This window comes from Cellulophaga omnivescoria (assembly GCF_027915275.1).
In the GTDB taxonomy this organism is placed as follows: domain Bacteria; phylum Bacteroidota; class Bacteroidia; order Flavobacteriales; family Flavobacteriaceae; genus Cellulophaga; species Cellulophaga omnivescoria.
In genome coordinates this window covers 810172-1147500 of record NZ_CP115819.1, presented here as the reverse complement: position 1 = coordinate 1147500, position 337329 = coordinate 810172, and the positions used below count along the sequence as shown (strand labels likewise).

At 32.2% G+C, this 337329-nt stretch carries 320 protein-coding genes and 3 tRNA genes (2 of these 323 cut by a window edge); 150 read left to right on the top strand and 173 right to left on the bottom strand.

Annotated features, from left to right (window positions below; genetic code table 11):
* The 4 genes from PBN93_RS05135 to PBN93_RS05120 form a co-directional block, all read left to right on the top strand.
* Window positions 1-2483, top strand: the 3' portion of a protein-coding gene (locus tag PBN93_RS05135) for a TonB-dependent receptor (RefSeq protein ID WP_077407382.1). Its footprint begins 322 nt before the window's first position; 2483 of the gene's 2805 nt are visible here — the last part of the coding sequence; the start codon falls outside the window, past its left edge; it ends in the stop codon at window positions 2481-2483.
* Window positions 2484-2492: 9 nt separating this feature from the next.
* Complete coding sequence (locus tag PBN93_RS05130) at window positions 2493-4016, top strand: SGNH/GDSL hydrolase family protein (RefSeq protein WP_271081618.1); 1524 nt, start codon at window positions 2493-2495, stop codon at window positions 4014-4016.
* 230 nt (window positions 4017-4246) lie between these two features.
* Window positions 4247-5755, top strand: coding sequence for a F0F1 ATP synthase subunit beta (gene atpD, locus PBN93_RS05125; RefSeq protein ID WP_077407377.1), 1509 nt, complete (start codon window positions 4247-4249; stop codon window positions 5753-5755).
* Window positions 5756-5824: 69 nt separating this feature from the next.
* Window positions 5825-6103 carry a F0F1 ATP synthase subunit epsilon gene (locus PBN93_RS05120; RefSeq protein WP_077407375.1) on the top strand — a complete coding sequence of 93 codons (279 nt, stop codon included), beginning with the start codon at window positions 5825-5827 and terminating at the stop codon, window positions 6101-6103.
* A 305-nt stretch (window positions 6104-6408) separates the two neighbouring features.
* Here the strand turns inward: PBN93_RS05120 and PBN93_RS05115 are convergent, their stop codons facing one another.
* The 4 genes from PBN93_RS05115 to PBN93_RS05100 are packed head-to-tail and all read right to left on the bottom strand — an operon-like array spanning window position 6409 to window position 9753.
* Window positions 6409-6843, bottom strand: a complete 435-nt coding sequence (locus tag PBN93_RS05115) for a LexA family protein (protein WP_077407372.1) — start codon at window positions 6841-6843, stop codon at window positions 6409-6411.
* A gap of 2 nt (window positions 6844-6845) precedes the next feature.
* Window positions 6846-8102 (bottom strand): Y-family DNA polymerase, encoded by a 1257-nt coding sequence (locus PBN93_RS05110; RefSeq protein ID WP_077407369.1) that lies wholly within the window; start codon window positions 8100-8102, stop codon window positions 6846-6848.
* A 60-nt stretch (window positions 8103-8162) separates the two neighbouring features.
* Window positions 8163-9284, bottom strand: coding sequence for a C1 family peptidase (locus PBN93_RS05105; RefSeq protein ID WP_077407366.1), 1122 nt, complete (start codon window positions 9282-9284; stop codon window positions 8163-8165).
* 31 nt (window positions 9285-9315) lie between these two features.
* Window positions 9316-9753, bottom strand: a complete 438-nt coding sequence (locus tag PBN93_RS05100; RefSeq protein ID WP_077407363.1) for an ankyrin repeat domain-containing protein — start codon at window positions 9751-9753, stop codon at window positions 9316-9318.
* A gap of 192 nt (window positions 9754-9945) precedes the next feature.
* Between PBN93_RS05100 and PBN93_RS05095 the strand changes: the two genes are divergently transcribed.
* The 9 genes from PBN93_RS05095 (at window position 9946) to PBN93_RS05055 (ending at window position 18945) form a co-directional block, all read left to right on the top strand.
* The gene (locus tag PBN93_RS05095) at window positions 9946-11106 is read left to right on the top strand and encodes an aminotransferase class I/II-fold pyridoxal phosphate-dependent enzyme (RefSeq protein WP_077407360.1); all 1161 of its coding nucleotides are present in this window, start codon (window positions 9946-9948) and stop codon (window positions 11104-11106) included.
* Window positions 11103-11477: a putative signal transducing protein gene (locus PBN93_RS05090; protein WP_077407357.1), complete on the top strand. Its 375-nt coding sequence runs from the start codon at window positions 11103-11105 to the stop codon at window positions 11475-11477. Before PBN93_RS05095 ends, PBN93_RS05090 begins: the two co-directional genes overlap by 4 nt.
* A gap of 11 nt (window positions 11478-11488) precedes the next feature.
* Window positions 11489-12103, top strand: a complete 615-nt coding sequence (gene bioD / locus PBN93_RS05085; RefSeq protein WP_077407354.1) for a dethiobiotin synthase — start codon at window positions 11489-11491, stop codon at window positions 12101-12103.
* A gap of 124 nt (window positions 12104-12227) precedes the next feature.
* The gene (gene bioA / locus PBN93_RS05080; protein WP_077407351.1) at window positions 12228-13493 is read left to right on the top strand and encodes an adenosylmethionine--8-amino-7-oxononanoate transaminase; all 1266 of its coding nucleotides are present in this window, start codon (window positions 12228-12230) and stop codon (window positions 13491-13493) included.
* A gap of 2 nt (window positions 13494-13495) precedes the next feature.
* A complete protein-coding gene (locus tag PBN93_RS05075; protein WP_271081617.1) occupies window positions 13496-14650 on the top strand; it encodes a beta-ketoacyl synthase N-terminal-like domain-containing protein in 1155 nt (384 codons plus the stop codon).
* Window positions 14651-14711: 61 nt separating this feature from the next.
* Entirely contained in the window at window positions 14712-15290 is a 579-nt protein-coding gene (locus PBN93_RS05070; protein WP_077407345.1) for a hypothetical protein, read from the top strand.
* A gap of 4 nt (window positions 15291-15294) precedes the next feature.
* Complete coding sequence (locus PBN93_RS05065) at window positions 15295-16716, top strand: flotillin family protein (RefSeq protein WP_077407342.1); 1422 nt, start codon at window positions 15295-15297, stop codon at window positions 16714-16716.
* A 135-nt stretch (window positions 16717-16851) separates the two neighbouring features.
* The gene (bioB, locus tag PBN93_RS05060) at window positions 16852-17946 is read left to right on the top strand and encodes a biotin synthase BioB (protein WP_077407339.1); all 1095 of its coding nucleotides are present in this window, start codon (window positions 16852-16854) and stop codon (window positions 17944-17946) included.
* A 144-nt stretch (window positions 17947-18090) separates the two neighbouring features.
* Entirely contained in the window at window positions 18091-18945 is an 855-nt protein-coding gene (locus PBN93_RS05055; protein ID WP_271081616.1) for a cupin-like domain-containing protein, read from the top strand.
* Window positions 18946-18949: 4 nt separating this feature from the next.
* Here the strand turns inward: PBN93_RS05055 and PBN93_RS05050 are convergent, their stop codons facing one another.
* From PBN93_RS05050 to PBN93_RS05040, 3 genes are all read right to left on the bottom strand, one after another.
* Window positions 18950-19429, bottom strand: a complete 480-nt coding sequence (locus PBN93_RS05050) for a regulatory protein RecX (protein ID WP_171974527.1) — start codon at window positions 19427-19429, stop codon at window positions 18950-18952.
* Between the two features lie 125 nt (window positions 19430-19554).
* A complete protein-coding gene (locus PBN93_RS05045; RefSeq protein ID WP_271081615.1) occupies window positions 19555-21105 on the bottom strand; it encodes a ribonuclease E/G in 1551 nt (516 codons plus the stop codon).
* Window positions 21106-21377: 272 nt separating this feature from the next.
* The gene (locus PBN93_RS05040) at window positions 21378-21668 is read right to left on the bottom strand and encodes an HU family DNA-binding protein (protein ID WP_013620605.1); all 291 of its coding nucleotides are present in this window, start codon (window positions 21666-21668) and stop codon (window positions 21378-21380) included.
* Window positions 21669-21793: 125 nt separating this feature from the next.
* Between PBN93_RS05040 and mutY the strand changes: the two genes are divergently transcribed.
* From mutY to gldD, 4 genes are read left to right on the top strand one after another with little or no spacing between them, the layout of a single operon-like run.
* Window positions 21794-22819 (top strand): A/G-specific adenine glycosylase, encoded by a 1026-nt coding sequence (mutY, locus tag PBN93_RS05035; protein WP_271081614.1) that lies wholly within the window; start codon window positions 21794-21796, stop codon window positions 22817-22819.
* 34 nt (window positions 22820-22853) lie between these two features.
* Window positions 22854-23336 (top strand): single-stranded DNA-binding protein, encoded by a 483-nt coding sequence (locus tag PBN93_RS05030; protein WP_271081613.1) that lies wholly within the window; start codon window positions 22854-22856, stop codon window positions 23334-23336.
* A 19-nt stretch (window positions 23337-23355) separates the two neighbouring features.
* Window positions 23356-24687, top strand: coding sequence for a gliding motility-associated protein GldE (locus PBN93_RS05025; protein ID WP_271081612.1), 1332 nt, complete (start codon window positions 23356-23358; stop codon window positions 24685-24687).
* Entirely contained in the window at window positions 24677-25234 is a 558-nt protein-coding gene (gene gldD / locus PBN93_RS05020; protein ID WP_271081611.1) for a gliding motility lipoprotein GldD, read from the top strand. Before PBN93_RS05025 ends, gldD begins: the two co-directional genes overlap by 11 nt.
* An 85-nt stretch (window positions 25235-25319) precedes the next feature.
* Here gldD and PBN93_RS05015 read toward each other — a convergent pair whose 3' ends face one another.
* The 3 genes from PBN93_RS05015 to PBN93_RS05005 all read right to left on the bottom strand — a co-directional run bounded on the left by PBN93_RS05015 (window position 25320) and on the right by PBN93_RS05005 (window position 29238).
* Window positions 25320-25709, bottom strand: coding sequence for a heavy-metal-associated domain-containing protein (locus PBN93_RS05015; protein WP_139344270.1), 390 nt, complete (start codon window positions 25707-25709; stop codon window positions 25320-25322).
* A gap of 144 nt (window positions 25710-25853) precedes the next feature.
* Complete coding sequence (locus PBN93_RS05010) at window positions 25854-27911, bottom strand: M16 family metallopeptidase (protein ID WP_077407319.1); 2058 nt, start codon at window positions 27909-27911, stop codon at window positions 25854-25856.
* 4 nt (window positions 27912-27915) lie between these two features.
* Window positions 27916-29238, bottom strand: a complete 1323-nt coding sequence (locus PBN93_RS05005; RefSeq protein ID WP_271081610.1) for a M16 family metallopeptidase — start codon at window positions 29236-29238, stop codon at window positions 27916-27918.
* A gap of 291 nt (window positions 29239-29529) precedes the next feature.
* Here PBN93_RS05005 and rplU point away from each other — a divergent pair, with 291 nt between their 5' ends.
* The 5 genes from rplU to PBN93_RS04980 all read left to right on the top strand — a co-directional run bounded on the left by rplU (window position 29530) and on the right by PBN93_RS04980 (window position 36253).
* Window positions 29530-30168 (top strand): 50S ribosomal protein L21, encoded by a 639-nt coding sequence (gene rplU / locus PBN93_RS05000; protein WP_013620597.1) that lies wholly within the window; start codon window positions 29530-29532, stop codon window positions 30166-30168.
* A 42-nt stretch (window positions 30169-30210) separates the two neighbouring features.
* Complete coding sequence (gene rpmA, locus PBN93_RS04995; protein ID WP_077407313.1) at window positions 30211-30471, top strand: 50S ribosomal protein L27; 261 nt, start codon at window positions 30211-30213, stop codon at window positions 30469-30471.
* A 139-nt stretch (window positions 30472-30610) separates the two neighbouring features.
* A complete protein-coding gene (locus PBN93_RS04990; RefSeq protein WP_271081609.1) occupies window positions 30611-32191 on the top strand; it encodes a tetratricopeptide repeat protein in 1581 nt (526 codons plus the stop codon).
* Window positions 32192-32364: 173 nt separating this feature from the next.
* Window positions 32365-35223, top strand: coding sequence for a TonB-dependent receptor (locus PBN93_RS04985; protein WP_271081608.1), 2859 nt, complete (start codon window positions 32365-32367; stop codon window positions 35221-35223).
* 10 nt (window positions 35224-35233) lie between these two features.
* Window positions 35234-36253 carry a phytase gene (locus tag PBN93_RS04980; protein ID WP_271081607.1) on the top strand — a complete coding sequence of 340 codons (1020 nt, stop codon included), beginning with the start codon at window positions 35234-35236 and terminating at the stop codon, window positions 36251-36253.
* Window positions 36254-36329: 76 nt separating this feature from the next.
* Here the strand turns inward: PBN93_RS04980 and PBN93_RS04975 are convergent, their stop codons facing one another.
* A complete protein-coding gene (locus PBN93_RS04975; protein ID WP_271081606.1) occupies window positions 36330-37433 on the bottom strand; it encodes an SDR family oxidoreductase in 1104 nt (367 codons plus the stop codon).
* A 102-nt stretch (window positions 37434-37535) separates the two neighbouring features.
* On the bottom strand, window positions 37536-38852 hold the full coding sequence (ahcY, locus tag PBN93_RS04970; protein ID WP_077407305.1) for an adenosylhomocysteinase: 1317 nt from the start codon (window positions 38850-38852) through the stop codon (window positions 37536-37538).
* 130 nt (window positions 38853-38982) lie between these two features.
* Here ahcY and PBN93_RS04965 point away from each other — a divergent pair, with 130 nt between their 5' ends.
* The 5 genes from PBN93_RS04965 to PBN93_RS04945 are packed head-to-tail and all read left to right on the top strand — an operon-like array spanning window position 38983 to window position 42586.
* Window positions 38983-39618 carry a 4'-phosphopantetheinyl transferase family protein gene (locus tag PBN93_RS04965; protein ID WP_271081605.1) on the top strand — a complete coding sequence of 212 codons (636 nt, stop codon included), beginning with the start codon at window positions 38983-38985 and terminating at the stop codon, window positions 39616-39618.
* A gap of 29 nt (window positions 39619-39647) precedes the next feature.
* The gene (locus PBN93_RS04960; RefSeq protein WP_077407298.1) at window positions 39648-39908 is read left to right on the top strand and encodes a thiamine-binding protein; all 261 of its coding nucleotides are present in this window, start codon (window positions 39648-39650) and stop codon (window positions 39906-39908) included.
* Window positions 39892-40530 carry a nicotinamide riboside transporter PnuC gene (gene pnuC, locus PBN93_RS04955; protein ID WP_271081604.1) on the top strand — a complete coding sequence of 213 codons (639 nt, stop codon included), beginning with the start codon at window positions 39892-39894 and terminating at the stop codon, window positions 40528-40530. The genes PBN93_RS04960 and pnuC overlap by 17 nt, the downstream gene beginning before the upstream one ends.
* Window positions 40485-41051, top strand: coding sequence for an ATP-binding protein (locus PBN93_RS04950; RefSeq protein ID WP_271081603.1), 567 nt, complete (start codon window positions 40485-40487; stop codon window positions 41049-41051). Before pnuC ends, PBN93_RS04950 begins: the two co-directional genes overlap by 46 nt.
* Window positions 41048-42586: a DUF4301 family protein gene (locus PBN93_RS04945; RefSeq protein WP_077407288.1), complete on the top strand. Its 1539-nt coding sequence runs from the start codon at window positions 41048-41050 to the stop codon at window positions 42584-42586. The genes PBN93_RS04950 and PBN93_RS04945 overlap by 4 nt, the downstream gene beginning before the upstream one ends.
* Here the strand turns inward: PBN93_RS04945 and PBN93_RS04940 are convergent, their stop codons facing one another.
* Complete coding sequence (locus PBN93_RS04940; RefSeq protein ID WP_271081602.1) at window positions 42587-42958, bottom strand: VOC family protein; 372 nt, start codon at window positions 42956-42958, stop codon at window positions 42587-42589.
* 287 nt (window positions 42959-43245) lie between these two features.
* On the opposite strand from PBN93_RS04940, the gene PBN93_RS04935 reads away from it, so the two are divergent.
* Window positions 43246-45471 (top strand): TonB-dependent receptor, encoded by a 2226-nt coding sequence (locus PBN93_RS04935; RefSeq protein WP_271081601.1) that lies wholly within the window; start codon window positions 43246-43248, stop codon window positions 45469-45471.
* Window positions 45472-45529: 58 nt separating this feature from the next.
* Here PBN93_RS04935 and PBN93_RS04930 read toward each other — a convergent pair whose 3' ends face one another.
* Window positions 45530-45973, bottom strand: coding sequence for a Rieske (2Fe-2S) protein (locus PBN93_RS04930; protein ID WP_077407280.1), 444 nt, complete (start codon window positions 45971-45973; stop codon window positions 45530-45532).
* Between the two features lie 111 nt (window positions 45974-46084).
* On the opposite strand from PBN93_RS04930, the gene greA reads away from it, so the two are divergent.
* Together greA and PBN93_RS04920 are read left to right on the top strand one after the other, a co-directional pair.
* Window positions 46085-46561, top strand: coding sequence for a transcription elongation factor GreA (gene greA, locus PBN93_RS04925; protein ID WP_013620582.1), 477 nt, complete (start codon window positions 46085-46087; stop codon window positions 46559-46561).
* The gene (locus tag PBN93_RS04920; protein ID WP_077407277.1) at window positions 46561-46953 is read left to right on the top strand and encodes an HIT family protein; all 393 of its coding nucleotides are present in this window, start codon (window positions 46561-46563) and stop codon (window positions 46951-46953) included. Before greA ends, PBN93_RS04920 begins: the two co-directional genes overlap by 1 nt.
* On the opposite strand, the gene PBN93_RS04915 is transcribed toward PBN93_RS04920, so the two are convergent.
* Together PBN93_RS04915 and PBN93_RS04910 are read right to left on the bottom strand one after the other, a co-directional pair.
* Window positions 46940-47296: a hypothetical protein gene (locus PBN93_RS04915; protein WP_077407274.1), complete on the bottom strand. Its 357-nt coding sequence runs from the start codon at window positions 47294-47296 to the stop codon at window positions 46940-46942. The two genes, PBN93_RS04920 and PBN93_RS04915, sit on opposite strands and share 14 nt — an antisense overlap.
* 2 nt (window positions 47297-47298) lie before the next feature.
* Window positions 47299-48447: a sensor histidine kinase gene (locus PBN93_RS04910; RefSeq protein ID WP_077407271.1), complete on the bottom strand. Its 1149-nt coding sequence runs from the start codon at window positions 48445-48447 to the stop codon at window positions 47299-47301.
* A 106-nt stretch (window positions 48448-48553) separates the two neighbouring features.
* Between PBN93_RS04910 and PBN93_RS04905 the strand changes: the two genes are divergently transcribed.
* Genes PBN93_RS04905 through aat form a run of 3 tightly spaced genes read left to right on the top strand, consistent with a single transcriptional unit; the run spans window position 48554 to window position 50523 of the window.
* Complete coding sequence (locus PBN93_RS04905) at window positions 48554-49450, top strand: flavin reductase family protein (protein ID WP_077407268.1); 897 nt, start codon at window positions 48554-48556, stop codon at window positions 49448-49450.
* Window positions 49451-49489: 39 nt separating this feature from the next.
* Window positions 49490-49873: a DUF3127 domain-containing protein gene (locus tag PBN93_RS04900; RefSeq protein ID WP_013620577.1), complete on the top strand. Its 384-nt coding sequence runs from the start codon at window positions 49490-49492 to the stop codon at window positions 49871-49873.
* Window positions 49874-49878: 5 nt separating this feature from the next.
* A complete protein-coding gene (aat, locus tag PBN93_RS04895) occupies window positions 49879-50523 on the top strand; it encodes a leucyl/phenylalanyl-tRNA--protein transferase (protein WP_077407265.1) in 645 nt (214 codons plus the stop codon).
* Here the strand turns inward: aat and PBN93_RS04890 are convergent.
* From PBN93_RS04890 to tyrS, 4 genes are all read right to left on the bottom strand, one after another.
* A complete protein-coding gene (locus PBN93_RS04890) occupies window positions 50516-51301 on the bottom strand; it encodes a hypothetical protein (RefSeq protein ID WP_077407262.1) in 786 nt (261 codons plus the stop codon). The two genes, aat and PBN93_RS04890, sit on opposite strands and share 8 nt — an antisense overlap.
* A gap of 6 nt (window positions 51302-51307) precedes the next feature.
* Window positions 51308-52603, bottom strand: a complete 1296-nt coding sequence (locus PBN93_RS04885; protein ID WP_077407259.1) for a DUF885 domain-containing protein — start codon at window positions 52601-52603, stop codon at window positions 51308-51310.
* A 5-nt stretch (window positions 52604-52608) separates the two neighbouring features.
* Window positions 52609-54981 (bottom strand): S9 family peptidase, encoded by a 2373-nt coding sequence (locus PBN93_RS04880; protein ID WP_077407256.1) that lies wholly within the window; start codon window positions 54979-54981, stop codon window positions 52609-52611.
* 255 nt (window positions 54982-55236) lie between these two features.
* Window positions 55237-56532, bottom strand: coding sequence for a tyrosine--tRNA ligase (gene tyrS, locus PBN93_RS04875; RefSeq protein WP_077407253.1), 1296 nt, complete (start codon window positions 56530-56532; stop codon window positions 55237-55239).
* A 94-nt stretch (window positions 56533-56626) separates the two neighbouring features.
* On the opposite strand from tyrS, the gene PBN93_RS04870 reads away from it, so the two are divergent.
* Window positions 56627-57634 carry an NAD-dependent epimerase/dehydratase family protein gene (locus tag PBN93_RS04870; protein WP_077407250.1) on the top strand — a complete coding sequence of 336 codons (1008 nt, stop codon included), beginning with the start codon at window positions 56627-56629 and terminating at the stop codon, window positions 57632-57634.
* Here PBN93_RS04870 and PBN93_RS04865 read toward each other — a convergent pair.
* From PBN93_RS04865 to PBN93_RS04855, 3 genes are read right to left on the bottom strand one after another with little or no spacing between them, the layout of a single operon-like run.
* Complete coding sequence (locus tag PBN93_RS04865; protein ID WP_077407247.1) at window positions 57600-58025, bottom strand: DUF4296 domain-containing protein; 426 nt, start codon at window positions 58023-58025, stop codon at window positions 57600-57602. The genes PBN93_RS04870 and PBN93_RS04865 overlap by 35 nt on opposite strands.
* 37 nt (window positions 58026-58062) lie before the next feature.
* Complete coding sequence (locus PBN93_RS04860; protein WP_077407244.1) at window positions 58063-59397, bottom strand: dihydroorotase; 1335 nt, start codon at window positions 59395-59397, stop codon at window positions 58063-58065.
* Between the two features lies 1 nt (window position 59398).
* Window positions 59399-60127, bottom strand: a complete 729-nt coding sequence (locus tag PBN93_RS04855; RefSeq protein WP_077407241.1) for a polyprenol monophosphomannose synthase — start codon at window positions 60125-60127, stop codon at window positions 59399-59401.
* A 185-nt stretch (window positions 60128-60312) separates the two neighbouring features.
* Here PBN93_RS04855 and PBN93_RS04850 point away from each other — a divergent pair, with 185 nt between their 5' ends.
* Together PBN93_RS04850 and PBN93_RS04845 are read left to right on the top strand one after the other, a co-directional pair.
* Window positions 60313-60966 (top strand): DUF4271 domain-containing protein, encoded by a 654-nt coding sequence (locus tag PBN93_RS04850; RefSeq protein WP_077407237.1) that lies wholly within the window; start codon window positions 60313-60315, stop codon window positions 60964-60966.
* A gap of 5 nt (window positions 60967-60971) precedes the next feature.
* Window positions 60972-61718, top strand: coding sequence for a uroporphyrinogen-III synthase (locus PBN93_RS04845; RefSeq protein ID WP_077407387.1), 747 nt, complete (start codon window positions 60972-60974; stop codon window positions 61716-61718).
* 73 nt (window positions 61719-61791) lie between these two features.
* Here PBN93_RS04845 and PBN93_RS04840 read toward each other — a convergent pair whose 3' ends face one another.
* The 41 genes from PBN93_RS04840 to PBN93_RS04640 all read right to left on the bottom strand — a co-directional run bounded on the left by PBN93_RS04840 (window position 61792) and on the right by PBN93_RS04640 (window position 101092).
* Window positions 61792-62655, bottom strand: a complete 864-nt coding sequence (locus PBN93_RS04840; RefSeq protein ID WP_271081600.1) for an alpha/beta fold hydrolase — start codon at window positions 62653-62655, stop codon at window positions 61792-61794.
* A gap of 115 nt (window positions 62656-62770) precedes the next feature.
* Complete coding sequence (locus PBN93_RS04835) at window positions 62771-63178, bottom strand: nuclear transport factor 2 family protein (protein WP_271081599.1); 408 nt, start codon at window positions 63176-63178, stop codon at window positions 62771-62773.
* 52 nt (window positions 63179-63230) lie between these two features.
* Window positions 63231-63794, bottom strand: coding sequence for a TetR/AcrR family transcriptional regulator (locus tag PBN93_RS04830; protein WP_077407227.1), 564 nt, complete (start codon window positions 63792-63794; stop codon window positions 63231-63233).
* Window positions 63795-63927: 133 nt separating this feature from the next.
* The gene (locus PBN93_RS04825; RefSeq protein WP_271081598.1) at window positions 63928-64467 is read right to left on the bottom strand and encodes a DinB family protein; all 540 of its coding nucleotides are present in this window, start codon (window positions 64465-64467) and stop codon (window positions 63928-63930) included.
* A gap of 35 nt (window positions 64468-64502) precedes the next feature.
* Entirely contained in the window at window positions 64503-65114 is a 612-nt protein-coding gene (locus PBN93_RS04820; RefSeq protein WP_271081597.1) for a hypothetical protein, read from the bottom strand.
* Between the two features lie 18 nt (window positions 65115-65132).
* Window positions 65133-65495 (bottom strand): hypothetical protein, encoded by a 363-nt coding sequence (locus tag PBN93_RS04815; protein WP_077407218.1) that lies wholly within the window; start codon window positions 65493-65495, stop codon window positions 65133-65135.
* A 22-nt stretch (window positions 65496-65517) separates the two neighbouring features.
* A complete protein-coding gene (locus tag PBN93_RS04810; RefSeq protein WP_271081596.1) occupies window positions 65518-66051 on the bottom strand; it encodes a hypothetical protein in 534 nt (177 codons plus the stop codon).
* Window positions 66052-66071: 20 nt separating this feature from the next.
* The gene (locus PBN93_RS04805; RefSeq protein WP_077407212.1) at window positions 66072-66776 is read right to left on the bottom strand and encodes a hypothetical protein; all 705 of its coding nucleotides are present in this window, start codon (window positions 66774-66776) and stop codon (window positions 66072-66074) included.
* Between the two features lie 48 nt (window positions 66777-66824).
* On the bottom strand, window positions 66825-67673 hold the full coding sequence (locus PBN93_RS04800; protein ID WP_077407209.1) for an SH3 domain-containing protein: 849 nt from the start codon (window positions 67671-67673) through the stop codon (window positions 66825-66827).
* A 2-nt stretch (window positions 67674-67675) separates the two neighbouring features.
* Window positions 67676-69415, bottom strand: a complete 1740-nt coding sequence (locus tag PBN93_RS04795) for a WG repeat-containing protein (protein ID WP_077407206.1) — start codon at window positions 69413-69415, stop codon at window positions 67676-67678.
* Window positions 69415-70686, bottom strand: a complete 1272-nt coding sequence (locus tag PBN93_RS04790) for a hypothetical protein (RefSeq protein ID WP_077407203.1) — start codon at window positions 70684-70686, stop codon at window positions 69415-69417. Before PBN93_RS04790 ends, PBN93_RS04795 begins: the two co-directional genes overlap by 1 nt.
* A gap of 13 nt (window positions 70687-70699) precedes the next feature.
* The gene (locus PBN93_RS04785) at window positions 70700-71170 is read right to left on the bottom strand and encodes a hypothetical protein (protein WP_271081595.1); all 471 of its coding nucleotides are present in this window, start codon (window positions 71168-71170) and stop codon (window positions 70700-70702) included.
* Window positions 71171-71212: 42 nt separating this feature from the next.
* Entirely contained in the window at window positions 71213-71923 is a 711-nt protein-coding gene (locus tag PBN93_RS04780; RefSeq protein ID WP_271081594.1) for a DUF3592 domain-containing protein, read from the bottom strand.
* A gap of 168 nt (window positions 71924-72091) precedes the next feature.
* Window positions 72092-72451 (bottom strand): DUF7079 family protein, encoded by a 360-nt coding sequence (locus PBN93_RS04775; RefSeq protein ID WP_271081593.1) that lies wholly within the window; start codon window positions 72449-72451, stop codon window positions 72092-72094.
* A gap of 194 nt (window positions 72452-72645) precedes the next feature.
* Window positions 72646-73854 (bottom strand): NHL repeat-containing protein, encoded by a 1209-nt coding sequence (locus tag PBN93_RS04770; RefSeq protein ID WP_271081592.1) that lies wholly within the window; start codon window positions 73852-73854, stop codon window positions 72646-72648.
* Between the two features lie 225 nt (window positions 73855-74079).
* A complete protein-coding gene (locus PBN93_RS04765) occupies window positions 74080-74511 on the bottom strand; it encodes a hypothetical protein (protein WP_077407188.1) in 432 nt (143 codons plus the stop codon).
* Between the two features lie 280 nt (window positions 74512-74791).
* Window positions 74792-75685 carry a carboxypeptidase-like regulatory domain-containing protein gene (locus tag PBN93_RS04760; protein ID WP_271081591.1) on the bottom strand — a complete coding sequence of 298 codons (894 nt, stop codon included), beginning with the start codon at window positions 75683-75685 and terminating at the stop codon, window positions 74792-74794.
* A gap of 132 nt (window positions 75686-75817) precedes the next feature.
* Entirely contained in the window at window positions 75818-77050 is a 1233-nt protein-coding gene (locus tag PBN93_RS04755) for a S41 family peptidase (protein WP_271081590.1), read from the bottom strand.
* A gap of 163 nt (window positions 77051-77213) precedes the next feature.
* Entirely contained in the window at window positions 77214-78470 is a 1257-nt protein-coding gene (locus PBN93_RS04750; RefSeq protein ID WP_271081589.1) for a serine hydrolase domain-containing protein, read from the bottom strand.
* 235 nt (window positions 78471-78705) lie between these two features.
* Entirely contained in the window at window positions 78706-78933 is a 228-nt protein-coding gene (locus PBN93_RS04745; RefSeq protein WP_271081588.1) for a hypothetical protein, read from the bottom strand.
* A gap of 17 nt (window positions 78934-78950) precedes the next feature.
* Window positions 78951-79313, bottom strand: coding sequence for a hypothetical protein (locus PBN93_RS04740; protein WP_271081587.1), 363 nt, complete (start codon window positions 79311-79313; stop codon window positions 78951-78953).
* Window positions 79314-79429: 116 nt separating this feature from the next.
* Window positions 79430-79975: a hypothetical protein gene (locus PBN93_RS04735; protein ID WP_271081586.1), complete on the bottom strand. Its 546-nt coding sequence runs from the start codon at window positions 79973-79975 to the stop codon at window positions 79430-79432.
* A 111-nt stretch (window positions 79976-80086) separates the two neighbouring features.
* Window positions 80087-81775 carry a serine hydrolase domain-containing protein gene (locus tag PBN93_RS04730; protein ID WP_271081585.1) on the bottom strand — a complete coding sequence of 563 codons (1689 nt, stop codon included), beginning with the start codon at window positions 81773-81775 and terminating at the stop codon, window positions 80087-80089.
* Window positions 81776-81847: 72 nt separating this feature from the next.
* Window positions 81848-82648 carry a helix-turn-helix domain-containing protein gene (locus PBN93_RS04725; RefSeq protein WP_271081584.1) on the bottom strand — a complete coding sequence of 267 codons (801 nt, stop codon included), beginning with the start codon at window positions 82646-82648 and terminating at the stop codon, window positions 81848-81850.
* Between the two features lie 175 nt (window positions 82649-82823).
* On the bottom strand, window positions 82824-83120 hold the full coding sequence (locus PBN93_RS04720) for a hypothetical protein (protein ID WP_271081583.1): 297 nt from the start codon (window positions 83118-83120) through the stop codon (window positions 82824-82826).
* Window positions 83101-85113, bottom strand: coding sequence for a histidinol-phosphatase (locus PBN93_RS04715; RefSeq protein WP_271081582.1), 2013 nt, complete (start codon window positions 85111-85113; stop codon window positions 83101-83103). The genes PBN93_RS04720 and PBN93_RS04715 overlap by 20 nt, the downstream gene beginning before the upstream one ends.
* 266 nt (window positions 85114-85379) lie before the next feature.
* Entirely contained in the window at window positions 85380-86147 is a 768-nt protein-coding gene (locus tag PBN93_RS04710; RefSeq protein WP_271081581.1) for an SDR family NAD(P)-dependent oxidoreductase, read from the bottom strand.
* 19 nt (window positions 86148-86166) lie between these two features.
* A complete protein-coding gene (locus tag PBN93_RS04705) occupies window positions 86167-87291 on the bottom strand; it encodes a polysaccharide lyase family 7 protein (RefSeq protein WP_271081580.1) in 1125 nt (374 codons plus the stop codon).
* Window positions 87275-87994: a FadR/GntR family transcriptional regulator gene (locus PBN93_RS04700; protein ID WP_077404814.1), complete on the bottom strand. Its 720-nt coding sequence runs from the start codon at window positions 87992-87994 to the stop codon at window positions 87275-87277. The genes PBN93_RS04705 and PBN93_RS04700 overlap by 17 nt, the downstream gene beginning before the upstream one ends.
* A gap of 56 nt (window positions 87995-88050) precedes the next feature.
* Window positions 88051-89322: an Nramp family divalent metal transporter gene (locus PBN93_RS04695; RefSeq protein ID WP_271081579.1), complete on the bottom strand. Its 1272-nt coding sequence runs from the start codon at window positions 89320-89322 to the stop codon at window positions 88051-88053.
* Window positions 89323-89325: 3 nt separating this feature from the next.
* Window positions 89326-91194 (bottom strand): NADP-dependent phosphogluconate dehydrogenase, encoded by a 1869-nt coding sequence (gene gndA / locus PBN93_RS04690; protein WP_271081578.1) that lies wholly within the window; start codon window positions 91192-91194, stop codon window positions 89326-89328.
* A 308-nt stretch (window positions 91195-91502) separates the two neighbouring features.
* Window positions 91503-91847 (bottom strand): T9SS type A sorting domain-containing protein, encoded by a 345-nt coding sequence (locus tag PBN93_RS04685; RefSeq protein WP_077404805.1) that lies wholly within the window; start codon window positions 91845-91847, stop codon window positions 91503-91505.
* 702 nt (window positions 91848-92549) lie between these two features.
* Window positions 92550-93212 (bottom strand): hypothetical protein, encoded by a 663-nt coding sequence (locus PBN93_RS04680; protein ID WP_077404802.1) that lies wholly within the window; start codon window positions 93210-93212, stop codon window positions 92550-92552.
* Window positions 93213-93331: 119 nt separating this feature from the next.
* Entirely contained in the window at window positions 93332-93844 is a 513-nt protein-coding gene (locus PBN93_RS04675) for a hypothetical protein (RefSeq protein WP_077404799.1), read from the bottom strand.
* Window positions 93845-93900: 56 nt separating this feature from the next.
* Window positions 93901-94575: a hypothetical protein gene (locus PBN93_RS04670; RefSeq protein WP_077404796.1), complete on the bottom strand. Its 675-nt coding sequence runs from the start codon at window positions 94573-94575 to the stop codon at window positions 93901-93903.
* A 259-nt stretch (window positions 94576-94834) separates the two neighbouring features.
* On the bottom strand, window positions 94835-96049 hold the full coding sequence (locus PBN93_RS04665; RefSeq protein ID WP_271081577.1) for a nuclear transport factor 2 family protein: 1215 nt from the start codon (window positions 96047-96049) through the stop codon (window positions 94835-94837).
* 18 nt (window positions 96050-96067) lie between these two features.
* Window positions 96068-96988: a helix-turn-helix domain-containing protein gene (locus PBN93_RS04660; RefSeq protein WP_271081576.1), complete on the bottom strand. Its 921-nt coding sequence runs from the start codon at window positions 96986-96988 to the stop codon at window positions 96068-96070.
* A gap of 227 nt (window positions 96989-97215) precedes the next feature.
* Window positions 97216-97587, bottom strand: coding sequence for a lipocalin family protein (locus PBN93_RS04655; protein ID WP_271081575.1), 372 nt, complete (start codon window positions 97585-97587; stop codon window positions 97216-97218).
* Window positions 97588-97786: 199 nt separating this feature from the next.
* A complete protein-coding gene (locus PBN93_RS04650; protein ID WP_271081574.1) occupies window positions 97787-98695 on the bottom strand; it encodes a hypothetical protein in 909 nt (302 codons plus the stop codon).
* A gap of 353 nt (window positions 98696-99048) precedes the next feature.
* A complete protein-coding gene (locus PBN93_RS04645) occupies window positions 99049-100122 on the bottom strand; it encodes an MvaI/BcnI restriction endonuclease family protein (protein WP_271081573.1) in 1074 nt (357 codons plus the stop codon).
* A gap of 163 nt (window positions 100123-100285) precedes the next feature.
* The gene (locus PBN93_RS04640) at window positions 100286-101092 is read right to left on the bottom strand and encodes a restriction endonuclease (RefSeq protein WP_271081572.1); all 807 of its coding nucleotides are present in this window, start codon (window positions 101090-101092) and stop codon (window positions 100286-100288) included.
* A gap of 27 nt (window positions 101093-101119) precedes the next feature.
* On the opposite strand from PBN93_RS04640, the gene PBN93_RS04635 reads away from it, so the two are divergent.
* Window positions 101120-101371, top strand: coding sequence for a hypothetical protein (locus PBN93_RS04635; protein WP_271081571.1), 252 nt, complete (start codon window positions 101120-101122; stop codon window positions 101369-101371).
* Here the strand turns inward: PBN93_RS04635 and dcm are convergent, their stop codons facing one another.
* From dcm to PBN93_RS04620, 3 genes are all read right to left on the bottom strand, one after another.
* Window positions 101372-103573 carry a DNA (cytosine-5-)-methyltransferase gene (gene dcm / locus PBN93_RS04630; protein ID WP_271081570.1) on the bottom strand — a complete coding sequence of 734 codons (2202 nt, stop codon included), beginning with the start codon at window positions 103571-103573 and terminating at the stop codon, window positions 101372-101374.
* Window positions 103574-103992: 419 nt separating this feature from the next.
* Window positions 103993-105342 (bottom strand): hypothetical protein, encoded by a 1350-nt coding sequence (locus PBN93_RS04625; protein WP_271081569.1) that lies wholly within the window; start codon window positions 105340-105342, stop codon window positions 103993-103995.
* Between the two features lie 241 nt (window positions 105343-105583).
* Window positions 105584-106057, bottom strand: a complete 474-nt coding sequence (locus tag PBN93_RS04620; protein ID WP_271081568.1) for a hypothetical protein — start codon at window positions 106055-106057, stop codon at window positions 105584-105586.
* A 310-nt stretch (window positions 106058-106367) separates the two neighbouring features.
* Here PBN93_RS04620 and PBN93_RS04615 point away from each other — a divergent pair, with 310 nt between their 5' ends.
* Window positions 106368-108668: a DNA topoisomerase 3 gene (locus PBN93_RS04615; RefSeq protein ID WP_271081567.1), complete on the top strand. Its 2301-nt coding sequence runs from the start codon at window positions 106368-106370 to the stop codon at window positions 108666-108668.
* 7 nt (window positions 108669-108675) lie between these two features.
* Here the strand turns inward: PBN93_RS04615 and PBN93_RS04610 are convergent, their stop codons facing one another.
* Complete coding sequence (locus PBN93_RS04610) at window positions 108676-109470, bottom strand: CPBP family intramembrane glutamic endopeptidase (RefSeq protein WP_271081566.1); 795 nt, start codon at window positions 109468-109470, stop codon at window positions 108676-108678.
* Window positions 109471-109557: 87 nt separating this feature from the next.
* The gene (locus tag PBN93_RS04605; protein ID WP_271081565.1) at window positions 109558-110559 is read right to left on the bottom strand and encodes an NAD(P)/FAD-dependent oxidoreductase; all 1002 of its coding nucleotides are present in this window, start codon (window positions 110557-110559) and stop codon (window positions 109558-109560) included.
* A gap of 82 nt (window positions 110560-110641) precedes the next feature.
* Between PBN93_RS04605 and PBN93_RS04600 the strand changes: the two genes are divergently transcribed.
* Entirely contained in the window at window positions 110642-111016 is a 375-nt protein-coding gene (locus PBN93_RS04600) for a Fur family transcriptional regulator (RefSeq protein WP_077403955.1), read from the top strand.
* An 18-nt stretch (window positions 111017-111034) separates the two neighbouring features.
* Here the strand turns inward: PBN93_RS04600 and PBN93_RS04595 are convergent, their stop codons facing one another.
* The 4 genes from PBN93_RS04595 to PBN93_RS04580 all read right to left on the bottom strand — a co-directional run bounded on the left by PBN93_RS04595 (window position 111035) and on the right by PBN93_RS04580 (window position 113069).
* On the bottom strand, window positions 111035-111721 hold the full coding sequence (locus PBN93_RS04595) for a GNAT family N-acetyltransferase (protein ID WP_077403958.1): 687 nt from the start codon (window positions 111719-111721) through the stop codon (window positions 111035-111037).
* A 57-nt stretch (window positions 111722-111778) separates the two neighbouring features.
* Window positions 111779-112156, bottom strand: a complete 378-nt coding sequence (locus PBN93_RS04590; protein WP_077403961.1) for a DUF2200 domain-containing protein — start codon at window positions 112154-112156, stop codon at window positions 111779-111781.
* 11 nt (window positions 112157-112167) lie between these two features.
* Window positions 112168-112473 (bottom strand): hypothetical protein, encoded by a 306-nt coding sequence (locus PBN93_RS04585; RefSeq protein ID WP_271081564.1) that lies wholly within the window; start codon window positions 112471-112473, stop codon window positions 112168-112170.
* An 89-nt stretch (window positions 112474-112562) separates the two neighbouring features.
* The gene (locus PBN93_RS04580) at window positions 112563-113069 is read right to left on the bottom strand and encodes a hypothetical protein (RefSeq protein ID WP_271081563.1); all 507 of its coding nucleotides are present in this window, start codon (window positions 113067-113069) and stop codon (window positions 112563-112565) included.
* A gap of 732 nt (window positions 113070-113801) precedes the next feature.
* On the opposite strand from PBN93_RS04580, the gene PBN93_RS04575 reads away from it, so the two are divergent.
* The gene (locus PBN93_RS04575; protein ID WP_408612208.1) at window positions 113802-114338 is read left to right on the top strand and encodes an MCP four helix bundle domain-containing protein; all 537 of its coding nucleotides are present in this window, start codon (window positions 113802-113804) and stop codon (window positions 114336-114338) included.
* 73 nt (window positions 114339-114411) lie between these two features.
* On the opposite strand, the gene PBN93_RS04570 is transcribed toward PBN93_RS04575, so the two are convergent.
* The 3 genes from PBN93_RS04570 to PBN93_RS04560 all read right to left on the bottom strand — a co-directional run bounded on the left by PBN93_RS04570 (window position 114412) and on the right by PBN93_RS04560 (window position 116907).
* The gene (locus tag PBN93_RS04570; RefSeq protein WP_271081561.1) at window positions 114412-114708 is read right to left on the bottom strand and encodes a hypothetical protein; all 297 of its coding nucleotides are present in this window, start codon (window positions 114706-114708) and stop codon (window positions 114412-114414) included.
* A 127-nt stretch (window positions 114709-114835) separates the two neighbouring features.
* A complete protein-coding gene (gene pckA, locus PBN93_RS04565) occupies window positions 114836-116452 on the bottom strand; it encodes a phosphoenolpyruvate carboxykinase (ATP) (protein ID WP_271081560.1) in 1617 nt (538 codons plus the stop codon).
* 68 nt (window positions 116453-116520) lie between these two features.
* Complete coding sequence (locus PBN93_RS04560; RefSeq protein ID WP_077403976.1) at window positions 116521-116907, bottom strand: DUF423 domain-containing protein; 387 nt, start codon at window positions 116905-116907, stop codon at window positions 116521-116523.
* Between the two features lie 79 nt (window positions 116908-116986).
* On the opposite strand from PBN93_RS04560, the gene PBN93_RS04555 reads away from it, so the two are divergent.
* The 6 genes from PBN93_RS04555 to PBN93_RS04530 all read left to right on the top strand — a co-directional run bounded on the left by PBN93_RS04555 (window position 116987) and on the right by PBN93_RS04530 (window position 122453).
* On the top strand, window positions 116987-118360 hold the full coding sequence (locus PBN93_RS04555) for a saccharopine dehydrogenase family protein (RefSeq protein ID WP_077403979.1): 1374 nt from the start codon (window positions 116987-116989) through the stop codon (window positions 118358-118360).
* A 48-nt stretch (window positions 118361-118408) separates the two neighbouring features.
* Window positions 118409-118879, top strand: a complete 471-nt coding sequence (locus PBN93_RS04550) for an Lrp/AsnC ligand binding domain-containing protein (protein WP_077403982.1) — start codon at window positions 118409-118411, stop codon at window positions 118877-118879.
* 59 nt (window positions 118880-118938) lie between these two features.
* Entirely contained in the window at window positions 118939-119298 is a 360-nt protein-coding gene (locus tag PBN93_RS04545) for a hypothetical protein (protein WP_271081559.1), read from the top strand.
* A 236-nt stretch (window positions 119299-119534) separates the two neighbouring features.
* Window positions 119535-120365 (top strand): MbnP family protein, encoded by an 831-nt coding sequence (locus PBN93_RS04540; RefSeq protein WP_271081558.1) that lies wholly within the window; start codon window positions 119535-119537, stop codon window positions 120363-120365.
* Between the two features lie 78 nt (window positions 120366-120443).
* Window positions 120444-121472, top strand: coding sequence for a cytochrome-c peroxidase (locus PBN93_RS04535; protein ID WP_271081557.1), 1029 nt, complete (start codon window positions 120444-120446; stop codon window positions 121470-121472).
* Window positions 121473-121475: 3 nt separating this feature from the next.
* The gene (locus PBN93_RS04530; RefSeq protein ID WP_271081556.1) at window positions 121476-122453 is read left to right on the top strand and encodes a transporter family protein; all 978 of its coding nucleotides are present in this window, start codon (window positions 121476-121478) and stop codon (window positions 122451-122453) included.
* A 144-nt stretch (window positions 122454-122597) separates the two neighbouring features.
* Here the strand turns inward: PBN93_RS04530 and PBN93_RS04525 are convergent, their stop codons facing one another.
* From PBN93_RS04525 to PBN93_RS04510, 4 genes are all read right to left on the bottom strand, one after another.
* A complete protein-coding gene (locus tag PBN93_RS04525; RefSeq protein WP_077403994.1) occupies window positions 122598-123296 on the bottom strand; it encodes a zinc metallopeptidase in 699 nt (232 codons plus the stop codon).
* A gap of 91 nt (window positions 123297-123387) precedes the next feature.
* Window positions 123388-124488: an alanine dehydrogenase gene (gene ald / locus PBN93_RS04520; RefSeq protein ID WP_271081555.1), complete on the bottom strand. Its 1101-nt coding sequence runs from the start codon at window positions 124486-124488 to the stop codon at window positions 123388-123390.
* A 163-nt stretch (window positions 124489-124651) separates the two neighbouring features.
* Window positions 124652-127582 (bottom strand): leucine--tRNA ligase, encoded by a 2931-nt coding sequence (locus PBN93_RS04515; protein WP_271081554.1) that lies wholly within the window; start codon window positions 127580-127582, stop codon window positions 124652-124654.
* 125 nt (window positions 127583-127707) lie between these two features.
* Window positions 127708-128265, bottom strand: coding sequence for a porin family protein (locus PBN93_RS04510; RefSeq protein WP_271081553.1), 558 nt, complete (start codon window positions 128263-128265; stop codon window positions 127708-127710).
* A 160-nt stretch (window positions 128266-128425) separates the two neighbouring features.
* On the opposite strand from PBN93_RS04510, the gene PBN93_RS04505 reads away from it, so the two are divergent.
* The 5 genes from PBN93_RS04505 to PBN93_RS04485 all read left to right on the top strand — a co-directional run bounded on the left by PBN93_RS04505 (window position 128426) and on the right by PBN93_RS04485 (window position 131912).
* Complete coding sequence (locus PBN93_RS04505) at window positions 128426-129304, top strand: cell division protein FtsX (protein ID WP_271081552.1); 879 nt, start codon at window positions 128426-128428, stop codon at window positions 129302-129304.
* Between the two features lie 44 nt (window positions 129305-129348).
* On the top strand, window positions 129349-129615 hold the full coding sequence (locus PBN93_RS04500; RefSeq protein WP_271081551.1) for a DUF3098 domain-containing protein: 267 nt from the start codon (window positions 129349-129351) through the stop codon (window positions 129613-129615).
* Window positions 129616-129618: 3 nt separating this feature from the next.
* Window positions 129619-130404: an undecaprenyl-diphosphate phosphatase gene (locus PBN93_RS04495; protein WP_013620481.1), complete on the top strand. Its 786-nt coding sequence runs from the start codon at window positions 129619-129621 to the stop codon at window positions 130402-130404.
* 12 nt (window positions 130405-130416) lie between these two features.
* Window positions 130417-131127 (top strand): tRNA pseudouridine(55) synthase TruB, encoded by a 711-nt coding sequence (truB, locus tag PBN93_RS04490; RefSeq protein ID WP_271081550.1) that lies wholly within the window; start codon window positions 130417-130419, stop codon window positions 131125-131127.
* Between the two features lie 62 nt (window positions 131128-131189).
* Window positions 131190-131912 (top strand): hypothetical protein, encoded by a 723-nt coding sequence (locus PBN93_RS04485; RefSeq protein WP_271081549.1) that lies wholly within the window; start codon window positions 131190-131192, stop codon window positions 131910-131912.
* On the opposite strand, the gene PBN93_RS04480 is transcribed toward PBN93_RS04485, so the two are convergent.
* Window positions 131895-132524, bottom strand: a complete 630-nt coding sequence (locus PBN93_RS04480) for a thioredoxin family protein (RefSeq protein ID WP_271081548.1) — start codon at window positions 132522-132524, stop codon at window positions 131895-131897. The genes PBN93_RS04485 and PBN93_RS04480 overlap by 18 nt on opposite strands.
* 234 nt (window positions 132525-132758) lie before the next feature.
* Here PBN93_RS04480 and PBN93_RS04475 point away from each other — a divergent pair, with 234 nt between their 5' ends.
* Window positions 132759-133400, top strand: a complete 642-nt coding sequence (locus PBN93_RS04475; RefSeq protein WP_077404021.1) for a Crp/Fnr family transcriptional regulator — start codon at window positions 132759-132761, stop codon at window positions 133398-133400.
* Here PBN93_RS04475 and PBN93_RS04470 read toward each other — a convergent pair.
* The 5 genes from PBN93_RS04470 to PBN93_RS04450 form a co-directional block, all read right to left on the bottom strand.
* Window positions 133370-134722 (bottom strand): alkaline phosphatase family protein, encoded by a 1353-nt coding sequence (locus tag PBN93_RS04470; protein WP_271081547.1) that lies wholly within the window; start codon window positions 134720-134722, stop codon window positions 133370-133372. The genes PBN93_RS04475 and PBN93_RS04470 overlap by 31 nt on opposite strands.
* 74 nt (window positions 134723-134796) lie before the next feature.
* Window positions 134797-137958 (bottom strand): TonB-dependent receptor, encoded by a 3162-nt coding sequence (locus PBN93_RS04465; protein WP_077404027.1) that lies wholly within the window; start codon window positions 137956-137958, stop codon window positions 134797-134799.
* Window positions 137959-138086: 128 nt separating this feature from the next.
* Complete coding sequence (locus PBN93_RS04460; RefSeq protein ID WP_077404030.1) at window positions 138087-138791, bottom strand: LytR/AlgR family response regulator transcription factor; 705 nt, start codon at window positions 138789-138791, stop codon at window positions 138087-138089.
* Window positions 138781-139398 carry a sensor histidine kinase gene (locus PBN93_RS04455; RefSeq protein ID WP_171974502.1) on the bottom strand — a complete coding sequence of 206 codons (618 nt, stop codon included), beginning with the start codon at window positions 139396-139398 and terminating at the stop codon, window positions 138781-138783. Before PBN93_RS04455 ends, PBN93_RS04460 begins: the two co-directional genes overlap by 11 nt.
* A 458-nt stretch (window positions 139399-139856) precedes the next feature.
* Window positions 139857-140495 carry a hypothetical protein gene (locus tag PBN93_RS04450; protein WP_271081546.1) on the bottom strand — a complete coding sequence of 213 codons (639 nt, stop codon included), beginning with the start codon at window positions 140493-140495 and terminating at the stop codon, window positions 139857-139859.
* 152 nt (window positions 140496-140647) lie between these two features.
* On the opposite strand from PBN93_RS04450, the gene PBN93_RS04445 reads away from it, so the two are divergent.
* Both PBN93_RS04445 and PBN93_RS04440 read left to right on the top strand, forming a co-directional pair.
* Complete coding sequence (locus PBN93_RS04445; protein ID WP_271081545.1) at window positions 140648-141211, top strand: DNA-3-methyladenine glycosylase I; 564 nt, start codon at window positions 140648-140650, stop codon at window positions 141209-141211.
* Between the two features lie 52 nt (window positions 141212-141263).
* Window positions 141264-141803, top strand: a complete 540-nt coding sequence (locus PBN93_RS04440; protein WP_139344234.1) for a hypothetical protein — start codon at window positions 141264-141266, stop codon at window positions 141801-141803.
* A 1-nt stretch (window position 141804) separates the two neighbouring features.
* Here the strand turns inward: PBN93_RS04440 and PBN93_RS04435 are convergent, their stop codons facing one another.
* The 5 genes from PBN93_RS04435 to PBN93_RS04415 all read right to left on the bottom strand — a co-directional run bounded on the left by PBN93_RS04435 (window position 141805) and on the right by PBN93_RS04415 (window position 149038).
* The gene (locus PBN93_RS04435) at window positions 141805-142782 is read right to left on the bottom strand and encodes a LuxE/PaaK family acyltransferase (protein ID WP_077404057.1); all 978 of its coding nucleotides are present in this window, start codon (window positions 142780-142782) and stop codon (window positions 141805-141807) included.
* Window positions 142783-142884: 102 nt separating this feature from the next.
* Complete coding sequence (locus PBN93_RS04430) at window positions 142885-143217, bottom strand: T9SS type A sorting domain-containing protein (RefSeq protein WP_077404045.1); 333 nt, start codon at window positions 143215-143217, stop codon at window positions 142885-142887.
* Between the two features lie 164 nt (window positions 143218-143381).
* Window positions 143382-143693 (bottom strand): T9SS type A sorting domain-containing protein, encoded by a 312-nt coding sequence (locus PBN93_RS04425; protein WP_077404048.1) that lies wholly within the window; start codon window positions 143691-143693, stop codon window positions 143382-143384.
* A 200-nt stretch (window positions 143694-143893) separates the two neighbouring features.
* A complete protein-coding gene (locus tag PBN93_RS04420; protein ID WP_271081544.1) occupies window positions 143894-146119 on the bottom strand; it encodes a hypothetical protein in 2226 nt (741 codons plus the stop codon).
* 93 nt (window positions 146120-146212) lie between these two features.
* Complete coding sequence (locus PBN93_RS04415) at window positions 146213-149038, bottom strand: TonB-dependent receptor (protein WP_271081543.1); 2826 nt, start codon at window positions 149036-149038, stop codon at window positions 146213-146215.
* A gap of 179 nt (window positions 149039-149217) precedes the next feature.
* Between PBN93_RS04415 and PBN93_RS04410 the strand changes: the two genes are divergently transcribed.
* On the top strand, window positions 149218-149907 hold the full coding sequence (locus PBN93_RS04410; protein ID WP_077399260.1) for a response regulator transcription factor: 690 nt from the start codon (window positions 149218-149220) through the stop codon (window positions 149905-149907).
* Window positions 149907-150962: a sensor histidine kinase gene (locus tag PBN93_RS04405; protein WP_077399257.1), complete on the top strand. Its 1056-nt coding sequence runs from the start codon at window positions 149907-149909 to the stop codon at window positions 150960-150962. The genes PBN93_RS04410 and PBN93_RS04405 overlap by 1 nt, the downstream gene beginning before the upstream one ends.
* On the opposite strand, the gene PBN93_RS04400 is transcribed toward PBN93_RS04405, so the two are convergent.
* Entirely contained in the window at window positions 150887-151990 is a 1104-nt protein-coding gene (locus tag PBN93_RS04400; RefSeq protein ID WP_077399254.1) for a glycosyltransferase family protein, read from the bottom strand. The genes PBN93_RS04405 and PBN93_RS04400 overlap by 76 nt on opposite strands.
* A gap of 70 nt (window positions 151991-152060) precedes the next feature.
* On the opposite strand from PBN93_RS04400, the gene trmB reads away from it, so the two are divergent.
* The 7 genes from trmB to PBN93_RS04365 all read left to right on the top strand — a co-directional run bounded on the left by trmB (window position 152061) and on the right by PBN93_RS04365 (window position 156713).
* Window positions 152061-152732, top strand: a complete 672-nt coding sequence (gene trmB / locus PBN93_RS04395; RefSeq protein ID WP_077399251.1) for a tRNA (guanosine(46)-N7)-methyltransferase TrmB — start codon at window positions 152061-152063, stop codon at window positions 152730-152732.
* Window positions 152733-152735: 3 nt separating this feature from the next.
* Window positions 152736-153368 (top strand): LysE family transporter, encoded by a 633-nt coding sequence (locus tag PBN93_RS04390; RefSeq protein WP_077399248.1) that lies wholly within the window; start codon window positions 152736-152738, stop codon window positions 153366-153368.
* A 2-nt stretch (window positions 153369-153370) separates the two neighbouring features.
* A complete protein-coding gene (locus PBN93_RS04385) occupies window positions 153371-153706 on the top strand; it encodes an MGMT family protein (RefSeq protein ID WP_077399245.1) in 336 nt (111 codons plus the stop codon).
* Between the two features lie 158 nt (window positions 153707-153864).
* A complete protein-coding gene (locus PBN93_RS04380) occupies window positions 153865-155007 on the top strand; it encodes an Mrp/NBP35 family ATP-binding protein (protein WP_077399242.1) in 1143 nt (380 codons plus the stop codon).
* 2 nt (window positions 155008-155009) lie between these two features.
* Complete coding sequence (locus tag PBN93_RS04375) at window positions 155010-155249, top strand: NifU family protein (RefSeq protein ID WP_077399239.1); 240 nt, start codon at window positions 155010-155012, stop codon at window positions 155247-155249.
* A gap of 76 nt (window positions 155250-155325) precedes the next feature.
* The gene (locus PBN93_RS04370; protein WP_077399236.1) at window positions 155326-156384 is read left to right on the top strand and encodes an NAD(P)/FAD-dependent oxidoreductase; all 1059 of its coding nucleotides are present in this window, start codon (window positions 155326-155328) and stop codon (window positions 156382-156384) included.
* Window positions 156384-156713, top strand: coding sequence for a 2Fe-2S iron-sulfur cluster-binding family protein (locus PBN93_RS04365; RefSeq protein WP_013620458.1), 330 nt, complete (start codon window positions 156384-156386; stop codon window positions 156711-156713). Before PBN93_RS04370 ends, PBN93_RS04365 begins: the two co-directional genes overlap by 1 nt.
* 81 nt (window positions 156714-156794) lie before the next feature.
* On the opposite strand, the gene PBN93_RS04360 is transcribed toward PBN93_RS04365, so the two are convergent.
* Complete coding sequence (locus PBN93_RS04360; protein ID WP_077399233.1) at window positions 156795-158534, bottom strand: ABC transporter ATP-binding protein; 1740 nt, start codon at window positions 158532-158534, stop codon at window positions 156795-156797.
* Window positions 158535-158692: 158 nt separating this feature from the next.
* On the opposite strand from PBN93_RS04360, the gene PBN93_RS04355 reads away from it, so the two are divergent.
* From PBN93_RS04355 to PBN93_RS04345, 3 genes are all read left to right on the top strand, one after another.
* Window positions 158693-160876, top strand: coding sequence for an acylase (locus PBN93_RS04355; RefSeq protein WP_077399230.1), 2184 nt, complete (start codon window positions 158693-158695; stop codon window positions 160874-160876).
* Between the two features lie 6 nt (window positions 160877-160882).
* Window positions 160883-161962, top strand: a complete 1080-nt coding sequence (locus PBN93_RS04350; RefSeq protein ID WP_271081542.1) for a TPM domain-containing protein — start codon at window positions 160883-160885, stop codon at window positions 161960-161962.
* 115 nt (window positions 161963-162077) lie between these two features.
* Complete coding sequence (locus PBN93_RS04345) at window positions 162078-163763, top strand: helix-turn-helix domain-containing protein (RefSeq protein WP_077399224.1); 1686 nt, start codon at window positions 162078-162080, stop codon at window positions 163761-163763.
* A gap of 1 nt (window position 163764) precedes the next feature.
* On the opposite strand, the gene PBN93_RS04340 is transcribed toward PBN93_RS04345, so the two are convergent.
* Window positions 163765-164343, bottom strand: a complete 579-nt coding sequence (locus PBN93_RS04340; RefSeq protein WP_271081541.1) for a hypothetical protein — start codon at window positions 164341-164343, stop codon at window positions 163765-163767.
* Window positions 164344-164596: 253 nt separating this feature from the next.
* On the opposite strand from PBN93_RS04340, the gene PBN93_RS04335 reads away from it, so the two are divergent.
* The gene (locus tag PBN93_RS04335; RefSeq protein ID WP_077399218.1) at window positions 164597-165487 is read left to right on the top strand and encodes a DMT family transporter; all 891 of its coding nucleotides are present in this window, start codon (window positions 164597-164599) and stop codon (window positions 165485-165487) included.
* A gap of 3 nt (window positions 165488-165490) precedes the next feature.
* Here PBN93_RS04335 and PBN93_RS04330 read toward each other — a convergent pair whose 3' ends face one another.
* From PBN93_RS04330 to PBN93_RS04305, 6 genes are all read right to left on the bottom strand, one after another.
* Window positions 165491-166273, bottom strand: a complete 783-nt coding sequence (locus PBN93_RS04330; RefSeq protein ID WP_077399288.1) for a DUF3050 domain-containing protein — start codon at window positions 166271-166273, stop codon at window positions 165491-165493.
* A 125-nt stretch (window positions 166274-166398) separates the two neighbouring features.
* Entirely contained in the window at window positions 166399-166737 is a 339-nt protein-coding gene (locus PBN93_RS04325) for a n-acetylglutamate synthase (RefSeq protein ID WP_077399215.1), read from the bottom strand.
* Window positions 166738-166742: 5 nt separating this feature from the next.
* Entirely contained in the window at window positions 166743-167735 is a 993-nt protein-coding gene (lpxD, locus tag PBN93_RS04320; protein ID WP_077399212.1) for a UDP-3-O-(3-hydroxymyristoyl)glucosamine N-acyltransferase, read from the bottom strand.
* 108 nt (window positions 167736-167843) lie between these two features.
* Entirely contained in the window at window positions 167844-168299 is a 456-nt protein-coding gene (locus tag PBN93_RS04315; RefSeq protein ID WP_077399209.1) for a tRNA (cytidine(34)-2'-O)-methyltransferase, read from the bottom strand.
* A 63-nt stretch (window positions 168300-168362) separates the two neighbouring features.
* Window positions 168363-169430 (bottom strand): phosphotransferase enzyme family protein, encoded by a 1068-nt coding sequence (locus PBN93_RS04310; protein WP_271081540.1) that lies wholly within the window; start codon window positions 169428-169430, stop codon window positions 168363-168365.
* Window positions 169418-170302: a sugar phosphate nucleotidyltransferase gene (locus PBN93_RS04305; protein ID WP_271081539.1), complete on the bottom strand. Its 885-nt coding sequence runs from the start codon at window positions 170300-170302 to the stop codon at window positions 169418-169420. The genes PBN93_RS04310 and PBN93_RS04305 overlap by 13 nt, the downstream gene beginning before the upstream one ends.
* 378 nt (window positions 170303-170680) lie before the next feature.
* On the opposite strand from PBN93_RS04305, the gene PBN93_RS04300 reads away from it, so the two are divergent.
* Complete coding sequence (locus PBN93_RS04300; protein WP_271081538.1) at window positions 170681-171838, top strand: homogentisate 1,2-dioxygenase; 1158 nt, start codon at window positions 170681-170683, stop codon at window positions 171836-171838.
* 47 nt (window positions 171839-171885) lie between these two features.
* Here the strand turns inward: PBN93_RS04300 and hutG are convergent, their stop codons facing one another.
* Window positions 171886-172833, bottom strand: coding sequence for a formimidoylglutamase (gene hutG / locus PBN93_RS04295; RefSeq protein WP_271081537.1), 948 nt, complete (start codon window positions 172831-172833; stop codon window positions 171886-171888).
* 133 nt (window positions 172834-172966) lie between these two features.
* Between hutG and modA the strand changes: the two genes are divergently transcribed.
* The 4 genes from modA (at window position 172967) to PBN93_RS04275 (ending at window position 175891) form a co-directional block, all read left to right on the top strand.
* Window positions 172967-173731 (top strand): molybdate ABC transporter substrate-binding protein, encoded by a 765-nt coding sequence (gene modA / locus PBN93_RS04290; RefSeq protein WP_271081536.1) that lies wholly within the window; start codon window positions 172967-172969, stop codon window positions 173729-173731.
* Between the two features lie 79 nt (window positions 173732-173810).
* Window positions 173811-174566, top strand: a complete 756-nt coding sequence (locus tag PBN93_RS04285; RefSeq protein ID WP_271081535.1) for an ABC transporter permease — start codon at window positions 173811-173813, stop codon at window positions 174564-174566.
* Between the two features lie 3 nt (window positions 174567-174569).
* Complete coding sequence (locus tag PBN93_RS04280) at window positions 174570-175214, top strand: ATP-binding cassette domain-containing protein (protein WP_271081534.1); 645 nt, start codon at window positions 174570-174572, stop codon at window positions 175212-175214.
* A gap of 119 nt (window positions 175215-175333) precedes the next feature.
* On the top strand, window positions 175334-175891 hold the full coding sequence (locus PBN93_RS04275; RefSeq protein WP_077399189.1) for a helix-turn-helix domain-containing protein: 558 nt from the start codon (window positions 175334-175336) through the stop codon (window positions 175889-175891).
* 77 nt (window positions 175892-175968) lie between these two features.
* Here the strand turns inward: PBN93_RS04275 and PBN93_RS04270 are convergent, their stop codons facing one another.
* The 8 genes from PBN93_RS04270 to hutH all read right to left on the bottom strand — a co-directional run bounded on the left by PBN93_RS04270 (window position 175969) and on the right by hutH (window position 186141).
* A complete protein-coding gene (locus tag PBN93_RS04270; protein ID WP_271081533.1) occupies window positions 175969-176856 on the bottom strand; it encodes a DUF808 domain-containing protein in 888 nt (295 codons plus the stop codon).
* A 227-nt stretch (window positions 176857-177083) separates the two neighbouring features.
* A tRNA-Asp gene (locus PBN93_RS04265) sits at window positions 177084-177157 on the bottom strand.
* A 77-nt stretch (window positions 177158-177234) separates the two neighbouring features.
* Complete coding sequence (locus tag PBN93_RS04260; protein ID WP_271081532.1) at window positions 177235-178158, bottom strand: DUF58 domain-containing protein; 924 nt, start codon at window positions 178156-178158, stop codon at window positions 177235-177237.
* Window positions 178159-178162: 4 nt separating this feature from the next.
* Complete coding sequence (locus tag PBN93_RS04255) at window positions 178163-180724, bottom strand: M1 family metallopeptidase (RefSeq protein WP_271081531.1); 2562 nt, start codon at window positions 180722-180724, stop codon at window positions 178163-178165.
* 78 nt (window positions 180725-180802) lie between these two features.
* Complete coding sequence (gene trxA, locus PBN93_RS04250) at window positions 180803-181120, bottom strand: thioredoxin (protein ID WP_077399177.1); 318 nt, start codon at window positions 181118-181120, stop codon at window positions 180803-180805.
* Between the two features lie 159 nt (window positions 181121-181279).
* Entirely contained in the window at window positions 181280-183283 is a 2004-nt protein-coding gene (locus tag PBN93_RS04245) for a urocanate hydratase (protein ID WP_271081530.1), read from the bottom strand.
* 37 nt (window positions 183284-183320) lie between these two features.
* On the bottom strand, window positions 183321-184559 hold the full coding sequence (gene hutI / locus PBN93_RS04240) for an imidazolonepropionase (RefSeq protein WP_271081529.1): 1239 nt from the start codon (window positions 184557-184559) through the stop codon (window positions 183321-183323).
* A gap of 1 nt (window position 184560) precedes the next feature.
* Entirely contained in the window at window positions 184561-186141 is a 1581-nt protein-coding gene (gene hutH / locus PBN93_RS04235) for a histidine ammonia-lyase (RefSeq protein ID WP_271081528.1), read from the bottom strand.
* A gap of 78 nt (window positions 186142-186219) precedes the next feature.
* Between hutH and PBN93_RS04230 the strand changes: the two genes are divergently transcribed.
* Together PBN93_RS04230 and PBN93_RS04225 are read left to right on the top strand one after the other, a co-directional pair.
* Window positions 186220-187113: a LysR family transcriptional regulator gene (locus PBN93_RS04230; protein WP_271081527.1), complete on the top strand. Its 894-nt coding sequence runs from the start codon at window positions 186220-186222 to the stop codon at window positions 187111-187113.
* A gap of 75 nt (window positions 187114-187188) precedes the next feature.
* Window positions 187189-187740 (top strand): nitroreductase family protein, encoded by a 552-nt coding sequence (locus PBN93_RS04225; protein WP_271081526.1) that lies wholly within the window; start codon window positions 187189-187191, stop codon window positions 187738-187740.
* 3 nt (window positions 187741-187743) lie between these two features.
* Here PBN93_RS04225 and PBN93_RS04220 read toward each other — a convergent pair whose 3' ends face one another.
* Window positions 187744-188262, bottom strand: a complete 519-nt coding sequence (locus PBN93_RS04220) for a DUF456 domain-containing protein (protein WP_271081525.1) — start codon at window positions 188260-188262, stop codon at window positions 187744-187746.
* A gap of 164 nt (window positions 188263-188426) precedes the next feature.
* Here PBN93_RS04220 and PBN93_RS04215 point away from each other — a divergent pair, with 164 nt between their 5' ends.
* From PBN93_RS04215 to PBN93_RS04135, 17 genes are all read left to right on the top strand, one after another.
* Window positions 188427-188795 carry a BlaI/MecI/CopY family transcriptional regulator gene (locus PBN93_RS04215; RefSeq protein ID WP_271081524.1) on the top strand — a complete coding sequence of 123 codons (369 nt, stop codon included), beginning with the start codon at window positions 188427-188429 and terminating at the stop codon, window positions 188793-188795.
* Between the two features lie 2 nt (window positions 188796-188797).
* Complete coding sequence (locus tag PBN93_RS04210) at window positions 188798-190177, top strand: M56 family metallopeptidase (protein ID WP_271081523.1); 1380 nt, start codon at window positions 188798-188800, stop codon at window positions 190175-190177.
* A gap of 17 nt (window positions 190178-190194) precedes the next feature.
* Window positions 190195-191556: a M56 family metallopeptidase gene (locus tag PBN93_RS04205; protein WP_077399102.1), complete on the top strand. Its 1362-nt coding sequence runs from the start codon at window positions 190195-190197 to the stop codon at window positions 191554-191556.
* 15 nt (window positions 191557-191571) lie between these two features.
* Window positions 191572-193305 (top strand): M56 family metallopeptidase, encoded by a 1734-nt coding sequence (locus PBN93_RS04200; protein ID WP_271081521.1) that lies wholly within the window; start codon window positions 191572-191574, stop codon window positions 193303-193305.
* The gene (locus PBN93_RS04195; protein ID WP_271081520.1) at window positions 193298-194455 is read left to right on the top strand and encodes a tetratricopeptide repeat protein; all 1158 of its coding nucleotides are present in this window, start codon (window positions 193298-193300) and stop codon (window positions 194453-194455) included. The genes PBN93_RS04200 and PBN93_RS04195 overlap by 8 nt, the downstream gene beginning before the upstream one ends.
* A 124-nt stretch (window positions 194456-194579) precedes the next feature.
* Entirely contained in the window at window positions 194580-195599 is a 1020-nt protein-coding gene (locus tag PBN93_RS04190) for a LacI family DNA-binding transcriptional regulator (protein ID WP_271081519.1), read from the top strand.
* A 106-nt stretch (window positions 195600-195705) separates the two neighbouring features.
* Window positions 195706-196398, top strand: a complete 693-nt coding sequence (locus PBN93_RS04185; RefSeq protein ID WP_271081518.1) for a glycerophosphodiester phosphodiesterase — start codon at window positions 195706-195708, stop codon at window positions 196396-196398.
* On the top strand, window positions 196398-197678 hold the full coding sequence (locus PBN93_RS04180; RefSeq protein ID WP_271081517.1) for a BaiN/RdsA family NAD(P)/FAD-dependent oxidoreductase: 1281 nt from the start codon (window positions 196398-196400) through the stop codon (window positions 197676-197678). Before PBN93_RS04185 ends, PBN93_RS04180 begins: the two co-directional genes overlap by 1 nt.
* Entirely contained in the window at window positions 197675-198217 is a 543-nt protein-coding gene (locus PBN93_RS04175) for a DUF1697 domain-containing protein (RefSeq protein ID WP_077399084.1), read from the top strand. Before PBN93_RS04180 ends, PBN93_RS04175 begins: the two co-directional genes overlap by 4 nt.
* 74 nt (window positions 198218-198291) lie before the next feature.
* Window positions 198292-199374 (top strand): diphosphomevalonate decarboxylase, encoded by a 1083-nt coding sequence (mvaD, locus tag PBN93_RS04170; protein ID WP_271081516.1) that lies wholly within the window; start codon window positions 198292-198294, stop codon window positions 199372-199374.
* Window positions 199375-199396: 22 nt separating this feature from the next.
* The gene (locus PBN93_RS04165) at window positions 199397-200332 is read left to right on the top strand and encodes a mevalonate kinase family protein (RefSeq protein WP_271081515.1); all 936 of its coding nucleotides are present in this window, start codon (window positions 199397-199399) and stop codon (window positions 200330-200332) included.
* Between the two features lie 19 nt (window positions 200333-200351).
* Window positions 200352-201257: a geranylgeranylglycerol-phosphate geranylgeranyltransferase gene (locus tag PBN93_RS04160; protein ID WP_271081514.1), complete on the top strand. Its 906-nt coding sequence runs from the start codon at window positions 200352-200354 to the stop codon at window positions 201255-201257.
* Complete coding sequence (locus PBN93_RS04155; RefSeq protein WP_271081513.1) at window positions 201257-202207, top strand: carbon-nitrogen hydrolase family protein; 951 nt, start codon at window positions 201257-201259, stop codon at window positions 202205-202207. Before PBN93_RS04160 ends, PBN93_RS04155 begins: the two co-directional genes overlap by 1 nt.
* A gap of 94 nt (window positions 202208-202301) precedes the next feature.
* Complete coding sequence (locus PBN93_RS04150) at window positions 202302-203357, top strand: hypothetical protein (RefSeq protein ID WP_271081512.1); 1056 nt, start codon at window positions 202302-202304, stop codon at window positions 203355-203357.
* Between the two features lie 142 nt (window positions 203358-203499).
* Window positions 203500-203634, top strand: a complete 135-nt coding sequence (locus PBN93_RS04145) for a hypothetical protein (RefSeq protein ID WP_271081511.1) — start codon at window positions 203500-203502, stop codon at window positions 203632-203634.
* Window positions 203624-204631 (top strand): outer membrane protein assembly factor BamB family protein, encoded by a 1008-nt coding sequence (locus PBN93_RS04140; RefSeq protein WP_271081510.1) that lies wholly within the window; start codon window positions 203624-203626, stop codon window positions 204629-204631. Before PBN93_RS04145 ends, PBN93_RS04140 begins: the two co-directional genes overlap by 11 nt.
* A gap of 188 nt (window positions 204632-204819) precedes the next feature.
* On the top strand, window positions 204820-205650 hold the full coding sequence (locus PBN93_RS04135; protein WP_271081509.1) for a pseudouridine synthase: 831 nt from the start codon (window positions 204820-204822) through the stop codon (window positions 205648-205650).
* 137 nt (window positions 205651-205787) lie between these two features.
* Here the strand turns inward: PBN93_RS04135 and argH are convergent, their stop codons facing one another.
* The 15 genes from argH to PBN93_RS04060 all read right to left on the bottom strand — a co-directional run bounded on the left by argH (window position 205788) and on the right by PBN93_RS04060 (window position 221982).
* Window positions 205788-207062, bottom strand: a complete 1275-nt coding sequence (argH, locus tag PBN93_RS04130) for an argininosuccinate lyase (protein WP_271081508.1) — start codon at window positions 207060-207062, stop codon at window positions 205788-205790.
* A 27-nt stretch (window positions 207063-207089) separates the two neighbouring features.
* A complete protein-coding gene (locus PBN93_RS04125) occupies window positions 207090-208154 on the bottom strand; it encodes a M20 family metallo-hydrolase (RefSeq protein WP_271081507.1) in 1065 nt (354 codons plus the stop codon).
* A gap of 2 nt (window positions 208155-208156) precedes the next feature.
* Entirely contained in the window at window positions 208157-208936 is a 780-nt protein-coding gene (gene argB, locus PBN93_RS04120) for an acetylglutamate kinase (RefSeq protein ID WP_271081506.1), read from the bottom strand.
* A gap of 2 nt (window positions 208937-208938) precedes the next feature.
* Window positions 208939-209877 (bottom strand): Rossmann-fold NAD(P)-binding domain-containing protein, encoded by a 939-nt coding sequence (locus tag PBN93_RS04115; RefSeq protein WP_271081505.1) that lies wholly within the window; start codon window positions 209875-209877, stop codon window positions 208939-208941.
* Entirely contained in the window at window positions 209877-211010 is a 1134-nt protein-coding gene (locus PBN93_RS04110; RefSeq protein ID WP_271081504.1) for an aspartate aminotransferase family protein, read from the bottom strand. The genes PBN93_RS04115 and PBN93_RS04110 overlap by 1 nt, the downstream gene beginning before the upstream one ends.
* Before the next feature lie 2 nt (window positions 211011-211012).
* A complete protein-coding gene (proC, locus tag PBN93_RS04105; protein WP_271081503.1) occupies window positions 211013-211810 on the bottom strand; it encodes a pyrroline-5-carboxylate reductase in 798 nt (265 codons plus the stop codon).
* Window positions 211811-211839: 29 nt separating this feature from the next.
* On the bottom strand, window positions 211840-212814 hold the full coding sequence (gene argC, locus PBN93_RS04100) for an N-acetyl-gamma-glutamyl-phosphate reductase (protein ID WP_271081502.1): 975 nt from the start codon (window positions 212812-212814) through the stop codon (window positions 211840-211842).
* Between the two features lie 6 nt (window positions 212815-212820).
* Entirely contained in the window at window positions 212821-214005 is a 1185-nt protein-coding gene (locus PBN93_RS04095) for an argininosuccinate synthase (protein WP_271081501.1), read from the bottom strand.
* Window positions 213998-214624: a GNAT family N-acetyltransferase gene (locus PBN93_RS04090; protein ID WP_077399035.1), complete on the bottom strand. Its 627-nt coding sequence runs from the start codon at window positions 214622-214624 to the stop codon at window positions 213998-214000. Before PBN93_RS04090 ends, PBN93_RS04095 begins: the two co-directional genes overlap by 8 nt.
* A gap of 221 nt (window positions 214625-214845) precedes the next feature.
* Window positions 214846-216207, bottom strand: a complete 1362-nt coding sequence (gene mptB, locus PBN93_RS04085) for a polyprenol phosphomannose-dependent alpha 1,6 mannosyltransferase MptB (RefSeq protein WP_271081500.1) — start codon at window positions 216205-216207, stop codon at window positions 214846-214848.
* 177 nt (window positions 216208-216384) lie between these two features.
* Complete coding sequence (locus PBN93_RS04080; RefSeq protein ID WP_077399282.1) at window positions 216385-217869, bottom strand: cellulose synthase family protein; 1485 nt, start codon at window positions 217867-217869, stop codon at window positions 216385-216387.
* A 1-nt stretch (window position 217870) separates the two neighbouring features.
* On the bottom strand, window positions 217871-218560 hold the full coding sequence (locus PBN93_RS04075) for a glycosyltransferase family 2 protein (protein ID WP_077399029.1): 690 nt from the start codon (window positions 218558-218560) through the stop codon (window positions 217871-217873).
* Window positions 218560-219045, bottom strand: coding sequence for a toxin-antitoxin system YwqK family antitoxin (locus PBN93_RS04070; protein ID WP_333780837.1), 486 nt, complete (start codon window positions 219043-219045; stop codon window positions 218560-218562). The genes PBN93_RS04075 and PBN93_RS04070 overlap by 1 nt, the downstream gene beginning before the upstream one ends.
* The gene (locus tag PBN93_RS04065) at window positions 219046-220626 is read right to left on the bottom strand and encodes a 4Fe-4S binding protein (RefSeq protein ID WP_271081499.1); all 1581 of its coding nucleotides are present in this window, start codon (window positions 220624-220626) and stop codon (window positions 219046-219048) included.
* Between the two features lie 12 nt (window positions 220627-220638).
* On the bottom strand, window positions 220639-221982 hold the full coding sequence (locus PBN93_RS04060) for an NAD(P)/FAD-dependent oxidoreductase (RefSeq protein ID WP_271081498.1): 1344 nt from the start codon (window positions 221980-221982) through the stop codon (window positions 220639-220641).
* A 217-nt stretch (window positions 221983-222199) separates the two neighbouring features.
* Here PBN93_RS04060 and PBN93_RS04055 point away from each other — a divergent pair, with 217 nt between their 5' ends.
* From PBN93_RS04055 to PBN93_RS04030, 6 genes are read left to right on the top strand one after another with little or no spacing between them, the layout of a single operon-like run.
* Window positions 222200-222919: a DUF547 domain-containing protein gene (locus PBN93_RS04055; protein ID WP_271081497.1), complete on the top strand. Its 720-nt coding sequence runs from the start codon at window positions 222200-222202 to the stop codon at window positions 222917-222919.
* Between the two features lie 39 nt (window positions 222920-222958).
* The gene (locus tag PBN93_RS04050) at window positions 222959-223837 is read left to right on the top strand and encodes a hypothetical protein (RefSeq protein ID WP_271081496.1); all 879 of its coding nucleotides are present in this window, start codon (window positions 222959-222961) and stop codon (window positions 223835-223837) included.
* A 45-nt stretch (window positions 223838-223882) separates the two neighbouring features.
* On the top strand, window positions 223883-224884 hold the full coding sequence (locus tag PBN93_RS04045) for a glycoside hydrolase family 113 (RefSeq protein ID WP_271081495.1): 1002 nt from the start codon (window positions 223883-223885) through the stop codon (window positions 224882-224884).
* Window positions 224871-225605 carry a hypothetical protein gene (locus tag PBN93_RS04040; RefSeq protein ID WP_271081494.1) on the top strand — a complete coding sequence of 245 codons (735 nt, stop codon included), beginning with the start codon at window positions 224871-224873 and terminating at the stop codon, window positions 225603-225605. Before PBN93_RS04045 ends, PBN93_RS04040 begins: the two co-directional genes overlap by 14 nt.
* A 3-nt stretch (window positions 225606-225608) precedes the next feature.
* Window positions 225609-226871 carry a POTRA domain-containing protein gene (locus tag PBN93_RS04035; protein WP_077399014.1) on the top strand — a complete coding sequence of 421 codons (1263 nt, stop codon included), beginning with the start codon at window positions 225609-225611 and terminating at the stop codon, window positions 226869-226871.
* Window positions 226872-226896: 25 nt separating this feature from the next.
* Window positions 226897-227916, top strand: a complete 1020-nt coding sequence (locus PBN93_RS04030) for an N-acetylmuramoyl-L-alanine amidase family protein (protein ID WP_077399012.1) — start codon at window positions 226897-226899, stop codon at window positions 227914-227916.
* On the opposite strand, the gene PBN93_RS04025 is transcribed toward PBN93_RS04030, so the two are convergent.
* The 7 genes from PBN93_RS04025 to PBN93_RS03995 form a co-directional block, all read right to left on the bottom strand.
* Entirely contained in the window at window positions 227913-228611 is a 699-nt protein-coding gene (locus PBN93_RS04025) for a TIGR04283 family arsenosugar biosynthesis glycosyltransferase (protein ID WP_271081493.1), read from the bottom strand. The genes PBN93_RS04030 and PBN93_RS04025 overlap by 4 nt on opposite strands.
* On the bottom strand, window positions 228598-229344 hold the full coding sequence (locus tag PBN93_RS04020; RefSeq protein ID WP_271081492.1) for a DUF547 domain-containing protein: 747 nt from the start codon (window positions 229342-229344) through the stop codon (window positions 228598-228600). The genes PBN93_RS04025 and PBN93_RS04020 overlap by 14 nt, the downstream gene beginning before the upstream one ends.
* 45 nt (window positions 229345-229389) lie before the next feature.
* A complete protein-coding gene (locus PBN93_RS04015) occupies window positions 229390-230205 on the bottom strand; it encodes a purine-nucleoside phosphorylase (protein WP_077399006.1) in 816 nt (271 codons plus the stop codon).
* The gene (locus PBN93_RS04010; RefSeq protein WP_171974452.1) at window positions 230198-230851 is read right to left on the bottom strand and encodes a TIGR04282 family arsenosugar biosynthesis glycosyltransferase; all 654 of its coding nucleotides are present in this window, start codon (window positions 230849-230851) and stop codon (window positions 230198-230200) included. Before PBN93_RS04010 ends, PBN93_RS04015 begins: the two co-directional genes overlap by 8 nt.
* Window positions 230832-231290 carry a rhodanese-like domain-containing protein gene (locus PBN93_RS04005; protein WP_271081491.1) on the bottom strand — a complete coding sequence of 153 codons (459 nt, stop codon included), beginning with the start codon at window positions 231288-231290 and terminating at the stop codon, window positions 230832-230834. Before PBN93_RS04005 ends, PBN93_RS04010 begins: the two co-directional genes overlap by 20 nt.
* A 124-nt stretch (window positions 231291-231414) precedes the next feature.
* On the bottom strand, window positions 231415-231522 hold the full coding sequence (locus tag PBN93_RS04000; RefSeq protein ID WP_139344194.1) for a GIY-YIG nuclease family protein: 108 nt from the start codon (window positions 231520-231522) through the stop codon (window positions 231415-231417).
* A 49-nt stretch (window positions 231523-231571) separates the two neighbouring features.
* Window positions 231572-231644: transfer RNA gene (locus PBN93_RS03995), tRNA-Phe, on the bottom strand.
* A gap of 100 nt (window positions 231645-231744) precedes the next feature.
* Between PBN93_RS03995 and PBN93_RS03990 the strand changes: the two genes are divergently transcribed.
* The 7 genes from PBN93_RS03990 (at window position 231745) to PBN93_RS03960 (ending at window position 239468) form a co-directional block, all read left to right on the top strand.
* Window positions 231745-232473 carry a type III pantothenate kinase gene (locus PBN93_RS03990; protein WP_271081490.1) on the top strand — a complete coding sequence of 243 codons (729 nt, stop codon included), beginning with the start codon at window positions 231745-231747 and terminating at the stop codon, window positions 232471-232473.
* Window positions 232474-233751 (top strand): hypothetical protein, encoded by a 1278-nt coding sequence (locus PBN93_RS03985; RefSeq protein ID WP_077399002.1) that lies wholly within the window; start codon window positions 232474-232476, stop codon window positions 233749-233751.
* 38 nt (window positions 233752-233789) lie between these two features.
* On the top strand, window positions 233790-235178 hold the full coding sequence (locus tag PBN93_RS03980; RefSeq protein WP_077399000.1) for a hypothetical protein: 1389 nt from the start codon (window positions 233790-233792) through the stop codon (window positions 235176-235178).
* A gap of 1 nt (window position 235179) precedes the next feature.
* Window positions 235180-235785: an LPS export ABC transporter periplasmic protein LptC gene (lptC, locus tag PBN93_RS03975; RefSeq protein ID WP_245799569.1), complete on the top strand. Its 606-nt coding sequence runs from the start codon at window positions 235180-235182 to the stop codon at window positions 235783-235785.
* On the top strand, window positions 235782-235982 hold the full coding sequence (locus PBN93_RS03970; RefSeq protein WP_077398998.1) for a hypothetical protein: 201 nt from the start codon (window positions 235782-235784) through the stop codon (window positions 235980-235982). Before lptC ends, PBN93_RS03970 begins: the two co-directional genes overlap by 4 nt.
* Window positions 235983-235985: 3 nt before the next feature.
* The gene (locus tag PBN93_RS03965; RefSeq protein WP_271081489.1) at window positions 235986-237275 is read left to right on the top strand and encodes a hemolysin family protein; all 1290 of its coding nucleotides are present in this window, start codon (window positions 235986-235988) and stop codon (window positions 237273-237275) included.
* Window positions 237276-237365: 90 nt separating this feature from the next.
* Entirely contained in the window at window positions 237366-239468 is a 2103-nt protein-coding gene (locus PBN93_RS03960; protein ID WP_077398994.1) for a peptidylprolyl isomerase, read from the top strand.
* Window positions 239469-239522: 54 nt separating this feature from the next.
* Here the strand turns inward: PBN93_RS03960 and PBN93_RS03955 are convergent, their stop codons facing one another.
* Together PBN93_RS03955 and PBN93_RS03950 are read right to left on the bottom strand one after the other, a co-directional pair.
* Window positions 239523-240446 (bottom strand): GYDIA family GHMP kinase, encoded by a 924-nt coding sequence (locus PBN93_RS03955; RefSeq protein ID WP_271081488.1) that lies wholly within the window; start codon window positions 240444-240446, stop codon window positions 239523-239525.
* On the bottom strand, window positions 240439-241758 hold the full coding sequence (locus PBN93_RS03950; RefSeq protein ID WP_271081487.1) for a hydroxymethylglutaryl-CoA reductase, degradative: 1320 nt from the start codon (window positions 241756-241758) through the stop codon (window positions 240439-240441). The genes PBN93_RS03955 and PBN93_RS03950 overlap by 8 nt, the downstream gene beginning before the upstream one ends.
* Window positions 241759-242020: 262 nt before the next feature.
* Between PBN93_RS03950 and PBN93_RS03945 the strand changes: the two genes are divergently transcribed.
* Window positions 242021-243553, top strand: coding sequence for a peptide MFS transporter (locus PBN93_RS03945; RefSeq protein ID WP_271081486.1), 1533 nt, complete (start codon window positions 242021-242023; stop codon window positions 243551-243553).
* 75 nt (window positions 243554-243628) lie between these two features.
* Here PBN93_RS03945 and PBN93_RS03940 read toward each other — a convergent pair whose 3' ends face one another.
* From PBN93_RS03940 to PBN93_RS03930, 3 genes are read right to left on the bottom strand one after another with little or no spacing between them, the layout of a single operon-like run.
* Entirely contained in the window at window positions 243629-244357 is a 729-nt protein-coding gene (locus PBN93_RS03940; protein ID WP_271081485.1) for an MIP/aquaporin family protein, read from the bottom strand.
* Window positions 244358-244361: 4 nt separating this feature from the next.
* Window positions 244362-245858: a glycerol kinase GlpK gene (gene glpK / locus PBN93_RS03935; RefSeq protein WP_271081484.1), complete on the bottom strand. Its 1497-nt coding sequence runs from the start codon at window positions 245856-245858 to the stop codon at window positions 244362-244364.
* Window positions 245859-245896: 38 nt separating this feature from the next.
* A complete protein-coding gene (locus PBN93_RS03930; protein WP_271081483.1) occupies window positions 245897-247477 on the bottom strand; it encodes a glycerol-3-phosphate dehydrogenase/oxidase in 1581 nt (526 codons plus the stop codon).
* A gap of 108 nt (window positions 247478-247585) precedes the next feature.
* On the opposite strand from PBN93_RS03930, the gene PBN93_RS03925 reads away from it, so the two are divergent.
* The gene (locus PBN93_RS03925) at window positions 247586-248341 is read left to right on the top strand and encodes a DeoR/GlpR family DNA-binding transcription regulator (protein WP_077398984.1); all 756 of its coding nucleotides are present in this window, start codon (window positions 247586-247588) and stop codon (window positions 248339-248341) included.
* Here PBN93_RS03925 and PBN93_RS03920 read toward each other — a convergent pair.
* The 5 genes from PBN93_RS03920 to surE are packed head-to-tail and all read right to left on the bottom strand — an operon-like array spanning window position 248338 to window position 253155.
* Window positions 248338-250341, bottom strand: a complete 2004-nt coding sequence (locus PBN93_RS03920; RefSeq protein ID WP_271081482.1) for a ComEC/Rec2 family competence protein — start codon at window positions 250339-250341, stop codon at window positions 248338-248340. The genes PBN93_RS03925 and PBN93_RS03920 overlap by 4 nt on opposite strands.
* Before the next feature lie 3 nt (window positions 250342-250344).
* Window positions 250345-250902, bottom strand: coding sequence for a C40 family peptidase (locus PBN93_RS03915; protein WP_077398980.1), 558 nt, complete (start codon window positions 250900-250902; stop codon window positions 250345-250347).
* A gap of 55 nt (window positions 250903-250957) precedes the next feature.
* Window positions 250958-252082, bottom strand: coding sequence for a lipid-A-disaccharide synthase (gene lpxB, locus PBN93_RS03910; RefSeq protein WP_077398978.1), 1125 nt, complete (start codon window positions 252080-252082; stop codon window positions 250958-250960).
* A gap of 16 nt (window positions 252083-252098) precedes the next feature.
* Complete coding sequence (locus PBN93_RS03905; RefSeq protein ID WP_077398976.1) at window positions 252099-252383, bottom strand: hypothetical protein; 285 nt, start codon at window positions 252381-252383, stop codon at window positions 252099-252101.
* Window positions 252373-253155 carry a 5'/3'-nucleotidase SurE gene (gene surE, locus PBN93_RS03900; protein ID WP_271081481.1) on the bottom strand — a complete coding sequence of 261 codons (783 nt, stop codon included), beginning with the start codon at window positions 253153-253155 and terminating at the stop codon, window positions 252373-252375. The genes PBN93_RS03905 and surE overlap by 11 nt, the downstream gene beginning before the upstream one ends.
* Before the next feature lie 217 nt (window positions 253156-253372).
* Here surE and PBN93_RS03895 point away from each other — a divergent pair, with 217 nt between their 5' ends.
* The 3 genes from PBN93_RS03895 to PBN93_RS03885 all read left to right on the top strand — a co-directional run bounded on the left by PBN93_RS03895 (window position 253373) and on the right by PBN93_RS03885 (window position 256860).
* Window positions 253373-255499 (top strand): carboxy terminal-processing peptidase, encoded by a 2127-nt coding sequence (locus tag PBN93_RS03895; protein WP_271081480.1) that lies wholly within the window; start codon window positions 253373-253375, stop codon window positions 255497-255499.
* Between the two features lie 113 nt (window positions 255500-255612).
* The gene (locus tag PBN93_RS03890; protein WP_171974451.1) at window positions 255613-255972 is read left to right on the top strand and encodes a lipocalin family protein; all 360 of its coding nucleotides are present in this window, start codon (window positions 255613-255615) and stop codon (window positions 255970-255972) included.
* Window positions 255973-256053: 81 nt separating this feature from the next.
* On the top strand, window positions 256054-256860 hold the full coding sequence (locus PBN93_RS03885) for a DNA/RNA non-specific endonuclease (protein WP_271081479.1): 807 nt from the start codon (window positions 256054-256056) through the stop codon (window positions 256858-256860).
* Here the strand turns inward: PBN93_RS03885 and rodA are convergent.
* The 6 genes from rodA to PBN93_RS03850 all read right to left on the bottom strand — a co-directional run bounded on the left by rodA (window position 256857) and on the right by PBN93_RS03850 (window position 264604).
* Window positions 256857-258140: a rod shape-determining protein RodA gene (rodA, locus tag PBN93_RS03880; RefSeq protein WP_271081478.1), complete on the bottom strand. Its 1284-nt coding sequence runs from the start codon at window positions 258138-258140 to the stop codon at window positions 256857-256859. The genes PBN93_RS03885 and rodA overlap by 4 nt on opposite strands.
* A gap of 34 nt (window positions 258141-258174) precedes the next feature.
* Entirely contained in the window at window positions 258175-260055 is a 1881-nt protein-coding gene (locus PBN93_RS03875; protein ID WP_077398964.1) for a peptidoglycan D,D-transpeptidase FtsI family protein, read from the bottom strand.
* A gap of 505 nt (window positions 260056-260560) precedes the next feature.
* A complete protein-coding gene (gene mreC, locus PBN93_RS03865) occupies window positions 260561-261373 on the bottom strand; it encodes a rod shape-determining protein MreC (protein ID WP_271081476.1) in 813 nt (270 codons plus the stop codon).
* Between the two features lie 65 nt (window positions 261374-261438).
* On the bottom strand, window positions 261439-262467 hold the full coding sequence (locus PBN93_RS03860; RefSeq protein WP_013620356.1) for a rod shape-determining protein: 1029 nt from the start codon (window positions 262465-262467) through the stop codon (window positions 261439-261441).
* Between the two features lie 56 nt (window positions 262468-262523).
* The gene (gene purH, locus PBN93_RS03855) at window positions 262524-264056 is read right to left on the bottom strand and encodes a bifunctional phosphoribosylaminoimidazolecarboxamide formyltransferase/IMP cyclohydrolase (protein WP_075694514.1); all 1533 of its coding nucleotides are present in this window, start codon (window positions 264054-264056) and stop codon (window positions 262524-262526) included.
* A 95-nt stretch (window positions 264057-264151) separates the two neighbouring features.
* Window positions 264152-264604 (bottom strand): GAF domain-containing protein, encoded by a 453-nt coding sequence (locus tag PBN93_RS03850; protein ID WP_075694513.1) that lies wholly within the window; start codon window positions 264602-264604, stop codon window positions 264152-264154.
* 177 nt (window positions 264605-264781) lie between these two features.
* On the opposite strand from PBN93_RS03850, the gene PBN93_RS03845 reads away from it, so the two are divergent.
* From PBN93_RS03845 to PBN93_RS03835, 3 genes are all read left to right on the top strand, one after another.
* Window positions 264782-265186, top strand: a complete 405-nt coding sequence (locus PBN93_RS03845; RefSeq protein WP_271081475.1) for an HYC_CC_PP family protein — start codon at window positions 264782-264784, stop codon at window positions 265184-265186.
* A gap of 118 nt (window positions 265187-265304) precedes the next feature.
* Complete coding sequence (locus tag PBN93_RS03840) at window positions 265305-267554, top strand: TonB-dependent receptor (protein WP_271081474.1); 2250 nt, start codon at window positions 265305-265307, stop codon at window positions 267552-267554.
* A gap of 11 nt (window positions 267555-267565) precedes the next feature.
* On the top strand, window positions 267566-267919 hold the full coding sequence (locus PBN93_RS03835) for a heavy-metal-associated domain-containing protein (RefSeq protein WP_271081473.1): 354 nt from the start codon (window positions 267566-267568) through the stop codon (window positions 267917-267919).
* Between the two features lie 70 nt (window positions 267920-267989).
* Here the strand turns inward: PBN93_RS03835 and groL are convergent, their stop codons facing one another.
* From groL to miaB, 7 genes are all read right to left on the bottom strand, one after another.
* Window positions 267990-269621, bottom strand: coding sequence for a chaperonin GroEL (gene groL, locus PBN93_RS03830; RefSeq protein WP_077398954.1), 1632 nt, complete (start codon window positions 269619-269621; stop codon window positions 267990-267992).
* A 107-nt stretch (window positions 269622-269728) separates the two neighbouring features.
* A complete protein-coding gene (locus tag PBN93_RS03825) occupies window positions 269729-270007 on the bottom strand; it encodes a co-chaperone GroES (protein ID WP_013620349.1) in 279 nt (92 codons plus the stop codon).
* A gap of 139 nt (window positions 270008-270146) precedes the next feature.
* Window positions 270147-270494, bottom strand: a complete 348-nt coding sequence (gene secG, locus PBN93_RS03820; protein ID WP_077398952.1) for a preprotein translocase subunit SecG — start codon at window positions 270492-270494, stop codon at window positions 270147-270149.
* A 3-nt stretch (window positions 270495-270497) separates the two neighbouring features.
* The gene (locus PBN93_RS03815) at window positions 270498-271682 is read right to left on the bottom strand and encodes a hypothetical protein (protein ID WP_271081472.1); all 1185 of its coding nucleotides are present in this window, start codon (window positions 271680-271682) and stop codon (window positions 270498-270500) included.
* A 4-nt stretch (window positions 271683-271686) separates the two neighbouring features.
* A complete protein-coding gene (locus tag PBN93_RS03810; RefSeq protein WP_077398948.1) occupies window positions 271687-272217 on the bottom strand; it encodes an LptE family protein in 531 nt (176 codons plus the stop codon).
* A gap of 4 nt (window positions 272218-272221) precedes the next feature.
* Window positions 272222-273502 (bottom strand): sigma-54 interaction domain-containing protein, encoded by a 1281-nt coding sequence (locus PBN93_RS03805; protein ID WP_271081471.1) that lies wholly within the window; start codon window positions 273500-273502, stop codon window positions 272222-272224.
* A gap of 5 nt (window positions 273503-273507) precedes the next feature.
* The gene (gene miaB / locus PBN93_RS03800) at window positions 273508-274950 is read right to left on the bottom strand and encodes a tRNA (N6-isopentenyl adenosine(37)-C2)-methylthiotransferase MiaB (protein WP_271081470.1); all 1443 of its coding nucleotides are present in this window, start codon (window positions 274948-274950) and stop codon (window positions 273508-273510) included.
* Between the two features lie 143 nt (window positions 274951-275093).
* Here miaB and PBN93_RS03795 point away from each other — a divergent pair, with 143 nt between their 5' ends.
* The 9 genes from PBN93_RS03795 to PBN93_RS03755 all read left to right on the top strand — a co-directional run bounded on the left by PBN93_RS03795 (window position 275094) and on the right by PBN93_RS03755 (window position 286900).
* Entirely contained in the window at window positions 275094-275855 is a 762-nt protein-coding gene (locus tag PBN93_RS03795; RefSeq protein WP_271081469.1) for a hypothetical protein, read from the top strand.
* 63 nt (window positions 275856-275918) lie between these two features.
* Complete coding sequence (locus tag PBN93_RS03790) at window positions 275919-277151, top strand: LVIVD repeat-containing protein (RefSeq protein ID WP_271081468.1); 1233 nt, start codon at window positions 275919-275921, stop codon at window positions 277149-277151.
* A gap of 118 nt (window positions 277152-277269) precedes the next feature.
* Window positions 277270-279786: a type I DNA topoisomerase gene (gene topA, locus PBN93_RS03785; protein WP_271081467.1), complete on the top strand. Its 2517-nt coding sequence runs from the start codon at window positions 277270-277272 to the stop codon at window positions 279784-279786.
* A 6-nt stretch (window positions 279787-279792) separates the two neighbouring features.
* A complete protein-coding gene (locus tag PBN93_RS03780; protein ID WP_271081466.1) occupies window positions 279793-280950 on the top strand; it encodes a formimidoylglutamase in 1158 nt (385 codons plus the stop codon).
* Between the two features lie 114 nt (window positions 280951-281064).
* Window positions 281065-282423, top strand: a complete 1359-nt coding sequence (gene porK, locus PBN93_RS03775) for a T9SS ring complex lipoprotein PorK/GldK (protein WP_077398934.1) — start codon at window positions 281065-281067, stop codon at window positions 282421-282423.
* 62 nt (window positions 282424-282485) lie between these two features.
* Entirely contained in the window at window positions 282486-283139 is a 654-nt protein-coding gene (gene porL, locus PBN93_RS03770; protein ID WP_077398932.1) for a type IX secretion system motor protein PorL/GldL, read from the top strand.
* A 51-nt stretch (window positions 283140-283190) separates the two neighbouring features.
* Window positions 283191-284750 carry a type IX secretion system motor protein PorM/GldM gene (gene porM / locus PBN93_RS03765; protein WP_077398930.1) on the top strand — a complete coding sequence of 520 codons (1560 nt, stop codon included), beginning with the start codon at window positions 283191-283193 and terminating at the stop codon, window positions 284748-284750.
* 78 nt (window positions 284751-284828) lie between these two features.
* Entirely contained in the window at window positions 284829-285728 is a 900-nt protein-coding gene (gene porN, locus PBN93_RS03760; protein ID WP_034646186.1) for a type IX secretion system ring subunit PorN/GldN, read from the top strand.
* A gap of 110 nt (window positions 285729-285838) precedes the next feature.
* A complete protein-coding gene (locus tag PBN93_RS03755) occupies window positions 285839-286900 on the top strand; it encodes an NAD(P)/FAD-dependent oxidoreductase (RefSeq protein WP_271081465.1) in 1062 nt (353 codons plus the stop codon).
* On the opposite strand, the gene PBN93_RS03750 is transcribed toward PBN93_RS03755, so the two are convergent.
* Window positions 286869-287282 (bottom strand): DUF983 domain-containing protein, encoded by a 414-nt coding sequence (locus tag PBN93_RS03750; RefSeq protein WP_077398926.1) that lies wholly within the window; start codon window positions 287280-287282, stop codon window positions 286869-286871. The genes PBN93_RS03755 and PBN93_RS03750 overlap by 32 nt on opposite strands.
* Window positions 287283-287347: 65 nt before the next feature.
* Between PBN93_RS03750 and PBN93_RS03745 the strand changes: the two genes are divergently transcribed.
* Window positions 287348-289258, top strand: a complete 1911-nt coding sequence (locus PBN93_RS03745) for an ABC-F family ATP-binding cassette domain-containing protein (protein WP_271081464.1) — start codon at window positions 287348-287350, stop codon at window positions 289256-289258.
* Window positions 289259-289414: 156 nt separating this feature from the next.
* On the top strand, window positions 289415-290299 hold the full coding sequence (locus tag PBN93_RS03740; RefSeq protein WP_077398922.1) for a leucine-rich repeat domain-containing protein: 885 nt from the start codon (window positions 289415-289417) through the stop codon (window positions 290297-290299).
* 76 nt (window positions 290300-290375) lie between these two features.
* Here PBN93_RS03740 and PBN93_RS03735 read toward each other — a convergent pair whose 3' ends face one another.
* From PBN93_RS03735 to nirB, 5 genes are read right to left on the bottom strand one after another with little or no spacing between them, the layout of a single operon-like run.
* The gene (locus PBN93_RS03735; protein ID WP_271081463.1) at window positions 290376-290738 is read right to left on the bottom strand and encodes a DUF7009 family protein; all 363 of its coding nucleotides are present in this window, start codon (window positions 290736-290738) and stop codon (window positions 290376-290378) included.
* A gap of 10 nt (window positions 290739-290748) precedes the next feature.
* Entirely contained in the window at window positions 290749-292596 is a 1848-nt protein-coding gene (locus PBN93_RS03730) for a sensor histidine kinase (protein WP_077398918.1), read from the bottom strand.
* A gap of 26 nt (window positions 292597-292622) precedes the next feature.
* Entirely contained in the window at window positions 292623-293210 is a 588-nt protein-coding gene (locus tag PBN93_RS03725; protein ID WP_271081462.1) for a DUF4202 domain-containing protein, read from the bottom strand.
* Between the two features lie 24 nt (window positions 293211-293234).
* On the bottom strand, window positions 293235-293615 hold the full coding sequence (gene nirD, locus PBN93_RS03720; protein WP_408612206.1) for a nitrite reductase small subunit NirD: 381 nt from the start codon (window positions 293613-293615) through the stop codon (window positions 293235-293237).
* Window positions 293616-293645: 30 nt separating this feature from the next.
* Complete coding sequence (gene nirB / locus PBN93_RS03715; protein ID WP_271081461.1) at window positions 293646-296159, bottom strand: nitrite reductase large subunit NirB; 2514 nt, start codon at window positions 296157-296159, stop codon at window positions 293646-293648.
* A gap of 128 nt (window positions 296160-296287) precedes the next feature.
* Here nirB and cobA point away from each other — a divergent pair, with 128 nt between their 5' ends.
* The 20 genes from cobA to PBN93_RS03615 all read left to right on the top strand — a co-directional run bounded on the left by cobA (window position 296288) and on the right by PBN93_RS03615 (window position 318651).
* Entirely contained in the window at window positions 296288-297061 is a 774-nt protein-coding gene (gene cobA, locus PBN93_RS03710; protein ID WP_271081460.1) for a uroporphyrinogen-III C-methyltransferase, read from the top strand.
* Window positions 297062-297118: 57 nt separating this feature from the next.
* The gene (locus PBN93_RS03705; RefSeq protein WP_271081459.1) at window positions 297119-297844 is read left to right on the top strand and encodes a Crp/Fnr family transcriptional regulator; all 726 of its coding nucleotides are present in this window, start codon (window positions 297119-297121) and stop codon (window positions 297842-297844) included.
* A gap of 225 nt (window positions 297845-298069) precedes the next feature.
* Window positions 298070-299440, top strand: coding sequence for a CmpA/NrtA family ABC transporter substrate-binding protein (locus PBN93_RS03700; RefSeq protein WP_077398908.1), 1371 nt, complete (start codon window positions 298070-298072; stop codon window positions 299438-299440).
* 30 nt (window positions 299441-299470) lie between these two features.
* Window positions 299471-300571: an ABC transporter permease gene (locus PBN93_RS03695; protein ID WP_077398906.1), complete on the top strand. Its 1101-nt coding sequence runs from the start codon at window positions 299471-299473 to the stop codon at window positions 300569-300571.
* 18 nt (window positions 300572-300589) lie between these two features.
* Complete coding sequence (locus PBN93_RS03690; RefSeq protein ID WP_077398905.1) at window positions 300590-301435, top strand: ABC transporter ATP-binding protein; 846 nt, start codon at window positions 300590-300592, stop codon at window positions 301433-301435.
* A 12-nt stretch (window positions 301436-301447) separates the two neighbouring features.
* On the top strand, window positions 301448-302275 hold the full coding sequence (locus PBN93_RS03685; protein WP_271081458.1) for an ABC transporter ATP-binding protein: 828 nt from the start codon (window positions 301448-301450) through the stop codon (window positions 302273-302275).
* A 31-nt stretch (window positions 302276-302306) separates the two neighbouring features.
* Entirely contained in the window at window positions 302307-303590 is a 1284-nt protein-coding gene (locus tag PBN93_RS03680; RefSeq protein WP_271081457.1) for an alginate export family protein, read from the top strand.
* A gap of 128 nt (window positions 303591-303718) precedes the next feature.
* Window positions 303719-304390 (top strand): response regulator transcription factor, encoded by a 672-nt coding sequence (locus PBN93_RS03675; protein ID WP_077398902.1) that lies wholly within the window; start codon window positions 303719-303721, stop codon window positions 304388-304390.
* 183 nt (window positions 304391-304573) lie between these two features.
* On the top strand, window positions 304574-308104 hold the full coding sequence (locus PBN93_RS03670; RefSeq protein ID WP_271081456.1) for a nitrate reductase: 3531 nt from the start codon (window positions 304574-304576) through the stop codon (window positions 308102-308104).
* Window positions 308105-308115: 11 nt separating this feature from the next.
* Entirely contained in the window at window positions 308116-309552 is a 1437-nt protein-coding gene (locus PBN93_RS03665) for a rubredoxin (RefSeq protein WP_271081455.1), read from the top strand.
* Window positions 309553-309667: 115 nt separating this feature from the next.
* Window positions 309668-310069 (top strand): DUF2452 domain-containing protein, encoded by a 402-nt coding sequence (locus PBN93_RS03660; RefSeq protein WP_271081454.1) that lies wholly within the window; start codon window positions 309668-309670, stop codon window positions 310067-310069.
* A 13-nt stretch (window positions 310070-310082) separates the two neighbouring features.
* On the top strand, window positions 310083-311204 hold the full coding sequence (locus PBN93_RS03655; protein WP_271081453.1) for an FAD-binding domain-containing protein: 1122 nt from the start codon (window positions 310083-310085) through the stop codon (window positions 311202-311204).
* A complete protein-coding gene (locus PBN93_RS03650; protein ID WP_271081452.1) occupies window positions 311201-312667 on the top strand; it encodes a cryptochrome/deoxyribodipyrimidine photo-lyase family protein in 1467 nt (488 codons plus the stop codon). The genes PBN93_RS03655 and PBN93_RS03650 overlap by 4 nt, the downstream gene beginning before the upstream one ends.
* Before the next feature lie 5 nt (window positions 312668-312672).
* Complete coding sequence (locus PBN93_RS03645; RefSeq protein WP_013620306.1) at window positions 312673-312801, top strand: DUF2256 domain-containing protein; 129 nt, start codon at window positions 312673-312675, stop codon at window positions 312799-312801.
* Complete coding sequence (locus PBN93_RS03640) at window positions 312798-314282, top strand: cryptochrome/photolyase family protein (protein WP_077398891.1); 1485 nt, start codon at window positions 312798-312800, stop codon at window positions 314280-314282. Before PBN93_RS03645 ends, PBN93_RS03640 begins: the two co-directional genes overlap by 4 nt.
* 16 nt (window positions 314283-314298) lie before the next feature.
* Window positions 314299-314874, top strand: a complete 576-nt coding sequence (locus PBN93_RS03635; protein WP_077398889.1) for a Crp/Fnr family transcriptional regulator — start codon at window positions 314299-314301, stop codon at window positions 314872-314874.
* Between the two features lie 81 nt (window positions 314875-314955).
* Window positions 314956-315486 carry a GlcG/HbpS family heme-binding protein gene (locus tag PBN93_RS03630; protein WP_077398887.1) on the top strand — a complete coding sequence of 177 codons (531 nt, stop codon included), beginning with the start codon at window positions 314956-314958 and terminating at the stop codon, window positions 315484-315486.
* A 1-nt stretch (window position 315487) separates the two neighbouring features.
* A complete protein-coding gene (locus PBN93_RS03625; protein WP_077398885.1) occupies window positions 315488-317014 on the top strand; it encodes a Dabb family protein in 1527 nt (508 codons plus the stop codon).
* Window positions 317015-317060: 46 nt separating this feature from the next.
* The gene (locus PBN93_RS03620) at window positions 317061-317774 is read left to right on the top strand and encodes an SDR family oxidoreductase (protein WP_077398883.1); all 714 of its coding nucleotides are present in this window, start codon (window positions 317061-317063) and stop codon (window positions 317772-317774) included.
* Between the two features lie 109 nt (window positions 317775-317883).
* A complete protein-coding gene (locus tag PBN93_RS03615) occupies window positions 317884-318651 on the top strand; it encodes a M90 family metallopeptidase (protein ID WP_077398881.1) in 768 nt (255 codons plus the stop codon).
* A gap of 97 nt (window positions 318652-318748) precedes the next feature.
* Here the strand turns inward: PBN93_RS03615 and PBN93_RS03610 are convergent, their stop codons facing one another.
* From PBN93_RS03610 to PBN93_RS03565, 10 genes are all read right to left on the bottom strand, one after another.
* A complete protein-coding gene (locus tag PBN93_RS03610; RefSeq protein WP_077398879.1) occupies window positions 318749-318988 on the bottom strand; it encodes a hypothetical protein in 240 nt (79 codons plus the stop codon).
* Window positions 318989-319016: 28 nt separating this feature from the next.
* A complete protein-coding gene (locus PBN93_RS03605; RefSeq protein WP_271081451.1) occupies window positions 319017-320270 on the bottom strand; it encodes an outer membrane protein assembly factor BamB family protein in 1254 nt (417 codons plus the stop codon).
* A gap of 188 nt (window positions 320271-320458) precedes the next feature.
* Window positions 320459-321523 carry an ArsO family NAD(P)H-dependent flavin-containing monooxygenase gene (locus tag PBN93_RS03600; protein ID WP_271081450.1) on the bottom strand — a complete coding sequence of 355 codons (1065 nt, stop codon included), beginning with the start codon at window positions 321521-321523 and terminating at the stop codon, window positions 320459-320461.
* 268 nt (window positions 321524-321791) lie between these two features.
* On the bottom strand, window positions 321792-322037 hold the full coding sequence (locus tag PBN93_RS03595; protein ID WP_271081449.1) for a type II toxin-antitoxin system RelE/ParE family toxin: 246 nt from the start codon (window positions 322035-322037) through the stop codon (window positions 321792-321794).
* The gene (locus tag PBN93_RS03590; protein ID WP_271081448.1) at window positions 322030-322269 is read right to left on the bottom strand and encodes a ribbon-helix-helix domain-containing protein; all 240 of its coding nucleotides are present in this window, start codon (window positions 322267-322269) and stop codon (window positions 322030-322032) included. The genes PBN93_RS03595 and PBN93_RS03590 overlap by 8 nt, the downstream gene beginning before the upstream one ends.
* A gap of 177 nt (window positions 322270-322446) precedes the next feature.
* The gene (locus PBN93_RS03585) at window positions 322447-322899 is read right to left on the bottom strand and encodes a hypothetical protein (RefSeq protein ID WP_100894966.1); all 453 of its coding nucleotides are present in this window, start codon (window positions 322897-322899) and stop codon (window positions 322447-322449) included.
* A gap of 190 nt (window positions 322900-323089) precedes the next feature.
* On the bottom strand, window positions 323090-323632 hold the full coding sequence (locus PBN93_RS03580; protein ID WP_271081447.1) for a hypothetical protein: 543 nt from the start codon (window positions 323630-323632) through the stop codon (window positions 323090-323092).
* A gap of 278 nt (window positions 323633-323910) precedes the next feature.
* Window positions 323911-324192: a type II toxin-antitoxin system RelE/ParE family toxin gene (locus PBN93_RS03575; protein ID WP_271081892.1), complete on the bottom strand. Its 282-nt coding sequence runs from the start codon at window positions 324190-324192 to the stop codon at window positions 323911-323913.
* Between the two features lie 16 nt (window positions 324193-324208).
* Entirely contained in the window at window positions 324209-324451 is a 243-nt protein-coding gene (locus PBN93_RS03570) for a type II toxin-antitoxin system ParD family antitoxin (RefSeq protein WP_271081446.1), read from the bottom strand.
* Between the two features lie 356 nt (window positions 324452-324807).
* Window positions 324808-324880: transfer RNA gene (locus PBN93_RS03565), tRNA-Met, on the bottom strand.
* A gap of 241 nt (window positions 324881-325121) precedes the next feature.
* Here PBN93_RS03565 and PBN93_RS03560 point away from each other — a divergent pair.
* The 3 genes from PBN93_RS03560 (at window position 325122) to PBN93_RS03550 (ending at window position 329137) form a co-directional block, all read left to right on the top strand.
* Window positions 325122-326600, top strand: a complete 1479-nt coding sequence (locus tag PBN93_RS03560; RefSeq protein ID WP_271081445.1) for a Na+/H+ antiporter NhaC family protein — start codon at window positions 325122-325124, stop codon at window positions 326598-326600.
* 50 nt (window positions 326601-326650) lie between these two features.
* On the top strand, window positions 326651-327535 hold the full coding sequence (gene era, locus PBN93_RS03555) for a GTPase Era (protein WP_271081444.1): 885 nt from the start codon (window positions 326651-326653) through the stop codon (window positions 327533-327535).
* An 84-nt stretch (window positions 327536-327619) separates the two neighbouring features.
* On the top strand, window positions 327620-329137 hold the full coding sequence (locus tag PBN93_RS03550; RefSeq protein ID WP_271081443.1) for a choice-of-anchor I family protein: 1518 nt from the start codon (window positions 327620-327622) through the stop codon (window positions 329135-329137).
* A 61-nt stretch (window positions 329138-329198) separates the two neighbouring features.
* Here PBN93_RS03550 and PBN93_RS03545 read toward each other — a convergent pair whose 3' ends face one another.
* Window positions 329199-329699: a GTP-binding protein gene (locus PBN93_RS03545; RefSeq protein ID WP_077398863.1), complete on the bottom strand. Its 501-nt coding sequence runs from the start codon at window positions 329697-329699 to the stop codon at window positions 329199-329201.
* 78 nt (window positions 329700-329777) lie between these two features.
* Between PBN93_RS03545 and der the strand changes: the two genes are divergently transcribed.
* Complete coding sequence (gene der / locus PBN93_RS03540; protein WP_077398860.1) at window positions 329778-331082, top strand: ribosome biogenesis GTPase Der; 1305 nt, start codon at window positions 329778-329780, stop codon at window positions 331080-331082.
* Window positions 331083-331121: 39 nt separating this feature from the next.
* Here der and PBN93_RS03535 read toward each other — a convergent pair whose 3' ends face one another.
* Complete coding sequence (locus PBN93_RS03535; RefSeq protein ID WP_077398858.1) at window positions 331122-332147, bottom strand: LacI family DNA-binding transcriptional regulator; 1026 nt, start codon at window positions 332145-332147, stop codon at window positions 331122-331124.
* 189 nt (window positions 332148-332336) lie between these two features.
* On the opposite strand from PBN93_RS03535, the gene PBN93_RS03530 reads away from it, so the two are divergent.
* The 3 genes from PBN93_RS03530 to PBN93_RS03520 all read left to right on the top strand — a co-directional run.
* Complete coding sequence (locus tag PBN93_RS03530) at window positions 332337-334931, top strand: TonB-dependent receptor (RefSeq protein ID WP_271081442.1); 2595 nt, start codon at window positions 332337-332339, stop codon at window positions 334929-334931.
* A gap of 83 nt (window positions 334932-335014) precedes the next feature.
* On the top strand, window positions 335015-336316 hold the full coding sequence (locus tag PBN93_RS03525) for an MGH1-like glycoside hydrolase domain-containing protein (RefSeq protein ID WP_271081441.1): 1302 nt from the start codon (window positions 335015-335017) through the stop codon (window positions 336314-336316).
* Between the two features lie 13 nt (window positions 336317-336329).
* On the top strand, window positions 336330-337329 hold the 5' portion of the coding sequence (locus tag PBN93_RS03520; protein WP_271081440.1) for a sodium:solute symporter. It continues 647 nt past the right edge of the window; the window shows 1000 of its 1647 coding nt (coding positions 1-1000); the start codon lies at window positions 336330-336332; its stop codon lies beyond the right edge, outside the window.

Genomic DNA, 337329 nt, shown 5'->3' with positions numbered 1-337329 from the left:
CTAGAACGCCCGAACGTATTTTTGAATCACCAGTTTCAGTAGAACGTTTTGGGTTAAAGGATATTAAAAATACTGCTTCATCAGACTTTTATGATGGTTTGGAAAATTTGAAAGGGGTAGATATAAACACTAACAGTTTAACATTTAAGTCTATTAATACTAGAGGATTTGCAACATTCGCTAACACTAGGTTTATGCAAATGGTAGATCAAATGGATAATGCCGCTCCAGCCTTGAACTTTCCTTTAGGTAATTTATTAGGGATGACTGAGACTGATGTATTGAGTGTTGAACTTTTACCGGGTGCTGCATCTGCTTTATATGGTGCAAATGCTTTTAATGGTATTTTATTTATGAGAAGTAAAAATCCTTTCGATTTTCAGGGTATTAGTGCTTATATAAAAAGGGGGGTAACATCTCAGGAGGTTTCTGGGGATAATACTTATACAGATTTTGGTATTAGAGCTGCCTATAAATTTAGTGACAAGTTTGCCGGTAAAGTTAACTTTGGATATTTAAACGGTACAGATTGGGGTGCCGATAATGAAACTGATAAACTATTTAGAGGCTTTACAAGGGATGATTTAGATTATGATGGAGTTAACGTTTATGGAGATGAGGTAAGTCAAAATATGTTTAGCGTTGCACAGATACTCACAAAAACGATAGACCCTGAAACAGGTCAAACAATTTTGCCTGCAGGAGCTGAGGCATTAGTGCCAAGTGTTAATGTGAGTAGAACTGGTTATAATGAAAAGTATTTGACAGATTATAATGCAGAGAGTATTAAAGCGGATTGGGGACTTTACTATAGACCTTGGGAAAATGATTTTGAAATTTCTTATGTTGGTAAAGTAGGTTCTGGTTCTACAATTTATCAAGGAGCAAACAGATATGCTATTGATGATTTCTTTTTGCAACAACATAAAATTGAGATTAAGAATGACAATTTTTTCTTAAGAGGGTATATGACTGAAGATAAAGCAGGTGATTCTTATGATATGGTATTTACAGGTATTAATATCAATAGGGCTTGGAAATCTGATCAGCAATGGTTTGGAGAGTATGTTGGTACGTATGTTTTAAGTACTTTGGGAGGAGCTACATCAGACCAAGCGCATGCAGCAGCAAGAGCTCAAGCAGAATCTGGAAGATATTTACCAGGTACACCAGAGTTTCAAGCAGCATATGAAAGAAGTATAAATGATCCCGATTTAAGTTCAGGTTCTAAATTTCAGGACAATTCAAAAATTTATCATGCAGATGCAAACTATAATTTTTCAGAAGTAATTGATTTTGCTGATATTCAAGTAGGAGGATCTACAAGAACATATGAGTTAAATTCTTCTGGTACCATTTATACAGATAATGATGGGCCAATTAGATATTCAGAGTTTGGTGTGTATACTCAAATACAAAAAAAATTATTAGAAGATCGATTGAAATTAACGGGGTCATTACGTTATGATAAGTCTGAATTATTTGATGGGTTCTTTTCTCCTAGATTAGCTGCTGGTTATACTTTAGGTGAAAATAAAAATCATAATTTAAGAGCTTCTTTTCAAACAGGATTTAGAAATCCAACCACGCAAGATTTATATATTGGTTTAGATGTAGGTAGAGCTATTTTAATTGGGGGAGCTAAAGATAACTTGGAAAGAGATGTTAGAACATACGGTGTTAGTCAAGAGGCGCAAGATAATCTTGGTCAGCCTGCAACTATAGAGAAATCTGGAGATGGTGCTTACAATAATTCTTATTTAGCAAGTTCATTACAGGCTTTTGGAGCTTCAGGAAACCCTGCAGATTTAAAAGTAGCTAACTCTAATCTGGCAAAACCAGAACAAGTAACTTCTTTTGAGTTAGGATATAGAGGTAAAGTTAGTGATGTGGTTATAGATTTAAGTGGATATTATAACATTTATAAAGATTTCTTATCTAATGAAACAGTAGTTTCTACGTATTACGGAGAGGCAGGAGATAATAGTTTGTCTGTTTTGGCATTGGCTAACGGAGATTATCAAGCATACCAAACATACACTAATTCTGAAGCTAATGTAAATTCTTATGGAGCTACATTAGGTTTAGATACTAAGATTTTAGGAGGCTTTGATTTAGGAGCAAACTATACCTATTCTAAATTAGATTTTGATCAAGAAGCAAATCCAGATTTTAGAACAAATTTTAATACTCCAGAGCATAAGTTTAAAGCAAACTTTGGTAAAACAGATTTATTTGAGAATATAGGTTTTAATATAGCTTACAGATGGAGTGATTCTTATTTCTGGGAAGCATCATTTGGAGATGGGCAAGTACCTTCTTTTAGCGTGTTAGATGCTCAGGTTAACTTTACTGTTCCAAGTTTAAAATCTAATTTTAAAGTTGGTGCATCTAACTTATTAGGTGATGAGTATTTTACAGCTTTTGGAACAGGTTATGTAGGATCTCAATACTATGTTTCTTGGACAATTAATAACTTATAAGATTTAAATATGAAAACTAAATATATATGGCTAGTAGCCGCAATGGTAGCATTTTCTTCTTGTAGTGATGATGATGATTCGTCTACAATGATGGAAGAGCAATTACCAGAATTAACAGCAGGATCGGCAGATTTTACTAACTACATTTCGGTAGGTGCTTCTTTTACCGCTGGTTACACAGATGGAGCTCTTTTTAAAGCAACACAAGAAATGTCTTTCCCAAACATACTATCTCAAAAATTTGCAATTGCAGGTGGTAGTTCTGCATTTAGTCAGCCACTAACAAATGATAACTTTGGAGGTTTAGCATTAAATGGAGATAGAATTGCAGATCCGAGATTAGTATTTGGTGGTGCTGGACCAGTGCCATTAGAAACTGCCATTGGCCGTTCTGTAACAGTTACAACGGATGTGCTTTTAAATAATCCAACAGGGCCTTTTCAAAATATGGGTGTTCCTGGAGCTAAAAGTTTCCATTTGTTGGCAAACGGATACGGTAATATATCAAATTTATCTGCTGGTGCGGCCAATCCTTATTTTGTTAGGATGACAGGAAGCACGCCAGATGCAAGTGTATTAGAGTTAGCAGTAGCACAAAGTCCTACTTTTTTTACTTTATCTGAAGTTGGAGGTAATGATGTTTTAGGCTTTGCAGTTTCTGGCGGATCTGGAGTAGATCAAACAGGAAACCCTGATGCCACTACATATGGCCCAAATGATATTACAGACCCAGGACTTTTTCAAGTGGCATTAACAGGTATGGTAGACGCACTTACGGCTAATGGAGCGCAAGGAGCAGTTGCTAATGTACCATATATTACAAGCTTACCACATTTTACAACAGTGCCTCACAACCCATTACCTATGGATGAGGCAACTGCTACGCAAGTAAATAATGGTTATGCACAGTATAATGGTGGTTTGCAAACAATGGTTACAATTGGACAAATAGACCAAGAGGAGGCAGATGCACGTACAATAAATTTTGTTGCATCTTCTTCTAATGCGGTTGTTATAGAAGATGAGGATTTAACAGATTTGTCTGCATTTGGATTACCTAGTTACAGACACGCAACAGCAGAAGATTTGTTAGTTTTACCAGCATCATCTTTTATTGGTACACGAGTTAATAATGACCCTACTATGGTAAACGGTGTATCTGTTCCATTAGGAGATAAATGGGTTTTAGTGGCTAGTGAATTAGCATCTATAAATGCTGCAACTGATGCGTACAATGCTGCAATAGCAACTGTAGTATCTTCTAAGGGTTTAGCTTTGGTAGATTTAAACTCGGTTCTTTCTCAAGCATCAGAAACGGGTGTTACTTTTGATGATTATACTATGAATACAGATTTAGTTTTTGGCGGTTTAGTTAGTTTAGATGGTATACACTTAACATCTAGAGGTTATGCCTTAATGGCAAATAAATTTTTAGAAGCTATTGACGCTACTTATGGCTCTAATTTTGTGGCATCTAAAACATTAGCAAAAGCAGCTAATTACCCAACAACTTTTTCTCCTTCATTACAATAAGAAATAAAATTTAAATGAATAAAAAAGCGCCTTATTTTTTAGGGCGCTTTTTTAATAAAACCTTGATAAGAATTAAAAGGTTTTAGATAAGTTAAAAAAACAATAAAAAGTAGTTTTTATTTAAATTTGAAAAACTTATCTTTGCACCCTGAAAAACACAGGGTCTGTATTACAGGGTTTTATGTTTTTTAAAAACAAAAAAAATTATATATAAATAAATACTGATAGCAATGTCTAAAGTTACAGGTAAAGTTTCCCAAATTATTGGCCCAGTTATAGATGTGGAGTTCCAAGCAGGGGTAGATCTTCCAAAAATTTATGATTCATTAGAAATTAAAAAAGCGGATGGTTCTGTTTTGGTTTTGGAAGTACAATCGCACATTGGTGAGAACACAGTAAGAACTATATCTATGGATTCTTCTGATGGTTTAAGTCGTGGAGCAGAGGTTAATGCAACAGGAAGCGCTATACAAATGCCAGTTGGAGATGACGTTTACGGACGTTTATTTAATGTAATTGGAGACGCTATTGATGGTCTTGGAAATTTACCAAAATCTGGTAAAGACGGTTTGCCAATCCACAGAGAGGCACCAAAATTTGAAGACTTATCTACTTCTACAGAAGTATTATTTACAGGTATTAAAGTAATTGACCTTATTGAGCCTTATGCAAAAGGTGGTAAGATTGGATTATTTGGAGGTGCCGGAGTAGGTAAAACAGTATTAATTCAGGAATTAATTAACAACATTGCAAAAGGTCACGGTGGACTTTCTGTATTTGCTGGTGTAGGTGAGCGTACTCGTGAGGGTAACGATTTACTACGTGAAATGTTAGAGTCTGGTATTATTAAGTACGGAGATGACTTTATGCACTCTATGGAAGAAGGCGGTTGGGATTTATCTAAAGTTGATAAATCTGTAATGAAAGATTCTAAAGCAACGTTTGTTTTTGGACAAATGAATGAACCACCAGGAGCACGTGCACGTGTTGCATTATCTGGTTTAACAATTGCAGAATATTTCCGTGATGGAGCTGGTGAGGGTCAAGGTAAAGATGTACTTTTCTTCGTAGATAACATTTTCCGTTTTACACAAGCTGGTTCAGAGGTGTCTGCACTTTTAGGACGTATGCCATCTGCGGTAGGTTACCAACCAACATTAGCAACTGAAATGGGTGCTATGCAAGAGCGTATTACATCAACAAAAAGAGGTTCTATTACATCTGTACAGGCAGTTTACGTTCCTGCGGATGATTTAACGGATCCAGCACCGGCAACTACCTTTGCTCACTTAGATGCAACAACAGTATTGTCTCGTAAAATTGCAGAGTTAGGTATTTACCCAGCGGTAGATCCTTTAGATTCTACTTCTAGAATCTTAGCTCCAGAAATTTTAGGAAAAGATCATTACTCTTGTGCACAACGTGTAAAAGAGTTATTACAACGTTATAAAGAATTACAAGATATTATTGCCATCCTTGGTATGGAAGAATTATCTGAGGAAGATAAAATGGCAGTTGGTAGAGCAAGACGTGTACAACGTTTCTTATCTCAGCCTTTCCACGTAGCAGAGCAATTTACAGGTCTTAAAGGTGTTTTAGTAGATATTAAGGATACTATTAAAGGATTTAATATGATTATGGATGGTGAATTAGATCACTTACCAGAATCTGCATTTAACCTTAAAGGTACTATTGAAGAAGCTATCGAAGCAGGAGAAAAAATGCTTGCTGAAGCATAAATAATACATAATATTACGTGTTAAGTAATGCTTAGCACGTAATATTAACTACTTAATACTTTTATAATTATGTATTTAGAAATTGTATCACCAGAAGCTACATTATTTGCAGGAGAAGTTGTTTCTGTTACTGTACCTGGTATAAATGGAGATTTTCAAATGTTATCTAATCACGCGCCAATTGTATCATTATTACAGCAAGGTACAGTTAAGATTCAAGGAAATGTATCTATAGATGAAGCTTTTGAGGATAAATTCTCTAAAGGTTCTAACGGAGAAACTGTTTTACCCATAAATAGTGGTACTATAGAAATGAAAGATAATAAGGTTATTGTACTAGCGGATTAAGTATAACTAACTCTACTAAATAAATATAAACGTGAAGCTAAATACTTCACGTTTTTTTATGTCTTGCTGTTAAAATGTGATATTTTATAATAACAACACTTTATTTTGTAAGAAAATACGTTAATTTATATACGTTTAAATGAATTTTCTTACATTTGATACATCTAAAGTATATGTTTTAAGCGTATTTAAAAGAAACACAGCGCATTATAGTAATGTGTATTATATAATATTTATTTTATTATTGGAGTTAGTATCTGTAATAAATGTAAAGCGTAAAGTGTAAACTTTGCGCTTTTTTGCTCTTATACTTTTTTTATTACATTGGTAACAATGCCCCAAATTATAAAGTTGTTTTCTTCAGTAATTTGTATGGGTTTGTAATTGGGGTTTTCTGGTTGTAACCAAACTAAATTATTTTCAACTTTTAATCTTTTTACAGTAAACTCACCATCTAAATAACAAACAGCAATTTTGTTATGTGCTGGTTCTAAACTTCGGTCTATAACTAATAAATCATTATTTTCTAAACCAGCGCCAATCATAGATTCACCACTTACTCTTGCAAAAAATGTTGCTTCGGGGTTTTTAATTAATTCTTTGTCTAAGCTAATTCTATTCTCTTTAAAGTCATCAGCCGGAGACGGAAAGCCAGCAGAAATACCTGTGTCTATAAAAATAGTAGAGCTACTCGCAGAGCTATCAACAGAGAAAAAAGTAAGATTTGTATTTTTTATCACGCTTATTTTACTTTTATAATATCGTTAAAACTAGTAGTGTACTTAGGAGATAAATGTTCTTGTTTCATTTTCCAAGTACGTTCCAAATCTTGATTCGCTATTTTTAGTTTTTGATCACCATATTTAAAATTTAATTTATCTATAGCTTTCATTAAAGGCTTGTGCTTTGGGTTTTCTGCGGTAAATAAATGCAGTTGGTGATTATTTGTGGGTACTAAACCAGTAACAATAACACCAGCGCGCTTGTAGTTAATACCGGGTTTATATATGTGTTCTATAGCTTTTATAGCTGCGTTGCTAATTGCTAGGCTAGAATCTGTTGGGTAAGACATATTTACGTTAAAAGTTCCTCTATGTTGTTCTGTGTCTTGCTTATGTTTATCGCTACTTAATAAAACAACTACCATATGACAACTAGAGTTTTGTTTACGTAATTTTTCTGCACAACTGGTGGCAAAAGTAGATATACGTTCTTTTATATTTTCTATGTCAGAAAAAGTATGCTCAAAACTTCTGGTAGTTGCTATAGATTTTTTATTCTCTTTAATTTCTAGATCCAAAGTAGGTATGCCTTCCAAATCTTTTTTTAGTCGCCACTCGGTTATAGAAAAGTTTTTGCGCACCCAATCGTCAGGTAGGTTAACAAAGTCTAATGCTGTTTTACAATTTTTAATGGCTAAGCGTTTGTGAAGCCTTCTTCCAATTCCCCAAACGTCCTCAAGCTTTATCCATTTTAAAGCTTTTATACGTTTTTCTTCAGTATCAATAACATAAGTGCCATTTGTTTGTTTAGGAAATTTACGTGCAATTTTGTTTGCTACTTTGCTAAGCGCTTTTGTTGGAGCAATACCAACGCAGGTAGGTATGCCAGTCCATTTTAAAACACGGTCTCTTATTTCTGTTCCATAGGTAGTAAAATTATAATTGTCAAAGCCTTTAAACTGCATAAAAGCTTCATCAATACTGTATACTTCTACATCTGGAGAAAATTGTTGAAGTATGCTCATTACTCGACTGCTCATATCGCCGTATAATGAATAATTTGATGAAAAAACCTGAACTTTATTAGCTGTAAAAAAGCTTTTATACTTAAATGCAGGTGCTCCCATTGGCAGGCCTAGTAATTTAGCTTCGTCACTTCTAGAGATTACACAGCCATCATTATTACTTAAAATTGCAATAGGTTTACCTTGTAAGCTTGGGTTAAAAACCCGCTCACAGGAGGCATAAAAGTTGTTACAATCTACTAGTGCATACATTGCTACAAAGGTACAAGATTTGCCCTTTATATTTAGGTATGCACTAATAGTATGTTTTACTTATAATTTTATTTTTTTAGTTAAGTCTTTTGGTAATGCATCTTTATGTACCATAACGCTTATTGCTTTTAGTCGCATATAAGCTTCACTAAAATACACATAACCATTATGTGTTGTTCTGTTAGGGTCTGTACCCCAACTGTTTTTTACTTTGTAGTATTTTGTTCCGTTTTGGTCTTTTACTGTACCTGTTATGTGCATTAAGTGATCATCTGTAGTTGTAAAGTTTTCAAACTCGTTTTGTCTGTAAGTTTGTGTAACTTTTAGCTCTGGGTAAATGCCTTCTAGTGCTTTTTTGTTGTTTTCGTAATTTGCAGGCACTACAGCAACTCCGTGTATAGATGAAAATGTAGGCTCGCTAACATCGCAATCTAGTTCTACTGTAAAACCGTTTTCTAGAGCATTGTCTATAGTGTGTATCATTTCGTCTAAGGTAACGTTGTGCATACTACCGTTACTCCAGTTGTCTGGTATATTTAATATAAACGAACTATAAAATGGTGCGTGTGTAAACGATGTAATTGTAACATAGTCTTCTGGTACAATTTTAGTCATTTTTAAAAATGAAAGAGGTGTGTACTCTTTTCCTTGGTATGTAAAAGACGTTTTATTTGCTCCTAAATACACATCTAAAACAGCATTTACGGCTTTAGACCAATTTTGGCTTAACTCTCCAGCAGGATTGTCTGCATAGGTTTTTACCATAGCTTCTAGCACAGCAACTAATTCTGTGTGATTATGATTTGATCTGTTTTCTAAAAGACCATTGTAAGCTTCTTGCGGCACTAAACCGTAGTTTTTTACAGAATTTATAACGTCATGTGCTAATCCGCCTTGGCTAAATTGAGCTTTGCCTTGCCTCATTACAAAATTTTCTGCCTTTTTAGGATATGTATTGCGCACGGTATACATCTCAGACAAATCTATTTGCTTACCTGTAAGTCTAATAATTTCCGATTCTAAAAATGAAGAAGTAGAAAAGCTCCAACAAGTACCTGTTACACCTTGGCTAATAACAGGTGTTGCGTCTAAATCTATAACATCTGTAAATTTGTATGCTTCTTGTGCACTTATAGCACTTATGGCAAGCATAAAGCCAAGGTTAAAAAGTAATTTTCGCATAGTGTTTTTAGTTAAATATTGCCTTAGTGATTTACTTATTAAAAGATTTTATATAATCTATAATGTCTTTATTTCTATATTTTTTAGCAAAATCTAAAGCAGATTGTTTATCATTGTTTCTAAGTGTAATCTCTGCACCTGCTTTAACAAGTTCTTTTGCCATTGCCAACCTGTTGTACTTTGCAGTATACATAAAAGGTGTTTTATTGTTGCATGTTTTGTCTACGTTAGCATTTTGTTTTATTAATTCTGTAAAACAAGATTTTGAGTTTAGTTTTATAGAAAGTGTTAACAAAGTGTATTCAGACTCTTCAAACTTAAAGCAATTATTAATTTCTTTAGTAGCTATGTGTTTTTTAAGTTCGGTAACATTGTCACTTTCTAAAGCATTTATAATATTACTATTTAGTTCTTGTGCAGTTGCATAACTAGAAACAACAAGTAGGATTGTAAAAAATAGGGTTTTCATTTTTTTTGGTTTATATAATTCAACTAATGTTTGTATAAAACGTTAGTGGGTTAAATTTATTCTTTTTCTTTTACATATTCTAAAATATCTGATGGTTGTTATTTTTTTCAATTTGTTATTAGAGTAACAAATAGTAGCCTCTATTACTTTTTTTAGTGGTAATTAAAAACCATCTCTTTGTATCTTTGCCAAATGCTACCACAAAAACTTCAGAAAAAATTAGAAGAACGGCAACAGAATATGTCTTTGCGTACATTACCTGTGTTTAAACAATTGGTAGATTTTTGTTCTAACGACTATTTGGGGTTTTCTGGTAATGCTTCAATTTTTAATGCTACGCATCAATACTTGGTAGATGGTAGTTTTTTAAAAAATGGAGCAACAGGTTCTAGATTACTTTCTGGTAATCATAATTTGTACGGTGAGTTAGAGTCTAAATTGGTACTCTTTCATCAATCCAAAGCGGCAATAGTTTATAACTCTGGCTATGATGCTAATATTGGTTTTTTTAGTTGTGTTCCGCAACGCGGAGACTTGGTTTTTTATGACGAGTATATACACGCAAGTATAAGAGACGGTATTGCTATGGGTAATGCTAAGAGTTATAAATTTAAGCATAATAGCCTGTCCGATTTAGAAAAATTAGTAGAAAGGCATTCTGCAGCAATAAAAGATGATGAAGCAGCTATTTATGTAGTAACAGAATCTGTTTTTTCTATGGATGGCGATTCTCCAAATCTAAAAGAAATGGCATTATTCTGTAGAGAACATAAACTATTTTTTGTGGTAGATGAGGCACACGCTGTTGGTATTTTTGGTGCCTTAGGTCAAGGTTTGGTACAGCAAGAAAACATAGTAGATTTGGTTTTTGCACGCATTATAACTTTTGGTAAAGCTTTAGGTTGTCACGGCGCAGCTATATTAGGTAGTGCTGAGTTAAAAAGCTATTTAGTTAATTTTTCGCGTAGTTTTATATATACAACAGCATTAGCACCGCATAGTGTAGTTACAATTTTACAGTCGTACTACTTTTTAGAAAGTAAAGAAGGTAAAGTTCAACAACAACTTTTGCAAAATGCAGTTAAGGTTTTTAAAAGTAAAGTTGAAAGTAGTAAACTAAAGCAGCATTTTATTACTAGTAACTCGGCAATACAATGTTGTTTAATTTCAGGAAATAATAAGGTAAAAAGTATAGCTAAAAAACTTGAAGAGAACGGATTTAATGTAAAAGCTATATTATCACCCACAGTGCCGCAAGGTCAAGAACGATTGCGTTTTTGTTTACACGCTTACAACAGTCCGCAAGAAATAGAGAAAGTATTAACTGTTTTGTATAAAAATATAAAAGAATGAGTCAGAAATTTTACAAATTAGCTGCATTTGAGTATTTAGCAGATACGGTTATTATTAAAGGTAAGCTAGAATCAGAGGGTATACAAGTTTTTTTAAAGGATGAAAACACGGTAAACTCAGATCCATTAATTAGCAATGCAATTGGCGGAATTAAACTTTTGGTTTTAGAAGAAGATAAGAATAAAGCATTAGAAATTTATAATGAAATTAGAAGCTATGCTGTAGATGATAACGGAAAACCTTTAGTGTGCCCAAACTGTAAAGCAGAAAAGCTAGAAGGCTATTACTCTAGAAAAGGGATTTTTTATAAGTTGTTTCCTTTTTTTGAAAAAAGAAAATTCCGTTGTTTTAACTGTAACATAGTCTCATAAATTACAATACAATGAAAACAAAACAAATATTTGTAACTGGTATATCTACAGAAGTTGGTAAAACAGTGGCTTCTGCAATATTAACAGAGGCGTTAGAAGCAGATTATTGGAAACCAATACAGGCGGGAGATTTAGATACGTCAGACAGTCATAAAATAGCAGATTTTATTTCTAACTCTAAAACGGTAATACATAAAAATAGTTACGCTTTACAAACACCTATGAGTCCGCATGCAGCGGCAGCGATAGATGGTGTGGTGATAGAGGTAGATAAAATTGTAACACCAAAAACAGATAATAATTTAATTATAGAAGGTGCAGGAGGTTTATTAGTTCCTTTAAATGATAATGATACTATACTAGATATTATAGATCCTAGTTACCAAGTTGTAGTGGTTTCTAGACATTATTTAGGTAGCATTAATCACACCCTGTTAACCATAAATTATTTAGAAGAACGCGGATTTAAAGTTTCTATAATTTTTAGCGGAGAAGAGCATAAAACTACAGAAAGTATAATACTATCTAAAACAAATGCAAAGCTTATAGGTCGTATAGATGAAGAGCCATATTTTGACAAAAATGTGATAAAAGAATATGCAGATTTGTTTAGAGATAACCTTTAAAATCTGAGGTGGTTTGTATATTTGCCCCAAATTAAATTCTATTAATGTAACAAAAATAGATTAATAGATATCTACTAATAAAACCAATGCATAAATCCTAAAACTATAGGATGGTATATAGCTTATGAATCTTACAGAGAGAGATAAAAAACACTTGTGGCACCCGTTAACTCAGCATAAATTACACAGCACAATGTTGCCAATTGTAAAAGCTAAAGGGGCAGTGTTAACAGATGATAAAGGAAATAATTATATAGACGGAATATCTTCATGGTATACTTCTGTGTACGGACATTGTAATGACTATATTTTAGAAAAGGTTAATGCCCAAATGCAACAATTAGATCAGGTTGTATTTAGTGGTTTTACACATAAACCGGCTATAGAATTGTCTGAAGAGTTGATAAAATTATTACCTAATAATCAAGAGAAGTTATTTTTCTCAGACAATGGTTCTACTGCTACAGAAATAGGAATTAAAATGGCCTTGCAATATCATTTTAATAAAGGAGAAAAGCGCAATATAATGTTAGCTTTTGAAGACGGATTTCATGGTGATACTTTTGGTGCAATGTCTGTTTCTGGTTTATCTGTTTATAATGGTCCTTTTAAAGATTTTTTTATTGATGTAGAACGTATTCCTGTACCTACAGAAGATAATATAGATGCTATTTTATTACAGATTGAAGCATTGGTAAAAGAAAAGGCTATTGCAGGTTTTGTGTACGAGCCTCTTGTGCAAGGAGCTGCAGCAATGAAAATGCACAATGCAGAAAGTTTAAACAAAATTCTACAGACGTTAAAAAAACACAATGTTCTTTTAGTTGCAGATGAGGTAATGACTAGCTTTGGTAAAACAGGTAAGTTTTTTGCTTCTGATTATATGGATGTAAAGCCAGATGTTATTTGTATGTCTAAGGCGTTAACAGCAGGTTTGGTTCCAATGGCAGTTACTAGTTGTACGCAGCAAGTTTATGATGCTTTTTATGATGACGATATTTCTAAAGGATTATTTCACGGGCATACATATACTGCAAATCCTTTGGCTTGTGCAGCTGCGTTAGCAGGTTTAGAGTTGCTTCAATCTACAGAAATGCAAGATAATATTGCCAGAATTACAGCCTCTCACAAGCAATTTAATGAGGAGATTAAAAACCACCCTAAAGTTGGTGCTACAAGGCAATTGGGAGTTATTTACGCATTAGATCTTAATATAAAAATGGAACGCTATGGTAATTTAAGAGATAAATTATTTAAGCATTTTATGGATTCTGGAGTGTTTTTACGTCCATTAGGAAATACCATTTACATTTTGGCGCCTTTTGTAACTACAGATGAGCAACTTCAAAAAATATACAACTCAATTAAAGAAGCACTAGAAATAGTTTAAGTATGAGTATTTACATTACGGCACTAGCATCTATTTCTCCTTTAGGAACTTCTTTAGATAAAGTTTGGGAGAGTTATAAAAATGATGCGCATTTACTGCAAGAAAAAAATATAGGAAGCCAAAAAAGTTGGGTTGCCGCTTTAAGTGATGAAGCTAAACAAGAAATAGAAACTTTAAAAAACGCAGATTTAAAATATAAAAGTTTAGATGATACTGTTTTGTTTGCTATGTACGCGTCACGTAAGGCATTAGAGCAAGCTGGCTGGACATCTAAAGATAATTTTGGTGTCAACTTTGGATCTTCACGCGGAGCAACTGCTTTGTTTGAAAAATATCATAAAGAGTTTTTAGAAAAAGATAAAGCGTCAACTTTATCATCACCAACAACTACATTGGGTAATATTTCTTCTTGGGTAGCGCATGATTTGCAAACGCAGGGTCCAGAAATATCGCACTCTATTACTTGTTCTACAGCATTGCATTCTTTGTTAAATGGTGTTGCTTGGGTAAAAAGTGGTATGGCAAATAAATTTTTAGTGGGTGGTAGTGAGGCTCCTTTAACACCTTTTACCATTGCACAAATGAGAGCTTTAAAAATTTACGCAAGAGGTGCAGAAGCATATCCCTGTAAAGCTTTAGATCTAACAAAAAACCAAAATACTATGGTTTTGGGTGAAGGTGCTGCAGTTATTGGTATAGAAAACGGAAATAAAGAAAATGCTTTAGCAGAAATTATAGGTGTTGGTTACGCTACAGAAGTTTTAAAACATAATATTTCTATTTCTTCTGACGCAGTATGTTTTCAACGCTCTATGAAAATGGCTTTAGATGGTGTAAACCCAGATGAGGTAGATGTAATTGTAATGCACGCACCAGGTACAATTAAAGGAGATTTATCAGAAATTGAAGCAATACATAAAATTTTTTGTAACAAAATACCAGCATTAACTACAAATAAGTGGAAGATAGGTCATTCTTTTGGTGCCTCAGGGATGTTAAGTATAGAGCTAGCAATAGCAATGTTACAAAAGCAAGAATTTATAAAAGTTCCTTTTGTAGATTATACAGAAATTCCAAAGAGTATAAAAAAGGTGTTAATAAACGCTGTTGGCTTTGGCGGTAATGCTGTAAGTATTTTATTGCAAAAAACTTTTTAAAACTAGCCTTTAGCTAAGTTGCATTTTACTATCTTTCACAAACCAAACTAAATTTTTATTTATGGGAGAGTGGTATGCAAGCTTAGAGTTGTTTCCAAAAGTGTACTGGAGCATTGCCTTAATTGGCTCTGTGGTAATGATTATCTTTCTGTTGCTAACTTTAATAGGTGGTGATGCAGATGGTATAGACGGTGATGTAGACGCAGAAATAGAGGGTGATACAGGTATTGGATTTCAATTTTTATCAATTAAAAACTTATCAGGATTTTTTGCCATTTTTGGCTGGTCAGGTGTTGCCTGTATAGAAGCAGGATATTCTAATGGGCTAACTATACTAATTTCTATTATTTGTGGTTTATTAATGATGGTGTCTATGGCGGCATTATTTTATTATTTAAGTAAACTGCAAAGTAGTGGTACGTTGCATTTAAAAAATGCATTAAACCAAGTAGGAGAAGTTTATCTAACAATAGGCGCCAACAGGGGTTCTATTGGTAAGGTAAGCATAAGAGTACAAGGTACCTTAAGGGAGTTAGAGGCCCTTACGGATGAAGGAGTAGACCTTAAGCAAGGCAATGTTGTAGAAGTAAAAGACATTACAGACAACGGAATTTTAATTGTTAAATTATTAAATAAATAACCATATGATTTTAGTACCCTTACAGTTGGGCGGTAATACCAGTTTAATTGGTATTGCAGTAGCCATTTTATTCTTTTTTATAATTATAATCTCGTTTATACGTAGATACAAACGATGTCCTTCAGACAGGATTTTAGTTGTCTATGGTAAGGTAGGTAACGGAAACTCTGCAAAATGTATTCACGGTGGTGCTGCATTTATTTGGCCGGTAATACAGGATTATGAGTTTCTAGATTTAACACCTATTTCTATAGAGGTAAATCTGGTAAATGCATTAAGTAAGCAAAATATACGTGTAAACGTGCCTTCAAGATTTACAATTGGTATATCTACAGAGCCAGGTGTTATGCAAAATGCAGCAGAGCGTTTGTTAGGTCAGGGAATGAACGAAGTACAAGATTTAGCAAAAGAAATTATTTTCGGTCAGTTACGTTTGGTAGTTGCTTCTATGGATATTGAAGAAATTAACTCGGATAGAGATAAGTTTTTAACCAATATTTCTCAGAGTGTAGAATCAGAATTAAAAAAGGTTGGTTTAAAATTAATCAACGTAAATATTACAGATATTGTTGATGAGTCAGGTTATATAGAGGCACTTGGTAAAGAGGCTGCAGCGCACGCAATAAACGCGGCGCGTAAATCCGTAGCAGAAAAAAACAGAGATGGTTCTATTGGTGAGGCTAACGCATTGCAAGATGAACGTACACAAGTAGCAGCAGCAAATGCGCAGGCAGTAGAAGGAGAAAACATTGCAAAAATTAATGTAGCAAATTCAGACTCTTTACGTAGACAAAGAGAAGCAGAGGCAGAGCGTACTGCAATAGCAGCAGAGAAAGTGCAATCTGCAAAAGCCTTAGAAGAGTCTTATGCAGCAGAAAAAGATGCCGAGCTTGCAAGAGCCGAGCGTGTACGTAGTTCACAAATGGCAGATATTGTTGTGCCTGCAGAAATAGACAAGAAAAAAGTAGAAATAGATGCAGAAGCAGACGCAGAACGTACAAGGCGTATTGCTAAAGGTGAGGCAGATGCAATACTGTTTAAAGCACAGGCAGAAGCGCAAGGTTTGTTTGAGGTATTAACTAAACAAGCACAAGGTTTAGATGAAATTGTAAAAGCAGCTGGCGATAGTCCTAAAGATGCTGTATTATTATTGGTTGCAGATAAATTACCAGAATTGGTTAAAACACAGGCAGAAGCTATTAAAAATATTAAAATTGACAAAGTTACTGTTTGGGATTCTGGAGCAAAAACCGAAGATGGCAAAAACTCTACAGCAAACTTTATTTCTGGTATGTACAAATCTGTGCCGCCACTGCAAGAAATGTTTAATATGGCTGGTATGCAATTACCAGAATACTTAAAAGGTAAAGACGTAGAGGCTGTTGAGGTTAAAGAGGATTCTTCTGATACAGACAGCAGTAAATAAGTTATATTTCTATAAAAAATGATTAAAAATGAACCATAAGAGTGTATCTTTTGGTTCATTTTTTTATTTAAAAAACCTTTATTGGGATTTAATTGGTAAATAGGCTATTTTTGACAACTGATTTAAAATAATCGTATGAGCGAAGTAAGACACAACTGGAGCAAGCAAGAAATTTTAGATATATACAATAAACCGTTAATGGATTTGCTTTATGAAGCAGCTACAATTCATAGACAACAACATGATCCTAACACAGTACAAGTATCTACTCTGTTATCAATAAAAACTGGTGGATGCCCTGAAGATTGTGGTTATTGCCCGCAGGCAGCACGTTACCATACAGGTGTAGAAGGTAACGATTTAATGTCTGTGCAACAAGTAAAAGCACAAGCTTTACGTGCTAAATCATCTGGGAGTTCTAGAGTATGTATGGGAGCTGCTTGGCGTAATGTTAAAGACGGTCCAGAATTTGATCAAGTGCTAGAAATGGTACGTACAATTAATAAACTAGATATGGAAGTTTGTTGCACGCTTGGGATGATTACTGAAAACCAAGCGCAAAGATTGGCAGAAGCTGGTTTGTATGCATATAACCATAATTTAGATACATCTGAAGATTATTATAAAGATGTAATTTCTACTCGTGCTTTTGAAGATAGATTAGATACTATTGAAAATGTACGTAAAACTAACGTTACCGTGTGTAGTGGAGGTATTATAGGTATGGGCGAGGCTTTAGAAGATAGAGCAGGTATGTTAGTTGCCTTATCTACCTTAAGTCCGCAACCAGAATCTGTGCCAATTAACGCATTAGTAGCTGTAGAAGGTACGCCAATGGAGGATATAGAGCCGGTATCTATTTGGGATATGGTGCGTATGGTAGCAACAACACGTATTGTTATGCCAAATACACAAGTAAGGCTTTCTGCTGGGCGTACACAAATGAGTAGAGAAGGACAAGCAATGTGTTTCTTTGCTGGTGCTAATTCAATTTTTGCAGGAGATAAATTGTTAACTACTCCTAATCCAGATGTAAATGAAGATATGGAAATGTTTAAACTATTAGGTTTAAATCCACAAAAGCCATTTACAAAAGTATCTCAGCCAAAAACAGTAGAAGCAAAAGATTCTGAATATCAAAATTTAGGAGAAAAGCCAAAGTGGTCTAGACCAGGTCATAAAATAGAACGAAATGAAGCTGCTAAAGAAAAGGCAAAGCTTTCTAAGTAATAAGATATAATTAGCCATTTTATAAGCCGCTATTTAATTTGTAATTAGATAGCGGTTTCTTAATTAATGTAGGTTTTTTAAATAATTTTAAGAATTATTAAAATCGTATTTTTTATTTTTACCGACTGTTTAATTTATCCAAATTTGCACTTACAAGATATTCCAAGGGTAAAACATATTACCAAAGAAGACTTTCTAAAGCACTTTTTAAAGCCTCAAAAACCTGTTGTTATTGAGCGTTTTATAGAAGAGTGGCCTGCTTATTCTAAATGGAATTTAGAGTATATGAAAAAAGTTGCAGGTGATAAAATTGTACCTTTATATGATGACAGGCCGGTAGATTACAAGGATGGTTTTAATGAGCCACACGCTAAAATGAAAATGGCAGATTATATAGATCTGCTAAAAAAAGAGCCAACTAAATTTAGAATTTTTTTGTGGAATATTTTAAAAGAAGTGCCACAGTTGCAAAAAGATTTTACGTATCCAGATTTTGGTTTGCGACTAATGAAAAGCTTGCCTATGCTTTTTTTTGGTGGTAAAGATTCACATACGTTCATGCATTATGATATAGATTTGGCTAATATTTTTCATTTTCATTTTGAAGGAGATAAACAAATTATTCTTTTTAATCAATCTCAAAACAAATATCTATATAAAGTACCACATTCTTTAATTACAAATGAAAGCATAGATTTTTCTAACCCAGATTACAGCAAATGGCCTGCTTTAAAACAAGCTAAAGGGTATAAAACAACTTTGCAGCACGGAGAAGTGTTGTATATGCCAGAAGGGTATTGGCATTATATGAAGTATCTTACTCCGGGTTTTTCTATGAGTTTAAGAGCTATAGCGCGTAACCCTAAAAATTTAAGTAAAGCGTTATATAATGTATTTATTATGCGTAATTATGATAATATTATGCGTAGAATAAAAGGACAAAAGTGGATAGATTGGAAAAACAAAAAATCTATATCTAATACCAATAAGCAGTTGTAATAATTTATTTTTTTGGTGTAAGTTCTTGCACTTTTTCATACACTAAATGACTTTCCCAACCTCTATAGAGTAAGTAATCTGCTATTTTTTTACGTTTTTTATATATGTTAGTTTCTTTAACTTCATTAGCTCTTTTGCTGGCAAGCTCATTTAATGTTTGTATGTATTGGTCTTCATCTATTTCTTTTAAAGCTGTTTTAATGTTGTAAATAGATATGTCTCTAAACTTAAGTTCGTTTATAATTCTATTTTTACCCCATTTTTTTATATTAAATTTTCCGCGAGCAAAACTTTGAGCAAAGCGTTCTTCATTTAAATAGTTTTCTTTAATTAAATGAGTAATTATTAGATCTCTAGCATCTGCAATCATTCCCATATCTTTTAGTTTTTTGGTAACTTCCTTATGGCAGCGTTCTTGGTACGCACAATATTGTTCTAGCTTATGGGTGGCTTCTTTAATGGTGTAAGAGGGTTGTAAACTCATATTACAAATGTACGTAAACAAAAAAAGCGACCCCATTGCTGAGGTCGCTTTTTGCTTTTTTTATATAGGTCTTTTGGTTTTTTAAAGATCTATATAACAAACCGTTTTTTATGTAAAGGTATATTCTAATATATGGTTTTACCTTTTTTGTTTTTAAAGCGATATTCTAGATACGTGTAAGCGTCTCTAGGTTGCACTTTAACCCATTTTTTATATTCCATAAACCACTTGAAACGAATGGATTGTAATCCTTTTGTAAGATATGCTGCAATAAACGGATGTATGTGTAGAATAACATCGTTGTCTTTTGCAGGGCCGTTTAGTAGTTTTTCTAAATCGGATTTAATCTTGTCTATTAAAACTATTGGAGCTTCTACCTCTGCGCCATTTACGCCGCTAGGGTTTTTTTCCATTGTTTTAATATTTCTTTCTGGTCTTACTCTTTGTCTTGTTATTTGAATAAGTCCAAATTTACTTGGTGGTAAAATTTTATGTTTGGCTCTGTCATCTTTCATTTCATCGCGTAGATGATCAAAAAGTTTTTTTCTATGATCTGGCTTGCCCATATCTATAAAATCTACAACAATAATACCTCCCATATCGCGTAAGCGCAATTGTCTGGCTATTTCTGTGGCAGAAATCATATTTACCTCTAATGCTGTGTCTTCTTGGTTTTTTGCCTTATTAGATCTGTTGCCACTGTTTACATCTATAACGTGTAGGGCTTCAGTATGTTCTATTATCAAATAGGCGCCTTTACTCATAGAGGCAGTTCTACCAAATGAAGTTTTAATTTGTCTTTCTATTCCAAATTTCTCAAAAATTGGTACAGAAGACTCATATAATTTTACAATAGATTCTTTCTTTGGTGCAATTTCTTGCACATAATCTTTTATTTCATTGTAAAGCGTAGTATCGTCAACATGTATTCCTGTAAAGGTGTCGTTAAATACGTCTCTAAGTATAGATGATGCTCTGTTTAGCTCCACTAGTACTTTAGATGGGTGAGGTGCTTTATACAATTTTTTACACATTACTGTCCATTTGGTCAGTAAGTTTTCTAGATCTTTGTCTAGCTCTGCAACTTTTTTGCCTTCGGCAACGGTTCTTATAATAACACCAAATCCTTTGGGTTTAATGCTTCTTACAAGTCTTTTTAACCTTTCTTTTTCTTCTTTACTTTCTATTTTTTGCGAAACAGAAACTCTATCAGAAAATGGTACCATAACCACGTATCGCCCAGCTAATGAAAGCTCAGAGCTAATTCTTGGTCCTTTGGTAGAGATAGGTTCTTTTACAATTTGTACTAATAAGGATTGATTAGATTTTATAACATCATTAATGCTACCATCTTTATCAATATCTTTTTCAAAAGGAAAATCTTTTAAAGAAAAATCTTTTAATTTTCCTGTACTTGCTCCTTTTACGAATTTCAGCATAGAAGATAACTGCGGACCCAAGTCATGATAGTGCAAAAAAGCATCTTTTTCATAACCAACATCTACAAATGCAGCGTTAAGACCCGTAACAGGTTTTCTAATTTTGGCAAGAAATATATCGCCAACAGAAAAATTGTTGTTGTCTTCTTCTTTGTGAAGTTCTATTAGTTTTCCGTCCTTAGTTAAGGCAAAATCGACAGCGTTAGAACCAGATCTTACGATTAATTCTTTATTCACCTGAATCAATTTTTATTTAGCTCTACCTATATATACAGGAGAGTTAAATGGATTAAACAATAGTTGTGCGGGCAGTATTACCCGCTGAAATTCTTTCGTTAGAATCTCTATGTCAATGAACGTTTTTTAAAACGAAAAAGTAGTTGTTAACAACTACTTTTTCTTGTGTCGGTTAGCTCTTCTACGCTTCTTGCGCTTGTGAGTAGCTACCTTATGTCTTTTTCTTTTCTTACCACTAGGCATAAAATCTACTTTTTAATTAATATTATATTTTATTTTACTTGTACGTTACTCTTAACACCTTCAACAAAAACCTTTGCAGGTTTAAATGCAGGGATGTTATGAGCTGGTATTTTTATGGTAGTATTTTTAGAAATATTTCTACCAGTTTTTTCTGCTCTTGTTTTAATAATAAAACTACCAAAACCTCTTAGGTAAACATTATCTCCATTTTCTAATGAAGTTTTAACCTCTTCCATAAAAGTTTCAACAGTAGCCTGTACATCTCCTTTTTCAATACCCAGTTTATCTGAGATTTTCGATACGATATCTGCTTTCGTCATTGTCAGTATATATTATGTCCTTGTTTTTTCGGGTTGCAAATATATAAATTAAATTTATTCTTTTACGTTAATAGACTTAATTTTAAGTATATAAACCTGTACTTTTGTTTATTATTATTTATTTGATGACTTTTTCCCAAAAAATTCTTGATTGGTACACCCTAAATAAACGCTCTTTACCGTGGAGAAACACTGTAAACCCTTATAAAATATGGCTTTCAGAAATTATGCTCCAACAAACAAGAGTTGCTCAAGGTACGTCTTATTATTTAAGTTTTGAAAAACATTTTCCAACAATTTTTGATTTAGCTAATGCTTCTGAAGAAAAAGTTTTAAAATTATGGCAAGGTTTAGGGTATTATTCCCGCGCTAGAAACCTTCATTTTACAGCAAAACACATTGTAAATAATTTAAACGGAGAGTTTCCTAATACATATAAGGAGTTGGTTAAACTTAAAGGTGTTGGAGATTACACAGCTAGTGCAATAGCATCTATTTGTTTTAATGAGCAACAAGCAGTTGTAGATGGTAATGTGTATAGAGTTTTGGCAAGGTATTATGGTGTAGACTTGCCTATTAATAGTACTGAGGGTATTAAATACTTTAAAAAATTGGCTACAGAGGTAATGCACACCTCTAATATTAGAGATTACAACCAGGGTATTATGGAGTTTGGTGCGCTGCAGTGCTCACCCAAAAATCCAGATTGTAAAACTTGTCCGTTAAACAATAGTTGCGTGGCGTTAGAGAATAATTTAGTAAGCACATTGCCTGTTAAACTTAAAAAAACAAAGATTAAAAAGCGTAATTTTAATTATTTGGTTGTTGTAGATGCTGTAGGTAATACAATTTTACAACAACGAAAAGGTAAAGGTATTTGGCAAAATTTATATGAATTTCCTTTGTTGGAAGATGAGGTTAATGAAACCAATATAAAACAGCTTTATACTAAAGTATTACCAAAAGTAGAGGTTAAAAGTTTTACCTTATATAATAAGGAAGCAATTGTGCATAAATTATCGCATCAGCATTTATATACACACTTTTGGGTGATGCATACAAATATGGTTTTAGAAGACGGAATCCCTTTTTCTGAACTTAAAAAATATCCTGTACCTGTTTTAATAGCAGACTACATAAAAACATTGTAAATTTTTGTATTTTTGATTTTAATATAACATAATTATGAGTGGTACGTTAAACAAAGTAATGCTAATTGGGCATTTGGGAGATGCAGTAAAAATGCACTATTTTGAAGGAGGAAACTGTATAGGAAGATTTCCTATTGCAACTAATGAAACTTATACAAATAAGCAAACTGGTGAGCGTGTTACAAATACAGATTGGCACAATGTTGTGGTGCGCAACAAAGCTGCAGAAATTTGCGAAAAATATTTAAGTAAAGGAGATAAAATATATGTTGAAGGTAGGTTAAAAAACCGCCAATGGCAGGCAGAAGATGGCACTACACGTTATGCAACAGAGGTGCACGTACAAGATTTTACGTTTTTATCTACTAAACAAGAGAGTATGAACAATGCGCAAAATAACCCGGTACAACCTGCACAACAGCAACAAAAACAAGCTGCGCCACAGCAAAATGTGGCTGCACAACAAAATACAACGGCTTCTAGTGAGCCAGAAGAAGATGATGATTTACCTTTTTAATACAACTAAAATTTAATTATTGGACCCTGACCCCTTTATTTTACTGCTGAACGCAATTGTTTTTGATGGCGCTTTATTAACCAAATTACTAGTGCTAATAGTACTATTGCTTTTATCTGCCTTAATATCTGGAGCAGAAGTGGCTTTTTTTGGTTTATCTGCAACGGATATTAATACTATAGGAGAAGAAAAAACTGCCAAAGGAGAATCTGTAATTAAGTTATTGCATAAGCCTAAAAAATTACTAGCAACCATACTAATAGCAAATAATGCAATAAATATTGGTATTGTACTTTTGTTTAGTGCTATTGGCGACGTAATTTTTTCTAGTATAACTTACAAAATTTTAGATATTATATCCGTTAGGTTTTTGTTAGAAGTAGTTTTGGCTACCTTTTTAATTTTAATGTTTGGTGAAATTATGCCTAAAGTTTATGCGAATAGAAATAGAGTACAGTTTGCGCATTTTATGGCATTTCCCTTACGCTTTTTAGATGTTATTTTTACTCCGTTAAGTACACCAATGCGTTCTGTAACTTTGTTTTTACATAACAAATTAGGAAAACAAAAGTCCAGTTTGAGTGTAGATCATTTATCACAGGCATTAGAAATGACCTCGGAAGATGATACCACTAAAGAAGAACAAAAAATATTAGAAGGTATTGTATCTTTTGGTAATACAGATACAAAGCAGGTAATGAGGCCCAGAATAGATATTTTTGCGCTAGATACAGAGCTAAAATTTTTAGAAGTTGTAGAAGAAATAAAACAAAAAGGATACTCTAGAATTCCGGTTTACGAAGAAAATGTAGATAATGTAAAAGGAGTGCTTTACGTTAAAGATTTATTGCCGTACATAGACCGTAAAACATTTAATTGGGTTACTCTTTTAAGAGAGCCATATTTTGTGCCAGAGAACAAAAAGTTAGATGATTTGCTAAAGGAATTTCAAGATAAAAAAAATCACTTAGCAGTTGTGGTAGATGAGTACGGAGGCACATCTGGTATTGTTACTTTAGAAGATATTATTGAAGAAATTGTAGGAGATATTAGTGATGAGTTTGATGATGAAGATTTGGTTTTTTCTAAAATAGATGATTTAACTTTTGTGTTTGATGGAAAAACTACATTAAAGGAATTTTACCGTGTTGCACGCATAACTGAAGATGAAGATGATTTTGAAGAGCAAAAAGGAGAATCTGAAACCATTGCTGGCTTTGTGTTAGAGATAGCAGGAAGCTTTCCTAAAAGAGGAGAAAAAGTATTGTTTAAAAATTACCAATTTGTGGTAGAGAGTTTAGATAAAAAAAGATTAAAACAAATAAAAGTAATGCTGCCTAATGATGCGTAAATATATTTTTTTAATAATTGTTTTTGGTGTTTTGTTGGTAAGCTGTAAGGAAGAAGCTTTACCTAAGCCAAAGGCTATGCTACGTTTGGAGTATCCAGATAGTACTGCTGTAGACTTTGCAGCCTCTAAATATAGTTTTAGTTACAATGCCATAGGGCGTGTTAAAAAAACCAACGAAAGTGCTGTTACCATAGAATATCCAAAAATGAATGGTGCAATTTTTTTAAGTTACAAGCCTGTAGAAGGTAACCTAAGTCAGTTGTTGTCTGACGCTCAAAAATTATCTTATGAGCACGCAGCAAAAGCAGATAATATATTAGAGCAACCTTTTGTTAACCCTGATGCTAAGGTATATGGTATGTTTTACGATGTAAAGGGAGATGCGGCTTCTCAGTCTCAGTTTTATGTAACAGATAGTACAGAGCATTTTTTAACAGGGTCGCTTTATTTTTCTGTAAAACCCAATTACGATTCTATTTTACCTGCGGCCGTTTATTTACAGGAAGATATTAGAAAAATTATGGAAACTCTGCGTTGGATAAACTAGATTGTTTTTGTTAAATACTAAATTTAAAAAAGCCAATATCCATCTAATAGAAATTGGCTTTTTTAATATGTTATAAGAGATTTTTTTATTCTGCTGTGTGCATATTTTCAACAGTGTAAATATCTCCAGAAGCGGCAGATGTTACCGTTTTAGTTAAATCTTCTGGCGTAACAGAATTAGTGTCGTACTCTACAATAGCCAACTCTTTGTCAAAAGAAACAGTGGCAGATTTTACACCTTCCATTTTAGCTAATTTTTTTTCAATTGTAGCGGCGCATCCAATTTGGCACGTCATACCTTTAATTGTAAATTCGGCTTTACTAAACTCAGCATTATCAGCAAATACTTTAGTTTTTTCTTTTGCAACTGTATTGTTAACCGTAACCACTTCTGGTTCTGTCTTGTTTTCTTTGCAAGATCCTAATAATGCTAAAAAAGCAACAAGAGCCAGACTAATATTTTTTATAAGTTTCATATTAATAGGTGTTATAATAGGTTACAAAAGTACTAATTTTTAATTTTTTAGTTCTTAAAATTTGAACGGTTAATCTAAATAAAATCATAAAAAAAAGCTGTCTAAAATAATTTAGACAGCTTTATAAATTTATTATCTAGTGCATTATTTGAAATCTTCAGCAGTAACACCTTCGTTAACTTTTATTTCAGTTACGTTAAAGTCAAACTTCTGTGGTCCCATTGCTTGTTTCCAAATAAAAGGGAATTGCACTCCAGAGACTTCTTTGTAGTCTGTGTAGCTAATAGTAGCGCTACCTTGTGGAGTTGTTGTAATATCTGCAATTTTTAATCCTGTTTTGGTGTTGTAAGCTGCAGATTTTGTATCGTTAAACTTAACAACATAGGCTTTAGTGCCATCAAAATCTTCAATACCCTTTAAAGTTGCTTCACCATTTAAAAAATTAAGTTCTGGAAAAGGAGCAGATTCTGCTTTAATAGCAGATATTTGAGCCTCTTGCATATCCATTTTACGACCTTGAATAACCATAAATCCGCTGTCACCATCTAATACTTGCTTACTTACAGAGTTACCCATCATACTAACATTTTGCATAAATTGATTGCTAGTAGTTTTTTTAATTTCTAACAATAACTCTTGTCCTTGTACTGCTGCTTTAGCTTTTATGTAATAAGATGTAATGCTTTCTAATTTAGCTTTACCGCCAATTGCAGCTATATAATCTGCTAATACTTTGTTTGCATCTACACCCTCAGGAACAGCAACATCATATTTAGGTTTTTCAACAGCGTTTCCATATCTATCAAAATATTTAACAGGTACAGATTGGCCTTTAAAAGTAACTTTTTCTAGGTTTTCTAAAACTTCACTTCCTTTACCAGTAACCACTATACGAGCGTTAGAAGATTTAAAATATTTTTTAGCAGCATTTTCTACGTCTGCAACAGTTATGGCATTTACTTTTTCTAAGTAAGTTTTATAGTAATCTTTGTCTAAACCTTCGGTTTCTATGTTTAGGGCGTAGTTAGCCATAGTGCTAGGTTTTTCTAGAGCCATAATAAAGTTTCCTATGTAAGCTGCCTTAGCTGCGCTAAGTTCTTCTTCAGAAACTGGTGTAGAGGCTATTTTATCAATTTCAGATAAAATTTCTACAACGGCACTATCTGTAACGGCATTACGTACGCTAGCAAAAGCTCTAAATCTAGATACCGAGTTTTTATCGTTTCCAATACTAGAGTAGGACCCATAAGTGTATGCTTTGTCTTCTCTTAGGTTTAAGAACAACCTACCAGATCCGCCACCACCTAATATACGGTTAGCCATTAATGCGGCAAGGTAATCAGGGTCGTTCTTTTTAAGGTTTACTAAGTTTTCTACAGCTATTTCAGATTGTACTGCGTTAGGTGCATCTACAAAGTTAATTTGTGTGTACTGCACATCTTTAGGTGTTGGTAAAGAAAAAGAAGGAGGAGTTGCTTTTGTCCAGCCAACAAAATTCTCTTTTATCAACTTTTTAACCTCTTTAAAATTTACATCACCAATTATAACCATATATGCATTGGCAGGTACAAAATAATCGTTATAAAATTGCTTTACATCTTGTAAGGTAATGTTGTTAATAGTTTCTTCTGTTACTTGCTCGCCATAAGGGTGCTTTTGCCCGTAAGCTAAAGTGCTTTGTACTTTGCTAGCAATACTAGAAACGTTTTTTTCATCTGCTTTTAAACCAGTTAAGATCTTTTCTTTTTCTTTGTCAAACTCTTCTTGTGTAAAGTTAGGGTTAATACTTGCGTCTGCCATTAGCTCTACAATTCTAGTAAAGTATTTAGATAATGCAAATGCAGAAGCACTTTCAGATCCAAAAGACATACTTGCCCCCATAAAGTCTAGCTCTTCATTAAAATCGTCTTTAGAGATAGATTTAGAGCCGTTTCCTAGTAAGCTAGATACAAATGAGCTAACACCAGCTTTATTACCTTCTGCAACAGGAGGATTGTCTATAATTAATTGTATAGAAACTCTTGGTAATTTATGGTTTTCAACAACTAGAACTTTTAATCCATTTTTAAGTTCAAAACGTTGTGGTTCAGATAAATTTATTTCTGGTAGTGGACCAGCCTCTGGCATTTTACTACGGTCTACTTGTGCTTGTAGGTTAAAAGCAATTAGTGCTATAACCAATAACGAATATATTTTTTTCATTTTCTTAGTTTTCAGGTTTTGCAACAGGTAAATATTCTAATTCTACGCGTTGGTTAGGCTTAAGGTATTTATTGGCTACATTTTTAATGTCTTCTCTTGTAATAGCTTTGTAAATCTCTATTTCTGTATTAATTAAATTTGTGTCACCAAACAACATATAGTTTCTTGCCAAAGAATTAGCAATACCTTCTACGCCACTGTTAGAGTTAACAAAATTGTTCTCGAACTTGTTTTGTAATTTTTGGTAATCTTTCTCGGAAATTAATTCAGTTTGCATTTTTGCAATTTCTTTATCAAATTCAGCAATTAAATCGTTTAAAGAGGTGTTTCCTAATGGTAATGCACCAATGATATAAGAGCCATAATCTTCTTGAGAATTGTTAAAAGCAAAAACCTGTAAAGCCATTTTTTTGTCATCTACCAAGCTCTTGTATAGTTTAGAACTTTTTCCGCTAGTTAAGTATGTAGATATCATATCTAAAACATAAGCATCTTTTTCTGTATTTGCAGGAGTTCTGTAAGCAGTAAAAATAGCTGGTATTTGTATGTTTGGATCGTTATAAGAGGCTTTAATTGTGCTAGTAATAGGCTCTTCTGTGTATTTGTTTCTTTTAATTTCTTTACCTCTTGGAATTGGACCAAAATAGTCTTGAATCATTTTTTTAGTGCTAGCAACCTCAAAATCACCGGCAACTACTAAAACGGCATTATTAGGCACGTAGTAAATTTTATTGAAATCTTTAAAATCTTCTAGTGTAGCGTTAGCTAAGTGCTCTAAAGATCCAATAGTTTGCCATCTGTAAGGGTGATTTTTAAACAGATTAATACCAATTTGCTCTCTAAATTTTCCGTACGGCGAGTTGTCTACACGCATACGCTTTTCTTCCTGTACAACTTCTTTTTGTGTGTCTACACCTATTTGGTTAATAACTGGGTGCATAAGTCTTTCGGACTCTAACCATAAACCTAATTCTAATTTATTAGACGGAAAAACTTCATAGTAATAAGTACGGTCTTGAGTGGTATTGGCATTGTTAGATCCTCCGTTAGAAGAAACTATTTCCATCCATTTTCCGCGTTCAATATTTTTTGTTCCTTCAAATAGTAAGTGTTCAAAAAAGTGAGCAAATCCTGTTTTTTCTGGGTTTTCATCTTTAGCGCCTACATGATACATAACAGATGTTGTTACAATAGGAGCAGTGTTGTCTTGATGCAAAATAACGTGCATACCGTTATCAAGATCATATTCTTCAAAAGCAACCTGTTGTGCTTGCATTGTTAATGCGGCACAAAATAGGCTTGCCGATAGGAATAAATTTCTTTTCATTTTTAATAGTGTTTTATTTAGTTACTTCATAGGTCTAAAATTAATAGATTTGTTACAGTTTTAGCTAAAAAAATATAAATAATTAAGAAACCCCTTTCAGTATTAAGTAGTAAAGCCTTTAAAAAATTAGGTAAAAACAGAAATAAAATATACTTATTAATGGTGGTAAAAAGTGTACTGTCTTTTTTTTGTAAAATAGCTTGTATGTTAAGGAATTAGCAGTATATTTGCATCCGCTTATTTAGGTAGGCAAGTTCATTAAATTAAACATAATTAATTAATACACAAGCTATGTATGCAATTGTAGAGATAGCAGGGCAGCAATTTAAAGTTGCGAAAGATCAAAAAGTGTATGTTCACCGTTTACAAACAGAAGAAGGTCAAAAGGTAACTTTTGATAACGTTCTTTTGTTAGAAAATGGAAAGGACATTACTATTGGCGCCCCAGCTATAGACGGAGCCGCTGTTGAGGCAAAAGTCGTGAAGCACCTTAAAGGTGACAAAGTTATTGTCTTTAAAAAGAAAAGACGTAAAGGGTATAAAGTGAAAAATGGTCACCGTCAGTATTTAACGGAGATTGTTATTGAAAACATTTTAGCCTCTGGAGCCAAAAAAGCTGCTCCAAAAAAAGAAGCTGCTCCTAAAAAAGCAGAAGCTAAAAAAGCTGCACCAAAGAAAGCTGCAAAAGCAGACGACTTAAAAAAGGTTGAAGGAATTGGACCTAAAATTGCAGAAACATTAGCTGCAGCAGGCATATCTACTTTTGCTGAGTTAGCAAAAACAGATGCTGCTAAAATTTCTGAAATCATTGCTGACGTTCGTGGTAATCACGTAACTGATACTTGGCCAGCACAAGCTAAATTAGCTGCTGAAGGTAAATGGGATGAGTTAAAGAAATGGCAAGATGAATTAGACGGTGGTAAAGCATAATTGCATTATCATTTAAGTATAACAAAATAAAACCTAGAAATTATGGCACATAAGAAAGGTGTTGGTAGTTCGAAAAACGGTAGAGAATCAGAATCGAAACGTTTAGGAGTTAAAATTTTTGGTGGTCAGGCAGCTATTGCAGGAAACATTCTTGTAAGACAGCGTGGTACTAAACATAATCCAGGAGATAATGTTTATGCTGGTAAAGACCATACTTTACACGCCAAAGTAGATGGTATTGTAAAGTTTCAGAAAAAAGCAGGCGGTAAGTCTTTTGTTTCTATAGAGCCTTTTGAGGCTTAAGAAATTAGCTTAAAATTATATAATTAGCTCTTCCTTTTACAAGGAAGGGCTTTTTGTGTTTTGTTATTTACATAAAAATAACAGCCAATTAATAATTAAGAAATTTAGAAAAAATACCTTTCTGGTTTGTTTAATTATTATGAAACTTTTTTTTTCTTCTGTTGTTATATTCTTTTTTGTTTATCAGGTAAAAGCACAAGTTGTTTCTGCAGAGTTTGTAAAGTTAGATAGTTTAGGAGGTGCTTTTAAAGAACTAAATAAAAGTCTAAAAAAAGCTAAGGAAACAAATAACAGTTATGGTATAGCATTAGCACACTACAAATTAGCTGTTTTTTGTAAAAATAATAATGCTTATACAGAGGCTTTGCATCAAAATAATGAAGCTCTCATATTGCTCCAAAGTAAAAAAGATACATTAGTTGTAAATGTTTTAAACCAAATAGGAGCTTTACATTTAGAACTTAAAAATTACAATTACGCTAAGGATTATTTTGCAAAAGCAATTACACAAGCAACTAGGTTACAAGATTCGGTAGCACTTGCTTTTTCAACCTCAAATTTAGGTAGTTGTTATGAAAAGCAACATAATTATGTAGAGGCTTTAAATTATCAAAATAAGAGTCTTAAGCTGTATAAGCAACTAAATAACAGTAGCGGTCTGGCTATTGTAAATGAAAATATTGGTAGTATTTATGAGGATTTAGAAGACTACAAGCTTGCCAAATTTTTTTTTGAAAAAGCATTAGCTTATGCAAAAACTAGAAAAGAGGCTAGGCTAGCCAACATATATAATAATTTAGGCGATGTTTATAGAAAAACAGATAATTTATCTAAGGGATTAGAGTTTACAAAAAAAGCCTTAGAGTCTGCCATAAAAACTAATAGTAGTGCAGATATAGCAAGCGCATATAAAGACTTGTCTAAAAATTATAATTTACAGGGAGATTATAAAAAAGCCCATAATTATTTACAGTTGTTTGTTGCGCTAGACACTAAAAATAGTAAACAGCAAAATACAAATCAGGCTAGTGCGCTACAGCATATCTACAATTCTAAAGAAAAGGAATCGCAAATAGCATACTTGCTGCAAGTAAATAAGGTAAATAGGGCACAAAATATAATATTGGTTATACTGGTTGTAACGGTGTTTGTTTTAAGTTTAACTTGGTTTATGTATGTTCAGAAAAAAAGAAGACACACGCTTAAGGAACAAGATTATAAACAGCAATTATTAAAAATAAAATTAGATAAAAAGCAAGCAGAAGAGGAAACTTTGCAAAAAGAGGTGTACATAAAAACAGCTGCTTTATCCAGGTATAGTTTGCATTTGTCTCAAAAAAATAAAATGCTGTCTAACTTATCTCAAACATTAAAAAATAGTCTTCAGCGTTCTAATATAGATTTAAAGCGCAAGTTAAAAACACTTATAAAAGAAATTGATTTTAATTTGTCTCAAGAAAAAGAATGGGATGAGTTTATGTTGTTTTTTAAAGAAATTCACCCAAGTTTTATAACTAAAATTAGTGCGGCTGCACACTGTAAATTATCTCCGGCAGAGTTAAGGCTCTGTATTTTGCTAAAGCTGAATTTATCTTCTAAAGAAATTGCCTCAATATTAAGGTTAACACCAGATAGTGTACGAGTGTCTAGATACAGGTTAAGAAAAAAATTACCTATTAATGCCAAAGAGGAATTGGGTGCTTATTTAACCACTTTTTAAAGTGCATAAGTGCAAATATTTTTTTTTAGTTATGGGTATGTAAATTAATCCTTATTGTTGCCTTGTTGTTTCCTTACTATTCTTGTCTTGTTGCCTTTTTGTTTCCATTAAAAAAATGTGCTATGTGTTTGATAAACATATTTTTGGAGTACAAATAAACAACTAAAATAAAAATGAAAAACTATTTAAAAACTAAGATTTTATTTCTAATTGTTGCTCTGTGTAGCGCAGCTACAATGGCTCAAAATGGAAATGTTTCGGGAACAATTTCTGATGAAAACGGAATTTATGTTCCTGGTGCATCTGTAATGATTACGTCTTTAAAAAAAGGAGCTGTAACAGATTTTGATGGGCACTTTTCTTTGGTAGACATTCCTGTTGGTGCATATGAGCTAAAAATTACATATTTGGGTTATGCAGACAGTAAGCAAAGTGTTACGGTAAGCGCAAATAATACAACAGCAGTTTCTATCTACTTACAACCAAAAAGTGTAGAGTTAGATGGTGTAGAAGTTATGGGTTATGGTTTAGGTAGCCAAGCCAAAGCATTAAATACACAAAAAAATAATTTAAACATTACTAATGTAGTATCTACAGATCAGATTGGGAAATTTCCAGACGCAAATATAGGAGATGCTGTAAAGCGTATTTCTGGTATTACAATGCAGGTAGACCAAGGTGAGGCGCGTAATATTATAATTCGTGGCTTGTCTCCACAATTAAACTCTGTTACATTAAACGGTAGTCGTATTCCATCTGCAGAAGGAGATAATAGAAATGTTCAAATGGATTTAATTCCTGCAGATATGATACAAACCATTGAAGTAAGTAAAGCAATTACACCAGATATGGATGCAGATGCACTTGGTGGTTCTGTAAATTTAATTACTAGAACATCTCCACAAGGTTTTAGGTTATCTGCAACTGCAGGATCAGGGTTAAATTTTATTACAGATAAAGCAATAATTAATGGTTCTTTCTTGGTTGGTGACCGTAGTAAAGATGGTAAGTTTGGTTACATGTTATCTGCATCTTATAATAACAGCGATTTTGGTTCGGACAATGTAGAAGCAGATTGGACAAATGAGTTTGAGTATTACACTGGCGTAGATGATATAGAAGGAGAGCCTATTTTAAACCAAGTAGATGTAGATCCTTACACCAAAGAATTTCAGCAAAGAAAATATCTTGTGCAGCGTATAAGGCGTAGTTTTTCGGCTAATATGGACTATAAGTTTGATGTTAATAACACCGTATTTCTTAAAACTATTTACAATTGGAGAGATGATAGAGAAAATAGATTTAGGTTGTCTTCAGAAATTTTAGATGCAGAAGATATACAACTTGAAGATTTTACAGTAACTAACGGTATGCTTACTCGTTTTCCTGCAGAAGTTGCACGCGAAACTAAAGGAGGTATTAATAACAGTAGAAATAAAAACAGACGTTTAGAGGATCAGCGTATGCAAAACTATTCACTTGGTGGCAAGCATTTGTGGGGAGATTTAAAAGTAGATTGGTTAACTTCTTTTGCAAAAGCATCTGAAGAAAGGTTAAATGAAAGGTATTTGGTTTATGCCACAGAATATTCAGTTTTAAATGATAATTTTAATACTAAATTTCCAATAATGACTGCAGAAAATGTAAATGATGCAGCATTAGATAATTTTGAGTATGATGAAATTACTGAAGAAAATCAATTTACAAAAGAAGAAGATTTTAATGCATTTGTTAATTTTCAATTGCCTTCAAATATCTTTGGCCAAGGAGATGGCGCTGTAAAGTTTGGAGCTAGAGCTCGTTTAAAAACAAAGTTAAGAGATAACAATTTTTTTGAGTTTGATTTAGAAGATGCATACCCTACATTAAGCGCTACAAGAACTAATAATTTATCTGATACAGATTTTTTACCAGGCAGTAAATACCAAATTGGATCTTTTACAAGTCAAGAATGGTTAGGAGATTTAAATTTAGTAGATGGTGAGTCAGTCCCAGATGAGTTTTTAAGAGAAAATTATAACGTAGATGAAAATGTATTTGCTGGTTATGTAATGACAAATCAAAAATTATCTAAAAAATTAGATGTTTTGGTTGGGCTTCGTTTAGAGAGTACTAAAATTACGGCAACAGGAAACCGAATTGCTGATGAAGAAAATCTAGAAGGAGAAATTACAGAAGAAAGTTCATATACAAATGTTATGCCTGGTGTACATTTTAAATATGCAATATCTAATGCTATAATACTGCGTTTTGCCTGGACAAATACTTTGGCAAGACCTAATTATGCAGATTTAGTACCGTCTGTAGATGTTATTTCTGGTGATGAGGCAATTGTACTTGGTAACCCTAAATTAGATGCAACTACAGCTATGAATTTTGATGTAATGGCAGAACATTACTTTGCTAATGTTGGGTTGCTTTCTGGAGGTGTTTTTTACAAAGACATAGATAATTTTATTTACACTTTTGTTGGTGAAACTATAGATGATACTTACGGAGCAGATACAAGTGGGTTTGATGTTTACCAACCATTAAACGGAGAAGGAGCACGTATTTTTGGAGCAGAATTTGCTTTTCAGCGTCAGTTAGATTTTTTACCTGGCTTTGCTAAAGATTTAAGTGTTTATTTAAATTATACTTACATATCTTCTTCTGCAGATGGTATTATAAATGAAGATGGTGATGAACGAGAAAATGTAGATTTGCCTAATACAACACCTAACACTTTTAATGCTTCTTTGGCGTATAATACCAAACGCTTTTCTGCAAGGTTGTCTTCTAATTTTTCAGATAGTTATATTGATGAGTTGGGCGGTAACGAGTTTGAAGATAGGTATTATGATAAACAATTTTTTCTAGATTTTAATGCAACATATAAAGTAAATAGCAATTTAAGTATTTATGCAGATTTAAATAACATTACAGATCAACCATTACGTTATTATCAAGGAGTTAAAAACAGAACACAGCAGGTAGAGTACTATGGGCAAAGGTTAACTTTTGGTTTAAAGTATGATTTGTTTAAAAAATAAATTCCTAAAAATGAATAAATACATAAACTATATAGGGGTAATGGTTGTTGTGCTTGCATTTGCTTGTAAAGAAAATAGTTTGCCTGTAATAGCTCCAAATGTTATCACAGAAAAAACTAAGAATGATACAGATGACCCCGCTATTTGGGTTAATCCTAAAAATCCAGAAAAAAGTATTGTTTTTGGAACAGATAAAGAAACTGATGGCGGAGTATATGCTTTTGACTTAAATGGGAAAATAATTAAGAACAAAAGTATTACCGGAGTAAAAAGACCAAACAACGTAGATGTGGCTTATAATTTTAAAATAAACGATTCTACCTTTACAGATGTTTTGGTTTTTACAGAACGAGAAAAACAACAAATTAGGATGTTTTCTGTGCCAGATATGATGCCTTTGGATAACGGTGGTTTTTCAGTTTTTAAAAATGAAAAAAATGTAGAATACACACTTCCAATGGGTGTAGGTTTGTATACCTCTTCTGTAGATAATACATTGTATGCTATTGTAGGTCGTAAAAACGGTCCTAAAAATGGTTATTTACATCAGTATAAATTAAGTACAGACACAACCGGTGTTGTGCAGTCTACTTTGGTACGTAAGTTTGGTGTTTTTAGCGGAAAAAAGGAAATAGAAGCAATAGCTGTAGATAGTGAACAGGGTTATGTGTATTACTCTGATGAGCAACACGGTATACGCAAATATTATGCAGAGCCAACAAAAGGTGATAAAGAAATTAGCTGTTTTGGAGGCGAGTTGTTTTTATCAGATATAGAAGGTATTGCAATTGCAAAGCAAGCTAAAGGAAAGGGCTACATAATAGTATCTGATCAGCAAAAAGGGCAGTTTAATATTTTTTCTAGAGATACAAATAAGTTTGTAAAAGCTGTTAACTTGTCTACAACAGAAACTGATGGTTGTGATGTTGTAACAGTGCCTTTAAGTAACGTATTTAAAAACGGATTGTTTGTTGCAATGAACGATGCTAAAGACTTTTATTTTTATGACTTAGCTAAACTGGGGCTATAAAAAAATACTAGGTTGTTACAATAACAAAAGGGATAACATAGAATGTTATCCCTTTTGTTATTGTAATGTGGTTATACTACCATTTCTGATTTCTAAAATTTTTAAGCTTTGCAAACTCTACTGTGTTGCCTAAATATTGTTCTAAGTCGTACTTAGGTATAGGTAAAATGCTTTCTAGCAAAGAGGTGTCCCATTCATATGGTTTAGACGTTAAGTACGGGTTTAAGTGCACGCCAATAGTCTCGTAATAAAATTGTTCTAATTTAGATTCGAAGCCTGCTGCTTTAGTAATAATATCTTGTGTTATATTGTATGAGGTAAAATCTACCGTATCTAAAATTTTAGAAATACCTTTTGTTATGTTGGTAGCTTTGTTATGTACAATATTTAGTTGTTGTACATTGGTGTCAAAAACCTTAACAATAACTTTGGCAGCATAATCTGTTGGTATAATGTTTAACCCACTATCTGCATTTGCAGTAATTCTTATATGCTCTTTTGATGGGGTGTTGTAAAAGAACTTTGCAAATAGGTAAAACACCATATACTTAGAAATAAAGTAACTAGGATTATCCATAGCATTACCACCTAACACACTAGGTCTTAGTATTTGTAGTGGTATGTTATTTTCCTTACTCTTTTGAGTTAAAAACTTTTCAGAAGCGTGCTTAGATGCTTCATAAAAATTACGGTAAGTTCCGCCTTCAATTTCTATATAATCATCGCCAATAATGCCGCCTAAATCACCAATAGAAAAAGCAGTGCTTATATAAATAAACTTTTTTAAATACGGTAAATATGCGTTGTAAATAGACTTGGTGAAATTAAAATTTTCTTCAAAAATTTCATCTTTATTTGCAGGGTCTACCGACAGGTTTACAAAGCCAGCAGAATGTATAAAGTAATACTGCTTGTTAATTTCTAAAAAAGATTTTGGCTCCAAAATATGGTCAGCATTAATAACCTTTATTTTAGAGGTAATTGCATCTAAATTATCTTTTATAAACTGCGGAGCATATTCGCTTTTTAGCATATTTATAACTCTTTCAAGTGGGGCAGTTAAACCTTTTTTACGAACCAAAAGATACACTGTATTAATTTGGTTGTATTTAGTTTCAAAAAGAGTGTGTAGCACTTTAGAGCCTAATGTACCCGTTGCTCCTGTTAAGATAATGTTCATTTATAAAGTTGTATAAGTGAGGTTGGTGTATAAAAAAAGCTCTTTTCCAAATAGGTTTATATATGAGGAAAAGAGCTAAGTTATTTTATAATGCTAAAAGAATTAGTATCTGTAATGCTCTGGTTTAAACGGTCCTTCTACAGTTACACCTATATAGCTGGCTTGCTCTTCACGTAATTCTGTAAGCTCAACGCCAATTTTAGCTAAGTGTAATTTAGCTACTTTTTCATCTAAAGCTTTTGGTAGCATATAAACATCATTTTTATAAGCATCAGCATTGGTCCAAAGTTCTATTTGTGCCAAAGTTTGGTTTGTAAATGAGTTACTCATAACAAAGCTAGGGTGACCCGTAGCGCAACCTAAGTTAACTAAACGGCCTTCTGCAAGAATTATAATGTCTTTGCCATTAACCGTGTACTTGTCTACCTGTGGTTTAATAGTGTTTTTAGTGTTGCCAAAATTACTGTTTAGCCAAGCCATATCTATTTCATTATCAAAATGACCTATGTTACAAACAATAGTTTTGTCTTTCATAGCTTCAAAATGACGCCCTTGTACAATGTCTTTGTTACCTGTAGTTGTAATAACAATATCTGCATTACCAACAACAGTCTCTAATTTTTTTACTTCAAAACCGTCCATTGCAGCTTGTAGTGCGCAAATAGGATCTATTTCTGTAACAGTTACTATAGAACCTGCACCTTTAAAAGAAGCAGCAGTACCTTTACCAACATCACCATAACCACAAACTACAACACGTTTACCAGCTAACATAACATCTGTAGCTCTACGTATAGCATCTACTGCAGACTCTTTACAGCCGTATTTGTTGTCAAATTTAGATTTGGTAACAGAATCGTTTACGTTAATAGCTGGCATTGGTAAAGTTCCGTTTTTTACACGCTCGTAAAGTCTGTGAACACCAGTTGTAGTTTCTTCAGATAAACCATTAATACCTTCTGCAAGTTCTGGGTATTTATCTAAAACCATATTGGTTAAATCTCCTCCATCATCTAAAATCATATTTAATGGCTTTCTTTCTTCGCCAAAAAATAAAGTTTGCTCTATACACCAGTCAAACTCTTCCTCTGTCATATCTTTCCAAGCATAAACAGCTGTTCCTGTTGCAGCAATTGCAGCAGCAGCTTGGTCTTGCGTAGAAAAAATGTTACATGAACTCCAAGTAACTTCTGCACCTAAAGCTTGTAAAGTTTCTATTAAAACAGCAGTTTGTATAGTCATATGCAAACAACCAGCAATTCTAGCACCTTTAAGAGGCTGAGAATCTTTGTACTCTTCTCTTAAAGACATTAAACCTGGCATTTCTGCCTCAGCTAATTCAATTTCTTTTCTTCCCCAATCTGCTAGAGAAATATCTTTTACCTTATTTGGTACGTAAGCAACTGTATTTGAGCTCATTTTTTCTTTTTTTCGTATTTTTAATAAAAAGAAACACTTTGGTGTAGCGTTTTAAATAGTTAAATTCGCTTACCAATACTATTTCATTTGCCTTAAGCAGTGCAAAGATACTAATATCTTAAATAATGCTATGCCTCTTTACAAAACTATAACAGTAAACAATACCACAAAGCTCTACATTTGGAAAATAGAAGAGTCTGAGGCGGAATTAGCTGAGCCAATTGCACTTACAGATCATTGCCAAAACAGATTAAGCGGAATGAAATCTGACATGCACAGAAAAGGGTTTTTAAGCATAAGGCATTTGCTTAAACAAGCAGGTTATACAGATTTTGATTTAAGGTATGATGAGGTAGGAAAACCACATTTAAATGATGGTAATTTTATATCAATAACACACTCACATCACTTTACAGGAATTATTGTTAGCAAGACAGATGAGGTTGGAGTTGATATAGAAATGCAGAGAGATAAAATTTTAAAAATTGCACATAAATTTACTCCAATTGAAGAGTACAAAACCATAGCAAATGTATCTGCATTAACCCAAAAACTAACTATAGTTTGGGGAGCAAAAGAATCGCTCTATAAAATTTATGCGCAAAAAGGATTAAGTTTTTTACACCATATAAACGTAAAAGATTTTACGTTTGCAGATGAGCAAACAACAGCAGAGATATTATACCAAGGTGTATCTACATTTTATAAAGTTGCGTTTTTAGAATTTGAAGGCTTTACTTGTGTATATGCGTTAAAAACGGCGTAGAGTTACTAATTTATCAAACAAATTTTACAATGAATATATCTGTTGAACTTACATTTTCACCACTTCAGGATACTTTTGAGGAGCACATAATTAATTTTATTAAAAAACTAAGAGCATCCGGATTAACAATCTTAGAGAACCCGTTAAGTACCCAAGTTTACGGAGATTATGATGAGGTAATGCGTATTTTAAAAACGGAAATTAAAGAAGCATTTGAGTTAATGGACAAAGGGCTACTTTTTATGAAAATTGTAAAATCTGATAGAAGCGATTATGAGCCACATTTTTGATTGGATTTTTGCGCAATATAATGGCGTGCCAACACATTTAATAGTTTTAGAATCTATAGGTGTTTTATTTGGGTTGCTAAGTGTTATTTACTCTAAAAGAGAAAACATATTGGTTTTTCCTACAGGTATTATTAGCACCGCTATTTTTGTATATATTTTACTGGTATATCAACTTTTAGGTGATATGATGATAAATGCCTATTATTTTTCTATGAGTATCTATGGTTGGTATGTATGGACAAGGAAAGTAGATGCTAATCATTTTGTGCCTATTACAACAACTACTGCTAAAGACAAAATGTGGTCTGCTATTTTATTTACTATTACTATTGCTTTTGTAACGTTCGTTTATTTGTTTTTTAATAAATTTAATAGTTGGACGGCTTATGTAGATACATTTACTACAGCAATTTTCTTTGTAGGTATGTGGTTAATGGCAAAAAAGAAGATAGAAAATTGGATATATTGGATTATAGGAGATGTTATTTCTGTTCCCCTATATTTGTATAAAGGTCTTGTTTTTACAGCATTACAATATTTTGTATTTACGGGAGTAGCAATTTTAGGATATTTAGCATGGAAGAAAAGTATAGGCAAAAGCCCGCAGACATTGTTAAAGTAGTTTTGTTTGGGCCAGAGTCTACTGGTAAAACTACACTCTCTGAACAATTAGCAAGACATTACCACTCTGTTTGGGTGCCAGAATATGCTAGAGAATATTTGCAAGATAAATGGAACAATGAGCGTAAAACCTGTGAACCTAAAGACCTTCTGCCAATAGCAGAAGGACAAATGAAATTAGAAAACAAACTGGCAGAAAAAGCTACAGATGTGCTTATTTGTGATACAGATTTGTTAGAAACTAAAGTATACTCAGAAGCTTATTACATTGGAAGCTGTGATCCGGTTTTAGAAAAATATGCGTTAGAAAATACCTATGATTTATACTTTTTAACGTATATAGACGTTCCTTGGGAGGCAGATGATTTAAGAGACAAGCCAGGGGAGCGCCAAGAAATGTTTAATTTTTTTAAACAAACATTGCTTAAGTATAATAGGAATTTTATTACTTTAAGGGGCGGTAAAGCAGAAAGACTAGCTACAGCAGTAGCAGCAATAGACAAAATACTAGAAAATAGATGAATTTTACAGATATAGATTTAAAGCAATTTGCAGCAAAAGGAATTACGAAGGAAAAGGTTTTAGCGCAAATAGAAACCTTTAAAGAGGGGATACCTTTTGTAAATTTATCTAAGGCAGCCGTTGTTGGTGATGGTATTTTAAAGTTTACTTTAGAGGAAGAAGAAGAATTAATTTCTTTATTTGAAAAAGAGCGTAAAGAAAAAGAATTGCTAAAGTTTACCCCTGCATCTGGTGCGGCTACTCGAATGTTTAAGGCTTTGTTTGCTTTTTTAGAAGTTTATGACCCTAAAAAACAAACGCTACAAGAGTACATAAATACATCAAAAGATGGTGCTATTAAGGCTTTTACAGAAGGATTAAAAAACTTCCCTTTTTATAAAGATGTAAAATCGCGCATAGGAAATAATTTTTCTTCTACAGGAGAAGAGGTTTATGCTTTTGTAAAAGAACTATTAGCAGAAGATAAATTAAATTATGGTTTTTACCCTAAAGGATTATTGCCTTTTCATAACTATAAAAATCAAATTATAACTCCGTTTTACGAGCATTTAAAGGAGGCAGCGTTATATGCTGCTACTAATAAAAAAGCAAAATTACACTTTACAATTTCTGAGCAACACCAACAGATGTTTTTAAATAAAGAGAATGAGGTGTTAGAAAAAGTAAAAGAAGAAACTGGCGTTAGTTTTGATGTAGATTATTCTTTTCAAAAAATAGAAACAGATACCATTGCTGTAGACATAGATAACATTCCTTTTAGATTAAAAAACGGAAGTTTGTTATTTAGACCAGGAGGTCACGGTGCACTTATTGAAAATTTAAATGATAAAAATGCCGATGTAATTTTTATAAAAAATATAGATAATGTTATTGTTGAAGAACATTTAGAAACCATAGCTAATAGTAAAAAAATGTTAGCTGGTTTTTTATTAAAAGTTCAGAATAAAGCGTTTAAATATGCTTCAATTTTAGACAATAATGATGTTGATGATGATTTAATAAATGAAATTAGATTGTTTTTAAAGGAGGAGTTAAATGTCAGGTTTAAAAATGGATTTATTCACTTAGGAAAAGAAGATCAAATAGCACTTTTAAAAAATCATATAAACAGGCCAATTAGAGTTTGTGGTATGGTAAAAAACCTAGGAGATCCAGGTGGTGGACCATTTTGGATTAAGGATTATCAAGAAAACGTGTCTTTACAAATAGTAGAGTCAGCACAAATAAATACGTCCAATTTCAATCAGTCTAAAATATTGCAAAATGCAACTCATTTTAATCCGGTAGATTTAGTTTGTGGCGTTAAAAATTACAAGGGAGAAAAATATAATTTGTTAGACTTTGTAAATGAAAAGCAAGGTTTTATAACAGAAAAAACAAAAGAAGGAAGGCCTGTAAAGGCTTTAGAGTTGCCTGGTCTTTGGAACGGAGCAATGGCATATTGGAACACTATTTTTGTAGAGGTGCCAAGTATTACTTTTAACCCAGTAAAAACAGTAAACGATTTGCTTAAATCTGCTCACCAACCATTGTAATTACACGTGTTGGTCTAGTAGAATAGGATTGCCATCTGGGTCTATAATAATTAAGTTTGCAGGTCCTGTAGTGTTCTCATCTGCTTTTGAGCTCGGCTCAAGTCCAGCTGCAATTAACTGTTTTTGTATGTCTCTAATATCATCATAATTTGTAATTGTATTTGCATTTTGGCCCCAACCAGGATTAAATGTTAGCATATTTTTATCAAACATTCCTTCAAATAAACCAATAATGCTGTTTTCGTTTTTAAGTATTAGATACTTTTTATCAATTTCACCAGCAAAAACACTAAAACCTAATTTTTCGTAAAAAGCTTTAGATGTTTTTATGTTTTTTACGCTTAAACTTATAGAAAAAGCTCCTAATTTCATAATGTACATTTTGTTGTTGTAGTTAATAAAATTAACTTTTTTTTATGATTACAAGAAAGTGTGCCCTACATTTGCTGCCATCTCAAAGGGGTGCTTATTAGTTTAGGCTGAGATTATACCCAACGAACCTGAGCGGGTAATGCTGCTAAGGGAAGTAATAGTTAGCATTTTATAAATGTTAACTAGGTTAAACGGCAATTATAATTAAATAGAGTTTGCCACTCAAAAAAAAATCTATATAATTTAATAAAAAATAACAACCCCTTTTATTTGTAATACTATTACGAATGAAAAAAAACTGTGTTAAATGCAATGCTACTACGCATAAGCAACAAAGCAATAACAGGCAATTTTACTTAAAAACATTAAGTACAACTTTTGCTGTGTTAGGATTAGCTTTTTCTGGTATTGCACAAGAAAAAGAAATAGATACCCTAGAGGGTAAAAAGGTGGTCTTGGATGAAGTTTTAGTCTCTGGAGTACGTGTAACAAAGCAATCGCCAGTTACATTTACTAACTTAACCAAAGAGCAATTTAAATCCCGTAATTTAGGTCAGGATATACCAATTTTAATGAACTTTTTACCAGCAGTAGTTACTACATCAGATGCTGGTGCAGGAGTTGGTTATACAGGTATTAGAGTACGTGGTACAGACGCTACGCGTGTAAATGTTACCATAAATGGTATACCTTATAACGACTCTGAGTCTCACGGTACTTTTTGGGTAAATATGCCAGATTTTGCCTCTTCTACAGAAAATTTACAATTACAAAGAGGTGTTGGTACATCTACTAACGGTTCTGGTGCTTTTGGAGCCAGTTTAAATATTTTAACAGATGCTGTTTCTACAGATGCATACGGACAAGTATCTACATCTATTGGTAGTTTTAATACGTTAAAAAACAATATTAAATTTAGCACAGGTTTATTAAATAATCACGTAGAAATTTCTGGTAGGTTATCTAGAATTGCTTCAGATGGTTATGTAGACAGAGCTTCGTCTAACCTACAATCTTACTTTTTGCAGGCTGCTTACGTAGATGATAACACTTTAATAAAGGCATTACTTTTTGGTGGGCATGAGGTTACGTACCAATCTTGGGATGGTATAGATAGAGAAACATTAAAAAAAGACAGAACATACAACCCAGTTGGTGCTTACCAAGATGAAAATGGTGTAACTCAGTTTTATGACAATGAAAATGATGATTACAAGCAAGATCATTTTCAGTTATTGTGGAACGAGCAAATTTCTGATGCTTGGTCTACTAACTTGGCATTGCATTATACAAAAGGACGTGGTTTTTTTGAACAATATAAAGAAGATGAAGACCCTGCAGATTATAATGGGATTGTAGCTGGTTTTAACGGAACAGATGTTACAGATTTAATTAGAAGAAGATGGTTAGATAATGATTTTTATGGAACCACTTTTTCTATTAATTATAATGAAAGCAACCTTAGCCTTATTGTAGGTGGTGGTTATAATAAGTATGAAGGAGATCATTTTGGAGAAGTAATTTGGGCTCAACAATTTGCAGTTAATGGTGGTTTTGAAGATCGTTATTATGATGATACTTCTACTAAAACAGATTTTAATACCTACACTAAATTAAATTATAATGTAGATGAGAAATGGAGTCTTTTTGGAGATGTACAATACAGAAGAGTTGGTTATAAGGCTAACGGAGAAGATACAGGTTTGGTTAATGATACGTTTAACTTTTTTAACCCAAAAGCTGGTGTAACATTTAACTTAAATAAAAATAATAATTTCTATGCTTCTTATGCTGTGGCAAACAGAGAGCCTAACAGAAATGATTATGAAAGTGGTAACCCTAAACCAGAAAAATTAAATGATTATGAGTTAGGTTGGCGTTACGTAACTTCTAATGTGCAAGTAAATACAAACTTATATTATATGGGTTATAAAGATCAGTTAGTTGTTACGGGTGAGTTAAATGATGTAGGAGCTCCGCTCAGAGAAAATGTTGGAGATAGTTACCGTTTGGGTATAGAGGTAGATGCTAATATTGTTTTTAGTGATCAGTTTTCTGCTAGACCAAACATTGCTATAAGTAGTAATAAAAATAAAGATTTTTTTACAGATAGAGATGGTGGTGTGCAAGACTTAGGAGATACAAATATTGCCTATTCTCCTAGTGTAGTTGCGGGAAACATTTTTACTTATGCACCAAAAGAGAACATAAAATTATCTTTTTTATCTAAATTTGTAGGCGAACAATACTTAAGTAACACAGATACAGAAGACTCTAAATTGGATAGCTATTTTGTAAACGATTTTAATGTGGCTTACGAGATAAAATTTAATAAAATATTTAAGTCCGTTGTCTTAACCGGACTAGTAAATAATGTTTTTAATAAAAAATATGTATCTAACGGATACACGTATTTAAATAGTTGGGACACTCCTGGCACTACTTTTGAAGTACAAGGTTATTACCCACAAGCAGGTACTAACTTTTTAGTGGGTGCAACATTTAATTTTTAAGATTTGAACACTAACCATGTTTACAAAGGGTGGGCCTTATTTTAGGTTTGCCCTTTTTTTAATTTCTTACGGTAACAATATTTCCGTTTACAGACGAGCTGTAAAAAAGCATGTCATGATATCTTTTGTCGTCTTCGGGTCTGTTTAAAAACTGGCCTGTAAATAGGTTGTACTTATATTCTTCACAAGGGCAAGTTACATTTTGTTTATCTTCATCTAAAATCATTGTAGAGCACGCACTAGGCTCGTGGTTTGGGCAACTTGCTTCAAAAGCCATAAAATTATCAAAACCTGTGTTTATAACAAAAATACCTTTAGTGCCAACACCTTGGCTACCAACATATACAGCATTTCCTGTATTTTTAAGGGCGCTATATGATGGCAAATTTAAATTTAAGTCTACTCTAAAACCAATCTCTTGCAGGTAAGGATTTCTGTTAGTTCTTCCACTATCACAAGAAAGTAATAGAAAAATGGCTAAAAGTGTAAAAAGTGTTTTCATAATATGTTTTCTTAGTACTAATACAACAGCAAATGTGAACAAAAATTATGTATATTTGTATAAAATCCTCTAGAAATAAGAGGATTTTCTTATTTATAAAACGATCATGTTATGAGTAACGTATCTTATTATACCGCAGAAGGTTTAAAAAAGTTAAAAGACGAGCTTAATCAGCTTAAGGACATAGAGCGCCCAAAGGCGTCACAAGCAATTGCAGAGGCTAGAGATAAAGGAGATTTATCTGAGAATGCTGAGTATGATGCAGCCAAAGAGGCACAAGGTTTATTAGAGCTTAAAATTTCTAAATTAGAAGAAATTGTGGCTGGAGCCAGAATTATTGATGAGTCTCAGTTAGATACATCTAAGGTGCTAGTTTTATCTACAGTTAAATTGAAAAATCAATCTAACGGTATGGAAATGAAATATACCTTAGTTGCAGAAAGTGAAGCCGACTTAAAAACAGGTAAAATATCTGTAAATTCTCCAATTGGTAAGGGTTTATTGGGTAAAAGTGTGGGTGATGAAGCAGAAATTGCAGTGCCTAATGGAAAAATTAAACTTACAATTTTAGAAATAACTAGAGCATAATGGCATCTATTTTTACTAAAATAATAAATGGTGAAATCCCTTGTTACAAGGTGGCAGAAGATGCTAATTATTTTGCTTTTTTAGATATTAACCCTAATGCCAAAGGGCATACGCTATGTGTGCCCAAAAAAGAGGTTGATAAAATTTTAGATTTAGACGAAGAAACTTATATGGGCTTAATGGCTTTTTCTAGAAAAGTAGGCAAAGCTATAGAGGCGGTAATACCTTGTAACCGTGTTGGTCTGTCTGTTATTGGGTTAGAGGTGCCACACGTGCACGTACATTTAATACCATTAAATTCTATGGCAGATGCATCCTTTAAAACTAAAGCAATGGTAACTAAAGAAGAGTTTACAGATCTGGCAGCAGCAATAGCGGCTAAAATTCAATAATTTTTTGGGTAAATACATAAACGGCTATACCAACTAAGGCAATTAGTGTAAGTGCTACTATATAAAATAAAGAAGTAAATTTTACACTTGTTTTGTGTGGTACGGCTAGTTTTTGGTAGTAATTAAAAGATCGCTCTATATCGTCTGTCCAATTTATAGGGTAAATGGTACAGTGGCATCTATCACATTTTATATCATTGCTTACCTCGTTAGTGGTTTTGTGTATAAATTTACCAAACTTTTGCTTTTGATAAAAAGTAACTGTAAGCTCATTATGAAAACATTCTGGACAGTTATTTTTTATATTAGCTTCTTTAAGTACTACTAATTTCTCCTTAGACATAGTTAAACTTTAATTTTTAACGAAATCTGCATTACAGTGCCATCTTTACCCGAAGATAACACTTTTACTTTACCGTTGTGGTATTCTTCTACAATTCTTTTAACTAAAGACAGCCCTAAACCCCAACCACGTCGCTTAGATGTGTGTCCTGGATTAAATATAGAAGCATAGTTTCCTTTAGGTATTCCGTGTCCTGTATCTGATACTAAAATATTTACAAAATTACCTGCTGGAATAATTTCTATAGCAATATGTCCTTTACCCCGCATTGCATCAATACCGTTTTTAACCAAGTTTTCAATAGTCCAGTTATACAGGGGTTTATTAAGCATAACAGGTAACTTATCTACCTTACTATCAAAAGAAAACTGAATTAGTTTTGAGCTTCTTCTTTTTAAATAGTCAAAAGCACTTTTGGTTTCTGCAACAATATCTTTTTCTTCAAGCTTTGGTAAAGATCCAATATTAGAAAACCTGTCTGTTATAGTTTGTAATCTAGAAATGTCTTTTTCTATCTCTACAGATATTTCTGGATTTATGTTTTCATCTTTTAAAAGTTCATTCCACCCCAAAAGAGAGGTAAGCGGAGTACCAATTTGGTGTGCTGTTTCCTTAGCCATACCTGCCCAAAGTTTACTTTGTTCAGATGCTTTATTGGTTTTAAAGAAAAAGAAAATTACAGCACCAAATAAAAATATAATTAGCAATAACGCTAAAGGGTAATATTTTAAATTATTTAAAACTTCAGAATTGCCATAATAAAGGGTAGCAATTAATTCTCCTTTATGGGTCATTAAAATAGGAGAGTTTTCTTTTTTAAAATCTTCTATTTTTTGCTTTATAAAAGCAGTATCTTTTATTTTTTTGCCTTCTATGTTTTTGGCGTTAAAAGTGCCACTCTTGTTTACCAAAATCATTGGTGTAGAGGTATTGTTCTGAAAAATTTTTAAATGTAAATCTCCTAAATCTTCCGTTTGTGAAGAGTTACGAAACTCGGTTTGGGCTGTGGCCCATATTTCCATTTTGTGGCGTTCTTCTTTCTTAAATTGCTCAAAAAAACTATTTGTATTCCATAAAATTAGGCTCACAATAAAGAAAGCGCCCACCATTAAGGAAATGTTTATAGTTTTGTTTTTTGGATTAAAATTCATTGTTCCAATTCTTGGGTTTAAAGATAACGTAATATAATGCACATTTGGTATTTCTATCTTGCCATCTTGTTTTAAATAGCGGACAAATTATGTACCTTTGCATTCTATGAAAAAAACAATTTCTATAGTACCAAACGAGGTTACAACGGCTAAATTGCACGGCTATCTTTTAGGCGCTGTTGGCCCTAGACCTATTGCATTTGCTAGCACGGTAGATAAAGATGGTAATCCTAACTTATCTCCTTTTAGCTTTTTTAATGTATTTAGTGCAAACCCGCCAATACTAATTTTTTCTCCTGCTAGGCGTGTTAGAAATAATACAACAAAACACACATTAGAGAATGTTTTAGAGACCAAAGAAGTTGTAGTAAATATTGTTAATTATGCTATTGTACAACAAATGTCTTTGTCTAGTACAGAATATGCAGTTGGGGTAAACGAGTTTAAAAAAGCTGGTTTAACAATGTTAAAGTCTGATATTGTTACACCATTTAGAGTGGCAGAATCTCCGGTGCAGTTTGAGTGTAAAGTTACTAAAGTAGAAGCTTTAGGTACAGAAGGTGGTGCAGGTAATTTAGTGTTTTGTGAGGTTGTAAAAGTACACGTAGATAGTACAATATTAGATAAAAACGGTAGCATAGACCAACATAAAATAGATTTGGTTGCCCGTATGGGAGGTAATTGGTACAGCAGAGCAAAAGAAGGTATGTTTGAAGTGCCTAAACCGTTATCTACCTTAGGAATAGGTATAGATAGTTTGCCAGATAAAATTAAAAACAGTAAGTTGTTATCTGGTAATGATTTAGGTTTGTTAGGTAATATAGAAGTTTTACCAACAACTAAAAGTGCACAACAATTTGTTAATGAAAATGAAGATGCACAAGCAACACTAGCAACTAATGATAGTGTACAGCTGCAATTAAAAGCTAAAGAATATATTTTTAATAACAACCCATTGGGCGCATTAAAATTATTATTAGCAGGTATAGATATAATAGAATAAGAACTCAATTAATAAACACGCATAAGAAACTAATTTAAGATGGAAGTACAAGGAAAAGTAAAAATGGTTGGGGAAACTCAGACTTTTGGAAGTAACGGATTTAGAAAAAGAGAAATAGTTGTTACAACAGAGGAGCAGTATCCACAACATATAATGGTAGAGTTTGTTCAGGATAAATGCGATTTGTTAAACGGGTATAGTGTTGGACAGCCAGTAAAAATTAGCATTAACTTAAGAGGTAGAGAATGGGTTAACCCACAAGGAGAAACAAAATATTTTAACTCTATACAAGGTTGGAGAATAGAAAACTTACAACAAGCTGCTCCAAGCGGAGATGCAGGAATACCACCAGCTGCGCCAGCACAAGCTTTTGAGCCTGCTGATAATTTAAATGAAGAAGATCACGATGATTTGCCTTTCTAGGTTAAATGGTAAATCCAATATATTATTTAACAGATAAGTTAGAGTTTCCTCCAGTACATACAGCTAATGAAGAAGGTTTGTTAGCGGCTGGAGGAGATTTATCTGTAGAACGATTACAACTTGCCTATAAAAGCGGAATTTTTCCTTGGTTTGATGATGATAGATTGCCACTTTGGTGGAGTCCAGACCCAAGAATGGTATTGTTTCCGCAAGAATTAAAAGTTTCCAAAAGTATGCGTAAGCTTTTACGCAATGAAGCTTTTACTGTTACAAAAAATAAAAAATTTGAAGAAGTAATTCGCCGTTGTGCTACTGTAACAAGAGACGGGCAGCCAGGCACGTGGATTACCCAAAATATGCAAAACGCATATATAGAACTACATGAAAAAAAATTTGCGCACTCTTACGAGGTTTGGTTAAACAACCAGTTGGTAGGTGGTTTGTACGGCATAGATTTAGGTACTGTGTTTTGTGGAGAAAGTATGTTTAGTGATGTTAGCAATGCATCTAAATATGGTTTTATAACAATGGTACAAGAAATGGAAGCCAACAATTACAAACTTATAGATTGCCAAGTCTATACCCAGCACCTAGAAAGTTTAGGTGCCAGAGAAATAGATAGGGATGATTTTATGGAGTTTATTAAGTAGCGTTTTGTTCATATATTTTCCAATCAATTTTTTCTTCTATTGAAATAGTTTTGAAAATTTGAAAGGCATAACTAGAAATATATTCTATTGTTTTAAAGAACTTTAAATAATCTAGTTGTATTAATATTTCTTCTTCGTTAATATAGGAGTAATTAAACAACATTTCAAAAACTTTAAAATGAGTTTGTGATTTGTTAATTTTACTCTTTTTTATTTGGCATTGAGTATGTGTTATAGCGTGTCTGGTTTCTGAAAGTATAGTCCAAAATTCATTATATCCAGTCTTTACAATATTACTTTTTGAGTATTCTTTAAATGTATCTTTACCTGCTTCTTTTAGTAAACTATATAGGTCTTTTCCAGTCGGAATATTTTCTCGATTGAAAATAAGCCCTTTTTTTAGCTTTTTGATTACTTTCTGTTTAAAGACTTTATCTTTATTGGATTTAATATAAATAAAATCCTTGAGAAAAGTTTCTAAAGCCTCGAAAGATTGAGAATATAGAAGACAAAATTTTAGTGATAATATTTTTTCTATTTCATCACTATAAGTTTCTCTGGTTATTTTTTTAAAAGAGTTTGTTGGAATTCGGGCAGCCCTTTTTTTGTCACTCCAATCAACTATTAATAAAGAAGAGCTAAGACTAAGTGAAGCTTTTTCTTTATTATATTTTTCAACATCTGATTTTAGAACGTCATTTATTCTTAAAGATATTTGTCTATAAACTAATAATCTATCATATAAAATATCTAGATGTTTCTTATAAGGATTTTCCATTTAACTCTACTTCAAACTACTTGCTGTATGTGGGTTGCTTAATAGCTCTTTAAAAACAGCCCAGCGTTTTTCTGGTTGGTCTACAGTACCACCTTTAGCTTTTACATAGTCTGCAACTAGGTCTTTACCTAAATTATAGTTTATAACATAGCTACGGTATTGGTCTATAAAACGTGTGCGTTGCAATGCTCTGTCTGGCGCGTAAAATAAATATTTTTCTAGCCATTTAGCAGCTTCTTCTCTAGAAATTTCTCCGTTTAAATATTTTCTGGCAGCTTCATTACCTGCGTAATTCAGCTTACCTATTAATCCTAGAATTTTATAGTATTTATCGGCCTTGCTTGCATCTAAACCTGCAATAGGGAAAAGTACTTCTTTTTCAAAAGCAACACGTTCTTCACCGGGGAATGCTACATCTATACCATAGTTTGCACTACCTTCTGCTATTAAAGATTGTGGAGAGAACAATGGGTATACCGAAAATTCTTTCCATCCTTTGGCATCAACTAAATTTTGTTCTAATAGCGCATTAAATACGTGGTGACCAGGATAACCTTCGTGGCAAGCTAAGTCTATTGCACGCTGAATAAAAATTGGAAAATCGGTATTTATCTGTATTAAACTTTTACTTTTTCCTTGGTAATAATTGTAACCAGACCAGCTTTTGTTGTTTACATATTCTAGCACAAAATCTTCATTCTGCGGTAATTTAAAATGGTGATTTGTTCTTTTTCTTGCTTCTGTTATCGCTACTCTAAAAACAGTATCTAACTTATCTTTTGGTATTATAAATTGCTGTTCAAAAGCAGCATACCTTGTGGCTAAATCTTTATCCCCAGGCAACTCTTCTTCAAGTGCGGCAATAAGTTTGTTAAAGTGTTCTTCTGTAAAATGTGGTGGTTCTGCATCATACAAAAGTTTAGCTTCTTCATCAAAACTATAGGTTTTACCTGCCAGCATCTCTAACTTGGTTTTAACTGCAGTTAGTTGCTTTTTAAACATCGTATGTCTTGCGGTTTCAATACTAGAAAAAGCAGTTGTATCTACCAAATTAGCGCTTTCTATTAATATATTGGCTCTGGCAATAAAATCTGAAGCAGGTATGGTGTCTAATTTAGCTGAGGTTGGTTTCCATTCTTCTGGACCGTAATAAGCATCAACAAAATCGCTATTATATTGTCCCACTTCTAAAACCAGTTTTACGTAATCTTCTGCTAAAGCATTCATTTTAGGTTTTTCTGGTGGTTTACTACAAGATCCTAATGCTATTACAGCAAATAAGGCTACTATTTTATTTTTCATAAGTGTTATTCTTTAGTGGTAATGTTTAAAAGACTCTCATTAAACAAATTAAAAATACGTGTATATTCATCTGTCCAGCTACTAGGCTCTACAAAACCGTGTCGCTCTACAGGATACACAGCCATTTCCCAATTCTTTTTTTCTAACTCTATTAGACGCTGAGATAAACGTACCATATCTTGAAAATGCACGTTGTCATCTACCATACCGTGTAGAATTAATAAATCTCCTTTTAAACCATCTGCAAAATAAATAGGAGAGCTTTTTCTGTAAGCAATGCTATCTGTAACCGGAGTATTTAAAATACGTGCAGTATAGCCGTGGTTGTAAGCAGCCCAATCGCCAACCGAACGTATTGCAGCACCAGCTTTAAAAGTATCTGGAGCGTTAAACATTCCCATTAATGTTATAAAGCCACCATAAGAACCTCCGTAAATTCCAATTTTATCTTTGTCAATTCCGTATTTTTCTACTAGTAATTTAGCGCCATCTACTTGGTCCGATAAATCTTTACCACCCATATGACGGTAAATGCCTGTACGCCATTTACTGCCGTAACCAGCACTACCTCTATAATCTATATCTAACACAGTATACCCATTATCTACCAATATGTTATGAAACATATATTCTCTGTAGTAAGAGCTCCACCATTTGTGTGCATTTTGTAAATAACCTGCTCCGTGTACAAAAATTACAGCGGCTTTATTTTTTGTTGCTGTTTTAGGTTGATATAACCTTGCGTAAACCTCTGCACCATCTTCCGCATTAAAAGTAATAACTTCAGGATCTTTCCAATTGTAGTTTTTAAAGCTGTCTGTAAGTGAATTTGTAATTTGTTTTGGAGCAGTTTTAGCTCTATTTTTTATTGGGTTAGGCTGTAAATATAATTCTGTTGGTTTATTGCTGTATGAGTATAAAATAGCCATTTGGCGTTCATCTGGAGATAAAGTAACCTCGTTATTACCAACCATTGTAGTTAGTTGAGTTAATTTACCACCTTTTAATGGCATAGTGTAAAATTGTCTGTCTCCAGGATGATTTTTATTAGCCGTAAAATACCAACGTTTTTTATCTATAGAGATAGTTGGCTCGTAAATTTCAAAATTACCAGATGTTAGTGTTTTTGTTTTTTTAGTTAACACATTAGTGCTATATAAATGAGAATAGCCTGTTTTTTCAGACTGGTACCAAATACTATTGTCATCTGGTAGCCACCCTAAATTACCCCAGCCAATACCTGGGCCAGCAATCCAAGCTTTATCGTGCTGGTGGTCTAAATTGGTAACGGTACCATCAGCAAGATTTAAAAGAACTATCCAACGGTCTTTGTAATCGTTAGAGCTTATATCTAAAACAGCTTTTTTGCCATCTGCACTCCAAATAGGGCCAACAATGTAGCCAATTCTATTTTCGTTTTTGTACGTTTTGTTTGGGTAGTCTTTAGTATATTCTGGTATGTAATCTAAACCTTCTAAATTATCTAAAGAAACAGGGTATGTTTTTTTGTTTTTAATGTCGTAAATATGAAGCTCGTAACTGCTTGGTTTGTCACCAACCTTAGAGCGTGTATTTTCATTTTCTACATAACCAGATTCTGTTACAAAGTGTGGCATTGTAGTACGTTTGTTGCTTGCGTAAGTGGCTGCAATATAGGTTACATAACTACCATCTGTACTAATACTTTGGCTGCTAATAGATTTGCCTTTTGTGTATATAGAAAATAACTCTTTTTCTTTGTAGCGTTCCATTGCTTTTTTACGAGCGTCTTTTTTGGCTTTGCGTTCTTTTAAAACATCAAAAAGGGCAAGTTGGTCATTACGTAGCCATTCATCTTTATCACTTAAATGCTCTTCTTTATCTTTTTTATCGGTAAAATTTGTGATTTGTACAGTTGCGCCAGTTGTAGTGTTCCAAGTATAAATATTCTGCCCTTTTTGGTATGCAATTTTACTATCGTTCTCTATAAATTTGGCATTTCTTTCACGGTCTTCTGTCTGTGTAATTTGTATGGTTTTGTTAGTAGTAACATCAGTATAAAAAATGTCTCCTCGTTTTACATATACCTTTTTTGTTCGTTTAGAATTAAAAGTTGGAGTAGAAGGTAGGTTGTATTCGGTTTCAAAATCTACTTTAGCAGTTTTTTTTGTGTTTAAATTGTATATGTATAGTGAGTCGCTAAATGCATTTTCTGTGTTCCAATTAAAATAAATGCTTTTACTGTCTTGAGACCATTTAGGACTAGAAGGTAAGTGGCCAACAAAGGCATCACCCTGCATAATTTCTTTAATAGTTAAGGTAGACGCGTTGTTTTCTTGAGCGTAGATTGATAGTGAGCAAAGCAAAATGCTTATGCTAAAAAGGAACTTTTTTTTCATTTTATTTTGGTTCTTTCTGATGATTTTTGGCTAAGTCAGTGTCAGTAATTTTTTTAATGCACTAAAGTTAGCATTATTTCCAATTACATAATAATATATTACAAGTATCTGTTTGGTCTGTAAATGTAGCGTTGCGGAATATGAAACTTAATTTAAGTAAAAACTTAAATAACAAAAATGGATTCTCAATTTAAAAAAAGGAATAAAAAAAGGCTGGTAAAAACCAGCCTTACTAATATTATGAGTCTTGTATAATTAATTTACAACCAATACAAAATAGTTCTTTTTACCACGTTGTAATAAAACAAACTTATTGTTAATTAGGTCTTTGCTTGTAATAACGTAATCTTCTTTTACTTTTTCTTTATTTACAGAAATAGAATTTTGTTTAAGTTCTCTACGGGCTGCACCGTTAGAGTCTAAAAACTGAGTTTTTGCAGCTAATGCGCCAATCATATCCAAGCCTTCTTCAATATCTAAAGCAGTAACTTCTGCTTGGGGTACACCTTCAAAAATATCTAAAAAAGTTTTTTCGTCTAACGTTTTTAAATCATCAGAAGTAGATTTTCCAAATAAAATATTACTAGCTTTTATAGCGTTGTCTAAATCTTCTTTAGAGTGTACGCTAATAGTAATTTCTTCGGCTAATTTTTTCTGTAAAGCACGCATATGAGGAGCTTCGTTGTGTTCTGCAATTAGCGAGTTAATTTCTTCTTTACCTAAAAAAGTAAAGATTTTTATAAACTTTTCTGCATCTTGATCTGATGTGTTTAACCAGTACTGGTAAAACTTGTAAGGAGAAGTACGTTCTGCATCTAACCAAATATTACCACCTTCAGTTTTTCCAAATTTGGTACCATCTGCCTTAGTAATTAATGGGCAAGTAAGAGCATAACCTTTACCACCACCAATTCTACGTATCATTTCTGTACCAGTGGTAATATTGCCCCATTGGTCACTACCACCCATTTGCAGCGTACAGTTGTGTTCTTTAAATAAGTGGTAAAAATCGTACCCTTGCACCAATTGGTATGTAAACTCCGTAAAAGACATTCCTTCTTTGGCTTCAGAAGTTAAACGCTTTTTTACTGAGTCTTTAGCCATCATATAGTTAACGGTAATGTGTTTACCAACATCACGAATAAAATCTAGGAATGAAAATTCTTTCATCCAATCGTAATTATTAACTAAAACGGCAGCATTATCTTCATTGCTTTTAAAATCTAAAAAACGAGACAACTGGTTTTTTATGGCATTTTGGTTGTGTCTAAGTGTTTTTTCGTCTAATAAGTTACGTTCAGCAGATTTTCCAGACGGATCACCAATCATACCAGTGGCTCCACCAACTAACGCATAAGGTTTGTGGCCAGCTAACTGAAAATGACGTAACATCATTACACTAACCAAGTGGCCAATGTGTAACGAGTCTGCTGTTGGGTCTATACCCACATAGGCAGCGCGCATTTGTTCTAGTAAGTGTTCCTCTGTTTCGGGCATAACATCGTGTATCATACCCCTCCATTTTAATTCTGCGACAAAATTAGAAGCCATTGTATTTTATGTTTTGTAATAGTAGTTGCAAATATAAAAGAAATAGAGAGCTTTGGCAGTAGTCTATAGTAAATTAAATTGCTAAATTTGAACTATGATATTGGTAACAGGAGGCACAGGATTAGTAGGTGCGCATCTTTTATTGCAGCTGCTTAAAACAGAAAAAGCGGTAAAAGCTACACGCAGGGCAAGTAGTAATTTAGGGCAGGTAAAAAAAGTATTTTCTTATTATGTAGATAATGCAGAGGAGTTGTTTTCTAAAATAACTTGGGTGGTTGCAGATATTACAGACATACCTTCATTAGAAAATGCTTTTAAAGATGTTACACGCGTATTCCATTGTGCAGCTTTAATTTCTTTTGATCCTAATGACTATGTTAAATTAAGACAAATTAATGCAAAAGGTACAGCCAATATTGTAAATTTTTGCTTGTCTAACAATGTGCAAAAGTTAACTTACGTAAGTTCTATTGCTACTTTGGGTAAAAATGAAGCAACACCAATTGTTACCGAAGAAACAGAATGGAATGATGCAGATGTAAATGTTTATGCACTTACAAAATATGCAGCAGAAATGGAAGTTTGGCGTGGTACACAAGAAGGTTTAGATGCTGTTATTGTAAACCCAGGTGTTATTTTAGGACCTGGATATTGGGACTCCGGAAGTGGACAATTTTTTAGTAAAATAGCAAATGGTTTAAAATACTATCCACCAAGTGGTAGCGGATTTATAGGTGTTTTTGATGTTGTTGATATGTGTATAAAACTAATGAATGCTAACTTAGTAAACCAACGGTATATTGCTGTGGCAGAAAATGCTACATTTAAGGAGGTTTTAGATAAAATAGCCGTAGCCATTAATAAGCCTAAACCAACTAAAGTTTTAAAAATATGGCAGTTAAATATTTTGTATAAGTTAGACTGGTTAGTGCATTTATTTACCAGAAGAGGTCGTAAGTTGTCTAAAATGCAAGTACACGGCTTAAAAAGTCAGGATATGTACCAAAATGCAAAAATTAAAGAGGCTATAAACTTTAATTTTACAGATTTAGATACCGTTATTAAAACTACTTCTTCCCTGCTTTTACAGGAGCAACTTTAAGTTTTTCTGGATTCTTTTTTCGGCTATTGGCAATACTATCTGCTTTTAATTCTCTTTTACGGTTTAATTGGGTTTTAATGGTGTCTAATTTACGTTGTATTTCTTTATAAAAACCCTCGTAAACTGTTGGGTAAGACGCATAATAAACATCACTGTCTGCAAACTGTGTGCTATCTATATTGTATTTTTTATAGATATAGGGCATTGTTTTTACATTGTTTTCTACTAAAACATTAGAATTGGTATTTTTTGCAGCAGTAATAAGTGCTAAATCATATAAAATGTCAATCATTTTAGATTCAGGTATAAGATTGTCTGGCTCTTTAATAGCTTTTTGCGAACAAGAAACTATAGCTAAAATTACTAGTAGTAAGGATATAAGCTTTTTCATCTTTTTTATTTTTGGTGGTGTAATCTTGCTGTTAAAGTTACCTGTTAAAGGTTAGTCTATGTGCATTTTTTTGCTCAGAAACAACACCATTTGCATACGCTAAATGTCCATTTACAAAGGTATGAGAAATTTTAGATTTAAATGTGTAATCTTCAAACGGAGACCAACCACATTTGTATAAAATGTTAGACTTGCTTACTTGCCAAGGACTATTGGTGTCTACAATAACTAAATCTGCAAAGTACCCTTCTTTAATATATCCTCTTTTTTCAATTTGAAATAAAATAGCAGGGTTGTGACACATTTTTTCTACCATACGTTCTATAGTAATTGTGCCATCTAAAACTTTCTCTAGCATAGCAGGTAAAACGTGTTGTACTAACGGTCCGCCAGATGGAGCTTTCGTGTAAACGTTATCTTTTTCTTCAAAGGTATGTGGTGCGTGGTCTGTTGCAATAACATCTATACGGTTATCTAAAAGAGCGTCCCAAAGCATAGACCTATCTTCTGCAGTTTTAACAGCAGGATTCCATTTTATAAGTGTACCTCTTTCTTTGTAATCTTCATCAGAAAACCACAAATGATGAACACAAACCTCTGCTGTAATTTTTTTGTCTTTTAAAGGAATATCGTTTCTAAAAAGACTTGTTTCTTTTCCTGTAGATAAATGAAAAACGTGTAGTCTGGCACCAGTTTTTTCTGCCAGAGCTATAGCCTTAGAAGAAGATAAATAGCACGCCTCTGTACTTCTAATAATTGGGTGATATTCTATAGGAATGTTGTCTCCGTACTTTTCTTTATACGTAGCCATATTTTTGCGAATAGTAGTTTCGTCTTCACAATGAGCCGAGATTACCATTTCTGTATTGCTAAATATTTTTTCAATTACCTCTTCGTTATCTACCAACATATTTCCGGTAGAAGAACCTAAAAATAATTTTACACCAGAACAAGCGTTTTTATCTAGTTTTTTTAATTCCTCTAAATTGTCATTAGTACCACCAAACAAAAAGGAGTAGTTAGCATAAGAGCTTTCTTTTGCTACAGCAAATTTTTCTTCTAACTTTTCTATTGTTGTTGTCTGCGGATTTGTATTTGGTTGCTCCATAAAAGTAGTAACACCACCAGCAACAGCAGCTTTACTTTCTGTAGCAATATTTCCTTTGTGCGTAAGTCCTGGTTCTCTAAAATGTACTTGGTCATCTATAATGCCAGGTAATACGTAATTGCCTTTAGCGTCTATAATTGTAGCGTTGGCATCACTAATAGAACTACTTATTTTTTCTATATAATTACCGTTTAAAAGAATATCACAATTGGTAATTGTGCCTTCATTTACAACCTTAGCGTTTTTTATTAGCGTTTTCTTCATTTTAAAATTTGTTTTTTTGAAACAAGCTTATGTATTTCATTTTTATTACTCCAAAAACAGCTTCGCCAATAATTGAAGAACTCATTTTAGATTTTCCGCGTACTCTATCTGTAAAAACAATAGGTACTTCTTGTATTTTAAAGCCTTTTAAATGTGCTCTAAATTTCATTTCTATTTGAAAAGCGTACCCGATAAAACGGACCGTATCTAAACTTAGGTTTTCTAGCACTTTTCTTTTGTAACAAATAAAACCAGCGGTAGGGTCATCTACACGCATACCTGTTATCATTTTTACATAAAATGATGCGCCGTAAGACAATAATATTCTAAACAAAGGCCAATTTACAACATTAATACCTTTAACATACCTAGAGCCAATGGCTAAGTCTGCACCAGCAATACAAGCATTGTATAGGTTAATTAAATCATTTGGAGAATGAGAAAAATCTGCATCCATCTCAAAAATATAGTCGTATTTATTTGCAATAGCCCATTTAAAACCGTGAATATAAGCAGTTCCTAAACCCGCTTTTTCTTTACGTACTTCTAAAAACAGTTTACCGCTAAACAGGGCTTGTAGTTCTGTTACTTTTTGTGAAGTACCGTCAGGAGAATTGTCATCTACAATAAGAATATGAAATTCTTTTTTTAATGTAAAAACGGCATTAATAATAGCCTCTATATTTTCTATCTCATTAAAAGTAGGAATTATAACTAAGCTATCTGTCATTCTTTTTTTAGTATTGAATGCACAAAAGTACTATTTAAATTTTAGTGGTAAAACCCAAAGTGCTTTTTATGATTTTTTTACAATTGCATAGCGTCTTTTTTATGCAATAACACGTATTAATTAATAAAGTTGGTCTAAGTATTAATTTGTAGTTTTGCACCACTTATACGCATACAAAAAGAAAAATGGAATCTATTACTAGGGTTTTTAATAATGTAGATTGGGTTACCACCATATTTGTGGTTAGTCTTTTTGTTATGGTTTTAAGTAAAACCTTTTTTTACAATAAGTTTATAAATTTTGTGGCGTTACCATTTAATAACAAATACATTTTTTTACACAGTAAAAAACATATATTGTTTAATTGGTTTAACGTATTATGGAGTGTTTTTTTGTGGTTAAATGCGGCGTTATTTATTTACTATTTGCTAAGTATTTTTAAATTTAAAGATACACTTACTCCTATAAACTACCTTTTTATTTTTGGTATTTTAAGTTTATTTGTTGTAGTAAAATTAGTATTGCAATTTATTAATAGTTTTATTTTTAACGCAGAAACTGCCATTGTTCATATTGTTTTTAATAAAATTTCATACCAAAATTACAGTGGTTTGGTGTTATTTGCTGCTAATATTTTTCTTACATATATTACACCATATTCTGAGCTAGTTGCTTATTTGGCGGTGGTTTTGTTTGTCGTTGTAATGTGCATAGGATGGGTTAATCTGTTAAGAATTCATCGAAATTTTATAACAATTAATTTTTTCTATTTTATTTTGTACCTTTGCGCACTCGAAATTTCACCTTTTGTGATAATAGGTAGTTACCTAAAATATTGATGTCTATGAAGATAAAAACGATTTTGGTTTCTCAACCAGAACCTAAAATGGAGAACTCTCCCTATTCAAGACTTATTGAAAAGGAGAAGTTAAAAGTAGATTTTAGACCGTTTATACATGTAGAGGGCGTTGATGCAAAAACAGTGCGTCAGCAAAAAGTAGATTTAAACAACTTTACAGCAATAGTACTTACAAGTAGAAACTCTGTAGATCACTTTTTTAGAATTGCAGAAGAAATGCGTTTTAAAGTGCCAGATTCTATGAAGTATTTTTGCCAGTCTGAGGCTGTGGCATACTATCTTCAGAAATATGTAGTTTACCGTAAACGTAAAATATATGTTGGTAAAAGAATGTTTGCAGACTTAGCTCCGTTGTTAAAAAAGTATAAAACAGAAAAATTTCTTTTACCTTCTTCAGATGTATTAAAGCCAATTGTGCCTGAAACATTGGATGGTCTTGGTTTAGATTGGAAGAGAGCTATTTTTTACAAAACAGTAATTAGTGATTTGTCAGATTTAAGAGATGTGTATTATGATATACTTGTTTTCTTTAGTCCGTCTGGAATTGAATCTTTATTAAAGAATTTCCCTGACTTTGAACAGAATGATACTAAAATAGCTGTTTACGGAAATACAACAGTTAATGCTGCTACAGATGCTGGGTTGCGTATAGATATACTTGCGCCAACACCAGAAACGCCATCTATGACAATGGCATTACAGAAGTACATTACTACTGCTAATAAAAAATAATATAGTACGTTATACGTAAAAGCCTCATTGTTAAATGAGGCTTTTTTATTTTAGTTAATTCAATACTAAATCGTTACTTTTTTAAAGTATGTAAAAAAGATCTCATTTTTGGTATAATTTTATCTGCATCTTCTTCTAGTGCAAAGTGACCAGTATTGTAGATGTTGTAATCTGTATTTTTTACATCTTTTTTAAATGCTTCTGCTCCACTTTCAGGAAAAAATGCATCATTTTTACCCCAAACAATTAATAATGGAGGTTGGTTGTCTTTTAAATATTGTTGCCACTTAGGGTATAATTTTATATTATTTTGATAATCGTAAAACAAATCTAAGTTTACAGCATGTGCATTTGGTCTAGATAACCTAAGGTAATCTAAATGCCAAGTATCTGGATTTATATTTTCTGAATTTCTAGTACCGTGCGTGTATTGCCACTCCAAACCTTCTAAAGAAAAAGAAGGTAATAGAGCTTTTTCTGTAGTTTCATTTCTATTAGCCCAAAACTCTTTTGTAGACTTCCAAGCTTCGCCTAAACCTTCTTCATAAGCATTACCATTTTGGTTAATTATTGCCGTTATTCTATCTGGGTGTGCAGTAGCAATTCTAAATCCTATAGGTGCGCCATAGTCTTGTATCATAATGGCATAACTTGTAATAGCTTTTTGCTCTAAAAATGAATTTATAGTTTTAGCAATATTGTCAAAAGTATACTCATAGTCTTTTTGAGAAGGAAAATCACTATTTCCAAAACCAGGATAATCTGGAGCTATTAAATAAAACTCATTTGATAGCTGGTTTAACACTTTTCTGTATTGATGGGATGAAGACGGAAAGCCGTGTAATAGTACTACTGTTGGGTTGTTGCTGTCTCCTGCTTCTCGGTAAGCAATTTTTACACCATTTACATTTTCCGTTTTGTATTTTACATTATTCATTTTTTTAATTTTTATTGTTTCTATATTTTTTTTGCTGCTTATTGTTTGTGTATTATGCTTACAAGCAGTTATAAAAGCTAATAATAGCAAGGGCACTAGTTGTAATTTTCTCATTTTATACTATTCTTTCGTTTTTATTTATTTTCAAATCGTTAATACTTGCATAGCGTTTTTCCATTAATCCGTTATCATCAAATTCCCAATTTTCATTTCCATAAGCTCTGTACCATTGTCCACTATCATTTTGATATTCGTAAATAAATCTAACGGCAATTTTATTTTCATTAAAGCTCCAGAGTTCTTTCTTTAATTTATAGTTATGCTCTTTTATCCACTTATTTTTTAAAAACTCTTGCACCTCTTTTCTACCATTAATAAAGCTGGTTCTATTGCGCCATTCTGTATTAAGACTATATGCCATAGATACTTTAATAGGATCTTTAGTGTTCCAAGCATCTTCTGCCAATTTTACTTTTTGTGTTGCAGTTTCTTTTGTAAAGGGAGGTAATGGGTATTTTTTCATACTTTTTGTTCTTTGTTACCGAACATTCGGTAAAATGTATATTTAATTTTTTTTATGCTTTTAAGTAACTGTTTTCTATGTTTTGCATTGTGTTTTCAAAAACAGACAAATCACTCAGGCCTTTTGCTACAATTAAGCATCCTTGTACTTGTATTAATACCTGTAAAGCTTTTTTTTCTGCTTCTTCTGGTGTAAAACTCAGGGCAATACCTATTTCTTTAAAAGCAGATAACCACTGTGTCATTCCTTTATTTATTTGCTCTTCAAACAACTCTATACCAGCTTGCATAGATAGTGCTCTAAATATACAAATGGCTTCTCCGCCATCATACAATTCACGTATAGCCAATAATCCTTTTTTTAAACGGACGCTAGGTGTTAAGTTGGTGTCTAAAAGCGTATGAAACACATTGGTGTTAATCCAATCTTCTAAATGTATTAAAACAGCGTCTGCCATCTCTTGTTTACCGTTAGGAAACCTATGGTAAAGACTTGCTTTTTTTAAGCCAGTAGCATCAGATAATTCTTTTAAGCTAGCGCCTTCATAACCTCTAGATCTAAAAATTTTAGTTAAGCCGTTTAATATTTCTTTGTCTAATACTTTTTGTGGTCTCATAGGGCAAATGTAATATATTTTTTTAATTACCGAACGATTGGTAAAATAATTAACTTAATTTTAAATATTACCATTTTGTATTTTTGTCTTTCTATTTATGTATTGTACTAATTAATAAGAGCTAAAATTAATTTTATTGATATAATACATACCTTGGGGGTTTTAATCCGTTTAAGCGCATATAAACAAGCATTTGGGCTCTGTGGTGTGTTATATGGTCTGTGAGCAATAATAAAATTTGTCTTTTGGTTCTGTTGGCTCCAAAATAGTCAAGTCTTTCATCTAGCTTTTTTGTGTCAAACTCAGAAATAAAAGCACGAGTAACATCAAAAGTATTGCTAATTGTGGCAATCATTTCTTCTTTAGATTTGTTGCCTATTTTAAGCTCTGTATCTGTATCCCAATTTCTGGCATCTCTACCACCCATTAAAGATTGGCTATGCCAATCCATAGCCCAAGCAATGTGCATTAAATGCTCTGCAAAACTCATAGATTCTGGTGTTGGTTTAAAAGTATATTTATCCTCAGGCATAGATTCTGCAACAAGAATTAAATACTTTTTAGAAGTTTCTAAACGTTCTAAATATTCATTAATAAAAGTTTTGTTGGTTTGAGCAAATAAAGGTTTTACAAAACAAGAGATTAGAAGCACAAGAGTGAGAGTTTTTCTCATATTATATTGTTTATGATATGCAACAAGTTACTAAATTAATCGGTGTCTGTAAATGCTAATATCCAAATTGTTCTTGTTTCCATACAAACTATTAAATACGTATAATCTATAATAAAATCTATAAACCACGTATTCCATGCATTGGTAGATGTGTAATACCTAACATAATCATAACTGTATTTTTCACGAAATAACTGCGAGCAAAATAACCGTGCTTTTTCTTTAATTTGGTTTGGTTCCTTTTTGTACTTGGATCCGTACGCGCCACCGTTAAATAGTAAAGCAGCAAGTTCTCCATCAATTACAAAACCATCTTTAGTATCAAAATTTGGTTCTTTATCAATTTTAAAAGCCCTTTTTTCAGAGTTATTCTCATTATTAAAGGTTTTAAGAACTTTATCAGAAAGTAAAAAATTATTATAAAAGTCAATTTCATCTAATCTTCCGCGAGAGCAAAACCAATCAAATATTTCATTTTCATGAAACTTAAACCCCTTAAAATAAATATTGCCACCAAGGTTAGCTTTTACTATGTTTATAAACTCAAATTCTTCATCAATAATATCAAAAACCAACTCTCGCCACATTTTTTGTATTTGGCTTTTATTGGGCAAATTTATTGTCCAGTTAACTGTAATTGGTTTCATTTTAAATAATTAAGATATTTACTTAAAACAATAATAACTATAATCTAACAAATTTATATAGCTAAACTTGGTAAAGTATAGTTTGTTGTTTTCTACAGATGGATTTATTTCTTCTATTAGAACCTCACACCTATTAAATAGGCTTTGTTTAGCTAAAGTTTTTCCTTTTAAGTTTTGTAGTTCTATGTAGGCTAATTTATGACCGTTTTGACTAGAAAAACCAAAATGACTAAAGTTTTTTTGTACATAAATAACCACCTGTAAATTTTTGCCTTTAATTATTTCTGTTTTGTAATAAGTATAATTTAGTTTTAGAAGAAACCAAGTTACTACTACCGTAATTAAAATTGAAAGTAATATATGTATAGTTTTTGATTTCATGTTAACATTATAGCTTTCTGTTTTAACCAGGTAATAAAATTCGTTTTAACTCCTTATTGTGCATTTTAATAACCTCTTGTTCTATAAACTTTAAAAGCTCAGGACATTCTCTATCAAAATCTTCAGAAATTACTTTTTTTAATTGGTTGTTAAATTTAACCGTAACCGTTAAGTGGCTATTGCAAGTTGTATTGCTAGCGTAGAAGTTTTTTAATTTGAAAAAACCATCATTAAGAATCTTTTTTACCAAATTATTTCTGGTCTGCGTGCTAATTACTTGTTCAGAAATTTGATTGTAATTACTGTTATCTATACCTATACCTATACTTTTTTTAGGTGGATAAAAAGTGATTAAAGTGTCTTTAAGCACAAATTTATCATAATGAAAAGCACCACGTTCTACTGTAATTTCTATGCTTGAAGAATCTATTTTAGATTGTTGTTCTAACTCTGTATCAACATTACCATTACTTTTATCTGCGTTTTTATTACTAGTTAAGTTACAAGCAAATAAGCATAACAACAATAAGCTAAAAAGTAATTTAAGTGGTTTCATTTCTAATAGTTTTATAAACGTTACTTTTTTACCCAGCCAACAGCGTAGGAGCCATTTTGTTTTATAAAAACCAAAAGCCAATTGTTTTCTTGGTTTACAACTATTGCGGACTCGTTTTTTAGAGTGCCAATAGTGTTCCCTACAATTTTTTCACCTGTACAAGGATCTTTTTTTATAACATCATCTATTACTGGTGTACTTCTTAAAATTCCGGATACTGTTTTAGTGTATAATTTATCTGATAGAGTAATAACTGTTTTATCATGAAACGATATTGTACTTTCCTCAACAACAGATGTATTGTTAATGGTTATTTTAACTAAACTAGAATAATAGCTGCAACAGCAGCTAGGATTATAACTATTTATTTCTGTGGCATTTGTAGTGCTTGTTATTGATAGTATTTTGCCGGGAGCATCATATACTAACTGAAACCCTTTTTTACTATTTAAAAATATTGCTGTTTGATGGTATGGTTGGCAGGATCCTGAATATATTAGATCTTTTAAACCATCATTATTTAAATCTTGTACGTGCCAGTTATTGTTTGTTTCATTAGTATTACAATAATATGTAGGTACTAAGATTTTGGAAATACCTGTAGAGTCTACCTTAAAAGTAGCAGTATTTTTTAGTAAACTAACTCTAGTTTTAATGTCACTAAAATCTTGACTAAATAAACTTAGTGAACTTAAAAAAAATACAATTGCAATTTTGTTTTTCATAATACTAAATTTATTGATAGAGCTTAGTAAGTTGTATTATTAATAGTTTTATAAGTCTATCTCATACAACTTTGGAAACTCAGGGTAATAAGATAACCATAGCACTGTTGTTGTTTTTTCTTCAAAAGATTTGTAAATTCCTATTACTACTAAATCTTCACCATTTACTGTTTTTTCTTCTATGGTATAGCCTAACTGTTCTTTGTCTTTTATTATTTTTTTAATCAATTCATTATCAGAATTGGCTATGTAGTTTTCAACCTCTAGATAAAGCTTATCTAAATAATCTTGCGTGTAATTATTTGTATAAGTGTATTCTATTTCTTTTTTATAAGCCTCTCTAAAGTTAGCAATTTTACCATTTTTAACTTTTTTAGTAGTAACAATAAAATCAGCTAGTTGTTTTCTGTCATTGTCACCAGCAATATAAACAACACCAGTTTCCCATTCAATTTCAATACTATCTCCTTTTAAATAGCTACGGCCTTCTTCAGTATTAATAAAGCCGTAGAAAGATTTTCCTTTTGAGGCTCCTATTACTGGGTAATCAAAATTGTCGTTATAATTAAGAAAAATAAACGTGTCTTTTTGTTTTGGTTTGGATAAAAAACCACTAAAAACATAGCCGGTAAGCTCTAAGTTACTGTCAGACTTACCGGTAACTTTGTACCATTGTCCTTCTATTTTTTTTCCGTTGTCAGTTACTTCAAAAAATAGATCTGTTTTATGTAATACAGCTACTTTTTCGGCATAATTAAATTTCCCTATTTTTTTAGCGTCTAAGCTAGAATTTTCCCTAACGTTTAAGCCACTCTTGGCAGTAACAAACAAATTGTTTTGAGCACAAAGAGGTATAATTTGTATAAAAAGTATAAAAAATAAGGCAATTTTTTTCATATTTATTCTTCTATTAATTCTCCTTTGTAATTGTATTTTACTTTACCGTAATCAAAACTATAAATTCTTTTTTTGTTTTCGTCCTCTTTTAAAAAGTCCAAATGATCTTCTTTAATATCTAGCAATACTTTTCCATTTGTGTCAATAAACTTATAAGTATCATTAAATTCTACTACAGTAATTCCATTTTCAAAGTCTTTAGCATCATTATATTTAAAAGGAATTACCAACCTACCTTTGCTATTTATAAATCCTATTTTAGAGCTAGTGTTACTAACCATAATTCTATCATCAGCCAAGGTATTATAGACATTATGTATACCAGGTAGTAGAGTGGCGTTAGCATTTTCATCTAATATGTAGTATTTGTTATCATAAGTAATTCCAAATAACACATTGCCAACTTCTTTAACTTTCCAGTATAATTTTGAGCCTATTGGTTTGTTATCTTGGTTAACAAGTGTGTAATTGTCACTTTCTTGCTCTGGTAGTATACCAACAATGCCATTACTAAAAGCCTCTACACTGTAAACTAAAAGTGTGTCTAACTTTTCTTCGGCTTTATTTAAGTGATAAAAGTGATTGTAATCTTCATAAAAATTACCTCCAATATTTTCTAAACCACCAGCTCCAGGTATTGTTATTTTTGGTTCTCCTATGTTATTTATAAAAACAATTGCATCATCTGTTTGCATAGCAATTAGTGCATCATTGTCTTTAGTTGGTTGGTAATTATATGCTGTAAATGATGTTTCCTCGGTTTTGGTATCTTTTTTAAAAAATAATCTTATACTTTTTACAGTACCATAATAGTAATATTCCTTGTGAAAGATACCATCATTATCATTAAAAAAATCTAAATTAGATAGGTTGTCTTTTAAATACTCTTGAAGCTCCGGAGTATCTTTAAAATCATCATCGTTTAATTTTTTTTGTATTTTTTTAAAGAACCCTAACATTTCTGTAAGTATATCTTCTTGATCATCAGGAGATACGCCATTGTTAGAGTAGCCGCTGCGGTCCAAGACTTTACCTTCTTCATTATGACCTTGTACTTTTATAGGATCAGCAATTGTATCACTTAATGTAAAATAAACGTAATTGCCTTCTGCTTTTACAAAGTTAATTTCTCCTCCTTTATATTTTACTGTTGGGTTGTCCGATGAAATTTCAACAACATCATAATCTTTAATATAATCTACTTTAAAAGAAATATCTATGCTGTCTATAGCTTTGGCTTTCCCCCAATCTTCATCAAAATGAAAATCTAACCCATAACCTTCAATACTATCTGTGCGTACCTCGCCATCATGGTAGTATATTTTTTTAGGAGTGAATGTTTGTGTAACACCTTGGCCAAGCTTTATAGGTTTTTCATTATCATCATTAGTACCTATAAATTGCAAATCAGTCTTATAGTCGCTATAAGTTTGTGAAAACGTCACATTTTTAAACTGATTAAGAGCTTTGTGTACCCCTGTAGTATCTACTTTAAAAGGTTCTTCATACTTTTCATCTTCTTTGTTAATTGTTTTAATATTATTAGCAAACGAGCCATCAAAGAATTTAGCCATAGACTCAAATTGTTTAATATTGGAGTTTACTTCTTCTTTAATTTCCTCTAACGGTTTATTGTCTAAAGCAGATAAAAACTCATTTAACTCTGTCTTGTTTTTTGGTTGTGTTTTGTTACAACTAACAATAGCTAAAAGTGCCGTAATTATATATAGTATTTTTTTCATTATCGTATTATTTTTAGCTCGTTAGACCCTTTAGGTTGGTATAAAAAATGATTAAAAGAATCATCGTAATTTTTGCCGGTTAAAATGAGCATATCAGATTTGTCTTTAGCATAAGTGTAAATTAATTTACCGCCAGCATTAAACTCAATATCAAAATCCTTTGCTAACGTGTACTTATAGGTATTTAGTAAAATGGTTAAGTAGGCTTCCCACTTGGTACGTGCGGTTTCAAAATTAGTATCAAAATCTAACTGTTGTACTTCAAAATCTTTTTGATAAAATAAGTCGTTAATAGCTTGCTCATCATTTGCTAAAATGGCATTTCCTAATTTGGTGTATAATGCAATTACTTTTTCTTTTAAATCCTTGCTGTTTCTTAAATCGGCGCCATTTGTCCAAGCTTTTGGGTAGTATGGTAATGTGGAGTTAAAGTCTAATTTAAGGTTTACTGGGATATTATTTTTAATACTTATTTCTTCTATTTTTTTAACAACTTTTTTGGTGCTGTTATCTATAATTTCTATTGAAAAAGATGGATCTCTATAATACGTATTTGGTTCTTTTTTTATGGTTTTATCTTCTGTTTTAGCAGTTAATTTTATTGTAGAGTTTGGACCTGTAATGTAATTGTTTAAATTAAAAGAATCTGAGTCTGTATCTTCTGCAATACGAACATCATTTATACTAATATCAAAAACACTGTTGTAAGATTTAATATATAATAGGTATTTAGGCGCTGCGTCAAAAACCTTAACCTTACTGTGTATTTTAGCTAACGGTATGGTGTATACAGGGTTGTATGTAATAGTTAACTTGCCGTAATCTTTATTGCCAAAAGCAGCTAAATGCTTGCCATTTACAAAATTAACTTCCAGTTTTTTAGTTTCAATTTCATCTTTCCATTCAAACTCAACATCATCACTATAGCTGTTATTTAGGTTTGTTAGCCCTTTTTCGGCTTCCAAAACTTCAAGTAATTTTTTAGCAGAAAAATTAACAGTATCAGTTGTAAGTAAAGTATAATTGTCTGTAATTAAAGCACTTTTTATAGGAACGTCTGCGTAGTGCATTCCTTTTAAGTTAAGCTCTATATAACTAGATGTGCTGTCTATATCCTCTTCTTTGTTTTCTAATATCATTTTAGCAATTAACGCCTTTGTTTGTGAGCTAGATTTAACTTCTGCAAAGTTGTACCTATTAGTAGCAACGCTATCACAAGAAACAAATGTGGTATAAATTGATAAAACTAGAATTGTTATTATGTTTTTCATTACGTGTAATTTTTTAATGGAATAATGTTACTACCAGTTCATCAAATTCTGTAAATAAGCTTTCTTCGGTACTAACTCTAAGCATTAAACTTTTGCTTTCCGTTTTCCACTCGTAATAAGTAGAGCTACTACGTTCGTTAACGTCTGGATTACCATACAATTCTGTTAGTTTAGTTTTAAGTTTGTTGTAATCAGATATTTCATCAAAAAAATGCATAGTTATTCTTTTACCTCCATAGCTGGTGTTTATTTTTACTTTATCTACAAAAACCCCATAAAAACGTAAAAAACGTTCATCACTAAATTTAATTTCACCATATTCTTCAGTAAATGGTACGCCTTTAAAGTGAGTTTCTATATCGGTCTCGATTGTAATATCTTCTATATTTTTTACAAGTCCTTTATAGTCTACTTGTGCGTATCCAAATAGGCTAACAAGAAGCAGTAGTAAGGTTAATTTTTTCATATTAGTTTCATTATCCATTAATTTTTTTCTTCTGTAGGCTTATCTTATCAGTATTCTTTTTTAATCAGCTACTTTTGGTAAAAATGATAAGTCTACTACATATTTTTTAGGATTATCGCGGTCTATTAAAACATTTATTTTTTCTGTTTTTATAAAGTCTGTAGGATCAAACCAAATATTGTCGCTAGTAAAAATATGTAGTTCAGATGTTTTTGGGTTTAACCATTGTGATACTACAACAAAAGGGTTTCTACCATTTACTGCTAACGAAGTATTTAAAGTTACATTCTGAAAGTCTGACTCTATTTTAGTTCCGTGCTGCTTAAGATAGTTATGTAATTTTTTCTTTTTTAGCCCTGATGCTATTATACCAACACCAATTAATGTAAAAATTAATCCTATACCACCAAGTATAGTACTTAAGCCCCAAAGAGAAAAGAATCCTTTAATTTTAGCTTTGTTAGGTGTGTCTGCATTGTAAAGTACGTCTACTTTTTCATTAATGCTGTAACTAGGAGGGTTGCTGCTTATAGTTGACGTAAACTGAAACTGTTCTCCATTTTTATCTGTAAATTCTACTAGAGGTTTGTATGTTATAGAATTGTCTGAAGAACTACTAGAACTCGACTCTAGCATTTGTATTACTATGCCTTGTGTTTCTGTAGCGTTTTGTAAAAAACTGTTGGTACTTTGGAACGCAAAAAATGCTCCTACTAGCATACCAATACCTATTACTGTAAATACATACTTAACAATGTTTATTGCTTTCATTTTTTGTGGTTTAGTTATTTATTACTGTTTAGTTGCAGCAAGTGTAATTGCAACACTAAATTGCTGCTAACTAAAGCAAACTTAGTACTTAATATGAGTGCTTTACTATGTAAATATATATTCGTGTGGGTTTAGTATATATTTGTTTGGAGCTGTTGCTATTGTTTTTTAACTAGAGCGTTTTAATCTGTTATCTAATGCTGCCCAATTTTTTTTTCTTGTTGATGAAAATAGGTAGCTTAATAGTTTTATTTTTCTTTTAAAAAAAATATTGTTTTTATGAAGGTAAGCTTTTTTACAGGCCTTGTATAAGTAATCATCATTAAAGCCATTCCAGATACCAGCAGTACTTAATAGGTTTTTTGCGCAAACAGGAAATACCTCGTACAAATCAATTTCTTTTAGTTCTTTACTAGTAAAACCAGAGGCAGCTAGTGTTTTAGCAATTTGGTCATAATCATAATCATAAAGCTCTGTATCTAAGTACATTTCAGATAAAGCTTTCCAAACAGGCAGTCTTTCTTTCATAATTTTTTATAGCCTTTAATTACACTTAAATTATTTAGAAAGTTTGTGTTCAAATTTTAACAGCTCTACATATAGATTACCAGTTAAACCTAAATTTTAGGTACTAGGTAATACTTGTAAAAATATGCATTTGGCAACTAAAATAAACAATGTATAAGCGAAGAGCTATATCGCCTATACATTGTTGTAAATTGTTAATTAATAACTAAATCTGTAAAGTTACCTCCAGAAGCTAAAAACTCTTCTTTTATATAGGTAGTAGTTGTTGTACCGTTTAGGTTTATAGTTATTACAAAAGGTTTAAAATCGCTATCAAAATCAAAACCTACAAAAGTTTTATTACTAGGGTTGTATACCATACCTCTGGTATTTGTTCCGTATTCTAGTTTAGAAGTAACGTATTCTAAACTACCAGTTGCAGTATTTATTTTGGCTAGTTTTTTAACATCCTCATCGTACTGAAAAATATAGCAGTTGCCATGGTCATCAATAACTAAATCATCAAAATTGCCACCACCAGCTAAAAATTCTTCTTTTATTTTGGTAGATGTAGTAGTACCGTCTGGGTTAATAGTAATAACAAAAGGTTTGTAATCCGCATCAAAATCAAACCCTACAAAAGTTTTATTATTAGGGTTGTATACCATACCTCTGGTATTTGTTCCGTATTCTATTTTAGGTGAAACATATTCTAAATCACCTGTAGTTGTGTTTAATTTGGCTAGTTTTTTTACATCTTCATCATACTGAAAAATAAAATAGTTTCCTTGGTCATCAATAACTAAATCATCAAAATTGCCACCACCAGCTAAAAATTCTTCTTTTATTTTGGTAGATGTAGTAGTGCCGTCTGGGTTAATAGTAATAACAAAAGGTTTGTAATCCGCATCAAAATCAAACCCTACAAAAGTTTTATTATTAGGGTTGTATACCATACCTCTGGTATTTGTTCCGTACTCTATTTTAGATGTAATGTATTCTAAGTCACCAGTATTAGTGTCTATTTTAGCTAATTTTTTAACATCATCGTCATACTGAAAAATGAATATGTCTTTTGTGCTGTTTTCAATTATCTCAACTTTACCTATTGTTTTGGTTTCTCCTTTAAAAGTTAAAGTAACTTCTCCAGATTTTGCATCACTAGGTATTTCTACCATTAATTTATCTGTATTAACTTCAATGTTTTCGGCAATAATGTTTTCAAAAAAAGTTACAGTATAAGTCTTTTCAGGGTTAAAGTTGCCGGTTATTGTTAAAATACTCCCTTTTTCTAAAGGTGTATCTGCAATTTCAGCAGTGGTAGGAAAATCGTCTTTGGGGTTAAGCTCTGTGTCCGAATCATCATTGGAACAAGATAATAATACAAATGTTGATACTAATAAACATATGATTTTAGATTTCATAGATTTTGGTTAAGGTTAAATTAGTTTGTTTATGTTGTATTTTTAAACGTTGTAGCGTTTTGTTTGTTGCATTGTATTACACTTTAATTTGTAGGAGATGTATATGATAAATCTTACAGGCTACTGCTTTAAGTAGTTTAAAGCAATTAACGGTAGTAAACTATGTTATTATAAGTATGTTGGCAACTACAATTATACTTTGTAGATTGTAGCAAAGGAGCGTATTTATTTTTTTGCTTTAACTAAAATAAACGGAATTAATATTCCTATTCCTATACATATGGTTGAGTATAAAAATATAGGTTCTGTAACTATGTACTTAGGTACTAATGGGCTTGTTGGTTTACCAATAAAAGTTAAAATGTAAAGTCCTATAATAAATGATAATATTGCAGAGAAAAGTAGTATTGCAATATGTATTAAAAGCCAAAAATAGTTAAGGCTATTACGCTTGTAATTTAAAAATATTCCAAAAAAGGGTATAAAAGCTAGCAAGGCATAATCTAAGTAGTAAGTACTTACTCCAAAAAAATAGTTGGTGTTGTTTTGTAAGTATTTTTCAAGACCAAATACATTGGTTGGACCAATTACAAATGTAAAAATCATAAAAATTACAACAGAGACACCAAGAGATATTTTTTTAAGGTTATTAGGCATTATTTTTTCTTCTTTTTTGTATTAAAAAAGCTGTCTAAGTAATTTAGGCTGTTACCAATAAACTTCCATAATTTAAGTAATATTCTATTAAAGATTACTTCTACTAAAAAACTTATTACTGTATTAATAATTATGTTTATTAACGGTTATTAATATTGTATACCAGGTGTTTAAACAACTAATTTAGTAAATAAATCACAGATAGAAAATCAGCGAGGGATGTTCGAAAGTAGGCTTAAAACAATCAATTAATTATACGCGGTGTTGCCCACAGTATTTTTTAATTCGTAAGTGTTAATTCAATTGCTAAAATCCCATAATTATCTAAATACGGTTTTGGGCTATTTCCTTTAAATTTATCTACTTTTTCCCATTTCCCATTTCTATATAACCAACTATTTGTGTTTTTTGTAACAGGTAAAAGTCCAACTTTCGGGCCGTAAAGTGTTTTCTCAATTCTTTTATTAGAATCTTGGGTTGGAACCGACATATTAAATTCATTTTCTTCAATTATTAACCATTCGTAACTTACAAAAAGTCCGTCATTAGGAAAGTAAATATTTAAGGCCGATAAATCAATTTCCAGATTTTTTGTTCCCTTTTTAGAAATTCCAATTATATTTTTTTCGCAAATAGGTTTATCAGGTTGCCCATTGTCTCCAACTGAATAAAACCTGATATTGAATTTCGCTTTTTTTATGTCACTATAAATTCTAAATTTTATACTTTTTAGAAAAGGTGTTTCTGCATAAGACGTATCATAATCGAATAATCTAGCTTTTATTTCAGGATTTTTTTCAGTAGCGTAGTAAAATCCAATTTCAGAATCTTGAAATTTTCCTATTATTTTTTCTTTACTTTCTTTTTTTGTTGAAACAATTACTTCATCTAATTCATAAGATTTTGGAATTAGGAATATTTTAGAAGGCACTTCTTTTAGATTGATTTTCATAGTCTCATATCCTAAACTCGACAGAATTAAAATTTCTCCTTTAGAATTGTCAATAAGAAACTCGCCGTTTTCATTTGAAGTAGTTCCGATATTTTCATTTTCAATCCAAATGTTAACATAGGATATTTTTTCTTTAGTTTCCTTGTCAAATATCACTGCCTTTATTTGACTAAAACAGAAGTTAGAAATAAAGAAAACTATTATCAGAAGCTGGTTTTTCATATTGTGGGCAACTATATATAAACGTAATTAATTGCGTTTATTTCTCCAATATAGATGGATAAACGCATATTTTTCGTTTTATTTATTTTTTTTAAAAATTCTGTACTATAATTATGGTAACCCATAATTTTTTTAGCCCTCGCTATTTTTGTTAATGTAGGTTTTTAATTGTTCAATCCAATCTGTTTTAATGTCTAGTAAAACATTTGGTTTAATTCCTACAGATTCATACTCTATATATTTTGAATGTTTTTTGGAGGTTAATGAAACTATAAAATTGGTACAAGGTAAGGTGTAATTACTATCTTTTATTTCATAAGCTAGTGTTCCATTAGTTCTTTGGCCAAATAATAGGCAATTTTCTAACTTACTAAGTTTATGGGCAAATTGCTCTGCATTACTCACAGTTTTATGATTAATAAGTATATAAACTTTGTTTTGCTTAGCATAGTCTTTTACTAACTCATATAAAATGTTAGAATTTCTGTTGCCGCCACCGCCATTGTTTCTTAAATCAATAATTAAGTGTTTTTTGTTTAAATTTCCTTCTAAAGATTTGTAAAATTTTTCTGCATCAATAAGGGTTTTGTTCCAAGAGCTAAAACTCCCAACTCTTAAATACGTAATTTTATCTGATAGTTCTTCACGGTAGTAGGTATCTTCAGAGAGCGTTTTTTGGTAATAACTTTTTTCTGCAATATTTTTTTTGAAGCCCATAAAATAAAAAAAACCATCTTCTATTCTTTCTGTATATGCAATTAGTCGTTTAGATGAAATGCTTCCGCCAATGTTTAATAAATAATTATTTCCAAAGGGTATTAGCGTATAAATAACCTCACCTATTTGCCAAACATCAGATTCCGAATTTAAAATAATGGCGTTATAGTGTCCATTATTTTTGTAGACACCAATAGTCATATAATTTTCTCTGGTATATACTCCTTCAACATTCATTTTTGTTTTGCTGCTTAATGCTACTTGCAAACTGTCTAAATTTATATTTGGTTGTGGGTAGCTATTATAGAGCGCTGTTTTTTTAAATTCTAATAACTTTTCAGAATTTAATTTTACTTTATCTGTTCCAGGGTTAGCGCTATAAACTCTACTATGGTTATCGTTTAAAGAAATTAAAAGTTTATTAAGTAGTAAATGGCAATCAAAAATTGAATTTATGGAGTTTACCTTTTTTGCAATTTTTGAATAGGAAGTGTGGTATGCCTTTTTGTTAATTTTATAAGCCGGTGTTTTTCTTATTTTGCTGTCCAAAAAAGTTAAATCGGTTTTACAGCTACAATCCTTATTTTGTGAATAAACAGTAGTAATTAAGCTACTAATTAGTACAAATAGTAATGTTACTTTTTTCATTTTGGTTAATTATAACAAACGTTTTATGAGCTGTTTGTTAGGTGTTTACGTAACTAATATAACAAATATTTTATATAAAAATACAGTAATACTTTAAAGCTACACTCAAATAAAAAAACGTAAATGGTAAAATATAGTTTTGTGTTTGTACTATTAATTATAATTATTGATGAAGTTTAGGAGAATATTCACCTAATTTTTTCCAAATGTTATAAAATTGAACCGGTCCATTATCATCATCACTATTTGTATTTCGTATTAAATATCGTCCTGTTTTAGTTTCTTTGTCAAAAAACATAAACGATACCACTCCGGCATCTCCTCCTGTGTGGCCAATGTAACCTTTAGCGCTAAAGCCCATAAAAATACCAGTGTTATATTCATCATTGTACGGGTTTTTGGCATTACGCTTATCAAAGTTATCTTCACTTAAATACTGTGTAAATAGTGTTTCGTAATTTTTTTTGTTCAGCAGTGTACCATTGCCAGTATAACCTTTAATTAGTTCTGTTAAATATTTAGCCATATCATCACATGAAGCAATTAACATCCCGTCTGGATAAGTTATGGCGGTATAAAATGGTAATGGTATATCTAAATCATAATATAATCTAGAGTGTTTTGTAGCATCCACTTCATCTAATGACCATCCTGCAGAGTTCATTTTTAGAGGTTTAAGAATGTATTTTTTAGTAAATTCATTAAACGGTATTCCTGTAGATTTTTCAATAATTAAGGCTGTTAGTGTAGCTCCAATATTAGAATACTCAAACTTTTCTCCTGGTTTGTGCTTTAAAAAGCCATTTTCTTTATCATAATATTTGCCTTTAGTTGTAAGTACCTCTTTTAAAAAAGCCTCCATTTGCATTGCACTTGTTGAAGGATTTAAGCGCTGGTAAGGATAATTTTTATAAACTTTTGATAAGTCTTGGTTAGGTGTTAATATCCAAGCATTTTGCATATAATGTTTTGTGTCTACAATTGATGACGTATGCGTAGCTAAATGTTGTATGGTAATTTTTTTATTGGGGTAATTAGGATTTAAAACATCAAATGCAATGTATTTATCTATAGGATCATCTAAGTTTAATTTACCCAATTCATGCGCTTTCATTAATGCTACTCCAATTAAGGTTTTAGATATAGAAGCTATGTGTTGTATTGTATTTTCTGTATAAGCTATTTTATTTGCTTTATCTGCCCACCCAAAACCATTTTTATACAGGGTTCCTTTATCATTAACTATAGCAACTCCAAAACCGTTTGTTAGTCCTTGCTTATAAATACTATCTAGTGCTGCTGTTAAAGAATCTTTAGCTGTTTGTGTAGGGTTTTGCAGCTCATTATTGGTTTTACTTTTTTTTTGACTACAAGATATACATATGCTTAGGACTACAATTAATACTATAATTTTTTTCATAAGTTTTTGTTTTTAGGTCCTAATTTGTATTTAAAAAGAACGGTATATTTTTTCTGCTAATTTTAAGGTTTCTCTAAAATTTACATATCCTATTTGTAGGCATTTTTTATGTGCTTTAAGCACCTCAAATTAATAAATAATTACCGACTAATAAAATCTGCGAGTCCTAACAATTAGAGATTTGTAAGTAGGCTAGCACTAGCAATTAATTATACAGGGTGTTGGCGTGCCTTTTTTATTTTCGCAAATCTTTATGGGTCATTTCAGAATCGTATTTCTTTCCGTCTTTATTAAAACTCCAAACATTTGAGATTTCACGAATTTTAGGTAATTCAGACTCGTTATATTTAACTTTCTGTTTTACTATCCTGCGATATTTTCTATTAGCATCTTGCTTGTTTTCTTTCTCCGATTTCGCAGTTGTGATTCCACGAATTTTAGTTTTCTTTTCCGATTTGCTCATAAAAACCTATTTTCTGATTAGAGTTTAAAAGGATACCATTTTTTACCAATTTCATAGCGTTCCGCTCCAACTCCATTTGGCATTTCAAATAATTCATTAAGAGTATTATCTAATTCAACCGCATTTTTCAAAGAAATGATTTTTGTGTTTTCTTCTGTGTGGTCATTTTGTCCGCATAAGAATTGCCAATCTCCGTCGCTGTCGTGTGTCGCATACAAAATCGGACTTTTCTCATCAGTTACGTGATTACAAGTAAAAACAGCTTTATTTTCTGCATCACTAAATTTAAATTCAGTTTTATTTTTGTCGTTTTTCCCTTGTCCAAATACATTAAATATGCTCATAAGAGTTATTGAAGTTATTAAAATTCCTTTTGTCATTCTTTCATAGATTGCGGTTTGTTAAATGCTCGCCAAAGGTTTGTGTATGAAACGTTGCGTATAAATTAGAGAATTATTTTTGGATTAACACAGACCAAAAATTTTTATATTTTATTTTAGCTTTTTCTTTTTATTATTTCAAATACTCCTAAAGTCAGCATCGCAATTATTATTCCTTGTATAAAGAATATTCCAATTTCGTACAATATTGATTCCATAAGTCCAACGTTTCCATTTTCAGTTTGATAGTCTCTATGGAAGCTTGTTGTAATTATTACCAAACGTTCAAAATACATTCCACTTTTCATTCCAAACGCAACTAAAAGAACATACCAAAATTTTGATGCTAATTTTTTAATGAATAAGGTTAGGGGTAAAATTAAAGCAGATAATAACATTACCCAATAAGCCCACCAATAGGGCCCATTTGCTCTATTAATAAATGCGTGTTCATCTGGGTTTATTGTCATTCCTATCACATAAAAAATAAATGTAATTATTGTATAAGTAATGATTATCCAACAAATTAAATTCAAAATTCTTTTCGTTTCAAATCGGTTTTTAAAAATCAGTTGGATAAGCATTAGTGTCAGAATTACAGGAATCAAACAGTGAATCAGATTAGCATCAACTATTTCAATAATCCTTTTATATAATTCCATTTTTAATTTTTAGTTGGTAGCTCATCAAATTGGGTACATTGGTTAGTATAAGAAATTTAGGGCAGATGATGAGTAGTTTCGTTTTGGTTTAGCAAAAATGCCCTATGTTTTTTATACCTTGTTTGCAACTGGCTTTATTCGGTTTTCAATGTTTGGTAAAATGTGTTTCTCAAAAATTTCTTCAGGTTGTTGTGTTTTACCATTTCTATAATTTCCTGATGTAATAACAACAACAACTTTTAGACCAGGAACAACAAAAATATACTGGCCGCCAGCTCCTCTTGCTTCAATAGATTTTATGCTCTTTCCGTTAACTAAATAAGTATTATGCCACCATAAATATCCATAACCATTTTTATCAAGTACATTCTCTAAATCACGATAGTTTTTAAATGAGTTTTTAACCCATTTTTTAGATATCACACGTGTTGATTTTATCTTTCCTTTATTTAGATAAAGTTCTCCAAATTTCAACATATTTTTAGGGGTAAGATACATTCCTCCTCCAAAATATGGTTTATCTTTTAAGTCAGATTGAATAATGTAATTTGAAATTCCTAGTTTTTGAAATAAAAACTTATCAATAAACAATTCCAAAGGTTCAGAAACAACAGAATCCATAGCAAAACCAAGTAAAGCAGGGTTTGCAGAACCATAATTTGCTTTAGTGTTTGGTTTATGTATCATTGGCGCTTTTAAAATTGCTTCAATCCAATCTGGTGTTCTTTGATAATTTTGCTCTGTTGCAGAAGATTTTGGATTTGCATTAATTCCATAATCAATAGCATCAATACCAGAGCTCATTGTTAATAGACTCTGAATATCAATTTTAATTTTTAAATTATCTTTATGTATTTGATATTTTACAGGCAGAAAATCAAAAATAGATTGCTCAACATTTTTAAATAAAAATTTGTCGTTTGCTACTCCAACTATTGCAGATGAAATACTTTTAGATGCGGAACGCATATCGTGAGGAATATTTGCATTGTATCCATCAAAATAATTTTCATAAATAATTTTTCCTTTTTTTGAAACTAAAACGGAATGTGTATTAGGTAATGAATCCTTTGAAATAAGTTTTTCCATTTCGGTAAGTTTAAGAATAGAAGTTTTATTGTCATTTTTAAAACCACCAATTTCCCAATCTGTTGTAGATTTGGTTAAACCTATCTGTGTAAGTAAATTGTTTCCTAAATAGATATCTAATAGTATTTTATTTTTGGCTAACTTTCCTTTAAACTGTAAGCCAGTTTTAAAATCTGAAAACATAATCGAGTCATTTTCTTTTTGAAAATTGTTACACCAAGTTCCTGTAAATCGGTTATCTCCAAAAATTGGATAAGCTTCATATTTATTTCCTGCTCCATTTTCAACACTTAAATAAAAATTTAACGATTTTAACTCATCTACCATTAATATATTCCAAATACCTACAAAAGTATTATTGGTTGATTGTGTAAGTTTTAAGTGATAAAAAAGTATTCCAGACTTAATGAATCCGTTAATTTCTTTGCCGTTTTTAGACAAAATACCTTTAAAAGAATAATTTTCAGAAAAAGGTATTTCTATTAAAGAAGTACTTTTTATAGTAAAAGGATAATTAATAATATTTGTTCCGTTAGAAATTTTAAATCTAGCTTTTTCAAGTCCTAAATTTTCTATTTCTACTTTTAGGTTAAATGTCTTTGAATTTTCTATTTTTCCTTCCCAACCAGCTGTATATTCTACCATATTCTGCGTATAAGCAGAATATGAATAAAGAATGGAAAGCAATAATATTAAGTCTTTGATTTTCATTTTTTTTGATTGATTTTAGATGAATTGCAAAGGTGGTACTATTCTATTTACCAAAATTGTATATAATTAACATTAGTAAATATTTTTTAAAAATTTTGTTGGCGTTAAATTATATGTTTTTTTAAAGTTTGAAATAAAGTGACTTTGGTCATAAAAACCACACTGATAACAAATTTCAGTCATAGAAAACTTTTTAGAGAGAAGTAAATAAAACGCTTTATTTAATTTAATCAATCGGATGTAATTACCAAGGCTTGTTCCAAAATACCGATTGAATTCTCTTGACAAATGAACCGGATGAACCCCTAATTTTAAACTTAAACTTTTTAAAGAATGGTCTGTTTTTTCCTCAATCAATAATTCTTTTAGTTGACTTACCCAAATTGGTTTTTTTTGATTCCCTTTTTTTGATTCTTTTATAGTGTTAAATATGTCAATCAAATTACTCTCAATACTTAAGTTTGAATACTGGTCATTAATTTTAGTCTCATTAAATATCTGATTCATTAAGTTCTTTATAATTGGATTCTTTAGGTTGATGCTTCCTTCAAAATCGGTTATTTGAATATCAAAATCTGAAAACCAATCTTCATTCAGTTCAATGTGAAAGCCTCTGGTATATTCAGGTGGTTTTATATTGTAATGTGAGTCTTGCCAATTATGAAATAGTAGATTTCCAGGCTCCAAATAGTATGATTCTTTTTTATTAGATTCAAATAATTTACCTTGAAGTAAATAAGTAAAGTATGGGTTTTCGTGATAATGCCAATCTACCTTACTATGTGTGTATGCTGTATCGGTAATGATTAGATTTTTAAAAGTTGATTTTTGATAATGACTTCCGTAAAATTCTCCTGTTTTTAGTTTATTCATTATTTTTTTAGATGTTCGTTAAGGTACATAGCCTTTTGCCAGCGTGATTGTATAAGAATAGTTGCGTGGTTTAGCACTTAACTTAGCAAGTACGCACCAAACTGAAAATCCGCGAGGATTTTCAGAAGTAGGCGAGAACAAGCAATTACTTATAGCCATTGTTGGCGGTAGTTTTTTATTGATATTTTTCTAAAGCTTCTTTATAAATAGCTTCTGTTTCGTCTTTAAAACGATCTTTATTATTTAAGAACGTATTCAACTTTTCATAAATACTTTTGTAGATTATTTGATGTGCCTTATTTGCTAAAATATTTTCATCATAAACGTCCATTTCGAAATCCTCTTGAATTGCGAAATCTAGAAGTTTCATTAAATCTTCTTTTTCTATTTTGTCAATTTCAGTCCAATTTTCTGGCTCCGCTTTATCTTTTAAGAAAAAAGCTTTGTTATCATTAATCTTTAAGAATTTCATAATTAGTTATATTTCTTTGGTTGTAAGCATCTTCTCCTGCTTCTAAACAGTTTAGAAGAACATCTAAGTTTTTAATTGTTTCACCATCAACACTTTTTAATATTTTGCTAGTTGGGTGACCAAAAAACACTTTGTAGTCTACATTTCCTGCGTTTACAGTTTTTTGTGTAAATACAAGATGATTTGGGTTTATTGATGCTCCGATAGTACTATTGTGAGTAACAACAATTACTGGGATTTCTTTTGATATTTCTTTAATTAATTCGTTTACTTCTGTTTTGAGAAAAATATTGTCAAAAGAAGATTCGGGCTCGTCAATTAATAACAAATCGTGTTTTAATGCGTCACTTATCTCGTGAAGTAAATTAAATTCAGAACGTTCACCTCCTGAAACTTCATAGCCGTGTTTATTTAATGTTCTGTAATCAATGTCTACAAAATACTTGTAAAATTCCGTTTCTTCAATTCCTACGTTTTTAAGAGATATTAAAAACTTATATGGATTCTCGTAATTATTGAATGCATCACTAAAGCCTAAAGTTGTTTTACTTTTCTTTTTTAATTGTCCCGCTCCTGTATATTTTTTCGTTTTAGCTAAAACTTTAAATCCTCGAATTTCTTTACTATCAATAACTTTTTCTGATTGGACATTTTTTACCAACTTAATAAACTTTTGAGCTTTAATTTTTTCTGATTGAATTTTCGTAAAATCTACTTCTTCAATAGATGTTGTTGTAGAGCGAAATTTTAAACTATCCTTTATAGATTCTATTAAATTATTTGTCCAATCTTTTTTTAAATTTTGCTCATATAATTCATTGTGCTTTTGAATTAGTTCAATCACTAAATTCTTCAAATTACTTTCTGTTACGTGTTTATTAACTATGTCTTTATACTCGTTGGTTTCTAATAAAGTTTCCGTAGCAGAAATTAACTTTTTAAGGTTTTCTAAACTATCAAGTGTAAATTTAGTTTCGTTATATAATTTACATTTTGAAAATGTATCTAGACTATTCGTTTCAGAAGCATATTTTTTAAGAGAAATTAAATATTTGTCGAGCGAAATTTCATTAGATTTTAAATCTATTTCATTTACGTCTAACACAACATCTTTAAATTCTTTCAGATAGTTTTCGGTAACTAAACTATGTCTTGTTGTAACTAATTTTTTGAAATTCTCTTTATCATTTTGTAGTAAAGAAAATTGTCTTAAATATTTTACGTTATCAAAATTTTCGCAAATCTTGTCGAGTGTATATGTTTTACCTGAAGAACGACCTCCAACTATTACATTTAAACTTGTTGATAACATAATACCATCATCAGTCGCTTGAAAAAAGTCATTTCCATCTTCTTCTGAAAGAAAGACTTTAGTTTTGTCATATAGACAACCTTTTATGGCATTTAGCGTTGTGTCTTCAACATCAACATAAGTTTGTCTTGTTGGATATGAAGGCATATTTTCAACAAACCTGCAATCACTAAAAATCAGAGGTGTAAGTTTGTCTGCTTCTTTTATGCAAGTTTTAAATTTTCTTAAACTAGTTACCTCTCCAGCTATTATGTTATCACCTAATTTTTCTAAGGTGATTGGTTTAATATTTGGCTTTTTATCATAGTGAGGAATTAAAAGGTAATCTTTAAGATTAGGAAAAATATCAATTAATTGCTCATAATTTATAGAATCGTCTTTGGTAGGAATAAGGTCTTTAACTTTTTGGCATTTTAAAGCAAAATCATCAAGAATATCATTTTCAGATATTAATAATAAATGACCTCCTTCTAAATCAATTTCGATTCCAGGGAAAACTTTAATTTCAAGTTTTCTACATATTTCTTCAAATTGGATTTTATCAAATAAATTATGATTTGTAATAGCGATACAATCAATTTTGAGAAGATTTACATATTCTTGAAGTGATTCTATGTCAAATTCAAAATGTCTGTCGCTTACAGATTGAACGGTGTGAATATGGAAATCAATTTTTTTCAATTATGTATGTTTTTTTAAATTACCGCCAACTATAAATAAACGCAGTTTATTGCGTTTATTCCGCCAATATGGTTGTATAAACGCACATTTAGCTTTTTTAGGTTACTAATTTTCCTACAATTTAAAACTATTTTTTATATCGTAATTAAGTAAATGTATAATTGGCACATTTTTTAGTATAAATGGTAATTATAATGCAAAAAAAATCTAGTGAAGTTGCTTCACTAGATTTTTTTAATTACCTAAAAAACTTTTTTATTATGGCATTACATATTATACACACCACCGTTAATGTCTAACGTTGCGCCGGTTATAAAACCATTATACTCAGAAGCTAAATATACCACGGCTCTAGCAACGTCATCTGCGTTACCTGCACGTTGTATAGGTATGCCAGCTGTTGTAGCCGCGGCAGACTCTTTTGTGGTGTGCGTGTTATGAAAAGAGGTGCCAAGTATAAGCCCTGGTGCTACAGCATTTACCCTTATGCCTTGCGGACCTAATTCTGCAGATAATGCTCTGGTAAGTGTTAGTATTGCGCCTTTACTAGTAGAGTAGGCCAGTGAACCCGGGTGACCACCTTTACGCCCTGCTAATGAAGCTAGGTTTACTATGCTACTATTAGTGTTTTTGGCTAAATATGGTGTTGCTGCTCTAGTAACAAATAACATAGATGTTAGGTTTATATCCATTACTTTGTTCCAAAAATTAGCATCTATTTCTTGCAGCATTTTGCGTGCAACTAAGGAGCCTGCATTGTTAATTAGTATATTTAAACTACCTAGCTCTGCTACCGTTTTTTGCACCAAGTTGTTGGCATCTTCCTCTTTTGTTAAGTCGCCACTAATGGCAATAGCTTTTTGCCCTTTATTGGTAGCGTAAGCAACTAATTTATTAGCTGTTTCTGCGCTAGAAAAATAGTGTATAGCAACGTTAGCGCCATTATCTATAAAATGGGTTGTAATTGCTTCTCCTATACCTTGTGCACCTGCGGTTATAAGTATGTTTTTACCGGTTAATTTAGTAGTATTCATATTTTTATAATTAATAGTGTTAGTCGTTTTTATCAAAATACCCTTGGTTAGACACAGCTGTGTTGCTAACTGTTATGCTTGCAGTTTTAAACCAAACCTCTGCATAATTACCATCTGCATATTGCTTTTGTATGTTGCCATTGTGCGTTTCAGCACCAGAGCACCAATTTTTATTTACCTCTGGAGATTTGCCATTGGTTTGGTTGTAGGCGCCTAGTTTAAAAAAACAACCCTCGCCAGCATAGGCATTTTTGCGCTCTACACCATCTTGCCCAATGGGTACAAATAAGGCTTGTGTTTGTGCAGGTATGCTGTCTTTTGTAGTGTAACTGGACACTAGTAAATTTTTTGTAAATGTTTTTGTTGGGTGGCCTTTGCTGCTAAACGTTAGGCTCATAATACCATTTTTAACTTCTACTTTATAACTAAATTCTTCACCCAGTGCTATACCGACTTCTGGTTCTTCTGGGTAAGTGTTTTCAGTGTCGCCAACTACAGAAAAATTATGACCCCAAACGGCAGTAGAATAGTCCCATCTTTTGCTGTTGTCTTCACCATCGGTATTAATTTCATAATGCCAAAAAACAGAACCCTTTTTGTGGCCAGGAAACTTTTTGTAAAATATTTTTAGCGGTTCATTCTCGTGTTTATCTGCACTATGTATTTGTCCAACTACTACAGCGTAAGATGCTGCAACACGTGCATCACCAGTTGCAGAAACATTCATCACCTTTAACGTAGCTTCTAATTTGTCGTTAGCCGTTTTAGGATACCATTTTTTAGCCTGTGCTAATTCGGTTCTGGTATTGTTAGATGTTCCGTGGGTATCTCCGCCATTTGGCGCTTTAAAAACAACCCAGTTGTTTTTGCCATCGTTGGTAGTGTAAAAAAAATTTTTATGTTCAAAATTATTAGCAATACCAGCATTAGAGCCATCACCTAAAATAAGTTTCCAATGGTTAAAAAAAGGAATTACATGACTAGCATAAACAGTTTTTTGTGCCTTTACAGTGTTTGTACTTTTTGGTGTGGTAGTTTTATCCTCATTGTTTTTGCAGCTATTTAAAAATACCAAACAGCTAAAAAATAAGATTTGTGCTACGGTATTGCCGTGTTTATTGCCTAATTTAAAATAGTTTTTCATTTATATTTATGTTTTTTATATGCATTGATAATTTAAAAAAGTGGTCGTTCATTTTTTTAGTAGCTAACTCTGGGTCATTAGCTTCTATGGCTTGCAATATGTCTTCATGTTTTTTAATTTCTGTGCTTACTTGGTCTCCTTCGCAAACGGTATCTCTTTCATAAGTTTTTAAAATAGGTGGTATTAACAATAGCATTAAAGACACCATAGTATTGTTTTTGCTAGCCTTTGCAATGGCTAAATGAAACAACAAGTCTTCCTCCAAATAATCATCTCCTACAGTAATTTTAGCTTTAAAAGCTTCTAGTGCATTTTTAATATGTTTTAAATCTGCCTCTGTGCGCCTTGCTGCTGCTAATTTTACGGTTTTTAGTTCTAATGATATTCTGGTTTCTACAAGCTCGTTAAAAGATGGTGTATCTAGGGCAATAATTTCATTAACCATACCATTAAAACCAACCAACCCAACAGCTAGTATAGTACCACTTTGCGACATAGATTTTACAACACCGTAAAACTCTAACTTGCGTATGGCTTCTCTAATATGGTTTCTTTTTACACCAAATTTTTCAGACATAATACGCTCTGATGGAAGTTTATCTCCGCGCTCTAAATTTTTAGCATTTATGAAATCTTTTATATTACAGATAATTACATTTTGCATTATTCTGTTAGAGTTTTCATCAATCAAACTTATTTTCATGGTGATGATATTTTATAGTATTGCATTTAGTTGTGTGGTATTTTAGCCTAAAAAGCTTAATAGTTTAATAGAGCTAGTATACCGTTGTACGATATAAGCAAAGAAAAGAATAAGGCTGCATACAAACCAATATACACTCCCAAGCTTGTTTTATAGTTTTTCATAATTTTTTTGTTGTTAAGTATAAGTATAATACCCAGTACAACTACAGGCAAAACAAATACATTAAAAACTTGCGATAATATTTGTACCTCTATTGGGTTTGCGCCAAAGGCAGGACCAATAAGTGCTACCAAGCAGGCAATTGCTGTAATAATTCTAAACTGTTTAGAGCTAGTATCTAATTCACCAGATTGGTAGTCTGCAATAAGTAGTGGTGCAATTAATAAACAAGGAAAAATTGAAGACAACCCAGCGCTTAAGGCTCCAAAAAAGAAGATTGTAACAGCCCATTTACCAGCAACAGGTTCTAGGGTTGTAGCCATATCTAGTACATGGTTTACCTCTTTACCTTGGTAAAATAAAGCCCCAGCGGCTACAGCCATAATAGTTGCACTAATTATAAAAATTAATATAGATGCGGTAATGGCATCTTTTTTTTGTTGTGCAAGGTTTTTAATGGTCCATCCTTTACCCTTTACAAATAATGGTCTAGATAAAAATGTGGCAGATGCCATTGTTGTGCCAACAAAGGCTGCAACTAGCATTTTGCCTCCAGATACATTTGGTATGCTTGGTAGCAAACCTTTTACCACATCTACAGTTAGTGGTTGTACAAAAAAGAACGACAAAAAGAATGATAACCCCATAATGGTGACAAAAATGATTAGGATTTTTTCAAAAAACGTATATTTTCCAACCAACATAAGCAAGTAAAAGGTAATAATAATTACAATTGCTATACCTAAAATTGTTTGGTACTCGTAAGCTCGTAAACCATCAAAACTTATGCTTAAAATCTCAAAAATAATATTAGAAGATATACCTAAAATTCCCATTAAAGAGTTCCATTGCCCAAATGTAATACCCACTATAATTAATATGGCTAAAACTTTACCATATTTAAAGTGTTTTTTAAAGGAATATAGTGCAGTTTCTCCTGTAAGAAGCGCATAGTTTCCGTAGGCAAAAATTAAAACGCCAGAAAAAATACAGCTAAGTAATAACACCCATAACAGTTGCATACCAAATTTACTGCCAGCTACAATCATAGATGTTACACTGCCAGTACCAATGGTATAACCAATTGCAAATATTCCTGGTCCAAAGCTTAAAATAAGCGCAAGTATTTTTTTAAATATAGATTTTTTAGTTGTAGTTGTTGGCATAGTTTAGTTGTTTGTCCAGTTGGTGTGGTAAAATTTATTTGTATTATCATCTATTCTTTGGTAGGTGTGCGCCCCAAAGTAATCTCTTTGTGCTTGTAATAAGTTAGCAGATGAACTAGCAGTTGCAAAACCAATTAAAAAATTAATGGCTTCGCTAAAATTAGGAATAGGTATTTCGTTTAAAACGCACTCTGCTACTATTTTTTTAGCACTTGGTTTAAGTGTGTTTATTTGTTCAATTATAGGTTTACTTGTAAGTATATTGTTTGTGCTTTTAAATGTAGTAACCAAGCTAGACATAAAATCAGATCTAATAATGCAGCCGTTGGTCCATATTCTGGCAAGTTCGCTTAAGTTTAGTCCCCAATTGTAACGTGTAGAGGCTTCATCTATTAACCTAAAACCTTGGTAATGATTTATAATGCGTGCAAATTGATACGCTTGTAAAAGCTCATTATTAGTTAGGTTTAGGTTGTGTGAAGTAGTTGGTTTAAAATGCAAATTGGCAGCAACTCTATCTTCTTTAAAAAATGAAATGTAACGTGCAAACAGGGCGGATGCAACCATAGTACTTGGTATACCTAGTTCTGCAGTAGCAATTGTGGTCCAGTTACCAGTACCTTTATTGCCTGCTTTGTCCATTATTTTGTTTACCAGCCAATCATCATTATCTTTTTTTCTTAAAATATCAATAGTAATTTCTAGCAAGTAACTATTGGCTGTTTTTTTCCAATCATTTAAAATTGTTGCTATTTGGTCTGGATTATTGCCCATAGCTTTTAAAATAGAAAACACCTCTGCTAGTAACTGCATTTCTACATACTCTATACCGTTATGCACCATTTTTACAAAATGTCCGCTGCCTTCCGTGCCAATATGTGTACAGCAAGGTAAATTATTTGCGTCTTTAGCCGCTATAGCCTCTAAATAAGGTTGTACTTGTTTGTATGCTTTTTTGTTTCCGCCTGGCATTATAGACGGACCTTTTAAAGCACCTTCTTCTCCGCCAGAGACGCCAGCGCCTATAAAATGAATTTGTTTGGACGCTAAATATGTAAAACGTTCTTTGGTTTTATTGTAGTTAGAGTTTCCACCGTCTATTAAAATATCTCCTTCTTCTAAATAAGGTAACAGGTCTTTAATAACTTGGTCTACAATGTTGCCAGCATTAACCATTAACATAATTTTTCTGGGCTTTTGTAATGAGTTTACAAAAGGAGCTATAGCATCAAAAGGTAAAGCATTGGCTAATTCTTTATATTCATTTTTAAAATTTTTAGCAACATATACTTCTTTGCCATCTACGTGTCTATTAAATAATGATATTTTAAATCCTTTACGTGCTAAGTTGCGGCTAAGACTTTTGCCCATAACACCTAATCCAAACAAACCAAACTCTGCTGTATTCTCTAATTGTTTACGTATCACTTGTACTATAGTATTGGGAGTTAAACTTATGTTTACTTTAATTGCATTTTTAGGTTCTTCTAATGTGTTAAACTGAGATTGTAATAAATCTGAATTCATAAAATGACCTTTGCGATCATTAATTCTATTTTTAATTAGCTCATAAGAACCGCTTAAATACACCCATTTTACATCATTTTTAATGGTATTGCTTAAAATAGTTCTATAATCTTCTTTAAGTGCAGAGCAAACTATAACTGCGCCTTTATTTTTAAGTTCAGTTATGGCAAGTTGGTTTAAGGTTTGTAACCATCCCAGACGGTCGTTGTCATTTAAAGGTTTCCCTTTAGACATTTTTAAAATATTATGCTGTGGATGGTAGTCATCTCCGTCAAAAAAAGGAATAGAAAGCTCTTTAGATAATAAACTACCTATGGTGCTTTTGCCTACACCAGAAACTCCCATAATAAATACAATTTGTGTTTTAATTTTAATATGTTTTAAATTGGGTGCCCAAACTGGGCACCCAAATATATGTTTTTTATTTTAAATAATTAGTTGATAGCGTGAATATTATAAAAGTAGAGGTAGAAAAAGTGCTTAAAAAGCATAAAAAGTGTGTGCTTTTATGCCTTTAAATTTGTAATGTGTAAAGTGAAAAAATAGGAGTGTAGGGTAATAAATTATGGCGCGCACACTAAAAAAAAAGCGGAATACCTAGTGATAGATATTCCGCTTTTATTGTTACTAATTTTAATAGTCTTTTATAAGTACTATTTTTTTACAAATAAAGAACGTTTTTTAGATTTTGTACCTGTAATTTCTATAACATATGTTCCTGGTGGAATTTCAGAAATATTTATTTTTAACAAAGTACTATTGTCTTGCTTACCAATTAATAGCTTGCCTTGTAAATCATAAACCTTAACATAAACTATTTTTTCATCATTAGCACTCACAAAAATAGTTTCATTTACAGCAGGATTAGGAAAAAGCTTAAAGTTAATACCTGAATCATTAGAAATTTTATTTACTTGGTTATCAGACATAACATTACAAATAGGAGCAGTAGTTTCGTTACTAAAGTATAATGTAAAATTATTAGTTTTAGAAACCATCACAAAATTACCATTATCTGATGTTACCCAGTAATCACCATCAAAATTAGGAATTAAGCTATTGCTAATAGATATTTCTGGATTCGCATTTTTAAACTGAAAGGTGATATTAGGTTTTAAATTTATATAATAATCAGGAATACCGTTATTTGTATTTATTGAAAATTGATATAATCCATTGTATCTTGAATTCCAATTAATAGTAAATGTTTTTAAGTTATTTAAAGATGGACCTCCTGTCCCTAATACAAAAACGTTAGAAAACTTTTTAATATCAAAATCTTCTAAACCAGTTTGAGAAGGTGTATTAAAGCTACAATTCTCAGATGGGTTTTGTTCTGCTATTACAGTTAACGTAAATTGCGTTTCTGTAGAAGCCCCATCGTTATCTGTAGCAACAGCTTTAAACGTATAAGTTCCTTCTAAAAGACCATTAAGTTCATCTGTATTTGGAGATTCTGAATGTCCCCATTTATATGAGGTAGAATTTATTAATAAAAAAATTGAAGACTATAAGTTAGAAAATTGGAAATAGAGTGAATTTAATTATAGGTGATGAAATTTTTTAGCTTGTTGCCAAGGCTTAAATTAAGCATAGTAAGGAGGTGTGCTGTCTATGTTTGCAGCGGAGGAGGTTGTAAGTTTTCATCTAAGCACAAAAATCTGCATTAGCTTTAGGCTTTGTTCTGGGCTGCTTTTTAGTTAATATTTATACATTTCTAACTCGTCAAAGTCTTTTATTTCAGACAGTTTTATTAAACTATCTATTTCAATATTATTCCAAGTTTCCTTAAATATTTCATCTCCACTTTCTGCGTTCTCATTTGTATTTTCTTTTACTAATTTCTTTTTTGTTAAGAAATTTATACTTGTTTCTTTAAGTATAACGGGACCACGATTACTACTCGAATCGTATCCAATTAGTTTAAAATTTGAGTTTTGAAATCTGAATGTATATTCCCAATATCCGTATCTGCCGTGTCCAAAATGGATATATAATTTGTTGTTTTTAATTTCAATCCATAATTCTGGCGCAAAATAAACTCCACCATCTTCATTTTCCGATGAGAAACATTCTAAATTTTTATCAGCAAGTTCATAACCGTTTGCATTTTTAAATAGTACAATAATTCCACGCCTATTCCGGTCAACTTTTTTGTTGAATTGATTCATAACAACATTTGCCGAATCAGTCTTTTTAATTACCAAAACATAATCTACCAATCCGTCCTTATTAAGGTCTCCAGAATATTTTTCAAATTCAGTATAACCTTTGGGAATAAAATTGGATAATTGGCTATTTTGAGCTTTACAGCTAAAAATTATTAGTAGAAAAAAAAAGGATATTTTTAAAACTCTATTCATACAATTTTCAGTTTTTAATGGTTTACGCTTTAAATTGCCTACAACTATAAATAAACGCAACTTTAACGCTCTAGTTTAGTTTTTTGTATAAATTATAATTAATTCTGTTTTCTTATATTTTAGTATACTTTATAACTTTCATCGGTAATTGTACTTAAAGAGAGGCTGCCAAACCTATGTAAATCTGTAAGGTTACCATCTAAAAAATTTGAAAGGTGAGTTAGGGCATCATCTTGTAAAACACCCGTAGCGGCTGTTTGATGTTCTTTTACAGACTTTTCTTTAGAACCTCCAAAAAACTGACTAAGTTTTGAGGTAGGTACAATGTTAGACGACATATATTCTAAAACCAATTTAATTTGATTGGGCTGTACACTTGGACTTGGATACAGGTGAGGATGAATATGCAAAATATATTCTTTTCTGTTTCTTTTAAACGAAACAGAAAAATTCCAAGAATTATCTTCAACTATGTCAGAATCGTTTTGGTTTTCTGGTGTAGCTTTGGTTAGTAAATTAAACCAATTAATGCTTTTGTATTGTTCTAGTACTTGTTTAGTAGAAGAAACTGTAGTGTCTATTCTCTTTTCGTTAGACATATAATTCTCTAAAGAAATTATGTATTTTTCCATAGTAACTTACTTCAATTTTTATTAGTTAATGCAACTAAATGATTATATATTTTATATTATTTTCCTATTACTAGTTTTCCTTGGTTAAACCAACAGTAATACCCCATTTCCCATATTTTAAAGTATGGCTCAAAAACATCAAAATTTATTTTTTGTTGGTAAGACGGATACTGCAAATAATACGAAAGATTATAATCACAATTTATAGCGTAGTATGCCTCGCTTAACACTTCAATAGTTGCTTTGTAATCTGTATTGTCTATAAACCAATCAGAAATTGACTCATAAACTATGGCGTTGGTGTCGTTTTTGTTTGTTCTAACATCAAGATCCGAAATTTCTACAGTTTTAATTTGAGACATAGTGTCTATAAACTCCTGGTCGCCTGTAATTTTAGAGAACAGTGTTAAGTTTTTAATGTATTTTTCTCCGTATAACAGTAATAACTCTTTGTTTTTTGTAGGAGCCGGACAAAAATACGCGGGAGTTTTTCCTTCTGTAGCTAATTCATTAAAGATGCCTTTAGTAGCGTTAAAAATTTTCAGCAATCGTTTGTAATAAAGGTCTCCTTCTTTAATTGGTTTAAACACCTTTTCAAGATTAGTTCCGTTGGGCATAAATGCCTGAAAATAACCATAAAATTGATCACTTAAATCATCAGACTCAACATCTAAATCTATAACTTCATCTATAATATCTCCTAAATACTTAGCGTATTCTTTTTTTGTCATTTTTAATGTAGTTTGGGTTGTATAAATTATGTGGTCTAATAATTTTACATCTACGTTATTATTTTTATAAAATTAAAGGAATTGCTATGATTTTGTACTAGTAAATGTTTTTTTGCCTAAAAACAGTTTATATCTGTAAGGTTTAACCTTATTAATTAAAAAAAAAGAGTTTGCTTGTTATACTTTCCGTTAGGAAAAATACAAACAAGCAAACCCAAATTACTTTTATTAAGCGCTAAGTAATGCTACTTGCTTAGGTTTAGTTGGTTTTAGATTTTAAACGTTCAATAATTTGTAAAGCAACATCTTTAGATGATAAATAATTTTGCCCAGTTATTAAGTTCCCTTGTACTTCTACCTGAGATGTATTTCTTTTTGAAAACTGAAAAATACCACCTCTTTCTTCTATGGTTTTTTGAATTAAAAATGGCCAATGTTTAAAATATTCAGCATCTTTTTTCTCAAAAGAATCTGGATACCCATTAACAATTTTACCTTCATAAACATAGCGGCCATCTTTAGTTTTAAGGTTTACAATACCAGCTGTACCGTGGCAAACGGAAGATATAATTCCGTTATGCTCCTCGTAAATTTCCATAGCAATTTTTTGGATATCCTTGTTTTCTGGCACGCCATACATAGCACTACCACCACCAATATAGTGTACAGCTTTGTAATTTTTAGCAATAATTTCTATTGGTTTTTTAGTGTGTTTTAGTGCGTACATAAAGTCTTTGTTGTACACAAGGTTTTTTTGTAACGGGTCTGATGTGTCTATGTACGTTAACGGAATGCTTCCGCCGTTAGGACTAACAAAATCTACAGTATAACCAGCATTTTTAAAAGTAGTATAGGCATTGGTTATTTCAGAAAAACTATTGCCTGTAGCAATATCAGAATCTCCATAAAATGATGCGTTAGATACTATAAATAAAATTTTATTTCCTTGTTGATTGCTGTTTTCACTAGCTGCAGATTTGCTAATAATTTCCCATTGGTTTTTAATTTTTTTAAGGAGAAACATATCTATGTACCTAGAGTTACTCTCAGGAAAAAGAATTTCTGCTTTAGCGGTAGCTATACCTTCAAAATTATCTATAGATATGATGTTGCCAATTCTCCCATTAAATTCTCCTTGTTTTTTGTTTTTATACCAGCCAATATATTCTTTTGCAGGAACTACCCATAACGTTTTTTCTTTGTTCTCTAAATATAAATTGGCATTAGCATAAAATGCTTTTTCTATAAGTTTGGGTTGGTTGTAAGATGTGCCGTTTATGTAATTTAAAATAGTGGTTTCTATTTTAGACCTGTCTGTTTGGGCAACGGTTATATTGCTTACTATTAAAAAACCAATGGTTAAAAAAAAATGTTTCATATGTGCATTATTGTTTATAATTAATGCAGCAATACTAATAGCAATCTTCTTTTTGGTTGTTACAGATTTATACCATAAAACTCCTAAAGTATACATTAGGAATTTTGCAACACATTACTTATTAATGTATTTAGTTGGTGTTGTGTTGGTTACTTTTTTAAAGGCGGTGTAGAACGTGCTTTTAGAATTAAAGCCACTTTGCTCTGCAATAACATCAATTTTTAGGTTTGGTTTTGATTTTAAAAGCAGTTTAGCCTCTTCAATTCTATATTCATTAATAAATTGTGTAAAGCTTTTGTTTAAATCGTTATTTAAAACTTGCGATAGTAACTGTGGCCTAATATTTATTTTTTTAGCCAATATAGGTAAAGTTAAATTTGGGTTTTTATATAATTCTTCCTCTTTAAAAGCAAATTTTATTTTGTTTACAATTTGTTGTACTTCATCTTTTTGCAATTGTATTGCACTGTATTTTTCTTTCTTTTCTGATGTAATAAAATCTTTTTTTCTTTTATAAAATAACAGTAATCCAGATAAGTAAAAGGCAAACGTAAATGAAAAAGCACCCAAAATGTACGATGTGTAATTAGCGGTATAGTAAGCAATCCAAATAATAAAAACACCAAAAAATACGCTTAGCATCCAAACATCATCATAGTTTAGTTTTTCTTTTTTGTTTGTTATTTTTTTAAAGGCACTTTTTAATAAAAAAGCAGAAACTACTATATATGCCAACCATTGATAGTTAATTACGGTATAAAAATAAGTAGTCCAAAGCTCTATATTTGCAGTGTAAGGGTATAGCAAGCCTATACCAAAAATAACTACTGTTAAAACTGATATTTGAAAAACTAATGATTTGCGATACTGCTTGTATGCCGTTGTTTTAGATTTTACATAAAAATATAAAAAGGGTCCTATAAGAAAACAGGCCGATAGGCCAATTTGCAAGTAGTTTTTAGATAAATCTGGATTATAATAAAAGAATAAAGATTTCCAAACTCTAATACTTAAAGCAGCTAATAACAAGCCCAAAAAGTAATTAGAATTATTTAATGGTTTACAAAAAAATAAAAAATACAGACTTAAAATTAAGCTATTAAAAGCCCCCAGTGCACTAAAGAAAAATATTAAATTATTATCTAAGTTCAATTTATTGTTCTGGTTTTACAGCAAGTAAATATAATATTCTGTTTTAACTTTTTACTTGTTGGCACTAAATTTTATGCTTGGGGCGTTGCAGTTGTTTTAATAACGGAGTACTAATTTTTTAAATAAAATTTAAATTTTTCTGAAGCCAAAACTAATTCGTTATCAGTTAATTTTAAAATATTTAATTCTTTTTTCTCTTTTTTAATATAGATGCTTATAATACTATCATTAATATGCCATGTACCTTGCATACTTGATCCCATTTGTGTTATTAATTTAACCTTATTTTGGGGCAGAAAGTTGTACGACATTTTGGAGTTTATATCAACCTTTATTGGAACGTAGTTGTTTAAAGTTACGGGTGTCATTTTTTCCATTTTTTGTACTCTCCAATTTTTGGTAATTTTTTCTTCCAATTTGTTAGAACAAGAATATAATAGGGTAATACTAGTTATAGCAAGTATTTTTAATGTATTTCTCATCTCATTTTATTTATGCACTAATGGCTCTTGTTAAATTAAATTACTAACAAGGTTGTTGTAATTGGTTTGTTGCGTGGTTTAAGCTCTAAAGTTAGCAACTAAAAACCGAATAGAAATTTGCTAGTCCCTACATTTCGGGATTTGTAAGTAGGTTATAAATAACAATTAATTTTATTTGGTGTTACCAACAGTTTTATTCTTAACTCATCAACTTCCATTCTTTTCCATTATACAGAGCTAAATGTTTATCTGATACAGACCAAAGTCCACTTGGACCTTTAAATAGTTTAAATGTCGAAAACTCAGGTGTACTTTCTACAAAAACTTCAAGTTCACCATCTTTTAACCTAAGAATATTAAAGTTATTAGAGAAGTAAATAGCATCATTATATGTGCAAACAGAGTCTATATCATCATCAGAGACTTCACTTTCCAATTCCGTCCATTGACTTCCTCTACCTTCCAAAATTATTCCCATTTGACCAGCAATATAAACTTTGTCATCAAAAACATCTCCATCTAATAAAATGTCATCGGTTGGTGTTTCTATTTCAGACCATTTGCCGCCTTTATTTGTCCATATTACTCCTTCCCATCCAAAAGCATATAATTCTTGAGAATCAAATCCTGTAATATTTTCAAAACTACTCGGCATAGGTTCACCTTTCATAGCTTCAATACTAATTTCCTCCCAACTTGCATTTATTTGTTTAAATATAAATCTATTTGTTCCTCCAACATATAATTCTCCATCAACTAGTTTAGAAAATCTAATTTCACTGGGAGGATCGTTTTTATCATCTTCAGTTTTATAAACATTAGAGAAAATAGTATCAGCTTTATTAAATTCTAAACAAGATCCGCCCCAGTGCGTTAAAAATATTTTATCCTCATTTATATTACTAGATATACCTTCGGGAAGCCAACTTACACTACCAGCGTTAGACCAATTTCCTTTATTATCTCTAATTAAAAATACGCTCTTTGGGTTTTTTTCAGGATCCATACCAAAAGGATGAGAAATCATTATTACTTCTCCATTTAATAATTCAACACCCGAAGAAAAGGTGAATTTTGATAAGTCAATTTTATTATTAGATTCTACCATAATTTGTTTAAATTTTATTGTTGGTAACGTACTTGTATATGGTTTACTGCGCGGTTTAGTACGTAATTTAGCAAATAAATGCCAAATAGAAAATCTGCTAGTCCGGCATATAGGAGTTCTTAAACAGATAAAGACTAGGCCTTTGCAATTGCAAAATCAGGACTAATATATAATGATTCTTACAGAAGCACTTTAGTTAAAAATTAGTTGCTTTTTACCACAGTACTTTGTTACCTGACTGACGTTTTTCCGTAAACTTGCTAGCGTTGGCTAAGACATACTCTTTTACAGTTTTGGCGTAGCTTGGATGTCGTGTCTGGAAATGTGCATGGCTTTGTGCGTTGGCAATTCTACTATGCCATCAAATTATAACTTTCACTCGGTGGAAAAAGCAATTCAATCCCTTTTGGTTTGATTTTGAACAACGGACCTTTTTCAATAACTTTTCCTTTTGAATTTCGTTTAATTAAATGGTCAAGTGTTATTATTCCTTGTTCAATTAATAAGTCAAATTGCGAGGTTATTGGCTTTTTTGTGTGTTCTACCAACTTGTATTGAAAATGTTCACGGTTATCAATTTTGATACTTTCAGCTTCTACCCAAAAAGTTTCTTTATGTTTAGATTTCAATCGGTTATGAAGTTTGTCCAATGTCCAGACTACAAAATCTCCAACCTCTGGCTTATTAGAATTTTCAATTAATTGTTTTATGTCGTTATCAATTTTTAAATTCAAACCTTGTGAGTTTCTTGTAATCGCAGAAACTGTGCAATAAAGTTTAAAATCATCATCACGCTCATAACCGAAATTATCTAGAATTTCTGCTGAACTTTTAAACTTACTTAATTTCCAATCTGGAACTTGTGCGAACAGATTTTTACGATTTGTTCTACTGTTTCTAAATGATTTAAGTTCAATTCCTTTATAATCTGGTTGTTTAGAGGAATTAATGTCAATTCCTAGAGCTGTTTCAAGTGTTCTACCTACAGAAGTGTCAGCATCGACCATTGAAGGAATTGGACCAGCGCTTGCAATTTTTCTTAACATAGCTAAAAGTTCCAAAGCAACTTCATTTTCTGTCGTATTGATTGCGTTAATTAATTCTTGAAATGGATTTAGAATTGAAGAATAAATCAACTCCTTGATATCTAATTTTGTCAAGTTAAAAACTTGAAAATTATCGTTGTAAAAAGTGATACCAATAATATCATTTGGGTCAGTAACTTTTGTTAAACCATAAAACCAAATCCGTGGGTCTCCTTTTTTAGTTGAAGGGCGATATAGAGATGCTTTTGATTTTATAATCTTAAATCCAGTATGAATAATTGCTGGAATCATTACTTTACTCTCTGTACCTTGACTTTGTAATTCGTAGTCGTGTATATTCTCACTTTTTAAATAGCTACGAACAGAACCTGTCGCATCCATTATAGATTTTTTTAATCCTGTTTCGGTTGGTTCAATTAAAGTAAGAGAAACTTGGAATAAAAATAATTTGGGCGTTACCTAAAGGTCGGGCTATCCGCTACAAGTCCTCGCTCGTGCCTCACTGTGGGCTTTCCACTTCTATCCCTAACGCAAAAGAAAACAGTTAGAAGTTTTTAAACCAGTCTTCGTCAATTGTAACTTCCTCTTTAAATTCTACAGAAACTCCAAGTCCGAGTTCTTTTAGTTTTTCAACTAATAAATCTCCGTCAATTAAATCTATTACTGGCGCTCCATCTCTTGATGCTTCAGCAATTGCATCTCTTGTAAACATACCAGTAGTAATAAATAATCCTTTATCAGTTCTACCAACCATTGCGCCACGAAAATCTCTCATATCTTTTGCGCCAACTTTGCCTTTATACCTTTTACATTGGAATATAATATGAAAACTTAAAATACCATTTATTTTGGCGATACCAACTCCATCAATTCCGCCATCTCCAGTTCTTCCAGTAACTTCAACTTGCGAAAACCCTTTTTCTCTTAATATTCGCTGAACTAAGCGTTCAAATGCGTTAGGCGAAAGGTTTTCAGTAATTACATTTAGCAATTTTTCTTTCCATTCTTCATCATCAGTAATTTCTTCATCAACTCTTTTAGCTTCACTTTTATCAAAATTGATTTTAAATTTCGGAAGAGTGATTTCTTGATTCGCTTTTATTGCCCAAACACCTCGTTTAGAATTCTCAATTAATCCTTGGTTTTTGAGCATTGTTCTAACCCAAGCCATTTGATATTCAAACTCAGTTTGATTAGTGTTTTTATGCATTTTATTCAATAATTCTTCAGGCAATTGAAGAATATCGATTACTTTATTATTTATTTCATCATTTGAGCCAGAGCCACCTAATTCAGTTAAAGCCTGTATCGTATAATTAAAAAAATATTCTCTTTTTGGAAATGATTTCATATTTTGCAATATACAATTTTAACAAAAATGGAAGTAAAAAATCTACAACATCTTAAAGAGCTTGCAAATAATGAAAATGGCGATTTTGAAGACTTTTATATTGTTTTAGCAAATGGATTAGCTAAAAGTAGTAAAAGGATATTGTATTCGTCGGAATTAGACGAATTTTCCTTAATTCACGAGATAGACGAATCATATCAAGAGTTCAATTCTTCTGAAATAGGAATTAAAACAAATTTAATTTCAGCAATTAATGCTAAATCTCTATTCAAAGGTTAATTAAATATTCTTAAGAATTTTTTCTGCTATTGCTTTCGCGAAAAGCGGTGGTGTTGCATTGATAACTATATCGTTCAGAGATAACTTTTCTGATTTTAATCTTCCTATATCATTACTTCCTTGAAATACAAAAGAGTCGTCAAAAGACTGTAAACGTGCCATTTCTCTAACGGTTAAAGACCTTGGCGAATTGTAATGAATATAATCATCTGCAATTGTCATTATTGTAGAACTTTGTTCGTCTGGTTTTAAAACATTATAATTTCGTTTATTTGTCGAAAGACCTAATTTTTCTAATTCTGGTTGCGCTTTTTTATAATCTCCATTTTTTAAAATAACTCCAAGTCTTTCTATAACAGTTTCGTTTTGATTACTTGTTTTGTGATTATTGAGGATATCGAAATACTTTTCTCCATTTTCAAGTGCTTCTGTGTTTCTTACATAAAAAGGTTTTGTTTGAGGTTTAAAGCGTTCAATTAATCTTCCTTTTCTCGACCATTCCGCAAATGATTTTCCACCTTTAGAAATTGGCTTTCCATCTATTCTTCTTTTCTTTAAAAGTTTAGACATTTTCTTCGCAGTTCCATTGTATTGAGTAGAAATATCGATTAATTCGTATCGGTGAGCTTCTTGATTGTTCCCAATAAAATCCAAATCATAAAGTGCTTCAAAAATAGTCACCTTATCTTCTTTAGAAACGGTTGCAGGAATTTCAGAAATATATTTTTGGTCTTTGCGACAACCAATGAAAAGTACTCTTTCTCTATTTTGCGGAACACCATAATTTGAAGCATTAGCAACAAAAGGATTTTCTATTTTGTAAAGCCTAATGCTTTCAAGAATAGTTTCTAATTCCTTTTTTTGTGATTTATTGCAATGCGATTTTAAAATCTCAATAGATTCATCAAAAGAGGTTGTATAGATTTTTAAAGCGGTAATAATGTCGTCACAATCTTTTTTGTAAGTGGTCGGAACTTTTAAAATTTTGATGGCATTTTCAATTTTAGATATTACATTCTCTGAACTGATTTCTGTTAGAAAATCAGTAAAAGTATTCACAAAATTATCACTATCAATATTACAAAAGTCTTTTTCTTTTATGATATCACGCTTTAATTTCTCCCATTCTTTCGCTCTAGCTAAAAGATTAAAACCGTGACGAATAGTATTTATATTCTCGTCTGTTTTACTGGTTTTATAATCTGCAATTTTTGGTGTTAGTTTTCTAAACCTATTTTCTACAAAATTTATAAAATCTGCTTTTCCTCTTTCTTTGTCTTTTTCGAGCAGTTTTTCAAGTTCTACACGTTTTATAATACTATCGAATAGAAAAGAATTTGATTCTACTCGCACTTTTTTTATAAATGATGTGAGTGAAGGAATCTCTTTAATGTCAACTATAGAGTTTATCTCTTTAATGATAAGCTCTTTTATCTTACCTTTTTCTTTAGTTAAAATACCTTTTACATTCTCCATTACGAAGTATTTTGGCTGTAATACCTTAATAACTTCTAAATAATGGGAAAATAAGTCGTCTTTTTTGTCGAATTTTTTACGTTTTCCTGCAAGACTAAAACTTTGGCAAGGTGGACCTCCACAAACAACATCAATTTTTTTGCCATCTATTTTCTCTAGTAAGTTATCTAAAAAATCTGGTTCAGTAATATCTTGTTTAAGAAATTCTGCATCCAAACCTAATTGGTGATTATATCGCACAACGTGAGTTAATTCACAGTTTTCGTTTATATCGTTAGCGACAACAAAATCAAAGAACTTATTGTTGTGTTCAGCTTGTAGAAACCCTTCGCTAAAACCACCTGCTCCAGCAAATAAATCTACAAAAGTGAAAGGTTTTCCATAAAGTGAAACTTGTTCTTTTACGATATTGACGTTATTATTTTCTTTATAGTTTTCAATATGTTCGTTTAAAATTCTTTTAACATCATCTTGAATAAAAGTCTTTTTATTGGAATAATGTAAAAGTTCATCAGTTCTTTCTCTTAAGAAATCTAAATAATGATTGATTTCGTTTGATTCCGTACTTGTTCCTATCGCTTTCTGTTCAGACTTGTCAAATTTTTCAGGTTCAATTTTCTGTCCTGTAGAAACTTTAACCTGTCTACCGTTACAGTTAATTCGAAGGTGAATTGGTGCAAAGCCTTTTTTATCGGTTTTATCTAAGTAAAAATTTATTGTTGCCATAATTATTTGCGGACGTTTTTACGTACACGGACAAATTTACGGACATTTTATTAAATTCCAATTTAATTCTTTTTTTATTCAGTTTGAGGTTGGGAAAAGGCAAGCTTTTTTTATTTTTTGAGGCACGAAAAAAATGAAATGTGCTTGACTATGCGGTGGGATTCGCTTGCTAGTAACGGTTTTGTGTATGATTAGTGGTGTGGTTTAAGAACTAAATTTAGCAAATAAATACCAAATAGAAAATCTGCTAGTCCGGTATATAGGAGTTCTTAAACAGACAAAGACTAAGCCTTTGTTATTGCAAAATCAGGACTAATATATGATGATTCTTACAGAAGCACTTTAGCTAAAAATTAATGAGTATTACTTGTTTTTTACCACCAGTACTTTGTTGTAGTGCGTAATTTTTTTATTTATAGTTATTTACCATTATTAATAATACCATCTTCAATTTCGTCTGTTGCTTTTTCAATAATGCTTTTCGTATTATCTTCAAGTGTCTCAACTATTGTTTTGTTCTTTTTCTTATCTCGGTCAAAATAGTTTAAAAAGGGATTATCAGATTTTTGATAATTTAAAATTAATTTCCCAGGATTCTCACTTGTTACATTTAAGAAACTATTCAGAAGTTTTATTCTTAATTCTTCTGACATATCAGCATTTTCAATGTTTTCTATTTGTTTAGAAAGTCCTTCTATTGTCATACTTAACACTTGTTTGTGAGAGTATTCTTCTATTAATCTTTTTGATAAGTTGACCTTTTTATTAGCAGAAATTGTAGTCCAGATTAATGGAATGTAAAGAGGAAGAAAAGCTAACATTATTTTTGGTGCTCTTTCTATTGTATCAGTTAAAGTTGCTCCTGATAAAAGATAAACAATACTAATCGTAATCGGCAATAAAGCTGATAATGAAATGTATAAAATCCCTTTATTAAAACTCTCCTTATATTCCTTGTATAATTCTTCTTCTTCTCCTTTTTTAGTAACAAAAGCAGAACTTAAACCTGCGGTTAAAGCATTTGGAAGTAATGATTCGATTTGCTTATTAATTTTATCATATTCTTTTTTTGAATTTGATTTTAGGCTTTCTATATCATCTTGATTTATTTTGATAAAGTCGTTGTATTGTTCTTTACTTGTTTCTTTTAGGTTTTCAAGGTTTTTTTCTAAATTTCCGGAAACTTCTGTTAGTTGATTGTAAGATGTTTCAAGTTCTTTTTTTAAACCTTCTACATTAATTATTTCTCCATCTTCGTCTTTATCTTCATAACCTAAGATTTCTCTATGAAGTTCGTCTATCTCTATTTTCTTGGTTAAAATTCCTTTATATGTTGTATTCGCTTTACTAGAATTTTCCTCAATTTTTAAAATTAATTTATCTAATTTCTCAATTTCCTCTTCGATTTCTGGATGTTCTTCTAGAACTTCACTTATTCTTGTTACAAGATTTGATAAATTTGTACTGTTTTCAAGTAAATCATTACTAACTTGAACTGATTTTGTGTGATTTGAAGTTATATCACTCAATTTATCATCAATTTCAGATTCTATATTAACTAATTTTGAGTGTATTTCGTTTGCTTCGTTTAGTCTAATTTCAGCTTTGTTTCTATATTCAGCTGCTTTTCTTGATGCTTGTTTAGCTTCTTTTTCAATATCTGACGGTTTTTCAGCAACTTGTTTTTCAAGAACAGAAAGTCTTTCCCAAAGCTTTTTTCTTTCTTCTTCTAAGTATTCAATTTTTTTTGAATTTTTTCCGTCAAACATTTTTTTTCGGTTTTATGGGTTATTCACTACAACGTTTAATATATTGCAAATTGGGCAGTAGAAAGCGATAAACTTTTAAGTTTGCATTGAGCCAAAGCATTGTATTTTGTTTTTAATTTTTTTTGTCCAAAGCTAAATCCCAAAGATTTAGCGACCTCATAAATATAAACAGACCATTCTATTTTGTCCAAAACCCCGCATTACGTTTAGCCATTGTTGTGCGTAGTTTTTTCTCCGTCTCTCAAATTAATTGTTCGTTAATTTTTTCAATAAATTCGTCCAACTCCTTATTGTTACGAGCGGAATATCTTTTAACTCCACCCATTTGTGTAATAACTAAATTCGTTGTTACCTTATCTGGTTTTAGTCCGAAACGAATAAGCCAAATTAAAATCAAATAAACTGGAATGAAATAACTTACTTCTGTCCACATTGGTTCGCTTTCTCCAAAAATCATAAATCCAGTTGCAATTAATAAAACTACCATTCCTATAATCGCGAAACCCAGAACTTTTGAGCGAAATCCATTCCGCTCCTTTTCAGTCCGAACAGATGTCAATTTGGAAAGTGGATAATTTTCTTCGCTCTGATTGTCTTTTGACGTTTTTGAGATGAAGACAAGTCGGCTATTAGTCAAGATTCCTTTGTTGAAAGTGTCCTTGGTCCGACTGAAATAATATTCTTTTATGATTTTTTCGCCTTCTTTAAGTTTCATTCGTTTTTCGGTTGGTTTAAATTACGCACAACTACATATAAACTCAATTTATTGCGTTTATTCCGCCAATAGGGTTGTGTAAACGCACATTTGGCTTAGCAGTTGTTTTTTTTGGTTGTTAAATTTTCCTACAATGTAAAACTATTTTTTGTGCTGCAATTACCAAAATGTGTAATTGGTATATTTTTTAGTATGGTTGGTTTTTTTTACCTACTTTTTGGCTAAAACCTGTACCTAAACTTTTTGTTAATTTCTTTATGCCTTAACTGTAAATACTTCCACCAATAAAATCCTATTTTTACACCTTGTTATGAAAGTATGTATTGCAGAAAAACCAAGTGTTGCCCGTGAAATTGCCACTGTACTAGGGGCAAATACAAAACATGATGGGTATTTTATGGGTAATGGCTATGCAGTAACCTATACTTTTGGCCATTTATGCACACTTTGTGAGCCTAACGACTATAAACCTCATTGGAAAAGTTGGGACCTTAACAACTTACCAATGCTACCCAGTAAGTTTAAAACCAAAGTAGTACAAGAGTCTGGCATACAAAAACAGTTTAAAATTGTAAAAAAATTATTTGACCAAGCTACTGTAGTAATTAACTGCGGTGATGCTGGGCAAGAAGGAGAGCTAATACAACGTTGGGTTATAGACCAGGCAGCGTATAAAGGAGAGGTGCAACGCCTATGGATATCTTCTTTAACTACAGAGGCTATAAAAGAAGGGTTTGAAAAACTGCAACCAGCCACTAAGTATGACAATTTATACTACGCTGGTTTTTCTAGGGCTATAGGAGACTGGCTTTTGGGCATTAATGCAACACGTTTGTACACCGTAAAACACGGTGGTTACAAGCAAATGTTGTCTGTTGGGCGTGTGCAAACACCAACCTTGGCAATGATTGTAACTAGGTACCATGAAATACTAAATTTTAAACCGCAACCATATTGGGAGCTGCAAACCTTGTACAGAGATACACTGTTTAATTGCGAAAAAGGAAGGTTTTTAAAGAAAGAAGAAGGAGAGGCTTTTGCGACAAAAGTAAAAGAAAACGATTTTGAAATTGTTTCTACCACCAAAAAAAAGGGTAAGGAATATGCGCCTAAGTTGTTTGACCTTACTGGCTTGCAGGTTTATTGCAATACAAAATTTGGTTTTTCTGCAGACGAAACCTTAAAAATAGTACAAAAATTATACGAGCAAAAAGTAGTTACTTACCCAAGGGTAGATACTACCTTTTTACCTAATGATATTTACCCTAAAGTTGCCGGAATTTTACAAAAGCTTACCAATTACCAAAACCTTACGCAAGTTGTTCTGGCAGGTAAAATTAGAAAGTCTGCCAAGGTTTTTAACGATAAAAAAGTAACAGACCACCACGCTATAATACCTACGGGTGTGCAAATAAATTTACAGCACAACCAACAGTTGGTTTTTGATATTATTACCAAACGTTTTATTGCTGTTTTTTATCCAGATTGTGAGGTGGCTAACACCACAGTTTTAGGTAAGGTAGATACAGTGTCTTTTAAAACAACAGGTAAAGAAATACTAAAAAAAGGGTGGCGTGTAGTTTTTGAAAATCCGGATGCTAAAAATAAGCCCGAAAAAGGCATATTACCATCTTTTGTAAAAGGAGAAAAAGGACCTCATGAGCCTTCGTTTTTAGAAAAAGAAACCAAGCCGCCAAAACAGTACACAGAGGCTAGTTTGCTACGTGCTATGGAAACAGCAGGCAAGCAGGTAGATGATGATGAAATGCGAGAGCTAATGAAAGAAAACGGTATAGGAAGACCGTCTACCAGAGCAAATATTATAGAAACACTTTTTAGGCGTAAATACATAGAGCGTAAAAAAAAGCAGTTGCTACCAACACAAACAGGCATACAACTTATTGGTATTATAAAAAATAAATTGTTAACCTCTGCCGAGCTAACTGGTATGTGGGAAAAACAGTTAAAAGAAATAGAAAGCGGAAATTTTCATGCAGGTGTTTTTATAAACAACATGAAAAAAATGATTGATGACTTGGTGTATGAGGTTCGTATTGAAAAAAAACACATTAAAATTTCGCATGCAGTCACAGAAAAAGCTGCAAAACCTGAAAAAGAAAAGAAAATTACCTCTGTACAGGGTAAAACGTGCCCTAAATGCAAACAAGGTGTATTGTTAAAGGGCAAAACTGCTTACGGTTGTAGCGCCTATAAAACAGGGTGTAAAATGGTATTGCCTTTTGTGTATATGGATAAAAAAATATCTGAAAAACAGTATTTACGACTGTTAGATAAAGGTTGTACTGTTAACTTAAAGGGTTTTAAAACAGACAATGGTACCAAAGATGGTTTGTTGCGTTTTAATGATAATTTTGAGTTGGTGTTAGAAGAAAAAAAAATAGCACCAAAACAAACACAAACAGCGGTGCCAAACCCTATGCCGTGTCCGCAATGTAAAACCGGCACAGTATTAAAAGGCAAAACAGCCTATGGTTGTAGTGGTTACAAAACAGGCTGTACTTTTAAATACCCTTTTAGTGTTTTAAGAGAAAAAGCAGCAGGTAAAACCTTAACTAAAGAACTTGTTTATAAACTGTTAAACAAAAAGTAATGCTTTTTTAAACATTGCTAACAGTAGCTTCTGTAAGCTTGTATTTTTTCATTAAAAATAACCCATAAATTAAGCAAGGTAGGGCAAGTAGGGCAATAAGTATGGCATTTTCTAAAGATGTAGCCTCGGCAATTTTTTGTTTTATAGGCAGACCAACCACATCTAAATCTGCAACAAAGTCTATTAGTGCGTGTACTATAATTAATGGGTATATTCTTTTAGTTATTACTAGTAAAAACCCAAACATAATGCCTATAAATGTGGCGTATAGTACTTGTGTTAATTCGCCGTATAATCCGCTATCAAAATTTAATAAATGTATAACTCCAAAAAACAATGAAGAGGCAAATACCGATGCAATAATATTCTTTTTTGTGTTACCCAAATAGTTTATAAAATGCGACTGAATAAAACCTCTAATACTTAACTCCTCTGCAAAGCCTATAGAAATAGAGTAAATTAAAAATATAAAAACGTTAGGCAACAAATTATCTATGCTTACAACATCTATTATGGCAAGGTTTAACAGCACTAGATATACTAACGGAAACAATAATAAATACCATTTTTTTAATTTTCTTTTTTTTAATCCTGATACCTCTAATAAACCATTTTTACGAATAAAAAATAACGAAACAGCAATTAATACAAGATTGGCACATACATTTACAAGTGTGTGTATAATGTAAGATTCTATTTTTTTACTTATTAATAAGTATAAGAGGTACTCTCTTGTAATTAAAATAAAAAGTAAAGCACATACAAAAAGTATTAGCTGGCTCCAGAACTGTTTTTTAGTCATAACTTTGGTCTTAGTTGGTTTGTTTACTTAATAGACGCTATTACGGACTAATTTGTTGCCTAAGGTTTTTCTGTTTGGTTAAAATAGTTAAAAGTTTTCCTGAGTTAGTTCATTGTTTAACATTGCACCAGCTAAGTTACCAGTATAAACTGCACTAGATAACGCACGTAGTCTAGAGCTGTTGTCTCCGCAAGCATACACGCCATCTACTGTAGTTTTTTGCATAGGGTTTACCTCAATATGTCCGTTTTCTGTGAGTTTACAACTTAATTGGTCTGCAATATTTGTGCTTTGTTTAAAAGGAACATCTGCATAAGCGCAATCATAATTTTCAGAGCTTCCGTCTTTAAATTCAATTTTTTCTAACTGTCCGTTTGTGTGCACAATGGTTTCAATTTCTTTTTCATTAATTTTAATGTTGTGCTGCTTAAGTTTTGTAAGTTCTTCATCACTAAAATTATTTTTGCCCATAGTAATAATTGTACTGTTATTAGTTAAGTTATTTACTAATGATGCCAAATGAAAAGCCCTTTCTCCGTTAGCAATTATAGCAGTTTTTTTGTTTTTGTACTCGTAACCGTGGCAGTATGGGCAATGTATTACAGATATGCCCCAGCAAGAAGAAAAGCCTTGTATATTGGGCAATAGGTCTTTAATACCTGTGGCAATAATTATTTTTTTGGCAGTAAATACGTTTTCATTGTCTGTAGTTACACTAAAAATAGCCTTGTTTTTTTTAGCGTTAACCACAAATCCGTTATGGTGGGTAACACTGTTGTAGGCTGCTAGTTGTTCTTTTCCAATTTTTAAAATTTCACCAGGCTTACTGCCATCTTGACTCAAAAAATTATGAGCGTGTGGTGTTTGTGCGTTGCAAGGTTTACCAGCATCTATAACCAAAGTTTGTTTTAAAGATCTACCCAAGGCCATAGCAGCAGATAATCCTGCATAACTTCCGCCAATAATTATTACATCAAAATCTGTTTTATTCATTTTATACACGTTTTTAAAAAGGTTCCATAAGGGGTTTTGTACGGTAATATGTAAACCACCAATAGCCAAAGCTTTTATAACATTTCTCCTTATCATATTTAATTATTAATGCAACTATGTTGCAATTAAAAACAAATATATATTAATTTTTGTATTATTGCGATACAATCGCAATAAAATGAACAGAAGAAATACGCCAACTAAAGAAGCAGTATTAAATTTACTAATAAATGCTAAAAAAGCACTTAGTCATGATGCTATAGAAAAACAGTTAAGCATAGCTATTAATAGGGCTACAATTTATAGGGTATTAAATAGGTTTTGTGAAGATGAAGTGGTTCATAAAATTGTAGCTGAAGACGGCAAGCAATACTTTGCAATTTGTAAAAAATGTAAAAACGAGGAGGAGGTAAAGCCTCACTTTCATTTTAGGTGTACCAGTTGTGATACTATAGAGTGTTTAAAAATTCCTGTAGAATATACCGCACCAAATGGGTATACAGTAGCTAGTGCAAATTGTATTTTAACCGGAACTTGTAAAAATTGTATGTAGTTTACATAGTGCTGCATACTACTTTTTAGCATACAACCACCAATTCATATCTCTTGTTAGTGTGTATCCTAATTTTTGATAAAGTGCTATTGCTGGGTTTCCTTTATTGGTGTGTAAAATAGGGGTTTTGTTCTCTTTTAAAATTTCTTTGGTGTTGTGTGCAATTAGCTGTTTTGCTAATCCTTGCCTAGTGTAACTTGGGTGTGTAACAACAGCGCTAACTTCTGTAAAAAGATTTGTTTGCATACGTTGCCCTGCAATAGAAACCAGTTTTCCACTTTTAAATATGCCAAAGTATTTACCCATTTCAAAGGTTCTTTTTCTGTAGTAACCAGGCATAACTAGCCAAACTAAATTATAAATTTCATCACTAAAAGTCTCGTCTAATAACACAATTTCTTCGGTTATTTTTACGTCTGCTAATGTATTTAAAACCATTTGACAGCCCTCAACTTTTTTCTCTAAAAAAAGGGTTGAGTCGTCTATTAATGGAGTTTCAGCTTCCGATACAAAGAAAAATTTATCTGTAGTTTGTGCGTAGCTGTTAGCGGCTTTTTTAGTACTACTAGTATCATAAAAAGCACCAAATGGGCATACCTCGGGATTGTAAAATTTTACATTGTTAAATGTAACTGCAAATTTTTTGTGGGTTTCTTGTAAAGAATACCAAACAGGGTTTTTTAGTTGATCTTCTAGTGTAGGCATTAGTAAAAAAATTACATTTAAATAAAGCGTTTTTTGGCTGTGTGTTACTGCGTAAAATTATTTCTTTTTTTCGCGTAAAATCTTCTCCATTTTACGCCCTTTTGCCAATTCATCTATCAATTTTTCCATTTGCCTGCACTGTTTGTACAGTTTAAATTCTTCTTCTATTTCTTCAATACGGTAACCACAAACAACACCTTTTATTAAATCCTCATTAGGGTTAATTTTAGCTTTGTTAAAAAAAGTTTTAAACGTCACTTTTTCATCAATAAGGTTTTGTAAGGTAGTAGCGTTAAAACCAGTAAACCATTCTATTACTTGGTCTAACTCTTCTTTAGTTCGCCCATTTTTTTCTATTCTACTTAAATAGTGAGGATAAATAGAAGCAAAAATCATATTTGCAACTTGTTCATTTTTTTTGGTGGTGACTTTCATAATTTAAGTTTTTAATTAAAATAGGCTATCTGGTATGTGTGTTCTGTAGTAATGGTTGCTACCGATCCTACCTCATTAACAGTTTTAGAACTACTGTTTTTTAAACTATCATACGCATAACTTATAAATTTTGTTTCTTTTCCTTTCTCAAAAAAACGATGTTCATACAACAAACCGTTTTGGTAGGCCATAGTCTGCTTGCTTTCTAAAACATTGTTTACATAAACCTCTGTTTTTGTACAATTTTTAGAACCGTCATAAGTGTAATGTTCTACAAACCCTACGTTATCATTTGCAACCGTGTTGGTATGCTTCATTTTTGAAACTACACCATTTAAGTAAGTATAAGTAACGGTATTACTGTAATTTTTACCATCTTGGTTGTAGCAATTTTCTATTAGTGTAGTTAATTTTTTTTTTGGTTATACTCGTAGTTTTTCTCACAATAGGTACCAAACAAATGGTTATTATTTTTTGTGTAAATAATATTGTTGTTTTTATCCGTTTTTGTAATGGATGATTCTACCAATTCATCATCCTCAAAAGTTTTGGTTTCTAGTTCGCTTTCTTTGTAAAAATATTTTTTTACCGTTGTATAGCCGCTAGGCCCAAGTATTTTTTCAGTTTCGCTGTCTAATTTACTATTTAGATAATTGAATTTTGTAATGCTATATATTTTTCCATAAGAATAAACGGTTTCCTTTAGTAAAAACCCACTTGAATTAAACTCTTTTTCTGTATTTAAAATAGGAGATTTGTTATTGCTTTTAACTTGAGTATACTCTTTTATACTTTTTACTTTTCCAGTTAAATTTAATTTTTCTAAATCGGTTTTATTGTAATTCTTCATTTTCATTTGTTGCGCATTGCAAATTGATGTAGCTAAAAATATATATAGTAATAGTTTTTTCATAAAACAAAAAGTCTAACTTTTTATTAGTTGATGCGGTTTATTTTTTTTGTATCAAATAATATATAAATATAATGGCGTTAAAAATTGCTAATACAGTACTTAACACCCAAGTCCAATTAAATTTGTTAGTGTTGTATAAGTGTAAAGAGGAAAGTACACAAGTATATAAAGCTAGCAAACCTGCTATTGCAAGTATAATTATACCTAAATATATTAAGTAGTCTAAATCTGATTGCCAAAAAAAATAGCTCAATTTTATAAAAATTACTATACCGCCAATTAAAGAGAATAGAAAAGAAATAATTAATAGCTTTTTTGTATTCATATTAATGAGTTAAAACTGTTTGTCAAAAATTGAAATTAGCATTTAAAATAAAAAAAACATTTATAATTTATACTAAATACCTTTTTTATCGTTTTTTTGGGAGTCTTTTTGTTGCTACTAATATTGCTAAATATTTAGGCAAAAATTACTTTTTATAATAAGTTACTATGTAATACTTTGTTTTATTATATGCAGCTTTTACATTTTAGTGCAAGTACTTTTAATAAATAAATTATACAAGTCTAATTTGCGTGTTTATATATTAATTTTTTTAGTATATTTATTTAGTAAGATAAACTTAACACACCCACCACTTAGAGTTTACACAGCAAATAATAACTATTATGGGATTTTATGCCAAGTTTAAATGGATTCTAGGGATTTTATTGATTTTTGTTTTAATAATAATGACAAACTTAATTGATAAAAACAATTTTGTGCGGGTTAGAGACTCTGTAGTAACCATTTATGAAGACAGATTAATAGCCAACGATTTAATTTTTGAAAAGTTAAAGTTGGTACAAGAAAAAGAGGTTGCGGTTAAAACGTTGGATAGTACTTTTTATGAAAACCGTAATTTAAAAGTAAACGATAATTTACAGTCGTTAATTTCTAAATTTGAAAAAACCAAATTAACTCCAAAGGAAGCAACCGTATTTAACGATTTTAAAAGTAACGTTAAAGTGTTGCAAAATGCAGAAACTAAGTTTATAAACTCTAGTTATAACAGTACATCTAAAGTAAGTAGCGCTATAAATAGTTTAAAAACTAACCTTAATGATTTATCTAAAATACAATTAAATGAGGGTAGCAGGCAAATGTCTATTAGTAAACGAGCAGTAGATTCGGTAGAGCTATTTACACAAATAGAAATTTATATGCTTGTTTTTTTAGCAATTATTATTCAGGTTGTTGTAATGTATAACCCCAAAGAAAAGAAGTGAGTTAGTTTGTAAATTGCTGCTTTTTAGACTTTTTTTTGGAATGTTGTCTCCAAATGTTTTGTTGTAGGTAGTTTTAGATTAAAAATTTGATACATCTAATTAATAAAACTAGACCAATAATAAATAAAACCCAAAGAATAATTCGGTCTCTTTTTTGTTCTGCCTTAGCACGGTTACGAATCTTAAGTTTTAATTTATACATTTCCTTTTTAGGTAACGTTTTAAAGCTTAGGTCATAAGATTTTGCTTCTTTAGAGTAGATAGTTTTACGATTATCATCTTTAAATTTCCCCCTTTTAGATGGGCGTTGTGCACGGTTTTGTCTCATCCGATTATTCATATCCTGAATGTGTCCTGCTCCAAACCCCATATTTATTTTTTATTGCGTTTTCAGTGGTCTATTATTACTCTTAAATTTAATAAAAAAATCCAGAGAAGCTAGCTCCTCTGGATTTTGTAATTAAAATTATTAAACTGTACCAGGTACAGTATTATACTTAAAAGGCGTAGCGTTGCGGGCCACCTCTTCTAATTTCTTCATTAGCGTAAGACTCAAACTTTTTAAAGTTTTCGCGGAACGCGTTAGATAATTTAAAAGCAGTTTTGTAGTACTCTTCATCGTTATTCCAAGTTGTTCTTGGGCTAAGTACTTCTGTAGGTACACCAGGACACTCTCTTGGTTGTGCAACACCAAATACAGAGTGTATGTGGTATTTATCATAAGAGTATAAACCTAAGTCGCCATTTAATACAGCATTAATCATAGCACGTGTGTACTTTAATTTCATACGTGTACCAATACCGTAAGGACCACCAGTCCAGCCAGTATTTACCAACCAAACATTTACGCCAGCTTCTTGCATTTTTGCACTTAGCATTTCTGCGTATTTAGTTGGGTGTAATGGCATAAAAGGAGCGCCAAAACAAGCAGAAAAAGAAGGTACAGGCTCTACAACACCAGCTTCTGTACCAGCAACTTTAGCAGTGTAACCAGATATAAAGTGGTAAGCAGCTTGTGCAGGTGTTAGCTTAGATATTGGAGGCAGTACACCAAAAGCATCTGCTGTTAAAAAAAATATATTTTTAGGGTTTTTACCTATAGATGGTTCTTGTATGTTTTCTATATTGTAAATAGGGTAACTTACTCTTGTATTTTGAGTAATAGAGGTATCTGCAAAATCTACAGCGCCCTTATCATCCATTACAATATTTTCTAAAATAGCACCTTTTTTAATGGCACCAAATATTTCTGGTTCGTTTTCTGCAGATAAGTTAATTACTTTAGCGTAACAACCACCTTCAAAATTAAAAACCGAGTTTTCATTAGTCCAACCGTGTTCATCATCACCAATTAATTTTCTGTTAGGATCTGCAGACAGGGTAGTTTTTCCTGTGCCAGATAAGCCAAAGAAAATAGCAGTGTCACCGTCTTTACCAACATTAGCAGAACAGTGCATAGGCAATGTGTCTTTGTAAACAGGTAAAATAAAGTTTAAAGCAGAAAAAATACCTTTTTTAATTTCACCTGTGTAACCAGTACCACCAATTAAAGCAACTTTTTTAGTAAAATTTAAAATTGCAAAATTGTGTTGGCGTGTACCATCTACAGCAGGGTCTGCCATAAAACCAGGAGCGTTTACAACGGTCCATTCTGGGTCAAAGTTTTTTAACTCCTCTGTAGTTGGTCTTAAAAACATGTTGTATGCAAACATATTAGACCAAGGAAATTCATTAATAACCCTAATGTTTAACTTGTAATCTTTATCAGCGCATGCGTAAGCATCTCTTACATAAAGTTCTTTTTCGTTTAGATAATCAATCACTTTATTATAAAGTGCATCAAATTTATCTGGCGCAAAAGGAATGTTAATATCTCCCCACCAAACTTTATCAGCAGTTATGTCATCCTTTACAATAAATCTGTCTTTAGGAGATCTACCAGTAAATTCGCCAGTATTTATTGCCAAAGCTCCAGAAGAAGCCTCTTTTCCCATACCTTTATCTAAAGTTATTTTGTGCAATTCTGACGGAGATAATTGATAATTAATGTCAGTGCTTGTAATACCATATTCCTCCAACGAAATCGTTTTCGTGTCTGGACTATAAGTGCTCATAGTTTTAGTTTTTTTGTTAATGCAAAGCTAAAAAAAATTTGCAGTTATGTAGTTTAATTGTCAAATGTTTAGTTAAAATGTTTAAAAATACGATAACCCAATAAAAACCATCCAATTATTAAAAATAATCCACCAATTGGAGTTGCAAGTGCTATAGATTTTGCATTAAATCCTAAAATTGTATCAATACTTAAAATATATATAGAAAAACTAAACAGAAAAATACCTGTAACCAAAACGTAAAAAATTTGCTTTTTATGCTTTGCAGTAAGTTTTGGTAGTACACCTAAAACCAACAATAAAAGTGCGTGGTACATTTGGTATTGCGTCCCTGTTTTGTATGATGCTATTGCTTTGGCATCTACCAAATTCTCTAATCCGTGTGCACCAAAGGCTCCAAAAATTACTGCAGTAAAGCCAAAAAATACTCCAGCACTTAAAATTGTTTTGTTCATAACAAAAAACGTTTGTAAATTTATAAATGTAACAAAACTGATCATTGTATCAGTATCACAACCAAAAGTAATAAAACATATGTTAAGACAAATACTTGTATTAGGTGCCGGAAAATCTACCGCTTATTTATTAGATTATTTACTAGAAAAAGCTGCAGCAGAAAACTTACATATTACTATTGCAGATTTACAACCACAAAATATAGCGCCACATATAGCAAATCACCCGGCTTGTAGCGTAGTTGGTTTAGATATTTTTAATATAGAAGAAAGGCAAAAATTGGTGCAAATGGCCACCTTAGTAATATCTATGTTGCCAGCAAGTTTACATATACAAGTAGCTAAAGATTGTGTTAATTTTAAAAAGCATTTGGTTACAGCATCTTATGTTAGTGATGAGTTACTTGGTTTAAATAAACAGGTAAAAGACAACAAGCTTGTTTTTATGAATGAGATTGGCTTAGACCCCGGAATAGATCATATGAGTGCTATGCAGGTAATAGATACTATTAGAGAAAAGGGTGGCAAAATGTTGCTGTTTGAGTCTTTTACTGGTGGTTTGGTTGCGCCAGAGAGTGATACTAACTTATGGAACTATAAATTTACCTGGAACCCAAGAAACGTGGTGGTTGCTGGGCAAGGTGGTGCCGCAAAATTTATACAAGAAGGTACTTACAAATACATACCTTATAATAAACTATTTAGAAGAACAGAGTTTTTTAATGTAGAGGGTTTTGGTAGGTTTGAAGGGTATGCCAATAGAGACTCTTTAAAATATAGAGAAGCGTATGGCTTGCAAGATGTGCTTACGCTATATAGGGGCACAATGCGTAGAGTTGGTTTTTCTAAAGCGTGGAATATGTTTGTAGAACTTGGGATGACAGATGATAGCTATACGATAGAAAACTCTGAGAATATGAGTTACAGGGCATTTACAAATTTATTTTTACCCTATTCGCCAACAGATTCTGTAGAGCTTAAGCTACGTCATTACTTAAAAATAGATCAGGATGATGTAATGTGGGGTAAGTTGTTAGAACTACACCTTTTTGATGATACTAAATTTATAACACTTAAAAATGGGACGCCAGCACAAATACTACAGCAAATTTTAGAACAAAGCTGGACACTAGATAAGGACGATAAAGATATGATTGTTATGTACCATAAATTTGGTTACAGTCTTAACGGAGAAAACAAGCAAATAGATTCTAATATGGTTGCCTTAGGTAAAAACCAAACGCATACGGCTATGGCAAAAACCGTTGGTTTACCTGTTGCTATGGCCGCATTATTAATTTTAAATAACAAAATAAAAACTTACGGTGTACAAATACCTATAACTAAAGAGGTGTATGCTCCAATTTTAAAAGAATTAGAAGATTTTGGCATTGTTTTTAAAGAGTATAATACAGAGTACAAGGGCTATAATTCTGTAATAATGAATAGTTAGTATTTAAAGCTATATTGGTATCTTTACAGTTAATTTATAACTAGACTTATGAAATTTGATAACGATAGAATAAAAATTGACGGCATAGACAAAAAAATTATAAGGTATCTTATGCAAGATGCTCGTAAGCCCATTTTAGAAATTGCTCGTAAAATAGGAATTTCTGGCGCTGCTATCCATCAACGTTTACGTAAGTTAGAAACATCAGGCCTAATGTCTGGTTCTAAGTTTGTTATAAACCCTAAAGTTTTAGGTTACACTACAATGGCCTACATTGGTATATTTCTAGATAAAGCAATGAGTAACCCAAAAGCTGTTAAAGAATTAGAGAAAATACCAGAAGTATTAGAGTGTCATTATACAACGGGTAATTGGTCTATACTTATAAAGGTGTTATGTAAAGATAATGAGCATCTTATGCACGTATTAAATAAAGAGATACAACAAATACAGGGTGTTTCTAGAACAGAAACTTTTATTTCATTAGACCAGCAAATAGATAGGCAAATACAAATATAATTGTAGCTATTTATGACAATTGTTCTGGTTTTATTTTTTTTTAATGCTAAATTTGCGGCGTGAAACAGACCTTACTCATAATTGCAATTATTATTTGTATAAAGCCAATATTCCCGTTTATGGAGTATGTGGTTAATTATGATTATATCTCTAAAGTGTTGTGTATAAATCAAGACAAGCCAGAGTTAGAGTGTAATGGTAAGTGTGCACTAATGAAATCTATAGAGAAATCTACTCAAGAGGAGCACAATGAGCAAGGTGTTGTAAAATCAGAATTTCAGTTGTTGTTTCATCAAAATAATCAAGATGTTTTTGTAAACACACAACTTCTATCACAAAAAAAACACAAAATACTTTCTGCAGAGAGTAACTATCATTTTAATTCGGTTTTTAGTCTTTTACGTCCTCCTATTTCTTAAGTTTTATTAGTTAAGTTTAATGTGAATATGATTTTTCAGTCTATGTAAAGTCATAATATCTCTGTGTTGTTTTTTATCAACCCATAACTTAACAATATTCAAGTTTGTTTAATAAAAAAAATCAATATAAACACTCTTTGCTAAGAGGTGTTTATGGCTTAATGGTTTGATTTTTTTTACCTAAACGCATAATACAAACACACAAAATAGAATTAAGAAACAGTAAAAAAAATATAATGAAATCAAATTTTTTAAAATCGATAGTGGTAAGTTTTAGTTTACTAGCATTAGCATCTTGTTCTTCTGATGATGATGGAGAAATGGATAATGTAAATCCAGGACAAGTAACACTTGAATTTGATAATGGCTTTGCAGGAAACGATTTAATAATAGGAAACGCTAATACTGCTAATGCAAATGGTGAGGCGTTAACCGTATCACGTTTAAATTACATTGTAAGTAATATAGTTTTGATAGATGAAGACGGTATGGAATATGCATACCCAAAAGAAAGTAGCTATTTTATTATTAGCGAAGATTCTAATGATGAGTTGGCAGATAATACAAAAGTAGTTTTAGAAAATGTGCCTGCTGGCACATATACAGCCGTTAAATTTGGTATTGGTGTAGATAAAGAAAAGTACGACCAGGGATTAAGCGGAGCAGGTGACTTTTGGGATGCTGCTGGCGAGTATGACATGACATGGTCTTGGGCAGCAGGTTACAAGTATATAAATTTTGAAGGTACTTATACATCTAACACAACTACAGATGAGCAGTACTGGGTACACTTAGGTAGAGCTAGTGATGAGGTTACAAATTACACAGAAACTACTATAGATGTTCCTGCATCTTCTGCAATTATTGTAAATGAAAATATGGCTCCAGAAGTGCATATTATTACAGATGCAAATGCACTATTAACTGCAACAGAGGCGGTAAGTTTAGAGACATATGAAAACGCAATTATGGGTGGCGAAGGTGCAGTAAAAGTAGCAACTAATGTACCGTTAGCATTTAAAATAGATCATGTACACAACAACGAAGCTGGTAACAGCAGTCACTAAATAGTAATAGCGTGTTACGGGCCTGGTTTTAGTTTTGGTTTTAGCTGGGCCTGTGGCGCCTATTTTTTATTAGTAATAATGAAAAAAATTAGTTTCTTTTTGGTTTTGTTGGCAGTTATAGGTTGCCAGAGCAATGATGATGGGTATACTAATATTCCGGTAGAGTTAGAGGTGCCTGCACATTTCCCTGAAGTAACTTATAATTTAGCTCATAATCCGTTAACAAAAAACGGAATTGAGCTTGGACGTAAATTGTTTTATGAAGGTGCAGTGTCTTCTACAGGTACAGTTTCATGTGGTACTTGTCATGAACAAAAATATGCATTTACGCATCACGGACATACATTTAGCCATGGCGTAAACGATTTAGAAGGGACAAGAAATACGCCTCCTGTACAAAATATGGCTTTTTTAGAAAATTTTGCTTGGGATGGTGCAACGGGCCATTTAGATCTTTTTCCTGTAATTCCTATTACAACAGAGGTAGAAATGGATGAAACGCTAGAAAATGTTATAGAAAAACTGAAGAACAAATCTGGTTACAAAAAATTGTTTGCTGAGGCTTTTGAAGATGGAGAAGTGAATTCTGAAAACTTTTTGTTAGCATTATCGCAGTTTATGCTAACAATGATTTCTGCAGATGCTAAGTATGATAAGTACATAAATAAAGAAGTTCAGTTAACCGAAGTGGAACAACAGGGTTTAGCTCTTTTTGAGCAAAAATGTGCTAGTTGTCACGCTACAGCGCTATTTTCTGATGGTAGTTTTAGAAACAATGGGTTGCAACCCAACACCAAGCTTAATGATTTAGGTAGGAGTGTAGTAACTGGTTTTGTAGAGGATAATTATAAGTTTAAAGTACCAAGCCTTAGAAATATTGCGGTTACTGCACCGTATATGCATGATGGTAGATTTGGAACTTTAGAGGCGGTACTTGATTTTTATAATAGTGGAGTTGTAGACTCACAAACCTTAGATCCTTTATTGCGTAGTGGTGAGAGGTTGGGTATTGCTACAACAGCAGAGGAAAGGGTGGCAATTATTGCCTTTTTAAACACCCTTACAGATGATACTTTTTTAACGGACGAACGATTTTCAGAAAAATAGAATATGAAAAATTTAATAATAATAGCATGTCTATTGGTTGTGTGCAATGTATTTGCAATACATAAAACTGAGCCAACAGATAGTTTGCAAACAGCAACAGCAGTAAAGCATTATGTTTTTGATGACTTTTGCGATACTTGTGGCTGTAGTGGTAATGGTGGTAGTATGGGTTTTGGTACTGGTTTAGATACCAATTTTGCAGGTGTGCGTTACATATCTCAAAGTTATAGGTCTAGAGATGGTATATTTAATAATTCACCTTGGATAGATGAAAACTTTAATACATTGCAAGCTTGGGGTAGAGTGCCTGTAGGAAAGCATTTTTTAGTGAATGCCATAGTTCCTTATCATTTTCATAATAGAGAGTTTGCAAACAAATCTTCTCAAAATATTAATGGTTTGGGAGATATTACATTGTTGGGGTTTTATAAAATTTTAGCAAAGCAAGATAGTATTATGGTTGTTGGTCCACAGCACTCTTTACAAGTTGGTGGCGGAGTAAAAATGCCAACAGGTAGTTTTAACAGGGCTAATAATACAGGTAGTGTAAACACTAGTTTTCAGTTAGGAACAGGTAGTTGGGATTATGTTACTGCAGTTAATTACGGACTTACGCATAACAATTGGGGAATGTCTGCAATGGTAAACTATACGTTTAAAACAAAAAACAGTGAAGATTATCAGTTTGGTAACCAATTAAATTATGGTATAAATACTTATAAAACATATTATTTATCTCCTGATTTTGCATTAACGCCTGCATTGGGTGTTAGTGGAGAAAATTATGATGAAGATGAGTCTTATGGCTTATCTGTATTAAATACAGGAGGTGATGTTTTATTTGGTAAGCTAAGTGTAGAGGCTAGTTACAAAACATACTCGTTAGGGGTAACTACAATGTTGCCAATAGATCAAGATTTAAATAACGGTAAGGTTGAGGTAAAAAATAGAATATCACTATATCTTAATGTAAACATTTAGTAAAATATAATTGGGCATAATGTACAACGCTAACTTCAGTTGGTTCTAACGGTTTGGGGGAATTTTTAGAACAGCATTGTGTCCAATAAAAAAGGGTGTCTTTAAATAGACACCCTTTTTACTTTGTGTATGTTTTTATAATAATTAATCTCTTCCAAATACTTGGTAAGCCCAGTATACTAAAGATGCTAATGCACCTAAAGCAGCAACAAGGTATGTTCTTGCAGCCCATTTTAATGCATCTTCTGCGCCAGCATATTCTTCTTGGCTAAGCATATTTTTGTTTTTTAACCATGCTAATGCGCGGTTACTAGCATCATATTCCACAGGTAGTGTAATAAAACTAAATAGTGTAGCAAAGCCCATCATTAAAAGTCCGGCTACGGCAACCCAAAAACCAATGCCACCGGCTACTCCAGTAACAGCCATTAAAACAACGCCTCCATAAACTACCCATTGAGACATACTAGATGTTGCGCTAACAACAGGAACTAGCTTAGAGCGCATTGTTAACCATTGGTATGCTGTAGCGTGTTGTACGGCGTGTCCGCATTCGTGAGCGGCAACTGCTGCTGCAGCAGCATTACGCTGACTGTAAACACCTTCACTAAGGTTAACGGTTTTGTTTACTGGGTTGTAATGGTCTGTTAGCATACCAGGAGTAGAAATTACTTTTACATCTCTAATACCGTTGTCTGCCAACATTTTTTCTGCAATTTCTGCGCCACTCATTCCGTTACGCAATTGTACCTTAGAGTACTTTTTAAATTTGCTTTTAAGTCTGTTGCTAACAATCCAGCTAACTAAAGCAACTGCACCAATAATTATATAATAAGTATACATAGTTTGTGTTTTTAAATAATAAATATAACAATTTAAAAGCAAAAACCTCGCCAAATTAAGCGAGGTTTATTTTACTGACAGTTGTTTGTATTTATGCTAATGCTTCTTCCCAGCCAAAAGCTTCAAGAATTTCACTATAAACTATTTTACCTGATACAATGTTTAGCCCTTTTTGCAAAGAAGCGTCTTGTTCGCAAGCTGCTTGCCAACCTAAGTTGGCTAATTTTAAAGTGTATGGCAGTGTTACATTGGTTAATGCCATTGTAGAGGTATAAGGTACAGCACCTGGCATATTAGCAACAGAGTAATGTACAACATCATCTATAATGTAAATTGGGTCTTCATGGGTAGTTGGTTTGGTAGTTTCTACACAGCCGCCTTGGTCTACAGCAACATCTACTATTACAGTACCAGGTTTCATTTCTTTAAGCATATCTCTGGTAATAAGGTTTGGAGCTTTAGCTCCTTTTAAAAGCACACCGCCAATAATTAAATCATGTGTTTTTATGTGTTTTCTAATATTAAACTCGTTAGAAAACTCTGTGGTAACATGTGGTGGCATTACATCATTAACATAACGTAAGCGTTTCATGTTTACATCTAGTATGGTGACGTGTGCGCCTAAACCAGCTGCCATTTTAGCAGCTTGTACGCCAACTACACCAGCACCTAATACTAAAACTTTGCCAGGAGCAACACCAGGTACGCCACCTAAAAGTACACCTCTACCTTTAACTGGTTTTTCTAAGTATTTAGCGCCTTGTTGTATTGCCATTCTTCCTGCAACTTCAGACATTGGAGTTAGTAGTGGCAAAGTGCCGTCATTGTCTTCAACAGTTTCGTAAGCAATACATATGGCTTTTTGCTTAATCATTGCTTTAGTTAGCGCTTCACTAGATGCAAAATGAAAATATGTAAATAAAATTTGTCCTTCTCTTATAAGGTCGTATTCTTCTTCTATAGGTTCTTTTACCTTAACAATCATATCACTCATTGCATACACTTGAGCAATAGTATCTAAAATTGCAGCACCAGCTTGTTGGTAGTCGTTATTGCTAAAACCACTGCCTAGGCCAGCTCCAGACTGTACGTAAACGGTGTGTTTGTTTTTTACCAATTCAAAAACCCCTGCAGGCGTCATACCAACACGGCTTTCATTGTTTTTAATTTCTTGAGGAATACCAACAATCATAATTAACTATTTTAGATTTTGGTGCTAAATTAAATTAATTATTAAAAGTATTTCTAATTAATCGATAAAATTAAGGGGTGTAAGGTTAAAATAATTACTTTTAATAAAAACACCCCTATAAAAAATAGGGGTGTATGGTAAATAAAGTGCTTTATTTTAATTTTTACCCTACAATGTTTATAATTTTTCCTGGAACTATAATTACTTTTTTAGGTTCGCGACCTTGTAATTGAGCTATAGTTTTTTCATGTGCCATTACAGTGGCTTCAATTTCATCTTTAGACATATCTAATGGTAACTCTAGTTTAAATCTCATTTTACCATTAAAAGAAACAGGATATTCTTTACTACTTTCTACAAGGTGCGATGCATCAAACTTAGGAAAAGGAGCTGTGGCAATTGAGGTGTTGTGTCCTAATTGCTGCCATAACTCTTCTGCTATATGTGGTGCATACGGAGAAACTAAAATGGCTAAGGCTTCTAAAATTTCTTTGCTAGTGCATTTTTGACTAGACAACTCGTTTACACATATCATAAAAGTAGAGACCGATGTGTTAAAAGAAAAGTTCTCTATATCTTCTGCAACCTTTTTAATGGTTTTGTGTAATGTTTTTAAATTGTCTTTAGTTGGTGCAGCATCTGTAAATTTAGCGCCATTATCATCTAAATATAAACGCCATAATTTTTTTAAGAACCCGTGTGTACCTGTAATACCAGCAGTGTTCCAAGGTTTAGATTGCTCTAGTGGGCCTAAAAACATCTCGTACAAACGCAAGCTATCTGCACCATATTCTTCGCAAATACTATCTGGACTAACCACATTGTATTTAGATTTAGACATTTTTTCTACCTCACGCTTAACTTTAAAAGTGCCATCCTCTTCAGTAATAAAAATAGCGTCTTTGTATTCTGGTCTCCAGTTTTTAAAAGCTTCAATATCTAATTCATCAGAAGCATTTACAAAAGAAACATCTGCGTGTATTAATCTAAAAGAAACTTCAGAAAGTTCATTTTCAGAAATTCCTTTGCTATTTAAAATTTTTAAATGTTCATTATATTTAGGATGCTCGGTATGTAGGTAGTTTGGACCGTCAAATAACCCTGCTGACTCATAAATTTGTAAACTTTTATCATTGTGAAGAGCTTCATACACAAAAGCACTTGTACCTGTAATCATTCCTTGGTTAATCAGTTTTTTAGCAAACTCATTTTTAGGAACTACACCTTTATCAAACAAAAATTTCTGCCAAAAACGTGCATATAATAAGTGTCCGGTTGCGTGCTCACTACCACCAATGTATAAATCTACATCTTGCCAGTAGTTAATTGCATCATCAGAAAATATGGCATCTGTATTATTAGGATCCATATAACGGTTAAAGTAAAAACTACTACCTGCCCAACCTGGCATTGTGTTTAACTCTAACGGAAATACAGTCTCGTTGTTTATTTCACTATTGTCTACAACTTTATTTTCTTTGGTACACCAAGCCCAAACGTTAGCATTACCTAGTGGTGGTTCGCCAGTTTCGGTTGGTAAGTATTTTTCTACCTCTGGTAATGTAATAGGTAAATGTTTGGCATCTATCATTTGTGGCATACCATCTACATAATACACAGGAAAAGGTTCTCCCCAGTAACGTTGTCTGCTAAAAACAGCATCGCGCAGGCGGTAATTAATTTTACCTTTACCGTGACCTATTTTTTCTAGCTCGTAAATGGCTAGTTTCATTGCTTTTTTGTACGGTAACCCGTTTAAAAAGTCTGAGTTTGCAATGATGGTTTTTTCTTTATCTACATAAGCTTCTTCAGAAATATCTACACCTTCAAAAACATTAGGGATATCAATATTAAAATGTTTAGCAAAATCATAGTCGCGCTGGTCACCACAAGGTACTGCCATAACTGCTCCGGTACCGTAGCCAGCTAATACGTAGTCGCCAATCCAAATAGGAATAGGTTTTTTTGTAAAAGGGTGCTCTGCGTAAGCACCAGTAAATGCACCAGAAATAGTTTTTACATCTGCCATACGCTCGCGCTCACTACGTTTTGCAGTGGCTTGTATGTAGGCATCTACCTCTGCTTTTTGTTCTGGAGTAGTAATGGTTGCTACTAGCTCATGTTCTGGAGCAAGAGTCATAAAACTAACACCAAAAATAGTATCTGGTCTTGTTGTAAAAACGTCTATTTGATGAGATTGCTTCGCTTCGCTCGCAAGGACATTAAAAGTAACAGAAGCACCTTGACTTCTTCCAATCCAGTTGGTTTGTGAGTCTTTTAAAGGTTGTGGCCAGTCTATGGTATTTAAATCATCTAATAAACGTTGTGCGTAAGCAGAAATACGCATACTCCACTGCGTCATTTTTTTACGAATAACAGGATGTCCGCCACGTTCTGATACTCCGTTTATAATCTCGTCATTAGCTAATACAGTTCCTAAAGCAGGACACCAGTTTACTTCGGTTTCTGCTAAGTATGTTAGTCTGTATTGTAATAAAATTTCTTGTTGCTTTTTAGTGTCGTATCCTTTCCAATCATCTGCAGTAAAAACACTAATTTCATCATCAGAAACAGCATTTACGGTTGCGTTTCCTTCTTTTTCAAAAATCTGAATTAAGGTAGAAATATCTTCAGCCTTATTAGAGTTATTATTATACCAAGAATTAAATAACTGAATAAATATCCACTGTGTCCATTTGTAATAATCAGGATTAGAGGTGCGTACTTCACGACTCCAGTCAAAAGAAAAACCAATTTTATCTAGTTGTTCTCTATATCTACTAATATTTGTTTTAGTAGTAATAGCAGGGTGTTGCCCCGTTTGTATAGCATATTGTTCTGCAGGTAAGCCAAAAGAATCGTACCCCATTGGGTGTAAAACATTGTATCCTTGGTGTCTTTTGTAGCGCGCATAAATATCACTTGCAATATACCCAAGTGGGTGGCCAACGTGTAACCCCGCACCAGAAGGGTAAGGGAACATATCTAAAACATAAAATTTTTCTTTGTCAGAATTATTTTCTGCTTTAAAAGTTTGGTTTTCTGCCCAATATTTTTGCCACTTGGCTTCAATTTCTTTAAAATCGTAGTTCATATGCTTGTCTTCTGCTATTTAGAATGGGGCAAATTTAAGAATTACAAGCCAAACAGCCTACTATTGCTTTTACTAGTGTGTAAAAACTTAAACACCCTGCAATGCAAGGTGTTTAATGGTCTTTTTTAAAAGATATAGCCTAATGATATTTGTAGAACGCCGTTTTTAATATCTGGGTTTTCTGCAACTGTACTAATGCCAAAATTATACCTGGCTTCAGTAAAAATACCATCAGCTAAATGGAGTCCAAACCCGGTATTAAAACCAAAATCTACACTTTTAGCATCTGTATCTAAAGTACCAATATTGTCATCATAAAAAATTGCTTTATCGGATACTAAAAAAGAAACTTGCGGACCAGCTTGTAAAAACAATTTAGGTAAAACATTATACTTTAGTAATACAGGTACGGCTATGTAGTCTAATTTTGCCTTGTACACATTTTTAATATCTGCACCTTGTCTGGAGTACAGTAGCTCTGGCTGAATATCTAGCTTTTCTGAAATTTCAATTTGTGTAAATAAGCCAGCGTGAAAAGTAACAAGGCTATTTTTGTCTTGGTTATTGCCATACAAATTAGAAACATTTAAACCAGCTTTTGCGCCATAATTTAATTTTTGGGCAATGGCATTATTGCTATAAACAAAAAGAGCGGTTAAAAGTAAAAAGATAATTTTTTTCATAATTATATGTTTTTTGTTTTGTAGGATTTTACAACTACTATGCCAAAAAATGTTAATTTGTAATAAGCTTATTCTTGTTTTTTGTAGATTACTAATTACAAACACCTTTAAAATGTATTATTACAAATTACTTTACTATTTTTACGTATTGTTATAAGTTATGAGTAAATCTTTTGAACGTTACCAAAAAAGGAAATTAATTTCCTCTTATTTTTCTGTAGTACTTAGTATTGCTCTAGTTTTATTTTTGCTAGGAGCGCTTGGTTTGTTGGTGTTAAATACAAAAAAAATGGCAGATCATTTTAAAGAACAGATAACAGTGTCTGTATTTTTAAAAGACGATGCAAAACAAGTAGAAATAGACCAATTGCAAAAAAGTTTAGCTATGGCAGACTATACTAAGCAGGCCATTTTTGTGTCAAAAGAAGAAGCCGCAGAACAGCATACAGAAGCTATTGGAGAAAATTTTATAGAGTTTTTAGGGTATAATCCTTTAAAAAACTCTATTGATGTACAATTAAAAGCAGACTTTGTATCGCCAACGCAAATTGAAGAAATAGCAGAAAATATACAAGCAAAAGATTATGTAGAAGAAGTAAGTTATGACAAGCCTCTGATATCTTTATTAAATGATAATGTAAAAAAAATTAGTTTATGGATTTTGGTAGCTAGTGGCATATTTGCATTTATTGCATTTTTGTTAATTAACAGTTCTATACGCTTATCTATATACTCTAAACGTTTTATTATTAAAACAATGCAAATGGTTGGTGCAACAAAGCGTTTTATACGCAGACCTTTTTTATGGACAAATATAAAATTAGGTATGTTAGGAGCCTTTATTGCAATGATAGGTTTGGCTGTAACTATTTATTACGTAAACGATTTTTTTCCTGAACTTACTTTGTTTGAAGATCCAACAACTTTAGGGCTGTTATTTGCTGCAATTTTTGTTTTAGGCGTATTAATTTCGTTTATAAGTACATTTTTAGCCACACAACGTTTCTTAAATCTTAGGACAGACGATTTATATTATTAGATTTGCACTGTTAAAAATTATGCAAGGATTAAATTTTTTACAAAATGAAAAAAAATAACACCACCACAGGGGAAAGTACAAAAAAGGAATTTATTTTTCAGAAAAAGAATTACATTTTTATGGCTATTGGTCTTGCTTTTCTTACACTTGGTTTTGTATTAATGAGTGGAGGTGGTAGTGATGATCCTAATGTTTTTAATCCTGAAATATATAATTTTAGAAGAATTCGCCTTGCGCCAACTTTGGTGCTAATAGGTTTAGGTATAGAGGTGTATGCCATTTTGTTAAATCCGCACAAGAAGAAAAACTAAATTTTGGACATATTACAAGCAATTATTTTAGCAATTGTAGAAGGTATAACGGAGTATTTACCAGTATCATCTACAGGGCATATGATTATAGTGTCTTCCTTTTTTGGCATAGCTCAAGAAGAATTTACAAAATTATTTACCATAGTTATACAATTAGGTACTATACTCTCTGTGGTTGTGCTTTACTTTAAGCGCTTTTTTCAGAGTGTAGATTTTTATTTAAAACTATTGGTAGCATTTATACCTGCTGTTGTTTTAGGCTTGTTGTTAAGTGACGTTATAGACTCTTTATTAGAAAACCCACTTACGGTAGCAATATCCTTAGTAATAGGTGGTGTAATTTTATTACGTGTAGACCATTGGTTTGCGGACTCAGAAGAAAAAGAAATTACTTATTTAACAGCATTAAAAATTGGTTTCTTTCAGTGCTTGGCTATGATACCTGGTGTTAGCAGAAGTGGTGCAAGTATTGTTGGTGGTATGTCTCAAAAACTATCTAGAACCGTGGCAGCAGAGTTTAGTTTTTTTTTAGCAGTACCTACAATGTTAGGTGCAACTTTAAAAAAGAGTTACGACTTTTACAAGCTAGGGTATACGTTAACAGGAGAGCAAATTAACTTATTAATTATTGGTAATGTGGTAGGTTTTTTGGTTGCCTTATTAGCTATTAAAACATTTATAGGTTATTTAAGCAAACACGGTTTTAAAATGTTTGGTTACTACCGTATTGTTGTTGGGTTGGCAATATTGGCAATTCACTACTTTGTACACCCGCTAATAATAATTTAATTTTTTTGTAGCGTGACAAGCAAAGAAGAATTTTTAGAAGGACAGATATTATTAATAGATAAACCACTAACTTGGTCATCTTTTCAGGCAGTAAACGCTTTAAAATGGGGTATTCGCAGAAAATTTGATTTAAAGAAAATTAAAATTGGCCACGCAGGTACTTTAGATCCTTTAGCTACAGGATTATTAATTATTTGTACAGGTAAATTCACAAAAAAAATACCTACACTACAAGGCCAAATAAAAGAATACACAGGAACCATAACTATTGGGGCAACCACACCGTCTTATGATATGGAAACCACAGTAGAAGAGACGTACCCAACAGAACATATAACTGAAGAGCAAATACACGCCGCGACTACTAATTTTATTGGAAAAATACAGCAGGTACCACCAGTTTTTTCGGCATTAAAAAAAGATGGTAAACGCTTGTACGAGTACGCTAGAGAAGGGCAAGCAGTAGAAGTAAAATCTAGAGAAATAGAAATTACTGAGTTTGAAATTACAAAAATAAATTTACCAGAAATAGAATTTAGGGTAGTGTGTAGTAAAGGAACTTACATACGCTCATTAGCTAACGATTTTGGTAAAGCATTGCAAAGTGGCGCATATTTGTCTGCCCTAAGAAGAACCAAAATAGGTAATTTTAACGTAGATAATGCAATAACTCCTGCAGATTTTCATACCACAGTATTGGGTATGCCAAAACCTAAAGAGTAGTAATAAAACACCTTTTTTGATTAAGAATAAAATATTTTTATAAAAACAAGGTTATAAGTTATATGTTTAAAGATAGTAGATACTTATCATTTTTAATCACATTCTTTTCTATGTCTATTGTTATATTGTCCTTATACAATATACATTTAGGGGCAAAAGAAGAGGAAGAGTATGTGGTAGAACTAGCAATGCTAGAAGAAGATGAGGAGTTAGAGGAGATGCAGAAAGAAGAACAGCAACCTACCCAACAGCAAGAAATAAAAAGCCATATGGCGTATAATGAAAAGGCAAAACCAACTTATGGTAATCCAGAGCCTTTAAAAACGCTAGAAGAATTAATGGAAGAGGCAAAATCTGATGCAGAAAGTGATCCAAATTCAAAATTAATAAGCTCTGAAAATGGCTACGCAGCCAGTTTAAAAGAATTAGCAAAAAAGCGCCAAGAGGCCAAGCAAAAATTAGGAGAAAAAGACGCAAAAAAAGATGAGGTTTCTCATAACTTAGCAAAACGTAAAACGTCTATATCCTTTTCTTTAGTAAAACGAAGTGCTTATGACTTGCCACCGCCAACGTACACTTGTATAGAAGGAGGTAAGGTAGTAATTAATATTATTGTAGATAATTTAGGTAATGTAATAGATGCAGAATTTAATAAAAAAAGTTCTGGTACCAGTAATGGTTGTTTGGTAGATAATGCCATAGAGTATGCATTACAATCTAAGTTTAGCAATTCCTCTAAAGAAAAGCAAAAAGGAACAATTACTTACCTATTTCAAGGTAAGTAAGTGTAGTAGGTCTTCAATAGTATTTAAACCTTTATCTTTATTGTACCAGACTTGTAATTCTTGTTTAAATTCTGGTGTTAAGCTACCGTTTTTGGCTTTAAAATTTTCAACAATTTTGGTAAGTGTGCTTGGTCTAGGACCCCAATCTCCAATAACTTTTTGTGTTTCTTCATTAAAAGCAATAAGCCTTGGTATAGATAATGTGTTGTTGTATAAAAAATGATTCATAAGGTCTAAATTTTCATCTCTTAAAATCACTTTTACATCAATATTAGAATTTTGTTCTGCAATTTTTTGCATTATGGGCATAGATTGTGCAGCATCTCCGCACCAACTTTCTGTAAGTACAAGCCAGGTAATTTTAGTACTACTTTGTTTAATTTTGGTTATGGTGTCATCTGTTAATTTAGTGGTTTTTTCTAAACGCTTCATACGCTTATCATTAAGCATAGTATAATTTGCCAAAGCATCTGTTTGTACAACACCGGTAGACTTGTTGCTGGTAACCAAATTATGCATAAGTTCTCTGTATGTAGTATAAGGCATTGCAGTAGAAATTGCCTTGGTAATTAATGCAGTTACAGTATTGTTTTTTGTATTTGTAGAATTCATAACTAAACGCTTTACTTTTTTTATTCAAAAATAATATAGAAACTATTTATATAAGCTGATAATCGTCATATTGGTAGTGTAAAGTTTTAGAAACTTACAATTAGCACTATTAAGACAAGTTTAACAGTTATACATTACATTTAGTTAACAATGTGAGATAAACTTAAACTTTAAATAATAGATTTCTAACATAGAAAAAATAGATTTGACTTTTAGTAAAATAAATAGAATTTTATGCAGGTTTTACGTCCAGATTTTAGAAGTCAAAAAAAATTTTTGTTATATGAATTTTTAAGAGAGGAAATTGGAGATGATACGCTGAAAAATTTTGTTACAGAAATTGTTTACGATAAAAATACTTACATATATCAGCCGCCTATAGTTGAAAATTACATTTATGAAATTGTTTTTGGAGCAGTTAAGTTAGGAGGGTATTCTGAAAAAGGAGATGAGTATGCTTATGATATTGTGCATACAGGTGACTTTTTTGGGAATTTAAAGTACTTAAACGGTCAGTTTTCTGAATTTGCAAAAACTTTAGTTGATGTAAAAGTTAGGTGTTATGATTTAAACTTTTTTAAAAATGAAGTTAAGAAAAACCCAGAAGCTGCCGAATGGTTTTTTGCTTACTTAACCAAAAGATGGTGCCTAGCAGAAAAAAAGTTATGTAAAGTAAATGAGCGATCTATTATAGGTAAGTTAAATTTTTTAAAAACAGTTTATACTATAGATGTTTTAGATGTTAAGGGTAAAGTACATAATATACATTGTTTATTAACCCAAAAAGATAAGGGTGACCTTATTGGGGCCACCCGTCAAACTATTGCTAATGCTTTAAAAAATAATCAGTTTACTTTAGATAAAATTCCAGGGTAAAGAATACCGTCTTTTGCGGTAAAATTTAGTTTAAGTAACTGGCTAATTACAGGAGCCACATCTTCTAGCCCCATTTTCTCTATAGTTTTACCTTTATTAATACCTGCTCCAAAAGCAACAAAACCAGTTTCTATTTCTTTAAAATCTGGAAAAAAACCGTGTGTACCACCTTTTCTAGGAGATAGTATGTTACCATTAGTTCTAGAAGACATAGCAATGCCAGGTATTGGAGCTAAAGCCAATACAGCATTTGGGTCTGCACCAATTTTATCTAGCTCTTCTCTATTTACCACTCTAAATAATTTTTTAATATTATCAGGTAAATTATTTAGTTTGTTGCGGACTTTTTCAATAGTTTTTTTGTCTTTTTTATCCTTTACCATTAAAAAAGCAGAAGCTCCGGATGTATGAAAAGCAGCTTTCCAATTTCCTCTATCTTTTTTATCTTCCATTAAACCTTCTTCTACCAACCAAATGTTAGGGTTTAATGCAGAATGTATATCTACAAAACCGTGGTCACCAGTAATTATAAATGTTGTTTTATTTTCTATGCCTGCTCTTTTAGAGGCTTCCATAATTTTGCCAATGGCTCTATCTACTGCTGCAATAGAAGTGTATACTTTTTCGCCATCTCTGCCTTGCTCGTGCTGAAAATGATCTACAGCAAATAAATGAATAGAAATAAAGTTTGGCTTATATTTTTCAAGTGTATAAGCAGCCATCTCTCCAATTCTATCTTCTCTGTTTAAATAATTGCCATTAAATGTATTCTTATTTAATTTTCCTAATACTTCTTCTTCCATTTCAGCTAAAAAACCTTTAGGAGTTTCAAAATCGCGCATAGGTTTAATACTCCCGTAATCTCCTTTTAAATACCAGTATTCTGGTATGTTATAGTTTATATCTGCGCCTACAGATACAGGCCAAAGAAAGCTAGCGCTTGTTTTGTTAGCTTCTTTAACAGCGGTCCACAGTGTTTTTGTTTTTATAAGGTTGTTTTCCCAGTACCAACGGCCAGTTTGCCCTTTATCTTCAAAAGGACTATTGTAGTAAATACCGTGTTCTTTTGGGTAAGCACCCGTAATTAATGTAGTGTGCGATGGGTATGTTACAGAAGGAAAAATACCTCTAACTCCTTTAGCAGAAACCCCTTCTTTAACCATTTTTTTTAGGTTGGGAGCAGGCCATTTTTCTTCTAAATAAAAGTCTGGTCTAAAACCATCTACAGAAATTAAGATTACATGTTCTGTAATTTGCTTTTCTTGAGCCTCGCAAATATGAGCAGTAATTATAAGGCTTAGTATGTATATAATTTTTTTCATATCATTTTTTAAAATGAAGGGTTTGCTTCGTTTAATCAGCAAACCCTTCCACTATTAAACAAAAATTAAAATTCTTAATTAAAAGTATATCTAGCTCCTAATTGTAATCTCCAAGGAGTTCCGTTTATAGGTTCTGTTCCGCTAGAAGTTTGTACAGAATAATTATAGTTTTGGTTTGTTTGATCAAAACCAGTTATTCTCATTAAATTTCTATTTCCAAAGTTGTGAGACTGTCCCCAATCTTTATTTAGCATATTGGCAAAGTTGAAAATATCCATAGATAGTTCTAATCCTTGTTTTTTGTTTTTAGTTTCAAAACGCTTTTGCAATCTTAAATCTACTACAGCAGAAAAAGGATTTTTTCCACCATTACGCTCAGCAAAACTACCATAACTATCTTTAAGGTATTCTTTAAAACCATCTGGAGTTTCTGGGTCGTTTAATATTTGGTTATAGCTGTCTATAATAGATTGAGGAGTGCTTGGGTCATTTGGGTCAAAAATGTAAGCAACATCATTACTTAAGTTAAAGTCGCCGTTAGCACTAGTATTGCTGTTTACTTTAAAAGTGTATCTAGTACCTCCTTGGCCAATTACTTTTGCACCTAATGTAAAACCTTTCCAGGTAGGTGTAGCACCGTTTACAACCAATTTAGTATCAAAATGGTTATCTGCAAAACCATAATTTAAATCTCTAGGGTCTCCAGATACTGGTAAAAAAGTAGAGGTATTAGCAACACAACAGTTGTAAGAAGAGTTGTCTTTAGATCTGTTAAAAGTAACACTTGCGTTTACGTAACCATCTTTACCAATTTGCGCAGATCCCTCTAATACAAAAGCAAGGTTGTCTAAAACACCATCAGAAGTCATTACCAAAGTTCTACCAACTTGGTCAGATATTCTAGAGTTTTTCCAGTCTGTAGATCCGTTTTCTGTAATTGTATTTGCAGGTACAAAAACCTCTCTACCTTGTTCTGTAACAAAATAAGGCTCTTTAACTAAGTTGGCTTCTTGGTATGTGTAGTTGTTTTTGGTATGACTAAACAAAGCATTAAAACCAAGACTGTATTTGCTACTAAAAAAGTGAGTATAGCTTAAGTTAGCTTTGTATGTTGTTGGTACTTCAAAATCTTTACCCACAGCATTTATTGTAGAAAAAGGAGTAACACCAGCAGGTACACCAGGTACGGTATTAGGGTTGTTTCTATACGATGGAAAATCTGGCGTAGGAACATTGCTGCCCGTAACATCTATAGCGCCTAATAGTGTGCCACTATTTTGAATGTTGTTTACTTGTGCGTAGTAGTGAGGTTGAGCAGAAAAAACGCCTCCTCCTAATTTAAATACATCTTTATTTTCTCCTTTTAAGTTGTATGTAAGCTGAAATCTAGGCTGTATGTTATTGTAATCATCTAACTTTTCATCTGTGCGTATACCTAGTTCTTGGTCTACTACCGGATTGTATTCTGCTGCGTCTAAAAACTTTGTTGCATCCCAACGTACACCAGCTACTAAATTTAAATCTGGAGTAATATCAAAATCTACTTGAGCAAATAAAGATAAATCTAAAACGGTTTGTTTAACAATAGGTAAACCTTGTAAAGGTACTTCTCTAGCATATCTAGACGGAGTTAAGTTCTCAAAATCATCTAAAGAATCAAAATAAAAACGACCATTTTGCTCATTAGAAAGTAATGTCTCTAAAGAAGTAATCATATTATCTGTACCAAAGGTAAAGTTTGCATTATCAGTATTAATGTAGGTAGTATTTGTAAACTGTATTTGGTTTTCTACATTAGTTTCTGGAGAATAACGTTGCCCACCTAATTGTACACTTTTAGTACTGTTATTACCGTTTGGTAAAACGGAAGTAACTTGCACTATTGCTCTTGGTATATTAGATGATGGCAGTTGTGAGCTAGGTGTATAAGCTCTTTCTGCGTGCTGGTACTGAAACTTAAACTCGTTAGTTACAGTAGGACTAAACATAGAGCGTAAAGAAAGCATAGTGCTATTTTCTTTAGATGCAAAATCTGAATATGTTTCTGCTAATTCTATGCTAGAGTTATCACTAACACTAAAAGGATTGTCCCATTTGTTATATAAGTTACGTAGTGTAAGTCTGTGCTTATCATTTATTTGCCAATCTAAACGAATAAAAAGGTTGTTTGCTTCCGTTTCACGATCAAACTGACCAATTTGTTGTTGGTCACCCAAGCCATAAGAGTTTCTACCAATACTTAAGTAGCGGTCTAAATTGTCTTGTGTTATTCCTAATCTATTTTCGTCATCTGTGCTTTGTATATCTGCAATATACCTAGGTTCTCCGGCATCTTGCCTTTCGTAAACAGCAAAAAAATGAAGCTTGTCTTTAATTATAGGTCCGCCTAAGCTAACACCATACTGAGAATTGTAAAAATCTGCAGTACGCTCTTGACCTTGAATGTTGTATTTACTTTGTAGGCCATCTGCTCTGTGGTAAAAGAAAGTGCTACCTTTAAATTCATTAGTACCAGATTTGGTTACAGCAGAAATAGATCCTCCGGCTTGCCTACCTTGTGTAACATTATAATCATTAGTAGAAACTTCAAATTCTCTAATAGCTTCTTGTGATATTGTGTATGGTCCGCTACCAATATCGCCAGCAGTTAGTTGGTTTCTAGCATTAGTACCATCAATAGTTACATTGGTAGATGTCCCTCTTTGTCCGCTTAAATTATAGCTACCGCCACCTTGCAGTGGAGATAAACTAGTTAAGCCAGTAAAGTTTCTTCCTTCTGTAGCAAGTTTTTTAATTTGCGTTGCGCCAATTTTAGTAGAGGCACCAATTTGTTCAATTCTTTTAGATAAACTGTTAGATGATACTACAACTTCATTTAATGTTGTAGAAGATTCTTGCAGTTCAAAATTAATAGTAACTGCATCACTTAAATTAAGCATAATGCCTTCTCTAACAGATTCTGAAAAACCTAGGTATTTTGCCGTAACCTTATATGGCCCACCTAATGGGAGTTGTTGAAATTTAAAATCGCCATTTTCATTTGTTAATGTACCAGATATAAAGCCTGTAGAAATATCTTTTATCACAATTTCTGCGCCCATAAGAGGTTCTCCAATATTATCTTTTACAGAGCCCTTAATAGTTGCATTTGTTGCTTGTGCATAGGAGTTAAGTGAGGTTCCTAGTAAAATAAATAAAGCTATTACCCGTAAGTAATTCTTGTATTTTGTTTCCATTTTTTATAGTTTGTTATTTAATTGGCTGCAAAAGTAGTGGCAGCAACAAACTGAAAAATGTTAGTTTTTAACATTAAAGATAGACTTAACTTTAACTTTAAATTTTAGTAATATAGGAAGACTTTTAGCTAACTGATAACAGATGATTTAGAGGTTTTTTCTAAAAACTCAAAAAAACTAGCCTTGTATTTTTGTCCTATGGGTATTTTGTGATTATCTGTAATAATTTGGTTGCCAGATATACTTTTAATTACGTCTAAATTAATGGCATATGATTTATGTGTTCTTATAAATAAGTTAGTTGGTAGTGACTCTATAAAATTTGTGAAAGTCATATTTGTAACAATGCATTCTTTTTCTAAATGTACTTTAACATAGTCTCCAGATGCTTCAATAAAAATAATATTGTAAGGGAGTACTTTATGTAATACTTTGTTAGATTTAATAATAATAAAATCATTAATTGCTATTTTGTTTTTTTTAATATCTAGCTTGTTAACGGCAGTTAAAAATCTATCAAAAGAAAAAGGTTTTAGCAAGTAATCTGTGGCATTAAGCTCAAAACCATCTATGGCATAATCAGAATAAGCTGTTGTAAAAATAACTTTAGGTGGGTTTTGTAATGATTTGTAAAAAGTTAACCCAGATATTAATGGCATATTAATATCTAAAAATAATAAGTCTATGTTAGAGTTAATTTTTAGCTCTTCTATTGCCTGGTTTGCATTATTACATACGCTAATAAGTTCCAAAAAATTTATATTGTTTATATACTTTTTTAAAACTTGTTGTGAGGATGGTTCGTCATCAATAATTAAACATTTAATACTCATTAGTTTCTGGTTTAGAAGTAGTTAGTGATAAGCTTACTTTAAAAATTTTTTCATTTTCAGTTATAATAAACTTATGTTCCTCTGGATAAATTAACTTTAAGCTGTCTTTAATGTTTTTTAAGCCAATACCAGAATATTTGTTGGGTATAGACTCTTCTTTTGTTGATTTATTATTTTCAATGTAAAATTCAAAAACTCCTTTTTTTTGTTTAAGTTGTATGTTAATAAATGAGTTGTTAGTGTTATTTGTAACACTGTGTTTAAAGCTATTTTCTACTAGTGGTAGTAGCAACATTGGATATAGCATAAAGTTATTATCTTCTACATTTATATGCAATTTTACATTTTTAATGTTTTGAGTTCTTAATTTATTAAAGTTTATATAGTTTTTAATTAATGTAATTTCATCTTGTAAAGAATTTTTTTTTGAACTAGAGTCATAAATAACATATCTTAAAATATCTGATAATTGTATTATGGCGTCTTGCGTTTCATCTTTTTTATCTAAAGCTAATGCGTATATAACATTTAAAGAATTAAATAAAAAATGTGGATTAATTTGAGATCTTAATGAAGTAAGTTGCATTTGTATATGATTATTTTTCATTAACAAACGTTTATTTAGTTGCTTATTAAAGTAAAACCAATCTTCAGATAGTTTTAGTGATGTTGTGGTTGCTAATATGATAAAGAAAATACTGGTAACGCCTATTTTAGTATCATAAGAAATAAAAAAATAAGAGGGAAAAAAGTAATCTAATATAGACTCTAAAAAAAGAGTGTTAAGTTTTGCAAACAAAAATATGATAAGTGCAAAAAGTAAAAAGAAATAGAGATACTTTTCTTTTTTTAAGAAAAAAGGAATTAACAGGTATAAGTTTATTAAGCTAGGAATAGCTACCGATACTAGAAAACCAAAGCTGTAAATAAAATCTATTTTTATAGGCAAATTTCCTTTACTGAAAATAAAAATCAATATACTATAGCACAATACCCAAACCACTATATTAAATAACAATGGGTTATGATTCTTTATACGTATAAAATTGGTGCTATAAATACTCATTATTCTTTTTTAAGAACACATTCATTACTAGTTTTCCACTTGTCTTTGATATCTGATTCCGAATATTTTTTCAAAAATTTAAACAATTGGTCAGATGATCCTGTTAAAATAAGGTTTTCTTGAATACCTATTTTTTCATGCTTAAGGTGTAATTGTTCTTTTTCTAAAAGATCTGTTATTACATCTTCATCTATCCATTTTATATTAATATTTCCATTTTTCTGTATGTCAACTTTTGCTACAGTATGGGTTTCAATTACGGAAAGTTTTGCAAGACTATTTAATTTTTCACTGTTATATTCAAGTAGATTAAAGTCAATAAAAAGCTCCTTATTAATTTTAAAAGTTATTCCAATAAATGATGCTTCTTTATTATTTTCAGTATACTTAATAAAATATCCATTTTTGTATTTATTATATATTTTTAAGTCTTCCTGTGATTTAGGTTCTTTATCTTTTTCAAATTCCGACTTTAATGCTATGATTTCCCATTTCCCATTCTTAGTGTCGTTCCATATTCCAATAAAAGATTTTTCAAAAGTAACAGCTTCAGAAATATAAAAAGGATGTATAGATTTTATAATACAAGAATTGAATAAAACCAATGATAAAATAATTAAAAATTTTTTACTTTGCATAATAGTTGTTTTGGATTTTATGCTAAATAAAAAGAAGATACAATTAATAACAACTCGTTTCGATAAACAAGACTTAACTAATGCCAAACAAATTAAATAACAGAACTTTTACTAAACTTACATACCTTTAAAACATATAACTAATTAAAATTATGGAAAAACACAGATGCGGTTGGTGTGTGGGTGATGATTTGTATGAGGCATATCATGATGAAGAGTGGGGGATTCCTGTAAAGGATGATAATTTGTTATTTGAGTTTTTAATTTTAGAAACTTTTCAGGCTGGGTTAAGTTGGATAACAATTTTACGTAAGCGTGAAAATTTTAGAAAAGCCTTTGATAATTTTGATTATAAAAAAATTGCAAATTACAAACAAGGTAAAATAGATGCTTTGCTACAAGATGCAGGTATTATAAGAAATAAGCTAAAAGTGAACTCTGCTATAACCAACGCAGTTGCTTATATTAAAATACAAAAAGAGTTTGGTAGTTTTAGTGTCTACATATGGAGCTTTGTAAACAACAAGCCAATAAAAAATGCGTTAATTAATTATAAAGAAGCACCTGCAAACACGCCTTTGTCTGACGCAATTAGTAAAGACTTAAAAAAAAGAGGATTTAAATTTGTAGGTAGTACGGTTGTTTATGCGTTTATGCAGGCAACAGGTATGGTTAATGATCATGAAATTAGTTGTTTTAGATATAATGAAGTATAGTATGTTTAGATTAAAAAAGATTGGTTTCTCTGTTGTTCTATTTTTTTTCTGTGTGATAACAATTGTAGCGCAAAATAAAATAGAAAGGGAACACAGAATTTTAAAATCTCAGTTCCCAGAAATTAGTTATACCAAAGAATTGTTGGGTAATGATGTGAAAAAAATAAAATACTATAAGGAAGTTGGTCCGCAAGAAGTTGTTTATACTACCAAGTTTAAAAAGGTTAAGCTCCACTACCAAATGCAGTATTCTAACAATGGAGATTTACAAAATATTGGGTTTAGAATAAAGCAGGTAGATTTTCCGTTTGAAGCTTTTACAGCTATAAATAACCAATTGGTATACTCTTATGATAAATTTAAAATTATAAGAATGTATCAGCAATATCCGGTAGAATCTAGAGAGGATGAAGCTTCTGTACTTAAAAGTGCATTTATGAATTTAATGGAGCCTAATATGCAATACAGACTTATTGTTAAGGGGAGAAAAGATGGTAAAAAAGTTCTAAAAGAATTCTGGTTTACGGCATCAGGATCTTTTGTAAAAGAAAGAAATATGCTGCCAGCTAATTTTGACAGGGTTTTATATTAATTTACAAAACCAGTAAATTACAACCTCTAATATCAGAATTGTCAAACCTGCCAATAATTTCAAAGCTTTGGTTTGGGTGTACTTTACCTAGGTCTTGAGTAGCAATAAAAGCACAAGAGTTTACATTGGCTAGGTCAATTACATTAATACCACCTGTTTTGCCGTTTTTTTGTAGAGTTAAGGGATCTTCAGGATCTCTAGTTAAAATTTTCATCCAAGGTGGTGTGTTAAAAATACCGTTTCCTTTAGAATAACCTTGTGATAGTAACTCGGTCATTCCGTACTCAGAATGTATTTCTGTAACACCAAACCCATTTTTTAACTCTTGGTGTAGTTCTTCCCTAATTAGTTCTTTTCTTCTACCTTTCATACCGCCAGTTTCCATAATAATGGTGTTTTTAAGGTGTAGTTTGTATTGTTCAGCAACATCTAACAAAGCAAAAGAAACACCAATTAGAAGTACCTTTTGGCCTTTTTCCTCTAAAAATTCTAATTTTTTAACTAAGGCATCAATATTGTTGAGGTAAAAACCACTATCTGGGTGTCCACTTTTTTTAATAAGGTCATCTGCCATATATATTAATGAAGAACCTGTGCGCTCTAAATATGATGGCAATAGCGCTAAAACACAATATTCTTTTATATCTCCATAAAAATGTTTAAAGCCCTTAAGGTAGCTATCTATATATATTTGTACACTAGCAACATGGTGCTTACTGGTAACTGTACCCGTTGTACCGCTACTGCTAAATGTTATTTGTGGTTTGGTATTTTTTATAAGAACCTTTTTTGTTTTAAAAAATTGAATGGGTAAAAAAGGAATATCTGTGTAATTAATTACGTTGCTACAATCTTTGTGTAGATGATTACAAAATTCCTGATAGACTAAATTATTGTTGTACTGAAATTTAAATACTTCTAATGCAGTTGTATTAAAATCTTCTTCGGTTTTTGTAGTAAAAATAGCCTCTGTATTCATTGTAATAAATAATACTGCAAAAGTAAGCAACAACTTAGTTGTATAAAACAAAAAGCCCTAACATATTGTTAGGGCCTTTATGTGGTTGTTTGGGTTTTATTTTTATTTCACGACTAATTTGCGTGTTACTGTTTTTTTATTTTCTGTTACTTGCATTAAATACATTCCAGGAATTAACTTAGAGATATTTAATTGTTTTGCAATTAAGCGCTGTTTTAAAACAACTTCACCAAAAATGTTATAAACAACAATGTCTTTAGCTCTGTTTTCTTTAGTTGTAATGTAAACGGTTCTGTCTGCTACCGGATTAGGGTATAGTTTAAAATCTGCAATTTGGGGAATATTGCTATTTTGCATAGGAAAGTTAGCTGCCTTTTCTTGGGCAGAAACTAGCAAGCAAAATGTCATTAAAAACAAAATGTAGATTTTCTTCATTTTTTTGCTGATTTGGGATTAGCTCTGTAAATGTATGTTAAGTAACTCCTTAAAAATATTTAATGTTGTGAAAAGTGATTTATTGTAGGTTAAATCGCCTTTTTTAAGTTGTTAAGAAATAAAATTTTAAAAAATACGTTGCTCGGATGAACTGCAACAAATAATTACTTAATAATTAGTTTACGAGTGGCAACCTTATCTTTTTCAAAAACACGAATAACGTAAACGCCAGCATCTAAATTAGATAAATTTAACTCTTTGCCAATTAATTTGGTTTCTAGCGCTTTGTTACCTAAAACATCAAAAATTAATATTTTTTTTGGAGCATTTTTCTTAGTGCTAATGTATATTTTTCCATTAGTTACTGGGTTTGGATAAAGCTTTAGACCTTCTATATCAGAGCCATTTTTAGCGTCTTGCCCAAAGGCAACCACAGTAGAAAATGCAAAAAATAAGACAAGGTATAAGTGTTTCATATATAGCTGTATGCAATAAATATACTACAAATATACTAAAGAGTTACTTTTTACGTTGCAATAAATTTAACATTTTCGATAAAAAGAAAAAACTTTAACAAAAGAAAGAAAAAACATCATAATTAATAAGGTGATTTTGGAGCATAAAAAAACCGCCTAAACTTAGTTTAGGCGGTCTTTTATAAATTATTTTTTATGGCTTATAAACCAACTGTCCAACCAGTAGCCCAGTCAGGCGTAGCAGCACCATTACCAGCACCAGTTGCAGTACCTTCTGTGTAGAAGTCTTGCTTAGCACCAGCATAATCAGTTTCAACAAAACCAGTTGCTTTAGCGTCAAATTGGATGTTAGTAATAACTAAATCACCAGCTTCAATTCTTGTTGCTGCAGGAGCATCCGTACTTTTTACTTTAACACCTAAATCAATTCCAGAAGTGTAGAAGTTGTCAATTGTGAATTTTCCACCACCTTCTTTGTAGTAAAGTGCACCTTCTGAAACAGGACCAACAACTGTAATATTACTTAATGTTGTTGTAGTTACAGGATCTACACCAGCTGGCTCTTCTGCAAGGTTAGAACCTTCTATACCAGCAAAAGCAGCACCAGAGATGTACCAAAATTCTCCGTTACCATTCCAGCCGTCAGCAAAATCAATACCATCATCACCAGAGTTAGTAGATACTAAGTATTTACCAGTAACAGTACCACCAAAGAACTCAATACCATCATCGTTACCGTTGTAAGATTGAACATACTCTACAGTAGTTTCAGAACCAACACCAAATAATGATAAACCGTTAAACTCTTTAGAGTTTGTAAAAGTAGCACCAGTATACTCTAAACGTAAGTATGTTATAGAACCAGAATTATCATCTGCAACCGTACCACCATAAGTTAAATCTGCAACTTCAGAAGTAACAGCAGTACCCTTGTTTGTTGGTGCTTTACCACACACAACTAAACCACCCCAGTCACCAGGAGCAGGTGAAGCCTCACCAGAAGTCATAACAACAGGATCAGTAGCAGTACCATTTATAAATATTTTACCACCTTGTGCAACAGCTATGTAAGAGCTAGTTTGTCCTGTAGCTTCAATAATAGTACCAGCTGGTATTGTTAACTCACCACCATCTAATACTTCTAATTTACTAGTAAGTAAATATTTTACATCTGCTTGTAGAGAAACAGCAGAAGTAATTGTACCTTCTAAGTTAGATTCTGTAACACCACTGTTATCTAAACCTCTTGTCCAACCAGCAGCCCAGTCCGGAGCAGCTGCACCATTACCAGCACCAGTTGCAATACCTTCAGATATAAAAGATTGGTTAGCACCAGTGTAATCTGTTTTTTCAAAACCATCAGCTACACTTGCAAACTGCATATTTGTAATTTTTAATGCATCTGCTTCTAATCTTGTAGCTGCAGGAGTATCAGAATCTTTTACTTTAACACCTAAATCAACGCCAGCCGCGTAAAAATTGTCAATTGTAAAGTTACCTCCACCTTCTTTGTAATAAAGTGCACCCTCTGTTACAGGACCAGCAACAGTAATATTACTTAAGGTAGTTGTAGTTACAGGATCTACACCAGCAGGTTCTTCTGCAAGGTTAGAACCTTCTATACCAGCAAAAGCAGCACCAGATATGTACCAGAAATCTCCATTACCGTTCCAACCGTCAGCAAAGTCAATACCATCATCACCAGAGTTAGTAGATACTAAGTATTTACCAGTAACAGTACCACCAAAGAACTCTATACCGTCATCACCACCGTTGTAAGACTGAACATATTCTACAGTAGTACCAGAACCAACACCAAATAAGGATAAACCGTTAAATTCTTTATCATTTGTAAAAGTAGCACCTGTATATTCTATTCGTAAGTATCTAATAACACCAGAGTTATCGTCAGTAACAGAACCACCGTAAGTTAAATCTGCAACTTCAGAAGTAACAGCAGTACCTTTGTTTGTTGGCGCTTTACCACACACAACTAAACCACCCCAGTTACCAGCAGCAGGAGAAGCCTCACCAGAAGTCATAACAACTGGATCACTAGCTGTACCATTTACAAATATTTGACCTCCTTGAGCAACAGCTATATATGATGCTGTACCTCCAGTAGCTTTAATTACAGTACCTGCAGGTATTGTTAATTTACCACCATCTAATATTTCTAATTTACCTTTTAATTCGTATTCTACAGAGGCATCTAAAGTTAATTCATCTGTAATTTCTCCTTCTAGTGCATTAGAAGCACATGGCTGACAAGAAGATCCTCCACAGTCAACTCCTGTTTCATCTCCGTTTTGTATGCCATCAGAGCAAGTATTTTTGTCGCCAGAGTCGTCATCACTACTACATGACACCATTACAGTTCCAAGAACTGAAGCGATCATCATAAATTTCAAGAAAGTTTTTTTCATTTTTCCGTTTGTTTAATAATTTAATGCGAATTAAGACTTTGGTTGTTAACCAGTTGTTAACTCAGTTTTATATAAGTGTAACTATACTATTAATTAAAAGTTATATGACAAAGAAAGTTTTACGTTGGCACCTCTTTTGTAAGATAGTACTGTAACATCTTGTTCGTCTTGAAATCTTTCTACTGTAGTGTTTAATATATTTTTTGCAGAAAGTCCAATTCTAATGTTTTCGTTTAACTGTGCTTTTGCAATAAAATCTAAGGAACCAAAACCTTTATCAACTAGGTTTCCTTTGCCTTGTACCCCTAATGCATATATTCTATCTGAAAAATAGTTGTATGCCAAAGTTGTAGTAATATTTTTGTTTTTGCTATAATCTTTAGAAAAGCTAATGTCTCCGTTTAATAGCAAATCAGATGCTCCAGTTAAACCATCTTCTTCATTAGAGAAGTTTACACTTAACGGGAATCCAGCTGCAGTTGTTTCTTCAATTATCTTTTCAGGATTTAGTTCTTGATTTGTGCTCATATAAGATGCGTTGAATCCTGCAGATAATACAGTTTTTAATACGCTATCTTCAGTGTCCTTTTCTGTTGCAAAAAGGTCTTTTCTTACTTCTAATTCTACGCCGTATGCTTTTGCCCAGTCACCAGAGTTTACATAACTAATTACGTTAGACGCAGAGTTAATTGTAATTTCATTAATTGGATTTTCTATGTATTTACCAAAAACACCTAATGAAATAATTTCACTTGAGTTAGGGAATAACTCCCATTTTAAGTCAAAGTTATAATCTGTAGAAGCATATAAGCTTGGGTTACCAGTATATGTGGTAGTAACGTCTTCAAATAAGAATAAAGCTCTCTCTTTAAACTGAGGTAAAGTATAGGTTTTACTAGCTGCAAACTTTAAGTTTTGCTTATCGTTTAGCTCATATTTTAAAGATAAAGCAGGTAAAAATTCTGTTTTCTCAAATTCATTAGAATCCCCGGCAGGGTCTATAGATGTACTCCAATCTATACTTTGGTTAATTTGCTCTACGCGTAAACCTGCAATTAATGTAAATTTAGGGTTAAAAGCATATTCTAAATTAGTGTAAGCAGCGTGTATATCCTGGTTACCGTTATAGGTTTGCGGTTGTAAAGCAATAGGATTGTTAGCGTTACCTCTAAAGGTACTTAATGTAAATAGGCCTGCGTTTAAATTTTCTTGTGTAAAGTATGCGTCTAAATTATAAGGATCTGTAATTATAGGTTGTGGTATTATAGATCCATCATTATTTCTTGTATTTATATTAAAGTTAAATTGAGTAGCTTCAAAATCAACTTCTTTAAACCTTCCGCTATAACCAACAGTTAATTTACCGTCATATAAATCATCTTCATTTTTCTTAAATTTAAAAGTTGCAGATAAATTAGCAGCTAATTCATCTTCAGTTAAATCTTGATAAAATCTGTGGTTGTCAGAATTACTTATAGACCTACGGAAAGACTTTGGTCCGTTTGGTTCATCCCAATCATCTGGAGATAAGGTGGTTTGTTTTCTATTAGGAATACTACTTGTAAGTGTGTTGTAAGATGCACCCCAGTTTACTTCTAATTGCTCTCCAATTTTATGGTCTCCTAATAATTGATTTACAAAAAGAGAAGTTCTTTCAAAGGTACCTCTTTGTATTAATCCGCCACCTTCTGGAGCATAGTCAAAAACATTAATTACACCATTATACTCTTGTTGTTTTTGAGTAGATGTATTAACGTATAAAGAGTTGTATTTAATTGATGATCTACCTATTGTATAACCTAAGTTTGCCATTAACGTAGAGTTTGTGCTATACTCGTAACTAGTATAGTCAAAATCTTTAGCAATTAAGCCACTAGGAGATGTACTACCTCTTGCAACACCTTCTTTATATTTGTAGTCGTTATCAAAAGTACCAACAGCAAAAAAGCTCAACTTACTTTGTTCCCCTAGTGTGTATGAATCTCCTCCAGATAAAGATAAGCTAGTAACTATAGGTGTTGGTGCAGTTTCTCTGTCCCAACTAGTTGTATAATTATAATTGTTTAATGGAAAATCCGGATAATCATTTGTATAAAAACCATATACATCAGGACCATCGTTTAAATAAAAATCACCTTCGCCAATTGCTTCAGTGTTAACACCGGTGCCAACTCCTAATTGTAAAAAGCCAGATCCTTTATAGTTTTTTGAGGATATATCAATATTTGCTCCTGCAAAGTCACCGTAGTTTTTAGCATTGTACGTTTTATCTATACCAATATACTCAACAATATCCGTAGAGAAAATATCTAAATCAATGTTTTTTCTAGATGGGTTGTTAGATGGTAATGGTAAGCCGTTCATAGTTGTAACGTTATAACGATCTCCTAAACCACGAACAAAAACGCTACCAGATCCTTCTTGCTTAGAAATACCAGTGGTTTTAGTAACAGCAGTAGCAACATCACTAACACCTTTACGTGCTAATTCTTGTGCGCCAATTGCCGTTTTCATCTCTACAGCTTTCTTTTGGTCTAATAATAGGGCTGTTTCAGAATCTTTTCTTGTTACCGTAGTAATAACAATTTCATCTAACATCATACCTTCATTGGCAGACATTGGTACATTTATTGTTGTTACCTTACCAGCTGTAACCGCTACATTAGGTATTTCTATGGTCTCATAACCTACATAACTAAACTGTACAGTATAAGTGCCTGGCTCTAAATTTGCAATCTCATATAAACCATCAAAATCTGTTGTAGTTCCTTTAGTTGTTCCTTTAATTAGTACGTTAGCAAAGGCTAACGGATCATTATTCATTTCTTTGTCTGTTAGTTTCCCAACAATGCTTCCTGTTTCTTGTGCCTTTGATACTAAGCAAGTTACAAGGCAAAAAGTCAATAATAAAAGTCTCATTAATTTCGTTTAATAGTTGGCGCAAAGAACGTGTCAACCTGTGAACGTGATGTTACCTGTGTGTTAACAATTTAATTCTTAATTGTTATTTAAATGTTATGATATTAAATGAATGTTAAGCAGCTTTGAAGTATAAGTATTATCTTTACTTTTGGCGAACCAATCAATAAAATATAAAAATGAAAAAGAAGGATATTAAGATACTTTTAGTAGACGACGAACCAGACATTTTAGAAATTGTAAGCTATAATCTTTCATCAGAAGGATATGAGGTTTTTACAGCAAAGAATGGGGTTGAGGCCGTTGCTAAAGCAAAGAAAAAACATCCTCACTTAATTATTTTAGATGTAATGATGCCAGAAATGGATGGTATTGAAGCGTGTGAGATTATACGCAGTACTCCTGGTTTGCAAAACACTATTATTACCTTTTTAACGGCTAGAGGAGAAGATTATTCTCAGGTAGCTGGGTTTGATGCTGGTGCAGACGATTATATCACAAAACCAATAAAACCAAAAGTATTGGTGAGTAAGGTTAAAGCTTTATTAAGAAGATTAAAAGAAGAAAATACTGCAGAGCAAGAAGATATTGTTAAAGTTGGTAACATTGTTATTAATAGAGAAGAATACAAAGTTATTAATAATGGAGAAGAAATAGTGTTGCCAAGAAAAGAGTTTGAGCTTTTAGCATTACTTACTTCTAAACCAAATAAAGTGTACAAAAGAGAAGTTATTTTAGATAAAGTTTGGGGTAACGAAGTTGTTGTTGGCGGAAGAACTATAGATGTACACATTAGAAAGTTAAGAGAAAAAATAGGAGACGACCACTTTAAAACTGTTAAAGGTGTTGGTTATAAGTTTGTTTTATAATGGCAAAAAGACTAAAAAAGTCATATAAATTCGCATTCCGGTCATCATTTTTTATTGTAACCACACTAACACTGTTGTTAGGATTGTATATGTATTATACAGCTGCTGTAAGGTGGCTGTTTTTGTTATGTTTTGCTCTTTCTAGTTTTGGTATATCTTTCTTAATTATACAACATAGAGTAGAGCGTTTTATATACAGACGAATTAAAAAAATATATGATGACGTTTCTTTGTTAGAATCTACTTCGTTTTCATCTGCTCCTATAACTACAGACATTAAAACTCTAACAGAGGAAATTGAAAAATTTGCAAAAGGCAAAAAAATAGAGATAGATACACTTAAAATTAGAGAAGAATACCGAAAAGATTTTTTAGGAAACGTTTCCCATGAGTTAAAAACACCATTATTTACTGTGCAAGGCTATATTTTAACCTTGTTAGATGGTGCTATGGATGATAAAAAAGTGCGCGAAAAGTACTTAGAGCGTGCTAATAAAGGTGTAGAGCGTTTAATTTACATTGTTAAAGATTTAGATATGATTACCAAGCTGGAGGCTGGTGGTTTATCAATGGAGTTTGAAGATTTTGATATTGTAGAACTTATACAAAATGTTTTTGATTTGCTAGAGATGCGTGCCGCTAAAAAGCAAATTACATTAACTTTTGATATGGAGTATAAAGAGCCTATAATGGTTAGGGCAGATAAGGAGCGCATGCAGCAAGTAGTGTCTAATTTATTAGTAAACTCTATAAAATATGGTCATACTAACGGTACTACAGAGGTTAGTGTAGAGAACCTAATTAAAAATAAAGTAATTGTGCGCGTTACTGATAATGGTGAGGGTATATCTAAAGAACACCTATCTAGACTTTTTGAGCGTTTTTACCGTGTAGAAAAAAGTAGAAACAGAGAGGTTGGTGGCTCTGGACTAGGGTTATCTATAGTAAAACACATTATAGAAGCACATAACGAAAAAATTTATGTAGAAAGTGTAGTAGATGTTGGATCTGAGTTTTCTTTTACTTTAGAAAAAACTTCAAATAATGAAGAGTAATCTACGGTACTTTTAAATTTAGTTAACCCTTTGTAATCTTTCACTTTTTTTAATAATTCTAGTGTAAAGTCATCTTGTTGGCAAGTAGGTGCTATCTCTTTTTTGTGTAAGCGTTTAGCTAAATATTCTTGTTCAAATTGGCCAGGTGTTGGTATAAAAAATGCCTTTTTTTCTAGTTTTGCTAAGTCCATTAAAGTTGTGTAGCCAGATCTGCAAAGTACTAATTTGCTTTCGTTTATAGCGCGTTCTAAAGCTTTAGAGCTCATATAATTATAAACAACTATGTTGCCTCTTAATGATGATATTTTTTGTTCTTCCTCTATAATGCCTTTTACAAACAATACATCATCATTATAACCAATTAGTTCATCAAATATTTTTTCTTCAAGCATAGAGCGTTGGGGTTCCGGACCAGATAAAAGCACCATTAAATCGTACTTTTTAGGAGCATCAGTTTTTGTAAACCTGCTTAAAGGTCCTAAGTATTTAATTTTAAGCTTAGAGTTTTTTAAATGTCCTAGTTTGCCCGATAGGTTTGGTTGTTTTTTAGTGTCTGGCACCCAACATTCATCAAACTTTTTAATAATATTCTGGTGCAATTTAGTTGTCATCCAAGTAGTGTTACCAGTTAGCACATTTAATTGGTGTGTAATAAAAACACTAGGTACTTTTTTGTAGCAAACACCCAAACGGTTGTCCGATATAATACCATCAATATGAAACTCTTTTACTAGTTTTTTTGTTTGTTTTTTCTCTTTTTGTATTGCTTTAAGCATTTTAGGAGAATCCCAAAGCAATTTTATTTTAAAGTTTTTTCCGTTTTTGGCATATTTTATTTTGTACGATGGCAATTCGTGAAACTCTAAGCCAGGAAATTCTTTCTTTAAAAGGTTAAGTGCATCGCCATCAGATGCAATAACAGGTGTAAAACCTTCAGTTAATAAGGCATTAATAATAGGTATACACCTAGTGGCGTGCCCCAAGCCCCAATTTAATGGGGCAACCAATATGCGTTTGCTTTTATTCATACCTATAAAGAAACTACTATAAAAACATAAATAGATTTCCTTAGCTTTGCCAAATCATTAAATTTATGTTGTGGGAAGTAAAAACAAGCTAAAAAGGTTTAAAGAAAACGAAACGTTTGATAACGTAATTCAGCCAACCAGAGAAGAAATAGTAGATGCAACATTTGCATTAAAGGGGAAGTGGAATACTTTTTTTAAGAACGATAATCCAATTATATTAGAGTTAGGTTGTGGTAAAGGAGAGTATACCGTTGGTTTAGCAAAGCAAAGTCCTAACAAAAATTTTATAGGAGTAGATATTAAAGGAGCACGCTTTTGGAGAGGAGCAAAAACAGCTACTGAAGAAAATATGCCTAACGTTGGTTTTATTAGAACTCAAATAGAGTTAATAGATAAGTTGTTTGCAGAAGGTGAGGTTTCTGAAATTTGGATTACTTTTCCAGATCCTCAAATAAAATACAAACGTACCAAGCACAGGTTAACTAACGAGGCTTTTTTAGCCAAGTATAGGCAAATATTAAAACCAGATGGTGTGGTTAATTTAAAAACCGATAGCGAGTTTATGCACGGTTACACACTTGGTTTATTACACGGTAAAGGTTTAGAGGTACTTTACGCAAATCATGATGTGTATAAAAATGAAGGAAGTCCAAAAGAGGTGTTAGAAATTCAGACTTTCTATGAAAATCAGTATCTTGAGAAAGGAAAACCAATCACTTATATAAAATTTAGAGTCAATTAACCAATGACACACTTACTTATACTTTTTTTTGCAACATTTTCTGGGGCCTTTATGGCTACTGTACCTCCTGGGTTGTTAAATATGAATGCTGCAAAAATTAGTGTAGAAAAAGGAAAGTTAAATGGTATAATATTTAGTATTGGCGTAGCTATAACGGTAATTTTACAAGCATATATAGCGGTAATAATATCTAAATTTTTGCACAATAATCCAGCTTTTGTTGGTGTACTGCTAAAAGTAGCTTTAGGAGTATTTGCCTTATTAGGCATTTATTTTTTTGCTATGGCAAAAGAGTGGATTAAACCTAAAAAGAAGGCCAAGCCTAAAATTAGCAAGCGTAATAGTTTTTTTAAAGGTGTTTTTTTAGCAGCAATAAACCTTCTTACAATACCCTATTACAGTGGTATGAATGCAATGTGGAAGGCATCGGGCTGGATTAAATTTCAGGTTTGGGATATTATGGTGTTTATACTTGCAGCAGGCTGTGGTACTTTTGCCGTATTGTATTTGTATACTGTTTATTTTAACAAGTTAGAGAAAAAATCTAACGGGTTTTCTAAAAACTCTAACTACATTATAAGTGCTTTAATGCTGTTACTTTTTATTATAACTTTAATAAGAGTATATAATCATTAAAAATGGCTACAGATAATCAGAATTTTTTTGAAAGAGTATATGCGGTAGCAAAACAAATACCATATGGCAAAGTAACCTCTTATGGTGCAATAGCTAAATATTTAGGAGCTGCACGTAGTGCGCGTATGGTAGGTTGGGCAATGAATGCGTCTCACTTAAAAGATGAAATACCAGCCCACAGAGTTGTAAACCGTAAAGGCTTGCTCACAGGTAAGCATCATTTTGACGGGACTAATTTAATGCAACAACTTTTGGAGAATGAAGGTGTTGTGGTCATAGACAGTCAAATACAAAACCTAGAAGACTATTTTTGGGATCCTATAAAAGAACTAGAGTAGCCTTAGCGTTAAAATCTATATGCTATCAAAATAATATATTTTAAACTTATAAAAGTATGTTATATTTCAATTCTGCTGCTTCTTAATCTCAGCCCTATACACTATCTTTGTAGTTTAGAATCAGTTTAAGTAAAAAGCTGAAAAAGAAAGTACTATAGATGAAGCTAAATAAACAAGATGTCTTAAAGGCATTAGAAAAGATAACAGTTCCTGGTGAAGGTAAAAATATGGTTGAAAGCGGGGCTGTAACCAATGTTATGGTTTTTGGTGATGAGGTAGTTGTAGATGTAACTATAAACAATCCTAGTTTACAAGCACGTAAAAAAACCGAAGTAGAAATTTTAAAAGCTATACATGCAGAAGTGTATGAAAAAGCTAAAATAAAAATAAATATAAAGGTAGATGCAGAAGCTGCAAAGCCAAAAACTAACGAAATAAAAGGAAAACCACTACCAGGTATTAAAAATATTATAGCTGTTGCCTCTGGTAAAGGAGGTGTAGGTAAATCTACAGTAACAGCTAACTTGGCCGTAAGTTTGGCTAAAATGGGCTTTAAAGTTGGTTTGTTAGATGCAGATATTTACGGGCCATCTATGCCAATTATGTTTGATGTGGCACAAGAAAAACCACTAGCAGTAAATATAGACGGCAAGTCTAAAATGAAACCAGTAGAAAGTTACGGAGTTAAATTACTATCTATTGGCTTTTTTACACAACCTAACCAAGCTGTAATTTGGAGAGGACCAATGGCATCTAAAGCATTAAACCAAATGATTTTTGACGCACATTGGGGAGAAATAGATTTTATGTTAATAGATTTACCTCCAGGAACAGGAGATATACACTTAAGTATTATGCAGGCAATGCCAGTTACTGGTGCTGTTGTAGTAAGCACACCGCAAGAAATTGCTTTAGCAGATGCACGTAAAGGTGTTGCTATGTTTCAGCAAGATTCTATTAATGTCCCAGTTTTAGGTGTTGTAGAAAATATGGCGTATTTTACTCCAGAAGAATTACCAGAAAATAAATATTATATTTTTGGTAAAGAAGGAGCAAAACACTTATCTGAAGATTTAAAAGTGCCTTTTCTAGGAGAAATTCCGTTAGTACAAAGTATTAGAGAGGCTGGTGATGTTGGTAGACCTGCAGCAATGCAAGAAAACACACCAATAGAGGTTGCTTTTGAGGCTCTTACTAAAAATGTAGTACAGCAAGTGGTAAGCAGAAATACAGATTTGCCACCAACAGAGGCAATTAAAATAACAACTATGGCGGGTTGCTCGCCTGTTAATAAGCAATAAAAATGACAACAGAAGAGGTAAGAACTAACGTAGAAAAAGCATTGGCAGAAATTCGTCCATTTTTACAGAGTGATGGTGGTGATATTTCTCTAATTTCAATAGATAATGATACTTCTGTAAAAGTAAAGTTAGAAGGTGCTTGTGTGGGTTGTAGTGTAAACCAAATGACCCTTAAAAGTGGTGTGGAAATGACAATAAAAAAGTATGTGCCACAGATTGAGGAAGTAATTAACGTAGGCTAATCTGTGCTGATAATTGTCATATTATAAGCATAATTACTTCTGTAATTTTACATTTACTTTTTAAGAATACTTTTACATGATTAAAACAGATATACTAATTATAGGTGCTGGTCCAACAGGATTATTTGCTGTTTTTGAAGCCGGATTATTACAGTTAAAATGCCATTTAATAGATGCCTTGCCACAAGCAGGCGGACAATGTTCTGAGATTTATCCAAAAAAACCAATTTATGATATTCCTGGTTTTCCTGAAGTGTTAGCTGGCGATTTGGTAGATAACTTAATGGAGCAAATAAAAGCGTTTCAACCAGGTTTTACCTTGGGTGAACGTGCAGAAACTATAGAAAAACAAGAAGACGGTTCTTTTATAGTTACAACAAATAAAGGAACAAAGCACCACGCGCCAATTGTTGCAATAGCAGGTGGTTTGGGTAGTTTTGAGCCTCGTAAACCCTTGTTAGAAAACTTATCTAAGTTTGAAGACAATGGTGTTGCTTATATGATAAAAGACCCAGAAGTATACAGAAATAAAAAAGTGGTAATTGCTGGCGGAGGAGATTCTGCTTTAGATTGGAGTATTTTTTTAGCTGATGTAGCTGCTGAGGTTACTTTGGTACATAGAAGAAATGAGTTTAGAGGTGCTTTAGACTCAGTTGAAAAAGTGCAACAACTTAAAAATGCGGGTAAAATTAACCTTATTACTCCGGCAGAAATTGTTGGTTTAAAAGGTGGTGATACACTTACTGCAGTAGAAATTAAAAAAACTGGAGAAGAGGAAAACATTGTTTTAGAGGTAGATAATTTTATTGCCTTATTTGGTTTGTCTCCTAAACTAGGTCCAATTGCAGATTGGGGATTAGAAATAGAGAAAAATGCCATAAAAGTAAATAATGCGTTAGATTACCAAACAAACATACCTGGTATTTATGCTATTGGAGACGTAAATACATACCCAGGAAAATTAAAATTAATATTATGTGGTTTTCATGAAGCTACATTAATGTGTCAGAGTGCCTACCAAAAAATATATCCAGATAAAAAATATGTTATGAAATATACTACCGTTGGTGGTGTATCTGGTTTTGATGGTACTAAAAAAGAAGCGCCAAAAGCAGTTGTAAAAGCAATAGAATAATGAGTGATATTAAATTAAAAATAACAGACAGAGAAGGTGTTTTACATGAAGTAGATGCACCTACTGATATGAATATGAATTTAATGGAAGTTGTACGTTCTTACGAGCTTGCTCCAGAGGGTACAATTGGTATTTGTGGCGGTATGGCTATGTGTGCTTCTTGTCAGTGTTATGTTAAGTCGGATCATGAGCTACCAGAAATGTCTGATGATGAAGATGCTATGTTGGCAGAAGCTTTTAATGTAGAAGATAACAGTAGATTGGGTTGTCAAATACATATGACACCAGACTTAGATGGCTTAGAAGTTGAGTTGGCTCCAGAGAGTTAAAATCAATTTAACTAAATATACAAAAAAGCTCAAATTCTTTATTATAGAATTTGAGCTTTTTAGTTGTAATATTCCTCGTTATTATATTCTTGCCTGGTAAGTAAACAAGTTAAAGTAACGTCCTTCTTTAGCAATAAGTTCATCGTGAGTGCCGCTTTCTGCAATTTCGCCATTTTCTATTACTAAAATCTGGTCTGCCTTGCGTATAGTACTTAGTCTATGTGCAATAACAAATGTTGTTCTGCCTTTGGTTAAAGTAGCTAAGCTTTTTTGTATTAAAGCTTCACTCTCTGTATCTAAATTAGATGTGGCTTCGTCTAAAATTAATATTTTAGGATTGGCCAAAATAGCTCTTGCAATAGCAATACGTTGGCGTTGTCCGCCAGATAATTTAACACCTCGTTCTCCAATTAAAGTTTCTAAACCATCATCAAATCTATCTGTAAATTCATTTACGTAGGCAGCTTCAACGGCGTTTAAAAGTTCTTCTTCTGTAGCATTTGGCCTAGGAAAAAGTATATTGTTACGTATGGTACCTTCAAATAAAAAGTCGTCTTGTAAAACAACGCCTAAATGTTGTCTAAAACTGTTTAAGTCTATTTTAGATAAGTCGCTACCATCAATAGTAATTGTACCACTATCCGGATTTAAAAAACTAGCGGCTAAACCAGCAATGGTAGATTTTCCAGATCCAGAACTGCCAACCAAAGCAACCACTTTACCAGAGTTTACAGTAAAGCTTACGTTGGTAATTACCTCTTTATCTTCTTCATACGCAAAAGATACATTGTTAAATGCAACATCACCCTTAATATCATTTAAAACAATTGTACGGTCTTTTTCATCTGCTTCTGCGGTCATATTCATAAGTTCTTCTGTACGGTCTAAACCAGCTAAAGCTTCTGTAAGCTGACTACCAACATTACTCATCTGTACAATTGGTGCAACCATAAGTGCAAGTAAAAATGTAAACTGAAAATATTCACCTGTTGTTAAGTCTCCCGTAATTAATAAATAACCGCCGTAACCCATCATAATACCAGTTGTGGCAAGTCCTAGTAAAAAAGTAGAAGAACTTGTCATTACAGCAGTTGCCGTTAAGCTCTTTTTTACATTTTTATATAATTTGGCAACGCCTTTTTCAAAAATTTTATTTTCTTGTTCTTCGGCGTTAAAACCTTTAATAACTCTAACTCCGCTTAAAGTTTCTGTTAACCTACCTTTTACTTCGGCATTTATTTTTCCTCTTTCTCTAAAAACAGGGCGTATAATTTTAAATGCTTTTATAGAGATAAAGGCAAATAAAATTAAGGGTGCAAACGCCATTAAAGTCATTGTTAAACTAATTTGCACCAGTAAAACAACAGATACTACTGCGGTAATTGTACCACCAACTAATTGTACCAAGCCTGTACCAATTAGGTTGCGTACGCCTTCTACATCACTCATTATTCTAGAAACCAAACCGCCAGACTTGTTATTGTCAAAAAAACTAATAGGTAAAGACAATACTTTTTTCTGTACTTGAGCTCGTAACTCAGATATTAAATACTGTGCCTGTATACTTAATACTTTGGTAAGTAAAAATGATGTTATTGCTTGCACTAAAAAAGCTGCAATTACTAATGCAACTAAAACTTTTAAGAAAACAATATCCTTATTAGGCACAATATCATCCATTAAATACTTAAGAGATATTGGCGCAACAAAACTTGCTGCTTTGCTTATTACAATTAACAAAAGACCAATAAAAACAAGTTTTCGTCTAGGCCAAATTATAGTTTTAAATGCGGTTAAAATGCTTACTTTTTTCTCAGCCATCTTTCTATTTTCAATTTATCTGCAAGGTAATTTAAATCTGTCTTAATTTTAGTTATCTGCTTTGTTAATAAGGTTATCAACCTAAAAAAACCTTTAAAATTAGTTTTTAAAACAGAAGTCTATTATTTTCACACAAACCATTTTAATAGTTCTTTTAGATGAAAATTAGTATTTATACCCTAGTGTTTTTAAGCTTATTAGTCGGTTGTAAACAAGCAACCAAACAAAACGAAATTGTAGAACGTTGGCAAGCTCATGCAGACAATATTACTATAATTAGAGATACATTTGGAGTGCCACATATTTATGGTAAAACAGATGCTAATGCTGTTTTTGGCTTATTGTATGCGCAATGTGAGGACGATTTTAACCGAGTAGAACAAAATTATATTTGGGCAACTGGTAGGTTGGCAGAGGTAGACGGAGAAGAAGCTTTGTATAGTGATCTGCGAGCTAAATTATTTATGACAGAAGAAGAGGCAATTGCAAACTACAATAAGAGTCCAGAATGGTTAAAGGAGTTGTGTAATGCATTTGCAGATGGTATAAATTATTATTTACACACGCACCCAGAGGTTACACCTAGGTTGTTGACAAAGTTTGAGCCTTGGATGCCAATGTATTTTAGTGAAGGCTCTATTGGTGGAGATATAGAACGAATTTCTACACGTAAAATAAAAGCATTTTATGAGGGTGATATGGAAATTCCTGAAGCAACAGAATTAAAAATTGAAGAAGAAAAAGAAGAGTTAGAACCGCAAGGATCTAACGGAATAGCAATATCTGGTAGCTTAACACAGTCTGGTAATGCAATGCTTTTAATTAATCCGCATACCTCATTTTTCTTTAGAGGAGAAGTTCACGTCGTTAGTGAGGAAGGTTTAAATGCATACGGAGCAGTTACTTGGGGGCAGTTTTTTGTGTACCAAGGGTTTAATGAAAAAACCGGTTGGATGCACACATCTACATACACAGATGTTATGGATGAGTTTAATGAAACTATTGTAAATCTTAATGGCGATTTAAAATACCAGTACGGAGAAGAACTTAGAGATGTTGTTGAAGATTCGGTTACCTTAAAGTACAAATCTGGTGAGTCTATCAAGCAAAAAACGTTTAAAACGTACAGAACACATCACGGACCAATTACACATAAAGCAGACGGAAAATGGACAGCCTCTGCTATGATGTGGGAACCTGTAAAAGCATTAGAACAATCTTATATAAGAACAAAGCAAAACGGATACAAGGGTTTTAGAGAAATGATGAATATACGCACCAACTCATCTAACAATACTGTATATGCAGATGCTGGTGGTAATATAGCTTATTTTCACGGCAATTTTGTGCCAGTACGCGACACTGTTTTTGATTATACTAAGCCAGTAGATGGTAGTAATCCGCAAACAGATTGGAAAGGATTGCACACTGTAGATGAAAATATATTGCTTTTAAATCCTAAAAACGGATGGTTGCAAAACTGTAATTCTACGCCTTATACTGCAGCATTAGACAATAGTCCAAAAAGAGAAAACTACCCTAAATATATGTCTAAAGATCAAGAAAACTTTAGAGGAGTACACGCAATAAGTTTATTAAAAGACAGAAAAGAGAACACATTAGATAGTCTTATAAAATTAGCACACGACCCATATTTACCTGCTTTTAAAGCTTTAATTCCGGGTTTAATTGAAGCGTATGACAAAACAGACAGAACTAAACTTTTAAGTTTGCCAATAGCGGAGCTACGCAACTGGGATTTTAAAACCTCAAAAGAATCTGTAGCAATGACATTAGCACATTATTATGGCACCCTGTATGGTAGAAACGGAAAACGACCACATAAAATGAGTGATATGGAGGCAATGACTTACTTTGGATCTGAGTCGCAAATGTCTGAGCGTTTATCAATCTTTAGAGCGGTAATAAAAAAGTTAGAGTCCGACTTTGGAACGTGGAATATTCCGTGGGGAGAGGTAAATAGGTACCAACGTTTAAATGGCGACATAAAACAAGCGTTTAATGATGATAAGCCAAGTGTTGCAGTTGGTTTTGCATCGGGTCGTTGGGGAGCTTTAGCAGCCTATGGTGTTAGCTATACCAACAATACCAAAAAAATATATGGTACTCGTGGCAATAGTTTTGTTGCTGCGGTTGAGTTTGGAGAAAAAGTAAAAGCAAAGACAATTTTGGCTGGCGGACAAAGTGGAGATCCTGCTTCGCCACATTTTAACGACCAAACTGATTCATATATAAATATGCAATTTAAAACCGTAGCTTTTTATAAGGATGATGTTTTAAAACAAGCAGAAAAAACATACCATCCTGGAGAAGTAAAGTAATTGAGTATGATTAAAAAAATAGCTTTTTTAGTTCTTCTATGTTTTACAGTTGTTGGTGCTGCGCAAGATTATCAGTATCCTGTAATTAAAGATATAGTAACTGATAATGCTGGTATATTTGAGAGAGAAGCAGCACAAGCTTTGCGTAATAAATTGACAAATTTTGAAACAGAAACAACAACGCAGCTGGTGGTGCTAACTATTAACTCTCTTAATGGGCAAAGCATAGAAGATTTTGCAAACAAAACATTTAATCAAAACAAGTTAGGGCAAGCAAAGGAAGATAATGGTATTTTAATTCTGTTTTCTAATTTAGATAGAGAGGTTAGAATTGAAGTTGGCTACGGATTAGAACCGTATATTACAGACATAGTAGCAAAGCGAATTATAGAAGATACTATGATTCCTGAGTTTAAAGAAGGCGCATATTTTACAGGTATAAACAAAGCTACAGACCAATTGATAAACTTTATTAAAAACCCTGAAGCTCTAAAGAAGTTTAAAGAACTCATAAAAGAGAGAGATCGTAAGCAAGAAAGAATTGCAAATATATTACTACTCACCTTTGGTTTCTTTTTTTTGATTACAGGTTGTTTTGTTATTTATATTTCAGGAAAAAAGGGGCTTAAAATTTTTAAAAAGTTTTTTACGGAAAGGGTTGGACTTATCTTTTTTACAATAAACATACTAGTATATACAGTATATTTTTGTTTTGGTGTTGTATTGTTGGCAATTATTATTTTGGCCTGTTTTAAAAAATATGGTTATCAGGTTGAACCATTCATAGAAACTAATTTTACCTTAATTTTTTGTGTTTCAATAGTGTCATTTATTGCTACCTTAACAGTAATTACAATTATAAATCTTGTTGTAAAAAATAAAACTAAGTTATCTTTTTCATTGTTTAAAAGTGATTATGATTCTGTTGTAAAAGCTATAAAAAGTATTGGTTCTGGAAATGGAGGAAGCGGAGGTTTTTCAAGTTCATACAGTAGTTACAGCAGTAGTGGCTCTAGTAGTAGTTCTAGCAGTTTTTCTGGCGGAGGAGGAAGTTCTGGTGGAGGTGGAGCAAGCGGAAGTTGGTAATTTTACATCACACATAACTAGAAGTAAATAGGTGTCTTATTTTTATATCTTAAAATTTATAATGATATTGTAAATTGGAATAATATCAAGGTTATTCTGCATAACACATAAACCATTGCAACAACAAAAAGCACTAGCATTATTAAAATCTGGTAAAAATGTATTTTTAACAGGTTCTGCAGGTACAGGTAAAACATATGTTTTAAACCAGTACATTACCTATTTAAAAAAGCGTAGAATACCAGTTGCTATAACAGCATCTACAGGTATTGCGGCTACGCATATGAATGGGATGACCATACATTCTTGGGCTGGTTTTGGTATAAAAGAACAACTTACCAGAGCCAATCTAAATGCTATGAAGGAGAAAAAGTACCTGAAAGAACATTTAGAAAATGCAAAAATTTTAATTATTGATGAAATATCTATGCTGCATAAAAAACAGTTAGATATGGTAGATACTGTTTTGCAATTTTTTAAAGAGAATGATGAGCCCTTTGGAGGAATACAAGTTGTAGTCTGTGGCGATTTTTTTCAGTTACCACCAATTGGCAATCAAAATGAAAAAAGTAAAGATAAATTTGCGTTTATGTCTGCCGTTTGGGTTGCTGCTAAATTTAATGTTTGTTATTTAACAGAACAATATAGGCAAGCAAATGAAGATGTTTTAAATACTATTTTAAATGAAATTAGAATAGGAAAAATATCTAAAAAAAGTATTGAAGAATTAAAAAAAGCAGAACAAAATACGTTTAGTAAGGATGATGAGCCAACCAAATTGTTTACACACAATTATGATGTAGATCAGATTAATAACGAGCATTTACAACAATTAAAAGGTAAGGTTAAAAGATTTAAAGCTACCACTAAAGGAAACAAAAAACTGGTAGAAACGTTAAAAAAATCAGTCTTAGCTAAAGAAGAATTAGAGCTAAAAATACATACCAAGGTTATGTTTGTACGCAACAACCAAGAACAAGGTTATGTAAATGGTACTTTAGGTACTATTGTTAGTTTTAATGATGATGGATTTCCTGTTGTAAAAACAGCCCAAGGAAAACGAATTTCTGTAAAGCAGGAGAATTGGGGTGTACAAGATGAAACGGGTAAAGTTTTAGCTAGTTTAGACCAAATACCATTGCGTTTGGCCTGGGCAATAACGGTACATAAATGTCAGGGTATGACGCTAGATGGTGCGCTTATAGACTTATCTAAAACTTTTGAAAAAGGTCAGGGTTATGTTGCCTTATCTCGTTTAAAGAATATAGAAAACTTAAAGCTATTAGGTTTTAATGAAATGGCTTTGCAAGTAGATGGTTTAGCTTTTAAGGCAGATAAAAGATTTTTAGAACTATCTAATGAAGCAGACAAGACATACAAGCTAGATGATTTGGAAGAAGATGCTATTAAGTTTGTAGTTAATTGTGGTGGTTTAACCAATATAAAAGCTATAGAAAAGCACGCTAAAAAAATTATAGATAAAAAAATTAAAAAAGATTCTACTTACGATGTTACTTTAGATTATTTTAGAAAGAAATTAAGTATTGAAGAAATTGCAGATCAAAGAGGGCTATCTAGTGGAACTATAGCGGGACATTTAATTAAATTATGTAAAGATTATCCTGAAGAAGATTTTAGTTTTTATCAGCCTAAAGAACAAATAATTAAAGATGTAGAAAAGGCTAAAAGCAAGCAGAAAAAAGGAGAGCCTGTAAGTTTAAAAGCTATTTTTGAAGCCTTAAATAAAAAAGTAGATTATAACGATATTAAGCTGGCACTAGCTTTTATTGGTAGAGAGTAACTTACTCTTGTATTACAATAATAGTAGCTTTAGACCCTGTAGAAAGCAACCATTTTTTAGAAGATATCACTTTACCATTTTCATCATAAATGTTTACTTGTGCAGTATTTGGCCCAGATGTACCTTGGTTTAATGCTTCAAAATCTATACGGTTAAAACCTTTTTTTAGCGTATGATTTACTCCTTTAAAAGCGCCGCCAAGCATTAAATTATGCTCTATTACTTTGCCATCTGCATAAATTTTTACGCGGTCACCATCTACATATTCGTGATCTCTACAAACAATACCAACAAATTTCCCAGTAGTTTTTACATCACCTAAATACTGGTCTCCGTGAAAAGATTTAGAATCTTTTTTTTCTTCAAAACCTAAACGCGGATTTAATTTAACATCACGCCCTGGTTTAACAAGTCTGTTATCAGGAGACATATCTATTCTAGGTTTCATTACAGAATCTAAAAAATTAGTATTGTTGGTTTGCTTTTTAGGCTCTGGAATTATGATAGTAACAGGCGGAGCTGTTTTTACTTCTTTTTTTGCTTCAATTTTTAAAGGTATCACAGTCGTTTCTTGTGCCACAAGTGGTGCGGCAAAAAATAGAATGACTAATAATGTGAGTAAAGAAAATCGCATTAAACTACTTTAAAATTTAAATATAAAGATAACAAATACCTTGCCACGTCATAATTTTTTGTTGTTAAATTAACAGTTAAGAGCTTTTTTTAGATAAACTGCAATTCGTTATAAAAACTAAACACTAAGACTATTATTCTTAAATAAAATATTTTTTAAAGTTCTTTTTATTTTAAATTAGCCAGCTAATTTATGGCGTATGAAAAAGGCAAAAGTTGCTCTAGCTTTAGGTGTTTTATGCATCTCTATATTTCCTATTTTGGTTAAGTTAAACTTAACACCAGGTGTTATTTCTGCCTTTTATAGAATGGCAGTTGCTACAGTGTGTATTGTACCATATGTTTTATTAACCAAGCAGTTTAAGATTACAGCTAAAAAACCATTTTACTTAGCAATGTTATGCGGCGTTATTTTTGGTTTAGATGTTGCTGTTTGGAATATAGCTATACAAGAGTCTACAGCTACACAAGCTACACTTTTAACCAATTTATCTCCGGTTTGGGTTGGTGTAGGGGCTTTTTTCTTTTTAAAAGATAAGCCTACTAATAATTTTTGGTTTGGTACCGTAATTGCAATTATAGGTATGGTAATGTTGGTTGGTTTTAAAACATTTGTTGCGTTAGATTTTAATTTGGCCTTTTGTTTTGCAATACTATCTGGTATGTTGTACGCTGTATATATGTTGCTTAGTAAAGATATTTTAAACAAAATAAATGTACTTACCTTTATGACCACAAGCTTGGTTGCGTCTACGTTTTTTTTAGGCGTTTTAAGTTATATAATAAATGAACCTTTTACAGGTTTTTCTAACGCTGGTTGGTTGGTGTTAATCATACAAGGTTTAGTGTGTCAGCTTTTAGCTTGGTTGCTAATTAGCTATGCAACTAAGCATATGCGCGCAACCAGAGTGTCGGTTAGTTTACTAGGACAGGCTATATTGGCTTCTTTTTTAGCTTGGTTGTTTTTAGATGAGGCTATTTCTACGCAAATGGTAGTGGGTGGTTTGGTATTGCTATTTGGTATACGCATTACCTTTTACCAAAAAAGTATATTTGCTAAAAAAAGAGTTTTAAAAAGAAAATTATCTTAGTAGTTATACTACTGCTAGAGCATTTTTATTAATTAGGTTGCTAATAGCATCCCATAAATTAATGCGCTGTTGTAGTGCTTCTTTGGCTACCATTAAGGTTTCTTGCCACTTGGTGTCATCATTACCACATAACTCAGAAATCATTTGTAAAGATAGTGGTCCATGCTCATCACCATCTAACTCAATGTGTCTTTCTAAGTAATATGTAAGTTTATTATAGTGCTTGTTTTCTGCATCGGCATTTTTAAGAATTTCTACAAACATATCTGGTATAAGATCTTCTCTTCCAAACGTAAATGCCGAAGCTATTAAATGTGGTTTATTTGTTTCAATTATTTTAAAAGTATACTTAACAAAATTGGCTACATTTTTATCTAATTTTGCTTTTTCTAACGCCGAAGAAACAGTTTCTTTTTGAAGTATAAGATTGATAAAATTTTCAATAGAATTTGTGTTTGCTCCTATTTGATGCATTGCATCTAAGTACATTGTAAAATGACTTTTAGGCTCGCCAAGTTCATTAATGTCACTTTCTTCGCCGTGTACAATTTCGTTAATAAACCGTGCCAATGTTGGATTGCTTGCAGGCACCCAAGGAGTATCTGTGCAGGTTAAATGTTTTTGAAGCGCTTTTAAGAGCGACATAAAGTCCCAAACCGCATAAACGTGGTTTTCCATAAAAACTTTAATGTCGTTTACGTCTTTTAAACTTGCATAAAGCTTGTGATTTTGAAGCGCTTGTCTTAATTCAGAAATTTCATTTTCTATGTGCTCAATTCTGTTCATTCTTTCTAAAATTATATCTAACAATTGATACTGTACTTTGCATGCGCAAAAACAATGGTATTGGTTTTGCGCTGCAAAATTAATACATAGGTGTTATTTTAGATGAATTTTATACAAAAAAAACACTATTCTTCATCTAGAATAGAGTTTCCTGTAGATTTGTCTCCAGAGGTCCATTGCCATTTTTCATGCAATCTAATTTTTCCATTTGGCAAAATTTCTGGTTTAGACGTACATTTTCCGGTCATTAACTGGTTGTTGGTATTTACTTGGTGGTATCTCATTTCTATAACACCATTAGCATCAACCAAGCCAATTAAGTGCCCTTTTTTTATGTTACCACCTGCATAGTGAGCAGTTAAAATAGCGCCGTTTTGTTTATATGTAAAAACGGTGTCATTAGATGTTTCAGAATTTTTAGAACTATTAGTCGGTCTAAATATTTTACCGTTATAGTTTATCATTACTTCTAATTTCTACTAAGTTTTTTCATGACCACCCATTGTTTTAGCATATCTCTAGAATCTTGAGCAGGATAGCCTAAAACAGTTTTTCCTGGGGCAATATTACCCATAACACCAGATCCTGCGCCAACAATAGCACCATCACCAATAGTAGTATGGTCTTTTATAGATGCACTACCACCTATAATAACGCCGTCTCCTAATGTTACTGAGCCAGCTAAACCACTATGGCCTGCCATAATACAAGACCTTCCCATAACACAATTGTGAGCAATTTGTACTAAATTATCTATTTTACAACCATCACCCACAATTGTAGAACTAAATTTACCACGGTCTACACAAGAGTTGGCTCCAATTTCAACATCGTTACCAATAACAACATTACCAATTTGTGGTATTTTAACCAAACCTCTACCATCATCACTAGGTCTGTACCCAAACCCATCTGCACCAATACTAACATTAATATGAAAAGTGCAACGAGCTCCAATTTCGCTACGTTCTCTAACAACAGTTCCAGACCACATTACCGTTTGGTTGCCTACGGTAGAATCATCTAAAATAGTAACATTTGGGTATAAAACAACGCCTTCTCCTAAAACAACATTTTTACCTACATAGCAGCCAGCACCAATTTTTGTTCCTGCCCCAACTGTTGCTGTGCTATCTACAACAGCGGTTGGGTGTATGTCTACGTCAAAAACAGGTTTTCCAGGATCAAAAGCTTCTAAAAGTTTAGCTAAAGAAATATCTGCATTTTTTACTTTTATAAGAGCTGTGTTTTCTCTTGGTTCAATTTTTAAATTATCATTTACAATAGCTACACTGGCATTAGAGTTTTTCCATAGGCGTACATATTTTACACTGCCTATAAATGTAATTTGCTTTTCTGTGGCTTTTTCTATTTGTTCTGCGCCTTCTATTTTGTGTGTAGTGTTACCTACTAATTCTCCACCTAAAAGTGTGCTAATTTCTTGTGCTGTAAATGATTTCATTCTTAATTTATAAGGTATTATTGGTTAAGGTTATTTATTATGGACAGCTTTAAAAGTACTTATAAAAAGTAATTAAAGTTTATATTTTGACTGTTTTTGTTATAAAAACTACAGGTTTTTAGATTTTATTGCATCGTAGATAACAATGCTAACAGCATTTGCTAAGTTTAGGCTTCTTATGTGTTCGCTAAAAAGGGGGATTTTGTAAAGGCTATTTTTGTGGTTTTCTACTACAGATTTAGGCAGGCCAACAGACTCTTTGCCAAACACAAAAAACATATTGTCTTCATAATCAATTTCATAATAGTTTTTTTTTGCTTTAGCAGATAAAAACGCGAATTTTTTATCAGAATGAATTTCAAAAAAATGAGCTATGCTATCGTAAATTTTTAAATCTAAATGCTGCCAGTAATCTAAACCAGCACGTTTAACCCTTTTATCATTTAACTCAAAACCAAAAGGCTTAACCAAGTGCAATGTAGAACCCGAGGCTAAACTTAATCTTCCAATATTGCCTGTATTGTTTGGTATTTCTGGTTCAAAAAGTACAATGTTAAAGCTCATAAATAATTTTGCGTTTAAGCAAAGAAACGCATTGAATTTTTAAAATAAAAAGATTTGCTTTTATTAGCTAAATTTTTTCTTTAGAATAGCATTCATATAATCTACATTGTCTAATGCTTTTTTAGAGAAGTTAAAAAGACTAACACACCTATCTAAATTCTGATTAGGATAAGCAACCTTGTAGTAAGCATCATTCTGTAAATAATCTGTAAGTGTACGTAAGCCGTGTATAAAAGGCATAAATACTGCGCCAAGGGGTAAAGATGCAATTTCATCTTTACTTAATAGATTTTTATTGGTACTTAACCCATCTACAAAAGAGCTAAAAAGTTCTTTGTTAAATGTAATTTTAGATAGGTCTTTTTCATCCTCGGGAGCTGTATTGGCAATAGTACGTACTGCATCTCCAAAATCGTAATAAAAATAACCTTTCATTAAAGTGTCTAAGTCTATTAAACAAAGTGCTTTGTTGGTGTTTTTAGAAAATAAAATGTTGTTAAGTTTTGTGTCATTATGGCAAACTCTAATTGGTAATTCTGTAAAGCAAAAATCTAGCAAATCTGGTAACAACTCTTCAGCAAATTCTATAGCATCTTTTGCGGCAGTTGTACGTTCTTTTTTAGCTTTTTCTAGCGCATCAAAAAACTGATTATTTCTGTATATTAAATTATGAAAATCTGGTATGGTATCTTGGTATGTTGTTGCGTTTATAGGGCTTAAAAGAGCGTGAAATTCGCTAATGATTTTCCCTGCTTCAAAAGCAATATTTTTATCAGTACTGGTATTATAAGTAGTGCTATTATTAATATATGAAAGCACTCTCCAAAATCCTTGTTCTTTGTGGTAGCTAGTATTTTTTTTAGTTTTTATTACGTGTATGCTACTATACAAATCACTATTTAGTAACGGTAGTGTTTGTTCTATATTTTGCATAACACCAGCTATATTTTTAAATACATTATTGTTAATACGTTGCAAAACATACGCAGGTTTGTTGGTTACTATAACCAAGTAAGTGTCATTAATTAATCCGTTAGTAATTGCTTTAAAAGTGTAACTATTTTTGGGAACATTAAAGTGACTTAATATTTTAGCAGGTTCTGTAGGCATAGTATTTTTTATAAGTTCCATAAATTAAGAGGATATTCTCCTGTGTTTGTCATTTCTGCTAGTTTAAATACTGCAATATCTCTATCTTCTGCATAGGTAATACCAAACCAGTTGCTTTCAGAATTTAGTACAGTAATCTCTACGTTTTGTTTATTAATCATTTTTTGTAAAACAGAGGGTAAAAAAACCTCGCTAGATTTAATTTTTTCCTCGTCCTGTAAAAACAGTTTAAAATCCTCTTCTATTGTAGTAAATATTGAAGCATCACAAACCCAAAAATTCATACTGACTTCTTCGTTTCCTGTAAACTCAATTCCTGTGTTGGTGTCTACTATTTTTTTGCCTTGCTTTTCTAATTTTAGGTGTTCTGCAACATTGGTTAAAACACCATTTTTAATATTACATACACCTCTAGATACAGATCCATTTGTAGATAAGGTATCTTTTAGTGTGTAAGATATAAGCCCAAATTTATATTTGGTACTAGCTTGCATAATTTTGGCTGCATTTTTAAAAGCTAAGCTGCCATAAAAATCATCGGCATTTAATACAGCAAACGCTCCATTAATTACATTTCTGGCGGTCCAAACAGCGTGTGCAGTTCCCCAAGGTTTTATGCGTTCTGTTGTGTAACTTGTACCTTTTGGAACATCAGAAATTTCCTGAGCTAAAACATCTAGTTTTATTCCGGTTGGTAGCCGTTTAACCAGGTACTCTTGTAAAAAATTTACTTTATCTTTTTTAGTGACAGCAACTATATGGGTAAAGCCATACTTAATAGCGTCAAAAATGCTAAATTCCATTAAAAATTCAGCTTTTGGTCCTAGGGCATCAAATTGTTTTAGTTTACCATATCTGCTACCATTGCCTGCAGCCATTAAAAGGAGTGTCATTTTTTAAGTTTTGTAGCAAAAATAAGGTTTTGTAGTGTGGTCCTTGGTAGTATTTTTGTTAAATACTATGCGTTTTTTATATTTTTTGACTGAAAAATAGGGTTACAACTTATAGTAAAATATGCTATTTATGACATAAAACCTAAAATATTAAAAAGCTTTACTATCTTTGCCCTGTTGTGTTGTGTCTCAATTAATTTTTGAGACAATGTTGAACACCATTTTAGATGGTATCAACCAATGAAAGGCTTTCCTATTGGAAGGCTTTTTTTATGTCTAAAACTTTATAAATTATTAATAATATAATTTTTAGCTTATTTTTTAGATAAAGTTCAAAATATTGTACATTTATTGTCTATTTAAAAGAACAATAGTAATATGCCGTTATACCATAAACTAGGTAAAATACCACCTAAAAGACACACCATTTTTAAAAAAGATGATGGAACTTTGCATTACGAGCAACTGTTTGGAACTATAGGTTTTGATGGAATGTCGTCCTTAATGTACCATATGCACAGGCCAACAATGGTAAAAGAAGTTGGTAAAACAATAGATGTTTCTCCAAAAGCAGCTGTAGCCCATAATATTAAATCTAGGTTACTAAAAGGTTTTGATGTTAGACCAGAGGACGATTATTTAGACAGTAGAAAAACTGTATTATTTAATAATGATGTACACGTTGGTTTAGCTGCTCCAAAAAAATCACTGACAACGTATTTTTATAAAAATGCAGATGCAGATGAGTTGTTATTTATTCATGAGGGAACGGGGACATTAAAAACTATGTTGGGTGAAATTCCTTTTGAATATGGGGATTATATTGTTATTCCAAGAGGAATGATTTACCAAATAGAGTTTGATACAGAAGACAACCGTTTATTGGTAACAGAGTCTTATCATCCAATTTATACGCCTAAAAGATACAGAAACTGGTTTGGTCAGCATTTAGAACATTCTCCTTTTTGTGAGCGCGATTTTAAATTGCCGCAAAATTTACAAACATATGATGAAAAGGGAGATTTTTTAATTAAAGTAAAAAAACAAGGACAATTGCACCACTTAACCTACGCGTCTCATCCGTTTGATGTAGTTGGTTGGGATGGATACAATTTTCCTTATGCATTTTCTATACATAATTTTGAGCCAATTACTGGCCGTGTGCACCAACCGCCACCAGTGCACCAAACTTTTGAAACTAGTGCTTTTGTAGTGTGTTCTTTTGTGCCTAGATTGTACGATTATCACCCGGAGTCTATTCCTGCTCCATACAACCATTCTAATATAGATTCTGATGAGGTTTTATATTACGTAGATGGTGATTTTATGAGTAGAAAAAGTATAGATAAAGGATATATTTCTTTACATCCTGCTGGCATACCTCACGGTCCGCACCCAGGTACTTATGAGGCTAGTATAGGTAAATCTAAAACTGAAGAATTAGCTGTAATGATAGATACTTTTAAGCCGTTACAACTAACGCAATTGGCATTAGATATAGATAATGGTACTTATTACCAATCTTGGATGGAATAATTAAAAACAGATTATAAAATAAAAGGAGGCCAATTAGCCTCCTTTTTTTATGCGGTATGTATAAAGTAGTGCACCAATGAAGCAGCTAATTTGGCTGTTTGGTTGTCAATATCATATGTAGGGTTCATTTCTGCAATATCTAAACTAATGAGTTTACCCGATTTTATAATAGTTTTTAAACATTGTAGTGCAATATCAGGAGAAAAACCCATTGGTGAAGCTGCACTAACTCCAGCTGCGTAGGCAGATGAAAAACCATCTAAATCTATGGTTGTGTACACAACATCTACACTATTTATAAACCTAGAAATTTGTTTTTGTATTTTTTTGGATTGATGCAGGTTAAATTCTTCATTTTTAATAACCGTTACACCAAGTTCTTTTGCTGTTTTAAAAAGAGAAGCGTCATTGGCATCATCTCTAATTCCTAAACACAAATAATTAAATGTAGTGTGGTTTGCTTTGCAATCTTTAGCTATTTGATAAAATGGAGTACCAGAATTATTTCCATTTGTATTAGCTCTTAAATCAAAATGAGCATCAAAATTAATAATACCAATAGTTTTGTGCTTTTCAACCGCATTTAAAATGCCATTATAATGTCCGTAAGCAATATCGTGACCACCACCTAAAATAATAGGAAAAGTATTGTTTTCTAGTAAAGTAGTAACCTTATTAGCTAAAGTTTGTTGGGCTAGTTCCATATCATTATCAACACAAAAAACAGTACCAACATCTAAAAGCTGAGTTTCTTTTTTTAAATGATTTGGCATTTTAGCCAATTGCCTTATAATAGCCTCTGGACCAGTAACAGCGCCAACTCTCCCTTGGTTACGTTTTACACCTTCGTCACAAGCATAACTTAAAATAGCAAAAGTTTTTAAGTGCCCTTTTTGTAATTTGTCTGTACAAATTACCTTCTCGTGCAAATACAATTTTTCTTGTGAGCTTCTGCCTTTCCATAAAGAGCTTTCAGGTTTTTTAAAGTTGTTCATACTGCAAATTTATACCTCAAAAATAAACTGTTATTTTAGTTTTTAATCTTCAAATTAAATAAAAAAGAGATTAGAACAGGAAATACTATTGTTTTGGAGTAAAACTTTTAATTTAGTAGTTTAATTATAATTCATGAAGTATAGCGGTACGGGTAAAATAATTGGTTTTATAGTCTTACTATTTTTATTGATAGGGTGTAAAAGTAAACAAGAACCTAAAACGCTTTTAGTGTATTGTGCAGCTGTAGTTAAACCTGCTTTAGAAGAAATAGCAGAGGTTTATTACCACAAAACAGGTGTGCAATTAGATTTGCAATATGGAGGTTCTGGTACATTATTAGCAAATATTAGGATTGCCAAGCAAGGAGATTTGTACTTGTCTGCAGATGCAAGTTATATGAAACAGGCTATAACATATAATTTAGTAGAGCAAAGCAAACCAATTGTAGCTATAGCTCCTGTTTTAGCGGTTAGGTCTAATAATCCAAAAAAAATTAAAGCTGTTAGTGATGTTTGTAAAACAGGTATTAGGTTTGGTGTTGCTAACCCAGAAGCAGCTTCAGTAGGCGCGGTAACTAAAAAACTGTTGCAGGAATCCGGTAACTGGGAGGCTGTTAAAAAATGTATTTATGTACAAATGCCAACAGTGTCTGATGTTGCTAACGCTATTAAACTAAATACAATAGATGCTGGTGTTATTTGGAATGTAACCGCCAATCAATATAAAGAAATAGATATTGTAAAGGTAGATGACTTTAATACATATAAAGATTATACGTCTATAGCTGTTTTAAAATGGTCTAAACAACCCAATGAAGCATTAAAATTTACAAATTTTTTGTTAAGTGATTCTAACAGTATTAATGTATTTAAAAAGTTAGGGTATAAAATGTACTAATATACACGTAGTTATCAAAAAGGAAGAGCAACATATAAAACAGCATAAGGTTAGGTCTAACATACCATTTTATTTGGTAATGGGTATTGTAGCATCTACATATATAGTTTTAATATTAGCAATGGTGTTGGCAGATTTTTTTTACACAACACCCAATCATATTTTTAAGGCTTTAGCTAGTAAAGAAATACAGTATGCTATAAAATTAAGCTTGCTAAGCAGCACAATTACAATGTTGTTAAGCGTTATAGTGGCTATACCAATTGGCTATTTTATGGCGCGTTATAATTTTAAATTTAAAAAAATTATAGATGCTATTTTAGATATACCTATAGTGTTACCACCACTAGTAGTTGGTTTAAGTTTGCTATTACTTTTTCAGACAACATTTGGGCAGTTTATAGAGAGTCATTTAAGAATAACCTATACTGTGTACAGTGTTGTAATAGCACAATTTATGGTTGCTTGTGCCTTTGCTGTACGTACAATGTATGTTACGTTTTCGCAAATTAATAATAGACAAGAACAGGTTGCATTAACTTTGGGCTGTAACCAGAGACAGTCTTTTTTTTATATTTTACTACCACAAGCTAAAAGCGGAATTTTAACTGCGGCATCCTTGGCTTGGTCTAGAGCTTTAGGAGAGTTTGGACCTATATTAATTTTTGCAGGTGCTACTAGAATGCGAACTGAAGTATTGCCAACTACAGTGTTTTTAGAAATGTCTGTTGGTAATATAGAGGCTGCAGTGGCGGTGTCTTTAATAATGATTGCATCTGGCTTTTTGGTATTGCTAGTGGTTAGACTGTACGGAACTAAAAAACAAACCTTTTAGCCTATGTTGCATTGTGTAGATTTAGAAATAGAGCAAGGTCCTTTTAGCTTGTGTAATATTAGCTTTAAGGTTGATAAAGGTGAGTATTTGGTACTAATGGGTAAAACAGGTAGTGGAAAAACAACGCTTATTGAAGCAATTTGTGGATTAAGAAAAGTTAAAAACGGACAAGTATTACTAAACTCAGCTAATATTACAAATACTGCTCCTGGGCAAAGGCAAATTGGTTATGTGCCACAAGACGGAGCTTTATTTACCACTATGACTGTGGCAGAAAATATTGAATTTGCTTTAAAAATACGCAATTGGCCCAAGGGTAAAATTAACCAACGAGTACAAGAATTAGCTGCGTTGTTAGGTATAGAGCATTTATTAAAAAGAACCACACATAACCTAAGTGGTGGAGAAAAACAACGTGTAGCCCTTGGTAGGGCCTTGAGCTTTTATCCGGAAATATTGTGTTTAGACGAGCCATTAAGCGCGTTAGACCAAGTAACAAAGGCCGAAATTATTACATTGCTTAAAAATTTAAGTCAAAAGTTACAAGTGGCAATTATACATATATCTCACTCAGAGTATGAAGCTAAAAAACTAGCAACTAGTATTTTAAGTTTAAAAGACGGTATTTTAGAGAAGGTTAGTTTGTAGACTGTTTTTATTTTGTTAAATAAAACCCTAGCTGTAATATTTATACTATAAATAAATAATCCTTATTTTTGAGGTACATAAACTGTAGATAGTCATACTATTACACTAACCAATTATTTATGGATGACATTTTGATTAACATTGGCAGACAGCTAAAGCTGGCTCGCCAAAAAAGAAACTTGACCTTGCAGCAAGTTGCCAAGAGAACGGGCGTAAGTGCAGGATTAATTTCAAAGATAGAGAACCTTAGGACAACTCCATCTTTACCTGTTTTGCTTAAAATTATGCAAACTTTACAAATTGAGTTGTCTGAGTTAGAACTTTCGTCGAGTATAGATGGCGACTATATCCTTATAAAAAAGGGTACTGGCGTTAAAGAAGACAGAGAGGATTCTGAACAACTAGAGTACACGCATTTATTATCTAATACCTCTAAAGGAGAAAGTATACGTGTGTATTTAATTACAGTACAGCCACACGCGGTAAGAAAACCTATTTCTACTAATGCAAATGAGCTTGTTTATGTATTAAGTGGTTCGCCAACATATACGTTAAAAGGCAATGAGATCACATTAGATCAAGGAGATTTACTGTTTTTTGATGGAACAGTGGCGCACGGAATATCTAATAAATTTAGTGAGTCGGCAGTATTATTAAAAATATATTTACTACATTAAATAGCTACAAGCTTAAAAAAACAAAAACCTTCAGTTAACTACTGAAGGTTTTTTTTATGCGGTAAAGAGTCTGTGGTCTAGTGCTCTTTTTTCTTTTTTCCAAAAATCTTTTTAAATAAACCTATAATTGGTAATGTTAATAGCCCAATTACCAGACCTAAGAGAAATTCTTTTAACATAGCAGGTAGTGGAATATCTTCAATTAGGTGATGTAAAAACTCTATGTTGTGTGCAAATACACCACCAGCAACAGAAAGTAGTGCAAGTGTACCAACAACAGCTAAAAATTTAATAACCCAAGGTAAAGCGTTTACTAGCAGTCTGCCTGCCTTATCAGAAAAACTATTGTCTTGTTCATTAAGGTTAATTAGTTTTAGGCCAAATTCATCCATTCTAACAATTAAGGCAACAATACCATAAACACCAACAGTGGCAATAATGGCAATTACTGTTACCACCATTATTTGTGTTGTTATTGGTTGGTCTGTAACTGTGCCTAAAGCAATAATTACAATTTCTACAGAAAGTATAAAATCTGTAAATATTGCCGATTTTATGCGTCCTTTTTCAAGTTTTTGTAACTCTTCAATAGTAATGTCTTCATCTAAAAGCTCATTACTCTCGTGTTTATGACCTGCTAAAAACTCGTAAATTTTTTCTGCGCCCTCATAGGCCAAATACAATCCTCCTAAAACAAGTATAATAGTTACTGCAACGGGTATAAAAGCACTTAATAAAAATGCAAAGGGCAGTATAATAAGTTTGTTTAAAAAAGATCCTTTTGTAATTGCCCATAGTACAGGTAATTCTCTGTCTGATATAAACCCTGAAGCCTTTTCTGCATTTACCGCTAAATCGTCTCCAAGTATACCTGCTGTCTTTTTAGCTGCAACTTTACTCATTACAGCAACGTCATCCATAAGCGCTGCTATATCATCTAATAATGCAAAAAAACCTGATGCCATATATGTCTATCTTTTTTTAAAGTTTAAAAATATACTTTTTCTTTAAACTGATGAAGTCACAAATATAAATGATTAAAACAAAGTTGATTTTGAAAAGGTGTTTTACGATTCAGATTTTTATACAATTAGAAGATATAAAAATCTGATGGTTTCATTTTTTAGTTCAATTTTCACTTTCAAAAAGGTATAAAACCAAAAAAACCTTCAACAAATGTTGAAGGTTTTTGCGGTCTGGACGGGACTCGAACCCGCGACCCCCTGCGTGACAGGCAGGTATTCTAACCAACTGAACTACCAGACCGTGGCGTTTAGCGGTTGCAAATATACAGAGGTTATTTGGTTCCACAAAACTTTTTGAAAGAATTTTTAAATTTTTTTTTAAAATTTTTGTCGCTCTACCATATACGTGTTAAAAACTGAGGCAAAATTTTGGGCAATATCTACAGCCACGTATTTTATCTTGTATTGTGCGCATTTTAATTTGATGTCTGACAGATAAGAAGTTAGCTCTTTTTGGTATGCTTCTTTTACATTTTCTGCATACAAATCTATGTGCTGATTGGTCTCTACATCTACAAAACGCTTAGGTGCATCATCAAAATTAAAAAAATGTTCTTTTTCTTTATCAAGGAGATGAAAAAGTACAACTTCGTGTTTATTATATTTTAAATGTTGTAATGCCTCAAACAATTTTATGTCCTCTTCTTCGGTCTGAAACATATCAGTAAACAAAAACACCAGACTACGCCTGTGCATTTTTTCTGCTATTTGGTGTAAATAAGTATATGTTTTTGTTTTTTGAGCCGGATTTTTATCAGTTACTACTTCACTCAACTTTGCTAAAAGCATTTGGTGGTGTCGTTCGCTACTTTTTTCAGAGGAATAAAAATTATAAGCATCAGAATAAATACTTAAACCAACAGCGTCTCTCTGTTTTTTTAAAATATTCATTAAACCTGCAATAGCTAAAACCCCAAAACCTATTTTGTTAAGGTTGCTTACATCTAGTTTTTTTACTTTAGGATAATACATAGAGGCCGAATTGTCTAAGATCATATGACACCTTAAATTAGTTTCTTCCTCATATCTTTTAGTATATAGCTTATCTGTTTTTGCAAAAAGTTTCCAATCTATATGTTTTGTGCTTTCTCCTTTGTTGTAAATTTTATGCTCTGCAAATTCTGCAGAAAACCCGTGAAACGGACTTTTATGAATTCCGCTAATAAAACCTTCTACTACCTGCTTGGCTAAAAGCTCTAAGTTTAATAATGGTTGCGCATTTAAATTGTCCTTAATGTTCATAAACCTACTTTTTTATAGTTTGCGCTCTTTCTAAATTATCTGTAGTTTGCAATAGTTTTTTTAGTAGAATAGGGTTAAAGTTAGGATTTTTGCTTAAAAAATCTTCACGTATTTGGTAAGCATCTTTAGAGCTGTATTTACCAATACAACTTGCCAACCAGTTTTTTGGAAAAAAAATATCTCCTGTAAGTTGCACCTCTTCTAACTTTTGTAAACATTTTGTCAAATGCTTTTTACTTTCATTTTGGCGTAGCGGATGGTGAATGTAACTTAGTGCTGTTGTAACCCAAGATTCTTTTTCTCTGTTTTTGGCATCAAATAAAGAAACCATAAAAGCATCTCTTTGCTCTACATTGTTACTTATAGATGGTTGTAGCCATATAAATTTTGCAAGTTTATCTGGGTTGCTAATACGCTTTTCTTGTTCTTTTAAAATTTCTGTAGTCTTTGGGTGTTTTTTTATCGCTAATTCGCTAGCAATACTTGTGTAATCATCTTCGTTTAAAAATAATTGAGGTACGCTCATCTCTTTTGTCCAAATAGCATATAAATTAGCTGTTGCTTTGTTTGATGTTGCAATGGATTTATAAAGATTAAAAATAGTTTTTTTAAATGCCTTTGGTTTAGAGCTGTTTAATAATGAAAACAACTTATTTTCTGTTGTAGTCTGAATTTTTTCTTTTTGTTTTACTGATAAAAATTTCCAGTAAATATCTCTGGTTCTTCCTGTAATATAATTTAAAACAAGCTCATTTTTTTCTGATGCTACTCCGTCTAAAAACACATTAAAAGCATCTAAAGCTGGTACCTGATTATTTAAAAACACTTCATATAAATTTATATAGCTGTAACCACGAGCGGTTGCATCGTTAATTTCTTTTATTTTAGAAATATGAGCAACATTAACCGGAAAAACGCCATATCCAAAACCATTAGCGTTGTATATAATTTGCTCGGGCTTTGCAAGTCCTATAGTTTCTTTTAATTGAAGGTTTTTGCCATTTATTGCTGCATTTATAGTTTTTATACTGTCTTTATATACAAGTTGTATAGCAAAAGATTGTGGCCATATTTTATCTGTACCATCTTCTGCTTTTTGCGTAATTGTAAAACTGGTTATTTTGTTATCCTTATAGGTAATATTATCTCTAAAAACTGGTCTTCCAGGTTGGTTTACCCATACATTAGACCATTGTTTAATATCTACATCAGATTTTTTATCTAAAATAGACACTAAATCGTTCCAATCTGCATTGTCATTTGCATACGTTTTTATATACTCTTGCATTCCCTCTTTAAAAGCATCTTTTCCTAATACGGCTTCTAATTGCTGCATCATTATTGGTGCTTTGTTATAAATAATACGACCGTATAAAGAGCCTGCATTTTTTAAATTGCCTAAATGTTGTTTAATAGGATTGGTGCCTTTAGTACGATCTTCAGAATATGCACTAGGGTAGTGGGTCATCATAAATTTTAATTGATGATCTATATCTGGAAAAAGCGGATTCATTATTTTATCTGCCATAAAATTGGCAAACACTTCTTTTAGCCAAACATCATCAAACCATTGCATAGTAACCAAATCTCCAAACCACATATGAGATGTTTCATGAGCTATTAACTTAGCACGAGATAATTTTTGGTTTTGCGTAGCATTCTTATCTAAAAACAAAGAGGATTCTCTGTACTGTATTGCACCTACGTGTTCCATACCTCCATATTGAAAAGGCGGAATACTAGCAAAGTCCATTTTCTGAAAAGGAAAATCATAGTTGGTATAATCTACTAAAAAATCTAAAGACTGTTGGTGAATGTTAAAAACTTCATTCGTACTCTCTGCAATTTTTTCTTTATTATTTTCTCTGTATAAAAAGCGCATATCAAAAGCACCAGGGTTTTTTACTTCTTCAGAAAATTTACCAGCAACAAATGAAAACAAGTAGGTACTCATTTTATCTGTTGTATTAAAAATATGGGTAGTGTACTCTTCTTTTTCTATTTGTTCTTTTTCAGTGCCACCACAAAGTACTTTCCAATCTTTAGGAGCAGTAATGGTTAAGTCGTAAGTTGCTTTTAAATTAGGTTGGTCTAAGCAAGGAAATAAGGTGCTAGCTCTGTCTGGCACCAGTAATGTGTATAAAAACTCTTTATTTCTGTTTAGTGATAACTCGCCTGCATTAAAGGAAATTTCAATTTTATTTTCTCCTAATATTAATGCATTTTTATCTATAATTAAATGCTCGTTGGAGTGGTTAATAGGTGTGCTTTTACCATTTACGCTAAGTGTTTTTAAATGGTCTTTATTTTCGTTAAAATCTAAAATAAGATTGTATTGTAAGTCGGTAATATTTACAGTAAGAGTTAAAGTGGTTGGTATGGGATCTTCTATGTTTTTAGGTATTGAAAAATTTAGATTATACTGTAAATCCTTAATTTGTTTTTTTCTGTAATTCGCAAGATTCAAAGAAATTCCTTTTTCAACTAGTAAAGGTTTAATTTCTTTTTTTTGAGAACAACCAATTAAGGTTAAAACTAGTAAAGCAAGGAGTGTATTTTTTTTCATAAATAATAGAGGTAAGTAGTAAAAATAAAAAAGGGTTTGACAAACGCCAAACCCTTTTTTATAATTGTAAGCTGTAGACTATAATAATGCGTCTATAGCATCTGTATATACTTGTTTTGGAGAAACACCAACTTGTCTGCTAACCATTTCACCATCTTTAAAAACTAATACCGTTGGTATGTTACGTACACCGTATTTAGCAGCAAATTCCTGGTTTGCATCAACGTCTACTTTACCAACAACAGCTTTTCCTTCGTACTCAGAACTAACTTCGTCAATAATAGGACCAACCATTCTACATGGACCACACCAAGCCGCCCAAAAATCTACAACAACTGGTTTGTCACTTTTTAAAACAACTTCATCAAAAGTTGCGTCTGTTATTTCTAATGCCATAATTTTATTTTTTAATATTATACAAAGTTAGTCAAATAAATTCCTATTTCCTTAACAACGTACTATACCTATTATCTATTGCTCTATTAATTATTTTTATAACAATTAGTAAGGGTTGTTGTTATTTTTAATGTTTTAAAATTAATTGTAATTCTACGCCTAAGCAAATAAATTATCTAATAATTGCTCGTTAACAAGTTTAGGAACAGTAACTTTTAGTTCTGGGGTTCTTTTCATTTCTCTTTCTATAGCAAAAATAGCCTCTTTATTACGTGCCCAGCTTCGTCTAGATATACCGTTATTTACATCGTAAAAAAGCATATTTTTTAACTTTTTAGAGGCTTCTACAGAACCATCTAGTACCATACCAAAACCGCCATTTATGACTTCTCCCCAACCTACGCCCCCACCATTGTGTATAGATACCCAAGTTGCGCCTCTAAAACTATCGCCAATTACATTATGTATAGCCATATCTGCGGTAAATTTACTACCATCATATATATTACTAGTTTCTCTAAACGGAGAATCTGTGCCACTAACATCATGGTGGTCTCTACCAAGTACAACCGGAGCAGAAAGTTCTCCTGTTTTAATGGCTTGGTTAAACGCTTCTGCAATTTTAGCTCTACCTTCTGCGTCTGCATATAAAATACGTGCTTGTGAGCCTACAACCAGTTTGTTTTGCTCTGCTTCTCTAATCCAAGTAATATTGTCTTGCATTTGTTGCTGAATTTCTTCTGGAGCGGTAGCCTTAATTTCTTCCATTACGCGCAAAGCAATAGCATCTGTTTTTTGTAAATCTTCAGGTTTACCAGAAGAACATACCCAGCGGAAAGGACCAAAACCATAATCAAAACACATAGGTCCTAATATATCTTGTACATAAGATGGGTACTTAAAATCTATATTGTTTTCTGCCATAACATCGCCGCCTGCACGCGATGCTTCAAGTAAAAAGGCATTGCCATAATCAAAAAAGTAAGTACCATTTGCTGTATGCTTATTAATTGCAGCTACCTGTCTTTTTAAAGATTCTTGTACTTTTTGCTTAAAAGCATCAGGATTGGTACTCATTAACTCATTAGATTCTTCAAAAGAAATACCTGCAGGGTAATAACCACCTGCCCAAGGGTTGTGTAAAGATGTTTGATCTGACCCTAAATGAATAAAAATATTTTCATCATAAAAACGTTCCCAAACTTCTACAATATTTCCAATGTAAGCAATAGAAACAACCTCTTTATTCTCTTGTGCTTTTTTAGTTCTATCAACTAAATCGTCAATAGAGTCAATTAAAACGTCTACCCAACCTTGCGAGTGTCTTTTGGTGGCAGCGGCGGCATTAACCTCTGCACAAATAGTAATGCAACCCGCAATATTACCAGCCTTTGGTTGTGCACCACTCATACCGCCCAAACCAGCAGTTAAAAATATTTTTCCAGATGGTGTTTCATTAGGTTGCAGTACCTTTCTAAAGGCATTCATAACTGTAATTGTGGTTCCGTGTACAATACCTTGTGGGCCAATGTACATATAAGAACCAGCTGTCATTTGTCCGTATTGTGTTACACCAAGTGCATTGTATTTTTCCCAATCATCTGGTTTAGAGTAGTTAGGGATCATCATACCATTACTAACAACAACTCTAGGTGCATCTTTGGTAGAAGGGAAAAGTCCCATTGGATGACCAGAATAGATATGCAGCGTTTGCTCCTCTGTCATTGTTGCTAAATACTGCATGGTTAGCAAGTATTGTGCCCAATTTTGAAAAACAGCACCATTACCACCATAGGTAATAAGTTCCTCTGGATGTTGTGCAACTGCAGGATCTAAGTTATTCATAATCATTAACTGTAATGCAGCAGCTTGTGGTGTTTTTGCTGGATATTCTGATATTGGTCTTGCGTATATTTTATAGTCTGGCTTAAACCGAAACATATAAATACGTCCATAATTTTGTAATTCACTCGCAAACTCTTTTGATAATTCTGCGTGCCAAGCAACAGGAAAATAACGCAATGCATTTTTTAGAGCTAACTTTTTTTTGTCTAAAGAAAGAATATCTTTTCTTTTTGGAGCGTGGTTAGCGTTGGCTTTATATACTTTTTTAGCAGGTAAATTTGCTGGTATACCTTGCAGAATTTGAGATTTAAAATCCATTTTTTATATGTTATAATGAAGCTAAATATGTTGTTTTTTAGGCTATTTTAGATCCTTTTTTCCAAACCATGCTTGGTTTTAATTGTCCCTGTTGGTATAAAATTTCTTTATAGTTTGCTGTTGGAAAAGCAATAAAATCTGCCATAAAGCCATTTTCTAACGTGCCTCTATCCTTAAGGTCTAAAGCAGCAGCAGCCCTAAAAGTAATGCCAGACAACACCTCTGCATTACTCAGTTTTTGAAAAGTTCCTAAGATTGAAGCTTGGGTAAGTAAATCTCCCATAGGAGCAGAACCTGGGTTATGGTCACTGGCAATAGCTACTGAACCGCCAGCATCTAATAATTTACGGGCTGGTGTAAAAGCACAACCTAAACCAATACTTGCTCCAGGTAAAGCTGTAGCAATAACATTGCTTTTTGCTAAAATATGTATTTCTTCTGCAGTGCTTGCTTCTAAATGGTCTGCACTTATAGCATTAAAATCTACAGCCACTTTGCTACCACCTGTAGAAAACTGATCTGCATGTACTGTAATTGTAAACCCCATTTCCTTTGCTTTTTTAAAGTAAGGTGCAATTACTTCTGCTGTAAAAGCACCTTCTTCAATAAAAGCATCAATTCTGGTTGTTAAACGTTCTTCTTTTAAAAGGGGGAAAAGGGAGATGCTTATTTCTTCTAAATACTCAGTTGCTGTACCAGAGTAATCTTTAGGGTGCATATGCGCAGCCAAGCAAGTAGAGATTAAATCGGCTTTAATTTTGTTATTTACATTTTTTATAGCGCGTAGCATTTTAAGTTCTTCGTAAACCGATAAACCGTAGCCACTTTTAACTTCTATAGTTGTTACACCATTTTTTAAATGTTTATTTGCTCTTTTAGTAATACCTTCTTCTAGCTCTAAAATACTAGCTTTTCTGGTTTGTGTTACTGTGTCCCAAATGCCACCACCAGCTTTGGAAATTTCTAAGTAGGTTTTGCCTGCATTACGCATGGCATAATCATTAGCTCTAGAGCCACCATAACAAATGTGGGTGTGTGAGTCTATAAAACCAGGCATACAAACATTATTACCTATAACTTCTTCAAGTAAGGTATTTTTAATGTCTATTTGTTTTAGCAAATCTTTGTATAAACCAACAGCAACTACAGTATTGTTTTCAACTATAATACCACCATTTTCTATAACTACAAGTTCTTCATCTTTAACAGCACCTTTAATGGCAATGCCTGTCATTGGTAATAGTTGTGTAAAAGGGCCAATAAGTTTTTGTTTCATATTAGTAGTTTTCAAATTCGTTAGCAAATGGAATCTCCATTTCTAAATTTTCTCGTTCTTTTACCTCTTCAATAGCATTTAAAATGGTTTGGTTTTGTATCATATCTATTCCTGCTTCAATATCGGTAGCAAACACACGATCTTTATCTGCAAAGGCAACTTTTTCTCTAATTTTTTTATGTACTTCTTCTAAAAATAAACCTGATTTAAGTGGTTTTCTAAATTCAAAAGCTTGTGCAGCAGTTAGCATTTCTATGGCTAATATTTTCTCTACATTGCCAATAACTTGTAGTGCTTTGCGTCCTCCAATAGATCCCATGCTTACGTGGTCTTCTTGCCCTAAAGACGTCGGTATACTATCTGCACTAGAAGGAAAACAAAGACCTTTATTTTCACTAGCTAAGGCAGCAGTAGTATATTGCAAAATCATATAACCAGAGTTAATTCCGGTTTCATCCATTAATAATTTAGGCACGCCAGGGCTATTACCTTCTAGGGCTAAATATATTCTTCGGTCAGATATGTTACCCACCTCAGAAGCAGCCAAACACGCATAATCTAATGCCATTGCTAAAGGCTGACCGTGAAAACTACCACCACTAATTGTTAGTTGTTCATCTATAATAATAGGGTTATCTGTAACCGAATTTAACTCAATCTCTAACAATTCTTTTAAATGCAACCACGCATTTCTAGATGCGCCGTGTACTTGTGGTATACAACGTAACGAGTAAGGATCTTGCACACGATCACAGTTTGCGTGATCTTCCATAATTTCTGACCCTTTTAACAAACGTTTTACTTTTTTAGCAACATATAAATTACCTTTAAATGGGCGTAATGCGTGCAGTTCATTATAAAAAGGTTTAATAGAGCCTTGTAACCCTTCAATCATCATTGCACCAATAATATCTGCTTGCGCAAGGCAACTTTGTAATTTCTCTACCACTTTTACGGCGTGTGCGGCAATAAATTGTGTGCCGTTAATTAGCGCTAAACCTTCTTTAGGACCTAGGTTTATGCTTTGCATTTCTGTTTTATCAAACAAAGATGAGGTCTCCATAATCTCACCCTTATAATCAACCTTACCCAAACCAATTAATGGTAAAAACAAATGAGACAGTGGAGCCAAATCACCAGAGGCACCTACAGAACCTTGAGCTGGCACAACAGGAATAGCATCAGTATTTATATGCCATAAAATACGATCTAAAGTTGCTTCTGCAATACCAGAATATCCTTGTGCTAGACTATTCATTTTTAAGATAAGCATAAGTTTAGCAATCTCTTTATCTATTGGTTCTCCTACACCAACACTATGACTTTTTAAAATATTAGACTGTAATATTTTTGTTTCTTCTTTAGATATTTTAGTAGTACATAAAGGTCCAAATCCTGTGTTTATCCCATAAACAGGATCTCCTTTTTCTACAATGTTAGCAACAGTTTTACTACTGTTTCTTATTTTAATACGAGAAAAATCTGAAATTAAACCTTTGGTTTTGCCTCTAGCAATAGAAAGTGCAATACCTGCGGTTAGGTGGTCTTCTCCAAAATTAAAGGTTTTAGGTGCGTTACGCATAGCATATATTTTAATACTATAAAATTATTGATTATGTTTGATGATTACCAATATCATATTTATCAATAATTAATAACTATGAGTTATCAAATAGAATTGCGTCATTTTCATTATTTTTTAGCTGTTGCAGAGGAGTTGCACTTTAGAAAAGCAGCAGAGCGTTTATTTATATCGCAACCCGGATTAAGTAGACAAATAAAACAAATGGAAGAAATTTTAGAAACACAACTTTTTATTAGAAATAAAAAAAAGGTGACCTTAACAGCAGCAGGTGTTTACTTAAAAGATGAAATAGAGTTTATTTTAAATCATTTAGAGTTAACAAAACGACATATAAAGTTGGTAAGTCAGGGTAAGTTTGGTGAGCTTAATATTGGTTTTTTAGGCTCTGCTATGCAAACTGTAATTCCGGATTTGTTATTAAAATTGAAAGATGCTTTTCCTGAAATTAATACAAGTTTAGAAGAACTCTCTAATAACGCACAGTTAAATGCCGTTTTAAAAGACGGTTTGGATATTGGTTTTGTACGTATGGTTAGGGTGCCAAAAGGTTTGTGTATTAAACCAGTATTTAATGATACATTTTCTGTGGTTGTCCCAGCAAACCATAATATTACAGCAGCTAATTTTAAAGGAATGAAACAGTTTGAAAGAGAAAATTTTATTCTGTTTTCACAAGATTACAGTCCGTTATATTATGATACGGTAATGAGTATTTGTGAAGATGCTGGTTTTACACCAAAGGTTTCTCATAAGTCTGTACACGCGCAAACTATTTTTACATTGGTAGAAAACAATTTGGGAGTTGCCATTGTACCTACATCTTTGCAGCAAGGTTTTAATATGAGTGTAAAATTTATAGAACTAAAAAAAATACCGCAGCGAGCCGTATTATCTGTTATTTGGAAAGAAGACAATAGAAATCCGGTTTTAAAACATTGTATGCAGTTGTTGTTGGGTGATGAAAAATAACACTAAACAATTAACAGATACTTTTAAAACGTACATTACCATAAGCTATATCTTTGTAAAACTTAAAGTTAAATTATGATTTTTGATATAATAAAGAAGAGGAGATCTGTGTTTCCTGCGCAATACAATAGCAAACCAATAGCTAAAGAATTAATTGAAAAAGTTTTGGAGGCAGGTAATTGGGCACCATCTCACAAAAAAACTGAACCTTGGCGTTTTAAAGTAATACAGGGTGAAACCAGAGCAAAACTAGGAATGTTTTTGTCTTTAAAGTATATGGAAAACGACCCAAATCCAAAGAAATTTAAGGTAGAAAAACTAATAAACAATCCGCAAAAGGCAGGAGCAATAATAGCTATTTGTATGCAGAGAGACCCTAACGAGTCTGTGCCAGAATGGGAAGAAGTTGCGGCAACGGCAATGGCAGTACAAAATATGTGGCTTATGTGTACAGATTTAGGTATTGGTAGTTATTGGAGTTCTCCTGGCTTAATAAAACATATGGGCGAATTTTTTGCAATGGAAGAAGGAGAAACTTGTTTGGGTTTCTTTTATATGGGTTACACAGATGATGAACTTCCTGAAGCAACTAGAGGTGCTGTTGAAGATAAAACAACTTGGCTGTAGGTTTTAATTATAAAAAAACGGAAACAACTCTTCACTGTATTCCCATACTTTAGATACAAATAAACCAAGGTAAACTATAGCAACAATAAATTTTAAAAAAGTACCCGTTAAAAAACCAATAAAGGAACCAAAAGCAGCTTTTAAAGCTGTTTTTTGGTCGGCTTTATTTAAAAGCTCACCTACTAAAGCACCAACAAAAGGCCAAACTACAATTCCAAATACTCCAAGTACAGGAAAAAATACAGCTACTAATAGGCCAATAGTTGTTCCTATCATACCAGCTTTTGTGCCTCCAAATTTTTTAGTTCCAATTGCGGGAATAATATAATCTAATGCAAAAACTATTAGAGCTACAGCTAAAGTTATACCAAGAAAAACCCAATCGTTAGGTATAGCTTTGGTTAAATAAAGTACTAATAAGCCCAACCAGCTAATTGGAGGCCCAGGTAGTACTGGTAAAAAACTCCCTATAATACCAGTTAGTATTAGAACAAAACCAATTATTAAAAGCGCTATATCCATACAACAGTTTACTTGTTTGACGAAGATAACAACAATTTGTTACAAATTTTATACCTAAAAAATTAGTTTAAACTAAAATATTAGTTATATTAGCATGAGAATATAAGATAAATAGTACTAAATTAATATTCAAAATATTCTAGAATAGACATAAAATTAAAAGAATGAAGCAATTAACAAAGGCAGAAGAAGAAATTATGCAAGTGTTGTGGGAGTTAGAAAAAACAACTGTAGCAGATGTTATAGAAAAATTGCCAACACCAAAACCAGCCTATAATACAGTATCTACTATTGTACGTATTTTAGAAAATAAAGGCTTTGTTGGCCACGAAAAATTAGGAAGAGGATATCTGTATTTTCCAATTGTTAAAAAGGCAGATTATAGCAATCAGTCTATAAATAAATTAATGGAGGGTTATTTTCAAGGTTCATTTAAAAGTATGGTATCGTTTTTTATGAAGAAAAATGATATGAGTTTATCTGAATTGGAATCTATTTTAAAAGATATTAAAGAAGACGATAAAAAAGAATAGTTATGATACAGTATATAGTTTTAGTAATCACATTTCAGTTGTTGTTTTTGGCAATTTATGATTTGTTTTTAAAGAAAGAAACCTTTTTTCAGAGCAACAGAGTGTATTTAATAGGCACGTTTTTAGTGTCGTTATTTTTACCTTTTGTAAAGTTGCCAGTATTTAAAACTATAGTATCACAGCAATATGCAGCCATTGTTTTAGATGAAATTGTATTAACAGCAAATTCACCACAGGCAGCAGCAGAGGGTAGTTTTCCTTGGCTTAGAGTAGTGTTTGTAATTGGCGTAGTAGTAGCGTTTGCTTTGTTTGTTTATAAAATTTATAAGATTGTAAAATTGAAGCAAGCGGGAGAAAAGCAAAAATTTGCAGACTATATAAAAGTTACAATTCCTAAAAGTAATAATGCATTTTCATTTTACAATACTGTTTTTATGGGCGATGCGGTTACAAAAGAAAACGAAGAAGGCATTTTAGAGCACGAGTTAGTACATGTGAAGCAAAAACATACTTTAGATTTATTATTTTTTGAGGTAATGCGCATTGCCCTTTGGTTTAATCCACTAGTATATATTTATCAAAACAGAATAGCAGAAGTACACGAGTTTATAGCCGATTCTAATGTTAAAAAAACGAGTAAAAAAGAACAATACGAGTTATTATTATCTCAAATTTTTGAGACAAAAAATATCTCATTCATCAACCATTTTTATAAATCATCATTAATTAAAAAACGAATAGTTATGTTACAAAAATCAAAATCTGGTAAAGTTTTAAAGCTAAAATATTTAGCATTGGTACCATTAGTTTCTGGTATGTTATTTTACACATCGTGCGAAACAGAAAACGACGCTAAAATTGATGCAGTAGAAGCAAAAAGTAGTGTTGATGAGGTAGAGGCATTAGATGAGGTTGTTATTGTAGGTTATGCTGCAGACCCAAGTACAATACAAACAAATTCTGATGTTAAGCTTATTAAGTATTCAAGCGATGAAGAAGCTGATAATTCTAGTGTTTTTGATGACGAAGAAGGTGATTTAGTGGCATTTTCAACAATAGGTACACCACCAGCTTTTCCTGGTAATGAAAATGCAGAAAATCCTAGAGAAAATTTTAATGAGTTGTTAAATAAGCACATTAGAAAAAACTTTAGATACCCAGATGAAGCTCAAGAAAAAGGCATACAAGGTAGGGTAAGTATTAGGTTTATTATAGAAGAGGATGGCTCTGTAAAAAACTTGCAAATGCGTGGTCCAGATAAACTTTTGGTAAATGAGGCTGCACGTATTATTAGCAGACTACCTAAGTTTTCTCCAGGAATGGAAAATGGTAAGGCAGTTAAAGTTCCTTTTTCATTACCAATTACCTTTAGATTAAAGTAATAAAAATTTAAATAAGGATGATACAGTATATAGTTTTAGTGGTAACATTTCAGTTGTTGTTTTTGGCAATTTATGATTTGTTTTTAAAGAAAGAAACCTTTTTTCAGAGCAACAGAGTGTATTTAATAGGCACGTTTTTAGTGTCGTTATTTTTACCTTTTGTAAAGTTGCCAGTATTTAAAACTATAGTATCACAGCAATATGCAGCCATTGTTTTAGATGAAATTGTATTAACAGCAAATTCACCGCAGACTGCAGCAGAGAGCAGTTTTCCTTGGCTTAGAGTAGTGTTTGTAATTGGCGTAGTACTAGCGTTTGCTTTGTTTGTTTATAAAATTTATCAGATACTAAAACTGAATAAACTAGGAGAGAAGCAAAAATTTGCAGACTATATAAAGGTTACAATACCTGAAAGTAATAATGCATTTTCATTTTACAATACTGTTTTTATGGGCGATGCGGTTACAAAAGAAAACGAAGAAGGCATTTTAGAGCACGAGTTAGTGCATGTGAAACAAAAACACACACTAGATTTATTATTTTTTGAGGTAATGCGCATTACCCTTTGGTTTAATCCACTAGTATATATTTATCAAAACAGAATAGCAGAAGTACACGAGTTTATAGCCGACTCTAATGTTAAAAAAACGAGTAAAAAAGAACAATACGCGTTATTATTATCTCAAATTTTTGAGACAAAAAATATCTCATTCATCAACCATTTTTATAAATCATCATTAATTAAAAAACGAATAGTTATGTTACAAAAATCAAAATCGGGTAAAGTTTTAAAGCTAAAATATTTAGCATTGGTGCCATTAGTTGCAGGTATGTTATTTTACACATCATGCGAAACAGAAAACAATGCTGAAATAGATGCTGTAGAGGCAAAAAGTAGTGTAAAAGTTGAAGAATTAAAAGAAACAACAATAGTTGCTCTTGCAGATCCTGACAAATTAGCTTTAATTTCTGAACAAGAGATTATAGAGGATTCAAAAGATAAGTTTGATTATAGCAAATATAGCTCTAAGGATTTGGTGGCTTTTTCGGCTTTAGAAGTGAGTCCTACTTTTCCAGGAGACGAAAATGCTGAAAATGGAAAACAAAGTTTTGATAAAGCTATAAATAAACACATAAGAAGGTATTTTATGTATCCAGAAGATGCACAAAAAAGAAGTGTTCAAGGAAAAATAAACGTAGGGTTTGTAATACAGGAAAATGGTTCTATTACAAATTTGGAAGCCTTTGGAGATGATGAGTCTCTAAAAGCAGAGGCAGTAAGAATTATTAGTAAATTACCTAAAATGAATCCTGGTATAAAAGACGGTAAGCCAGTTAAAGTTCCATTTGTTGTTCCAATTACATTTAAACTACAGTAATAAATATAAAAAACGATGGTACAGTACGTAATAGAATGTCTTGCTTTTCAGTTAGTATTCCTTATTATTTATGATGTGTTTTTAAGAAGAGAAACCTTTTTTCAATGGAACAGATTGTATTTATTAGGTACGAGTGTGCTATCGTTTTTATTGCCGCTAATAGCTTTAGATATATTTAAAAGTAAGGTGCCAGATGCAGTTGCCGTTTACACACCATTTATGTTTTCTAATTACGATTTAGAAACAAATACAGCTCTTTTAAGTGATACCAATATAGCCCAAAAATTAACAATGCCTTGGTATAGTATTCTTTTTAGTATTGGAGTGGTAGTAGCACTTTTTTTATTTTTATTTAAAATACGCCAGCTGCATAAGTTACGTAAAAGAGGAGAAAAAATTGTTTATAAAGATTTTACAGAGGTTATTTTAAAAGAAAGTAATAGCGCTTTCTCGTTCTTTAAAACCATTTTTCTGGGCGATAAAATAAAAACAAAAGAGTACCCTAATATTATTGCGCACGAGCTAGTACATATTAGACAAAAACATACTTTAGATTTATTATTTTTTGAAGTAATGCGCATAGCTTTTTGGTTTAATCCACTAGTGTATATTTATCAAAGTAGAATAGCAGAAGTACACGAGTTTATTGCAGACGCAAAAGTGGCTAAGACCCATAGAAAAGAACAGTATGAGTTATTGTTATCTCAAGTTTTTCAAACAGAAAATATCTCATTTATAAATCACTTTTTTTCATCATCATTAATTAAAAAACGAATTAAAATGTTACAAAAAAATCAGTCTAAAAAAATATGGGCAAGCAAGTATTTGTTATTGTTGCCAACTATAGTATGTATTCTTTTTTATACATCCTCTAAAGGGCAAGAAAAAGATACAGATACAGAAAACGAAATTATAGAAGTAAAAGATACTCCAGTTAAACAGGTTGAAATAGCAGATGTGCCTTTTTCAGTTGTAGAAGATGTACCAGTATTTCCTGGTTGTGAAGATGCCACAGATAAAAGAGCTTGTTTTAATGAACAAATGACTAAACATATAAGAAAACACTTTACATACCCAAAAGACGCATCAGAAAAAGGAATAGAAGGTAGAGTTTCTTCACGCTTTGTAATTATGGAAGATGGCAAAATAGGTGAGTTGCAAACGCGTGGGCCGTCTGTAATACTAGAGGAAGAAGCAATTCGTATTATAAAATTATTACCAAATTTTAAACCAGGTAAGCAAAGAGGAAAAGCAGTAAGAGTTCCTTTTGTATTACCAATTACATTTAGGTTAACGCCAGAAAGTGATAAAGAAAAGTTAACTAAAGATGTAAAAGCGGCCTTGTTACGTAAAGAACAAGAAGAAAAGGATAGGTTGTATAAAGATGCTAAAGAGGTTCCTTTTTCTGTAATAGATGAAGTTCCTGTTTTTCCGGGTTGTGAAAATGCTACAGATAAAAAAGCTTGTTTTAATGATAAAATAAATGAACATATTAGAAAACATTTTAGTTATCCAGAATCTGCACAAAAAGAAGGAGTACAAGGTAGAGTTTCTGTGCGTTTTGTTATGATGGAGGACGGTAGCATTGGTAAAATTCAGATGCGTGGACCAGATGTTAGGTTAGAAGAAGTTGCGTTGAATATTATAAAAAAATTACCAAATGTTACGCCAGGGATGCATAATGGTAAGGCTGTAAAAGTTCCTTTTGTATTACCAATTACATTTAAGTTGCAGAAAAAAAATGACTAAATTTTTTTATGCAATACAATTAATTGTTCTGTTTTTAACTTTAAAAGCTGGGGCGCAACCCTCGGCTTTTAAAATTGCAGACAGTTTGTATAATACTGGTAACTATACTGCAGCTATTAACCAGTATGCTAAAATAAATAATACTAATGCAAATCTTCAAATTGCAAAAGCATATAATGCTATTGGTAATTATGACAAAGCTATTGCTCAATACAATAGTGTTGTAACAAAAGACACAAGTTTATTAGTTGCTAGATTCAACTTAGGTAAGCTGTATTTAAAAACTAATAAGTTTAAACAAGCAAATAGCCTTTTTGCTAAACTTGTAACTATATCTAAAACTAATCCAGAGTACAGTTATAATCTAGCTAGGTCTTACAATGCTATAGGGGAAGATAAGAAAAGTGTATTGTGGTATAAAAAAACACTTGATGTAGATAGTACCCACTTACGAGCATTACAGCGTTTAAGTATACATTACGTGGGTGAACATGAAAACCATTTTGCATTAAAATATGCAGATAAAGGATTAAGTTTTTTTGAGAACGATCCTGTGCTTATAAATGTAAAGGCATTAGCATTATTTCATATGGGTAGTTATAAATTGTCTATTAAATGTTATGAAAAACTACTAAGCCTAGGTAAAAAAGATCAAAAGGTGTACAACAGATTAGGCTACGCCTATAATAGTATAGGAAATTATGAGAAGTCTATAGAAAACTACAAACAACTACTAGAATACGATTTAGAAAACATAAAAGTTTTGCGTATGATTAGTGAGGTGTACATGAAAGATAAAAAGTTAGATAGTGCAACGGTGTATATAAAAAAGGCAATAGAAGCACATTCTTATAAATTAGACAAAGAGTATGAGGTTGCTGCTCGTATTGCTGTAAGTAAGCAAGATTATAAAACGGCAATAAATTACTATAATATGGCTTATACTGAAAATCCTACTAAGGTATTGTATTTGTACCAAGCCAGTATTTACGCAGACAAATATTATAAAGACCCTAAGCTAAAACTTAATTATTACACTAAGTTAAAGCAAAAATCAGAGTCTAAAGGTACTAATAGTCAGTATTTTGTAGTGTTTGCAGAAAAACGAATTTCAGAATTAAAGAGTGAGATTTTTGCGAAAGGCGAATAAATTCTTGCTCATAATTGTCAAATTATTGAATCTAAGACAAATTTAAAATCAGAATCTGCTTTTATTATTTTAGAATATTGTTTTTTATATGTACATTCATCTGTTAGAAAAAACAAAGTTCATTTTGAAAAAAGTTATCACCCTAAAGCACATAGCAAGAGAGTTAGAAGTGTCTATATCTACTGTTTCCAAGGCACTTAAAAATAGTGAAGAAATTAGCCGAGATACTAAAGAGCGTATACAGGCTTATGCTAAACTTTACAACTACAGACCTAACAATATTGCTATTAGTTTAAAAAATAAGCGAACCAAAAATATAGGTGTAATCATTCCAGACATTGTGCACCACTTTTTTACAACTGTGGTACGTGGTATAGAGAGTTATGCCAACTCTAAAGGGTATAATGTTATTGTGTGCTTGTCCGATGAGTCTTTTGATAAAGAAGTAATAAATATGGAAATGCTTGCCAATGGCAGTATAGACGGTTTTATAATGTCTTTGTCTGTAGGAACACAATTAAAAAACGATTACAATCACCTAAAAGAAATTACAGACCAAGGTATTCCTTTAGTGATGTTTGATAGGGTTACAGATGAAATTGAGTGCGATAAAGTAATTATTAACGATAGGGAAGGTGCTTATTTAGCAGTTAAAAAGTTAATAGCTAACGGACGCAAAAAAATAGCGCTAATTACCACAGATAATTATTTAAGCATTGGAAAACAACGTACAGATGGGTATTGTGATGCTTTACGTGACCACGGTCTTGAGGTAAATGAAAACCTAATTTTAAGTTTGCCTCAAATGAAAATGGATGAAAAGGCCATTAGTGATTTTTATGATAGAGAAGAGGTAGATGCAGTTTTATGTGTGCATGAGTTATTTGCTATGTATAGTATGCGTGTAGCACTTAAAAAAGGATTAAAAGTACCGCAAGATATAGAGTTTATTGGGTTTACTGATGGAGATTTATCTAAATATGCTTATCCAAGTTTAACCGCAATAGCACAACACGGTGAGCAAATGGGTGAAATAGCTTCTAAAATGCTAATAGAAAAAATTGAAAGCGAAAAAGAAGAAGAAACATACGTAACAGAAGTGTTACAGTCTACATTGGTAGAACGCGAGTCTACTAAAAATTAAAAAAAACTGCATAAAAAAAAGGACTAAAGTTGTGTTTTAGTCCTTTTTTTTATGCAGTTTTTTTACAATTTTACTTTGTGTATTTTTACTGTAAATACTTGTTTGTATGACTAAAAAATTACTTGTTATTGGCCATAGAGGAGCAATGGGTCATGAGACCGAAAACACTTTGGCATCTATTAAAAAAGCCTTAGAATTAAAGGTTGATATGATAGAGATTGATGTTTTTAAAATTAAAAGCGGAGAAATTATTGTTTTTCATGATGATGAAGTAAATAGGCTAACAAATGGTACAGGCAAGGTTGAAGATTATACGTGGCAACAATTGCAAGAACTTACGCTTATTGGTAATCAAAAAATACCACTATTAACTACAGTTTTAGATACTATTAATGCTAAAGTTCCTGTAAATATTGAGCTAAAAGGTGCAGGCACTGCAAAAGATGTAAACACAATACTAGAAGAATATATCAGTACTAAAAACTGGAAATTAGAGCAGTTTATTATCTCTAGCTTTAATTGGCAAGAGTTAACTATTATGCGTAACCTTAATAGCAAAATTGCTATTGGTGTGTTAACAGAAGAAGATCCGTTACAAGCAGTACCTATAGCAAAACAATTGGGAGCACTAAGTATAAACCCAGATGAAAAAGATATTACAGCGGCTGTTGTTGCTACTATAAAAGGAGAAGGTTTTAAACTGTATACGTACACTGTTAATGCACCAGAAAATATAATAAAAATGAAAAACTTACTTGTAGATGGTATATTTACAAATTATCCAGAACGTGTACACTAATGTTTGATGTTATTATTATTGGCGGAGGCGCCGCGGGTTTTTTTACGGCTATACAAATTGCAGAACAAAATAGTAGCCTAAAAGTTGCTATTTTAGAACGTGGTAAAACAGTTTTAGCTAAAGTAAAAGTTTCTGGTGGTGGCAGGTGTAATGTAACCCATGCCGAGTTTAACCCCGCAGACTTGGTGCTAAATTACCCGCGTGGAGAAAAAGAGCTACTAGGACCTTTTCATAGTTTTTGCACAGGAGATACTATGGCTTTTTTTGAAGAAAGAGGTGTGCCATTAAAAATAGAAGAAGACGGTCGTATTTTTCCGCAAAGCGACTCATCGCAAAGTATTATAGACTGTTTTATTAATGAAACAGAACGTTTGGGTATTAAGGTAATGAAACTTTGTCCGGTTTCTACTATCGCCTATGAAGATAAAAACAAGCCAGAATTGGGCTTTTTAGTAACTACTCCTAAAAAAGAATTTAAAGCTAAAAAAGTAGTTGTAGCTACAGGTAGTAATCCTAAAATATGGAATTTACTAGAGGGTTTGGGACACAAAATTGTATCACCAGTACCATCGCTTTTTACATTTAATATAAAAGATAGTCGTATTACAGGCATTCCAGGTGTAAGTACCACAGCTAGGGTAACTGTTTATGAGTCTAAAAAAGGCAAAACAAAGGTGTCTAGCAAAATAAAAACTACGGTTAGTAAAAAACCATTGTTAGAGGCAGAAGGTCCATTGCTAATTACACATTGGGGAATGAGCGGACCTGCAATTTTAAAATTATCTGCTTGGGGAGCAACGCTATTGCACGCAAAAAATTACCAATTTGTAGTACAAGTAAATTGGTTGCCAGATATGGTTCCGGGTGCAGTTTTAGAGTATTTAAATTCGGTAAAAGAAACAGATCCTAAAAAAACAATTTTACGTACAAAAATATTAGATATTCCTAGGCGTTTGTGGGTAAACTTGGTTAAAGCAGCAGATATAGACGAAACTGTAAAATGGGCTACAGCTACCAAAATACAGTTACAAAATTTAGTAGACCAATTAACCGAAAGTGAGTTTTCTGTAAATGGTAAAAGTACTTTTAAAGAGGAATTTGTAACCGCTGGCGGTATAGATTTAAAAGAGGTAAACTTTAAAACTTATGAGAGTAAAGTGGTTAAAAATTTATTTTTTGCAGGTGAAGTTATAAATGTAGATGCCATTACTGGCGGATTTAATTTTCAGAACGCGTGGACAGGTGGTTTTATAGCAGCACAAACAATAGCTAAATTATGATAACTTATATAGCGCTTTTAAGAGGTATAAACGTTAGCGGAAAAAATAAAATTTTAATGGCAGATTTAAAGCAAATGCTATTGCAATTAGGACTCTCTAATATTACAACCTACATACAAAGTGGTAATGTTGTTTTTACTTCTGATGAGGTTGATGCAACTGTTTTATCAGAAAAAATACATACCCAAATTTTAAACACTTTTAAGTTAGATGTTCCAGTTTTGGTGGTAGCCTCATCAACCTTACAAACAATTTTTAATAACAATCCGTTTTTGTCTGAAGAAGAAAAAGAAATTTACTTTGTATTGTTGGCAACTACGCCAAACGCAACGTTAGTATCAGAAATAAATAAAGGAACATATGCTACAGAAAAGTTTACAATTACAGACCATTGTGTGTATTTGCATTGCTTAAACGGTTTTGGTAAGGCAAAATGTAACAATAACTTTTTTGAGCGTAAACTAAAAGTGCAAGCCACAACTAGAAACTACAAAACAATAGCTAAGCTTATAGAAATAAGCAAAAATATAGAAGCTTAAATTATATTTTTATATTGCTATATAACCCAAATCTACTGGGAATTTTCTTTTTATATTTGCTAAAATTTTAAAATATGACCCAAGAGGAGTTTGTGCCTAAAGCGTATACAAATACAGTTTTAGAAGGTACGGTAAAATGGAAATCGCCCAGTAATATTGCTTTGGTAAAATATTGGGGTAAAAAAGATAATCAAATTCCTGCAAACCCATCTATTAGTTTTACGTTAGATGCCTGCGCTACAACAACCTCTGTTACGTATAAAAAGTTAGATAGTAAGGCAGATAATTTTTCATTCGATTTATTTTTTGAAGGAAAACCTAAAGAAGATTTTAAACCAAAAATTGAAACTTTTTTAACTAGAATTGAAGCTTATCTTCCGTTTTTAAAGGAGTATCATTTTAAGATAGAAACATCAAACTCTTTTCCGCACAGTAGTGGTATAGCGTCATCTGCAAGTGGTATGTCTGCTTTGGCATTGTGTTTAATGAGTGTAGAGAAAGAATTAAATCCATCTATAACAACAGCATTTTTTAATAACAAAGCATCATTTTTAGCACGTTTAGGCTCTGGTAGTGCTTGCCGTAGTATAGAAGGTCCGTTGGTACAGTGGGGAAACCACGCAAATACAAAGGGCAGTACAGATTTGTTTGGTATTAAGTACCCAAACGAGGTACATTCGGTTTTTAAAAATTACCATGATACTATTTTGTTAGTAGACAAAGGACAAAAGCAAGTAAGCAGTACAGTTGGTCATAATTTAATGCACAATCACCCATTTGCTAAAGAACGTTTTGCACAAGCGCATACAAATTTAGATGATTTGCAAACAGTTTTTAAAGAAGGCAATTTAAAAAGATTTGTAGAAATTGTAGAGAGCGAGGCATTAACGCTGCACGCTATGATGATGACAAGTATGCCGTATTTTATTTTAATGAAACCCAATACTTTGCAGATTATCAATAAGATATGGGAATTTAGGGCAATAAATAAGTCAAATATTTGTTTTACCTTAGATGCTGGTGCCAATGTACACGTTTTGTATCCAGAGAGCGAGAAAGAGCAAGTATACCAGTTTATTAAAGATGAGCTTGTTGCATATTGCGAAAACGAGCAGTATCTTTGTGATAGAATTGGTTTAGGCGCTAAACAATTGTAAATTAGTAATAAGATATTTTAAAATGAAAGGACCTTTATTTTACTCAAAAATTTTACTGTTTGGAGAGTACGGAATCATAAAAGATTCTAAGGGACTTTCTATACCTTATAATTTCTTTAAAGGAGCATTAAAATCTTCTGATGAGTTGTCTGAAGAGGCAAAAAAATCTAACGAGAGTTTACAACGTTTTGCTCTTTATTTAGAAAAAGTATCTGCAGAAGATGAGAGTTTTTCTTTTGATATTGAAGCTTTAAAAGCAGACGTAGAGCAAGGTATGTATTTTGATAGCTCTATACCACAAGGGTACGGAGTAGGTAGTAGTGGCGCGCTTGTTGCTGCTGTTTACCATAAATATGCACACAATAAAATTACAGTTTTAGAGAATTTAACTAAAGATAAATTACTTAGACTTAAAGGGATTTTTGGTAAGATGGAATCTTTTTTTCACGGTAAATCTTCTGGTTTAGATCCTTTAAATAGTTACTTAAGTTTACCAATTTTAATAAATTCCAAAGATAATATAGAGTCTACAAGCATACCGTCCCAAAACAACCAAGGTACAGGAGCAGTGTTTTTGTTAGATAGTGGTATAATTGGTGAAACTGCACCAATGGTACAAATATTTATGGAGCGTATGAAAGAAGATGGTTTTAGGCATATGCTTAAAGACCAATTTATAAAACATACAGATGCTTGTGTAGAGGATTTTATTAGTGGTAACGTAAAATCTTTGTTTGGTAACATAAAGCAACTATCTCATGTTGTGTTAGATCATTTTAAACCAATGATTCCGTCTCAGTTTCATAAACTTTGGAAACACGGTATAGATACTAATAAATACTACCTAAAACTTTGTGGTTCTGGCGGTGGTGGTTATATTTTAGGTTTTACAGAAGATATAGATGGCGCACGTAAAGAACTTAAAGACTACAACCTAGAAGTGGTATACAACTTCTAAAAAAACATATATTTATTTTATGCTTAACAGAAAGAACAAACTTATAGTTTTAAAGTTCTTAAGTCTGTTTTCTGTGGTCAGAGGTTACAATATTTTGGTAATTGCTCTGGCTCAATATTTGGCATCAATTTATATATTGGCACCAAACTTACCATTGCGTAAAGTAGTTTTTGATCTTAATTTATTCATAATAGTACTTGTCTCAGCAATGGTAGTAGCATCGGGCTACATTATTAATAATTTTTACGATTCAGAAAAAGACCTTATAAATAAGCCCAAAAAAACAATGCTAGACAGGTTGGTAAGTCAGCGTACCAAACTAACTACGTATTTTGTTTTAAACTTTTTGGCTGTTTTTTTTGCTAGTTATGTGTCATTTAAAGCAGTACTTTTTTTCTCGTCTTATATTTTCGGAATTTGGTTTTATTCGCATAAATTAAAGAAAGTACCTTTTTTAGGTAATTTTGTTTCTGCAACATTGGCAATAACACCATTTTTTGTGGTTTTTGTGTATTATAAAAATTTTGAACCAGTAATATTTGTACACGCTATATTTTTGTTTTTACTCATTTTAGCACGCGAAATGATAAAAGATTTAGAAAACATAGCAGGAGATTTAGCCCAAAATTACAAAACTGTACCTGTACTTTACGGCGCAAAAACATCTAAAATTGCAATTACTATTCTTATAGCATCTAGTCTTGTACCATCATTATTGCTTATTTATAATTTTGATGTTGGCCATATGCACTACTACTTTAAATTGGCGGTTTTACTATTAATTATTTTTTTAATATTTCTGTGGAAATCAGACACCAAAAAGCAATACAATACATTACATAATATCTTAAAGTTTGTAATTATAAGCGGTGTTTTTAGTATTTTGTTGGTCGATATAAATCTCGTCCTAAACAGAATTTTATAATGAACAACATTTTAAAAGTTGGTTTGGCTCAAATTTCTCCGGTTTGGCTAGACAAAGAAGCTACATTAAAAAAAATTGAACATACAATTGTTGCAGCTGCAGAACAAAAAACAGAACTTTTAGTTTTTGGAGAAGCATTGTTACCTGGTTATCCTTTTTGGTTGGCGCACACCAATGGTGCTTCATGGGATTTAAAAGTAAATAAAGAAATACACGCACATTACGTCCGTAATTCTATACAAGTAGAGGCAGGAGAGTTAAACAGCATATGTACATTAGCTAAAACTCATAAAATGGCTATTTATTTGGGTATTATGGAACGTGCTAAAGACAGAGGCGGACACAGTATTTATTGTTCTTTAGTATACATAAATGAAAAAGGTGAAATAAAATCTGTACACAGAAAATTACAACCTACGTATGATGAGCGCTTAACTTGGGCGCCGGGAGATGGCAATGGTTTGCAAGTACACCCTTTAAAAGATTTTACAGTAGGCGGCTTAAATTGCTGGGAAAATTGGATGCCTTTACCAAGAGCAGCATTGTATGGTTTAGGAGAGAATTTGCACATAGCAGTTTGGCCAGGTAGTGATTATAATACCAAAGACATTACAAAGTTTATAGCACGTGAATCTCGTAGTTTTGTTATTTCTGTATCATCTTTAATGAGAAAAGAAGATTTCCCTAAAAACACACCACATTTAAGTAAAATTTTAGAAAATGCTCCAGATGTTTTAGCTAATGGAGGCTCTTGTATTGCAGGTCCAGATGGCGAGTGGGTAGTAGCACCTATTTTACACAAAGAAGGAGTAATATGTCAAAAAATAGACTTTAATAGGGTGTATGAAGAACGACAAAACTTTGATCCTGTTGGGCATTACTCAAGACCAGATGTTACTAATTTACAAGTAAATAGAGAACGACAAAGCACTGTTACGTTTAAAGATTAATTTTTCAGTTTAAATATTTGTTTAACGGCACAAGCAAGATGCTTGCGCTAGCGGGGGATGCGTTGTTTAAATTTATAAAAGTAGAATAATAGCTATGTATAAATTTGTAAAAAAAGAAGAAAAAATCACAGGAATAAAGTGTATTGATAATAATAGTTATTTTACAAAAAAAAATAATTTAGTATGTGATAATGAAAATATAATAAAAGATGTAGAGGGTTTTTCTTTTTGGCTTTTAGATAAAGGTATTTATTTTCATAATAATGAAGGGGAGGAGTTTTTTAAAAGAGATAATAAAAATTATAAGATTACATACCCTTTTTTTGTTAAATCAAACCTTGATTACAAAGTTTTTTGTGCAGTTAATTATAGAAGAGAAAATAGGAAATGGATGTGGTCTTTAGGGCTTTTTGATTTAACATCTTTAAGTTTAATCAAAGAATTCCCTTTTGAAAATTATACTGTAGAATCTGTAGTAGATAATACTAGCATAGGTTATTTTGAAAAAAATAAAATATCGGCTTTCAACATTGATAATTGTAAAATTAATTGGGAATTAGATTTAGCTACTATTTTTAATAGTAGGCTTATACATTTTATAGGCGTCTATGAAAATCAGTTATTAATAGCTTGTAGAAATCATTTATTATTATCAGTAGATATTAATACAGGTGAGATACTTCATAAATGGCAAGAATTAGTTGGTTTTGAGGTAGGTTCTCTATATAAAGATGTATTACCAGACCTAACAAACTTTGTATTAGATAAACAAGATTCTAAATTAATAGGTGTTTTTGATACCTACTATTTTGAAATTGATTTGAATACAAAAGAAATCAGTTATTATCAATTAAAAGAAGAGTTGTCTAAATATAATATCAGGTCATTTCGTTCTTTTAATGATAATCCTTTTACATCAGAGTATCTTTTTTTAACAGCACATACTTTTTTAAAGGAAGTTCCAAATGTTAATTTCAGTTCTGTACTTTCTTTAAATAGGAAAACAAAAAAAGTAGATTGGGTTCATACTTTTAAAGATGTAGGTCTTGGTACAAACGTTCCGCAGATTACAGATACACACTTGTATATACTAGATTTAGAAGGAACTCTCCACATTTTTGAAAAAGAAGGAGAAAAAGAATCAATATAGAAACAAAACATAACCCCGCTAGCGCGAGCGTCACGCTCGTGCCGTAACAGTATAAAGATAAATTAAGAGTAAAAATAAGCAGTAGCAACAAAAGCAAGATGCTTGCGCTAGCGATGGTAGAGTCTATTTAAAAGATGACTTTATGAAAATGCTAAAATCTGATGAAGGCAGAAAGGCTTTGGAAGGATTAGATAAAACTAAACTTGGACAATTATTAAATTACAATAATATTAAAATTCAAGCATCTACAAAAGCACAACTTGTCGATGATTTATAAAGCAAACATTAGAAAAATATCGAGTCAATTAATACTAATTGAAGATAAAATATTTTACATCGATGATGAAAATAATTTTTGTATTGATGGAGAAATCTTCTTAAAGGGGAATTACAGCATTTCTTATTCAATTAAAAATAAAATTGCATTACTAGATGAAAATAATTTTAAAACAATCTTGATTAATGCAATAAACAATAAAATAGAAAATTTAGATTATGTCTTAATTTTATTAAATCATACGAATGGAATTTTCTTATCTAATGAAAACAATAAATGGAATATAATAAGAGTAATAAAAAAAAATAGTGAAATTATAAATAATAAATTCGACTTAAACTTAATTAACAAGATACTTGATAATAATACTTTTCTTTCAACAAAAGAAAACAATCTAAGTTGCCATCAGTTAGAAAATGCAGAGGAACTATGGAAATTAGATGTTTCTAAATTAGGAGAGTATCTACATTTAAAAGGTACAGAACACGAAGAATTACGTGCAGGTACTGTGCACGAGATATACAATTACAAAACTGTATTAGTAGCACTATTGCGTAATGATACTATTGTTGGTATTGATAGCGCTACAGGAGATGTGTTATGGCAAAAACCACTTTTTTTATTTATATCTAGACCAGTACAGTTAAATGATAAACTATACCATATTGTTACTGGTGTTGATGTTAAAAATATGCTACAAGTATATGATTTAGCAACTGGCAAACTAGAACGTGAGATAGAAATTACACACCCAGTTCTTAAAGAAAATACATTTTTTACCAAACGCTTTATTAATGATACGTATATAGCACTCACTGCTACCAAAACAGGTGAAATATTAGTAATAAACCATAAAACCGCAATAGTTGAAGATTACGCTAAATTACCAAACCTAAAAGAAAAAATACCAATAGACAATATACCGCAAGTTCATCAAAACAAAGTTTATCAGTTAGATGGAGAAGGAACTCTTTATATTTTTGAAAAAGAAGAATAAATCAGCTTAACTAAAGTGTAGTAGGAGCGTTGTAAATTCAGTAAAATAAAATTGTATTCCAACTCAGATGTTACTAATTTACAAGTAAATAGAGAGCGACAAAGCACTGTTACGTTTAAAGATTAATTAGTTAAACTATTATATAGTTATTCAAATTCCTTTGCTACCTTTGCAAAAAATATAATACAATGGGTAGATCTGACTATAATAAGGACAGAAAATCTTCAGGAAAGGATAATGGAGGAACAAGAAAGAGGAATTTTACTGGTTCAGGTAAACCAAAAAGTACTCAAAAACCTTCAGATCCTAATTCTATAAGGTTAAATAAATATGTTGCAAATTCTGGAGTATGTTCTAGAAGAGAAGCAGATGTTTTTATTGCTGCTGGTAGTGTTACCGTAAATGGTAAAGTAGTATCAGAAATGGGGTATAAAGTTAAGCTTGATGATGTTGTTAAGTTTGATGGTAGACACCTTAATCCGGAAAAAAGAGAATACGTTTTACTAAATAAGCCAAAAGATTTTAGCACAACCGTTAGAAATGAACACGGTAAAAGAAATGTTGCAGGTTTAATTTCTAGCGCTTCTAAAGCTACGTTATTACCGGTAGATAAAATGACTAAAGCATCTACAGGTTTATTGTTGTTTACTAATGACAAAGAACTTACAAGACGATTGCTAAACCCTAAAAATGGTTTGCGTAAAATTTACCATGTAGAATTATCTAGACCATTAAGTGCTGCAGATTTAAAAAAGATTCAAGACGGTATTGCTATTGATGAAAAAGTAGTAAACGTACACGATATTAGTTATGTAGATAATGCTCCTAAAAACCAAGTTGGTATAGAACTTTTTAGTAGTAGAAGTAATATTGTAACTAAAATTTTTGAACACTTAGACTATGAAGTTGTAAAGTTAGATAGGGTTGTTTACGGAGGTTTAACTAAAAAAGATTTACCACGTGGACACTGGCGTTACTTAACAAAACAAGAAGTTGTTAACCTAGGTATGGTTAATTAATATAAAAGCTGTGTTTTTAACACAGCTTTTTTTTATTCCTAGTTTTTTATAAGCTGATATTTTTAAATAAAATTAAAACCCCTAATATTTTGATGTTAGGGGTTTTATCTTTTTTTTTGGGAAAAAGGATTAAAATTTTAATCAATTAATTTATCTCTAATTTCTTGCAAGCATAAATTACCTAAACTGCCTTGGTGTGTGTGTTTAATATCTTTTTTAGGGGCAAAAGTACCTTCATTAATTTCTTTGCCCATTTTTTTATAAGCATCTCTAAATGGTATTCCGCTTAAAACCAACTCGTTTAACGTGTCTACACTAAATAAATAATCGTATTTAGGGTCTTCTAAAATGGTTTCATTTACACGTACTTCTTTTAAGCTAAAGGTCAGTATTTCTAAACAAGCTTTAATATCTTGTATGGCAGGTATAATAACTTCTTTTACCAATTGTAAATCTCTGTGGTAGCCACTAGGTAAGTTGTTTGTTATTAAAATTAACTGGTTAGGTATAGCTTGTAATTTATTGCATTTACCACGTATTAACTCAAAAACATCTGGGTTTTTCTTGTGCGGCATAATGCTAGAACCCGTTGTAAGTTCATCCGGAAAAGAAATAAAATTAAAATTCTGACTCATATACAAACAAATGTCCATTGCCATTTTAGATAGGGTAGCAGCAACGTTACTAATACCAAAGGCAGCAGCTTTTTCTACTTTACCACGGCCCATTTGCGCAGCTACAACATTGTATTTTTGAGAGGCAAAGCCCATTTCTTTTGTAGTAAAATCTCTGTCTATAGGAAAAGAACTGCCGTAACCAGCAGCACTACCAAGCGGATTTTGATCTGCTATTTTGTAGGCGGCATCAACAAAATACAAATCATCTATTAAGCTTTCTGCATAGGCTGAAAACCAAAGTCCAAATGAAGAGGGCATAGCAATTTGCAAATGTGTATAACCAGGCAATAACACATTTTTGTATTTATCAGCAAGATTTAAAAGTAGGTTAAATAAAACTTTAACTTCGCTCTTAATTTCTTGTAATTCATCTTTTAAATACAAATGCATAGCCACTAAAACCTGATCATTTCTAGAACGTGCTGTGTGTATTTTTTTTCCGGTGTCACCTAATTTTTCGGTTAATACAAACTCTATTTTAGAGTGCATATCCTCAAAAGAATCTTCAATAACAAAAGAGCCTTCTTCTATGGTTTTTGCAATAGCACTTAGCTCTTTAACCAAATTCTCTGCTTCTTGCGCTGTAATAAGTCCTATTTTGCCAAGCATTTTTGCGTGTGCTTTAGACGCAATAACATCGTACTTAGCAAGTAGTAAGTCTAACTCCCTGTCATTACCAACTGTAAAATGATCTATTTTTTTATCGGTACTAAATCCTTTGTCCCAAAGTTTCATAATCTTTTTGTTTTTTTAGGTGCTTACTTATTGCAGAAACCCATTTAATATTTTAATGTATAAATCTATACCTTCTTCAATCTCATTCACATAAATAAACTCGTCTGCAGAATGTGACCTTGTGCTGTCTCCTGGTCCTAATTTTAAAGACTGACACGTAAGTGCTGCTTGGTCTGATAGTGTTGGAGAACCATACGTTTTTCTCCCTAAAGCAATACCAGCTTGTACTAAAGGATGACTTATGTCTATGGCTGAAGAATTTAACTTTAAACCACGAGGAGTAAGCTTGCAAGGAGCTTCTTTTTGTAATATTTCTGCAACCTCTTTATTGGTATATTTATCATTTACCCTAACATCTATTACTAAGTCTACTTTTGCGGGTACAACATTGTGTTGTTTGCCAGCATTAATTTGGGTAACGGTAAGTTTTACTTCGCCTAAAACATCAGAGACTTTAGAAAAAGAATAGTTTTTAAACCACTCTAACACTTTTATAGTGTTGTAAATAGAATTGTCATTATTTGGGTGCGCTGCATGAGATGGTGTTCCTTTAACTTCGGCATCAAAAACAATAAGTCCTTTTTCTGCAATAGCCAACTGCATTAATGTAGGTTCACCAACAATAGCAACATCAATTTGTGGTAACTTAGGTAGTAAACCTCTTAAGCTATTTGGTCCGGCAGATTCTTCTTCCATAGAGGCTACCATAAGTATATTATGCTTTAGGTTTTCGGCATTGTAAAAATGAGAAAATGTAGCCAATAAAGACACTAAACAACCACCAGCATCATTGCTTCCTAAACCATACAATTTACCGTCTTCTATATGCGGATTAAATGGGTCTTTAGTGTAAGCAGAATTTGGTTTTACAGTATCATGATGCGAGTTTAAAAGCAAGGTTGGTTTGCTAGCATCCCAATGCTTGTTTTTAGCATAAACATTATTATTATCTCTAGTAAACGGAATATTAAAACTTGTAAACCAGTTTTCAATTGCATCTGCAGTTTTATCCTCTTCAGATGAAAATGATTGTATAGCTATTAATTCTTTTAATAAATCTATAGCTTTTTCTGTAAGCTGTTTTTGTTCCATTTTTATAGTGTTATTGTGGTGTAAAGTGTTTCATTTTTATCTAACATAGAAACATCTCCTATGCAAACCGTAGTTACTTTTTTCTGTAAAGCATTAAAGCAGTTTTCAAGTTTGGGTAACATACCATCTGCAATTACTTTACTATCTAAAAGTTCTTTATAGGTTTCTGTATTTATTTTTTTTACTACAGAATTTTCATTTGTTATGTCTAATAAAACACCTTTTTTCTCAAAGCAATAATACAATGTAGTGTCATACAAACTACTCATAGCAATAGCAATTTCAGAGGCAATGGTATCTGCATTGGTGTTTAGTAATTGCCCGAATTTATTATGTGTAAGTGCACAAAAAACAGGCGTCCAGTTGTTTTGTAGCATAGCATGTATAGTATTACTGTTAACAGCTACAATGTCGCCAGCAAAGCCATAATCTATGTCTTTTACTGGTCTTTTTACTGCTTGTATAACATTAGCATCTGCACCGCTTAAACCAATAGCGTTACAATTTAGTGACTGCAATTCTACAACAATATTTTTGTTGGCTAACCCACCGTAAACCATAGTAATTAGTTCTAAACTTTGTGCGTTTGTAATGCGCCTTCCGTTTATAAGTGTAGATTCAATTCCCAGTTTTTTTCCAAGTTCGGTAGCTAATTTTCCGCCACCGTGAACCAATATTTTTAGACCTTCAATTTTAGAAAAAGCAATTAAAAACTTACTCAGTTCTTTTTTGTTTTCTATTACGTTACCGCCAATTTTTACGATGGATAATTTTTGTGCCATAGTTATTGGTTTTCTAGTATTTTTTTTAGTGCTATTTGTGCGGCAAAAGTTCTGTTATTGGCTTGTTCTATTACTAAAGATTGGTTACTGTCTAAAACCGCATCTTCTACAATTACATTTCTACGTACAGGTAAGCAATGCATAAATTTAGCAGCTCCTAATTTTTTTAAAGTAACGGTCCAGTTTTTATCTTGATTTAAAACCTGACCGTAATTTTGGTAACTACTCCAGTTTTTAACGTACACAAAATCGGCATTTTCTAAAGCCTTGTCTTGGTCATATTCTATAGTAGCACCTTTAGTAATATTAGTATTTAACTCGTACCCTTTTGGGTGTGTAATTACAAAGTCAGCATCTTGTAAATGCATCATTTCTATAAAAGAATTTGCCACAGCATGTGGTAAAGCCTTAGGATGTGGAGCCCAAGAAAGCACTACTTTTGGCTTAGGTTTATTGTTGTTTTCTGCCAAAGTAATAGCATCTGCCAATGCTTGTAACGGGTGGCCAACAGAGCTTTCCATATTTAAAATAGGAACAGTAGCGTGTTTTATAAACCCGTTAATAACCAACTCTGCTTCGTCTTCTTCTTTATCTTGTAAATTGGCAAAGGCTCTAATGCCAATAACATCGCAGTACTGAGAAACTACTTGTGCAGCCTCTTTTACGTGTTCAGATTTGCCTTGGTCCATAACAGTGCCATCTGTAAATTCTAGTGTCCAGCCCTCAGCACCAAAATTCATAACAATAACCTCCATACCCAAGTTTTGGGCAGCTTTTTGTGTGCTAAGCCGTGTTCTTAAGCTGTTATTAAAAAACAATAAAACAATGGTTTTATTTTCCCCTAAGTATTTATATTTCTTAGGGTTTTTCTTCAATTCTATGGCTTCATCAACCCAATTGGGAAGCGAATTTATATCTGCTATGGAAACGTAATTCTTCATTATAATTCTTTTAATTCAGCTTGTAAAGCATCAAAAAACATATCTATTAAAGCTGTAGTTATGTTTAGCGCAGGCAGAATACGCAATAAGGTTTTATCCTTAGCTCCGCCAGTAAATACAAACTGGTTGTATATCATTTTTTTTCTAAGATCACCAACTTCAAAATCAAATTGAAGTCCTAGCATTAATCCGCGACCTTTTACTTTTTTTATTTGTGGTACGCTAGCGGCCTTTTGCAAAAAGTAAGCATTCATTTTAGCAGCATTACGTAGTAAATCTTCTTGCTCTATAACTTCTAAAACAGCTAAACAAGCAGCACAAGCTAAATGGTTGCCACCAAAAGTAGTACCTAATAAACCGTAAGAGGCTTTTATTTTTTCTTGAATTAGAACACCGCCCACAGGAAAACCATTACCCATTCCTTTGGCAATTGTTACAATATCTGGTTTTATATTATGATGCTGATAAGCAAAAAACTCGCCAGTTCTTCCGTAGCCAGACTGTACTTCATCTGCAATTAAAACCACATTGTACTTTTTGCATAAAGCTTCTATTTTTTGGTAAAACTCTGTAGTAGGTTCATCCAAACCACCAACGCCTTGTACTGCCTCTAAAATAACAGCACAAACATCATCTTTTTCAATTTCAGAAGTAAAAGATTTAATATCATTAAACGCTACAAAAGTTACTTTCTGTTGTTTATTTATTGGTGCATTTATGGCGGCATTATCTGTAGCTGCAACAGCAGCAGATGTTCTGCCATGAAACCCGTTATTAAAAGCAATAACTCTAGATTTGTTGGTGTAGAATGATGCTAATTTTAATGCATTTTCATTGGCTTCTGCACCAGAGTTACATAAAAACAAATTGTAGTCTGTACAGTTAGACAGTTGCACTAATTTCTCTGCTAACTCACCTTGTAATGGGTTTTGTACAGCATTGCTATAAAAGGCAATTTTATCTAATTGCTCTTTAATTCTGCGTACGTAATGCGGGTGAGAATGTCCTATGGAAATTACTGCATGGCCACCATAAAAATCTAAATATTCTTGACCTTTATCATCTATTACCTGGCTGCCTTTTGCAGAAACAGGAGTAACATTATATAAAGGGTATACATCAAATAAATTCATACTTAATTTTTTACTTTAAACTCACTTATTTTATCAAACGAAGCTACAATCCCTCTAATTAAAGAAGAACTTAATCCTTGGTGCTCCATCTCATTTAAACCTTTAATAGTACAGCCCATAGGCGTTGTTACACGATCTATTTCTTGCTCTGGGTGGTTGCCAGATTCTATTAATAAACTAGCAGCACCGTTACACGTATGCATTGCCAATTCTTGTGCTTCTTTAGCATCAAAACCTAGTTGTATTGCTCCTTGTGTAGTAGCGCGTATTAGTCGCATCCAAAAAGCTATTCCGCTTGCACATATAACAGTTGCAGCTTGCATTTGACTTTCAGGAATTTCTAAAGAGTGCCCCATTCTGTTAAAAATGGCTTTGGCTAATTCTATTCTTTTTTTCCCCATTTCGTTGCTACAAACGCAGGTCATAGACTGTCCTACAGAAATAGCTGTGTTAGGCATACTTCTAATAATATAGGTGTCTTTACCAAGGATAGCTTCAATTTTTTTAATACTAAAACCAGTTATGGTAGATATTACAATGTGTTTTTCTGTAAGCAAATCTTTAACATCATTTAAAATAGCTTCAAAATGATTAGGCTGTACAGCAAAAATTAAGACATCAGAATTTTTTACCGCCTCTCTATTGTCTGCAGTAACAGTTACGTTGCCATAAGTTTTATACTCTTCAATACTTTCTGTACTTCTTTTTGTTAAGTACATTGTAGTTGCACCGTTAGAATTTAAAATACCTTTTGCAATAGATAATCCTAAATTTCCGGCACCTATAATAGCTAGTTTCATAGTTGGTTTTTTTATTTTTTAGATTGATGTTAAAATGCGGTTGCTTTTAGTTTTAAACCTTCATCTTCATTAAAACCGTACATTAAATTCATATTCTGTACCGCTTGTCCAGATGCACCTTTTAGTAAATTATCTATGGCAGATGTAACTAGTAAATTGCCGTTATGTAAGTGCAAGTGCAAATGGCATTGGTTGGTGTTTACTACTTGTTTTAAATGAATTTCTGAGTCTGATACATTTGTAAATTTCGCATCTGCATAAAAATTAGTGTACAGCTCATAAGCATCTTCTAAACTCCCTTTATATTTTGTGTAAGCAGTAGCAAAAATACCTCTGGCAAAGTTTCCTCTTTGCGGAAGAAACAGTAACTCTCCAATTTCATTTTTAAAAGACTGTAAACTTTCTCCTATTTCACCTAAATGTTGGTGTGTAAAAGGTTTGTACCATGATACATTGTTGTTACGCCAGCTAAAATGGGTAGAGTCGCTTGGTTTTACGCCAGCGCCAGTACTACCAGTTACAGCATTTATATGCACATCATTATGTAAAATGTTTGCTTTTGCCAATGGTAGTAATGCAAGCTGAATTGCTGTAGCAAAGCAACCCGGATTTGCAATGTAATTTGCTGTTTTTATTTTTTCTTTATTGGTTTCTGGTAAGCCGTAAATAAATTCTTTTCCGTTTAAAATAGCATCATTTTGCAGCCTAAAATCATTACTTAAATCTATAATTTTAGTGTTACTTGAAAATGAATTTTCTGTTAAGAAAGTGGTAGAGTTACCGTGACCAAGGCACAAAAAAACAAGATCTACATTTAAATTTACTGTACCCGTAAATTTAAGATCTGTTTGGCCTAATAAATCTGGATGTGCAGTTGCAATGCTTTTACCTGCTCTAGTTGTGCTGTAAACAAAATTAATATTTGCTTTAGGGTGATTTAAAAGTAACCTTATTAACTCCCCACCTGTATACCCAGAACCACCAATAATACCTATGTTAATCATCCTATTTTAATTTTTATTTACGTGATTGTATATTTTACCAGAGTTAGATAAAATTTTAATAAATCCTTTAGCATCGTCAGCTGTCCATCCTTTATTCATTTCACCGTAACTACCAAAAGAAGCGTTCATAAGGTCGTGTTTGGAGGCAATACCATTAAGCTCAAACCTGTACGGGTGTAGTGTAACAAATACATCTCCAGAAACATTTTTTTGCGTGTCTTTTAAAAAGGCTTCAATGTTACGCATAACTTCATCTAGGTAGTTACCTTCATGTAATAGCATACCATAAAAGTTACCCTGTTGTTCTTTTTGGTATTGTTGCCATTTTGTAAGCGTATGTTTTTCTAGTAAATGGTGTGCTTTTATAATTAGTAATGATGCAGCAGCCTCAAAGCCAACTCTACCTTTAATACCAATAATTGTATCGCCAACGTGTATGTCTCTACCTATAGCAAATTTTGAGGCAACATCATTTAACTTAGTAATATTGTTAATTGGTTTGTCTTGCTCATCATTAATTGCTGTAAGTTCTCCTTTGGTAAAAGTTAACTTTACATCCAAAGGGTTTCTTTCTTCAAGCTGACTAGGATATGCGGTATCTGGTAATGGAGAATGTGATGTTAGCGTTTCATCGCCACCAACAGAAGTTCCCCATAGTCCTTTATTAATAGAGTATTTGGCTTTTTCCCAAGGATAGTCTACACCATTTTCTTTTAAATATGCAATTTCTACTTCTCTAGATAATTGGTTGTCTCTAATAGGAGTAATAATTTCTATTTCTGGTGCAATGATCTGAAAAATCATATCAAACCTAACCTGGTCATTACCTGCCCCTGTACTGCCATGAGCAATGTATTTGGCGCCTATTTTTTTTGCGTGATTTACAATTTCTATAGCCTGTACAATACGCTCTGCACTAACAGATAATGGATATGTATTATTTTTTAAAACATTCCCAAAAATTAAATATTTTACAACCTTGTTGTAAAATGTTTGTACAGCATCTATAGAAGTATAGCTGGATGCCCCCAATTCTAGAGCTTTCTTTTTAATATTAGTAATTTCTTGTTTAGTAAAACCACCAGTATTTACACTAACAGCGTGTACTTCAAAACCTTTGTCTTTTGATAAATATTTTGCGCAGTAAGACGTATCTAAACCACCACTATATGCTAAAACTAATTTACTCATCTTTATTTTTCTTTTTTAAGAACAATTGCTCTTTTATACTTTTTAATCTTTTAAATACTTTGCCATCTACCTCTTTTTTATCGGTAGCTTTTGGTTTTGCAGCAGGATCATATAACATACCTGTACAAAGACACATTTTTTGTTCTGTTCTAGTTAGTACATCAAAATTTTTACAAGTTTGGCATCCTTTCCAAAATTCAGGGTCATCTGTAAGTTCAGAAAAAGTAACTGGTTTGTAACCAAGTTCATAGTTCATTTTCATAACAGCTAGACCTGTTGTAATACCAAATATTTTTGCGTCAGGAAATTTTTCTCTAGATAGTTTAAAAATGCGCTCTTTTATTTTTTTTGCAAGCCCAAGATTCCTAAAATCTGGATGCACAATAAGTCCAGAATTGGCAACAAATTTATTGTGTCCCCAAACCTCTATATAGCAAAAACCAGCAAACTTTTCTCCGTCTAAGGCAATAACCGCATTACCATTTTGCAGCCTTTTTAGAATGTATTCTGGCGTACGCTTAGCAATTCCGGTACCGCGTACTTTAGCAGATTCTGTTATTGTATCAGAAATTATTTGCGCATATTTAATATGCGATGCATTAGCAATTACAATTCTCATTGAATGTTGCTTTAATGTTAGTATTGTAAAAATTTATGTCTTGAAAAACGGAATTGGACTCACCTAATTCCAAAATAGAAGTAATACCCTTACGGGCGGCGGCGTGTAGGAACAAGCGTAGCTAAGGGTGTAGAAACCCTGCTAAAAAATAATATGTTTGTGTTCTTGTTCATTACAAGACCAAATGTACAAATTAAATTAAGCTAGCCTAATTTGCAAGTTTATTTTTTTGAATAAAGTAAGTTTTGTCTATTAAGTCTGAGTAATTCGTAAATTACAAAGCTAAAAATTGTAATATACTCAATTGCTAGTATACCTAAATGTTCTTTAAAATCTGGGTTGGAGTATGCCCAATAACTTAAAAATACTAATGCAGACCATAAAATTGCAAATCTAAACTTAGTAAATACACTAAGTAATGCTATAAAAATTATATACCAAGGGTGCACAGTAGTAGATATAAAATAGTATATAGTTAATACCCAGAGCATACTAGTAAATAAGCTAGTAATGGTTTTGTTATTTTTTAAAAGAGAGAAAAGAAAAACCATTGCTATAGTTATATATGGAGATATTTTTCCGAATGCCCTAATGGTTTCCCAGTCTTTACTACCATTAATTTCGGCAACTTTTTTAATAATGTTATAGATGCTAGCATTAAACTCAAAATTACTAAACCAAAGTCCTATAGTTGTGGTGTAATTATTTATAAATTCTGATGAATAAAATGGTACTAAAAGAGCAAGTATAGTAACACCAATTATAGTGTAAAAAGGAATTACTTTTTTTAAACCTAAATGTCTTATAAATAAGGGTAAAAACATTAGTGGTACAAGTTTTACAGCTATTGATAGTGCTAAAATAGGAGCGGCAAGCAAATATTTTTTTTGAGAAAGTAAATGCATACTCCAAATAAAAAAGAAAAGCATTACACCTTCAAAATGAAGATTTCCTGTAAGCTCTATAATTACTAGTGGATTTAAAAAGTACCAAAATAGTAAGTGTGATGATAAGTTTAGTTTTGCCAGTAATTTGCGGCCAAAATATAGAATGCCAATATCTGCAAGTATAATTACAAGACGCATTGTTAGTATACTGCCAAGCATACTTTTGCAACTAAACAATGCTGCTAGTGCAAATATAAACTGATTTAATGGTGGGTAATTACTAAAGTTTTTTGCGCTAATTTCTCCCATACTTGCGTATAAATGAGCAGCATTATTTATATGAACTTTTCCTAGTTCTACAATAGTATTTGGTGTTTGTAAATATGGGTTTTGGCCTTGTAGAACTAATTCGCCATCCCAAATAAACCTATAAAAATCTTGAGATAGCATTGGCTCTACAAATAAAAAAATAAACCTAAATAAAATGCCCGCAGCGAGTAAAAACTTAAAGTTCCATTTTTCAAATTGTATAAGCTTGTAGCATAAAAAAAATAGTGCCGCAGCTAGAGTAATTAACTTAGGAAAATCTGTGCGTACTAAATGGTATGCAAAAGTGTAATAAAAAAGTAGGCTAGCAAGTAGTAATAATATAGGTATTTTGTGTAACCTATAATATGATAAAATTTTTACTTGCATTACAAAAAATATAATTTACATTAAGTCTTCTAATGTACTAAAAAATATACAATTCACTTTTTTAACAATAGTGTTTAAGAAATGAAGTGTGTAAATGTAATAGTCATTAAAAATACACTAATTTAATAAAGGTAGAGTGTAAAAACTTAATAGTAAATATAACGTTTAAAGCTTAATTTAAGCCTTTGCTGTAAGTGAGTTAAAGAAAACGTAGCCAAACCCTAAAAACAACATAAAATGGAATGGAAACAGACCAAAATCGTTTAGAGGAATTGCAGAGTACATACCAAACAAGAAATATAACATTAGTCCAAATTCTAAAATCATATTTGGAGATAATTTTTTAGTAAGGTATTTATTTCCTTTCCAACTATCAGAAATATTATTGATATTAAATTTAGGAGTACGTACAAACTCACTTCTTTTACCTCTGTGACCTTCTAATACAGCTAATGTGTTGTGTAAAGAAAAACCAAGGGCTACAGAAAAGAATGTAAAAAAGAGTCTTATATAGTCTATAAACTTACTAAAACTACTGCCTTGTATGCTTTTGAAAGTAAACCAGTAGCATACAAATAATATTACCGTACTTAAAATAAAAAAGCTAGTTACCTCAAAAACCCATCCTAAAGATTCGTTCCTGTTTTTAATATAAAGCATTGGTATACTTAGTAGTGCAACTAAAAATACGCATAAAAACATTGAACTGTTTAGGAGGTGCATAACACCGTGAAACTTAGTTTTAAAGGAGATGTTTTTAGCGGTAACAACACTAACTACAGATTTTCTAAAGTTTTCTGCACCACCTTTGTTCCATCTAAATTGTTGAGAACGAGCTGCAGAAATAACAACAGGTAATTCTGCAGGTGTTTCTACGTCTTCTAAATATTTAAACTTCCAGTTTTTTAATTGTGCACGGTAGCTTAAATCTAAATCTTCTGTTAACGTGTCACCTTCCCAGTTACCAGCATCAATAATGCAAGTTTTTCGCCAGATACCAGCAGTACCGTTAAAGTTTATAAAGTGTCCTTTTGCATTACGGCCTACTTGTTCTAAAGTAAAGTGAGCATCTAATGCAAAAGCTTGTATTCTTGTTAAAACAGAATAATCTCTGTTAATATGTCCCCATCTGGTTTGTACAACACCTATTTCTTCATCTTTAAAGTAAATAACAGTTTTCTTTAACCAGTCTGAATCTGGTAAAAAATCGGCATCAAAAATGGCAATAAAATCACCTTTTGCAGATGTTAGTCCTTCTTTTAAAGCACCAGCTTTGTATCCTTGTCTGTTGGTTCTTCTAATATGTTGTATATCTAAACCAGTTTCTTGTAAAGCTTTTATTTGTCTTTCGGTTTCTATTACAGAGTCGTCTGTAGAGTCATCTAAAACCTGAATTTCCAGTTTGTTACTAGGGTATTCTATTTTTGCAATGTTCTCTAATAACCTTTCAACAACGTATTCTTCATTATATATTGGAAGTTGTATAGTTACATAAGGAACTTCTTTAGCGTCTAAAAGGTTGTATTTAGGAGCTTCTTTATTTCTTCTTCTGTAACCTAAATAATTAACAAGTAAATTAAGTTGAGCTAAACTGTAAAAAAATATTAACAATAAAGCTAAACTGTATATACCAATAATTATGTATGTAATTGCAATTTCCATATTACTTAAAACTATATTTAAATATCCAACCAAGGATCTTTACACCGGCAAATATAGTACCTTTTACTGTGCCTGAGACCTTTGATACGCCAATTCTTTTTTTATAACGTACAGGAACCTCTAAATATTTTAACTTTTTCTTTAGAATTTTAAGTTGCATTTCAACAGTCCAACCATAAGTTTTGTCTTGCATATCTAGGTTTAGCAGTGTTTTGTACTTAATTGCTCTAAACGGGCCTAAATCTGTAAACTTTGCATTAAAAAAAATTTTCATTAATACCGTTGCAAGCCTGTTTCCAAACACTTGTTGGGGAGTCATACTACCTTTTTCTCTTCCTTTTTTTGTTCTGGCGCCTACTACAAAGTCTACTTTGTTGTCTATTATTGGTGCAACAATTTTTACTAATTCCTCTGGATAATCAGAGTAATCTCCGTCTAGAAATACGATAATATCTGGTTTGTTGGATTTTTTAGCAATGTAATCCATACCTTTTAAACAGGCATAACCGTACCCTTTTCTGTTTTCTGTTAGCACAGTAGCGCCTGCTTTTTCTGCATTACTAACAGTGTTGTCTGTAGAATTGTTGTTTACAACTATAATTTCGGAAACAATTGCGGGTATATCTTTTATAACCTTAGCTATAGAGTTGGCTTCATTATAAGCCGGAATAATTACATTAATTTTTGCCATTACCTTAAGTCGGATAAATTGTTTTCCTTTTTAAAGCCTGCAAAACTAAACCATTCTTTAATTTTTTTACCATTTTTATATTTTTCGGCAGAAGAAAGCTTTTCGTTCTTGTATTTTAGGCAATAGCCATTTTTAACATCATTAGATAATTGGCATTTATGGTTTATTTTTCCGTCACTTGTATAAAATAACCACCAACCAGTTTTGCTATTATTTTTATAATGTCCTTCTTTTTCTATTTTACCATTAAGGTTGTAAAAGTACCAATAGTTTTCTTTTTTATTGTTGGTGTAATGCCCTTGTTTGGCAAGAGTTTTATTCTCATTGTAAAATTTCCAAAAACCATTTTTAGAACCATTGCTTAGCCAGCCTTCTGCCTTTAGAGCTCCAGATGCGTAATATTGCTTGCTATACTCTTTATAATCTAAGTTGTTTATGCTTAGCACTATGGTAAAAGAAACAAGAAGTAATCGTAAAAGCATCATTTATTTTTTATTTACTAGTTCCATTAAATCTACATCGTTACCCAATAAAACTTCAGTAGGGTTAATACGTCCTTCTTCTGGTCCGTTTTCTAATTTTAAAACGCCACGTGGACAAACAGCAGAGCATACACCGCAACCAACACAACTAGAGCGTACAATGTTTTCTCCTTTTTGAGCATAGGCACGTACATCTATACCTTGTTCACAGTAAGTAGAACAGTTACCGCAAGAAATACATTGACCGCCATTTGTAGTAATTCTAAACCTAGACTTAAAACGTTGCACAAAACCTAAGTAAGCGGCTAACGGGCAACCAAATCTACACCACACTCTATTACCAAAAATTGGATAAAAACCAGTGCCAATAACACCAGCAAAAATAGCACCTATTAAAAGGCTGTATATATTTTGTACGGTTTGTGTTTTTATACCTAGAACCGTACTAGATTCGGCAAAAAAGCTATAAAGAGTCATAAGCGTCATACCTACAGCAAAAACTAACACTGCGTGTATTAACCAGCGTTCTACTTTCCAAGAGAATAAAGATTTGCTAGAGTGTTGTCTGTAAGGGTCTCCAAGTGTTTCTGCTAAACCACCACAGCCACATACCCAAGAGCAATACCATCTTTTACCAAAGAAATAGACCATTATTGGTACAATTACAAGGGTTAGTGCTATACCCCAAACAAGTATAAAAATACCAATACCACCGTTAGCAATAAGATCTTTTAAATTCCATTGAAAAAAGAAATCATAATCTAAAGGAAATGCATTTTTAAAATCGTAATAAGGCATTTGCAAGCGCACCATAATTTCTGGTATTAAGAATGCAAATACTATTTGAAAAAATAATACAGATGTTGTACGGAATATTTGGTACATATTATGTCTGTATTTTATGTACATACGTACAGCCATAACCGTCATAACCACACAATACATAAAACCATATACAAACCAATGTCCCGCAGGATTTCCGCTAAGGGCTTCACTAATAGGGTCTACTAAAAATGTCCAGTTTACCGCGTATTCAGAATAAAAATAAAGTATAATATAAAAGCTTACCAGAAAAAAGAAAACTAACCAAGCAATTATACCTCGGTTGGTGGCACTTTGTAAATAAATACCATCATTTTTTATACCTTTTTTGCCTAGTAAAACTACATTAGGTAGTATAAACATTAGAGCTCCAATAATACCTAAGCCAAAGGTTAAAAACCACATTGTACCTTTGTTTTCTGGTATAAAACCATAACTAGAAGCTTTACGAATTGCTGCCGCCATATTGTCACCACTAGCATATGTTTTTTTGCCCCATTCTTTATTTTTTATGTGTATGGCATTTGCTTTGTCTATAGCATCATCAAGCACGGGAGCTAAAAAAGTTGAGCTAGAAAAATCTTTACCAACTAATTTAGATTCAAGATCTTTAATTAATAGTTCGCTTTTAACACCTTGACTACTAATTGTTTCGTTAAAAGTTTTTTGGTCTAATTTAAAATTTCCTAAAAAAGGAGTAGCTGCAAAAATGCCCAATCCTACTAAAAATATAACAAGGCCTAAATATTTAATTGTTTTCATTTTCTTTATTGATTAAGCTATGTTAAATATTCTTTTTAAACTTTTCTTTTTTGCTGATAAGTTTGTGCTAAATTCAGCATTGTATCTTTCTATAATTTCGGTTTCATATTTTTTATAAAACTCGGGATCAAAATTGGCATCTTTTAAATGCTGAAGCACATACTCTAAACCTTTTTTATTGGAAAGCCATTTGTTAAAAACCTCGTGGCGCATACGTATGCCAAAGGTGTTAATACCTAAAAATTCTTTAGTGTCTTTATGGTAAGCAATTGTTATGCAAATATTTTCTGTGGCGTGTCTCCAATGAAAATGTGCTTCGTATTCTTGTTTGTTTCTTTCACTAAACACCCAACCGTAGGTTTGGTACTCTATGTCTAAAAATTTAGCAGAGTTAAACCAGTGTCCTGGTTTATATTCTATTCTATTGCCACAAATAGTCTGCGCTAGGGTTTCACCCATCATTCTGCCGGTATACCAAACAGCCTCTATAGGTCTTCTGTTGCCTATACCTTGGTGTTGTTCTGCACAGTCTCCAATAGCATAAATATCTTTAATATTTGTTTCTAAAAACCTGTTTACTTTAACACCACGACCTAACTCTATACCAGAATCCTTTAAAAAATCTACGTTGGGAGATACACCTGCCGTTAAACCAACAACGGTACAAGCTATGGTTTCACCTTTATCTGTAGTAATAGCTTTAGCTCGTCCATTTTCATCTGCAATAATTTCTACTAAATTGGTGTTTAGGTGTAAATCTATGTGGTGGTCTAAAATATGTTCATTAATAAGTTCAGATTCTCCTTTTGGCAAAACACCGTTCCAAAAACTTGTTTCTCTTACCAAAAAAGTAACAGGTATTTTGCGACTACGTAACATTTCTGCCATTTCTATACCAATTAAGCCACCACCAACTATTACGGCTCTTTTACACGTTTTATTATCCGGAGCATTTTGTTGTAATTGTTCTAAATCTTGTTTAGAGTATAAGCCTTGCACACCTTTTAAATCTTGACCTGGCCAACCAAATTTATTGGGTTTAGAGCCTGTTGCAATAATAAGTTTATCATAAGAAATAGATGAGTTTTCTAAATCTACCTTTTTGTTAGCGTGGTCTACATTGTTAACATAACCGTTTACAAGCTCTATTCTGTTTTTTTTCCAAAACCAGTTTTCATAAGGTTGTGTATGCTCAAACTTCATATGTCCCATATAAACGTACATAAGCGCAGTTCTAGAAAAGAAATACTCAGATTCGGCAGAAATAATTGTGATCTTTTTATCTGATAACTTTCTAATGTGTCTTGCTGCCGTTACGCCTGCAATACCATTACCAATAATAACAATGTGCTCCATAGTTTTAAAAATATTAAAGTTTCTGTCGGGTTAAAAGTTTTAAACTTAACGCAGAATAGATTATTTATATGGTTTCTAAATAAGAATAAACTTGATTTTCTTTTGTTATGAAAATGTGATATTTAACAAGTTACTTTGCTTAAAATAAATTTAAGATGCTGTTTGTATGTTTTAATAAAAAACAACGACACACTTATTAAATAATACCAAATGTAATATGAAAAATACTATTAAAACATCAATCTTACTTATTCTATTTAGTGTAACAACTGGTTTTTCTCAGGATGCTAATACCTTTTTTACTAAAGCTAATGCTTTTTTTAATACCAATGTTAAAAATGGTAAAGTAGCATACAAGAGTATTAAAGAATCTCCTAAAGATTTAAATGATTTAGTGGCGCAAATGAAAACTATAAAAGTGTATAAGAGCGATGTTGCTACATACCAGGCATTTTGGATTAACGCATACAATATTAGTGTTATTAAAAATGTAGTAGAAAATTATCCTTTAAAATCTCCTTTAGATAAGGCTGGTTTTTTTGATAAAATAAAGCATAATGTAGCAGGTAAAGAGCTTACGTTAAATGATATGGAGCATGAAATGTTGCGTGCCGTTTTTCCTAAGGAAGCCCGTTTTCATTTTGTATTGGTATGTGCAGGTTTAGGTTGTCCACCAATAATTAATATGGCTTATATACCTAATACATTAAATAATCAGTTACAAAAGCAAACAGAAATAGCCATTAATAATCCTAGCTTTATTATGGTTAATAAAAACAAGGTAAAGCTTTCTCAAATTTTTGAGTGGTATAAAGGAGATTTTACACAAGACGGAAAATCTTTAATAGATTTTGTAAATATTTACAGAAAAGAAAAAATAAATGCTAAAGCAAAAGTTTCTTTTTACCCATATGATTGGACGTTAAATAAGCAATAAAAAAATTAAGATAAAAAAATAATAATTAACTATTATAATATGAAAAAATTACAATCATTAGCTCTAGCATTAGGTTTGTTAACAGCCTTTGCAGGTTACGCACAAGAAGATGAAACGGATACACAAAAAAGTAACATACAACAGTATACGCCATCTAAATTAATAGGTAAGGGTAAGTTAGATATTAAGTGGTTTAACAATATTTACACAGAAACTAAAAGCACATTTGCAGATGGTAAGCAGCCAAGACAAACATTTTTTACCTCTACATTAGAAGGTTATACAGGTGTTGGTGAAAACAATAGGTGGAATGTGGGTGTAATTTTAAAAATACGCTCTAACTCCATAGGAGGAACAAAAACGTTAGATGCTTTAAAGTTTAAGAATGAAGACGGAGTAGCTAGAGCTGGTTTAACATCTTTTGCGCCGTCTGTAAAGTTTGTGCCTTTTGAGTCTGTTGGGAATTTTTCTATACAAAGTTCTTTGTATATACCTTTAGTAGATAATGAAACTGAAAATGGTGTTTTTTTAGATCAAAATGGATTTATATGGCAAAACAGATTTTTTTATGATTATACTTTTCCAGGAGACAAATGGCAAATATTCTCTGAGTTAAATACAGAGCTTAATTTTGGCGAAGAAGAAAAAAGTTTTGCAAATAACAGTTTAAATTTAACCCCAGGTGTTTTTTTAAGTTATTTTCCTACAAGTAAATTTACAGTTTTGGCATTGGCACAACACTCACAACGTATAGATTTAGGTAATAATTTTAGCCAGAATTATACAGCATTAGGTGGTGGCACAAAATACCAGCTAACAAACGCACTAAACTTAGAGTTGTTGTATACAAATTTTGTTGGAGGAGATAATACAGGTTTGGGAGAAACATTTAACTTAGGGCTAAGAGCAATTTTTTAGGTCTAAACTTAAATAGCTTATTTTAGTTGCCTTAAAACATAGTTTGTGAAAAAAATTGGTATACTATTATTATGCTTTTTGCAGTTTTCTTGCAATAGCCAAGTTTCTAAAAAAATTAATGGGGTAAGCTTTGTGTCTTCTAGGGACAAGGTTACACAAAAAAATATAACGCCTATTTTGGCTATAAACGCAAACGCAGCATCTGTTATGCCATTTGGTTTTATAAGAGATGTTAATGATCCACAATTAATTTTTAATTCGGATAGGCAGTGGTTTGGAGAGCGTAAAGATGGTATAAAGCATTATGTAGATATTTTGCATGCTAACAAAATGAGTATACTATTAAAACCGCAAATATGGATTAGAGATGGCAAGTTTACTGGTACTTTAGAAATGGATTCAGAAGCGCACTGGCAGATGTTAGAGAAGTCTTATTCAGATTTTATTTTAACCTACGCCGCTTTAGCAGAAGAGGTAAATGTAGATATTTTTTGTATTGGTACCGAACTTGAAAAATTTGTGCTGCAAAGACCAGATTTTTGGAGCAAGCTTATTGTAGAGGTAAAAAAAGTATATAAAGGTAAATTAACTTATGCAGCCAATTGGGATGAGTACACAAGAGTGCCTTTTTGGGAAAAATTAGATTATGTAGGTGTAGATGCATATTTTCCGTTATCTAAAGATAAACACCCTACTGTAGCACAATTAAAAACGGGTTGGCAGCCACATAAAAAGGCACTAAACCTAATGTCTGTAAATTTAAGTAAACCAATTTTGTTTACCGAATATGGTTACAGAAGTATGGATTATACAGGAGAAAAACCTTGGCTGGTAGACCGTAATAAAACAAATGTAAACCTAGAGGCACAATCTAACGCTACAAAAGCAATTCTAGAAATGTTTTGGGACGAAGATTGGTTTGCTGGGGGCTATGTATGGAAATGGTTTATAGATCATGAAAATGTTGGAGGTAAAAACGATAATAGGTTTACGCCGCAAAATAAGCCAGCAGAATTGGTTTTAAAACAATATTATGGACTTAAGTAAATTAAATTATTGTTTTCTTTTTTTAATTTTAATAATCTACGGTTGTTCTGAAGATAAATTAAGCAGTATATCTTCATTACAGGCAGTTTTAGATAATGAAATTGTAGTAAAAGATAATGTTATTGCTTGTGCTGCTAGTGCAGATAAACAAGGAGAAGTAAATGTATTTTTTTATCCTAGAGAGGGCGCAACTAATTTTAGATATTTTGAAACCCAAACCATTAATGTAGATAAAAATAATTTTGAAGATTATACAGAAAAAACACCAGAGATATTAGATGTTTTTAATGGAAAAATAAAGCGCTTTGTTGTTAGCAGTACTCAGGAAAAGTGGGTGATTGTGAGTTTTATTGAAGATGGAAAAATACATATTTGTAATCCAATTTATTTAAAACATATAACTAAACCTACAGAAAAAATAAATACATTAGCTATTGATGGCGTAATGCCTACAATGCCAATTTTTTCTTGGCAAGATGGTTTGTATACAGATTCTGCTATTTATTTTCAGGTAGTAACAGATAGTGAAAACAATTTTTTATCAGGCACTTATACTTATGATAAAATGTTTCAGTACTACAAACTAAACAATGTAGTGCTAAATATAACAACCAAGCAACCACCAACTTTAAATAAATCACTAACCTATGGTTTTACGTTAATGGCAGTTAGCCAAGATAATTGGGTAAATATGCTTACAGAAACCAACTTTTCTCCCTAAATTATGAAAAAGCTAATTTACTTGTTTTGTTTTGTTTTATGTAACACTTTGTTTTCTCAGGAATTAAAAATAACGGATGTTAGTTTTACTGGTACAAAAAAAACTAAAGTATCATTTTTAAAAAAAGTAGTACCAATTGTTGCTGGTTCTGTTACAGATTCTACAACCATATTAGAAACTGTAAACCAATTAAAAAGGCTTCCGTCTATAGCAAATGCTACTTTTAAGTTAAGCAAAAACAATGTAGATAATAGCTATAATTTGGTGTTTATGGTAGAAGAAAATTTTACTATAATTCCGTTTGCCAATTTGTACACATCTTCTAATGACGAATTTGCTTTTAGGGTTGGTATACAAGAGTTTAATTTTACTGGGAGAAATATTACCATTGGTGGTTTTTATCAAAAAGATATATTTAACTCTTATGGCTTATTATTTAGAGCGCCCTATTTATTTAGTGCAAAGGCGGGTTTGGCATTAAGTTATAATAACCTTAAAACACAAGAACCTATTTTTTTTGATGATACAACGGCAGATTATAAGTACCATAATGAAGCTATAGAAGTTTTAGGGTTGTATCAATTTAACCAGCGACATAGTGTAGATTTAGGAATTAATTTTTTCACAGAAAAATACAATTACATACGTGGTGCAACTAACCCAAATGTGCCACAGGCATTAGATGTTAACAAATTCTCGTACAAGGCTATATATAAATACAGCAATATAAAATACCATTACCAATATTTAGACGGGTTTAAAAGTACTTTAAACTCACAATACGTAAATAGTTCTACAAAAGAATTAGATAATTTTTTTGTAGCGTTTAATGACTTTGTGTATTACAAAAGAATAGGCGAGCGTGGTAACTGGGCTAATAGGTTGCGAGTTGGTTTGGCTACAAATAATGATACGCCTTTTGCGCCATTTTCTGTAGATAATAATGTTAATTTAAGAGGTGTAGGTAATATTATAGATAGAGGCACTGGCTCTATAGTTTTAAATACCGAGTACAGGTACACTTTAGTTGATAAAAATTGGTTTGTATTGCAAGGAAATACATTTGTAGATGCTGGTACATGGCGTAATCCTGGAGGAGAATTAAATGACTTTGTAGATTCTGATAATTTAAGAGTGTATCCGGGTTTGGGTGTGCGTTTTATTCATAAAAAGATTTTTAATGCCATTTTTAGGATAGATTATGGGTATGGAGTAACAAAAAATGCATCAAAAGGGTTGGTTTTTGGAATTGGGCAGTATTTTTGATAATATTTGCTTAAAAGACCATTAAATGATATTGAAAAAAACACTTGTTTTAGTTGTAATGCTAGTATTAAGTAGTGTTGAGCTATATTCTCAAGATAAAGAAAAAACAGTTGTGGCTCAAAAAGGAGAAGGTATTTATACTTTACTTCGTAAGTTTAATATGAGTCCGTCTAAATATTATTCAGATTTTATTGCCCTAAATAAAGATAATTTAAGAAACGGTAAATATTTGTATGAAGGTAAAACATACATAATACCAGACAGGTTAATAAAAGTAGATGGAAAAGAAGAGTTGCCAGCTATTGTAAACGGATATCCAATTTTTGGAAAAAAACACGCTACAGTACAACGTAAAAGCAATAAACTTAAGGGTGCTGTTTATTATTTAATTTCTGGTCACGGTGGTCCAGACCCAGGAGCTGTTACCAAATACGGTAAAAAGTTAATATCTGAAGATGAGTATGCGTATGATATAACATTGCGCTTGGGAAGAGAGTTAATATCTCACGGGGCTTTAGTTTATATTATAATTAGAGATGAAAATGATGGTATTAGAGATGGCAAATTGCTACCTGTAGATTATGATGAGGTTTGTTATCCAAACAAAACTATACCGTTAAACCAAGTAGCTCGCTTAAAACAACGTGTAGATGCTGTAAACGACTTGTATATGCAAAATAAAGGCAAATACCAAAGGCTAATAGTTACGCATATAGATAGTAGAAGTGTTGGTCAAAATATAGATGTTTTCTTTTACCATCATGAAAAAAGTAGTAACGGCAAAAGATTGGCAGAGAGTATACATAAAACGTTTGATTCTAAATACAGAGAATACCAGCCTAACAGAGATTATACAGGAACTTTTTTAGATAGAAGTGGCTTGTATTTGGTAAAGAACACTATACCTGCAATGGCATATATAGAGATAGGGAATATTAAAAATAAAAAGGATCAAAAAAGGATACTTGTAGCAGAAAACAGGCAGGCACTTGCAAAATGGATTAGTGAAGGTGTGTTGCTAGATTATTCCAGAAATAAAAACTAGTTAGCTATATTTTTTTTATAATAATTGTATAAATCTTCTGGGCTTTTGCCTAGTAATTTTTTTAAATGAATTACCCCAAAATGGTATTGTAACTTTACGGTACCTTTTTGTTGGTATTTACGTGCAGATGTAGTTACCTTATCTTGTATAACACTAAAATTTGTTGCTTTGTAAAGCCGATCTATAAACTCGCCATCTTCATAAATTATGTACTCTTCATTAAAACCATTTAGTTTAACAAATAAATTTTTGGTAATAAATAAAGATTGGTCTCCACCCCTACAAACTTTATGATTTATACGTGTAAACCAAGCAAAAAATTTTAGAAAAAAACTGTCACTATCAAACTGCATTCTAAAGCTACCAGCAGCTTTTTGGTTTGTTATGGTTTTTAATATTTTACAGTCAAAATTATAAGGAGGTATGGTGTCTGCGTGCAGAAAATAGAGAATTTCTCCTTTGGCTACTTTTGCACCAGCATTCATTTGTTTGGCACGTCCTTTTTCTGAAGAAATTACAGTACTATTTAAATTGGTTGCAATAGCAATTGTATTGTCTGTGCTGCCACCATCTACTACTATTATTTCATCAATTTGTTTAAGGGTGCTACGTGTGTTAATTTCATTAATTAGTTTGGCTATAGAGGCCTCTTCATTAAAAACAGGTATTATAATGCTTAGCTTATTTTGCTTCATTTAAGCTCCAGTTATAATCAATATATTTAACCTTAGCATTGTCATTTACCTGTGTTGCAGAGTATTTGTTTATAAAGCCAATTAGAGTTGTGTTCTCTGTAAAATCACCCTTAAACCATTTAAAAATTTCAGACAACTCTACTTTGTTAGCGCTAATAATATTACGCTTTTTATCAGCAATAAAATCTAAAGCAGCATTTTCTAACTGTGCTTCTATAGTATCTGCTAAAAATGCTTTGTTAACTAATTTAGGGCAAGAGTATGATGCGCAATTTATAGCAAAATGTATGCGAGGTTCATTCATTTTACGTAACACTTTGTGTTCTACATATCCTAAAGAATACATTTTGTCTCCAATGGCAACAACATCTTTATCCCAAGGAGACCTAATGTCTTTAATGCTTTTAACAGGGTAGTTGTCTACTATTAGTTTAACAGTGCCTGCATTGTAAAGGTTTATATAATAAGCAAGCTTATCGTTTTTAGACCAATTTTTGGCAGGAGAATTATCTTGCAATAGTTTAAGATAGGCCTCTAATTCTGCTTTGTTTTTTACAAAAGCTTTGTAATTAACATCACCATTAGAGTTTACATTTTTTTGTAATAAAGCATTCCACTTTTGGTGACTAGGTACCTCGCTAAAATTTTCTTCTATAATTTTAGGTGTAGATCCAAAATAAAAGAACCCTATTATTGATAAAAATGCAGCTATTGCAGATATTTTATAAGCCATTTTCAAAATGTATTTTTATAGTTTGTCTTTTTTAGGTTTTAAAACTTACAATGTTTTAAGTAATTCTCTAAAAAGCTTAATCATTTGTGGCTCTGTTTCTCCAGCAATTTTAATTATTTCTTTAATATTTGCAGGCTCAAGGTTGTCTGGGTCGCATTCATCTGTTAAGACAGAAACAGCCACTATAGGTAATTTTAGGTGGTTTGCTACAATTACTTCGGGTACGGTACTCATACCTACGGCATCAGCGCCAATAATTTTTAGCATTCTGTATTCTGCTTTAGTTTCTAGTTGTGGACCAAGTACAGCTGCGTAAACACCGGTGTGCATAGTTATATTTTCTTTTTTCGCAATGTTTTTTATAGTATTCCTCATTTCAGTGTCATACGGGTTTCCCATATCTACAAAACGCTCGCCAAACTGAGAAACACCTTTAAAAGCAAGGGGAGAACCTCCTAAAAGGTTTATGTGGTCTTCTAAAAGCATAATGTCTCCTTTTTTAAAGTCTAAGTTAATAGCTCCGGCAGCATTAGATATAAACAATTTTTTTATACCAAGCTTGTGCATTACGCGTATTGGGTAGGTAACATCTTGCAGGTCATACCCCTCATACATATGAAAACGCCCTTGCATAACAACAACTGTTTTACCTTCTAGTGTGCCGTAAATTAATTTTCCTGAGTGAAATTCTACAGTTGCTAAAGGAAAAAAAGGAATATGGTTGTAATGTGCTTCAATAGGATTTTCTATTTCATTTGCTAAATTTCCTAATCCGGTACCTAAAACTATTCCAATTTCGGGAGCATTAAAGCCTTTATTTTGTAAATATGCTACAGAATCTTCAATTTCTTGTTTAATCATTTTTTATATTTTTTAAAAAAGGTTTAAAAGCATCAATGTCTTTTATATCTTCATAATAATCAACATCGTTTTTTGCTTCAAGTAACTTTATTTTTTCGTCTTTTAAGTTGTTTAGTGTGTCTTTAAGCACAGTATTGGTTCCCCAATCTTTATTCTCAAAAACCGCATGATTAAGTTTTTTCATTCCTAATAAATAATAACCGCCATCAGTTGCTGGGCCTACAACAAAATCATTATTAAGTAAATGGTTAAAAGCATCTTGTATGTCTGCTGTATTTAAATCATATAAATCACTACCAATTATAATAATGTTTTTATAACCATCTGCAAATCCTTGTTTAAAAGCATTCATCATACGAGTACCTAAATTACTTCCATCTTGTAACTTTTTTTGATAGATGGTACTGTCCCAGATATCATTTTCTCTAATAGCTACAGAGTAATGTACTTGTTTGTCTGCGTTTAGTTTAGTAGTAATGGAAACTGTGTGGTTTAATAGAAACTTGTAAATATCTAATGCAATTTTGTCTCCAGTTTTAGCTGCCAAACGTGTTTTGCATTTTCCTAATTCTGGGTTACGGGTAAAAATTAACAGTAAGTTTTTATTCAATTTTTTCAAAATATAATTAATAAATTTTCTCGGCATTGGTCACTAATTTAGACCAATACTTACTGTGTGTATGTATTTTGTTTGTTTCTAAACTGTCTTTAGAGTAAACGGGATTATTCTTGTTTTTCCATTCAAAAATGCCTCCATAAAGGTTTTTTATGTTAGTATAGCCAGCAGCGGCTAGTTTTTCTCCAACATCTTCAGACCGTATGCCAATAGAGCAATAAACTATTATCTCTGTGTCCTTATTTTTTATTTTTGATGTTACTTTGTTAATATCAAAAAAATCATATCCAACACAAATGGCATTTTTAATATGACTAACGTTATATTCCTTTTCTTCTCTGGTGTCTAGCAAAATTGCATTTTGTTTAGTTAAAAGAGAATCTACAGAAATGTAAGTAACACTTTGTTTATTGTGTTTTTTTAAGAGTTTTTTTATTGTTGGTTGTGCAGAACTATAAATTGGTGCCAACAGAAAGAGGTATAATAGTAATATTAGTTTTTTAATCACAAGTATGCTTATTTTAGGTAAAGATAAGATTTTGTGTTTTGTAATAAAACTGATAAAATTAAAATAATGTTGAGTTTTGGTAAACTTAAATTATTGATATGATTTTTAACCTATTTTTAAGATTAGAAGTTTCTCCAATATAGAATCTATCAATAGATTTACTGTATAGAAAATAGATAAAGTGCTGTTGCATAGGGTAAAGAAAAGAAAAAACCCGAACATTTCTGATCGGGTTTTTAAAGTGGTGCCTCCAGGAATCGAACCAGGGACACATGGATTTTCAGTCCATTGCTCTACCAACTGAGCTAAGGCACCATGCCGTTAAGCGGGTGCAAATATAATTTCTATTTTCGTATATCCAAACAAAAATTGAAAAAAAGATTAAACTTTTTTTAAGTTTTATAATATTTGTAAAATGAATTTAATTGTAGATGCAGGTAATACCTCAGTAAAACTGGCGGTTTATAAAGGAAAACAACTAATTTTTTCTGATGTTGTTGTGCTTAAAAATTTTTTAGATTTAGTAAAAGAAACTTTTTTAGAGTATCCAGACATTAAAGATGCTATTGTTTCATCAGTTGGCCATTTAGGAGAAGATGAAATAACTAAGCTTGCGGTATATTGTAATGTGCATACTTTAAGTGTATCAACAAAAATACCTTTTAAAAACTTATATAGTACACCAAAGACCTTGGGTGTAGATCGTATAGCACTTGCAACAGCTGCTTTTTACAATAATACAGGTAATAACACTTTAGTGATAGATGCTGGTACTTGTGTAACTTATGATTTTATAAATGAAAATGGCGCTTATTTAGGAGGTGCTATATCACCAGGTGTAGCAATGAGGTTTAAAGCTATGCATAACCAAACGGCTAAATTGCCGTTATTAGATAAAAATGGTGAAATTGAGTTAATTGGGAATTCTACAACATCTTGCATAAAAAGTGGCGTAATTAATGGAATTTGTTTAGAAATAGATGGGGTTATTAAAGAATATAAGGTTAGATTTGCAGATTTAACAGTTATTTTAACAGGCGGCGACGCTCATTTTTTGTCAAAACGATTAAAAAATACCATATTTGCGCATTCCAATTTTCTCCTAGACGGACTTAATTATTTGCTGGAATACAACAAAGACTAAATGATAAGAAAAATAATTATTGCAATAGTATGCTGTATGGCAGGTACTATTTACGCTCAAAACGGCACAGTTTCTCCATACTCTTATTTTGGAATTGGAGATTTAAGATCTATAGGTTCAGTAGAAAATCAAATGATGGGTGGTATTAGTATGTATGCAGATAGTATACATATAAACCTAAATAACCCAGCGGCTTATGCTAGGTTAAGACAAACTACGTACACTGCTTCTTTATCTAGAAAAGATATCAACTTTAAAGGGCAAAATTTATCAGATAACTCATCTGTAACTAATTTAGATTATTTAGCAATTGGTTTTCCAATTATTGATGACAGGTTGGGAATTGGTTTTGGTATAAAGCCATTTACTTCCTCTGGTTATGAAATAGAGGAGAGCCTTACCAGTGCAGACAACGGAGAAATTACAAACGTTTTTTCTGGCGATGGCGGTGTAAATTCGGTTTTCTTCTCAGCAGGTGTTAAAGTATTAGAAGATTTTACCGTTGGTGTTACTGCTAATTATTATTTTGGTGTTGTGGACAGTAGAAGAGTACAGGATGTAGAAGATGTACAATATGGTACTTTTGATTTTAGAAACTCTAGGGTAAACGGTGCAAATTTTAAAATATCTGCTAATTATACTCCAATGCTTACAGATAAAATAAGAATGAATACTTATTTTGGTGTAGAAACACAAAACAATTTATCATCAGAAAATACTAAAACTATTGGGTCTTTTTCGTCTAGTACAGGGCAAGAAATAGAAACTATAGAAGTAGACTTAGATAATGCAGGTTTAGCTAACAGAGGTGTTACAATACCAACAACAACTACAGTTGGCTTAGGTTTTGGACAAGACAGAAAATGGTTTTTAGGAGCGGAGTATAGCGCACAAAAATTAGAAGATTACAGAGCCCCGTTTTTTGTGGTTAACAATTTAGCGTACAAGGATGCTTCAAAAATTGCTTTTGGCGGGTTTTATATACCAGATTATACTTCTTTTACAAATTACTTTAATAGAATAACATATAGAGCAGGAGCAAGGTTTGAGAACACTGGCATGGTTGTAAATAACGAAGACATTAAAGACTTTGGCATAACTTTTGGATTAGGACTACCATTGAATGCAGTTAACGATCCTTTTTCTAATATAAACATTGGTTTTGAAATTGGAAAAAGAGGAACAACAAATGCAGACCTTATTCAGGAAAACTATTTTAAAGTTAACCTAGGAATATCTCTAAACTCTAAGTGGTTTAGAAAAAGAACAATAAATTAAAAAGAGTTTATAACCATTAATAATAAAAACCAATTAAGATGAAAAAGAAACTTTACTTTATAGCGATTGCTTTTATAAGCGTTATGGGTGTAAGCTATGCTCAGGAAACGGCTGCTGCTACAGTTGATAAGTCGGAATGCCCAAATAACTTTCAATTATATGCACAGGATGCAAAAGTTAAAAACTATGATGCTGCATACGGGCCTTGGAAAAAGGTTTATGATGCATGTCCAGATTGGCACGTAGCTAATTACCAATACGGAGAGCGTATTTTAAAGCATAAAATTAAAAATGCTTCCGGAGCAGAAAAAACAGAATTTATAAATATGTTATTAGGGTTGTATGATAATTACATTAAATATTATCCTACAAAAACATCTAAGGCAGAAGTTATTATAGATAAGCAGTTGTTAAAGTATGATAACAAATTGTCTACAGATGAAGAAGATTACGCTGCATTAAGTAAGGCTTTTACAGAAGATAGAGCTCACTTTAAAAGTGTAAAAGCATTATACTTATATTTTTCTAGCCTTGTAGATTTACATAAAGCTGGTAAAGAAGAATTGCAGACTGTTTTTGATGTATATGACGATGTAACAGAAAAAATTGAAGAAGATAACAAAGCTTTAACTGCTAAAATTAGTAAATTGTTAGCTAAGGAAGATGCTGGTACAATTACTAAAAAAGAAGCTAATAACTTAAGAGTTTACAGTGCAAACTCTGGTAACTATGGTAAAGTATCTGGTAGTATAGATTCTAAATTAGGAGATTTAGCTAACTGTGAAAACCTAATACCATTATACGAGAAAAATTTTGAGGCTAAACAAAATGATCTTAAGTGGGTAAAAAGAGCAGTTGGAAGAATGTACTCTAAAGATTGTTTAGATTCTCCAATGTTTAAAAAATTATTTGAAAAGCAATTGGCAATGGAGCCATCTGCAAGTGCTTACTTATATTCTGCTTCTTTAAAATTAAAAGCTGGTGATAGTAAAGGTGCATTAAGTGATTTTACGCAAGCTAGTGAGTTAGAGACAGATCCTTATAAAAAAGCAGATATCTTATATAAAATAGCAGCAAGGTATAGTAGAATTAGTAAGTCTACATCATACAGATACGCAGGTAAGTCTTTAGAGGCAAACCCATCTAACGGAAAAGCTTACTTATTAATGGCTAGCTTAGTATCTAGTAGTGCTAACGATTGTGGTTCTACTAAATTTGAAAAATTAGCTGTAAACTGGAAAGCTGCAGAATTGGCAAGAAAAGCAGGTAGGGTAGATCCTTCATTAGGTTCTGCTGCAAGTTCTGCTGCTAGTAGATACTTACAAAGAGCGCCTACTAAAACAGAAATTTTTTCTAACAACATGCAAGGCAAAACAGTTAGCTTTAAATGTTGGGTTGGTGGTAGTGTAAAGGTGCCTAACCTATAAGATGATTACAGTAAATACATATAAATTTTTTAAGAGCATTGCCATAATTTGTTTTATGGCAATGCTTTTTTCGTGTAAAGATAATTACAAACGTGTAGGGGTAGAGGCAACTAAGTTGGTGTATCCGCAAGGTGTTGCAAATGATTTGGTTTTTACCTATACAGAAACAAAAGAACCCGTTAAGGATAAGCAAGAAATAACTACTAAAGTTTTAGCTATTTTAACAGCACCTGTTAGGGAAGATTTTAATAACTTAACATTTCCTAAAGAAGTATTTCCTGAGGGATTACAGGTAGAATTTTTTGATGACAAAAATCAAAAAAGCATTATAACGGCAGATTATGGCATTAGTTATTCTTCTACAAAATTAATAAGTTTACAAGGTAATGTGGTTATAAATACACATGATGGTAAACAGTTTAAAACACCACAGCTGTTTTATGATCAGGTTAATAAATGGATTTTTACCCAAGAAAAATTTGAATTTATAAACCCAGAAGACGAATCTGTTATGTATGGTGAAGGTTTTGATTCTGATAAAGACTTAAAGCAAGTAAATGCGCATAAAACAACAGGCTTAAAAACAATAAAAGACGAAGAAATATGATGAAAATTTTAAGGTATACAGAGGTTTTATATTTGGTAGTAGCTATACTAGCAAGTTTTAAAATGTATACACTTTGGCGTGCTAATGAAGACTTTTACTTATTTGCTTTTTTTGCGGTTATTTCTATTGGTATGTATTTTTTTAGAAGACATTACCGTAAAAAGTTTGAGAAGAGAAAACAAGATAATAATTCATAACTCTTGGTAACATCAATCATCATTATTGTTGTGTCATTATTGCTTTCTGCATTTTTTTCAGGAATGGAGATTGCTTTTATATCTGCCAATAGAATACACTTAGAGATAGAAAAAAAACAAGAAGGTATTTTACCAACTGTTTTGTCTAAACTAACAGCAAAACCATCTAAGTTTATTGCAACTATGCTAATAGGTAACAACATAGCATTGGTTGTGTATGGTATGTATATGGGAGATTTACTCATGAACTGGTTTGTAAGTCTATTACCAACAAATAACAGTTTTTTAGATTTACTACTCACGGACTTTGGTCTGCTTTCGCAAACCATTATATCTACATTAGTAATTTTAATTACAGCAGAGTTTTTACCAAAGGTATTTTTTCAAATTTATGCCAATTCATTTTTAAAAGTATTGGCAATACCTGCATATTTTTTCTACGGATTATTCTCTTGGATTTCCAATTTTGTAATTAGTGTGTCAGATTTTATCTTAAAAACATTTTTTAAAACGGATGGCGATCATAGTCAGCTTGCATTTAGTAAGGTAGAGCTAGGAGATTACATTACAGAACAACTAGAGACCGTTAATACTGAAGATGAGGTAGATTCTGAAATTCAAATTTTTCAGAATGCATTAGAGTTTGCTGCTGTAAAAGCAAGAGAGGTTATGGTGCCACGTACAGAAATTGTAGCCGTAGAACTGCATGATACACCTAAAAACTTAACTAAATTATTTACAGAAACTGGTTTTTCAAAAATAATGGTGTATAAAGAAACCATAGATAATATAATAGGCTATGTGCACTCTTTTGAGCTTTTTAAAAAACCAAAAACCATTAAAAGTATTTTACTACCAATAGAATTTGTGCCCGAGACTATGTTGGTTAGTGATATTTTGGACTCACTTACCAAAAAAAGGAAAAGTGTAGCTGTTGTGTTAGATGAATATGGTGGTACAGCAGGTATAATGACGGTAGAAGACATTGTAGAAGAATTATTTGGGGAAATTGAAGATGAACACGATACTACAGATTTGGTAGAAGAGCAGTTGGCAGAAGATACCTATAAATTTTCTGCAAGGTTAGATGTAGACTATATAAACGAAAATTATAAGCTAGAACTTCCCGAGAGTGATGAGTATGAAACTCTAGGAGGTTTAATAGTAAACGAAACAGGAGAAATACCCGAAAAAGATTCGGAAATTAAAATTGAAAACTTCAATTTTAAAATAATAGAAGTGTCAAATACTAAGATAGATTTGGTAACCCTACATATACTTGAAAAAGAGTAGGTTTTTAGTGTTAAAAATTTGATAAAAATTAAATTTTAAAACCCAAAAAGAAATGGTATTTTTGCCCACTGATTTTAAACATTTTATAAAATGGCGATTTTAGAGAACATAAGAAAGAGAACAACTGTATTAATCCTAATTATAGGTTTAGCCTTATTTGCATTTGTAATCTCTGGTATTTTTAGTGCAGATGGTATGTCTGGTGTAAAAACAGGTACTACCGTTGCAGAAATTAACGGAAAAGATATTTCTATAGACAAATTTAGAAGAGAGGTTGAGGCTGCTTCTAATCGTTTTGGTGCTGGTGCAACTTCTATGCAAGTGGTAAACAGTGTATGGGATCAAGAAGTGAAAAACGCTATTTTAAGTGAAGAGTTTGATGATTTAGGGATTTCTATAGAGCAAGACCAAATTATAAACTTTGTAGCATCTACTCCAGGTTTTTCTCAAAACCCACAATACCAGAATGAAAACGGTGTGTTTGATGAGTATATTTTTAAAGAGTTTATTTCTAATTTAAAAACAGAAAACCCTGCACAATATGCTTTGTGGCTTCAGCAAGAGCAGGCTATTATACAAGCGGCTAAAGAACAAACTTATTTTAATTTAATTAAAGCTGGTTTAGGAGCTACTTTAAAAGAAGGTGAGTTAGATTATAAATTAGCTAATGATAAAATTGACATTAAATACGTAAGAGTTCCTTATACTTCTATAGCAGATAGCTCTGTTGCGGTAAGTAAAGATGAAATTGCAGCTTATATAAAGGATCATAAAGAAGATTTTAAGCAAGAAAAAGCAAGAGATTTTCAGTTTGTATACTTTGAAGAAAAGCCATCTTTAGAAGATGAAAAAGCTGTAGAAGCTAAAGTAGTTTCTTTATTAAATGATAAAGTAGAGTATAATGACACTATTTTAGGTTTTAAAAACACTAAAAATGTAGAAGAGTTTTTAGATCGTAATTCAGATTTAAAGTATGACACTATTTACAAAACTAAAAACCTACTATCTCCAAAATTTGCAGATACTATAATGGCGTTAAACATTGGTGATGTTTACGGTCCTTATCGTGATGGTAACTACTTTAAAGTTACTAAAATGATGGATAAGAAAAAAGATGGTAATGTAAAAGCTAGTCATATACTTGTTGCATGGGAAGGTGCAGAGAGAGCAAATCCAGAAGTAAAAAGAACAAAAGAAGAGGCTAAAAAAATTGCAGATGATTTATTAAAAGATGCTAAAAAAGGAGATGTTGAGTTTTCAGTTTTAGCTCGTGATAATTCAGATGGACCTTCTGCATCTAGAGGTGGAGACTTAGGTTATAGCCAGCAAGGTAGAATGACACCAAAGTTTGATGAATTTATGTTTAGTAATAATGTTGGTACTATTGGCTTGGTAGAAACAGAGTTTGGTTACCACATTGTAAAAATTGATGACAAGCAAGACCTAGTTCGTGTTGCAACTTTAGCAAGAGCTATAGAAGCTTCAGAAGCTACAATAAACTCTTTATTTACCCAAGCCACGCAATTTGAAAGTGATGCTAAAGATTCTGATAAAACATTTTTAGAATTATCTAAAGAAAGAAAATACATTGCAAGACCAGTTAATAAAATTAAAGCTATGGATGAAAATCTTCCTGGCTTAGCTGCACAAAGAGCAATTGTACAATGGGCTTTTAATGAGGATTCTAATGTGGGTGATATTAAACGTTTTCCTGTAAACAATGGTTATGCTGTTGTACAGTTAACAGGTAAATATAAAGAAGGTTTAATGTCTGTAGAGGATGCTTCATTTATGGTGTTGCCTAAATTAAGAAAAGAGAAAAAAGCAGCACAAATTATAGCAGCAAATAAAGGAAAAACTATAGATGCTATAGCTAAGGACAACAAAGTGTCTGCATCTACAGCTTCTGCATTAACTATGAAATCGCCAACAATACCAGGTGCTGGTAGAGAGCCGTTTGTTGTAGGTAATGCTTTTAGTTTAAACCAAGGTGATACTTCTGGTTTGTTAGAAGGAGAAACAGGTGTATTTATGTTAACTGTTACCAACAAAGAAGAAGCTCCTAAATTAGAGAATTATAGTACTTATGCTAATATGGTACAAACAACAGCTATGCAGAGAGCTAATTCTACAGTAATAAATGCGTTAAAAAAGTCTGCTGAAATTGAAGATAACAGAGCAATGTTCTACTAGTAGAAATTGTTTAATAATCATATTTAAAAAAAGCCTCCTAGTGGAGGCTTTTTTTTATTTTATTAAATCTGTATATTTAAAAATGGTACTATACCCTTTTTTCTTAAAGTAGTTAGGAGTTTCCTTAGTTCCGGTAGCTAATATAAAATCTCCGCCCCAAGCACCCAAGCTTTTTATAGCGCCAGTAAAGTCTTTAAATAGTATGTCTTTAACTGTTTTTGTTTTTAAGGCTGTAGATAGTAGTTCTTCGTGTTTAGTAATAAGTGTTTCAAAAGAAGATAAAGAACTTGTATTAGCTATCTTTTTACTTATTTCAGTAATGTTTTTAACTAGTTCATCTTTATTAAAGGAACATTTTTTATAGGCAACAATAGCTTCTCTACTATTCTGCTTTTTGTTTAAATGAATAAAGTATAAATTGTCAATAAAAAGAGGATTAAAATTTATAGTAGTAGTGGTTGGTATTTTGTTTATTTTCTGATAAAAAATAGGTGTATTGTTTTTTGCGCAAGCAATGTCATACCCACTACCACCCATTGTATTTTCTAATAATTTAAAAGCATCTACATTTGCCCAGTTAGCAATGTTGTTTATTAGAGTAGATGAAGATCCAAGTCCCCAATCTCTATTAAAATCTAATTTTGTTTCTACAGCTAACCCTTTTGTATTTTTTAAAAAGTTAGGGTTTAGTAGTTGTGCTTCTTTTAAAATTTGTTGTAAAGTTTTTGCTGTATTAATCCAAGCTTCATCGTTTGGTTTATCATTTAAAACAGTAAAAGTATCGCTGTTAAAAGTTGCGTTAAACCAAGTGTTATTAGCTGCGTCTATACTGCTCCAAGTAATGCTATTGCTATTAGTTTGTGTTACTCTTAAATTTTGACCATAAATTGTTGGTACTGCTAAGCTAAGTGCACCATCTAAAACAACATATTCTCCTGTGAGTAATAGTTTTCCGTTACTGTAAAATTCTTTAGTCATTTTTTAAATTGTTGTATGCAGTAACTACAGCACTATGCGTAACAGTGTTGGTTTTAAAGTGTGCTGTTAGTGTCTTTTTATCACTATCTGTGGCGCCAAGTTGGTTTAGTATATTTAGTAAATGCATTTTCATATGTCCTTCTTGTATACCAGTTGTTACCAAAGAGCGTACAGCAGCAAAGTTTTGAGCCAATCCGGTGGCAGCTACAATTTGCATTAATTCTATGGCAGAAGGTTTTTGTAAAATTTCTAAAGCAGTTTTTACTAATGGATGTAAGTTTGTTAAGCCGCCTACAGTGCCTAAAGCTAAAGGTACATCTAACCAAAACTTAAACACCCCATTTTCTACGCTAGCATTAGTTAGGCTGCTGTATTTTCCGTTTCTACTTGCATAGGCATGAACACCAGCTTCTATAGCTCTAAAATCGTTTCCAGTAGCTAAAATTACAGCGTCTATTCCGTTCATAATTCCTTTATTATGTGTAACGGCTCTGTAAGGTTCTATTTTAGCAATGTTAACGGCTTGTACAATTTTCTCTGCTAAATGTTGTGCCTCTTCAATGCTTCCTTCACTAAGTTCTTCAACTGTACAACTAACTTCTGCTCTAACAACACAATTAGGAACGTAGTTAGATAAAATACTCATTACAACTTCTATATTTTTTTCTTCATCAGAAAAATCAGTGTAGGCCAATGCTTCTCTTTTTAGTGTTTTTGCAAATTGCTCTAAACAAGAGTTTATAAAGTTGGCACCCATTGCATCTAGTGTTTCAAAAGTGCAGTGCAACTGGTAATAGTGTTCTAAATCTTCAGTTTTATTACGTAGCTCTATATTTGTAATTCCTCCACCACGTTTTTTCATACTGGAGGTAATACTATCAGAATCATTAAAAAGTGCAGGTTTAATACTAGTAAAAAATGATTCTAATTTTTTTTCATCACCCTTAAAAATAAAGTGCACTTGTCCAACTTTTTCAGTTCCCAAAATGGTGGTTTTAAATCCGCCACGTGTTAACCAAAATTTAGCAGCTTTACTAGCGGCAGCAACTACAGAACTTTCTTCTATAGCCATTGGTACAGCATAAAGTTTGTTGTTAATTAAAAAGTTTGGAGCAATACCTAAAGGCAGGTAATAATTTGTTATCGTATTTTCTATAAATTCGTCATGCAGTTTTTGCAGTTTAGCATCAGAATTCCAATACACTTTTAACACCTCTTTTGTTTGTTGGGTATTGTGTGTGTAATTGCTAGCAATCCAGTTTATTTTTTCGTCTTTACTTAGTTTAGAAAATCCTTGTATTGGGGTAATCATAGTTGGTTTTTTACAAGTACCAAAGATAAACATAATGTGGCAACTTTTTTTGACTGATATATATGTGAGTTTTGCCTTTATAATTGCAATATTTAAGATAAAAAGTTTACTATTTATTAACATTATTAGCAAACTTGAAATTTTTATCTCATTTTTGATAAAATCGTAATAGTGTAGATTTATATACTGTATCAATGGGATGTAGTTTTGCTAATAGTTTTAGTTTCTTACAACCCCACTAATAAATTAATTTTTTATAATTATGGAAAACACTGTTAAATCAGTTGAAGAACAAGAGCTTTTTGGACATCCAAAAGGATTGTTTTATTTATTTTTTGCGGAGCTATGGGAGCGTTTTAGCTTCTATGGAATGCGTGCTTTGCTAACACTATATATGGTAGATGTTGTTTTTGCAGCTTTAGCATCTAGAGATTTTGCAGCAGCAGCAGTATACGCATCTTACGGCTCTTTGGTTTATGCTTCTACGGTAATTGGAGGTAGAATCTCTGATAAGATATTGGGAATGCGAAAGTCTATTTTTTTAGGAGGTATTTTAATGTCTGTAGGACATTTTGTTTTAGCCATAGAACATGATATTACTTTTTTTTTAGCACTTGCACTAATTGTTGTTGGTAATGGTTTTTTTAAACCAAATATATCAACATTTGTTGGCTCGTTATACAAGGACGGTGATAGTAGAAAAGATTCTGGTTTTGTAATTTTTTATATGGGGATTAATATCGGAGGTTTTGTTGCACCTTTAATTTGTGGTTATTTAGGTAAAACTTTTGGATGGCATTATGGATTTGGACTGGCAGGTATTGGTATGCTTTTGGGGCTTATATTCTTTTATAGTGGAATTAAAAAGAATGTTTTTGGTGATAGAGGTTTGCCTCCTGTTAAAGGAGTTTTGGAAAAGACAATTTTGGGTGTTAAACAAGGTATAATGATTCCTGTTTTAGCTGTTTTATCTGCACCTGTTATTGCTTATTTACTTGCTTCTTATAAGTCTTTGGGAGAAAAGGGTACTTTTTTAGAAGATGATAACATTGTTAATATTATATTTTATTTAATTGCTATTGGTATTGCGGTTTTTTTAATAAATGTTTTGATAAAAGCTACAGTAGATGAGCGTAAAAAGCTAGTTGTGGCTATTTTGATTACGTTTTTTATGACACTTTTCTGGGGTTTTCATGAGCTTTCTGGTAGTGTAATAACGTTGTTTGCAGAAAGAAATGTGAATCTTACCTTTATAGACGCTTCACAAACTAATGCGTTAAACTCAATGTTCATAATTATATTATCAATTCCAATATCAATGCTTTTTGCTTACTTGAGGAAAAAGAAAATGGATCCTAGAACACCATACAAATTTGGTTTAGGACTTGCTTTTGCTGGTATAAGTTTCTTTATACTTTCACTAAGCAGTGGTAGTGCAGATGCAGACGGGATGGTTCCTTTTTCTTATTTGTTAATTATGTATTTTCTAATTTCTGTTGGGGAGTTGTTCATGTCTCCAGTAGGTTTATCTAAAATTACAGACCTTTCTCCAAAGCGTATTGTAGCTTTTATGATGGGAATTTGGTTTTTAGCTTCAGCATTTGCATTTCAAATTGTTGGTTTTATTAGTAAGCAATTGGCTGTTGAAAGTGATGATAAAAACGTAGGAGGATTAGATACCTTAGGTATTTACACAGACGGTTTCTTGTTAATATCTAAATATGCACTAGGGGCAGCTGTTATTGTTTTGGTGCTTTCTCCTTTAATTAAAAAGCTAATGGGTAAAGTTCATTAATATTTATAAATACAATAAAAAAATCCCTTTTTACAGACAGTAAAAAGGGATTTTTAGTTTAAATAAGCTTATTTATTAGCTTAAAGCAAGCATTAGAAAAGCTGCTAGTGAAGCACCTAAAATAGGGCCCACTACAGGTATCCAAGCATAGCTCCAATCACTTTTAGCTTTATTTTTAATAGGAAGTAGTGCGTGTATAATTCTAGGTCCTAAATCTCTAGCAGGATTAATAGCATAACCTGTAGTACCGCCTAAAGACAAACCAATTGCCCAGACTAAAAATGCTACGGGTATAGCGCCAACAGAGCCTAATCCAATTATAGTATTAGGTTTTGTTAGTGTGGCATCTGTAAAATAGAAAATAGTAAGTAACAGCACAAAAGTACCTATGGCCTCACTAAATAAGTTGCTAAATGTATTTTTAATGGCAGGAGCAGTGCAAAAAACAGCCTTTTTAGCATCTTTATCTTCTGTTTCATTAAAATGGTGTTTGTATGTAAGCCAAACAAAAGTAGCGCCAACCATAGTACCAATAAATTGCGCAAGTACATACATAGGTACTTTATACCATTCAAATTTGTTTGCAATAGCCAAACCAATACTAACAGCAGGATTTAGATGAGCACCACTATAGGGCCCAGCTATAACCACACCTACATAAACTGCAAGTGCCCAGCCAGTGGTAATCACAATCCAGCCACTGTTATTGCCGTTCGTTTTATTTAATACCACATTTGCAACTACGCCACCACCAAGTAAAATTAGAATGGCACTACCAATAATTTCTGCAATAAAAGGAGTCATTTTTTTAGTTTAAGGTTGTCCAATACTCAAGTGCTTTAATGGCCTTGTACCAACCTTTAATGCCTTCTAAAATTTCTTCATTTTCTGTAACTGGTTCAAAACGTTCATCTGTTTGCCAAATTTCTTCAATTTCTTTTGGACTATCCCAGTAGCCCACAGCTAGGCCTGCTAAAAAAGCAGCTCCCATAGCGGTGGTCTCTACTACTTTAGGTCTTATAGTAGTAGTTTGTAAAACATTTGCCTGAAACTGCATTAGTAAATTATTTACAGTAGCTCCACCATCTACTCGTAACTCTTTAATTAAAATGCCAGAATCTGCCTCCATAGCTTTTAAAATATCCATTGTTTGGTAGGCAATAGATTCTAAAGCTGCTCTTGCAATATGTGTATCTGTGCTGCCTCTTGTTAATCCAAAAATAGTACCTTGTGCTTGTTGGTTCCAATGAGGAGCTCCCAAACCAGCAAAAGAAGGAACAAAGTAAACCCCTTCTGAGCTTGTAATGCTGTTAGCTAAGGTTTCTGCCTCTGCAGATGTTCTAATAATTTTTAAAGAATCTCTAAGCCATTGTACAACAGCTCCTCCTATAAAAATACTGCCTTCCAATGCATACTGCGTTTCTCCGTTAATTTTCCAACCTATAGTGGTGAGTAAGTTATTTTTAGATAATGTTGGTTTTTTACCAATATTCATAAGCATAAAACAGCCTGTGCCGTATGTGTTTTTTACCATTCCGGGCTTGGTGCACATTTGTCCAAATAAGGCAGCTTGCTGGTCTCCTGCAATACCAGAAATAGGAATTTTAGAATCATAAAAAACAGATTGTGTGTGACCGTAAACCTCGCTAGATTCTTTTACCTCTGGTAACATACTTTTAGGAATGGTAAGTAGATCTAGTAGCTCATCATCCCATTGTAAAGTATTAATATTAAATAGTAATGTTCTAGACGCATTACTAACATCTGTAACGTGTTTGTTTCCTTTTGTAAAGTTCCAAATAAGCCAAGAGTCTATGGTTCCCATTAATAGGTCACCAGCCTCTGCACGTTCTCTGGCGCCTTTTACGTTATCTAAAATCCATTTTATTTTAGTTCCAGAAAAGTAGGAGTCTATTACAAGGCCTGTTTTTTGTTTAATAAGATCTGTGTGTCCGGCTTTTTTTAGTTCTTCACAATATTGAGATGTTCTTTTGTCTTGCCAAACAATAGCGTTGTAAACAGGTTTACCTGTTTTTTTATCCCAAACAACTACAGTTTCTCTTTGGTTTGTAATGCCAATTGCAGCAATATTTTTTACATCTAGTCCTTTTTTTGTAATAGCTTCTGTAGCAACACCAGCTTGTGTAGACCAAATTTCGTCAGGGTCATGTTCTACCCAGCCTGGTTTAGGAAAGTACTGTGTAAACTCTTTTTGAGCAACAGATATAATGTTACCCATTTTATTAAATACAATTGCTCTAGAGCTAGTTGTGCCTTGGTCTAATGCTAATATATATTTTTCCATGTTGTTGTTTGTAAGGTTGTTTGGTTTTAAGTAAAATTTTAATGTTTTAGAACATAAACATCAGCAACTTTTCTAAAGCTTTCAATTTGATTTTGCTTCCAGGCATCATCTTTATTTAGTTCCTTAGCTATAATATCTGCAACTAATGGCGCTATTTTTATTGCGGCTTTGGCGTCTAAAAATAATACTCTTACACGCCTAGCTAATACATCTTCAATGGTTCTTGCCATTTCATTTTTAACTGCCCAAACTACTTCGGCTTTTACAAACTCTAAATTAGGATGTAATTTTTCACCTAATGTGGGATTGTGCTTTACCATTTTTAAAATACTATCCTGGTCCGACCCATAAAAAGATAAATGGTTTATAATTTCTTTATTTAAAGTAGCGCCATGCAATTGAAGATCTTTTGTTGCACATGGCCTTTTGGTAAGCTGTCCTACTTGTATAGCTTTGTCTATGGTGTCTTGCGCCATTCTTCTGTAGGTTGTCCATTTACCGCCTGTAATTGTAATTAATTTAGAGTCAGAAACTAACACTTTATGACTTCTAGATATTTCTTTTGTTTTTTCAGATTTGTCTTTTGGAGCAGCTAAAGGACGTAAACCAGAATACATACTTAACACGTCTTCACGGCTAACATTTTTGTTTAAATACTCGTTGGCATTTGCTAGTATAAAATCTATTTCTTCTTCTAAAGGTTTAGGTTCTAAACTATGACTGTCTATAAGGGTATCTGTTGTTCCTAAAATTACTCTGCTATGCCAAGGCACTAAAAATAATACCCTACCATCTGTAGTTTTTGGTATCATTATGGCTTCATTGCCTGGTAAAAATGACCTGTCTACAACTAAGTGAATACCTTGACTTGGACGTACAAGGTTTTTAGAAGCAGCATCATCCATTTTTAATATTTCATCGGTAAAAACACCTGTAGCATTTATTATTGTTTTGGCAAAAACAGTATACTCTGTATTTGTTTCTGTATCTAAAACTACCACACCATTGGTATTGCCATTAGTGTTTTTTGTAAGCTTTATAACTTTAAAGTAATTTAAAAGTGTTGCGCCTTTTTCAATAGCTGTTTGTGCTATATTAATAGCAAGTCTAGAATCGTCAAACTGACCATCATGGTATAAAACACCACCTTTTAGTCCGTCTGTTTTTATTGTTTTTAATTTCTGAATAGTTTTTTTTCTAGAAAGTGAAAACGATTTTCCAAAGCTTAATCTACCAGATAAAATATCATATACTTTTAAACCAATGGTGTAAAACGGAGTTCCCCACCATTTATAATTTGGAATTATAAATGAGAGGTTGCTAACCAAATGCGGTGCATTTTTAGCTAATAAGCCTCTTTCATGCAAAGCCTCTCTTACCAAATCTACATTGCCCTGAGCCAAATACCGAACCCCACCGTGTACTAGTTTGGTACTACGGCTACTAGTTCCTTTTGCGTAATCTATCTGTTCAAACAATACTGTTTTGTACCCTCTAGTAGCACTATCTAGTGCAGCTCCTAAACCAGAAGCACCACCACCAATAATTAATACATCCCAGTTTTTTTCCTGTTGTAATTGTGCTATTAATGCTTCCCTTTTAAATATGTTTTTTGTCACTTTCTTTTGATTTTGATCAAATCTAATAAAATTATAAAACAAAACGAAAGTAAACGAAACTAAATTGCGTTATTTTTTTTTCATTTTTTAACTATATTTGATCATTCTATGAAAAGACATCAGATTATATTAGATATTCTTGCCAGAGAAAAACATGTAGAAGTTGTAGATTTATGTGAGCAACTTAATGTTTCTGCGGTAACAATTAGGAAAGATTTACGCCTGCTTGAAGAAAAGGGGTTACTTTTTAGAACCCACGGCGGAGCATCATTAGAAAATCCGTATATAAATGAAAGGGCAGTTGATGAAAAAGAAAAAATTTCGGTAGAAGAAAAAAACGGTATAGCGCAAACCGCATCTACATTAATAGATGAAAACGATTCTATAATGATTGCGTCTGGAACAACTGTGCAAGCTTTGGCTAAATTTATTCAACCAAAAAAGAAACTAACCGTAATTACTTCTTCTTTACATGTTGTTTTGCATTTAATACATAACAAAGACATTCAAATTTTACAATTGGGTGGTTATGTTAGGCATAATTCGGCTTCGGTTATTGGTAATTATGCGTTACAAATTTTAGATAATATTTCATGTAGCAAATTTTTTTTAGGTGTAGATGGTATAGATTTAGAGTATGGTTTATCTACCTCTAGTTTAGAAGAAGCACAACTTAATAGGAAAATGTTAGGTGCTGCTCAAAAAATTATTGTTTTAGCAGATTCATCTAAGTTTGGTAAAAAAAGCTTTGCAAAAATTTGCAATTTACACCAGATAGATGAAATTATAACAGATAGCGGAATAGCTCCTAGTATGGTAAAAAACCTAGAAAATAAGGGTGTAAAAGTAAGTATTTGTGATTAATTAAATGTGTAATAGCCTTTTTCCCCTGTGTAATAAAAAGGTATTTTTCTTTTTAAACAAGTTGACCTCCATAACGCAACTGTACTTTTATAATTACTACCATCCGCAATTATTTGTTTAGGCTTAATTTCTGTAATTAATCTATTTAAATTTAACTTAGTAGATTGTGTAAGTAGCACAATACTATTTTTGTTTTTAGGGTAAGTAGCTAAACTATCTACAATAATTAATAAGTTATTATTGTAGTTATAATTATTTTTTAATTTATAGTTGGTTACGTTATTAATGCGTTCTGCAATTTTAATATTTTGGATAGTATTTTTATTTATGATACTATCACTACTATGCACTTTTAACTCTTTGCCAGATTGGTGAATTACTACAGTATTTTTGTTTTGATGTAATATTAGCAACTCTTCTTTGTTAAAAGCTTGGTGGTTATAATAAATTAGACACGTTTGATAAATTAAAATAATACTTAGCATCCAAGCTGTTCTTTTAAAGGATTTTTTAGCTAAAAATAAAAACAACAAGGTTATAAAGATATAGCTAAAAAGCATTTGAATTTTATTAAAGGATATGGCTTTTATTAAAAAAGCTTCTTGTGTGGCAACCCATTTAATAACACTATTCATACTAAAAATAATAGTGTTGTAAAATGTAACTAAAAAGTTTGGCAATGCACTGCACAATGCTAAAATTATAACTACAATACCAATGCTTAAAATAATTCCTAAAAAAGGAATAATAGCTAAATTGGTAATAAAAAATAACGTAGGGAACTGATGAAAATAATACAAACTAATTGGTAATACACCTAATTGTGCCGCCGCGCTAACGGTTAACAATTGCCATATTTTATTGGTGAGATAATATTTTGGTTCCCACATTTTTTTTAATAACGGATTAAACAGCACAATTGAAAATACAGCAGAATAGCTCATTTGTAATCCAACAGAAAATAATAAGTTGGGCTTGCATAACAGTATAAAAAATAATGATAATGCCAAGATGTTAAAAGAACTAGTTGGCCTGTTCAAAAACATTGCATAAGCAACAAAAGTAAACATTGTTACAGCCCTAATTAGGGAGCTAGATAAGCCAGCAATAAAAGCAAATCCCCATAATAATAAAACAACAATTATAAGTTTAATTGTTTTGCCTTTTGGTAAATACTCTAAAGGAGAAAGTAAAAATTGCAAAACCACTAAAAGTATTCCAATATGTAAACCAGATAAGGCTAAAATATGTACAGCTCCTGCATTTTTATAAGCATCTAAAGTTTCTGTTTGTACGGTGTTACGCTCTCCTAATAACAATGCTTTAAATATACTTAATTCTTCTGCTCCAAAACCAACATTATTAAGTTTTTTAATAATGTTATTTTTTATTAATGCAGCTGTACCTCTTATAGTTTTTTTGCTATTAGAAAGTAATTTGTAATTATTTTCAGCTTCAATTTTATGATAAATGCCTAAGTCTTTTAAATACAAAGCGTAATTAAATTGGTGTGGATTTAAAGGTTTATTTATAGGTGTGGCATTGGCAAATACAGCAATTTCATCATCTACATTTAACTCTTTTGTATTTTTGTTTATTGGTAGGTTTAATAAAAAATTACCTGTAGCATTTTGGTTATCTAGGTTAATAAGTGTGGCAATGTATTTGTGGTCATAGGTGTTGGATTTTAAGACTTCATTTACCTTTAAATGCCACAAATGTTGGTTAACAAAATTTTTGTTGTTATAATGTAAGGTGTTGTTTTTTGGGTTTGCTATATTAGTTATAAATACACCTAATAATATTACGGTAAAAGCAGCAATAGCACCAAAAGTTACAGTTCTTTTTTTTGAAGTTTTAAATAAAATACCTAACGTAAATAATGAGGCAGAAAGTGCAAAAAAGCTAATGTAAAAAGGTAAATTTAATGCTGTTTGTATCAGTATTCCAGTAATTATGCAAAGCGTTAATTTTACTGAAATAAACTGAAAGGGTTTCATAAATTATAGTACTCTAGTAGCTTTAACAAATGCATAATTCCAATACCCTTCTCGTAAAGATGAAACAATTACACCTCTAGATGTGCTTGCGTGTATAAATTTAATTTCGTCATTGTCTGTTGCAACAACTAAACCTACGTGGTTAATACGCTTTCTTTTTTTTGAGGTTCTAAAAAAAAGTAAATCTCCTTTTTCTACATCTTTAACTCTTATTTCTTTACCTTCTTGTGCCATATTGTATGATACTCTAGGCAGCGTAATATTGTGTTCAGAAAAAGCAACATAGAGTAAGCCAGAGCAATCCATTCCTCTTCTGGTAGTGCCACCAAACTTGTAAGGCGTACCAGAAAATGCTAAGGCAGAGTTTATAATTTGGTCTGCTTTACGTTCTACAGCAACTTCTTCAGCTTTTTTTTCGGCTCTAGAAGGTCTTCCTTTTTTAATAATTACTTTAGATGGAGCTACGCTAACTTTACGCTCTTTACTGTAGGTGGTTTTCTTTTTAGAGACACAACTCCCTAAAGAAAGAAGTAGTAGAAAAATAGTTGCTTTACGAATCATTCCAAGAAAAATTTAGGACACTTGGTTACCAAATTTAGTAAATTTTATTGGTTTTTTAAGCTTTAACTTTTGTGTTGGAAACAATTAATTCTGCTGCTTTTTTACTGGCACCAACACCACCAAGTTTTTTTTCGAGCTGGTAATATTCTTCAAAAACTTTGGTTCTGGTGTCTTTAGAGAGTATTTTGTTTAATTCTAAAGTAAGATTTTTGCTATTTAAATCGTCTTGTATTAGTTCTTTAATAACTTCTTTATCCATTATTAAATTTACTAATGAAATGTATTTTAGTGTAATAATTTTTTTAGCAATGTAGTAAGACAGCCAATGCGCTTTATAGCAAACAACTTGCGGAACTTTAAACAAAGCTGTTTCTAGAGTCGCGGTACCACTAGTAACCAATGCGGCAGTAGATAAAGTTAATAAATTATATGTTTGATTTGTAACAAAACCTACTTGCGGATTTTTAAAATAAGGTTTGTAAAACTCTAAATCTAAGCTTGGTGCTCCAGCAATTACAAATTGGTAATTTGTAAAATGTTTTGTTACAGATAACATAACATCTAACATTTTTTGTACTTCTTGTTTTCTGCTGCCAGGCAAAAGTGCTATAATTTGTTTTTTAGGGTCTAAATTATTTTTTGCTCTAAATTCTGCCTCATTGGGTAGTTTTTGTTTACTTATTGCATCTAACAAAGGGTGGCCAACAAAATGTACTGGGTAATTGTGTTTTTTTTCGTAGAAATCTTTTTCAAACGGAAGAATAACGTGCATAGCATCTATATCTCGTTTTATTTTAGAAATTCTACCTTCTCTAGAAGCCCAAATTTGTGGAGATATATAATAATTAGTGCGGTAATTATTTTCTTTTGCCCATTTGGCAATGCGTAAATTAAAGCCAGAATAGTCTATAAAAACAATAGCATCTGGTTTAAAAGCATCAATATCTTCTTTACAAAATTTTAAATTTTTAGATATTTTATTAATATTGCTTATAACCTCAATAAAGCCCATAAAAGCCATACTCTTGTAATGTTTTACAAGATCTCCACCAGCTTGTTGCATAAGGTCTCCACCCCAACACCTAATATTTGCGTTAGTGTCTGCAATTTTTATAGCTTTTATAAGGTTAGAGCCGTGTAAATCGCCAGAAGCCTCGCCAGCAATAATGTAGTATTTCATTTAGTAAGTTACTTTTTTAAAAAACTTTGTAATATAAAATTACAAGAGCAGTTAATAATGTAGCAATAAGTACACCTCTAGCTCTATAATCTCTTCTAATTTTTAAAAATAGAAAAAAAGCAATTAAATTTAATATAGCTCCAAGTGCTAGTAGACTGCCAATATGGTCACTTTCTACTGCTGCTTTATATGTTTCTACAATACCCAAATCAGAAAAAAGTAAAATATAAGCTAGTGTACCAATGGTATTCGCAATTATACCTACAAAAAATCCAATTATAACTTCTTTTTTAGTGTTCATTTAAATTCCAGTTGTTTAGTTGTTGTATTGTGTGGTGCGCAGTTAAATCAAACTGGGTTGGCACCACAGATATATAGTTGTTTGCAAGTGCAAATTCGTCTGTGTCTTCTCCTTTGTCTAGCAGTTCAAATTCACCAGTTAACCAATAGTAATCTTTACCCATAGGGTTGGTTCTTTTGTCAAATTTTTCTTTCCAGTTGGCACGTGCCTGTCTGCAAATTTTAATTCCTTTTATTTTTTCATTTTCTATTGCAGGGATGTTTACATTTAGCACCACACCTTTAGGTATGCCATTTGCAATTGCTTGTTTTACAATTTTTTGGACATAAGGTTTGGCATCTTCAAAATCTGCCTCCCATGAAAAATCACATAAAGAAAAACCAATAGCTGGTATGCCTTCTATGCCAGCTTCTATGGCAGCACTCATTGTACCAGAGTAAATTACATTTATAGATGAGTTAGAGCCATGATTAATACCGCTAACGCATAAGTCTGGTTTGCGATCTAAAAGCTCCTGAAGTCCCATTTTTACACAGTCTGCCGGCGTTCCACTACAGCTATATTCTTGTTCTGCACCGTTAATATCATCTATGGTAACTAGGTTTGCATGTAATGTGTTGTTTATGGTTATTGCGTGTCCCATTCCAGACTGCGGACTATCTGGTGCAACAACAACAACATCACCTATTTCTTTCATGAATTTTACCAAAGATCTTAAACCTGGAGCTGTAATTCCGTCATCATTGGTAACTAATATTAATGGTTTTTGCATACAAAGTATAATTTATACCGTAAAAATACGTTTTTATACTGTTTGCAAGAATGCTTTTTAAAAATGTATCTTATAATTATCATAAAAAGGTTAAAAAACTGCTGCTAACATATAATGTGGCATAGTTTTTTCAGTATCTTGGTAAAATAAATAAGATTTACATTAAATTAATGTAATTTTAAAAGTCCAAATTCTACTAAAGTAAAAATAATAATAGATGAAAAAGAATTTAATTTTAATGTTATTGGGGATGCTATTTGCAGTTGCATCTTGCAGTTTCACAAATAAATCTTTAGATACTGTTAATGACGGTGATAAAGATAAATTATTGATTGAGATAATTGCTTATATGCTAGAAAAGGGACATTATGAGCCTAAAGACATTAATGACGATTTTTCAGTATCAGTTTTTGAAGAGTTTATAGATGTTTTAGATCCTACAAAAAGGTACTTTTTAGAAAGCGATATTAAAGAGTTTGAAAAGTACAAATTTCAGATAGATGACCAAATAAAAAATACAGACATAAGCTTTTTTGATTTGGTTCATAAAAGATTAATGAAGCGTATGAGTGAAGCCTCTGATATCTATAAAGACATATTAAGTAAACCTTTTAATTTTGATACAGCTGAGAAGATAGATATTAACTATGAAGATCAAACTTTTGTTGCATCAAAAAAAGAACTTAGAGAAAGATGGAGAAAGCAATTAAAATACGCCACAATTAGTACTTTTGATGATAAGCTAACAGATAAAGAAAAGCCATTGTCTAAAACTGAAGCGGAAAAGGCTGCAAGAGAATTAACAAAGTCTACTTTAGATGATTTCTTTGATTTTGTGAACAATGAGTATGACCGAGAAGATTGGTTTGGACAATATATTAATACAATTGTAGAAGGTTTTGATCCGCATACATACTATTTTGCCCCAGAAGATAAAGATAAGTTTGATGTAAGTATGTCTGGTAAATTTGAAGGTATTGGAGCTAGATTACAGAAAAAGAAAGATCAGATTAAGATTGTAGAAGTAATTTCTGGCGGTCCAATTTGGAGAGATCAAACAATAGAGGTTGGAGATGAAATTATTAAAGTAGGTCAAAAACCAAATGAAGAGCCTGTAGATGTTACAGGAATGCAATTAAACGATGCAATTAAATTAATGAAAGGCCCTAAAGGGACTAATGTTTATTTAACTGTTAAAAAAGTAGATGGCTCTACGCAAGTTGTAAAAATTACAAGAGATTTGGTAGAGATGGAAGAATCTTATGCTAAGTCTGCTACAGTAAAAAAAGAAGATCATACCTACGGAATAATTAACCTACCTAAGTTTTATGTAGATTTTAAAGATTACAGTAACCGTAATGCTGCTTCTGATGTTGCAAAAGAAATTGAAAGGCTAAAACAAGCCGGTATGGAAGGTTTAGTTTTAGATTTAAGAGATAACGGAGGAGGGTCTTTACGCACTGTTGTAGAAATGGCTGGTTTGTTTATTAAAGATGGACCTGTTGTACAAGTAAAATCTTCTGGTAACACAGAAGAAAAAGTAGTGCATGAAGACAAAGACGAACGTATTCAATGGGATGGTCCATTGGTTTTATTAGTGAATGAATTATCTGCTTCTGCATCCGAAATTTTAGCAGCTGCAATGCAAGACTATAAAAGAGGTGTTGTAATTGGTAGTAAGCAAACTTTTGGTAAAGGAACTGTACAAAATCTTTGGTCTTTGTCTGATATTGTGCGTAACAATGAGCACGGAGATTTAGGAGCTTTAAAAGTAACTACGCAAAAGTTTTACAGAATTAATGGTGGGTCTACTCAGTTAGAAGGTGTTAAGAGTGATGTAGTAGTTCCAGACAAATATAGCTATATAGATTTGGGCGAAAGAGATCAGCAAAATCCATTGGCTTGGGATAAAATTAGTCCTGCAAATTATAAAACGTGGGATGGTTATATAGACTATAAGCAAACAATTGCAAATAGTGCTAAACGTATGGCAGCAAATTCTCAGTTAAAGCTAATTGAAGAAAATGCAAAATGGTTAAAAGAACAGCAAGATGAAAATGTAGTGTCTTTAAGTTATAGTGACTATAAAAAGGAAAAAGAAAAGCTTTTAGAAAAATCTAAGCACTTTAAAGGTATTTATGATTATAAAACTGGCTTAACTTTTGAATCTTTAAAATATGAAAAAGACTTATTTGTAAAGGATACTATTTTAAAAGAAAAAAGAGAAAGATGGCACAAGGATTTAGCTAGGGATGTTTATGTAGAAGAGGCTATAAGTGTGCTTAAAGATTTAAAACTTAACAATATTAAAAATAACAATAAGTTAGCAGCAATTAAAGGATAAGCTGTTATAACTCTATAAAAAAAGCCTAGTTGTTAAACTAGGCTTTTTTTATTTATACTATTGTAAAAATAAACACGTTAAAGCTTTATAATTAATCTAAACCATAATTTATTTTGAAAAAACTATTCCTTATTTTATTTGCCGTTGTATTAACAACTAGTTGTTCTAAAGACGATAATTCATCTGATATTGTAGGTACTTGGGCAAATGATTTTTCTGTCTCTTTTGAAGGACAAGAATCACAAACCTCTAGAGATGAATGGAAATTTAGCTCAGATAAAATGGGTACTTATAAAGAGTATACCAACGGAGATTTAAAATCTAGCACATCATTTACTTGGTCTCAAAGCGGAGAAAAATATACGGTGGTATATGCTGAAGGTAGATCTAACGATGTTTTTAAAATTGTAAAGCTAGTAGGCTATACAACTTTAGAAGATGCTAATGGTTATACAGCTGCTATTAAAGAGTAGGTAATTTACAAGCATTATACCATAAAAGCTTCCAAGGTTTACTTTGGAAGCTTTATTTTTAATTTAGATTTTACAATAGAAATGAATAAAAAAACTACGTACTTAATTTTAATGCTAATTTGCACTATTGGTTTCTGGTTGTTTAATAATTTTTATACTCCAGGTACTTATACAGATACCAGTGTTATTAAAGATAAAGAACAAGTTAGTTTAGATAACTATTTACAACCATCTTCTACAACTGGCGATATAATAAAACATAATTATTATACTTTATCTTACAATGAAAAATATGAACAGGCAGAGTGGGTGGCGTATTTTTTAAAGAAGGAACATTTATCTTATGATGATAGAAAAAGACCTTATTTTATTGAGGATCCTAAAGTAAAAACAAAATCTGCAGATTGGCGTAATTATAAACGCTCTGGGTACGATAGAGGACACCTTTGCCCTGCTGGTGACCGTAGGTTTTCATTACAGGCTTATAATGAAACTTTTTACACTAGTAATATAGTGCCTCAAAAAAACGATTTTAATGCTGGTATATGGAATAGGTTAGAGAAGAAAATACGGCAATGGGTAAAAAAGGATAAACAGCTTTACGTTGTTACAGGAGGTATTTTAAAAGGTAATATGGATGAAATAGGAGATGAAGATGTTGCGGTGCCAAATTATTTTTATAAGATTGTAGCAAAGGGTAAAGGAGAGAACTTAAAAGTCATAGCTTTTTTATTTCCACATCAAGAGAGTACTAAACCACTGCGTTCATTTGTTGTTACGGTAGATAAAGTAGAGCAGGAAACCGGCATCAATTTTTTTAGAGCATTACCAAAACCGACTCAAGATAAGCTAGAGGCTAAAGTAAATGCTACAAATTGGGCTCTTTAACCCCATTCCTTTAAACGGTTAGCATCTAACTTTAAAAAGATAAAAAGCAACAATGTAAACCCAATTAATCCAGATCCTCCATAGCTCATAAAAGGTAATGGTATTCCAATGGTTGGTACTAAGCCAATAACCATACCTATATTAATTAAATAGTGTACAAATAAAATAGAAATAACACCATAACCATATATCCGGCTAAAGGCATTTTTTTGTCGTTCTGCAATATAAACAAGTCGTAATAATAGTATTGAAAATAATAAAACCACAGTTGCAGTGCCTAAAAAGCCCCATTCTTCTCCCACAGTAGTAAAAATATAGTCTGAATGTTGTTCTGGTACAAAGTCACCTTTTGTTCTTGTTCCTTGTAAAAAACCTTTTCCTGTAAAACCACCAGATTCTATAGCTTTTTCAGATTGGTAAGTGTTGTAACCTATAGACCTTCTAATTTCTTCAAGTTTTTTAGGATCTTTTTCTAATCGTAACCAAAGGTTAAATCTGTCTCTATGGTGTTGTTTTAAAACAGAATCAAAAACAACCCTAACCGATAATGAAATGGTTACAGATACTATAAAAAACAGTACTATTGGTAGGGGAGAAATTTTAACTCTTTCTTTTTTAGTTAGGTAAAATAGAGCAATTAAAATACTAACCGCTATAACAACCCAAATAGTGCCAAATTTAAGTGTAGCAATAAATATGATAAACATTACTAATCCAATGGCTAAATAATAAAGAGGTAATCCTTCTCTAAATAATACAAAAGTTAGAGCTAAAAAAACCACACCACTACCAGGGTCTGGTTGTAATATAATTAATACAGCAGGTATTATTAAAATACCAAAAGCATACATTTTGTCTTTTTGTTTTTTTAGGTCTGTTTGTATGTCACTAAGGTATTTGGCTAAAGCAAGTGCTGTAGCTACCTTGGCTATTTCTGATGGTTGAAGGTTAAAAAATCCTAAATTATACCATGAGGTAGCTCCTGCAATAGTTTTTCCAAACGGAAATAAGCCAACTAATAAAACAATACTTATAGCGTAAATAATACCAGAAAACCGTTCAAAAATATTTGCTTCTGTAGCAAAAATAAAAACAACAGTTAGTATGCTTACACCTATAAAAAAGGCTTGCTTGCCATAAAAAGTACCAAAATCTAATATAGAAGGGTTACTTTCAGAAAACGTGCTGGAATATATGCTTACCCAACCAATAATGGTTAGAGCTAGGTAAATAAAAATACTAAGCCAATCTATTCTTTTTAAAAAAGTGTTTCCAGACATAAAGGAGTTTTCTAATTTTTAGCTTGTTAAAAAGTTACCAAACTCTTTCGTTAATAGGAAAAGGTTCGCCGCTATATGGTTTAGCATATTCTTTTTCTAAAGTTTTTTCAAGCATTTTCTTTTCTAAGTCTTTGCGGGTAATTTCTCCTTTTAAATATTTTTCAATCATTAATGATGCTATATGTCCTGCGTATCTTCCGCCAAAATAACCGTGTTCTATAAAAATAGCTAAAGCAATTTTTGGATTTTCTACGGGTGCAAAAGCAACAAATATAGAGTGGTCTGTAAGTTGCGTTCTAACACCATTAATTCTAGTAAAGTTTTCTACAGTACCTGTTTTTCCGGCAATGTTAATGCCAGGAACTTGTAACCAGTGCGCTGTACCCCCCGGTGTTTTATACACAGCTTCCATCCCCTTAATTACAGGATCAAAATTTTCTTTGTCTATTGTAGTATATTTTCTTTGTGTGTATTTTGGGTCTGTAATAGGCTTGCCTTCAACTTTTTTTAATATATGTGGTGTGTAATAATACCCTTTATTGGCAATTGCAGCAGTCATATTTGCTAATTGTATTGGTGTTACAGCAACCTCTCCTTGTCCAAACGATATAGAAACTATGTATGACCACGACCATCTATTGTCACCATAAACCCTGTCATAATACTCTTTGCCAGGAATTCTGCCTCTACTTCCTGTTGGTAAATCGGTTCCTAAATACTCCCCAAGTCCAAAGCTTTTAACGTGTTTTTGCCACACATCCATAGCTTCATCGGTAGTATCAAACTTATCAAAAATTTGTTTAAATGTGCCTGCAAAATATGCGTTACATGATTTGTAAATACCGCTATTCATGTCTCTTAAACCTCCTCCGCAATGGCAACCTCTTTTTGTTCTGTTTTTACCAACATAAAAACCATTGTAACAGCGTATTTTGTCGTCTGGTGTCATAACATCCTCTTGTAAGGCTACAAGTGCGTTAATTACTTTAAAAGGAGATCCAGGAGATTCTTGGGCAAGTAAACTTCTGTCCCAAGTCGGTTTTGCTATACTGTCATAATATAATTTGCTGTAATTTGCAGATCGTTTTCTACCTACCAAAAGAGCAGGATCATAAGTTGGGCCAGATATTAGAGATAGTATTTCACCTGATGTTGGGTCTAGTGCAACTATACCTCCGTGCTTACCAACCATTAGTTTTTCACCGTATTCCTGCAGTTCTTTATCTATAGTTAATTGTATTTCTTTACCAGGCTCTGGTAAAGTGTCTAAAGCACCATTTTTATATGGACCAATATCTCTATTAAACCTGTCTTTTTGTATGTATTTTACTCCTTTTCTACCTCTTAGTACATCTTCATACTGCTTTTCTACACCTGTTTTTCCTTTTAATTCACCTTGGCTGTAGTACGGAAATTTTTTTAAATCATCAGGAGTAACCTGACTAATATATCCCAGGGCGTTTGCGGCGCTTTTTGTGTCGTAATATCTTTGTGATCTTTTTTGAATATAAAAGCCTTCATACTTACGCATTTTTTCTTGTAGCCTAGCATAATCTTCTTTAGACAGTTGTGAAACCATTACATATGGTAGTCTAGGAGAATGTTTACGAGCATTTTTAATGTTTTCTATAAAAGTACTTTTGTCTATTCCAATTAAATTACAGAATTCTAAAGTGTCTAAAGGTTTAACTTCTCTAGGAATTACCATAACATCATAGGCAGCTTGGTTAGCTACAAGTAATTTTCCGTTTCGATCGTAAATATAACCGCGCTCCGGAAAATTATATAAAGTTTTTATAGCAGGGTCTTCTAATATTTGATTAGGAGAAAAACTAAAAATTTGTAAATATGATAACCTTCCTAAAAAGGATATTCCTATTAAGATAATGAAAGATGATAGTAGGATTTTTTTCATTTATTTTGGGTACTAAACAATGATTTTATTAGTAGGCAAAGAAGTAGGGTTGCACTACCAACAATTAAAACTTTCTTTAAAATTAGTAACAAATTACTGAAACTAAAAATTTCTAGAGAAAAGAAAATTAAATGATGGAATAATATTAACAAAGCTATAAAAGTAACCTGTTGTAATGTAGTGGTGGAAGTCATTTTAAAGTTTTGAAAATCGTAGTTAACACCAAAACAAAAACGCATAATACCAGATCTTAAGTAAGCAATTGTAAGGCAGGACGCTGTGTGTATTGCCATTGTGTCTGAGAAAAAATCTATGGTAAGACCAAATAAAAAACTAACAATAAGTAAAATAGATTTATTTTCTTTTACAGGGTACCAATAAAAAAATAATATATAAACCATAGGGTTTATAAAACCTAAAAAGTTTAGGTTGTTAAAAACTAGTACTTGCGCAAGAACAAGAAAGAAAAACCTAATAATATGTATGGTAAATTTATTATTTAGCATTATTTAATTTTCTTTTCTAATTCTTTAATTTCTACAATATCTTTGTTTTTTATTATGTACACGTTTTTAATATTTGCCATATCCTGAAAAAGGCTAATATTAATGTGGTAAACATTCTCTGATTTTTTTAAACTATAGTTTTTAATTACTCCTATAGGTATGTCTTTTGGAAAAATACTAGAGCTAGCACCGGTTACAACTGTGTCTCCTATTTTTAGTTTAACTAGTCTAGGTATATCTGTAAGTTGCGCGGTATTAAAATCTTTAGTGTCCCAAGTTAAAGAGCCAAAATATGCTTCGTTTTTAAGTTTAGCGTTTATTGTAGATTTGGTATTTAAAATACTTTGCACTAAAGAAAAGTTGTTAGATGTATGGTCTACAATACCTAAAATACCATTAGATGTTATAACACCCATATCTTCTTTTATGTTTTGGTTTTTACCTGCATTTATGGTAATGTAATTTTTAGATAGCGAGTAACTATTTTTTATAACATTAGCAGTGACTATATTGTAGGTAGAAGAAGAATCAGTTTTTATACTGTCTGGAGCAACAATGTTTTTATTAAAAAGTAAGTTGCGTAGTCTTTTATTTTCCTCTAATAAAGTGTTGTTTTCTTTTTGTAAAGAAAAATATGTAGATATGTTAGTAGACGTTTGGTAAATATTGCCAGTTAGCCAACTAGAAGAATTTAAAAATTTAGATTGATGATAAGAGTTTGCTTGTACAGTAAATCCCAACGCAATTAGTAATAAAAAAACATACAGCAGTCCGTTTTTGTTTTTTATTAAAAAGTTGATAATTTGTTGCATTCATTTTACATATTTGGCGGTATAAACTTAAGCTTATACTTATGTTATAAAAACATCCTAATTAATTATTTAATTAGGATATTCTTATAACGTTCTAAGTTTTTAAGCGCAATACCTGTTCCTCTAACAACTGCACGTAAAGGATCTTCTGCTATATATACGGGTAAATCTGTCTTTTGGGATAACCTACGGTCTAATCCTCTTAACATAGATCCACCACCAGCTAGGTAAATACCTGTATTATAGATGTCTGCAGCTAATTCAGGCGGAGTTTGTGATAAAGTTTCCATTACCGCATCTTCAATTCTTAAAATAGATTTGTCCAAAGCTTTAGCAATTTCTCTGTAAGAAATAGACACTTGTTTTGGTTTACCTGTTAATAAATCTCTACCTTGTACAGACATTTCTTCTGGCGGCTCTTGTAAATCTTCTGTAGCAGAACCTATTGTTATTTTAATGTTCTCGGCTGTACTTTCGCCAACATATAAGTTGTGTTGTGTTCGCATGTAATAAATAATGTCATTTGTAAATACATCACCTGCAATTTTTACAGACTTATCACAAACAATACCACCTAGTGCAATAACAGCAATTTCTGTTGTACCACCACCTATATCTACAATCATATTACCTTTAGGCTGCATAATGTCTAATCCAATACCAATAGCTGCAGCCATAGGTTCATGAATTAAATAAACCTCTTTACCGTTTACACGTTCACAAGATTCTTTTACTGCTCGCATTTCTACTTCAGTAATACCAGAAGGAATACAAACAACCATACGTAATGCAGGCGGAAACCATTTCTTTTTTAATGCCGGTATGTTTTTAATAAACATATTTATCATTTTTTCCGAAGCATCAAAATCTGCAATTACACCATCTTTAAGTGGTCTAATTGTTTTTATATTTTCATGGGTTTTACCTTGCATCATATTGGCATCTTTACCAACTGCAATTATTTTTCCGCTAATTCTATCTCTAGCAACAATAGAAGGGCTATCTACAACAACTTTGTCTAAATGTATTATTAGTGTATTAGCTGTTCCAAGATCTATAGCTATCTCTTCTGTAAAAAAATCAAAAAATCCCATGTATTATAAATTGGTTTCTGGACTAAAAGTAAGTTTAATCGACGAATGTAACAAAATTAATGTTTAAAATGACGTGTGCCAGTCATTACCATAGAAATTTTGTTTTCATTGCAATAATCTATGCTTAATTGGTCTTTTATAGAACCTCCAGGCTGTATAACACTTGTAATACCATTATTTCCTGCAATTTCTACACAGTCTGGGAAAGGAAAAAATGCGTCACTAGCCATAACAGCTCCGTTTAAATCAAAATTAAAAGACTTTGCTTTATGTATTGCCTGGTTTAAAGCATCTACCCTAGAGGTTTGTCCTGTACCACTAGCGCATAATTGTTTTCCTTTGGCAAGTACAATCGTGTTAGATTTTGTATGCTTACATAATTTAGATGCAAATAGTAAATCTTCAATTTCTTCTGCTGTTGGTTTTTTGTCTGTTGCATTTTGCAAATCTGCAGCAGTATCAGTTTTATGATCTTTATCTTGTACTAGTACACCATTTAAACAAGTTCTTACCAATGTTTCTGGTAAGGCTACATCATTCTGCACTAAAATAATTCTGTTCTTTTTACCTTTTAATACTTCTAAAGCATCTGCTGCATAGCTAGGAGCTATAACAACCTCACAAAATAATTTGTGTATTTCTTCTGCAGTTGCAAGGTCTATTTCTTTGTTAGCTATTAATACCCCACCAAAAGCAGAAACAGGATCGCCAGCTAAAGCATCTACATATGCTTGGTGTAAAGTACTTCTAGAGGCTAAACCACAAGCATTATTATGTTTTAAAATGGCAAACGTAGGTTCATCATTTTTAAATTCACCCATTAAGTTTACAGCAGCATCTACATCTAATAAGTTGTTGTAGCTTAGTTCTTTACCGTGTAATTTGTTAAACATTGCTTCAAAATCTCCAAAAAAGAATCCTTTTTGGTGCGGATTTTCTCCGTAGCGTAAAACTTTACCGTTTGTTTCACTAATTTTTAAAACTGTTTCTTCTTTGTCTTTGTTAAAGTAGTTAAATATAGCAGTATCGTAATGAGAAGATACATTAAAAGATTTGGCAGCAAAACGCTTACGATCTTCTAAAGTAGTTGAGCCATTACCAGTAGTAATTATATCTAAAACCTCACTGTAATCTTCCATAGAAGAAACGCAAAGTACATCTTTAAAATTTTTGGCAGCAGCTCTAATTAGAGAAATACCACCTATATCAATTTTTTCAATAATGTCTTGCTCAGGAGCACCACTTGCAACTGTTTTTTCAAACGGGTATAAGTCTACAATTACAATATCTAACTGAGGAATATCAAACTCAGCTAACTGTGCTTGGTCGTTCTCATTTTCTTGTCTGTTTAAAATACCACCAAAAACTTTAGGGTGTAGTGTTTTTACGCGTCCTCCTAAAATAGATGGGTAGCTAGTTACATCTTCTACAGGTATAACATCAATTCCTAATTCTTTAATAAATTTTTCTGTGCCTCCAGTAGAATAAATTGTTATTCCTAGTTCGCTAAACTTTTTTACTAAAGGTTCTAAACCGTCTTTATGAAAAACAGAAATTAATGCCGATGTAGCTTTTTTTGTGGTACTCATTTTATGTGCTTATTGTTAAAAGATTGAATAAGGACACAAAAGTAATTTTTTTGCGATTAAGAACGGCAATGGTTTATTAACAAAAACGTAAAGTTTTAAAGAATTTTAGCAACTTCTGCGCATACAAACTCTAAAAAGTCTTCATCTTCTTTAGAAAAAGGGTCTGGTGTATTAGAGTCTATATCTATTTGGCCAATATTTTCTCCGTTAACAAAAATGGGAATTACTATTTCGGCTTTTACAGTTATACTACAAGCTATATAGTTGTCTTGAGCTTGTACATCTGGTACAACAAAATTTTTGTTAGAAACAGCAACTTGCCCGCAAATACCTTTGCCAAAAGGAATAATTACATGATCTGTTGGTTCTCCTACGTACGGACCCAATTTTAATTCGTTTTTGTCACCATTTTTAAAATAAAAACCTACCCAGTTGTAGTAGGGTACGTTTTCTTCTAATAATTCACAAATAGCTAAAAGACTTTGGTCTTTGTTGCCTTTATTGTCTTCTATAATCTTTAGAACTGATGGTTTTAGATCTTGTAACATTTGCTGTAAGCTAAAAATTTTGTGCAAAAATATACCTTAATTTTTAAATCTGCATTATTATTTATTTTAATAAAGTAGTTTTTAAATAACAAAACTTACAGTGCATACCACATTTAACGTTGGTTTGGCAACCTAAAGTGTGTAAATATTAGTTTTTTATTTACTTTTGTTATTGTAATGAAACAACTACTACATAAAATAACAACTTTTGCACTTGCTTTTTTAGTGCTTATTTCTACAGTATCCTTTGCTGTAGAAAAGCATTTTTGTTGTGGTGAGTTAGTTTCTGTATCTGTTTATCCAGAAGATTTTGGTTGCGGAGAAAGTGCTTTTATACAAACAGAAAACACTACAGAAGACAGCTGTTGTAAAGGTATTTTAGAGGCCGTAAAGGGCCAAGATAGATTAACATTTGGTACAGATAAAAAAGAGAAAGTAATAACACAGTATGTTGTTACTTCAATTTTAAATTTAGTCACTAGTAATGTAAGTGTTTTAGAACAAAAAACTAGTGAAAAAAAATACGCACCACCACTTCTGGTGCAAAATATACAGGTTGCTCATCAGGTTTTTATAATTTGATTTTTTTATAACTGATTATCATTTTACAACATAATACTATTACTGCATTATGTTGAGAAAGTTTGTGTTCTATAAACTTTTAAAATATGTTTTAAGTTTTAAAAAATCGATTTAAAAAATGAGAAAAATAATATTTATTCTTCTTTTACTACCAATTTTTAATTTTGCACAGGACAAAGTTAGTGGCGTAATAAATGAAGAGACTGCTAGTGGTGAAATAGTGCCTTTGTCTGGTGCAAATGTGTACTGGCATAATACTAGTGTAGGTGTAATTACTGGTACAGACGGTACTTTTACTGTGCCTTACAAAAAAGAATATTCTAAATTAATAATTAGTTATGTTGGGTTTAAGACAGATACCCTTAATATAGCTAAGCCGGGTAATATAGCTCATACATTAAAGTCTGTAAATACATTAGATGAGGTTACAATAACGGCAAAAAAAGAGGCTACAACTAAACTTTACTTAAAGGCAGAAAACACTATGGTGGTTAGTAGTGATGAGCTTTTAAAAGCTGCCTGTTGCAATTTATCTGAGAGTTTTGAGACAAATCCATCTATAGATGTAAATTTTGCAGATGCTGTTTCTGGTACAAGGCAAATTAAAATGTTAGGTTTAACTAGTCCGTATATATTAATTGCAACAGAAAATATACCATCTGTACGTGGTGCATCACAAGCATATGGGTTAAGTTTTATACCTGGTACCTGGGTAGAGAGTATACAAATTACCAAAGGTATGGGCAGTGTTATTAATGGGTATGAGAGTATAGCCGGACAAATTAACGCAGAGCTAAAAAAGCCTATTACAGATGACGCCTTGTTTGTAAACCTTTATGCTGCAAGCAGTGAGCGTTTGGAGTTAAATACTCATTTTAACACTAAGGTTAGTGATAAATGGAGTACTGGTTTGTATGTACATGGTAATAGGCACAACAAAAAACATGATGTTAATAATGATGGTTTTATGGATATGCCATTGTATAACCAAGTTAATATTATGAACAGGTGGCAGTATATAGATATGGAAAAAGGAATTGGATCCTTTTTTAATATTAGGTACCTAAATGATGAAAAACAGACGGGAGAGTTAGATTTTGATCCAGATGCAGATAAGCTAACTAACAATGTTTGGGGAAGTGAAATTAATACAGAGCGTTTAGATTTTTCTGCAAAGTTTGGCTATGTTAATCCAGAATTACCTTGGCAAGTTTTAGGTGCGCAGTTTGCTGTAAGTAACCACAAGCAGGATTCTTATTTTGGTTTAAATGTGTATGATATAGAGCATAGTAGTGTATATTCTAACATTAATTACAATTCTATAATAGGAGACTCTAGACATAAAGTTAAAACCGGGATTAATTTTACATATGATAAGTATGATGAGTTAGTACTTACAGATAATTATGCGCGTATAGATAACTCTATAGGAGGGTATTTTGAGTATGGTTTTGATAATTTAGAAAAGCTAAACATTACAGCGGGAGTACGTGTGGATAACCATAACAGACTTGGATTTTTTGTAACTCCAAGATTTCATTTACGTTATTCTCCTTGGGAAAAATCTGCTCTTAGAGCTTCTTTTGGTAGAGGTAAGCGTACTGCTAATATTTTTGCCGAAAACCAACGTATGTTTGCTACTGGCAGAACTATTAATATTGAAGATGCTGGTGGTAATATTTATGGTTTAGACCCAGAAATTGCCTGGAATTATGGAGTGTCTTTTTTGCAAGGCTTTAATTTATTTGATAGGAAAGGAGATATTTCTGTAGATTTTTACAGAACAGATTTTCAAAATCAGATAGTGGTAGATTGGGAAAACCCGCAAGAGGTTAATTTTTACAATTTAGAAGGAGATAGTTACGCTAATAGTTTTCAGACAGAATTAAACTACAATGTTGTTGGTAATTTAGATTTACGGGTTGCTTACAAGTTATACGACATTAAAACACAATACAAATCTGCAAAATTAGAAAGATCTTTAACACCTAAGCATCGTTTTTTTGCAAACGCATCATACCAAACAAAAGGCCACGGTTTTATTAAAAAATGGAAATTTGACGCTACTTTTAACTGGCTAGGGACACAGCGTTTTTCATCTACAGAAAGTAACCCGCAACAATATCAGTTGCCAGAATACTCTCCAGAAGTAGCTACTTTAAATGCGCAAATTACTAAGGTGTTTTCTCCTAAGTTTGAGGTGTATGTAGGAGGAGAAAATATAACTAACGTTAGGCAAAGTATGCCAATTGTAGGGGCAGATAATCCTTTTGGCTCTAATTTTGATACTACATTTGTATACGGGCCAGTTTTTGGAAGTATGTATTACGCAGGATTGCGATTTAAAATAAATAAGTTTAAAAAATAAATATAAAAATTATGAAAAAAATAGCTGTTATTGTAATGATGTTGTTTGCTTATGTGTCTTTTGGGCAAAACAAAAATGCAAAGGCAAGTTTAGAAGTAAATGGTGTGTGCTTAATGTGTAAAGAACGCATAGAAAAAGCCTGTGTGAAAACCAAGGGTGTTAAAAGTGCTATTTGGAATGTAAAAACGCATGAGCTTAAAGTAATTTATGATGAGCGTAAAACAAATTTAAACGCTATAGAGAGTAGCGTTGCGGCTGTAGGTCATGATACTAAAAACCTAAAAGCTCCAGATGAAGTTTACAACAGTTTACACGCGTGTTGTTTTTACAGAAATAAAGATGTGCAAGAAGAACATAAAGAATAGTTTAAATACTTTATATAAAAAACGCTCCAATGAAAATTGGAGCGTTTTTAGTATTCTTATCTTTTGAAGATTACATCATACCTGGCATACCACCACCCATTGGAGGTGCAGCAGCAGGTGTATCTTCTTTAATGTCTGTTAATGCACATTCTGTAGTTAAGATCATACCAGATACAGAAGCAGCGTTTTCTAATGCAACTCTAGTTACTTTTTTAGGATCTATAATACCAGCTTTAAGCATATCTGTATAAGTTTCAGACTTAGCATCGTAACCAAAATCTCCTTTACCTTCAATAACTTTAGCAACAACAACAGAGCCTTCTCCGCCAGCATTTTCTACAATTGTACGTAATGGAGCTTCTATTGCTCTAGCAACAATTTGTAAACCAGTTTCTTCGTCTGCGTTCTCTGCTTTTATTTTAGATAAAACAGCTTTAGCTCTAACTAAAGCAACACCACCACCAGCAACAATACCTTCTTCTACGGCAGCTCTTGTAGCGTGTAATGCATCATCAACTCTATCTTTTTTCTCTTTCATTTCTACCTCAGATGCAGCACCAACATAAAGTACAGCAACACCACCAGCTAATTTAGCTAAGCGCTCTTGTAGTTTTTCTTTATCGTAGTCAGATGTAGTAGTCTCTATCTGAGATTTAATTTGGTTAACTCTTGTGTTAATTGTAGCAGCATCACCAGAACCATTTACTATAGTAGTGTTATCTTTATCTATAGATACTTTTTCACAAGTACCAAGCATATCTAAAGTAGCGCTTTCTAAAGAGAAACCTCTTTCTTCAGAAATAACTGTACCACCAGTTAAAATAGCAATATCTTCTAACATTGCCTTACGTCTATCTCCAAAACCAGGAGCTTTAACAGCAGCAATTTTTAAAGATCCACGTAACTTATTAACTACCAAAGTAGCTAAAGCTTCTCCGTCTACATCTTCAGAGATAATTAATAATGGTTTGCCAGACTGAGCTACAGGTTCTAATACTGGTAAAAGATCTTTCATTGCAGATATTTTTTTATCAAACAATAAAATATATGGGTTCTCTAACTCAGCAACCATTTTTTCAGAATCTGTTACAAAGTAAGGAGAAAGGTAACCTCTGTCAAACTGCATACCTTCTACAACATCTACATAAGTATCTGTTCCTTTAGCTTCTTCTACAGTAATAACACCCTCTTTACCAACTTTACCAAAAGCTTGTGCAATTAGTTCGCCAATAGTTTCGTCGTTGTTTGCAGAGATAGATGCAACTTGTTTAATTTTATCAGATGAATCTCCAACTTTTTTAGATTGTTTAGCAAGGTCTTCTACAATAGCTTCTACAGCTTTGTCTATACCTCTTTTTAAATCCATTGGATTTGCACCTGCAGCAACGTTTTTAAGACCTTCTTTTACTATAGATTGTGCTAAAACTGTAGCGGTTGTGGTACCGTCACCAGCTAAATCGTTAGTTTTAGAAGCAACTTCTTTAACCATTTGTGCTCCCATATTTTCTAAAGGATCTGCAAGCTCTATTTCTTTAGCTACAGATACACCATCTTTAGTTACTGTTGGTGCACCAAATGATTTGCTAATAATTACGTTTCTTCCTTTTGGGCCTAATGTTACTTTTACTGCGTTTGCTAAAGCATCTACACCTCTTTTAAGGCCGTCTCTAGCTTCAATGTCAAATTTAATATCTTTTGCCATTTTTGTTTATATGTTTTTAAGTTTAGTCTTTAGTAAGCAACTAAAGACACAAGTTTGATTATTAATTTAGAGCTAAAAGCCTTAGGCAATTAGCAAATAGCTGTTTTTTAGATAATAGCTAAAATGTCGCTTTCTCTCATCATTAAATAGTCAGAACCTTCTAACTTTAACTCTGTACCAGCATACTTACCGTAAAGTACAGTGTCGCCAATTTTTACAGTTATTTTTTCATCTTTTGTTCCTGGGCCAACAGCAACTACTTTACCTTGTTGAGGTTTTTCTTTAGCAGTGTCTGGAATTATTAATCCAGAAGCTGTTTTAGTTTCTGCTGCCATCGGTTCAATTAGCACTCTATCTGCCAATGGTTTAATGTTAACTTTAGCCATATTTTATGATTTTTAATATTAATTTTTCTGCAGTTACATAGGCAGAAATTGTGCCATAGCGTAAAACTGACAAGTTGTAAAACAAAAAATGCCAGCTTGTCATAAGCTGGCATTTTTAATATGTTTTAACGGTACGTTCTTAATTAATACTATCTGTTAAATTAGTATCTGTACTTGTAGGAGCTTGTGTGTTTGTTACGGGAGCTTCTGTACTTTTTTCTTGTAATAATTTAGAGTCAGAGTTGCCACCTTTACCTGGTAATGCAACATTAGACATTAAAATTAATACAACTAGTAACGCAGCTAAAGTCCAAGTACTTTTATCTAAAAAATCCCCAGTCTTTTTAACTCCACCAACTACTTGGTTGCCACCGCCACCAAAAGAAGAAGATAAACCACCACCTTTTGGGTTTTGTACCATAATTACCAACATTAGTAAAAGTGATACTATAATAATAAGAACTAAAAATATTGTAAACGTACTCATCTGTTATATGTTTTCTTTTTGAATTTTTTCTACCGATTTTATTCGGTTTGCAAAGAAACTACTTTTTTCTGGATATTTCAAACTTAAAATCTTATAAGCTTGAATTGCTTTTTTGTATTTTTTTTGTTCTAAATACACCTTAGCAAGTGTCTCGGTCATTAGTTCGTCTTTATTAAGTTTTACCGAACTGGAAATATCTACCTTGGTTTCTATGTTTTTTGCTGGAGTAATTTTAGGATTTGTTTTTATAAACTTATCTATTAAGTCAAACTTCTTATTTTTTTTTTGCTTTGGTTCTTTTTTTTCTAAAGAAGTTTTGGGTGCTTTATTTTGTTTTAAGTCTGCCTTAGTGTTTAAAGGCGTAACTTTCTCTATTTCTTTTTCTTCTTGGGCTTGTTCTTTTACTTCTTCCTTTTTTGTTGTTGGTTTAGGGTTTGTGAGTTCTAGCCATTGTGCAAAAGAGTATTTTTCGTTTTTTGTAAAGTGTAAAGGTGCGCCAATATTTAATTTTTCAGCTTCAGTTTTTTCTTCTTCAAGCTTTTCTGTTGGTATAACGAGTGTGTTTTTCTCAGTAGTATTCTCAAAAGCATCTTCTTTGCTTTTAATCTCTAACTCTTCATTAGCAATAGAAATTTCTAATTCATCCTTTACTTCAGTTTCTGTTATGGATGTGCTTGTTTTTTGAGTTGTTTCTGGGTTTGCTTGTTGTATTTCAACTTCAGGTGATTTTTCAATAGCCTCTTTTGTTTCTTCTTTTTTGGTGACTTCTTTAGTTTCAAAAAGCGAATCATCTAAAATCTTTTCCGCGTCATTTATGTTTTGTGGTAAAGGATTATCTTCACTTTCTTCTAACATATTAGGAGGAGAGGCAACTTCTTCAGAAATTACATTCAACTTTTTAAGATTAGCATTTTCTCTAATCTCCTTTACAGTAGTTGTATTATTTAAAAATTCTGGTGATGTAATAAAATCAAATAAAACATCTCTGTTTGCTGTGTGTGCAGCAGTAACCTTTAGTGCGTTATTGTATTTAAAACTATTAGTGTTTTTTAGTCCTTTTAAATGTATAGCGCGTGCGGCTTGAAAATATGGGTAGTCTGTAATAATTTCTTCAAGCTGATTTATTTGTGCTACAGAACTAATACTTTCTGGTTTTTGTAGTAAATATGTAAAATCTGTTACTTTCATAAAACTACCAGTCTGCTAATGATTTGCTAAAAATATCTTGTGTAATACGCTCAAATAGTTCTGCGTGTGCTTCAGATTTTACAGATGCTAATAAAGAGTTTGCATCATAATCGTAAAAGAATGAAAAACGCTGTTCAAAATCCGAGTCTTCTTTTGTTTTATTGTAAAAACGTACATTAACCGTCATTGTTAGCCTGTTTTGTGCGGCAGTTTGTGCCGCTGTAGCTGTCATAGGAGAAATACGGTATTCTACAATTTCACCTTCGTACACTAAATCTCCGTTAGATGGAGTTAGACTAAGGCTAGTTTGACTTCCTAATAAATCTTGTAAGGCATTTGTAAAGTCTCTGTCTAAACCTGGTTCTACTGTAGACCCTGGGCTTTGCGAAGCATAATTTTGAAAAAAGTTTACCTGAAAAGATTTTGCGTCTCCAGTGCTACCACCGGTAAAATTGTATCCAACACTTTTTAGTCCGCAGGCTTGTACAGTACAAACTATAAGTAGTATTGCAAAAATGTTTTTTATGTTTTTCATCAAATTATAAATCAAACTGTTTTATTTTTCTATATAAAGTACGCTCAGAAATTCCTAATTCTGCAGCAGCGGCTTTTCTTTTCCCTCTGTTTCTTTCTAAAGATTTTTTAATTAGCTCTATTTCTTTGTCTTGTAAAGATAGCGTTTCTTCCTCTTCTATTTCTTCTGCAAAATGGTATTTATCATCTTGTGGTAATATAGGAGAAATAACTTCCTCTCTTTCTCTAGTTGGGTTAGGTAGGTGTAGTATTTCTGATGGTGTGCTTTCTGCTTCTTCAAAAGCGTCATCATCATGATCGCCGTATATTTTTTGTATTAAATGTTCATTTTCTTCCTGTACTTTTTCACTATCGTTATTTTTCATTAACTCTAGTGTTAATTTTTTTAGATCGTTTAGATCTGCTTTCATATCAAAAAGAACTTTGTATAAAATTTCTCTTTCATTGCTAAAATCGCTCTCTTTTTTTTCTTGATTTACAACAGCAGGTAAATTGGTATTTCCTCCGTTTGGCAAGTAAGAGTGTAGGGTAGTGGCAGAGATATTACGATCTGATTCTAAAACAGAAACTTGTTCTGCAACATTTCGTAATTGTCTTATGTTACCAGCCCAGCGGTATTTTTGTAGTATTTGCACAGCATCATCAGACAAACGTATTGTTGGCATTTTGTATTTCTGACTAAAATCTGATGCAAATTTTCTAAAAAGTAAATGAATATCTTCTAAACGCTCTCGTAAAGGCGGAAGGTTTATTTCTACAGTGCTTAACCTATAGTACAAATCTTCTCTAAATCTATTTTTTTTAATAGCTTCAAACATATTTACGTTTGTAGCAGCAACAATACGTACATTGGTTTTTTGCGTTTGTGAAGAGCCAACTTTTAAAAATTCGCCGTTTTCTAATACACGTAGCAAACGTACTTGTGTTGTTAAGGGCAACTCTCCAACTTCATCTAAAAAAATGGTGCCGCCATCTGCAACTTCAAAATATCCTTTACGGGTAGTTGTAGCACCTGTAAAGGCTCCTTTTTCATGGCCAAAAAGTTCACTGTCTATTGTGCCCTCTGGAATTGCACCACAGTTTACAGCAATATATTTTGCGTGTTTTCTATGAGATAATGAGTGTATTATTTTAGGAATAGACTCTTTACCAACACCACTTTCACCAGTAACTAATACAGAGATATCTGTAGGTGCAACTTGTATCGCTTTTTCTATAGCTCTATTAAGTTGTACATCGTTCCCAATAATTTCAAATCGTTGTTTTATTGCTTGTACAGATTCCATGATATTTAATTTTTTACAATACTACCTAAAAGGGTTCCTGTTGTGCAATCTTCAATTTTTACATTTACAAACGTTCCTACTTGGCTACCCTCTTCTTTAGGGAATACAACAACAGCATTTTGCGAGTTTCTTCCCATCCAATGTTCTGTAGATCTTTTAGATTCTCCTTCAATTAAAACTTCATCAATTTTACCTAAACGTTGTTGTAGTCTGTAGCCAGAGTGTTGTCTTTGTAATGCTATAATTTCTGCTAATCTTCTTTTTTTGTCAGCTTCAGGTACATCATCTTCTAGTTTACGTGCAGCCATTGTACCTGGTCTTTCAGAATAAGAATACATATAGCCAAAATCGTACTTTACGTACTCTAATAAAGAAAGTGTGTCTTTATGGTCTTCTTCAGTTTCTGTTGGGAAGCCGGCAATCATATCTTGTGAAATAGCACAATCAGGAATAATTTGTCTAATATTATCTATTAATGTAAAATATTCTTCCCTGGTGTGTAAACGGTTCATAGCTTTTAAAATTCTATCGCTTCCGCTTTGTACTGGTAAATGTATGTGTTTGCAAATGTTATTATACTTGGCCATTGTTTTAACCACGTCTAACGTTAAGTCTTGTGGGTTAGATGTAGAAAAACGAATTCTCATTTTAGGCTGTGCAACCGCAGTCATCTCTAGTAAACTTGCAAAATTAACAGCCGTTGCTTTTTGCATTTCTGTAGCTTGATTAAAATCTTTTTTTAATCCGCCACCATACCATAGGTAACTGTCTACATTTTGTCCTAAAAGAGTTATTTCTTTATAGCCTCTGTTCCAAAGATCATTTACTTCTTCTAAAATAGATTGTGGCTCTCTACTGCGTTCTCTACCACGTGTAAAAGGTACAACACAAAACGTACACATATTATCGCAACCGCGAGTAATAGATACGTAAGCAGAAATTCCGTTTGTATTTAAACGTACAGGAGCAACATCACCATAAGTTTCTTCTTTAGATAAAATTACGTTTATTGCATTACGGCCTTCGTCTACTTCCTTAATTAAGTTAGGTAAATCTTTATAGGCGTCTGGACCTACAACCATATCTACAATTTTTTCTTCTTCTAAAAATTGACTTTTTAAGCGCTCTGCCATACAGCCTAAAACTCCAACCTTTAAATGTGGTCTTGTTCTTTTAACGGCATTAAATTTCTCTAACCTTTTGCGTATGGTTAGTTCTGCTTTTTCTCTAATAGAGCAAGTATTAACTAAAACAAGATCTGCATCTTCTAATACCTTGGTAGTGTTAAAGCCTTCTTTTGATAAAATAGAAGCAACAATTTCACTGTCAGAAAAATTCATAGCGCAACCATAACTTTCTATGTATAGTTTGCGCGTGTTATCTTTTTTGTTCTTTAGAGTTAAAGAATTACCCTGTATTGTTTCGTCTATTACTTTCTCTTCTGCCATATCTAAATCTACTACTAGCTTGTAAAAGCACAAAGATAGTACTAAATATAAAAAAGTGACAATTTGACAGTTAAATTTAATAGTTTTTTAGTGGTAAAATCCCAGTTAAGTTTATTTTTGCTTTTATAATACAAATTAAAGAGATGAATTTTTACGACGTAGAGGGGAAAATAAATACAAAACCTGCATTAGATTTTGGTGATATTTTTAATAAAAGTATGGAACTGTTTAAAGTGGTTTGGTTGCCGGGGTTTGTTACGGTACTGTTTACTACGTTGCTAACATTATTGCTTGTTTTAGTTATGTACACGCCTTTAATAGCACTTGGTATTTTTAATGCAGAAGCATTTGAAAGACAAGAGCCGCCTATTATTTATACTTTTTTTTCAATGGTTTTAATGCCAATTATAATGATGTGTATTTTTGCTGTTAACCTGTTATTAATGGCTGGCTTCTATAGAATATGCAGGGCTAAAGATGTACAACTAAACACAGATGGTCATTTTTACTACTTTAAAAAACATCATATGATTAAAGCTTTTATTTTAGCTTCTATAACTATTGGTTTAGCTATAGTAGGTATGCTTACTTGTGGTGTAGGTTTAATTTATTTAGGTGTGCCATTGGCTTTATTTCCTGTTTTTTTAGCTTTTGAAGAAGAATTGTCTGCCCTAGAAATAGTAAAGGCAAGTTTTGCTTTAGGAAATAAAAATTGGTTTGTGCTTTTTGGAGTGACCTTTGTAATGGGGGTAATAGCACAACTTGGTGTAATACTGTGTGTAGTAGGAGTTTTGTTTACGGCAATGCTAGCAAGAATTCCTATTTATTATGCATATAAAAATGGAGTTGGTTTTGCAGATGAAACAGAAGATAGGTTAAAAGCGCTTGCTTCATCTAATTTGTAAGTAATTGCGCAACCTTTGCGTTTGTTCTGTATCTATTTTGTAACAACCAAAAAAGATATAAGAATGAAAAAGCATTTCTTTTTATTACTAAGCCTTGTAAGTGTATTTTGTAGTTGTACAGATCACGAAGATGATGGTAAATATGCAAATTTTTTAGTGGCTAAGCCATTAAAAATTAGCTTGTCTGAGTTTGAAGACAGCGGCGATATTATTGCCCCTAAACCTATGGAAGAATCTGGTAAAATATATGCCTATAACAACTATATTTTTGTGAACGATAAATACAAAGGTGTACACGTAATAGATAATAAAAATCCAGAAAACCCTATAAAAATTGCCTTTATAAAAATAGCAGGTAATGTAGATATTTCAGTAAAAGACAACTATTTGTACGCCGATAGTCTAAGAGATTTACTGGTTTTTAATATAGCTAATAAAGATAATATTAAACTTGTAAATAGATTAGAAAATGTGCTGCAGGACAATATTATTTGGCCTATGGCCGATATTTATGAGTGGGAAAATGCAACTACAGAAGATGAGGTTTTAGTAGGCTGGGAAGTGGTTACAGAACGTAGGTTAAAAGAAGAGGTGCAATTAATGTTTGAAGATGTAGCATTAAACAACACAGCAGACGCTCGCAATACGGGTCAAGGAGGTTCATTGGCACGTTTTAAAATTGTAGAAGATTATTTATATGCAGTAGATAACCACAATATTAATGTATTTAATATTCAAAATTTAGAAAACCCTTTAGACTTAGATGATGTATATGCTGGTTTTGATATAGAAACTATTTTTAATAGAGATAATCATTTATTTTTAGGAAGCAAAAGTGGTATGTATATATATGATATTACAAATCCACAAACACCAACGTTTGTCTCAGAATTTCAGCACGGTACAGCTTGTGATCCTGTTGTTGTAGACGGAGATTATGCATATGTAACTTTACGCGGTGGTAATAACTGCGGGGCAACAGAAAGTGGTTTGTACATAGTAGATATAAGTACTATTACAGATCCGGTTTTAACAAAGCAATACCCTTTAGACGGCCCTTATGGGTTGGGAATAAAAGGTAATACTTTATTTATTTGCGATGGAGAATCTGGTTTAAAAGTTTATGATAAAACAGATGTAGACAAGCTAAAAGAAATTAATCATTTTAAAGATATAGTTGCTTTTGATGTAATACCTAAAGAAAATAACTTGTTAATGGTAGGAGATAATATTCTGTATCAATACAAATATTTAGAAAATAATATAAGCTTGTTAAGTAGCTTAAATCTAGATTAATTTAATACAAAAACAGACAAAAGATCGCTAATTTATGCGGTCTTTTTTTGTTGGTTTCTACCTTATAACGTATTAAATAAAAAAATTGCTATACTTTTGTACAACCAAAAACCAAAAAATGGCGAAGAATTTAGTAATTGTAGAGTCACCTGCAAAAGCAAAAACAATAGAGAAATTTTTAGGAAAAGATTACAAGGTAGAGTCTAGCTTTGGACACATTGCGGATTTACCGTCTAAAGAGTTAGGAGTAGACGTAGAAAACGATTTTACCCCTAAGTATGTTGTAGACAGTGAAAAGAAAAAACTTGTAAAAAAACTTAAAGATTTAGCAGACAAAGCAGAAGTTATTTGGCTTGCAAGTGATGAGGATCGTGAGGGAGAAGCTATTTCATGGCATTTGGCAGAAGAATTAAAACTAGATAAAAATAAAACAAGAAGAATTGTTTTTAACTCTATTACTAAGTCTGCAATACAAAAGGCAATAGAAAACCCAAGAGAAATAAATTATAACTTGGTAAATGCACAGCAGGCACGTAGAGTTTTAGATAGGTTGGTTGGTTACGAATTATCTCCGGTGCTTTGGAAAAAAATTAAACCAGGACTTTCTGCAGGTCGTGTGCAGTCTGTAGCGGTAAGGTTAATTGTAGAAAGAGAAAGAGCAATAGAAGCTTTTACGCCAGAGGCTTCATTTAAAGTAGTTGCAGAGTTTAAAACAGAATCTGGTAGTAGTTTTTCTGCAAAAATTAATAAAACATTTTCTAGTAAAAAGGCAGCACAAGATTTTTTAAATAAAAATATTGGCGCTAATTTTTCTATAGCAAACTTAGATAAAAAACCAGCTAAAAAATCTCCTGCAGCGCCATTTACAACATCAACCTTACAACAAGAGGCTGCACGTAAATTGTATTTTTCTGTAGGTAGAACAATGCAAGTTGCACAACGTTTATATGAGGCAGGTTTAATAACCTATATGAGAACAGATAGCGTAAACCTATCTAAAGAAGCTTTAGATGCAGCAAAAGAAGCAATCATAGAAAACTACGGTAAAGAATATAGTGAGGTTCGTAATTATGTAGGTAAAACCAAAGGTGCACAAGAAGCGCATGAGGCGGTTAGGCCAACAGATATGAAAAGGCAATCTCCTTCATTAGAAAGAGACCAAGCAAGACTTTATGAGCTTATTTGGAAACGTACTTTAGCTTCACAAATGAGTGATGCGCAATTAGAGAGAACTAATGTAAAAATACAGGCAGATAAACATAAAGAAGAATTTACTGCTAATGGAGAGGTTATTAAGTTTGATGGTTTTTTAAAGGTATATTTAGAGGGCCATGATGATGAAGAAACAGAGGAGCAAGAAGGTATGTTACCAGCAATGAAAGTTGGAGAAACATTACTTAACAACTACATTACAGCAACAGAACGTTTTTCTAGAGCGCCGTACAGATTTACAGAAGCATCTTTAGTTAAAAAACTAGAAGAATTAGGTATAGGAAGACCGTCTACTTATGCCCCAACAATTTCTACAATACAAAACAGAGGCTATGTAGAAAAAGGAACTATAGAAGGTGTAGAGCGTAAGTATACACAATTGGTGTTAGAGGCCAATAATGTACAAGAAAAGAACTTAACAGAAACGGTTGGATCTGATAAAGGTAAAATGGTGCCTACAGATATAGGAATGATTGTAACCGACTTTTTGGTAAATCATTTTGAAACCATTTTAGATTATAATTTTACAGCTAAAGTAGAAGAAGATTTTGATGAAATTGCAACAGGAGATGAAGACTGGGGTAAAGTAATGAAAGACTTCTACAAAGATTTTCATCCTAAGGTAGAAGATGTAGAGCAAAATGCAGATAGAGCAAGTGGTGAACGTATTTTAGGTACAGACCCAAAAACAGGTAGGCAAGTTTCTGTGCGTTTAGGTAGGTTTGGACCAATGGTGCAAATAGGTACTGCAGAGGAAGAAGAAAAACCACAATTTGCTAGTTTATTACCAGAGCACTCTTTAGGTACAATTACTTTTGATGAAGCAATGGAGCTTTTTAAACTGCCAAAAGATTTAGGTACGTATGAAGGAGAAGAAGTATCTGCAAACGTTGGTAGGTTTGGTCCTTACGTAAAATTTGGTAAAAAGTTTATCTCTATGGAAAAAGGAGAAAGTGCTTTAGATATTACCAAAGAAAGAGCAATAGAATTAATTAAAGAAAAACAAAAGGCAGATTCACCAATAGCTTCTTATGAAGATATGGAGGTTACTAAAGGTGTAGGGCGTTTTGGTCCGTTTATAAAGTGGAACGGGATGTTTATTAACGTAAATAAAAAATACGATTTTGATACACTTTCTTATGAGGATATTGTAGAACTTATTGAAGCTAAAAAGCAAAAAGAAATAGATAAGCTAATACAAGAATGGCCAGAAGAAGGTATACGTATAGAAAAAGCAAGGTGGGGTAGACACAATGTTCTTAAGGGTAAAATAAAAGTAGAATTGGCTAAAACAGTAGATGCTACTAAAATTACTTTAGAAGAAGCTAAAGCAATGATAGAAAAGAAAACCCCAAAGAAAAAAACCAAGGCAAAAGCAAAACCTAAGGCAAAAGCAAAAGCAAAACCAAAGACTAAGAAGTAAAAATATATGGCGTTCGATTTTTTGACTCCAGTGGCAGATAAAGTAATAGCTCATTGTGAGCTATTACCGTCGCAAGCATTAGGTAAAAAAATATACAAACACACAAAAAAAGACGGATTGCCAGTTTTGGCAATGGCATCTATAGCAATAATAGGTGTTAATGAAGCCAGAAATGCTTTTGAGAAAAAAGCAGAAGCACTAGATTTATCTAGTGTTAGATTAGAACTTTACAAACTAATGGTAGGCAATTGGAACGCTACCATTATAGATCTTGGAGATGTAGAACCAGGAGAAAAGGTAAGCGATACTTATTTTGTGGTAAAAGAAGTTGTTGCTGGTTTAATAGAAGAAAACATTGTGCCAATAGTAATTGGCCCTACACAAGACTTAACATACCCCTGTTACAGAGCTTTTGATGGACTCCGGAATATGATTAACCTAGTAAATATAGATAGTAGGTTTGATTTTGGAGATCATGAAGAGCTTATCTCTTCTCATTCCTATATGAGTAAAATTATAACAGATAAGCCAAATAACTTATTTAATTTTTCAAATATTGGCTACCAAAGCTATTTTAACTCTCAAGAAGAAATAGATTTAATGGAGCGTCTTTTTTTTGATGCATATCGTTTAGGGGAGGTAACTTCAGATATTACCTTGGTAGAGCCAATTCTACGAAATGCACATATTGTTAGTTTAGATGCACGAGCTGTGCGCGCAAGCGAAATGGGAATGTTAAATAATTTTTCTCCAAACGGATTTACAGGAAGAGAAATTTGTGCCATTGCAAGATATGCAGGTATAAGTGAAAAACTAGCTGTGTTTGGGGTTTTTGAAAGTGAAAATTCTAATCAGTCTTTTCAGTTAGTAGCCCAGATAATATGGTATTTTATAGAGGGTTTTAACTTTAGAGTACAAGAGTTGCCATACTTAAATAAAGAAGCATTTACAAAGTATATAGTTCCATCAGACTTAGAGGAACTTGTTTTTTATAAAAGTAATTTAACAGAAAGATGGTGGGTAGAAGTACCATCAATTTTAAATTCATATAATAAAAACGAAATGCCTGCGTTATTACCCTGCACCAAGGCGGATTATGTTGAGGCTACCAACCAAAACATTCCAGAAAGGTGGTTTAAGGCATTTAAAAAAGGCCTCAATTAAAAAAATTACAAAATAACGTGTCTTAATACAATATTTCGTTTAAAACGCTGTTTTAATGTTTGAATATATATGTTTAAGAACTAAATATCTTAAATCGAAATTTAACCTATAATTATGAAGAAACTATTGTTAATGTCCATGGGATTTGTTCTTTTACTTGGCAGTTGTGGTAAGTCAGGAACAAAAGGAGAATTGGTAGGAGCCCAAGGAAAAAAATGGTATCCGGAGAAACCTTATGGTATGGAATTGATCCCAAGAGGATCTTTTATCATGGGTAAAACAGAAGAAGACCAAGCGCAGGTTTTAAATGCGCCAACTAAAACTGTTACAGTAACTTCTTTTTATATGGATGATACTGAAATAACAAATAGTGAGTATCGTCAGTTTGTAGAATGGGTTAAAGATTCTATTACAAGAACAAAATTGGCAATATTAGCAGATGAGTTAGGCTTAAGTCCAGAAGATGGTGGTATTGGAGATTATGCATTTAAAGATGCAGATACAACTAAAATGTCTGAGTACGATAAGTATATGATGGATAACTACGGAGGTGGTGGTCCATTAGGTTATGAAGGTAGAGCTCTAAATAAGGACGAAAAACTTATTTGGGACACGTCTGAATTTCCAGATGAGTACTATGTAGAGGTAATGGATAAATTATACATACCTGAAGAAGAAGCATACAACGGCCAACGTACTATAGATGTTACACAACTTATATATAAGTATAGTTGGATGGATATTGACGCAGCTGCAAGATCTAAAACTGGAAGCAGAAAAGATTTTATAAAGCAGACTGAGTTACCAATATACCCAGATACAACTGTATGGATTAAAGATTTTGAATACTCTTACAACGAGCCAATGCACAACGACTATTTTTGGCATGATGCATATAGCGAATATCCTGTAGTAGGTGTTACTTGGGACCAAGCAACAGCTTTTTGTAACTGGAGAACAAAATTAAAGAACGACGACCAAAAAAGTAGAGGTAAACAACCAGTTAACAAATTTAGATTACCTACAGAAGCAGAGTGGGAGTACGCTGCAAGAGGTGGTATTGAAGGTGGTATGTACCCATGGGGTGGTCCTTATGTAATTAGTGACACAGGTTGCTACATGGCAAACTTTAAGCCACAAAGAGGAGATTACGCTGCAGATGCAGCATTGTATACAGTAGAGGCTAAATCTTATGAGCCTAACGACTTTAACTTGTATAATATGGCTGGTAACGTGTCTGAATGGACAAGCTCTAGCTACGACCCAAGTACTTATGATTTTGTTTCTACAATGAATCCTAACGGAGGAGATAGTGGAAACGCAAGAAGAGTAATACGTGGTGGTTCTTGGAAAGATGTTGCATACTTCTTACAAGTGTCTACAAGAGATTATGAATACAGAGATTCTGCCCGTAGTTATATTGGCTTTAGAACTGTACAAGATTACATGGGAGAAGAAGATTCTACCAATTAATAACCGAATAAATTTAACCTTAAATACTTATAATTAATAAACCCAAATTAAAATTAGAAATTATGGCACAGTCAAAATCAACAAAGAAATTATTTAATATGGCCTATGGCCTTGGAGCATCTGTAGTAATTATAGGAGCATTGTTTAAAATTCTTCACTGGGAGTTAGGTCCATTAAACGGTGGTGTATTATTAGCAATTGGTCTTATTACAGAGGCACTTATTTTTGCCATTAGTGCATTTGAGCCAATTGAAGACGAATTAGATTGGTCTTTAGTTTACCCAGAATTAGCAGGTGGTGAAGGATCAGCAAGAAAGAAAAACGAAACTTTAGAAGTAAAAGAAACAGAAGCATCTTTATCTAAAAAATTAGACGAAATGTTAAAAGAAGCTGGTGTTGATGCAGAATTAATGGGAAGTCTTGGTAACAGCATTAAAAACTTTGAAGGTGCTGCTAAAGGAATTGCTCCTACTGTAGATGCAATGGAATCTACTAGAAAATATTCTGAAGAAATGGTACAAGCCGCTTCACAAATGGAATCTTTAAACAGCTTATATAAAGTACAATTAGAAAGTGCTAGCAGACAAGCTTCAATTAATGAAGAAGTAGTACAAAACTCTTCAGCATTAAAAGATCAAATGGAATCTTTAGCTACTAACTTATCTTCTTTAAACGGAGTGTACGGTGGTATGTTATCAGCAATGAGTAAAAACTAATTAGTTAATACTTAACCCCAAATCAATTATTAACTAAAATTAGTAGAAAACATGGCAGGAGGAAAACAGTCACCACGTCAGAGAATGGTAAACTTAATGTACTTAGTGTTCATTTGTATGCTGGCGTTAAATATGAGTAAAGAAGTTCTAGCTGCATTCGGCTTAATGAATGTAAAGATGGAAGCTTCTAACAAAAAAACAGCAGAAAATAACGTAGCTTTTTTAGAAGGTCTTGGAACAAAGGCTGAGGAAAACGCAGCAAAATATGCTGAAGATTACAAAAAAGCACAAAAAGTACAAGCAATATCTCAAGAGTATTACGACTATTTAGAAGGTCTTAAGAAAGAGATGACTAAGAACGTTGAGGATCCTACAGATTACCAAGTTATGGATAAGTCTGATTATTTAGATCAAAAATTCTTTAGCGGAGAAAATTTAGCTCCAGGTGGTAAAGAGTTTATGAAAAGAATTAAAGACTACCGTGAGCAAGTATCTAGCCTTGTGCCAGATAAAATTAAAGGATCAGTACAAGCTAGATTTGAAACTGGTGATGCTAATGGTAAAGTAGAGAAGAAAGATAAAACCAAGCAAGATTGGATTAACTATCACTATGAAGGTTTTCCTTTAATAGCTTCTTTAACTAAAATTACAGCTTTACAGTCTGATATTAAAGCAACTGAAGAAGACGCTTTAAAAGCAATGTTAGAAGGTAACTTAACAGATCAAGTTTCTTTAAAGAAATTTAAAACATCACTTTTTGGATCTAAATCTGCATTTTATGCAGGAGAAAAGTATGATGGTAAAATTATAATTAGCAAAACTGATGATTCTTCTACTCCAGTAAGAGCAGAATTAACATTAGATGGTAGAAAATTAAAAGAAGGTACAGATTATCAGCTAGAGGCTGGAGGTGTAAAAATGTTAATTGGTGCTGGTAACCCAGGTGATCACGAAATAGCAGGTACACTTTTCTTTAAGCAAGATGGTGAAGAGGTTCCTGTAGAAGTTAAAAATTCTTTTGCAACTATATCTAAGCCAAGCGCAGCATTAATTGCAGCTGATAAAATGAACGTTGTTTACCGTGGTGTTGCTAACCCAATGACAATTTCTATACCTGGTATACCAAACAATAAAGTAAGAGCTTCTGCTCCTGGTTTAAAGTCTGTAAGTGGTAGCAAGTATGTTATGACTCCTGGTTCTGGTAGAACAGTAACAATTAAAGCTTCTGGTACATTACCAGATGGTAAACCGGTTAGTTCTTCTTCAGAATTTAGAATTAAAGATATACCAAGCCCAACAGGTTCTATTAGAGGAGAAACTGGTAGCGTTAAAATGCCTCGTAAAAACTTAGAAGTTTCTACAATTGGTGCAATATTAGAAGATTTTGATTTTGATTTAAATATTGGTGTAAGCGGCTTTAGCTTTAAAGTTCCAGGGCAACCAACAATAAGAGTTAATGGTAGAAAATTAGACAGTAGAGCTAAGTCTGCATTAAAAAGAGCAAAAAGAGGTGATATGGTTCAGATATTTAATATCCAAGCTTATATTACAAATAACAAGAGTTACAGATTAAAGAAAGTTTCTAGTGTACTTGTAGAAATTACAAACTAGAATAAATGAAACTAATTGGTAAGTTGCTATTGCAAAATGGCAACTTACTTATAGCTTCAAAACAAAATTATTTAAATGATGAATTGGAAAAACATTTTAGTAGTAGGATTTTTAGCAGTGTCTTCAATATCTGCTATGGCGCAATCAAACGTATTGAATGCAAAAAAGCCAGAAGAAATAGGTGTAAAAACTGAGGCACAAATTAAAAAAGATAATGACGGACCTTTAAAATATGGTTACGTAGACGACAGAGATGTTTTATGGTCTACAACTGTATGGGAAGTTATAGATTTAGATGAGCGTGTAAACTTTCCGTTATACTACCCTATAGATACAATTGATATAGGAAAGAACAGAAGATCTTTATACCACGTTTTAATGAAAGCTATTAAAAGCGGAGAATTAGAAGTTTATGCAGATTCTTACTTTACTGAAAAAAGAAAGTTAGAAGATTTAAAAGCTTCTATGCAAAAAGTAGATACAACAGATTACGGTTATGACCAGTACAATGCTGGTGAAGAAGTATCTGAAGAATACATTAATAAAAGAGATCTTGTAGCTGCAGATTTAGAAGAGTACCTAATTAAAGGAATGTGGTATTTTGATAAAAGACAAGGTGAATTAAAATACCGTTTATTAGGTATAGCACCAGTTGCACCAGATGTTAACTTTATAGATGATGAGTCTGTAGATATAGATGGTAATAAAATTCCTTTATTTTGGGTTTGGTACCCAGATGCCAGAGAAATATTACATAAAGCAAAAGTCTTTAACCAACGTAATTCTGCTAGTCCAATTTCTTTTGATATGTTGCTAAATTCAAGAAGATTTCACGCAACAATTTACAAAGAAGAAAATGTACACGGTGATCGTAAAATTAAAGATTATATTTCAGACAACGCATTGTTCCAGTTACTAGAGGCCAAAAGAATTAAAGAGGTTATTAGAGACAGAGAGCAAGATATGTGGAGCTATTAATAAATTGCTTTAGAATTCCAATTCAAAAAAAATAAGCAAACTCCCTAGAATATTTATTCTAGGGAGTTTTTTTGTGCTTTAAATTAAGCTACTTTATCTACTTTTGTTTTATGGTAAATTATTTAGTTGTAGGTCTTGGTTTGGCAGGTATCTCTTTTTGTGAAACACTAGCACAAAACAATAAAACGTTTAAGGTAATTGCAGACAACTCACAAACATCTTCTGTAGTGGCTGGCGGTTTATACAATCCCGTGATATTAAAACGCTTTACATTGGCTTGGAATGCTAAACAACAATTAGATATTGCTTTGCCATTTTACAAAGCATTAGAAAAAAAGTTACAAGTACAGCTAGATTATAAAATACCTGTAATACGTAGATTTGCATCTGTAGAAGAACAAAATATGTGGTTTGAAGCTATGGACAAACCTAGTCTTAGTTATTTTTTATCACCTAAAATTATTCAAAATAAAAATGCTAATATAGATGCTAATTTTGGCTACGGAGAGGTTTTACACACAGGAAGAATAGATACTAAAGAGCTTTTATTTACCTATAAAAATTACCTAATTTCTAAAAATGCTTTGCTGCAAGAAACCTTTAGTTTTAATGAGCTAACAATTGAAGATGACTGTATAAACTACAAAGGCATAAAAGCAGAAAAAATAATTTTTGCAACTGGTTTTGGGCTAAAAAACAATCCATATTTTAATTATTTACCTTTAAATGGAACCAAAGGCGAGCTGTTAACTATAAAAGCACCAGATTTAAAGGAAGAAAGCGTTATTAAGTCATCTGTATTTATTATTCCAATGGGTAATAGTTTGTACAGAGTTGGCGCCACTTATAATAGAGATGATAAAACTAATAACACCTCAAAAGCAGCAAAAGAAGAATTGCTAACCAAACTTACTACCTTTTTAAAGTGTAATTATGAGGTGGTAGACCATAAGGCAGGTGTAAGGCCAACGGTTGCAGATCGTAAACCACTTGTTGGGGAGCATCCTAAGTATAAAAATATTTTTGTATTAAATGGCTTTGGCTCTAGAGGAGTAATGGCTGGGCCGTATGCCGCACAACAATTATATAATTTTATAGAAAATAACCAACCACTTACTCCCGAAATAGACTGTAAACGCTTTATAAAGAGGTATTTTGCTTCTGTTTCTTAAAATTAGCAATTGCATTTTTATCGTAATGTACAAACATATTAATCCAAATATTACGAGATAGCCTCATAATTATTGGCATAAACCCAATTAAGGTGCCAACTATGCAAATAAAACTTACTAAAAGACTTGTTTTAATAAATAAATACGAAATAAAAAAAGCAGCAACAGCAAACGCAATACCAACACCATAACTAACATACATTGCTCCGTAAAAAAAAGAAGGCTCCATTTGGTATTTAGTATTACAATGAGAACAACGCTCGTGCATATCGTAAACATTAGCCAAATGATACGGATTTTTATCCTTATACATACTCTCAGAATGACATTTAGGACAAGTTCCTGTTAAAATACTGCCAAGTTTGTTTCCTTTTTTTAACATTTGCAAAAAGTTTTTACAAAAATACTATATTCTATAATTTTCATCTGTAACATTAGTCACAATTTATGCTTAATATTCACAATTTATCTGTCTCTTTTGGAGGAGAGTTTTTATTCGAAGAAATTTCTTTTAGACTAAATCCTGGAAACCGTGTTGGGTTAATAGGAAAAAATGGAGCAGGTAAATCTACACTGTTAAAACTACTGTCTAAAGAAATGCCAATAGATAGTGGTACAATAGCCGCAGATAAAGATGTAAAAATTGGTTTTTTAAAACAAGATATAGATTTTGTAGAAGGTAGGTCTGTTCTAGAAGAATCTTACCAAGCATTTGAAGAAATAAAGGCATTAGAGCTAAAGTTAGATGAAATTAATCATCAGTTAGCAGAACGTACAGACTATGAAAGTGAAAGTTATAGTCAACTAATTGTAGACTTAAATGATATAACGCATCATTATGAAATTCTTGGAGGTTACAACTACCAAGGAGAAACTGAAAAAGTTTTACAAGGGCTAGGTTTTAGTAGGACAGATTTTGATAAAAAAACCGAAACATTTTCTGGCGGATGGCGTATGCGTATAGAGTTGGCAAAGCTACTATTACAAACTAATGATGTGTTGCTTTTAGATGAGCCTACAAACCATTTAGATATAGAATCTATTATTTGGTTAGAGCAGTTTTTAAAGGGCTATTCTGGAGCAGTGGTAATTGTATCGCATGATAAAATGTTTTTAGATAACGTTACCAACAGAACTATTGAAATTTCTTTGGGTAGAATTTATGACTACAATAAACCATACTCAGAGTATTTAATACAGCGTAATGAGCTTAAAACACAACAATTAAGCGCACAAAAAAATCAGGAAAAACAAATACAACAAACAGAAAAGCTAATAGAAAAATTTAGAGCAAAAGCATCTAAGGCAACTATGGCGCAATCTTTAATTAAAAAATTAGATAAGATTGATAGGATAGAGGTTGATGAGGATGATAATAGCGTTATGAATTTACGTTTTCCGGTATCTATAACTCCAGGAAAAATTATTGCTGAGATTGAAAATTTATCTAAAAGCTACGGAGATAAACAAGTTTTAAATAATATAGATTTATTAATTGAGCGTGATAGTAAAACTGCCTTTGTAGGGCAAAATGGTCAAGGTAAGTCTACTCTGGCTAAAATTATGGTGGGTGAGTTAGACTATAATGGTCATTTAAAACTTGGGCATAATGTACAAATAGGATATTTTGCGCAAAACCAAGCGGAGTATTTAGATGGTACCAAAACCATTTTAGATACTATGATAGATGCAGCTAATGAAACTAACCGTAGTAAAGTTAGAGATATTTTAGGGTCTTTTTTGTTTAGAGGAGATGATGTAGATAAGTATGTAAGAGTTTTGTCTGGTGGTGAGCGTAACCGTTTAGCGCTAGCTAAAATGTTATTGCAACCACTAAATGTGCTTGTAATGGATGAGCCTACCAACCACTTAGATATAAAATCTAAAAATGTATTAAAACAAGCATTACAAAATTTTGAAGGTACGCTAATACTTGTATCCCATGATAGAGATTTTTTACAAGGCTTAACTAACAAAGTGTATGAGTTTAAAGATCAAAAAATACGCGAGTACCTTGGTGATATAGATTACTACTTAGAGCAACGTAAGGCAGAAAACTTTAGGGCAATTGAGAAAAAAACTAAGGTAAAGCAAGAAGTAAAAAAAGAGGAAAATAAAAAAGTAGACTATAAAGATCAGAAAAAAATAAAGTCTTTAAAAAATAAGCTTAGTAATGTAGAGAGTGAAATTTCTACTTTAGAAAGCGCTATTAAAAAGATAGATGAAAAACTTTTATTGGAGTATGAAGCTACCATAGCTGAACCAGATTTTTTTGATAAATATGAAGCCAAAAAGAAAAAATTAAAACAACTTATGGCTACATGGGAAGATTTAACTCTTAGCCTAGAAGATATGTAAGAAAAACAAGTATTTGTAAGTAGATTTGCTAAACCACAAAAAAAGCGCATTTCACAACAAAAATGAGCTAAGTGCCTGTATTTCATCTAATAATTTTGCCAGTTGTCTATAATTAGCTTCTCTTTGTATCACAATACCAGCAAAACTAGCATACAAATGAAAAAGAATTTTACTTACACAATTTTGGCTTTTGTAGCCATTACGTTGCAGGCGGTTACAGCACAAATTTCTTTAAAAGAGAAAGCGGTGTTAATAGATTTGTACAACGCTACAAATGGTAGTGAATGGACAACTAAATGGGATTTACAAAAACCTGTTTCTACATGGAAAGGTGTTTCAGTAAAAGATAATAGGGTTGTTGGTATAAATTTATTTAGAAACAACTTAGAGGGTACGTTGCCAAAAACAATTTCTAAATTAAAAAGTTTACAAGACTTAAATTTAGCCTTTAATAAAATAAACGGTGTAATACCAGAAACAATTACTAAATTAAAAGAGTTAAAAACGCTTCATTTAGAAATGAATATGTTAACGGGTGAATTACCTACCAAAATAGGTGAGTTAACTAATTTAGAAAACCTAATTTTATTTAACAACCTTATAAAGGGAGAAATTCCTAAAAGTATTGGGAAATTAAAAAACCTAAAGGAGTTTAACGTTTCAAGTAATAAATTAACAGGTATAATACCAGATGAGTTAGGAAGCTTAACCAAATTAGAGAGTTTAGGACTTTTTGAAAACACTTTAGTTGGCTTTGTACCAAGGGAATTAGGTAATTTAGTAGAGCTTAAAGAATTAGTTATAGCTAACAACCAATTAATGGGAGACATTCCTCAGGAATTTGGGCAATTGGTTAACCTTAAAGTATTACAATTACAAAACAATAAATTTAATAGTTTTAAAAGTTTAGACTTTATGCAGTCTAAAGAGATTTTAGTTTTTGATTTTGACGGAAAAAAACCAAGCTTACAGTTTAGAGATTTAAACACAGCTAAAACTGGTGTTGCAGAAACTGAGTTTGAAGAAGATAAAGAAGATTAGTTACTATATTAAGTATTTTAGTTGGTTAGTTAAAAAAGAGTGTCTTATAGGCGCTCTTTTTTCGTTTATAAATATTTTAAGCCTTTGGGTTAGGGTAATTGTCAGATTGGTCTTCTACGGTTTCATCCATACAAACAAAATCTTTTTCTACTAAAATAGAAAGCTCTTTGCCTTGTTTGGTTGTATACGTATTACTAAAACCTACAATAGAGTTAGTATGCCAATCTGTTGTGTAACTGTTGGGCACGTATATAGATATGGTATTATTTTTAAAATCTGTTTCTAAATTGCTTATACCATCTTTGGTTCTTATCTCATAACAAAATAAGGAGGTGTTAAATTCGGTTTGTTGTATAAAATAACCTCTTTTACAAAATGCTTCTACTTCACTTTTAGTAAGTCTATATCTAACAGAATTTTCTCTAATTCGTATTTTCATAATTACAGTTTTATGGTTGTTGCTTAGTGGTTTTTTCGGGTTTGTAATTTATAGTTACTCTTGTTCCTTTACCAGGTGTAGAGTTAATAAAAAGTCTACCGTTAATGTAGCTTATTCGTTCTTTCATATAAAATAAACCCATACCACCTTCGCTATTATTTTTAGGTGTTTTGTTTAAAATAGAATCATCAAAACCATTACCGTCATCATCAATTAAAACGCTTAGTGTATTTTGGTTGTAATTTATACTTAATAAAATATAATTGGCGTTAGCATATTTAATAGCATTGTTTATTGCTTCTTGTGCAACCCTATAAATGTTAGTTTCTGCTAAGGAGCTAAACCTAATGTTTTTTTCTGTTTTGTTTTCAAAAAGTATATTTTTCCCTGTTAGTTTAGAAAGTTCTGTAGTCATTTTTTGCAAGGCAGGAAAAATACCGTGGTCCTTAAGCTCCGGTGGAGTAAGGTTAAATGTAGCTGTGCGTACGCCCTTTATTAAGTCTGTGCAAAGTGATTTTAAATAGGCTATTTTTTCCTTTGTTTTATCTTTGTTCTCTAAATTAATAGATTCAATATTAAACTTAAGAGCTGTTAGCATTTGTCCAATACCATCATGTATATCTTTTGCTATACGTTTGCGCTCTTCTTCTTGCCCTTCAACAATAAGACTGGCTTGTAGTTTTCTCTGCAAAATTTTGTCTTCAAAACTTTGCTTGGTTAGTTGTTCTAGTTTTTGCTGATTTTCTATACGCTCGGTAATATCAGAACATAGAATTAAAATATTTTGCTTTTTTGAAGAATTATGGAGCGGAATTATAGACATATCTAACCAAATGTCTTGCTCTTTCTTTGTTCTTATTTTTATTTCTTCGTTTCTAATATTTTTTCTGTTACTTTTTAAAACCTCTTTTAAATACTGTTGTTGACCTTCATTTGTTGTAAGTATTTCAGATAATGGTTTTGCTAAATCTTGTGTGCTACAACCTAAAAGCTCCTGAAATTTTTTACTTATAAAAACTACACTTTCATTATTTTTAATACTAGCAAACAGTGCAGCATTGTCTATAACAAAGTTAAGCTCTTGCAGTTCTTGTAGGGAGTTTTGTTTTTCTTGGTAAAGCTGTTCTATTTTTAAAGTGTTTTCTTCAGATTCAATTTTACTTTTTAATAGTTTACTTATGGTGTTTCTAATTTGTATAGACAGTGGTCTAAAAATAAATAGGATCTCTAATAAAAGAATTAGTAAAGAAAAGGCTACTAATAAATGCTCTTTTTGCTTTAATTTTTCAAGTTGTGTTTTACTAATACTATCATACTTATTTACAATAGTATCCATTAGGTTTAAAAATATTTTTTCATTTTTTAAAATGATATTTATATTTTCTTTTAAGCCAATAGAATCTTTAAATCCGTCAGTAGTATTATAAACAATAGTGCGTTCTGCAGCCTTAATCATTGCATTGTGATGTGGTGTAATTTTTTGCAGCAACGCTAAAATGGCTTTGTTATCTTCTTTTGGTATACCCATAGAGTCATTACCAAATTGTAGGGCTTTATGAGAAATACGCCATACATCTAATGTTTTTTTTGTGTTTTTTAGAACTGTATCTCTTTCTTTTTTTAGAGTTGCTCTTTGTAATAGTAAAATATCTTTTACTAATTTTTGGCTATATGCCCGTTGTCTGCCAGCTACATTTATAACTCTAGAGTCGTTTAATTGGGAATTTAAATGCATTTGTATTAACACCTGAGAAAACACAATTGAAAAAGCAATAGCTAATAACGCTAGTAAATACCATTTTCTAATTCTTAAAAATGTAGTATTATCTAAAGATTTTTCAAGTTTTTTATGACTCATAAAATGGCCTTATATTAAGCAATTAATTAAGACAATGCTTTGCCTACAAGCTCTAATGATGATTTTGATAGAGGTAGTTTTAATGCCGCATTTTGTCCTTTTTCAGACATTTTTCTCCAAGTTTTTTGTAAAATATCTATTAGTTTTTCTTCGGAATATTTTTTTGCAAAAGGCTCAAAATAAAATTCTAAAAATACCAAGCAAATAACGTCCTCTAATGTTTGTGTTTCTTCATTTTTTTTTAATTGTTTTTTTTCAAGTAAAAAAGCGACTTTTTCAATGGTGTTTTGGTCATATCCAACAGCGGTTAAAATTTCACTTGCTTTTTTAGCGTGATATTTTTTTAAATCTTGCCTCCATTTTAAATAACCTGTTCTGTTTATTTCATAAGAATCTCTTGGTATTTCCCATCTGCAAATATGTTGGCAACGTGCTGTTAGTTGTAACGTTTCTGAGGCATTAGGAGCAAAAGAATTTAATTTGTCTGTCATACGCATAGCGTAAAGCACTTCTTTTGCATATTCTTTACCCTTGTATATTTCCTTGTTTGGGTCTTGCTCGTTAGCTTTATCAAAAAGGTAAAAAGCCTGCTCTAATTTGTTAGTTGTTGCCATTTTTGCTTAGGTTTGTTTTCAAAGCTATTCAGAAAACCCAATATACACAAAACCATCTTCAATTTTTACAGGATATGTTGCAATAGCATCTAAAGTACCATTTATATTTTCTCCTGTTTTTAATGAAAAGGTATTTTTATGTAAGGGGCAAGCCACTTTAGGTGTTCCCATATCTTCGCCAATCATTCCGCGAGAGAGTACCATTTCCATTTTATGCGGACATAAGTTTTGGCAGGCATACCATTTGCCTTCTCTTGTAAAATTAAAAACGGCAATTTGTTTGTTTTTATATTTTACGCAAGCACCACCATTTTTAGGGAACTTACTTGTTTTGGCTGCTTTAAACCACGTAGTTACTTGGTTTAAAGCTGTTGGCGAGTATTCTTTTAAAATTGATGTTATCATCCTTAATATATTTTTAGTTCTGTTTTATGATTACACCCAAGGAGCTGGCATTTTTTGGTCTCTAAGAGCTACAAACTCTATATTTTCATCTTCTTCTGTAGAATTTACAAAATGTGTGTACTTGGCTCTAATTTCAGGAGTTTCTACAGCCTCTTTCCATTCGCATTTGTATGTGTCTACCAAATGTTGCATATCCTTGTCTAACTGATCTACAATGCCTAGGCAATCATTAATAACTACGTCCTTTATGTAATCTATACCACCTTCTAACTTGTCTAGCCAAGCCGCAGTACGCATTAATGGTTGTGCAGTTTGTATATAGTACATTAAAAACCTGTCTACATACGTAATAGCCGTTTTTTTATCTACTTTTTCTGCCAATAAAACAGCGTGCTTAGGAGTTGCGCCACCGTTACCGCATATGTAAATATTCCAGCCGCCCTCTACGGCAATAAAACCAAAATCTTTACCGCGTGCTTCTGCACATTCTCTAATACAACCAGATACGCCACCTTTAAATTTATGAGGAGAACGTATGCCTTTATATCTGTTTTCTATTTCAATGGCAAAACTTACACTTTCATCCATGCCATATCTGCACCAAGTAGATCCTACACAGCTTTTTACGGTACGTAAAGATTTACCATAAGCTTGTCCGGTTTCAAAGCCTTCTGCAATTAACTCTTCCCAAATAAGTGGAAGTTCATGTAGTTTTGCTCCAAACATATCTATACGTTGTCCGCCTGTAATTTTGGTGTATAAATCATATTTTTGAGCAATTCTGCCCATAGCAATCATTTGTTTTGGAGATATTTCTCCGCCAGCAACACGTGGCACAACAGAGTAGGTTCCGTTACGCTGTATGTTAGCTAAATACCTGTCATTAGAGTCCTGTATTGTATCTTGTTTGTTAGCTGTTTCATTAAATATACTTGCAAATAATGACGCCGCTAAAGGCTTACAAACTTCGCAACCATTGCCTTTTCCGTGAGTATCTAAAAGCTCATCATAATCTTTAATATTTTTCATCTTTACAATGTCATATAACTCCTGCCTAGAGTAATCAAAATGCTCACAAATACGTTCTTTAACAACTTTTCCTAAAGACTTTAATGTTTCATTTACCAAGTCTACAACCATAGGTTTACAACCGCCACAACCAGTTGTTGCTTTGGTAGCTTTGGCAACATCTTTTACAGTTTCATTTCCATCATCTTTTACAGAACAACAAACTTGGCCTTTAGTTACGGCTTCACAAGAACAAACAACCGCAGTATCTGGCAGATCCATAGCGCTACCAAAGGAGGCAGTGCCATCTCCGGCAGGTAATATTAATTGAGAAGGATCTGAAGGAATTGGCATACCATTTAAATATATTTGATGTAGCATACTATAATCAGTAGCGTCGCCAACTAAAATTCCGCCAAGTAATTTTTTGCCATCAAGACTTACATTTATTCTTTTGTATAAATGTTGTGTTTTATTTTCAAAAATAACAGAATGACCTTTAGTTGCAGGCATAAACGGATCTCCAAAGCTGGCAACATCTACACCAATTAATTTTAATTTGGTAGACATATCTATACTTTTAGACATAATATTGTTAGTATTACCTATTATTTGGTCTACAGCAACAGTAGCCATCTCATAGCCAGGGGCAACAAGGCCGTATATCATTTGGTTGTACAAGGCAATTTCTCCAATGGCATATATGTTTTCATCAGAAGTTTGCATTTTGTTGTTAACTACTATGCCGCCACGTACCCCTATTTCTAATCCACAAGCTTTTCCTAACTCATCTCTTGGTCTAATGCCAGCAGATATTATTAGCATATCTACATCTAAAACATCATCTTCTCCAAACTCCATTCCGGTAATAACTTTATCTCCTAGTATTTGGTTGGTAGCTTTGCCAAGGTGTATATGTAAACCAATAGATTCTAATTTTAATTGTAGTACTTGGCTGCTTCTACTATCTAATTGTCTTGGCATTAATTTTGGAGCAAACTCAACTATATGAGGTTCTAAGCCCATATCCATAACAGCTTTTCCAGCCTCAAGACCTAATAATCCGCCTCCTAAAACCGCAGCTTTTGCATTAGATTTGGTAGATTTTAATTTAGCAGCATACGCTAGCATCCCTTCTAAATCTTCAATTGTTCGGTAAACAAAAACACCTTCTTTCTCAACCCCTTTAATAGGAGGTACAAATGCAGCTGATCCTGTGGCTAAAACAAGATAATCATAGGTGAAATCTCTATTTTTAGCAGTGGTAATTGTTTTCTCTTGTCGATTAATATCTGCAATGCGTTCGTTGGTGTATAGTTCAATGTTATTTTTTATATACCATTCTGCAGGAGCCATTTCTAATGCCTTTGCATCTTTATTTTCAAAAAACTCACTTAAATGTACACGATCATAAGCGGGTCTTGGCTCGTCTCCAAAAACTAAAATTTTAAAAATATTACTCTCTTTTTTAGCTATAAACTTTTCACAAAACTTATAACTTACCATTCCATTTCCTACTACAATTACGGTTTTCATACGTACGTGATTATGAGATTACAATAACAAAAGTACGTATTATTACGTATATTTTATCTATTTTCATCAAAATAAATACGTAGTTTTGTTGTTGTATTAATAATTTTTCACCTTAATAATTATATATTATGATGCAGTCAAAAAATCCTAAAGTAAGTTTAGTAGGTGCTGGGCCGGGCGGTGTAGACCTTATTACCCTTAGGGGAATTAAGGTTTTGCAGCAAGCTGATGTAATTTTATATGATGCACTAGTAAGTATAGATTTACTTAGTGAAATTGATAATTCTATTCCTAAAATATACGTAGGTAAGCGTTGTGGAAAACATTCTTTATTACAAGGTGACATAAATAAACTTATAGTAGAAAGCGCATATAAATACGGGCACGTAGTACGTTTAAAAGGAGGAGATCCTTTTGTGTTTGGTAGGGCTAGTGAAGAAATAGAATACGTAGAATCTTTTGGTATACCAGTAACTGTTGTTCCTGGGATAAGTAGTGCAATAGCAGTGCCCGCCAGCCAAGGTATACCAGTAACTCGTAGGGGTGTAAGCAGTAGCTTTTGGGTAATGACAGCCACAAAAAAAGATGGATCATTTTCTAATGATTTAATTTTAGCTGCAAAATCTTCTGCAACATTGGTAATACTTATGGGAGTACGTAAGTTTATTAAAATAGCTCAAGAAGTTGCAAAACATAGAAGTAAGTTAACGCCTTTTGCTATAATACAAAACGGTACTTTAGGTAAAGAAACCTGCATAACAGGCACCTTGTCTAGTTGTAATACCGTTAAAAACAATATCAATATTGCCCTTCCTGGTGTAATAGTTATTGGTGATGTAGTAGCAGAGCATCCTTCTTTTTTTGAAGAAGAATTACAAAGAGTGCTTCATTCTAGCCTCTAAGCTAAGTGTATTAAATATCTAGTTTTTACCTCTAATTTTAAATCTAAAATAATTATTATGCCTAATAAGTATACATTTTTAGCTACTTCTTGTAAAAGTTGTATGAATGCAGATTGTTTGGTTAAAAGAAGTGTATTAGCAGAAAGGGATGATTTTTTTTCTGTCTTAAAAACAGAAATTAGTTGTAAAAAAGGGCAGCAGTTTATAATAGAAGGAGCACCGGTTAATGGTCTTTTTTTTATTTTAAAAGGTAAAGTAAAAGTGTATAGAACAGGATTAAACGGTAAAGAACAAATTGTAAGATTTGCTAAAGAAGGAGAAATAATAGGTCACCGTGGTTTTGGAACAGAAGAGTATTACTCTATAGGAGCAATGGCTTTAGAGGATACTATTTTGTGTTATTATTCTAAAGATAGTTTGCAGACTAAATTAAAAAGTAATGCAACATTTACTTATGATATGATGCTTTTTTATGCAAACGAACTTAATAGGAGTGAGGCAAAACTAAAAACCATTTCACAAATGACAGTTAGAGAACGTGTTGTAGACAGCTTGCTTTACATACATAGAAAATTTAAAGATTATAATGGTTTTTTAAACTTGCAACTAAGTAGACGAGAATATGCAGATTATGCTGGTACTACAGAAGAACAAGTAATAAGAGTTTTTTCTGCCCTAAAAAAAGAAAGTTTAATTTTCACGAAGGGAAAAAAAATAGGAATAACTAACATTGCTTTACTTAAAAAAGAAATTTCTGAGCATAATTACTATTTAGATTTATAAAATAAATAGGTAGTATTAAGTAGTAAGTTGCGTATATATACGCAACTTTTTTTATTTGTAACTGGTTTGTTATTAGGTTTTTATCTCTTTTTTATGCGTTAATACAGGTTTTTTAATGGTGTAAAAGAATGTTTTGTTCTGTATTATTTCATAAAATTTTAGAAAGTATACGTATACTTTTGTTTTAATAAGTATTAATACGTAGAACACTCTAAATAATTAACTATGAAAAATACAGTAAAAAATGTACCTCTTTATTTAATGGCTCTAGTTTTTCTTTGGTCTTGTGGCAGTAAAGAAAAAAAAGAAAAAACTACTACAGAAGATGTAGCAGCATCGGCATTTGAAATTGAAAAACCACAATTAACTTTTGGATTTATAAAATTAACAGATATGGCTCCTTTAGCTATAGCTAAAGAAAAAGGCTTTTTTGAGGAGGAAGGACTTTTTGTTTCTGTTGAGGCACAGTCTAACTGGAAAAATGTTTTAGACCGTGTTATAGATGGCCAGTTAGATGGTTCTCATATGCTAGCAGGACAACCAATAGCAGCAGGAGTAGGCTTTGGTAGGCGTGCAAAATTGGTTACTCCGTTTTCTATGGATTTAAATGGAAACGGAATAACAGTATCTAATGATGTTTGGGCAAAAATGAAACCCAATGTGCCTTTAGATGATAACGGAAAAACAATACACCCAATTAAGGCAGATGCTTTAAAACCAGTAGTAGCTGAGTATAAAAACAGCGGAAAACCATTTAAAATGGGGATGGTTTTTCCTGTATCTACTCACAATTACGAAATAAGGTATTGGTTGGCTGCAGCGGGTATACACCCAGGTATGTATACGGCAGATAATGTGCAGGGGCAAATTGATGCTGAAGTTTTACTATCTGTAACACCACCGCCACAAATGCCGGCTACTTTAGAATCTGGAACAATTTATGGCTATTGTGTGGGCGAACCTTGGAACCAACAAGCAGTTTTTAAAGGTATAGGTGTACCAGTTGTTACAAATTATGACATATGGAAAAATAACCCAGAAAAAGTATTTGTAATGACAAAAAAGTTTGTAGAAGAAAACCCTAATACTGCAGTAGCGGTTACAAAAGCTTTAATAAGAGCTGGTAAGTGGTTAGATAATCCTAACAACAGAAAAGAGGCCGTTAAAATATTATCTATGTCACAATATGTAGGTGCTCCAGAAGAAGTATTAGCAAATTCTATGACGGGTACTTTTGAGTTTGAAAAAGGAGATAAACGTTCTATGCCAGATTTTAATGTGTTTTACAAATACAATGCTACATATCCTTTTTATTCTGACGGAATTTGGTTTTTAACACAAATGAGACGATGGGGGCAAATTTCAGAAGCAAAACCTGCCGCTTGGTACAAGGAAACAATAAAAGAAATTTACCGCCCAGATGTTTGGAGAAAAGCTGCAGACTTATTGGTTGCCGAAGGCAAAATACCAAAGGAAGATATACCAGAAACAGATGGTTATAAGCCAGCAACAACAGATTTTATAGACGGTACTCTTTATGATGCAAAAGATCCTATTGGTTATATAAACAGTTTTGCCATAGGTAATAAAGATTAACTACCACTACAACCCAAAAAAGAATATACGATGAAACAAGAAATTACATTAAAGAAACAGCACTCTGGTTTTGCTTTTTTTAAGCAAATAGCTTCAATTGTTAAATCTAAGTTTGAAAAAGATGCGGTATCAAAATCATTAAAAAAAACAGCTATAACTATTGTTTCTATCCTTTTGTTTTTGGGGCTGTGGCATCTTGGTTCTAAGGCATTGTACAATAAAGAAGCTGCCTATAGAATTGAAAAGGCATTGGAAGAACAAGGTCCGGCTGCTGCGGATGCAGAAAGGGCTTGCATTGCTTCAGGAGAAAGTAGGTGTCAGCCAAATACTTTACCATCACCAACTCAGGTATGGGCTTCATTTATGTCTTTAATTGCAGATCATCATTTAATTCAAGCAAAAAAAGATGCCTTTAATTTAAAAATGGAGTCTACTAATGCTAAGTTAATTGCACAAGGTAAAAAGGCAATAGTTTATACCGGTAGAGCCTCCTTTATAGATATTGTTTTAACTAGTATAAAAACTGTTTTTGCAGGATTTTTGCTTGCACTTATTATAGCAGTTCCTATAGGTGTTATTATAGGATTAAGTCCGTCTCTTAGAAGTGCATTTAATTGGTTTATTCAAATATTTAAACCTGTGTCTCCAGTAGTTTGGTATTTGTTAGTTTTTATGATTGTAAAAACATTATATATAGGAGCCAGCTCAGATAATGCATTTGTAATTTCTTTTGTTAGTGTTGGTTTGTGCGCAATGTGGGCAACTTTAGTTAACACCGCAATGGGTGTTTCTTCTGTAGATAAAGACTATATAAATGTAGCTAAAGTTTTAAAGCTAGGAACTTTTCAAAAAGTATTTAAAGTTATTTTACCTTCTTCATTACCGTTAATATTTACTGGACTTAGAATTACACTATCAGTTGCCTGGATGGTTCTAATTGCTATAGAGTTACTGGCTCAAAGTCCAGGTTTAGGTTTGTTTGTTTGGGAAGAATTTCAAAACGGAGCAAACGATTCTAACGCTAAAATTATAGTGGCAATGTTTGTTATTGGCATTATAGGCTTTTTGTTAGATAGGTTAATGCTAACCATTCAACAAATGGTGTCTTTTAATAAAAACGAGGGCATTTAATTTATAAAATCAAGCACTATGGCGTATTTAGAATTAAAAAATGTGTGTAAAACATACGGTCAAGGAAATAATAGTACAGAGGTACTTTCTAACATCAATTTAAAAATAGAAGAAGGGGAGTTTGTTGCTATTGTAGGTTTTACTGGAAGCGGAAAAACTACACTAGTAAATTTAATTAATGGCTTAATAAAACCAACCAGTGGAGAGGTGCTTTTTAAGGGAGAACCTGTAGTTGGCACAAGTCACAAACGTGGAGTTATTTTTCAAAATTACTCACTACTTCCTTGGTTAACAGTGTATCAGAATGTTGCAATGGCTGTTAAGGAGGCTTTTCCAAAGGAAAGTAAAACAGAAATTAAAGAAAGGGTTGTTAGTTTTATAAAGATGGTAGGCCTATCACACGCAATTGATAAAAGGCCAAAAGAATTGTCTGGCGGAATGAGGCAGAGAGTCTCTGTGGCTAGAGCATTGGCTATGAAACCAGAAATGATAATTATGGATGAACCTTTAGGGGCTTTAGATGCGTTAACCAGAGGCAATTTACAAGATGAAATATTAAATATTTGGAGTAAAGACAAAAGAACTGCTTTGCTAATTACAAATGATGTTGATGAAGGTATTTATATGGCAGATAGAATTATTCCTTTAAAACCAGGGCCAAAAGCAACATTGGGACCAGAGTTTATTATAGATATAGAGCGCCCAAGAGACAAGACAAAATTAAATGATAATATAAACTATATAGAGACTAGAAATAAAATTATTGCCTATTTAATGGCTATAGGAGAAAGCAGAAAGTCCGTTTCTAATACAGAGTATGTCTTGCCAGATGCTACGCCAAAAAGTTTTGTTGGTCAATTTTAAAAAAATAGAAAAATGAGTGCAACTATTACAAAAACAGACAATACCAACTTTGAAAACGGAATTTTCTATCCATCAAAAGTTATGTTAGACCTTATTAATTTAAAAAAGGTTTACCCAACACCAAAAGGAGACTACGTGGTATTAGAGAATTTAAATTTACAAATAATGAAAGAGGAGTTTGTTACAATTATAGGGCATTCTGGTTGTGGAAAAACAACAATGCTTTCTATGATAGCTGGCTTAAACTCTATTTCTGGCGGAAACATATCTGTTTTGGGTAACCCTGTAAAAGGACCTGGTCCAGATAGAGGCGTAATTTTTCAATCACCAAGTTTAATGCCTTGGATGACAGCCTTGCAAAATGTTTTATTAGGTGTAAACCAAGTTTTTCCTCGCATTCCTAAAAAACAACGTGTAGATATAGCCAAATATTATTTACACAAAGTAGGTTTAGATGGGGCTTTTAATAAAAAAGCAACAGAGCTATCTCAAGGTATGCAACAAAGAGTTGGTATTGCAAGGGCATTTGCTATTAAGCCCAAAGTATTGTTGTTAGATGAGCCTTTTGGAATGTTAGATTCGTTAACAAGAGGAGAGCTTCAGGATATTTTAATAGAAATATGGAACAAAGAGAAAATTACAGCAGTAATGATTACTCATGATGTAGATGAAGCTATTTTTTTAGCAGACAGAGTAGTGATGATGACTAGTGGCCCAAGGGCAAAAATTGGAGACGTACTAACTGTAGATTTTGAAAGACCTAGAACAAGAAAATCTGTTTTAGAACACAAAGATTATTACGCTTGCAGAAAGCATTTAATAGATTTTTTAGAACACTAAAATTAATATAAAACACTATAAAAAATAGATTATGAAAAAATATCAATACCTAATACTATGCCTTTTTTTATTTATTGCTAATTACACATTCGCACAGTTTACATTAGATGGTGAATTTAGACCAAGAACAGAGTACAGACATGGGTTTGGCAGTCCTATTGCAGAAGATACAGATGCTGGATTTGGTATTGCAACAAGGGCTCGTTTAAATTTTGGATATAATACAGAAAATTACAAGTTTTACATAAGTTTACAAGATGTTTTAACTTGGGGAGAAAATAGACAATTATTACCTGCAGATGCCAATAACTCTTTTGCTGTTTTTGAAGCTTGGGGAGAGTTAAATTTAGGAAAAGGGTTTACTACAAAAATAGGAAGACAAACAATAGATTATGACGATCAAAGAATATTAGGTTCTGTAGGTTGGGCTCAACAAGCACGTAATCATGATGCTGCATTGTTAAAGTATAAAAAAGATAATTTTTTATTAGATGTAGGTCTCACATTTAATCAAGATAAGGCAAATTTATCTGGTTTTTCATCTGTAGGAACGGAATATAGTACCACAGGCTTTTTCTCTTATAAAACAATGCAGTATTTATATGCTAAACAAAGTTGGGACACTTTTTCTGGTAGTTTGTTAGTGTTAAATAATGGTTTTCAGGAGTATGAAGATGATGCTACAACTCCAGATGGTACAAGTAGTTTAGTTACCATTGGTACACATTTAGCATACAAAAAAGGGAAGCTAGGCGTAAGTAGTAATTTGTTTTTACAAACCGGAAAAAGACAAGGCGAAATTGATGTAAAAGGAGCTTATTTGGCAAGTTTAGATTTAAATTATAAAACATCTAACAAGGTTACTCTAGGTGCCGGTTTTGAGTTAATTAGTGGTAATGACGCAGATGCTGGTGAAACAGGAGCTTTTTTTCCTCTTTACGGAACCAACCATAAATTTAATGGTTTTATGGATTATTTTTATGTGGGTAACCACGCTAATTCTGTAGGTTTATTAGATGTACATATTAGCGCTAATTTTAAACTAAATGACACCTCTAGTCTTATGATAAAAGCGTTAAATTTTAGTGGAGAACAAGAGTTAGCAAGTGGCGATAAATCTTTGGGCACAGAGCTAGACCTTGTTTTTTCTAAAAAGTTTAAAGGGTATGGTTTGGCAGTTGGTTATTCTCAAATGTTTGCTAACGATGGTATGTATGAGTTAAAAGGAACTACCAAAGATGCATCTGCAGGAAGTCAAAATTGGGCTTGGGCAATGTTAACTATTAAACCTAAATTTTTAAACACAACAAAATAATCATCAATTAAATAACTGTTCCCTGGTCGCTACAGTATTATGTGGCGACTTTTTTTATAATATAGCCTAAGTATATTACGTATGTCACTACGTATTTTTAAATTATATTTGTAAAAATATTTTGATTGATGAGTAGCACTATAAGTATTGTATTGGCAGATGATCATTCTTTAGTTAGAGACGGAATACGTTCTTTGCTTGAAGAAGAAAAAGATTTGGTTGTGGTTGCAGAGGTGTCTAACGGTAAAGAAGCAATTGAGATTGTAGAAGAAAAAAATCCAGATCTTTTAATTATAGATATTAGAATGCCAATAATGAATGGCATAGATGCCGTAGAAATACTTAATAAACAAGGTACCACTACAAAAGCCATAATACTATCTATGCATGATTCGGAAGAATATATTCTTAAATCTGTAAAAGCAGGAGCAAATGGTTATTTGCTAAAAGATACAGGTAAAGTAGAGTTTATAAAAGCAATACGCACTGTGCAGCAAGGAGGTAAATATTTTAGCGGAGACATTTCTAATGTACTTGTAAATAATTTGCTAAATGGTAATAAAACAGTATCTGAAACAGTAAAAACTTCTAAAAATAATAGTAATCCTTTTGATCTTACAAGTAAAGAATTACAGGTATTGGAGCTTGTGTTAACAGGTTTAACTAACAAGCAAATTTCAGAAAAACTACAAAATAGTAAACGTACGGTAGAAACACATAGGTTTAATTTAATGCGTAAAATGGAAGTAAAAAATTTAATAGATTTATCTAAAAAAGCACAACAGTATAATTTGGTTTAAAATATACTCTTTTTTAAGTGTAGTTTTGGGTAAACTATATAACTTCTTATTTTTTAGAGGTTTATTTATAGAATAAATAATTTCATCCCTATATTATTATTAAATCACTACTACGTATTAATACGTAATTCTGTATCTTTCCATAGTTAAAGAATGATGTTTTTACATCTGTTATTTAGAGCTATGCAAAAAAATACAAAACATAAAACTATTTGCAGTTATTGCGGAGTAGGTTGCGGAGTAGTAGTAGAGAAAGATACCAAAGGTGTATTAACAGTGTCCGGTAATGAAAATTATCCGGTTAACAAAGGTATGTTGTGTTCTAAAGGCAAAAACCTTAATTATGTTGCGCAAGATACCACAGACCGTATTTTGTATCCAGAAATGCGATGGAGTAAAAATCATCCTTTACAAAAAGTTACATGGGATAATGCATTTAAAAGAGCGGCTGCTGTTTTTAAAACTATTATAGATAAACACGGACCAGATAGTGTGGGTTTTTACGTTTCTGGCCAGTGCTTAACAGAAGAATATTATTTAGCTAATAAATTACTAAAAGGGTTTATTGGGAGTAATAATATAGATACCAACTCACGCTTGTGTATGAGTTCTGCGGTGGTTGGTTATAAAAAAACAGTGGGAGAAGATTCTGTGCCAATTGCGTATGCAGATATAGAATTGGCAGATTGCTTTTTAATTGCAGGAGCTAACCCGGCTTGGTGTCACCCAATATTATTTAGGCGTTTAGAAAAGCATAAAGAAGAAAACCCTAATGTAAAAATAATAGTTGTAGACCCTAGAAAAACACAAACTTGTGCTTCTGCAGATTTACATTTACAGATTTTACCGGGTACAGATGTAATTCTCTTTAATGCTATAGCTAGGGTACTTATAGAAAAGAAAAAAACAGATAAAAACTTTATTAAAAAGCACACCGTAAATTTTGAAGCATGTAAAGCAAGTGCTTTTCAATTAACCTTAACTACTGCGGCTAAAAAATGTGGTATAAAGGCAGAAGATATAAAAAAAGCAGCACTATATATTGGTAATGCAAAAGGCTTTATTAGTATGTGGACAATGGGGCTTAACCAAAGTGTAATTGGGGTTTCTAAAAATGTAGCATTACTAAATATATCATTACTAACGGGGCAAATAGGCAAGCCAGGATCTGGCCCATTTTCGTTAACAGGACAGCCCAATGCTATGGGAGGTCGTGAGGTTGGTGGTATGGCAAATTTGTTGGCGGTACATAAAGATTTGAATAATCCTGAACACAGAAAAGAAGTGTCAGATTTTTGGGGAGGTAAACAAATACAAGCTAAGCCGGGTTATACAGCAACAGAAATGTTTAATGCCTTAGATGAAGGTAAATTAAAAGCAATTTGGATTATTTGTACAAACCCTGTGGTAAGTATGCCTAATGTAAATAAAGTAGAGCGCGCATTAAAAAAAGCAAACTTTGTTGTAGTACAAGATATTTCTCATAATTCTGAAACCACAAAATTTGCAGATCTACTTTTACCTGCTGCAGGTTGGTTAGAGAAAGAAGGTACAATGACAAATTCTGAAAGGCGAATTAGTTACCTGCCAAAAGTTATAAATGCACCAGGCGAAGCATTGCCAGACGCAGAAATATTATGGCGTTTTGCGCAAGAAATGGGATACTCTGGGTTTAATTATACTTATGCTAGCGAGGTTTACGATGAGTACTGTTTGCTTACTAAAGGTACAAGTATAGATATATCTGGCCTATCTTATAAACGGCTAAAGGAAGAAGGTAGTTTTCAGTGGCCTGTGCCACACAAAAACCATCCGGGTACGCCACGTTTATTTCATAATTTAGTATTTAATACTCCAGATACAAAAGCACATTTTAATGCTCCCTCAGAAACTTACAATCAATCTGAAGAAACAAATGTAGACTATCCTCTAATTTTAAATACAGGTAGGGTAAGAGACCAATGGCATACCAGAACAAAAACAGGTAAGGTAAAACGCTTACTTACACACATACCTATGCCATATTTAGAAATGAATAAAGTAGATGCCTTTTTAAGAAAACTAAAAGAAGGAGATATTGCTGTAGTAAAAAGTAAAAGAGGCAAGGTGCAGGTTAAAGTAACTATAAATTTTGATATAAGAGAACAAGTAGTTTTTTTACCAATGCATTGGGGTAAAATATTAAATAATGATTTTGGTAGAGCTAATAATTTAACTAATGATATTGTAGACCCTGTATCTAAAGAACCAGATTTTAAATACTGTGCCGTACAAGTAGAAAAATATAGTAAACCCAAACAAAAAATTATAGTTATTGGTGCAGGGGCTGCGGCATATAGATTTATACAAACTTATAGAGAAAAAAATACTGTTGATGAGCTACATGTTTTCTCTAAAGAAAAAGATCCTTTTTACAACAGAGTTTTATTGCCAGAATATGTGAGTAATGAACTCTCATGGCAATCTTTAGAAAAACTAAAAAAGGGCGAGCTAAAAAAGTTGAATATAACTTTGCATGCAGGAATAGGAATTTCTAACATAAATGAAAAAGAACAACAAGTTACAGATTCTAATGGTGTTACGCATAGTTATAATTTGTTAATAATGGCTACCGGAAGTAGAGCATTTGTACCTAGTGATGTGCCTATTAATTTACCGGGTAGGTTTACTATGAGAGAGCGTGGGGATGCAGATAAGTTAAAACATTACTTGCAAGAAACAGGTTTACCTAATAATGCACAACATGTTGTTATTGTTGGTGGCGGACTCTTAGGATTAGAACTAGCAGCAGCCTTAAAAAAAATTAATGTAAACATAAGTATTATACAAAGGGCGCCCAGACTTATGGAGCGTCAATTAGACAATGTTGCGAGTAGGTTATTAGCGCAAGACGTGTTAGAAAGAGATATAAATTTATATTTTGATAATGAAGTAAGTACTGTTTTTAATGAAAAAACAACAAGTCACAGTATTTTGGTAAATCTAAAAACAGGAAAAACCATAAAGTGCAATGCTATAGTTTACGCCATAGGTACTAGACCAAATATAGAGTTAGCAAAGCAAACAAAACTAAAAACTAGGCGTGGTGTTATTGTAAACTCTTATATGCAAACAAGTAACCCATCTATATTTGCATTGGGTGAAATAGCAGAGTTTAACAACTCACTTTTTGGTATTACCTCTGCAGCAGAACAACAGGCAGATATTGCAGCAAATTATATTTTAGGAGATTACAGTAGTATTTATAACGGTTCAGTTTTAATGAATATTTTAAAATTTGAAAATTTAGACTTGTGTAGCATAGGAATGGTAAACTCGCCAGCAGATGATAATAGTTACGAAGAAATAATTTTAATGGATGTTAGTAAGCGTTTTTATAAAAAATGCATAGTTAAAAATGATACATTAAAAGGAGCTATTTTAATGGGTGATAAAAATGAATTTGCAGAATTTAAACGTTTAATTGAAGAGGAAATAGAACTGTCTGAAAAACGAAATGAATTACTAAGAGGATCATCCAATACAGCACCTTTAAAAGGTAAATTAGTTTGTTCATGCAGCCAAGTTGGTGAAGGTAATGTTACAGACGCAATTAAAGATGGTTGTACAAATTTTGCAAACTTATGCTCGCAAACAGGAGCAGGCTTGGGTTGTGGTAGTTGTAAACCAGAAATTAAGGAAATACTTAATAGTCAGCTTTTACTAGCAAATTAATAATTTTTATAATGAATGATGATTTACATAGAATTTTAATAAAAGGTGGTGTAACTTCTCCTGGCGAGTTAAAAGATATTATAACAATGTTAGAGGCTGCAGGTCTTAAAGAAGTTTATTTTGGCTCTAGACAAGATTTACTTTTTCCTTTAGAGAATGCCAAAGAAGAGCAGTTAGAGCGTATATCTGAGTATAATACAGATATTATAGGTAAAAGAGTTTATCAAAACATAGTATCTTCCTATGTATGTGCAGATATTTTTGATATGACTTTTTGGTTAAAAGGATCTACCTTTTTATATATCTTAGAACGATTTAATTACCTACCTAAATTAAAAATAAATATAACAGATCCTAAACAAAGACTAGTACCCATTTTTAGTGGTAATTTAAATTTTATAGCATCTGATAGTGAAGATTATTGGTATTTAAATATTAAGTTACCACATTGGGAAAAAGGAGATTATTACCCAGTATTGGTATACAGTTGGGATATTAATATAATATCTAAAGCTATTGAAGATATTTATGAAGACGTAGAAAACGTTGAAGAATTATTTTTTATGCTTAGCAAAAAACTAGACACCAATAACAAAACCATAGAAAAAAAACTAGAGGTGCCTTACCTTACTTTTCCTTATTATGAGGGTATGAACCGTATGGGACTAGACCAATATTGGCTTGGTTTATATTGGAGAAATAATAAGTACGATTTAAATTTTTTAAAAGAATTTTGCGGCTTTTGTTTAGATAACGGTATAGGTAAAATTTGTATAACTCCTTGGAAATCTTTTATTGTAAAAGGCATAAAAAAGCAGAGTAGACCTAGCTTAGAACGCTTTTTAGGACAAAGAGGTATAAACATAAGGCATTCTCAATTAGAAATGAATTGGCATTTGCCAGTAGATGACATAGAGGCCTTAGATTTAAAAAACTTTTTGGTGCTTAGTTTAAACCAAAATGATATTAGTACCTACGGTTTAACATTTGGATTAAGTAATGAATCTGGTAAAAGATCTCATTTTGCATCTGTAATTATAGAAAAAAATACAGCACCTACAATAGCTAAAGATTTTGTTATTAGGCCTACGTATAATGTATTGCATTTTAAAAATTTTGATCCCAATACACATATTTATAAGGCTTATGCTTTAGATGTAGATAAAATAGAACTACCAGGTTTGCTAATGGAACTTAGTAAAAAATACTTTAAACAACTAGGGCGTACAGATGTGATTACAGCCGAAGATAACAATAAAGCAGAACAACTTGTAAAAGCGGTACACCAATGTATGTCTTGTTTTACTGTTTATGATGAAGAGTACGGAGACACTACTTTTAATATCCCTCCAAATACCGCTTTTACAGACTTGCCAGAAAATTACAAATGCTCGGTTTGTGATGCTCCAAAATCTAATTACAAAAGTGTAGAATTAACAGTTTTATAAGAACGTCAGTTCACTTTTAGGTACATAAATTATGATACAATGCTTATCTTTATAAAGTTAAAGAGGATTTCTTTTTTTAATTCTTTTTTAGTTATTGATAAACAAGTTATTATAAATGGAGGAGAGTAAAAAACCAGATAATGTAGTTTTTAATGTAGAAAATCAGAAGTATGATGCGGCACTTAAGCCATACGCAACATCTGTTGGCGCACCAGTAATTACCACTACAGATAATATAGCCTGGAAAAATAGAAGCATAAATAAAGTAAACCACAAGTTAGAGGCAAGGTACTTAGAACTTAAAGCACAGTATGATGCTATGCTAGAACAATACGAGTATAACAAACTTATTTTTGATGCTAAGTTTACTTTTGAACCTATTGTAGGGCAAACCTACCACTTATATAAAAGAGATAATAACGAAACTTTTTTATCCATTATAAAACCTAACGAATGTAACTTTAATTATATAGGTAGTTTTTACTTAAATGTGGAGCTTATCTGGGAAAAGATTTAAATAATGGCTATCTATGAGTTTATTTAAAGATAACACGCTAAGTGAATTTCCTACTGCTATAAAAGAAATTTACCAACGTGTAAACCACGTTAACCCTGTAAAATATGCATCTACAAGAAATTACATAAACGGAGCGGTAACTTATTTGTCTCCCTACATTTCTAGAGGTGTAATTTCTACCAAATATGTATTAAAAGAGGTTTTGGCTAAAGGATACACACCGGCGCAAATAGAAAAATTTATACAAGAATTGGCGTGGCGAGATTATTGGCAACAGGTTTGGATAACAAAAGGTGAAGAAATTAATGCCGATTTAAAACACAAACAAACACCTGTGTCTAACACACAAATGCCAAAGTCAATTGTAACGGCAAGTACAGGAATAATTGCTGTAGATGATGCAATACGTAAATTAGAAAGTACTGGTTATATGCACAACCATTTGCGTATGTATGTAGCCTCTTTGGCTTGTAATATAGCCCAGAGCCATTGGTTACAACCAGCCCAATGGATGTATTATTATTTGTTAGATGCAGATTGGGCAAGCAATGCGCTAAGTTGGCAATGGGTAGCTGGGGCTAATGCCAATAAAAAATATTATGCAAACCAAGAAAATATTAATAAGTATTGTTTTACAGAACAAAATAATACTTTTTTAGATGTTCCTTATAGTGCTTTTGAGTCTTTAAAAATACCTAAAGAATTAGAAGAAAACATAGATGTAGATTTAACAACTACACTTCTTAAACCTCTGCAAATAAAACTAAATAAAGAATTACCAACTTGCATTTATAATTTTTACAATCTAGATCCTAATTGGAGAAAAGAAGAACTTGTAAATAGAGTTTTGTTATTAGAGCCTTCTCATTTTAAAAAGTATCCGGTATCTAAAAAAAGCATAGATTTTATGCTAAAGTTAGCAGAAGATAATATTAGTAATATACAGGTTTATGTAGGAGAATTTTCAGATTTAGTTGCTAAGCATCAGTTAAAAAAAATAAATTATAAAGAACACCCAACAACAACACATTATCAAGGAGAGCAAGATGCAAGAGATTGGATGTTTACTGTAAATGGTTACTATCCATCTTTTTTTTCATTCTGGAAAAAATGTAGAAAAGAGCTTAATTTTTGAAAAAGCAAACCATAAATATAGTTTGGTTAAAAAGAGATATTCGTTCTCAGGACCATATGCCTTTTCATAAAGCAGAGCAGGCTAATATACCTTACATAATTGTTTATTTATTTGAACCAGAATTTATTAATTATCCAGATACTAGTTTAAGGCATTTACAGTTTGTTTATCACTCTATAAAAGTACTAAATACTACTTTAGAACCATTTAACAAAAATGTTACAGTGTTTTATGCAGACGCTATTACTGCATTTAATTTTTTGAGTGATACTTATGATATTAAAAATGTTTTTAGCTATCAAGAAAGTGGAGTTTTAGCTACTTGGCTAAGAGATAAAAAGGTAAAACAATTTTTTAATAACAACAGTATAAATTGGCAAGAGTACCAAAGAGACGGTATTTTACGAGGCATTAAAAACAGACAAGATTGGAGTACCCAATGGCATAAAACAATGCACCAACCTGTAATTAAAAACACATATAATAGTACAGAGAAGGTAGAGGTTGTAAATCATAAATATTTGCTGCCAACAGAGTTAAAAAATAAGTTAAAAAATTACCCAAAACAGTACCAGCCAGCAGGTGAAATTAATGCCTGGCGTTATTTAAAATCTTTTGCCGCTAAAAGAGGGTTTAAGTACCAAAAACACATTTCTAAACCAACAGAAAGTAGAATGTCTTGTAGTAGGCTTTCTCCTTATTTAGCGTGGGGTAATATTAGTGTAAAGCAAGCTTTTCAGTTTATAGGGACGCACCCTAATGGCACAAAAAATAGTAATGCGTTTTCTGCAATGTTAACAAGGCTAAATTGGCATTGCCATTTTATTCAAAAGTTTGAGGTAGAATGTACTTATGAGACTGACTGTGTAAATAAAGGGTATGAACTTTTAGAGCATCCTACAAATGAAGATCATATTAAGGCTTGGAAAACTGGCACTACAGGCTACCCTCTAGTAGATGCTTGTATGCGAGCAGTTGCAGAAACAGGGTGGATAAACTTTAGAATGCGTGCTATGTTAGTTTCATTTTTAACTTTAAATCTAGATCAAGATTGGCGTGAAGGTACATACCATTTGGCGCGTTTATTTTTAGATTATGAGCCTGGTATACATTATCCTCAGTTTCAAATGCAAGCAGGTACAACAGGTGTTAATACAGTACGCTTGTACAACCCAGTAAAAAACTCACTGGAGCACGACCCAGAAGGATTGTTTATAAAAAAGTGGATTCCAGAATTAGCTAACGTACCTGTAAGTTATATTCACGAGCCCTGGAAAATGAGTTTAATGGAGCAAACATTTTGTGGTGTAATTATAGGTGAAGATTACCCGATGCCTATTGTAGATTTACAAACAAGTGCTAAGGCTGCCAGAGATAAAATTTGGGGACATAAAAAGCACCCTGCTGTAGAGAATGAAAAAGATCGTATATTAAATACACACGTAAAGCCCAGAAAAAAATAATAAAAATGAAAAAGCAGCATCTGCCACAAAAAATATGTATTGTTTGTGAACGTCCATTTACTTGGCGTAAAAAGTGGGAGAAAAATTGGGAAGAGGTTAAGTATTGCAGTCAACGTTGTAAAAGAAATAAATGAAAAGTATAAGTATAGTTTTTCCGCATCAATTATTTAAAAAATCTCCTATGTTAGGTAATGGGGAAACCATTTATTTAATAGAAGAGTATTTATTTTTTAAACAGTACTCTTTTCACAAGCAAAAAATTGCTTTTCATAGAGCAACTATGATGAGGTATAGCGATTTTTTAATTGATGAACATAATAGTGAAGTTAATTACATTGCATCAACAGATAAAAAATCTGATATTAGAATATTTATACAAGCGTTAAAAAAGAATAATGTTGAGCATATAAATTATATAGATCCAACAGATAATTGGTTAAAAAAACGAATTGAAGAAAGTGCAGAAAAAGCAGGAATAAAAACCACAGTACACACTTCGCCTTTATTTATAAATACAGAAGATGATTTAGAATCGTTTTTTACAGCAGACAAAAAAAAATACCACCAAACTACTTTTTACAAAGAGCAGCGTAAAAAATTAGATGTTCTTATTGATGAAAACGGAGAGCCAGAAGGTGGTAAGTGGACATATGATTCGGAGAATCGTAAAAAATATCCGGCTAAAAAAACACCACCAGCAATTCAGTTTCCAGATGTAGATGAGTATTATAAAGAAGCAGAAGAGTATGTAAATAAAAATTTTGCAGACAACTTAGGAAAGTTAACAGAACAGCGTCTATATCCAACAAGTTTTAAAGAAACTGAAGATTGGTTGCAACAATTTTTTGACCAACGATTTATGGAGTTTGGTGTGTATGAAGATGCCATTGTTGCAGAAAACTCTATATTAAACCACAGTGTATTAACACCAATGTTAAATGTGGGGTTAATTACACCAAAAGACATTATAGACAAAGCACTAGACTATGCTAAAACTAATAATGTACCCATAAACTCTACAGAAGGTTTTGTACGCCAAATTATAGGTTGGCGAGAGTTTATTAGAGGTATGTATATTGCTAAAGGAACAGAGGAGCGCACTACTAACTATTGGAGGTTTAAACGTAAAATACCGGCATCTTTTTATAACGGAACAACAGGTATACCACCAATAGACCAAACTATAAAAAAATTATTGCAAACCGGTTATTGCCACCATATAGAACGTTTAATGGTGCTAAGTAATTTTATGTTGTTATGCGAGTTTCATCCGGATGAGGTATACCAATGGTTTATGGAATTGTTTATAGATTCTTATGACTGGGTAATGGTACCCAATGTGTATGGTATGAGTCAGTTTGCAGATGGCGGTTTAATGGCAACTAAACCCTACATAAGTGGTAGTAATTATTTAATGAAAATGAGTAATTACAAAAAAGGAGAGTGGCAAGACGTTTGGGACGGACTCTTTTGGAGGTTTATGCATACACAAAGAGATTTTTTCTTGTCTAACCCAAGGTTAGGAATGTTAGTGCGTATGTACGATAAAATGGATAAAGAAAAGCAACAAACTCACTTAACTAATGCAGAAGAGTATTTAGCTACATTAGATTAACTTATTTTTTAAAATGATGCCTTACCAATTATTAAAAGATAATTTAAAACGAAACTTAGACCTTTCTAGTAAAGAGCTAGAACAAATATGCTCTTACTTTACAACTAAAGAAATAAAGAAAAAAGAGTTTTTATTAACTCAGGGTAGCATTTGTAAGTTTGAAGGTTTTGTAGTACAAGGTTGCTTTAGAGTGTTTTCATTAGATAAAAATGGCAATGATAATACGTTGTATTTTGCAGCAAAAGACTGGTGGTTAATGGATATAGATAGTTTTATGAATCAATCCCCATCAGAATTAAATATACAAGCTTTAGAAGATAGTAAGGTGTTGTTAATTAGTAGAGAAGACAAGCAGGCATTGTGCAGCTCACTCCCAATTGTAGAAAAGCTTTTTAAAATAATGTTTCAAAAAGCAATTGTATCATGGCAAAGAAGGTTAATACGCAACCATTCCCTAACAGCTAAAGAAAGATATTTGTATTTTATAAATACATATCCAAATATTTCTTTAAAACTAACAGATAAACAAATAGCAGGTTACCTTGGTATTAGACACGAGTTTTTAAGTAAGATTAAAAAAAATAAAAAATAGTATTTTATAGTTGAACTTGTTCAACTTTTTTTTCAATTTCATTTTGGAGATTTGCATGTAATGTAAATGTAATAACCAGTAATGATGAATTTTTATAACCATAAAATTGCCTCTAAACCAAAAGGAAAAACTTTAAAACACAGTAGACTTTTATTAGTACTCCTAATTTTTAGTTCAACTGTTTTAGTAGCGCAAAACATAACAGATAAAGATGCTTTAAGTGCTGTTTTAGCTTCAAAAAATAAAGCAGAAAGTATGGGAGTTTTGGTAAATATTGCTGTGGTAGATGCAGGAGCAAATTTAAAAGCTTTTATACGTATGGACGATTCCTTTTTGGGTAGTATAGATGTAGCTATAAAAAAGGCAAAAACTTCTCGTTATTTTAATATTGCTACAGGAGATTTAGGTAAGCTTACCCAGCCAGGTGGTATTATTTACAATATAGAACTCTCTAATAATGGGTTAGTAAGTTTTCCAGGAGGAGTCCCTATAAAAAACAATGAAGGAAAAATAATAGGAGCCATAGGAGTAAGTGGTGGTACAATAGAAGAAGACCACAAAATAGCGACTTACGGAGCAAAATCTATATTAACAGAGAAAAAAAGAAAATAAAATGAATTGGATTAAAAGTATATTTTGTCTTATAGTTAGTTGCTGCTTTTTTTTAAGTAACGCACAACTAGTAAATAATAACCAAGCCATTTTAGAACAAACAGATTATAAAACAACTAAGTACAACACAGTAACAGCCACTACTTATAAGAAAAACGGGGTTAATTACGTGTTCTCTGGAGGAGATGGTGCATTTATAAATGTATTTAAACTAAACGCTACCGGAGAATTAACACCAGTTGGTGCTTATGAGTTGCAGAACAAAAAAGGACCAGCAAGAGGTTTGGTAGCCTATAACATTAAAGGAACAGATTATTTATTTGTAGGTAACAAAGGAGGCAATAGTGTAGAGGTTTATAGTATAGAGGATACTGGAAGTTTACAAAGAGTATTTGTATTAAACGATACACCAGAAACATATTTAGGTACAGTTATTACCCTTAAAGTTATTCCTATAAAAAACAATTTTTACCTTTTTGTTGGTGGGCTAGAGAGCACACCTGGTTTAAGTTGTTTTAAAATACATAACAACGGAAAACTTAGTCATATACAATCGCTTGTAGATGATGATCTTATACATACAGACGGTATAATTGGTATGTATTCGCATAAAATAAATGGCAAAACGTATCTTATTACAGGTGGTTTTCAAGACAATGGCATTAGTAGTTTTGAGGTTTTTAATAATGGCACATTTAAAAATATAAATAACATTGCAGACAATACCACCAACCGTTACTTAACAGGTGCATACCCTGTAAACGGAGTTACTTTAGGAGGTAACCATTATATTGTTGTAGGGCATAGACATCATAAATACTATAAAAGAAGTAATTTTATTAAAAAGAAAGATTTTGTTTTTCATGGCGATGGTGTAAGCGTTTTTAAGGTTAATGAGGCAGGAGAACTTATTCCTCATTCTGTTTTAGTTAACAATGCTGCCACAAAATTAGCAGGACAAACACGTATTGAAATATTAAAAAATGATGATTCTGAAGCATTAGTAGCAATAGGTACACGAGATGATAATAGCATACAATTATGTAAATTAAACGCAAATGGCGTATTAAAACCTTCTGGCGTGTTAAATACTAACTACCCTATTTATTACGGTTTAACATCAATAAAAATTAAAGAGAATTTCTTTTTTCTATCTGGTTCTGTAGATCCAAAAGTAAAAAAGATGTTTGCCTATAAAGTAAATTTTAATCCAAAAAATAACAAAAAGCTTAGGCACGTTGTAAATTTAAAATACAAAGATGCGGCTACACCAAAAGAGGTGAATAGGGCAGTAGAAGATTTTATAGCGTTAAAAAATAAAATTCCTGAGATTATAGATTTTGAATGGGGAATTAACAATAGTAAAGAAGGAAAAAGTAAAGGGTTTACTCATAGTTTTATGCTTACTTTTAAAGATGAAAAAGCACTAGAGGTATATTTAGTTCACAAAGAACATTTAGCACTTATAAAAAATATAGGTTCGCTAATAGATGATGTTTTTGTTATGGATTATTATACCACAGAATAAAACAGAATTTCTTATTAATTTTAGAAATAATTATAAATAATATAAAATGAAAAAAACTGCATACATAACAGGCGGATCTAAGGGAATAGGATTAGGAATAGCAGAGGCATTGCTAAAACAAGGAGTTAATGTAGCTATAACTGCAAGAACACAGAACGATTTAGATGAGGCAGAAAAACACTTAAAAACTATTGGGGATGCAGAGGTTTTAGTAATTAAATCTGATGTAAGAAACCTAGCAGACGAAGAAAATGCTATACAACAAGTTGTAGACAAGTGGGGACAATTAGATTATTGCGTGGCTAACGCAGGCGTAGGAAGATTTTCTCCTGTTGATGAAATGAGTGCAGAGGATTGGAATGCCGTTATAGATATAAATGTAACAGGAGTTTTTAATACCGTAAAGTCTGCAATACCTGCCCTTAAAAAGTCCAAAGGATACATTATTACCATAGCTAGTTTGGCTGGTACTAATTATTTTGAAAAAGGAGCAGCTTATAACGCTAGTAAATTTGCTGTGGTAGGTTTTTCACAAGCTATTATGTTAGACCTAAGACCGTATGATATTAAAGTAACTACTATTATGCCAGGCTCTGTAGCCACGTATTTTAACGGACACACACCTACAGATGCAGATGCTTGGAAAATACAGCCAGAAGATATAGGGCAAATGGTAGTAGATTTAATACAAATGAATCCAAGAACTTTACCAAGTAAAGTTGAAGTAAGACCAGCTGTTCCGCCTTCTGCAAAAAAATAATTTTTATGTAAAAAACTTTTTTAAATTTAAACCCCGTAACTTAAACGGGGTTTTTCTTTTTAGCTATTTTTTAGTTTAGATCCCGTTTTAATTTTTAGATTGCCACTATATGTTTTATACCATAGGATTTACCCTTTTAATAGCTTTTGCTATTTATGCATTTGTAATTACTAGAAATAAAAAAGTAGAAATTTTTCCTCCTAAATGGCACACGTTGTTGGTTTCTAATGTAAGGTTTTATAAAAAGCTTTCTGTAGCAGAGCAACAAAGATTTCAAAAACGAATAATGCTATTTTTAAGCGAAGTGCATATAGAAAGTGTTGGATTTAACCTAGAGGACATAGATAAAGTTTTAATTGCATCTAGTGCAGTAATTCCGGTATTTAATTTTAGTGAGTGGCATTACAAACATTTAAGTACAGTACTTGTATATCCAGAGCATTTTAATGAAGACCTAAGTTTTGCTAAAAAAGATAAGGACAGGAATATTGCAGGTATGGTGGGTAACGGACAGTTTAAAAATCAGATGCTTTTATCTAGAAAAGCACTACACAATGGGTTTAAAAATAAGTCTCGCATTCACAATACAGGAATACATGAATTTATACATTTAATAGATAAGCAAGACGGTGTAATAGACGGTATACCAGAACGTTTGCTTAAGGAGCCTTATGTAATTCCTTGGTTAAAAACCATACATAAAAAGATGGAAGATATTAATGATAACAAATCAGATATTAGAAATTATGGTGGTACAAATGAAGCTGAGTTTTTAGCAGTAGCTTCAGAATATTTTTTTGAAAAACCAGAAATAATGAAAAAAAAGCATCCAGATTTATACCAGATGCTTAAGTCTTGTTTTAATGCAAAGGATTAACGGGTCTTTATAAAATAGATAAAGACAAAATAAGTCACTGTTACTACTAGTATTATCTTTTAAAACTTGCTTACATTTAAAACTCTAATATAAAAGATTATTTATCTGGAGATAAGGCTAGTTTTAACATTACTGTTATAGTAGCAAATAAGCCAAATACAACTCTTACAACATCCTTAATAAAATCAATTATAGCAGATTCATACCCACTACCAAAACCAGACGGATCTCTGTGAGTATAAGTACTAGCTGTTGGTGATGAAGGAAAAAAAGAGATAAGAAATGGTATTAATAAGAGTAAACTTAATACTAAAAATACTTTATAGGCTTTTTTCATTTTTATATATACTTATGTAGTATAACGGCTAGTTTGCTTTTACTATTTCAAAATATAAATTAAAAGCATCATTAACCTCATATTCTAGTTTAATGTCTTTGTAAGCGTACTTTTTTGTTTTAAGGTTGTAGGTTACAAAATAGTTTTTTGTTAAAAACGTTAGTTCGCCATTAGAAATAAAAATATTAGATAAAATCTTCTCCTTAGGCTGACTAATTTTTAACTGCTTACCATCTGCAGCGTTTAGCATAAAAAATGCATTAGTATCAGCCTTTGTAAAACCATAAATATAATTATTGTATTTGCTAAAGTATCTAACATCATCACCATCAATGTTTAAACTAGTTTTCCATAGTAATTCTCCGTTATCACTATTTAAAGCAATAACATCTAAGGTATCATTATCTGTTTCAGATGCAAAATAATACGTTCCACCGTCTAGTATAGTGTTGCTGTCTATATTGGCATATGTATGTTCGGTTTCGTATTCCCAAGCTATAGATGCTAGATCATCAATATTTAAAGCATATACTTTATTATATTCGTTAGCTACGTAAGCTTTTTTATCATCAATCTGCATTAAAGAATACATAGGGGTTTTACCAAAACCTCTTTGCCAAATTGCTTGTCCTGTTTGCGATTTAAAAGAGTACACATAAGGCGCGTTAGATATTACAAGGTTATCTTTGTTTAAAACAGGCGTATAGTTATTATACGGAAACTGTAGCTTGTAGTTCCATACTTTGTCTCCTGTATATTTGTTAAAAGCGTATAGTTGTTTGTTGTTAGATGCTAAAAAAATTAAATTTCCTTGTATTGGTAAATGCTGACCACTAATTACATACCTTTTATCTACGCCAGAGTGCATACCAATTTCTGTTTTCCAATACAGACTGCCATCATTTACATTAGCAGCAATAATTTCTTTTTGTGTGCTTGTAGCATATAAAATAGAGTTTTCAATTTTAAACTGATTCCTCATTTTATTGTAAGAGCTATCTGTAAACTTAATATTCCATTTTTGGTCCAAACTTTCTAAATCATAAGACGTTATTTCTCCATCGTTTTTTAAAACAATAATAAGGTCTTTTTCTACTTTTTCATTACCTAAAATATCCTTGTTATTTGTAGTATTTAAGATCTCTTTAATAGATGTAGCAATTTTGTCATTACTATACTGGTTTGTTTCGGGCTCATCACTACCAAGGCTTATTGTTTGCCCTAATGCAAAAGCACTAATAAGTAATGTACATATTGTTGTTAGTAAATATCTATTTTTCATTTTTATGTAAAATTTAATTCTGTATTGTAGTTATATATGCTAAGTAATGTAATTTTTAAGAGTGATGAAATACTCAGTTTTTTTTCGCCCTGTATCAGTATATATTCGTGTCATAAAAAGTAAAAAGCCACAAGTTTATTTATAAACTTGTGGCTTTTTATATCGTTTGTAATTTTAATAAAGTATCCTTACAAACCGCCAATATAAGCAACAATCTCCTTTACAGTTTGTTTAGCAGTTTTTCCAACGCCATAAATAGTAGCAGAGGCAAAACCCGTCCAATTGCCATAGCCAACCAACCACAAGCCATTTATATCTGTAGCTTTTGTGCCTGTTGTGTTTATTTTGCTGTTTTTGGTAATTTGCAATGCAGACAAATGTTCTAAATTAGCTTTAAAGCCAGTACACCAAATAATTACATCTACAGGTTCTTTCGTGTTGTCTTCCCAAATAACACCATCTTCATAAAAGGATGTAAAAGGCCTGTAATCTTTAAAAACACCTCTTTTTAAGGCTTTTTGTACGGTTTTAATTTGTACAATATCACTTAATGAAACTTTCTTGGTATAGCTTTTAGTGTCGTTATTAACATAGCTTTCTGTAGCCTGTTTAAACAAATAACGACCATCTATCTCCTTTGGTAAAAAATTAGGTTCTTTTAAGGTAACCCATTTTGTTTTAGCAACTTTAGATACCTCTGCTAAAATTTGAGCACCAGAGTTACCGCCGCCAACAACAATAACATTTTTATCTTTTAAACTACTAGCATTTTTATAATTTACAGAATGTATTTGCTCTCCTTTAAAAATGTCTGCTTTTGGATACTTTGGAATAAAAGGATTTTTAGCAGTACCTGTAGCACTTACTAGTGTTTTGCTGTAAAAGTCGCCTTTGTTTGTAGTTATTTTATATAAATTATGTTCTTTAACTACCTGTTGCACAGTTGTATTATAGTTTACAGGAAAATTGTATCTTTTTTTATAAGCAGTAATATACTTAATAAACTCGTTTTTTGTTGGGTATTCTTCATCTGTATTAGGCATTTGCCAACCAGATAAAGAACTGTATGCAGCAGGCGAAAATAGTTTTAAACTGTCCCAAGTTTTTAACCAAGCACCACCAACTGTATCTTGTTCATCTAAAATAAGATACTCTAATTTAGTTCTTCTAAAAAAATAACCAACAGATAAACCTGCTTGTCCACCACCAATTATTATACAGTCGTATATTTTATGCTCAGAGTTGCTTTTCATTAATGTTAGCTTAAGTAATGCAGACTAAAGTTACTCTTATTTTTTAAGCGGAAAAAGAACATAAATCATATTAAAAAAGGAAGTATTGGTCACCACTTATAACACTAGTGCATAAAAAAGCTCATAGAACTTGTTTTAGAGTGTATGAGCTTACTATAATAATGCATTAAATAATGAAGAATTTGTTTTAGCTTAGTTCTTTGTTGTGTGCAGTTTTTTTAATTCCGTTATAATTTTTTATTCAAATCTTGTCTTACAATTATTGTCACTATTTCAACAATATTTTATTGACCTTATAATAAATACTATCAACACCGCACGTGCAGCGTCTGTATCCTTCTTTTATATAGTTAACAGATTCAAAGGAAAAAGGACGTTTAGCGATGATGTCAAAATATTCAAAAAAAGACTCAAAATATTTGTCATCTTGGGTTATCCCGAATTTTTTAACTCCGTAATGGTGAATCCGAATTAAGTCATTTTTTGCTTCATTTGTCAGCTTGTATTTAGCCATTAAGCATAGACTTTGATTGAGCTAAAATACTTTCTTTACTATCACTTGTAAATCCACTATTTTCAGCTTTTTCAATTTTAGCTCTAACCCAGTCAATTTGAACTTGTTGTTTTCGTGCTTGTCTAATTAAATCGTTAATTAATTCGCTTTTGCAAGAATATTCTTTATTGTCTACTTGGGCTTTTAACCATTCATTGTTTGGCTTTATAAATGATATACTTTGTCTCGACATAATTTATTTGATGTAAAAAAACACCAAAAATGAATCACATCCAAATTTTGGCTAGCAGTCTCGACTATGGGTAGTTGCTTGGTTTAGCACTTAACTTTGTAAGTATCCGAGAATAAGCACAAACTTAAATTAAGCGCATAAAAAAAGTTCATAGAACTTGTTTTTAGTTTAGTTGGTTTAAATCTGAAGTTTATAAAATATGTCAAAAGAAGAATATCCAATTAAAGAGAAAAGACTTATTAAGAAAAATAATATATTTAATTTTCCAGAAATTCTATAAATCCATTTAGGGGATATATTTTCAAAGTCAGAAATTGTTTCAGTCATTCCATCCACCAGTTTTATTGCACGTTGAATCTGAAATTTCTTTAGACGGTCTAAAATGTTTATTTCAGCATATAGATGAATTAGGGAAAAAAGGATACCCATTCCAAGTGATGATAATGAAATCAAAAAAATAACAGACTTAATAATATGTTCTTTTTGGTCTGTCTTAAAAGCTATTAGTATTCCAAAAAGTCCAACAGATAATGTTAACAAGGTTTTAACCCAGGAATAATGCTTCTCAAGTCTTTCTTTTTGAATATCTTTAATATGGTTTATTTGCATTATTGCTTCATCTTGTGTCATAAGTATGAGTGTTAAATGTTTGTAAACGGTCTCGGCTATGATTTGTTTTTGAGGAACGAAAAAAAATAGATTATATACTTTATTATCAAACTCTTTTTAATCTCTGTTCTTTTGGCAGGAGAAAACGATTTACTTGGGATTAATGATAAATGTAAAACTTTCTTTACTTGAGTTGGTTTTGTACTGACCATTATCTTATTAGCAACGAAAGGAAATATCCTAAAAATATTCCAATGGTTATTATAAATCCTAAATACCATTTGTAGGCTTTTATTAAGTTTATGACTAATAATTGTTCCTTTAGACTTCTTATAGTTTTTTCATATTTCAAATTATCTATTTGTAACTTTTTTAGTTCCGTTTCTAAATTTTTATACTCATTATTTTTATATAAGTAATTTTTTAAACCATTGGCGTTTATAACATCATATCCTTTTTCGCTTAACTCAAATTGGATTTCTGTTCTTACTTGAATATATCCCATTGTTTTACAATAGTTAATAGACTTTCTTCTCAAATCAGATAGATCTTTATGTATAACACATAAATTATCATTAGACATCCATTCTAGCAAATCATCAATATCTTTATATTCCTTATCAGTCATTCCCTTTTTTATTTTCTCCCCAACAGTGGTTTTAAATGTTTGGTAACTAGTTAGTAAATACAATAAATTGAGTTTATTCATCCATATTGGCACAATAAACGCAAATATTGCAGTTTGGTTGCTCAATTTCAACACAATGTAAAACTATTTTTTTATGTTCAATTACGGAAATGTGTAATTGGGTATAATTTATTTATAAATGATATAAAATTAGTTGTAGGTAACTTTTCTATTTTAAGTGTAAATAGAAAATATGTGCAAAACAGCATAATAGGGTAGAGCACCAAATTAAGTGCATAAAAAAAGCTCATAGAACTTGTTTTAAAGTTTATGAGCTTACTATATTAATGCTTTAAAGTAACCAAGAATTTGTTTTAGCTTAGTTCTTGTTGTGTGCAGTTTTTTTATTTCAGTCCTTTTTTAATATCCATTCTTTGGTGTAAAACTCTAACTATTTCCACAATATCATTCTCCACTTTTCTATAAAAAATCAAATGGGATTTTATTTTAGTCACTCGATAATTCTTTCGAGTTTGTTCTGCTGACTTTCCAGTCATAAAGTTGTCAGCAATAAATTCAATTTCCGTAATTATCAAGTCGTAATATCTGTCAGCTTGTTCTTTAAACCATTTATTAAGCGTATAAATCCAAATTTTATCTAAATCCTTAATCGATTGTTTACTTATGCGATATTTTTTTTACTCATAAGTGTTTACGATGTAATTCTTTCAAATGTTGTTTTGGGTCAAAATTTTCATCAAATCCACTATTTTCCCCAACTTCGAGAGCTTTAATTAGTTCCCTTTCCTTTTTTTCTTCACGTTCTAACAAGCGTAAAGCAGAACGAATTACCTCGCTAACAGAACCATATCTTCCAGAATTTACTTCTTCTTTTATGAAATTCTCAAAATGATTTCCGAGTGATATTGATGTGTTTTTTCCCATTTTGACTATATTTTTACTCAAGTATACCAAATCTTGGTAACGCGGACAAATTGCACACAACTAGTTGGTAATCGCAATTTATTGGATTTACTAACCCATAATGGTTTAATAAACGCACGTTTCTATTCTTGCTTCCTAATTTTTACACAATGTAAACCTATTTTTTTTGGTTCAATTACGGATATGTGTAATTGGGTATAATTTATTTATAAATGGTATAAAATTAGTTGTTGGTAACTTTTCTATTTTAAGTGTAAATAGAAAATATATGCAAAACAGCATAATAGGGTAGAAGTGCCTATTTAAATTTAGCGCATAAAAAAAGCTTCACATTTCTGTGAAGCTTTTAAACTTTGTAGCGGGAACTGGACTCGAACCAGTGACCTTCGGGTTATGAGCCCGACGAGCTACCTACTGCTCTATCCCGCGATTTGCGTTTCCAAAATAAACATCTTAGCTTTTAACTCTCAGATCATAACTGCTGACCGTTATATTTCGGACTGCAAATATACAACCTTTTTTCTATCCAGCAAGCCAAAATCAAAATAATTCTAAAAAATATTTACTTAGCACTTTTTAGTCTGTTTTTTTGACGCTTAAAACAGCTAGTATTCTATAAAATCTTACTATTTTGTAACGTTTTATAAAACCTTTACTAAATCTATTTTTTATGGATAATTACGGCTGGCTATCAATACTACCTCCAATAATTGCAATTGTACTAGCATTACGTACCAAACAAGTATACATAGCTTTGCTTTTTGGCATATGGTTTTCGTGGATTATTATAAACGATTGGAACTTTTTAACTGGTACTTTAAGCGCCATAGAAGGTATGGTAAATGTATTTAAGTCGGAGGGCAATACAAGAACTATTATGTTTAGTGCCTTGGTGGGTGCTTTACTTTTATTTATACAATACTCTAAAGGTGTAGAGGGTTTTATCAATCAGCTTAACAAAGTAATTGCGTATTTTGAAAAAAAACAAACAGGCTACAGCAGAGTAATTGTACAATTGCTGGCATTATTAACAGGTATTTTATTGTTTGTAGAAACCAGTATAAGCTCTTTAACAGTAGGTACGTTGTATAGGCCAGTTTTTGATAAGTTAAAAATACCAAGAGAAAAATTAGCGTACATAGCAGATTCTAGTTCTGCGCCATCATCTATACTAATTCCTTTTAATGCGTGGGGAGCTTTTATTATGGGCTTGTTGGTTACACAAGGTTTAGAAAATCCGTTTGGGTTAATGCTGTCATCCATAGCATATAACTTTTATCCAATTTTAGCTATTGCAATAGTAGTAATTGTAATTGTGTCTAAAAAAGATATTGGTCCTATGGCCAAAGCAGAAAAAAGAACCCGAGAAACAGGTAAGCTTTTAAACGACAATTCTAAACCTATGTTGTCTAGTGAGGTTACTTCGTTAGCACCAAAAGAAGGTATAAAAGCAAAGGCGTATAATATGATTATTCCTTTGGCTACAATGGTATTTATGATGCCTATAAACTTGGTGTACACAGGTTGGGGTAATGTTACAGATGCAGTATCAACATCAGACCATATATTTAAAGCAATTGGTCAAGGATCTGGATCTTCTTCTGTATTATACGCAGTATTAACTGCTATTTTGGTAGCAATGGTGTTGTACAGGTCTCAAAAAATAATGAAAACCAAAGAAATGATAGATTTGGTTTTAAAAGGTATTAGTGAGCTTATGCCATTAGCACTATTAATGTTATTAGCATTTGCAATTGGCGATGCTTGTAACGAGTTGGGTACAGGTAAATTTGTAGCAGAATGGTCTAAAGACTGGTTGTCTCCAGAGTTTTTACCAGCTATAATATTTGTAATTAGTTCTTTTATAGCATTTTCTACAGGTACATCATGGGGTACATTTGCAATAATGATGGCTATAGCAATACCAATGGCAGAGGTACACCAAGCGCCAATAACGTTAGTAATTGCAGCAACTTTAGGTGGTGGTATTTTTGGTGATCATTGTTCACCTATATCAGACACCTCAATAATATCGTCTATGTCTTCTGCAAGTGACCATATAGATCACGTAAATACACAGTTGCCTTATGCCTTAATTGGTGGTATTGCAACCATTATATTATACTTAATTTTAGGGTTTGCATTGTAGTAAAGCCGCACAATAGTGTACCTTTGCATTTTAAATGATAAAATAGTAAAATGACTCATAAAGCCGGATTTGTAAATATTATAGGAAACCCAAATGTGGGTAAATCTACTTTAATGAATGCCTTTGTGGGCGAAAAACTGTCTATTATTACCTCTAAAGCGCAAACTACAAGACATCGTATTTTGGGTATTGTTAATGGTGATGATTTTCAGGTAATACTTTCTGATACTCCAGGAATTATAAAACCAGCTTATGAATTGCAAAGTTCTATGATGGATTTTGTAAAGACTGCTTTTGAAGATGCTGATATTCTTATTTATATGGTAGAAATAGGAGAAAAAGCATTAAAAGATGAAGCGTTTTTTAATAAGTTGAAAAATAGTAAAATACCGGTACTATTATTATTAAATAAAATTGATGCCTCTGAGCAAGAAAAACTAGAGGAGCAAGTACAATACTGGCAAGAGCAATTGCCAACAGCAGAAATACACCCAATTTCTGCCTTAATGAACTTTAATATAAAAGAGGTTTTTCTTAGAATTATAGAGCTGTTGCCGCTGTCTCCTGCGTACTACCCTAAAGACCAGTTAACAGATAAGCCAGAACGTTTTTTTGTAAACGAAACTATTAGAGAAAAAATACTTCAGTTTTATAAAAAAGAAGTTCCTTACGCTGTAGAAATAGATACCGAAGAATTTTTTGAAGACGAAGATATTATTAGAATGCGTGCCGTAATTATGGTAGAAAGAGATTCGCAAAAAGGTATTATTATTGGTCACAAAGGTTCTGCTTTAAAAAGAGTAGGTGTAGAGGCACGTAAAGACTTAGAAAAGTTTTTTGACAAGCAAGTACACTTAGAGCTTTACGTTAAAGTAAATAAAAATTGGCGTAGCAATGCAAACCAGTTAAAACGTTTTGGTTACAATAAAGGCTAAAAGCTAACCTTTCTTTGTTTTTAAGTTTACAATAAAGTTATATTACATTATCATTTTTGGGAGAACTATATAATCAACCTGAAAATGAAAAAATATGTATTAAGTGCTGCATTATTTGTAGCGCTGTTTATTTCTTGTGATAAAGATGATAACAGTGGCGGTGAAACTCCTATAGATACTTCTGCCTTAACGTTTAATAAAATAGGAGGTTTTACCAACGGTACCGGAGATGAAGGTTTTGCAGAAATTAGTGCTTATGACAAGGTTTCTAAAAAACTATTTGTAGTAAATCCTAATAATAACGAAGTTTCGGTTTGGGATTTATCTTCACCAGAATCACCATCTAAATTAGCTCCTATTGCTTTAAACGGTACACCTAATAGCGTAGCTACTTATAATGGCGTGTTAGCGGTTGCTGTAGAAAATGCAAACAAACAAGCAAATGGGCAAATTGTAACTTACAATACAAATACTCAGGCTTTAGAAAACACCTATACTACGGGTGCTTTGCCAGATATGGTAACTTTTAGTCCAGATGGTAATTATATTATATCTGCTAATGAAGGCGAACCAAATGATGACTATACGGTAGATCCAGAGGGTTCTATTACTGTTGTAGATTTAAAAAATAATGAGGTAGCACAGTTAGGTTTTGCTGGTTTTAACAATCAAAACATAGGTAATAATTTTAGAGTATTTGGCCCGGGTGCAACTGTTGCACAAGATATAGAGCCAGAGTATGTAGCGGTTTCTAACGATAGTAAATATGCGTATGTTTCTTTACAAGAAAATAATGGTATAGCTGTAGTAAACTTAAGCTCTAAAAGTATAACTCAGGTTTTTGGTTTGGGTGTAAAAGACCATATGTTGGCTGGCAATATGTTAGATGCAAGTAATAAAGATGATATTGTTGGTAATTTTAAAAATTGGCCAGTAAAAGGTTTTTATATGCCAGATGCTATAACGTATGCATCTGTAAACGGAGCTGGTTATATTATTTCTGCTAATGAAGGAGATTCTAGAGATTATGATGGGTATTCTGAAGAAGAACGTGTTAAAGATATAACCTTAGATCCAACAACTTTTCCTAATGCAGCAGACCTTCAATTAGATGAAAATTTAGGTAGACTTAAAATTACTACGGCAAATGGTGATATAGACAATGATGGAGATTTTGATGAGCTGTATTCTTACGGTGGAAGATCATTTTCTATATGGAACACAGATGGTACTTTAGTTTACGATAGTGGAGATGCTATTGGCAAAAAAACATTAGAAGTTAATGCTGCTTATTTTAATGCAGATGAAGGCGAGGCAGATGGCAGAAGTGATGACAAAGGAGCCGAACCAGAAGCGGTGGCTACATTAAAAATTGAAGATACTACCTTGTTATTTGTTGGTTTGGAGCGTACAGGTGGTGTGTTGGTTTATGATATTAGCAATCCTGCAGCTCCAGAATATGTACATTGGATTTTTAACGGTAGTGATGTTGCTCCAGAAGGTTTAATTACAGTTTCTGCAGAAGATAGTCCGTCTGGAGAAAACCTTGTAATAGTTACCAATGAGGTTTCTAACACTGTTTCAATTTACGAAGTAAAATAAGTTGTAATTTATATTCTAAAAAAACCTTAGTGGCTACGCTTAGTAGTTGTTAAGGTTTTTTTTATAAAGTACATTTGGCAATAGTTTGTTGCATAAAAGTATAAAGTTCAGTCATTTGTGGTTGTCCTTTTTGTTTTCCTATACGACCAAAAAAGTACAAAGACACCCAAGTAAAACTCATAAAAACAATACTGCTAAGTTGTAAAAAATAAGGTTTGTGCAAAGACCAGTTTGTGTATCCCCAAACGGCAAAAACTAAAATAGCAATTGCTAAGGCAAAATGTATAAACATAAAAAAGGTCCATAAAGATGGGTTGGGACCAAAAACACCATAAACTTTACAGCTCTCCTTACTTGTACTAAGTATTTCTAAATGAAGTTGTGGAGACCAAAAGTGAATGTTATTGGGTTTAATTTTTAAAAAGAGGTGTTCATCTAATCGGTTGCAAGTAATATGGTTGCTAGCTGTTTTTTCAAATTCATTTAAAATTGAAGAGCTAGATAAGTTTAATTTTAAAACAAATCTTGGTCGTAAAACAATGTTGTTAGGTAATGTTTTCATGATGTAAACAGATAGTAAACAAAAAGATACTGTTTTTCTTCAGATATTAATAGTACTTTTGCAAAAAAATAAAAGAGAATGAGTGCTATTGTTGCCATCGTAGGAAGACCAAATGTAGGGAAGTCCACTTTTTTTAATAGATTAATTCAACGTAGAGAAGCAATTGTAGATGCCGTAAGTGGTGTTACAAGAGATCGTCACTACGGTAAAAGTGATTGGAATGGGGTTGAGTTTTCTCTAATAGACACTGGTGGGTACGTATTAGGAAGTGAGGACGTTTTTGAAGCAGAAATTGACAAGCAAGTAGAGTTAGCTATAGATGAGGCAGATGCTATTATATTTATGGTAGATGTAGAGTCTGGCGTAACTGGTATGGATGAAGATGTTGCTAAATTATTGCGCAGAGTAGATAAGCCTACATTTTTAGTGGTTAATAAGGTAGATAATGCTAAAAGAGCAGAGGATGCCGTAGAATTTTATTCGCTAGGTTTAGGAGATTATTTTACAATTGCAAGTATTAACGGTAGTGGTACCGGAGATTTGTTAGATGCTGTTGTAAAAGTACTTCCAGAAAAAGAAAAAGAAAACGACGATTTGCCAAGGTTTGCTGTAGTTGGTAGACCAAATGCCGGTAAGTCTTCATTTATAAACGCCTTAATTGGTGAAGAGAGGTATATTGTTACAGATGTAGCAGGTACTACCAGAGACAGTATAGATACAAAATACAACAGATTTGGTTTTGAGTTTAACTTGGTAGATACTGCAGGTATACGTAGAAAAGCCAAAGTAAAAGAAGATTTAGAATTTTACTCTGTAATGCGTTCTGTTAGAGCAATAGAGCACGCAGATGTTTGTATTTTAATGTTAGACGCCACTCGTGGTTTTGATGGTCAGGTAGAAAACATTTTTTGGTTAGCACAGCGTAATAATAAAGGTATTGTTATATTAGTTAATAAGTGGGATTTGGTAGAGGACAAAGAAACTAATACCATAAAAGAATACACTACACGTATTAAGCAAGCCATAGCACCTTTTACAGATGTGCCTATAATTTTTATATCTGTACTTACTAAGCAACGTATTTTTAAGGCTATAGAAACTGCTGTAGAGGTGTACAATAATAGAGCAAGAAAAATACAAACACGTAAGTTTAATGATGTTATGTTGCCTATTATAGAAAATAATCCTCCGCCAGCATACAAAGGTAAATTTGTTAAAATTAAGTTTTGTACGCAATTACCAACTCCTTATCCGCAATTTGCATTCTTTTGTAACTTGCCACAATATGTAAGAGACCCGTATAAGCGCTTTTTGGAAAATAAATTAAGAGAGAACTTTAATTTTGAAGGAGTTCCAATTTCTGTATTTATGCGTAAAAAATAAATAAAAACACAAGTATATTTAAGTTTAGTTGTTAGCGTTTTACCCAGTAAAGGTAGATTCTCTAACAACTAAATTTGTTTTTACCTCTATGGTTTTAGTTATCATAGCTTCCTTAGGGTTTAAAACCTCGTGTAGTAAATAGTTAACAGCAGTTGCCCCTATTTTACTTCCTGGTTGGTTAACACTTGTAAGGCTAGGGGTAATAATTGTTGCTTTAGTAGAGTTGCTAAAACCAACAACAGCAATTTCATCAGGAATTTTAATATTGTGCTCTTTTAAGGTTTGTATGGCTCCAATTGCTGCATTATCAGTAATAGCAAAAATGGCATCGGGTTTATGGTCCATTGCGGTAATTTGTTTGGTTATTCTTTTTCCGCTTTCTAAAGTAACAGCTTCTGCATTAAAAATTAATGTATCATCTAAAGCAATATTAGACTCAGCTAAAGCACGTTTGTAACCACTAAACCTCTTTTCAGAGTTGTAAGAGTTATCTGTTTCTTTTAAAATAGCAATTCTTTTTTTTCCTAAACCAACTAAGTGCAGTACCGCATTGTATGACGCTTCTTCTTCATCAATAACAATTTGTGTACACGGTATTTTGTCAGATACCTTATCAAACAATACCAAAGGAATACGGTTTAAAATACCCAATATACCATCTATAGATTTTGTTTTTCTTGCCAATGACATTAAAACGCCATCTACACCAAACTGTATCATAGTTTTTAGCATTTCTAATTGTTTTTCCTCGTTGTTCTTAGATTCAGATATAATTACTCTATAACCTAAAGATTCTGCTTGGGTTAAAATACCTTTTAAAATTGTAGCAGTAAAACTGTGGCAAATATTAGGTACAACAACTCCTAGGGTGTTTGTTTTTTTTGCTCTAAATCCTTTAGCAAATAAGTTGGGTATGTAGTTTAATTCTTTGGCTAGGTCTTGCACCTTTTTAATTGTAGCCGGACTAATATCTGGATGATTGTTTAATGCTCTGGAAACTGTTGATACAGATACATTTAGTCTTTTAGATAGCTCTTTTAACGTTATGTTGCCTTGTTTAGCCATTTACTTTGGGGTTTGTAAGTTAATATAGTCAAAAAAAAGCATTTATGCAATCGATTGCACAAACGTTTGCATTGTTTTATTGTAATAAAATTGCTTAAATATTATGATTATCATTATAAATTTACTTTGCAATTGTATTATATATAAATAACTGACTACAAACTTAACTTAATTAAAAACTCAACAAAAATGAAAAATCTAATTATTGCATTTGCATTAATGTTTAGCATTCCAAGTGTGTTTGGTCAAACAGATATTTCTGGTACGGTTAAAGATGCAGATGGTGTTCCAATAGATGGAGCAAACATTATTATTAAAGGCACAAGTGAAGGAACAACATCAGATTTTGATGGAAACTATACGTTAAGCACTGGTTTAACTGGTTCGCAAATAGTAAGAGTAACATATATAGGATATACTACAGTAGAAAAAACAGTTAATTTATCTGGATCGCCAGTTACATTAAACTTTATTTTAAATGCAGACGGACAACAACTAGATGAGGTTTTACTTACAGCAACATCTACAAAAAGATCTCAAAAAGAGACGCCTTTATCTGTAACCTCTTTAGGGGCAAAACAATTAGCAAAAGTAAATACAAGTAGCCAGGCAGATGTGCTACGTAGTGTACCAGGTATTACTGCAGAAGGTGGTGGTGGTGAGGTTGCATCTAACATTTTTGTTAGAGGTTTGCCTTCTGGTGGCCAATACCAGTTTAACCCATTACAAATAGATGGTATGCCCGTGTTAAGTACATTTGGTTTAAACTCATCTGCACATGATGTGTATTTTAGGAACGATATAGGTATTAAAAGTTTAGAATTTGTACGTGGAGGATCATCAATATTATATGGTGTAGGTTCTGTTGCAGGTATTATAAACTATACAAGTATTACCGGTACAGTTCAGCAAAAAACTACATTAAGAACCGAGTTTGGTAGCAATTCTAGGTACAAAGCAGATTTTGTAACTAGTGGTCCTTTGGGAGGAGAAGATTCTAAAACCTTTTATACATTATCTGGTTTTTACAGGTATGATGAGGGACCAATTATTACTGGTTTACCAACAGAAGGTTTTCAGTTAAGAGGTAATATTAAGCACGTAACAGAAAAGGGTTCAATTACAATTTCTGGTCAGTATATAGATGATCAGGTACAGTTTTTTTTGCCTTACCCATTAGAAGGTGGCTCTAGAGAAAGACCTTATGGTAATGATGGTAATGAAATTTTTACGTTACAAACAGCTGCAGCTCAAGACATATCTTACAGAACTCCAGACGGTATTTACACATCTCCAATACAAGATGGTGTGTCTACTAAAGGATCTTACATAATGGCAGATTTTAAGCATAAGTTTGATGATGCTTTTAAACTAGATGCAAAACTACGTTACTCTAAATATGCGCACCAGTTTAATTTATTTTTAGATGGTAGCGGTGTAGGCGGAGCAAAAGTTGTAGAAACACAGCAAGAGTATTTAGATGCTAGAGGTTTAGCAAGTGGAGATTTTACTTATTTAAATGGGCAACCTTTAGCTGCAGATGCATTACTTTTTGAAAACCGAATTTTAGATAGAGACAGACCTTTGCGAGAGCTTATGGCAGATATTAAACTAACCAAAACAGTAGGTGTGCATAACCTAACCTTTGGTACATTTTTTTCTAGATCAGAGGCAGGAGATTTTAATGTTATAACAAGGTATTTAGGAGAATACAATAATAGACCTAGCTTGGTAAATGTTTCTGGTTATAGTGTAAACGGTGTTACAAACAGAGGTTTAGCATATACAAACCGTAACATTTCTAGTAATAAAATAGCAGCTTTTGTTGCAGACGAAATTAAGCTAGATCGTTGGAATTTAGATTTTGGTATTAGATATGAAAGAGCCTCAGGAGATATAGAAAATGAAGGAACAGCATCCTACCTAGTAGATAATACGGGTATTGCAGGTTTAGATAACGTTACTTGGGGAGACGGGAGTTATACAAGAGGTCATGTGTATGCAAATGATTTTGCTGTGGCAGCAGCGGCATTATATAAAGTAAATGATAATTTAAGTGTGTATGGTAACTTCTCTAGAGGGTATTTTTTTCCAGAATTAAGAGGTACAAAGTTTGATGCATTGGGCAATCCATCATCTTACGATACAGAAAAAATTCTTCAAGGAGAATTAGGAATTAAGTACGGTGTTCCTGGTTTTTCTGCAACAGCAGCTATTTATGATGTTAGTTTAAAAGACAGACGTTCGGTTAGTTTTATTAACGCTCCAGGAGGTGGGTTTACAGAGGATGTAGACAAGCAAGACTCTAATACATATGGTTTTGAAGGTACTTGGAACTGGAGTTTTGCAGATAATTTTGCTTTTACAGGGTCTTTTACATACCAACATCATGAAATTACAAAGTCAGAGAACGATCCAACAATAGAAGGAAATGAATTAAGAAGACAACCAAATATTATTAGTGCTTTAGGTGTTAGTTATGATGATGCTAAGCTAGATGCTAGTTTTGATTTTAACTACACTGGTAAAAAGTTTACTAATGAAACAAATACAATAGAATTAGATGCTATAGGTATATCTAACCTTAATTTAGGATATACATTTAGTTTAAGTGAAGAGGGAGAAACATTAAGGATAGGTACGCAAGTATTTAACCTTTTTAATTCAGATGGTATTACAGAAGGTTCTCCAAGGTTAGGTAACAACCAAACAGATGAGGAGTTTTTTGTAGGTCGTCCTGTGTTGCCAACAAGAGTATTTTTAAATGCAACATTCAAATTTTAAGTTAGTAGTTTTTTGTTTATAATTATTAAAAAACACATTGGCGGATGTCAGTGCCGCCAGTGTGTTTAATTCAACATTTTTTTATGAAAGAGAGGTTAATATCACAAGCCATTAATGTATTAGAAGAAAATTTTCAACCAGGAGGATTTACAATTCCGTGTAAAGGATTGTACCCTTTTCAATGGAAATGGGATAGCGGTTTTATAGCAATTGGTCAGGCTTATTATGATGTGTCTAAAGCAAAACAAGAAATTGCAACATTACTAGATGCGCAATGGGATAATGGTTTTATACCACACATTGTTTTTCATAACGAGAGTGATACTTACTTTCCAGGGGCAGATGTTCATCGGTCAGACTTAAGTCCGGTATCATCTAAAAAGTACAAATCTACAGGTATGACACAGCCTCCTGTAACTGGTTTTGTACTAGAAGAAATGTACAGAATAGCAAAAGACAAAGAAGATATGTTTGGTTATATAAAAAGCCAAATAGATAAGGTTTATGATAATCATAAATATTTTTATAAAAACCGAGATGTTAATGATGAAGGTCTAGTTTTTATTTACCACAATTGGGAGTCAGGTACAGATAACTCTCCTATTTGGGATGATATTTGGGAAACTATGAATCCGCCAGAGTATACTTTTGAACGTAGAGATACTACACACGTAGACGCATCACAAAGACCAAGTAAAAGAGAGTACGACCACTACCTGTATATTATAGAAATAGCTAAAGAAAATAACTATAATGATGCTAAAATTGCAGAATTATCTCCGTTTTTAGTTTTAGACCCATTATTTAATGCTATGTTAATAAGGTCTAACCAAGCATTAATTAACTTGTATACGCTAATTGGTGATAATGATGATAAAATAGCACAGCTTGTAAAGTGGCAAGTAAAAAGTATTAAAGGGTTTAATAAAAAACTTTGGGATAAAAATTTAGGTGCTTATGTACATTATGATTTAAGAAGTGATAAGCCTATAAGCTTTGTTACATCATCTTCTTTTTCTCCATTGTTTGCTAATATACCAAGCAAAGAAAGAGCAGATATATTGATAAATACAATGATGACAAAGTTTGGAGGAGAAGATAAATACCTATGTGCGTCTTTTGATCCAGAAAGCGACCGTTTTGATCCTAAAAAATATTGGAGAGGTCCGGTTTGGATAAATATGAACTGGATTTTGTTCTATGGTTTAAAAAATTACGACTACAATAATTTAGCAGAACGAGTTAAGGATGACTCTGTAGAGCTTATTGAAAAATTTGGTTTTTATGAGTACTTTAATTGTAAAAAAGGAACAGAAGATGCAGGCTACGGTGGAGGTAATTTTTCTTGGAGTGCAGCACTTTTAATAGATTTTTTAAATAATTAACTAAAAACAAGGTATGAACTATGTAGACTATGCAATTGTTGGGCTTTACCTTTTTGGGTTCTTGGCAATGGGCTATTTCTTTAAGGAAAACAAAGACTCTAAAGACTACTTCTTAGGAGGTAAAAGTCTTGGGTGGTTTCCTTTGAGCTTGTCTACTATGGCAACACAATTGTCTGCTATTAGTTTTATCTCTGCACCTGCTTTTGTTGGATTAAAATTAGGAGGAGGGATGAAATGGTTAACATTTGAATTTGCTGTTCCCCTAGCAATGATCTTTATAATGGTCATTATAGTCCCTCCTTTATTTAGGTCTGGTGTAGTTAGTATATATGAGTTTGTAGAAAGGCGTTTTCATTCTTCTACTCGTATGCTCTTAAGTGTGGTATTTTTAGTAAGTAGAGCTTTAGCTACGGGTGTAATGGTTTATACTATTTCTATAATATTACAAGCTGTTTTAGATATAGATTATGTGTATACAGTATTAATTATAAGTGTAATAACAATAATTTATTCTTGGCAGGGAGGTATGAAAGCTGTTGTTTGGGGAGATGCCATACAAATGATAATTCTTTTTGTAGGTTTAATTGTATGTCTATTTTATGGTTGGTCTTTGCTAAATGCTCACGGTGGTTTAGGCGAAGGTTTTGCTCCAGAAAGGCTTCAGGTTGTAGATTTTAACTGGGGAGTGGGAGAAGGTCAAGAGTATGGTCTATGGCCAATGTTAATAGGTGGTTTTTTTCTATACGCATCATACTATGGGTGCGATCAAACACAAGCGCAACGTTTATTGTCTGCTAAAAATGAGTCTACTATACGTAAGCTATTGCTAGCAAATGGTTTGTTACGCTTTCCTGTGGTATTGTTGTATTGCACAATTGGTTTGGTAGTTGGTACCTTGGTTGTTAAAGCACCAGATTTTTTAAATGATATTGCTGTTATGACGCAAAAGTATTTCCCAGAAGAATTTGCAGCAACAGGAGCAAAAGCAGATTTAATGATTCCTATTTTTATAA

Excerpts from the sequence above, each read along its gene's own strand:
- PBN93_RS05130 (WP_271081618.1), top strand. The coding sequence starts at position 2,493 with ATGAAAACTAAATATATATGGCTAGTAGCCGCAATGGTAGCATTTTCT.
- atpD (WP_077407377.1), top strand. The coding sequence starts at position 4,247 with ATGTCTAAAGTTACAGGTAAAGTTTCCCAAATTATTGGCCCAGTTATA.
- PBN93_RS05120 (WP_077407375.1), top strand. The coding sequence starts at position 5,825 with ATGTATTTAGAAATTGTATCACCAGAAGCTACATTATTTGCAGGAGAA.
- PBN93_RS05110 (WP_077407369.1), bottom strand. The coding sequence starts at position 8,102 with ATGTATGCACTAGTAGATTGTAACAACTTTTATGCCTCCTGTGAGCGG.
- PBN93_RS05105 (WP_077407366.1), bottom strand. The coding sequence starts at position 9,284 with ATGCGAAAATTACTTTTTAACCTTGGCTTTATGCTTGCCATAAGTGCT.
- PBN93_RS05100 (WP_077407363.1), bottom strand. The coding sequence starts at position 9,753 with ATGAAAACCCTATTTTTTACAATCCTACTTGTTGTTTCTAGTTATGCA.
- PBN93_RS05095 (WP_077407360.1), top strand. The coding sequence starts at position 9,946 with ATGCTACCACAAAAACTTCAGAAAAAATTAGAAGAACGGCAACAGAAT.
- PBN93_RS05090 (WP_077407357.1), top strand. The coding sequence starts at position 11,103 with ATGAGTCAGAAATTTTACAAATTAGCTGCATTTGAGTATTTAGCAGAT.
- bioD (WP_077407354.1), top strand. The coding sequence starts at position 11,489 with ATGAAAACAAAACAAATATTTGTAACTGGTATATCTACAGAAGTTGGT.
- bioA (WP_077407351.1), top strand. The coding sequence starts at position 12,228 with ATGAATCTTACAGAGAGAGATAAAAAACACTTGTGGCACCCGTTAACT.
- PBN93_RS05075 (WP_271081617.1), top strand. The coding sequence starts at position 13,496 with ATGAGTATTTACATTACGGCACTAGCATCTATTTCTCCTTTAGGAACT.
- PBN93_RS05070 (WP_077407345.1), top strand. The coding sequence starts at position 14,712 with ATGGGAGAGTGGTATGCAAGCTTAGAGTTGTTTCCAAAAGTGTACTGG.
- PBN93_RS05065 (WP_077407342.1), top strand. The coding sequence starts at position 15,295 with ATGATTTTAGTACCCTTACAGTTGGGCGGTAATACCAGTTTAATTGGT.
- bioB (WP_077407339.1), top strand. The coding sequence starts at position 16,852 with ATGAGCGAAGTAAGACACAACTGGAGCAAGCAAGAAATTTTAGATATA.
- PBN93_RS05050 (WP_171974527.1), bottom strand. The coding sequence starts at position 19,429 with ATGAGTTTACAACCCTCTTACACCATTAAAGAAGCCACCCATAAGCTA.
- PBN93_RS05040 (WP_013620605.1), bottom strand. The coding sequence starts at position 21,668 with ATGACGAAAGCAGATATCGTATCGAAAATCTCAGATAAACTGGGTATT.
- mutY (WP_271081614.1), top strand. The coding sequence starts at position 21,794 with ATGACTTTTTCCCAAAAAATTCTTGATTGGTACACCCTAAATAAACGC.
- PBN93_RS05030 (WP_271081613.1), top strand. The coding sequence starts at position 22,854 with ATGAGTGGTACGTTAAACAAAGTAATGCTAATTGGGCATTTGGGAGAT.
- gldD (WP_271081611.1), top strand. The coding sequence starts at position 24,677 with ATGATGCGTAAATATATTTTTTTAATAATTGTTTTTGGTGTTTTGTTG.
- PBN93_RS05015 (WP_139344270.1), bottom strand. The coding sequence starts at position 25,709 with ATGAAACTTATAAAAAATATTAGTCTGGCTCTTGTTGCTTTTTTAGCA.
- PBN93_RS05010 (WP_077407319.1), bottom strand. The coding sequence starts at position 27,911 with ATGAAAAAAATATATTCGTTATTGGTTATAGCACTAATTGCTTTTAAC.
- PBN93_RS05005 (WP_271081610.1), bottom strand. The coding sequence starts at position 29,238 with ATGAAAAGAAATTTATTCCTATCGGCAAGCCTATTTTGTGCCGCATTA.
- rplU (WP_013620597.1), top strand. The coding sequence starts at position 29,530 with ATGTATGCAATTGTAGAGATAGCAGGGCAGCAATTTAAAGTTGCGAAA.
- rpmA (WP_077407313.1), top strand. The coding sequence starts at position 30,211 with ATGGCACATAAGAAAGGTGTTGGTAGTTCGAAAAACGGTAGAGAATCA.
- PBN93_RS04990 (WP_271081609.1), top strand. The coding sequence starts at position 30,611 with ATGAAACTTTTTTTTTCTTCTGTTGTTATATTCTTTTTTGTTTATCAG.
- PBN93_RS04985 (WP_271081608.1), top strand. The coding sequence starts at position 32,365 with ATGAAAAACTATTTAAAAACTAAGATTTTATTTCTAATTGTTGCTCTG.
- PBN93_RS04980 (WP_271081607.1), top strand. The coding sequence starts at position 35,234 with ATGAATAAATACATAAACTATATAGGGGTAATGGTTGTTGTGCTTGCA.
- PBN93_RS04975 (WP_271081606.1), bottom strand. The coding sequence starts at position 37,433 with ATGAACATTATCTTAACAGGAGCAACGGGTACATTAGGCTCTAAAGTG.
- ahcY (WP_077407305.1), bottom strand. The coding sequence starts at position 38,852 with ATGAGCTCAAATACAGTTGCTTACGTACCAAATAAGGTAAAAGATATT.
- PBN93_RS04965 (WP_271081605.1), top strand. The coding sequence starts at position 38,983 with ATGCCTCTTTACAAAACTATAACAGTAAACAATACCACAAAGCTCTAC.
- PBN93_RS04960 (WP_077407298.1), top strand. The coding sequence starts at position 39,648 with ATGAATATATCTGTTGAACTTACATTTTCACCACTTCAGGATACTTTT.
- pnuC (WP_271081604.1), top strand. The coding sequence starts at position 39,892 with ATGAGCCACATTTTTGATTGGATTTTTGCGCAATATAATGGCGTGCCA.
- PBN93_RS04950 (WP_271081603.1), top strand. The coding sequence starts at position 40,485 with ATGGAAGAAAAGTATAGGCAAAAGCCCGCAGACATTGTTAAAGTAGTT.
- PBN93_RS04945 (WP_077407288.1), top strand. The coding sequence starts at position 41,048 with ATGAATTTTACAGATATAGATTTAAAGCAATTTGCAGCAAAAGGAATT.
- PBN93_RS04940 (WP_271081602.1), bottom strand. The coding sequence starts at position 42,958 with ATGAAATTAGGAGCTTTTTCTATAAGTTTAAGCGTAAAAAACATAAAA.
- PBN93_RS04935 (WP_271081601.1), top strand. The coding sequence starts at position 43,246 with ATGAAAAAAAACTGTGTTAAATGCAATGCTACTACGCATAAGCAACAA.
- PBN93_RS04930 (WP_077407280.1), bottom strand. The coding sequence starts at position 45,973 with ATGAAAACACTTTTTACACTTTTAGCCATTTTTCTATTACTTTCTTGT.
- greA (WP_013620582.1), top strand. The coding sequence starts at position 46,085 with ATGAGTAACGTATCTTATTATACCGCAGAAGGTTTAAAAAAGTTAAAA.
- PBN93_RS04920 (WP_077407277.1), top strand. The coding sequence starts at position 46,561 with ATGGCATCTATTTTTACTAAAATAATAAATGGTGAAATCCCTTGTTAC.
- PBN93_RS04915 (WP_077407274.1), bottom strand. The coding sequence starts at position 47,296 with ATGTCTAAGGAGAAATTAGTAGTACTTAAAGAAGCTAATATAAAAAAT.
- PBN93_RS04910 (WP_077407271.1), bottom strand. The coding sequence starts at position 48,447 with ATGAATTTTAATCCAAAAAACAAAACTATAAACATTTCCTTAATGGTG.
- PBN93_RS04905 (WP_077407268.1), top strand. The coding sequence starts at position 48,554 with ATGAAAAAAACAATTTCTATAGTACCAAACGAGGTTACAACGGCTAAA.
- PBN93_RS04900 (WP_013620577.1), top strand. The coding sequence starts at position 49,490 with ATGGAAGTACAAGGAAAAGTAAAAATGGTTGGGGAAACTCAGACTTTT.
- aat (WP_077407265.1), top strand. The coding sequence starts at position 49,879 with ATGGTAAATCCAATATATTATTTAACAGATAAGTTAGAGTTTCCTCCA.
- PBN93_RS04890 (WP_077407262.1), bottom strand. The coding sequence starts at position 51,301 with ATGGAAAATCCTTATAAGAAACATCTAGATATTTTATATGATAGATTA.
- PBN93_RS04885 (WP_077407259.1), bottom strand. The coding sequence starts at position 52,603 with ATGAAAAATAAAATAGTAGCCTTATTTGCTGTAATAGCATTAGGATCT.
- PBN93_RS04880 (WP_077407256.1), bottom strand. The coding sequence starts at position 54,981 with ATGAAAAAAAAGTTCCTTTTTAGCATAAGCATTTTGCTTTGCTCACTA.
- tyrS (WP_077407253.1), bottom strand. The coding sequence starts at position 56,532 with ATGGCTTCTAATTTTGTCGCAGAATTAAAATGGAGGGGTATGATACAC.
- PBN93_RS04870 (WP_077407250.1), top strand. The coding sequence starts at position 56,627 with ATGATATTGGTAACAGGAGGCACAGGATTAGTAGGTGCGCATCTTTTA.
- PBN93_RS04865 (WP_077407247.1), bottom strand. The coding sequence starts at position 58,025 with ATGAAAAAGCTTATATCCTTACTACTAGTAATTTTAGCTATAGTTTCT.
- PBN93_RS04860 (WP_077407244.1), bottom strand. The coding sequence starts at position 59,397 with ATGAAGAAAACGCTAATAAAAAACGCTAAGGTTGTAAATGAAGGCACA.
- PBN93_RS04855 (WP_077407241.1), bottom strand. The coding sequence starts at position 60,127 with ATGACAGATAGCTTAGTTATAATTCCTACTTTTAATGAGATAGAAAAT.
- PBN93_RS04850 (WP_077407237.1), top strand. The coding sequence starts at position 60,313 with ATGGAATCTATTACTAGGGTTTTTAATAATGTAGATTGGGTTACCACC.
- PBN93_RS04845 (WP_077407387.1), top strand. The coding sequence starts at position 60,972 with ATGAAGATAAAAACGATTTTGGTTTCTCAACCAGAACCTAAAATGGAG.
- PBN93_RS04840 (WP_271081600.1), bottom strand. The coding sequence starts at position 62,655 with ATGAATAATGTAAAATACAAAACGGAAAATGTAAATGGTGTAAAAATT.
- PBN93_RS04835 (WP_271081599.1), bottom strand. The coding sequence starts at position 63,178 with ATGAAAAAATACCCATTACCTCCCTTTACAAAAGAAACTGCAACACAA.
- PBN93_RS04830 (WP_077407227.1), bottom strand. The coding sequence starts at position 63,794 with ATGAGACCACAAAAAGTATTAGACAAAGAAATATTAAACGGCTTAACT.
- PBN93_RS04825 (WP_271081598.1), bottom strand. The coding sequence starts at position 64,467 with ATGAGAAAAACTCTCACTCTTGTGCTTCTAATCTCTTGTTTTGTAAAA.
- PBN93_RS04820 (WP_271081597.1), bottom strand. The coding sequence starts at position 65,114 with ATGAAACCAATTACAGTTAACTGGACAATAAATTTGCCCAATAAAAGC.
- PBN93_RS04815 (WP_077407218.1), bottom strand. The coding sequence starts at position 65,495 with ATGAAATCAAAAACTATACATATATTACTTTCAATTTTAATTACGGTA.
- PBN93_RS04810 (WP_271081596.1), bottom strand. The coding sequence starts at position 66,051 with ATGAAACCACTTAAATTACTTTTTAGCTTATTGTTGTTATGCTTATTT.
- PBN93_RS04805 (WP_077407212.1), bottom strand. The coding sequence starts at position 66,776 with ATGAAAAACAAAATTGCAATTGTATTTTTTTTAAGTTCACTAAGTTTA.
- PBN93_RS04800 (WP_077407209.1), bottom strand. The coding sequence starts at position 67,673 with ATGAAAAAAATTGCCTTATTTTTTATACTTTTTATACAAATTATACCT.
- PBN93_RS04795 (WP_077407206.1), bottom strand. The coding sequence starts at position 69,415 with ATGAAAAAAATACTATATATAATTACGGCACTTTTAGCTATTGTTAGT.
- PBN93_RS04790 (WP_077407203.1), bottom strand. The coding sequence starts at position 70,686 with ATGAAAAACATAATAACAATTCTAGTTTTATCAATTTATACCACATTT.
- PBN93_RS04785 (WP_271081595.1), bottom strand. The coding sequence starts at position 71,170 with ATGGATAATGAAACTAATATGAAAAAATTAACCTTACTACTGCTTCTT.
- PBN93_RS04780 (WP_271081594.1), bottom strand. The coding sequence starts at position 71,923 with ATGAAAGCAATAAACATTGTTAAGTATGTATTTACAGTAATAGGTATT.
- PBN93_RS04775 (WP_271081593.1), bottom strand. The coding sequence starts at position 72,451 with ATGAAAGAAAGACTGCCTGTTTGGAAAGCTTTATCTGAAATGTACTTA.
- PBN93_RS04770 (WP_271081592.1), bottom strand. The coding sequence starts at position 73,854 with ATGAAATCTAAAATCATATGTTTATTAGTATCAACATTTGTATTATTA.
- PBN93_RS04765 (WP_077407188.1), bottom strand. The coding sequence starts at position 74,511 with ATGCCTAATAACCTTAAAAAAATATCTCTTGGTGTCTCTGTTGTAATT.
- PBN93_RS04760 (WP_271081591.1), bottom strand. The coding sequence starts at position 75,685 with ATGAAAAACCAGCTTCTGATAATAGTTTTCTTTATTTCTAACTTCTGT.
- PBN93_RS04755 (WP_271081590.1), bottom strand. The coding sequence starts at position 77,050 with ATGAAAAAAGTAACATTACTATTTGTACTAATTAGTAGCTTAATTACT.
- PBN93_RS04750 (WP_271081589.1), bottom strand. The coding sequence starts at position 78,470 with ATGAAAAAAATTATAGTATTAATTGTAGTCCTAAGCATATGTATATCT.
- PBN93_RS04745 (WP_271081588.1), bottom strand. The coding sequence starts at position 78,933 with ATGAGCAAATCGGAAAAGAAAACTAAAATTCGTGGAATCACAACTGCG.
- PBN93_RS04740 (WP_271081587.1), bottom strand. The coding sequence starts at position 79,313 with ATGACAAAAGGAATTTTAATAACTTCAATAACTCTTATGAGCATATTT.
- PBN93_RS04735 (WP_271081586.1), bottom strand. The coding sequence starts at position 79,975 with ATGGAATTATATAAAAGGATTATTGAAATAGTTGATGCTAATCTGATT.
- PBN93_RS04730 (WP_271081585.1), bottom strand. The coding sequence starts at position 81,775 with ATGAAAATCAAAGACTTAATATTATTGCTTTCCATTCTTTATTCATAT.
- PBN93_RS04725 (WP_271081584.1), bottom strand. The coding sequence starts at position 82,648 with ATGAATAAACTAAAAACAGGAGAATTTTACGGAAGTCATTATCAAAAA.
- PBN93_RS04720 (WP_271081583.1), bottom strand. The coding sequence starts at position 83,120 with ATGAAATTCTTAAAGATTAATGATAACAAAGCTTTTTTCTTAAAAGAT.
- PBN93_RS04710 (WP_271081581.1), bottom strand. The coding sequence starts at position 86,147 with ATGAATACTACTAAATTAACCGGTAAAAACATACTTATAACCGCAGGT.
- PBN93_RS04705 (WP_271081580.1), bottom strand. The coding sequence starts at position 87,291 with ATGAAAAACTATTTTAAATTAGGCAATAAACACGGCAATACCGTAGCA.
- PBN93_RS04700 (WP_077404814.1), bottom strand. The coding sequence starts at position 87,994 with ATGAAAATAAGTTTGATTGATGAAAACTCTAACAGAATAATGCAAAAT.
- PBN93_RS04695 (WP_271081579.1), bottom strand. The coding sequence starts at position 89,322 with ATGCCAACAACTACAACTAAAAAATCTATATTTAAAAAAATACTTGCG.
- gndA (WP_271081578.1), bottom strand. The coding sequence starts at position 91,194 with ATGGGAGTTTCTGGTGTAGGCAAAAGCACCATAGGTAGTTTATTATCT.
- PBN93_RS04685 (WP_077404805.1), bottom strand. The coding sequence starts at position 91,847 with ATGGTTTCTAAAACTAATAATTTTACATTATACTTTAGTAACGAAACT.
- PBN93_RS04680 (WP_077404802.1), bottom strand. The coding sequence starts at position 93,212 with ATGAATAGAGTTTTAAAAATATCCTTTTTTTTTCTACTAATAATTTTT.
- PBN93_RS04675 (WP_077404799.1), bottom strand. The coding sequence starts at position 93,844 with ATGGAAAAATACATAATTTCTTTAGAGAATTATATGTCTAACGAAAAG.
- PBN93_RS04670 (WP_077404796.1), bottom strand. The coding sequence starts at position 94,575 with ATGACAAAAAAAGAATACGCTAAGTATTTAGGAGATATTATAGATGAA.
- PBN93_RS04665 (WP_271081577.1), bottom strand. The coding sequence starts at position 96,049 with ATGTATACTTTAGGAGTTTTATGGTATAAATCTGTAACAACCAAAAAG.
- PBN93_RS04655 (WP_271081575.1), bottom strand. The coding sequence starts at position 97,587 with ATGAGAAATACATTAAAAATACTTGCTATAACTAGTATTACCCTATTA.
- PBN93_RS04650 (WP_271081574.1), bottom strand. The coding sequence starts at position 98,695 with ATGGTAGAATCTAATAATAAAATTGACTTATCAAAATTCACCTTTTCT.
- PBN93_RS04645 (WP_271081573.1), bottom strand. The coding sequence starts at position 100,122 with ATGGATGCGACAGGTTCTGTTCGTAGCTATTTAAAAAGTGAGAATATA.
- PBN93_RS04640 (WP_271081572.1), bottom strand. The coding sequence starts at position 101,092 with ATGAAATCATTTCCAAAAAGAGAATATTTTTTTAATTATACGATACAG.
- PBN93_RS04635 (WP_271081571.1), top strand. The coding sequence starts at position 101,120 with ATGGAAGTAAAAAATCTACAACATCTTAAAGAGCTTGCAAATAATGAA.
- dcm (WP_271081570.1), bottom strand. The coding sequence starts at position 103,573 with ATGGCAACAATAAATTTTTACTTAGATAAAACCGATAAAAAAGGCTTT.
- PBN93_RS04625 (WP_271081569.1), bottom strand. The coding sequence starts at position 105,342 with ATGTTTGACGGAAAAAATTCAAAAAAAATTGAATACTTAGAAGAAGAA.
- PBN93_RS04620 (WP_271081568.1), bottom strand. The coding sequence starts at position 106,057 with ATGAAACTTAAAGAAGGCGAAAAAATCATAAAAGAATATTATTTCAGT.
- PBN93_RS04615 (WP_271081567.1), top strand. The coding sequence starts at position 106,368 with ATGAAAGTATGTATTGCAGAAAAACCAAGTGTTGCCCGTGAAATTGCC.
- PBN93_RS04610 (WP_271081566.1), bottom strand. The coding sequence starts at position 109,470 with ATGACTAAAAAACAGTTCTGGAGCCAGCTAATACTTTTTGTATGTGCT.
- PBN93_RS04605 (WP_271081565.1), bottom strand. The coding sequence starts at position 110,559 with ATGATAAGGAGAAATGTTATAAAAGCTTTGGCTATTGGTGGTTTACAT.
- PBN93_RS04600 (WP_077403955.1), top strand. The coding sequence starts at position 110,642 with ATGAACAGAAGAAATACGCCAACTAAAGAAGCAGTATTAAATTTACTA.
- PBN93_RS04595 (WP_077403958.1), bottom strand. The coding sequence starts at position 111,721 with ATGCCTACACTAGAAGATCAACTAAAAAACCCTGTTTGGTATTCTTTA.
- PBN93_RS04590 (WP_077403961.1), bottom strand. The coding sequence starts at position 112,156 with ATGAAAGTCACCACCAAAAAAAATGAACAAGTTGCAAATATGATTTTT.
- PBN93_RS04585 (WP_271081564.1), bottom strand. The coding sequence starts at position 112,473 with ATGAAGCATACCAACACGGTTGCAAATGATAACGTAGGGTTTGTAGAA.
- PBN93_RS04580 (WP_271081563.1), bottom strand. The coding sequence starts at position 113,069 with ATGAAAAAACTATTACTATATATATTTTTAGCTACATCAATTTGCAAT.
- PBN93_RS04575 (WP_408612208.1), top strand. The coding sequence starts at position 113,802 with ATGACAAACTTAATTGATAAAAACAATTTTGTGCGGGTTAGAGACTCT.
- PBN93_RS04570 (WP_271081561.1), bottom strand. The coding sequence starts at position 114,708 with ATGGGGTTTGGAGCAGGACACATTCAGGATATGAATAATCGGATGAGA.
- pckA (WP_271081560.1), bottom strand. The coding sequence starts at position 116,452 with ATGAGCACTTATAGTCCAGACACGAAAACGATTTCGTTGGAGGAATAT.
- PBN93_RS04560 (WP_077403976.1), bottom strand. The coding sequence starts at position 116,907 with ATGAACAAAACAATTTTAAGTGCTGGAGTATTTTTTGGCTTTACTGCA.
- PBN93_RS04555 (WP_077403979.1), top strand. The coding sequence starts at position 116,987 with ATGTTAAGACAAATACTTGTATTAGGTGCCGGAAAATCTACCGCTTAT.
- PBN93_RS04550 (WP_077403982.1), top strand. The coding sequence starts at position 118,409 with ATGAAATTTGATAACGATAGAATAAAAATTGACGGCATAGACAAAAAA.
- PBN93_RS04540 (WP_271081558.1), top strand. The coding sequence starts at position 119,535 with ATGAAATCAAATTTTTTAAAATCGATAGTGGTAAGTTTTAGTTTACTA.
- PBN93_RS04535 (WP_271081557.1), top strand. The coding sequence starts at position 120,444 with ATGAAAAAAATTAGTTTCTTTTTGGTTTTGTTGGCAGTTATAGGTTGC.
- PBN93_RS04530 (WP_271081556.1), top strand. The coding sequence starts at position 121,476 with ATGAAAAATTTAATAATAATAGCATGTCTATTGGTTGTGTGCAATGTA.
- PBN93_RS04525 (WP_077403994.1), bottom strand. The coding sequence starts at position 123,296 with ATGTATACTTATTATATAATTATTGGTGCAGTTGCTTTAGTTAGCTGG.
- ald (WP_271081555.1), bottom strand. The coding sequence starts at position 124,488 with ATGATTGTTGGTATTCCTCAAGAAATTAAAAACAATGAAAGCCGTGTT.
- PBN93_RS04515 (WP_271081554.1), bottom strand. The coding sequence starts at position 127,582 with ATGAACTACGATTTTAAAGAAATTGAAGCCAAGTGGCAAAAATATTGG.
- PBN93_RS04510 (WP_271081553.1), bottom strand. The coding sequence starts at position 128,265 with ATGAAAAAAATTATCTTTTTACTTTTAACCGCTCTTTTTGTTTATAGC.
- PBN93_RS04505 (WP_271081552.1), top strand. The coding sequence starts at position 128,426 with ATGAGTAAATCTTTTGAACGTTACCAAAAAAGGAAATTAATTTCCTCT.
- PBN93_RS04500 (WP_271081551.1), top strand. The coding sequence starts at position 129,349 with ATGAAAAAAAATAACACCACCACAGGGGAAAGTACAAAAAAGGAATTT.
- PBN93_RS04485 (WP_271081549.1), top strand. The coding sequence starts at position 131,190 with ATGTTTAAAGATAGTAGATACTTATCATTTTTAATCACATTCTTTTCT.
- PBN93_RS04480 (WP_271081548.1), bottom strand. The coding sequence starts at position 132,524 with ATGAATTCTACAAATACAAAAAACAATACTGTAACTGCATTAATTACC.
- PBN93_RS04475 (WP_077404021.1), top strand. The coding sequence starts at position 132,759 with ATGCAGGTTTTACGTCCAGATTTTAGAAGTCAAAAAAAATTTTTGTTA.
- PBN93_RS04470 (WP_271081547.1), bottom strand. The coding sequence starts at position 134,722 with ATGAAAAAAATTATATACATACTAAGCCTTATAATTACTGCTCATATT.
- PBN93_RS04465 (WP_077404027.1), bottom strand. The coding sequence starts at position 137,958 with ATGGAAACAAAATACAAGAATTACTTACGGGTAATAGCTTTATTTATT.
- PBN93_RS04460 (WP_077404030.1), bottom strand. The coding sequence starts at position 138,791 with ATGAGTATTAAATGTTTAATTATTGATGACGAACCATCCTCACAACAA.
- PBN93_RS04455 (WP_171974502.1), bottom strand. The coding sequence starts at position 139,398 with ATGAAAAATAATCATATACAAATGCAACTTACTTCATTAAGATCTCAA.
- PBN93_RS04450 (WP_271081546.1), bottom strand. The coding sequence starts at position 140,495 with ATGCAAAGTAAAAAATTTTTAATTATTTTATCATTGGTTTTATTCAAT.
- PBN93_RS04445 (WP_271081545.1), top strand. The coding sequence starts at position 140,648 with ATGGAAAAACACAGATGCGGTTGGTGTGTGGGTGATGATTTGTATGAG.
- PBN93_RS04435 (WP_077404057.1), bottom strand. The coding sequence starts at position 142,782 with ATGAATACAGAGGCTATTTTTACTACAAAAACCGAAGAAGATTTTAAT.
- PBN93_RS04430 (WP_077404045.1), bottom strand. The coding sequence starts at position 143,217 with ATGAAGAAAATCTACATTTTGTTTTTAATGACATTTTGCTTGCTAGTT.
- PBN93_RS04425 (WP_077404048.1), bottom strand. The coding sequence starts at position 143,693 with ATGAAACACTTATACCTTGTCTTATTTTTTGCATTTTCTACTGTGGTT.
- PBN93_RS04420 (WP_271081544.1), bottom strand. The coding sequence starts at position 146,119 with ATGAAAAAAACTTTCTTGAAATTTATGATGATCGCTTCAGTTCTTGGA.
- PBN93_RS04415 (WP_271081543.1), bottom strand. The coding sequence starts at position 149,038 with ATGAGACTTTTATTATTGACTTTTTGCCTTGTAACTTGCTTAGTATCA.
- PBN93_RS04410 (WP_077399260.1), top strand. The coding sequence starts at position 149,218 with ATGAAAAAGAAGGATATTAAGATACTTTTAGTAGACGACGAACCAGAC.
- PBN93_RS04405 (WP_077399257.1), top strand. The coding sequence starts at position 149,907 with ATGGCAAAAAGACTAAAAAAGTCATATAAATTCGCATTCCGGTCATCA.
- PBN93_RS04400 (WP_077399254.1), bottom strand. The coding sequence starts at position 151,990 with ATGAATAAAAGCAAACGCATATTGGTTGCCCCATTAAATTGGGGCTTG.
- PBN93_RS04390 (WP_077399248.1), top strand. The coding sequence starts at position 152,736 with ATGACACACTTACTTATACTTTTTTTTGCAACATTTTCTGGGGCCTTT.
- PBN93_RS04385 (WP_077399245.1), top strand. The coding sequence starts at position 153,371 with ATGGCTACAGATAATCAGAATTTTTTTGAAAGAGTATATGCGGTAGCA.
- PBN93_RS04380 (WP_077399242.1), top strand. The coding sequence starts at position 153,865 with ATGAAGCTAAATAAACAAGATGTCTTAAAGGCATTAGAAAAGATAACA.
- PBN93_RS04375 (WP_077399239.1), top strand. The coding sequence starts at position 155,010 with ATGACAACAGAAGAGGTAAGAACTAACGTAGAAAAAGCATTGGCAGAA.
- PBN93_RS04370 (WP_077399236.1), top strand. The coding sequence starts at position 155,326 with ATGATTAAAACAGATATACTAATTATAGGTGCTGGTCCAACAGGATTA.
- PBN93_RS04365 (WP_013620458.1), top strand. The coding sequence starts at position 156,384 with ATGAGTGATATTAAATTAAAAATAACAGACAGAGAAGGTGTTTTACAT.
- PBN93_RS04360 (WP_077399233.1), bottom strand. The coding sequence starts at position 158,534 with ATGGCTGAGAAAAAAGTAAGCATTTTAACCGCATTTAAAACTATAATT.
- PBN93_RS04355 (WP_077399230.1), top strand. The coding sequence starts at position 158,693 with ATGAAAATTAGTATTTATACCCTAGTGTTTTTAAGCTTATTAGTCGGT.
- PBN93_RS04350 (WP_271081542.1), top strand. The coding sequence starts at position 160,883 with ATGATTAAAAAAATAGCTTTTTTAGTTCTTCTATGTTTTACAGTTGTT.
- PBN93_RS04335 (WP_077399218.1), top strand. The coding sequence starts at position 164,597 with ATGAAAAAGGCAAAAGTTGCTCTAGCTTTAGGTGTTTTATGCATCTCT.
- PBN93_RS04330 (WP_077399288.1), bottom strand. The coding sequence starts at position 166,273 with ATGAACAGAATTGAGCACATAGAAAATGAAATTTCTGAATTAAGACAA.
- PBN93_RS04325 (WP_077399215.1), bottom strand. The coding sequence starts at position 166,737 with ATGATAAACTATAACGGTAAAATATTTAGACCGACTAATAGTTCTAAA.
- lpxD (WP_077399212.1), bottom strand. The coding sequence starts at position 167,735 with ATGAAATCATTTACAGCACAAGAAATTAGCACACTTTTAGGTGGAGAA.
- PBN93_RS04315 (WP_077399209.1), bottom strand. The coding sequence starts at position 168,299 with ATGAGCTTTAACATTGTACTTTTTGAACCAGAAATACCAAACAATACA.
- PBN93_RS04310 (WP_271081540.1), bottom strand. The coding sequence starts at position 169,430 with ATGGAACTTATAAAAAATACTATGCCTACAGAACCTGCTAAAATATTA.
- PBN93_RS04305 (WP_271081539.1), bottom strand. The coding sequence starts at position 170,302 with ATGACACTCCTTTTAATGGCTGCAGGCAATGGTAGCAGATATGGTAAA.
- PBN93_RS04300 (WP_271081538.1), top strand. The coding sequence starts at position 170,681 with ATGCCGTTATACCATAAACTAGGTAAAATACCACCTAAAAGACACACC.
- hutG (WP_271081537.1), bottom strand. The coding sequence starts at position 172,833 with ATGAACAACTTTAAAAAACCTGAAAGCTCTTTATGGAAAGGCAGAAGC.
- modA (WP_271081536.1), top strand. The coding sequence starts at position 172,967 with ATGAAGTATAGCGGTACGGGTAAAATAATTGGTTTTATAGTCTTACTA.
- PBN93_RS04285 (WP_271081535.1), top strand. The coding sequence starts at position 173,811 with ATGGGTATTGTAGCATCTACATATATAGTTTTAATATTAGCAATGGTG.
- PBN93_RS04280 (WP_271081534.1), top strand. The coding sequence starts at position 174,570 with ATGTTGCATTGTGTAGATTTAGAAATAGAGCAAGGTCCTTTTAGCTTG.
- PBN93_RS04275 (WP_077399189.1), top strand. The coding sequence starts at position 175,334 with ATGGATGACATTTTGATTAACATTGGCAGACAGCTAAAGCTGGCTCGC.
- PBN93_RS04270 (WP_271081533.1), bottom strand. The coding sequence starts at position 176,856 with ATGGCATCAGGTTTTTTTGCATTATTAGATGATATAGCAGCGCTTATG.
- PBN93_RS04260 (WP_271081532.1), bottom strand. The coding sequence starts at position 178,158 with ATGAACATTAAGGACAATTTAAATGCGCAACCATTATTAAACTTAGAG.
- PBN93_RS04255 (WP_271081531.1), bottom strand. The coding sequence starts at position 180,724 with ATGAAAAAAAATACACTCCTTGCTTTACTAGTTTTAACCTTAATTGGT.
- trxA (WP_077399177.1), bottom strand. The coding sequence starts at position 181,120 with ATGGCATTAGAAATAACAGACGCAACTTTTGATGAAGTTGTTTTAAAA.
- PBN93_RS04245 (WP_271081530.1), bottom strand. The coding sequence starts at position 183,283 with ATGGATTTTAAATCTCAAATTCTGCAAGGTATACCAGCAAATTTACCT.
- hutI (WP_271081529.1), bottom strand. The coding sequence starts at position 184,559 with ATGAAACAAAAACTTATTGGCCCTTTTACACAACTATTACCAATGACA.
- hutH (WP_271081528.1), bottom strand. The coding sequence starts at position 186,141 with ATGCGTAACGCACCTAAAACCTTTAATTTTGGAGAAGACCACCTAACC.
- PBN93_RS04230 (WP_271081527.1), top strand. The coding sequence starts at position 186,220 with ATGAGTTATCAAATAGAATTGCGTCATTTTCATTATTTTTTAGCTGTT.
- PBN93_RS04225 (WP_271081526.1), top strand. The coding sequence starts at position 187,189 with ATGATTTTTGATATAATAAAGAAGAGGAGATCTGTGTTTCCTGCGCAA.
- PBN93_RS04220 (WP_271081525.1), bottom strand. The coding sequence starts at position 188,262 with ATGGATATAGCGCTTTTAATAATTGGTTTTGTTCTAATACTAACTGGT.
- PBN93_RS04215 (WP_271081524.1), top strand. The coding sequence starts at position 188,427 with ATGAAGCAATTAACAAAGGCAGAAGAAGAAATTATGCAAGTGTTGTGG.
- PBN93_RS04210 (WP_271081523.1), top strand. The coding sequence starts at position 188,798 with ATGATACAGTATATAGTTTTAGTAATCACATTTCAGTTGTTGTTTTTG.
- PBN93_RS04205 (WP_077399102.1), top strand. The coding sequence starts at position 190,195 with ATGATACAGTATATAGTTTTAGTGGTAACATTTCAGTTGTTGTTTTTG.
- PBN93_RS04200 (WP_271081521.1), top strand. The coding sequence starts at position 191,572 with ATGGTACAGTACGTAATAGAATGTCTTGCTTTTCAGTTAGTATTCCTT.
- PBN93_RS04195 (WP_271081520.1), top strand. The coding sequence starts at position 193,298 with ATGACTAAATTTTTTTATGCAATACAATTAATTGTTCTGTTTTTAACT.
- PBN93_RS04185 (WP_271081518.1), top strand. The coding sequence starts at position 195,706 with ATGACTAAAAAATTACTTGTTATTGGCCATAGAGGAGCAATGGGTCAT.
- PBN93_RS04180 (WP_271081517.1), top strand. The coding sequence starts at position 196,398 with ATGTTTGATGTTATTATTATTGGCGGAGGCGCCGCGGGTTTTTTTACG.
- PBN93_RS04175 (WP_077399084.1), top strand. The coding sequence starts at position 197,675 with ATGATAACTTATATAGCGCTTTTAAGAGGTATAAACGTTAGCGGAAAA.
- mvaD (WP_271081516.1), top strand. The coding sequence starts at position 198,292 with ATGACCCAAGAGGAGTTTGTGCCTAAAGCGTATACAAATACAGTTTTA.
- PBN93_RS04165 (WP_271081515.1), top strand. The coding sequence starts at position 199,397 with ATGAAAGGACCTTTATTTTACTCAAAAATTTTACTGTTTGGAGAGTAC.
- PBN93_RS04160 (WP_271081514.1), top strand. The coding sequence starts at position 200,352 with ATGCTTAACAGAAAGAACAAACTTATAGTTTTAAAGTTCTTAAGTCTG.
- PBN93_RS04155 (WP_271081513.1), top strand. The coding sequence starts at position 201,257 with ATGAACAACATTTTAAAAGTTGGTTTGGCTCAAATTTCTCCGGTTTGG.
- PBN93_RS04150 (WP_271081512.1), top strand. The coding sequence starts at position 202,302 with ATGTATAAATTTGTAAAAAAAGAAGAAAAAATCACAGGAATAAAGTGT.
- PBN93_RS04145 (WP_271081511.1), top strand. The coding sequence starts at position 203,500 with ATGAAAATGCTAAAATCTGATGAAGGCAGAAAGGCTTTGGAAGGATTA.
- PBN93_RS04140 (WP_271081510.1), top strand. The coding sequence starts at position 203,624 with ATGATTTATAAAGCAAACATTAGAAAAATATCGAGTCAATTAATACTA.
- PBN93_RS04135 (WP_271081509.1), top strand. The coding sequence starts at position 204,820 with ATGGGTAGATCTGACTATAATAAGGACAGAAAATCTTCAGGAAAGGAT.
- argH (WP_271081508.1), bottom strand. The coding sequence starts at position 207,062 with ATGAAACTTTGGGACAAAGGATTTAGTACCGATAAAAAAATAGATCAT.
- PBN93_RS04125 (WP_271081507.1), bottom strand. The coding sequence starts at position 208,154 with ATGGAACAAAAACAGCTTACAGAAAAAGCTATAGATTTATTAAAAGAA.
- argB (WP_271081506.1), bottom strand. The coding sequence starts at position 208,936 with ATGGCACAAAAATTATCCATCGTAAAAATTGGCGGTAACGTAATAGAA.
- PBN93_RS04115 (WP_271081505.1), bottom strand. The coding sequence starts at position 209,877 with ATGAAGAATTACGTTTCCATAGCAGATATAAATTCGCTTCCCAATTGG.
- PBN93_RS04110 (WP_271081504.1), bottom strand. The coding sequence starts at position 211,010 with ATGAATTTATTTGATGTATACCCTTTATATAATGTTACTCCTGTTTCT.
- proC (WP_271081503.1), bottom strand. The coding sequence starts at position 211,810 with ATGAAACTAGCTATTATAGGTGCCGGAAATTTAGGATTATCTATTGCA.
- argC (WP_271081502.1), bottom strand. The coding sequence starts at position 212,814 with ATGATTAACATAGGTATTATTGGTGGTTCTGGGTATACAGGTGGGGAG.
- PBN93_RS04095 (WP_271081501.1), bottom strand. The coding sequence starts at position 214,005 with ATGAGTAAATTAGTTTTAGCATATAGTGGTGGTTTAGATACGTCTTAC.
- PBN93_RS04090 (WP_077399035.1), bottom strand. The coding sequence starts at position 214,624 with ATGAGAATTGTAATTGCTAATGCATCGCATATTAAATATGCGCAAATA.
- mptB (WP_271081500.1), bottom strand. The coding sequence starts at position 216,207 with ATGCAAGTAAAAATTTTATCATATTATAGGTTACACAAAATACCTATA.
- PBN93_RS04080 (WP_077399282.1), bottom strand. The coding sequence starts at position 217,869 with ATGGAAATTGCAATTACATACATAATTATTGGTATATACAGTTTAGCT.
- PBN93_RS04075 (WP_077399029.1), bottom strand. The coding sequence starts at position 218,560 with ATGGCAAAAATTAATGTAATTATTCCGGCTTATAATGAAGCCAACTCT.
- PBN93_RS04070 (WP_333780837.1), bottom strand. The coding sequence starts at position 219,045 with ATGATGCTTTTACGATTACTTCTTGTTTCTTTTACCATAGTGCTAAGC.
- PBN93_RS04065 (WP_271081499.1), bottom strand. The coding sequence starts at position 220,626 with ATGAAAACAATTAAATATTTAGGCCTTGTTATATTTTTAGTAGGATTG.
- PBN93_RS04060 (WP_271081498.1), bottom strand. The coding sequence starts at position 221,982 with ATGGAGCACATTGTTATTATTGGTAATGGTATTGCAGGCGTAACGGCA.
- PBN93_RS04055 (WP_271081497.1), top strand. The coding sequence starts at position 222,200 with ATGAAAAATACTATTAAAACATCAATCTTACTTATTCTATTTAGTGTA.
- PBN93_RS04050 (WP_271081496.1), top strand. The coding sequence starts at position 222,959 with ATGAAAAAATTACAATCATTAGCTCTAGCATTAGGTTTGTTAACAGCC.
- PBN93_RS04040 (WP_271081494.1), top strand. The coding sequence starts at position 224,871 with ATGGACTTAAGTAAATTAAATTATTGTTTTCTTTTTTTAATTTTAATA.
- PBN93_RS04035 (WP_077399014.1), top strand. The coding sequence starts at position 225,609 with ATGAAAAAGCTAATTTACTTGTTTTGTTTTGTTTTATGTAACACTTTG.
- PBN93_RS04030 (WP_077399012.1), top strand. The coding sequence starts at position 226,897 with ATGATATTGAAAAAAACACTTGTTTTAGTTGTAATGCTAGTATTAAGT.
- PBN93_RS04025 (WP_271081493.1), bottom strand. The coding sequence starts at position 228,611 with ATGAAGCAAAATAAGCTAAGCATTATAATACCTGTTTTTAATGAAGAG.
- PBN93_RS04020 (WP_271081492.1), bottom strand. The coding sequence starts at position 229,344 with ATGGCTTATAAAATATCTGCAATAGCTGCATTTTTATCAATAATAGGG.
- PBN93_RS04015 (WP_077399006.1), bottom strand. The coding sequence starts at position 230,205 with ATGATTAAACAAGAAATTGAAGATTCTGTAGCATATTTACAAAATAAA.
- PBN93_RS04010 (WP_171974452.1), bottom strand. The coding sequence starts at position 230,851 with ATGCCGAGAAAATTTATTAATTATATTTTGAAAAAATTGAATAAAAAC.
- PBN93_RS04000 (WP_139344194.1), bottom strand. The coding sequence starts at position 231,522 with ATGCAACAGCACTTTATCTATTTTCTATACAGTAAATCTATTGATAGA.
- PBN93_RS03990 (WP_271081490.1), top strand. The coding sequence starts at position 231,745 with ATGAATTTAATTGTAGATGCAGGTAATACCTCAGTAAAACTGGCGGTT.
- PBN93_RS03985 (WP_077399002.1), top strand. The coding sequence starts at position 232,474 with ATGATAAGAAAAATAATTATTGCAATAGTATGCTGTATGGCAGGTACT.
- PBN93_RS03980 (WP_077399000.1), top strand. The coding sequence starts at position 233,790 with ATGAAAAAGAAACTTTACTTTATAGCGATTGCTTTTATAAGCGTTATG.
- lptC (WP_245799569.1), top strand. The coding sequence starts at position 235,180 with ATGATTACAGTAAATACATATAAATTTTTTAAGAGCATTGCCATAATT.
- PBN93_RS03970 (WP_077398998.1), top strand. The coding sequence starts at position 235,782 with ATGATGAAAATTTTAAGGTATACAGAGGTTTTATATTTGGTAGTAGCT.
- PBN93_RS03960 (WP_077398994.1), top strand. The coding sequence starts at position 237,366 with ATGGCGATTTTAGAGAACATAAGAAAGAGAACAACTGTATTAATCCTA.
- PBN93_RS03955 (WP_271081488.1), bottom strand. The coding sequence starts at position 240,446 with ATGACTAAAGAATTTTACAGTAACGGAAAACTATTACTCACAGGAGAA.
- PBN93_RS03950 (WP_271081487.1), bottom strand. The coding sequence starts at position 241,758 with ATGATTACCCCAATACAAGGATTTTCTAAACTAAGTAAAGACGAAAAA.
- PBN93_RS03945 (WP_271081486.1), top strand. The coding sequence starts at position 242,021 with ATGGAAAACACTGTTAAATCAGTTGAAGAACAAGAGCTTTTTGGACAT.
- PBN93_RS03940 (WP_271081485.1), bottom strand. The coding sequence starts at position 244,357 with ATGACTCCTTTTATTGCAGAAATTATTGGTAGTGCCATTCTAATTTTA.
- glpK (WP_271081484.1), bottom strand. The coding sequence starts at position 245,858 with ATGGAAAAATATATATTAGCATTAGACCAAGGCACAACTAGCTCTAGA.
- PBN93_RS03925 (WP_077398984.1), top strand. The coding sequence starts at position 247,586 with ATGAAAAGACATCAGATTATATTAGATATTCTTGCCAGAGAAAAACAT.
- PBN93_RS03920 (WP_271081482.1), bottom strand. The coding sequence starts at position 250,341 with ATGAAACCCTTTCAGTTTATTTCAGTAAAATTAACGCTTTGCATAATT.
- PBN93_RS03915 (WP_077398980.1), bottom strand. The coding sequence starts at position 250,902 with ATGATTCGTAAAGCAACTATTTTTCTACTACTTCTTTCTTTAGGGAGT.
- lpxB (WP_077398978.1), bottom strand. The coding sequence starts at position 252,082 with ATGAAATACTACATTATTGCTGGCGAGGCTTCTGGCGATTTACACGGC.
- PBN93_RS03905 (WP_077398976.1), bottom strand. The coding sequence starts at position 252,383 with ATGAACACTAAAAAAGAAGTTATAATTGGATTTTTTGTAGGTATAATT.
- surE (WP_271081481.1), bottom strand. The coding sequence starts at position 253,155 with ATGCAAAAACCATTAATATTAGTTACCAATGATGACGGAATTACAGCT.
- PBN93_RS03895 (WP_271081480.1), top strand. The coding sequence starts at position 253,373 with ATGAAAAAGAATTTAATTTTAATGTTATTGGGGATGCTATTTGCAGTT.
- PBN93_RS03885 (WP_271081479.1), top strand. The coding sequence starts at position 256,054 with ATGAATAAAAAAACTACGTACTTAATTTTAATGCTAATTTGCACTATT.
- rodA (WP_271081478.1), bottom strand. The coding sequence starts at position 258,140 with ATGTCTGGAAACACTTTTTTAAAAAGAATAGATTGGCTTAGTATTTTT.
- PBN93_RS03875 (WP_077398964.1), bottom strand. The coding sequence starts at position 260,055 with ATGAAAAAAATCCTACTATCATCTTTCATTATCTTAATAGGAATATCC.
- mreC (WP_271081476.1), bottom strand. The coding sequence starts at position 261,373 with ATGCAACAAATTATCAACTTTTTAATAAAAAACAAAAACGGACTGCTG.
- PBN93_RS03860 (WP_013620356.1), bottom strand. The coding sequence starts at position 262,467 with ATGGGATTTTTTGATTTTTTTACAGAAGAGATAGCTATAGATCTTGGA.
- purH (WP_075694514.1), bottom strand. The coding sequence starts at position 264,056 with ATGAGTACCACAAAAAAAGCTACATCGGCATTAATTTCTGTTTTTCAT.
- PBN93_RS03850 (WP_075694513.1), bottom strand. The coding sequence starts at position 264,604 with ATGTTACAAGATCTAAAACCATCAGTTCTAAAGATTATAGAAGACAAT.
- PBN93_RS03845 (WP_271081475.1), top strand. The coding sequence starts at position 264,782 with ATGAAACAACTACTACATAAAATAACAACTTTTGCACTTGCTTTTTTA.
- PBN93_RS03840 (WP_271081474.1), top strand. The coding sequence starts at position 265,305 with ATGAGAAAAATAATATTTATTCTTCTTTTACTACCAATTTTTAATTTT.
- PBN93_RS03835 (WP_271081473.1), top strand. The coding sequence starts at position 267,566 with ATGAAAAAAATAGCTGTTATTGTAATGATGTTGTTTGCTTATGTGTCT.
- groL (WP_077398954.1), bottom strand. The coding sequence starts at position 269,621 with ATGGCAAAAGATATTAAATTTGACATTGAAGCTAGAGACGGCCTTAAA.
- PBN93_RS03825 (WP_013620349.1), bottom strand. The coding sequence starts at position 270,007 with ATGGCTAAAGTTAACATTAAACCATTGGCAGATAGAGTGCTAATTGAA.
- secG (WP_077398952.1), bottom strand. The coding sequence starts at position 270,494 with ATGAGTACGTTTACAATATTTTTAGTTCTTATTATTATAGTATCACTT.
- PBN93_RS03815 (WP_271081472.1), bottom strand. The coding sequence starts at position 271,682 with ATGAAAGTAACAGATTTTACATATTTACTACAAAAACCAGAAAGTATT.
- PBN93_RS03810 (WP_077398948.1), bottom strand. The coding sequence starts at position 272,217 with ATGAAAAACATAAAAAACATTTTTGCAATACTACTTATAGTTTGTACT.
- PBN93_RS03805 (WP_271081471.1), bottom strand. The coding sequence starts at position 273,502 with ATGGAATCTGTACAAGCAATAAAACAACGATTTGAAATTATTGGGAAC.
- miaB (WP_271081470.1), bottom strand. The coding sequence starts at position 274,950 with ATGGCAGAAGAGAAAGTAATAGACGAAACAATACAGGGTAATTCTTTA.
- PBN93_RS03795 (WP_271081469.1), top strand. The coding sequence starts at position 275,094 with ATGAATTTTTACGACGTAGAGGGGAAAATAAATACAAAACCTGCATTA.
- PBN93_RS03790 (WP_271081468.1), top strand. The coding sequence starts at position 275,919 with ATGAAAAAGCATTTCTTTTTATTACTAAGCCTTGTAAGTGTATTTTGT.
- topA (WP_271081467.1), top strand. The coding sequence starts at position 277,270 with ATGGCGAAGAATTTAGTAATTGTAGAGTCACCTGCAAAAGCAAAAACA.
- PBN93_RS03780 (WP_271081466.1), top strand. The coding sequence starts at position 279,793 with ATGGCGTTCGATTTTTTGACTCCAGTGGCAGATAAAGTAATAGCTCAT.
- porK (WP_077398934.1), top strand. The coding sequence starts at position 281,065 with ATGAAGAAACTATTGTTAATGTCCATGGGATTTGTTCTTTTACTTGGC.
- porL (WP_077398932.1), top strand. The coding sequence starts at position 282,486 with ATGGCACAGTCAAAATCAACAAAGAAATTATTTAATATGGCCTATGGC.
- porM (WP_077398930.1), top strand. The coding sequence starts at position 283,191 with ATGGCAGGAGGAAAACAGTCACCACGTCAGAGAATGGTAAACTTAATG.
- porN (WP_034646186.1), top strand. The coding sequence starts at position 284,829 with ATGAATTGGAAAAACATTTTAGTAGTAGGATTTTTAGCAGTGTCTTCA.
- PBN93_RS03755 (WP_271081465.1), top strand. The coding sequence starts at position 285,839 with ATGGTAAATTATTTAGTTGTAGGTCTTGGTTTGGCAGGTATCTCTTTT.
- PBN93_RS03750 (WP_077398926.1), bottom strand. The coding sequence starts at position 287,282 with ATGTTAAAAAAAGGAAACAAACTTGGCAGTATTTTAACAGGAACTTGT.
- PBN93_RS03745 (WP_271081464.1), top strand. The coding sequence starts at position 287,348 with ATGCTTAATATTCACAATTTATCTGTCTCTTTTGGAGGAGAGTTTTTA.
- PBN93_RS03740 (WP_077398922.1), top strand. The coding sequence starts at position 289,415 with ATGAAAAAGAATTTTACTTACACAATTTTGGCTTTTGTAGCCATTACG.
- PBN93_RS03735 (WP_271081463.1), bottom strand. The coding sequence starts at position 290,738 with ATGAAAATACGAATTAGAGAAAATTCTGTTAGATATAGACTTACTAAA.
- PBN93_RS03730 (WP_077398918.1), bottom strand. The coding sequence starts at position 292,596 with ATGAGTCATAAAAAACTTGAAAAATCTTTAGATAATACTACATTTTTA.
- PBN93_RS03725 (WP_271081462.1), bottom strand. The coding sequence starts at position 293,210 with ATGGCAACAACTAACAAATTAGAGCAGGCTTTTTACCTTTTTGATAAA.
- nirD (WP_408612206.1), bottom strand. The coding sequence starts at position 293,615 with ATGATAACATCAATTTTAAAAGAATACTCGCCAACAGCTTTAAACCAA.
- nirB (WP_271081461.1), bottom strand. The coding sequence starts at position 296,159 with ATGAAAACCGTAATTGTAGTAGGAAATGGAATGGTAAGTTATAAGTTT.
- cobA (WP_271081460.1), top strand. The coding sequence starts at position 296,288 with ATGATGCAGTCAAAAAATCCTAAAGTAAGTTTAGTAGGTGCTGGGCCG.
- PBN93_RS03705 (WP_271081459.1), top strand. The coding sequence starts at position 297,119 with ATGCCTAATAAGTATACATTTTTAGCTACTTCTTGTAAAAGTTGTATG.
- PBN93_RS03700 (WP_077398908.1), top strand. The coding sequence starts at position 298,070 with ATGAAAAATACAGTAAAAAATGTACCTCTTTATTTAATGGCTCTAGTT.
- PBN93_RS03695 (WP_077398906.1), top strand. The coding sequence starts at position 299,471 with ATGAAACAAGAAATTACATTAAAGAAACAGCACTCTGGTTTTGCTTTT.
- PBN93_RS03690 (WP_077398905.1), top strand. The coding sequence starts at position 300,590 with ATGGCGTATTTAGAATTAAAAAATGTGTGTAAAACATACGGTCAAGGA.
- PBN93_RS03685 (WP_271081458.1), top strand. The coding sequence starts at position 301,448 with ATGAGTGCAACTATTACAAAAACAGACAATACCAACTTTGAAAACGGA.
- PBN93_RS03680 (WP_271081457.1), top strand. The coding sequence starts at position 302,307 with ATGAAAAAATATCAATACCTAATACTATGCCTTTTTTTATTTATTGCT.
- PBN93_RS03675 (WP_077398902.1), top strand. The coding sequence starts at position 303,719 with ATGAGTAGCACTATAAGTATTGTATTGGCAGATGATCATTCTTTAGTT.
- PBN93_RS03670 (WP_271081456.1), top strand. The coding sequence starts at position 304,574 with ATGCAAAAAAATACAAAACATAAAACTATTTGCAGTTATTGCGGAGTA.
- PBN93_RS03665 (WP_271081455.1), top strand. The coding sequence starts at position 308,116 with ATGAATGATGATTTACATAGAATTTTAATAAAAGGTGGTGTAACTTCT.
- PBN93_RS03660 (WP_271081454.1), top strand. The coding sequence starts at position 309,668 with ATGGAGGAGAGTAAAAAACCAGATAATGTAGTTTTTAATGTAGAAAAT.
- PBN93_RS03655 (WP_271081453.1), top strand. The coding sequence starts at position 310,083 with ATGAGTTTATTTAAAGATAACACGCTAAGTGAATTTCCTACTGCTATA.
- PBN93_RS03645 (WP_013620306.1), top strand. The coding sequence starts at position 312,673 with ATGAAAAAGCAGCATCTGCCACAAAAAATATGTATTGTTTGTGAACGT.
- PBN93_RS03640 (WP_077398891.1), top strand. The coding sequence starts at position 312,798 with ATGAAAAGTATAAGTATAGTTTTTCCGCATCAATTATTTAAAAAATCT.
- PBN93_RS03635 (WP_077398889.1), top strand. The coding sequence starts at position 314,299 with ATGCCTTACCAATTATTAAAAGATAATTTAAAACGAAACTTAGACCTT.
- PBN93_RS03630 (WP_077398887.1), top strand. The coding sequence starts at position 314,956 with ATGATGAATTTTTATAACCATAAAATTGCCTCTAAACCAAAAGGAAAA.
- PBN93_RS03625 (WP_077398885.1), top strand. The coding sequence starts at position 315,488 with ATGAATTGGATTAAAAGTATATTTTGTCTTATAGTTAGTTGCTGCTTT.
- PBN93_RS03620 (WP_077398883.1), top strand. The coding sequence starts at position 317,061 with ATGAAAAAAACTGCATACATAACAGGCGGATCTAAGGGAATAGGATTA.
- PBN93_RS03615 (WP_077398881.1), top strand. The coding sequence starts at position 317,884 with ATGTTTTATACCATAGGATTTACCCTTTTAATAGCTTTTGCTATTTAT.
- PBN93_RS03610 (WP_077398879.1), bottom strand. The coding sequence starts at position 318,988 with ATGAAAAAAGCCTATAAAGTATTTTTAGTATTAAGTTTACTCTTATTA.
- PBN93_RS03605 (WP_271081451.1), bottom strand. The coding sequence starts at position 320,270 with ATGAAAAATAGATATTTACTAACAACAATATGTACATTACTTATTAGT.
- PBN93_RS03600 (WP_271081450.1), bottom strand. The coding sequence starts at position 321,523 with ATGAAAAGCAACTCTGAGCATAAAATATACGACTGTATAATAATTGGT.
- PBN93_RS03595 (WP_271081449.1), bottom strand. The coding sequence starts at position 322,037 with ATGGCTAAATACAAGCTGACAAATGAAGCAAAAAATGACTTAATTCGG.
- PBN93_RS03590 (WP_271081448.1), bottom strand. The coding sequence starts at position 322,269 with ATGTCGAGACAAAGTATATCATTTATAAAGCCAAACAATGAATGGTTA.
- PBN93_RS03585 (WP_100894966.1), bottom strand. The coding sequence starts at position 322,899 with ATGACACAAGATGAAGCAATAATGCAAATAAACCATATTAAAGATATT.
- PBN93_RS03570 (WP_271081446.1), bottom strand. The coding sequence starts at position 324,451 with ATGGGAAAAAACACATCAATATCACTCGGAAATCATTTTGAGAATTTC.
- PBN93_RS03560 (WP_271081445.1), top strand. The coding sequence starts at position 325,122 with ATGGATAATTACGGCTGGCTATCAATACTACCTCCAATAATTGCAATT.
- era (WP_271081444.1), top strand. The coding sequence starts at position 326,651 with ATGACTCATAAAGCCGGATTTGTAAATATTATAGGAAACCCAAATGTG.
- PBN93_RS03550 (WP_271081443.1), top strand. The coding sequence starts at position 327,620 with ATGAAAAAATATGTATTAAGTGCTGCATTATTTGTAGCGCTGTTTATT.
- PBN93_RS03545 (WP_077398863.1), bottom strand. The coding sequence starts at position 329,699 with ATGAAAACATTACCTAACAACATTGTTTTACGACCAAGATTTGTTTTA.
- der (WP_077398860.1), top strand. The coding sequence starts at position 329,778 with ATGAGTGCTATTGTTGCCATCGTAGGAAGACCAAATGTAGGGAAGTCC.
- PBN93_RS03535 (WP_077398858.1), bottom strand. The coding sequence starts at position 332,147 with ATGGCTAAACAAGGCAACATAACGTTAAAAGAGCTATCTAAAAGACTA.
- PBN93_RS03530 (WP_271081442.1), top strand. The coding sequence starts at position 332,337 with ATGAAAAATCTAATTATTGCATTTGCATTAATGTTTAGCATTCCAAGT.
- PBN93_RS03525 (WP_271081441.1), top strand. The coding sequence starts at position 335,015 with ATGAAAGAGAGGTTAATATCACAAGCCATTAATGTATTAGAAGAAAAT.